At 64.3% G+C, this 461,373-nt stretch carries 383 protein-coding genes, 3 tRNA genes and 1 pseudogene (2 of these 387 running past the window's edge); 181 read left to right on the top strand and 206 right to left on the bottom strand.

The window, feature by feature from the left end:
* Positions 1–50, top strand: partial view of a hypothetical protein gene (locus CSQ91_RS06695; RefSeq protein WP_099387763.1) — the end only. The gene continues 409 nt to the left of window position 1, outside the view; only the last 50 of its 459 coding nucleotides appear in the window; its start codon lies beyond the left edge, outside the window; it ends in the stop codon at positions 48–50.
* 3 nt (positions 51–53) lie between these two features.
* Here CSQ91_RS06695 and CSQ91_RS06690 read toward each other — a convergent pair whose 3' ends face one another.
* Positions 54–1,109 carry an NAD(P)/FAD-dependent oxidoreductase gene (locus CSQ91_RS06690; protein ID WP_099387762.1) on the bottom strand — a complete coding sequence of 352 codons (1,056 nt, stop codon included), beginning with the start codon at positions 1,107–1,109 and terminating at the stop codon, positions 54–56.
* A gap of 17 nt (positions 1,110–1,126) precedes the next feature.
* Complete coding sequence (locus CSQ91_RS06685) at positions 1,127–1,672, bottom strand: GNAT family N-acetyltransferase (protein ID WP_099387761.1); 546 nt, start codon at positions 1,670–1,672, stop codon at positions 1,127–1,129.
* Positions 1,673–1,748: 76 nt separating this feature from the next.
* On the opposite strand from CSQ91_RS06685, the gene CSQ91_RS06680 reads away from it, so the two are divergent.
* The 7 genes from CSQ91_RS06680 to CSQ91_RS06650 all read left to right on the top strand — a co-directional run bounded on the left by CSQ91_RS06680 (position 1,749) and on the right by CSQ91_RS06650 (position 5,795).
* On the top strand, positions 1,749–2,957 hold the full coding sequence (locus CSQ91_RS06680; protein ID WP_257217241.1) for a citrate synthase: 1,209 nt from the start codon (positions 1,749–1,751) through the stop codon (positions 2,955–2,957).
* Positions 2,958–3,002: 45 nt separating this feature from the next.
* The gene (locus tag CSQ91_RS06675) at positions 3,003–3,485 is read left to right on the top strand and encodes a MarR family winged helix-turn-helix transcriptional regulator (protein WP_052140589.1); all 483 of its coding nucleotides are present in this window, start codon (positions 3,003–3,005) and stop codon (positions 3,483–3,485) included.
* Positions 3,486–3,516: 31 nt separating this feature from the next.
* Complete coding sequence (locus CSQ91_RS06670; RefSeq protein WP_034787481.1) at positions 3,517–3,969, top strand: PaaI family thioesterase; 453 nt, start codon at positions 3,517–3,519, stop codon at positions 3,967–3,969.
* Positions 3,966–4,403, top strand: a complete 438-nt coding sequence (locus CSQ91_RS06665) for a GNAT family N-acetyltransferase (RefSeq protein WP_099387760.1) — start codon at positions 3,966–3,968, stop codon at positions 4,401–4,403. Before CSQ91_RS06670 ends, CSQ91_RS06665 begins: the two co-directional genes overlap by 4 nt.
* Before the next feature lie 209 nt (positions 4,404–4,612).
* Positions 4,613–4,852, top strand: coding sequence for a hypothetical protein (locus tag CSQ91_RS06660; RefSeq protein WP_099387759.1), 240 nt, complete (start codon positions 4,613–4,615; stop codon positions 4,850–4,852).
* An 81-nt stretch (positions 4,853–4,933) separates the two neighbouring features.
* Positions 4,934–5,341 (top strand): hypothetical protein, encoded by a 408-nt coding sequence (locus CSQ91_RS06655; RefSeq protein WP_143450964.1) that lies wholly within the window; start codon positions 4,934–4,936, stop codon positions 5,339–5,341.
* 82 nt (positions 5,342–5,423) lie between these two features.
* Positions 5,424–5,795, top strand: coding sequence for a hypothetical protein (locus CSQ91_RS06650; RefSeq protein ID WP_099387757.1), 372 nt, complete (start codon positions 5,424–5,426; stop codon positions 5,793–5,795).
* A gap of 22 nt (positions 5,796–5,817) precedes the next feature.
* Here CSQ91_RS06650 and CSQ91_RS06645 read toward each other — a convergent pair whose 3' ends face one another.
* On the bottom strand, positions 5,818–6,774 hold the full coding sequence (locus CSQ91_RS06645) for a tyrosine-type recombinase/integrase (RefSeq protein WP_230521626.1): 957 nt from the start codon (positions 6,772–6,774) through the stop codon (positions 5,818–5,820).
* A gap of 284 nt (positions 6,775–7,058) precedes the next feature.
* On the opposite strand from CSQ91_RS06645, the gene CSQ91_RS06640 reads away from it, so the two are divergent.
* Positions 7,059–8,069: a DNA-binding protein gene (locus CSQ91_RS06640; RefSeq protein ID WP_257217240.1), complete on the top strand. Its 1,011-nt coding sequence runs from the start codon at positions 7,059–7,061 to the stop codon at positions 8,067–8,069.
* A 130-nt stretch (positions 8,070–8,199) separates the two neighbouring features.
* Here CSQ91_RS06640 and CSQ91_RS06635 read toward each other — a convergent pair whose 3' ends face one another.
* From CSQ91_RS06635 to CSQ91_RS06620, 4 genes are read right to left on the bottom strand one after another with little or no spacing between them, the layout of a single operon-like run.
* Positions 8,200–8,595 (bottom strand): GNAT family N-acetyltransferase, encoded by a 396-nt coding sequence (locus CSQ91_RS06635; protein ID WP_180278360.1) that lies wholly within the window; start codon positions 8,593–8,595, stop codon positions 8,200–8,202.
* A 54-nt stretch (positions 8,596–8,649) separates the two neighbouring features.
* Positions 8,650–9,201, bottom strand: a complete 552-nt coding sequence (locus tag CSQ91_RS06630) for a hypothetical protein (RefSeq protein ID WP_070279570.1) — start codon at positions 9,199–9,201, stop codon at positions 8,650–8,652.
* The gene (locus CSQ91_RS06625) at positions 9,198–9,632 is read right to left on the bottom strand and encodes a DUF1801 domain-containing protein (RefSeq protein ID WP_099388591.1); all 435 of its coding nucleotides are present in this window, start codon (positions 9,630–9,632) and stop codon (positions 9,198–9,200) included. Before CSQ91_RS06625 ends, CSQ91_RS06630 begins: the two co-directional genes overlap by 4 nt.
* 30 nt (positions 9,633–9,662) lie before the next feature.
* Complete coding sequence (locus tag CSQ91_RS06620; RefSeq protein ID WP_143450963.1) at positions 9,663–10,271, bottom strand: hypothetical protein; 609 nt, start codon at positions 10,269–10,271, stop codon at positions 9,663–9,665.
* 196 nt (positions 10,272–10,467) lie between these two features.
* Between CSQ91_RS06620 and CSQ91_RS06615 the strand changes: the two genes are divergently transcribed.
* Together CSQ91_RS06615 and CSQ91_RS06610 are read left to right on the top strand one after the other, a co-directional pair.
* Positions 10,468–11,376: a VirK/YbjX family protein gene (locus CSQ91_RS06615; protein ID WP_052140583.1), complete on the top strand. Its 909-nt coding sequence runs from the start codon at positions 10,468–10,470 to the stop codon at positions 11,374–11,376.
* A gap of 138 nt (positions 11,377–11,514) precedes the next feature.
* Positions 11,515–12,867, top strand: coding sequence for a serine hydrolase (locus CSQ91_RS06610; RefSeq protein ID WP_099387752.1), 1,353 nt, complete (start codon positions 11,515–11,517; stop codon positions 12,865–12,867).
* A gap of 3 nt (positions 12,868–12,870) precedes the next feature.
* On the opposite strand, the gene CSQ91_RS06605 is transcribed toward CSQ91_RS06610, so the two are convergent.
* From CSQ91_RS06605 to CSQ91_RS06595, 3 genes are all read right to left on the bottom strand, one after another.
* Positions 12,871–13,224: a hypothetical protein gene (locus CSQ91_RS06605; RefSeq protein WP_143450962.1), complete on the bottom strand. Its 354-nt coding sequence runs from the start codon at positions 13,222–13,224 to the stop codon at positions 12,871–12,873.
* The gene (locus CSQ91_RS06600) at positions 13,221–14,789 is read right to left on the bottom strand and encodes an EAL domain-containing protein (RefSeq protein ID WP_099387750.1); all 1,569 of its coding nucleotides are present in this window, start codon (positions 14,787–14,789) and stop codon (positions 13,221–13,223) included. Before CSQ91_RS06600 ends, CSQ91_RS06605 begins: the two co-directional genes overlap by 4 nt.
* Positions 14,790–14,880: 91 nt before the next feature.
* Complete coding sequence (locus CSQ91_RS06595; RefSeq protein WP_099387749.1) at positions 14,881–16,377, bottom strand: MFS transporter; 1,497 nt, start codon at positions 16,375–16,377, stop codon at positions 14,881–14,883.
* A gap of 63 nt (positions 16,378–16,440) precedes the next feature.
* Between CSQ91_RS06595 and CSQ91_RS06590 the strand changes: the two genes are divergently transcribed.
* Positions 16,441–17,337, top strand: a complete 897-nt coding sequence (locus tag CSQ91_RS06590; RefSeq protein ID WP_249936065.1) for a LysR family transcriptional regulator — start codon at positions 16,441–16,443, stop codon at positions 17,335–17,337.
* A 2-nt stretch (positions 17,338–17,339) separates the two neighbouring features.
* Here CSQ91_RS06590 and CSQ91_RS06585 read toward each other — a convergent pair whose 3' ends face one another.
* Positions 17,340–17,909, bottom strand: a complete 570-nt coding sequence (locus CSQ91_RS06585; protein ID WP_092604883.1) for an XRE family transcriptional regulator — start codon at positions 17,907–17,909, stop codon at positions 17,340–17,342.
* A gap of 103 nt (positions 17,910–18,012) precedes the next feature.
* Between CSQ91_RS06585 and CSQ91_RS06580 the strand changes: the two genes are divergently transcribed.
* On the top strand, positions 18,013–18,543 hold the full coding sequence (locus CSQ91_RS06580; protein WP_099387748.1) for a GNAT family N-acetyltransferase: 531 nt from the start codon (positions 18,013–18,015) through the stop codon (positions 18,541–18,543).
* 13 nt (positions 18,544–18,556) lie between these two features.
* Here CSQ91_RS06580 and CSQ91_RS06575 read toward each other — a convergent pair whose 3' ends face one another.
* The 3 genes from CSQ91_RS06575 to CSQ91_RS06565 form a co-directional block, all read right to left on the bottom strand.
* Positions 18,557–19,741, bottom strand: coding sequence for a low temperature requirement protein A (locus CSQ91_RS06575; RefSeq protein ID WP_370385423.1), 1,185 nt, complete (start codon positions 19,739–19,741; stop codon positions 18,557–18,559).
* A 55-nt stretch (positions 19,742–19,796) separates the two neighbouring features.
* Positions 19,797–20,747 carry a 2-hydroxyacid dehydrogenase gene (locus CSQ91_RS06570; protein WP_099387747.1) on the bottom strand — a complete coding sequence of 317 codons (951 nt, stop codon included), beginning with the start codon at positions 20,745–20,747 and terminating at the stop codon, positions 19,797–19,799.
* 112 nt (positions 20,748–20,859) lie between these two features.
* Positions 20,860–21,537 carry a hypothetical protein gene (locus CSQ91_RS06565; protein ID WP_143450961.1) on the bottom strand — a complete coding sequence of 226 codons (678 nt, stop codon included), beginning with the start codon at positions 21,535–21,537 and terminating at the stop codon, positions 20,860–20,862.
* A 233-nt stretch (positions 21,538–21,770) separates the two neighbouring features.
* Here CSQ91_RS06565 and CSQ91_RS06560 point away from each other — a divergent pair, with 233 nt between their 5' ends.
* From CSQ91_RS06560 to CSQ91_RS06520, 9 genes are all read left to right on the top strand, one after another.
* Positions 21,771–23,978 (top strand): TonB-dependent receptor, encoded by a 2,208-nt coding sequence (locus CSQ91_RS06560; RefSeq protein WP_099387745.1) that lies wholly within the window; start codon positions 21,771–21,773, stop codon positions 23,976–23,978.
* A gap of 98 nt (positions 23,979–24,076) precedes the next feature.
* Positions 24,077–24,952, top strand: a complete 876-nt coding sequence (locus CSQ91_RS06555; RefSeq protein ID WP_099387744.1) for a hypothetical protein — start codon at positions 24,077–24,079, stop codon at positions 24,950–24,952.
* Between the two features lie 67 nt (positions 24,953–25,019).
* Complete coding sequence (locus tag CSQ91_RS06550; RefSeq protein ID WP_143450960.1) at positions 25,020–26,177, top strand: sensor histidine kinase; 1,158 nt, start codon at positions 25,020–25,022, stop codon at positions 26,175–26,177.
* Between the two features lie 128 nt (positions 26,178–26,305).
* The gene (locus CSQ91_RS06545; protein WP_052140579.1) at positions 26,306–27,760 is read left to right on the top strand and encodes a circularly permuted type 2 ATP-grasp protein; all 1,455 of its coding nucleotides are present in this window, start codon (positions 26,306–26,308) and stop codon (positions 27,758–27,760) included.
* The gene (locus tag CSQ91_RS06540; protein ID WP_034787425.1) at positions 27,754–28,698 is read left to right on the top strand and encodes an alpha-E domain-containing protein; all 945 of its coding nucleotides are present in this window, start codon (positions 27,754–27,756) and stop codon (positions 28,696–28,698) included. The genes CSQ91_RS06545 and CSQ91_RS06540 overlap by 7 nt, the downstream gene beginning before the upstream one ends.
* Positions 28,698–29,507, top strand: coding sequence for a transglutaminase family protein (locus tag CSQ91_RS06535; protein ID WP_099387742.1), 810 nt, complete (start codon positions 28,698–28,700; stop codon positions 29,505–29,507). The genes CSQ91_RS06540 and CSQ91_RS06535 overlap by 1 nt, the downstream gene beginning before the upstream one ends.
* 90 nt (positions 29,508–29,597) lie before the next feature.
* Positions 29,598–30,476 (top strand): peptidase, encoded by an 879-nt coding sequence (locus tag CSQ91_RS06530; RefSeq protein ID WP_034787421.1) that lies wholly within the window; start codon positions 29,598–29,600, stop codon positions 30,474–30,476.
* Between the two features lie 108 nt (positions 30,477–30,584).
* Positions 30,585–31,925 carry an alpha/beta hydrolase gene (locus CSQ91_RS06525; RefSeq protein WP_099387741.1) on the top strand — a complete coding sequence of 447 codons (1,341 nt, stop codon included), beginning with the start codon at positions 30,585–30,587 and terminating at the stop codon, positions 31,923–31,925.
* 102 nt (positions 31,926–32,027) lie between these two features.
* Positions 32,028–32,453, top strand: a complete 426-nt coding sequence (locus tag CSQ91_RS06520) for a Fur family transcriptional regulator (RefSeq protein ID WP_034787417.1) — start codon at positions 32,028–32,030, stop codon at positions 32,451–32,453.
* A gap of 12 nt (positions 32,454–32,465) precedes the next feature.
* Here the strand turns inward: CSQ91_RS06520 and CSQ91_RS06515 are convergent, their stop codons facing one another.
* Genes CSQ91_RS06515 through zigA form a run of 4 tightly spaced genes read right to left on the bottom strand, consistent with a single transcriptional unit; the run spans position 32,466 to position 36,088 of the window.
* Positions 32,466–32,984: a GNAT family N-acetyltransferase gene (locus tag CSQ91_RS06515; RefSeq protein WP_092604874.1), complete on the bottom strand. Its 519-nt coding sequence runs from the start codon at positions 32,982–32,984 to the stop codon at positions 32,466–32,468.
* Between the two features lie 44 nt (positions 32,985–33,028).
* Entirely contained in the window at positions 33,029–33,817 is a 789-nt protein-coding gene (locus CSQ91_RS06510; protein ID WP_099387740.1) for a HoxN/HupN/NixA family nickel/cobalt transporter, read from the bottom strand.
* Positions 33,814–34,842, bottom strand: a complete 1,029-nt coding sequence (locus CSQ91_RS06505; RefSeq protein ID WP_099387739.1) for a CobW family GTP-binding protein — start codon at positions 34,840–34,842, stop codon at positions 33,814–33,816. Before CSQ91_RS06505 ends, CSQ91_RS06510 begins: the two co-directional genes overlap by 4 nt.
* A gap of 19 nt (positions 34,843–34,861) precedes the next feature.
* Positions 34,862–36,088 carry a zinc metallochaperone GTPase ZigA gene (gene zigA / locus CSQ91_RS06500; protein ID WP_099387738.1) on the bottom strand — a complete coding sequence of 409 codons (1,227 nt, stop codon included), beginning with the start codon at positions 36,086–36,088 and terminating at the stop codon, positions 34,862–34,864.
* 140 nt (positions 36,089–36,228) lie between these two features.
* On the opposite strand from zigA, the gene CSQ91_RS06495 reads away from it, so the two are divergent.
* The 7 genes from CSQ91_RS06495 (at position 36,229) to CSQ91_RS06465 (ending at position 43,673) form a co-directional block, all read left to right on the top strand.
* On the top strand, positions 36,229–36,885 hold the full coding sequence (locus CSQ91_RS06495; RefSeq protein ID WP_099387737.1) for an ABC transporter ATP-binding protein: 657 nt from the start codon (positions 36,229–36,231) through the stop codon (positions 36,883–36,885).
* Positions 36,882–38,078: an FtsX-like permease family protein gene (locus CSQ91_RS06490; protein ID WP_099387736.1), complete on the top strand. Its 1,197-nt coding sequence runs from the start codon at positions 36,882–36,884 to the stop codon at positions 38,076–38,078. Before CSQ91_RS06495 ends, CSQ91_RS06490 begins: the two co-directional genes overlap by 4 nt.
* A gap of 11 nt (positions 38,079–38,089) precedes the next feature.
* Positions 38,090–38,557, top strand: coding sequence for a DUF3299 domain-containing protein (locus CSQ91_RS06485; RefSeq protein WP_099387735.1), 468 nt, complete (start codon positions 38,090–38,092; stop codon positions 38,555–38,557).
* The gene (locus CSQ91_RS06480; RefSeq protein WP_099387734.1) at positions 38,554–39,009 is read left to right on the top strand and encodes a TlpA family protein disulfide reductase; all 456 of its coding nucleotides are present in this window, start codon (positions 38,554–38,556) and stop codon (positions 39,007–39,009) included. The genes CSQ91_RS06485 and CSQ91_RS06480 overlap by 4 nt, the downstream gene beginning before the upstream one ends.
* 83 nt (positions 39,010–39,092) lie before the next feature.
* Entirely contained in the window at positions 39,093–41,189 is a 2,097-nt protein-coding gene (locus CSQ91_RS06475; protein WP_099387733.1) for a bifunctional 2',3'-cyclic-nucleotide 2'-phosphodiesterase/3'-nucleotidase, read from the top strand.
* Between the two features lie 56 nt (positions 41,190–41,245).
* Positions 41,246–41,938 (top strand): tetratricopeptide repeat protein, encoded by a 693-nt coding sequence (locus CSQ91_RS06470; RefSeq protein WP_083299635.1) that lies wholly within the window; start codon positions 41,246–41,248, stop codon positions 41,936–41,938.
* A 298-nt stretch (positions 41,939–42,236) separates the two neighbouring features.
* Complete coding sequence (locus tag CSQ91_RS06465) at positions 42,237–43,673, top strand: catalase (RefSeq protein ID WP_092604865.1); 1,437 nt, start codon at positions 42,237–42,239, stop codon at positions 43,671–43,673.
* An 89-nt stretch (positions 43,674–43,762) separates the two neighbouring features.
* Here the strand turns inward: CSQ91_RS06465 and CSQ91_RS06460 are convergent, their stop codons facing one another.
* On the bottom strand, positions 43,763–44,110 hold the full coding sequence (locus CSQ91_RS06460; RefSeq protein ID WP_099387732.1) for a hypothetical protein: 348 nt from the start codon (positions 44,108–44,110) through the stop codon (positions 43,763–43,765).
* Between the two features lie 170 nt (positions 44,111–44,280).
* Complete coding sequence (locus CSQ91_RS06455; protein WP_257217239.1) at positions 44,281–45,462, bottom strand: S1 family peptidase; 1,182 nt, start codon at positions 45,460–45,462, stop codon at positions 44,281–44,283.
* A gap of 256 nt (positions 45,463–45,718) precedes the next feature.
* On the opposite strand from CSQ91_RS06455, the gene CSQ91_RS06450 reads away from it, so the two are divergent.
* The 3 genes from CSQ91_RS06450 to CSQ91_RS06440 are packed head-to-tail and all read left to right on the top strand — an operon-like array spanning position 45,719 to position 50,495.
* Complete coding sequence (locus tag CSQ91_RS06450) at positions 45,719–47,683, top strand: serine protein kinase (RefSeq protein WP_099387730.1); 1,965 nt, start codon at positions 45,719–45,721, stop codon at positions 47,681–47,683.
* A 2-nt stretch (positions 47,684–47,685) separates the two neighbouring features.
* The gene (locus tag CSQ91_RS06445; protein ID WP_099387729.1) at positions 47,686–48,972 is read left to right on the top strand and encodes a DUF444 family protein; all 1,287 of its coding nucleotides are present in this window, start codon (positions 47,686–47,688) and stop codon (positions 48,970–48,972) included.
* Positions 48,969–50,495: a SpoVR family protein gene (locus tag CSQ91_RS06440; protein WP_099387728.1), complete on the top strand. Its 1,527-nt coding sequence runs from the start codon at positions 48,969–48,971 to the stop codon at positions 50,493–50,495. The genes CSQ91_RS06445 and CSQ91_RS06440 overlap by 4 nt, the downstream gene beginning before the upstream one ends.
* 150 nt (positions 50,496–50,645) lie before the next feature.
* On the opposite strand, the gene CSQ91_RS06435 is transcribed toward CSQ91_RS06440, so the two are convergent.
* Positions 50,646–51,902: an SDR family oxidoreductase gene (locus CSQ91_RS06435; protein ID WP_099388590.1), complete on the bottom strand. Its 1,257-nt coding sequence runs from the start codon at positions 51,900–51,902 to the stop codon at positions 50,646–50,648.
* Positions 51,902–53,218, bottom strand: a complete 1,317-nt coding sequence (locus CSQ91_RS06430) for a nucleotide sugar dehydrogenase (protein ID WP_099387727.1) — start codon at positions 53,216–53,218, stop codon at positions 51,902–51,904. Before CSQ91_RS06430 ends, CSQ91_RS06435 begins: the two co-directional genes overlap by 1 nt.
* A gap of 219 nt (positions 53,219–53,437) precedes the next feature.
* Between CSQ91_RS06430 and prsT the strand changes: the two genes are divergently transcribed.
* From prsT to CSQ91_RS06415, 3 genes are read left to right on the top strand one after another with little or no spacing between them, the layout of a single operon-like run.
* A complete protein-coding gene (gene prsT / locus CSQ91_RS06425) occupies positions 53,438–56,221 on the top strand; it encodes an XrtA/PEP-CTERM system TPR-repeat protein PrsT (protein ID WP_099387726.1) in 2,784 nt (927 codons plus the stop codon).
* Positions 56,222–56,224: 3 nt separating this feature from the next.
* Positions 56,225–58,705, top strand: coding sequence for a hypothetical protein (locus CSQ91_RS06420; protein ID WP_099387725.1), 2,481 nt, complete (start codon positions 56,225–56,227; stop codon positions 58,703–58,705).
* Entirely contained in the window at positions 58,702–59,466 is a 765-nt protein-coding gene (locus CSQ91_RS06415) for a S1 family peptidase (protein WP_092604857.1), read from the top strand. The genes CSQ91_RS06420 and CSQ91_RS06415 overlap by 4 nt, the downstream gene beginning before the upstream one ends.
* 4 nt (positions 59,467–59,470) lie before the next feature.
* Here the strand turns inward: CSQ91_RS06415 and CSQ91_RS06410 are convergent, their stop codons facing one another.
* Together CSQ91_RS06410 and CSQ91_RS06405 are read right to left on the bottom strand one after the other, a co-directional pair.
* Positions 59,471–60,217 carry an N-acyl amino acid synthase FeeM domain-containing protein gene (locus tag CSQ91_RS06410; protein WP_070254398.1) on the bottom strand — a complete coding sequence of 249 codons (747 nt, stop codon included), beginning with the start codon at positions 60,215–60,217 and terminating at the stop codon, positions 59,471–59,473.
* 200 nt (positions 60,218–60,417) lie between these two features.
* A complete protein-coding gene (locus CSQ91_RS06405) occupies positions 60,418–61,041 on the bottom strand; it encodes an XrtA/PEP-CTERM system exopolysaccharide export protein (protein WP_070254397.1) in 624 nt (207 codons plus the stop codon).
* A gap of 255 nt (positions 61,042–61,296) precedes the next feature.
* Here CSQ91_RS06405 and CSQ91_RS06400 point away from each other — a divergent pair, with 255 nt between their 5' ends.
* The 14 genes from CSQ91_RS06400 (at position 61,297) to CSQ91_RS06335 (ending at position 79,462) form a co-directional block, all read left to right on the top strand.
* Positions 61,297–62,826, top strand: a complete 1,530-nt coding sequence (locus tag CSQ91_RS06400) for an XrtA system polysaccharide chain length determinant (protein ID WP_099387724.1) — start codon at positions 61,297–61,299, stop codon at positions 62,824–62,826.
* Positions 62,827–62,842: 16 nt separating this feature from the next.
* A complete protein-coding gene (locus tag CSQ91_RS06395; protein WP_099387723.1) occupies positions 62,843–63,685 on the top strand; it encodes an XrtA-associated tyrosine autokinase in 843 nt (280 codons plus the stop codon).
* Positions 63,669–65,207, top strand: coding sequence for a TIGR03016 family PEP-CTERM system-associated outer membrane protein (locus CSQ91_RS06390; protein WP_099387722.1), 1,539 nt, complete (start codon positions 63,669–63,671; stop codon positions 65,205–65,207). The genes CSQ91_RS06395 and CSQ91_RS06390 overlap by 17 nt, the downstream gene beginning before the upstream one ends.
* A gap of 12 nt (positions 65,208–65,219) precedes the next feature.
* Positions 65,220–66,380, top strand: a complete 1,161-nt coding sequence (wecB, locus tag CSQ91_RS06385) for a non-hydrolyzing UDP-N-acetylglucosamine 2-epimerase (RefSeq protein WP_099387721.1) — start codon at positions 65,220–65,222, stop codon at positions 66,378–66,380.
* Entirely contained in the window at positions 66,377–67,234 is an 858-nt protein-coding gene (locus CSQ91_RS06380) for an XrtA system polysaccharide deacetylase (RefSeq protein ID WP_099387720.1), read from the top strand. Before wecB ends, CSQ91_RS06380 begins: the two co-directional genes overlap by 4 nt.
* Positions 67,234–68,325, top strand: coding sequence for a FemAB family XrtA/PEP-CTERM system-associated protein (locus tag CSQ91_RS06375; protein ID WP_099388589.1), 1,092 nt, complete (start codon positions 67,234–67,236; stop codon positions 68,323–68,325). The genes CSQ91_RS06380 and CSQ91_RS06375 overlap by 1 nt, the downstream gene beginning before the upstream one ends.
* 15 nt (positions 68,326–68,340) lie before the next feature.
* Positions 68,341–69,636, top strand: coding sequence for a TIGR03087 family PEP-CTERM/XrtA system glycosyltransferase (locus tag CSQ91_RS06370; RefSeq protein WP_257217237.1), 1,296 nt, complete (start codon positions 68,341–68,343; stop codon positions 69,634–69,636).
* Positions 69,633–71,207, top strand: coding sequence for an exosortase A (gene xrtA / locus CSQ91_RS06365; RefSeq protein ID WP_099387719.1), 1,575 nt, complete (start codon positions 69,633–69,635; stop codon positions 71,205–71,207). Before CSQ91_RS06370 ends, xrtA begins: the two co-directional genes overlap by 4 nt.
* Positions 71,197–72,399: a TIGR03088 family PEP-CTERM/XrtA system glycosyltransferase gene (locus tag CSQ91_RS06360; protein WP_099387718.1), complete on the top strand. Its 1,203-nt coding sequence runs from the start codon at positions 71,197–71,199 to the stop codon at positions 72,397–72,399. Before xrtA ends, CSQ91_RS06360 begins: the two co-directional genes overlap by 11 nt.
* Before the next feature lie 10 nt (positions 72,400–72,409).
* Positions 72,410–74,371: an XrtA/PEP-CTERM system amidotransferase gene (locus CSQ91_RS06355; RefSeq protein ID WP_257217235.1), complete on the top strand. Its 1,962-nt coding sequence runs from the start codon at positions 72,410–72,412 to the stop codon at positions 74,369–74,371.
* Between the two features lie 3 nt (positions 74,372–74,374).
* Positions 74,375–75,613: a TIGR04063 family PEP-CTERM/XrtA system glycosyltransferase gene (locus CSQ91_RS06350; protein WP_099387717.1), complete on the top strand. Its 1,239-nt coding sequence runs from the start codon at positions 74,375–74,377 to the stop codon at positions 75,611–75,613.
* Positions 75,610–78,045, top strand: coding sequence for a glycosyltransferase (locus tag CSQ91_RS06345; RefSeq protein WP_099387716.1), 2,436 nt, complete (start codon positions 75,610–75,612; stop codon positions 78,043–78,045). Before CSQ91_RS06350 ends, CSQ91_RS06345 begins: the two co-directional genes overlap by 4 nt.
* An 84-nt stretch (positions 78,046–78,129) precedes the next feature.
* Positions 78,130–78,846 carry a hypothetical protein gene (locus CSQ91_RS06340; RefSeq protein ID WP_099387715.1) on the top strand — a complete coding sequence of 239 codons (717 nt, stop codon included), beginning with the start codon at positions 78,130–78,132 and terminating at the stop codon, positions 78,844–78,846.
* 1 nt (position 78,847) lies between these two features.
* A complete protein-coding gene (locus CSQ91_RS06335; protein WP_099387714.1) occupies positions 78,848–79,462 on the top strand; it encodes an RES family NAD+ phosphorylase in 615 nt (204 codons plus the stop codon).
* A 150-nt stretch (positions 79,463–79,612) separates the two neighbouring features.
* On the opposite strand, the gene CSQ91_RS06330 is transcribed toward CSQ91_RS06335, so the two are convergent.
* The 4 genes from CSQ91_RS06330 to CSQ91_RS06320 all read right to left on the bottom strand — a co-directional run bounded on the left by CSQ91_RS06330 (position 79,613) and on the right by CSQ91_RS06320 (position 81,181).
* Positions 79,613–79,897 carry a hypothetical protein gene (locus CSQ91_RS06330; RefSeq protein ID WP_099387713.1) on the bottom strand — a complete coding sequence of 95 codons (285 nt, stop codon included), beginning with the start codon at positions 79,895–79,897 and terminating at the stop codon, positions 79,613–79,615.
* Between the two features lie 45 nt (positions 79,898–79,942).
* Entirely contained in the window at positions 79,943–80,353 is a 411-nt protein-coding gene (locus tag CSQ91_RS28540; protein WP_143450959.1) for a hypothetical protein, read from the bottom strand.
* 130 nt (positions 80,354–80,483) lie between these two features.
* Positions 80,484–80,951 carry a MepB family protein gene (locus CSQ91_RS06325; RefSeq protein WP_099387712.1) on the bottom strand — a complete coding sequence of 156 codons (468 nt, stop codon included), beginning with the start codon at positions 80,949–80,951 and terminating at the stop codon, positions 80,484–80,486.
* Positions 80,948–81,181, bottom strand: coding sequence for a hypothetical protein (locus CSQ91_RS06320; RefSeq protein ID WP_099388588.1), 234 nt, complete (start codon positions 81,179–81,181; stop codon positions 80,948–80,950). Before CSQ91_RS06320 ends, CSQ91_RS06325 begins: the two co-directional genes overlap by 4 nt.
* A gap of 97 nt (positions 81,182–81,278) precedes the next feature.
* Between CSQ91_RS06320 and CSQ91_RS06315 the strand changes: the two genes are divergently transcribed.
* Positions 81,279–81,641 (top strand): TfoX/Sxy family protein, encoded by a 363-nt coding sequence (locus CSQ91_RS06315; RefSeq protein WP_099387711.1) that lies wholly within the window; start codon positions 81,279–81,281, stop codon positions 81,639–81,641.
* Here CSQ91_RS06315 and CSQ91_RS06310 read toward each other — a convergent pair.
* The 7 genes from CSQ91_RS06310 to CSQ91_RS06280 form a co-directional block, all read right to left on the bottom strand.
* Positions 81,630–82,634 (bottom strand): 2-hydroxyacid dehydrogenase, encoded by a 1,005-nt coding sequence (locus tag CSQ91_RS06310; protein WP_092604841.1) that lies wholly within the window; start codon positions 82,632–82,634, stop codon positions 81,630–81,632. The genes CSQ91_RS06315 and CSQ91_RS06310 overlap by 12 nt on opposite strands.
* A gap of 94 nt (positions 82,635–82,728) precedes the next feature.
* On the bottom strand, positions 82,729–83,922 hold the full coding sequence (locus tag CSQ91_RS06305) for a hypothetical protein (RefSeq protein ID WP_099388587.1): 1,194 nt from the start codon (positions 83,920–83,922) through the stop codon (positions 82,729–82,731).
* A 115-nt stretch (positions 83,923–84,037) separates the two neighbouring features.
* Positions 84,038–85,228, bottom strand: a complete 1,191-nt coding sequence (locus CSQ91_RS06300; protein ID WP_099387710.1) for a hypothetical protein — start codon at positions 85,226–85,228, stop codon at positions 84,038–84,040.
* 2 nt (positions 85,229–85,230) lie between these two features.
* On the bottom strand, positions 85,231–86,796 hold the full coding sequence (locus CSQ91_RS06295) for an MBOAT family O-acyltransferase (RefSeq protein WP_099387709.1): 1,566 nt from the start codon (positions 86,794–86,796) through the stop codon (positions 85,231–85,233).
* Entirely contained in the window at positions 86,786–87,859 is a 1,074-nt protein-coding gene (locus CSQ91_RS06290) for a glycosyltransferase family 4 protein (protein WP_249153742.1), read from the bottom strand. Before CSQ91_RS06290 ends, CSQ91_RS06295 begins: the two co-directional genes overlap by 11 nt.
* Positions 87,860–87,861: 2 nt before the next feature.
* The gene (locus CSQ91_RS06285; RefSeq protein WP_099387707.1) at positions 87,862–89,334 is read right to left on the bottom strand and encodes a lipopolysaccharide biosynthesis protein; all 1,473 of its coding nucleotides are present in this window, start codon (positions 89,332–89,334) and stop codon (positions 87,862–87,864) included.
* A 15-nt stretch (positions 89,335–89,349) separates the two neighbouring features.
* Positions 89,350–91,434, bottom strand: coding sequence for a glycosyltransferase (locus CSQ91_RS06280; RefSeq protein ID WP_257217234.1), 2,085 nt, complete (start codon positions 91,432–91,434; stop codon positions 89,350–89,352).
* Positions 91,435–91,586: 152 nt separating this feature from the next.
* Here CSQ91_RS06280 and CSQ91_RS06275 point away from each other — a divergent pair, with 152 nt between their 5' ends.
* Both CSQ91_RS06275 and CSQ91_RS06270 read left to right on the top strand, forming a co-directional pair.
* Complete coding sequence (locus CSQ91_RS06275; RefSeq protein ID WP_099387705.1) at positions 91,587–92,873, top strand: putative O-glycosylation ligase, exosortase A system-associated; 1,287 nt, start codon at positions 91,587–91,589, stop codon at positions 92,871–92,873.
* Positions 92,870–93,805 (top strand): polysaccharide deacetylase family protein, encoded by a 936-nt coding sequence (locus CSQ91_RS06270; RefSeq protein WP_099387704.1) that lies wholly within the window; start codon positions 92,870–92,872, stop codon positions 93,803–93,805. The genes CSQ91_RS06275 and CSQ91_RS06270 overlap by 4 nt, the downstream gene beginning before the upstream one ends.
* Here the strand turns inward: CSQ91_RS06270 and CSQ91_RS06265 are convergent.
* From CSQ91_RS06265 to CSQ91_RS06255, 3 genes are read right to left on the bottom strand one after another with little or no spacing between them, the layout of a single operon-like run.
* Positions 93,714–95,660 (bottom strand): asparagine synthetase B family protein, encoded by a 1,947-nt coding sequence (locus tag CSQ91_RS06265; RefSeq protein ID WP_099387703.1) that lies wholly within the window; start codon positions 95,658–95,660, stop codon positions 93,714–93,716. The genes CSQ91_RS06270 and CSQ91_RS06265 overlap by 92 nt on opposite strands.
* On the bottom strand, positions 95,657–96,913 hold the full coding sequence (locus CSQ91_RS06260) for a pyridoxal-dependent decarboxylase, exosortase A system-associated (RefSeq protein WP_099387702.1): 1,257 nt from the start codon (positions 96,911–96,913) through the stop codon (positions 95,657–95,659). The genes CSQ91_RS06265 and CSQ91_RS06260 overlap by 4 nt, the downstream gene beginning before the upstream one ends.
* Positions 96,910–98,520: an acyl-CoA ligase (AMP-forming), exosortase A system-associated gene (locus CSQ91_RS06255; protein ID WP_099388586.1), complete on the bottom strand. Its 1,611-nt coding sequence runs from the start codon at positions 98,518–98,520 to the stop codon at positions 96,910–96,912. The genes CSQ91_RS06260 and CSQ91_RS06255 overlap by 4 nt, the downstream gene beginning before the upstream one ends.
* Before the next feature lie 210 nt (positions 98,521–98,730).
* Here CSQ91_RS06255 and CSQ91_RS06250 point away from each other — a divergent pair, with 210 nt between their 5' ends.
* From CSQ91_RS06250 to CSQ91_RS06225, 6 genes are read left to right on the top strand one after another with little or no spacing between them, the layout of a single operon-like run.
* Positions 98,731–99,486: a hypothetical protein gene (locus tag CSQ91_RS06250; RefSeq protein WP_099387701.1), complete on the top strand. Its 756-nt coding sequence runs from the start codon at positions 98,731–98,733 to the stop codon at positions 99,484–99,486.
* Positions 99,465–99,710 carry an acyl carrier protein gene (locus CSQ91_RS06245; protein ID WP_099387700.1) on the top strand — a complete coding sequence of 82 codons (246 nt, stop codon included), beginning with the start codon at positions 99,465–99,467 and terminating at the stop codon, positions 99,708–99,710. The genes CSQ91_RS06250 and CSQ91_RS06245 overlap by 22 nt, the downstream gene beginning before the upstream one ends.
* Positions 99,707–100,567 (top strand): hydrolase 2, exosortase A system-associated, encoded by an 861-nt coding sequence (locus CSQ91_RS06240; protein ID WP_099387699.1) that lies wholly within the window; start codon positions 99,707–99,709, stop codon positions 100,565–100,567. The genes CSQ91_RS06245 and CSQ91_RS06240 overlap by 4 nt, the downstream gene beginning before the upstream one ends.
* Positions 100,564–101,451, top strand: coding sequence for a hydrolase 1, exosortase A system-associated (locus tag CSQ91_RS06235; RefSeq protein ID WP_099387698.1), 888 nt, complete (start codon positions 100,564–100,566; stop codon positions 101,449–101,451). The genes CSQ91_RS06240 and CSQ91_RS06235 overlap by 4 nt, the downstream gene beginning before the upstream one ends.
* A gap of 53 nt (positions 101,452–101,504) precedes the next feature.
* A complete protein-coding gene (locus CSQ91_RS06230) occupies positions 101,505–102,749 on the top strand; it encodes a glycosyltransferase (RefSeq protein WP_099387697.1) in 1,245 nt (414 codons plus the stop codon).
* Positions 102,746–103,435, top strand: a complete 690-nt coding sequence (locus tag CSQ91_RS06225) for an ABC transporter permease (protein ID WP_180278359.1) — start codon at positions 102,746–102,748, stop codon at positions 103,433–103,435. Before CSQ91_RS06230 ends, CSQ91_RS06225 begins: the two co-directional genes overlap by 4 nt.
* Here CSQ91_RS06225 and CSQ91_RS06220 read toward each other — a convergent pair.
* The 8 genes from CSQ91_RS06220 to CSQ91_RS06180 all read right to left on the bottom strand — a co-directional run bounded on the left by CSQ91_RS06220 (position 103,422) and on the right by CSQ91_RS06180 (position 114,560).
* Positions 103,422–104,159 carry a hypothetical protein gene (locus CSQ91_RS06220; RefSeq protein ID WP_099387696.1) on the bottom strand — a complete coding sequence of 246 codons (738 nt, stop codon included), beginning with the start codon at positions 104,157–104,159 and terminating at the stop codon, positions 103,422–103,424. The genes CSQ91_RS06225 and CSQ91_RS06220 overlap by 14 nt on opposite strands.
* A gap of 16 nt (positions 104,160–104,175) precedes the next feature.
* Positions 104,176–104,613: a DUF6678 family protein gene (locus CSQ91_RS06215; protein WP_099387695.1), complete on the bottom strand. Its 438-nt coding sequence runs from the start codon at positions 104,611–104,613 to the stop codon at positions 104,176–104,178.
* Positions 104,613–105,842: a formate-dependent phosphoribosylglycinamide formyltransferase gene (gene purT / locus CSQ91_RS06210; protein WP_071653317.1), complete on the bottom strand. Its 1,230-nt coding sequence runs from the start codon at positions 105,840–105,842 to the stop codon at positions 104,613–104,615. Before purT ends, CSQ91_RS06215 begins: the two co-directional genes overlap by 1 nt.
* A gap of 112 nt (positions 105,843–105,954) precedes the next feature.
* Positions 105,955–106,452, bottom strand: a complete 498-nt coding sequence (locus CSQ91_RS06205) for a VOC family protein (RefSeq protein WP_099387694.1) — start codon at positions 106,450–106,452, stop codon at positions 105,955–105,957.
* A gap of 63 nt (positions 106,453–106,515) precedes the next feature.
* A complete protein-coding gene (locus CSQ91_RS28535; protein WP_180278358.1) occupies positions 106,516–107,943 on the bottom strand; it encodes a TolC family protein in 1,428 nt (475 codons plus the stop codon).
* On the bottom strand, positions 107,933–109,276 hold the full coding sequence (locus tag CSQ91_RS06190) for an HlyD family type I secretion periplasmic adaptor subunit (RefSeq protein ID WP_099387693.1): 1,344 nt from the start codon (positions 109,274–109,276) through the stop codon (positions 107,933–107,935). The genes CSQ91_RS28535 and CSQ91_RS06190 overlap by 11 nt, the downstream gene beginning before the upstream one ends.
* Positions 109,273–111,444 carry a type I secretion system permease/ATPase gene (locus CSQ91_RS06185; RefSeq protein WP_099387692.1) on the bottom strand — a complete coding sequence of 724 codons (2,172 nt, stop codon included), beginning with the start codon at positions 111,442–111,444 and terminating at the stop codon, positions 109,273–109,275. The genes CSQ91_RS06190 and CSQ91_RS06185 overlap by 4 nt, the downstream gene beginning before the upstream one ends.
* Before the next feature lie 98 nt (positions 111,445–111,542).
* On the bottom strand, positions 111,543–114,560 hold the full coding sequence (locus tag CSQ91_RS06180) for a calcium-binding protein (protein ID WP_099387691.1): 3,018 nt from the start codon (positions 114,558–114,560) through the stop codon (positions 111,543–111,545).
* Positions 114,561–114,933: 373 nt separating this feature from the next.
* On the opposite strand from CSQ91_RS06180, the gene CSQ91_RS06175 reads away from it, so the two are divergent.
* On the top strand, positions 114,934–116,076 hold the full coding sequence (locus tag CSQ91_RS06175; protein ID WP_218963716.1) for a serine hydrolase domain-containing protein: 1,143 nt from the start codon (positions 114,934–114,936) through the stop codon (positions 116,074–116,076).
* Positions 116,077–116,121: 45 nt separating this feature from the next.
* Here CSQ91_RS06175 and CSQ91_RS06170 read toward each other — a convergent pair whose 3' ends face one another.
* Positions 116,122–116,766 carry a DUF6000 family protein gene (locus tag CSQ91_RS06170; protein ID WP_099387689.1) on the bottom strand — a complete coding sequence of 215 codons (645 nt, stop codon included), beginning with the start codon at positions 116,764–116,766 and terminating at the stop codon, positions 116,122–116,124.
* Positions 116,763–117,656: a LysR family transcriptional regulator gene (locus tag CSQ91_RS06165; protein WP_099387688.1), complete on the bottom strand. Its 894-nt coding sequence runs from the start codon at positions 117,654–117,656 to the stop codon at positions 116,763–116,765. The genes CSQ91_RS06170 and CSQ91_RS06165 overlap by 4 nt, the downstream gene beginning before the upstream one ends.
* Before the next feature lie 109 nt (positions 117,657–117,765).
* On the opposite strand from CSQ91_RS06165, the gene CSQ91_RS06160 reads away from it, so the two are divergent.
* Positions 117,766–119,265 carry an MFS transporter gene (locus tag CSQ91_RS06160; RefSeq protein WP_099387687.1) on the top strand — a complete coding sequence of 500 codons (1,500 nt, stop codon included), beginning with the start codon at positions 117,766–117,768 and terminating at the stop codon, positions 119,263–119,265.
* Between the two features lie 100 nt (positions 119,266–119,365).
* Here the strand turns inward: CSQ91_RS06160 and CSQ91_RS06155 are convergent, their stop codons facing one another.
* From CSQ91_RS06155 to CSQ91_RS06145, 3 genes are all read right to left on the bottom strand, one after another.
* Positions 119,366–119,902 (bottom strand): CPBP family intramembrane metalloprotease, encoded by a 537-nt coding sequence (locus CSQ91_RS06155; protein WP_034787364.1) that lies wholly within the window; start codon positions 119,900–119,902, stop codon positions 119,366–119,368.
* A gap of 87 nt (positions 119,903–119,989) precedes the next feature.
* Complete coding sequence (locus CSQ91_RS06150) at positions 119,990–121,570, bottom strand: methyl-accepting chemotaxis protein (protein ID WP_099387686.1); 1,581 nt, start codon at positions 121,568–121,570, stop codon at positions 119,990–119,992.
* A gap of 268 nt (positions 121,571–121,838) precedes the next feature.
* Positions 121,839–122,273 (bottom strand): hotdog fold thioesterase, encoded by a 435-nt coding sequence (locus tag CSQ91_RS06145; protein WP_099387685.1) that lies wholly within the window; start codon positions 122,271–122,273, stop codon positions 121,839–121,841.
* A 143-nt stretch (positions 122,274–122,416) separates the two neighbouring features.
* Between CSQ91_RS06145 and lpxO the strand changes: the two genes are divergently transcribed.
* From lpxO to fdx, 6 genes are all read left to right on the top strand, one after another.
* Complete coding sequence (gene lpxO, locus CSQ91_RS06140) at positions 122,417–123,316, top strand: lipid A hydroxylase LpxO (protein ID WP_034787360.1); 900 nt, start codon at positions 122,417–122,419, stop codon at positions 123,314–123,316.
* 166 nt (positions 123,317–123,482) lie between these two features.
* On the top strand, positions 123,483–123,902 hold the full coding sequence (locus CSQ91_RS06135; protein ID WP_218963715.1) for a MarR family winged helix-turn-helix transcriptional regulator: 420 nt from the start codon (positions 123,483–123,485) through the stop codon (positions 123,900–123,902).
* Between the two features lie 186 nt (positions 123,903–124,088).
* On the top strand, positions 124,089–126,419 hold the full coding sequence (locus CSQ91_RS06130; RefSeq protein ID WP_257217324.1) for a glucose/quinate/shikimate family membrane-bound PQQ-dependent dehydrogenase: 2,331 nt from the start codon (positions 124,089–124,091) through the stop codon (positions 126,417–126,419).
* 137 nt (positions 126,420–126,556) lie between these two features.
* Positions 126,557–126,970, top strand: a complete 414-nt coding sequence (locus CSQ91_RS06125) for a DUF6331 family protein (RefSeq protein ID WP_099387684.1) — start codon at positions 126,557–126,559, stop codon at positions 126,968–126,970.
* 43 nt (positions 126,971–127,013) lie between these two features.
* Positions 127,014–127,646 carry a carbonic anhydrase gene (locus CSQ91_RS06120; protein ID WP_034787358.1) on the top strand — a complete coding sequence of 211 codons (633 nt, stop codon included), beginning with the start codon at positions 127,014–127,016 and terminating at the stop codon, positions 127,644–127,646.
* Between the two features lie 100 nt (positions 127,647–127,746).
* Positions 127,747–128,079: an ISC system 2Fe-2S type ferredoxin gene (gene fdx / locus CSQ91_RS06115; RefSeq protein WP_034787357.1), complete on the top strand. Its 333-nt coding sequence runs from the start codon at positions 127,747–127,749 to the stop codon at positions 128,077–128,079.
* 33 nt (positions 128,080–128,112) lie between these two features.
* Here fdx and CSQ91_RS06110 read toward each other — a convergent pair whose 3' ends face one another.
* Entirely contained in the window at positions 128,113–130,161 is a 2,049-nt protein-coding gene (locus CSQ91_RS06110; RefSeq protein ID WP_099387683.1) for a M13 family metallopeptidase, read from the bottom strand.
* 242 nt (positions 130,162–130,403) lie between these two features.
* On the opposite strand from CSQ91_RS06110, the gene CSQ91_RS06105 reads away from it, so the two are divergent.
* A complete protein-coding gene (locus tag CSQ91_RS06105; RefSeq protein ID WP_034787355.1) occupies positions 130,404–130,640 on the top strand; it encodes a DUF7661 family protein in 237 nt (78 codons plus the stop codon).
* Position 130,641: 1 nt separating this feature from the next.
* Here the strand turns inward: CSQ91_RS06105 and CSQ91_RS06100 are convergent, their stop codons facing one another.
* The 6 genes from CSQ91_RS06100 to CSQ91_RS06075 form a co-directional block, all read right to left on the bottom strand.
* Entirely contained in the window at positions 130,642–131,211 is a 570-nt protein-coding gene (locus tag CSQ91_RS06100; RefSeq protein WP_034787354.1) for a DUF1439 domain-containing protein, read from the bottom strand.
* 207 nt (positions 131,212–131,418) lie between these two features.
* Positions 131,419–132,366: a hypothetical protein gene (locus tag CSQ91_RS06095; RefSeq protein WP_099387682.1), complete on the bottom strand. Its 948-nt coding sequence runs from the start codon at positions 132,364–132,366 to the stop codon at positions 131,419–131,421.
* 36 nt (positions 132,367–132,402) lie between these two features.
* Positions 132,403–132,846 carry a hemerythrin domain-containing protein gene (locus tag CSQ91_RS06090; protein WP_034787351.1) on the bottom strand — a complete coding sequence of 148 codons (444 nt, stop codon included), beginning with the start codon at positions 132,844–132,846 and terminating at the stop codon, positions 132,403–132,405.
* Positions 132,847–132,950: 104 nt separating this feature from the next.
* Positions 132,951–134,306 (bottom strand): PEP-CTERM-box response regulator transcription factor, encoded by a 1,356-nt coding sequence (gene prsR / locus CSQ91_RS06085; RefSeq protein WP_070279524.1) that lies wholly within the window; start codon positions 134,304–134,306, stop codon positions 132,951–132,953.
* Positions 134,307–134,323: 17 nt separating this feature from the next.
* Positions 134,324–136,375 (bottom strand): XrtA/PEP-CTERM system histidine kinase PrsK, encoded by a 2,052-nt coding sequence (gene prsK / locus CSQ91_RS06080; RefSeq protein ID WP_099387681.1) that lies wholly within the window; start codon positions 136,373–136,375, stop codon positions 134,324–134,326.
* Complete coding sequence (locus CSQ91_RS06075; RefSeq protein WP_099387680.1) at positions 136,372–137,760, bottom strand: TIGR03013 family XrtA/PEP-CTERM system glycosyltransferase; 1,389 nt, start codon at positions 137,758–137,760, stop codon at positions 136,372–136,374. The genes prsK and CSQ91_RS06075 overlap by 4 nt, the downstream gene beginning before the upstream one ends.
* Positions 137,761–137,964: 204 nt before the next feature.
* Between CSQ91_RS06075 and nadB the strand changes: the two genes are divergently transcribed.
* The 5 genes from nadB to CSQ91_RS06050 all read left to right on the top strand — a co-directional run bounded on the left by nadB (position 137,965) and on the right by CSQ91_RS06050 (position 142,553).
* Complete coding sequence (nadB, locus tag CSQ91_RS06070) at positions 137,965–139,578, top strand: L-aspartate oxidase (RefSeq protein WP_034787348.1); 1,614 nt, start codon at positions 137,965–137,967, stop codon at positions 139,576–139,578.
* 30 nt (positions 139,579–139,608) lie between these two features.
* On the top strand, positions 139,609–140,163 hold the full coding sequence (locus tag CSQ91_RS06065) for a hypothetical protein (protein WP_099387679.1): 555 nt from the start codon (positions 139,609–139,611) through the stop codon (positions 140,161–140,163).
* Between the two features lie 599 nt (positions 140,164–140,762).
* Positions 140,763–141,218: a hypothetical protein gene (locus CSQ91_RS06060; RefSeq protein ID WP_099387678.1), complete on the top strand. Its 456-nt coding sequence runs from the start codon at positions 140,763–140,765 to the stop codon at positions 141,216–141,218.
* Between the two features lie 187 nt (positions 141,219–141,405).
* A complete protein-coding gene (locus tag CSQ91_RS06055; protein ID WP_099387677.1) occupies positions 141,406–141,903 on the top strand; it encodes an SF0329 family protein in 498 nt (165 codons plus the stop codon).
* A 191-nt stretch (positions 141,904–142,094) separates the two neighbouring features.
* Positions 142,095–142,553 (top strand): GNAT family N-acetyltransferase, encoded by a 459-nt coding sequence (locus tag CSQ91_RS06050; RefSeq protein ID WP_099387676.1) that lies wholly within the window; start codon positions 142,095–142,097, stop codon positions 142,551–142,553.
* 113 nt (positions 142,554–142,666) lie between these two features.
* Here CSQ91_RS06050 and CSQ91_RS06045 read toward each other — a convergent pair whose 3' ends face one another.
* The 5 genes from CSQ91_RS06045 to CSQ91_RS06025 are packed head-to-tail and all read right to left on the bottom strand — an operon-like array spanning position 142,667 to position 149,170.
* Positions 142,667–144,028 (bottom strand): toxin-antitoxin system YwqK family antitoxin, encoded by a 1,362-nt coding sequence (locus tag CSQ91_RS06045; protein WP_099387675.1) that lies wholly within the window; start codon positions 144,026–144,028, stop codon positions 142,667–142,669.
* Complete coding sequence (locus CSQ91_RS06040; RefSeq protein WP_099387674.1) at positions 144,013–145,359, bottom strand: toxin-antitoxin system YwqK family antitoxin; 1,347 nt, start codon at positions 145,357–145,359, stop codon at positions 144,013–144,015. The genes CSQ91_RS06045 and CSQ91_RS06040 overlap by 16 nt, the downstream gene beginning before the upstream one ends.
* A gap of 9 nt (positions 145,360–145,368) precedes the next feature.
* The gene (locus CSQ91_RS06035; RefSeq protein WP_099387673.1) at positions 145,369–147,717 is read right to left on the bottom strand and encodes a hypothetical protein; all 2,349 of its coding nucleotides are present in this window, start codon (positions 147,715–147,717) and stop codon (positions 145,369–145,371) included.
* Positions 147,714–148,472, bottom strand: coding sequence for a PP2C family serine/threonine-protein phosphatase (locus tag CSQ91_RS06030; RefSeq protein WP_099387672.1), 759 nt, complete (start codon positions 148,470–148,472; stop codon positions 147,714–147,716). Before CSQ91_RS06030 ends, CSQ91_RS06035 begins: the two co-directional genes overlap by 4 nt.
* A gap of 14 nt (positions 148,473–148,486) precedes the next feature.
* Positions 148,487–149,170: a vWA domain-containing protein gene (locus CSQ91_RS06025; protein WP_034787343.1), complete on the bottom strand. Its 684-nt coding sequence runs from the start codon at positions 149,168–149,170 to the stop codon at positions 148,487–148,489.
* A gap of 281 nt (positions 149,171–149,451) precedes the next feature.
* On the opposite strand from CSQ91_RS06025, the gene CSQ91_RS06020 reads away from it, so the two are divergent.
* From CSQ91_RS06020 to CSQ91_RS05995, 6 genes are all read left to right on the top strand, one after another.
* Positions 149,452–149,922: an RDD family protein gene (locus tag CSQ91_RS06020; RefSeq protein ID WP_099387671.1), complete on the top strand. Its 471-nt coding sequence runs from the start codon at positions 149,452–149,454 to the stop codon at positions 149,920–149,922.
* 9 nt (positions 149,923–149,931) lie between these two features.
* Positions 149,932–150,396, top strand: coding sequence for a hypothetical protein (locus CSQ91_RS06015; protein ID WP_099387670.1), 465 nt, complete (start codon positions 149,932–149,934; stop codon positions 150,394–150,396).
* Positions 150,397–150,592: 196 nt separating this feature from the next.
* Positions 150,593–151,318, top strand: coding sequence for a helix-turn-helix transcriptional regulator (locus CSQ91_RS06010; RefSeq protein ID WP_099387669.1), 726 nt, complete (start codon positions 150,593–150,595; stop codon positions 151,316–151,318).
* Positions 151,319–151,504: 186 nt separating this feature from the next.
* Complete coding sequence (locus CSQ91_RS06005; RefSeq protein WP_143450957.1) at positions 151,505–151,954, top strand: hypothetical protein; 450 nt, start codon at positions 151,505–151,507, stop codon at positions 151,952–151,954.
* A 33-nt stretch (positions 151,955–151,987) separates the two neighbouring features.
* Complete coding sequence (locus CSQ91_RS06000; protein ID WP_034787338.1) at positions 151,988–152,380, top strand: hypothetical protein; 393 nt, start codon at positions 151,988–151,990, stop codon at positions 152,378–152,380.
* 63 nt (positions 152,381–152,443) lie between these two features.
* Positions 152,444–152,971 (top strand): hypothetical protein, encoded by a 528-nt coding sequence (locus CSQ91_RS05995; RefSeq protein ID WP_099387667.1) that lies wholly within the window; start codon positions 152,444–152,446, stop codon positions 152,969–152,971.
* Positions 152,972–152,996: 25 nt separating this feature from the next.
* Here CSQ91_RS05995 and CSQ91_RS05990 read toward each other — a convergent pair whose 3' ends face one another.
* Complete coding sequence (locus CSQ91_RS05990) at positions 152,997–153,452, bottom strand: tellurite resistance TerB family protein (RefSeq protein WP_070259789.1); 456 nt, start codon at positions 153,450–153,452, stop codon at positions 152,997–152,999.
* Positions 153,453–153,815: 363 nt separating this feature from the next.
* Here CSQ91_RS05990 and CSQ91_RS05985 point away from each other — a divergent pair, with 363 nt between their 5' ends.
* Both CSQ91_RS05985 and CSQ91_RS05980 read left to right on the top strand, forming a co-directional pair.
* Complete coding sequence (locus tag CSQ91_RS05985) at positions 153,816–154,622, top strand: lipid II flippase Amj family protein (RefSeq protein ID WP_099387666.1); 807 nt, start codon at positions 153,816–153,818, stop codon at positions 154,620–154,622.
* A gap of 56 nt (positions 154,623–154,678) precedes the next feature.
* A complete protein-coding gene (locus tag CSQ91_RS05980) occupies positions 154,679–156,565 on the top strand; it encodes a deoxycytidylate deaminase (RefSeq protein ID WP_099387665.1) in 1,887 nt (628 codons plus the stop codon).
* 148 nt (positions 156,566–156,713) lie between these two features.
* On the opposite strand, the gene purL is transcribed toward CSQ91_RS05980, so the two are convergent.
* A complete protein-coding gene (gene purL / locus CSQ91_RS05975; RefSeq protein ID WP_099387664.1) occupies positions 156,714–160,751 on the bottom strand; it encodes a phosphoribosylformylglycinamidine synthase in 4,038 nt (1,345 codons plus the stop codon).
* A gap of 193 nt (positions 160,752–160,944) precedes the next feature.
* Complete coding sequence (locus CSQ91_RS05970; RefSeq protein WP_180278357.1) at positions 160,945–162,009, bottom strand: GGDEF domain-containing protein; 1,065 nt, start codon at positions 162,007–162,009, stop codon at positions 160,945–160,947.
* A 350-nt stretch (positions 162,010–162,359) separates the two neighbouring features.
* On the opposite strand from CSQ91_RS05970, the gene CSQ91_RS05965 reads away from it, so the two are divergent.
* Together CSQ91_RS05965 and CSQ91_RS05960 are read left to right on the top strand one after the other, a co-directional pair.
* Positions 162,360–163,985, top strand: coding sequence for a tetratricopeptide repeat-containing response regulator (locus CSQ91_RS05965; protein WP_070259783.1), 1,626 nt, complete (start codon positions 162,360–162,362; stop codon positions 163,983–163,985).
* A gap of 144 nt (positions 163,986–164,129) precedes the next feature.
* Complete coding sequence (locus CSQ91_RS05960) at positions 164,130–164,579, top strand: VOC family protein (protein WP_099387662.1); 450 nt, start codon at positions 164,130–164,132, stop codon at positions 164,577–164,579.
* Positions 164,580–164,625: 46 nt separating this feature from the next.
* Here CSQ91_RS05960 and CSQ91_RS05955 read toward each other — a convergent pair whose 3' ends face one another.
* From CSQ91_RS05955 to CSQ91_RS05935, 4 genes are all read right to left on the bottom strand, one after another.
* Positions 164,626–164,871 (bottom strand): hypothetical protein, encoded by a 246-nt coding sequence (locus CSQ91_RS05955; protein ID WP_034787325.1) that lies wholly within the window; start codon positions 164,869–164,871, stop codon positions 164,626–164,628.
* A 370-nt stretch (positions 164,872–165,241) separates the two neighbouring features.
* The gene (locus CSQ91_RS05945; RefSeq protein ID WP_080753695.1) at positions 165,242–165,883 is read right to left on the bottom strand and encodes a TetR/AcrR family transcriptional regulator; all 642 of its coding nucleotides are present in this window, start codon (positions 165,881–165,883) and stop codon (positions 165,242–165,244) included.
* Between the two features lie 11 nt (positions 165,884–165,894).
* Complete coding sequence (locus CSQ91_RS05940) at positions 165,895–168,321, bottom strand: membrane-bound PQQ-dependent dehydrogenase, glucose/quinate/shikimate family (RefSeq protein WP_099387661.1); 2,427 nt, start codon at positions 168,319–168,321, stop codon at positions 165,895–165,897.
* Between the two features lie 319 nt (positions 168,322–168,640).
* The gene (locus CSQ91_RS05935; RefSeq protein WP_034787320.1) at positions 168,641–169,687 is read right to left on the bottom strand and encodes an NAD(P)-dependent alcohol dehydrogenase; all 1,047 of its coding nucleotides are present in this window, start codon (positions 169,685–169,687) and stop codon (positions 168,641–168,643) included.
* A gap of 180 nt (positions 169,688–169,867) precedes the next feature.
* Here CSQ91_RS05935 and CSQ91_RS05930 point away from each other — a divergent pair, with 180 nt between their 5' ends.
* On the top strand, positions 169,868–170,824 hold the full coding sequence (locus CSQ91_RS05930) for an AraC family transcriptional regulator (protein WP_139178923.1): 957 nt from the start codon (positions 169,868–169,870) through the stop codon (positions 170,822–170,824).
* On the opposite strand, the gene CSQ91_RS05925 is transcribed toward CSQ91_RS05930, so the two are convergent.
* Positions 170,806–174,378 carry a hydantoinase B/oxoprolinase family protein gene (locus tag CSQ91_RS05925; RefSeq protein ID WP_099387660.1) on the bottom strand — a complete coding sequence of 1,191 codons (3,573 nt, stop codon included), beginning with the start codon at positions 174,376–174,378 and terminating at the stop codon, positions 170,806–170,808. The two genes, CSQ91_RS05930 and CSQ91_RS05925, sit on opposite strands and share 19 nt — an antisense overlap.
* Before the next feature lie 132 nt (positions 174,379–174,510).
* Between CSQ91_RS05925 and CSQ91_RS05920 the strand changes: the two genes are divergently transcribed.
* Positions 174,511–176,055 (top strand): NAD(P)H-hydrate dehydratase, encoded by a 1,545-nt coding sequence (locus tag CSQ91_RS05920; RefSeq protein WP_099387659.1) that lies wholly within the window; start codon positions 174,511–174,513, stop codon positions 176,053–176,055.
* A 118-nt stretch (positions 176,056–176,173) separates the two neighbouring features.
* Here the strand turns inward: CSQ91_RS05920 and CSQ91_RS05915 are convergent, their stop codons facing one another.
* Positions 176,174–176,926, bottom strand: coding sequence for an ABC transporter ATP-binding protein (locus CSQ91_RS05915; protein WP_052140565.1), 753 nt, complete (start codon positions 176,924–176,926; stop codon positions 176,174–176,176).
* Here CSQ91_RS05915 and CSQ91_RS05910 point away from each other — a divergent pair.
* Positions 176,925–177,614: an arylesterase gene (locus tag CSQ91_RS05910; protein WP_099387658.1), complete on the top strand. Its 690-nt coding sequence runs from the start codon at positions 176,925–176,927 to the stop codon at positions 177,612–177,614. The genes CSQ91_RS05915 and CSQ91_RS05910 overlap by 2 nt on opposite strands.
* 69 nt (positions 177,615–177,683) lie before the next feature.
* Here CSQ91_RS05910 and CSQ91_RS05905 read toward each other — a convergent pair whose 3' ends face one another.
* From CSQ91_RS05905 to CSQ91_RS05855, 11 genes are all read right to left on the bottom strand, one after another.
* On the bottom strand, positions 177,684–179,609 hold the full coding sequence (locus CSQ91_RS05905) for a SurA N-terminal domain-containing protein (protein WP_180278356.1): 1,926 nt from the start codon (positions 179,607–179,609) through the stop codon (positions 177,684–177,686).
* Between the two features lie 411 nt (positions 179,610–180,020).
* Positions 180,021–180,097 (bottom strand) — tRNA-Asp (locus tag CSQ91_RS05900).
* Positions 180,098–180,114: 17 nt separating this feature from the next.
* Positions 180,115–180,191: transfer RNA gene (locus CSQ91_RS05895), tRNA-Asp, on the bottom strand.
* A 125-nt stretch (positions 180,192–180,316) separates the two neighbouring features.
* Entirely contained in the window at positions 180,317–180,589 is a 273-nt protein-coding gene (locus CSQ91_RS05890; protein WP_010398442.1) for an HU family DNA-binding protein, read from the bottom strand.
* A 204-nt stretch (positions 180,590–180,793) separates the two neighbouring features.
* A complete protein-coding gene (gene lon / locus CSQ91_RS05885; RefSeq protein ID WP_034787304.1) occupies positions 180,794–183,205 on the bottom strand; it encodes an endopeptidase La in 2,412 nt (803 codons plus the stop codon).
* Between the two features lie 276 nt (positions 183,206–183,481).
* Positions 183,482–184,750, bottom strand: a complete 1,269-nt coding sequence (gene clpX, locus CSQ91_RS05880) for an ATP-dependent Clp protease ATP-binding subunit ClpX (RefSeq protein WP_034787303.1) — start codon at positions 184,748–184,750, stop codon at positions 183,482–183,484.
* 200 nt (positions 184,751–184,950) lie between these two features.
* Positions 184,951–185,568 (bottom strand): ATP-dependent Clp endopeptidase proteolytic subunit ClpP, encoded by a 618-nt coding sequence (clpP, locus tag CSQ91_RS05875; RefSeq protein WP_369811567.1) that lies wholly within the window; start codon positions 185,566–185,568, stop codon positions 184,951–184,953.
* Positions 185,569–185,775: 207 nt separating this feature from the next.
* Complete coding sequence (gene tig, locus CSQ91_RS05870; RefSeq protein ID WP_070256539.1) at positions 185,776–187,116, bottom strand: trigger factor; 1,341 nt, start codon at positions 187,114–187,116, stop codon at positions 185,776–185,778.
* Between the two features lie 726 nt (positions 187,117–187,842).
* Positions 187,843–187,925, bottom strand: a tRNA-Leu gene (locus CSQ91_RS05865).
* Positions 187,926–188,099: 174 nt separating this feature from the next.
* Positions 188,100–191,198, bottom strand: a complete 3,099-nt coding sequence (locus CSQ91_RS05860) for an efflux RND transporter permease subunit (protein WP_099387656.1) — start codon at positions 191,196–191,198, stop codon at positions 188,100–188,102.
* On the bottom strand, positions 191,195–192,358 hold the full coding sequence (locus CSQ91_RS05855; RefSeq protein ID WP_099387655.1) for an efflux RND transporter periplasmic adaptor subunit: 1,164 nt from the start codon (positions 192,356–192,358) through the stop codon (positions 191,195–191,197). The genes CSQ91_RS05860 and CSQ91_RS05855 overlap by 4 nt, the downstream gene beginning before the upstream one ends.
* Before the next feature lie 288 nt (positions 192,359–192,646).
* On the opposite strand from CSQ91_RS05855, the gene hpnC reads away from it, so the two are divergent.
* The 6 genes from hpnC (at position 192,647) to CSQ91_RS05825 (ending at position 197,697) form a co-directional block, all read left to right on the top strand.
* A complete protein-coding gene (gene hpnC, locus CSQ91_RS05850) occupies positions 192,647–193,528 on the top strand; it encodes a squalene synthase HpnC (protein ID WP_034787618.1) in 882 nt (293 codons plus the stop codon).
* A 46-nt stretch (positions 193,529–193,574) separates the two neighbouring features.
* On the top strand, positions 193,575–194,408 hold the full coding sequence (hpnD, locus tag CSQ91_RS05845) for a presqualene diphosphate synthase HpnD (RefSeq protein ID WP_058050483.1): 834 nt from the start codon (positions 193,575–193,577) through the stop codon (positions 194,406–194,408).
* A complete protein-coding gene (gene hpnE, locus CSQ91_RS05840; protein ID WP_099387654.1) occupies positions 194,401–195,777 on the top strand; it encodes a hydroxysqualene dehydroxylase HpnE in 1,377 nt (458 codons plus the stop codon). Before hpnD ends, hpnE begins: the two co-directional genes overlap by 8 nt.
* 130 nt (positions 195,778–195,907) lie before the next feature.
* Positions 195,908–196,063: a hypothetical protein gene (locus tag CSQ91_RS28865; RefSeq protein WP_180278355.1), complete on the top strand. Its 156-nt coding sequence runs from the start codon at positions 195,908–195,910 to the stop codon at positions 196,061–196,063.
* A gap of 19 nt (positions 196,064–196,082) precedes the next feature.
* A complete protein-coding gene (locus tag CSQ91_RS05830; protein ID WP_257217233.1) occupies positions 196,083–196,880 on the top strand; it encodes a DUF1700 domain-containing protein in 798 nt (265 codons plus the stop codon).
* A gap of 10 nt (positions 196,881–196,890) precedes the next feature.
* Complete coding sequence (locus CSQ91_RS05825; RefSeq protein ID WP_034787287.1) at positions 196,891–197,697, top strand: head GIN domain-containing protein; 807 nt, start codon at positions 196,891–196,893, stop codon at positions 197,695–197,697.
* Here CSQ91_RS05825 and CSQ91_RS05820 read toward each other — a convergent pair.
* Positions 197,684–198,934, bottom strand: a complete 1,251-nt coding sequence (locus CSQ91_RS05820) for a TIGR03862 family flavoprotein (protein ID WP_099387652.1) — start codon at positions 198,932–198,934, stop codon at positions 197,684–197,686. The two genes, CSQ91_RS05825 and CSQ91_RS05820, sit on opposite strands and share 14 nt — an antisense overlap.
* Before the next feature lie 155 nt (positions 198,935–199,089).
* Between CSQ91_RS05820 and CSQ91_RS05815 the strand changes: the two genes are divergently transcribed.
* Positions 199,090–199,323, top strand: a complete 234-nt coding sequence (locus tag CSQ91_RS05815; RefSeq protein WP_099387651.1) for a hypothetical protein — start codon at positions 199,090–199,092, stop codon at positions 199,321–199,323.
* A 46-nt stretch (positions 199,324–199,369) separates the two neighbouring features.
* On the opposite strand, the gene moaD is transcribed toward CSQ91_RS05815, so the two are convergent.
* From moaD to thrC, 3 genes are read right to left on the bottom strand one after another with little or no spacing between them, the layout of a single operon-like run.
* The gene (gene moaD, locus CSQ91_RS05810) at positions 199,370–199,636 is read right to left on the bottom strand and encodes a molybdopterin converting factor subunit 1 (RefSeq protein ID WP_092604782.1); all 267 of its coding nucleotides are present in this window, start codon (positions 199,634–199,636) and stop codon (positions 199,370–199,372) included.
* 10 nt (positions 199,637–199,646) lie between these two features.
* Positions 199,647–200,873, bottom strand: coding sequence for a molybdopterin molybdotransferase MoeA (locus tag CSQ91_RS05805; protein WP_099388582.1), 1,227 nt, complete (start codon positions 200,871–200,873; stop codon positions 199,647–199,649).
* A 14-nt stretch (positions 200,874–200,887) separates the two neighbouring features.
* The gene (thrC, locus tag CSQ91_RS05800) at positions 200,888–202,384 is read right to left on the bottom strand and encodes a threonine synthase (protein WP_099387650.1); all 1,497 of its coding nucleotides are present in this window, start codon (positions 202,382–202,384) and stop codon (positions 200,888–200,890) included.
* Between the two features lie 269 nt (positions 202,385–202,653).
* Here thrC and CSQ91_RS05795 point away from each other — a divergent pair, with 269 nt between their 5' ends.
* Complete coding sequence (locus tag CSQ91_RS05795; protein WP_070256164.1) at positions 202,654–203,394, top strand: AAA family ATPase; 741 nt, start codon at positions 202,654–202,656, stop codon at positions 203,392–203,394.
* Positions 203,395–203,520: 126 nt separating this feature from the next.
* On the opposite strand, the gene CSQ91_RS05790 is transcribed toward CSQ91_RS05795, so the two are convergent.
* The 3 genes from CSQ91_RS05790 to kbl are packed head-to-tail and all read right to left on the bottom strand — an operon-like array spanning position 203,521 to position 207,177.
* Positions 203,521–204,921, bottom strand: coding sequence for an L-serine ammonia-lyase (locus CSQ91_RS05790; protein WP_070256166.1), 1,401 nt, complete (start codon positions 204,919–204,921; stop codon positions 203,521–203,523).
* 46 nt (positions 204,922–204,967) lie between these two features.
* Positions 204,968–205,933 (bottom strand): NAD-dependent epimerase/dehydratase family protein, encoded by a 966-nt coding sequence (locus tag CSQ91_RS05785; RefSeq protein ID WP_034781432.1) that lies wholly within the window; start codon positions 205,931–205,933, stop codon positions 204,968–204,970.
* Positions 205,934–205,953: 20 nt separating this feature from the next.
* The gene (gene kbl / locus CSQ91_RS05780; protein ID WP_034781436.1) at positions 205,954–207,177 is read right to left on the bottom strand and encodes a glycine C-acetyltransferase; all 1,224 of its coding nucleotides are present in this window, start codon (positions 207,175–207,177) and stop codon (positions 205,954–205,956) included.
* A 221-nt stretch (positions 207,178–207,398) separates the two neighbouring features.
* Here kbl and CSQ91_RS05775 point away from each other — a divergent pair, with 221 nt between their 5' ends.
* From CSQ91_RS05775 to CSQ91_RS05750, 6 genes are all read left to right on the top strand, one after another.
* Complete coding sequence (locus CSQ91_RS05775; protein WP_034781438.1) at positions 207,399–207,974, top strand: helix-turn-helix domain-containing protein; 576 nt, start codon at positions 207,399–207,401, stop codon at positions 207,972–207,974.
* A gap of 91 nt (positions 207,975–208,065) precedes the next feature.
* On the top strand, positions 208,066–208,992 hold the full coding sequence (locus CSQ91_RS05770; protein ID WP_034781439.1) for an STM4015 family protein: 927 nt from the start codon (positions 208,066–208,068) through the stop codon (positions 208,990–208,992).
* A 12-nt stretch (positions 208,993–209,004) separates the two neighbouring features.
* Complete coding sequence (locus CSQ91_RS05765; protein ID WP_180278354.1) at positions 209,005–210,075, top strand: STM4014 family protein; 1,071 nt, start codon at positions 209,005–209,007, stop codon at positions 210,073–210,075.
* Complete coding sequence (locus CSQ91_RS05760) at positions 210,068–210,922, top strand: STM4013/SEN3800 family hydrolase (protein ID WP_099387648.1); 855 nt, start codon at positions 210,068–210,070, stop codon at positions 210,920–210,922. Before CSQ91_RS05765 ends, CSQ91_RS05760 begins: the two co-directional genes overlap by 8 nt.
* Positions 210,919–212,298: an STM4012 family radical SAM protein gene (locus CSQ91_RS05755; protein WP_218963714.1), complete on the top strand. Its 1,380-nt coding sequence runs from the start codon at positions 210,919–210,921 to the stop codon at positions 212,296–212,298. Before CSQ91_RS05760 ends, CSQ91_RS05755 begins: the two co-directional genes overlap by 4 nt.
* Positions 212,292–213,179 (top strand): STM4011 family radical SAM protein, encoded by an 888-nt coding sequence (locus CSQ91_RS05750; protein WP_099387647.1) that lies wholly within the window; start codon positions 212,292–212,294, stop codon positions 213,177–213,179. Before CSQ91_RS05755 ends, CSQ91_RS05750 begins: the two co-directional genes overlap by 7 nt.
* Before the next feature lie 88 nt (positions 213,180–213,267).
* Here the strand turns inward: CSQ91_RS05750 and CSQ91_RS05745 are convergent, their stop codons facing one another.
* Positions 213,268–215,463 (bottom strand): prolyl oligopeptidase family serine peptidase, encoded by a 2,196-nt coding sequence (locus CSQ91_RS05745; protein WP_099387646.1) that lies wholly within the window; start codon positions 215,461–215,463, stop codon positions 213,268–213,270.
* A gap of 407 nt (positions 215,464–215,870) precedes the next feature.
* Here CSQ91_RS05745 and CSQ91_RS05740 point away from each other — a divergent pair, with 407 nt between their 5' ends.
* Positions 215,871–217,658, top strand: coding sequence for a GGDEF domain-containing protein (locus CSQ91_RS05740; protein WP_099388580.1), 1,788 nt, complete (start codon positions 215,871–215,873; stop codon positions 217,656–217,658).
* A gap of 45 nt (positions 217,659–217,703) precedes the next feature.
* Here CSQ91_RS05740 and CSQ91_RS05735 read toward each other — a convergent pair whose 3' ends face one another.
* The 5 genes from CSQ91_RS05735 to CSQ91_RS05715 form a co-directional block, all read right to left on the bottom strand.
* Positions 217,704–218,147: a DUF6386 family protein gene (locus CSQ91_RS05735; RefSeq protein ID WP_099387645.1), complete on the bottom strand. Its 444-nt coding sequence runs from the start codon at positions 218,145–218,147 to the stop codon at positions 217,704–217,706.
* Positions 218,144–218,620 (bottom strand): DUF4262 domain-containing protein, encoded by a 477-nt coding sequence (locus tag CSQ91_RS05730; RefSeq protein WP_034781444.1) that lies wholly within the window; start codon positions 218,618–218,620, stop codon positions 218,144–218,146. Before CSQ91_RS05730 ends, CSQ91_RS05735 begins: the two co-directional genes overlap by 4 nt.
* A gap of 101 nt (positions 218,621–218,721) precedes the next feature.
* Positions 218,722–220,110: a tetratricopeptide repeat protein gene (locus CSQ91_RS05725; protein ID WP_070279859.1), complete on the bottom strand. Its 1,389-nt coding sequence runs from the start codon at positions 220,108–220,110 to the stop codon at positions 218,722–218,724.
* A 175-nt stretch (positions 220,111–220,285) separates the two neighbouring features.
* Complete coding sequence (locus tag CSQ91_RS05720) at positions 220,286–220,915, bottom strand: 3'-5' exonuclease (RefSeq protein WP_170846245.1); 630 nt, start codon at positions 220,913–220,915, stop codon at positions 220,286–220,288.
* Between the two features lie 119 nt (positions 220,916–221,034).
* Positions 221,035–222,285, bottom strand: coding sequence for an Hsp70 family protein (locus CSQ91_RS05715; RefSeq protein WP_034781446.1), 1,251 nt, complete (start codon positions 222,283–222,285; stop codon positions 221,035–221,037).
* A 177-nt stretch (positions 222,286–222,462) separates the two neighbouring features.
* On the opposite strand from CSQ91_RS05715, the gene CSQ91_RS05705 reads away from it, so the two are divergent.
* Both CSQ91_RS05705 and CSQ91_RS05700 read left to right on the top strand, forming a co-directional pair.
* Positions 222,463–224,562 carry an Ig-like domain-containing protein gene (locus CSQ91_RS05705; protein WP_180278353.1) on the top strand — a complete coding sequence of 700 codons (2,100 nt, stop codon included), beginning with the start codon at positions 222,463–222,465 and terminating at the stop codon, positions 224,560–224,562.
* A gap of 253 nt (positions 224,563–224,815) precedes the next feature.
* Positions 224,816–225,841, top strand: a complete 1,026-nt coding sequence (locus CSQ91_RS05700) for a LacI family DNA-binding transcriptional regulator (protein ID WP_244517331.1) — start codon at positions 224,816–224,818, stop codon at positions 225,839–225,841.
* Positions 225,842–225,893: 52 nt separating this feature from the next.
* Here CSQ91_RS05700 and CSQ91_RS05695 read toward each other — a convergent pair whose 3' ends face one another.
* Positions 225,894–226,313 (bottom strand): YidB family protein, encoded by a 420-nt coding sequence (locus CSQ91_RS05695; RefSeq protein WP_034751100.1) that lies wholly within the window; start codon positions 226,311–226,313, stop codon positions 225,894–225,896.
* A gap of 259 nt (positions 226,314–226,572) precedes the next feature.
* Between CSQ91_RS05695 and CSQ91_RS05690 the strand changes: the two genes are divergently transcribed.
* From CSQ91_RS05690 to CSQ91_RS05680, 3 genes are all read left to right on the top strand, one after another.
* Positions 226,573–226,785: a hypothetical protein gene (locus CSQ91_RS05690; protein WP_034751103.1), complete on the top strand. Its 213-nt coding sequence runs from the start codon at positions 226,573–226,575 to the stop codon at positions 226,783–226,785.
* Between the two features lie 109 nt (positions 226,786–226,894).
* Positions 226,895–227,623 carry a hypothetical protein gene (locus tag CSQ91_RS05685; protein ID WP_099387643.1) on the top strand — a complete coding sequence of 243 codons (729 nt, stop codon included), beginning with the start codon at positions 226,895–226,897 and terminating at the stop codon, positions 227,621–227,623.
* A gap of 73 nt (positions 227,624–227,696) precedes the next feature.
* The gene (locus CSQ91_RS05680; RefSeq protein ID WP_034781452.1) at positions 227,697–228,170 is read left to right on the top strand and encodes a DUF6328 family protein; all 474 of its coding nucleotides are present in this window, start codon (positions 227,697–227,699) and stop codon (positions 228,168–228,170) included.
* A 120-nt stretch (positions 228,171–228,290) separates the two neighbouring features.
* On the opposite strand, the gene CSQ91_RS05675 is transcribed toward CSQ91_RS05680, so the two are convergent.
* Positions 228,291–229,193: a LysR family transcriptional regulator gene (locus CSQ91_RS05675; RefSeq protein ID WP_099387642.1), complete on the bottom strand. Its 903-nt coding sequence runs from the start codon at positions 229,191–229,193 to the stop codon at positions 228,291–228,293.
* A 102-nt stretch (positions 229,194–229,295) separates the two neighbouring features.
* Between CSQ91_RS05675 and CSQ91_RS05670 the strand changes: the two genes are divergently transcribed.
* The 3 genes from CSQ91_RS05670 (at position 229,296) to CSQ91_RS05660 (ending at position 232,260) form a co-directional block, all read left to right on the top strand.
* Positions 229,296–230,312 carry an aldo/keto reductase gene (locus CSQ91_RS05670; protein ID WP_180278352.1) on the top strand — a complete coding sequence of 339 codons (1,017 nt, stop codon included), beginning with the start codon at positions 229,296–229,298 and terminating at the stop codon, positions 230,310–230,312.
* A gap of 19 nt (positions 230,313–230,331) precedes the next feature.
* Positions 230,332–230,748, top strand: a complete 417-nt coding sequence (locus CSQ91_RS05665; RefSeq protein WP_099387641.1) for an SRPBCC family protein — start codon at positions 230,332–230,334, stop codon at positions 230,746–230,748.
* Positions 230,749–231,042: 294 nt separating this feature from the next.
* On the top strand, positions 231,043–232,260 hold the full coding sequence (locus tag CSQ91_RS05660) for an MFS transporter (RefSeq protein ID WP_083299622.1): 1,218 nt from the start codon (positions 231,043–231,045) through the stop codon (positions 232,258–232,260).
* A gap of 48 nt (positions 232,261–232,308) precedes the next feature.
* Here the strand turns inward: CSQ91_RS05660 and CSQ91_RS05655 are convergent, their stop codons facing one another.
* The 6 genes from CSQ91_RS05655 to CSQ91_RS05630 all read right to left on the bottom strand — a co-directional run bounded on the left by CSQ91_RS05655 (position 232,309) and on the right by CSQ91_RS05630 (position 237,228).
* Complete coding sequence (locus CSQ91_RS05655; RefSeq protein WP_180278351.1) at positions 232,309–233,007, bottom strand: aspartate/glutamate racemase family protein; 699 nt, start codon at positions 233,005–233,007, stop codon at positions 232,309–232,311.
* A 67-nt stretch (positions 233,008–233,074) separates the two neighbouring features.
* Complete coding sequence (locus CSQ91_RS05650) at positions 233,075–233,479, bottom strand: hypothetical protein (RefSeq protein WP_099387639.1); 405 nt, start codon at positions 233,477–233,479, stop codon at positions 233,075–233,077.
* A gap of 20 nt (positions 233,480–233,499) precedes the next feature.
* Complete coding sequence (locus tag CSQ91_RS05645; protein WP_099387638.1) at positions 233,500–234,021, bottom strand: hypothetical protein; 522 nt, start codon at positions 234,019–234,021, stop codon at positions 233,500–233,502.
* Positions 234,022–234,328: 307 nt separating this feature from the next.
* Positions 234,329–234,745, bottom strand: a complete 417-nt coding sequence (locus CSQ91_RS05640; RefSeq protein ID WP_099387637.1) for a hypothetical protein — start codon at positions 234,743–234,745, stop codon at positions 234,329–234,331.
* Positions 234,746–234,850: 105 nt separating this feature from the next.
* A complete protein-coding gene (locus CSQ91_RS05635) occupies positions 234,851–236,386 on the bottom strand; it encodes a hybrid sensor histidine kinase/response regulator (protein ID WP_099388578.1) in 1,536 nt (511 codons plus the stop codon).
* An 11-nt stretch (positions 236,387–236,397) separates the two neighbouring features.
* Complete coding sequence (locus tag CSQ91_RS05630; RefSeq protein ID WP_099387636.1) at positions 236,398–237,228, bottom strand: alpha/beta fold hydrolase; 831 nt, start codon at positions 237,226–237,228, stop codon at positions 236,398–236,400.
* Positions 237,229–237,466: 238 nt separating this feature from the next.
* Here CSQ91_RS05630 and CSQ91_RS05625 point away from each other — a divergent pair, with 238 nt between their 5' ends.
* A complete protein-coding gene (locus tag CSQ91_RS05625) occupies positions 237,467–238,726 on the top strand; it encodes a PepSY-associated TM helix domain-containing protein (RefSeq protein ID WP_070279854.1) in 1,260 nt (419 codons plus the stop codon).
* 322 nt (positions 238,727–239,048) lie between these two features.
* Positions 239,049–241,352 (top strand): TonB-dependent receptor, encoded by a 2,304-nt coding sequence (locus CSQ91_RS05620; RefSeq protein WP_257217231.1) that lies wholly within the window; start codon positions 239,049–239,051, stop codon positions 241,350–241,352.
* Here CSQ91_RS05620 and mdcH read toward each other — a convergent pair.
* From mdcH to mdcA, 9 genes are read right to left on the bottom strand one after another with little or no spacing between them, the layout of a single operon-like run.
* A complete protein-coding gene (mdcH, locus tag CSQ91_RS05615) occupies positions 241,349–242,287 on the bottom strand; it encodes a malonate decarboxylase subunit epsilon (RefSeq protein ID WP_099388577.1) in 939 nt (312 codons plus the stop codon). The genes CSQ91_RS05620 and mdcH overlap by 4 nt on opposite strands.
* Complete coding sequence (locus CSQ91_RS05610) at positions 242,284–242,904, bottom strand: malonate decarboxylase holo-ACP synthase (protein ID WP_099387634.1); 621 nt, start codon at positions 242,902–242,904, stop codon at positions 242,284–242,286. Before CSQ91_RS05610 ends, mdcH begins: the two co-directional genes overlap by 4 nt.
* Positions 242,901–243,665: a malonate transporter subunit MadM gene (gene madM, locus CSQ91_RS05605; protein WP_034781494.1), complete on the bottom strand. Its 765-nt coding sequence runs from the start codon at positions 243,663–243,665 to the stop codon at positions 242,901–242,903. The genes CSQ91_RS05610 and madM overlap by 4 nt, the downstream gene beginning before the upstream one ends.
* The gene (gene madL, locus CSQ91_RS05600) at positions 243,658–244,086 is read right to left on the bottom strand and encodes a malonate transporter subunit MadL (protein ID WP_099387633.1); all 429 of its coding nucleotides are present in this window, start codon (positions 244,084–244,086) and stop codon (positions 243,658–243,660) included. The genes madM and madL overlap by 8 nt, the downstream gene beginning before the upstream one ends.
* A gap of 54 nt (positions 244,087–244,140) precedes the next feature.
* Positions 244,141–244,953, bottom strand: a complete 813-nt coding sequence (mdcE, locus tag CSQ91_RS05595) for a biotin-independent malonate decarboxylase subunit gamma (RefSeq protein ID WP_099387632.1) — start codon at positions 244,951–244,953, stop codon at positions 244,141–244,143.
* On the bottom strand, positions 244,950–245,804 hold the full coding sequence (locus CSQ91_RS05590) for a biotin-independent malonate decarboxylase subunit beta (RefSeq protein WP_099387631.1): 855 nt from the start codon (positions 245,802–245,804) through the stop codon (positions 244,950–244,952). The genes mdcE and CSQ91_RS05590 overlap by 4 nt, the downstream gene beginning before the upstream one ends.
* The gene (locus tag CSQ91_RS05585) at positions 245,801–246,109 is read right to left on the bottom strand and encodes a malonate decarboxylase subunit delta (protein ID WP_099387630.1); all 309 of its coding nucleotides are present in this window, start codon (positions 246,107–246,109) and stop codon (positions 245,801–245,803) included. The genes CSQ91_RS05590 and CSQ91_RS05585 overlap by 4 nt, the downstream gene beginning before the upstream one ends.
* Positions 246,096–246,986 (bottom strand): triphosphoribosyl-dephospho-CoA synthase, encoded by an 891-nt coding sequence (locus CSQ91_RS05580; protein ID WP_180278350.1) that lies wholly within the window; start codon positions 246,984–246,986, stop codon positions 246,096–246,098. Before CSQ91_RS05580 ends, CSQ91_RS05585 begins: the two co-directional genes overlap by 14 nt.
* Complete coding sequence (mdcA, locus tag CSQ91_RS05575; RefSeq protein WP_099387628.1) at positions 246,986–248,659, bottom strand: malonate decarboxylase subunit alpha; 1,674 nt, start codon at positions 248,657–248,659, stop codon at positions 246,986–246,988. The genes CSQ91_RS05580 and mdcA overlap by 1 nt, the downstream gene beginning before the upstream one ends.
* A gap of 119 nt (positions 248,660–248,778) precedes the next feature.
* On the opposite strand from mdcA, the gene CSQ91_RS05570 reads away from it, so the two are divergent.
* Complete coding sequence (locus tag CSQ91_RS05570) at positions 248,779–249,699, top strand: LysR family transcriptional regulator (protein WP_099387627.1); 921 nt, start codon at positions 248,779–248,781, stop codon at positions 249,697–249,699.
* Positions 249,700–249,771: 72 nt separating this feature from the next.
* Here the strand turns inward: CSQ91_RS05570 and CSQ91_RS05565 are convergent, their stop codons facing one another.
* From CSQ91_RS05565 to CSQ91_RS05555, 3 genes are read right to left on the bottom strand one after another with little or no spacing between them, the layout of a single operon-like run.
* On the bottom strand, positions 249,772–251,601 hold the full coding sequence (locus CSQ91_RS05565) for a glycoside hydrolase family 15 protein (protein WP_099387626.1): 1,830 nt from the start codon (positions 251,599–251,601) through the stop codon (positions 249,772–249,774).
* Between the two features lie 3 nt (positions 251,602–251,604).
* Positions 251,605–252,366, bottom strand: coding sequence for a trehalose-phosphatase (gene otsB / locus CSQ91_RS05560; protein ID WP_099387625.1), 762 nt, complete (start codon positions 252,364–252,366; stop codon positions 251,605–251,607).
* On the bottom strand, positions 252,366–254,633 hold the full coding sequence (locus tag CSQ91_RS05555) for an alpha,alpha-trehalose-phosphate synthase (UDP-forming) (protein WP_099387624.1): 2,268 nt from the start codon (positions 254,631–254,633) through the stop codon (positions 252,366–252,368). The genes otsB and CSQ91_RS05555 overlap by 1 nt, the downstream gene beginning before the upstream one ends.
* A 261-nt stretch (positions 254,634–254,894) precedes the next feature.
* Here CSQ91_RS05555 and CSQ91_RS05550 point away from each other — a divergent pair, with 261 nt between their 5' ends.
* The 4 genes from CSQ91_RS05550 to CSQ91_RS28860 all read left to right on the top strand — a co-directional run bounded on the left by CSQ91_RS05550 (position 254,895) and on the right by CSQ91_RS28860 (position 258,904).
* A complete protein-coding gene (locus CSQ91_RS05550) occupies positions 254,895–256,010 on the top strand; it encodes a mechanosensitive ion channel family protein (RefSeq protein WP_070256285.1) in 1,116 nt (371 codons plus the stop codon).
* A 49-nt stretch (positions 256,011–256,059) separates the two neighbouring features.
* Positions 256,060–257,355, top strand: a complete 1,296-nt coding sequence (locus CSQ91_RS05545; protein WP_099387623.1) for a cation:proton antiporter — start codon at positions 256,060–256,062, stop codon at positions 257,353–257,355.
* Between the two features lie 105 nt (positions 257,356–257,460).
* On the top strand, positions 257,461–258,642 hold the full coding sequence (locus CSQ91_RS05540; RefSeq protein ID WP_099387622.1) for a serine hydrolase domain-containing protein: 1,182 nt from the start codon (positions 257,461–257,463) through the stop codon (positions 258,640–258,642).
* A gap of 91 nt (positions 258,643–258,733) precedes the next feature.
* Entirely contained in the window at positions 258,734–258,904 is a 171-nt protein-coding gene (locus CSQ91_RS28860; protein WP_180276945.1) for a hypothetical protein, read from the top strand.
* Here CSQ91_RS28860 and CSQ91_RS05535 read toward each other — a convergent pair.
* Positions 258,901–259,284 (bottom strand): YkvA family protein, encoded by a 384-nt coding sequence (locus CSQ91_RS05535; protein ID WP_052140069.1) that lies wholly within the window; start codon positions 259,282–259,284, stop codon positions 258,901–258,903. The genes CSQ91_RS28860 and CSQ91_RS05535 overlap by 4 nt on opposite strands.
* A 92-nt stretch (positions 259,285–259,376) precedes the next feature.
* On the opposite strand from CSQ91_RS05535, the gene CSQ91_RS05530 reads away from it, so the two are divergent.
* Positions 259,377–260,480, top strand: a complete 1,104-nt coding sequence (locus tag CSQ91_RS05530) for a DNA topoisomerase IB (protein ID WP_099387621.1) — start codon at positions 259,377–259,379, stop codon at positions 260,478–260,480.
* Here the strand turns inward: CSQ91_RS05530 and CSQ91_RS05525 are convergent.
* Positions 260,434–260,664 carry a hypothetical protein gene (locus CSQ91_RS05525; RefSeq protein WP_143450955.1) on the bottom strand — a complete coding sequence of 77 codons (231 nt, stop codon included), beginning with the start codon at positions 260,662–260,664 and terminating at the stop codon, positions 260,434–260,436. The genes CSQ91_RS05530 and CSQ91_RS05525 overlap by 47 nt on opposite strands.
* 264 nt (positions 260,665–260,928) lie before the next feature.
* Here CSQ91_RS05525 and CSQ91_RS05520 point away from each other — a divergent pair, with 264 nt between their 5' ends.
* Positions 260,929–264,303, top strand: coding sequence for a hypothetical protein (locus tag CSQ91_RS05520; protein WP_099387619.1), 3,375 nt, complete (start codon positions 260,929–260,931; stop codon positions 264,301–264,303).
* A gap of 19 nt (positions 264,304–264,322) precedes the next feature.
* On the opposite strand, the gene CSQ91_RS05515 is transcribed toward CSQ91_RS05520, so the two are convergent.
* Genes CSQ91_RS05515 through CSQ91_RS05505 form a run of 3 tightly spaced genes read right to left on the bottom strand, consistent with a single transcriptional unit; the run spans position 264,323 to position 267,409 of the window.
* Positions 264,323–265,135 carry a ferritin-like domain-containing protein gene (locus CSQ91_RS05515; protein ID WP_099387618.1) on the bottom strand — a complete coding sequence of 271 codons (813 nt, stop codon included), beginning with the start codon at positions 265,133–265,135 and terminating at the stop codon, positions 264,323–264,325.
* A gap of 43 nt (positions 265,136–265,178) precedes the next feature.
* Positions 265,179–266,090, bottom strand: coding sequence for a DNA-binding transcriptional regulator DsdC (gene dsdC, locus CSQ91_RS05510; protein WP_099387617.1), 912 nt, complete (start codon positions 266,088–266,090; stop codon positions 265,179–265,181).
* On the bottom strand, positions 266,090–267,409 hold the full coding sequence (locus tag CSQ91_RS05505; protein ID WP_099387616.1) for a D-serine ammonia-lyase: 1,320 nt from the start codon (positions 267,407–267,409) through the stop codon (positions 266,090–266,092). The genes dsdC and CSQ91_RS05505 overlap by 1 nt, the downstream gene beginning before the upstream one ends.
* 393 nt (positions 267,410–267,802) lie before the next feature.
* On the opposite strand from CSQ91_RS05505, the gene CSQ91_RS28525 reads away from it, so the two are divergent.
* The gene (locus CSQ91_RS28525) at positions 267,803–268,762 is read left to right on the top strand and encodes a hypothetical protein (RefSeq protein ID WP_143450954.1); all 960 of its coding nucleotides are present in this window, start codon (positions 267,803–267,805) and stop codon (positions 268,760–268,762) included.
* Between the two features lie 238 nt (positions 268,763–269,000).
* Here the strand turns inward: CSQ91_RS28525 and CSQ91_RS05500 are convergent, their stop codons facing one another.
* From CSQ91_RS05500 to CSQ91_RS05490, 3 genes are all read right to left on the bottom strand, one after another.
* Positions 269,001–271,085 (bottom strand): TonB-dependent receptor, encoded by a 2,085-nt coding sequence (locus tag CSQ91_RS05500; protein WP_099387615.1) that lies wholly within the window; start codon positions 271,083–271,085, stop codon positions 269,001–269,003.
* Between the two features lie 89 nt (positions 271,086–271,174).
* The gene (locus CSQ91_RS05495; RefSeq protein WP_099387614.1) at positions 271,175–271,570 is read right to left on the bottom strand and encodes a DUF2946 domain-containing protein; all 396 of its coding nucleotides are present in this window, start codon (positions 271,568–271,570) and stop codon (positions 271,175–271,177) included.
* A 55-nt stretch (positions 271,571–271,625) separates the two neighbouring features.
* A complete protein-coding gene (locus CSQ91_RS05490) occupies positions 271,626–273,770 on the bottom strand; it encodes a TonB-dependent siderophore receptor (protein WP_099387613.1) in 2,145 nt (714 codons plus the stop codon).
* A gap of 247 nt (positions 273,771–274,017) precedes the next feature.
* Here CSQ91_RS05490 and CSQ91_RS05485 point away from each other — a divergent pair, with 247 nt between their 5' ends.
* Positions 274,018–277,494 (top strand): DUF748 domain-containing protein, encoded by a 3,477-nt coding sequence (locus CSQ91_RS05485; RefSeq protein ID WP_257217230.1) that lies wholly within the window; start codon positions 274,018–274,020, stop codon positions 277,492–277,494.
* 65 nt (positions 277,495–277,559) lie between these two features.
* Here CSQ91_RS05485 and CSQ91_RS05480 read toward each other — a convergent pair whose 3' ends face one another.
* Both CSQ91_RS05480 and CSQ91_RS05475 read right to left on the bottom strand, forming a co-directional pair.
* Positions 277,560–278,138: a hypothetical protein gene (locus CSQ91_RS05480; protein ID WP_143450953.1), complete on the bottom strand. Its 579-nt coding sequence runs from the start codon at positions 278,136–278,138 to the stop codon at positions 277,560–277,562.
* A 168-nt stretch (positions 278,139–278,306) separates the two neighbouring features.
* A complete protein-coding gene (locus tag CSQ91_RS05475; protein WP_306508489.1) occupies positions 278,307–280,730 on the bottom strand; it encodes a membrane-bound PQQ-dependent dehydrogenase, glucose/quinate/shikimate family in 2,424 nt (807 codons plus the stop codon).
* Positions 280,731–281,082: 352 nt separating this feature from the next.
* Between CSQ91_RS05475 and CSQ91_RS05470 the strand changes: the two genes are divergently transcribed.
* From CSQ91_RS05470 to CSQ91_RS29125, 6 genes are all read left to right on the top strand, one after another.
* Positions 281,083–281,727, top strand: coding sequence for a hypothetical protein (locus CSQ91_RS05470; protein WP_099387610.1), 645 nt, complete (start codon positions 281,083–281,085; stop codon positions 281,725–281,727).
* A gap of 128 nt (positions 281,728–281,855) precedes the next feature.
* Positions 281,856–282,482, top strand: coding sequence for a response regulator (locus tag CSQ91_RS05465; protein ID WP_070279451.1), 627 nt, complete (start codon positions 281,856–281,858; stop codon positions 282,480–282,482).
* 35 nt (positions 282,483–282,517) lie between these two features.
* A complete protein-coding gene (locus CSQ91_RS05460; RefSeq protein ID WP_052140072.1) occupies positions 282,518–282,880 on the top strand; it encodes an Hpt domain-containing protein in 363 nt (120 codons plus the stop codon).
* Positions 282,877–284,376 (top strand): response regulator, encoded by a 1,500-nt coding sequence (locus tag CSQ91_RS05455; protein ID WP_099387609.1) that lies wholly within the window; start codon positions 282,877–282,879, stop codon positions 284,374–284,376. Before CSQ91_RS05460 ends, CSQ91_RS05455 begins: the two co-directional genes overlap by 4 nt.
* A gap of 97 nt (positions 284,377–284,473) precedes the next feature.
* Complete coding sequence (locus CSQ91_RS05450; RefSeq protein WP_099387608.1) at positions 284,474–287,899, top strand: response regulator; 3,426 nt, start codon at positions 284,474–284,476, stop codon at positions 287,897–287,899.
* A 59-nt stretch (positions 287,900–287,958) separates the two neighbouring features.
* Positions 287,959–288,084 carry a hypothetical protein gene (locus tag CSQ91_RS29125; RefSeq protein WP_257217229.1) on the top strand — a complete coding sequence of 42 codons (126 nt, stop codon included), beginning with the start codon at positions 287,959–287,961 and terminating at the stop codon, positions 288,082–288,084.
* Between the two features lie 7 nt (positions 288,085–288,091).
* Here the strand turns inward: CSQ91_RS29125 and CSQ91_RS05445 are convergent, their stop codons facing one another.
* The 9 genes from CSQ91_RS05445 to CSQ91_RS05405 form a co-directional block, all read right to left on the bottom strand.
* Positions 288,092–289,303, bottom strand: coding sequence for an NnrS family protein (locus CSQ91_RS05445; RefSeq protein WP_099387607.1), 1,212 nt, complete (start codon positions 289,301–289,303; stop codon positions 288,092–288,094).
* Positions 289,304–289,436: 133 nt separating this feature from the next.
* The gene (locus tag CSQ91_RS05440; protein WP_034781594.1) at positions 289,437–290,099 is read right to left on the bottom strand and encodes a response regulator; all 663 of its coding nucleotides are present in this window, start codon (positions 290,097–290,099) and stop codon (positions 289,437–289,439) included.
* Between the two features lie 23 nt (positions 290,100–290,122).
* Positions 290,123–292,009 (bottom strand): type IV pili methyl-accepting chemotaxis transducer N-terminal domain-containing protein, encoded by a 1,887-nt coding sequence (locus CSQ91_RS05435; protein WP_306508486.1) that lies wholly within the window; start codon positions 292,007–292,009, stop codon positions 290,123–290,125.
* A gap of 44 nt (positions 292,010–292,053) precedes the next feature.
* Positions 292,054–293,040: a GTP 3',8-cyclase MoaA gene (moaA, locus tag CSQ91_RS05430; protein WP_099387605.1), complete on the bottom strand. Its 987-nt coding sequence runs from the start codon at positions 293,038–293,040 to the stop codon at positions 292,054–292,056.
* Positions 293,041–293,142: 102 nt separating this feature from the next.
* Positions 293,143–293,889, bottom strand: a complete 747-nt coding sequence (locus CSQ91_RS05425; RefSeq protein ID WP_034781603.1) for a peptidylprolyl isomerase — start codon at positions 293,887–293,889, stop codon at positions 293,143–293,145.
* Positions 293,890–293,904: 15 nt separating this feature from the next.
* A complete protein-coding gene (narI, locus tag CSQ91_RS05420; protein WP_070256335.1) occupies positions 293,905–294,591 on the bottom strand; it encodes a respiratory nitrate reductase subunit gamma in 687 nt (228 codons plus the stop codon).
* 27 nt (positions 294,592–294,618) lie between these two features.
* A complete protein-coding gene (gene narJ, locus CSQ91_RS05415) occupies positions 294,619–295,275 on the bottom strand; it encodes a nitrate reductase molybdenum cofactor assembly chaperone (RefSeq protein ID WP_231958226.1) in 657 nt (218 codons plus the stop codon).
* Positions 295,276–295,284: 9 nt separating this feature from the next.
* Positions 295,285–296,835 (bottom strand): nitrate reductase subunit beta, encoded by a 1,551-nt coding sequence (narH, locus tag CSQ91_RS05410; RefSeq protein WP_070256337.1) that lies wholly within the window; start codon positions 296,833–296,835, stop codon positions 295,285–295,287.
* Position 296,836: 1 nt separating this feature from the next.
* Complete coding sequence (locus CSQ91_RS05405) at positions 296,837–300,535, bottom strand: nitrate reductase subunit alpha (RefSeq protein ID WP_070256339.1); 3,699 nt, start codon at positions 300,533–300,535, stop codon at positions 296,837–296,839.
* A gap of 245 nt (positions 300,536–300,780) precedes the next feature.
* On the opposite strand from CSQ91_RS05405, the gene CSQ91_RS05400 reads away from it, so the two are divergent.
* A complete protein-coding gene (locus tag CSQ91_RS05400) occupies positions 300,781–301,152 on the top strand; it encodes a hypothetical protein (protein WP_034781616.1) in 372 nt (123 codons plus the stop codon).
* On the opposite strand, the gene CSQ91_RS05395 is transcribed toward CSQ91_RS05400, so the two are convergent.
* The 3 genes from CSQ91_RS05395 to CSQ91_RS05385 all read right to left on the bottom strand — a co-directional run bounded on the left by CSQ91_RS05395 (position 301,138) and on the right by CSQ91_RS05385 (position 304,523).
* Positions 301,138–301,833: a carbonic anhydrase gene (locus tag CSQ91_RS05395; protein WP_034781617.1), complete on the bottom strand. Its 696-nt coding sequence runs from the start codon at positions 301,831–301,833 to the stop codon at positions 301,138–301,140. The two genes, CSQ91_RS05400 and CSQ91_RS05395, sit on opposite strands and share 15 nt — an antisense overlap.
* A 63-nt stretch (positions 301,834–301,896) precedes the next feature.
* Positions 301,897–303,282, bottom strand: a complete 1,386-nt coding sequence (locus CSQ91_RS05390) for a NarK family nitrate/nitrite MFS transporter (RefSeq protein WP_034781619.1) — start codon at positions 303,280–303,282, stop codon at positions 301,897–301,899.
* A complete protein-coding gene (locus CSQ91_RS05385) occupies positions 303,279–304,523 on the bottom strand; it encodes an MFS transporter (RefSeq protein ID WP_070279442.1) in 1,245 nt (414 codons plus the stop codon). Before CSQ91_RS05385 ends, CSQ91_RS05390 begins: the two co-directional genes overlap by 4 nt.
* Positions 304,524–304,806: 283 nt before the next feature.
* On the opposite strand from CSQ91_RS05385, the gene CSQ91_RS05380 reads away from it, so the two are divergent.
* Positions 304,807–305,253 (top strand): GNAT family N-acetyltransferase, encoded by a 447-nt coding sequence (locus CSQ91_RS05380; RefSeq protein ID WP_099387604.1) that lies wholly within the window; start codon positions 304,807–304,809, stop codon positions 305,251–305,253.
* A 90-nt stretch (positions 305,254–305,343) separates the two neighbouring features.
* Entirely contained in the window at positions 305,344–305,721 is a 378-nt protein-coding gene (locus tag CSQ91_RS05375) for a SirB2 family protein (protein ID WP_099387603.1), read from the top strand.
* A 4-nt stretch (positions 305,722–305,725) separates the two neighbouring features.
* On the opposite strand, the gene CSQ91_RS05370 is transcribed toward CSQ91_RS05375, so the two are convergent.
* From CSQ91_RS05370 to CSQ91_RS05360, 3 genes are all read right to left on the bottom strand, one after another.
* Entirely contained in the window at positions 305,726–308,188 is a 2,463-nt protein-coding gene (locus CSQ91_RS05370; protein ID WP_099387602.1) for a TonB-dependent siderophore receptor, read from the bottom strand.
* A gap of 85 nt (positions 308,189–308,273) precedes the next feature.
* On the bottom strand, positions 308,274–309,248 hold the full coding sequence (locus tag CSQ91_RS05365; RefSeq protein WP_099387601.1) for a FecR domain-containing protein: 975 nt from the start codon (positions 309,246–309,248) through the stop codon (positions 308,274–308,276).
* Positions 309,248–309,760, bottom strand: coding sequence for a sigma-70 family RNA polymerase sigma factor (locus tag CSQ91_RS05360; protein ID WP_099387600.1), 513 nt, complete (start codon positions 309,758–309,760; stop codon positions 309,248–309,250). The genes CSQ91_RS05365 and CSQ91_RS05360 overlap by 1 nt, the downstream gene beginning before the upstream one ends.
* Positions 309,761–309,910: 150 nt before the next feature.
* Between CSQ91_RS05360 and CSQ91_RS05355 the strand changes: the two genes are divergently transcribed.
* The gene (locus CSQ91_RS05355; protein WP_099387599.1) at positions 309,911–310,423 is read left to right on the top strand and encodes a hypothetical protein; all 513 of its coding nucleotides are present in this window, start codon (positions 309,911–309,913) and stop codon (positions 310,421–310,423) included.
* Between the two features lie 10 nt (positions 310,424–310,433).
* On the opposite strand, the gene CSQ91_RS05350 is transcribed toward CSQ91_RS05355, so the two are convergent.
* The 5 genes from CSQ91_RS05350 to CSQ91_RS05330 form a co-directional block, all read right to left on the bottom strand.
* Positions 310,434–311,750 (bottom strand): DUF3472 domain-containing protein, encoded by a 1,317-nt coding sequence (locus CSQ91_RS05350; protein ID WP_257217228.1) that lies wholly within the window; start codon positions 311,748–311,750, stop codon positions 310,434–310,436.
* A 128-nt stretch (positions 311,751–311,878) separates the two neighbouring features.
* Positions 311,879–313,270 carry a Gfo/Idh/MocA family protein gene (locus CSQ91_RS05345; RefSeq protein WP_205412530.1) on the bottom strand — a complete coding sequence of 464 codons (1,392 nt, stop codon included), beginning with the start codon at positions 313,268–313,270 and terminating at the stop codon, positions 311,879–311,881.
* A gap of 66 nt (positions 313,271–313,336) precedes the next feature.
* Complete coding sequence (locus CSQ91_RS05340) at positions 313,337–316,378, bottom strand: TonB-dependent receptor (RefSeq protein WP_099387597.1); 3,042 nt, start codon at positions 316,376–316,378, stop codon at positions 313,337–313,339.
* A 502-nt stretch (positions 316,379–316,880) separates the two neighbouring features.
* Entirely contained in the window at positions 316,881–319,841 is a 2,961-nt protein-coding gene (locus tag CSQ91_RS05335; protein ID WP_099387596.1) for a TonB-dependent receptor plug domain-containing protein, read from the bottom strand.
* A 98-nt stretch (positions 319,842–319,939) separates the two neighbouring features.
* Positions 319,940–323,290 carry a TIM-barrel domain-containing protein gene (locus CSQ91_RS05330; RefSeq protein WP_257217227.1) on the bottom strand — a complete coding sequence of 1,117 codons (3,351 nt, stop codon included), beginning with the start codon at positions 323,288–323,290 and terminating at the stop codon, positions 319,940–319,942.
* Positions 323,291–323,635: 345 nt separating this feature from the next.
* On the opposite strand from CSQ91_RS05330, the gene CSQ91_RS05325 reads away from it, so the two are divergent.
* From CSQ91_RS05325 to CSQ91_RS05290, 8 genes are all read left to right on the top strand, one after another.
* A complete protein-coding gene (locus CSQ91_RS05325; RefSeq protein WP_099387595.1) occupies positions 323,636–324,772 on the top strand; it encodes an SIS domain-containing protein in 1,137 nt (378 codons plus the stop codon).
* A complete protein-coding gene (locus tag CSQ91_RS05320) occupies positions 324,759–325,712 on the top strand; it encodes an ROK family protein (RefSeq protein WP_034781636.1) in 954 nt (317 codons plus the stop codon). Before CSQ91_RS05325 ends, CSQ91_RS05320 begins: the two co-directional genes overlap by 14 nt.
* Positions 325,712–327,055, top strand: coding sequence for a D-tagatose-bisphosphate aldolase, class II, non-catalytic subunit (locus CSQ91_RS05315; protein ID WP_218963737.1), 1,344 nt, complete (start codon positions 325,712–325,714; stop codon positions 327,053–327,055). Before CSQ91_RS05320 ends, CSQ91_RS05315 begins: the two co-directional genes overlap by 1 nt.
* 36 nt (positions 327,056–327,091) lie before the next feature.
* A complete protein-coding gene (locus CSQ91_RS05310; RefSeq protein WP_034781637.1) occupies positions 327,092–327,859 on the top strand; it encodes a DeoR family transcriptional regulator in 768 nt (255 codons plus the stop codon).
* 3 nt (positions 327,860–327,862) lie between these two features.
* Positions 327,863–328,957, top strand: a complete 1,095-nt coding sequence (locus tag CSQ91_RS05305) for an N-acetylglucosamine-6-phosphate deacetylase (protein ID WP_099387594.1) — start codon at positions 327,863–327,865, stop codon at positions 328,955–328,957.
* A gap of 53 nt (positions 328,958–329,010) precedes the next feature.
* Positions 329,011–330,798, top strand: coding sequence for an MFS transporter (locus tag CSQ91_RS05300; RefSeq protein ID WP_099387593.1), 1,788 nt, complete (start codon positions 329,011–329,013; stop codon positions 330,796–330,798).
* A 210-nt stretch (positions 330,799–331,008) separates the two neighbouring features.
* Positions 331,009–332,406: an amino acid permease gene (locus tag CSQ91_RS05295; RefSeq protein ID WP_070279429.1), complete on the top strand. Its 1,398-nt coding sequence runs from the start codon at positions 331,009–331,011 to the stop codon at positions 332,404–332,406.
* A 59-nt stretch (positions 332,407–332,465) separates the two neighbouring features.
* The gene (locus CSQ91_RS05290; RefSeq protein ID WP_099387592.1) at positions 332,466–333,752 is read left to right on the top strand and encodes a DUF445 domain-containing protein; all 1,287 of its coding nucleotides are present in this window, start codon (positions 332,466–332,468) and stop codon (positions 333,750–333,752) included.
* 5 nt (positions 333,753–333,757) lie between these two features.
* Here the strand turns inward: CSQ91_RS05290 and CSQ91_RS05285 are convergent, their stop codons facing one another.
* From CSQ91_RS05285 to CSQ91_RS05275, 3 genes are read right to left on the bottom strand one after another with little or no spacing between them, the layout of a single operon-like run.
* Positions 333,758–334,783 (bottom strand): LLM class oxidoreductase, encoded by a 1,026-nt coding sequence (locus CSQ91_RS05285; RefSeq protein WP_099387591.1) that lies wholly within the window; start codon positions 334,781–334,783, stop codon positions 333,758–333,760.
* An 18-nt stretch (positions 334,784–334,801) separates the two neighbouring features.
* A complete protein-coding gene (locus CSQ91_RS05280; RefSeq protein WP_099387590.1) occupies positions 334,802–335,425 on the bottom strand; it encodes a glutathione S-transferase family protein in 624 nt (207 codons plus the stop codon).
* Positions 335,422–336,825: an MFS transporter gene (locus CSQ91_RS05275; RefSeq protein WP_099387589.1), complete on the bottom strand. Its 1,404-nt coding sequence runs from the start codon at positions 336,823–336,825 to the stop codon at positions 335,422–335,424. The genes CSQ91_RS05280 and CSQ91_RS05275 overlap by 4 nt, the downstream gene beginning before the upstream one ends.
* A gap of 123 nt (positions 336,826–336,948) precedes the next feature.
* Between CSQ91_RS05275 and gcvA the strand changes: the two genes are divergently transcribed.
* Positions 336,949–337,851, top strand: coding sequence for a transcriptional regulator GcvA (gene gcvA, locus CSQ91_RS05270; protein WP_099387588.1), 903 nt, complete (start codon positions 336,949–336,951; stop codon positions 337,849–337,851).
* On the opposite strand, the gene CSQ91_RS05265 is transcribed toward gcvA, so the two are convergent.
* Positions 337,848–338,087 (bottom strand): hypothetical protein, encoded by a 240-nt coding sequence (locus CSQ91_RS05265; protein WP_143450952.1) that lies wholly within the window; start codon positions 338,085–338,087, stop codon positions 337,848–337,850. The genes gcvA and CSQ91_RS05265 overlap by 4 nt on opposite strands.
* Before the next feature lie 384 nt (positions 338,088–338,471).
* Here CSQ91_RS05265 and CSQ91_RS05260 point away from each other — a divergent pair, with 384 nt between their 5' ends.
* The 7 genes from CSQ91_RS05260 (at position 338,472) to CSQ91_RS05230 (ending at position 347,417) form a co-directional block, all read left to right on the top strand.
* Entirely contained in the window at positions 338,472–340,277 is a 1,806-nt protein-coding gene (locus CSQ91_RS05260) for a PHA/PHB synthase family protein (protein WP_099387586.1), read from the top strand.
* Positions 340,278–340,301: 24 nt separating this feature from the next.
* Positions 340,302–341,147 carry a universal stress protein gene (locus CSQ91_RS05255; protein WP_099387585.1) on the top strand — a complete coding sequence of 282 codons (846 nt, stop codon included), beginning with the start codon at positions 340,302–340,304 and terminating at the stop codon, positions 341,145–341,147.
* 101 nt (positions 341,148–341,248) lie between these two features.
* The gene (locus CSQ91_RS05250) at positions 341,249–342,310 is read left to right on the top strand and encodes an alpha/beta hydrolase (protein WP_099387584.1); all 1,062 of its coding nucleotides are present in this window, start codon (positions 341,249–341,251) and stop codon (positions 342,308–342,310) included.
* Positions 342,311–342,437: 127 nt separating this feature from the next.
* Entirely contained in the window at positions 342,438–342,947 is a 510-nt protein-coding gene (locus CSQ91_RS05245) for a sigma-70 family RNA polymerase sigma factor (RefSeq protein ID WP_099387583.1), read from the top strand.
* On the top strand, positions 342,923–343,936 hold the full coding sequence (locus CSQ91_RS05240; protein ID WP_257217226.1) for a FecR domain-containing protein: 1,014 nt from the start codon (positions 342,923–342,925) through the stop codon (positions 343,934–343,936). Before CSQ91_RS05245 ends, CSQ91_RS05240 begins: the two co-directional genes overlap by 25 nt.
* Positions 343,937–344,017: 81 nt before the next feature.
* A complete protein-coding gene (locus tag CSQ91_RS05235; protein ID WP_099387581.1) occupies positions 344,018–346,591 on the top strand; it encodes a TonB-dependent siderophore receptor in 2,574 nt (857 codons plus the stop codon).
* Between the two features lie 127 nt (positions 346,592–346,718).
* Positions 346,719–347,417, top strand: a complete 699-nt coding sequence (locus CSQ91_RS05230; protein ID WP_099387580.1) for an alpha/beta hydrolase — start codon at positions 346,719–346,721, stop codon at positions 347,415–347,417.
* Positions 347,418–347,426: 9 nt separating this feature from the next.
* On the opposite strand, the gene CSQ91_RS05225 is transcribed toward CSQ91_RS05230, so the two are convergent.
* Positions 347,427–348,413 (bottom strand): magnesium and cobalt transport protein CorA, encoded by a 987-nt coding sequence (locus CSQ91_RS05225; RefSeq protein ID WP_099387579.1) that lies wholly within the window; start codon positions 348,411–348,413, stop codon positions 347,427–347,429.
* Positions 348,414–348,601: 188 nt separating this feature from the next.
* Here CSQ91_RS05225 and CSQ91_RS05220 point away from each other — a divergent pair, with 188 nt between their 5' ends.
* The 3 genes from CSQ91_RS05220 (at position 348,602) to CSQ91_RS05210 (ending at position 352,567) form a co-directional block, all read left to right on the top strand.
* The gene (locus CSQ91_RS05220; protein WP_099388573.1) at positions 348,602–349,114 is read left to right on the top strand and encodes a sigma-70 family RNA polymerase sigma factor; all 513 of its coding nucleotides are present in this window, start codon (positions 348,602–348,604) and stop codon (positions 349,112–349,114) included.
* 1 nt (position 349,115) lies between these two features.
* On the top strand, positions 349,116–350,084 hold the full coding sequence (locus CSQ91_RS05215; protein ID WP_099387578.1) for a FecR domain-containing protein: 969 nt from the start codon (positions 349,116–349,118) through the stop codon (positions 350,082–350,084).
* A 62-nt stretch (positions 350,085–350,146) separates the two neighbouring features.
* Complete coding sequence (locus tag CSQ91_RS05210) at positions 350,147–352,567, top strand: TonB-dependent siderophore receptor (protein WP_257217225.1); 2,421 nt, start codon at positions 350,147–350,149, stop codon at positions 352,565–352,567.
* Between the two features lie 48 nt (positions 352,568–352,615).
* On the opposite strand, the gene CSQ91_RS05205 is transcribed toward CSQ91_RS05210, so the two are convergent.
* The 12 genes from CSQ91_RS05205 to CSQ91_RS05150 form a co-directional block, all read right to left on the bottom strand.
* Positions 352,616–354,991, bottom strand: coding sequence for a TonB-dependent siderophore receptor (locus tag CSQ91_RS05205; RefSeq protein WP_099387576.1), 2,376 nt, complete (start codon positions 354,989–354,991; stop codon positions 352,616–352,618).
* A gap of 95 nt (positions 354,992–355,086) precedes the next feature.
* Complete coding sequence (locus CSQ91_RS05200; RefSeq protein WP_099387575.1) at positions 355,087–356,064, bottom strand: DUF4880 domain-containing protein; 978 nt, start codon at positions 356,062–356,064, stop codon at positions 355,087–355,089.
* A complete protein-coding gene (locus CSQ91_RS05195) occupies positions 356,061–356,579 on the bottom strand; it encodes a sigma-70 family RNA polymerase sigma factor (RefSeq protein ID WP_052140645.1) in 519 nt (172 codons plus the stop codon). Before CSQ91_RS05195 ends, CSQ91_RS05200 begins: the two co-directional genes overlap by 4 nt.
* A 108-nt stretch (positions 356,580–356,687) precedes the next feature.
* Positions 356,688–357,407, bottom strand: a complete 720-nt coding sequence (locus CSQ91_RS05190) for an SIMPL domain-containing protein (protein ID WP_099387574.1) — start codon at positions 357,405–357,407, stop codon at positions 356,688–356,690.
* Between the two features lie 74 nt (positions 357,408–357,481).
* Positions 357,482–359,689, bottom strand: a complete 2,208-nt coding sequence (gene paoC / locus CSQ91_RS05185; RefSeq protein ID WP_099387573.1) for an aldehyde oxidoreductase molybdenum-binding subunit PaoC — start codon at positions 359,687–359,689, stop codon at positions 357,482–357,484.
* Between the two features lie 4 nt (positions 359,690–359,693).
* Positions 359,694–360,653, bottom strand: a complete 960-nt coding sequence (locus CSQ91_RS05180) for an FAD binding domain-containing protein (protein ID WP_099387572.1) — start codon at positions 360,651–360,653, stop codon at positions 359,694–359,696.
* Entirely contained in the window at positions 360,650–361,309 is a 660-nt protein-coding gene (gene paoA, locus CSQ91_RS05175; protein WP_099387571.1) for an aldehyde dehydrogenase iron-sulfur subunit PaoA, read from the bottom strand. Before paoA ends, CSQ91_RS05180 begins: the two co-directional genes overlap by 4 nt.
* Before the next feature lie 119 nt (positions 361,310–361,428).
* Positions 361,429–362,145, bottom strand: coding sequence for an RNA polymerase sigma factor (locus CSQ91_RS05170; protein ID WP_099387570.1), 717 nt, complete (start codon positions 362,143–362,145; stop codon positions 361,429–361,431).
* The gene (locus CSQ91_RS05165) at positions 362,142–374,765 is read right to left on the bottom strand and encodes a filamentous haemagglutinin family protein (protein ID WP_099387569.1); all 12,624 of its coding nucleotides are present in this window, start codon (positions 374,763–374,765) and stop codon (positions 362,142–362,144) included. Before CSQ91_RS05165 ends, CSQ91_RS05170 begins: the two co-directional genes overlap by 4 nt.
* 153 nt (positions 374,766–374,918) lie before the next feature.
* Complete coding sequence (locus CSQ91_RS05160; RefSeq protein ID WP_099387568.1) at positions 374,919–375,893, bottom strand: FecR family protein; 975 nt, start codon at positions 375,891–375,893, stop codon at positions 374,919–374,921.
* An 8-nt stretch (positions 375,894–375,901) separates the two neighbouring features.
* Positions 375,902–376,477 (bottom strand): RNA polymerase sigma factor, encoded by a 576-nt coding sequence (locus tag CSQ91_RS05155; protein ID WP_099387567.1) that lies wholly within the window; start codon positions 376,475–376,477, stop codon positions 375,902–375,904.
* Positions 376,474–377,214, bottom strand: coding sequence for a hypothetical protein (locus CSQ91_RS05150; protein WP_143450951.1), 741 nt, complete (start codon positions 377,212–377,214; stop codon positions 376,474–376,476). The genes CSQ91_RS05155 and CSQ91_RS05150 overlap by 4 nt, the downstream gene beginning before the upstream one ends.
* Positions 377,215–377,423: 209 nt before the next feature.
* On the opposite strand from CSQ91_RS05150, the gene CSQ91_RS05145 reads away from it, so the two are divergent.
* Genes CSQ91_RS05145 through CSQ91_RS05135 form a run of 3 tightly spaced genes read left to right on the top strand, consistent with a single transcriptional unit; the run spans position 377,424 to position 380,268 of the window.
* Positions 377,424–378,440 carry a M14 family zinc carboxypeptidase gene (locus CSQ91_RS05145; protein ID WP_099387565.1) on the top strand — a complete coding sequence of 339 codons (1,017 nt, stop codon included), beginning with the start codon at positions 377,424–377,426 and terminating at the stop codon, positions 378,438–378,440.
* Positions 378,437–379,243 (top strand): alpha/beta fold hydrolase, encoded by an 807-nt coding sequence (locus CSQ91_RS05140; protein WP_099387564.1) that lies wholly within the window; start codon positions 378,437–378,439, stop codon positions 379,241–379,243. The genes CSQ91_RS05145 and CSQ91_RS05140 overlap by 4 nt, the downstream gene beginning before the upstream one ends.
* Positions 379,234–380,268: a serine hydrolase domain-containing protein gene (locus tag CSQ91_RS05135; RefSeq protein ID WP_099387563.1), complete on the top strand. Its 1,035-nt coding sequence runs from the start codon at positions 379,234–379,236 to the stop codon at positions 380,266–380,268. Before CSQ91_RS05140 ends, CSQ91_RS05135 begins: the two co-directional genes overlap by 10 nt.
* A 3-nt stretch (positions 380,269–380,271) precedes the next feature.
* Here the strand turns inward: CSQ91_RS05135 and CSQ91_RS05130 are convergent, their stop codons facing one another.
* Complete coding sequence (locus CSQ91_RS05130; RefSeq protein ID WP_099387562.1) at positions 380,272–381,411, bottom strand: YbfB/YjiJ family MFS transporter; 1,140 nt, start codon at positions 381,409–381,411, stop codon at positions 380,272–380,274.
* Positions 381,408–382,283: a LysR substrate-binding domain-containing protein gene (locus tag CSQ91_RS05125; RefSeq protein WP_099387561.1), complete on the bottom strand. Its 876-nt coding sequence runs from the start codon at positions 382,281–382,283 to the stop codon at positions 381,408–381,410. The genes CSQ91_RS05130 and CSQ91_RS05125 overlap by 4 nt, the downstream gene beginning before the upstream one ends.
* Before the next feature lie 97 nt (positions 382,284–382,380).
* Between CSQ91_RS05125 and CSQ91_RS05120 the strand changes: the two genes are divergently transcribed.
* Positions 382,381–383,442 carry an NAD(P)H-dependent flavin oxidoreductase gene (locus tag CSQ91_RS05120; protein WP_099387560.1) on the top strand — a complete coding sequence of 354 codons (1,062 nt, stop codon included), beginning with the start codon at positions 382,381–382,383 and terminating at the stop codon, positions 383,440–383,442.
* Positions 383,443–383,464: 22 nt separating this feature from the next.
* On the opposite strand, the gene CSQ91_RS05115 is transcribed toward CSQ91_RS05120, so the two are convergent.
* On the bottom strand, positions 383,465–384,553 hold the full coding sequence (locus CSQ91_RS05115; RefSeq protein ID WP_099387559.1) for an agmatine deiminase family protein: 1,089 nt from the start codon (positions 384,551–384,553) through the stop codon (positions 383,465–383,467).
* Positions 384,554–384,564: 11 nt separating this feature from the next.
* Positions 384,565–385,731, bottom strand: coding sequence for an agmatine deiminase family protein (locus tag CSQ91_RS05110; protein WP_180278348.1), 1,167 nt, complete (start codon positions 385,729–385,731; stop codon positions 384,565–384,567).
* A 104-nt stretch (positions 385,732–385,835) separates the two neighbouring features.
* Between CSQ91_RS05110 and CSQ91_RS05105 the strand changes: the two genes are divergently transcribed.
* Positions 385,836–386,732, top strand: coding sequence for a LysR family transcriptional regulator (locus CSQ91_RS05105; protein WP_099387557.1), 897 nt, complete (start codon positions 385,836–385,838; stop codon positions 386,730–386,732).
* Here CSQ91_RS05105 and CSQ91_RS05100 read toward each other — a convergent pair whose 3' ends face one another.
* The 6 genes from CSQ91_RS05100 to CSQ91_RS05085 form a co-directional block, all read right to left on the bottom strand.
* Entirely contained in the window at positions 386,733–387,284 is a 552-nt protein-coding gene (locus CSQ91_RS05100; RefSeq protein WP_099388572.1) for a phospholipase D family nuclease, read from the bottom strand.
* A gap of 133 nt (positions 387,285–387,417) precedes the next feature.
* Positions 387,418–387,717 (bottom strand): hypothetical protein, encoded by a 300-nt coding sequence (locus tag CSQ91_RS28520; protein WP_143450950.1) that lies wholly within the window; start codon positions 387,715–387,717, stop codon positions 387,418–387,420.
* Between the two features lie 92 nt (positions 387,718–387,809).
* Complete coding sequence (locus tag CSQ91_RS28515) at positions 387,810–388,106, bottom strand: hypothetical protein (RefSeq protein WP_143450949.1); 297 nt, start codon at positions 388,104–388,106, stop codon at positions 387,810–387,812.
* Between the two features lie 46 nt (positions 388,107–388,152).
* Entirely contained in the window at positions 388,153–389,139 is a 987-nt protein-coding gene (locus CSQ91_RS05095) for a hypothetical protein (protein WP_099387556.1), read from the bottom strand.
* 84 nt (positions 389,140–389,223) lie between these two features.
* A complete protein-coding gene (locus CSQ91_RS05090; RefSeq protein ID WP_099387555.1) occupies positions 389,224–390,021 on the bottom strand; it encodes a TOTE conflict system archaeo-eukaryotic primase domain-containing protein in 798 nt (265 codons plus the stop codon).
* A gap of 72 nt (positions 390,022–390,093) precedes the next feature.
* Positions 390,094–391,608 carry an MFS transporter gene (locus CSQ91_RS05085; RefSeq protein ID WP_180278347.1) on the bottom strand — a complete coding sequence of 505 codons (1,515 nt, stop codon included), beginning with the start codon at positions 391,606–391,608 and terminating at the stop codon, positions 390,094–390,096.
* 142 nt (positions 391,609–391,750) lie between these two features.
* Here CSQ91_RS05085 and CSQ91_RS05080 point away from each other — a divergent pair, with 142 nt between their 5' ends.
* Entirely contained in the window at positions 391,751–392,611 is an 861-nt protein-coding gene (locus tag CSQ91_RS05080) for a LysR substrate-binding domain-containing protein (RefSeq protein WP_099388570.1), read from the top strand.
* A 93-nt stretch (positions 392,612–392,704) separates the two neighbouring features.
* On the top strand, positions 392,705–393,424 hold the full coding sequence (locus CSQ91_RS05075; RefSeq protein WP_099387554.1) for an SDR family oxidoreductase: 720 nt from the start codon (positions 392,705–392,707) through the stop codon (positions 393,422–393,424).
* Here the strand turns inward: CSQ91_RS05075 and CSQ91_RS05070 are convergent.
* The gene (locus CSQ91_RS05070) at positions 393,376–394,803 is read right to left on the bottom strand and encodes an MFS transporter (RefSeq protein ID WP_099387553.1); all 1,428 of its coding nucleotides are present in this window, start codon (positions 394,801–394,803) and stop codon (positions 393,376–393,378) included. The two genes, CSQ91_RS05075 and CSQ91_RS05070, sit on opposite strands and share 49 nt — an antisense overlap.
* 93 nt (positions 394,804–394,896) lie before the next feature.
* On the opposite strand from CSQ91_RS05070, the gene CSQ91_RS05065 reads away from it, so the two are divergent.
* Entirely contained in the window at positions 394,897–395,793 is an 897-nt protein-coding gene (locus CSQ91_RS05065; protein ID WP_099387552.1) for a LysR family transcriptional regulator, read from the top strand.
* Between the two features lie 108 nt (positions 395,794–395,901).
* Complete coding sequence (gene gstA / locus CSQ91_RS05060) at positions 395,902–396,501, top strand: glutathione transferase GstA (protein WP_070279394.1); 600 nt, start codon at positions 395,902–395,904, stop codon at positions 396,499–396,501.
* 11 nt (positions 396,502–396,512) lie between these two features.
* Here the strand turns inward: gstA and panB are convergent, their stop codons facing one another.
* Genes panB through CSQ91_RS05045 form a run of 3 tightly spaced genes read right to left on the bottom strand, consistent with a single transcriptional unit; the run spans position 396,513 to position 398,790 of the window.
* On the bottom strand, positions 396,513–397,340 hold the full coding sequence (gene panB / locus CSQ91_RS05055) for a 3-methyl-2-oxobutanoate hydroxymethyltransferase (RefSeq protein WP_099387551.1): 828 nt from the start codon (positions 397,338–397,340) through the stop codon (positions 396,513–396,515).
* 19 nt (positions 397,341–397,359) lie between these two features.
* A complete protein-coding gene (locus CSQ91_RS05050; RefSeq protein ID WP_034788167.1) occupies positions 397,360–397,806 on the bottom strand; it encodes a PaaI family thioesterase in 447 nt (148 codons plus the stop codon).
* A 36-nt stretch (positions 397,807–397,842) separates the two neighbouring features.
* Positions 397,843–398,790: a DMT family transporter gene (locus CSQ91_RS05045; RefSeq protein WP_034788164.1), complete on the bottom strand. Its 948-nt coding sequence runs from the start codon at positions 398,788–398,790 to the stop codon at positions 397,843–397,845.
* Between the two features lie 109 nt (positions 398,791–398,899).
* Between CSQ91_RS05045 and CSQ91_RS05040 the strand changes: the two genes are divergently transcribed.
* Both CSQ91_RS05040 and CSQ91_RS05035 read left to right on the top strand, forming a co-directional pair.
* On the top strand, positions 398,900–399,685 hold the full coding sequence (locus CSQ91_RS05040; RefSeq protein ID WP_099387550.1) for an AraC family transcriptional regulator: 786 nt from the start codon (positions 398,900–398,902) through the stop codon (positions 399,683–399,685).
* 75 nt (positions 399,686–399,760) lie between these two features.
* A complete protein-coding gene (locus CSQ91_RS05035; protein WP_099387549.1) occupies positions 399,761–400,867 on the top strand; it encodes an acyl-CoA dehydrogenase in 1,107 nt (368 codons plus the stop codon).
* A gap of 53 nt (positions 400,868–400,920) precedes the next feature.
* On the opposite strand, the gene CSQ91_RS05030 is transcribed toward CSQ91_RS05035, so the two are convergent.
* Positions 400,921–401,946, bottom strand: coding sequence for a hypothetical protein (locus CSQ91_RS05030; RefSeq protein ID WP_143450948.1), 1,026 nt, complete (start codon positions 401,944–401,946; stop codon positions 400,921–400,923).
* Positions 401,947–402,216: 270 nt separating this feature from the next.
* Here CSQ91_RS05030 and CSQ91_RS05025 point away from each other — a divergent pair, with 270 nt between their 5' ends.
* Complete coding sequence (locus tag CSQ91_RS05025; protein ID WP_070279388.1) at positions 402,217–402,486, top strand: hypothetical protein; 270 nt, start codon at positions 402,217–402,219, stop codon at positions 402,484–402,486.
* Positions 402,487–402,528: 42 nt separating this feature from the next.
* On the opposite strand, the gene CSQ91_RS05020 is transcribed toward CSQ91_RS05025, so the two are convergent.
* The gene (locus CSQ91_RS05020) at positions 402,529–403,020 is read right to left on the bottom strand and encodes a (R)-mandelonitrile lyase (RefSeq protein ID WP_099387547.1); all 492 of its coding nucleotides are present in this window, start codon (positions 403,018–403,020) and stop codon (positions 402,529–402,531) included.
* Between the two features lie 268 nt (positions 403,021–403,288).
* On the opposite strand from CSQ91_RS05020, the gene CSQ91_RS05015 reads away from it, so the two are divergent.
* The 3 genes from CSQ91_RS05015 to CSQ91_RS05005 all read left to right on the top strand — a co-directional run bounded on the left by CSQ91_RS05015 (position 403,289) and on the right by CSQ91_RS05005 (position 405,578).
* Positions 403,289–404,122 carry an HDOD domain-containing protein gene (locus tag CSQ91_RS05015; RefSeq protein ID WP_257217224.1) on the top strand — a complete coding sequence of 278 codons (834 nt, stop codon included), beginning with the start codon at positions 403,289–403,291 and terminating at the stop codon, positions 404,120–404,122.
* 95 nt (positions 404,123–404,217) lie between these two features.
* On the top strand, positions 404,218–404,649 hold the full coding sequence (locus CSQ91_RS05010; protein ID WP_034788152.1) for a hypothetical protein: 432 nt from the start codon (positions 404,218–404,220) through the stop codon (positions 404,647–404,649).
* A 56-nt stretch (positions 404,650–404,705) separates the two neighbouring features.
* Positions 404,706–405,578 (top strand): DUF2145 domain-containing protein, encoded by an 873-nt coding sequence (locus CSQ91_RS05005; protein WP_099387546.1) that lies wholly within the window; start codon positions 404,706–404,708, stop codon positions 405,576–405,578.
* 14 nt (positions 405,579–405,592) lie between these two features.
* Here CSQ91_RS05005 and CSQ91_RS05000 read toward each other — a convergent pair whose 3' ends face one another.
* The 9 genes from CSQ91_RS05000 to CSQ91_RS04960 form a co-directional block, all read right to left on the bottom strand.
* Positions 405,593–406,891 (bottom strand): glycosyltransferase, encoded by a 1,299-nt coding sequence (locus CSQ91_RS05000; RefSeq protein WP_180278346.1) that lies wholly within the window; start codon positions 406,889–406,891, stop codon positions 405,593–405,595.
* Complete coding sequence (locus CSQ91_RS04995) at positions 406,875–407,462, bottom strand: flavin reductase family protein (protein ID WP_099387544.1); 588 nt, start codon at positions 407,460–407,462, stop codon at positions 406,875–406,877. Before CSQ91_RS04995 ends, CSQ91_RS05000 begins: the two co-directional genes overlap by 17 nt.
* A complete protein-coding gene (locus CSQ91_RS04990; RefSeq protein ID WP_099387543.1) occupies positions 407,449–407,934 on the bottom strand; it encodes a GNAT family N-acetyltransferase in 486 nt (161 codons plus the stop codon). Before CSQ91_RS04990 ends, CSQ91_RS04995 begins: the two co-directional genes overlap by 14 nt.
* 46 nt (positions 407,935–407,980) lie before the next feature.
* The gene (locus tag CSQ91_RS04985; RefSeq protein WP_099387542.1) at positions 407,981–408,610 is read right to left on the bottom strand and encodes an NAD-dependent dehydratase; all 630 of its coding nucleotides are present in this window, start codon (positions 408,608–408,610) and stop codon (positions 407,981–407,983) included.
* A gap of 58 nt (positions 408,611–408,668) precedes the next feature.
* On the bottom strand, positions 408,669–409,052 hold the full coding sequence (locus CSQ91_RS04980; RefSeq protein WP_099387541.1) for a nuclear transport factor 2 family protein: 384 nt from the start codon (positions 409,050–409,052) through the stop codon (positions 408,669–408,671).
* A gap of 29 nt (positions 409,053–409,081) precedes the next feature.
* Entirely contained in the window at positions 409,082–410,182 is a 1,101-nt protein-coding gene (locus CSQ91_RS04975) for an alkene reductase (RefSeq protein ID WP_099387540.1), read from the bottom strand.
* A 74-nt stretch (positions 410,183–410,256) separates the two neighbouring features.
* On the bottom strand, positions 410,257–410,844 hold the full coding sequence (locus CSQ91_RS04970; RefSeq protein WP_218963713.1) for a TetR/AcrR family transcriptional regulator: 588 nt from the start codon (positions 410,842–410,844) through the stop codon (positions 410,257–410,259).
* Between the two features lie 59 nt (positions 410,845–410,903).
* A complete protein-coding gene (locus CSQ91_RS04965; RefSeq protein ID WP_099387539.1) occupies positions 410,904–412,184 on the bottom strand; it encodes an arsenic transporter in 1,281 nt (426 codons plus the stop codon).
* 118 nt (positions 412,185–412,302) lie between these two features.
* Entirely contained in the window at positions 412,303–413,949 is a 1,647-nt protein-coding gene (locus CSQ91_RS04960) for a DUF4394 domain-containing protein (protein WP_099387538.1), read from the bottom strand.
* Between the two features lie 194 nt (positions 413,950–414,143).
* On the opposite strand from CSQ91_RS04960, the gene CSQ91_RS04955 reads away from it, so the two are divergent.
* The 3 genes from CSQ91_RS04955 to CSQ91_RS04945 are packed head-to-tail and all read left to right on the top strand — an operon-like array spanning position 414,144 to position 415,584.
* On the top strand, positions 414,144–414,416 hold the full coding sequence (locus tag CSQ91_RS04955) for a DUF6150 family protein (RefSeq protein ID WP_099388567.1): 273 nt from the start codon (positions 414,144–414,146) through the stop codon (positions 414,414–414,416).
* 42 nt (positions 414,417–414,458) lie between these two features.
* Positions 414,459–415,028 (top strand): Hcp family type VI secretion system effector, encoded by a 570-nt coding sequence (locus CSQ91_RS04950; RefSeq protein WP_099387537.1) that lies wholly within the window; start codon positions 414,459–414,461, stop codon positions 415,026–415,028.
* Positions 415,029–415,044: 16 nt separating this feature from the next.
* Entirely contained in the window at positions 415,045–415,584 is a 540-nt protein-coding gene (locus CSQ91_RS04945) for a contractile injection system tape measure protein (RefSeq protein ID WP_099387536.1), read from the top strand.
* Positions 415,585–415,628: 44 nt separating this feature from the next.
* On the opposite strand, the gene CSQ91_RS04940 is transcribed toward CSQ91_RS04945, so the two are convergent.
* Genes CSQ91_RS04940 through CSQ91_RS04930 form a run of 3 tightly spaced genes read right to left on the bottom strand, consistent with a single transcriptional unit; the run spans position 415,629 to position 421,350 of the window.
* On the bottom strand, positions 415,629–417,014 hold the full coding sequence (locus CSQ91_RS04940; protein ID WP_099387535.1) for an efflux transporter outer membrane subunit: 1,386 nt from the start codon (positions 417,012–417,014) through the stop codon (positions 415,629–415,631).
* Complete coding sequence (locus CSQ91_RS04935; protein ID WP_099387534.1) at positions 417,014–420,160, bottom strand: efflux RND transporter permease subunit; 3,147 nt, start codon at positions 420,158–420,160, stop codon at positions 417,014–417,016. The genes CSQ91_RS04940 and CSQ91_RS04935 overlap by 1 nt, the downstream gene beginning before the upstream one ends.
* 26 nt (positions 420,161–420,186) lie before the next feature.
* A complete protein-coding gene (locus CSQ91_RS04930; protein WP_099387533.1) occupies positions 420,187–421,350 on the bottom strand; it encodes an efflux RND transporter periplasmic adaptor subunit in 1,164 nt (387 codons plus the stop codon).
* 133 nt (positions 421,351–421,483) lie between these two features.
* On the opposite strand from CSQ91_RS04930, the gene CSQ91_RS04925 reads away from it, so the two are divergent.
* Both CSQ91_RS04925 and CSQ91_RS04920 read left to right on the top strand, forming a co-directional pair.
* Complete coding sequence (locus tag CSQ91_RS04925; protein ID WP_099387532.1) at positions 421,484–422,233, top strand: response regulator; 750 nt, start codon at positions 421,484–421,486, stop codon at positions 422,231–422,233.
* Positions 422,233–423,318: an ATP-binding protein gene (locus CSQ91_RS04920; protein WP_092613455.1), complete on the top strand. Its 1,086-nt coding sequence runs from the start codon at positions 422,233–422,235 to the stop codon at positions 423,316–423,318. Before CSQ91_RS04925 ends, CSQ91_RS04920 begins: the two co-directional genes overlap by 1 nt.
* Here the strand turns inward: CSQ91_RS04920 and CSQ91_RS04915 are convergent, their stop codons facing one another.
* The gene (locus CSQ91_RS04915; protein ID WP_099387531.1) at positions 423,319–424,206 is read right to left on the bottom strand and encodes a LysR family transcriptional regulator; all 888 of its coding nucleotides are present in this window, start codon (positions 424,204–424,206) and stop codon (positions 423,319–423,321) included.
* Positions 424,207–424,309: 103 nt separating this feature from the next.
* Between CSQ91_RS04915 and CSQ91_RS04910 the strand changes: the two genes are divergently transcribed.
* Positions 424,310–425,308, top strand: coding sequence for an aldo/keto reductase (locus tag CSQ91_RS04910; RefSeq protein WP_099387530.1), 999 nt, complete (start codon positions 424,310–424,312; stop codon positions 425,306–425,308).
* Between the two features lie 107 nt (positions 425,309–425,415).
* Positions 425,416–426,054 (top strand): NAD(P)H-dependent oxidoreductase, encoded by a 639-nt coding sequence (locus CSQ91_RS04905; RefSeq protein WP_034788098.1) that lies wholly within the window; start codon positions 425,416–425,418, stop codon positions 426,052–426,054.
* A gap of 61 nt (positions 426,055–426,115) precedes the next feature.
* Here the strand turns inward: CSQ91_RS04905 and CSQ91_RS04900 are convergent, their stop codons facing one another.
* Together CSQ91_RS04900 and CSQ91_RS28855 are read right to left on the bottom strand one after the other, a co-directional pair.
* Entirely contained in the window at positions 426,116–427,426 is a 1,311-nt protein-coding gene (locus tag CSQ91_RS04900; RefSeq protein WP_099387529.1) for an ATP-binding protein, read from the bottom strand.
* The gene (locus CSQ91_RS28855; protein ID WP_034788094.1) at positions 427,420–428,085 is read right to left on the bottom strand and encodes a response regulator transcription factor; all 666 of its coding nucleotides are present in this window, start codon (positions 428,083–428,085) and stop codon (positions 427,420–427,422) included. The genes CSQ91_RS04900 and CSQ91_RS28855 overlap by 7 nt, the downstream gene beginning before the upstream one ends.
* A gap of 485 nt (positions 428,086–428,570) precedes the next feature.
* Between CSQ91_RS28855 and CSQ91_RS04885 the strand changes: the two genes are divergently transcribed.
* Together CSQ91_RS04885 and CSQ91_RS04880 are read left to right on the top strand one after the other, a co-directional pair.
* Entirely contained in the window at positions 428,571–430,436 is a 1,866-nt protein-coding gene (locus tag CSQ91_RS04885) for a LodA/GoxA family CTQ-dependent oxidase (RefSeq protein ID WP_143450946.1), read from the top strand.
* Positions 430,433–431,536, top strand: coding sequence for a tryptophan 7-halogenase (locus CSQ91_RS04880; protein WP_099387526.1), 1,104 nt, complete (start codon positions 430,433–430,435; stop codon positions 431,534–431,536). Before CSQ91_RS04885 ends, CSQ91_RS04880 begins: the two co-directional genes overlap by 4 nt.
* A 38-nt stretch (positions 431,537–431,574) precedes the next feature.
* Here the strand turns inward: CSQ91_RS04880 and CSQ91_RS04875 are convergent, their stop codons facing one another.
* Positions 431,575–432,156, bottom strand: coding sequence for a TetR/AcrR family transcriptional regulator (locus CSQ91_RS04875; protein ID WP_257217222.1), 582 nt, complete (start codon positions 432,154–432,156; stop codon positions 431,575–431,577).
* Positions 432,157–432,245: 89 nt separating this feature from the next.
* Here CSQ91_RS04875 and CSQ91_RS04870 point away from each other — a divergent pair, with 89 nt between their 5' ends.
* A complete protein-coding gene (locus tag CSQ91_RS04870) occupies positions 432,246–433,094 on the top strand; it encodes a siderophore-interacting protein (protein ID WP_099387525.1) in 849 nt (282 codons plus the stop codon).
* Between the two features lie 22 nt (positions 433,095–433,116).
* Here the strand turns inward: CSQ91_RS04870 and CSQ91_RS04865 are convergent, their stop codons facing one another.
* Together CSQ91_RS04865 and CSQ91_RS04860 are read right to left on the bottom strand one after the other, a co-directional pair.
* On the bottom strand, positions 433,117–433,746 hold the full coding sequence (locus CSQ91_RS04865) for a hypothetical protein (RefSeq protein ID WP_099387524.1): 630 nt from the start codon (positions 433,744–433,746) through the stop codon (positions 433,117–433,119).
* 137 nt (positions 433,747–433,883) lie between these two features.
* A pseudogene (locus CSQ91_RS04860) lies at positions 433,884–434,129 on the bottom strand (GNA1162 family protein); the annotation flags it as partial.
* A 216-nt stretch (positions 434,130–434,345) separates the two neighbouring features.
* Here CSQ91_RS04860 and CSQ91_RS04855 point away from each other — a divergent pair.
* Entirely contained in the window at positions 434,346–435,545 is a 1,200-nt protein-coding gene (locus tag CSQ91_RS04855) for a YbfB/YjiJ family MFS transporter (RefSeq protein ID WP_099387523.1), read from the top strand.
* A 39-nt stretch (positions 435,546–435,584) separates the two neighbouring features.
* Entirely contained in the window at positions 435,585–436,118 is a 534-nt protein-coding gene (locus tag CSQ91_RS04850) for an ankyrin repeat domain-containing protein (RefSeq protein WP_099387522.1), read from the top strand.
* Between the two features lie 193 nt (positions 436,119–436,311).
* Here CSQ91_RS04850 and CSQ91_RS04845 read toward each other — a convergent pair whose 3' ends face one another.
* From CSQ91_RS04845 to CSQ91_RS04805, 9 genes are all read right to left on the bottom strand, one after another.
* Positions 436,312–437,007: a putative type VI secretion system effector gene (locus CSQ91_RS04845; RefSeq protein WP_099387521.1), complete on the bottom strand. Its 696-nt coding sequence runs from the start codon at positions 437,005–437,007 to the stop codon at positions 436,312–436,314.
* A 113-nt stretch (positions 437,008–437,120) separates the two neighbouring features.
* Positions 437,121–437,915, bottom strand: coding sequence for a hypothetical protein (locus tag CSQ91_RS04840; RefSeq protein WP_099387520.1), 795 nt, complete (start codon positions 437,913–437,915; stop codon positions 437,121–437,123).
* Between the two features lie 14 nt (positions 437,916–437,929).
* On the bottom strand, positions 437,930–440,833 hold the full coding sequence (locus CSQ91_RS04835) for a T6SS effector BTH_I2691 family protein (RefSeq protein ID WP_099387519.1): 2,904 nt from the start codon (positions 440,831–440,833) through the stop codon (positions 437,930–437,932).
* Positions 440,834–440,878: 45 nt separating this feature from the next.
* Positions 440,879–441,814: a DUF4123 domain-containing protein gene (locus CSQ91_RS04830; RefSeq protein WP_180278345.1), complete on the bottom strand. Its 936-nt coding sequence runs from the start codon at positions 441,812–441,814 to the stop codon at positions 440,879–440,881.
* Positions 441,801–444,608 carry a type VI secretion system Vgr family protein gene (locus tag CSQ91_RS04825; protein ID WP_257217221.1) on the bottom strand — a complete coding sequence of 936 codons (2,808 nt, stop codon included), beginning with the start codon at positions 444,606–444,608 and terminating at the stop codon, positions 441,801–441,803. Before CSQ91_RS04825 ends, CSQ91_RS04830 begins: the two co-directional genes overlap by 14 nt.
* Positions 444,609–444,729: 121 nt before the next feature.
* Complete coding sequence (locus tag CSQ91_RS04820; protein WP_143450945.1) at positions 444,730–446,085, bottom strand: T6SS immunity protein Tli4 family protein; 1,356 nt, start codon at positions 446,083–446,085, stop codon at positions 444,730–444,732.
* Positions 446,086–446,113: 28 nt separating this feature from the next.
* Complete coding sequence (locus tag CSQ91_RS04815; RefSeq protein WP_180278344.1) at positions 446,114–449,170, bottom strand: phospholipase; 3,057 nt, start codon at positions 449,168–449,170, stop codon at positions 446,114–446,116.
* A gap of 54 nt (positions 449,171–449,224) precedes the next feature.
* Positions 449,225–452,533, bottom strand: coding sequence for a type VI secretion system Vgr family protein (locus CSQ91_RS04810; protein WP_099387514.1), 3,309 nt, complete (start codon positions 452,531–452,533; stop codon positions 449,225–449,227).
* Positions 452,530–453,300: a hypothetical protein gene (locus tag CSQ91_RS04805; RefSeq protein WP_143450944.1), complete on the bottom strand. Its 771-nt coding sequence runs from the start codon at positions 453,298–453,300 to the stop codon at positions 452,530–452,532. The genes CSQ91_RS04810 and CSQ91_RS04805 overlap by 4 nt, the downstream gene beginning before the upstream one ends.
* Positions 453,301–453,517: 217 nt before the next feature.
* Here CSQ91_RS04805 and CSQ91_RS04800 point away from each other — a divergent pair, with 217 nt between their 5' ends.
* The 6 genes in view from CSQ91_RS04800 to CSQ91_RS04775 are tightly spaced (at most 46 nt apart) and all read left to right on the top strand, a layout consistent with a single transcriptional unit that may run on beyond the window.
* Entirely contained in the window at positions 453,518–454,360 is an 843-nt protein-coding gene (locus CSQ91_RS04800) for a M15 family metallopeptidase (RefSeq protein WP_257217220.1), read from the top strand.
* 18 nt (positions 454,361–454,378) lie between these two features.
* Positions 454,379–454,648: a PAAR domain-containing protein gene (locus CSQ91_RS04795; RefSeq protein ID WP_034788054.1), complete on the top strand. Its 270-nt coding sequence runs from the start codon at positions 454,379–454,381 to the stop codon at positions 454,646–454,648.
* Positions 454,649–454,679: 31 nt separating this feature from the next.
* A complete protein-coding gene (locus CSQ91_RS04790; RefSeq protein WP_099387512.1) occupies positions 454,680–456,128 on the top strand; it encodes a hypothetical protein in 1,449 nt (482 codons plus the stop codon).
* Between the two features lie 46 nt (positions 456,129–456,174).
* Complete coding sequence (tssM, locus tag CSQ91_RS04785; protein ID WP_099388564.1) at positions 456,175–460,080, top strand: type VI secretion system membrane subunit TssM; 3,906 nt, start codon at positions 456,175–456,177, stop codon at positions 460,078–460,080.
* Positions 460,077–461,057, top strand: coding sequence for a type VI secretion system-associated protein TagF (gene tagF, locus CSQ91_RS04780; protein ID WP_070256530.1), 981 nt, complete (start codon positions 460,077–460,079; stop codon positions 461,055–461,057). Before tssM ends, tagF begins: the two co-directional genes overlap by 4 nt.
* 2 nt (positions 461,058–461,059) lie before the next feature.
* A protein-coding gene (locus CSQ91_RS04775; RefSeq protein ID WP_070256532.1) for an OmpA family protein crosses the window boundary here: on the top strand, positions 461,060–461,373 show its 5' portion. It continues 481 nt past the right edge of the window; 314 of the gene's 795 nt are visible here — the first part of the coding sequence; it begins with the start codon at positions 461,060–461,062; its stop codon lies off the right edge, out of view.

The following is a 461,373-nucleotide window of genomic DNA, read 5'->3' as shown; positions in this document are numbered from 1 at the left end:
AGGAGCAAGCACCGTTCATCCTGCCCGTGTTTGTGGCGCCGGTGCCTTAGGAATCAGCACGCCAGAAAGCGCGCGGGCCGGCAAGCTTCCAGGGCCGGCGCGGGCTGGCCAGTGACGATTTCCCCGCTGGCAAGCTGGCCCACGATGGCCGCCAGCACCACGCCAGGATGCATGGCGCATACGTATGCTCCTTCCACCTGCGACAGGCAACCGATGATGGGCACGCCATCGACGGGCATGGGGCGCAGGCCGACAGCGGCAAATTCCGGCGCAACGGCCTCGGCACCGTCCAGTTCATTGCGGATCGCACTGGCCGTGCGCTGCACCATGGCGGCGGGCTGGTTTTCCGGCGCCTCGTCCACATAGTCTTCCGCCGCCAGCATGGTGCCATCCTCGGCTTGCCGCACTTCCATTGCATGGCTGGAGATGATGCCGCGCACGAGGCCGGGCGGCGCCGTGTAGCGCAGGAAGATGGCGGGCGAGGCATGGATGGGCAGGCTGGCACCCAGTTTCTGCGCCAGCACAGCGGTACCCGTGCCTGCCGCCAATACGATCACATCCGCATCGATGACGCCCGTGGCCGTTTCCACGCCTGTCACCTTCGCGTCCCGGACCACAAAGCCCAGCACGGGCGTGTGCGTGCGCACGGTCGCACCCTGCGCCTGGGCCGCTGCCAGCAACGCATGCGTGGTGGCAACGGCATCGAGGGCGCCCTGCTCCGGCTCGTGAACGGCCTGTTCCGGCGGCTGCCTGAGATGTGGCTCAAGCTGGGTGATGCGCGCGCGATCTGCCAACATGGATTCGGGCGACACGCGCCCATCCTGCGTGCCATACGACAAGGCGCCATGCCAGCGCACCGTCAAGCCTGCCACCTGCGTTTCCAGCTGGCGCCAGGCGGCGATGGCGCCACCGCGCAGGGCCGCGATGGGGTCCGGTCCGGCGCAGGAGGTGTTAATCCAGGCAAACGACGTGCCCGTCACGCCGGAAGCGATGCCGCCCGCCTCGACCACGGTGACGTTTGCCCCCTTGCTGGCCAGGTGATACGCGAGCGAGGCGCCGACGATGCCGGCGCCGATGACGACGATGCGTTTTGGGGTTTTGTGATTCATGTTTGGTAACTTTGGTTTTATGGCAGGACAGAGTCTACCCCAGCCGCCTGCAAATCCAGTGCATAGGCATGGCCATCGACAACGTTGCCTTCCACGATGGCAATATCGGGCACGGCCATTCCCTGCACGAAACCGCAGCGTTCCAGCACGCGGATCGATGCCGCATTGCCGTCGATGGCATAGGCGCACAGGCTGGCCAGCCTCCATTCGTCTTGCGCCAGGGCGATCAGGTGGTTCAGCGCGGCCGTGGCCAGGCCCTTGCCCGCTTGCTGCTGCCCGATGCGGTAGCCGACTTCGGCCACGCCTTGCTGCAGGTCAATGTCCTTGAGGTTGGCGCGGCCGATCAATTGCCCCTGCTCGCCGACGATGACGCACGGGTGCATGCGGCCCTGTGCGTGCTCATCCAGGAATTGCGCGACGTGGGCATGGATGCCGTCAACGCTGTAAAAAGCGTCCGGGCGCCGGTCGATATGGCGCTCGAACCAGGCCCGGTTGGCTTGCTCGAATGCCAGTAACGGGGCGGCGTCGTCCGGACGCAGGGTGCGTATGGTAAATGTGCTCATGGATACTCCGGGAAAGGCATGAGTCTAGTGACGCGCCACCCGGGCCGTCAATCTTGATTCCATCAATCAATATAAAGTGACAAACGCTACAATGGCCGCCATGAACAACGATCTGTCCGCTCTTGACGCGGCGCGCCTGCTGGGCGTCAGCCTGCCTACCCTGTATTCCTATGTGAGCCGGGGCTTGCTCGCTTCCGTCAGCAATGGAACGTCGCGCCGCAAGCGCTATCCGCAGGAAGACGTGCTGCGCCTCGCGGCGCGCAAGAATGACGCCAAGCGCGGCGGCCAGACGGCCGTGGCTGCCATGCACTGGGGCTTGCCCGTGCTGGAGACGCGGATTTCCCACATCCTCGATGGCCGATTGCTGTACCGGGGCTGCGATGCGACAGCGCTGGCCCGGCACGCGACCCTGGAAGCGGCCGCAGGGCTGCTGTGGGACGATGGCGCAAGCGATTATTTCCGGCAAGACTCGCCTGCCCTGCCGCAAGGGTTGGCCAGCGGGCAAGATGCCACGCCGCTGGCGCGCGCCATGCTTGCCATGGCCATGCTGGGGGCCAAGCCCGCCCCAGCGGCCATGTTGCAATATGGCCCCGAACTGATGCGCATCCTGGCCGCCGCCCTGCTGCAGACGGCGCCGTCCGCCTTGCCGCTGCACCATCAGTTGGCCAATGCGTGGAACGCCGACGCGGAGCAGGCTGAATTGCTGCGCGCCGCGCTCGTGCTGCTGGCCGACCATGAATTGAATGCGTCGACCTTTGCCGTGCGCTGCGTCGCTTCGACGGGCGCCAGCCTGCCGGCCGCGCTGGGGGCCGGATTGGCGGCCTTGTCCGGTGACAAGCACGGCGGTGGCAGTGCGGCCGCCAGGCGCATGTTGACGCAGGCGCTTGGCGCGCCAGATGCCAGGGATGCCAGGGCCGCCATCGGCAAATACTACGCGGCCATCGCGCCGGAATTCGCCGGCTTCGGCCACCCGCTGTATCCGCATGGCGATCCGCGCGCCGCGTATCTGCTGGAGCGCTTGTCGGCGCTGTCGCACGCGCATCCGCAACTGCGCGCCATCCTGGCCGTGTGCGTCACGGCAGGCGAGCTGCTCGATACCAGGCCGAACGCCGACCTGGCGCTGGCCGCGATGGAGCTGGCGTTCGGCTGGCCAGAAGGCGCGGGCATGAGCGTGTTTGCACTGGCCCGTTCGGCCGGCTGGATCGCGCATGCCGCTGAGCAAGCCGCCAGCGCGGCCCTGATACGGCCGCGAGCCCGCTACATCGGACGCTACCAGCGCGACTGACAATACCTGCTTGATTTATTACGCATACGTAGTAGTATACTCCGCATGCGTACCAATACTGACCTCCCCGATACAACCGCCGCCTGCCCGCTGGGCGAGCGTTCGCCGCGCCTGTTCAATCTGCTTAACCTGGCGCGCCAGAACCTGTTCCGCTCGGCCGATGCCGTCTTCAGCAGCGAACTGGGATTTTCCGGCACGCAAGTCGTCGCCTTGTTTGCCCTGAAGGGCGAGGAAGGCTGCCAGTTGAAGGATCTGGGGCGCGCGCTGCAACTGAAAAACTCGGCCGTCACGGGCCTGGTGGCGCGCATGGAAGAAAACGGCCTGATCGTGCGCGGCCAGTCGGCGCTCGACGCGCGCGCCGGCACCCTCCACATGTCGCCCAGGGGCGGCGAGGTGCTGGCCGCCGCCCTACCCCTGCTCGACAGCCTGAATGAACAACTGAAACAAGGTTTCAGCGAAGAAGAACTGGCCGTCGTGGCCCGCTTCCTGCTGCACGCCTCGCGCCTGCGTTTTGCGCAGGACGTCTGACCCATCCCACATCACCACCACAGGAGTTACCATGCACCCCAACGACATGACCGGCTTGCAACTGATGCAAGCTTTCGCGCAAGGCCTGTTCCCCCGGCCCGGCATTTCCAAGACCATGCCCATGGATGCGCAGACGGTCGAGCATGGCCGTGTCATCTTCACGGCGACGGCAAATGAAACGCACACCAATCCCATGGGCGGCGTGCACGGCGGTTTTGCCGCTACCGTGCTCGACACGGTCACGGGTTGCGCCACGCACACGGTCTTGCCGGCCGGTGAAAGCTACGGCACGACGGACCTGAACATCAAGATGTGCCGCCCCCTGCCCTTCAACGTGACGGTCTACGCTGAAGGCAAGGTCATCAATGCGGGACGCAACCTGGTCATTTCCGAGGGCACGATCCGCGACGAAGCCGGTAAAGTGTACGCGCACGCGACAGCCACCTGCATGATCATCCGCCCCCGGGAACAAGCGGCCGCATGATACGGCCCGGCAGCATCGCGGAAGCCTGGCACGTGCTGCAGGCGATACCCGAATTCGACCAGCGGCGCAGTCTGGCGCAGTTGCAGGAGCGGCTGCCCGCCAGTGCGCTGGTGCTCATCGCGGAAGCGGACGGCCAGCCCGTCGGCTGCAAGCTGGGATATGCCGCCGAGGATGGCTCCTTGTATAGCTGGCTCGGCGGCGTGCTGCCCGCGCACCGCAAAACGGGACTGGCGCAGCGGCTGCTGGAAGCCCAGGAAGCCTGGGCCAACGCACACGGCTTTGCGGCCGTCACGGTGAAATCGATGAACCGCTATCCCGCCATGCTGCGCGTGCTGATCCGCAATGGATACCAGATACGGTTGGTGGAGCACTTTGGCGATCCTACAAGGGAGCGCATTCATTTCATCAAGCTGCTGTCCAGGAACGCCTCGTAAAACCACTTTCCCGTTTTTTGCTTTTCAAAAAATCAACAATGCCATACATGGCAAACATATTCGGAGAGACTGACGAACTGCGTTGAAATTCTGTCCTGAAGACTTAGGCTGAGTTCGGCCAAAAGCAGAAAAAACAAGGCATATGCGTCACCCACCAACAGCGGCACTCGGCCATTTACAGACGAAGATAAAGCGCGAATCTACATCATATGAACGAGCATACAAATTCTGAAGTTCACATAACACTTACTGCTGATGAGGCCCTTGTTTTATTTGATTTTTTGAGGCGCTACTCTGATTCAGGCCAATTGGACATAATAGACCAAGCAGAACAAAGGGCGCTCTGGAATTTGTGCTGCATTTTTGAGAAGAAATCTGTAGCTCCATTTAATATGGAATATGGTCAAGCGCTGTCAAAAGCTCGGGCGCAATTGCGTGACGAGGAATAATTTCGGATGGTCGCCACCGACCGCAACCGACCTGAAGCGGCCCCGATGTGGGCATCGAGCAATCACTGAAACTGAATGCAAATGTTGAATAAGAAACTTTTTGATGCTATCGCATCTGCGGTGGACTTGGATGACCCTGCAGAGCAATTTTTAGCTCAGCAATTCATGATTGAGGCGATAGAACGCGTGACTTCACAATTGCCTGAGGTTGCCAAGTCAGCCGCAGCTGTGGCGACTCGATTCATCACCGGCGCGGCGACGGCTGAGGAAGTCATTGCTGAGCGAGTGCGCCTCTGGCGAGCAATTGAAGGGCGCGATCAATCGGAGGAGCCAGACGTTTTGAAAATAAGAACTGCCATCTGCGTGTTGCATCCTATGGATATGGGCGTTTCTGCCGAAACATTGGAGTACTTTTTTGTGTTTTGGCAGCAAGGAGGCTTGGCGCAGGCTGAGCTTAATGCCGCTGTTCAAAACAAGTATGGCATTTGAGGCGGCTTCAGCCGGCCAGGAGCGGATGTCCGAACCTGACGTGGCAAGAGGTCATGCATTTTAAATTTACACCAGAGGTTGCATGCGCCATTTTCAAAGTGGAAGCTATTTTACGGCTTGTCTGAACATTCGACCAACGCTGTCATTCGAAGCAACTGTTGTCGTTCTGGCCCAGGCACTTGGCATCAGATTCTCGCCTGACCAGGAAGGGAAATACGAGGAATACCCGGCGTATCGCGCCTTCGCGCTTGGACTGGAAATCGCGCTATTGGCGCCTCCGCCGCTGGATTTAGACACGCGGGAGATACGCGACAACTGTTTTCAGCTAATTATCGATACCTGCGCGGACGTATCCGACGGCGGTGCGGACGTTGATCTGAGCGCTCTCATTGCGGCGCAATTAAGCTCCGCTACCGAGTTGGAAATGGAGCGTAGCGAAGTAGCATCTACGTAATACCGGAGGTTGCAAGGCGCCCTCAGCCCGCCGGCTTCCTCTTCGCCTTCAACAAACTCCCCGCCGCATTTTCCTCGAAGCGGCCCGCCTCTTCTATATAGCCATGCACGGTGCCGTCGTGGCGCCAGCCGCCCTGGCGCTTGATGGCCTGGAAATCGGCGCCGGCCCGGTGCGCGCTGGTGGCCATGCCGCGGCGCAGGCTGTGGCTGGACAATTCCGGCACGTAATCGAGCGCCGCCAGCCTGGCGCAGCCTTCGAGTATCGTGTTGATGCTGCTCGCGTGCAGCGCCTTCACGCTCACATGACCCCACTGATTCACGGTGCGCAATAGCGGCCCCGTGCGGATGTGCGCCGCGGCCAGCCAGGCGCGCAAGGCCGTGGCCGGACAACAGACGCCGTCGCCGAACGGGATCGCCTTGACGATGCCCTCGCCCAGCTGGTCCGTTTTCGAGCGTGGCAGGGTGATCACCATGCCCTGCGGCTCCCAGCTCACGTCTTCCACAGTCAATCCCACCAGTTCGCTGCGGCGAAAACCGCCAAAAAATCCCAGTTGCAGCAAGGCGCTGTCGCGCAAGGCCTTGACGCTGCCCAGCGCGGCCAGCCTGGCGACGATCAGCTCCAGGTCTTCCAGCGGCAGGGCCTTGGCCTTCTTCTTCGGCTTGCCGTGCAGGCGGGCGATGCCGGCCAGGGTCTTGCGCACGGTGGGCGTGGACGCAGGGTCGGCAAAGCCCTGGTACACATGCCATTGCGACAGGGCTGTCAGGCGCAGGGCCAGGGTGCGCGCGTTCAGGCTGTCCGCATATGCCAACAGATAGCGGATGACGGTGGACTCGTCGGCGGGCAACGCCCCGCCCCAGGCCTGGAAGTGGCGGATGGCGGAACGGTAGGTGCGGCGCGTGTTGTCGGACGTGGCGGCGGCAAGAAACGCCTGGTGACGCGCGGCCAGCTCGGCATCGATCAGGGCGCCGTGTAACGGCACAGGAGCCAAGGCGGCGCTTTTGGGCGCGGAGACACGGCGTTTGGAAAGGGGCAAATCGGGCATGGAGTCGCTGAAATCGGGCTGGTGTACTGGGAAATACGCAGAATACCATGCAAACCACCCCCATAACCCGCGATAAGCAATCTTATCGAGACTTATATTTTACAAAAATCATGAAAATTTATATCGTAACATTATCCAATATTACGTATCATGTAATACGTTACTAAATTTCGCTCATAGGTGGTTTTATGGCCCGTACCGGCATTCTGTACTCTGATGTTATGAAAGCAGCCCAAATCGTCGCGGCCGATGGGCGCAATCCCACGGTCGACAGCGTGCGCGAAGCGCTGGGCAGCACGGGCAGCAAGAGCACCATCGCTCCCCTGTTGAAGCGCTGGAAGGAAGAGTTCCAGGGCGCGGGCGCCGTGAAAACGGAGGCAGGCTTGCCGGCCGAGCTGATGGAGGCGATGCGCGGCGTCTATGAGAAGCAGCAGCGCGACGTGGCGCAGCAGCTGGAAACGGGCATGCAGCAGAACCGCGCGGAACTCGACGCGGCTTTGGCGCAACTGAAGAAGACGGAAAACGAACGCTTGAAACTGACGGAGGCGCGCGCCGCCCTCACCCAGGAATTGCGCGCCACCCAGCATGCGCTGGCGCAATTGAAGGAAGAGCACCATTTCCGCGCCGTCACCCTGGCTACCTTGCACAGCGATAACGCAGGCTTGACGCAACGGCTGGCCGACCGGGGCGAGGAAATCGCGGCCCTGAACCGCCAGTTGGCGCAGGTGCGCTCGCAGTTCGACCATTACCAGGAAGCGGCCGCCGCGCAACGCAGCGAGGAACGGGCGCAGGCGCAGCAACAAATCAGCCGGCTGGAACAGGACAACGCGCAGCTGCAGCAGCGTTTGCAGGGACAGCAAGCGACCTTGGTGCAACAGGACATGCGCCTGGCGCAGTTGCAGGCGGAACACGCGCGCCTTGCTGACGACGCGGCGGCAGACCGCGAAGCACTAGCCACCGTACGCCCCGAGCGCGACCAGTTCGAATTTCAGTATCTGCAGGCGGCCGCGTCGGCCGATGCCCTGCTTGCCAAGCTCGATACGGCCCTGCTGGCGCTGAACGACGCCAAGGTGGCGCTGGCCGCGCAAGACCGGCAGCTCGACATGCTGGCGGAAAATGGGCAAGCATCGCAGCAGAAAATGGAAGCATTGGCGCAGGAGAGAGATGGTTTGCTGCGCGACAATGCCGGCATGGCGGCAAGGCTGGCCCTGCTTATGGATAGCAAAGCGTGATGTTTGAGCCCGTCCAATAGCCTGGGCTCTAAATGATGGCACCAGGACGGGCATCGCCAGCTTTCAAGGCCTGCCACATTATTTCGCCTATCCCATGACGGCGGACGGCGACGAGTATGCGCAGCATGCCTCACTGCCGGTAGCGCACCCGTATCCACGCGCCGATGGCGTCCACGCCGCTGTCTTCCGCATCTTCGACCCAGCCCGCGCGCGCATAAAAGCGCCGCGCGCCCGTATTGGCCAGCTGCGTCTTCAGGCTCAGACGGGGACCGAAGCGCGCCACGACGGCCGCCAGCAGTTGTGCGCCGATGCCCATGCCGCTGTGCGCCGGGTGCACGTACAGGTGGTGCAGGAAGTAATCGGGGGCGTCGCCCGTGTACACGGCGGCAAAACCGGTGACGATGCCGCCGCATTCAGCAACGAGGAGCTCTTCGCCCTGCGTTGCCGTCGTGAAAGTGGCGCTGCCGGCGACAGGGCCGAAGGCGTCGTGCCCGGCCAGGGCCAGGATGGCGGTGCAGGACTGCATGTCCGTGCTGGCGTAGGGGCGAATCAGGCACATGGCTGGCGTACTATCCATTCCTTACAGGCGGCGGTTCAGCACGCTGTCGATATCGTGGGTTTTCAGCTCGACCTGGACCACGCCGTCTTGCAGCCAATAAGCGTCGCCTCCCCGTCGCAGCGCATCCATATCGAGCGTGCCCAAGGCCGGTGGGATGGCGCCGGCAAGCAAAGCCGCCACCTCGTCCCATGCCGCATACGACAGTTTCAGATACCAGCCGTCGTCGTGGGCAAAGGCGAGAAAGCGGCTGCGCAAGGCTGGCAGCGGCGCGAGCGCGCCACGGTGGTCCAGCATCGCGGCCACGCCTGTATCCGGGGAAGCGGGCGGCATGCCCTGCCAATCGGCCCAGGCATGGCTGCCGCAGGCAGAGATATCTTCCTGCACCAGGGCTGGCAATTGCTGCCGCGCCAAGGTCTGGTAGCTGGCAGGTTTCCTGGCCGTCCCGGCGCTGCCCTTGCGCAGCACGATGCCGCCAGCCTTGCCGAGGGCAGGAATAAAATCCTTGAATTCGATGCCGGAAGCGACCAACATGCGCTCGGCCGGATCGTGCCAGATATACAGATAATGTCTCAAGTAGAATTCCGTTTTGGTTTCGGCGCCGTATTCAGCGCCACGGCGGCGCGTATCAGCGCCTTGAATGCCGCGGTATCGAGGTGGGCGCCTTCGTGCAGGTCGATGGCCCGGCGCGTGTTGCCGTCCAGGCTGGCATTGAACAGGCCGGCCGGGTCGGGCAAGACGGCGCCCTTGGCGAAGGTGAGTTTCACGGCCAATTTATAGGTTTCGCCCGTGCAAATCATGCCCGCATGCGACCAGACGGGCACGCCGCGCCATTTGATTTCCTCGACCACTTCAGGATCCGCCTGGCGTATCAGCGCGCGCACGCTGGCGAGGGTTTTGCCGCGCCAGTCCGCCAGCGAGGCGATTTTCGCATCGATCTGGCTGGCGGCCGATGCGGTGTTGGTCGCCTCTTCATGGGGCGGCGTGCCCGGTTCTGCTTTTTTCATGGCTGGCATCTCCTTCAATGCGCACACGCCTTACTGCGCAGGGCTGGCCATGCAGGCGACCAGCGTAGCGATGAACTGGTCGCGCAAGGCCTGGTACTGCGCATCCGTCGCGAATTCCCGCTTGTCTGCCGGCTGATTGAGCAGATAGGCGGTAGCGACCGTCCCACTGGCGTCATGCAGCAGCGTGTACAGACTGATCACGCCGGACGATTGCGTGATATTCGGGTTATTCAATCCTAGCACTTCCACGCCCTGGCGCGTGTCCGTTTCCAGCGGCACCAGCTGTGGCGGCTTGCTAGTGGCTGACATGTGCTGCATTTGCGCCACGATGGTGTCGCGGTCGGCGGCAAACCTGCCTTCGGCGCTGCGTTCGATCTTCAGATTCACGAACGGCAAGCTGCTCTTGTGGAACAACATCAGCCGGTAGCCATCGGCCACCGAGACCTGGCCCTCTCCCGTTGCCAGCTTGACGCTGCGCGTCGTCACGTGCGCGGGCAAGCGGTCCTGCTGCCTGAACTGGAATTGGCTGCGGTTGATGCATTGCGCCAGGGGCCCCAGGGGATCGGCCGTGCGGTCTTGCGCCTGGGCGCCCAGTGCGGCGGCCAGCATGGGAATGGCAAGCAATTGGCGGTGATTCATGGGCGCCTCAGTGATTAATCAGGCAAGCAGAATAAAGCCCGTGTCGCCGGCGGGCAATGATTTAGTTGTCATCCTCTAAATGTTGGCCACGGGTGGGCCGGCATCAGGTTTCTTAATATGAAATTCACCTGGCCCACGTAGCATTCAGATTGGCAAGGCTCTCATTGTGCAGCGCCTGCCATTTTCCGGCTGAACCATGAATGACATCGCTTTACCCCTGCGCCACGGCGCCGCCCTGCCACACCCTGCCAGCGGACACCGCCTGAAAGCGGCGCTGGGCGCCCTCTTCTTTCCCCGCCAGCGCACGCGCTGGCAAGCCTTCCTGGGCAGCATGCCCGGCTTGAGTTCCCTGGCGCAATTGCATCCTTGTTTGCGCTTCAAGATTTACCGCCCGTACGCATCGCGCCAGCTCGGTTGCACGGATCGCCTGGCCTTGCTGGAAGGGCATTACCGCTTCCTGTGGCAAGCGGGCGCCCGCGCGCTGGTCGAGCGGGCCGCGCGCCAGCCCGTCGTGCTGGCCGCGTTCGAAGGCAAGGATGCGGCGCTGTACCGCCTGCAGCTGACGGCCATCCACGACAGCTACCGCGAAGGCGAACTGTGCCTTCGCCTGACGCGCGATGGCCAACCCTTCTACCTGGCCAGCTTTTTGTTCGTGCCACGCGCCGATGGCGTGTCCTTGCAGCTGGGCGCGCTGCAAGGCTTGCGCTCGGAAGCGGGCAAGCTGGCCGTCAAGGAGGCCACGCGGGCGCTGCACGGTTGCCGCCCGAAAAACCTGATGGTGACGGCCTTGCGCGATTTCGGCGATTTTTTTGCCTGCAATAACGTGTTTTTGATCAGCAATGACAACCGCATCGCCCTGAATGCCCGGCGCCGGCGCCATATCGCCGCCGACTACGACTTGGCATGGCAGGAATTGCACGCCTTGCGCATGCGCGACGGCAATTATCACCTGCCCTGCGCTCCCTATCGGGTGCCGGACCTGGCCGACGTGCCGTCGAAGAAACGGGCCGACGCGCGCCGGCGCGGCGAATTACTGCAAAGCATGGCCAGCGGCATGCGCGCGCAGCTGGCCTGCCTGCTGGAAGCGCCGCTGGCTGAACATTGAGCAAGCGCAAGCCTTGCCATACCGACAGCCATAAAACTCAGGCAGCCTTCATGTTGGGGCCGTATCCTTCAGCAGGCATGCCAGAGACCTTATCCAGGCACCGGCGTGCATTCGATCCACTCTGGACAAGGTTTCCCCATGACACCCACTTTCGCCCTTCTTCCCCTTTGCCTCGCCAGCAGCGCCGCACTTGCCGCCCCTGCCCTGGACAACGCCGTGCGCCAGCGCGCGGAAGAGCTGACGCGCACGGGCATGCACGCCAGCATCGTCATTGCCGTGATCGACGGCAAGGACAGCGCCGTCTACGGCTTTGGCAGCATTCATGCCGGCAAGAGCGCCAAGCCGGGCGCCGATACCGTCTACCAGATCGGTTCCATTACCAAGACCATGACGAGCTTGCTGCTGGCCGATGCCGTCGTCGAAGGCAAGGTGAAACTCGACGAGCCGGTGGCGGCATTATTGCCGGGCTATACCGTGCCTGCCTTCGACGGCAAGACGATCAGCCTGCTCGACCTGGCCACGCATTATTCCTCGCTGCCGCGCCTGCCCGACAACTTCGTGCCGAAGGACCCGGCCAATCCGTATGCCGATTACACGGCAGAAAAACAGCGGCAGTTTCTTGCCGCCTACCACCTGCCCCACGCGCCGGGCACGGCATTTGACTATTCGAACATCGGCTATGCCGTGCTGGGCACGGCCCTGGCCGCACAGGCCGGCACCAGCTATGAAGCCCTGCTGCACTCGCGCATCGCCGTGCCGCTGGGCATGCGTTCCACCACGAACACGCCTTCGGCCGGCATGCTGGCGCGCCTGGCGCCCGGCCACCTGCTGTCGGGCGAGCTTACGCCCGCCTGGGATTTGAATGTGGTGGCGCCGGCCGGCGGCGTGTATTCGAGCGCGCGCGACATGGTCGCCTACCTGCAAGCGTACATGCACAGGCCGCTGCGCCCGTATGTGCTGGCGATCAAGCCGCAGCTGCCGCTGGCGCCCGATAGCGATACGAAAATCGGCCTGGCCTGGCTGCTGGAGCAGCAACAGGACCATGCATACGCCTGGCACAGCGGCCAGACGGGCGGCTACGCCAGCTACGCGGCGTTTACGACGGACGGCAAGCGGGGCGTGGTGGTGCTGACGAACACGGCGCGCGACGTCGATGCGCTGGGCTTGTCCGCCCTGCTGCCCGGCACGCCCCTGCCGCCGCTGAAAAAGCCGCAAGCCGCCATCGAAGTGCCGCGCGCCGCGCTGGCCGAGTATGTGGGCGAGTATCCGCTGGACAAGAAATTCACGTTGACGGTGACCTTGGGCAAGCATGGCTTGGAAGCGGCCGGCACGGGCGTCGGTTCCGCTCCCTTGTTTGCCAGCGCGAAAGACCAATTTTTCTTCCGCGCCATCGACGCGGACCTGGCATTTACCCGTGATGCCGCGGGCAAGATCGCCAGCGCCGTCCTCAAGCAAGGCGGACAGGACGTCGTCTTGCCGCGCAAACCGTAAAACTCAGGCTGCCGGGTCTTGCATGAATTGCTCGACCCGGGCGACAAACGCCGCCTTGCTGCGCGTGCGAAACTCGCCGAGGAAGGCGTCGCTGCCCTGGACGATCTTGCCGTGCCGGTCGTATTCCACCTTGCCCATCTCCAGCACGAATTCGCCTTGCGGATCGTCCTCAGGTTCAAAATGCGAATTGAAGCAGTAACCCGTGTCGCGGCAGCTGCCCCACAGCAGCAGCGCGCTGCTGAACCACTGCATGGTCTCCGGACCCGGGGCCAATTCGAACAGGGTGTTGACGGTGATGTGCCAGCCGCCCGGTACGCGCAGCGGCTGCAATGGGTAGGGAAAACGTGGCTGCTTCATGTGGAAGATGGCGCGCGGCGCGCCCCGTAGAAGGCGAGGAATTCGGCGGCCGGCAGCGCTTTCGCAAACAGCCAGCCCTGGCCGAATTCGACTTTGCGTTCCAGCAGATAATCGGCTTGCTGCTGCGTTTCGATGCCTTCGGCCACGATCAGCATGTTCAAGGTGCGGGCCATGTCGATGATGTGCGGCGTGACGCTGCTGGTGGCCGCATCCGTGCCGATGGTGTCGACAAACGATTTGTCGATTTTCAAGGCATCGAGCGGCAGGTTTTGCAGGCTCGACAGGCTGGAATAGCCGGTGCCGAAGTCGTCGATGGCCACGGCATGGCCGCGGGCTCTGGCCTTTTCGATGGTGGCGCGGGCCGCTTCCACGTTGATGAAACCCCGCTCCGTCGCTTCCAGCCAGATCTGCTGCGCCTCGATGCCGCTACCGTCCAGCGCGCGTTCCAGCACGTCGAGCACCCGGCCCGTTTCGATATCGCTGGCGCACAGGTTGATGGCGATGTGCAGTTCGCGGTCGGCCAGCAGCGCGGCGCGCATGTCGGCGATGACGCAATCGATGACCTGGTCCGTGATGGGCAGAATCAGCTCGCCTTCCTCGGCCACGGGAATGAACAGGTCGGGCCGTATCATGCTGCCGTCGGGACGGCGCCAGCGTATCAGCGCCTCGGCGCCCACGCACACGCCCGTATCGAGCGCGATGATGGGTTGATAATGGACAAAGAATTCGCGCCGGTCGATGGCGATGCGCAATTCTCCCATCAGCGACAGGCGGCGTCGCGACAGCCACACGACGATGCCGACGATGAAGGCGGCCATCAGCAGGCCCAGCGGCAAGAGCAGCAGCTGTTCGCGCCGCAGCCTGTCGTTCAGCTTGCTACGTGGCTCGATCATGACGGCCGTCAAGCCATCGCGGTACAGCATCGCATGGATGCTGTCATCCGGAGTGGCGCCGTCCGCCGCCGGCAGGCCGGCAAGCAAGGCTTGCACCTGCGCTGGGTCCGGATGGTGCAAGGTGTCGAGCACGCCTTCCTTGCCGATGGCCACGGCTATCTGGATGTCGCTGTCGACAATGACGTCGGAAAAGCGCACGGGATCGATCAGCACTTTATAGGCGCGGTAAGTCAGTCCCACCATGCGCTTGCCGCCGCTGACGACGGGGCGCAGGTTGAAATCGATGCCCATGCCATTGTCCAGCGTGAAGTCGGCGGGCGTGATGGCGATGCGCTCTTCCTCGAGTCCGGTCGAGGTGCACTTGAGCAAGCCGTTTTCCACATAGCCGATATCGTCGATGCTGCGCGTGGTGATGGTGATGCGGCGCAATTGCTGGATATGGGCTTCCGAACACGGCGCCAGGTCCAGCGCATCGGCGCTGCGCAGGGCCATGCTGGCCGAGGCGATCGACCGGTGGGCGCGTTCGAGCGCGTAGCCGGCCAGCAGGCGCAGGCGTTCCTGCTCGCCCTGCTCGGCGCGCACGGACGACAGATAGAAGGCCAGGCTCAGGGGCGCGGCCACGCCGATGACTGCGACCAGCACGCTCGTGACGATAATGCGTTTTCTGCGCATGCAATTCCCGCGGTAGTTATATGATTGCCATGTATTGCTCGATGGCATCATATTACAAGCAGAGGCCGTGTACCTGAATATTGCTGAACAGTTACAATTTTTCCAGCGGCCGCGCCAGCACGAACACCAGCGCCGCCACCGTGGCCGCCAGTCCGCCAGCCAGGTACAGCACGCTGGCAAAGCCATCGATGAAGGCGTGCCGCGCCGCTTCCTGCGCCACGGCCTGCATGGCGGGCGGCAGCTGGCCGAAGGCCTCGGCCGCATTGCCGGCGACGATGCGGCCGATCATCTCGGGCGACGCCTTCAGGCCGTGCAGCCACGCCAGCTTCTCGAACGAGGTGGCCGTGCGCATGGCCAGCACGGCGCCCAGCGCGCCCACGGCCAGCACGATGCCGACAAAGCGCGTGGTGGTGCTGATGCCGGAGCCCATGCCCGTGCGCTCGCGCGGGATGCAGGCCAGGATGGCCTTTTGTGTCGTGCCATTGAGCAATCCCGCCCCCGCGCCCGTGACAATCATGCCAGCCGCCACCCAGCCATACTGCAGGCTGGCGGCGGCAAAGGCTGTGGCCACGTTGCCGACAGCGACGATCAGCAAGCCCGTCACCAGAATGCCGCGGTCGTCCAGATGGCGCATGGCGCGTGGCGCCAGCCGCGACAGCACCACCATGGCGACGGCAAACGGCAGCATGGCGCAGCCGGCCAGCACGGCGGAAAAACCGAAGGCGTTCTGCAGATACAGGGGTAAAAAGGTCATCATCACCTGCGCGGCGATGGCATAGCCAAACATGCCCAGCACGGCGCCGACGAACACGCGGCGGCCAAACAGGGATAAATCGACCATCGGGGCACGCTGGCGCCGCTCCACCAGCACGAACACGGCCAGCAGCGCCGCACCCGCGACAAAGCGCAGCACGGTGGCGCGGCTGGACCAGCCCGCCACGCTGGCGTCGATCAGGCCCCAGATGATGCAGAACAGGCCGGCGGAGAATAATGCCGCGCCGAGCGGGTCGAAGCTGGCGTTGGACGCGTCCTTCGATTCCTCCACATGGCGCTGCACCAGCCACATCAGGATGGCGACGACGGGCAGGTTCAGGTAGAAAATCCAGCGCCAGTTGATGGCGCTCGTGATCAGACCGCCCAAGAGGGGCGCCACCGTCATGGCCACGCCCATGGCCGCGCCCCACACGGACCAGGCGCGCGCCCTCTCCTTTTCCGCATGAAAGGTGTGGCCGATGACGGCCAGCGCGGAGGTCAGCAGCAGCGCGGCACCGAGGCCCTTGACGGCGCGCGCCACGTTGAGCACGAACGGCGTCCACGCCAGGCCGCACAGCAGGGACGCCAGCGCGAACACGGCCAGACCGAACAGCATCACCCTGCGCCGTCCCAGGCGGTCGGCGATACTGCCGGCGGGCAACAGGAACGAGGCGAACGCCAGCATGTAGGCGCTGACTACCCATTCCACGTCGACGAAGCTGGCGTTCAGCGAGCGGGCGATCGAGGGCAAGGAGACGGCCACGACGTTGGTGTCGAGCATGATCAGGGCGCACACGCCCGAGCACGTATATAAGGTCCAGTTGGTATTCTTCATGCCTCGATTGTAAGCAGGCTTGTATTATTTCCTGTTATAAGATGATCGCCTTATAATTCACTGATGGTGAATACAGACAAAGACATGGAATTGCGGCATTTCCGCTGCGTGCTGGCCGTGGCGCACAGCCTGCACTTCGCGCGGGCCGCCGCGGAACTGGGCATTTCGCCGCCCGCGCTGACCAAGCAGGTGCAGGAAACGGAACAGCTGCTGGGCACGCGTTTATTCCAGCGCAGCAAGCGCGCCGTGGCCCTGACGGCCGCCGGGGAATTGTTCGTCATCGAGGCTGCGCGCGCGCTGGCACAGCTGGCGCAGGCGCAGGAAGTGGCGCGGCGCGCGGGACGGGGCGAACTGGGACGCCTGGAAATCGGCTATGTCGCATCAGCAGCTTACTCAGGCGTGCTGCAAGACCAGTTTGCCCGCTTTCGCGCCAGCCACCCCGGCATCCACATCGGTGCGCGCGAATACGCGATGGATACCCTACCCGGCCTGCTGGACCAGGGCCGCGTCGACCTGGCCTTCGTGCGCCCGCCCCTGCGCTTGCCGGACGGACTGGACAGCGTGGTCTTGCTGCGCGACCGCTTCGTGCTGGCCGTGCAGGCCGACAGCCCATTGGCCCTGTTGGATGTGGCGGTGCCGGCCGCGCTGGCGCAGCAAGCATTCATCGTGCCGGAACAGGAATTGGGAACCTTGGAAGCGAGCCGGCGCGGCGGTTTTGCGGCGCAGGTGGTATCGCGCCCCGGCAGCCTGGTGGCCGTGCTGACGGAAGTGTCGCTGGGCGTGGGTTGCGCCATCGTGCCCCATTCGGTGATGGCCAGCGTGCAATTGCCCGGCGTGGTGTTCCGCGAACTGGCAGGGCCGCAGATCAGCTCGGAAATCGCCGTGGCCTTCCGCCGCCACGAACAGGCGCCCGCCGCGCGCGCCTTCATTGCCCAGCTGCGCGCCGCGGCGCTGGCTTGACTTCAGCCATTCTTCAATACGGCCACGGCGTAGGTGCAGGCGGTGGCCGTTTCATTGCTGAACACGCAGTCGGCCGGCGGCCCCAGTTCCAGGCAATCGCCCTCGTCCAGCACGTGGCGGGTCTCCCCTTCAAGGAAGACGAGGCTGCCGCTGAGCGACCATATGAGTTGCCGCCGCGCCACATAGGCGGCGGCCGGCATGGCCACCACGGCGCCCGGCGGCAAGCTAATGTGCACGAGGTCGAGCGGCATGTCGGACGCGGGCGACACGTGCCGCCGCACATAGCCGCTCTGCGGGTCGATCCACACGGGTTGTTCAGCCTTGCGCAGCAAGCGCCCCGCACGCATCTCGGCGCGGGCGATCAGTTCGGACATGCTCAGCTCGAAGGCGCCCGACAGGCGCGCCAGCAAGGTGGCCGTGGGGCTGCAGTCGCCCCGCTCCACCTTGTGCACCATCGCGCGCGATACGCCCGAGCGGGCCGCCAGTTCCGTCAGCGACCAGCCCAGGTTTTCCCGCTCGAGGCGCACCCTGGCGCCGATGCGCTGGTTCAATTCGTCTGGTTTAGTGGACATATATTGGATTTCATTCCGGCTTTCATTCGGATTTTATTGGACAAGGCGTGAGAGGCAATCTATGATTTGTCCATTATAGTGGACGACTAGGAAGGAGAGCAACATGCAGGTACGCGATGCCCATGCGGGCGACATCGAGGCCATCACGGCCATCTACAACGATGCCGTCAGCCATACCCTGGCCATCTGGAATGAACGGACGGTCGATGCGGCCAACCGCGCCGCCTGGCTGGCCGACCGCCAGCGGGCCGGCTATCCCGTGCTGGTCGCCATCGATGCGGAAGGAAATGTCGCTGGCTACGCCGCGTTTGGCGACTGGCGCCCGTTCGAGGGTTTTCGCCATACGGTCGAGCATTCCGTGTATGTGCGCGCCGATCGCCGCGGCGCCGGTGTCGGCAAGGCCTTGATGGTGGAATTGATCGCGCGGGCGCGCGGCTTGGGCAAGCACGTGATGGTGGCGGGTATCGAAGCGGGCAATGCCGGCTCGATCGCCCTGCACAAGCAGCTGGGCTTCGAGGAAGTGGGCTTGATGCGCCAGGTGGGCACCAAGTTCGGCGCCTGGCTGGACCTGGCATTCCTGCAACTGCAGCTCGATGCGCGCAGCGATCCGGACGACATCACGCCGCCCGGCTGAGGGAAAACCGACGTCAGGGATCGATATCCGGTGGCGGACGGCGCAGCGCCATATGTTCCCACACGGCCACCAATACCAGCACGCAGCTGGTGATGCAGGCCAGGGTCAGGGGCGCATACAGCCGTCCATACGCCATCGGGATCAGCGCCAGGATGATCAGGATGCCCAGCAGATGCGACAGCGGCGGCGCGGCGCGCTCGCTGCTGACCCATTTGAACAGCGCATTGCCCAGCAAATACAGGATCGGGCCGCCCAGCAAGGCGCTGATGCCGGCGAAGCTCGCCTCGTCCGGATGCACGAGGGCCAGCTCATCGGCCACGGCGGAAACGATCACGCCGCCCACGATCAGCACGTGGATATACGTGTAAGCCTTGCGGGCGATGCGGCCCGGGTCTTTCGAGTGGGCGATGCGGTGGTGACCCGCCTCGGCGCCCGTGTCGAAGTAGATCCACCACATGGCGATGCTGCCGACCAGGGCCGACAGGAAGCCCAGCCAGTTGCTGGCCGTCCATTCCAGGCCGGCGAAGGTGGCACCCGTCACCAGCAGCGATTCACCGAGGGCGATGATGACGAACAGGCCGCAGCGTTCGGCCATGTGGCCGCCATCGACATCCCAGTCGGCCGTCGTCGAGCGGCCCAGGCCCGGCAGGCCGAACTGCATCCAGGGACCGGCCAGGTCGATCGCCAGTGCCAGCACCCACCAGAAGATGCGCTGCTCGGGCGACGCGACGCCGCCGGCGATCCAGAAGATACCGGACAACACGGCCCACAGGGCGATGCGCTGGAAATTGCGGCGGCGCGACAGCGCTTCATGGCGCACGGCCCACCAGGCGAACAGGGGACGCCCCACCTGCATGGCGACGTAGGCGCCCGCGAACGCCAGACCCCGCGTGCCGAACGCCTCGGGGATCGAAGCGGACATGATCAGGCCGCCCAGCATCAGCGCAAACAGGCTGATGCGCACGGGAATGCGCTCGGGGTCGAGCCAGTTGGTGATCCACGACGTGAAAATCCACACCCACCAGACGGCCATCAGCAGCAGCCCCGTCTGCAGCCAGCCCATGGCGCTCAGGTGCGCCAGCAAGCCGTGCGACAGTTGCGTCACGGCAAACACGAACACGAGATCGAAGAACAGCTCGATCATGCCCACCTTGCCGCTGTCCTGCCCGCCGCGCGTGCGCAACAGCGATTTTGTCAATTCCATAGCTACTCTTTCATTCATGCTTGATTAAAACGGTTCATCCCGGGCGTTATCATTTTACTGGCGTCAATAGCGGCAAACCGGCAAAGTGCGCGGCCAGGTTATCGACCACCAGTTGCCCCATCGCATGGCGCGTTTCCACGGTCAAGCTGCCCACGTGCGGCGTCAGCACCACGTTCGGCAAGGCGCGCAAGGCGGCAGGCACCCTCGGCTCGTCGGCAAACACGTCGAGGCCGGCCGCGCCCAGGTGGCCATCCTGCAAGGCAGCGATCAGGGCTTCTTCATCGATGAGGGCGCCACGGGCGATATTGATCAGGGTGCCTTGCGGTCCCAGCGCGTCGAGCACGGTGCGGTCGATGATCTTGCGCGTGGCCGGGGTGCCCGGCGCGCAGACGATCAGGTAATCGCTTTCCTGCGCCAGGGCCAGCAGGGATTCGGCGCGCGGCACGCTGGTGCCGGCAATGGCGCGCGGCTGGAAGTAGCGCACGTGGATACCGAAGGCGGCCAGGCGCAGCGCGATGGCCTGGCCGATCTGGCCGAAACCGAAGATGCCGGCCGTCTTGCCGCGCAGGCTGGACGCGGGGGCGATGGCTTCGCGGCGTTCCCAGCCGCCATCGCGCACGAATCGGTCGAGCGCCACGATATGCCGCGCGCTGGCCAGCAGCAAGGCCAGCGCCACGTCGGCCACGTCATCGGTCAGCACGTTCGGCGTGGTGGTGACGGCGATGCCGCGCTCGCGCGCCAGGTCCAGCGCCACGCCATCGAGTCCGACGCCATTGACGGCGACGATTTCCAGCGTTGGTAACAGGGCCATGTCGGTGGCGTTCAAGCCCAGCGCGCCCGTCGTGACAACGGCGCGGATGGACGGCGCCCGTTCGGCCAGCCAGGCGTGGCGTTCCTGCGCCGGCACTTGCCAGGCGTGATGGCAGGTATATTGCTGTTCCAGCTGCGCGTTGACGGCAGCCGACGGGCTGGGAGCGAGGATGAGGAGTTCGGGGAGCATGGGCGTCCTGGGTCGTGTCACATGAATTGCAGACGCAACTTAGCATATTTGACGCCCTACCGGGGATGACTGCCCCGCAATCGCCGTGATAACCCTGTGCCGAATGCGGTCTTTAGCCCGGGCAAGGCACGCGTTTCACCTTGCCGCCCGTCCTGGCCGGGTCGGCGCCAGAGCCGGGATTCTCGGCCATGCCAAAGCACGTGGCACCGCCGGCACTGACGACGCGCGTGGCGGGCCGGCCATCGGCCGTGAGGAATTCCTCCACGCGGATGACGGGGCCGCCGCGCCAGGCGGAGGCAACCAGTTTCTGGAAAGTGCTTTCGCTCTTCAGGCCGGCAGAGGCCAGCCATGGCTGGTCTTGCTTGAGCTCGCTACGCAAGGCCTTGTCGGCGGCGCCGGCGGCCAGCCGCGCGCGCGTGCGCAAGTCAGCCGTCGAGGGGGCCGTGGCCGGCACGGCGGGAAGCTCTTCGGCCGGTACGGTGATGGCTTCCACTATCACGGGAGATGGTTCGAGGATGGCGGATGGCGCGGCGGGCGGCGCCGTTACCCGCGCGCGCGGCACAGGCATGGGCAAAGGCAAGGCCATCGGTGGCGCCTGCGGCGTGGGCCGGGGCGGCAGCAAGGTCATGAAAGCCACTTCCGTGTATTGCTTGAGTTGCCGCGGCGGCAGGAGCAGAAAATACAGGCCCAGCACGTGCATGGCCAGGATCAGCGCGACGGCAGCGCCTTTCAGGCTCAAGCCCTCCCGCATGCGCATGGAAGCGGACTGTAGATGGTGTTGCAATGGCATGCGGTTTCCTGTGGGCGCCGGGCGCGATGCCCCATTCTAGCGAAACTTGGATTTGCGCATTAATAAATCCACAAGGTATCGCCTGGCGCGCCTTTTTCCGCCAGATCCCAGTGCCTTCGCATGCTGGCTGTTGTATAAATGGCGACTTTTTTATCACTTTCTCACACTTTTCCACGCAGCGCGCCACGCTGGAATATAATGATAATCATTCTCATTAATATCCAAACAACACCATGCGCACCTTCCACCTCGTCCCTACCCCGTTCGCCCTGGCCGCTTTCCTGCTGGCCAGCGCCGCCGCCCAAGCCCAAACCGCTCCCGCCATGACGGCCGGCGACGCGCAAAGCATGCCGACGGTGGTGGTCAATGCGTCCGCCGATGCGTCGGCGGAAGGCTTGTCGAAGGCGTATGCGGGCGGCCAGGTGGCGCGCGGCGGGCGCATGGGCATTCTTGGTGCCGTGGACATGATGGATTCGCCATTCGGCGGCACCAGTTACACGCAGCAATTCATTGCCGACCAACAAGCGCGCAGCGTGGGCGATCTGCTGCAGAGCGATCCGGCCGTGCGCATGTCGCGCGGCTATGGCAATTTCCAGGAAGTGTATGTGATCCGCGGCTTCGCCCTCGATTCGGACGATGTGGCGTATAACGGCCTGTACGGCGTGCTGCCCCGTCAATATGTGTCGCCGGAACTGCTCGAGCGCGTGGAAGTGTTCCGGGGCGCCAGCGCCTTCCTGAACGGCGCGGCGCCTGGCGGCAGCGGCATCGGCGGCGCCATCAACCTGATGCCCAAGCGCGCCGGAAACACGCCGCTGACGGAATTGACGGTGGGCGTGGAATCGGGTGGCCACGCCTATGCGGCCATCGACGTGGCGCGCCGCTTTGGCGCGAATCAGGAATTCGGCGTGCGCGTCAACGCCGCCAAGCGCCAGGGCGAGACCAGCATCAAGCGCGAAGACCACGACGTGGGCATGTTCTCGCTGGGCCTCGATTATCGCGGTCGCGGCTATCGCCTGTCGGCCGATGCCGGTTACCAGAATTTCAACCTGACATCGCCGCGCCCGTCCGTCGCCATTGGCAGCGTGGCCGTGCTGCCATCCGCACCCGATGCCTCGAAGAACTTTGCCCAGCCATGGAGCTATTCAAAGGAACACGATGTGTTCGGCACGGCGCGCGCCGAAGTGGACCTGGCCAAGGATGTCGTGGCCTGGGCCGCATTTGGCTCCCGTTCGACCAGGGAAGCCAACAGCCTGGCCGAGCCGTCGTTGACCTCGATCAATGGCGACGCCACGGTGTCGCGCTTCGACAATGCCCGCAAGCAGGAAATCCGCACGGGCGAACTGGGCATTCGCGGCAAGCTCGTTACGGGCGCCGTCAAGCACACCCTGGTGGCCAGCTGGTCCGGGCACTGGAATGAAGCGAAGAACGCCTATGCGATCGGCGACAAGTTTGCCACCAACATTTACGCGCCAATCAGCGTGACCCCGCCGCCAACGCCCTACACGGGCGGCATCATGAGCGACCCGCGCATCACCCAGAAAACCATCCTCAACAGCTATGCCCTGGCCGACACCATGGCCTTCCTGGACGACAAGCTGCTGCTGACCGTGGGCTTGCGCCGCCAGCAGATCAAGGATGCCGGCTACGACTACAACACCTCGGTGCTGCAAGGCAAGGCCTATGACGAGAGCGCCACGACGCCCGTGGCTGGCATCGTCTTCAAGGCGAACCAGAACGTGTCGCTGTACGCCAACTACATCGAAGCACTGGTCAAGGGCCCAGCGGCCACGGGAACGTACGTGGAAAACGGCCAGCAGCTCAACGTCGACAACATGGGCGACGTGTTTGCGCCGTACAAATCGAAGCAAAAGGAAATCGGCGTCAAGTATGACGGCGGCAAGCTGGGCATGAGCGCCGCCCTGTTCACGACAAGCAAGCCTTTGCTGGCCGTGGTCGGCAAGCGGGCCGAACTTGATGGCGAGCAGCGCAACCGTGGCCTGGAACTGTCGATTTTCGGCACGCCGATGCAAGGCGTGCGCCTGCTGGGCGGCTTGACCTGGCTCGATGCAAAGCTCAGCAATACCGATGTGGCCGCGAATAATGGCAAGAAACCCATCGGCGCACCGGAAACGCAGATGAGCGTGGGCGGCGAATGGGACGTGCCGGGCGCGCCAGGCCTGACCCTGAACGCCCGCACCATCTACACCTCGACGCAGTATGCGGACCAGGCCAACACCAAGCAACTGCCATCGTGGACCCGCCTCGACATCGGCGCGCGCTACCTGACGCAAGTGGCGGGCCGTGACGTGACCTTGCGCGCCCGCGTGGACAACGTGACGGACCGCAATTACTGGTCCTCGGCTGTGTCGTCCTTCAACATCGGCTCGCTGGTCCTGGCCGCGCCGCGCACCGTGGTCGTATCGGCCAGCGTGGCATTTTAAAGGCCGCGCCCCTGTCCTACTTCGAAAAGCTGCCCTCGGGCAGCTTTTTTTCCGCGTGCGCGCCTGTGCCGCAAGCCGCGCTTCGGCGACAATGCCGCATGAAACGATTCCCTGCCCTGCTGCTCCTGCTCTGCCTATCCCTGCCTGCCGCGGCCCAAAAGCAAGCCGCCTGCCCGTACGCCGCCTGGAAAAGCGGCTTCAAGGGCGATGCGCTGGCGCAAGCCACGTGTTTGCTGCGCCCCGTCAAACTGTATGCGCGCCTGGGCGAGAGTGCGCCGCTGCCGGACTTCCTTGCCGCCCGCATCGGCCAGCGCACGGGCATCGCTCCGGCCCGCTTGCGCGCCTGGCTGGCGGAACAAGGCATCGCCGAGGCGGGCGTGGGCGGCGCCGTCGACGCGCCCCTGTCGCGCGCCGTGGGCCGGCTGGCCGCGCCCATGGCCCGCTATTTCGTCATCCACGACACCAGCTACCCGAATTTCCTGCTTGACGCCATTCCCGGCCACATCAACGATGCCAGCTGGGACTTCAACGACTTCAGCTTGCGCAATCCGGCGCTGGGCGGCGGTCCGAAAGGCCATGTCTACGTGAACCGCCTGGGCGGCTCCTTGCAGGTGCGCGACTTTGGCACGGCCAGCTACGCCAGCAAGCTGGAAAAGGACAAGCCGTCGCTGGCGGGCCTGTTCCTGCACGTGGAACTGGTGCAGCCGCGCAACTCCGTGCCCGGCGGCGGCAAGGGCAACGATGGCCTGGCGCCCGATCCCGGCTTTACGCCTGCGCAATACGAGCGGCTTGCCCTGCTGTATATCGCCGCCAGCGTGCGCAGGGGCACATGGCTGATCCCCGCCTTCCATGCCGTCATCGATACAGGGTTTGCGAATGGTCATGATGATCCACAGAACTTTTCGCTGGCCGAATGGTCTGCCTCGCTTTCCCGCCTCGATGCGGCCCTGCGGCAGGCCGATACTGGACAATAAGGCGTTTCCCCGGCGGCTGAATTGGCGCATACTATCGCAAGCATAGTCATTGCAGTCAGGAGTCCAGGTGAGTATTGCCACGGATCATCACGCGGGTCGCCAGGCCAGCGCACGCCAGCCATTGCAGCGCGCGCAGCGCATCTTTGCCATGCGCGACGCCGTCCTCAGCGCCTGGGAACAGCGCGTGCGCGCCAAGGTGCGCGGCGCCGACCAGTTGCTCACGCCCATACTCATCAATACCTTGCCCGCCTTTTTCGACAACCTGGCCGAAGCCCTCACCCCGGGCCACCCGCGCGAAAACGCCGCCAGCAACAGCAACGTGCCCGCCGTGCATGGCAATGAACGGGCGCGCATGACCAATTACGGCCCGGAGCAGGTGATCCAGGAATACCAGATCTTCCGCGACTGCTTCGCCGCCACCGCGCATGAGTCCGGCATCACCCTGCGCAGCAAGGATTGGCAGGTGATCAATGTGTCGATCGACTCGGGCATCCGCGAATCGATACGCGAATTTACCAGCATGCATGAAGGCTTCCGGCGCCGTATCGCGGCCGGCCTGTCGCACGACATGCGCAATCCCCTGGCCGTGATCAGCACCAGCGCCCAGCTGCTGCTCAGGCCAGCCGACCCGGAACGGGTGACATTGCTGGCGCACAAGATTGTCGAGCACAGCAAGCGGCTCGACAGCATGATCGAGGAATTGCTCGATGGCCTCAGCTACCACCAGGGCCAGCAGTTGCCACTGGTGCTGAGCCAGTTCGACGTGCTGCCGCTGGTGCACGCCGTGGCCAGCCAGGTCAACTTGCAGCGACCGGGCAAATGCCAGGTCAGCGGGCAATCCGTCATCGGCTGGTGGTGCGAGAACTCGCTGCGGCGCGCGCTGGAAAACCTGCTCGGCAATGCGCTCAAGTATGGCGACGACGCGCCCATCAGCGTGCACGTGGAAGCGGTCCACGAACGCCTGATCGTCACCGTCCACAATAGCGGGCGGCCCATCGCGCCGGAACAGGCCGAACGCATCTTTGACTACCTGCGCCGCGAAAACGACAGCCCCGCGCCAGGATGGGGTATCGGCCTGCCCTTCGTGCAGAGCGTCGCGGAAAGCCACGGCGGCAGCATCGCCGTCGACAGCGCGGCCGAGACAGGCACCAGTTTCATCTTCGACGTGCCCGTCGATTGCCGCCCCTTTGTCCAACCCGCCGACGTCCCCAAGAGTGACGCCTAGCGCACCGAATTGGTGCAAACAATGGCGCGACGCCACAAAAGTGGTCATATTTACACCTGTTCACGCCCGCCTTGTTGGCACGCTTCCTGCTGAGCTATGCATAGACACGGCTCAAGGGAAATCACAACATGGCAAATTTTTTCAATGAAATGACTGCAAATGAAGTGGGGACGGACAGCAAGGTACGTGAACACTATCGTGAATTCAGCAACTGGCTGGAGCAGCAATCCCCCGAGACCATCGCCCGCAAGCGGGCCGAAGCCGACCTGACGTTCCGCCGGGTCGGCATCACGTTCGCCGTGTATGGCGACGATGCCGGCACGGAACGCCTGATTCCGTTCGACACCATCCCGCGCATCATCCCCGCCACGGAATGGGCGCAGATGCAGACGGGCCTGGTACAGCGCGTGCAAGCCTTGAACATGTTTATCCATGATATTTATCATGAGCAAAACATCATCAAGGCGGGCATCATTCCCGCCGAGCAAATCTACAAGAATGCCCAGTACCGCCCGGAAATGCAGGGTATTTCCGTCGCCTCCGACATTTACGCCCACATCGCCGGCGTCGACATCGTGCGCGCCGGCCAGGGCGAATTCTATGTGCTGGAAGACAATCTGCGGGTGCCGTCCGGCGTGTCCTACATGCTGGAAGACCGCAAGATGATGATGCGCTTGTTCCCGGAACTGTTCGCCCGCAACCGCATCGCCCCCGTCGACCATTACCCGGACATGCTGCTCGACAACCTGCGCTCCGTCGCGCCGATGGGCGTCGATGACCCGACGGTCGTCGTCATGACGCCCGGCATGTACAACTCCGCCTACTTCGAGCACGCGTTTTTGGCCCAGCAGATGGGCGTGGAACTGGTCGAAGGCAAGGATCTGTTTGTCAACGACAACTCGGTGTACATGCGCACCACGCGCGGGCCCAAGCGCGTCGACGTGATCTACCGCCGGGTGGACGACGATTTCCTCGATCCGCTGGCCTTCCGCTCGGACTCGTCGCTGGGCGTGCCGGGCCTGCTGTCCGTCTACCGCGCCGGGCGGGTAACGCTGGCGAACGCCATCGGCACGGGCGTTGCCGACGACAAGTCGATCTACCCGTTCGTACCCGACATGATCAAGTTTTATCTGTCGCAGGAGCCGATCCTCAACAACGTGCCGACGTATCAGTGCCGCAAGAGCGCCGATTTGTCGTACGTGCTGGCGAACCTGGCGAAACTCGTCGTCAAGGAAGTGCATGGCGCGGGCGGCTACGGCATGCTGGTGGGGCCAGCGTCCAGCCTGGCGCAGATCGAGGATTTCCGCCAGCGCCTGCTGGCCAATCCGGGCGGCTACATCGCCCAGCCCACGCTCGCCCTGTCCGCCTGCCCCACGTATGTCGAGGCCGGTATTGCGCCGCGCCACATCGATTTGCGCCCGTTCGTGCTGTCCGGCAAGACGATTTCCATGGTGCCCGGCGGCCTGACCCGCGTGGCGCTGGGCGAAGGCTCGCTGGTGGTCAACTCCTCGCAAGGGGGCGGCACCAAGGATACCTGGGTATTGGAACCAACATCCGTGTTTGCAGGAGAAAAAGCATGCTGAGCCGCACCGCCGATCATTTGTTCTGGATGGCCCGCTACACGGAGCGGGCGGAAAACACGGCGCGCATGCTCGACGTCAACATGCAAACATCGATGCTGCCCCAATCCGAGCAGGATGCGGAACAGGGCTGGCGCGCCACCTTGGGTATTTCCGAGCTGCAAAGCGCGTACGACCACAAATATGGCCGCTTCCACACGCGCGACGTGCTCGACTTCATGGTGCGCGATCCGAACAACCCCTCGTCCATCCTCGCCTGCCTGACGGGCGCGCGCGAAAACGCCCGCGCCGTGCGGGGCACGCTGACGACGGAAGTGTGGGAAATCCAGAACGCCACCTGGCTCGACATGCAGAAGCGCCTGAAAAGCAATCTGCTGGAAACGGACCCCAGCCAGTTCTTCGAATGGGTCAAATACCGCTCGCACCTGTCGCGCGGCGTGACCCTGGGCACCATGCTCAAGGACGAAGCCATCCATTTCATCCGCCTGGGCACTTTCCTCGAGCGGGCCGACAACACGGCGCGCATCCTCGACGTGAAGTTCCACGGCGCGCGCGACACGTCGAAGGACATCACGCAGCGCGATTTTTACTACTGGGCGGCCCTGCTGCGCTCCGTGTCCGGCTTTGAAATCTACCGCAAGGTGTACCGCGACGTCATCACCCCGGCGCGGGTGGCGGAATTGCTGATGCTGCGCGGCGACATGCCCAGGTCGCTTTTGGCCTGCATGGATGACGTGGTGGAAAACCTCAAGCATATCCGCAACGATGTGTCCGCCGATACGGAGCGTTTCGCTGGCAAACTGCACGCGGAGCTGAAATTCGGCCATATCGACGACATCATGAAGGCGGGCTTGCACCATACATTGACGGAATTTCTGGAAAACATCTATGACCTGGGCAACCGGGTCAGCCGCGATTTCCTCGTTCCCTTGGCGGCCTGATGCAGCTCACCATCCGCCACGAAACCCATTACGCCTACAGTGCGCCGCTGGCCTACACCATCCAGCAGCTGCACCTGACGCCGCGTATCGAGCCGCAGCAGCGGGCCCTGTCCTGGCAAATCACGACGCCGGGCCAGTGCCACGCCTACACGGATGCCTACGGCAATCTGTCGCACATGCTGACGATCAACGGCAGCCATCACTCCCTGAGCCTGGTGGCGCATGGCGTGGTGGAAACCATCTACCCGCACAAGGGACGGCTGAACCTGGTCGATACCTTGTCGCCGCTGCTGTTTACCATGCCGACACCGCTGACGCAGGCCAATCCCGCCATCCTCGAGCTGAGCGCCGCCAGCCTGCCGGACCGGCGCGTGACGGCGGTCACGGGCCACTTGCTGCGCCTGGCCGAGCACATCGTCGGCAAGGTGGCCTATGAAAGCGGCGCCACCATGGTCACCACCACGGCCGGCGACGCGCTGGCGCTGGGACGCGGCGTGTGCCAGGACCACGCCCATCTGTTCCTCGCCTGCTGCCACGCCTGGGGTATCCCGGCCCGCTATGTATCCGGCTATATCGATCCGGGCACGACGGGCCACGCGGCCAGCCATGCCTGGGTCGACGCCTGGACGGAAGACACGGATTTCGCGGGCTGGGTCAGCATCGATGTCACGCATGCGCGCCTGATGACAGATGCGTATTGCCGCCTGGCCATCGGACGCGACTACGATTCGGCGGCCCCCGTGCGCGGCGTGCGCCAGGGTGGCGGCACAGAAACATTACGGGTCGATGTGCAGATCGTGCCTGTGTAAACGGCAGGAATGAGGCTGGCCGGGCCTTGCAAGCTGGTTGCCAGGCCCGGCTGGTGTAGAATGCTACCCCTTTTGACTTGATTTACGACGATGACTTATTGCATAGGCATGCGCCTGAACGAAGGCCTGGTCTTCCTGTCCGACTCCCGCACCAACGCCGGCGTGGACCAGGTGGGCACCTTCCGCAAGATGAGCGTGTTCGAAAACCCGGGCGACCGCATGCTGGTCCTGATGACGGCCGGCAACCTGTCGATCTCGCAGGCGATCCGCCAGATCGTTTCCGAACACGTCGATGCGGACGGACGCAGCATCTGGAACGTGGCCAGCATGTACGATGCGGCGCGCATCGTGGGCGAAGCCGTGCGCACCGTGCACCTGCGCGAAGCGAAGGCCCTGGCCGACTGCGGCATCGATTTCAATGTCAGCATCATTTTAGGCGGCCAGATCGGCGCCGAGCGCTGCCGGCTGTTCCAGGTGTATTCGGCCGGCAATTTCATCGAATCGCACGATGAAAACACGTATTTCCAGATCGGCGAAGCGAAATACGGCAAGCCCATCATCGATCGGGTCATCAACCCGTTCACGCGCCTGGACGAGGCGGCCAAGTGCGCCCTCATTTCCATGGATTCGACCTTGCGCTCGAACATTTCCGTCGGCTTGCCCCTTGATCTGCTCGTCTACGAGACGGGCAGCCTGGCCGTCACGCGCTTTGTCACCATCGATGAAAAGAACCAGTATTTCCGCATGATCCGCGACACCTGGGGCGAGCAATTGAAACATGTGTTCGAAGGCATCGTCGACCCAGTGTGGAATGCGGCGCCGGAGACCACCACGAATGTGCTGTCGTCCACCAACATGCACAGCAAGCCAGTGCGCGTGGCCATCCCCGAACACGTGAGCCGCGGCGGCCTGACGGTAGCGCCCCTGCAGTCGCTGGCGCAGCAGTTTAGCGACGACAAGCAGCATTGACCGTAGCCGCGCCCGCTGCATGGGGCGCTGGACAAATCGCTTTTCGCGTGCTTTTATGGCAATATGGATTGACATTCGATCCAGATTGACCTGAAAGGCAGGTGGCGCATGGACTTGATCACTTCCGCTGTCGTGGCAGCCATCGGGCATGGCGCGCCCGGCCACGCTCCCGAAGCCATCGCCAGCCACTATGCGCGGCTCAAGCAGGCCATCGCCAAGTTCGACAGCGCCGCCGCCATCCTCGCCGCCATCGCCGCGCTGGAAGCCGACCCTGCCGATACCCGGCTGCAACTGGCCCTGTCGGCCGCCCTGTCCAGCGCGAAAGTGCCCGATGACATGGAAACCCTGTTTGCCGCGCAAGGCTTGCTCGACTCTCTGCAGCGGCCCTTCCCTCAGGTTCCCGACGTGGAAGCAGTGCCCGACCCGGCCGATAAAACCGCCGTCATCTCGAATTATGCGGTGCTAAAGGTGTATTTCGCCACGGACCGCCAGCGCGACGTGGGCAAGCCGCCGGCCCAGCGCTTCAGCGGCGAACGCAACATCATGGGCGGCAATGGCCCGCTCAGCTATGGCAGCTGCGACATCAGCATCCCCCGCGACCATCGCATGGGCCAGCTGGAATCGCCGTCGCTGTGGCGCCTGGAGTTTCGCGACGACCCGGCCAAGCACGTGGTGCTGCTGTCGGCCGAGGTGCAAGACCGCGACAACTTCTTTGCCGCCTTGAAGACCCAGATCCGCGCCTCGGCCGGCAAGAGCGCCTTTATCTTCGTGCATGGCTATAACGTGAGTTTCGAGGATGCGGCGCGGCGCACGGGACAGATGGCCTACGACCTGGGCTTTGACGGCGCGCCCGTGTTCTACAGCTGGCCGTCGCGCGGCGAGGTGGCCGGCTACACCATCGATGAAAACAATATCGAGTGGAGCACGCCTCACCTCACCAGCTTCCTGGCCGACTTTCTCGCCAGCACGGAGGCGGCGCAAGTGTATTTGGTCGGACACAGCATGGGCAGCCGCGGCCTGGCGCGCGCCGTGGCCGACTTGCTGGCCGCGCAGCCGCAGCTGGCGCAAAAGATTACGGAAATCATCTTGTCCGCGCCCGATATCGACGCCGCCATCTTCAAGCACGATATCGCGCCGAAACTGGCCGCCGCGCGCAACCCCGTCACCTTGTATGCCTCGTCGCAAGACCTGGCCCTGGCCGCTTCGAAAGCCGTGCACGGCTACCGGCGGGCGGGCGACAGCGGCGCCGGCATGCTGATCGTGGCGGGCGTGGAAACCATCGATGCCAGCGGGGTCGACACGAGCTTCATGAAACACGCGTATTTCGCGGAAAAGCGCTCCGCCCTGTCCGACATGTTCTATCTGATACGCAACCATGCGCGCGCCGACCAGCGCTTTCTCGACCCCGTCGATACGGTGGCCGGCCGCTATTGGACGTTCAAACCATGACGCCGTTCCATCCAGTGCGGCACGCATGCTAAGATACGGCCCAGAGGGTGGCAAAGGCACGGCGATGACGCCGCCAGCCGATCCCCCGCAAGCAGGCCTATCATGTTGACATCATCTTCTACACCGCAAGCCGAATCGCTGATCCGCAACACCAACGCCCGCGTCACCAAGACGCGCGTGAAGGTGCTCGACTTTTTAATGGCGCAAAGCCGTTCGCTGACCCACCACGAAATCCAGCAGGCGCTGTCGCAGGACAGCGATATCGATTCCGTCACCCTGTACCGGGTACTGGAATGGCTGACGGAAAATGAACTGGTGCACCGCATCGCCGGTGCCGACCAGGTGTGGCGCTTCAGCGCGGGCGCAGGCCACCAGGCGCACGAGCACGCGCACTTCCAGTGCACCAAATGCGCGAACGTCACCTGCTTCAATGAAGTCAAGCTGCCCCCGCCCGTGCTGTTGCCAGAAGGTTTCAGCGGCGGCGAAGTCGATTACCTGATCAAGGGGCTGTGCCCGCGCTGCAAGTAAGCGGCAGCAGTATTACCTGATCAATAAAGCCAGGTGATGCTCGTCGTAAAACAAGTCGCCCACGCGCATCGAGCGCGGTTCCGTGCCATACGCGATAAATCCCAGCGATTCATACAGGCGCAAGGCGGCATTGTTTTCCGCATTCACGCTCAAGTGCACTTGCATGACGGCAGGATCCGTCTCGGCCTGCTCGATGCAGGCGTTCACGAGACGCCGCGCCACGCCCTTGCCCCGCTGCGCCACATCGACGAACACGCCCCATAGCAAGGCCTTGTGCGACAGTTGCCGCATGGATTCGCGCCGCAAGCCGGCAAAGCCGACCAGGCGTTCGCCATCGAAGGCGCCAAACGCCCGGTGCAGCGGGCCGCCGGCGATGCGCTGCACATGTTCTTCAGGCGTGCGCGCCAGCTCATCCTCGCGCGACGAGGAAAACGAGCTGGGCGAATCGAGAATGGCGCGCAGGCGCAGCGCGCAAAAGGCGGCGGTGTCGGCCGGCGTCAGCAGGCGAATGACGATTTCAGGTGCGGGCATGGTGGAATCCGGCAGTTTTTTTCCATTATACCCACGCCCCCGCCTCAGGCACGCACGCGGCGCAAACCCAGCAAGGTCCAGCCATACAAGGCCGCCATCAGCAGCACCATGGCCGCGCCGAGGGCCGCCGTCCAGCTTTCCGGCAGCGACCAGGCGGAATCGAGCTTGCCGGCAACCATGTAGGCGGCCATGGCCACGCAGATGGCGACGATGGGCCAGCCCAGGCGGCGCCGGAAGGCGCGCACGAGGTCAATCTGGCCGGTGCGCATGACTTTTGCCGTGACCCAGCCATCGAAGGTATCCGTCACGCCCATGCCCACGGCAAACACCAGGCCGGTCAGCAAGGCTGGCTGCATGCCGCCCAGCGCGACGGCCGCATAGCCCCAGGCGGCGGCCTGCAGGGCCGTGTCGAAGACCAGCGCGAACAGCATGCCGACGAGGATGGCGGCGAGCGGCCCGGATGCGCTCCGCAGCCAGCGTGGCAGCAGCCGCCCGCGCACCTCGGCCAGTTGCGCGCCGGCCAGCAAGCTGCGCGCATTCATGCCGGCGATGAGCAGCAGCAAGGCGATGGGCAGCCATTCCAGCCAGCCAAACACGGTTGGCGATGGCGTGAACTGCGCCGAGGCCAGGGCGGCCACGGCCACGATGGCCAGCACGGTGACGCCATGCCCCAGCGCAAACAGCGCGCCCATCCACGGCGCCCAGCGCGGCGATGCGGCCTGGCTGCGCAGGGTCAGGCCATCGACGGCGGCCAGGTGGTCCGGTTCCAGTCCATGCCGCATGCCGAGCAGAAAGATCAGCGCCAGGGCGGGCAAGCCCGCTTCCACGCTCATGCCGCCTCCCCGGCCATCACCTCGGCCATCATGCTCGCTGGGCTGGGGGCGCCGGCCACGCAACGGTCCAGGCCCCGCGTCAGCATATCCCGCGGCAAGTCGCGGCCGATAAAAATCATCTTGCTGGCGCGCGTCTCGCCGTCGCGCCACGGCGCGCCCAGTTCCGAGCCCATCAGCATGTGCACGCCCTGGAATACGGCACGGCATGGCAGATCGGCAACATACAAAATGCCCTTGTAGCGCATCAGCTGGGTGCCGAACAGCTGCACCACGGCATCGAGAAAATTTTCCACCTGCAGCAGATCCAGGGGCTGGGACTGATGGTAGACGAACGATTGCACGCCGTCGCCATGGCGGTGCCCCAATTCTCCCAAGAAATCCGGCTCCAGCTCGACGATGGCGTTCAAATTGAAACCGCGGATGTTCAGGATGTCGCGCAGGGGCACATTGCCAAAGCGCACTTTCTGTATGCTGGCGCGGCCATTGATGGCGATCAGCCGTTGCCGCAGCGCGGCCAGCTCGTCCTTGCTGACCAGGTCCGTCTTCGACAGCAGGATGCGGTCGGCAAAGCCCACCTGCTCCTGCGCTTCCTTGTGCGCCGTCAATTGCTGCTGCGCGTGGCGCGCGTCGACCACCGTCAATATGGCGTCGAGCATGTAGAATTCGCTGACGGACGGCTCCGCAAAGAAGGTTTGCGCCACGGGGCCGGGCGCGGCCAGGCCCGTCGTTTCGATGATCACGTGGTCGAAGGCGATGGTGCCCGATGCGCGCCTGGCGTGCAATTCCCCCAGAATGCGGATCAGGTCGCCGCGCACGCTGCAGCAGATGCAGCCATTGTTCACTTCCACGATCTGCTCGTCGCTGTCCTGCACCAGCAAGCCATGGTCGATGCTTTCGGCGGCGAATTCGTTTTCAATCACGGCGATGCGCACGCCGTGATCGCCCTGCAATATGCGTTTGAGCAAGGTGGTTTTCCCGCTGCCGAGAAAACCCGTGATGATGGTAACGGGGATCAGTTCTGTCATATTGCTTTCCTATCGATGGTTAATCTTCGAGTTCTTCCATGCGCTGCCATTGGGGAAACGGGTCGGGCAGCTTGCGCCAGGCGGCCATGCCCTGGCGCGTTTCCGTATAGTTGAGTTGACATTTCTTTAAGTCCGCCTCAATGGCGGCCTGGTCCATGTCCTGGCCGATGAAGACCAGCTCCTGATAGCGGTCGCCGTACGTTTCACTCCAGCCCGCTTTGACTTCCGCCAGCGAGGCCGCATCCGTCGGCCAGCGCTCCTTCGGCACGGAGGCCCACCACAGGCCCACGGGTTCGATATTCATCAGCTTGCCCGCGCCGGACAGGCTGGCCACCCATTCGGGACGGCTGGCCAGCCAGAAATAACCCTTGCTGCGCACCACGCCCTTGATCGGCTGGGCAATGTAGTCATGCAGGCGCTGCGCGTGGAACGGCTCCTTCGCCCGGTAGACGAAGCTGCTGATGCCATACGTTTCCGTCTCCGGCGTGTGGCTGCCGGCCAATTCCCGGGCCCAGCCCGGCATGCTGGCCGCCTGCTCCAGGTCGAACAAGTTCGTGCCCAAGATGGCGTCCAGCGGCACGATGGACTGGTTGGTTTCGATGATGCGCGCGCCGGGATTCAGGGCTTTTAAGATGGCCAGCACGCGCAGGCGTTCGGCCGCATCGACCATGTCGACCTTGTTGAGGACGATGACATTGGCAAATTCGATCTGTTCCGTCAGCAAGTTGGCCAGCTGGCGGTCATCGCCCTCGCCCGCGATCTCGCCGCGCTGCTCCAGGCTGTCTTCGCTATGGAAATCCGCCAGCAGGTTGGCGCAGTCCACGACGGTGACCATGCAGTCGATGCGCGCCACGTCGTTCAGGCTGTCGCCGTGCTCATCCTCGAAGTCGAAGGTGGCGGCCACGGGCATCGGCTCGCCCACGCCCGTCGATTCAATCAACAGATAGTCGAAGCGGTCTTCCGCGGCCAGGCGCCGCACTTCCAGCAACAGATCGTCGCGCAGGGTGCAGCAGATGCAGCCGTTGGACATTTCCACGAGTTTTTCTTCCGTGCGCGACAGGGCTGCGCCAGCCGCTGCGGCACTGTCTTTTACCAGCGAGGCGTCGATATTGACTTCGCTCATGTCGTTGACGATGACGGCCACGCGCTTGCCTTCGCGGTTGCGCAGTATGTGGTTAAGCAAGGTGGTCTTGCCGGCGCCGAGAAAGCCGGACAGGACGGTGACGGGGAGTTTGCGTTGGGTCATGGGTATCTTTCGGATGGGGCGATCAGGTTGGCAATCAAGGAGGCTGCATTTCAAATGCAAGTCTATTGCGTTTGAATTATAATGCAGCTCAGTTGCATTTGTGCAGCAATCTTTGCCAGCTAGCCACCCGAAAGAATTCCATGCTCCACCTCGCCTCCCTGACCTATGGCTATGATCCAGCATGCCCCGTGCTCGATATCGCCGCCTTTCACTTGCCCGCCGGGCGCCACGCGCTGCTGCTGGGGCCGTCCGGCTCCGGCAAATCCACCTTGCTGCATTTGCTGGCCGGCATCCTGGCGCCGCAGGCGGGTCGCCTCGACGTGGCGGGAACGTCCCTGCCCGGCCTGACGCCACGCCAGCGCGACAGCTGGCGCGGCCGCGCCATCGGCTTGCTGCCCCAGCAACTGGCGCTGGTGCCCAGTTTGAACGTGCTCGACAATGTCTTGCTGCCTGCCTACGCCAGCGGCCAGCGGCCCGATCCGGCCCGCGCGGCCAGCTTGCTGGGCCAGCTGGGCCTGGCCAACAAGCTCGATGCCTACCCGCATGCCCTGAGCGGCGGCGAACGGCAACGGGCCGCCATCGCGCGCGCCGTCGTCATGCGCCCGCAACTGATCCTGGCCGACGAGCCGACGGATAACCTCGACGACGCCGCCTGCGCCGCCGTCGTCACCTTGATGGCTTGCCAGGCCGCGCAAGTTGGCGCCTCGCTGGTGATTGCCAGCCACGACGCCAGGGTGCTGGCCGCCCTGCCCGATGCTCTCGTGCTGCGCTTGCCCCGTGCCAGGGGTGCGGCATGAACGCGGCCACCCTGGCCTGGCGCGCCCTGCGCCACAAGCCGCTGGCGTCCAGCCTGAACCTGCTGCTGGTCGCCATCGGCATCGCCATGATGACGTTCATACTCGGCGTATCGAGCCAGCTGGAAGAGCACGCCGAACGCGATGCGCAAGGCATCGACCTGGTGGTGGGCGCGAAAGGCTCGCCCTTGCAGCTGATCCTGTCGTCCGTGTATCACGCCGATATTCCGACCGGTAACATTCCCGACAGCGCGCTGGCGGCGCTGGCAGCGCAGCCGCTGGTGAAATCCGCGATTCCGCTCGCGCTGGGAGACAACTTCCACGGTTTCCGCATCGTCGGCAGCACGACGGCGCTGCTGGACCACTATGGCGCGCACCTGGCGCAAGGAAAACTGTTTACGCAAGCCATGCAAGCCGTGTTCGGCGCCAGGGCGGCGCGCGACACGGGCGCCACCCTCGGCGCCAGATTTGCCGGCTCGCACGGACTGGCGGCGGGCGGCGAAGTACACGAACACGCGCCGTACACGGTGACGGGCATCCTGGCGCCCACGGGCACGGTACTGGACCGGCTGATCCTCACGCCCGTCGCTTCCGTATGGCAAGTGCATGAAACGGACCCCGATGAGCAGCCAGCCGTGCCAGCCGCCGCGCCCGAGCGCGAACTGACTGCCGTGCTGGTGCAATACGCATCTCCCCTGGCCGCGATCAGCCTGCCCCGCTGGGTGAACAGTCAGGCCCGCCTGCAGGCGGCGCAGCCCGCTTTCGAGGCGGCACGGCTGTTCAACCTGCTGGGCGTGGGCATCGATGTGCTGCGGGCGATTGCCGCCGGCGTACTGCTAGTGGCGGCCCTGTCGCTGTTCGTGGCGCTGTACGGCGCGCTGGAAGAGCGCAAGACCGACCTGGCCATCCTGCGCACCCTGGGCGCCTCGCCCGCCAAACTGCTGCGCTTGCTGCTGGCGCAGGGCTTGCTGCTGTCATTGTCGGGCGCGGCGCTGGGCTGGCTGCTGGGCCATGCGGCCGTCGGCTTGCTGGGCTGGCTGGCATCGATGCAGGACCTGAACCTGCAAGCCTGGCGCATTGTCCCCGGCGAAGCGTGGCTGCCCGTCATCGCCATGGCCGTGGGCTTGCTGGCCGCCGCCATTCCCGCCGCGCGCGCCTACCGCACCGATATCGCCGCCACCCTGGCGCGTCCCTGAAAGGAAAGAACATGCTGAAAATCATGCTATTGGCTGCTGGACTGCTGCTGGCCGGCAGCGCCGCAGCGGCCCCCGCCGACGAACCGCCGTCGTTCTTCGCTCCCTTGACGGACTTGCCCGGCGTCGTCTCGTGGAAACTGCTGGGCCAGGCCACCACGGTGAAGGCGAAAAAGGGCCGCATGGTGCCAAAATACACGCCGGAAATCAGCGCGCTCGACAATACCGACGTGAAAGTGCAAGGTTTCATGATGCCGCTGGAACCTGGCCAGAAGCAGAAACACTTCCTGCTGACCGTCACCTCGGCCAGCTGTCCCTTTTGCCTGCCGGCCGGTCCGGAAGGCGTGGTGGAAATCAAGAGCCGGACACCCGTGAAATTCAGCTATGCGCCCTTCATCGTGCAAGGCAAGCTGAAGGTACTGGCCAGCGACCCCATGGGCCTGTATTACCGCATGACGGATGCCTCCGTGGTGTCGCAATGACACGCTGGCCGGCGTTATTGCTTTTGCTGGCCGGCCATGCGGCTGCCGCACCGCTGTCCTTCGACCTGCCCCGCCTCGATGCGGATGGCAGCATACGCCTGGGCCAGTTCCCAGGCCAGCCTGTGGTGCTGAACTTCTGGGCCAGCAGCTGCCTGCCTTGCATCCAGGAGTTGCCGATATTCAATGCCCACGCCGCCGGCCAGTCGACACTCCCCGTCATCGGCATCGCCATCGACACGCGGGCGGCCGCGCAAGCGTTCCTGCGCAGCCACCCGGCCAGCTATCCCCAGGCCCTGGCAGCGCCCGCCTTGCTGCCCGCCTTTGGCAATCAAATCAAGGGCTTGCCGTACACAGTGATTGTAAATTCTGAACATCGGATCTGCATCCGGCGCCTGGGACCGGTCGATGCTGCCTGGCTGGCCACGGCCGCGACCGCCTGCGCGCACCCCTGAATCCATGCGCCTTGCACGGCTGTCATCGCCGCGTCATATGGCGGCGTTACAGTCGCGTCCTTTGAATCTCTCCGAGGGCGGTAATGAAAACAAATTGTGTCATGCTGGCGGCGCTGGCAAGCGTGGGTCTCGTTGCTTGCAACGGCAATTCGAATACGGCGCCGGCCATTCCCGAAGGCACGACGGTCACCGTGGCATTGCTGGAAACCACCGATATCCACTCGAACGTCCTCAGCTATAACTACTATGCGCTGGCCGAAGACACGAGCCTGGGCCTGGAGCGCACGTCGACCCTGATCCAGGCGGCGCGCGCGGAAAATCCGAACAACGTCTTGCTCGACGATGGCGACGTCATCCAGGGCACCTTGCTGGCCGACCTGCAAGCCGTGGCGGCGCCCGTGCCCTGCTCCGGCACGCTGGCCGTGCACAAGGCCATGAACGCGCTGAAATATGATGCGGGCGGCATGGGCAACCATGAATTCAACTATGGCTTGCCCTACCTGAGCCAGATCACCAACACGGATTTCGGCATTCCCGGTGTGGCCAAGCCGACGGGAACGTGCGGCGCGCCAGCCTTCCCTTCCGTGCTGAGCAATGTCGTCGGCGTGTCCAGCGGCAAACCCATCTTCCAGCCCTACACCCTGCTGCCCCGCGATTTCGCCGCCACGGCGCCCGATGGCAGCAAGCTGACGGTAAAAATCAATGTGGGCGTGCTGAGCTTTGTGCCGCCGCAAATCCTCGAATGGGATCAAAAAGTACTCGCTGGCAAAGTCAGCGTGACGGGCGTGCAGGAAGCGGCGAAACAATACGTGCCGGAATTGCGCAACAAGGGCGCCGACCTCGTCGTGGCCCTGTCGCATGGCGGCCTGGACACGAGCGCCTACAGTCCGAAGATGGAAAACGGCAGCTATCACTTGACCAGCACGGGCATCGACGCGCTGATGATCGGCCACTCGCACTTGATCTTCCCGAAAGGCAAGGAAGAAGGCGCGGCCGCGCTGGACGCCTCGTTTACCGCCTTCCCCGCCAGCGCGAAGATCGACGCCGTCAACGGCTTTGTGAACGGCGTGCCCACCGTCATGGCGCAAAGCTGGGGCCGGCGCTTGGGCATCATCAAGCTGACGATGGCTTATCAGGGCGGTAAATGGGTGGTGCAGCCGGCCAAGACGACGGTGGAATCGCGCGGCTTCAAGTACACCGATGGCAAGACCCTCGTAAAAGCCGACCCGGCCATCGCACCGCTGGTGGCCACCGAGCACGCAGCCACCATCGCCTACGCCAAGCAGCCGCTGGGCATCAGCACGGATTTCGAGATGTCCGCCTATTTTGCGCTGGTGGGCGACGTGAGCGCCATCCAGCTGGTGAACCAGGCGCAGCTCGACTACGTGAAGAACTTCATTGCCACCAGCACGGATGCGACCTTGTCCAGCTACAAGAACATCCCCGTCATTTCCTGCAGCGCGCCATTCAAGGCGGGCCGCAACGGGCCGTCGGACTTCACGGACGTGGCCGCTGGCGCTTCCCCGGCCGCGCCGGTCGGCTTGCAAGTGCGCAATCCGGGCGACCTGTATTTATATAGCAATAACAACCTGCAAGCCGTGAAGATCAAGGGCGCGGACTTGAAGGCGTGGCTGGAAACGTCGGCCAAACAATTCAACCAGATCGATCCGGCCAGCAGCGCCGAGCAAGACCTGGTGCCGTCGTACGGCACGATCTATAACTATGACGTGTTCTACGCGGAAAACAATGCGCTGACGTACCAGATCGACGTGACGAAAAAGCCGGGCAGCCGCATCGTCAACCTCACGTACAAGGGTGCGGCGGTGGCCGATGGCGATGACTTCATCGTCGCCACCAACGACTACCGCGCCGGTGGCGGCGGCGCCGTGCCTGGCATCGATGGCAGCAAGACCATCATCAAGTCGCCCGATGCGAACCAGGCCGTGGTCAGCAACTACCTGGCGTCGCTCAGCACCAAGGGCGGCAAGGTCACGCTGGCGGCCAATGGCAGCGCGCGCAGCTGGAGCTTCGTCAAGACGGCCACGGCCGGTCCCGTGATCCTGCGCTCGGCGCCGGGCCATCTGGCGCTGGCGCAAGGCAGCGGCATCAGCAACGTGGCGGCCGAAGGCGGCCTCGACGCCAGCGGCTTTGCCAAGTACCGCATCGACCTGAGCAAATAAGGTCCATGGGCCGGAACTGCGGCAGTTCCGGCCTGTTTTGATGAAAGGTAATCCCAATGAAACACGCACTTTCCCTCCCCGCCGTCGTGCTGGCTGCAGCCCTGGCCGCCTGCCAGGCGTCGCCACCGCCCACGGCGGCGGAAATCGAAGCCGTCGCCATGCATGCGCGCCAGGCGGGCGACCACCAGGCCGAGCGCAAGGTCCGCAGCTGGGCCGGCAAGGACATGCCCGTCGCCGAGCGCGAACTGGCGCTGATTTACCAGCCCCGTGCCGAACGCCGCGCCGAAGCCCTGGCCTTGTTCGAACAGGCGGCCCGCGCCGGCGACACGGAAGCGGCCTTCGAACTGGGCCAGATGCTGCGCGCGGCCACGCCGGCCCAAGCCTGGCTGTGGTACCGGCAAGCGGCGCAGCAAGGCCATGCGAAGGCGGCATTGATGCTGGGCTTGCTGGCGGCGAATGGCGAAGGCGTGCCGAAAGATCAAGGTGAAGCGGCGCGCTGGCTGGACAAGTCCAGCGAACTGGGCAATCCACACGCCATGTTCCTGCTGTACAACGCCTACCGCGAAGGCCGCGGCGTGCCGCGCGACCTGGCGAAAGGCCGCGAATTGCTGGAGGAAGCGGCCCACCATGAATACCCGCCCGCCATCCAGGAACTGGCCATGACGGTGCAGGCGGACGACGCCCTGCGCGCCGGCCACCTGATGAAGGAAGCGACGGAGCACCGGCATAACAATTGGAACCGTTTTTAAAAAACCGGGTTTTAAAATCTGGACAAAAGGCCAGTGGCGCGAGCTAGGCCGGCCTTTATATACTTGTAACTTGCAAGCGTGCGGGAGCGGCAGCCATTCAGCGCTTATGATACAAGGATGCCGCCTGTGCTTGCATGGGCGGCGTGGCAAGCCGTCTCGCACAAAAAGGTTTACACTGAAATTGCATTTTAGAAATTTTACTCTGGACCAGCCCCGGTGAGTGTTCATTCAACCCAGCCAGTGTTTGAGTAGCGCCGGTGCGTCCATTGCTCTGCCTAGCCATGAAAGAAAGAGTCCAATGAAAAAGCTGACCACCGCCTTTGGCGCGCCTGTAGTCGACAACCAGAACATCCAGACGGCGGGCCCACGCGGCCCCGCCCTGCTGCAAGATGTGTGGTTCCTGGAAAAGCTGGCCCACTTCGACCGCGAAGTCATTCCCGAGCGCCGCATGCATGCCAAGGGTTCCGGCGCGCACGGCACGTTTACCGTCACGCACGATATCACGCGCTACACGCGCGCGAAAATCTTTGGCGAAGTGGGCAAGAAAACGCCGATGTTCGCGCGCTTTTCCACGGTAGCCGGCGAACGGGGCGCGGCGGACGCGGAACGCGATATCCGCGGCTTCGCCCTGAAGTTCTACACGGAAGAAGGCAACTGGGACCTGGTCGGCAACAATACACCCGTGTTTTTCATGCGCGACCCATTGAAATTTCCCGATTTGAATCACGCCATCAAGCGCGACCCGCGCACGGGCTTGCGCAGCGCCAACAGCAACTGGGACTTCTGGACCTCGCTGCCCGAAGCCCTGCACCAGGTCACGGTGGTGATGAGCGACCGTGGCTTGCCGCGCAGCTTCCGCCACATGCACGGCTTCGGCAGCCATACCTTCAGCTTCCTGAATGCGCAAAACGAGCGTTTCTGGGTCAAGTTCACCTTTAAAACCCAGCAAGGGATTCAAAACCTGACGGATGCCGAAGCAGAGGAACTGGTGGGCAAGGACCGCGAAAGCTCGCACCGCGACCTGTACGAGAGCATCGAAAACAAGGATTTCCCCCGCTGGACCCTGTATGTGCAGATCATGCCGGAAAAAGAGGCAGGCACCTATCACCTCAACCCGTTTGACCTGTCGAAAGTATGGCCGCACGGCGACTATCCGCTGATCGAAGTGGGCGTGCTGGAACTGAACCGCAATGCGGACAATCACTTTGCCGAAGTGGAACAAGCCGCCTTCAACCCGGCCAACGTGGTGCCAGGCATCAGCTTTTCGCCGGACAAGATGCTGCAAGGCCGGCTGTTTTCGTATGGCGACGCGCAGCGCTACCGCCTCGGCGTAAACCACAGCCATATCCCTGTCAACGCGCCGAAATGCCCGTTCCACAGCTATCACCGCGACGGCCAGATGCGGGTCGACGGCAACCAGGGCGGAACCTTGGGCTATGAACCGAACAGCGAGCAGGAATGGGCCGAGCAGCCCGATTTCCGCGAACCGCCGCTGAGCATCGAAGGCGCGGCCGACCACTGGAACCACCGTGTCGACGAGGATTACTATTCGCAGCCGCGTGCCCTGTTCCGCCTGATGACGCCGGCACAGCAGCAAGCCTTGTTCGACAACACGGCGCGCGCCATCTCGGGCGCTTCGGAACAAGTCAAGCAACGCCACATCGGCAACTGCACCCTGTGCGACCCTGCCTATGGCGCGGGCGTGGCTGAAGCGATCGGCCGCCTGAGCAAATAAGGCGGGCGGATAAGCGAAGCCGAAGGCCTGGCAACAGGTCTTCCTGCGGCTATGCGCAGCCCGGCGGCCTAGCCGTCGGGCTCGCCTACCTACCAGCGTTGGATATCGATCTGGCCCGTGATGCTCGTCTCCACCGGATAGCCCTCGACCTGCAACGGTACGCGCCGCTTGACGGACGAGTCGCGCAAATATACGACGAGCGCTTCCTTGCCCACGGCCGTCTGCCCCAGGCTGACGCCTTCCACGCCATCGATCGCCATCAGCGCCCGCTCGTTGCGCCGCTTTGCCGCTTCCAGGCGGCCCGGGGGCGCGGCAGGGGCGTAGTATCCCTGGCCCGCGCCGCCCATTCCCTGTCCAGAGGCATCATCCGGCAAATACGGCATGGCGGCGTCCTCGAAGACGGCATGGGGCGATTGTGCGAATTTACTGTTTGACATAACAGACCCTCCTGATGCATTCCATGATACACCCGGCCATCCGGCGTTGCAGCACGCTTCGCCGGCCAGTACCATGCGTGGCTGCTGCCCTTGACAAATATCATCATCGTGCAAAAGACAGCGTTATGCAAGGCGGCGCAACGCCGCCGCGCCATGCCCTTGCAGCGTGCTCAGGTGTATAAATTGATGTCGAGCGCCACCACCACCCGCCGCATCTGGTTGGCAAACGTGATATTGCCGCCACCGGCAAACAGCAGGCCGACGGGATTGCGCTGCTGGTTCCACGTCCAGATGGACGAGCCGGAATCGCCGCCCGCGCTGAATGCGCCGCTGACGCCCGTGATGGCGATCTGGTCCTGGAACAGGGCGATCCTGCCGCCGCCGTAATTGACGTTGATGGTAGCGCCCAGGCCCGTGATGCGGCCCTGCGTCAGCTGTGTCGTGCGACCGGACTTGCCAACCATCATGCCCAGCGCGGGCGCCACCAGCGCATTGCTGATGCGGAAATACGCCGGCACGCCGCCGCTCAGGTAGACCAGTTCGGGTCGCACGCGGTCTGGCCAGGCCCAGCCGGTGGCGCAATCGACGAAGTTGACGCCGCCGCTGAAATTGATGGGCACGAAGCGCTCGAGCACGGCCACCTGGTCTTGCGGGCAGCGGCCGCCATCGATGGGGCCCGGCTGCACGATGCAGTCGTTGAACACGCCGCCATTGGAATTGGCCAGCACGTGATTATTGCTAAGAATCATCAAACGACTGTTGCGCGGCGCGCTGCGCCCCACGGCCAGGCAGCCGATGGTGCCGGCCGTGATGCGGAAATGCCCGACCGACACGCCGCCCGGCGCAGGGCGCAAACGGAAGCGGTGCGGTTGCGCATCGATCACGCCCGTGACGACGATGTTGACGGGCACCCTGTCGCTGGACACGGCGCGCACGCCCATGGCCCCAACGATGGCGGCCTTGGCGCGGTCGACGGAAGTGGGTTCGGCCACGTACAGGGTCAGGGCCGGCAAGCCCGGTTCGCCGGACGAACTGTCGCTGGCGCCCTCGCCCAGGCCGATGGACACGCCCTGGATATTGCCGCCGTCGCTGAAGGCGTCGGCCGCACGCACGCCGCCCGCCTGGGAAATGCTTTGGCGCATGCCGTCTTCGATGCTGCGCTTGATTTCCAGCAATTCCATGCTGACGCCGCTCAAGGCGTCGGGCACGTCCGAGACGGACGCGCTCTCGATCGTATTATCGTCTTCGCCAGGGGCGGAAAATTGGCCGACGGCCTCTTCATCGTCCGCGCTTTGTCCCCTGCCGCTGCCGCCAGGCGGGGCACTGAAACCATTCTCGTTGCCTATCATCATGTTCTCCTCGTGGGTCGCCGCAAACCATCAGTCTGGACGGACCGCGCCGGCCGGTATTGATCTGGATTGAACTGCGCTGGCGCATGGCGGCCCTGCCCCAACGGGGGCAGCGAGGATAAAAATAGTTCCCTCGTCAAGGTTGAGCGAGATCAGGCGTGCGGCCAGAGGTGGCGCCGTATACTTGGCTGACAGGCTGGAACCGGGCCTGCTCCACGGCAGCAACGGTATGGATGGGGAAACAATGACGAGCCCTGGTATGACACGCCACGACGACGCGCCTGCGGGCGAGCAAGCAGGCCAGCATGCGGGTTTTGTGCACGGCATGGCGGCCTGGGCGGCAAAGCACCGCATCCGCCCATGGGGCGGCAGTTTTGCCGATTTCATCGAGCAGATCCTGCCCGGTCGCGCGGCCCTGCTGACGCGCAGCGCGCACCAGTACCTGTGGGACATGATGCGCTGGAACGGCCAGACCGATGACAACGGGCGCTTCCGCTGCCGCCTGTTCGACGACGAGCTGTTCGGCATCGACGAGGCGATCGACCGGGTTGCCGCCTATTTCAAGGCAGCCGCTGCCGGTTCCGAGGTGGGGCGGCGCATGTTGCTGTTGCTGGGCCCGCCGTCGGGCGGCAAGTCGACCATGGTGATCCTGCTCAAGCGGGGCCTGGAAGAATACAGCCACAGCAGCGAAGGCGCGCTGTACGGCATCGCCGGCTGTCCCGTGCACGAATCGCCGCTGCATCTGGTGCCGCACAGCATGCGCGCCGACTTTCGCGCCAGCTATGATGCCGAGCTGCAGGGCGAACTGTGCCCCCATTGCCGCGCCCGCCTGGAAGAACAGTACGCAGGCGATTTCCTGCGTATGCCCGTCGAGCGCATCCACCTGTCCGAGGCGGGCCGCTGCGGCATCGGCACGTATGCGCCGCACGATCCCACCACGGCCGACCTGGCCGACCTGGTCGGTTCCGTCGACCTGTCGAAAGTGGCGCAGTACGGCGACGAAGGCGATCCGCGCGCCTGGTCGTGGTCCGGCGCGGTATACGCGGCCAGCCGCGGCATGCTGGAAATGATCGAGATCCTCAAGGTCAAGCGGGAATTCCTCTATTTACTATTGACCCTGACGCAGGAAAAGAATGTCAAGGTGTCGCGCTTTCCCCTGATCTATCTGGACGAAACCATCCTCGCGCACACGAATCTGGCCGAATTTCGCAAATTCCTGCAAGAAAGCGAAAACGAGGCGCTGCTCGACCGCATGGTCATCGTGCAAGTGCCGTACACGCTCAATTACCGCGAGGAAGCACGCATCTACCGCAAGTTGATCCTGGCGGCCGCGCCCGCCTTCCGCGACGTACACCTCGATCCGCACGTGCTGCATGCGGCGGCCGTGTTTGCCATCCTCAGCCGTCTGCCCGAAGGCGAGGACAAGGAGGCCGAGCTGGTCAAGAAACTGCGCATCTACGCCGATGAAGACGTGGACGACTTGCAGCCGGCCGACATCCGCCGCATGCGCGAGCGCGACAAGGCGCCCGACGAGGGCCTGTCGGGCGTGTCGCCCCGTTTCGTCATCAATGCCCTGTCGCACGCCATCATTTCCGCCCAGCGCAACAGCCTGTCCACCATGGACGTGCTGCTGGCCCTGAAGGACGGCATTGAAAACGATGCGCGCATCGAACCACGGCGCAAGCGCAAGTGGGTCGATTACCTGGTGCTCACGCGCAAGGATTTCTATAACCGCTGGGTCAAGGCTGACGTGCACAAGGCCCTGTTCGTGTCGTTCGAGCAAGAAGCGCAAGACTTGCTGAACAAATATCTCGATGAAGTCGAAGCCATGCTCGACAACCGCCAGATCCGCGATCCCATCACCAGCGAAGAGCGCCGTCCCGACGAACGGTTCCTGCGCGCCGTGGAAGAAAAAATCCACATCAGCGACTCGGGCAAGCAATCTTTCCGACAAGAAGTGGTCCGCAAGGCCATGAGCGCCTTCAAGCGGGGCGAGCCATTTGGCCTGGGCAGCCATGCGCAACTGCACGACGCCATCCAGCAATACCTGTTCGAGCAGCGGCGCGACGTGCTGCGTCTGGTCGGCTCGGCCAAGCGCCCCGATGACGACGTGCGGTCCAGGATTTCGGCCGTCGAGCAGCGCCTGGTCGACGAATACGGCTATGACGCCCATAGCGCGCGCGAAGCGCTCAACTACGTAACCACCTTGCTGGCGCAGGAATAGCCATGTCCGCCACGACCTCGCCAGGCAACGGCAATCAGCATGGCCCTCCGGCACGGGATGGCCGCGCAGGCTCGCCAGCCACGGCAAGCAAGGTGCATTCCGCCGGCGCGACAGCGCCAACGGGCCCCGCGCCTGCCCTGGCCCAGCCGTGGTACGGGCTGTTCTCGCGCGGCGCGCGCGACTGGCTGCGCCACAACCAGAAAGTGCGCGACGCCGTGCAGGCGCACTTGCCCGAGCTGATCGCCACGCCTGACCTGATCGGCGGGCCGCAGCAACGCACGGTGCAAGTGCCCATGCGCCTGCTTGAACATGCGCATTTCCGCCTGGCGCCCGCGCGCAGCAGCGTGGGCGCGGGCCAGGGTGGCGGCCAGCCCGGCGATCTCCTGCGCGCGGCCCGCCCCGCCGCCACGGGTGGGGCGGGAACGCAAGGCGAAGGCGGCGATGGCGAGGGCGCGGTGCGCCTGCTGCTCGAGTTTCCCATCGACGATATTCTCGACTGGCTGTGGGACGCCTTCGAGCTGCCGCATCTGAAGCCGCGCCACCTGGGCGCCATCGACGAAGTCCGGCTCGTGCGTAGCGGCCTGGATCGTCATGGCGCCCGTTCGCGCCTGGACCGGCGGCGCACCGTCAAGGAAGCCATCAAGCGGCGCGCCTTGCAAACGCAGCCCGTGCCCTTCACCAATGACGACTTGCGCTACCGCCAGGTGCTGCCACAGCCCCGCCCCAGCGCGAATGCCGTCGTGTTTTTCGTGCTGGACGTATCGGCCAGCATGGCGCAGGCCGAGCGCAAGCTGGCCAAATCCTTCTTTTTCTTTGCCTTGCAGGGCTTGCGCCGCAGATATGTGCGCGTGGAAACACGCTTTATCGCCCATACGACGCGGGCGTGGGAGTTTTCCGAAGCCGAGTTCTTCCAGGTCAACGGCATGGGCGGCACCATGGCTTCCACCGCCTTTCGCCTGAGCCGGGAGCTGCTGCAGGAACACTACGCGCCGGGACGCTACAACGCCTATCTGTTCTATGCTTCCGATGGCGAGAATTTCAGCGAAGACCGGGGAGCGACCAGCCTGGTCCTGGGCGAACTGGGCACCTTGCTCAACTATATGGGCTATGTGGAAACCGTGCCTGGCGTGCCGCGCAGCCTGGAAACGGAAATGCACAGCCTGTGCGCCGAGCAGGAACGGCGCGGCTTGCCCTTGCACAGCAGCATCCTCAGCAAAAATGACGATATCTGGGCGGCCATCCGCACCTTTTTCCAGCACGAGGCGGCAGAAACGGAGGAACCGCCATGACCCGGACTGACGCTCAGCGCCACGACGACACGGCCAATACGGCAGACATAGCCAGCCTGGACGGCTACGCGACGCGCATTGAGGCGCTGGCGCGGGAACTGGGGCTGGCATTTGCACCCGTCGAGTTCGAGCTGGTGCCGGACAGCTTCATGGCCGAGATCGCCATCTATGGCTTGCCCGTGCGCATGCGCCACTGGTCGTTCGGCGTGCGCTACATCCACCAGCTCGTGCATCAAAAGATGGGTAACTCGCATATGTTCGAAGTCATGTTCCCCGGCGACCCTTGCCATGCCTACATGGCCGAACACAATTCCGTGGCGGAAAACACCCTTGTCACAGCGCATGTGCTGGGCCACGCCGACTTTGCCAGCCGCAATGCCCTGTTCCTGCGTTTCGGCGCCATGGCGGGCCAGCATATCCTGGAACAAAGCGCGGCACGGGCACAGCGTCTCGAAATGGCGCTGCAACGCCACGGGCAGGAACAGGTGGAAGCCGTGCTCGACGCGGCACTGGCGCTGGAACAGCATGTGGACATCCACGCCGAGCTGCACCGCCCGCCCTATGCGGCATCCGGGCCAGCCTGCTTGGCGGGTACGCGCGACAGGACCAGCGACGACGCTCCTTTTGCACGGCGCTACCGGCGCCTGCCCGGCGAAGCGGTCGCGCGGGCGGCGCACGAGGCGGCACGGGCACGCGTGACGCAGCGCCCGCTCCTGCCGCCGCAGCACGAATACGATTTATTATGGTTCATCGCGCAATATGCGCCGGAGCTGGCCGACTGGGAGCGCGACATTTTCCTGGCCGTGCGCGAAGAGTCGTTTTACTTCTATCCCGTGTACGCCTGCCAGATCATGAACGAAGGCTGGGCCTCGTACTGGCATGCGCGGCTGCTGCGCGAAGCCGACTTCCTGCCGCCGGCCTTGTATCTGTCCGCCATCAAGTCGCATTCGGACGTGGTGCGCCCTTACGCGGGCGAGCACCAGCAGGCGCTGGCCGTCAATCCCTATCACCTGGGCTTTTGCATGTGGGAACACATCATCGAGCGCGAAGGATTGGCGCGGGCGCGCCAGATTTGCCGCGACGACGATGACTGCAGTTTCATACGCAACTATCTAGACGGCGAACTGGCTGACCGCCTGGGCCTGTTCGTGCATGAAAGCCGCCGCGATGGCGAAACGCGCCTGGCCAGCCGCGACTTGCGGGCCATCCGCGAAGCCATCCTGGCGCCCAAATACAACTATGGCGCGCCCTGCATCGCCGTGACCCTGCTCAATGACGACGGCAGCCTGGTGCTGCGCCACGATCACCAGCGCGACGGGCGCGGCCTGGACCTGGAGCGGGCGGAACAGGTGCTGACCTACATCGCCCGCGTCTGGCGCCGCCCCGTCACCCTGCATACGGCCGATTTCCGCGGCACGCCCCGGGTTCTGCGCAGCAAGACCGACGGCGTACCGGAGCCGCCCGAACCGGCAGCGTCATCAACAACGTCAACAACGCCGACAGCGCCGCCCGTGCAACGCTAGACGACAGGAGGCCGGGTGGATATCAAGCATATGTTTCGGGCATATATATGTATATATATATATATATATATATGTATCGGGCATGTGTATCAGACGCGTGGATCCGACCAGGATCGGACACCGGCTACGGAAGTCAGCTGCGCGCCCACCTCAGGTGCGGCCAGCCTGCGCCACATACCAGGCGATGGTATGCCGCAAGCCTTGCGCCAGGTTGTGCGTGGGTACATAGCCGAGCAAACGGGCCGCCTTGGCGATGTCCGCCTGCGAATGGCGCACGTCGCCGGCGCGAAACTCGCCGTACCGCGGCGCCTGCTGCACGTGCTGCGGGCAGACGGCCAGCAGCATCTGCTGCATGGTGGCGTGCAGCTGCGTCAGGCTGGTGCGGGCGTTGACGGCCACGTTGTAGACCTGGTTCACGGCCGTCGGGTCGGTGCCGGTGGCGGCGAGGATATTGGCTTGCACGGCATTGTGCACGAAGCAGAAGTCGCGGCTGGTGGCGCCGTCGCCATGGATGTGCACGGCCTGGTTGTCCAGCATGGCGGCGATCCAGCGGGGAATGACGGCCGCGTAGGCACCCAGCGGATCCTGGCGCGGACCGAAGACATTGAAATAGCGCAGTCCCACCGTCTGCATGGCGTAGCAGCGCGCATACACTTGCGCATACAGTTCGTTGACATATTTACTCAAGGCATATGGCGACAGGGGCGCGCCGATGTGCTGTTCCACTTTCGGCAAGGCCGGATGGTCGCCATACGTGGCGCTGGAAGCCGCGTACACGAAGCGCCGCACGCCCGCGTCGCGGGCGGCGGCCAGCATGTTCAGGAAGCCGCTGACATTGACGGCGTGGCATAGCAGCGGGTCTTCCAGCGAACGCGAAACGGAACCGAGCGCCGCCTGGTGCAGCACATAGTCGACGGTGACGCCGACGCTGGCGACGGCGGCGACGGGTCCGTCCGGACCGGCACGGCCGCATCCGGCCAAGCTGCCGCTGGGGCCGCTGCCACCATCGGCAGCGCTTGTCTCACCATCGGCTTCACTGCCGCCGAGGCCGATGCCTGCGGCTTGCGGCGGCACAGCACACGCGCGCGCGCACGCCTGCGGGTCGCGGATATCGCCTTCGATGAAGGTGAAACGCCGCCACGCCTGTTCGCCCACGCTGGCGCGCACCAGTTCCAGGTTGTGCCGGTGGCCTGTCATGAAATTGTCGAGCCCGCGCACTTCCTGGCCCAGGTGCAGCAAGGTTTCCAGCAGGTGCGAACCGATGAAGCCGGCCACGCCCGTCACCAGCCAGCGGCGCGGTGCGCTGGACAGCCGCGCGCAGGCTTGCGCGTAGGCGCCGGCAGCCGGGCTGCCAGCAGTGGCGCCTTGCGCTGTGTTTGCAGCCCGGTCGAAGGCATCGGCCGCCATCACAGCCGCCATACGTGCAGGCCGCCATCCTCGAGCGGACGGGGGTCGAAATGCGATTTGATATCGATGAAGCAGCCGTTTTCCTGCACCTTGGCCTGGAAGTCGGCCAGCGGGCGGGCCAGCAGGGCCTGGTGCGAAACGGCGCTGATGATGGCCTCGGCCCGCGGCAGCTGCTCCCAGCTTTCCAGCGATAGACCGTATTCTTCCAGCGCTTCGCGGCCATCGGCGACGGGATCGTGCACATGCACCTGCACGCCGTACGATTGCAGTTCGTGGATCATGTCGACCACTTTCGAGTTGCGCAGGTCCGGGCAATTTTCCTTGAAGGTCAGGCCCAGCACGTTCACATGCGAGCCCTTCAATTTGAAGCCGGCGCGCACCATTTCCTTGATGGTTTTTTCCGCCACGAACTTGGCCATGCCATCGTTGATGCGGCGCCCGGCCAGGATCACGTGCGGGTGGTAGCCGAGCATTTCCGCCTTGTGCGTCAAATAGTATGGGTCGACGCCGATGCAGTGGCCGCCCACCAGTCCGGGCCGGAACGGCAGAAAATTCCATTTCGTGCCCGCCGCCTGCAGCACTTCCAGGGTATCGATGCCGATGCGGTCGAAGATGATGGCCAGCTCGTTCATCAGCGCGATATTCAGGTCGCGCTGCGTGTTTTCGATCACCTTGGCCGCCTCGGCCACGCGAATGCTCGAGGCCCGGTGCACGCCGGCCTCGACCACGCCTTCGTACAGGGTGGCCACCTTGTCCAGGGTGGCCGCATCGTCGCCCGAGACCACCTTGCGGATGCTGTGCAGCGTATGGTCCCTGTCGCCCGGGTTGATGCGCTCCGGTGAAAAGCCCACATGAAAGTCTTCTTTCCAGCGCAGGCCCGAATGCTGCTCGAGGATCGGGATGCAGATTTCCTCGGTGGCGCCCGGATACACGGTGGATTCGTAGATGACGATGGCGCCGCGCCGCATGTGGCGGCCGACGGCCGCGCTGGCGCCGGCCAGGGCCGAGAAATCGGGATTGTGCGCGCTGTCGACGGGCGTGGGCACGGCCACGACGATGAAATCGGCCAGTTGCAGCTCGGCCGGATCGCAGCCTACGCTCAGCCATTGCGCGGCCAGCAACTGTTCATGGCTGACTTCGCCCGTCGGGTCGATGTGGCGCTGGTAGCTTTCCACCTTGCGGACCGACAAGTCAAAGCCGATCGTGCGCTGGCGCATGCCAAACGCCACGGCCAGTTGCAGGCCCACATAACCGAGCCCCACCACCGCCACCACGCCTGTCCCGCTCTCCACCTTGCTATCCACATTGCTGTCCATATGCCTGTGCTCCGAATGGTTGCGGCCTGAGCATCGCCGTCCGGGAAATTCTACGGTTGCCGGTCCGGCCATTCTTGAGCGGGAACAAGAAACACGGGCCGGCGGCCAGCAGGCGCGCCGACAATCGGCGGCTTGTTGAGCGCAATCAAGGAGACCGGCGGCCATCTTTTTAAGCTAGGCCATGCCGATTCCTCATGCACGCCGTTACCGGAGACTTCCATGGCCCGTTCCCTGCCCCGCCCTTTCCCTGGCCTGCCTGCCGCCGCGCTGTGCTGCACCCTGCTGCTGCCCCTGCTGACGGCGTGCCACGGCACGCAGAGCAGCGAGACCCTGATGGCCGACGCGCAGCAGTACCGCCAGAAAGGCGAAGCACGGGCCGCCATCATCCAGTTGAAGAACCTGCTGCAGAAGGAACCGGACAATGCGGCCGCGCGCTTGCTGCTGGGCAGCATCTATATCGACACGGGAGAAGCGCTGTCGGCCGAGAAAGAATTGCGCAAGGCAAAGTCGCTGGGCCTGGCGTCGCAGCAAGTGATGCCATTGCTGGGCAAGGCTTGGCTGATGCTGGGCCAGTTCGACAAGGTGCTGGCCGAGATCGCCGACGATGCAGCGCAACCCGCCAGCGTGCTGGCCCTGCGCGGCGATGCCTTGCTGGCCCTGGGCCGCCGGGATGAGGCGCGCGCCCTGTACTCGCGCCTGCTCGAAGCCCATCCCGACCACGTCGAGGCCTTGCTGGGCCTGGCACGCCTGGCGGCGCTGGACCAGCAAGTGCCGGCGGCCGAGCTGCTGCTGGCGCAAGCCTTGAAAAGCGCGCCCGCCAACCTGGACGCCTTGCGCCTGCAGGGCGATTTGCTGCGCCTGCAAGGCAAGAACGGCGCGGCGCGGCTCGCCTACATGCGGATACTCAAGATCAAACCGGACAATACCCAGGCGCATATCGACCTGGCCAACCTCGACATCGTGGAAAAGCACTACCTGGAAGCGGCGGCCCAGCTGGCCACGGCGCGCAAGACGGCGCCCAACAGCCTGGGCTTGCTGCAGACGCAGGCGCTGCTCGACTTCCGCCAGGGCAAGAACAAGGCGGCCTTGCAAGCCTTGCAACTGGTGCTCAAGGCGGCGCCCGATCACATGCCGTCCATCCTGCTGGCCGGCGCCGTGCAACTGGCGCTCGGCTCGCCGCCCCAGGCGGAAACCTACCTGCGGCGCTTCCTGGCCGTGTACCCCAGGCATCTGTATGCCGTCAAGATGATGACCTCGATTGAGTTGATGCGCGGCAAGACCGATGCGGCCATCGGCTTGCTGCAACCGATGCTGGCCGCCTTCCCCGACGACGTGGAATTGCTGTCGCTGGCCGGCGAAGCCCACTTGCGCGCGCGCCAGTACGACAAGGCAACGGCGTATTTCGAACAGGCCAGCACCCTGGCGCCGGACACGGCCAGGCTGCACGCGGCGCTGGGTATCAGCCGCCTGGGCATGGGCGAGAACAGCCGCGCCATCAATGAACTGGAACGCGCCAGCATGCTCGACAAGAGCACGCCGCAAGCGGGCACCATGCTGGTGATGACCTTGCTGCGCAACAAGCAGAACGACAAGGCCCTGGCCAGCGTCAAGATGATGGAGCAACAGCAGAAAGGCACGAATCCCTTGCTGCTGAACCTGAAAGGCGGTGTCTACCTGGCCTTGCGCGACTTGCCCGCCGCGCGCGCCAGTTTCGAGCAAGCCCTGGGCATGGATCCCGTGTATTTACCTGCCTTGAACAACCTGGCACAGATCGACCTGGCCGAGAAAAAACCGGAGCAGGCGAAACAGCGCTTCGAGCGGGCGCTGGCGAAGGCGCCGAAAAATGCCGACCTGTGCGCGGCGCTGGCCAAGCTGGCCGCATCGGAGGGCAAGACGGACGAGGCGCGGCGCTGGCTCGAACGGGCCCACCGCGACAATCCCGACGCCGTCGCGCCGGCTCTGCTGCTGAGTAACTTTTACCTGAAGACGGGTGCGCCCGACAAGGCGCTGGAACTGGCGCGCACCCTGCAGACGGGCCATCCGGGCGACGCCGATGCGCTGGCCCTGCGCGCCCAAGTCGAGTACAGCGCCGGCCAGGCGCCGGCCGCACTCGACAGCTACAGCAAGCTGGCCAGCCTGCAAACCACCTCCGCGCCCTTGCAGATGCGTATCGCCAGCCTGCACCTGGCGCTGGGCGACCATCATCATGCGCTGCAAGCCGTCAAGCGGGCGCAGGCGCTTGACCCGGCCTTGCTGGAAGCGCGCGTGGTGGAAGTGGCCATGCTGCTGAACCTGAACCGCCAGCGCGAGGCGCTGGCCGTGGCGCGCCAAGTACAGGAACAGCAGCCGAAGCTGGCGGCCGGCTACAAGCTCGAAGGCGACGTGCTGATGGAGCAAAAGCTGCCGCAGCAAGCCGTCAAGCTGTACCAGCACGCCTTCGGCATCAGCCCCATCGGCCCCTTGCAGGTGCAGCTGTACCGCGCCTTGCAGGCGTCGGGACAGGACCGCGAAGCCGAGACGCGCATGGCCGCCTGGCTGAAAGCCCATCCGGAAGACTTGCCGACACGCACCTATCTGGCGGGTACCCGGCTGGCAGCGAAGCAATACCGCGCCGCCATCGAGCACTTCCAGTATGTCGTTGCCAAGGACACGGGCAACGTGGTGGCGCTGAACGACCTGGCCTGGGCATATCAGCAGGAAAAAGATCCGCGCGCGCAAGCCACGGCCGAGCAGGCACTCAAGCTGGCGCCCGACAATCCCGCCGTGCTCGACACCCTGGGCTGGATCGTGCTGGAGCAAGGCGACGTCAAGCGCGCCACGGCCCTGCTGCGCAAGGCGGCGGGCCTCGCGCCGAAGTCGCCCGAAGTGCAGTATCACCTGGGCGCGGCCCTGGCGAAATCGGGCGACAAGGGCGGTGCGCGCAAGCAACTGGAACAACTGCTGGCCGCCAACAAGGACTTTCCGCAGCGGGCCGCAGCGCAAGCCTTGCTGACCCAGCTTTAGGCCATGGCTGTGCACGCGGCCATGCCCGGTGTGGCGGCGCGGCCGCTGGCCTTGCTGGCGGGCACGGCCTGCGTGCTGGCCTTGCGCCATTATCCGCTGGGCCACGGCTGGCCCGGGCTGCTGTTTGCCGCCCTGCTGCCCGCATATTTCCTGCTGCTGTGCTGGCGCCCCGCCTGCTGGCTGTTTTGCGTGCCCGCCCTGCTGCCCGTGCTGGACCTGGCGCCGTGGACGGGCTGGTTCTTCCTCGAAGAAATCGACGTGCTGCTGTTGCTGACGGTAGCTTGCGGCTATTGGCGTCTGGGCAGGCCGGCCCGGGGCGCAGCGGCGCGCCTCTCGCCGGCCGCCCGTGCCTGTCTGCTGCTGTGCAGCCTGGCCTGGCTGGCGGCGCTGCTGCGCGGCGTCCTGCCGCTGCCGCAGCTCGAACTGAATGCCTGGGATAACTACCTGAGTCCCTATAACAGCTTGCGGCTCGGTAAAGCCTGGGCCTGGAGCATGCTGCTGCTGCCGATGCTGCTGCGCGACGCGAACCCTCCCGCCTTGCGCCGCTATGCGCTGCCGGGCATGCTGGCCGGGCTGGCCATGGTGTCCCTGTTCGCGCTATGGGAACGGGCCGTGTTTCCCGGCCTGCTGAACCTGTCCAGCGATTACCGCATCACGGCGCCGTTTTCCGCCATGCACACGGGCGGCGCGGCGCTGGACGGCTACCTGGCCCTGAGCTTGCCGTTTGCCGCACTGTGGCTGGCGCGCGCCCGCAGCCGCTGGCAGGCGGCGCTGGCCATGCTGCTGCTGGCCCTGGCCCTGCACGCGGCCTGCACCACCTTTTCACGGGGCCTGTACGCGGCCCTGGCAGCGGCCATGCTGCTGGCATTCTGGCAAGTTCTGCGGACGGCGCCCGGCGCGGCGCGGCCACCGCAAGGCCAGCGGCCCGTGCGCCAACTCTTGCTGAAGCTGCTGCTGGCCGGCCTGGGCACCGTCCTGCTCGCATACATGTTCAGCCTGGCCGGCTACCGGGGATTGCTCGCCGCCGCCGTTCTGCTTGCTGCCAGCTTCGTGCTGGCGGCGCGGCCCTTGCCGTGGCGCCTGGCGCCGGCCAGCCTGCTGTGCGCACTGTGCCTGCAGGGCTTGCTGGCCGCCTGGTGGCCGGAGCCGGCCAGCCAGCAAACGGCCGGCTGGCTGAAAGGCCCGTATTTCCTGTTCCTGCTGGCCGCCGCGCTGCTGGCGGGCGCGTTGTGGCCCAGTGGCGCTGGGGGAAAAGGGCCAGCCAGGCTGGGCCTGGCGATGGTGGCATGGACCATGCTGGCATGCAATCTCGCCTGGATAGGCTGGCACTGGGCCGGTGCTTCCGCCCTGGCGCCGGCCGGCCTGATGGTGCTGCTGGCCATGCTGATGCTGTGCAACGGACGCTTGCGCCCACCGCTGTGGCGGCTGGACCGGGCCAGCCTGAGCATCGCGGGCGCGGCCGGCATCCTGCTGCTGCTGGCGATACCCGTCTCGGCCAGCTATTACGCCACCGAACGTTTCGCCACCACCGCCTTCGACATGCAAGGCCGCTTGCGCCATTGGCGGCAAGTGCTGGCCATGCAGCCGTCCGCTTGGGACGACCGCCTGTTCGGCATGGGCATGGGCAGCTTTCCCGCCACCTATTACTGGCACAATCCCCAGCGTGAGGTGCCGGCCAGCATCGCCTATGCGGAAGATGGCGGAAGCGAGGAAAACCCGGGTAACCGCTATGTGCGCCTGGCCAGTCCCGGCTACAGCGCCGGCTATGGCGAACTGCTGCGCCTGCTGCAACGCCTGCACGTGCAGCCGGCCACGCGCTACACCCTGGCGCTCGATGCACGCCGGAGCGGGCCCATGCCCGTGCTGCTGGTGCGCCTGTGCCAGCGGCAATTGCTGTATGCGCAAGGCTGCGTGCATGTCCCGCTGCGCCTGCGCGCGCCGCCGGCCAGCACGTCGGCCGACACGTGGCAGCACTACGAGGTGCCGTTCGACAGCGCCTGGCTGGGCGGGGGCGCCTGGCTGCTGCGCCCGCCCGTGCAACTGGAACTGGCGGCCAGCGGCACGGCCACCTCGTCCGTGATCGAAGTCGACAATCTGAGCTTGCGCGCGCCCGGCGGCGAGGAATTGATCGCCAATGGGCGCTTTACACAGGCCAACAATTACTGGTTTTTCAGCAGCGACCACCATCACTTGCCGTGGCACATCAAGAGCATGGCGCTGCATGTGCTGGTGGAAACGGGCTGGTGCGGCGCCCTGTCCATGCTGGTCCTGCTGGCCGTGGCCGGCCTGCGCCTGCTGCGCCAGGCCGCGCAGCGCGATTCCTGCGCGCTGGCGTGCGCTGCCGCCCTGCTGGGTTTTCTCGTCGTCGGCCTGTTCGACAGCCTGCTCGACGTGCCGCGCATCGCCCTGCTGTGCTATCTGATGCTGCTGTGCGCGCTGCTGCAGCCCCCGCCACCTCCGACCGTTGAAAGCGCGCCGCCATGAAATTTCTGTCTTCCGTCCTATTGTTTTGCCTGGCCCTGGCCAGCGTGCCGTGCCGCGCCGAGGCGGCACTGGCGCAAACCATCGCGCGCGTGAAACCGTCCATCGTTGGCGTGGGCAGCCTGCAAAAGACGCGCACGCCGCCCATGAATTTCATCGGCACGGGTTTCGTGACGGGCGACGGCTTGAGCGTGCTCACTTGCGCCCATGTGATCCAGAAACTGCTTGACGCCAATCCGAACGAAATCATCGGCATACTCACGGGCCAGGGCGAGGTGGCGCAATTTCGTCCCGCCAAGGTCCAGGCGCTGGACACGGAACACGACCTGGCCTTGCTGCGCCTGGCGGGCGCGCCCCTGCCCGCCCTTGCGCTGGGCGACGCGGCCACGGTGCGCGAAGGCCAGGCCATGGCGTTTACGGGATTTCCGCTAGGCACCTTGCTCGGTTTGCACCACGTGACGCACCGCGCCACCGTGTCATCGCTGACGCCGGTGGTCATGCCCAGCGAAAACGCGCAGCGCCTCGACGTGCGGCGCCTGGCGCAACTGCAAAAGGCGCCGTACACCGTGTTCCAGCTGGACGCGACGGCGTATCCGGGCAGCAGCGGCAGCCCCCTGTTCGATCCCGAGACCGGTCTCGTCTACGGCATCGTCAACATGGTGTACGTCAAGGGCCTCAAAGAGGCCGCCATCAGCGCGCCCAGCGGCATCACATACGCGATTCCGGGCAGCTACATGCAGGCGATCTTGCTGAAAAACAAATGAGGTATCAGTTGCGCCCCTGCCTCAGCCGGTCCGTGATGCCAGGCTCATCCCATGTCGGAAAAAAAAAGGGGTAAAACGACCGTTCACCCCCATGCTGTTCCATCAGGCCACCGTATTTGCGGATCTGGGCCCCCATGTAATCGAGGTCCAGCCGTAGCAGCACGGCCGGCGCCCCCACGCGCGTGCACTCGCGCTCGCCGCCGAAGTCCTTGAAACCCAGCATGCGCTTGTAAAACACCACGTGGCGCGGGTTGACTTCGATCACATAATCCGTAAAACCGTGAATATTGTGGGCATAGATATAAGAAATATGAATCAGCGCCGCAAACACGCGCTTGCTCACGCCCTTGTCTATGGCCAGGCGTGATGGTTCGCACAGGCGCCGCCCCTCTTCGCGCAGCACGTCGAGCTTGTCGCGGAAGTTTTCATCGGCGGGCAGGCCTGTCTCGTCATTGTCGAGGCACAGGGTCATGGTGCCGACGGTGCTGCCGGCCGTTTCTGCAAACAGCGTGATTTTATTCAGGGCATGCGCGATGCCGGGATCGACGGCATAGCCGCGCCAGCCGTACATCTTGCGGATCAGCAAACTGGCCGCCTCGCGCCGGCCGCGCGAATTGGCCATGCGGATATGAAAGCGCTGCAGGTCGAGCTCATGCTCCATGGCAGGGTCGATCTGCCCCTCGCCCACCACCAGGTCACTGAAGGTGCCTGGCGTGTCGAAGGAAATAATGGGTTCATCTTCAAAGCTCATCTTGTCCTCACGTTCATCGGCCGCCGTCGAGACGGACTGAAGCCAATGCCTTGTGACAAGATAAAAACTGGAGAAGTTCCCACATCCAGCTAAAAAAACAGAAGAAATATGCTATTCAATAGCAAAATTGCATGCTGAAATTTGCCCGCAAGTACAAAATGACAAACAAAAATGCTGTTTTGATATTGTCGAGCTTGCTATTAAAAGAAGCTTTCCGGTATCAGCAGCACGTCGCCCGGCCGCATCATGACGTTGGCGGAAATATCGCCTTCTTTCAATAGATCATCGAGGCGCACGCGCAACTGCTGCTGGTTGCCTTCGCGCATGCGGATGATGCTGGCCTTGTTGCCGGCAGCAAAATCGGTAATGCCGCCCACGGCGATGAGCACGTCCATCAGCGACATGCCCAGCCGGTATGGCAGCGCCTGCGGCTTGGCCGCCTCGCCGATGACGCGGATCTGCTCGCCATACGGGCCCGAAAAATTGGTGACGATGACCGTCACCACGGGCTGCTGGATGAACTTGCTCAACGCTTGCTCGATGTCGCGCGCCAGCTGGGTCGAGGTCTTGCCGCTGGCAGGCAAATCCTCGACCAGCGGCGTGGTGATCTTACCGTCCGGCCGCACGGCCACCGTCAGCGACACTTCCGGGTTGCGCCAGACGATGATGTTGACGGAGTCGCCCGGTCCGATCAGGTAATCGTGCATGGGCGCGCTGTCGTCGGCCGGTGCCAGCGGATGGCGCGTGCGGCAGGCACCGAGCAGGCTGGCAGCGCCCGCCAGAACCAGCGTGTTGCAGACAAATGCACGGCGAAACGGATTCATGCGGAGCCTCTTCGAGTCGATGGCGCATCCATGGCCGGCCCCGCAGAACCAGCCTGGGCCGCGAACTTCCTATGATTATTAAAACTTGGCAAGAGAACCTTGAGGCGTATCAAGAAGCAATCATCTTGGGAAATCTTGCCTCACAGCCGCCCTATACTTTGCTTACCCAACAGGCAAGCATTTCTTGCAAGATGCCGTCGTTGTCCGCGCCGCCACCCCATCTACCGTGCAGCACCGTCACCTGAAGGAAGCGACATGGAAGAATTGATACAGCAACTGCTTTCCAGCCTGAAAGGTATCTGGAAATACCGCTGGCATGCGGTGCTGGTGGCGTGGCTGGTGGCCATCGCCGGCTTCATCAGGGTGATCACCCTGCCCGACGACTTCCAGACGTCAGCGCGCGTGTTTGTCGATACGCAAACCATCCTCAAACCGCTGATGGCCGGCATGACCAGCGTGCCGAACACGGAACAGCAGGTGGCCATCATGAGCCGCACCCTGCTCAGCCGGCCGAACGTGGAGCGCGTCATGCGCATGGTCGACCTCGACCTGGACTCGAAGACCGTGCGCGAGCACGAGGCCCAGCTCGACGACTTGATGAGCCGCATCAAGATCACCGGCACCAACGCCTATGACATCTACACCATCAGCTACAGCGGGCGCGACCCCAAGCTGGTGCGCGACGTGGTGCAAAGCCTGCTCACCATCTTTGTCGAAGGCAGTTTCCAGGGAAAAAAAGGCGATTCGCAGAAGGCGGTGCAATTCATCGACGAGCAGATCAAGAATTACGAGGACAAGCTGAGCGCGGCGGAAAACCTGGTGAAGGAATTCAAGATCCGCAACAACCTGCTACTGCCGCGCCAGGGCATCGACTATGGCAGCCAGCTGCTGATGTCATCCGATAGCCTGAACAATGCCAAGCTGGAACTGGTCGAGGCGGAACAATCGCGCAAGGCCATCCAGAGCCAGATCGAGGGCGACGAGCCCGTGCTCGACCTGGAGCCGAACGCTTCGGCCATCACGAATCCCGAACTCGACGAACGCATCGCGTCGATCAACAAAAACCTCGACAGCTTGCGCATGCAATTTACGGAATTGCATCCCGACATCATCGCCTCGAAGCGCCTGGTGGCCCAGCTGGAAGAACGCAAGATCGAGGAAAGCAAGCTGAAATCGGCGGCCGGCGACCCGGGCAAGAACTACAGCCCCATGCTGCAGCAGCTGAAGGTGGCGCTGACGGACGCGGATGCCAAGGTGGCCGCCATCAAGGCCCGCGTGCAGGAATACAGCGCGCGCAACGAGCGCTTGCTGGCGCAGAGCAATGCCGTGCCCGAAGTGGAGTCGCAGCTGGCGCAGCTCAACCGCGATTACATCATCAACAAGGAAAACTATGAAAAGCTGATCGGCCGGCGCGAAGCGGCCAAGCTGTCGGGCGAACTCAGTTCCACCACCGAGATGATGGCCTTCAAGATCATCGACCCGCCCACGGTCCAATATGCGCCCGTCGGCCCGAACCGTCCGCTGCTGTTCAGCGCGGCGCTGGGCGCGGCCCTGGTGGCCGGCGTCGCCACAGCCCTCCTGATCAGCCAGGTGCGCCCTACCTTCCTCAGTCCCGCCGAACTGCGCGATGCCACGGGCTTGAACGTGCTGGGCACGGTATCGATGAACTGGACGGCGCTGCAGCAGGTGCGCCGCCGCCGCGCCCGCTATGGCTTTGGCGCCTGCCTGGGCAGCCTGTTCGTGCTGTACGGCGGGGTCATGACGGCCGCGCTGCTGAAATTCTAGATCCAGGGGAGCGACAATGACCAGCAAGGACAGCGGCAAGCAGGAACCCACGATCCTGGGCGTGGCCGAGGCCGGCGTGCCGTATGCTGCGGACGGTGCGCAGGGTGCGGAGGGCGCGGACGCGGCCCGGTCGCCCCAGTACCGGCCCCTGAACCTGGCCCGGCTGGCCGAGCAAGGCATGCTCACGCACGATGGCGGGCGCAGCTCGGTGGCCGAGGATTTCCGCATCATCAAGCGCCCGCTGCTGCGCCAGGCGCGCGCCAGCGGCGCCGAGGCCATCCGCCACGGCAACCTGATCGTCGTCACCAGCGCCATGCCGGGCGAAGGCAAGACGTATTGCGCCATCAACCTGGCCATGAGCATCGCCATGGAAATGGATATCACGGTACTGCTGGTCGATGCCGACGTGGCGCGCCCGTCCGTGCTGAAAGTGCTGGGTCTGCCACCGGAACCGGGGCTGATGGACGTGCTGCTCGACCCGCAGCTGGCCATGGCCGACGTGATCCTGAAAACCAACGTTGCCAACCTGAGCATCCTGCCCGCCGGGCGCAGCAACAAGCACGCGACGGAATTGCTGGCCAGCCGCGCCATGAGCCGGTTGCTGGCCGAGATCGCCAGCCGCTATGCCGACCGCATCGTCGTCTTCGACTCGCCGCCCCTGCTGATCACCAGCGAGGCGCACGCGCTGGTGGGGCAGATGGGACAAGTGGTGATGGTGGTCGAGGCGGAAACGACGACCCAGCACGCCGTCAAGGAAGCGCTGCGCCAGATCGAGTCGTGCGAACACATTCATTTGATCTACAACAAGACCAAATCGTTCCCCGGCAACGACTACTACGGCTATGGCCATTACGATTAGCCGCGGGGTTTCGCTACCGCCACCGCTGCTGCTGCCCTTGCTATCCCTGCTGCTGCCCCTGCCGGCCGGCGCCGTCGACTGGCTGGTGAAACCGTCGCTACGCCTGCGCGAAAGCTATACGGACAACGCCTTGCGCGCCCCGCCCGGCCAGGCGCAATCGGACTTCATCACGGAAATCGCACCCGCCATCGCCCTTATCGGCACGGGTCCCCGCCTGCGCGTGCACCTCGATTACAGCTGGCACAAATACCTGTCCGGACAACGTGCCGATACGGACAACCACGAACTGGCCGCCTCGGCGGACGCCGAGCTGGTCAAGGACTGGTTCTTCATTGATGCGAACGCCAGCGTCAGCCGGCGCAACATCTCGCCGTTCGGCCCGCAATTGATAGCCGACCTGCCCGGCACGGACAATGCCAGCACCGTGCGCACCACCGGCATCAGCCCCTACCTGCGCCACCGTTTCCGCGGCCTGGTAACGGCCGAGCTGCGCTACACGCGCAACACGGTCGACAGTGGCGGCGCACTGCTGTCCGTGCACAGCGATGAAATGGAGTTACTGCTCAGCGGCGAGCCGCGCGCCAGCGGCTGGACCTGGAACGCCAGCCACGACGTGCGCCGCACGCAGGACAGCAAGCTGGCCCCCGTGCGCATGCAGCGCAGCAGCGTGGGCCTGCGCTATCCGTTCAGCAGCAAATGGGCGGCCACGGCCAGCGGCGGCATGGAAAAGGAAGGTTATCTGTCAAATACCGGCAAGGCGCCGGCAGGCCGCTTCTGGTCGCTGGGCGGCGTGTGGACGCCGTCGCCGCGCACCAGCGTGGCCTTCAGCACGGGCAAGCGCTTCTTTGGCCACACCTACAGCCTGGACGCCACTTTCCTGCAGCGCCATACCAACTGGCAACTCAATTACAGCGAAAACATCACCACCATGCCCACGCAATTTTCGCGCCTGGGCGACCGCGACGCAGGCCGGCTGCTCGATCAATTGTGGCGCGGCATCTTTCCCAACGCGCGCGACCGGCGCCTGCGCATCGATGCCTTCCTGCGCTACGCCAACAGCCTGGGGCCGGAACGGGGCGCCATCAATTACTTCAGCCACCGCTATTTCCTGCAAAAACAGCTGAAGCTGACGATGGCGCGCGCCACGGCGAAAAGCACGGTGATCGCTGGCGTCACGGCCGTCGACCGCACGGCGCAAACGGCCAGCGGCATCGACAGCGGCTTGCTGCCCGGCGTGGAGTTCGGCAGCGAAGACCGCACGCGCCAGATCGGCGGCAACGTGGGCTGGAGCTGGCAGGCCAGCTCGCGCACCAGCGTGACTGTCAATGCCGGCTACGCCAGCGTGCGCTCGCTGAGCGTGCCCCGGCGCGACAACAACATCACCCTGACGGCCGGCTACACGCGCATCCTGCAGCCGGACATGACGGCCAGCATCGACGTGCGGCACACGCGGCACGCCAGCCACCACGGCGGCGACTACCGCGAAAACGGCGTCAGCGCCACGCTCACCATGCATTTCTAAGGAGGCCGCAGCATGTCCGACCCCTCTCTTGTGTCCGCCGCGCCGGCGCACCTGCTGTGCGTGGTGGCCGCGCGCCCCAACCTGATGAAGATGGCGCCCATCCTGGCGGCCCTGGCCCGCCAGGCGCCCGCCGTGCGCGTGACCTTGCTGCATACGGGCCAGCACTACGACACGGCCATGAATGGGCAGCTGTTTATCGACTTGGACCTGCGTCCGCCCGACATCAGCCTCGACGTCGGCTCCGGCAACCACGCGCAGCAGACGGCCGAGATCATGCGCCGCTTCGATGCCGTGCTCGATGCGCAGCCGTCGCTGGCGCCCGATGCCGTGCTGGTGGTGGGCGACGTCAATTCCACCCTGGCGTGCGCGCTGGTGGCGGCCAAGCGCGGCACGCCCGTGATCCATGTCGAGGCGGGCCTGCGCAGCGGCGACCGGCGCATGCCCGAGGAAATCAACCGCGTACTGACGGACCAGTTGTCAAGCCTGCTGCTGACCAGCGAGGAAGGCGCGCGCGCCAACCTGTTGCGCGAAGGCATCGCTCCCGAACGCATCCATTTTGCGGGCAACGTCATGATCGACAGCCTGCGGCAACAATTGCCGCGCGCGGTCAAGCCCGCCACCACCCTGCGCGCCCACGGCCACGCCTGCCCGCCCGCGTATGGACTGCTGACACTGCACCGGCCGTCGAACGTGGATGAGCCGCGGCAACTGGAAGCGTTGCTGCAGGCGCTGGGGCAACTGTCAACCCGGCTGCCGCTGCTGTTCCCCATCCACCCGCGCACCCTGGCCGGCTTGCGCCTGGCGGGCCTGGAGCCACTGCTGGCGCGGTATGCCATCATCTGCCTGCCGCCGCTGGGCTACCTGGAAATGCTGGGCCTGATGCAGGAGGCGCGCCTGGTGCTGACGGATTCGGGCGGCATTCAGGAAGAAAGCACGGCCCTGGGCGTGCCCTGCCTGACCCTGCGCGCCAATACGGAGCGGCCCGTCACCGTCAGCGCTGGCACGAATACCCTGGCAGGCACGCAGCCGGCCGCCATCCTGGCGCTGGCGCGCAGCATCCTGGACACGGGCGGCAAGCGCGGCCGCATTCCGCCTCTGTGGGATGGCCACGCGGCCGAGCGCATCGCCGCCGTCATCGCGCCCTGGCTGGCGGCGCGCCGGGGCACGTCATGACGCCGCCTTCAGCTGTGATATTGCGCAACGCGCTGACCATCGATGTGGAAGACTATTTCCAGGTATCCGCCTTTGCGCCGCACATCGCGCGCGCCGACTGGCCCCACATGGAATGCCGGGTCGAGGCGAATATCGAGCGCATCCTGCTGCTGCTGGACGCGCGGCGCATCCACGCCACCTTTTTTACCCTGGGCTGGATCGCCGAGCGCTATCCGGCCATGCTGCGCCGCGTGGCCGCCGCCGGACACGAAGTGGCCAGCCACGGCTATGCGCACCTGCGCGCCTGCGACCAGTCGGTCGCGCAGTTTGCCGAGGATGTGCGCCACAGCAAGACTATCCTGGAGCAATTGACAGGGCTGGCAGTGCTTGGCTACCGGGCGCCCAGCTTTTCCATCGGCGCGGCCAACCTGTGGGCCTTCGACGTGCTGCAGGCAGCGGGCTACCGCTACAGTTCCAGCATCTACCCGATCCGCCACGACCATTACGGCATGCCCGATGCTCCCCGCTTCGCCTGGCGCCCGCGCGGGCCGCACGGCATGCTGGAACTGCCCGTCAGCACCGTGCGCCTGCGCGGGCGCAACCTGCCGGCCGGCGGCGGCGGCTACTTTCGATTGATGCCGTATGCACTGTCGCGCTGGCTTTTGCGACGCATCAATTCGCGCGACGGGCAAGCTGGCATATTCTATTTTCATCCTTGGGAACTCGATCCCGGCCAGCCGCGCCCGACGGGCCTGAGTGCCAGGACGCGCTTTCGCCACTACCTGAACTTGGGGCGCATGGAAGCGCGGCTGGAACGCCTGACGCGCGATTTCGCCTGGGACCGCATGGACCGTATTTTTCTGGAAAGCACATGATGCACGAGGCCAGCCTTGCCCCCGACCCGGTACAGTCCAGCACCGCCATCGCCGTGCGCTCCCTACAGGGGCACGAACATGGGCGCTGGGATGCCTTTGTCGACACGTGCCCGGAAGCGACCTTCTTTCACCGCGCCGGCTGGCAAACCATCATGCAGCAAGGTTTTAACCACGACAGCTATTTTTTGTACGCGGAACAGGATGGGCGCATCGCCGCCGTGCTGCCGCTGGCCCATCTGCGCAGCCGGTTGTTCGGCTCCTCGCTCGTCTCGCTGCCGTTTTGCGTGTACGGCGGCATCGCCGGCGGCAGCGCGGCCGTGCGCCGGGCCCTCGACAGCGCCGCGCAGGCGCTGGCCCGGCGCCTCGGCGTGGGGCAACTGGAATACCGCTGGCGCGAAGTGGAGCAACACGCGTCGGAAAATGCGGACTCTTCCTGGCTGCAGAAACCCCTGTACGCGACCTTCCGCCGCCCCCTGCATGCCGACGCCGAACAGAACCTGCTGGCCATTCCCCGCAAGCAGCGCGCCGTCGTGCGCAAGGCCATGATGGGCGGGCTGCACAGCGCCATCGACTATGACCTCAACCATTTCTACCCGGTCTACGCGGCCAGCGTGCACCGGCTGGGCACGCCCGTCTTCGCGCGCCGCCATTTTGCCCTGCTGCGCACGGTGTTTGGCAGCGATTGCGAGGTCCTCACCGTGTACCACGGCCAGCAGGCGCAAGCCAGCGTGCTGCTGTTCTATTTCCGCGATGAAGTGTTGCCCTATTATGGCGGCGGCAGCGTGCTGGCGCGCAGCACGGGCGCCAACGACTTCATGTACTGGGAGGCGATGCGCCGCGCCAGCGCGCGCGGCTACCGCCTGTTCGACTTCGGCCGCAGCAAGCTGGGCACCGGAGCATACGATTTCAAGAAGAACTGGGGTTTTACGCCGCAGCCGCTGCCGTATGCCTACAAGCTCGTGCGCGCGAAGTCCTTGCCGGACGTCAATCCCCTGAATCCGAAATACGCGCTGTTCATCCGCGCCTGGCGCCGCCTGCCGCTACCGCTGGCCAACCTGCTGGGGCCGCACATCGTGCGGCAACTGGGCTAAGCGACGGGACCCGCCATGCGTGAACTCTTATTCCTCGCCCACCGCCTGCCGTATCCGCCCAACAAGGGCGACAAGATACGTTCGTGGCACATGCTGCAATACCTGAGCCGGCATTTTCGCGTGCACCTGGGCTGCTTCATCGACGATGAAGACGACTGGCAGCATGCGAAAACCGTGGCCGCCCTGTGCGCGAGCACGCGCTTCATCGCCTTACGGCGCGGCACGGCCCGCTGGCGCGCCATGCAGGCGCTGCTGTCGCGCCAGGCCATGAGCGTGCAGTACTACCGCGATGCGCGCCTGCTGCAATGGGTCGATGGCTTGCTGTCGGACGGCAAGGTGCGCCACGCGCTGGCCTTTTCCGGGCCCATGGCGCAATACATCGACGGCAGCGCGGGCCGCGCCCTGCACCGCGTGATCGATTTCGTCGATGTCGATTCCGACAAATGGCGCCAGTACGGCGACAGCAAGCCCTGGCCCATGTCGCAGCTGTACCGGCGCGAAGCGCATCTGCTGCTGCAGTACGAGCGCCATATCGCCCAGCAATTCACGGCCGCCAGCTTCGTCTCGGCGGCCGAAGCGGCCCTGTTCCGCCAGTGCGCACCGATGGCGCGGCGCAAGACTGGATACGTCAATAACGGTGTCGACACGGGGTATTTCACGCCCATGCCGGCCCAGCCCGGCGTGTATCCACCGGGGGTGCAGGCGCTGGTGTTTACGGGCGCCATGGATTACTGGCCGAACATCGACGCCGTGCAATGGTTCGTGCGCCACGTCTGGCCCGCCCTGCGGCGCCAGTTCCCCCAGTTGCAGTTCTATATCGTCGGCAGCGCGCCCGTGCCCGCCGTGACGGCGCTGGCAAAGGTAGCTGGCGTGGTGGTGACGGGCAAGGTGCCCGACATCCGGCCCTACCTGGCCGGCGCAGCCTTGGCCGTGGCCCCCCTGCGCATTGCCCGCGGCGTGCAAAACAAGGTACTGGAAGCGATGGCGATGGGCAAGATCGTGCTGGCCACGCCGCAGGCGCTCGAAGGCATCGCCGCCCAGCCGGGCCTGGAACTGCTGCTGGCGCGCGACGATGCCGAATTCATCCACCATGCCGCGCGCGTGCTGCGCCATGCCCAGGATGGCGCAGCCGAAGGCAGCGGCGCGGCCATCGGCGCGGCGGCGCGCCAGCTGGTGCTACAGGATTACGACTGGGAACGCAACCTGCGCGGCCTGGGCGCCATGCTGGGTGTATCGGCCGAGGCCGGTACGGATACGCCTGCCAGCGGCGCCGCCGCGCCTTTGCTGCCCGTGCGGGAGCCATCCACATGAGTCTGCAACTCGACCAGCTGGCCCGCTTGCCGGATGCGGCCGTCTGGCCGCACGGCCAGGACCGGCAGCAAGCGTTGATGCTCCTGCTGCTGGCCCTGGCCGCCGTCGTGCTGCTGTACCACGCCACCTTCTGGTCGATGGTGGAACTGTGGTCCCGCTCGCAAACCTTCGCGCACGGCTTCCTGATCGTGCCCATCAGCTGCTGGCTGGCCTGGCGCCAGCGCGCCCGCCTGGCCGCGCTGGCGCCCCAGCCGTCGCGGCAGGGCTTGCTGCTGCTGGGCGCGCTGGGCCTGGCCTGGCTGCTGGCCGACGCCGCCAACGTGCCCGTGGTGGAACAGTATGCGGCCACCGCCATGCTGCCCGCCTGCGTGCTGGCCATCCTCGGCTGGCCGGCCGTGCGCCTGCTGGCGTTTCCACTCGCGTATCTGTTCCTCGCAGTGCCGTTTGGCGAAGTTTTCCTCGATCCCCTGATCGACTTCACGGCCGCCTTTACCGTCACCGCGCTGCAATGGACGGGCGTGCCCGTGTTTCGCGATGGCAGCAGTTTTTCATTGCCCACAGGGAACTGGTCAGTGGTGGAAGCGTGCAGCGGCTTGCGCTACCTGATCGCCGCGCTGGCCCTGGGCGCCCTGTTCGCGCATGTCAACTTCCGCAGCACGCGGCGGCGCCTGGCCGTCATGGCCGCCGCGCTGCTCGTGCCCATCCTCGCCAATGGCGTGCGCGCCTACCTGATCGTGATGCTGGGCCACCTGAGCAACATGCGCCTGGCCGTGGGCGTCGACCACCTGATCTATGGCTGGCTGTTCTTCGGCCTGGTGGCGTTGCTGCTGTTCTGGCTGGCCGCGGGCTGGCGCGAATTGCCGCTGGCGCGCGCCGTGCCGCCAGCCCGTCCCGGCGCCAACATCGCTGCGGCCAGCCCGCGCGCCGCCGTGCGCGCCAGCATCGCCTGCCTGCTGCTGGCGGCGCTGTGGCCGGCATTGGCGCTGGCCAGCCACCGCGACGACAATGCCAGGCTGCCCGCCATCGTGCTGGCCTTGCCCGATCCGCCCGCATGGCGCCGCCTGCACGCTGCGGCAGCGCCGTGGCAGGCGCCATATGCGGGCGCGCCCGCGCTGTTTGCCGCCACGTATGCGCGCCAGGACGGCGACGGCGCGCCCGTGGGGCTGCAATTGCACTGGTATGCGCGCCAGGCGCGCGATGCCGAACTGCTGACGCATCAATCCTCGCCATACGGCGCGCGCTGGACGCCATTGGCGCAGCGCGTGCAGCACGTCAACCTGGCCAGCGGTTCCATGGGCGTGCGCGAAAGCGTGCTGGCCCACGGCGGCGAGCGCCTGCTTGTGTGGCGCGTGTACCGCCAGGGCGGCATGATGACGGCCAGGCCCGTGCTGGTAAAACTGCTGCTGGCGCAAGCCAAGCTGCTGGGCAGGCGCCAGGATGGCGCCGACATCATCGTCTTTGCCGTCTACGACGAGCTGGCGCCGCCACCGCGCGCGCACCTGCAAGCCTTCCTGCGGGCAGCCTTGCCCGTCATCGAACAACGCTTGCAGGAGTTGCCGCATGGCCCTTGACCTCGTTAGCGGCGGCACGCAGGCGGCCAGCGCCGCCCCCCTGATCGTGCACGTGATCCACCAGCTCGACGTGGGCGGGCTGGAAAACGGCCTCGTCAACCTGATCAACCATTTACCGCCGGAACGCTACCGGCACGCCATCGTCTGCATGAAAAATGCCACCGCGTTTCGCCAGCGCCTGACCACCCCCGGGGTCGATGTCATCAGCCTCGACAAGCGCGAAGGCAAGGACTGGCGCCATTACCTGCACCTGTACCGCGTGCTGAAACAGCTGCGCCCGGCACTCGTGCACACGCGCAACCTGGGCTGCCTCGAAGCGCAATTGCTGGCCTGCCTGGCCGGCGTGCGCCTGCGCGTGCATGGCGAGCACGGGCGCGACATGAGCGACTTGCACGGCACCCGCCGCAAATACCGGCTGCTGCGCAAATGCATGCTGCCGCTGGTGCAGCACTTCATCGCCGTCAGCGCCGACCTGGGGCAATGGCTGGTCGATGCCATCGGCGCGGCGCCCGCGCAGGTGTCGCACATCGGCAATGGCGTCGACAGCGTGCAATTCCATCCGCGCCTGGGCCCGCCGGCCGCCGTGGGCCCGCCCGGCTTCCTGTGCAATGGCGCCTTCGTCATCGGCAGCGTGGGCCGCATGGCGGCCGTCAAGGATCACGCCTCGCTGGTGCACGCCTTCATGCTGTTGCTGGCGCAGCCGGGCGCCCGCGCGCGCCTGCGCCTGATCATCGTCGGCGACGGACCGTGCCGCCAGGCTTGCCTGGATCTGCTGCGGCAGGCCGGCGTGGCCCATCTTGCCTGGCTGCCCGGCGCGCGCGACGACGTGGCGCAGCTGCTGCGCGCCATGGACCTGTTCGTGCTGCCATCTCTGGCCGAAGGCAGCTCGAACACCATCCTCGAAGCGATGGCGACGGGGCTGCCCATCGTCGCCACGCAAGTGGGCGGCAATGCGGAACTGGTGCAGTCGGGCTGGAGCGGCACTCTGGTGCCGCCCGGGTCGCCCGAGATGCTGGCCGACGCCATGCTCGACTATTACAGCATGCCCGAACTGGGCCCGCGCCACGGCGCGCGCGGGCGGCGCCAGGTGCTGGCCGAGCACAGCCTGCCCGCCATGGCCTGCGCCTACCTGGCCGTGTACGACCGCCTGACGGGCGCGCGCCAGCCCTCCCCCCTGTCCACCATTCCCTGAAAGGCCTCCCATGTGCGGCATCAGCGGCATCTTTGATTTGCAGGGCCAGCGCGACATCGACGTGCTGCTGCTGGCGCGCATGAACCACAGCCTGCGCCACCGCGGGCCGGACGAAGGCGGATTGCACCGCGAACCGGGACTGGGCCTGGCGCACCGCCGGCTGTCCGTGATCGACCTGGCCAGCGGCCAGCAGCCGCTGTTCAACGCCGACCGCAGCATCGCCATCGTCTTCAATGGCGAAATCTATAACTATCGCAGCCTGATGGCGGAACTGCGCCAGTTCGGCCATCCCTTCCGCACCAGCAGCGACACGGAAGTCATCGTCCACGCCTGGGAGCAATGGGGCGAGCAATGCGTGCAGCGCCTGCGCGGCATGTTCGCCTTCGCCCTGTGGGACCGCCGCCGCCACCTGCTGTTCCTGGCGCGCGACCGCCTAGGCGTCAAACCCCTGTATTACGGCGAGGCGCAGGACGGCACCCTGCTGTTCGGCTCCGAACTGAAAGCCCTGCTCGCGCATCCGGCCATGCCGCGCGCGCTCGACCCGCTGGCCGTGGAAGAGTATTTCGCCTACGGCTACGTGCCCGAACCGCGCAGCATCTTCCGGCACGCGCGCAAGCTGCCGCCCGGGCATACGCTGTCGATTCGCGCCGGCCAGCCGCTGCCCGCGCCGCAATCGTACTGGGACATCCCGTTCACGCCGAATCCGCCCGCCAGCGAGGCGCAGGCGGCCGACGAATTGCTGGCGCGCCTGCGCGAAGCCGTGCGCATCCGCATGGTGGCCGAAGTACCGCTGGGGGCCTTCCTGTCCGGCGGCGTCGATTCGAGCGCCGTCGTGGCGCTGATGGCCGGGGCCAGCGCCACGCCAGTCAACACCTGTTCCATCTCGTTCGGCGACCCGGCGTACAACGAAGCGCGCTACGCCGACCTGGTGGCGCGCCGCTACGCCACGGCGCACCACGCGCGCCAGGTCGAACAGGACGACTTCGAGCTGATCGACCTGCTGGCCAATTTGTACGACGAACCGTTCGCCGACAGTTCCGCCATGCCCACCTACCGCGTCTGCCAGCTGGCGCGCCAGCGGGTCACGGTGGCCCTGTCGGGCGATGGCGGCGATGAAAGCCTGGCCGGCTACCGCCGCTACCGCCTGCACACGCGCGAGGAAAAAGTGCGCAAGGCGATGGACCCGCTGCTGCCGGCCGGCTTGCGCCAGTCGCTGTTCGGCACCCTCGGGCGGTGGTACCCGAAGGCCGACTGGGCGCCCCGCTTCCTGCGCGCCAAGACCACCTTCGAAGGCCTGGCGCGCGACACGACGGACGCGTATTTTCACGGCGTCAGCCTGCTGGGCGACGCCATGCGCGCGCGCCTGTTCAGCCCCGAGCTGCGGCGCAGCCTGCACGGCTACCGCGCCGTGGAAGTGCTGCGCCGCCACGCGCTGGCCAGTCCCGCGCAGGATCCGCTGTCGCAGGTGCAATACCTGGACTTGAAAACCTACCTGCCCGGCGACATCCTGACGAAAGTCGACCGGGCCAGCATGGCGCATGCGCTGGAAGTGCGCTCGCCGCTGCTCGACCATGAACTGGTGGCGTGGATGTCCGGCCTGCCGCCGCAGTTCAAGCTGCGGCGCGGTGTAGGCAAGTACCTGCTGAAAAAAGCCCTGCGCCCGCTGCTGCCCGACAGCCTGCTGTACCGCCAGAAGATGGGCTTTTCCGTGCCGCTGGCCGACTGGCTGCGCGGCCCGCTGCGCCAGCGCCTGCACCAACGGCTGCTCGGTCCCACCCTGGCGCAATGCGGCCTGTTCGACATGGACTACGTGCGCCTGCTGCTGGAACAGCACGCGAGCGGACGGCGCGACTACAGCGCGCCCCTGTGGGCGCTGCTGATGTTCGAAGCGTTCCTGCGCCAGGTTGCAACGGGGTCAGACCCAACGGATCTGACCCCAGCCGTCCCTGTAGCCGCCGCCGTCCCAGGTTAATCCATGCGCATCCTGCACATCCTCGACCACTCGCTGCCCCTGCACAGCGGCTACACCTTCCGCACGCTGGCCATCCTGCGGCAGCAGCGCGCGCTGGGCTGGCACACCATGCAGCTCACCAGTGCCAAGCAGGGACCGTCCGATGGCGCGCAGCAGCTGGTCGACGGCTGGCATTTCTACCGCACGGCGCCCGATGCGCGCTGGTGGGCGCGCCTGCCCGTGCTGCGGCAAGCGGCTGTCATCATCGGCCTGGCCGTACGCCTGCGCCGGCTGGCGCAGCGGATCAAGCCCGACATCCTGCATGCGCATTCGCCGGCCCTGAACGCCATCGCGGCCCTCAACGCGGGCCGCGCGCTGGGCATCCCCGTCGTGTATGAAGTGCGCGCTTTCTGGGAAGACGCGGCAGCCGACCATGGCAGCAGCCGGCCCGGCGGCCTGCGCTACCGGCTCACGCGCGCGCTGGAAACCTACGCGCTGCGCCGCGCCGATGCCGTCACCACCATCTGCGACGGCTTGCGGCGCGAGCTGTGCGCGCGCGGCGTGCCCGCGCATAAAATCACCGTGATTCCGAACGCCGTCGATGCGGGCGCCTTCAGCGTCACGGCATCCGGCGACCTGTGGCTGGCGCATAAACTGGGCCTGCATGGCCATCTGGTTCTCGGCTTCATCGGCTCGTTCTATGCCTACGAAGGACTTGCCCTGCTGCTGCGCGCCATGCCGCGCCTGCTGGCGGCGCAGCCGGCATTGCGGCTGCTGCTGGCCGGCGGCGGGCCGCAGGAAGCGGCGCTGCAGGCGCTGGCGGCGCAACTGGGCATAGCCCACGCGGTGGTCTTCGCGGGCAGAGTACCGCATGCGCAGGTGGCCGCCTATTATCAGCTGGTCGACATCTGCGTGTATCCGCGCCTGCCCATGCGCCTGACGGAGCTGGTGACGCCCTTGAAACCGCTCGAAGCGATGGCCCAGGGCCGCCTGGTGGTGGCGTCCGACGTGGGCGGCCACCGCGAACTGGTCGAGCATGGCAAGACGGGCATGCTGTTTCGCGCCGGCGACGCCGAGGCGCTGGCGCAAGCCATACTGGCTTTGCTGCTGGCGCCCGCCAGCTGGCCCGCGCTGCGGCGACAGGCGCGCGCCTTCGTCGAGACGGAGCGCAGCTGGGGCGCCAGCGTGGGCCGCTATGCGCCCGTGTATGCGCGCGTGGCGGCGGCCCGCATGGCGGTGAATGCGGCCGGAGTCATGCCATGATCTTCACGGGCCTGCGCATCGCGCTGGTCGGTCCGCTGCCGCCGCCGGCCGGCGGCATGGCGAATCAGACGGCGCAACTGGCGCGCAAGCTGCGCGACGATGGCGCGCAAGTGCAGCTGCTGGCTGTCAACGGCCCCGCGCTGCCGCCCTGGCTGGCGCGCATCCGCTACCTGCGCGCGGCGCTGCGCCTGCCCCTGCTGCTGTGGCGCCTGTGGCGCACGGCCAATACGGTCGACCTGTTCCACATCATGGCCAATTCCGGCTGGTCCTGGCACCTGCAGGCAGCGCCCGCGCTGTGGATCGCCAGCCTGAAAGGCAAGCCTGCCCTGCTCAATTACCGGGGCGGCGAAGCGGCCGCCTTTTTCGCCCGCTCGCCGCGCCTGGTGGCGTTCAGCCTGCGCCGCGCCAGCGCCATCGTCGTGCCCTCGGCCTACCTGGCCGGCATCTTCGAGCAATATGGCCATACGGCCCACATCGTACCGAACGTGGTGGACTTGCAGCGCTTTGCGCCAGCTGCGCCACGTGCGCCGTCCGGGGACGGCCCGTCCATCCTCGTGGCGCGGCACCTGGAAAACCTGTACGACAACGCCAGCGCCGTGCGCGCCTTCGCCATCGTGCGCGAGGCTTTTCCCGCGGCGCGCCTGGTATTGGCCGGCGGCGGGCCGCAGCGCGCGGCGCTGGCGCGTCTGGCCAGCTCCCTTGGCGTGAAGGATGCCGTGCGCTTTGCCGGCCACGTCGACAATGCCGCCATGCCCGCGCTGTACCAGGCAAGCGACATCGTCCTCAATCCCAGCCTGGCCGACAACATGCCCAATTCCGTGCTCGAAGCGCTGGCCTGCGGCGTGCCCGTCGTCAGCACCAATGTGGGCGGCATCCCCGCCCTGCTGCAGGATGGCGTGACAGCGTTGCTGGTGCCGCCCGGCGAGGCGCCCGCCATGGCGCAGGCCATCCTGGCGCTGCTGCGCGACCCGCCGCGCGCGCGGCGGCAAGTGCAGGCGGGCCTGGCGCACGCCGCCACCTTCGGCTGGCCCGGCATCGCGCCCAAGCTAGCCGCGCACTACCGCCGCATCCGCGCCGCCCCGCGCCCCGGCGCCTACACGCGCTGCGTCGCCCGCTGGCTATTTCCCCTGCATGAATGGTGCAAGGGCCACCACAGCGCGCGCCTGCTGCGCCGGCTGGAACGCTCGCAATGGTGGAGCGCGCAGCAGCTGGAAGCGTGGCAGCTGGCGCGCCTGCGCGCGCTGCTGCGCCACGCGGCCGATCACGTGCCGCATTACCGCGCCCTGTTCGCCCGCAGCGGTTTCGATCCCGGCCAGGTCAGGCAACTGAGCGACCTGTCTCGCCTGCCGCTGCTGCGCAAGGGCGATATCGCCGCCGCGCGCGACAGTTTCAAGTCGGCCCGCGCCGTGGGCTTGCGGCCGTTCGCCACGGGCGGATCCAGCGGCGAGCCGCTGCAGTTTTTCCTGGGACGGCGCAGGGTCAGCCACGACATCGCCGCCAAGTGGCGCGCCACGCGCTGGTGGGGCGTCGACATCGGCGACCGCGAAGCCGTGTTGTGGGGTTCGCCCATCGAGCTGCATGCGCAAGACCGCGTGCGCCGCCTGCGCGACGCGCTGCTGCGCACCACCCTGCTGCCCGCGTTTGCCATGTCGCCGGCGCGCCTCGATGGCTATGTCAGGCAGTTGCGCCGCTGGCGTCCGCGCATGCTGTTCGGCTATCCGTCGGCCCTGTGCCGCATCGCCAGCCACGCCAGCGCGCGCGACCTGCCGCTCGACGGCCTGGGCGTGAAAGTGGCGTTCGTCACGGCCGAACGCCTGTACGACGAGCAGCGCGCGCAGATCGCCGCCGCCTTCGCCTGCCCCGTGGCCAACGGCTACGGCGGGCGCGACGCGGGCTTCATCGCCCACGAATGCCCGGACGGCGGCATGCACATCACGGCCGAAGACATCATCGTGGAAATCCTTGATGGCCACGGCCAGCCGCTGCCGCCAGGGGCCACGGGCCAGATCGTCGTCACCCACCTGGCCACGCAGGATTACCCCTTCATCCGCTACGCCACGGGCGACGTGGGCGCGCTGGGTACCGAACCGTGCGCCTGCGGCCGCGGCCTGCCCCTGCTGCAGAGAATCGAAGGCCGCAGCACGGATTTCCTCACGGCGGCCGATGGCACCGTCATGCATGGCCTGGCCCTCGTCTACATCGTGCGCGAACTGCCGCAAGTGCGCAGCTTCAAGATTATCCAGGAAAGCCTGCTGCGCACGCGCGTGCTGCTGGTCTGCCTGCCGCGCCTGGACGACGCCACCCGCGCCGCCATCGTCACCGGCTTCCAGGCCAGGCTGGGCGCGCAAGTGGACATCGCCATCGAGGAAGTCGACGAGATCGCGGCGGAGGCGTCTGGGAAGTACCGCTATGTGGTGAGCGAGGTGGCTTGACGCCGATACGCCATGACAGATAGTTGTTTTGGTTGTCGATATCAAATTTTGGAGTAGAATTTGGTATCGTAACTGGAGGGTGTCATGGCAAAGTTGGAAGCGCCAAAGCTGGCGAAGGCGAAGAGTACGCATCGAATGGCGGTATCTGACGCGAGCAAGGTCCTGGGTGATTCGATCAAGAAAATCAGGGCGAAAGGTATTGACCTTGGCGAGGGCTACTTCCTGGTCAAGATACGGCGCACCAAACGGTCAGCCCAGCCTGCGCGTGGTGCAGATATGGCATTTGTACCGCAACAGCTGCCGGGCGTGCCTGCCGTGTCCCATGCAGATCTCCAGGAACTGATCCAACGATACCAGCGCCCGCATGCAATACAAGCTCAAGCTGGCGCAAGTACGGTGCCGCCAGCGAACCAGGCATTCCTTGATCAGTTTTCCCACCAGGAACTGGAAAGGTATGCGCGCCTTGAAAAGAAAGGTGAACTGATCGACTCCCGGACACTGGCCGGGCAGATGGGCGTGACACGGCAGGCGATCAGCAAGGCGGTGACGGAGCAGCGGATGTTTTCTCTCGATAGCGTCGCAGGCAAGAAACTTTACCCTGCCTTCTACGCCGATCCTGCGCTGAACCGCCGGCAGCTCGGCAAAGTCAGCAAGGAATTGGGACATTTGGCCGGTTCCAGCAAGTGGCAATTCTTCACCCATCCGCGCATGTCGCTCAATGGCAACAGTCCGATCAATGCCTTACGGAAAGGAAGATACGCGGACGTCGTCGCCGCAGCGATAGCGTTCCGAGAGGCATGATATGGCGGCGACCAGGCTGAAGCCGCCTCCAACAGTGCTGGCAACGAGCGCCACACTTCCCGTTGTCGGACTGCCAGTGCCCTGCCTGTACCGCATCTCGGGTCATGCGACTGGCGAACCCTATTTCGGTTGCAGCGGAGGAAATCGCTTTGATGCGCCAGGTTGCAAGACAGGCAATCCGGAGTACGGCACTTGCTATCTGGGGCTGAGCTTTGAAGTCGCGCTGGCTGAGTCCCTGTTGCACGATGCCGTACCTGTGAAGGGCGCATTTCCTATCGCAAAATCCGAGATTGACCGCCGATGGGTACATCAATTCAGTGGCGATTTGAGATTGTTTGACCTGACGGGCCATTTGCTTAAGCAAATGGGAGGACATGCGGGATTGACAGGCACATCAAGTTATATCCAGCCTCAGCAGTGGGCGCTGGCCGTGTATCGCAATCCGCTCCGGGTCGATGGTTTCCTGTATATGTCGCGTCATCTTACGAATGAAAAAGCCGTCGTGATATTCGATCGCGCCAAGCCCCATCTCACCGCTGCGGGCGAACCTGTCCAGCTGATCGCAGCACCGAAAATGCCGGATGCCATGCGCCTATTCAATATCACTCCTGCGTGATATGGCCAACGGTCAGAAAAAAACAAAAGCCCTACCTGCTGTCGAAAGTTGTGTTCGCTGCGTTGGCGATCCATTTATTTGCAGAAGCAGACGTGAAATTAGAAATATGATTGCGTCCTGTTGGATGGAGAGCCCATCCCTGATGCAGGCTCAGGCTTGCGAAGCCTTCTGATTTTCTACACGCTTTAGTCCTATCGATAACCCTACGCATCCACTACCAACGGCAAGCAAGAAGTAAGAGTCGACATCTGATATGCTGGCACTTTCCGCCTCATCAAGTAAGCCATCCCCGAGCCTTTTCCACACCTCCGACTTTTCTAGCGTAGTAATGGTATCAAGCATGCCGATGACTCTGTTTAATATCTCTGGCGTGGTTCTTGGCATAAGAATTAACACGACATCAATCAACTTCTTCAGTTTCGTTACATTCCCCATAACCTCTCCGTTCTTTTAGATTCTGGATGGGAGTACATCGCACACTCAGTTTGCCGTACAAACACCCATTGCTTGTGTCTCGCCTGACATATTTGTGAGATTAAATGAAACAAGAAACATTTCATGCTTAGTCATTAATTGTTTTATTTTTTTAGTACAAACTTTGGACTGCCAAATCTCAGTGCGTCCCAGATTTTCCAGGAACTTTACCCTGTCGACATCGGCGCCAGGCTCCGACATGAATTCGGCAGCATCTGTCGAAAATTTCAGCACATAGGACAGCCTGGGCTTTTCTAAAGTCTGTACCAATGAGACATAGCTCATTTTTGCCTCGAACGAAGCAACAACGTCGTTTCCGTAAGTATTCAACTCCTCTGCAATTTTTCCAGGATCTGGAGAACAACCAATTAACGATAGCAAAGAAAAGAAAGCCCAGTATATTTTTAATTTATTCATATTGCATTTTTCAGAAAAGAGATTTTCCCCAGCACATATTGATCCCTCATGCTGCCGTTCACGCTAAGTATATAACTGTGACGAGGGTGCGTATATACCAAGACCCAACCAGCTAATATTCACGCCAAGTTCAGCTTTGCAACAGGCAAGCAATCCCGGGCAGCTCATCTTGATCCACAAACCATTCCCCCTGCCAGCGCTGCGTGCGCTGTGCCTGGATGGATTCCGGCACACACCACGGCGGATACACGCGCAGCGCGCGCTTGCCGCCCTGGGCGGCGCGCGACATCACGCCGCGCTCGATCAGCACGCTGCGCGGGAAAATGAAAAAGCCGTGCCGCGCGCCATCGTCGTCGGCCACGGCGATGATGACGACATCGACGGGATCGGCTTCGTCCAGGGGGGCGATGTCGGCGTCGGGATGGGGGCGCTTCCAGACGGTGACGAACTGGCCGATTTTCGTCGGCGTGGTTTTCGCCGCGCGCAAGACCAGGCGCTTGCCGTGCAGGTCGGCGCGGCAGGCGCCGTATTCCGCGCTTTCCGCTTCCGGCACGGGGGCTTGCGGCAAGCCCAGGAAAGCCCAGGGACTGGCCTTCATTGCGCGCTGAACTCGGCTGCGGCCTTGGCCGCCCACAGCGCTTCGGCGTGGCTGGCGAACGGGCTGTCGTAGCCGTCGACCTTGCCATCCTCGTCGACAAAGTACAGCCACCAGCCGTCGGCCTGCTGGCGGATGGCCGTGTGGCCCGGTGCGCAATGGGTTTCGATGGCGTCGCCTGCGGCCAGGGTGGTAATGCTGATGCCGCGGTGAATAATATGCTCGGGTGTCATGGAAAATAGGTCATGCGAAAAAATCAATGGCCATAGTGTAGCCGCGCCGGCGAATCCTTGCCAGTGCGCTACACTGTTCTTTCACACGGAGGACGACATGGCATCACAGCAAGGCACGGTGGATTTTTTGCTCGACCAGATGGCGGGCGCGGGCAGCCTCAGCGCAAAAAAAATGTTTGGCGAATACGGCCTGTATTGCGACGGCAAGATGTTCGCCATCGTCGCCGACGACCAGCTCTTCATCAAGCCGACGGATGCGGGACGCGCCTGGATCAGCGTACAAGGCACGCTGCAGGAAGCGCCGCCTTATCCGCAAGCCAAGCCGTATTTCCTCATCGATGGCGGGCTATGGGATGAGCGCGACTGGCTGAGCCAGCTGGCGCGGCGCACGGCCGATGCCTTGCCACTGCCGAAACCCAAGCCGCCGCCCAAGCCTAAAAAGCAGGTGTCAGCTGGCTAGTACGCTGTTCTCGCAAGCCTTGCCCTGGCGGAAGCACGCCAGGTTGTGATACGTGATGGCGGCGATCTCGCGCAGCGCTTCGATGGTGAAGAAACCCTGGTGGCCCGTCACCAGCACGTTCGGGAACGTCATCAAGCGCTGGAAGATGTCGTCGTCGATGATGTCGGACGAGCGGTCCTGGAAGAACAGATTGCTTTCCTGCTCGTACACGTCGATGGCCAGGGAACCCAGCTGGCGCGATTTGAGCGCCTCGATGACGGCGCCCGTGTCGATCAGGCCGCCGCGCGAGGTATTCACCAGCATGGCGCCCTTCTTCATCAGCGGCAAGGTTGCTTCGCTGATCATGTGGCGCGTACTGTCCATCAAGGGGCAATGCAGCGAGACGATGTCGGATTCGGCCAGCAGTTGCGGCAATTCCACCATCGTGCCCAGCTGCGCAAACGCAGGCGCCGGATACGGGTCATGGCCCAGCACCGTGCAACCGAACCCTTTGAAGATGCGCGCCGTCGCCAGGCCGATCTTGCCCGTGCCGACGATGCCGACCGTTTTACCGTGCAGTGTCGCGCCCAGCAAGCCGTCCAGCGAGAAATTGCCTTCGCGCACGCGGGCGTAGGCGCGGTGCGTGTGGCGGTTCAGGGTTTGCACGAGGGCCAGCGTGTATTCGGCCACGGCTTCCGGCGAATACGCGGGTACGCGGGCAACGAACAAGCCCAGGCGCCTGGCCGCTTCGAGGTCGAGGTTGTTGTAGCCGGCGCAGCGCAGCAGGATGGCGCGCACGCCGTAGCGTTGCAGCGATTCCAGCACGGGCGCGTCGAGCACGTCGTTGACGAAGACGCACACGGCGTCGGCGCCTTGCGCCAGGACCACGGTTTCCTGGCTCAGCAAGGCACTGTGGTAGACCAGTTCGATGCCGGCAGCGTCGGGCTGGGACGGCAAGGCTTCATCGAAGAAACGGCGGTCGTAGGGCTGGCTGGCAAAGAAGGCGATTTTCATGGGGAGTCCTGGAACTTGCTGGATGGCAAAACATCATCATAGCGCATGCGCCCTGCCCCACGCTGTACGCCTGGCACCTGGCGCCCGCCGCAGGCTATTTGGGTTCGCGCGGCAAGGTCAGCACATGGCGCAGGTAGGCCGTTTCCTTGGCGTGCTGCGCGTGGTAGCGCTCGCGCGCGGCACGCGTGGCCGCCTGGTGGGCCACGATGCCGGTTTCCGTCAACTCCGCGCCGAAGTCCGCCGGCGGCTGCAGCGGGCCGCCAAACAGGCGCGCCAGGATGAAGCGGCCCACATTCTCGCGATAGTGCGATGCTTCCCAGTAATAGCGCATCTCGCGCGCGCCCGTCACTTGCGGGATCGGTTCGCTGGTGATGCTGTTGAAACCGGAAAAATCAACCAGGCGCACGTCGCAGCCCAGGCGCCGGTGGCGTCCGGCCATTTGCGCCAGGTCGCGCTGCCATGTTTCCATGGCGTCCCACTTGCCGCGCCAGTACAGGGCGTCCAGCGTGAGCGCGTGCGTGGGATTGATGTACAGGCGCAAGCGCGTGCCGCCACGGCACAGTTTCCCCACGCTCGTATCGAAGGCATGCAGGGCCGGTTCGGTCGGCCCCAGGCCGTCGCCGAATTCCTGCAGGCGCGGCGTGAAGGCGCGCGCCGTACCGACCCAGCCATGGTTGCGGGCGGTGATGCAGGACTGATCGCGCTGGCCATGCAGGGCCAGGCTGGAGAGGCAGGCGCCGTCATAGCTGCCGCTGAGGATGCGCCAGGTGTCGCGCGTCATGTCCACTGTCAGGCCGCGCTTGATGTTGAGCAAGGCGCGCCGCGCGAAAAAGGCGGGGCCGCCGTCCGTCAAGCCCGGCTCCACGCCGGCCGAGCCCAGCTCCAGCGAAAACGAAGGAGCGTCGATGCCCCACACGAGAGTGTCGACATGGCTGACCCTGGCCGCGTGTTCGGCCAGGCGGATGGCGTCGCCGATCGAGGCGCCCGAGACGGCGCTGTTGAAGACGCTCTTGCCATCGAACAAAGTACGCATACTGCTGGCGGGCAAGCCCATTTCCGTACGCGAATTGCCGATATACACGACGGCGGGCCGGTAGCGCGCCACAGCATACGTCTTGCCCCACACTGCGAGCTTTTCATACGTGGGACGCAGGCGCTGCACCAGGGGGCTGTCCCACTGGTGCAGCAGATACGGGTCCACGCGGTAATTGACGGCGGAAACGAGTGCCAGCGCGGCCAGGGCGCAGGCAAAGAAGATGGCGAGGTAGCGGCGGGCGGCGGTATCCATGATCAGCACCGGAAATAGGGAAACTCGGCGACCCGCCGCATGCGGCAGCTGCCGGCGATGAACAGGGACAGGAACGGGAACGGGAACGAATGAAACGGCATGACTCCTCCTTGCTTCAACGCCGGATCAGCGGCCCGTCCAGCACCCGCTGCGTATAGGCCGCCTCGCGCGCATGTTCCACGCGATAGCGGTCGCGCGCCGCGCGCGCGGCCGCATGGTGGGCGTCGACGTTGGCCTGCGTCAGCTCCACGCCGAAGTCGGCCGGCGGCGGCGTGTCGCCGCCAAACAGGCGGGCCAGGATCAAGCGGCCCACATTGTCCCGGTAGTGCGACACTTCCCAGTAATAATGCATGTCGGGCTTGCCGCTGACGAGCGGGGTCGCTTCCGTCGTGATGCTGTTAAAGCCGGAAAAATCATACAGGCGCACGTCGCAGCCCTGCTGGCGGTGGCGCCCGGCGAGCTGCACCAGTCCCCGCTGCCAGGCCTGCATGGCATCCCACTTGCCGCGCCAGTGCAGCGCATACAAGGTCAGCGCGTGCGTGGGGTTGATATACAGGCGCAGGCGCAGGCCACTGCGGCACAGCTTGCCGATGCTGGCGTCCAGCGCCAGTGTCGATGGCGGCGTCGGCCCCAGTCCATCGCCGAACTCCTGCAGGCGCACGGGAATGGCGTCCTTCGTGCCGAGCCAGTGCCGCATGCCCTTGCGGGTGCACGTCTCGTCGCGCTGTCCATACAAAGCCAGGTTGGAGCGGCAGACATCGCCGGCCTTGCCGGTGAGGATGCGCACGCTGTCCTCCGTCATGTCCAGGGTCAGGCCGCGCTTCAGGTTGACCAGGGCGCGCCGGGCGAAAAAGCCATGCTCGGCGCCCGTCAGGCTGTCTTCCACCCGCGCCGCCCCCATGTCTAGGGAAAAAGTGGGCGCGTCGATGCCCCACACCATGGTCTCGACGCGGCTGACCCTGGCCGCATGCTCGGCCAGGCGGATGGCGTCGCCGATCGAGGCGCCCGACACGGCGCTGTTGAAGACGCTCTTGCCGCCAAACAAGGCGCGCACGCCCGTCGGCAAGCCCAGTTCCGTGCGCGAATTGCCGATGTAGATGATGGCCGGCCGGTAGCGCGCCACGGCATAGGTCTTGGCCCAGGCGCCGAGCTTTTCATTCAACTGGCGCGGACGCTGCAGCAAGGGACTGTCCCACTGGTGCAGCAGGTAGGGGTCGACCTGGTAGTTCAGGAGCGAGACGGAACCGAGCACCAGGCAGATGCAGGCGAGAAAGCCGGTCAGGTAGCGGCGGGCGGCGGTATCCATGGTCAGAACTGGAAGTAGAGAAATTCGGTGACCCGGTTCATGCCGAAGATGCAGGCGACGAACAGCGCGGCCAAACCTACGCTCCAGCGGCGCGTGGGCCGCCAGCTGAAGGCCCAGCGTCCTGCCGGTTGAAAGATTCTTTCAATGGCGGGCTCGTAAAGAAAGAATATTTCCTGCGTATTCGGCGCCTTGAAAGCCAGCAGCATGGCGCCCAGCAGCACGGGCAAGCCGGGGCCGGCCAGTTCGATCCAGCGGATGCCGTCAAAGGCCGGATGCAGCCCCCATTGCGCCAGGCTGGCCGCGTGGCCGGCCAGGCCGCGCGGCAGGCTCACGCCATTGCTTCCCACCAGCGCGCCCGTGATGTCCCAGGCCGTGGCCACGTCGGGCGCGCGGAAGAAAATCCAGGCCAGCATGACGGCAAAAAAGGTCAGCAAGGTGGACCACCAAGCGGGCAACCAGCGCGCCCGGAGCGAACCGAACGCGCGCTGCCACGCCTGCTGCAGCACCAGGTACAGGCCGTGCAAGCCGCCCCAGATGACGAAGGTCCAGCCGGCGCCATGCCACAGGCCGCCCAGCAGCATGGTCAGCATCAGGTTGCGGTAGCGCATGGCTTCGCCGCGCCGGCTGCCGCCCAGGGGAATATACAGATAGTCGCGCAGGAAACGCGACAAGGTCATGTGCCAGCGGCGCCAGAAGTCCGCGATATTGGCCGCCTTGTACGGCGAATTGAAGTTCAGCGGCAATTTCACGCCGAACAGGCGCGACAGGCCGATGGCCATGTCCGAATAGCCGGAAAAGTCGAAATACAGCTGGAAGGTATAGGCCAGCACGCCGATCCACGCTTCGATCAGGGTCGGTTCGGCGCCGGCCGCGAACACGGGCATGGCCAGCGGCGACAGGTTGTCGGCGATCAGCACCTTTTTTGCCAGGCCTATCGTAAAGATCGACAGGCCGATGGCGAAATTGGCGGCGCGCGGATGGGCGTTGGCCGGATCGGCGAACTGCGGCATCATGTCGCGGTGGTGCAGCACGGGGCCGGCGATCAGGTGCGGGAAATAGCTGACGAACAGCACATAGTGGATAAAGCGGTATTCGCGCACCTCGCCCCGATAGCAATCGACGAGGAAGGCGATCTGCGTAAAGGTAAAGAAAGAGATGCCGATCGGCAGGATGATATCGAGGCCGGACAAAGGCAGGCTTGCAGCGCCAGCACCGGCGACAATGGCATTCACGCTGTCGATGAAGAAATTCGCATATTTGTAGTAGGCGAGCAACCCCAGGTTTAGCGCCAGCGCGGCGACCAGCACGCGCTTGCGGGCCGCGCCCGCGCTGGCGCCGATCAGGCGGCCGGCGCCGTAATTGACGCAGATCGAGGCCAGCAGCAGCGGCAGGTAGCGCACGTCCCACCAGGCATAGAAGAACAGCGAGGCGAGCGCCAGCCAAATTGCGGGCGCCAGGCGGCGCCAGCTGGCGGATGCAGCGGCGGTGGCCAAGCGGTCCAGCAAAAAATAGCCGGCCAGCACGATGGGCAGATATGCGAACAGGAAAGCGAAGGAATTAAACAGCATGCTGCCTCCTGGCCGGCAAGGACTGCGCCTGGTAGTAACACTCGGCAATCTGCGCCGCCACCCGTTCCCACGTAAAACGTTCCACCAGGGCTTGCACGCGGGCGCGCTCGGGCGGCAGCGCCAGCAATGCGAGGATGGCCTGGCGCTGCGCGGCGCCATCGTCCCAGGCCACCTTGCGCAGCGCGAAGACGGAATCGGGCAAGTCCAGCGCGCTTTGCGCCGTCATGACGACAGGCGTGCCGGCCGCCAGCGCTTCAAGCACGCTCAAGGGAAACACTTCGCCCTGGCTGGGCAAGGCCGCCACGGACGCCGCATGGTAGGCGCTGGCCAGCAGCGGGTCGGCGTGGTCGAGCGCGCCCAACCAGCTGACGTGAGGCAAGTCCAGCAGCAGTTGCAGATACGCCTGCTGTTCGCGCGGCGCGGCGCCGATCAGCACCAGGGGCAAGCCGGCGCCCGCCAGCGCCTGGGCCAGTCCCAGCTGGTTTTTATACGGTGAAATGCTGCCCACCATCAGCACGAACGGTCCGGCGATGCCCGTTTCGCGCAGGAACAGATCGCCATTGGCCGTGAAGAAATGCGGGTTGATCCCATTCGGCAAGACGCGGACGGCGTCGGGCGGCATGCCGAAACCTTGCACCATGGCGTCGCGTTCGGCCTCGCCCAGGGCGATCACCACGTCGGCCAGCTGCAAGGCGCGCCGCGTCTGCGCATAGCTCGTCTGCACCATCCACTCCGTCAGGCGTCCCGCCAGCCGGTCGGCCAGCCGCGCGCGCCAGGCGCTGGCCCGGCCCCAGCTCGGCGACAGCAGCGGCGACAGCACCACCGGTACGCCTTGCTCGCTGGCCATTTCCATGATGCGGTAAGTGCCATTGCTCGCCGAGAACACGTGCAGCACGTCGAAATCGGCCAGCCGTTCATGGTTGGCGTCCACCAGTTGCACTTCCAGGGGCCGCGCCGGCAGCTGGGGCAGCCGGTTCAGCGCGGCAATGGTTTCGCGTACCTGGATCTGCAAGCCGCCGTCGCGCTGGAACAGCATCGGGTAGGACAAGATACCGACACGCATGGTCATCCTTTCGTGCATTTGACTGCCAGCCAACGGCCAGCCAGCTTGCGTTGCAATAACAGAAACTCGCCAGCGAGCTCATGCTTCAACAGGAACAGGCCGGCCAGCCAGCACAGCAAGGTGGCCAGCGCCGTGCCCGTCAGCGCCAGCAGCGCCGGGGTCTCCACAGGCAGCCACAGCAGCGAAGCGATGGGCGCGACGGCGCTGACGCCGCAGAGCAGCAGGCTCTTGCGCAATGCCCGGGCCAGGATGCGCCAGTCCAGCGCGCTCAAGCGCCGCAGGCAGCCATAGTTCAGCCAGCTGCGCAGCACGTTGCTGAGCACCACGGTCCAAGCCACCACCACCAGGCCGAACGGCGCCGCCGCCAGCAGCAGCGCCACTTTGATAACGCCCGCGCAGGCATCGAGCCGCACCTGCGCATGCAGCTGGCCCGTCGCCACGAACAGGTAGCGGGCCATGCTGAACATGCTATACACGGCCGAGGACAGGCACATGATGCGGATCAAGGGCACACAGGCCAGCCATTGCGAACCGTACAACACCTTGACCAGCGGCAAAGCCATACAGGCGAGGAAGAGAAAAAACGGCCAGGCCAGCGCCGTCATGTAGCTGATCGTGCGCAGATACACGAGTTCCGCCCCGCCCTGTCCCCCTTCCCCGCGCGCGCGGGCCGCGAACAGGGGAAACACCACGGGCGAAATCGCGCTGGTGATGGCCTGGTTGAAGATATTGAGCACGCTTTGCGCCTTGCCGAACTGGGCCAGGCTTTCAATGCCGATCAGCTTGCCGATGATGAGGTCCGGCGCCGCCACGCCCGCCTCGTCGACGAGGCCGCCCCCCGTCGCATACGCGCCAAAGCGGGCGATATCGCCCATGCCGCGCCGTCCCGGCAGCCACGGCAGCTCTGCGGGCCGCACCAGCAGGCTCACCAGCAGCGAAGCGCAGGAGCCGGCCAGCGCGGCCCACACCATGCTCATGTAACTGTGGCCATGCAGCGCCAGCAGCACGGCCACCAGCAGGTTGACGACGCTATTGGCCGCGTTGATGGCGTAGATGGCGCGAAAGCGCAGTTGCCGGCGCAATATAGGCAAGGTCAAGGCGCTGAACGGTATCAGGAGGAAATTGATCGCCAGCAGGCGCAGCACGAGGGTCAGCCGGGGTTCGCCGTAGAAATGCGCGAGCGGCGCGCTGGCCAGCAGCACCAGGCCCGCCAGCAGCCAGGCGACGAGCAGGCTGGTGGCCAGCGCGGCCCGCAATTTCACCGTGCCGAGCTGCTTTTCCTGGATCAGGTATTGCCCCACGCCAAAATCACGCACCACTTGCGCCAAGGCCACCAGCACGGCGCCCAGCGAATACACGCCCACTTCGGCCGGCGTAAGCAGGCGCGACAGCACCATGGTGGCGATGATGCCCAGCAGCAGCACCGTGTATTTTTCGGCGAACGAGAAAAAGAACGAATGGCGGGTGGCGCTCATGCGGGCCGCCCGCGCCTACACCAGACCCGCATAGAACTGGCGCAGCTGGCGTTCCAGGCGCGGCATCGAGTAGCGCTGCACGGTCTCCTCGCGGGCCAGCCGTCCCATGCGGGCGCGCCGGGGCGCATCGAGCAACAGCGTTGCTACGGCCGCGCAGGCGGCGTGCTCGTCGTCCAGCGGCAGCAGCAGTCCGCCTGCGCTGTCGTGCAGGATGTCGTGCGTTCCCGGCACGTCCGTGCCCACGGCCGGCACGCCGCAGGCCATGGCTTCGATGGTGGCGATGCCGAAACCCTCATTTTTACTCAGCAGCACATGCAAGTCGAAGGCCGGCATCAGCAGTTCGACGCGCTGCTGGAAGCCGGCAAACACGACTCTTTTCTGCACTCCCGATTGCTGCGCCTGCAGCCGCAGCATGGCGTCCAGCGGCCCCGTGCCCACGAGCACTAAATATAAGTTGGGAAACTGCGCGACCAGGCGGGCAAACATAGCCAGCAGCGCTTGCGGGCGTTTCTGTGCGGAAAGCCGCGCCACGCACCCGAGCACGAGCGCGTCCGGCGGCAGCCCCAGCTGCTTGCGCGCCAGCATCCGGCGTTCGGGCGAAACAACAAAAGTGTCCGTATCGACGCCGTTGGGAATCACGGCCAGCCGCGTCTGCGGCGCCAGCATGTCGCGGTACAGGTCGAGGAAATGCCGCATGGCCGACGGCGACACGGCATACACGCCCTTGACGCTGCGGAACGCTTCCTGCAGCCGGGGCCGCTGCCAGTCGCTGAAGGCTTCCAGCGGAAACGCATTGTGCACGCTGATCACGGCCGGCAAGCGGCATTGCCGGGCCAGCCACAGGATGGAAGCGCCATAGCTGGTCCAGCAAAACGCCACGTGGACGAGATCGGGCCGCAGCCGCCGCAGCCGCCACGCACCCGTGACCCTGGCGCGCAGCCAATTCCAGCGCCGCCAGGCCCAGTGTTCGAGAAACAAGGGCGGCTCATACACTTGCACCTGCAGATGCTGCGCGCGCAAGCCGTGCGCCCAGGCAGTAAAACCGGGAAAGCGCCGCAGGGCCAGCACGCTGTCATAGCCATTCGCGCCCAGTATGCTCGCCTCTTGCGCCATGCGCAGCTCCATGCCGCCCAGCTCGCCCGAATAACTGCTGATGACGATGCGCGGCAGGCGCTTGCGCCGTCCGCGCCACGCTTCATGAAAAAAGCCCCGCAGCCAGGCCCGTTCCCACTGGCGCAGGAACAGCTCGGCATGGTCGCGCCGCAGCCAGGCCCGCACGGCGCCGAGGGAATCGCGCACATATCTGCCCAGCATCCAGCGCGGCACGCCCAGCAGCTCCACGCTGGGTGCGAGTGTCGCCAGCCGGCATTGACCCCGGCCAAACAGCATGGCGCGGCGCAGTATCCAGGCGCGCTGCACTTGCGTGGTGCGGATGATGTGCGCCACCCTCGCCTGTGGACAGAACCAGGATGGGTTGCCAGCCGCATGCATCTCCAGGTTGAGCCGGGTTTCACTGCCCATGGCGTAATTGGCGCCCTGCGGGCCGATGCTTTCGTCATAGCGGGCGCCCGCCTCGAAGATGCGGCGGCGTATCGCCATGTTGGCGCCCCACACCAGGCCCGGATACACGGGCGCGTCGCGCAGGTCGGGGCTGGTAATGCCCCACGTCAAGCCGACAGGGGTCAGGCGCAGCAGCCAGTCCTCCGGCTGTTCCCGCCAGGCGGGCACGATGGCGCCGCCGAACAGGGCGTAGCCGGGGTGATCTCGCGCGCTGTCCTGCAGGCGGCACAGCCAGTCGGATGCGGGCATGGCGTCATCGTCGCCAAAGACGAACAGCTCGCCGCCGTCGCCGCCCAGGCGCAAGGCATATTCGACGGCCCCGTTCAGGGCCGGACTGCGTCCCCGCCGCGCCACGTAGACATAGCTCAAGGGCAAGTGACCGCGGAAGGCGGCGATCACCCGGGCCGTGGCGTCAGTGCTGCCATTGTCGGCGATGACCAGGCGCCAGCCGCCCACGGGCGCGCGCAGTCCCATGTAGGCGCGCAATACCTGGGGCAAGGTGCCGGCGCCATTATAGGTCGCCATGAGAACGGTCAACAAGGACATGCCTCCTTGGTCTTACCATGACAAAACTGATTGGCAGTTTCAACAACGCCGAACGGTATTGATCCAGTGTACTGAGCCTGCCCGCCAGCCCGTTGACAGGCATCAAGACCTTGCCAACCCGGGCAACACCAGGAGCGTCCCCCTTCATGCGCGACATACTGATTACCGTCATCATCCTGGGTTCGCTGCCCTTCATCCTGAAGGCGCCGGCCATCGGCGGCCTGATGTGGGTCTGGGTCAGCGTCATGAACCCGCACACGCAGGGCTGGGGTTTCGCCACCCACATGCCGTTCGCCTTCATCATCGCCATCGCCACCCTGGTCAGCCTCGTGATGACGCGCGAGCCGAAAAACCTGCCCCTGACGCCCGTCAGCGTGCTGCTGCTGCTGTTCGTCGCGTGGATGAACCTGACGGCGCCGTTCGCCCTGCTGCCCGAGTCGTCGTGGGTGCAGTGGAACAAGGTCATGAAGATCATGCTGATGAGCTTTGTGGTGATGATGGTGATACGCACGCGGCAGGACATCGTGCGCCTGGTCTGGGTGCTGGTGGTTTCGATCGGCTACTACGGCGTGAAAGGCGGCATCTTCACCATCCGCAGCGGCGGCACGGAGCGGGTCTGGGGACCGGAAGAAACATTTATTGGCGATAACAATGCGCTGGCCCTGGCCCTGATCATCACCATCCCCCTCATGTATTATCTGCAGCAAAACACGGACAAGCGCTGGCATCGCCACGGCCTGTCGGCGGCCATGCTGCTGTCCGCGCTGTCCGCGCTGGGCTCGTATTCGCGCGGCGCGCTGCTGGCCATCGCCGCCATGGGCCTGTTCATGTGGCTGAAAAGCGAGCGCAAGATGGTGCTGGGCGCGCTGCTCGGCACGGTCACGCCGCTGTTGCTGGCCTTCATGCCCGAGCGCTGGGCCGAACGCATGGACACCATCAACACGTATCAGGACGATGTGTCCGCCATGGGCCGCCTGAATGCCTGGCGCATGGCCTGGAACCTGGCGCGCGACCGTTTTCTCGGCGGCGGCTTCGACGTCTCCGACGCCGCCATCTTTGCCCGCTATGCGCCCATTCCCACGGATGTGCATGCGGCGCACAGCATCTATTTCCAGGCGCTGGGCGAACACGGCTTCGTCGGCCTCTTCATCTACCTGGCGCTGGGCATCGCCACTTGGCGCACGGCGACCGCCATCATCCGCCGCACGCGGGGCAAGCCGGAATTGCGCTGGGCGCACGGCCTGGCCACCATGAGCCAGGCCAGCCTGATCGGCTTTGCCGTGGGGGGCGCCTTCCTCAGCCTGCTGTACTTCGACATGCCGTATTACCTGATGGCCGCCCTGATCGCCACGCGCATCATCGTCGAACAGCAGGCGCCGGCCCTTGCATCCCGCCCGGCCAAGGCCCAGGCAACGGTGGCGGAGCAGCCATGACGGCGACGCTGTCCATCCTGATCTACCACCGCGTGCTGGCGCGGCCCGATCCGCTGTTTCCCGGCGAAGTGGATGCGGCCCTGTTCCAGCGCCAGCTGGGCCTGTTGCAACGTTTCTATACGCCGCTGCCGCTCAGCGATGCCGTGCGGCGCTTGCAGGATGGCAGCCTGCCGCCGCGCGCCGCCTGCATCACCTTCGACGATGGCTATGCGGACAATGCGCAAGTGGCCCTGCCGTTGCTGCAGCGCCATGGCTTGCACGCCACATTCTTTATCGCCACGGGCTACCTGGATGGCGGACAGATGTGGAACGATACGGTGGTCGAGGCCGTGCGCCACGCGCCAGGCCCCGTGCTGGACTTGCGCGTACACGGCCTGGGAACGTTCCCCGTCGCCAGCCTGGCACAGCGGCAGGCGGCCATCGCCACCTTGCTGGGCCAGCTCAAATACCAGCCATTTGCCCGGCGCCAGCAGCTGGCCATGCAGATCCGCCGCCAGGCGGGCGCCACGGCAGGCCCGGCGGCGATGCTGAGCACGGCGCAGCTGCGCCAGCTGCATGCGGCCGGCATGGAACTTGGCGCGCACACGGCCAGCCATCCGATCCTGTCCACCTTGGCGGAGCGGGCGGCGCAGCGCGACATCGCCCATGGCAAGCAGCAGCTGGAAGCGCTGATCCAGGCGCCCGTCTCCCTGTTTGCCTATCCGAATGGCAAGGCCGGACGCGACTACGGCGCGCCGCACGTGGCCATGGTCAAAGACCTCGGTTTCAAGGCGGCTGTCGCCACGGACTGGGGCGTGGCGCGCCCTGGCGCGGGACTCGACCTGCTGCAGTTGCCCCGCTTTACGCCGTGGGATCGAGGACGCCTGGCGTTTCTGTGGCGCATGCGGCAAAACCGCCGGCAAGCGCACCCAGCGCGCCCGGATGCTGGCTGAGCCACTGTTCCAGCATCAGCAGCAGCCACACCATGGTGCCGTGATAGGCAGGGTGTTCCGCCAGCAGGCGCCCTTGCAGATCGTCGATGAAGGCGGGCCGCACGATGCCGCGCCCGCGCAGCTGGGTCAGATTGTCGAAGGCAAACTCGCGCAGCGGCACGTGGCTGTGCAGCCACTGGCCGAAAGGCAAGCCGAAGCCGTGCTTTTTCTTGCGCACGATGGCCGGCGGCAGGATTTCCGCCAGCGCCCGCTTGAAGAAAGGCCGCAGGCGCATGCCGTCGAGCTTGTCCTGCGGCGCCAGGCGTGCAGCGAACGCCACCATCGCATCGTGCAGGAAGGGAAACGCCGCTTCCACACCGGCCAGTTCGCACGCCTTGCGCACCTTGAACAGGTCGTTGTCGGCCAGGGTAAACCGCATGTCCAGCGCCAGCAACTCATTGATCTGGCTCAATCCCTGGCCCTGGCGTTCCCAATACGCACCATTCACGCAGCCAGGCGCCATGCCCGGGTCGATGGTATCGATAAAACCCGCTTCCAGCACCGTGCGGTGGCCATGGCGCAGCAGCAGGTTGTAGCTGTCGAGGCGGGCCGGCAGCGGCAGGCTCGCCTGCTCGATGTAGCGGCGCGCCTTGTCGCCCAGCCGCCACGGTTTGCCCGCGCGCTCGCGGAACAGCAGCGGCTCGATGATGGCCTGGCGCAACATGACGGGCAAGCGCTCGTACTGCGACAGCAATGCCTGGTGCGCATAGCGCTCATTGCCGCCAAACAATTCATCGCCGCCGTCGCCGCCCAGCAGGCGCGTCACGCCATCCTCGCGCGCCATCTGCGCGCAATAGTAGGCGGGAATGGCCGAGGCATTGCCGAAAGGCTGGTCGAAAATGGCCGCCATGGCGGGAATCGCGGCCAGCACGTCGTTTGGCGTCACATAGCGTTCGTGGTGGATGCTGCCCGCATGGCTGGCGGCCAGGCGCGCATACGCCATTTCATCATAGCCGGGCGCGTCAAAACCGATGGAATACGTGCGCGCGGGCCGGCCCGTCACCTGGCCCATGATGGTGGCCAGGGTGGAACTGTCCGTGCCGCCGCTGAGAAACGCGCCCGTGTCCGCCCCATCCGCACCCAGGCCGCTTTCCACGGCCTGGCGCAGCAGGCGCAGGAATTCCTGCTTGTTGCTGGCAAAGCTGGCCCGCGTGCGCGTGCGCGCAGCCGGCTCCTGGAAGGCCAGTTGCCAGTAGCTGCCCTTGCATTGCTTGCCACCCCGCACATGCAGGTATTCACCGGGCAACAAGCGCTGCTGGCCAAGATAGGCCGTGGCCGGGCCGGGCACCATGTGGAAGAACAAATAGTGATACAGGGCTTGCGGATCGAGCGCCCCCCGCACGGACGGATGAGCCAGCAAGGCGTCATGCGAGGAAGCAAAGAACAAGCCTTGCGCATTGTTCGCGTAGCTGAGCGGATGCATGCCGGCACGGTCCACGGCCAGCAGGGCCGAGCCGGAAAAGGCGTCGAGAATGGCCAGCGCAAATGGCCCCGACAGGCTGGCGCAAGCCGCCACGCCCCGGCTCAGCCACAGGGAAGCGAGGCGGCATGCCACATCGTCCGCCGAGCCGTCGAGTTCGGGCCGGCCCCAGATGGCCACCTGCAAGCCATCTTGCTGGTACACATGGCGGCTGCCGTCGATGGCGGCCACGGCCACCCCGCCCACTTCGCTCAAGCTGGCGGCCAAGGGCGCGCTATCGAAGCGCGACAAGGGCGCCGCCATGCTTGCCAAGGCGGCCTGGGCTGCGCCATCGGCTGCGCTGCCGCCGGCATGCCCCCCGCCCGCCATCGCCAACCAACCGCACAGGCCGCTCATACGAGTACCTCGGCCGGCAGCGGATGGCCGAGAAAGGCCGTCGGACTGGCCGTCAAGCCATACGCGCCCGACTGGAACACCACCGCCAGGTCGCCCTCTTCGGCCCGCGCCATCTCCATCTGGTCGGCCAGCAAGTCCAGCGGCGTGCACAACGGTCCCACGACGGAAGCCACTTCGCGCGCCCCGCCCTGCAGCCGGTTGCCGATGGCGACCGGGTAATTCTTGCGGATCAGCTGGCCAAAGTTGCCGGACGCGGCCAAATGATGGTGCAAGCCGCCATCCGTCACCAGAAACACTTGTCCATGCGACACCTTGCGTTCGAGCACCTTGCACACGTACACGCCCGCCTCGGCCACCAGATAGCGGCCCAGTTCCAGGTTCAGGCGCGCGCCCGGTGCCGCCTGGGCCAGGATGGCGAGCTGCCGCTGCAAGCCTGCGGCGACGGGCGCCAGGTCGAGCGCCTGGTCGCCGGGAAAATACGGCACGCCAAAGCCGCCGCCGATATTCAGGGTGCGCAAGGGCGATGGCGCGCTGTCGGCCAGTTGCAGAGCCAGCTGCACGCTCAGGGCCTGTGCTTCGGCCAGGGCCGTCGCCGACAGGCTTTGCGAACCTGCATACAGGTGAAAGCCGTGAAAATCCAGCCCCAGCTGGCCGATGCGGCCCAGCAATGCCGGCACGAGGGCCGCATCGACGCCAAACGGCTGCGCGCCGCCGCCCATGCGCATGCCCGTGCGGCGCAAGGCAAAATCGGGATTCACGCGCACGGCCACCCTGGCCATCACGCCCAGCCGTTCACTGGCCAGCGCCACCCTTTCCAGCTGGGTGCCAGACTCCACGTTGATCAACACGCCAGCCGCCACGGCCCGCGCCAGTTCGCCATCGCTCTTGCCCGGTCCCGCAAAACTGATGCGCTCGGCCGGCATGGGCGTATCGAGCGCCGTGGCCAGTTCCCCGCCCGAGGCCACATCGATGCCATCGACCAAGCCCGCCAGCCACTGCACCACGGCAGGCATGGGGTTGGCCTTCATGGCGTAATGCACGTGCACGCCAGCGGGCAAGGCGGCGCGCAGTTCCGTCACGCGGCGCGTGATGTGCGCCCGGTCATAGGCATAGAACGGCGTGCTGCCTACCCTCTGGGCCAGCCGGCGCAGGGGCAAGCCGCCGACCAGCAGCATGTCGTTTTCCACCGCAAACTGGCGCAGCGGTGGGTGCGGTGGCAATTCCGTATTGTTCGAGTGGATCAAGTCCTTCATGCGGCATCTCCTGTTTGGACCGCATACGCGCGTGCCAGTTCCCTGGCCAGCAAGGGACGGTCGATCTTGCCGTTCGGATTGCGCGGCAGCACGCCGTTGCGGATTTCCACCCACAGCGGCACCATATAGCTGGGCAAGCGGGCGCGGCAGGCGGCCAGCACGCTGTCGCGCAGCAATTCCACACCGGGCGCGGGCGTGACGAGCAAGGCGATGGCCTGGCCCAGCACGGCGTGGGGCAAGCCCAGCGCGGCCGCTTCGCCCACCAGCCCGCTTGCATACGCCACTTCCTCGATCTCGGCCGGGCTGACCCGGTAGCCGGACGTCTTGATCATGTCGTCGCTGCGGCCCACGAAATACAGATAGCCATCGGCATCGCGGCGCACCGTGTCGCCCGACCAGACAGCCAGTTCCGGCAGCACCAGGCCGCTGGCCTGCGGCGGCAGCGGCTTGAAGCGTTCGGCCGTGCGCGCCGCATCGTTCCAGTAGCCGAGCGCCACCAGCGCGCCGCGGTGCACGAGCTCGCCCGGCTCGTCCGCGTCGCACACGCTGCCATCCGGACGCAGCACCAGCACTTCCGCGTTGGGAATCGCTTGCCCGATGGAATCGGGACGCCGCTCCAGCTGTTCCGGCGCCAGGTAGGTGGAGCGGAACGCTTCCGTCAAGCCATACATCAGGTAGACCTGGGTGCGCGGCAACGACTGGCGCAGCTTGTCGAGCGTGGAGCGTTGCATCACGCCGCCCGAATTGGTGATGTAGCGCAAGGGCGTGGACAATGGCCAGCTCAGCTGCGACAGCTGCACCCACAGGGGCGGCACGGCGGCCAGGCCCGTGATGGCTTCCTGCTCCACGGCTTCGACGATGTCGCGCAGCAGCAGATAATTCATCAGCACGGCGCAGGCGCCGCTGGCAAACGCCGTCGTCAGCTGGCTCAAGCCATAGTCAAAACTGAGCGGCAGGACGCATAAAATGCGGTCCTCCGGCGTGTTGCGCAGGTAGCCCGACACGCTGAGCGCGCCCGCCAGCATGTTGCGGTGCGACAGCACCACGCCTTTCGGCCGCCCCGTGCTGCCGGAGGTATATAAAATGGCAGCCATATCGATGTCGATCGCCGCATGCGGCTTGGGTACGGGCGCACCAAAGGCGGGCACATTGGCGGGCACCGCAGTCCACGGCAGCACGCGGACCTTGTCCAGGCGAGACTCCGCATGCCCTTCGCCCGTCAGCAGCACCGTCCGCAAGTCCGGACAGGCGGCCAGCGCCGGGCCCAGCTGCGCCAGGCGTTCGCGCGACGTGACGAGGATGGTCACATTGCAATCGGCCAGGATGTAAGCCACCTGGTCCGGCTTGAGCAGCGGATTGACGGGCACGAACACGCCGCCGGCGGCCGCCGTACCGAACACGGCGCTAACGTTTTCCGGGCGTTTTTCCAGGTACACGGCCACGCGCGCGCCACGCTGCAAGCCCAGGGTCAGCAGGGTGCCGGCCGCCTCGCGCACGGACTGCGCCAGCGCGGCATAGCCTATTTCCTCGCCCTGCCACGACAGGGCCGGCGCGTGGGGGGCGCGCTGCGCCGTTTCGAAGATCAGATCGTGTATCAGTGTCGCCATCGTTTCGCCCCTCTGCTCGGCATGCCAGGTCATGCATCCCCTATGATTGGGACAAACGGGCGCGGCAGTGTTGATTTTTATCAAGTAAGCGCCTCTCGCGGCGGGCGGCCGCCGATCCGGCGCAATGCTTGAGGCCGCGCAACATCGGCCCCGGGCCGCTGCGCTCTAATGGACAGCGTTGGCTGCATAGCCGCCCCCTCCTCGACCGCCATGGCCCTGTCCCCGGAATTTCCCTTGCTGCAACGGCTAGCCGACAGCCTTCGCCAGCTGGGCTGGCGCGACAGCGCCTGGCTGGCCGTGGCACGGCTTCTGGCCCGCATGCCGGGCGGGCGCTGCGCGCTATATCGTTATCAATTCGTCGCGCAAGCCGTGGCGCCCGGCTCGCTGTGCCGTGGGCGCGGCCAGTCGATCACGGTGACGCCCTGCCTGGCGGAAGCGGACTTGCCCCCCGGTCCCGAGCGCCGGCCCGGCGCGCTGGGCGAACGCTATCGCCAGGGTGCGCAATGCCTGGTGGCGCGGAACAAGACCGGCATGGCCGGCTGGATCTGGCTGCTGCGCCACGGCTGCCAGGAAGACGAGGTGCGCGCCCGCTATGCGCTGGCGTCGCAGCAGTCGTCCTGGGACCTGGACGTGTGGGTGCATCCGGAACAACGGGGCGGCCTGGTCTTCGCGCGCCTGTGGGAAGAAGCCAACGCCGTGCTGTACGCGCAGGGCGTGCGCTGGTCGTGCAGCCGCATTTCGCGCTTCAACCGCGCCTCGCTGGGCGCCCATGCGCGCCTGGGCACGCACGCGCTGGGCACGGCCACGTTTATCCGCTGCGGCCGCTGGCAAGCCATGGCCGCCAGCCTGCCGCCGTACCTGCACCTGTCGCGCCGCCCCGGCGATATCCCCTGCCTGGCCTTCGATACGTCGTCCCTGCCGCACTACCCTTCCCTGGAGCTGACATGCCGCATCTTGAAGCAGTAAAGCACATCCTCGACACCACCCTGGGCTTGAACGGGCGCGTGCTGGAGGCCCACACGCCGCTCCTGGGCAGCGTGCCGGAACTCGACTCGATGGCCGTGATCGGCGTGATCGCCGCGCTGGAAGACCATTTCGGCATCAGCGTCGACGACGACGACATCCACGCGCGCCACTTCGCCACCGTGGGTACCCTGCACGATTTCGTGTTTGCAAAGCTGCGACCATGAACCGCGCCGCCCTCGACGCGCTGCCGCTGCTGCCCTTCTTCCTGCCCGCCAGCGGCGGCCAGCGCTACTGCCTGCTGCACCTGCCGCCGCCGGGCCAGGCCGCGCGCGGCGGCATCCTCTACGTCCATCCATTCGCCGAAGAGCTCAATAAAAGCCGCCACGTGGCCGCCGCGCAGGCGCGCGCCTTTGCCGCCGCCGGCTACAGCGTGCTGCAGATCGACCTGTTTGGCTGCGGCGACAGCAGCGGCGACTTTGGCGAAGCGCGCTGGGACATCTGGCACAACGACCTGCACCTGGCTTGCGCGTGGATGGCGCAGCGGGTCGACGGCCCCTTGACCGTGTGGGGCTTGCGCCTGGGCGCCCTGCTGGCCCTCGATTTCGCCCGCCGCCCGCCGCTGCCCCTGGCGCGCCTGCTGCTGTGGCAACCGGAACTCGACGGGCGGCGCAGCATCGACCGCTTCCTGCGCCTGCGCCTGGCGACCCGCATGCTGACCGGGACTACACAGGAAGCGCCCGGCCAGGCGCGCGCCGCGCTGGCGAACGGTGAAGCTGTGGAAGTGGCCGGCTACCTGCTGGCGCCAGAACTGGCGCAGGCCATCGATGACGTCAGCGTAGCCGCGCTGCTGCCCGCCATGCCTGTCTACTGGCTCGATTACCACGCGGGGGACCAAACGGGCCCGTGGTCGCCGCCGCTGTTGGCCCGGCAATGGCGCGAACGCGGCGCCGCCGTGCATGTGGCCAGCTTCGATGACGGCCCGTTCTGGCACAGCGGTGAACTGCTGGCGTGTCCGCAACTGCTGTACGCCACGCGGAAACTGTGCCGCGACTGGCTCGACGAGGAAAGGCCCCCGCCATGAAGCGCGACGACGGCCTGCAGCGCCCCGCGGCGCACGCTGTGCGCGAGCTGGCCCTGCGCTTTCGCAGCACAGCGGAAGACAGCGAGGCGCAGGCACGCCTGGCCGGCATCCTCAGCCTGCCCGGCGTGCCGGGCCAGCGCGGCGTATTGATCGTCACGGGCGGGCCGCAGTACCGCGCCGGCAGCCACCGCCAGTTCGTCTTGCTGGCCCGCGCCCTGGCTGCGCAAGGCTGGCCCGTGCTGCGTTTCGACTTGCGCGGCATGGGCGACAGCGAGGGCAGCGCGCGCGATTACCGCGCCGCCGGTCCCGACATCGCCGGCGCGCTGGCGCAATTCTTCGACGCCGTGCCGGCCTTGCGCGAAGTGGCGCTGTGGGGCTTGTGCGATGGCGCCACGGCGGCCGCCTGCCATGCGCCGCATGACGCGCGCGTCAAAGCGCTGGTCATGCTCAACCCGTGGGTGCGCAGCAGCGCCGGCCTGGCACGCGCCACCCTGCGCCACTATTATTTGCCACGCCTGCTGCAAGGCGGTTTCTGGCGCAAGCTGGCCAGCGGCGGATTGCGACTGGGCGCCAGCCTGGCCTCGCTGCGGCAGGTGGCGGCCGCCACGCAAGAACCGGCAACGCCGGAAGACGACGCGCCCGCGCCAGCCCTGCTGCGGGCGCTGGCGCAATTCCAGGGCAAGGTACTGCTGATCCTCAGCGGCGACGACCTTGGCGCGCGCGAGTGGCAAGCCCTGCTCGATGGCGATCCTGCCTGGCGCGCCGTGACCGCCCGCCTGCAATGGACGCAGGCGCAGGTCGATGGCGCCAACCATACGTTCGCCAGCGCCGCCTGGCGCGGCGAAGTGGAGCAGCTGTGCGCGCGGTGGCTGCAGTCATGGTAAGGACCTCGCCGAACGCGGTCCGACCGAACGCGGCCCGACCAAAACGGGTGCTGATGATCGCCTACCATTTTCCGCCGCTGGCCGGCGGCAGCGGCATCCTGCGCACCCTGGGCTTTGCCCGTCATTTGCCCGACTGCGGCTGGCAGCCGCTGGTGCTCAGTCCCGCGCCGTTCGCGTATGCGCAGCGGGGCGATACGCAGCTGGCGCAGATCGGCGCGCAAGCGACCGTGCGGCGCACCCTGGCGCTGGACGCGGCGCGCCACTTGGCCATCGGCGGGCGCTACCCGCGCTGCCTGGCGCTGCCCGACCGCTGGAGTTCCTGGTGGCTGAGCGCCGTGCCGGCCGGCCTGCGCATGATCCGGCAATACCGGCCCGACGCCATCTGGTCGACGTATCCGATAGCCACCGCGCACCTGATCGCGCTGACCCTGCAAAAACTCAGCGGCCTGCCATGGGTCGCCGACCAGCGCGACCCCATGCTCGATGACAGCGACCCGCTGGCGCCGTATCCGCCCGAGCCGCGCCTGCACCGCATGCATGCGTGGATCGAACAGCGCATCGCGGCGCGCAGCGCGGCCATCGTCTGCACCACGCCGGGCGCCATCGCGGCGCACCAGCGGCGCCTGGCGCAGGTGGGGCGCGAACGCTTCCGCCTGATCGAAAATGGCCACGACGATGACGAGGGCGCCGCGCCGCAGGACGGGCCGCGCGGCCAGCGCAGCCGCTTCCTGCTGCTGCACAGCGGAGTGATCTACCCGTCCGAGCGCGATCCGCAAGCGCTGTTCGAAGCCCTGGCGCGGCTGCGGCACGACGGCGTGCTGCATGCCCGCAATTTCCAGCTGGTGCTGCGCGCCACGGGCCACGATGCGTGGTTGGCCAGCCTGCTGGCGAAATACGGCATCCAGGACCTGGTGCGCCTGGAACCCCTGCAGCCGCACGGCGCGGCGCTGCAGGAAATGCTGGCCGCCGACGGCTTGCTGCTGCTGCAGGCGGCCAATTGCAACGGACAGATTCCCGCCAAGCTGTACGAATACCTGCGCTGCCGCCGGCCCATCCTGGCACTGACCGACCTGGCGGGCGACAGCGCGGCCAAGCTGCGCCACTGCGGCATCGACACCATCGGCCAGCTGGCGTCGGGCAGCGACTGCGCGCGAGCGCTGCTGCGCTTCCTGGAACTGGCGCGCCAGGGACGCGCGCCGCTGGCCAGCCCCGCCGCCATCGCCCTGCAATCGCGGCAAGCCCGCAGCAACGCCCTGGCCGATTTGCTGGACCAGGTCAGTCACAGGAGCCCGACATGAAGCATCCCTTGTTAGCCTGCGCCCTCGCCGCCTGTTGCGCCGGCGCCGGCGCCGCCGATTGCCCGCCCTACGTCAAGCACACGCCGGGCGGTGACTATACGAGCGCGCAAGACCGCGAGGGCCTGTCCGTGGTCGAAAAGTTCCATTTTTCACGGGCAGTGGAAACGCTCGCGCAGGGCCTGACGGGCAGCCTGGGCGCCGACATCAGCTACACATTGGAGCACTTCCCGAATCACCACCGGGCGCTGGCCTCGATGGCCAAGCTGGGCTTGCGCCTGAAAAGCGCGCAGCCGCCCGGCGCCCGCTACACGGTCAGCTGCTATTTTGAGCGGGCGATCGCCTTCGCGCCGCACGACGTGACGGCGCGCATGGTGTATGGCAGCTATTTGCTGTCCACGGGCCAGGACGCGACGGCGCTGGAACAGCTGGACGCGGCCAGCCGCCTGGCGCCCGAGCAGGCCACCATCCAGTACAACCTGGGCCTGATGTATGTGAAGAAGAAGGAATACGAGAAGGCCAGCGTGCACGCGCAAAAAGCCTATGCCCTGGGTTTTCCCCTGCCGGGGCTGAAGAACAAGCTGAAGGCGGTGGGCAAGTGGAGCGAGCCGCCGCCGGCCATCATGGAAGCGAAGGAAACACCGCAAGAACCGGCCGTGCCGCCCGTCGAGCAGCCTAGCGGGGAATGACGGCCGGCCGCCTGGCCACGCTCAGATGGCCCGTCGGCGAAGCGGCCAGCGCGGCGGCCAGGTCGCGCCGCGATTGGGCCTTGTCTTCGGCCTCGCTGATGTACGCCAGTTCGGCCGGCTGCAGCACGGTAAGCGTCAGCAGCAGCACTTCGCCATACGGCGTGTCGAAGGATGGGGGAATGCTGCTTGCGCCCTGGGCCAGCAGCACACCCACCTGTTCGTTTTCGTCTTCCAGTCCCTCCGGTGCCTGCTGCAAGTCCAGCGCCATCGACACGCTGCCATGGCGCTGCACCAGCAAATCGATGGAGCCATGGTCGGCCACGTTCTGGCTGACCTGGTAAATGACGTCGAAGAGCCAGGAATGCGCCACTTCCTTGCCGTCGAAGGCGGACAGCGGCGCCTCGATGCACACTTCCAGCAGATGGCCGCGCGGGACGAACACGTCGTCGTCATCCTCGAACGGATCGCTCAAGCCATCGCTGGCGATGAGGATGGAATCACTCCGTCGGATCACCCTCCAGGCCTGGCGCAACGATGGCCAGCGCGGGCCGCCCATGAAGGCCGGGTTGACCAGTGGCGCCAGCACGTCGGCGTCCATGGCGCCCAGGGTGGCATAGAAGGCGTCGCGCGCGGCGCAGGCCGTAGCCAGCATCTGCGCGCCCGCTTCCTTGCCGACGACGGCGTCGTCAGGTTGCGGTACTTGGGGGATAGCGTTTTCAGGCATGAGAATACTCTTTGAATTAGTCGGCGGGAGGAAAGTCGTCGTAGGAACGGGGCAAATAGCCCCAGATGCGCGCCACCCGGTCGCGCACTTCGAAATCGAAGCCGATGCGTTCCAGTTCCGGCACGATCCACACGCCGTGGTCAATGATCTTCCTGGGCAGCAGCATGGCCACGTGTTCTTCCGAATACAAGCTGATGTCCAGCCACTCCACGCCCATGAACGGGAACGGCGGGTGGTAATCCCATTCAGTATCCCAGCGCGACACATAGCCGGTGACGGAGCCGTAACGGTACGACGGCGCCCAGTCGGTGCGCCCGCGCATGAAGGCCAGCAGTTCGTTCCACTTGCAGTCGTTGGCGGCGCCGGCCAGGTTGCGCCGCGCGATGTGGCCGCGCAGCTTGCGCTTGACGTCGTCGCCGCCGGCGTCGGCCTGCGGCAGGCTGGCCTCTGCCATCAGCGGGCGACCGGTTTCACTTTGGATGCGGCCAGCACGGCGCGCGCGCGGGCCGTATCGATATCGTCGGCCGTGGCCAGCGCCACGCCCATGCGGCGGCGGGCGAACGATTCCGGCTTGCCGAACAGGCGCAAGTCCGCACCCGGCACGCTCAAGGCATCGGCCACGCCTTCGAAGGCGATGCCTTTCGCTTCCAGCTGGCCATAGATGACGGCCGAGGCGCCGGGCGAGCGCAGCGCCACGTTGACGGGCAAGCCGAGGATGGCTTTCGCGTGCAGCTCGAATTCGCTCTGCACCTGGCTGGCCATGGTAACCATGCCCGTGTCGTGCGGACGGGGGCTCACTTCCGAGAACCACACCATGTCGTCCTTGACGAACAGCTCCACGCCGAACAGGCCCAGGCCGCCCAGGTTGTCCGTCACCTTGCGGGCGATGTCGCGCGAACGCTCGAGGGCCAGCGGCGCCATGCGCGCCGGCTGCCACGATTCCACGTAGTCGCCATGCACCTGCAAGTGGCCGATCGGCTCGCAGAACTGCGTCTCGACCTGTCCCGAAGCGCCGACGGCGCGCACCGTCAGCAGGGTGATCTCGTAATCGAAGTCGATGAAACCCTCGACGATGACCCGGCCCGTATCGACACGGCTGCCGCTGGCCGCATACGCCCATGCCGTTTCCACGTCTTGCGCGCTATCGAGCTTGGACTGGCCCTTGCCCGACGAGGACATCACGGGTTTCACGACGCACGGGAAGCCGATTTCCTGGCAAGCGGCCTGCAACTCCTGCAGGCTGCTGGCGAAGCGGTACGGCGACGTCGCCACGCCCAGGGTTTCCGCCGCCAGGGTGCGGATGCCTTCGCGGTTCATCGTCAGCACGGCCGCCCGGGCGTTCGGGATGCACGTGATTTGCCCCGCTGCTTCCAGCGCCGCCAGGGTGTCGGTGGCGATGGCTTCGATTTCCGGCACGATCAAGTCCGGCTTTTCCAGGGCTATCAGGGCTGCCAGCGCCACGCCGTCGCTCATGTCGATCACGTGCGAGCGGTGCGCCACCGGATGGCCCGGCGCGTTCGGATAGCGGTCGACGGCGATCACTTCCACGCCCAGTCGCTGCAGTGAAATGATCACTTCCTTGCCCAGTTCGCCGGAACCCAGCAGCATGACCTTGATGGCGGTGGAAGACAGGGGCGTGCCGAAGGTGCGGGGCGCGATGGTGCTGCTGGTGCTTGTGGTCATGGCAGGGTCTGTAGGCGGATGGAAAGATGGCTGGGACTATAGCAAATGCCGGCCATCTTGGACAGGGCGCGCCGCTGGCGTGCGCCCCGCTCCACCCGCCCGATCGGCCAGACTAGCCCGCGTAGGCCCGCTTGATCTCGTCAATGTTGATCTTTTTCATGCCCATCATGGCTTTCATCACGCGCTGGGCCTTGACGGGATCGGGGTCCGTCAACAGCTTGACCATGATGGTGGGCACGATTTGCCAGGACACGCCGAACTGGTCCTTGAGCCAGCTGCACTGCTGGGCTTCCGGCGGCCCGCCTTCGGACAGCTGGTTCCAGTAGTGGTCGACCTCGTCCTGGGTCTCGCAATTGACCTGGAACGAGATCGCTTCGGAAAACTGGAACAGGGGGCCGCCGTTCAGGCCCGTGAACGTCTGGCCGTCGAGTTCGAACGCTACCGTCAAGACGCTGCCAGGCTCCTGGCGGTGGATTTCCCTGCCCTCCTCGCCATAGCGCAGGATCTGGCCGATCTTCGAATTGGGGAAAATCCCCGTATAAAACAGGGCCGCCGCCTCGGCGTGGCCGTTGAACCATAAACACGGGGTAATCTTTTGTACGCTGTGCATGATGTCTCCCTTGGTCGATCGCAACACCTCCCCGCGCGGGAAGGCCAGCCTCCAATATAGTCATTATTGCGCCGTCGAGGCGCGCTGTTTGCCGCCGCTTTTAACGCCACCGTCCGGGATATCGTCCCGCCCCAGCACGCCGGCGCTGGCCAGCAGCCGCAGCCGGGCAGAACGCCATTCCGCCTGGCAACGGATGCGCTCCTGCTGCGCCTCGAGCAGCGCCGACTGGGTGTTCAGCATTTCCAGGATATCCGCCGCCCCCAGGCCGAACTTGCGCTGCACGCTGGCCAGGGCATCGCGCGCCGCGTCCAGCCACACCTGCGAGGCGGCCAGGTTGGACAGCGCCGTGCTGGCCTCCGCATGCGTTTTCACGAGTGCCATCAGGGTCTGCTGCCGCACTTCCTCGGCCTCGGCCTCCCTTTGCCCGGCCTGCGCCAATGCGCCGCGCACCTTGTATTGGCGCGCAAAACCGTCGAACAGGGGGATGTTCAATGAGATGCCCACCAGGGTTTCGCGCGTGGAAGCGGCGGACAAGCCCTGGTTGGGCCGGCCGTTCTGGTAGAGATTGGCCGTCAGGTCGATGCTGGGACGGCCCTCCGACCGGGTCACGTCCACCCTTTCGCGCGCTGCCGCCAGCTGCGCCTGCGCGGCCAGGATGGCCGGATGTTGCGCCTGGGCCAGCGCCAGCCAGGCTTGCAACTCATCTTGCATACCCTCGCGCAAGCCCGCCGCCGCGCCATCCGCATCGTCGTCCAGGATCACGCCCGCATCGGCCGGCAAGCCCAGGGTATATACCAGCACGGCGCGGGCCTTCTGGAACTCGCCATCGGCGCGGCTGGCGCCCAGGGACGCCTTGGCCAGGGCGCTCGTCGCCTGCAGGGTGTCGCTGTGAGAGCCGAGTCCCCGCTGCGCGCGGCGCTGCGTGGCCAGCACCGTTTCATGGGCCAGCGCCTGGTATTCCTGCCGCATGCGCACGCTGGCACGCGCCGTCTGCGCCTCGAAATACGCGCTGACGGTGGCCGCCAGGGTCTTTTGCAGCACGGCGTCACGGTTCGCCAGGGCGGCGTCAAGCAAGGCCTGTGCCGAACGCTGGCCCGCCGCGCGCCCGCCAAAGTCGAACAGGCGCCAGGACAGATTCAGCGAGGCCGTATTGCTGTTCAAGCTGCCGGAAGCAGTGCTGGAGCCCGGATAGGCCGTGCGGTCGTGCACCCGGCTCGCGCCCGCATTCAGGGTCGGCAGATAGGCGGCCCTGGCCTCGCCCAGCCCGGCCGCCTGCAGCCGGATGCCGGCCCAGGCGCCATGCACTTGCGCGTTATGGCACAGGGCCAGGTCGACGGCCGCCGGCAGGGTCAAAGGCACGGTCAGCAGCACACCAGCATCATGCGTGGATGGGCATGGCGCGGCGTCCAGTGGCTGGGCCCCGACTGGCGCGGCGGCCATGCACAGGCACAGGCCAGCGGCGAGCAAGGCGGCGCGGCATCTAGCGTTCATGCAGCGCCTCCTTCTGGTGCTGCACCAGCGGCGAGAGCACATATTCGATCACCCTTCTCGTCCCCGTGCGGATTTCCGCGCGCACCGCCATGCCGGCCGACAGCGGCACCAATCTGCCGTCGATGACCATGGCCGGCTGCTGCAGCGTGATTTTCACGGCATACACGAGACCCTTCTTCTCGTCTTCGATGGCGTCGCGCGAGACGCTGCGGACGACGGCGGGCACGGTGCCATACTTTGTGTAGTCGAAGGCGTCGACCTTGACGGCCACCACCTGCCCTTCCTGGACGAAGCCGACGTCGCGGTTTTCCAGCACGGCGTCGATTTCCAGCCTGCCCTGGCGCGGCACGATCTGCATCAGCGCCTGCGCGGCCGGCACCACGCCCCCCACCGTATGCAGCTTCAGCTGCTGCACCGTGCCGTCGACGGGCGCCGTCAGGCGCAGCAGGCTGCCGCGGGCGCCGGCGCGGCGCGCATCCTGGCCGCTGGCCGCCGCCACTCTGGCCCCTTCCGTCAGCGCGTCGTAGGCGTCCTTGCGCGTCTGCGCCACCAGGGCCGCGCGCTCGCTGCGGGCCGACGCCAGCTGGCCGGCCAGGTCGATGCGCGCCTGCTCCTTTTCCAGCCACGCGTGTTCGGCCACGTCGCGCGTGGCAAGCAGGGCCCGGTAATCGCCGGCGCGCCGCGCCGCCAGCGGCAGCGCCTGGGCATAGCGGGCGATTTCCCCGTCGAGATGCGCCAGCCTGGCGCGGAAACTCGCGTACTGGCCATCGAGGTGGCCCTGCGCTTCCTCGCGCTGGGCGGCGGAAACGCCATCGGGCGCCGCCAGCTTCGGCGTATTCAAGGTGTCGATGGCGGCGATCAGCGCGCGCGAACGGGCCATCTGCAGCGCGGCCGCCACCGCGTCGCCGGCGGCCTTGTCGCGCTCGGCGTCCGGACCGCGGCTGTCGAGCTCCACCAGCAGCTGGCCCGCCTGCACGGCTTGCCCCTCGCGCACATGCAGGGCGCGCACGGCCGCCACGTCGACGGAGGCGATGGTCTTGGTGTTGCCGGACGGAATGATCTTGCCGGCCGCATTGACGATGATGTCGACCTGGCCAAAGACAGACCACAGCACCACGCAGCCGACCAGCAGCATCAGCACCCTGGCCGTCAGGCGCAACGATGGCGACACGGGCCGCTCCTGCAGCGCCAGCGCGGCCGGCAGGAAGGCCGCCTCGTCTTCGCTCAGCACGGGACCGCGCAATGCGGCGCGGTCGCGCCAGCTATGCCGCAGCACCTGGCCATAGCGTTTGAACAGCTCGCCATACGCGGCCAGACGGTGGCCGGCGCTCATGCGGCGCTCCCGCTCGTGCCCTGCTGCAGGCTGTACAGATGGGCGTAGATGCCGCCCGGATTCGCCAGCAGCGCCGCATGCGTGCCCAGTTCGGCCACTTGCCCCCGCTCCATGACCACGATGCGGTTCGCTTCGCGCACGGCCGACAGGCGGTGGGCGATGATCAGCACGGTGCGACCCGCGCAAATGCCGCGCATATTGTCCTGGATGATTTTTTCCGATTCATAGTCGAGCGCGCTTGTCGCTTCATCGAAAATCAGGATGCGCGGATTGCCGATGAGGGCGCGGGCGATGGCGATGCGCTGGCGCTGGCCACCCGACAAGCCCGTGCCATGCTCGCCTACCATGGTGTCGTAGCCTTCTGGCAACTCGCAAATGAAATCATGGGCACCGGCCAGTTTCGCCACGGCAATGACGGCGTCGATGGGCAGCGCCGGGTCGCTCAGCGCGATGTTGTCGCGCACGGAGCGGTTGAAGAGGATGTTTTCCTGCAGCACCACACCGATCTGGCGCCGCAGCGAGGCCGTGTCGATGACGGCGATATCCTGCCCGTCGATCAGCACCTTGCCCCGCTCGGGAATATACAGGCGCTGCGCCAGCCGCGTCAGGGTGCTCTTGCCGGAACCGGAACGCCCGACGATGCCGATCACTTCGCCAGGCGCAATGGCAATCGACACATTGCGCAGCACCTCGGCCGCATCGGGCCGGTAGCGGAAGCCCACTTGCTGGAAATCGATGGCGCCGGCGATGCGCGGCAGGCGCGCCTTCTGGCTGCCTGCTTCCGTGCGGGCGTTGAGGATATCGCCCAGCCGGCTCATGGAAATGCCCACTTGCTGGAAATCGTTCCACAGCTGCGCCAGGCGCAGGATGGGCGAGGCCACCTGCCCTGCCAGCATGTTGAAGGCGACCAGTTCGCCCACCGTCATCTTGCCGTCGATGACGAGCGTGGCGCCCCACCACATGATGGCCGCCGTCACCAGCTTGCTGACCAGGGTGACGCCGCCGCTGGCCAGCATGCCGATATTGTTCGCCGACAAGCCCGCCGAGACATAGCCGGCCAGCTGCTTTTCCCACTGCTGCTGCCAGCGCGGTTCCACGGCCATGGCCTTGAGCGTGTCGACGCCGCTGATGGTTTCAACCAGGAAGGACTGGTTTTCCGCACTGCGGTTGAATTTCTCGTTCAGGCGGCCCCGCAGCACGGGCGTGAGCAGCATCGACAGGGCCGCGTAGACGGGAATGGAAACGAGTACGACCACGCTCAGCGCGGCGCTGTACCACAGCATGGCGGCGATGAAGATGAAGGAAAACAGCAAGTCCAGCACCAGGGTCATCGCGTTGCCAGTAAGAAAAGAACGGATGTTTTCCAGTTCATGGATGCGTGCCACGGAATCGCCCACGCGGCGCGCCTGGAAGTAGGCGATCGGCAAGGCCAGCAAGTGGCGGAACAGGCGCGCGCCCAGCTCCACGTCGATCTTGCTGCTGGTGCGCGCGAATACATAGGTACGGATGAGACTGAGCACGGCCTCGAAGACGATGGCGCAGACCAGGCCGATGGCGACCACGTGCAGGGTTTTCATGGCGTGGTTGACCAGCACCTTGTCCATCACCACCTGGAAAAACAGGGGCGTGGCCAGGCCGATCAGTTGCAGCACGAAGGAAATCAGCAGCACTTCGCCCAGCAACCTGCGGTATTTGACGATGGCGGGGATGAACCAGCTGAAGTCGAAGCGGGCCGTTTCGCCGGCAAAGCTGGCCTTGCTGGTGAAAAAGATCAGTTCGCCCGTCCAGGCGTCAAGGAACGCTTCGCGGCCAAGGATTTGCGGCGGCTGGCCCGGATGCTGGATCAGCACCTTGCTCACGCCGTCGTCGCCCGTGTCGACCTTGCCGAGAATAAAGAAACGGCCTGCGCTATCGATGGCGATGGCCGGCAGCGGCGATTGCGCCAGCCGTGCCGGCGCCTGGCGCACCAGCTTGGCCGTCAAGCCCAGCTGTTTCGCGGCCAGCAGGACGGTTTGCCGCGTGAACACCGCCTGGCCAAACGCATGTTTGAGCTGGGCGCCGTCGGCGGCGATGCCGTGCAGGCTGGCCATCAGCAGCAGCGACAGCAAGCCCGTGTCGGGCGCAGGTTCTATGGGTGGCGGATCGTTGCGGTAGGAGAGGACTGTCATCGGGCAATATCAGAGATTCAATGGCGCAGCCGGGCCGTGGCGGGTCACCCCGGCCCGGCTGCGTGATGGTGAGGCTAACTAGCTAACAACGCGGGCGGTCAATGCGCTGCCGCCAGCTGGATCTGCGCCGACGCAGCGCCTTGCGCCGACCAGGGCGCCGATGCGGCCGCCGGCACGGCAAAGCCGGCCATGGCTTGCACCAGCTGCGCCGGATCCGCTTGCCAACCGCCGAAGCCGCCCTGGCTGGCGCCAGCCGCTGATGGCGCGGCGCGCCAGTTCTGCGCCAGCACCGGCGCCAGGGTGGCGGCCGTACCGGCCGGCAAGGTCAGCTGGCCCGCTGGTGGCGGCGTCAAGCCCGCCATCGCCTGCACGAGATTTTGCACATCGCTGCCCAGCAAGACTTTGCCATCGGCCATGCGGAATTCCTCGATGCGCGCGGGCGTGTCCGCGTACCAGTTATTGACGGTAATCTTGTCCGTGGTACCGATGGTGCTCACTTCCAGGTGCGCACCCGCCTGGCGGAACCACAGCTGCTCGGCGCTGACGCCGGCCAGGAAGGAAACGACATCGTGGCTGCCCGCTTCCACGCCCTCGGCGATGATGTCGGCGCCGTCGCCGCGGGCGAAGAGATAGGTATCGTTGCCCTGCGCGCCAGCCAGGGTATCGTCGCCCTTGCCGCCATGGAAGGTGTCGTTGCCGAGGCCACCGAAGAGGATATTCTTGACCTCATTGCCGGTCAGCACGTCATCGAACTTGCTGCCGATGACAATGTTGAAATTGGCCAGCACGTCGGCGCCCGGACGCCCAATCATGGGGCCGCCGACCGGTGCGAAGGTGGCCGTCACGCCTGCCGTGGCGCTGGCGTAGTTGAGCGTGTTGCCGGTCCCGCCGCCGTCGAGCACGTTGCCGCCAGGCGTATCGACATAAAAGACATTGTTGTTGTAGGCGCTGCCCGTTACCGTCAGGCCCGAGCCGATGAGGCGCACATTCTCGACGTTGTCGGCCACCTTGTAGTCGACGCTGGTGTACACCGTATCGCTGCCGCCGTTGCCCCGCTCGACGATGAAATCGCCCCCGTGGTTGACGTAATAGGTGTCGTCGCCGCCCAGGCCTTCCAGCAGGTCGGCGCCGGCACTGCCGTTGATGACATCGGCGCCCGCCGTGCCGACAAAGTGCTGCCCCGTGGGCTGCGTGGGACCGTTGAAATGCCAGGCCTGGGCCAGTACGGGCGCCAGGGCGGCGGCCGTGCCGGCCGGCAGGGTCAGCTGGCCCAGCGGCGGCGGCGTCAATCCCGCCATTGCCTGCACCAGCAGCTGCACGTCGGCACCGCGCATGACGTGGCCGGCGGCCGTGCGGAATTCCTCGATGTTCGGCTTGGCAATGCTCCAGCCGCGGATGGTGATCTTGTCCGTGGTGCCGATGGTGCTCACTTCCAGGTCCGCGCCCACCTGGCGGAACCACAGCTGGTCGATATTGACGCCGGCCAGGAAGGCGATGCTGTCGTATTTCGCATCGGCGGAGGGCTCGCCGATGATGTCCGCGCCGTCGCCACGCGCAAAGACATAGGTATCGTCACCCAGCCCGCCGACGAGGAAGTCGTCGCCCTTGCCGCCTTGCAAGGTATCGTTGCCGAGACCGCCGGACAGGGTGTTGGCCAGTTCGTTACCCGTCAACACGTCGTCATAGGCGCTGCCAGTCACGCTGGAAATATTGACCAGCACATCGCTGCCCGGGCGCGCCACGGGGGTGCCGCTGATGGAGGCGATGGCCGCCTTGGCGCCCGCCCTGGAACCCGCATAGGTGGCTGAATTATTGCTGCCGATGCCTTGCACCAGGTGACCGCCGGCCACATCGATGTGGAAGACATTGCCGCTGCCGTTGCCTCTGACGCCCAGGCCGGCCGCGCTCAGATGCAGCTCTTCGACGTTGGCGCCCATGGTGTAACTGACCGTCGTGTAGACGGTGTCGCGGCCGCCGCCAGGCTGTTCAATCACCACGTCGTTGCCATGGTTGACGTAATAAATGTCGTCGCCGGCCCCGCCGACCATCACGTCGGCACCCGCCGTGCCCTTGATGATGTCAGGGTTCACCGTGCCTGCTCCCTCGGTGCGCCAGTTCTGCGCCAGTGCCGGGGCCAGGATGCCGGCGATGTTCGGCGGCAGGGTCAGCTGGCCGGCCGGCGGCGGCACCAGGCCCGCCATCGCCTGCACAAGGTTTTGCACGTCGCTGCCCAGCAGCACGCGGCCGTCGGCCGTGCGGAATTCCTGGATGCGGGGCACGATGCCCGCGCTGAACCAGCCATTGATGGTGATCTTGTCGGTCGTGCCGATGGTGCTCACTTCCAGGTTCACGCCCACCTGGCGGAACCACAGCTGGTCGGCGCTGACGCCGGCCAGGAAGGAAACGACATTGTGGCCGCCGCCCTCGACCACCTCGACGATGATATCGGCGCCGTCACCGCGGGCAAAAATATAAGTGTCGTCGCCCACCGCGCCGAGCAGCGTATCGTCGCCCTTGCCACCCCGCAAGGTGTCGTTGCCGATGCCGCCAACCAGGAGGTTCTTGAGTTCATTGCCGGTCAGGACGTCGTCGAACTTGCTGCCCACGATGCTGGCGAAATTGACCAGCACATCGCTGCCCGGCGCTGCCGCCACCGGACCACTCGCCCCGGACAGGGTGGCCGTCACGCCCGCGCTGGAGCCAAGGTAATTGACCGAGTTGCCCGTGCCGCCACCGTCGAGCACATTGCCGCCGGCCACGCTGACATGAAAGATATTGTTGGTGTTGGCGCTCCCCCTCACCGTCAGGCCGCTGGCGGCGAGGCGCACGTTCTCGACGTTGTCGGCCACCGTGTAGTTGACGCTGGTATACACGGTATCGGTGCCGCCATTGGCCAGCTCGACGATCACGTCTCCGCTGTCGTTGACGTAATACGTATCGTCGCCGGCCAGGCCTTCGAGCACGTCGGCGCCCGTGGTGCCGTTGAGCACATCGGCATCCGGCGTGCCGGTGAAGCGCTGCAGCGCCACGGCGGCGGCACTGTTCAGGTATGCCTCGATGGCGGAAATGCCATCGTCAGCGGAGGTGGAAGTTTGCGATGCAAATTTTTCAGTCATGTTGCAGTTTCCTGTCGTTAAACGTCAAAACCAAGATTGAATATGTCGGCGCAAGCTGACATGCAAGGCAAAAGTCCCGGCCGCATCCACTTGCAGTTCAGCATGCACCTTCAACGGTCCGGCACTTTCGGTGCATGGACGGCGCGCGGTTGGTGGTCGCCACGCATGCACCCCCTACTGACGTTCAAGGGGGCGGAGCACTGTTGTTTGTCATGCAAATGTCACACTGCATGGAGGAAAGAAAAGGAAAAGCGGAATGGCGGAGTGGCGGAAAGGAGGAAAAAAGCGCGCGGCTGGCGCAGGGCAGCACAATTTCTTTCACTGCTGCACCCATTGTGCGAGAATGCCCCTCCCCCTTGGATGGATGGTGCGCATGATAAGCAAACTCGCCGCAAGCATCACTGTAATGACACTCGTGCTGGCAGCTTGCAAGCCTGCGGCCACGGCACCCGCGCATGACATTCCTGCGGCCATGCGCCAGACCGCGACCACCCTGCTGCAGTCAAAATTCCTGCACGCGACCTCGATTGCCGTCGTTTATCGGGGCAAGGAATTCATGCTGCATCAAGGCGAGCTGGAGACCGGCAAAGGCAATCCGCCGAACGATGCAACGCTGTATGAAATCGGCTCAATCAGCAAGACTTTTGCTGGCCTGCTGCTGGCGAACGCTGTGCTGGATGGGAAGGCGGCGCTCGACGATCCCATACAAAAGTACCTGCCGGCCGCCTATCCGAACCTGCAGTCGCAGGGACAGCCAGTTCGCTTGCGACATTTGATCACGCACACCAGCACCATGCCGGGCATGCTGCCATTGCAGGTGAACACCATATTGAAGGATTTCACCGCACACGCCACGCCGGCAAAGCTCAATGCAGCCTACGCCAGCTACGGCCAGCAGCAATTCTGGCAGGACTTGCACACGGTCAGCATCCAGGGTCCGCTTGGCAAGGACTACGCCTATTCAAGCGCCGGTACCGAACTCATTGCGCACACGCTTGAAACAATCTACGGACTGCCCTACGAAGTCCTGCTCACGCAATTCGTCGCGCGCGCAGCCGGCATGCACGATACCAGGCTGAGACTCACAGCCACGGATGCCGGCCGGCTGGCGCCCGGCTACCACAGCGACAATCCCGTCATGACGACACCGATGCCGCAACTGCCTTGGGGCGCAGCCGGCAACCTGAAGTCGAGCATGCCGGATATGACGAAATACCTGCGCCTGCAATTGGGTGCCGATCCCGCGGTCGTCGAATCGCACAAGCCGCTGGTACGCTTTCAGGACGACTTCAGCATTGGCTATTTCTGGAATATCGGCAGCAATCGCCAGTTGGGCACGCATTATGTACACCATGGCGGCGTGCCGCGTGCGCAAAGCTACGCCTACGTCATTCCAAAATACCAGCTCGGGGTCTTCATCATCACCAACCAGAGCGGCGACGCAACGGCCGGCGCCATGGAAGGTGCGCTGGCGCATCTTTTCGACACCGTCGAATCCATGGAAAGTGCGCGGTAGGCCGCCAACAATACCAACGGCGCCGAAGTTTGAGGGGGATCGCGCCTATTTTCCTGGCGCCGCGGCCTGCAAGGCGCGCAAGGTGGCCATGCGGCCAGTCCATGCTGCGAGCACTGCGTCCAGCGCCTGGCCCGGCCGGCTGGCGGTAAAATCGGCCCAGGCTGGCGCATGGCGCGCCGCCTCATCCCGGCCCTGCTGGCCATCCAGGTAGGCAATGGCCGCCATGGCTTGCTCCTGATCAAAGTGCAGCTGCGGCTGGCGCAAATAATGTTCAAGATAGCGGTGCAGATAATCGCGGCTGCCGGGCGTGTCGAAGGCGGCCAGCGCCAGACAATACGCGCTGCCCGCGTAGCAGACTTCACTGGCCAGCAGCAGGCCGCCCAGCTGGTCCGTGAAGCCGGGACGATGCATCAATGCGGCCAGATAGGCGCCCGCCGTGCGGCTGCGCCAGTCGAATTGCCCCAGCAGGCGGGCGATGACGGTATCGTCGGCCTGCGCCAGCCGGGCCAGGCACGCCTGCGCCTGGGGCTGGTGCAAGCCCATATACAATGGCCGTACCCAGCCGTCGCGCAGGGCCGCCGTCAGCGGTTCCTGCGGGAGCAGCTGCGGCATGGGAAACGGATGCGCGTGGCGCACGGTGGCGCCAGCCACATGCAACTGCAAGGGCGTCAGGGAAACATCCTGCGTCATGGCAAAGCTCCAAAAGTTTGATCCTGTAACTGCTCCACCAGGAAATCGATGAAGACGCGCAAGCGCGGCGGCAGGTGGCGGCTGGCCGGCCACAGCAGCCAGAATGCCGTGCGCGCCTGCGTATGCTCGTCCAGCAGCGAGACCAGTTGCCCCGCCGCCAGTTCGCGCTGCACGGCAAATGCGGGCAGGTAGGCGATGCCCTGCCCCTGCACGGCCAGGAAGACGCGCATTTCCAGGCTGTTGCAGACCATGCCGGGCGCCGGCTGGCTTGCCTCGTCCATCAGTGGCCACTGTTCCAGGCGGCCCGTGGCGGGAAAGCGGTAGTCCAGGCGCGCGTGCCGCAGCAGCCCGGCGCCATCGGCGGGCCGGCCATGGCGCGCCAGGTAGGCGGGCGACGCCACCAGCAGGCGGCGGAATGTACATAGTTTGCGCCGCATCAAGCTTGAATCGGCCAGCTCGCCCGTGCGCACGGCCGCGTCAAAACCGTCGCTGACGATGTTGACCATGGCGTCGGAAAAATCGAGGTCGAGGTCGATGGCCGGGTAGGCTTGCATGAAGGCGCCGATGGCCGGCTCGAACAGGCCGCTGTAGCGTGGCAGGCTGATGCGCAGGCGGCCGCTCGGCGCGCCGCCCGATTCGCCCAGCTCACGCTCGGCAGCTTCCACCTCGGCCAGGATGCGCTTGCAGCGCTGCAGGAATTTCTCCCCTTCCGCCGTCAATGCCAGGTGCCGCGTGCTGCGCTGGAACAGGCGCGCACCCAGCCGCGCCTCCATGCGCGCCACGCTCTTGCCGACGGCCGACGAAGATAGCCCCAGCAGCCGGCCCGTGGCCGAAAAACTGCCGCTGTCGGCCACCTGCACGAACATGGCGATGCCGCCCAAGCTCTCCATTCATCCCCCATTCAAGACATTTTTGTCCGATATGTTGATCAGTTTAGCCCATTTTTCTTTAATGATGGGCGCGCCATACTCGCCCCTCCTTCTTTCCTATCCGACGCCCATGCCCCATTCCTCACGTCTTTCACTCCCCCTGCAAGTGCTGGCCGCTTGCCTGACGGGCTTGCTGATTCCCCTGTGCTTCACGGGTCCGGCAGTGGCCCTGCCCGCCCTCGGCGCCGAATTGCACGGCAGCGCCGCCGCCCTGAACTGGGTCATCAATGCGTATATCCTCAGCTATGGCAGCGCCATGATGGTGGCCGGCAGCCTGACGGACGTGCTGGGACGGCGCCGCGTCTGGCTGGCGGGGCTGGCGCTGTTTTGCGTGGCGACCCTGTCCATTGCCCACGCGCCATCGGTGGCATGGATCGCCGCGCTGCGCTTCGTGCAAGGCCTCGGCGGCGCGGCCGCATTCGCCGCCGCCATGTCGTCGCTGGCGCCATTGTTCCACGGCGTGGCGCGCAGCCGCGTGATGAGCGTGCTGGGCACGACATTCGGCCTGGGCCTGGCCTTCGGTCCGCTGGCGGCCGGCGCCATGCTGTCACTGGCCCGCTGGCCCGCCATCTTTTACGCCACGGCCGCGCTGGGCGCCATCGGCATGCTGCTGGTATGGAGCAGCGTGCCGGCCGATCCGGCGCGCGGCAAGGGCCGGCTGGACTGGCCCGGCGCCCTCAGCTTCACCGCCGCGCTGGGCCTGTTGACCCTGGGCATGCTGCTGGCGCCCGAACACGGCTGGCGCAACGGCGCCGTGCTGCTGTCCGTCGCCTCGTCCATGCTGCTGTTTCTCGCCTTTGGCGCGATCGAGCGCAGGACGGCGCGGCCCATGCTGGATTTGTCGCTGTTTCGCCAGCGCCGCTTTGTCGCCGTGCAAGTACTGGCCGCTTCGCCCGCCTTCCTGTTCATCGTGCTGATCGTCATGCTGCCGGGGCGCTTCATCGGCATCGACAACATGTCCGCGCTGGCCGCAGGCCGTTTGATGATCGCCCTGGCCGCGCCATTGCTGCTCGTGCCCATGCTGGCCGCGCTGCTGTCGCGCTGGGTGGGGAGCGGCGCCCTGTGCGCGGCGGGATTGCTGCTGGCCGCGGCGGGCCTGGCCTGGCTGGCGCAGGTGCTGGGCGGCGGTGACGCTGGCACCTTGGCCGGCCCCCTGCTGCTGATCGGCGTGGGCATCGGCTTGCCGTGGGGCTTGATGGATGGCATGGCCCTGAGCGTGGTGGAAACAGAGCGGGCCGGCATGGCGACGGGTATCTTCAATACCGTGCGCGTCAGCGCCGATGGCGTGGCGCTGGCCCTGGCGGGCGCCGTGCTGGCCGGCCTGATCGGTGCAGCGCTGGCGCGGCAACTGCCGGCAGGCCTGCCCGTGCTGGCCGCGGCCAGCCGCGCCGCGCTCGGCGATCTCCAACAGGCGACACAGCTGCTGGGCGGCCAGGAAACGCTGCTGCGCGCCAGCTATGACGCCGCCTTCCGTCAGTTGCTGAACGGCCTGGCGGCGCTGGCCGTGGCGCTGGCGGCGCTGGTGCCGTATTTGCTCAGGAAGGAAGAAAAGCGCCTAACAAAACCGTAGCGAGCGGAAGGTAGAGGTGGTCGAGAAGCGTAACCGTACTTGAGTACGGTGAGCATCGCAGGCCGCCTATACCGACGCGCAGTAGGTTTTGGAAGGTGCTTTAGGCGTCGAGGCCGTAAAACACGGCCACCAGAATGGCGATATTGTTGCAGGCGCGTGCAAACGTCGTTGTCGCGTAGGCAACGGCGACACTGGGGCCGCGGTAGCGCAGGTAGACAAAACTGAACATGGCGCCCGACCCCAGCGCGACGATGGCATGCAGCAAGCCGCCGCTGATGAAATGCACGATGGCCCACAGGATGGTGCCGATAAAAATACTCAGCTGGCGGCTGGCGCCCAGGCGCCGGAGGATTTCCAGCGGCAGCAGCTGGCCAAGGAAGGTTTCCAGGATGGGTGAATAGATGACGACCCAGAACACCAGCAGGGGCAGCGACATTTCGCGCTTGAACTTGGACAGCCCCGTGTGTGCGCCCCAGTATTCGGGCGGCAACAGCCATTTGGTCACAAACAGGATGGCAAAGCACAGCATGCAGGTGAGCAAACCCCAGCCGAGGCCGGCAAGGGCCAGCTGCAGCACGGGCGGCGCCGGTTTGTCGTCGTCCGGGCTGGATAGATCATGGCTGCGGCGCACTTGCATGAGAAGTCCTGGCGTTGATCCAGCTCTCATTGTAGCGCGGAATACGACTATTGGCGCATGGCGCGCCGTGCTGCCGCGCTCTCGGCATCAAGCTGCCAGGCGCAGCGGTCCGTTGGCCGGCTTGGCCAGTTTGAAGATGCCCACTTCCTGTTCCAGCTGCGCCGCCTGCTGCTGCAATTCCTGCGCGGCGGCCGCGGCCTGCTCGACCAGGGCCGCGTTTTGCTGGGTCACGCGGTCCATGTCGACGATGGCGCGGTTGACTTGCTCGATGCCGGCGCCCTGCTCCTGCGTGGCGTGGCTGATCTCGGCCATGATGCCCGTCACCCTGCCGATGCCGGCCACCACGTCGTGCATGGTGACCCCGGCCTGCTCGACGAGCAAGGTTCCAGTACCCACCTTGCTGACGGAATCGTCGATCAGGGCCTTGATTTCGCGCGCGGCGGCGCTAGAGCGTTGCGCCAGGCTGCGCACTTCCGTGGCGACGACGGCAAAACCGCGTCCCTGCTCGCCGGCGCGCGCCGCTTCCACTGCCGCGTTCAAGGCCAGGATATTCGTCTGGAAGGCGATGCTGTCGATCACGCCGATGATGTCGACTATCTTGTTCGACGAGGCATTGATCAGGCCCATCGTATGCACCACTTCGGCCACCGCCTTGCCGCCCTGCTCCGACACCTTCGACGCTTCGCGCGCCAGGCGGTTCGCCTGCTGGGCGTTGTCCGCATTCTGGCGCACGGTGGAAATCAGTTCTTCCATCGATGACGCCACCTCTTCCAGCGAGCCGGCCTGCTGCTCCGTGCGCTCCGACAGATCGCGGTTGCCCGTAGCGATCTCGGTCGAGGCCATGGCGATGCTTTCCGTGCCGTGGCGCACCTTGCCGACGATGGCGGCCAGGTTGTCGCGCATGGTCTTGATGGCAAACAGCAGGCTGCTGTCGTCGCCGTGGCGCGTGTGTACGTCGATGGCCAGTTCACCGAGCGCGATGCGCCCGGCAATCGAGGCCGCATACGCCGGTTCGCCGCCCAGCTGGCGCAGCAGGCCGCGCGTGATGACGGTGGCGACCGCAATGCAAATGAGCACGCTGAGCGCGGCCAGCACGCCGATCCAGCGCAGCGACTGGCCGTAGATGGCGCGCGCGGCCACGCTGGCCTGCTCCGATTCGCGCTGCACGTTTTTCAGCACCGTATCGATATCGGCGACGATCTGGCGCCGCAAAGGGCTGCACTCCTCGACGAGGAAGGTGCCGTACTGCTCCATCTGTCCCGTGGCGCGGAACTGGCGCGGACGCTGCAATTCCCGCGCCATGGTTTTCAATCCCGTGCTGACCTTCTCGAATTGCGCATCGCCGGCGAACTGCGGCGCCAGGCGGGCCAGCGCTTCCAGGTACAGCGCCTTCTGGCTGTCGAGGATGGCCAGCTCTTTTTCGGCGGCCGCCTGGTCATGGAAGATATACGCGTTGCGGGCAGCCAGGCCCGTCTGGTCGAGCGCTTCGCGCGCCACGTACAGGGGTTCGAGTTTTTCCAGTTGTACTTTTTCTTGCGCGTCCATGGCGCCGGAGATGGCGCCGATGCGCAGCAGTGCGAAGGCAGCCAGCACCAGCATGAGCAGCACCAGCAGCCCGAAGCCTGCGCTCAGGCGCGCGCCTATCGTCAAACGATTGAATGACATCATTGTTGTTATTGCCCTGTAATAAAGTTGATTGTTGCTGGTTATCTGAAAACCAGCGATCTGCTCGCCGTCGTGTTGCCGTTCCTGCATGGCACAGGATGGGTCTCTAACTGGCGTTTTTTGGGCAGTCAGCTTCTAATTTCGGGCAATGCAGGCGCGCGGGGCATACCCCCACGCCATACAACAGCACACTGAATTATAAGCGAACAGCGTTATTTATGATTTCACGTGGCCGCTTTTAATGCCTTGATGCAAGCCAAGATGGGACGTATCAGCCCGCGCCCGGGGCGTCGATGACAGCCATGGTGATGCGCGAAATGCAGCACAGTTTGCCGTCATCATCGGTGATGCGGATTTCCCAGACCTGGCTGGTGCGGCCCCGGTGGACCGGCGTGGCGCGCCCCGTAACATGGCCGCCGCGCACGCCGCGCACGTGGTTGGCATTGATTTCCTGGCCCACGCTCACCTGCCGGCTGGAATCGAGGCAGGCATTCGCGGCCATGCTGCCCAGGGTTTCGGCCAGCAGCACGGAAGCGCCGCCATGCAGCAGCTTGAACGGCTGCATGGTGCGGTGGTCGACGGGCATGCTCGCTTCGATCCAGTCGGGGCCGAAGGCCGTGAATGCGATGCCCAGATGGCGCATGGCCGTGCCCTCGCTGGCGGCGTTGAGGGTGGCCAGGTCGAGCGGTGCGTGCCAGATTTCCATTGTTACCTCGTGTCAGTGTGGAGAACAGCCATTGTAGGACAGAGCTCTCCCATGCGCCGCTTCATCTTTCCTTCACCGTGGCCCGGGGTGACGATGGCATTAACTGGTTATAATTGCCCCATTCTTAAAAAACGAGGTTGTGTATGAAGTGGGCCTTGCTGGGCATTTTTGTGTTTTCCGTTTTACATATTCATTTTCGTGGCAAGGTGCGCCTGCCGTTTCGCCGCCAGATCTTCGATCATTCCTCGTTCATGGCGCCGCTGAACCTGTTCATGCACACCTTTTCCAAGGTGCCGGCCACGCCATACCTTTCCGTCGATCAATTCCCGGAACTGGCGCCGCTGCAGCAGAACTGGCAAATCATCCGCGATGAAGCGCTGCGCATGCAGGAAATGAAAAAGATCAAGGCCGCGGAAAAGAACAATGACGTGGGTTTCAATTCCTTCTTCAAGTATGGCTGGAAGCGTTTCTACCTGAAATGGTATGACGCGAACCACCCGTCGGCGCAACAGATGTGCCCGCAAACCTATGCGCTGCTGCAATCGATTCCCTCGATCAAGGCGGCCATGTTCGCGGAACTGCCGCAAGGCGGCAAGCTCAACCCGCACCGCGACCCGTTCGCCGGCTCCCTGCGCTACCACCTGGGCTTGCAGACGCCAAACGACGACCGCTGCTTCATCGACGTCGATGGCGAACGCCACAGCTGGCGCGACGGCCAGGCCGTGATGTTCGATGAAACGTATATCCACTGGGCCCGCAACGACGCCGACAGCGACCGTATCATCCTGTTCTGCGACATCGAGCGTCCGATGCGCTACCGCTGGGCGCAAGGCTTGAACCGCTGGCTGGGCCGCACCCTGATGACGGCCGCCGCCTCGCCGAACGAACTGGGCGACCAGGTAGGCGGCGTGAGCAAGCTGTTCCAGATTTCCTGGACCATGGGCCAGTACCGCCGCCGCTTCAAGGCGTGGAACAAGACGGCCTACCAGGTCACCCGCGTGGCGCTGGTCGTCGGCATCATCGCGCTGATCTATTTCATTTAAGCACTGGCTTCACCCAAAAAAAACCGCCTTCGGGCGGTTTTTGCATTTCCGGCCGCCTGGAAAAATGCATAGCCTGCTATCCTCATCGAAATTATGATAGCATGCTATATTCTTTTCACCGGGGATGTTCGTGATCGACTTCCAGAAAGAGCAGTCCGCAGGCCACATGACGAGCCGGGCTGCACGCCTGTTTGCCAGGGTCATCGAGCGCAAGCTCAAGCTGATCGGCATGGCGCCGGGCCAGTTGCCCGTATTTTACGAACTGGCAAATGGCGCGCAGCTGACGCAGAAAGCGCTGACCGTGGCCGCTGCCGTCGAGCAGCCGACCATGGCGGCCACGCTGGCGCGCATGGAACGTGACGGCCTGGTCAGCCGCCAACCCGATCCCAGCGATGGACGCAGCAGCCTGTTCGGCCTTACCCCGGCCGCATTACAGCAGTCGCCCCTGATCAAGGAAGCGATTCATGTCAGCAACCGCGAAGCCCTCGCCGGTTTCAGCGCCGAGGAAGAACACGCCTTGCTGGACATGCTCAGCCGCATCATCGCCAATCTCGACAGCAAATCCACCACGCCAAACCCGGTCTGAGCATCCCGCCAGCGGGCGGACGCCCACCCCTCGGCCAACGGGGGAACCGAGTCTTGGTTATTCAGCATCACCTGGCGGCGCCTGGCCGCCCGGTCAACAATAAAAGGAATCATCGTGAACCCTTCCAGTTCATCCACACCCGCAACGCGGGGTCAAGCAGCGTCGCCGCTGCGCTATCTGCCAGCCGTGCTGCTCATCTTGTCCGGCCTCTTCCTCGCTATCGGCGGAGCCTACCTCGCGTACCTGGGCGGCAGCTGGTTTTACCTGCCGATGGGCATTGCCACGTTCGCCTCTGGCGTACTCGTCTGGCGGAGCAAGCCGGCCGGCGCCCTGCTGTTCGGTGCCGCCTTTATCGTTGCCCTGATCTGGGCCCCCATCGACGCGGGCTGGAACTTCTGGCCCCTGGTATCGCGCCTGTTCGTCTTCGGCGTGCTGGCATGCCTGGTAGCCCTCGCCTATCCCGGCTTGCGCCGCGCCGCCGGCGTGCCGGTTGGCAAAGGCGCTTTCGCGCTGGCGGGCCTGATCGCCTTCTGCCTGGCCATCACAGGCGTCAATTTCTTCCTGCCCAAGTCAGTCATCGAAGCCGATGTCGTGGCGGGCGTGACGCCGGTCGCTCCCGGCGCACAGCAGAAAAACTGGCTGCACTGGGGTAACACCACGGCCGGCAACCGCTTCGCCGCCCTGGACCAGATCAACAAGGGCAACGTCGGCCAGCTGAAACTGGCTTGGACGGCGCACACGGGCGACATCCCGCAAAGCAATGGTTCCGGCGCGGAAGACCAGAACACGCCGCTGCAAGTGGGTGATACCCTGTACGTCTGCACGGCATACGGCAAGGTCGTGGCGCTGGACGCCGATACGGGCGCCGAGCGCTGGAAATACGACCCGCAAGGTTCCGCGCCAAACTGGCAGCGCTGCCGCGGCCTGGGCTACCATGAAGCGCCCGCCGCGCAGCCGCTGCCGGCCAGCGCCTCCAGCGACGCCGCCCCGGCCGCCTGCCGCAAGCGCATCTTGCTGCCGACCATCGATGCGCGCCTGATCGCGCTCGACGCGGCCACGGGTGAGCCTTGCGCCGATTTTGGCGAGCACGGCACCGTCGACTTGAAGGTGGGCATGGGCGAAGTCAAGCCCGGCTACTACCAGCAAACATCGACGCCGCTGATTGCGGGCGACCTGGTCGTCGTCGGCGGCCGCGTGGCCGACAATTTCTCCACCGGCGAACCGCCCGGCGTGGTGCGCGCGTTTGACGTGCGCAGCGGCGAACTGGTGTGGGCCTGGGATCCGGGCAACCCTGCCATCACGAAACTGCCGCCGCAAGGCCAGACCTACACGCGCGGCACGCCGAACGTCTGGTCAGCCATGTCGTACGACGCCCAGCTGGACACCATCTACCTGCCGACCGGCAATGCCACACCCGACTTCTTCGGCGGCACGCGCACGGCGCTGGACGACAAGTACAGCTCGTCCATCGTTGCCGTCAACGCGAAAACGGGCAAGGTGCGCTGGACCTTCCAGACCACCCACCACGACCTGTGGGACTTCGACTTGCCGGCCCAGCCGCTGCTGTACGACATTCCCGACGGCAAAGGCGGCACCCTGCCCGCGCTGGCGCAAGTGACGAAACAAGGCGAAATCTTCCTCCTCAACCGCGTGACGGGCGAGCCCATCGCGGCCGTGGAAGAGCGTCCCGTACCGCAAGGCAAGGTGCCTGGCGAGCGCTATTCGCCCACGCAGCCTTTTTCCGTCGGCATGCCCTCGATCGGCAACGCCACCTTGCACGAGTCCGACATGTGGGGCGGCACCGTGTTTGACCAGTTGCTGTGCCGCATAGAATTCAAGGGCATGCGCCACGAAGGCGTCTACACGCCGCCAGGCCTCGACCGTTCGCTGCAGTTCCCAGGCTCGCTGGGCGGCATGAACTGGGGCAGCGTCTCCGTCGACCCGACCACCAACTACATGTTTGTCAACGACATGCGTTTGGGCCTGGCCAACTACATGATCCCGCGCGCCGCCATTCCGAAGGGTGCCAGCGGCATCGAGATGGGCGTCGTGCCGCAGGAAGGCACGCCGTTCGGCGCCATGCGCGAACGTTTCCTGTCGAAAGCGGGCATTCCCTGCCAGAAGCCGCCGTTCGGCACCATGTCGGCCATCGACCTGAAAACCCGCAAGCTCGTGTGGCAGGTACCGGTCGGCACGGTGCAGGATACGGGGCCGATGGGCATCCGCATGAAAATGCCGATTCCGATCGGCATGCCGACCCTGGGCGCGTCGATGTCGACGCAGTCCGGCTTGCTGTTCTTTGCCGGCACGCAAGATTTCTACCTGCGCGCCTTTGACAGCGCCACCGGCAAGGAAATCTGGAAACAGCGCCTGCCCGTGGGCAGCCAGTCCGGCCCGATGACGTATGTCTCGCCGAAAACGGGCAAGCAATACATCGTCGTCAGCGCCGGCGGTGCGCGCCAGTCGCCGGACCGTGGCGACTACGTGCTGGCATACGCCTTGCCTGACAAGAAGTAAGCGGCAATACAGTGCACACACAAAACCGCCTTCGGGCGGTTTTTTCATGCCTTGCTGCATGGTGTGCCAACTGCCGCCGCGCTTGCGGTACGATGGCGCCTCTATCAGACAGTCACCGCGCATGCGGGAAAGCAAACATGACGGAACGCGACCATCAATACGATATCCAGATTGCCGAAGACGCATGGATCGAGCACATCGACCTCGGGGAGCGCTATGCGCAAGCCGTCGGCATCGACGAGCACCTGGAGGGGCTGTGGCCGCTGATCTGCCGCCTGGAAACCTATTGCGCCGCCGGCTGTTGCGGCATCGATGCCTTCGATTTCACGCGTGCAGGCATCGCCGCGGCGCTGCTTGAGCTTGATCCCGCGCAACTGCATGCCGCCTGCGCACAAGCCCGCGGTGCCGTGGCAGCGGCCGCCAGCGACGTCTTCATGAGCAACACGATGAATCACATTGGCGATAAACGCGTGTTCCTGCAATTGATCGAGCATCTCGATCGCTGCATTACGGGGCCCCAAACCGGCCAGCCGGCAAGCCAGCCGCGCTGACATCGGCGATAATACGGGCTCACACCACTCTCTTCTTTTATTTATGCGCGACATCATTGCCGGATTTCTACGTTTCCAGAAGGAAGTCTTTCCTGAACGCCGAGAGTTGTTCAAGACACTGGCCACGGGACAGACGCCCAAGGCCTTGTTCATTTCCTGTTCCGACAGCCGCATGGTGCCGGAACTGGTGACGCAGCGCGAACCTGGCGAACTGTTTGTGATTCGCAACGCGGGCAACATCGTGCCCTCGTTTGGCCCGGAACCGGGCGGCGTGAGCGCGTCCGTCGAATTTGCCGTTGCGGCCCTGAATGTGACGGACATCGTCATTTGCGGCCATTCCGATTGCGGCGCGATGAAGGCCATCGCCACCTGCACCTGTCTCGATCACATGCCGGCAGTCAAGAACTGGCTGCGGCACGCGGATGCGGCGCGCATGATCAATGAATCGATCGAGCATGCCACGGAACAGGACCGCATCGACGGCATGGTACGGGCCAATGTCGTGGCGCAACTCAACAACATCCGCACGCACCCCTCGGTAGCGCTGGGCATCACGCAAAAGCGCCTGACCCTGCATGGCTGGGTGTATGACATCGAAAATGGCTCACTGGACGCGCTCGACGAGGCTACCGGCCAATTTGTCCCGCTGGCGGAACATCCGGCATCGAAGATGTAAGCGCGGAAAGCCCCAGTTCAGGCGCAACATTGCGCTTGACCTTATCAAGGCGGGAAGGTTCAAGGTAGCGGTATTCAAGCGACATCAAGGAGAATCCCGCATGCCAAAAATTACCGTCCTGCCCCATCCCGAGCTGGCCCCCGACGGCGCCGTGTTTGACGCGCCGCAGAACATGAGCATTTGCGACGCATTGCTGCTCAACAAGATCGACATGGAACACGCCTGCGGCCAGGTCGGCGCCTGTTCCACCTGCCACGTGGTCGTGGTGCAGGGTTTCGATACGCTCAACGAACTGGGCGACAATGAGGAAGACATGCTCGACCAGGCCTGGGGTTTGCAGCCCCATTCGCGCCTGTCCTGCCAGGCCCGCCTCGCCCAGGAAGACCTGACGGTGGAGCTGCCCAGGTACACGCTCAACCACGCCAAGGAATAGTCCGCGGCGCGGTTGCCCAACTGCCCTACCTGCTTACCACATGATCACGCGCTGCTCGGGCGGCAGATACATCGGGTCGCCTGGCTTGATGCCGAACGCTTCATAGAAACCGGGCTGGTTCTTGACCGTGCCCTTGGCGCGGAATTCGCCCGGCGAATGGGGGTCGCTCTTGATCTGCGCGATGGCCGCTTCGGGACGCAATTTCGCGCGCCATTTCTGCGCAAAGCCGATGTACAGGCGCTGTTCGCCCGTCAAGCCATCGATGACTGGCGAAGGCTTGCCGTTCAAGGAACGCTGGTACGCCTTGTAGGTGATCGACAGGCCGGAATTGTCGCCGATGTTTTCGCCCAGGGTCAGTTCGCCATTGATGTGGTAGCCCGGCACGGGGCTGTAGGCGCCGTACTGCTTGACGAGGCCGGCGGCCAGGGCCTTGAACGCCGTGCGGTCCTCTGCCGTCCACCAGTTGCGCAGACGGCCCTTGGCGTCATACTGGCTGCCGGAGTCGTCGAAGGCATGGCTGATTTCATGGCCGAAGGTGATGCCCAGCAAGCCGTAATTGACGGCATCTTCCGCTTTCACGTTGAAGAATGGCGGCTGCAAAATGGCGGCCGGAATCGTGATGGCGTTGAGCGACGGGCTGTAGCTGGCGTTCACGGTTTGCGGCGTCATCGACCATTCGTCGCGGTCGACCGGCTTGCCCAGCTTGGCCAGGTTTTGCTGGCGGCTCCACGCGCGCGCGGCGCGCACGTTGGCGATCAGGTCGTTTGGCTGCGTCTGCATGCTGCTGTAGTCGCGCCAGGTATCGGGATACGCGATCTTCGGCTTCAAGGCTGCCAGCTTGAGCTGGGCTTCCTTCTTGGTTTCCGGGCCCATCCAGTCGAGCTGCTCGATGCCATCCTTGAACGAGGCGACGAAATTGTCGAACATGGCCATCACGCGGGGCCGGGTTTCCGGCGGCAGATACATTTCCACGTAACGCTTGCCGACGGCGTCGCTGATGGCGCCATCCGTGAAGCGCAGCGCCAATTGCCACTGCGGTTCGCTTTGCGGCACGCCGCGCAGCACCGTGCCGTCGAAGGCGAAACGCTCCTTGACCGTAGCGCTGTCCAGGAAGGAGGCATAGCTTTCGATGATGCGCCAGTTCAGATAGCTCTTCCAGGATTCCAGCGGCACGGCGGCCACGGTCTCGGAAAAGCCGGTCATGAAGCTGGGCTGGCGCACCACGGCCGACGAGGCTTTCGGCGCCAGGCCGGCGGCCGTAAAGTAGGCGTTCCAGCCGAAGGCCGGCGCCAGTGCCGCGAATTTGTCGAAATCGACGCGGTTGTACGATTTGACGGGATCGCGCATCTGCACGCGTGTCCACTGCACGGCCGCCAGGCGCGTTTCGAGGTCGAGGATTTGCGCCGCATGTGCGGCAGCGGCCTTGTCGCCGCTCATGGCCAGCATGGTTTCGATATGCTTGAGGTATTTGGCGCGCACGGCTTGCAGCTTGGCGTCGTCCTCCTTCAGGTAGTAATCGCGGTCAGGCAAGCCCAGGCCGGACTGGCTGATGTTGACCGTGTAGCGCTCGGGATCTTGCGCATCGGGTGCCACATAGGCGGAAAACGGCGTGGCAACGCCATTGCCTTGCAGGTAGGCCAGCAGCGCCGGCAAGTCTTTCTTGTCCTTGACGGCGGCGACGCGGGCCAGTTCGGCGCGCAGGGGCTTGAAACCGGCCGCATTGCGCGCCTTGTCGTTCATGAAGCTCGTGTACAGGTCGGCGATCTTGTGCGCTTCGCTGCCGGGCTTGCCGGGGTTCTTGACGGTGGCATCGATCAGGCCGCGCAACTGGCCCTGGGCGATTTCGCGCAATTCGATATACGTGCCCCAGACGGATTTGTCGGCCGGGATTTCCGTATTGCGCGTCCAGACGCCGTTGACGTAGCCGTAGAAATCATCCCTGGGGCTGACCGCAGGGTCCAGGGATTTCAGGTCGATGCCGGAGACGGGCGCGGCGGCGGTAGCGCCCTGCTGGGCGTACAGCGCAGGCGAGGAGAAGGCGAACAAGGCGCAGCAGGCGGCGCTGATGAGTGAGCGTTTCACGAAGATTCCTTTAATTGTTTTAACTTCATGTTGGGGAACATGCTGTGTCCAGGCATGAGAGGCAGGATTATAGTCGGCCTGCTTGTGGGGCAACAATGGCGGTTGAACAACTCCTGTGATCCGATGTTCGCTGAAGCACGCCTCAAGCCCGCGCCGATGATCAGCAAATGTTACCATCTAGCAATAGCCATACCTGTCGCTCGCCACATCTTTTTGCCTGGCTCTTTCACTGGAGAAGTTTGATGCAGGAATTCAGATTCAATATTTTCGGCACGCTGATTGGCGTCCGGGAGAGTCAGGGCGCCTGGCGCGCCTTCTATCTCGGTGCGGAAGGCAAGCGCAGGCCCGCCGATTTCATTATTCCGGACGATATTCAAGCCGATGCGCTGTGCGAGTACCTGGCTGACCTGTTTCACGAAGAGGCGACGCCGCGCAATAACACGGCCACGCAAATCGGCGCGCCCGCGTTCGAGGCCTAGCCTACTTCACCGGCTCGAACGTCACGGTCAACCCATTGCCCGTGGTCCTGATCTGCGTGGGCACGAATTGCACGCCCGCATAGCGCAATTCGTCGGGTTTGAACGTATAGATCGGCGTTTCGTGCATGAGCTGGTCGGCCACCAGGCTGGCCACCTTGGCGAACTGGCGCTGCTGCGACTCGTCCATGCCATCGATGGCGACCTTGTCCACGCTCGCTTCGCTCAGGTAGACGGCGTTGCGCTGCGCGTCGAGCACGAGGCGGCCCGACATGGCCAGGCTGCCGCGCCAGCTCTGGCGGATAAAGGGCGGCAAGACGCTGGCGTCCACGCTCAGGGCAACCCGTTCGCGCTCGGGCTGCAGCGACAGTTGCGGGTGGGTCAGTTTGACATCCAGCACGGACAGCACGCGCTTGTCGATGGGAAAGCGGCGCTCCAGGCCTTGCTGCATCTTGCTCAGCGACACATTCACGTCGCGCGGGCCGATCAGGGTGGAACACGAGGCCAGCACGCTGCAGGCAAAGGCAGCGATGGCGGCGGTTTTCAGCAAGGGACGCAGGGCGGTCAAGGTCATGGATAGTCTCGGTGGAAAGATCGCGCCATCTTACACATGGACCCGCTTCAACACAAACGGCGCCCGGCTTGCGGCGGGCGCCGTTTTTTTTACGTCAACGTCTTATTAATGCACGAACAGGGCGATCAGTATGACGATGGGCAATGGAATGCCCAGCAGCAGCAAGAGGATGGAACGCATGGCAGTCTCCTAGATTAGATCGGTGAATTAAATGGTCACATGGCGCAGCACGCGCTCATGGTCGCGCTGGCGGCCGCCGAACGTTGCCGCCAGGCTGGCCACGAAAGCGCCCAGCAACAAGGAGACGAACATCCACAGCGCCGTGTGGGCACCGGCCTTGCGGGCCGTTTCAGCCGCTTGCTGGGCGGCAGCCTTGGCATCGGCGGCAGCCTTGGCGGCGCGGGCGTAGACGGCGTCGACGCGCGCTTCCGCTTCCGCCTGCGTCAAGCCCGTGCGGCTGGCCACGACCTGGCCCAGGTAGGCGCGGTCATCTGCGGCCAGGCTGCCCGTGGACAGGCCGGTGGCGAAGATCTTGCCGATTTCGACGCGCTGCTCGGCGGTGCTGGCATTGGCCGCAGGCGCCGCCAGGGTGCCGGTGGCAGTGGTAGCCGGTGCGGCAGGCGCGGCGCGCAGCAGCATGTCCGAGAAATAGTCGAGCGGATTGGCGCCGCTGCCCTCGCCTTGCTTGGCGCTTGCAGCGCCAGCAGCACCTGCGCCCGCTGCCGCTGCGGGGGCAATGGCAGCGGCTACGCCGCTGCCCGCGTCGATGGCGCCGCTCAGTACGGCACGCGTGCCGCCGGCCAGCACGGCCACTGTGATCAGGGTGGCCACGGCCCAGGCCAGCAAGCCGTGCGCCGTATCGCGGAAATGCACCTCATCCGTGTGGATGGAACTCCATTTCACGCGCAGCCGGCCCGCCAGGTAGCCGCCGATGCCGGACGCGGCCAGTTGCATGAAGGCCAGCCAGGCGATGGTCGACACGCCGATGGCCGTAGCGTTGAACGACCACGGCGACACGGACGACAGGCCCAGGCCCACGCCGAGGATCAGCAAAATGAAGGACAAGGCGGCCGCGGCGGCTGCACCCGCCAGCACGGCACCCCAGGATACGCCCGGATTGTTCAGGTCCGACACGGACAATTGTGTAGCTTGCATGGAATACTCCCTTGGTTGTTGATTTTTTTAAGCCGCTCAGGCGGCGACGCCCGTCAGCTGTTCCTTGCGCGCGGCCATTTCCTTGCCCAGCGCGTCGAGGTCGACGGCCGTATGGCGCACTTTGGGAAACATGTCGCCCTCTTCTTCCTTGACGTGGTGCTCGATCTGCTCCGACAGCACCTTGACCTTGGCGTCGTACAGGTCATCGGCGGGGTCCATCGCGGTAATCTGCGCGATGAGCTCCTTGGCGCTCGCATGCTCGACGACGGCTTCATCCATCAGGTCGCCGTCATGGATCGGGCGGCGCACGGCCGGGTAGAAGATTTCTTCTTCCAGCTGCGTGTGCACGGTCAATTCCTGGCAGATCTGGTCGGCCAGTTTTTTCTTGGTGGCAAAGGAGCGGTCGCTCAGGTTCTCATACTGCGCAAACAGGGCCTTGACGGCCTTGTGGTCCTTCATCAATAAATTGATCGCGTTCATAACCCCTCCTTGTTGTTGATGAGGCTAGGATGCGCCGTGACGGCGCCAGCGTATGTGCGACGCCATACACAATCTTGATATTTAATCCATATCAGTAAGAAGGCTTACTTGATGCCGTGGTGCCCCATCAAGTCATACAGGGTGGGCCGGCTCACGCCCAGCAGTTCGGCCGCCTTGGCGATATTGCCGTCGGCGCGGGCCAGCGCGCGCACCATGACCTTGTACTCGGCCGCTTCGCGGGCCTGACGCAGATTGATGGATTCATCGGCGGGGAGGGCCTGGGCGCTGGCGGGCAAGCCCAGGTCATCGGCCGCGATCTGCGGCCCGTCGCTCATGATGACGGCCCGCTTGATGCAGTTTTCCACTTCGCGCACATTGCCGGGCCAGCCATAGCTTTCGATCAGCTGCAGCGCGCCGGCGCTGAAATGCAGGTTGCTGCGGCCTTCGCTGGCGCAGAACTTGTGCTTGAAATGCTGCGCCAGCAAGGTGCAATCGCCGGCCCGCTCGCGCAGCGGCGGGATGCGCAAGACAATTTCGCTGAGCCGGTAAAACAGGTCTTCGCGGAAACGCCCCTGTTCCGCCAGCACTTTCAGATCCTGGTGCGTGGCACAGACGATGCGCACGTCGATGGCGATCTCGGCACGGCCGCCCACCCTTTCGATGACTCTTTCCTGCAGGAAGCGCAGCAATTTCGCCTGCAGCGCCATCGGCATGTCGCCGATTTCGTCGAGAAAGAAGGTGCCGCCATGGGCCAGTTCGATCTTGCCCAGGGTTTGCCGGGCCGCGCCCGTAAACGCCCCCCGCTCATAACCGAACAGCTCGCTTTCCAGCAAGTTCTCCGGGATGGCCGCGCAATTGATGGCCACGAAACGTTGCGCATGGCGGCTCGACAGCGCATGCAAGCCCCGCGCAACCAGTTCCTTGCCGCTGCCCGAGTCGCCCAGCAGCATCACGCTGGCCGACGAGGGCGCCACTTTTTCCACGCTGCGGCACAGTTTCAGCATGCCCGGGTCGCGGCTGACGATGCCGGCCAGCGGAGAATCCGCCTGCGTCTGCAGCATGCGGCGGTTTTCCTGCTGCATCGCGTGCAGATAAAACGCGCGGGCAATGACCAGGCCCAGCATGTCGGCCTCGAACGGTTTCTGGTGGAAATCGTAGGCTCCCAGCGCGATGGCTTTCAAGGCATGCGCGCGCTCCTGGTTGCCCGACAGGATGATGACTTTCGTGTCCGGCGCCAGCGCAAGGATTTGCCGCAAGGTGGCGAGGCCTTCCGTGGCACCGTCCGGATCGGGCGGCAAGCCCAGGTCCATCGTCACCACGGCCGGCTGGTGGCGCCGCACCAGCGCCAGCGCCGCCTCGCGCTCGCCCGCCAGCAAGACCTCGTAGCCGTCAAAGCTCCAGTGCAGCTGCTTTTGCAGGCCGGGATCGTCTTCGATGACCAGCAGTTTTTGCTTGCCCATGGCACCCCACTCCTTTGCTATGCCGCATGCAGCGGCAGGATCACGCGAAACGTCGTGCCCACCTGCGGCGCGCTGCGCACTTCCAGGCTGCCGCCCACTTCGCGCAGGTATTCGCGGCTTTCGAACACGCCGATGCCCATGCCCGCCGTCTTGGTCGTGTCGAACGGTTTGAACAGGCGCTCGCGGATGAATTGCTCGCTCATGCCCTGCCCCGTATCGTCGAGCTCGACAACGGCCGTGTGCTGTACGCGCCGCAGCCGCACGGCCACCTTGCCATCGCTGGCCGTGGCCTCGATGGCGTTCTGGATCAAGTGGCCCAGCACCCGTTCCAGCCGCGCGCGGTTGGCCAGGACCGTCAGCTCGCCATCGACGATTTCCAGCCGGGGCGCCGGCGCCAGGCTGGCCTTGGCCGCCACGGCCTGGCGCAGCAAGCCGTCGAGCTGCAGCGGCGCCGGTGCTTCCGGCGCCTCGCCGCGCGCCAGTTTTTGCAGCAAGGTCTTCATTTTCTGCACGGAATGGTCGAGAGTGCCCAGCATGTCTTCCTGGAAGGCGGGATTGGTGCGGTGCTTTTCCGCATTGCTCAGTAGCAGCGACAACTGGAACACCAAATTCTTGAGATCGTGCACGATGAAAGTGGACATGCGGTTGAACGAGTCGAACTGGCGCGCCACCGTCAGGGTATCGAGCGATTCGCGGTGCGCCAGGTAGCTGGCGGCCTGGCTGCCGGCAATTTTCAGCACGTCGCGGATTTCCCAGTTCAAGGCTATGCGCGTGCGGGGCCGCGCCAGTGCGACAAAGGCGAACAGCTGGCCATGCAGCATCAGGGGCACCAGCAGCCACACGTCGGGCAGCGCCAGCAGCGCTGGCGGCAAGCGCAAGCCGCCGTACTGGCGCGGATTTTGCTGGCAATCGGGCACGTCGATCACCCAGAGTCTTGCCTCCAGAAACTGGCACAGGGGACCGGACGCCGGCTCGCTCCACGTGCCTGGCGGCCAGTTCCAGCTGGCGGCCGGGGCAAATTGCCCTTGCTCGCGCAAGATCCACAGTGCGCCGGCGCGGCTTTCCACCAGCTGCGCCATGGCCTGTATCGTGCGTTCGCCCAGCGCCGGGCCATCTTCGGACAGCGCGCGCGTAAATCGCAGCCATTCCTCACGGTAATCGAAGATGGCATTGTAAAAATGTTTATTGATCGTCACCTTGAGCTTGGCGCGCAGGCTGCCGGAAAACAGCACGCCCGCCAGCAGCAGGGCCGCGCCGCCCAGGTAAGCCATCTGCATCAGGGAACCCCAGGTGCCGCCGAAATAGCGCAAGTAATAGGCGCTGGCCGCCATGGCCAGCAGGTAGATGGCCGAGCCCAGCAAGGCAGCCGAGCGGTACAGCATCTGGCGCGAGACGGACAGGCCCAGTGCCCAGCCCGGATTGCGCGCGGCAGAGACGGCCAGCAACGGCGCGCACAGGGCGTCGACGATGCCGCGCGCCGCCCAGATGTCATCGTTGACCGTGCGAAACAGCAAGGCGTCGCTGTACAGATAGAAATCGTAGGCGAACAGCCCGCCCACGCCCAGGCAGGCAAACTTGATGCCCCAGCGTTTCAACGGTGGCGTGTTGCGGTACCACTGTTCCACCAGCAACATGCCCAGCACGGCCAGCAGCAAACGGCAGACACTGGCAATGATGCGAGCAGGCAATGGCAATGCCAGCCAGGATGAAGCCAGGGAGAACAGCCAGGGCGCCAGCGCCGTGAGGGCGATGCCGGCCAGCACGAGGCGCAGGCGGGGCCGCGACGGTTCGGTCAGCAGCAGCAAAAACACCAGCCAGGCCAGGGTGCGCAGCAGTTCCAGCGCGTCGCCGGCCAAGGCGGTGCGCTGGCCCAGCAGCACCAGCACCACCGCGCCCGTGGCCCAGCCGCCCGTCGCCAGGCAAGCGACCAGCAAGGCGCGCACGTTTTGGCGCGCGCGCCAGTTGCTGATGAGCAGCAGCGCCAGCACGAAGAAAGCCAGCGACGCCAGGCCATGGCTGAGGGCCGCCGCGTCGGCCGCCGCCAGCCAGTCCGACTGCGCCCGTATCATCGGCTGCCCTTGCCAAACAGCACTACCTGCACCGTGTCGAGCAGGATCAGCAAGTCGAGGAACAGGCTATTGTTCTTCACATAATACAAATCGTATTGCAGTTTGTTCACCGCATCGTCGACGGAAGCGCCATATTGATAGCGCACCTGCGCCAGGCCCGTGATGCCTGGCTTGATGCTGTGACGAATGTTGTAGTACGGCACCTGCTCCTTCAGTTGCTCGACAAAGTAGGCGCGCTCTGGGCGCGGTCCCACGAAACTCATCTCGCCGCGAAACACATTGAGCATTTGCGGCAGCTCGTCGATCCGCAGCTTGCGGATCAGCTTGCCCACGCGCGTGATGCGCGCATCGTTGTCCAGTGCCCAGATGGGCTTGCCATCGCGCTCCGCGTCGCAGCGCATGCTGCGAAATTTCAGCACATTGAAGGGCAAGCCGTCGCGCCCTACCCGCTCTTGCTGGTAAAACACGGGGCCGCCATCTTCCAGGCGGATGCACAGGGCCGTCACTAGCATCACGGGCAGCGCCGTCAGGCAGATGACCCCGCTGGCAGCCAGGTCGAACAGGCGCTTCGAGGCGGCGCGGAAAAAGCTCTGGTCGAAGCCGCCGCCATAGATCAGATAGCTCGGTTGCAAGGAATCGATGCGGATCTGGCACGCTTCGCGCTCGAAAAACGTGGCCGCGTCGATCACCTTGACGCCGCCCAGCGCGCATTCCAGCAGTTGCTTGGCAGGAAACGCGCCATTGCGCCGGTCGCTGACGGACACGACGATCTCATGCGCGGCATGGCGCTGGGCCATGGCCAGCAGCGACGGTTCGGCCGGCAGCAAGGCCGAGGCCGGCACGCAGCAGCGCTCGCCCGCCACATCGATGCAGCCGACCACCGTAAACTGGTGGAAACCGATCTTGCTCGCCGCCAGTTCCATGCATTCGCGCGCCAGCGCCCCGCCGCCCACCAGGATCAGCCGGCCTTCCATCAGCGCCGATTGCGAGGATTTGAACACCACCAGGCGCGCCAGCAGCACGCCGATGGCGCCCAGGCCGAAGATCAGCACGCTGCCGCGTCCGAAATGCAAGGAAGGAATAAAACGGATCAGCACGCTCAGCACGGCAAAACCCAAGGCGAACGACGGCAGGATGCGCAATAAGGTGTTGCGGATATCTTCGCGCGAGCGGTGCTGGTACATGCCCAGCGCGCTCATGCTGAAAACGATGACCAGGGCAAAGATCGAGGAAGACAGGTAAACCTCGCTCACCCGCAGCACGCGGCTGCCATCCGCCAGCCACAGCAGCGACGTCAGGGTGGCCGACAGCAGCAGGATCATGATTTCCAGCAACAGCAAGATAAACGCTGTTTTCGAGACGTAATGGCTGAAGATGCGGATCATGGGGCCTCCTGCGGCAAAAGCGGCACGCCGCGCACAGGGCGGCTTGCCACCGGTCTTGCCATCATGGCGAACTGTTCCACGAAGACATTGATACGCCACAAGCTACGGCCCCAGCTATCTTTCACTGGCAGAATTTATCTCAACACATTACCGATTGATGTGAAATGGACTATAGTATGCTTCCCCTGAAAAAAGATAAATGTCATGAAATTTGATGTAGCGATTGTCGGCAGTGGCCTGGCGGGTTTATCGGTTGCACTGCATTTAGCTGAGACGCGCACCGTCGCGATCATTTCCAAACGCGCGCTGCTCGATGGCGCCAGCAACTGGGCGCAAGGCGGGATCGCGGCCGTGCTGGACTCGGGCGACAGCCACCAGCAGCACATCGAAGACACCCTGATCGCCGGCGGCGGCCTGTGCGACGAGAGCGCCACGCGCTACATCGTCGAGCACGGCCGTGAAGCCATCGAATGGCTGATCGAGCAAGGCGTGCCGTTTACGCGCGATGCCACGGCCGAGCTGGGCTTCCACCTGACCCGCGAAGGCGGACACAGCCAGCGCCGCATCATCCACGCGGCCGACGCCACCGGGCATGCCGTGCAAGTAACGCTGGAAGAAAAGGTGCGCGCCCACCCGAACATCAGCCTGTTCGAACACCATTGCGCGATCGACCTGATCACCTCCGACAAGCTGGGCATGAAGCCCACCCAGCGCAATGCCCAGCCCCATTGCCATGGCCTGTACGTGCAGGATGAGCAAACGGGTAAAGTGCTGACGTTTGCCGCCGAGCACACCGTGCTGGCCACGGGCGGCGCCGGCAAGGTGTATTTATATACAACGAATCCCGACACGGCCAGCGGCGACGGCATCGCCATGGCCTGGCGCGCCGGCTGCCGCGTGTCAAACATGGAATTCATCCAGTTCCACCCCACGTGCTTGTACCACCCGTATGCGAAATCGTTTTTGATCACCGAAGCCATCCGTGGCGAAGGCGGCTTGCTGAAACTGCCGCCCGAAGCGGGCGCGGCAGCCGGCCAGCGCTTCATGCTGGCCCACGACGAACGGGCCGAACTGGCACCGCGCGACGTGGTGGCGCGCGCCATCGACTTCGAGATCAAGAAACGGGGCCTTGATTACGTGCACCTGGACATCAGCCACAAGCCGGCCGAATTCCTCATCGAACACTTCCCCACTATCTACGCGCGCTGCCTGGAACTGGGCATCGATATCACCAAGCAGCCTATCCCCATCGTGCCCGCCGCACACTATACGTGCGGCGGCGTCGTGACGGATCTGGCGGGCCGGGCCGACTTGCCGGGACTGTATGCGGTCGGCGAGACAGCCTGCACGGGCTTGCATGGGGCGAACCGCCTGGCCTCGAATTCCTTGCTGGAATGCATCGTCATCGGCCGCGCCTGCGCGCAGGATATCGAAAGCAAGGAAAAGCTGGGCACGCCATACCTGCCCGACTGGGATGAAAGCCGGGTCACGGACGCGGATGAGGAAGTGGTGATTTCCCACAACTGGGACGAGCTGCGCCGCTTCATGTGGAATTACGTGGGCATCGTGCGCACAACCAAACGCCTGGAACGGGCCCAGCACCGCATCGCGCTCTTGAAGGAAGAGATCGACGAGTACTACCGCAACTTCCGCATCACGCACGACTTACTGGAACTGCGCAACCTCGTCGACGTGGCCTCGATGATCGTCAACAGCGCCCTGTCCCGCCGCGAAAGCCGCGGCCTGCACTTCAGCCGCGATTATCCGGAAACCTTGCCGAAAGCGATCGCCAGCGTGCTGACGCCGCCGCACCGGTAGACGACAAACCAACCGCCTTCTCATTCCAGCATGACGATTTCCGAATTCCTCACCGCCGTTCGCACGCCATACATCGACACCCTCTCACGGGTTGCCACGCAGCACCTATCGCATGTGGAGCCGGCATTCAGGCAAAGCGATGGATCGTTGGCCGTCGAAGGCGCACTCGGCCTTCCTTGCAGAGCCGACGTCATGCCAATGGAAGGAAGCACTGCGGGCCAAGCGATTCAAGTCGACTCCGAGACCCGGTTGGAGTTTGAGGTGGTCACTTTTGCGTCGGGTGCAGGTGAAGTGGTTCTTTCACCGTTCGTTTGGGACTGGGCGCCACTCGAAGTGCTTGGTCTGAGCCAAGAGGCCGTTTCAAACGTCTGTCAGGCGTGGTTCCTGAAGTGGTTCGACGCCGACGACGAAAATGTCGCTACCGAGGAAGGCCTGTTCGGCGTCGTACACTTCATGTCCGAGCTGGAACCGACACAGGAGGGGTGGAAAGTGACGGTTGATCTTGGCTCGTCACCGGTGAGCGCAGTTGAAGATTTCTTGTTCCGCATATTGGATGCCGGTGCACCTCAAGTTCGTATCGGCTGACCCCGCCGTCTATCGAACGTCCTGGCGAATCGCAAGCCCGTCCCTTTTGTCGAGTGTTTTTCCCGTAATTGTCGGCAATAGGGGAAAACGCATCGAACAGCGAATACCCGCTTTGCGACTAAAGAGCTGATTAACTGTTCGTCGTATGTTGGACGGAACCTGCCGATGACGGCACCGGCCAACAGCAGACATTGAAAACGTTAACGTTTTGTGCGGTTCAATGCACCTAGAGGAAAATCATGGCAGGAAAATTTTTGAGCCGAGGCGCACTAGTCCACCTTATCAAGAGTCAGGAACGAACTAACGCTATTCAGAAGCGCAATGGATTAGCCCAGCACCCGGTGCGAACAACGGTGTGTGGTTGTCCTGACCGTGATTGCGGTGGCTGGCATACCACTGACTGCGAAAAACGTGCCAACCGCAGACGAGTACAGGTCGATTTTGCGACACGAAAGGTTCAAAAGAAAAGGCTAGTTGCGTATGGCCGAATCCGGCCATTTCCAGACGGTCGCTTCTTCCCCATAATTGATATTGTTCTGTCTGAAATTTTTTCATAGCAGCACGCGCTGATTCTGAACTCTACTTGATTGGCATCTTTCATGGATATCCAAACACTCCTGCCGCTCCTCGTTCCGAAAGCAATCGCCTGGGCGCAGGAGCAGTCTCATCTGATACTTCGAAGTGGCGTTTCTTTGAATGAGAAGGGAACTGCGCTTGCGACGCACGTGGGCGTTGCGAAGCCTGGATTAGTCCGGATCCAGTACGTCTCGGAGCTGCCGATGCCGGAAGACCCGTTGTTGCGTGAAGTCGCCGATGCTACCGGCCTGATTGGTCCGAACATGGCGGGAATGACCCTTGGCTATGGTATTTTTATCGTACAGAGACATGCTGATGTACGACTCATTTCCCATGAGCTGCGCCACGTACAACAGTACGAGAGCTTCGGAAGTATCGAAGCGTTCATGCCTGTGTACTTGGCCCAGATTGCTTCCGTAGGCTATTACGATGCACCGCTTGAACAGGACGCGCGCGCCTATGAAGTCGATGCGATCTAATTTGGCAATCGACGAGCACGTCGTGTCGATTGACGGTCGCCCGCCTAATGTCCATCGGTCATCACTACTGCTTTGCGACTTCTTGAGAAGCAGCTTCGGGGCTGAACCTGCCAATGACTGCAATCGGCCAGGAGCGGACCTTCGTGGTACGTGAATCACGGTGTAATAATGAAAGAATCGAGACAGCATGAGATGGTCGCAACTTAAGAAGCAGCTACACGATCGCATCGCGAAGAGCGTTGTGGCGAGTATTGATCTCAACCAGACACGATATCGCCATTCTCATGACGAAGAAGGAGAGTTCTGGATAAGTTTTCGCGGTAGCCGAATCTTTAGCACTGGGTCGCTAAGCTATTTGTCATCGCTTGCAGCCTTGACTGCGAAGAATCGCGCCGATGGGTCAACGCCCGCACAGGCATACGAGCTGGCTTGGCCTGTCATGGACGCTAGCGGGCTGTTTCTTCTGGAGCAGATGAACAAGGATTTGTTCTGCAGTCTTAGCTTGACGGTTGAGGAAATGTTGGATCACAACAATCCAGTCGTTCGGGGTTTAGCGATCATCGACGCTCGTTACGGCAAGCGTCGGCTAGCCATGTTGAACCCAATTACCGAACATCCTCTTGTTCAGAGACTACATAATCTGCGATGCGAAGCAGAAGGTGTAGAAGCTCATACCTTATCGTAACTCCTGGCTACAGCAGGTGCCGATGCAGGGGTATTTGCGAACGCGTGGAGGTCCGCTTTGGGGCGTAACCTGCCAACGACGGCAACCAGCCAATACCAGACGGTCCGTGATGGATGGGAAGAATGGGTCTCACTCGACTGACGCAAAGCATTCGCATAAAATCATTGCTATAAATCACTCAAGAAGTAGCAATGTCAATCCGTAAAGCTCTTCCCATCGATAATTCCGGTGCCAGGGCTGTAGTACAGAAATCATTAGCTTCTTTCGGTTTAATCGCGGATTTTGACACCTTAGATGCTGCCATTGGTGCGCTTGGCCAAGCCGACACCCCTAACGAAATCGAATTAGTGGCAGAGGTAGATGGCAAACTGGTCGGCTGCCTTGCCATTCAGCGTATGGAGGGGGCTGTCGCCAAGCTGTTCGGCTTCCACGTCAATGCGAGCATGCAAGGACAGGGCATTGGCCGAATGCTGCTGAGCGAGGCAATTGCACAGGCCGCTATCCATAACTTCACTCAACTGGAACTCGAGACTTGGGGCGACATGGAGGCTGCGGTTCACCTGTATGAGTCTTTGGGATGGGTTCGTGGCCCGGACCCACTACCAGAAAGTGGAGCGGACCGCTTTTACTGCTTGGCACTAGTCAGGTAAAGCCCGATTTAATGAGCGCCTCCCGCAGCAGTCGACTACTCGCAAACTGAGTATCTACGCGAAATGACGCCATGGGCACGCTGCTGCGACCGGACGGCAACGACTTCCCCGGCTCAAGGCCCCGGCATCAGCGGCTCAATCCCATCCTCCGTGTACGACATCTTGGCGGATGCGCCAGTGCACTCCCCCTGCGGTTCGTCCGCCACATAGCGGCACTCACTCTCCAGCCCGCCATCTTCCCGCCAGTGCCGCGTCCAGCCCTGGCGTTCGCCATCGACGTACTCGATCAGCTGCCTGGGCTTGCCATCGGCATACCAGGAACGCAATGCGCCCTCCTCGCGCCCGCCCGCGTTCCACAGTTTGTGCACGAGCAATACGCCGGCCCGGCTGAAACGCTGCTCGCTGCGCAGGACATAGTGGCCGCTGTGTGTGCGCTTGCTGGCGACTTGTCCGTCAGGGTAATATTCGACGCTTTCGCCGACAGGCTTGCCGTCAACGTAAGTAGTTGTACGCTGCACCTTCCCATCCGGGAAGTAGCCGGTGCTCGGTCCTGACTGGATGCCGTTCTCGTACCGGCTGCGGCTTTCCACGCTGCCGTCCGGATAGAACAGCAGCAGTTCGCCCTCCGTCTGGCCCTTGACCTGGGTCATGCGCGTGCGCAGCTTTTCATCCTGGTCGAACGTTTCGACCACACCATCGGCGCGTGCGCCCTTGCGGTCGGTGCGCGACTCGATCAGCTTGCCACTTGGGTGATAGGACTGTTCCTCCCCCTCCTGCACTCCATTGCGCCAGGTGGCGCGCATGGCCAGCTCGCCATCCGGGCGATACCGCGTCTGCACGCCTTCCTGCAGGCCGCGCCCATCCTGCTCCACCTGCATTTCCAGCTGTCCATGCGGGTAATACATGCTGTAGTTGCCCACCAGCTTGCCGCGCAGGTAATCTGGATCCTTGACCAGACCCGTCAGACGCTTCGGCTCGCCTTCGCGCACATGATAAACCTCGACTTGCCAGGTGCCTGGCGTCTTGCCTGGCGGCAGCGGCAGGAGCAGCGCATAGCGCGCATGTTCCTTGACTTCGCCGCGCGACAGATTGTGATTCAGGTACAAACGCGGCTTGCCGTCGGCACAGGCCTGCGGCTCGCAGCGGCCCAGCTTGCCAACTTCGGGCATGACGAGCGCTCCAGCACCGTCTGGCGCGGGACAGGATTTGATACGCATCAGCAAGGGCGTCTTGTCGCGGATCAAGGGAGCCAATTGCTGCTTCATGGCGACATACTGATCCTTATCCAGCCGCACGGAAACAGCATTCATCAGCACCTGCCTGCCGCCGCAGCCGCTGTCGCTGGCGAGGGTCAGCACATCGCCGTCGGGTGTCGCCTTGATCGCGGTGACTACTTGCCGCTGCTCAATCTCGGCATGGGCCAGCGCCGGCAACAGCAGCATGGCGCTAAAAAAATGCTTCACAGTGCGCGCCATGCCTGCTCCTTGCGCTGCAATTCCGGCGCTGGTGGCGCGTCACCGCATGTGCCCTGGGCCTTGCCGGCCACATACCGGCATTCGCTCTTCAAGCTGCCATCCTCGTGCCAGCTGCGGCTCCAGCCGTCGCGACGGTCGTTCACGTACTCGATGGCTTGCTCGGGCTTGCCGTTCTCGTACCACGAGCGCGATGTGCCTTGCTCGCGCAACTTCGCATCCCAACGTCTTTCCAGTACCAGCACGCCTTGAGGGCTGTAGCGCTGGATGCTCAGCAATCCACCGTCATCGCCATACTGCTGGCGGGTTTGCACCTTGCCATCCGGATAAAACTCCAGCGCTTCCCCGACCGGTAGATCGTTGCGCTGCGTCATGCTGCTGTGTATGCTGCCATCGGGATAGTAATCCGTGGTGCTGCCATTGAACTTGCCCTTGCTCACTTGCGTGCGGTTCGACACTTTTCCATCCGGGAAATACGCGAGCAATTCGCCTTCCATGCGGCCATCGCGCAGCACATAACTGGTGCTCAGCTTGCCATTTTCGTCAAACGTCTGCACGGGACCGTCAACGCGCTTGCCCTCGCGGTACACGCTGGCCTCGCGCAGCTGGCCCGTGGCGTGATATTGCTGGTGCGTGCCTTCCGGCAAGCCATGCCGCCAGCTGCCACGCGATTCCAGGCTGCCATCCGCACGATACAGGCTGGTAACGCCATCCTGCCGGCCCTGCCCATCCTGCGCCACCTGTTTCTCGATCTTGCCGTCGGGGTAATACGTGACATAGCCGCCCACCAACTCGCCCTGCGCATAGTCGGCGCGGTTGACCTGGCCCGACAGGCGCAGCTTGTGCCCCGCCACGCTGACAATCTCCACCTTCCACGTGCCCGGCAGCTTGCCTTTCGGCAAGGACAACAGCAGCACGTTGGGCGCGTTTTCCTGCTCGATGGGGTAGAAACGTTCGTGCAAGTACAGCCGCGCCCGGCCATCGGCACAGGCGGCTGGCGTGCAGGCGGCGATCTGGCGCACGATGGGCACGCTCGCATCCTCCGGGCATTTTTTCAGGGTGACGAGCATGGGCGTCCTGGCGCGCATGCGTTCAGCAAGCTGGACTTTCAACGCCTCGTACGGCGCCTCGTCCAGGTTCACCGAGCGGGCATCCATGCGTATCTGCTTGCCGCCGCAGGCCGTCGTGCCGGCGATCGTGAACACATCGCCGCCTTCGCTGTCCTGCTCGGCGGCGATGGCTGTCAGCACCAGGCGCTGCACGATTTCCGCCTGCGACAGCGCGGGCCACAGCAAGGAAGCGCCAAGCAGCGCGCAGAGGGTCTTGATTTTCATGTCATTCCTTTAATCGTCCGGCGAGACACGCGGCTCGGCCGGCACAAAGCTGACCCGGCCATTGCGGTAGCGCACCAGCACTTCCGCCTTGGCATCCCGCAACTGGCCATGCTTGACGGCCGGCAAATAGGTCCAGCGCTTCACGCTGTCCTGCATGACCTTGTTCAACTGGGGTTCCATCGGCATTTCCGCCACCGCATGCGTCAGGGTGCCATCGGCGGCAATCGACAGGGTCAAGCGGTTTTCGCCCGTCGCATTCTGCTTGTCGAGCACGCCGTAATCAACCGTCGTCATCGTCTCGCGCAGCACGCCCGCAGGCTGGTCCGGCAAGGGCGGCAAGGCCTTGAGTTTTGCTGCCAGCAGCGCGCCATCAGCCAGCGCCTTGTCCCAGCGCTTCTGGTAGCCCCCTCCCTGAGCCAGGCGCAGCACCTTGGCGGCCCGGTCCATGCGTTTTTCCGTGGCGGCGACACCATTGTCGGACGGCTCGCCCGGTTCCGTCGGCATGGCGTTTTCTACCGCGTAACGGTAAGACGTCAGCTGCGCCAGCGCCACCAGGTTGACGGCATCCTGCTCATCGCCGCCACGCAGCAGGGCCGTGGCCGCGATGCCGAGCCAGGCCACGCCATCGGTGGGACGGCCCCACACGGCTTGTTCGAAGTACTGGCGCGCCGCCTGCGGTTCGTTCAGGCTCAGGTGCATGCGGCCCATGGCCGCCGCCGCCAGGTGGTCGCGCGGGTCGGCTTGCAACTGGTCAAGATAGGTCTTCGCCAATTCGGGGGCGTAGCCAGGCATCGCGCCCAGGCCTTCCATCAAGGTGGTACGCAGGCGCGCGCGCACCTTGTCACCCTCGTAGCGCGACGACTTGTCCTCGCCGGCCCGGTACAGCAGCTGCAAGCCGCGCGTGACGGCGTCATCGTCGCCCTTGGTCATCGCTTGCGACAGGCTGTACACGGCCTTGCGCGCATCGGACTGCTGGAAGCCGGCCGCCTTGCGCTGGCGCCAGCTGAATACTTCCAGGCCAGCCGCCTGGTCCGCTTGCGCCTGCAGGCTGGCCTTGTCCTTGACTTCGTCTGGCGACGAGGTCCAGGCCGTAAAGCCGATCAGGAACAGCACGATCAGCAGCACCACCACGGCCCAGCCCTTGCCGGAAATGCCGCCCGCATTGGCCTGCGCGGCACCCGCTGGCAGCCGCACGGGCGCCTGCCCCGGCGCCGTATGGTGCGCGCCGCGCGTGCTGCGCTGCTGCGGCGGCTGTTGCACCTGCATCTGCTGCGCCTGCACCGAAGCTTGCGCGGCCGCGACGATGACCTTGTCGCGCGCGCAGGCAGCGCAACCCTGGCCCGCAAAATGCTGGTGTTCGGGATTCGCGGCACACACGACGAGCTTGCCTCCGCTGCGCTGCGCATAGCCGCGCAGCAACTGCGCCCAATCGGCCGCCGATGGCCGCTGCGGTTTGGGGGATGGGGAAAACGCGCGGTCGAACATGGCGCGCAATTCGGGCGGCATCAGCGCGTGGCCGCTGGTGGCGTTCGGCGCCAGTTGCTTGTGGCGTTTTATTCCGTACGCGTAGCAGCCGTCGCGAATGCGCCCGGGAATGTCGGTCGCCACTTGCGCATTGCCGGGCCGCCCGCTGTACGGGTGGATGCCAAAGTTGAGCAACTGGAAGATGACGACGGCCAGCGCGAAACGGTCTTGCGCCATTTCCGTTCCCGCCGGCATGCCCTTGCGCTGGAATTCCGGCGCCAGGTAGTCGGCCGTGAATTGTTCGGCAGGAAAACGCTCCGCATGGCCCTGGATGCTGAAGCCATCGCAGTCAAGCATGGCGATGTACAGCGAATCGCGGTAAAAGCGCAGGTTCACGGGTTTCAGATCGACCACGTAATGCTGCTGCTGGTGCAGCGCATCGATGACGGCGGCCAGGTTGGCGGCCAGGGTCAGCTTGGGACCGAGTCCCGTGGGCAATCCTGCCGCGCGCGCCTGACGCTCCTGCATGATCTGTTCCAGCTCCGCCGTCTGCGCCATGTCCAGCAAAGGCATGACGAAACCGGCGAAGCCGCCCTGGCCGTCGAACACGGCCGCCTGCGGCCAGGCGATCTGCACGTAGCGCTTGCCGTTTTCCAGTTGATCGGGCAGCTCGGGCGACAGTTCCAGCATCGCTTCGAGCTTGCGCCGGTTGGCGGCCCGGTCCAGGTGCGGATGGTATAGCTTGGCGACCTGCGCGGGTGCGCCCGGCAACAGATACACGCTGCCCGCGCCGCCGCTCTTGACTAGTTTGCCCAAGACCAGGCTGCGGACTTTATCCAGCCAAATTTTTCCACCCGGGCTCAGGCCCGGTGTCACACCTTGTTTCTTGCTCATGCGCGCAAGGCCAGCAGCAAGGTCTTGTCGTCGCCCGTGATCTGGTGCGTGCGCGGGTCGGCCAGGGTGGACGCCAGCGCCGCATTGCCCAGCTCCACGCTGTCGACCGTGCGCAGATAAGCTTGCACGGCATCCATGAATGGCGCGTACAGGGCCCCATTATTCTTGCTCATGGCAAAGGGCATGCAGCCGTCGGACATCAGCACGATGCCGCGCACGGACTGGGGAATCGGCAGCAGGCGCAGCTGTTCGCGCCAGCGCTCGCCGCTGATGAAATAGGTTTCGTTGGCGTATTCGCCGTTGGCGGGCAGCGAGATCAGTTCGCCGCCATCGTTCTGCTGCGCCACGCCCAGGCCGTCGCCCAGGTGGAAAAAGAAACCGTTGTCGCTGCCCATCACCACGCCCACCACGGTGGAAGCGTAGTCGTCGAGGGTGGCATTGGCGGCGCGGGCGATGTCGTCCAGCGCGGCGCGGATCTGCGCCAGGGTGCCGGCCAGCGCGCCGTCCGCCAAATCCTGCACGGTGGCGCCCTGCTCCAGCCGCCCGGCCAGCGCCTGCACGGTGTGCGCGGCAACAAACTGCGCGCCCTGCTCGCTGAGGCGGGCCGATCCGGCGCCATCGCAGACGATGGCGACCAAAACATCGTCCACGACGGCATGTGCGTGCGCATCCTGGCAAGGAATATCTTTATCCAGGTGCGCCTTGCCCGTGACGGAGGCGCCGAACACGCGCCAATGCTTGTTTACTATCGTCATGGATCAGCGGGCTTTCACGTACTCACGACGGACCAGCCGTCCGTCGAGGCCAGTTGCGCCTGCGCGCCGGGACGCGATTGCGACACCACCTGCATGCTGGCGCTCAGCCACAGGAACAGTTCGCGGAACTGCAAGCCTTTCAACTGCTTCACGCCCCGCTCGCCGCGGCTGGAGAATTCGCCCAGGGTATCGATGTTTGCGTGGTCGCCCACGGCGATGGGGAAGATCGCCACTTTATTGGCCTGCTCGGCCGCGCGCGCCTGTTCGGCGCCGTGCTGCCAGCGGTCCGTCGGCTCGCCATCGGACATCAAAAACAGCCACGGCCGCGTATACGCCACGCCTGCCGCGCGGAAACGCTGCTTTTCCTGCTCGATCTCGGCCAGGGCCAGTTCGACGGCCGCGCCGGTCGGCGTAGTGCCGTTCGCTTCCAGACGCGGCGCCGTGAAATCCATGGCATCACACCAGTTGCTGGCGACGACCGCTTCATCGTGGGCGCCATATTGAATCACGAGGATGCGCACGCGCTTGGCGGCGATCACGTCGGACTTGAGTTCCTGTTCCAGCAAGGCCAGGCCTTCGTTCAGCAGCGAGACGGGCTCGCCGTCCATGCTGCCGGAGCAGTCCAGCACGAGCACCAGCGGCGTGCGTTGTTCGGTATTGTCGACCAGGGCGACGTCGGGGATCATTATGGAGGTCATGTGTTTTTGATAGAGTTGCGAAATAGCTTAGCCCCGAAGCTTACCCTATGGATATGTTTTCCATGCGTCCGATTGCTTCGAATTTCGCCATGCGGTATCAAAGCGACCATTTTCAGGGGCTTTTCGTCCCTGCCTCTCACGCCTCGTGCAATTTTCCTTGCCCTCGCCAATAGAACAGCTGACAAAACCTCTAACTTGCAATGGAAGCAACAAGCTCGTACACTGCGCCATTCTGACCCGCCACCAGCGGCCACTCATTGACTGACGTTTTGGAAAAAATAATGCAACAGAATTCTGAAATGGACTATGTAGGCTTCTGGCCACGCGTTGGCGCGACGTTGATCGACACCATACTCATGCTGATTATCATAGTACCGATGTTGATGGCCATATATGGCCAAAGCTACTTTTTGACCGACTCCTTTTTCCGTGGGCCGGCCCACTTCATGATTTCATGTGTACTGCCGCCACTGATTCAATTGGCGCTGTGGATCACCCTGTCTACAACGCCTGGCAAGATGGCCATCGGCGCGATCATTGTCGATGCGCGGACGGGCAACAAACCTACTGTCGGCCAGTGTATCAAACGCTGTCTCAGTGCTTACCTGTCAGCGCTACCGCTTTACCTGGGATTCTTTTGGATAGCTATTGACCCGCGCAAGCAGGGATGGCATGACAAGATCGCTGGTACGGTTGTGATACGACGCAAGGCCACGGCAGTGCCGGCGGCCCTTGACCTGCCGTTGCAATGAGCAAACTTGATGATGATACCTGTCGCAAACCTGGAAAAACTTGAAGAATTCCTTGGAGAAAAACTGGACCAGTTCGTATCTGGGCCGCCAATCGCGCACCCGGGGCTGCGTCTGTCGCAGGTGTGCAAACAGGTGGCGCTGGCAATCCGTAACGGTAACACTACCGCCGTGCGCATCGCCTTCCTGATACTGACAAAAGACCCTGGCATGCCCTTCGGGAAGATCATCAAGAGTAATTTCGCCAGAGCATTAAAGCAAGGTGTCAACCTCCTGTCCGCGATGCAACAACGTGGCTTGATCGCGAAAACCTGCGAGTTGCTGGAACTCGAATTCTGTCCGCGAGAAACGGAAGATTATTGCAGGCTGATTAAAAAATTTGGACAATCCGAGCTGCTCACGCGGCTGCATGAGGTTCGCGCCACGGATGCAAAATCCCGCATGCTGCTGGAACGCCTGATTGCCGAAAGTGCGTAACGCACATCCGCAATCCGCTGCAGCACCGCATTGCAGCGGTGCCATATTTATACTATCTTGAAAGATGCCCAGGCCAGATGGCAGCGTCCAGCCCTTCCTTACAAAGGTGGGGCCAATCGCTGTACCACACTGCCCTTACCCAGTTCCGCACCTGCACGCCCGCGGCACACTGATGTAATCAGGATTGGGGGCAAGCATGAGCACGGCAATGAATGTGGGCAAACTGATCGGCGCCATGTACGACTCGGCCTGCGGCGCCGGAGACTGGCCGCAGCTCGACAGCGCTGGCTTGAGCGGCCAGCAATGGCAGGAACTCTTGCCGCATCTGCAGCGCGCCCTGTGCCTGCAGCAGCGCTTGCGCGAAGCGCAACTGGCCAGCCACTGTGCGCTGGCAGCGCTCGACGCGATGGGCGCCGTCGTGCTGGTGCTCGACGCCAACCTCGGATTGCGTTTCGCCACTCCCGCCGGCCACGCCCTGCATGCGGGGCAGCTGGAACACGCTGCCCCGCCCGCTCTGATGCGCGCCGTGCGCCTGGTGATCGCCAGCGCCGGCGGCGCGGCGCAATGCCAGTCGCTGCGCCTGACGCGCAAGCAGCAAGCCCCCCTGGCCCTGACCGTCACCCCGCTTGCCGATTGCCAGCCCCCATGCGCGCTGCTGATCGCGCGCGATCCCACCAAAGCAAGCACATCCGTTCCTGCCTTGCGCCAGCTGTTTGACTTGACGCAAGCCGAGGCGCAAGTGGGCAAGGCGCTGGCGCAAGGGGCCACCATCGAGGAAATCGCCGCGCAGGGCGGCATCAGCGTCAACACCGTCAAGACGCATCTGCACCACACCTATTTAAAGACGGATACGCGGCGCCAGGGCGAACTGATCGCCCTGATCCACGGCGCCACGGCGCACCTGGCCGTACTCGATGCATGAGGCCGTGTCATCCGATCGGATGATGCGCGGTGCATCTTGCCTGTCTACACTGGCAACACCGGCAGTCCGCGCCTTGCCAGTGTGACAGCAGCACTTGCGGACCAGCCGGTTCGGTTTCCCTGTCACCCGCATCAACATCGCCGCGCCGGCAGCGGACGGCACCACAGTTCAAGGATGGGTAAAAAAATGAAAACATGGATCTTGGCCGGCACCCTGGGCGTCTGCGCCCTGCTGGCAAATGCGCAAACGCTGCCCGACAGCCAGACCGTCGTCGTTCCCGGCGGACGCCTGCACACGATCGAATTGCCGGCACACAAACATTTCATGAGTGCGGAAAGGTTTGCCCCGTTCCGCGGCGGCTATGAGCTGTCGAACGGACAAGTGCTCTACCTGCGCAACGCGGGCAGCATCGGCGCCATGATGTATGCGCGCATCGATGACCAGGAAGAACACCGCATCATCGCCACCGGCAGCGACAGCTTCGTGGCGCTCGACCAGCAACTGGCCATGCGCATCGACTTGCGCGACGACGGCAGCGTGGGCGGCGAAGTGCTGATGCGGGTACCGGCCGAAAAACTGGCCAGCGGCGAAATCGTGCCAGCCCATGTAAAAAGCATGAGCCTGGCATCGCGTTAGGGCGGCAAGCCGCGTGCCGCATGGGTAGCAGCCATGAGCAAACAGTATTCTGTCCAGCAGCAAAACGCGCTGACCCAGGCCGCCATCAAGCAGACGGCGGCCTGGTGGCGCGCGCGTCCCCTGCCCGACGCCTTGCGCCAGTGCGCGGCCAGCCATGGCGTGGCGCTGGGCACGGCCCTCATGCTGGACCTGCAACTGGCTTGCCCAGGCATGCCCGCCGTGTACGGCAAGCTGCTGAGCGCCGATGGCCACTTCATTCATTTCGAGATGGACCTCGACGACGACTTGCGCCCCCTGCCCGGCAGCGTGGCATGGGATGACATCAGCGCCGGCTACGACCTGGCAGCACACAAACGGGGCACGGGCGTGGGCTATGGGGTGTTATGCAAGAAAGTGTTGCAGGAATTGAATCGCGGCGCGTGCTAGCGGAACCGCTGCCTTCGCATGCTATCATCGGCGCCCCGTTCATGAGACAAATGGCAACGCTACATGCAGCATCCATCCGGCAACAACCCGATCCCGAAGCTGCTGCGCGGCGGCCTGCGCCTGCTGGCCTGGCCCCTGCTGGCCCTGATCAGCGCCGCCTGCACCAGCACCACGCGCCATCCGGCCAGCGAGCCCACGCAAGTCGTCCTGCGCTTTACCTTTGACGACGGCAAGCCGATGCGGCATGAAGATCACATGGTCACGGCGCGCCAGCAAACGTATATCAAGTACTGCAGCAAGATAGGCAGCACCACTGTGTGCGATGTCGGCATAGACATACTGTATGCAAGCGCCGACGCGCCGCTCGATGCAACTGGCGAAGTGCGCGTCACCCTGCGTTCGACCGGCCCCATCGGCGACCTGCCGACCGAACGCTGCATCAATGGCAAGTCCTACCTCTTTCATTCCGGCGACTGGATACGCGGTCCGTTTCACCATGGGCAGGTGATCGAGATCCGCTACAAGATAAGTGCATTGAAGACGGCATGCTCGAGGTCGGAGGACGCGCCGCCGTGGTGGGACAAGGATTAAGCTAGCCAGCCGGCTGGCCTGGCGGTTACTGCAGCTCGAACTCCGCAGGAGTCAGCCCCAGCTCGCGCGCGATCTTGCTGGCCACGCGCTGCTCGTTGGCGTCAAAATTGCCATCCGACGAAGCGACGGCGATAATCATGCGCACCAGAAGGCGCGACGCTTCCACATTCGACTTCATCTTGCCCAGCGCCTGATACGCCTTGGCTTCGCCGATATCCTTGTCGAACTCCAGCTGCCCGACATACTCCTGGAAAGCCTTGATCACGTCCGTGGTGGTAAACACGGATAGCGCATCATTGCTTTCAATAAACTTCACCATCTTCTGCTTCTCTTCCGCACTGACACTGCCGTCGGCCATGGCGATCAGGGCGGATCCCGCCATGGCGGCGTTCAGGAAATCCTTGTTCTTGAACTTCAGTGCTTCGGTCTTCAGTTCGCTGGCTTTAGTCTTCAGTTTGGACAGAAAGGAATCGAAACTCATGGCGGTTCTCCTGGTTGGTTCGGATGAGGCAGCACTACAGGCCACCACTGTCACCTAGCTGGGGGCGCGGGAGTGGAATGCAAGCGCTGGAAACATGCCTTGCCTCCGCTGACCGCATGGTCCAACCCGCAGGAAAAGAGCCGGGGTCAGTCACTTCGTGATCGAAATGTCCCCCATTAGGGGACATTTCCCCTGCAGGGTCTGACCCCAGTTTCTGCCTTGGGGTGAAATTCAGCCAACGCCACACTAACGCACATAAAACACCACAAAAGCTAGATCACGTGATAATTATCTTATTTGCAGTTGAAAAATAAGTAACTTCATGGCAGCATGGAATAACATTTTCCATATTGCAAGGTTGTGATGGACAAGCAATTGCTGTTGATTTGCGCACTGACGTTCATCATCCACATCATCGGCACCCTCGCCTATTCCATGCGCATCGCCGGCATCCGCACGCGGCGCATCGCCGTCTCGCTGGCCCTGTTCAGCATCCTGATGCTGCTGTCGCGCACCTCGAACTCTTTCTTGGGACCATTCCTCGCCAAGCGCGTGGAAACGGGAATCGACCAGCACGTCGCCGCCAGCACGCTGTTGGGCGACTTCCGCTGGCTGCTGTTCTCTGCCAGCCTGGCGACGATACTCGGCGCGATCCTGATCCCCACCTTCCAGCGCGCCTTCTGCCGCGCCGTCGAGCACTTCCAGGTACACAGGTCCGTCCCCAAACTGCTGCTGCACGCCGTCTTCAAGGGCGGCCTGTCCTACCTCAAGACTTCCGCCAGCCTGCCCAAGCCCGCCAACGTCACGGGCCTGCGCGAAAAATCCGGCGTCTCCATCCCCATGACAGCCATGAACGTCATCGCCACGGCCCTGTGGACGGTAGGCGTCTTCGCGGCCCTGTACGCGGGCGTGCTGGACCCGAGCGTGCGCGTCACCTCCAGCACCCTGTCCTCCATCATCAACGGCGGCGCCACCATCATGATGGCCGTCTTCATCGACCCGCACATGTCGGGCATGACGGATGACGTCATCGAGGGCAAGATCGAAGAATCGCAATTCCGGCGCGCGGTGGTGTGGCTGGTGGGGAGCCGGTTGGCGGGGACGCTGATTGCACAGTTTTTGCTGGTGCCGTCGGCGTTGGTGATTACCGAAGTATCAAGAAATATTTAAAATCTTCATACCAATATAATTTCAAACCTTATCAACAATAAATATATCATATAAAAATGAACAACTATTTAAAGTCTGCAATATCAATTATTTATGGAGACAATGATGACTTTATACTCCTAGGACTTACTGGAAGAACGGGTAGCGGCTGTTCAACAGTGGCGGAGATATTGCAATCAGATAGAAATAAAATAAATCACTCCCTTATAAAAGATGAGAATCCAATTTCCAATGAAGATCGAAAATCAAAAATAATTTTTAGCAATTTCGAATCAACATGGCGCCCATTTCATCTTATCCAAGCCAGCGCAGTACTGACGCTTCTTTTTGCCGAAAAAGAAAGCTCAGAAATTCGAGAATACATTACAAACCTAAAAATACTTGAAGAAAATGAAATTATAAAATTGATTGACATCTTAAATTCCATACACGAAAAAGAAAAAAATGCAAACGAATCGAAGGAAGGTGCCTCCGAATTTTACACCAAGGATTTACCAAAAATTTGCAAAGAAATAAAAAAAGAAATTGGAGATAATGCTTTTGTTAAAATATATCAATCCATCGGAACGAATGTCCGGATGTCTGGAGATCCCACAATATCTAAACTAATTGATGGAAAGTTCTTCACTTTAGCAAAAAAAATAAATGAAATAATTAAGAAAATACGGGTTGAAAACAAAGAAAAAAAAGAAACTCAGATTGTAATTGATGCCATAAGAAGTCCGTTAGAGGCAATATTTTTTCAGGAGCGTTACGCTGCATTTTTTTTAGTAGCGGTATCCTGCTCCGATAGTGATAGAAAAGGAAGGTTACGAAAATTAAAATATTCTGAAATTGACATAAAAATCATTGACGAGCAAGAATATAAAAGTAGAGACATTAATGAACATAGTGCTTTTTCAGTACAAGATATACAAGCCTGCCTTCAAAGAGCAGATATATATGTAAGCAATCCAAATGAAGTTAATAAGGTATCTGAATTTAAATTGCTCTCAAATCAGCTAATAAGATTTATTACCTTAATGAAACGTCCTGGCTGCATTACTCCAACTGCATTAGAACGAGGGATGCAAGTCGCCTACACTGCCAAGTTACATTCTGGATGTATATCAAGACAGGTAGGCGCAGTAATAACAGACAGCAATTTTTCCATTCAAGCTGTCGGCTGGAATGACACTCCTTACGGTCAAGTGCCTTGCATCCTTAGAAATCGCTTCGACATGATAAATGGACGCGATCAAAAAGCATACAGCGAATATGAAAAAACAAATATAGCATATATTTCACATTTTAAAAAAAATAGTGAAAAGTATATAGAAATCAAGTCTGGAAGAAATATATCATTTTGCTTTAAATCAGAATACAATTCCTTTAAAGGAAAGGATAATCAAGTTCATACTCGAGCTCTTCACGCCGAAGAAAATGCCTTTATGCAAATATCAAAATATGGAGGCAGAGGAATAAAAGATGGTTTTCTTTTTACCACAGCGAGCCCCTGTGAACTTTGCGCCAAGAAGGCATATCAATTAGGCATAAAGAATATATATTATATTGACCCTTACCCTGGAATTGCAACTGAGCATGTGATTGAAAGTGGTTCCAACAAGCCGAATTTGGTTCTATTTTCAGGAGCAATTGGTATCGCTTTTCATCGCCTCTATACACCAATGGTCGCATACAAGGACGAACTAAACTCATTAAAACTATTAGCTGACTCAAATCCAATTTCAAATGCAGCTTTTAAAAATATGCATGCTGCCATAGCAGAAATTCAAGATTCCGATGAACTAGAGAAAATTAAATTTTCGTTAGTTTACATGGAGGAAAATTACGGCACCAAAAAATTTATTGATGGCTATGTGAAATTTATGGAGCTAACAAAAAATCATCTCCCCATCATAAAGGATGCACTTCCAAAAATAACCGAACTTTTGCTATCATAGAAATAATTTTAAATAAAATACATTCTTAATTAATTATTTATTTAAGCCATTACTTAAAATAAAAAAGCCGCTGTCTCCCGACAGCGGCTTTTTCATTCCTACTCGGCGCAGCGCCCTAAACCAATACGCCGCGCCGCAAACAGCCTAATTACCCCACAAACTTCCGCGCATTCCTGAACATGCGCATCCAAGGCGAATCTTCACCCCATGCTTCAGGGTGGTAGGACTGCTGCACGCTGCGGAACACGCGCTCCGCGTGCGGCATCAGCACGGTGAAGCGGCCGTCTGGCGTGGTGACGGAGGTGATGCCTTCCGGCGAGCCGTTCGGGTTGTACGGATACGCTTCGGTGGCGGCGCCCTTGTTGTCCACAAAGCGCATGGCTTTGGTGACCTGGGTGATGTCGCCTGTTTGCGAGAAGTCGGCGTAGCCTTCGCCGTGGGCGATGGCGATGCCGGCTTGGGTGCCGGCCATGCCGTTGAAGAAGATCGATGGGGAATCCATCACTTCGACCATGGCAAAGCGGCCTTCGAATTTCTCCGACTTGTTGCGCGTGAATTTAGGCCAGGCGTGGGCGCCGGGGATGATGGATTTCAGGTTGCTCATCATCTGGCAGCCGTTGCAGATACCCAAACCAAAACTGTCCGTGCGGTTGAAGAAGCGCGCGAACTGTTCCGCCAGGCTGGCGTTGAACAGGATGGTTTTCGCCCAGCCTTCGCCCGCGCCCAGCACGTCGCCGTACGAGAAGCCGCCCACGGCGATGACGCCCTGGAAGTCGTCCAGCTTGACGCGGCCCGCGATCAGGTCGCTCATGTGCACGTCGACCGCCGTGAAGCCTGCCTGATGCATCACGTAGGCCGTCTCGATGTGCGAGTTGACGCCCTGCTCGCGCAGGATGGCAACACGCGGACGCACGCCCGTGGCGATGAATGGCGCGGCGATGTTGTCGTTCTGGTCGAAGGTGACGATAGGCGACATGCCCGGATCTTGGACATCCAGCAGGCGGTCGTATTCGGCGTCCGCGCAGGCCGGATTGTCGCGCAGGCGGGCGATGCGCCAGCTCGTTTCGCTCCACAGGCGGTGCAGTTCGGCGCGCGGCTGGGTGTAGATCAGCTTGGCGTCGCGCGTGAATTCGATGACGTCGCGGTCGTTTAATTTGCCGATGATATGGCTGCAGGCGCCCAGGTTGAAGGTGCGCAGCACGTCCATGACGAGCGACTTTTCTTCCGCGCGCACCTGGATCACGGCACCCAGCTCTTCGCTGAACAGGGCGCGCAGGGTCAGTTCGTTGCGGCGTTCCGCCACCTGGCCGGTCCAGTTCTTGGCGTCGCCCCAGTCGCTCGAGTGCTCGCCTTCCATGGTCAGCATGTCCAGGTTGACGGACATGCCCGTGTGGCCGGCGAAGGCCATTTCCGTCAGGGTGGCGTACAGGCCGCCGTCCGAACGGTCATGGTAGGCCAGCAGCTTGTCGTCGCTGTTGAGCTTTTGAATGGCCGCGAAGAAGCCTTTCAAGTCTTCCGCGCTGTCCACGTCCGGCGTTTCATTGCCCAGCTGGCCCATGACTTGCGCCAGCGCCGAGGCGCCCAGGCGGTTCTTGCCGCGGCCCAGGTCGATCAGGATCAGGGACGTGTCGCCCTTGTCCGTTTTCAGCTGCGGCGTGAGCGACTTGCGCACGTCCGTCACTGGTGCAAACGAGGAGACGATCAGCGACACCGGCGACGTGACGGATTTCGCCGCGCCCGTGCTCTCGTCTTTCCAGGTGGTGCGCATCGACAGCGAATCCTTGCCGACGGGGATGCTGATGCCCAGCGCCGGGCACAGGTCCATGCCGACAGCCTTGACCGTGTCGTACAGGGCCGCGTCCTGGCCAGGCTGGCCGCAGGCGGCCATCCAGTTGGCGGACAATTTGATGTCGGAGATGTCGCCAATGGCTGCGGCGGCGATGTTGGTGACGGCTTCGCCCACGGCCATGCGGCCGGAAGCGGCTGCGTCGATGACGGCCAGCGGCGTGCGTTCACCCATGGCCATCGCTTCGCCCAGGTAGCCTTCAAAGCTCATGGTGGTGACGGCGCAATCGGCCACCGGCACTTGCCATGGTCCCACCATCTGGTCGCGCACGGTCATGCCGCCCACGCTGCGGTCGCCGATGGTGATCAGGAAGGATTTGTCGGCCACGGTCGGCAGCAGCAGCACTTTTTGCGCTACATCAACCAGGTCCATGCCGGTGAGATCAATCGCCGGGAAATCGTTGGCCACGTGCACCACGTCGCGCTGCATCTTCGGCGGCTTGCCCAGCAAGACATCCATCGGCATGTCGACCGGCTCGTTGCCCAGTTCCGGGTCGATCAGCTTCAATTGACGCTCTTCGGTGGCCACGCCCACGGCGGCGAACAGGCAGCGTTCGCGTTCGCACATGGCCTTGAACAGCGGCAGGCTTTCCGGCGCGATGGCCAGGACGTAGCGTTCCTGCGATTCATTGCTCCAGATTTCCTTCGGCGCCATGCCCGATTCTTCCAGCGGCACCTTGCGCAGGTCGAAAATCGCGCCGCGCTTGGCATCGTTGGTGATTTCCGGGAACGCGTTCGACAAGCCGCCCGCACCCACGTCGTGGATGGAGATGATCGGATTGTCCGCGCCCATTTGCCAGCAGGCGTTGATGACTTCCTGGGCCCGACGTTCCATTTCCGGATTGCCGCGCTGAACGGAATCGAAGTCCAGGTCGGCCGTGTTGCTGCCAGTGGTCATCGACGAAGCGGCGCTGCCGCCCATGCCGATGCGCATGCCAGGGCCACCCAGCTGCACCAGCAGGCTGCCGACGGGGATGTCGTTCTTGTGCGTGTGCTGCGCCGAGATATTGCCGATGCCGCCAGCGATCATGATCGGCTTGTGGTAGCCGAAGACGGCGTCTTTGTCCGTGCCGACGTTCTGTTCATACGTGCGGAAGTAGCCGCCCAGGACCGGACGGCCGAATTCGTTCGAGAATGCGGCGCCGCCCAATGGGCCTTCGATCATGATCTGCAGCGGCGACGCGATGCGCTCCGGTTTGCCGTATTGGTCCGCATCCGTGCGCGAGGCCAATGGCGCCGTCACGGAAGCGGCCGTTTCCCAGCTGCGCACGGCGTCCGGCAACGACAGATTCGATACGGTGAAACCCGTCAAACCGGCCTTCGGCTTGGCGCCGCGGCCCGTCGCGCCTTCGTCGCGGATCTCGCCGCCCGCGCCCGTGGAAGCGCCCGGGAAGGGAGAGATGGCCGTCGGGTGGTTATGCGTTTCCACCTTCATCAGGGTGTGCGTGAGTTCCGTGGATGCCGCATATTCGTGGCTGGCGCCGCGCGGGTAGAAGCGCGACACGGTCGCGCCTTCCATGATGGACGAGTTGTCGCTGTAGGCGACGACGGTGCCCTTCGGCTGCAGTTCATGCGTGTTCTTGATCATGCCGAACAGGGATTTCGGCTGCGCCACGCCGTCGATGGTCCAGTCGGCGTTGAAGATCTTGTGGCGGCAATGCTCGCTGTTCGCCTGCGCGAACATCATCAGTTCCACGTCCGTCGGGTTGCGGCCGGCCTTGGTGAAGGCGGCGTCCAGGTAGTCGATTTCGTCTTCCGACATCGCCAGGCCCAGTTCCGTGTTCGCCGTTTCCAGTGCGCGCTTGCCCTGCCCCAGCAAGTCGATCGATTCCAGTGGACGCGCTTCCAGGGTGCGGAACAGGTCCTTGGCGTCGTCCGCGCTGCGCAGCACGGATTCCGTCATGCGGTCATGCAGCAGGTCGGCCACGGCTTGCACTTGCTCGTCCGTCAATTTGCCGGCGCCAATGGCGCTGCCCAGGATGCCCGATTTCAGGTTGATGCGGAAAGCGATGCCGCGTTCGACGCGTTTGATGTGCGCCATGCCGCAGTTGTGCGCGATGTCGGTGGCCTTCGAAGCCCAAGGCGAAATCGTACCGAAACGGGGGATGACGAAGAATTCTTCGGCAGCGCCTTCCGTATTGTCAGCGTGGGCCGGCTCGCCGTACGTCAGCAAGGCGCCAAGGCGCGTGCTGTCGTCATTGGTGAGAGGCGCGCTGGCATCGATGAAATGGACATAGCGTGCTTGTACGGCAACAATCGCAGGCGAGACGGCTTGCAGTTGGCTTAACAGACGGTGGCTACGGAAATGGGACAGGGCATTGGAACCCGGCAGTATCAACATGATTGGAAGGTGGTTGATGCAGCGTGGCTGCGGGTTAAAGGTAGGTATGACAATATCTTTCGTACGGCAAATTTCCTTTGCGCGCATTATACCCGTTTTACCCCTGCCTTATGACCGGAACTTGGGCCTTTGCCACCCTTTTGCCCTGCACAGCGGCCATTTTTGACATGGCAACAACACCCTCGGCCTGACATCAGGCGATCACATAGCGGTTCTTGCCTTGCCGCTTGGCCAGGTACAGCGCCTCGTCGGCCAGCCGGTAGCTGTGGCCCAGGTCCTTGCCCCGGTCCAGTTCGGCCACGCCCACGCTGATCGACACGAACTGTGCGGCATGAAACGCCTGGCTGACGGCAGCGACCAGGGCGCCGGCAAAGGCGCGCACGGCGTCGCGGTCGCCCGCGTAGACGACGCCGAATTCCTCGCCACCCAGGCGCCCGCACAGATGGCCCTGCGCCTTGTCGGCGATGATGGCGGCCGTGCGCACGAGCACCTCGTCACCTGCATCGTGGCCCTGCTGGTCGTTGATGATCTTGAAATCGTCGATATCGATCATCAGGAAATGCAGCATGCCGCCTTGCGGCGCGCCATGCATCTGCTGGGCCCGCTGCGTGAACATGCGGCGGTTGTTCAGGCCTGTCAGGCTGTCCTGGAAGGCCAGCCGCGTCAATTCCAGCTTGGAGTGGTAGTTACGCAAGCGCAACAAGCTGAAACTGACATTCAGCGCCAGCCCGAACAGGATGCTGACGGCGATCATCAACGGCGCCCAGGACTGGTCGGGCAAGCCAGCGTTGACGGGATACAGGCCGTGGCCCACGTTCCACCACACGCCGGCCACCACGGCCAGGTAGCTGAGGCCGCCATTGAAGATGGAGGCGATGGCCAGGGTCATGAAGACGCCCACGGGCAAGACCCAGAAGCTGGCGTGATGGACGGCGTCGGCCATGGTGCGCAAACCAAAAGTCAGGGTCAGCACGGCGCAGGCGCCCGTAATCGTCAGCACGGGCAAGGTGGTGCAGCGGTAGCGCACGATCAGGCTCGTCAACATGCCCAGCAGCGCCAGCACGGCGTGCGAGAAGTTCGGATGATAAGGCTCCGGCATCATCAGCCAGGTCAGGCTATAGGCAATGATACCCAGCAGCTGCGTGACCATGCCGACCCGGTGCAGCTCCGCAAAATAGGTGTGCTGCTGTTCGCTGTTGCCGCCAAATGCGAGGGGAACAGCAATGCGCCGCAGGGAAGATAAGTCAGGAACACGCATACGGGTATCGACACCAGAAAGAAGAAAAGCGCCCGGTACAGCCTTGCGCATGCCTGGCCGCAAGATTGCGCGGCATTCAACACTAGTTGTAATTAGGATACTATCATGCTAGTCAACTATTTGCTCGGATATGCGTCGCCCGCACCCGTGCGCAGGGCCGCCGCGCCATGAAATACAACGCCGCGCGCCACCGGACGCGCCCTGCGCCCTGCCCCGCGCCCGATTGCATGCATTTTGCTGGCAGTGTCGCCCGGCTTTGCAGTATGCTGATAAAAAGTAATACTGCCAGACAGATACATATATAAGAAGAGTTCCCGCAAATGACCGAACAGATGAACGAGAGCTGAACCATGCCAGAAACTAGCGACTTATCTGTCCTGATCGTCGACCCGAACCCCAGCATGCGGGGCAATCTGCACAATATGCTGAACCAGGCGGCCATCACCAAGGTGGAATATGCCGTCAATTCCGGCACGGCCATCCGCTTGCTGACGAAGAAACCGTTCGACATCATCCTGTGCGAATACGATCTTGGTAGCGGCACGGACGGCCAGGATGGCCAGCAATTGCTGGAAGACTTGCGCCACCACAAGCTGATCGGGCTGTGGACGATCTTCATCATGCTGACCTCGGAAGCCATCCACAGCAAGGTGATCAGCGCGGCCGAGCTGACACCGTCCGACTACATCTTGAAACCGTTCACCGTCGACGTGCTGAGCGGGCGCATCGCGCGCGCCATCGAGCGGCGCGCCATGTTCCTGCCCACGTATCAGCTGATCGACAAGGGCGACCTGCGCGAAGCCGTGAAAAGCTGCCGCGCGGCCGAGCTGCAGCACCCGCGCCTGGCAGCCGATTTCGCCCGCCTGCGCGCCGAACTGCACATCGCGCTCGATGAATGGAAGGAAGCGGAACAGCTGTACGGCGACATGCTGGCCACGCGGCCCATGGCCTGGGCCCACCTGGGACTGGCGCGCACCCTGTTCGAGCAGCAGCGCCACGAGGAGGCGCAGGATGCGCTGCTGGAACTGGTGGAAGTCTATCCCCGCTTCATGGCCGCCTACGACTTGCTGGCGCAAAACCATGAAGCCATGGGCCAGCAGCTGCAGGCGAAGAAAATCCTCGAGGACGCGGTGGCCATTTCGCCGCACATGGTGCGTCGCTTGCGCCACCTGGGCGGCATCGCCTATGACACGGGAGACATCGGCGCGGCCGAACGGGCATATAAACAGGTGGTGACGAAAGCGAAGTACTCCGAATTCCGCGACCCGGAAGACCATGTCAACCTGGTCAAGACGCTGGTCAAGAAAGGTGATGCGCCGCAGGCGAGCGGCGTGCTGCGCGATATGGAACGCTCGCTGCGTGGCGGCGCCAACGTGGAAGCGTGCCGCGCCATCTCGGCGGCCATGCTGCATGAATTGTCGGGCAACGACATCGCCGCCGCCAGCGAACTGCAGCTGGCCGCCGCCGCCCTGGACACGGCGCGGGGCCTGTCGACACAGCTGAAGGTGGGCCTCGTGCAAAGCTGCCTGAAAAACAATCTGGAACAGGCGGCGTCCGACGTCATGATGAAACTCGTCAACGAAGCCGACAGCGACGTGACGATGGAAGCGGCCGTCGATGTCTTTGAAAAGGCGGGCCGCCACGACCTGGCGCAAGGCATGGGCCAGCAGATCAGCAACCAGGTGCAGGAATTGATGCAGGATGCGGCCAGCAAATCGGAAAGCGGAGAGCTCAAGGGCGCCGTCTTCGTGCTGCGCCAGGCCCTGCGCAAGACGCCGGGCAACTTGCCAGTGCTGTTCGCTTCCGTGGACGCCATCCTGCGCCAGCTCAACATGCTGGGCTGGGAAGCCCCGCTGGCCGAACAGGCGCAGCACCAGATGCAGGTGATCAGCAAGATCGATCCCAAGCATCCGAAACTGGAGTCGCTGAAGCAGCAGTATGCAGCGACCCAGCATAAGTACGGTATTGCCACCTGATGCTGTCGCAACCCTGTGACTGCCGCGGTCGGATCCTGTGGCGAGGGCCAGGGGCCGACGATTTCTCCAGGCGACGGGAATCCATGCTGCATGCGTAAGGCGTTAATCTGACGTCCAGTTGACGTTAGGCACCCAGGAGGCAACATGACAGTCAAGCGTATGGACAATGTCGGCATCGTGGTAGAAGACATCGATGCCGCCATCGAGTTCTTCACCGAACTGGGACTCGTTCTCGAAGGGCGCGCCCCCGTTGAAGGAGACTGGGCGGATGGCGTCACCGGACTGCACGGCATGCGCGTCGAGATTGCCATGATGCGTACGCCGGACGGCCACAGCCGTCTCGAGTTATCGCGCTTCCTCGCGCCGCCCTTGGCCGCCGATCACCGCAACGCCCCAGTGAACGCTCTCGGTTACCTGCGTGTCATGTTTACCGTCGAGGATATCGACGATACGCTCGTCCGGCTCGTCAAACGCGGCGCGAAGCTGGCCGGCGAAGTCGTCCAGTACGAAAACATGTATCGGCTCTGCTACATCCGTGGCCCTGAAGGCATCCTCATCGGGCTTGCCGAACAGCTCCCGCAGAAGACGTCCTGAGGAATGGCTGCCGCATCACTGGATATCGGCCGATTATTCTTTGCCATCATGGGAGGGTCATGTCCAAACCGACCATCCGCACAATGACGAAGGTGACAAGTCCCAGACCCATGAGCAACAGCACGAAGCCTGCGACCACCTTGCCGCTCGCGCGCAGCACCGCGCGATTCTGCTTCGCCTTATCCTTATCCTTCTTCCCTTGATCGTAATGCCACTTGATGGCGAAGAACATGCCCGTGCCGAGCACGAGAGCCTTGAACGTAACGAAGACTATAGGGGTCCAATCCATCATTTTGCGTATTTCCAGTCTATTACTTGACACTATCTATCGTGAGGAGCGCTACCTCAAAACACTGCTTCAGCAGCGTCTGCTCAAGGTTGGTGTTGCTGCACGCTTTGATGCATACTACTTTAAAACAATTTCCATACATTGAGACAAAATGTCCCAGTTGCAAACAATGCAAGATGAAAACCGGATGGCTCGGGATAGTCTGGCGGAACGGTACAGCGGCGCGGCGGACGGCCTGCATGTCTGGCGCGGGTTGCCGGCATATTGGAACTCCTCGCGGCTTGCGCGCGCCGGCGAAGTCCATCGCAACCGGCAGCGTATCCGTGCATGCGATTCGCGAGATCACGCCAGCCGGATTGCAACCCTTCCGGGCCTAATCCGGGCTACGCTCCACCCGCGCCACCACCAGCTCGATCAGCTCCGCGATCAAGGGCCGGAACGTGGCCGCATCGCCGCCCTGCCCCAGCATGACGGTACGCGTGGTGAGGTGCGAGAAGACGGCATCGAACAGGATTTGCGGCAAATTGGAAAACGAGGTGTCGGGCGCGATGCGGCCCCGGGTGCGCTGTTGTTCCAGCAGGCGCAGGATCAGCGCGTGCCACACTTGCGGGCCGTGTTCGTACCAGGTGAGGCCCACGGCCGGCACGGCGGCCGCGCCCGTGACGACGAGACGGTAGAAATCCACGTGGCGGGGACTGGTGACGACGGCCACCAGTTCATCGAGGATCAGCTGCAAGCCCTGTTCCAGGCCCGCTTGCGAGGTATCGAGACGGCGCAAGTCGATGATGAAATCGGCGCACAGGTATTCCACCACCGCCACCAGCAGCTCCTGCTTGCTGCCGAAGTAGCGGTAGGCGGTGGCCTTCGAGCCGCCCGCCTCGGCCACGATGGCGTCCATGCTGACGCCGTCATAGCCTGAGGCGAGGAAGAGGTGCGCTGCCGCCACCAGCAGCTTGCGCCGCCGCTCCTCGCTTCGGGTAGTCGGGGAAGCTGGAACGGTGCGCAACTGGGGCATGAAGCAAACTCTTACTGTGTCTTGGGAAGCGCGTATGCTATCACGTAATCCCCCCGGTCCGGGCTCTGGCGGGCGCCGCCCGCGACCACCACGACATACTGGCGGCCCGACCTGGGCGACACATACGTCATCGGCGTGCCTTGCGAGCCGACGGGCATGCGCGCCTTCCACACTTCGCGGCCGGTGGCGATATCCATGGCGCGCAAATAATAATCCTGCGTACCCGCATAAAACACCAGGCCGGACGCCGTGCTCATGCCGCCGCCCAGGGTCGGCATGCCCAGCGGGACAGGCAACCGGGCGCGCACGCCGTTGATGACGGCATCCTGCACCGTGCCGGCCGGACGCTCCCATACCTTCGTGCGGGTCTTGAGGTCGATGGCGGCAAACACGCCCCACGGCGGACTTTGGCAGGGAATGCCCAGCGGAGAGTTAAACGCCTTGTGGTCGATGACGAACGGCGTGCCATCCATCGGATAGGTGCTGCCCACGCCGTGGCCCGAGGTCAGCTTGGCCACATCCACCGTTTCGCGCGGCACCAGCTTGACCACTTGCGGCATGCGGATATCGTTGACGAACATATAGCCATTGCTTTCATCAACGGCCGCGCCACCCCAGTTGAAGCCGCCGTAGTAGCCCGGGTAGATCAGGGTTTCTTTCGTGCTTGGCGCCGTGAACTCACCCTGGTAATTAAGCTTGCGGAAGCTGATGCGGCACGCCAGCTGGTCGAAGAAGGTGGCGCCCCACATGTCGCGCTCCGTCAGCGTTTCCGCACCCAGGGCCGGCATGCCGGTGGAGTATGGCTGCGTTCTGGATACCCAGTCGCCGGCCGCGTGCTCCTGCGGCACGGCTTTTTCGATGACTTCGGCGATCGGTTTGCCCGTGCGGCGGTCCAGCATGAATATCTGGCCGCGCTTGGTCAGCTGCACCAGCGCCGGGATCTTGCCGCCCTTGCCGTCCGGGACGTCGTACAGGGCCGGCTGCGCGGCCACGTCGTAGTCCCAGATATCGTGGTGGACGGTTTGATACGTCCAGCGCTCGCGGCCCGTGGCCATGTCGAGGGCGACGATGGCCGACGCGTATTTTTCCGTCAGCGGCGGGCGCTTGCCGCCCCAGAAGTCGGGCTGCTCGTTCCCCGTCGGCAGATAGACCAGGCCCAGCGCATCGTCGAACGCGGGCGTGGACCACATGTTTGGTGTGCTGCGGGTGTAGGTCTGCCCTTCCGGCGGCAGTTTGGTGATGGCCGGATTGCCCAGGTCCCAGGCCCACACCAGTTCCCCCGTGTCGGCGCTGTAGGCGCGCACGACGCCCGACGGTTCATCCGTGGAACGGCCATCGAAGACCCAGCCGCCAAGGATGATCAGGTTGCGCGCCACAGTGGGCGCGGACGTGTAGGCGTAGTACGGCACGTTCATCTTGACCTTGCCCAGGCCGACGGTAAGATCGACGGAGCCCTTGTCGCCGAAGCCCTCGCACTGCTTGCCCGTCTGCGCGTCGATCTCGATCAGGCGCGCATCCATGGTCACTTGCACGATGCGCCTGGCGCACGCGCCCGCCACCGGCGCGCTGGCCGCCTGCATGCCGTCAAAACGGAACGGTTTTGTCACTGTGGCCGGCTCGTAGTAGCCGACGCCGCGGCAGCGGTTCCACGTCTTCGTGTTGACTGGCTTCGGATCGAAGGTCCAGCGTTCCTTGCCCGTGTCCGCGTCCAGCGCGATGACCTTGCTGGTCGGCGTGCACGTATAGATGGTGTCGCCGATCTGCAGCGGCGTATTCTGCGATTCGGACGCGCCTTCGGCCAGTTCGCCCGAGCGGTAGGTCCACGCCACCTGCAACTGATCGACGTTAGCCTTGTCGATCTGCGTGTACGGCGCGAAGCGCGTGCCCTGCGGTCCATAGCCATAATGCGCCCAGTTGGCGCTGCCGTCATTGATGGCCTTCACGGCATCCTGCTGCGGCTGCGCGGTGGCTTCCAGCACGCCGTGCGGCTTGAACATGGCAGCGAAACCGGCCACCAGCACGACGGCAAACAGGGCCGCGAAGCCGCGCGACTGCCCATTGTGCTTGCGGCCCGCCAGCCACGGATGCAGCAAGGCGGCCACCAGGCCGATGACGAGGAACGGCGCCAGGCGCGGCACCATGGGCCAGAAGGCGAAGCCGATTTCCCATACGGCCCAGACCAGGGTGGCGACGACCAGCACGGCGACGATGCTGCTGGCCAGCGGCTTGCGGCGCAAATACAGTACGCCGGCGAGGAGCAGGCCCAGACCGGCCGGCAGGTAATACCAGGAACCGCCGAGGGTAATCAATTCGATGCCACCGGCCGCCAGGGCCAGGCCGGAAAACCCGAGAAAAATACCAAAAACCGTCAGGGCAAGCCGCTTGCCCCTGAAGACCACCGGGATCGCCGGCGCTCCCTTATTTGCTGAAGTGTCCATTTTTTATCCATGACGCCTCCCCCGCCCAGGCCAACGCGCCGGGGATGGCTGATTTTTTAAATCTACGTAGTGAAACTGTACTGTACGGTTTCATTTTATGCCGATTTTTGACGCAAGGAAAGAAAAATTGACAGGGGAGCTTGATTTTTGGCGGGAATGGGATGGTGGAGATGGCGATGCGACGCCGGCATACCGGTTTTGACTTTCAAGCAAACGCCGTTGGAACGCTCGAAAAATGCCTAGGGCTAGGCGCCGCGTCGAAGACAGTACGAATGTACGGCGAGACGCGGCAACAACGCCCTGGGCTTTTTCTCGAGCGTTACAGAGATGCCATGTCGATCACGAAGCGATACCGTACATCGCTTTTGACGACGCGCTCGAACGCCTCATTGATATCCTGGATGCGGATAATCTCGATGTCCGACACAATATTGTGCTTGCCGCAGAAATCCAGCATTTCCTGGGTTTCCTTGATCGAGCCGATCATGGAACCGGACAGGCTGCGGCGCGCGCCCACCAGGCCGAAGGCGCTGATCGGCGGCACGGCGCCGTCCGGGATGCCGACGATGACCATGCTGCCATCGACCTTCAGCAGGTTGATGTACTGGTTCCAGTCGATGGACGCGCCCACCGTGCAGATGATGAGGTCGAAGGTGCCGGCCAGTTTGCTGAACGTTTCCGCATCGTTGGTGGCGTAGTAATGATTGGCGCCCAGGCGCAGGCCGTCTTCGCGCTTCGACAGGGTCTGGCTCAGCACCGTCACTTCGGCACCCATGGCGTGGGCGATCTTGACGCCCATGTGGCCCAGACCACCCATGCCGAGGATGGCGACCTGCTTTCCAGGGCCGGCCTTCCAGTGGTTCAGCGGCGAATACAGGGTGATGCCGGCGCACAGCAGCGGTGCGGCCGCGTCCAGCGGCAGGTTGTCGGGAATCGACAGCACATAGCCTTCCTTGACGACGATGCTGTCCGAGTAGCCGCCCTGCGTGGCCGTCTTGCCGTCCGCTTCCAGGCCGTTGTAGGTCTGGATGAGGCCGGGCATATACTGCTCCAGGTCCACGTTGCGCGTCTTGCAAGTGGTGCAGGAATCGACGAAGCAGCCCACGCCCACATGGTCGCCCACCTTGAACTTGCTGACGTTGGCGCCAACGGCCGTGACGACGCCGGCGATTTCATGGCCGGGCACCATCGGGAAGGCGGCGCCGCCCCATTCGTCGCGCGCCTGGTGGATGTCGGAATGGCACACGCCACAATATTTGATCGAGATGGCCACGTCGTCTTCGCGCGGGGCGCGGCGCTCGAACGTGAACGGTTGCAGTGCGGAAGTCGGGCCCAGTGCGGCGTAGCCTTTGGCGATGGTGGTCATGAAAACTCCAGTATCTATATGTGTGTGACGAGGGGGTGACGCGTGCCGTGCATGCGATTGCACAAGTGTGCCCGAGATGCCCGGCCGCCGTTATCGCGATCCTGCAAGACCTTTGCACGATCCTCCAAATCTGCGTAAGATCAGCCCCTGCCCTTACCTACCTGACGCATACTGGCCCACATGTCCACCCTGTCCACACCACTCCCGCCGCAAGATGAAATCGCCGCCCTGATCAGCCGCCACGCGCCGCGCACGGGCGACTACACGACGGCCATCGGCAACCTCACCTTCCACCGCCAGTCGTCCGTCACGGAATCGCTGTTCCATGCGGCGCGCCCCAGCGTGGCCATCATCGCGCAAGGGGCGAAGGACGTCACCCTGGGCAGCGAAACCTTCCACTACAGCCGCATGCAGTATCTGCTGACCTCCGTCGACCTGCCGGTGCAGGTGCGCGTGGTGGAGGCGAGCGTCGACAAGCCGCATCTGTGCGTGGTGCTGGGGATCGACATCGCCGACGTGGCCGCGCTGCTCGACAGCGAAAGCAGCAGCGAAAACGCGGCGCAGCAAAAAATCCTGCCCGCCACGCGCGGCATTTCCGTCAGCGACGTGTCGGCTGAACTGCTCGACGCCATGCTGCGCCTCGTGCGCCTGCTCGACAAGCCGGGAGAAATCGCCACGCTGGCGCCCTTGATCCGCCGCGAGCTGACCTACCGCCTGCTCAATGGTCCAGTCGGCGCGCGCCTGCGCCACATGGCGCTGGCCAGCAGCCAGTCGCACCAGGTGGGGCAAGCCATCGACTGGATCAAGCACAATTATTGCGAACCGCTGCGCATCGAGCACCTGGCCGGCATGGCGAACATGAGCATGTCGTCGCTGCACCACCACTTCAAGGCGATCACGGCCATGACGCCGATGCAGTACCAGAAGCTGCTGCGCCTGCAGGAAGCGAGGCGCTTGATGCTGGTCGAGCAGATCGACGCGGGCACGGCCGGCTACCGCGTCGGCTACGCCAGCGAATCGCAGTTCAGCCGCGAATACAGCCGCCAGTTCGGCCGCGCGCCCATGCGCGACGTGGGCCAGGTGCGCGCGCAGCTCAGCGGTGCCAGTGCTGACATGGCCTATTCCGTCTTGCCGTAACCGCCGCCGCCCGGCGTCTCGATGACGAACACGTCGCCCGCCAGCATGCCGGTCTTGCCGATATGCGCCAGGTGCTCCACCGTGCCGTCCGCCCGCTCCACGTAATTGCGTCCCAGCGCGCCCGCCTCGCCGCCGTCCATGCCGAACGGCGGAATAATCCGGTTGTTCGACAGGATCGCCGCCGTCATCGGCTCCAGGAAGCGCACCCGGCGCACGCCTCCATTGCCGCCGTGCCAGCGCCCCGCCCCGCCCGACCTAGCGCGGATGCTGTAGCTGTCCAGGCGCACGGGGAAGCGCCACTCGAGGATTTCCGGGTCCGTCAGGCGCGAATTGGTCATGTTCGTCTGCACCACGTCCGTGCCGTCAAAACCGGGGCCGGCGCCCGAGCCGCCCGATATCGTCTCGTAATACTGGTATTTGGCGCTGCCGAACGTGAAATTGTTCATCGTCCCCTGCGAGGCCGCCATCGCCCCCAGCGCGCCATACAGGGCGTTCGTGATGCAGGTCGAGGTTTCCACGTTGCCCGAGACGACGGAGGCCGGATACTGCGGGTTGAGCATGGAGCCGGGCGGGATGATCACGGTCAAAGGTTTCAGGCAGCCCGCGTTCAAGGGAATCTCGTCGTCGACCAGGGTACGGAACACGTACAGCACGGCCGCCATGCAGACGGCGGACGGCGCATTGAAATTGTTCGGCAGCTGGCTTGAGGTCCCCGTAAAGTCGATGACGGCGCTGCGCCGCGCTGCGTCGACCTTGATCGCCACCTGGATGCGCGCGCCGTTATCGAGGTCCAGCGCGTAGCTGCCATCCTTCAGGGTCGTGATGACCCTGCGCACGGCTTCCTCGGCATTGTCCTGCACGTGGCCCATGTAGGCTTGCACGACGGCGTGGCCGAAATGCGCGACCATCTTGTGCAGTTCCTCGGCCCCCTTCTGATTGGCCGCCACCTGGGCGCGCAGGTCGGCCAGGTTTTGCCGGGGATTGCGGGCCGGCCAGCTGGCGCCCGCCAGCAGGGTCAGTGTTTCCGCCTCGCGCAACAAACCCGTGGCGCCGTCGACCAGCTTGAAATTGTCGATCAACACGCCCTCTTCCTCGATGCGCGTGGAGTCGGGCGGCATCGAACCGGGCGTGGTGCCGCCGATATCGGCATGGTGGCCGCGCGAGCCCACGTAGAACAGGATGGATTCTCCCTTTTCATCGAAGACGGGCGAAATCACCGTCACGTCGGGCAGATGCGTGCCGCCGTGGTACGGGTCGTTCAGCATGAAGACGTCGCCCGGCCGCATGGTTCCCGCATTGCGCGTCATGACGGTGCGGATGCTCTCGCCCATGGACCCCAGATGCACGGGCATGTGCGGCGCATTGGCAATCAAGTGGCCTTGCGCGTCGAAGATGGCGCAGCTGAAATCGAGCCGCTCCTTGATGTTGACGGAATGGGCCGTATTCTGCAGGCGCAGGCCCATCTGCTCGGCAATCGACATGAACAGGTTGTTGAAGATTTCCAGCATCACGGGGTCCGCATTGGTCCCGATGGCGCGCCGCTCCGGCAAGGCCACCACCCTGCGCAAAATCAAATGGCCATGCGCCGTGACGTCCGCGCGCCAGCCCGGTTCGATGACGGTGGTGGCATTGGCGTCGCTGACGATGGCCGGGCCATCGATGGCATCGCCGGGACGCAGGCTGTCCGCCGCATACAGGCCGCTGTCGCGCCACGCTCCGGCGCAGTACATGTCCACCGTCTGCGCGGGCGCCAGCGCGCCCGCGCGCGCCGCATGGACCGGCGCGGCCGGCTGCGGCGCATCGGATGCACCGATGGCTTCCACGGAGATCGCCTCGACGATCAGCGCGCGCGCCGGCATCAGAAAGGAAAAGCGTTTTTTGTAGGCCGCTTCGAACTGCGCCTGCATGCCGGCGGCCGTATCGAACAGCACGGCGAGGGCCGAATCCGTGCCTTCATAGCGCAGGTGCACGCGCCGCACCAGCGCGATGCGCTCGCCTGCCACGCCCTGGCGCAGCAAGTCGCCCCGCGCCAGTTCGCCCAGTTGCGCGAAAGCGCCAGCGAGATCCACGCCCAATACCGCCTCGATGGCCTGTTCGCGCATGGCGCTCTGGTCGGCCAGGCCCATGCCGTAGGCCGACATCACGCCCGCCAGGCTGTGTATGAACACCGTGCGCATGCCCAGCGCGTCGGCCACCAGGCAGGCGTGCTGGCCGCCCGCGCCGCCAAAGCTGGTCAAGGTGTACTCGGTGACGTCGTGGCCGCGCTGCACGGAAATCTGCTTGATGGCGTTGGCCATGTTCCCGACTGCGATGGCGATATAGCCTTCGGCCACCTGCTCCGGGGTAGAGCTCACCGTGCGCGCCAGCGCCTCGAACTGGGCCCGCACGGTAGCCACGTCCAGCGCTTCGTTCGCGTCGGGGCCGAAAACGCGGGGGAAGAACGCGGGCTGCAGCTTGCCCAGCATGACGTTGCAGTCGGTGACGGCCAGCGGGCCGCCGCGCCGGTAGCTGGCGGGCCCCGGGTTGGCACCCGCACTGTCCGGCCCCACCTTGTAGCGGGCGCCGTCGAAATGCAGGATGGAGCCGCCGCCCGCGGCCACCGTATGGATGCTCATCATGGGCGCGCGCATGCGCACGCCGGCGATCTGCGTCTCGAACACGCGTTCGAACTCGCCCGCGTAATGCGACACGTCGGTGGACGTGCCGCCCATGTCGAAGCCGATGACTCTATCGAAACCGGCCAGCGCGCTGGCGCGCACCATGCCGACGATGCCGCCCGCGGGACCGGACAGAATGCTGTCCTTGCCCTGGAAGGCGCGCGCATCCGTCAAGCCGCCGTTCGACTGCATGAATTGCAGGTGCACGCCGGGCAGCTCCATCGCCAGTTGGTCGACGTAGCGGCGCAGGATGGGCGACAGATAGGCATCGACCACCGTGGTGTCGCCGCGCGCCACCAGTTTCATCATGGGGCTGACCTCGTGCGACACGGACACCTGCGTAAAACCGGCCTCGCGCGCCAGCTGCGCCACCCGCGCCTCGTGCGCGTGATAGCGGTAGCCGTGCATCAGCACGATCGCAATGGCGCGCACGCCGCGCGCATAGGCCTGGTCCAGCGCGGCCTGCGCGGCCGCCTCGTCGAGCGGCGTCACGACGTCGCCATGGGCGCCCATCCTTTCATCGATCTCGATCACGTCGCCGTACAGCAGTTCGGGCAGGATGATCTGGCGGGCGAACAGCTGCGGGCGGTTCTGGTAGGCGATGCGCAGGGCGTCGCGAAAACCGCGCGTGATGGCCAGCACGGTGGGCTCGCCCTTGCGTTCGAGCAGCGCATTGGTGGCGACCGTCGTGCCCATCTTGATGGCGCCCACCTGTTCCACGGGCAGCGGCGCGCCAGGCGCAAGGCCCATCAGCTGGCGTATGCCGGCCAGCGCCGCGTCGCGGTACTGGCCCGGGTTTTCCGACAGCAGCTTGAAGGTGGCCAGGCTGCCGTCAGGACGGCGCGCCACGATGTCCGTAAAGGTGCCGCCCCGGTCGATCCAGAATTGCCAGTCCATCGCCTTGCCCCCGTGCTTATGTGAGATGGCTATTGTAGCCGCCAAACAGGGACGCGATTCAGGCGTGCGCGCCTTGCCTTTCGACCGCTTCGGCCTTATGTTGAAGGCATGCTGACTAACGGAACACGCTCCATGCCCCTGATCGACTCTGCAACACCGCTGTACTCCATCGCCGAACTGCGCGCCATCGAACAAGCGGCCATGCAAGACCTGCCGCAAGGGCTGCTGATGCAGCGCGCGGGCCAGGCTGCCGCCAGTACCGCCCTGAAGCTGCTGCACGCCCGGGAAGATGGCGACGGCGCGGGCCACCGGCGCGTACTGGTGCTGGCCGGCCCCGGCGACAACGGCGGCGACGCGCTGGAAGCGGCCGCGCACCTGGCCGGCAGCGGCACCGAGGTGCTCGTCTGGCTGGCGCCCGAGGCACAAGCCACGTCGCCCGAGCGCGAACAGGCGCTGAGCCGCGCGCGCAACAGCGCCGCCCGCTTCATGGAAGCGGCAACTTCGATGGCGTCTTCGGCAGTGGGCGCGGCGCCCTGGCACCTCGTCATCGATGGCCTGTTCGGCATCGGCGCGTCGCGTCCCCTTGACGGCGAATGCCGCGACATGGCGCAGCTGGTCAACAATCTCGATTGCCCCGTGCTGGCGCTCGACGTGCCCAGCGGCCTGCATGCGGACACGGGCGCCATCGACGGCGTCGCCATCCGCGCGACGCAGACGCTCACCTTCATTGGCGACAAGCCGGGCCTGCACACGGCGAATGGCCGCGACCATGCGGGGGAAGTGGAAGTGGCGGCCCTGGCCATAGCCCCTGCCCTGCTGCCCGCGGCGAAGGCGCAGCTGGGCGGCCTGCACCTGTTCGCCCGCCAGCTGCAGCCACGGCGCCAGAATACGCACAAGGGCAGCTACGGCAGCGTGGCCGTCATCGGCGGCGCGCAAGGCATGGCCGGCGCGCCCATCCTGGCCGCCCGCACGGCCCTGCATGCGGGCGCGGGACGCGTATATATCGCGTTTCCCGACGCACCGCCCGCCTTCGACAGCGGCCAGCCGGAGCTGATGTGCCGGCATGCCAGGGACGTGGATTTCTCGGGCCTGCACTTCGCGGCCCTGGTGGCCGGCCCCGGCCTTGGCGACAAGGCCGATACGGTAGAACTGCTGCAGCGCGCCATTGACAGCGACAGCCCCCTGCTGCTGGACGCGGACGCGCTGAACCTGATGGCGGCCGAACCGGAGCTGCAATCGGCGCTGGCCGTGCGCACGGGCGCGGGTGCGACGATATTGACGCCGCATCCGCTGGAAGCGGCACGCCTGCTCGACATGACGGTGGCCGAAGTGCAGGCCGACCGCCTGGGCGCGGCGCGCCAGCTGGCCACGCAGCTGGGCGCGATCGTGGTATTAAAAGGTTCGGGCACGGTGATCGCCGCGCCCGACGGCCAGGTCGTCGTCAACAACACGGGCGGCCCCGCGCTGGCGACGGCCGGCACGGGCGACGTGTTGTCCGGCCTGTGCGGCAGCCTGCTGGCGCAAGGCTGGCCGGAATGGGAGGCGGCGCTTGGCGCCGTCTGGCTGCATGGCGCGGCGGCCGATGCGCTGGTGGCGGCAGGCAGCGGCCCCATCGGGCTGACGGCGGGGGAACTGATCCCGGCGATACGCAAGTTGATCAATGCCTTGTCGGCATAAGCGTATGGCGTGGGAGTGTTGGATTACGCTGCGCTAATCCAAGCTACGGCTGCGATGATGGCAAGCAAGTAGGTCGGATTAGCGCGCCAGCGCGTAATCCGACAATCACCGGCACCAATCACACCAGCCGGCCCGCCGAGATGGTAATGGTGCGCCCGCAGCGGGCCGCAATCGAGCTGTCATGCGTGACGAGCACCAGGGTCGAGCCGCGTTCGCGGTTCAGTTCGAACATCAGCTGGATCACGGCCTCGCCGGTGGCCGCATCGAGGCTGCCCGTCGGTTCGTCGGCGAACAGCAGCGGCGGTTCCGTCACGAACGCCCGGGCCAGGGCCACGCGCTGCTGCTCCCCGCCGGACAGGTATTTCGGATAGTGCTTCAGGCGGCTGCCCAGGTTGACTCTGCCCAGCATGGCTTGCGCCTTTTCCTTCGCGTCCGGGTCGCCGCGCAATTCCAGCGGCAGCATGACGTTTTCCAGCGCCGTCAGGTGGGCCAGCAGCTGGAAGGACTGGAACACGAAACCGAGCTTTTCCTTGCGAAAACCGGCGCGGCCGTCTTCGTCGAGGGCGAAGATATCCGTGCCATCGAGGATGACCTTGCCCTCGCTCGGCGTGTCCAGACCCGCCAGCAAGCCCAGCAAAGTCGACTTGCCGGAACCGGAGGCGCCGACGATGGCCAGCGTCTCCGCCGTTTGCACGGTAAAATCGACTTGATGCAGGATGGTCAGCTCACCATCGGCATCGGGTACGCGCTTGGCCAGCTGGACCACTTCGATGGCCGGCTGGGCATTTTGGCTGTGGGGTGCGGCGGGCCGCTGGGCCGCTGCTTCTGACGGGAGAAAACTGGTGGAAGTCGCTTTAGGGAATTCGGGCATGCTGATCTATCTTAAAAAATTTCGTGAACAAACAAGTGTCAAGGGCAGCAGCCGCATGCGGCGGCGCACGCTGTCCCTGCTTCCTGCGGCAGCCCTGCTGCTGGTATCGAGCATGACGAACGCCTATTCTGCACCAAAAACGCTGCTGGTGCTCGGCGACAGCCTCTCGGCCGAGTATGGGCTGGCACGGGGCACGGGCTGGGTGGCGCTGCTGGAACAGCGGCTGCAGGCGCAAAAGAACGATACGCGCATCGTCAATGCCAGCATCAGCGGCGAGACCACCAGCGGCGGCCGCGCGCGCCTGCCCGCCCTGCTGTCCAAGCACCAGCCCGATGTCGTGCTGATCGAACTGGGCGCCAACGACGGCTTGCGCGGCTTGCCCGTGGCGGCGGCCGAAGCGAATCTGCGCGCCATGGGTGAGGCGGCCAAGAAATCGGGCGCGCAGGTGGTGCTGGTGGGCATGCGCATGCCGCCCAACTATGGCCGCGCCTACGGCGAACAGTTTTACGGCGTGTACGGCAAGCTGGCCAGGGAATGGAAGGCGCCGCTGGTGCCCTTCATGTTCGAAGGCATCGCCGACCAGCCGCAGCTGTTCCAGGCCGACCGCATGCACCCGAATGCGCTAGCCCATCCAACCATCCTGAAAAACATCTGGCCACAGCTGGCGCCGTTGCTGAAAGCCAAGTAAGTCCGTCGATTCCGCAGACAAAAAAATAGCCGCTCGAAAGCGGCTATTTTTATGCGTGGAAACTAAATCTTACGGTGCTTCCGGCGCTGGGGTGGCTGGGGCGGTGACCGGCTTGACGATCTTCACCTTGGCCTTGGCTTTCAGGTATTCGACATAATCGAACATTTCCTGTTGCGCCAGGATGCCGCTGATCTGGTCCTTCTCTTGCTGGCGGCGCGCCGCGTCCACTTGCTCCGGCTGCTGCACCTTGGCAATGCGGTAGATGCCGTAGCCCAGGGCTGGCAGGTCCACGCCCACATAGGCTGGCAGCTTGCTCGTGTCCGCTTTCATGACTTGCGCGATGGCGGCGCGGTTGATGCCGTCCAGCTTGCTACGCGATACCCATTGCGCCGCGCCGAAACCCGTCGCATCGCCGGAAGCCTTCAAGGCGGCCAGCTTGGTCTCGCCCGCTTTCTTGGCCAGCTTTTCCGCTTCTTCCAGGGTCACGCGCTGACGGATCATCGCTTCGACTTCGGCCAGCGGACGCTTGGTTGCCGGCTTGAATTCCACCACGCGGCCGGCGATCAGCACGTTCGGCGCAACGGTCACGGCTTCCGTGTTGCGCTTGTCTTTCAGCGAATCGTTCGAGAAGATGGCCGACAGGAACTTGGCATTGTTGAACGGCGCCTTGCCCAGTGCTGGCGACGGCGTGCGCGACAGGTTGGCGACGGTTTCCACTTTCAGTTTCAGCTTGTCGGCCACCGGCTTCAGGCTGTCCGATTGCTCGTAGACTGTGTTGGTGAACGTTTCCGCCATTTCCGAGTATTTCTTGGCGGCAAATTGCTTGCGCAGGTCCGCCGTGATTTCGCCGCGCACTTCATCCAGCGCACGCACGTGCTGTGGCTTGAGCGAGGTGACGGTCAGGATGTGGAAGCCGAAATCGGAAGCGACGACGTCGCTGATCTCGCCTTGCTTGAGTTTCGCGACAGCGCTCAGCAGCGGTGCCGGCAAGCCATCCTTGCCAATCACGCCCAGGTCGCCGCCCTGCTCTGCGGACGCCGGATCTTCCGACTTGGCTTTCGCCACGGCGGCAAAGCTGGCAGGCGTCTTGCGCACGTCGGCCAGGATAGCTTCGGCCTTGGCCTTGGCGGCTGCCTTGTCGGCGGCCGAGGCGTCTTTCTTGACGGCTACGAGGATGTGGCTGGCCTGGCGCGCTTCTTCCGTCGTGTAGGCTTTCTGGTTCTTCGCGTAGTAGCCGGTCACGTCGGCGTCGCTGACGTCGACTTGCTCGCCTGCAGCGCTGTCGTCCAGCACGACGTATTCGACCTTGGCTTGTTCCGGGATTTCGAAGAACTTGCTGTTCTTGTCATAGAAAGCCTTGATCATGGCGTCCGTCACTTTGACTTCCGGCACGTACTGGGCGATCGGCAGCAGCAGTTCCTGCACTTCGCGCTCTTCCGAAGTGATGTCGGACAAACGCTTGGAGACGGTGCTCGGCGCGAAGGCGGTGCCTTGCACGGCGCCGGCCAGTTGCTGCAGGGCCAGGTCGCTGCGGCGGCGCGCATCGTACATCTGCGGCGTCATGCCTTGGGCTGCCAGCATGGCCTTGTAGCGTTCCAGGTCGAATTTACCGTCCGGCAAGGTCAAGCCCGGGATTTCCAGCACTTCCTTTTGCAGCACGGCATCGCTGATGACCAGGTGGCTACGGCCCACTTCGGCGGCCACGGCGCGCTCGGCGATCAGGTTGTCGAGGATGCTCTGGCGTGCTTCCGGCGTGTCAAACATTTTCTGGTCGAACTGCTCGCCCATCATCTGGCGGTAGCGGTCGATCTGCTGGCGTTGCGCTTCTTCATATTGCTGCTGCGTAACGACCTGGTCGCCGACCTTGGCGATGGTGTTCGCGCCATCGCCGAAGCTTTGGTAGCCGCTGATACCGACCAGTGCAAAAGACGGGACGATGACCAGCATCAAGAGAAACTGCATCAAGCGTCGATGGGTACGAATAAATTCAAACATGGTCAGCCAATTCGGGATGAGTGGATCACTATAAAAAAAGGCGAACATGCGTTCGCCTTGATTTCTTCGGCGGAATGGACGGGACAGATGTCCACTTCCCCTTTAGATTCAACAACTTGGCGCTGGAACTAAAGCAGGATTCTGACGCCCAAGCCATTATCTCCTGATTCTACAATGCCCATAGCGCTATAGCAAGAGTAAATCAGGGCGCGCGCCCTGCCCTGGCGGCGCATGGCCGGCCAGGCGGCAGCCTGGACATTAAACCTGGCAAAGCTTAAAGCGGATTTAAATGCGCGCGCGGGCCATTCGGAAAAAGCATGGCGGCAGAATTAAAACGAGGGAGGCAAAGATAATCGGGCGCATAAAAGAAAAACCCGCGCTACTTATTCAGCAGCGCGGGCTTCTATATTCTGGCGGAGCGGACGGGACTCGAACCCGCGACCCCCGACGTGACAGGCCGGTATTCTAACCAACTGAACTACCACTCCTTAAGAGCGTATTTTTTTGGCGGAGCGGACGGGACTCGAACCCGCGACCTCCGACGTGACAGGCCGGCATTCTAACCAACTGAACTACCACTCCGAAAAATACACAGTACTACTTGCATTTGTATCCAGGGTTGCGATTCAAAGAACTTCAACCCTGAAATCGCGGCACCCGAAGGCGCCGCCAAATGTTTCCGGTGATTGTCACCTCACCGAAGTCCGTTAGTTTACCGCATCCTTCAAAGCTTTACCAGCTTTAAATTTTGGAACTTTTGCAGCTTCGATCGTGATCGCTTCTTTGGTACGCGGATTGCGGCCGGTACGCTCAGCGCGTTCGCTGACCGAGAAAGTGCCAAAACCAACCAGCGTCACGCTGTCGTTGTTTTTCAAAGTTTCCGTCACGCCGCCGATAACAGCGTCGAGTGCGCGCGCAGCGGCGGCTTTGGAAATGTCAGCTTTTTCAGCAATGTGGTCGATCAATTCAGTCTTGTTCACTAGCATCCCCAATTACAAAGGTATAAAACGTTTACCGTATCGTTGCGGCACTTTTGGCACCACAGCTGTCCGGCGAAAAAAATGTGCAGGCGTATTAAACAAGCCACACTGTATATGTGTCAAGCGCTTTGGGGGCGCAATTCACGTTTCAATATAAAACAAGCGCTCTAAAAGCGCTTGTTTGGGGAAAACAGGGGTAAAACGTTAGTGTTTTACTACCTCGCCGGCCGCGTCAGGCTTGGCCGCGGCAGCCGTGACAGCCTCCACCGCAGCGACGTCCGCCAACGCTTCAGGCATGCGTTCGAGGGCGATTTCCAGCACTTTGTCGATCCAGCGCACGGGAACGATCTCCAGTTTGTTCTTGACGTTGTCCGGAATATCGGCCAGGTCTTTCACATTCTGCTCTGGAATCAGGACCGTCTTGATGCCGCCGCGATGCGCTGCCAGCAGCTTTTCCTTCAGGCCACCGATCGGCAATACTTCGCCGCGCAAGGTGATCTCGCCCGTCATCGCCACGTCGGCGCGCACGGGGATGCCCGTGAAGACCGACACCATCGCCACCGTCATGGCCGCGCCAGCCGAAGGACCGTCCTTCGGTGTCGCGCCTTCCGGCACGTGGATGTGGATGTCGCTCTTCTCGAACACGTCCGCCTTGATGCCCAGGCGCTGTGCCCGGCTGCGCACCACCGTGCGGGCTGCCTCGATCGACTCTTTCATGACGTCGCCCAGGGTACCCGTGCGGATGATGCCGCCCTTGCCCGGCATCGACACGGCTTCGATGGTCAGCAGATCGCCGCCCACTTCCGTCCATGCCAGACCAACCACCTGGCCTACCTGGTTTTCTTTCTCTGCGACACCGAAATCATAACGGCGCACGCCAAGGAATTTATCCAGGTTCTTCGAGTTGACGATGACTTTCTTGTCGGATTTCTTCAGCAGCAGCATCTTGACCACCTTGCGGCAGATCTTCGACACTTCACGCTCGAGCGAACGCACACCGGCTTCCCGCGTGTAGTAGCGGATGATGTCGCGCAAGGCCGACTCGGCCACCGAGATTTCCTCTTCCTTCAAGCCATTGTTCTTGATCTGCTTCGGCAGCAGATAACGCTGCGCGATGCTGGTCTTTTCGTCTTCCGTGTAACCGGACAGACGGATCACTTCCATACGGTCGAGCAAGGCAGGCGGAATGTTGTACGAATTCGACGTGGCCACGAACATCACGTCGGACAAGTCGAAATCGACTTCGATGTAATGGTCGGAGAACGTGTGGTTCTGTTCCGGATCGAGCACTTCCAGCAGGGCCGACGATGGATCGCCACGGAAATCGGCGCCCATCTTGTCGACTTCATCGAGCAGGAACAAAGGATTGCGCACGCCGACTTTCGACAGCGATTGCAATATCTTGCCCGGCATCGAGCCGATGTAGGTGCGGCGGTGGCCGCGGATCTCGGCTTCGTCGCGCACGCCGCCCAGGGCCATGCGCACGAACTTGCGGTTCGTCGCGCGGGCGATGGACTGGCCCAGCGAAGTCTTGCCGACGCCCGGAGGACCGACGAAGCACAGGATAGGCGCTTTCAGCTTGTCGACGCGCTGTTGCACCGCGAGGTATTCCAGGATGCGTTCCTTGACCTTGTCGAGGCCGTAGTGGTCGCCCTCGAGCACTTTTTCCGCATTCGCCAGGTCGTTATTGACCTTGGATTTCTTTTTCCAAGGCAAATTGACCAGGGTGTCGATGTAGTTGCGCACGACGGTGGCTTCAGCCGACATCGGCGACATCAGCTTGAGTTTTTTCAGCTCGTTGGTGGCCTTGTCGAGCGCTTCCTTCGGCATCTTTGCCGAAGCGACTTTTTTCTCCAGCTCGTCGAGGTCGGCACCATCTTCGCCCTCGCCCAGCTCCTTCTGGATCGCCTTGACTTGCTCGTTCAGGTAGTACTCGCGCTGCGACTTTTCCATCTGGCGCTTGACGCGGCCGCGGATGCGCTTTTCCACCTGCAGGATGTCGAGCTCGCCTTCGAGCTGGCCCAGCAGGTGCTCGAGGCGCTTGGCCACGCTGAAAATTTCCAGGATGACTTGTTTTTGCTCAAGCTTCAGCGGCAGATGCGCGGCCACCGTGTCGGCCAGGCGGCCGGCATCGTCGATGCCCGACAGCGAAGCGAGGATTTCCGGTGGAATCTTTTTGTTCAGTTTGACGTACTGGTCGAACTGCTGCACGATCGCGCGGCGCATGGCTTCGACTTCCGACTCGTCGCCCGGCTCGGACTCGAGCGGCGTCAGGTCGGCGATGAAGTGCGTCGGCGCATCGCTGATGTGGTTGATGCGGGCACGCTGCGCGCCTTCGACCAGCACCTTGACGGTGCCATCGGGCAGCTTCAGCATTTGCAGAATATTGGCGACGCAGCCAATTTCATAGATATCCGAAGGAGACGGCTCGTCCTTCGCGGCTGCTTTTTGAGCGGCAAGCATGATGCTCTTACCCTGCTCCATCGCAGCTTCCAGCGCCTTGATCGACTTTGGACGGCCAACGAACAGCGGTATCACCATATGCGGGAAAACGACGACATCCCGCAACGGCAATAACGGCAGTTGAGTTTGCTCAGTTAATTTGGAAGTTGTCATGGCGTACCTTATAGAAAGCGTGTTTACGATGTTGGCGCTCGCTGCCAAAACACAAGACCGGCGAGAATAAATAATTCTGTGAAACAAACATTTTTCTGTCTATTTCGCAAAACACACCCGCATGACGGTAATAAATGCAGTTTTCACAGTAAAAAAGCCACGCGCAGCTAAGCGCCGCGAGTGGCTTTCCGATTGAAGCCTGCACTCATTGATTTAAATTGTACTGCCATGCATTAAGGAATCAAAACCCTTTTTATGCATTTGTCTCGGCAGTAATCAATTTTCTCCGGAGGCCTTGGCAGTCTCTTGATAAATCAACAAAGGTTTGGCGCCGCTGGTGATGGTATTTTCGTCGATGACGACTTTCACCACATTTTGTTCGCTCGGCAGTTCGTACATGACGTCCAGCAAAGCATGTTCCAGGATGGAACGCAGGCCACGGGCACCGGTCTTGCGCGCCAGCGCCTTCTTGGCGATCGCATGCAGGGCGGCCGGACGAATCTCCAGTTCCGCGCCTTCCATCTCGAGCAGCTTCGAATACTGCTTGATCAGCGCATTCTTCGGCTCGACCAGGATCTGGATCAGCGCTTCTTCCGTCAATTCAGCCAGGGTGGCGATAACGGGCAGACGGCCCACCAGTTCCGGGATCAGGCCGAACTTGACCAGATCTTCCGGTTCCGCTTGCAACATCAGTTCGCTGGCCGTGCTTTGCGACTTGCTGCGCACCGTGGCCGAGAAACCGATACCGCTCTTTTCGGAACGGTTGGCGATCACTTTCGACAGGCCGTCAAAGGCGCCGCCGCAAATGAACATGATGTTGGTCGTGTCGATCTGCACGAAATCCTGGTTCGGGTGCTTGCGGCCGCCTTGTGGCGGCACGGAAGCCATCGTGCCTTCGATGAGTTTGAGCAAGGCTTGCTGCACGCCCTCGCCCGACACGTCGCGCGTGATGGACGGATTGTCGGACTTGCGCGAAATCTTGTCGATCTCATCGATGTAGACGATGCCGCGCTGGGCTTTCTCGACGTCATAGTTGCAGCTTTGCAGCAGCTTCTGGATGATGTTTTCCACGTCTTCACCCACGTAACCGGCTTCGGTCAGGGTGGTGGCGTCGGCGATCACGAACGGCACGTTGAGCATGCGCGCCAGGGTCTGTGCCAGCAGGGTCTTGCCCGAACCGGTAGGACCGACCAGCAAGATGTTGCTCTTGGCCAGTTCGATGTCGTCTTTCTTGCCCAGGTGCTTGAGGCGCTTGTAATGGTTGTACACCGCCACCGACAGGATGCGCTTGGCAGTCTGCTGGCCGATCACGTACTGATCGAGCAAGGCGGCAATTTCTTGCGGCGTCGGCAGGTCGGATTTGGTACCGGTCACCGTCTCGATGCTCGACGTTTCATCACGGATGATGTCGTTGCACAAGTCGATGCACTCGTCGCAAATGAATACGGACGGGCCGGCGATGAGTTTCTTCACCTCGTGCTGGCTTTTGCCGCAGAACGAGCAATACAGTAATTTTTCGCCGCTAGAGGATTTTTTGTCTGACATAAGGCATTTTGGTTGGAACTGCATTAACAATATTGCAAAATCGCAAGCCGGATGTTGGTTGCCGCCCGTAAAGGCCGCTAGCCATGGCGCAAGTCAACAACGCGCACAAGCTCCATGCTACCCGAAATAAAAGCGAAACGCCCGAACGTTTGAGCGCCCGGGCGTTAACTTACGTACTTAGCAATACCGGTAGGGGCTCATCAAGCGCGGCTGGTCAACACTTTGTCGATCAAACCATACTCAACGGCCTCGTCGGCGGACATGAAACGGTCGCGGTCGGTGTCCTTGGCGATCTGTTCGATCGTCTGGCCCGTGCGCTCGGCCATGATGCCGTTCAAGCGGGTGCGCAGGTAAAGGATTTCCTTCGCCTGGATCTCGATATCGGACGCCATGCCTTGCGAACCACCGGACGGCTGGTGAATCATGATGCGCGAGTTCGGCAGCGAGAAACGCTTGCCCTTGGCGCCAGCGGCCAGCAGGAAAGCGCCCATCGAAGCAGCCATGCCCGTGCACAGGGTCGAGACGTCCGGCTTGATGAACTGCATGGTGTCGTAGATGGCCATGCCGGCCGAGACCGAACCACCTGGCGAGTTGATGTAGAGCGAGATTTCCTTTTCCGGATTTTCGCTTTCCAGGAACAGCAGCTGGGCGACAACCAGGTTGGCCATCTGGTCATTGACCGGGCCGACCATGAAAATCAAGCGTTCTTTCAGCAGGCGCGAGTAAATATCATACGAGCGCTCGCCGCGACCGCTTTGTTCCACCACCATCGGCACCAGGCCGAGCATCTCTGTGTCCAGCGCCGGATTACGGTTCATACCTGTCATTTCATTTCCTTGTGAAGCAGTTAGGGGATACTACCACCACCTTGAGACACCTGACAAAACCTACTGCGCGTCGCGATTTGCGGCCTCCGATGCTCACTGTGCATTCGCACAGCTCCGCTTCTCAGCCACAACTTCCATCCGCTCGCTACGGTTTTATCAGGTGTTAAAAGCTATCATGGCATCCCAATACCAACTGGTTTACGCTTGTGCGTTGCTTCCCATCAGTTCGTCGAAAGCAACTGCTTTCGTCGTGACTTTCGACAGGCCCAACACGTAGGTGACGACGTTTTCTTCCAATACAAGGGCTTCGATCTCACCCAGACGACGACGGTCGCTGTAGTAGTACTTCAGCACTTCGCGTGGATCTTCGTAGCTTTGGGCGAAATCTTCGATTTGCGCCTTGACTTGCTCAGGAGTAGCCTGCAGCTTGTTGTCGCCAACCAGTTGCGACAGGATCAGGCCCAGGCGTACGCGACGCTCGGCTTTTTCTGCGAACAGTTCTGCTGGGAAAGGCACGTCCTTGACGTTCATGCCGCGCTGCGCCATGTCCTGGCGGGTCATTTCGGCCAGGCGCTCGGAATCCTGAGCGATCAGCGTTTTTGGCACTTCCAGCTCAGCAACTTTGATCAGCGCGTCCATGACGGCTTCCTTGTTGCGTGCTTTTACGCGGCCAGCGACTTCACGTTGCAGGTTGACTTTGATGTCTTCGCGCATTTTGGCCAGGTCGCCATCGGCAACGCCCAGCGACTTTGCGAATTCAGCATCGACTTCCGGCAGGTGCGCCCATTCCAGTTTTTGCAGGGTGATGGTGAACGAAGCGGTTTTGCCGGCAACGTCTTTACCGTGGTAGTCCTCTGGGAACGACAGCGGGAAAGTCTTCGACTCGCCTACTTTCAGGCCCAGGGTCGCTGCTTCGAATTCTGGCAGCATGCGGCCTTCGCCCAGCACGAAAGCGTAGCCTTCAGCTTTGCCGCCTGGGAATTCAACACCGTCGATCGAGCCGACGAAGTCGACGGTCACGCGGTCGCCGTTGGCAGCGATCGGCTCACCGCCGTCGCCGTGTTCGCCAGCTTCGCCCTTGGTGTGGAAGTGCACGCGCTGCTTGCGCAGGATGTCGATGGTCTTGTCGATTTCGGCTTCCGACACGTCGGCTTGCACGGTTTCGATTTCAACGGCCGTCAGGTCGCCGATGGCGACTTCCGGATACACTTCGAACGTTGCGTCGAAAGCCAGCTGGCCTTCGGCTGCTTCTTCTTTCGGCACGATGTTCGGGAAACCCGCCACGCGCAGATTGTTTTCGTTGGCGGCGTCGTTGAACGCGCGGCCGACTTTGTCGTTCAGCACTTCGGATTCAATTTGGTAGCCGTATTGTGCTGCGACCATTTTCAACGGCACTTTGCCCGGACGGAAGCCCGGTGCCTTAGCCGTACGGGCTTGCACTTTCAGGCGCTTCTCAACTTCCGTGCGGACGTCCGTCAGCGGGAAGGAGATCGTGATACGACGTTCGAGTTTGCCCAAGGTTTCGACTGCAGTTGCCATGTAAAAAATCGTCCAAAAAATAAACACTGTTGGTGCGAGAAAAGAAGACCCGACCCCTTGCACCATCACTGGCAACAAGACATGGGCCCAGCTTCACTCGCTCGCATATTCATCTGTAAAAGTACTGCAAGCAGGACAATGGACCTGGTCTACCCGGCTGAGGGAAAAACCCGCACCAGGCACCAAACAATCCGCCGCTTCCAGTACTGCGACAGGGCTCCGAGCGTCCAGCCTTGCTTCTAAGTAAATGCAGGGCCGGCCATCATTCGGTAAAGCGTGGCATTATAACAAAGGACTTCGGGAAAGTGGCTGGCTTTGCAGCCCGGCCACAGAGGATACCAGCGGCGGCGAATGAATCGCCACAGCCTGGGGGTGCCCTGTCTTTACTCTTGCCCCGGCATTCTTTATTTCGCCAGAGACAGGCTTTCCAGCCTGCTTCGTTCATTAGTATATGCGAACTGGCGCCCCGTCCGAAACAAAGAAATGCGCCCAGAGCGAAGATTTCGGGCAAAAAACCTTTGATTTACCTCAATTTGGCCATTTTTCAGGCAAATCTCCGCCCGGGCCCTTCCCTGCCGTCCGATCTCTGGCGAAAAATGGCGCAAGCAAAGGCAGCCCGGATGACGGAAATACAGGAAAGGCGACAGGAAAAACAGGAAAGACGCCTGCAACGAGGCTGAAGAACAACTTGATGGTGCTGCACGTCCGGGCTGGAACAACCCGGATTGGTGCGGATGGGGAGACTCGAACTCCCAAGCCGAAGCACTGGCTTCTAAGACCAGCGTGTCTACCAATTCCACCACATCCGCATTTTGTACTACTTTGCACTGCTTGCCACAGGCGACTCCCTGATTTTAACAACTCGGGAGCGATCTGGCTACCGTGGACTCAACGAGCAAGCCCTCGGTAAAGCAAAGGCGGCATTCTACTGGATTTCCCAGAGGAATGCCGCCTTTTTTATGCCCGCGCCCTGGCGCTGGCTGCTAGCCCTCTTTTGCGGTCGCCGGCTCCGGCTTCCTGACCCGGAACCAGGCCGCATACAGGGCCGGCAAGAACAGCAAGGTCAAGGCCGTCGCCAGGATCAGGCCACCCATGATGGCGACTGCCATCGGCCCCCAGAACACCGAGCGCGACAACGGGATCATGGCCAGCGCCGCGGCGGCGGCCGTCAGCACGATGGGACGGCAGCGGCGCACGGCCGAGTCGATGATGGCGTCCCATGGGGCCGAACCATCGCGGATGTCTTGCTCGATCTGGTCGACAAGGATCACCGAGTTGCGGATGATCATGCCAAACAGCGCGATGACACCCAGGTTGGCCACGAAACCCAGCGGGCGGTGCAGCAGCAGCAAGGCAAAGGCGGCGCCCGCCACGCCCAGCGGCCCCGTCAGGAACACCAGCAGGGAACGCGAAAAACTGTGCAGCTGCAGCATCAGCAAGGTGAAGATGATAAAGATAGCCAGCGGCAAGTTCGCCGAGATCGACGCTTCCGCCTCGCCGCTGTCGGCCGCCACGCCTTTCACATTGATGCGGTAGCCGGCCGGCAACTTGGCCCGCAAGGCGTCCAGCTGCGGTGCCAGCTGCGTCGACACCGTCGCGCCCTGGATGCCATCGATCACGTCCGATTGCACGGTAATGGCCCATTCACGCTTGTCGCGCCAGACGACACCCGGCTCCCACACGAAATGCGCGCGGGCCAGCTGCGAGATGGGCACGGACTTGCCCGTCGCCGTCGGGATATTCGTGTCGTTCAGCACGGAAATCGTCGCCCGCTCTTCCAGCGGCTGGCGCACCTGGATGTCGATCAGCTTATTGTCTTCACGGAATTGGCCGATGACGGTGCCCGACAGAATCGTATTGGCCGCCTGCATCACCGTTTTCGAGGTGACGCCCAGCGCGCGCATCTTGTCCTGGTCCAGGTCCAGGCGCAGCACTTTCACCGATTCATTCCAGTTGTCGTTCACGCCCAGGGTGTTCGGATTGGCGCGCATGATGTCCTTGACCTGGTCGGCGATGGCGCGCACACCGGCCACTTCCGGTCCCGTGACGCGAAACTGCACGGGATACGGCACCGGCGGTCCGTTCGGCAACAGTTTTACGCGGCCCCGCACTTCCGGGAAATCTTTCTTGAAGACATCGACGATTTGCCGGCGCAAGCGTTCGCGGTCGGCCAGGCTCTTCGGCAAGACCACCACTTGCGATACGTTGGTCTGCGGGAAAATCTGGTCCAGCGGCAGGTAGAAACGGGGGCTACCCGTGCCGACATAGCTGGTCACGCTTTCCACGCCGTCGAGCTTGCCGACGAACGCTTCGAATTTCTTGACCTGCTTTTCATTCGCCGCAAAGGTCGTGCCTTCAGGCGACCACAGTTCCACCATCAGCTCAGGACGACTGGAATCGGGGAAGAATTGCTTTTCGATAAAGTTAAAGCCATAGATGCCCAGCGCAAAGATGGCCAGGGTGGCGGCGATCGTCGTCTTGCGCCATTCCACGCACCAGGTGACGGCGCGGCGGAAGCGGCGGAAGTTCGGCGTATCGAACAATTCATGGTCGTTGTGCGCGTGCGGCTTGACCTTCAGCAAGACGTAGCCGATGTAGGGCGTGAAGACGACGGCCACCACCCACGAGATAATCAAGGCCAACGCATTGACGGAGAACAAGGAGAACGTGTATTCGCCGGCGGCCGACTTGGCCAGGCCGATGGGCAAGAAGCCCGCCACCGTGATCAGGGTGCCCGTCAGCATGGGCATGGCCGTCGATGTGTAGGCGAAGGTGGCCGCGTCGAAACGCGACATGCCCTCTTCCATCTTGCGCACCATCATCTCGACGGCAATGATGGCGTCATCGACCAGCAAGCCCAGCGCGATGATCAGGGCGCCCAGGGAAATCTTGTGCAAGTCGATGTCGAGCAGGCGCATGAACAGGAAGGTGACGGCCAGCACCAGCGGGATGGTCAGCGCCACCACCAGGCCGGGCCGCACGTCGATGCGCAGCGGCTTGGTGTGCAAGCCCAGCGCGACAAAGCTGACGGCCAGCACGATCAGGATGGCTTCGATCAGGGTATGCACGAATTCACCCACGGAGGCGGACACGGCTTCCGGCTGGTTCGACACGCGCTGCAACTCTATGCCGACCGGCAATTCGCTCTTCATGCGCGTCACCGTCGCCTGCAAGGCCTTGCCCATGTCGATGATATTGCCGCCCTTTTCCATCGACACGCCCAGGCCGATCACTTCCTTGCCATTGAAACGCATCTTGTCCTTGGGAGGATCGACGAGTTCACGTTTTACTGTGGCAAAATCACCAAGGCGGAAAGTCGTGCCGTTGGCGCGCAGTTCCAGGTTTTCCAGGTCCTTGACGGTCACCATGGCGCCCGTCACGCGCACTTGCAGATTGTCCGTCGGCGTCACCAGCACGCCGGTGGCGTTGATGCTGTTTTGCGCGGACAGTTGCTGCACGATGGCGTCGAACGGAATGCCCAGCTGGGCAAATTTCTTGTGCGAAAAGATGATATTGATCTTTTCATCCTGCACGCCGAACAGCTCCACCTTCGATACCTGCCCCACGGCCAGCAGTTCCTGGCGCACCTTGTCCGCGTAATCCTTCATTTCCGCGTACGTAAAACCATCGCCGGACAGGGCGAAGATGGAGCCGTACGTGTCGCCGAACTCGTCATTGAAGAACGGGCCCACGACGCCGGCCGGCAAGGTACCCTGGATGTCGCCGATCTTCTTGCGCACCTGGTACCAGGCGGCCGCCGTTTCCTTGGGCGGCGCCGATTCGCGCAACTCCAGCAGGATCAAGGTTTCGCCCGGCTTCGAATAGCTGGTGATCTCGTCGATGTACGGCGTTTCCTGCAGTTTCTTTTCCAGCTTGTCCGTCACCTGCTCGGCCATCTGCAAGGCCGTGGCGCCGGGCCAGTAGGCTTGCAAGACCATGGCGCGGAAGGTGAACGGGGGATCTTCATCCTGGCCCAGGCTGGCGTAGCTGAGCATGCCGCCGATCAGCAGCACGGCCATCAGGTAGCGCGTCAGCGGGATGTGTTCGAGCGCCCAGCGCGACAGATTGAAGCCGCCCTTCATTTGGCCGCACCCACGCTGACGGGGGCGGCGGCCACTTCAGGCTTGCTGGCCAGTTCGGCGCCGAGAATGGTCACTTTCTGGCCCGGCTTGAGCAGGTTGACGCCGGCCGTGACGACCGTCTGGCCTTCCTTCACGCCCGAGGTCAGCAGCAACTCATTGCCCGCCACGCCGCCCACCGTCACCGGCACGAGCTTCACGGCGCCGTTTTCCACCACCCACACGGAACTTTGCGATTTCTCATTGAACAGGGCCGTCAACGGCACCTTGATCTGCGGCGTAGTCGTTTGCGAGGCGAACTGCACCACGGCCGTCATGCCCAGGCGTGCCTGCGGCGCGTCCGGGATGCTGACTTTCGCCAGGTAGGTGCGCGTGGCGGCATCGGCCACGGGCGATACTTCGCGTATCTTGCCCGGCAACGCCTGCTTCGGGTCGGCCCACAGGCGCACCACCACATCCTTGACGCCGCGCAAGGTTTCAACCTTATCTTCAGGAATGCCGATCATGACTTCCTTCTCGCCGCTCCTGGCCACTTGCACCACGGGCGCGCCGGGTGCCACCACCTGCCCCACTTCAGCCTCGATGCGCGTGACGACGCCATCGACGTCAGCCAGCAAGCTGGCATAGCCGGACTGGTTCGCCTGGCCCCGGTACAGGGCCTGGGCCGCTTCCACGTTTGCCTGCGCCGCCTTGTAGGTGGCATCCTTGCCGTCGAGCACGGCCTGGCTGACGAAGTTCTTCTCGCGCAAATCCTGGTAGCGCTTCAATTCCGCGCGCGCCAGGTCGCGGCTCGTCTCCGCGCTGACCAGCGAGGCCTTGGCCTGCGCCTGCGACAGCTGCAAGTCGACAGGATCGAGCTGCATCAGGACTTGCCCCTTCTTCACGCTGGCGCCCACGTCGACCTTGCGCGCCACGATCTTGCCGCCCACGCGGAAGCCCAGCTGCGATACGACACGGGGCACGACCTCGCCCGACAGCTCGGCACTCACGTCAACATTACTGCTAGACAACACAATCGCGCGCACGGGGCGCACGTCTTCCACTTTGACGGCAGGCTTGGAACAGGCCGCCAGGGTCATCGCCAGGGCGGCGGCGGCGATCAGCCGCAGGGCAGGAAGTGCGGAAGCGCCGGTCTCGCGGCGCAGGGTTTTCAGGGCAAACAAGGTATTTTCCTTTACTATGCGGGCTGTAATATTTTTATGCGGAGAAACTTTTTGCCTGTCCTTTGGGCCAGGCCAAACTTTTTCGCACGCGATATCCTTAAATTTGTGACAATATCAGTTTGGTCATGGCGGAAGTACTCTTCGCCTAATGACTTTCTGGTTATTAATTATAATCGTGCGTAAAAGTTTTTAGTGACTTATGCGTCATTAATCTTGAGACGTACAACGCCCGGCCACATTCCAGCGTTTGAGGGTGCCGGACAAACGCAAGACTAGAGAAGTGTGTTCATGCCTGTAGACCATTACGAAAATTTTCCTGTTGCATCATTTTTACTGCCGCGCCGCCTGGTGCCCGCCGTCGAAGCCATCTATGCCTTCGCCCGCAGCGCCGACGACCTGGCCGACGAAGGCGACGCCACGCCGGCCGAGCGCCTGGCGGCCCTGCACGCCTACGAAGAGGCGCTGGGCCGCATCGCCCGCCACGAAGGCCATGGGGGCGAGAACGCCGCCATGTTCGAACGCTTGGCCGCCGTCATTGCCAAACACCAGTTGCCGCTGAAGCCATTCCACGATCTGTTGTCCGCCTTCAAGCAGGATGTGGAAACGACGCGCTACGCCAGCTATGACGACGTGCTCGATTACTGCGCCCGTTCCGCCAACCCCGTGGGGCTGCTGATGCTGCACCTGTATGGCGCGGCCGATGAACAGAATGTACGCGATTCCGATGCCATATGTTCAGCTTTGCAACTAATTAATTTCTTGCAAGACGTCGCCATCGACCAGCAAAAAGAGCGCATCTACCTGCCGATGGAAGACCTGACCCGCTTTGCCGTCTCCGCCGCCGCCTTCGAGCGGCCCGAGGCGCACGGCAAGTGGAGCGCCCTGATGCGCTTTGAAGTGGCCCGCACGCGCGCCCTGATGCTGTCCGGCGCACCGCTGGCCCTGCGTTTGCGCGGGCGCATCGGCTGGGAGTTGCGCCTGGTGGTGCAAGGGGGATTGCGCATACTCGAGTGCATCGAAGCCGTCAATTACGACGTGTTCCGGCGCCGCCCCAAGCTGGAGAAACGCGACTGGCTGATCATTTTCTGGCGCGCCCTGCGCATGTCGCGCAAAAGCTTGCATCAAGAGACACAAGTAAAAACGGCTTTTCCCCCGTCGCCCACTCTGTAAGACGATAGAATAGCGGCTTCGATCTGCAACCCTTGCTCTTTTGACTATGTCTCCCGACGAATACTGCCAACAAAAGGCCGCCCAGAGCGGCTCCAGCTTCTACTACAGCTTCCTGTTCCTGCCCGCCGAGCGCCGCAAGGCCATCACGGCCCTGTACGCCTTCTGCCGCGAAGTCGATGACACGGTCGACGAATGCACGGACGAAGCCGTGGCACGCACCAAGCTGGTCTGGTGGCGCAAGGAAGTCAAGGCCATGTACGAGGGCAATCCCACGCATCCCGTGATGCGCGCGCTGCAGCCGCACCTGGACGTATATAAACTGGAAGAAAAGCATTTGCAGGCCATCATCGACGGCATGGAAATGGACTTGAACCAGACCCGCTACCTCGACTACCAGGCCATGAGCCGCTATTGCTGGCACGTGGCCAGCGTGGTGGGAATCTTGTCGGCCAGCATCTTCGGCGCGACCCGCCCGGAAACCCTGCTGTATGCGGAAAAGCTGGGCCATGCCTTCCAGCTCACCAATATCATCCGCGACGTGGGCGAAGACGCGCGCAAGGGGCGCATCTACCTGCCGATCAGCGAACTGCAGCAATTCAATGTGACGGCGGCCGACTTGCTGAACGCGCGCCACAGCGAAAACTTTGAAAACCTCATGCGTTTCCAAGTGGCGCGCGCGCAAAAGGCGTATGACGAAGCCTTCGCGCTCTTGCCGGCAGAAGACCGCCGCGCCCAGCGCCCGGGCCTGATCATGGCCGCCATCTATCGCACCCTGCTCAATGAAGTCGAACGCGACGGCTACCACGTGCTGAAACAGCGCATCTCGCTCACGCCGATCCGTAAACTGTGGCTGGCCTGGAAGACCTGGGTTCGTGGCTGACAAGGCCGTGAAGCAGCGCTACGCCGTCATCGGCGCCGGCTGGGCTGGCTGCGCGGCGGCCATGGAACTGGCGCGCGCCGGTCACGCGGTGAGTGTATTCGAGGCGGCGCGCACCCTGGGCGGACGCGCGCGCCGGGTCGAACGCGAAAGCACTGTGCTCGACAACGGCCAGCACATCTTGCTGGGCGCTTACACGGAAACCTTGCGCCTCATCAAGCTGGCGGGGCAAGACCCTGCCAAGCTGATCCTCACCCTGCCCCTGCAGATGCGCTATCCGGCCGGCTCGGGCGGCATGGATTTCATCGCGCCGCGCCTGCCCGCGCCACTGCACCTGGCATGGGCCCTGCTGCGCGCCCAGGGATTATTGCGCGCCGACAAGCTGGCCCTGATGCGCTTTTCCACGGCCATGCGGACGATGGGCTGGCAGCTGTATAACGATTGCTCGGTCAGCGAATTGCTGCAGCGCTTCGACCAGACGGACCGTCTGAACCGGCTGATGTGGCACCCGCTGTGCCTGGCCGCATTGAATACCCCGCCCGAGCGCGCCTCGGCCCGCGTCTTCCTCAACGTGCTGCGCGACAGCCTGGGCGCGAGCCGCCGCGCCTCCGACATGCTGATCCCGAAGGCGAACCTGAGTGCCCTGTTACCCGACGCGGCAAGCCGCTACGTGGTGCAGCATGGCGGTGCAGTCCGCACGGGCGCTAAGGTGACCGCTTTGCAGGCGCTGCCCGATGGCCGCTGGGGGCTTGATGACGGCGTCGATGACGGCGAGCACTATGATGGCGTGATCGTGGCCACCTCGTCCGTGCAGGCGGCCAGCCTGCTGCAAGGCTTGCAGGATGCCCGCCTTGCCGATGCAATTGAGCGCATGCAAGCGTTCACGCCGGAAGCCATCAGCACCTGTTACCTGCAGTACGATGCCTCGGTGCGCCTGGACTTGCCGTTCTACGCCCTCGTCGATGCGCCGGAGCAACAGCACTGGGGCCAGTTCGTCTTCGACCGGGGCCAGCTCGACAGCAACCAGGCGGGCTTGCTGGCCGTCGTCATCAGCGCCTCCGGCTATGCCGCCGAGCAAGGCCATGGACCGCTGGCGCAAGCGATCGCGGCGCAGCTGGCCCAGGTGTTGCAGCGCCCTGCCCTGGCGCAGCCCCTGTGGACCCAGCTGATCACGGAAAAGCGCGCCACCTTTGCCTGCACGCCCGACCTGGCTCGCCCCGGCAACGCCAGCGGCGTGCCTGGCTTGCTGCTGGCAGGCGACTACACGGCCAATGATGACCGGACGCAAGACTATCCGGCCACCATCGAGGCTGCCGTGCGCAGCGGCGTGGCGGCGGCAAAAGCCATTACCACGGGCAAGGTGGCAAAGTAGACTTGACGGTGCATCCTCCCCTGGTGTCGCTCGCCCCCGCGAAATTGCATTCTGTCGCACCGCGCTGGTGCGCTCGCGTGCGCTTGGGTACAGTCTGATCATCGACAACGGCCATGCCACGGGGAATACCATGCACACCACCTTGCACTTGAAAAACAACTTGAAAGCCCTGGCGCTGCTGGCTGGTGTGGTGCTGGCCACATTCATCGTCATTCACGTACAGCAGGCGCCACAGGCACCATTGCTGCTGAGCCAGGCAAGCATGCTGCTGCCGGCCATGGGCTGAAGCGGCGGACAGGAAGAATATGATGAACAAACAAGATTATCTCGACGCACTGCGGCGCGCGCTGGCAGGCTTGCCACCGGACCTGGTCGCCAAGACGCTCGACTATTACGAACAGACCTTCATCGAAGGCGCTGCGGCCGGCCGCAGCGAACACGAGATCGCAGACGACCTGGGCGACCCGAAAAAAATCGCCCTTACCTTGCGCAACAGCACGCACCGCCAGGCTTTCGAGCAAAAGAAAACCCCCGTCAACCTGCTGCGCCTGCTCGTCTCGCTGGTGGGCCTGGCCATCTTCAACCTGTTCATGGTCGTGCCTGCCGCCGTGTATGCAGCCCTGCTGGCCACCCTGTACGCCGTCGGCCTGAGCTTTTACCTGGCCGGCATCGCCATCACGGCCAGCGGTTTGTCCGGCGCCAACGAACTGGTGCTCGACGGTCCCCTGCGCCACGTCTTCATCCACGACGATGACGGCGTTGAAAACGGCGAACGGCGCGAAACGCGCATCACCATCGGCGACACGGGCATCGAAGTCGATCACCTGCCCGGCCGCTTGCAGCATGACCCGGCCGAGTCCGAGCCCGGGGCGCCCGGCGCTTCCTCGCGCATGATGGAGCGGGCCGAAGCGCTGGCCGGCGGGGGCATCCGCATCTCCACCGACATGGACCGCGATGCGCGCACCACGCAAACCGTCTTTGGCGTGGGTATGCTGCTCGGCGGCATCGCCATCTTCCTGCTCAGTCTGGTCGTAACGCGCTATACCTTGATCGGCATCAAGCGCTACGTTGCCATGAATGTTTCCCTGCTCAAAGGTCACTAGAAAGGCTGCCATGAAACGCTTGCTCAAAGTTGGCCTGTCCATGCTCTTGCTGGCACTGGTCCTGATCGCCATGTCATATGCGGCGCTGCGCGCCAAGGGAATCAGCAATCCCAGCAGCGCCGCCGGCCGTGCCGTGCGCAGCGAAACGCGCCCGGTTTCCCCCAATATCAACAGCATCGACCTGGCCGGCCCCATCGACCTGGTGCTGCGCCGTGGCGCCACGCCCTCGCTGAAGGTCAGCGGCGAACAGCGTCTGCTGTCCAACGTCGACACCACGCAGGATGGCACGACCCTGCATATCGGCCCGAAAGGCATGCTGTTCCACCACCGCCAGCCCCTGCAGGTGGAACTGGTGCTGCCCGCCCTCGTCCGCGTCGAAGTACACGGCAATGGCGACAGCAAGATCACGGGATTTTCCGGAGACAGTTTCATCCTGGAATTGACGGGTTCGGGCGATGTCAGTTTCACGGGACGCTACAAGCAGGTGCAAGCCACGGTCAACGGTAGCGGCGACCTCGACATCAATGGCGGCAACAGCGACAGCGTGGTGCTGGAAATGGTGGGGTCCGGGCGCATCGCCGCCAGCGGCAATACCAAGTTCCTGCGTGCCGATCTGAGCGGTTCAGGCGATATCGATGCCGAGCACCTGGCCGCCGACAAGGCCAGCGTCAGCCTGCAAGGCTCCGGCACGAGCACCGTCTTCGTGCGCGACGCCAGCAACCTGACCCTGCGCGGCAGCGGCGACATCCACGTCCACGGCAACCCGCGCCAGCGCGAGACGCAGAAAAGCGGCTCGGGCGAAATTACCTGGCACTAACGTTCTCTTCCAGCCAACTGACCGCCTGCTCGCCGGCCGCCTTGCCTTGCGCCAGGCAGGCCGTCAGCAGGTAACCGCCCGTCGGCGCTTCCCAGTCCAGCATTTCCCCCGCCAGGAACACCCCCGGCATGGCGCGCAGCATGCTGCCTTTGACACCGTCGAATTCCACGCCGCCGGCGCTGCTGATGGCTTCATCGATGGGGCGCGGACGCACAAGTCGGACGGGCAGCAGCTTGATGGCGTCCGCCAGCCTGGCTTCATCGGCGAAGTCGGCCGCGCTCAGGCATTCGCGCAGCAAGCCCGATTTCACGCCCTTGATGCCCAGACGGCTATTCAGGTGGCTGGACATGGAGCGGGAACCGCGCGGGCGCGTCACTTCCTCGAACACGCGTGCATGCGTGTAGTCGGGCGCCAGGTCTAGCCAGATGGTGGTGCTGCCCTCGGCGGTGATCTGCTCGCGCAGCGCGGCCGACAGCGCGTAGATCAGGCTGCCCTCGACGCCGCCCGCCGTGATGACGAACTGGCCCTGGCGCTTGATCGTCAAGCCATCGATATCGCGCGCCGTGATGGCCACGGTGGCCAGCGGTTCGCCGGCATGGCGGCTGCTGAAATGCCCGCTCCAGTCAACGTCGAAGCCGCAATTGGCCGGCGCCAGGGGGGCCACGGCCACGCCCTGCTCTCGCAGCAGCGGCACCCAGGCGCCGTCCGATCCCAGCCGCGCCCAGCTGCCGCCACCGAGCGCCAGGATCACGGCGTCGAAAGCGAATAACCGCTCGCCGTCCGGCGTGGCAAAGGCCAGCTGGCCGTCGCGCCAGCCCGTCCAGCGGTGGCGCATGTGAAATTGCACGCCCGCTTCGCGCAGGCGGTGCAGCCAGGCGCGCAGCAAGGGCGCCGCCTTCATGTCCGTCGGGAAGACACGGTTCGAGGAGCCGACGAAAGTATCCACGCCCAGGCCGTGCACCCAGTCGCGCACCTTTTGCGGGCCGAACTGGTCCAGCGCCGGCTTGAGCCAGCGGGCCGGCCTGCCGTAACGCGAGACGAAGGACTGGTAGTCTTCCGCATGCGTGATATTCATGCCGCCGCGTCCCGCCAGCAGGAATTTGCGGCCGACGGACGGCATGGCATCGAACAGCTCCACCCTGGCTCCCTGGTCGGTGGCAGCCTGGGCGGCCATCAGGCCGGCAGGGCCGCCGCCGATGACGGCGATGTGAAAGGGAGGAAGGCTGGAATGGGTCATGGCAAGCTGGAAAGACGGTGAAAACCCCGGCATTTTAGTCGAGATAAGGCGCGGGGATGGCAAGAATGCCGAAAAATGATGCATACTGCGCCAACATGCTGCAGCGATCGGCACTTTGACTTCACGAGACAACGAGACGACAAGAGGAGAAACACATGGGTGCAGGATTCTGGATTTCCCGTTATTTGCTGGCCAGTTCGATCTTATTCATCATCCTGACGGTGGTCGAGTACAGCAAGGGCACCACCAGCCAGGCCGACATCCTCAGCGCGCTGGCCTGGTCGCTGGTGGCGTCGGCCATCTTCATCGGTTCGAAATACTGGCGCTACAAGAAAGCCATCGCCTGCGCCACGTGCAGCGGGGACAAACCGAAAAGCAAGTCTTCATGAAAAAACGGCCACTTCGATGAAGTGGCCGTCTCATTTGGAAGCGGGATCAGCCGCCCGTCACGGGTGGAAAGAATGCCACCTCGTCGCCGTCGCCTACCACGGTAGCGGCATCGCACATCACCTGATTATGCGCCATGCGCAGCGCGCGGCCCTGCGCCAGCGCGTATTCCCAGTTGCCGCCGCGGGCGATCAGGAGATTGCGCACCTCGCCCACCGTCAGCCGTGACGCGGCCTCCGCGCTCACTTCCAGCACTTCATGGCCGGTTCCCACCAGCTCGCGCACGCTGGCAAAAAATCGCAGATTGATCTTCATCGCTACTTCCTTAGTACAGCAATTCGTTAAACGGGATAAACCGCAGCATGTCGCCGCGCGCAATCGACAGCCCCGGCGGGCAATCGATCAAGCCGTCGCCCCACACGGTGGACGTCAGCACGCCCGAACTCTGGTTGGCGAACAGTTCCAGCTCGCCCTCCTCATTGACCTTGGCGCGCAAGAATTCATTGCGCTTGTCCGCCTTCAGGCGCTCGAACGCGGCCGGCAGCTTGTAGCTGCGCGGCGCCAGGTTCCCCGCCACGCCTTGCAGGCGCAGGATGAAGGGGCGCACGAACAGCAGGAACGTGACGAAGCTGGAGACGGGATTGCCAGGCAAGCCGATAAAGAAGGCATCCTGCACTTCGCCAAACGCCAGCGGCTTGCCCGGCTTGACGGCGATCTGCCACATGTTCAGCCGCCCTTCCGCTTCCACGGCCGGCTTGATATGGTCTTCCTCGCCCACGGACACGCCGCCCGAGGTGATGATCAGATCATTGCCCTGGGCCGCCTGGCGCAGCACGGCCTTTGTCGCTTCCAGGCTGTCGGGCACGATACCCAGGTCCGTGATCTCGCAGCCCAGATTCTCCAGCAGGCCGCGCAAGGTAAAACGGTTCGAATTGTAGACGGCGCCCGGCGCCAGGGGCTCACCGGGCATGGCCAGCTCGTCGCCCGTAAAGAAGACGGCAACGCGCAGCTTGCGCAGCACCGGCAGCTGCGCCAGGCCCACCGAGGCGGCCAGGCCCATTTCCTGGCTGCGCAGGCGGCGACCGGCACCGAGGATCTCGCCGCCTGCGCGGATATCCTCGCCCTGGCGGCGCACCCATTCACCCGCCTGCGGCACGTGATTGACCGTCACTACGCCGTCAAGCAAGGTGCACTGCTCCTGCATCACGACGCAATCGGCGCCGTCCGGGATCAGGGCGCCCGTGAAGATGCGCGCCGCCGTCCCCGGCTGCAGGGGCTGGCCCACGTGGCCGGCCGCGATGCGCTGCGACACGGGCAAGCTGGCCGCGCCGCTGGCGCAATCCTGCGCGCGCACGGCATAGCCATCCATCTGCGTGTTGTCGCGCTCGGGCACGTTCAGGGTCGACGTTTGCGCGGCCGCCAGCACGCGGCCGTTGGCGCGCATGGTGTCGACCAGCTCCACCTCGGCCACCGGGCGCGCCGCGCCCAGCATGAAGGCTTGCGCCTCGGCCACCGACAGCATCGGCTTGCGTTGTGCGGTCGGATCATTCATCACAGGCCCGCTCATCACAAGCCCGTGTTGGCGGCGATATACGCCTTCATCTTTTCCACGTCCGCATCCATCACGACGAACTTTTGCGGCAAGTCTTCGATGTTCTCGAAGCCCTTTGGCCGTTCCGCGTCCACGCCCAGCGCTTCGAGGATGGTCTCGTTGAACTTGGCCGCCAGCGCCGTTTCCAGCACGATCATCGGCACGTTGGGCTCCAGGTGCTCGCGCGCCACCTTGATGCCGTCGGCAGTGTGCGTGTCGATAGTGATGCCGTAGTCGTCGGCCACGTCGCGGATGGTATCGAGGCGGTCCTGGTGCGTGGACTTGCCCGACTTGAAGCCGTACTTGGCCACCAGCTTGAATTCGTCGCCGTCGCTGCCAGGCTTGCCGGACAAGTCGAAGCCGCCATGCGTTTCCACTTTCGTGAACAGGGCGCGCACTCGGTCGCTGTCGCGGCCCACCAGGTCATAGACGAAGCGCTCGAAATTCGACGCTTTCGAGATATCCATCGACGGGCTGCTCGTATGGTAGGTCTCGGCGGACTTGCGCACGCGGTAGACGCCCGTGCGGAAAAATTCGTCAAGCACGTCGTTTTCATTCGTCGCGGCCACCAGTTTCGAGATGGGCAGCCCCATCATGCGGGCGATATGGCCGGCGCAGATATTGCCGAAGTTGCCCGACGGCACCGTGAACGACACTTTTTGCTCGTTGCTGGTGGTGGCCGCCAGATAGCCGCGGAAGTAGTACACGACCTGCGCCACGACGCGCGCCCAGTTGATGGAGTTGACGGTGCCGATCTTCTGTTTCGCCTTGAACGGCAGGTCGTTCGACACGGCTTTCACCATGTCCTGGCAATCGTCGAACACGCCTTCGACGGCGATGTTGTAGATATTCGGGTCTTGCAGGCTGAACATCTGCGCCGTCTGGAAGGCGCTCATTTTCTTGTGCGGCGACAGCATGAAGACGCGGATGCCCTTCTTGCCGCGCATCGCGTATTCGGCCGCGCTGCCCGTGTCGCCCGAGGTGGCGCCGAAGATATTGAGTTCGGCATCGTGCTTGGCCAGAGTGTATTCGAACAGGTTGCCCAGCAGCTGCATGGCCATGTCCTTGAAGGCCAGGGTCGGGCCGTTCGACAGCGCCTGCAGGATCAGGGTGGTCGATCCGCCCTTGACGACGTTTTCTTCGAGCACGCGCAGCGGCGTGATGTCGGCCGCGTTTTCGCCGGCGCGGGCGTTCTTGTAGACTGCCTTGGTATAGGTTTTCGCCGTCAGTGCCTTCAGGTCCGCGGCCGGGATATCGGTGGCGAACTTCTTCAGGATTTCGTAGGCCAGGTCGGCATACGACAATGTGCGCCAGGCGTTCAGCTCGGCACCAGTGACTTGCGGGTAGTGTTCAGGGAGATACAATCCGCCATCGGGGGCGAGGCCGCCCAGGAGGATGTCGGAAAATTGCTGCAAAGATGACTGTTGCGACTGCAATGGCGCTTTATCAGCGCGGGTAGACACGTAATGCATAGATTTGAAGAGTCCAGTTGAGCTGAGAGCGGTTAATCATGAATGGCAGCGGATATTATAGTGCCAGCCGCCGTCCAAGGCGAATCGCGTGGCGCCAGCCAGGTCAGGATGTGACAATTGGAGAGCCTGGATATTGTCAATGCAGCCATAATGGCATGAGATCAAGCCAGGCAAACATGGCCGGCGTGCGTACTGGCGTGCGCCGCCGATTTGCGCCACACTGTGCTTTCTGCCCTGTAAAGTGCCAATCATGGAGTCGAAAACCGGCCATGCCGATCAGTAAAAAACCGTATTTGCAAAGCGCCGCGCTGCGCCCCGACGCTGTCGTCGACATGGACCACTATCCGTTCACCATCCCCGCCATCCGCGACTTCGTGCACATGGACTTCCACCGCGACGTGACGTTTTTCGTGGGAGAGAATGGCAGCGGCAAGTCGACCATGCTCGAGGCGCTGGCCGTGGCGCTGGGCTTCGGCAAGGATGGCGGCACGCGCAACGTGCGCATCGCCCTGCCGTCGGACGAGGAATCGGGCTTGCACGCGCACTTGCGCCTGAGCAAGAGCTACAAGAAGCCCGAGGACAGCTATTTCCTGCGCGCCGAAAGCTTTTTCAACGTCGCCACCTACATGGACGACATGCCCGAATACCTGGCCAGCTACGGCGGCAAGTCGCTGCACGCGCAATCGCACGGCGAAGCATTCATGGCCACCCTGATCAACAAGCTGCGGGGCAAGGGCTTGTATCTGCTGGACGAGCCCGAGGCGGCCCTGTCGCCGAGCCGCCAGATGGCGGCGCTATCGGTGATCCACCAGCTGGTGCAGGACGACTCGCAGCTGATCATCGCCACCCATTCGCCGATCCTGCTGGCCTACCCGAACGCGAAAATCCTGATGTTTACGGGGGGCGGCATCCACGAAGTGGCATATGAAGACACCGAGCACTTCGCCGTGACGCGCGATTTTTTGAATAACTACCCGAGGAGGCTGGAGCAGTTGTTCGAGGAGGAGTGAGGGTGATGGCTTGCTGCCGTGGTGATGTCGGCTTACGCGCTTTGCGCTAAGCCGACCTACGCCGACCGTGGCGCATCGTAGGTCGGATTAGCGCTCCGCGCGTAATCCGACACTACCAGCAACACATCAGCAAGCGGCGTGGTTGACGGTGATTACATGCACGGCCAGGCCGCCCAGCGACGTTTCCTTGTACTTGTCCTGCATGTCCGCGCCCGTCTGGCGCATGGTTTCGATGACTTCGTCGAGGCTGACGAAATGGGTGCCATCGCCCTTCAGCGCCAGCGAGGCGGCCGTGATGGCTTTCACGGCGCCCATGCCATTGCGCTCGATGCAGGGGATCTGCACCAGGCCGCCGATGGGGTCGCACGTCATGCCCAGGTGGTGTTCGATGCCGATTTCGGCCGCGTTTTCGATCTGCTCGTTCGTGCCGCCCAATGCCGCCACCAGGCCGGCGGCGGCCATGGCGCACGCCACGCCCACTTCGCCCTGGCAGCCCACTTCGGCGCCCGAGATCGAGGCATTGCGCTTGCACAGCATGCCGATGGCCGCGGCCGTCAGCATGAAGCGGCGCACGCCGCCGACCGGATCGCTGGGGCGGCAATCCTGCGCGTAGTAGCGCAGCACGGCCGGGATGATACCGGCGGCGCCGTTGGTCGGGGCCGTGACCACGCGCCCGCCGGCCGCGTTTTCCTCGTTGACGGCCATCGCGTACAGGCTGACCAGGTGCACGGCATCGTGCGGCAAGTCGTTGGCGCGGTTGTCGGATGCCTTCGCTTCCTGCGCCAGGCGCCACAATTTCGCGGCGCGGCGCTTCACGTTCAAGCCGCCCGGCAGGTTGCCCGTCGTTTCCAGGCCGTGCGCGATGCAGTCGCGCATGACGTGCCAGATGCGGTCCAGTCCCTCATTGAGTTCCGCGTCGCTGCGCTTGACGCATTCGTTCGCGCGCAGCATTTCAGGGATCGACAGGCCGCTTTCCACGCCGTGCGCCAGCAACTGCTCCATGGTATCGAAAGGGAAGACGACCCGCGCGCTGGCGGCCGACTCCACTGCCGCTTCGGCTTGCGCCTCGCCCGCTTCGCGGATAAAACCGCCGCCGATCGAGTAATACACCTTGTCGACCCGGCTGCCGTCCGCCAGTTTCAGGGTAAAACGCATGCCGTTCGGATGTTCAGGCAGGGATTCGCTCTTGTGCCAGATCAAGCCCGTGGCGGCCGTGAACGGCACCACGTGTGTACCCAGCAAGGCGATCTCGCCGGCCGCCTCGATGGCGGCCAGCTTGGTATCGACGGCATCGGGCGCCACGTCCTGCGGCGTTTCACCCATCAGGCCAAGAATGACGGCCTTGTCCGTGGCATGGCCCACGCCCGTCAGCGCCAGCGAGCCATACAGGGCCGCCTCGACGCCCACCACCTGGTCCAGCGGACCGTATTCGACCAGGAACCGCCGCGCCGCCACCATCGGCCCCACCGTGTGGGAACTCGACGGCCCGATGCCGATCTTGAACAGGTCAAATACGCTCATATCCATGTAGTGTCTCTTTATATTAGTATGTTTTTAAATGCGCGGGCGTGCTTCAGGCAGCCTTGGCGGCGTGACCCACGTCGACATTGGCCAGCATGTCCGTGACCATCTGCTCGACGCCGATCTGCGCCTTCCAGCCCCAGTCCGCGCTGGCCTTGCTGTCGTCCAGGCTTTGCGGCCAGCTGTCGGCGATGGCCTGGCGGCTGTCCGGCTTGTAGCTGATCTTGAAGTCCGGCACCATGCGCACGATGGCCTTGGCCAGCTGCTCGGGGTTGAACGACACGCCGGCCACATTGTAGGACGAACGGATCTTGATCTGCGACACAGGAGCGTCCATCAGTTCGATGGTGGCGCGGATGGCGTCGGGCATGTAAATCATCGGCAAGGTGGTGTTCGCATCGAGGAAGCAGTCATAGCGCTCGCCGCGCAAGGCCGCATGGAAGATGGCGATGGCGTAATCGGTGGTGCCGCCGCCCGGAGGCGATTTGTAGCTGATGATGCCAGGATAGCGGATGCTGCGCACGTCCACGCCGTACTTGTTGAAGTAGTACTCGCACAGGCGCTCGCCGGCCAGCTTGCTGATGCCGTACATCGAGGTCGGATCCATCACCGTCATTTGCGGCGTATTGACTTGCGGCGTGTTCGGGCCGAAGGCGGCAATCGACGATGGCCAGAAGATGCGCAGCGGCTTGCCTGCCTCGCCGCGCTCGCGCGCCAGTTCCAGGATATTCAGCAAGCCATCCATGTTCAGGCTCCACGCCTTCAGCGGCGCCGCTTCCCCCGTGGCCGACAGCATGGCCGCCAGCTGGTACACCTGGGTGATGCCTTCATCGGCGATGATCTTCGCCAGGCCGTCCTTGTCCAGCACATTCAACTGCGCATAACGCTTGGCCTGGTACAGGTTGTTCGTGCCGATGTCGCTGGCGATGACATTGTCCGCGCCGTGCTGCTGCGCCAGCGCGCCCACCAGCTCACTACCGATTTGGCCGTTTGCGCCAATGACTAAAATACGTTCCATCTTCTTATCCTGATTTCTTGTTAATTGGTAGTGGTAGTGGTCAGCAGACCGAGTTCCTTGCCAGCCTGCTCGAAGGCAGCCAGCACTTGCACCAGCTGTTCGCGGGTGTGGGCAGCCGACAGCTGCACGCGCACGCGGGCCTGGCCCATCGGCACGACCGGGTAGAAGAAGCCCGTCACCAGCACGCCCAGTTCATACAGGCGGGCGGCGAACTTCTGCGCCACGGGAGCGTCGAACAGCATCACGGGAACGACGGGATGGGTGCCCGGCTTGATGGTGAAGCCGATGCGCTCGATCTCGCTGCGGAAGAAAGCCGTGTTGTCATGCAGGCGGTCGCGCAGTTCCGTCGACTTGGCCAGGCGCTCCAGTACCGACAGCGAAGCGCCGGCGATCGATGGCGCCAGCGTGTTCGAGAACAGGTAGGGACGCGATTTCTGGCGCAGGGTGTCGATGACTTCCTTGCGCGCCGACGTGAAGCCGCCCATGGCGCCGCCCAGGGCCTTGCCCAGGGTGCCCGTGATGATGTCGATGCGGCCCATCACATTGTGGTGCTCGTGCGTGCCGCGGCCCGTCGCGCCCATGAAGCCGGAAGCGTGGCATTCGTCGATCATCACCAGCGCGCCGTACTGGTCGGCCAGGTCGCAGATCTTGTCGAGTTGCGCAATCGTGCCGTCCATCGAGAACACGCCGTCCGTGACGATGACTTTATGGCGCTTGCCGGCTGCAATCGCCGCTTTCAGCTGCACTTCCAGGTCGGCCATGTCGTTATGCAGGTAGCGGTAGCGGCCAGCCTTGCACAGGCGGATGCCGTCGATGATGGACGCGTGGTTCAGCGCATCCGAGATGATGGCGTCGTTTTCATCAAACAGTGGCTCGAACACGCCGCCGTTGGCGTCAAAAGCCGCCGCGTACAAAATCGTGTCTTCGGTCCCCAGGAACGCGGAAATCGCCTGTTCCAGTTCCTTGTGCACGGTTTGCGTGCCGCAGATGAAGCGCACGGACGACAGGCCGTAGCCGTACTTTTGCGTGGCGGCAATAGACGCTTCCTGCGTCTGCAGGTCGCCGGACAGGCCCAGGTAGTTATTCGCACACATATTGATCAGGGTACGGCCATCGTCGCACACCACTTCGGCGCCCTGGCGCGAGGCGATCACGCGCTCGGGCTTGTACAAGCCCTGCTGGCGCAGTTGATCGAGATTCTGTTGCAGACCGCTGAAAAAGGTGTTCTTCGCTTGCTCGCTCATGATGATCCTTGTGTGTCCCTGTTGTATATGTGGTATCCGGGTGACCTCAGCCGCCATAGGGAAAAGCGGCCGCTTGACCGGTGCGCGCACAATGCTGTACCGTGAAGCGCTGTTTGAAGTCTACACGTTTCCGTGTTTTTCCTCAAAATCCACTATTTCGAACTGAAATTCAATATAGTGGATATTACCCAAGCCTTTTGAACTTTGCAAGCCACCTGCCGATGAAAACCAGCGTTTCGACCAATTCTCCCCCTGAAGTAGGTGCCACCCTGCAACGGCTGCGCCTGGCGCGCGGCCTGACACTGGAGGATTTGTCGCGCATCGCGGGCGTCTCGAAGTCCATGCTGTCGCAGATCGAGCGCGAAAAAGCCAATCCCACCATCGCCATCACGTGGCGCCTGGCCAACGCCCTGGGCGTGCAGATCGGCGAATTGCTGTCCAGCGCGGAAAAAACCGTGGAAACCATCCGCATCACGGACGCCCACGAAACCCCCACCCTGCCCGGCGACCACGCGGGCTACGTGCTGCGCATCCTCGGGCCGATGGAACTGGCCGGCAAATACGAATGGTATGAAGTGACGCTGGCGCCGGGCGGCGAACTGGCGTCGCAACCGCACGATCCGGGCACCACCGAGCATTTGACGGTGATCCACGGCAACCTGGAGCTGGAAGTGGGCGCGGCGAAGAAAAAGGTCAAGAATGGCGGCACGGCACGCTATCCGGCGGACCAGCCGCATACCATCCGCAACCTGGGCAAGACGGAAGGCAAGGCATTATTGGTGGTAATCCATAGATAGTTGCTTTTCAGCGGTGTGCAATAAGCTCTTTCGCCCATGCTAAGATTTTGGATTAGACAAGATTTTCACTGTCTTTCATGGAGCCTTAGCAATGACGATTTCCGAAAGCACCACCCTCTTCCACCAAAAAAAGGTCGTCCAGTACGATCCTGATATTGCGCTGCAATCCGGGCAGGATATCGTCTACCGCCTCTCGCTCGAGTATGACGACAAGCGCAAGATGCCGGACCTGATCGCCGGCTTCCTGGAAAAAACCGACAAGCATGCGCTTGAAGCGCTGATCATCGGCATGTGGGGCGACCCGTACGAGGCAGGCGCCGACGAGGTGATCGCCGCGCTGGCCAGCCACGCGCCGCAGTTGCCGAACTTGCGCGCCCTGTTCATCGGCGACATGACGTACGAGGAATGCGAAATCTCGTGGATCGTGCAAGGCAGCTACAAGCCGCTGCTGGACGCTTTCCCGCAGCTGGAAGAACTGCGCATCCGTGGCGGCAATGAATTGATCATCGAACCGTTCGCGCACCAGAACCTGCGCAAGTTCACCATCGAGTCCGGCGGCCTCGATCAGAAGATCGCGCAGGCGCTGGCCCAGTCGAGCATGCCCAAGCTGGAATACCTGGAACTGTGGCTGGGCACGGAGGACTACGGCTTCTCGGGCGACGTGGCGCTGTATCAGCAGGTACTGGCGCAACTGGCCACGCCAACCCTGCGTTACCTGGGCTTGCGCGATGCGCAGATCGCCGACGAGCTGGCCGTCTGGCTGGCCAACGAGCCGCTGCTGGCCACGGTCGAGACCCTGGATCTGTCGCTGGGCACCCTGGGCGACGTCGGCGCCGAAGCACTGCTGCACGGCACGCAATTGGGCAATCTGAAGCGCATGGACCTGTCGCATCACTATATCTCGGAAGCGAACCAGGAAAAACTCAAGGCCCTGCCCTTCCCGGTCAGGCTCGATGATCCGCAGGAAGACGACGAGGACGACGACGAAGTCTATCGCTACGTCGCCGTCGGCGAATAAATAGGGATGCTTTTGCTGGCCACCAGCGGCAGCAAGCGCGTGCGCCTGATGCAGGCGGCGCGCGCGCAACTGCGCCTGCCGCCCGCGCAAGTGCTGGAATGGCGCGACTGGCTGGCGCGGCCGGCGCTGCTGGAGGAAGCCCTGCGCCAGCCCTGCCTGTTCAAGATCGAGCCGCCCGGCGACGATCCGGCTGCCCACCTGCGGCTGCTGCATGACGGTTGCCAGCGGCTGGGCCGGCCGCCGGTCGAGGCGCCCGCGCATGGCGAGCTGCTGGCGATGGATGCCTGGTTTGCGGGCTTTGCCTCTGCCATGGCCTCGCTGGCGGCGCAACTGGCCGAGCTGCCGCATGCGCGCGTCTTCAATGCGCCGGCCGATATCACCCTCATGACAGACAAGCTGGCTTGCCAGCGCCATCTGGCCGCGCACGGCATCGCCATTCCCGCCCTGCTCGGCCCCGTGCACGGCTATGACCATCTCCAGTCGCTGCTGCACGAACACCAGCTTGACCGCGTGTACCTGAAACCGCGCTACGGTTCGTCCGCGTCCGGCGTCGTTGCCTACCGCAGGAACAGAGCTGGCCGCCAGCAAGCCACCACCTCTGCAACCTTATCGCGGGCGGACGGCCAGATACGCTTGTTCAACGTCAAGCGCATGGCCCGTTACGAGACGCAGCACGACATCGCCGCCCTCGTCGACGCGCTGGCAGCGCAACAGCTGTATGCGGAGGCATGGCTGAACAAACCGCGCTGCGGCGACAGCCACTACGACTTGCGCGTCGTGACCCTGGCCGGCCAGCCCGCGCACCGGGTGGCGCGCATCGGCGACCGGATGATGACGAATCTGCACCTCGACAACCGGCGCGGCGATGCGGCAGGCCTCTTGAACGCGGCCGACCTGGCGGCGCTGGAAGCGGCCAGCGCCCTGGCCGCGCGCGCCTTCCCCAAGAGCCACGTGACGGGCTACGACCTCGTGGTGCGCCAGGGCCAGGCCCATGTGCTCGAAGCGAATGCCTTCGGCGACCTGCTGCCAGGCCTGCTGTGGCAAGGCGCGGACACCTATATAGCGCAACTGACACATGTTTAAAGACACACCAGCCATCCCCGACATGCGCGCCGTCGTGGGCAGCCACGACATCGTCTTCATCACGCTCGACACCCTGCGCTTTGACGTGGCGCAAGCGCTGCATGAAGCGGGCGAACTGCCGGTGCTGGGACGTTTTTTACCACCTGGCGGCTGGGAACGGCGCCACTCGCCCGCCACGTTCACGTATGCGGCGCACCAGGCCTTTTTTGCCGGCTTTTTGCCCACGCCTGCGGCACCGGGCCGCCATCCGCGCCTGTTCGCCAGCGCTTTTGCCGGCAGCGAAACCACCTCGCCGCACACGTTTGCGTTCGAGGAAGCGGACCTTCCCGCCGCCCTGGCCGCGCGCGGCTACCGCACCATCTGCATCGGCGGCGTGGGCTTTTTCAATAAACAGACGGCGCTGGGCACGGTGCTGCCGTCGCTGTTCCAGGAAAGCCACTGGAGCGCCGGCATGGGCGTGGCCAGCCGCCATTCGACGCAAAAGCAGGTGGCGCTGGCCATAGCCCGCCTGGCCGCCAGCGACGAGCGCACTTTTTTGTTCATCAATGTGGCCGCCCTGCACACGCCGAACCGCGCCTACCTGCCCGGCTGCCGTGACGACTGCCTGGAAAGCCATGCGGCGGCCCTGCGCTATGTGGATGGCGCGCTGGCGCCCCTGTTTACCGCGTGCGCCGCGCGCGCGCCCACGTTTGCCATCGTCTGTTCGGACCATGGCAGCGCGTATGGCGAAGACGGCTACCGGGGCCACAGGGTCGCCCACGACAGCGTGTGGCAGGTACCGTACGCGCACTTTTTTATCGTCCCCGAGACCGATACCGATACACCTCCCAAGGAATCCCCACCGTGAACCCAGCCGAACAACCTGGCACCCTGGCGCAGCGCATGCGCCACACGCCCTATCAGGCATATTCATATTCGTATCCGCACAAGGCAGCCTATCGCGCCTTGCCACAGGCGGCGCCGCTTGCACCCCTGTGGGCGCGGCAAGACCGCTCCGCCCTCTTCGCCTACATCCACATCCCGTTTTGCGAGATGCGCTGCGGCTTTTGCAACCTGTTCGCCATGGCGCGCCCGAGCGCCGACATGGTCGAGCGCTACGTGCGGCAAGTGCTGGTGCAGATGCGCGCCCTGGCCGGCGCGCTGGGCGAACGGCGCTTTGCCCGCTTCGCGCTGGGCGGCGGGACCCCCACCTATCTGTCGCCGGCGCAGCTGGACACCTTGCTGTGCGGCGCGCGCGACATCCTCGGCATCGACCTGCAAGCCACGCCGGCCGGCATCGAAGCGTCGCCCGAAACCATCACGTCCGAGCGCCTGGCCGTGTGCCGCGCGCACGGCATCGACCGGGTCAGCCTGGGCATCCAGAGCTTTGCCGCCGGCGAGATGCGCGCGCTGGCACGCCCCCAGCAAAACGCCATCGTGCACCACGCCATCGGCCTGATACGCGCGGCCGGCTTTCCCACCCTGAACCTGGATCTGATCTACGGCATCGCCGGGCAAACCGTGGCCAGCCTGCTCGCGTCCATCGACAGCGCGCTGGCCTTCCAGCCGGAAGAAATCTACCTGTATCCGCTGTACGTGCGCGAACAGACGGGCCTCGGCAAGATCGCGCGGCGCAAAGGCGCCGACACGCTGAACCCCATCATGCTGGCATGCGACGGCGACAGCCGCCTGGCCCTGTACGCGGCCGCGCGCGACCATTTGCGCGCCCAGGGCTATGAGCAGGTATCGATGCGCATGTTCCGCGCCCCGCATGCACCGGAACAGAACGGCCCCTCGTACTGCTGCCAGAACGATGGCATGGTGGGACTGGGCGCGGGCGCCCGCTCCTACACGGCCAGCCTCCATTATTCGAGCGAATACGCGGTGGCGCGCACGCAGACCATCGGCATCATCGAACAATACCTGGCGCTGGACGAGGCGCGCTTCGCGCAGGCCGAACACGGTTACCAGCTCGATGGCGAAGAACAGCGCCGCCGCTACGTGATCCAGTCGCTGCTGACGGAACCAGGCCTGGACCGCGACGCCTACACGGCGCGCTTCGGCAGCCGCTGCGAAGCAGACTTGCCGCAGCTGGCCGAACTGCACGCACTGGAACTGGTGGAAGAAAGCGGCCCCCTGCTGCGCCTGAACGACCGGGGCTACAGCTACGCCGACACCATCGGCCCGTGGCTGGCATCCGACACGGTGCGCGCGCTGATGGCGCAAGAGGGCCAGGCGTGCTGACAACGCCGCCGGGCACGTTGTCCCTGCTGTACCGGGGTACTCTGGCGAGCTGCAACTACGCCTGCGGCTACTGCCCGTTTGCCAAGAAGCGCGACAGCCGCGCCACCTTGGCACGCGATGCGCGCGAAGTGGCGCGTTTTACCAGCTGGGTGGCGGCACAAAAGCGGGACATCGGCATCCTGTTTACGCCGTGGGGCGAAGCGCTGGTGCGGCGACATTACCGCGCGGCCATGCAGACGCTGGCCAGCCTGCCGAACGTGCGCCAGGTGGCGCTGCAGACGAATCTGTCCGGCCCCCTGAACTGGCTGCAAGGGATGGACGGGCTGGAAAAAATCGGCCTGTGGTGCACCTACCACCCGGACCAGACGACACTGGCCCGTTTTCTCGAACGCTGCGCGCGCCTGGACGCCATGGGCGTGCGCTATTCCGTCGGCGTCGTGGCGATGAACGAGCACCTGGACGCCATCCGCGCCCTGCGCGCGGCCCTGCCCAAGCACGTCTACCTGTGGCTGAACGCCTATGACCGGCGTGGTCCCCACTACTACAGCGGGGAAGACCTGGCCTGGTTTGATGCCGTCGACCCGTGGTTCGCGCACAACCGCCGCCCCTCTTCCTCGCGCGGCAAACCGTGCCTGGCGGGCGAAACGTCGCTATCCGTCGATGGCGACGGCGAACTGGCGCGCTGCCACTTCGTGCCGGAGCGGCTGGGGAATTTATATGAGGATGACCTGGCTGACATGCTGCAAGAAAAATCCTGCCCGCGCTTCAAGTGCGATTGCTATATCGGCTATGCGCAGCGCAAGGATTTGCCGTTCCAGGCCGTGTTTGGGGAGGGGGTACTGGCGAGGATTACGGAGGCAGGTCGGAGTAGGTCGGATTAGCGGCGGCAGGCCGCGTAATCCGACACATTGTTGGCGCTGGTGGTGTCGGATTACGCCCTGCGGGCTAATCCGACCTACCGCTACCGGCTTACTGCGCCGCCACCTTGGCCGGCTCCGCCACCACTGGCGTCATCTTCAGCGAACGGCTGAGGAAGCCCCAGCGATCCGCCACTTCTTCGATCTGCTTGGTCGTCGGCTTGCCGGCGCCATGGCCCGCCTTGCTGTCGATGCGGATCAGCACGGGCGCCGCGCCGCCTTGCGCCGCCTGGGCGGCGGCGGCGAACTTGAAGCTGTGGGCAGGCACGACGCGGTCGTCATGGTCCGCCGTCGTGATCATGGTGGCCGGATAGCAGCCGCCCGCCTTCAGGTTGTGCAGCGGCGAGTATTTCACCAGCGCCTTGAACTGCTCGGCATCGTCCGACGAACCGTAGTCAGGCACCCAGCCCCAGCCCACGGTGAACTTGTGGAAGCGCAGCATGTCGAGCACGCCCACTTGCGGAATCGCCGCGGCGAACAGGTCCGGACGCTGCGTCATGGCTGCGCCCACCAGCAGGCCGCCATTGCTGCCGCCGCCGATCGCCAGCTTGGATGGCGAGGTGACCTTGTTGTCCACCAGCCATTGCGCCGCGCCGATAAAGTCGTCGAACACGTTTTGCTTGTTCAGCTTGGTGCCAGCCTGGTGCCAGGCTTCGCCGTATTCGCCGCCGCCGCGCAGGTTGGCCATCACGTAGACGCCGCCCATTTCCACCCAGGCAAGATTCGCCACGGAGAAGCTCGGTGTCAGCGAAATATTGAAGCCGCCATAGCCGTACAGATAGGTCGGGTTCGTGCCGTCCAGCTTCATGCCTTTTTTCGAGACGATGAACATCGGCACCTTGGTGCCGTCGCGGCTGGTGAAGAATTGCTGGCGCGTTTCAAAGGCGTTCGGGTCGAAATCGACCTTCGGCTGGCGGTACACGCTGCTCTTGCCCGATTTCATGTCGTAGCGGTAGATGGTCGCTGGCGTCGTGAAGCTGGTAAACGAGTAGAACGTTTCCGTATCGCCACGCTTGCCCGCAAAACCGCCCGCCGAACCGATGCCCGGCAAGGCCACTTCGCGCACCAGCTTGCCATTCAGGTCGACGATCTTGATCTGCGTTTGCGCATCTTTCAAGTAATCGAGCACCAGCTGGTTGTTGATCAGGTTGACGGCCACGAGGGTTTCCGCGCTTTGCGGCACGATTTCCTTCCAGTCGGAGGGCAGCGGTTTACGCGTATCGATGGCGATCACGCGCGATTTTGGCGCCTTGTTGTCCGTCTTGAAGAAGAATACGGGGCCGTCATTGTCGATGAAGGAGTAGGAAGCGTCGAACGCTTCCAGCAAGCCGACGACCTTGGCGTTCTTTTGGCGCAAGTCCTTGTAGAACACGCGGTTCTTGCGTTCCGTGCCTTGCGTGGCCGTGATGATCAGGTAATTGCCGTCGTCGCTGACGGTGCTGCCGCCAAACGCCCATTCCTTCTGGTCGGGACGGTCGAAGACCAGCACGTCGTCGCTTTGCGGCGTGCCGATCTTGTGGAAATACAATTTCTGGAAGTAATTGATATCGGCCAGCTTGGTGGCTTCGTTCGGCGCGTCATAGCGGCTGTAGAAGAAACCGGTGTTGTCCTTGGTCCACGAAGCGCCGGAGAACTTGGCCCACTTGATGTGGTCCGTCAAATCCTTGCCTGATTCAATGTCGCGCACTTTCCACTCGTTCCAGTCGGAACCGGAAGCGGACGTGGCATACGCCAAATACTTGCCGTTCGGGCTGATCGAGGTGCCGGCCAGCGCCACCGTGCCATCCGTGGACAGGGTGTTCGGATCGAGCAGCAGACGGGGTTCGTCCGTCAGTTTTTTCACCGTGTACAGCACGGCCTGGTTCTGCAAGCCGTCATTGCGGCTGTAGAAGTAACGGCCACCCTGCTTCGTTGGCGTAGAGAAACGCTCATAGTTCCACAGCTTGGTCAGGCGCTGCTTGATCGCGGCGCGCTCCGGGATGGTGCCCAGGTACGACTGCGTCAGCTTGTTTTGCGCCGTCACCCACTCGCCCGTTTCCGCGCTGTTGGCGTCTTCCAGCCAGCGGTACGGATCGGCGATGGTGGTGCCGAAATAGCTGTCTTGCTGGTCGACTTTTTTGCTGACAGGATACGTCACGGCAGCGCCGTCGCCGGCCGGGCACGATGGCATCGCGGCGCTTTGCGCCAGGGCGTTACCACCGAAGGCGGCCATCAAGCTGAATATGAGGGTTGCACTACGTAATTGCATGGGTTGTCGTCTCATTGTTGGATGTCGGGGAAAGCATACCGCTCAAGCACGGCTGCCTATGTTGACTTTCGCCAAGAGAAATCATAGCGCGGATTGCCACTTTTAAAGCACAGTAATCGGATGGATTTGCCGTCTTTTGTTTGGGTAAATTACATGGATGACCATGATAAATCTCGCTTTCGCCGGAATCGGCAAACTGACGTTCATGCAAGAAACATTATCAAAAACAAAGTCGTTTCATCAAGTTGTCATAAATCTTCTTTACTATCGGCAACATGTTCATGGCCCGTCCAGAGGCCGTGCCGCCACATCCGCCTATGCACACTCTCGCCCTCCCTGCCGCCACCGCCGCGCCGCCCGGCCCGACGCCATCGAATGTGGCTTACCTGAAGCCGCCATCGGCCACCATGAGCATCGAAGGGACGGATGCCTTGCACGAGATCCTCGCGGGCCGCAAGCTCAATGCGCTGTTCCAGCCCATCATCCACATGCACAGCGGCGACATCATCGGCTACGAAGGCTTGATACGGGGACCATCCGACAGCCCCCTGCACGCGCCGATGAATCTGTTCAAGGCGGCGCGCGCGCATGACCTGACCCTCGAAGTGGAGCACCTGTGCCGGCAAGTGGTGCTCGAGCGCTTTGCCGAACTGCAGCTGCCGGGCAAGCTGTTTCTCAATGTCAGCCCCGAATGCCTGCTGCTGCGCAATGCCCGCCATGGCGAAACCCTGGAATACATCGAGCACATCGGCATCAATCCGGACCGCGTCATCATCGAGCTGACGGAAAACCAGCCGACCTACGATTACGAACTGATGCGCGAAGCGGTACTACATTACCGCAACATGGGTTTCCAGATCGCCATCGACGACCTGGGCGAAGGCTTTTCCAGCCTGCGCCTGTGGTCCGAACTGCGCCCGGAATACGTGAAAATCGACATGCATTTCATCCAGGGCATCAATAATGACCCCGTGAAACTGCAATTCGTGCGCTCGATCCAGGAAATCGCGGAGAAATCGGGCACGCTGGTGATCGCCGAAGGCATCGAGGCGCAGACGGAATTGCTGGTCTTGCGCGACCTGGGCGTGGCGTTCGGACAAGGCTATCACCTGGGCCGGCCCAATGCCGTGCCGGCACGGGCCCTGCCGGCGGAAGTGGTGCAGGCGCTGGGGCGCAATGGCGTGGCCGTGTATCCGCAGCGCAGCAGCCTGGAAAAGAATGGCGCCAGCATCCGCAAGCTGCTGCACCGGGTGATCGCCGTTTCGCCTGAGAAAAACAATAACGAGGTGTACGACATCTTCCTGAAAGACCCGAAGCTGATGATCATCCCCGTCGTCGACGACGGCGTGCCGCTGGGCTTGATCAGCCGCTTCGAAATGATCGACCACTTCGCCCGCCCCTACCAGCGTGAACTGTATGGCAAGAAATCATGCAGCCTGTTCATGGATGCCACTCCCCTGATCGCCGACCACGAGACGAGCTTGCAGGAACTCAGCTACACCATGGTGCAGTCGGATGCCCACCACCTGTTCAACGGCTTCATCATTACCGAACACGGCCGCTACCTGGGCATGGGCACGGGACACGACCTGATGCGCGAAATCACGCAGATGCAGATCAACGCGGCCCGCTATGCCAACCCGCTGACGCAACTGCCCGGCAACGTGCCCATCAACGAGCATATCGACCGCTTATTGCACAGCGGCAGCCGCTTCTGGGTCTGCTATTGCGACCTCGACCACTTCAAACCCTTCAACGATGTGTACGGCTACCGCAAGGGCGACGACGTGATCCAGCTGACGGGAGAAATCCTCAGCAGCCATTGCGACCCGAACCGCGACTTCATCGGCCACATCGGCGGCGACGATTTCATGATTTTGTTCCAGAGCGAAGACTGGGAAGCGCGCTGCCAGGCCATGCTGGACGACTTCGCGGCCGCCATCCTCGCCTACTACAGCACCAGCGACTGCGAACGGGGCGGCTATATCAGCGAAGACCGGCAAGGCAAGAAAGTGTTTTACTCATTGATCAGCCTATCGCTGGGCGTCATCAAGGTGGAGGCGCACCAGTACTACACGCACCATCAGATCGCCACGCAAGCGGCCGAAGCAAAGAAGCAGGCAAAGAAAATCCACGGCAACAGCCTGTTCCTGGACCGGCGGCAAGGTGGGGGCGTGGCGCGCATGGATGCGTAGCCAGGGCCAAGAATCAGAAGCTGAACGGGAATCGGAGACGCACGATCAAATACGCACGAGGTCGCCAAACGCATTGCTGCCGCGGGCATCGGGCACGAATGCCAGGCTGATGTGCGCGCCATCGCGGCGCGCCTGCACGCGGTAGCTGCCCACGGGCACGTCCACGAAGAGGCCGCCGTATGCCGTGTCCGGTTCAAGGCCGCCACCCGTGACATCCTCCCCGGCACCGATGAAGACGCGGCCCGAGACGACAGCCAGATGCACTTCCACATGCGGTTCGGCAAGTTCGGCGTGCAAGGCAAGTTCATACGCGCCGTCGCCGCCCACGTTAAAAAACGCCACCTGCCCCGCATTCACGGCCGCCAGTTCCGCACTGGGAAGGCTCCACCAGTCGCAGTCCTCTTCCAGCTTGTGGCGCAAGAGCGCCGGGTCGAACACGCACACGGTCGCCGTGCCGGTCACAATGCTGACGGAGGGGCCTGCCGTCATGCGGCCAGCGGCGCCGGCCCCAGCAAGGGCTGGCTCTCCACATACTGCGCACTGGCTTGCGCCTGCCACGGAAAATGGCCATCGCGCGACGGCCAGACGATCTGGTACAGCGTAAAATCATCGCCCTGGTAATACCAGCGCGCATAGCCGACATAGTTGCGGTATTGCTCGACGGGCACGCGCACGAAGGCGCACTGATGGCCTTCCAGCAAGACATCCGTGGTGGCCGTGAAATCCGTGATGGCGCCGCTGCGCGCGGCGTCCAGCGCCACATCGAGTATCTGGTGGGCCATGGCGCGCGGCAAGCCCATGATGAGGAACTCAGGCTGGCCGAAACTGTGGCAAGCACCTATCGTGAACGCATAGCCGGGACCTTCTTCATCCGCACCGATATGCACGCCATGCCAGCCGTGGGTGGCGATGTCGTCGATGACTTTTTGCTCGGATGCATCCTCGCCTGCCTGCCTTACCATGGTTCACCTTTCACTGTGCCAAAAACCTTGCCGCCTTCGCGACATGCTTACCGGCAATTATCGCATGCAGCACGCGTCCGCGCGCGCACGGTGCCAGTGCTTCAGTCGCGCGGAGGCCGCGCAGGGAAGCGCACCTGGTGCCATTGCCGCATGCGCTGCTGCGCCTCTTGCAGTTGGGCCGGCTCCAGCCTGGCGCCAGCCGCTTCCCTGGCCCTGGCAGCCCCGCTGTCGCCGCCCTCGGCCGCCAGTGCCAGCCACATGTAGCCACAGACGGGATCCTTCTCCACGCCCCGCCCGCTGTTATACATGCCGCCCAGGTTGTATTGCGCCAGAGCATGGCCCTGGCCGGCCGCGCGCGCATACCATTGCACGGCCAGACCGTCGTCTTGCGGCACGCCATGGCCGTTCGCATACATGACGCCCAGGTTGTTCTGCGCGCTGGCATCGCCCTGCTCGGCGGCCGTGCGATACCAGCGCACGGCGCACGCCTCGTCGCGCTCCACACCCTGGCCATTGGCATACATCACGCCCAGGTTGAACTGCGCATTCGACGCGCCCTGGTCCGCCGCCCTGGCGTACCAGTCCAGTGCCTGGCGCAAGTCGCGGCCCACGCCGCGTCCGCCCGCAAACATGCCGCCCAGATTGTATTGCGCCATGCAATGGCCTTGCATGGCGGCACGCCGGTACCAGACGACGGCACGCGCCTCGTCCTTGTCCACGCCCTGGCCGCGCGCCAGCATCAGGCCCAGGTTGAACTGGGCGTCGGCGTCGTCCTGCTCGGCCGCCCGCTGCAGCCAGGCATACGCGCGCAGCTGGTCGGGCGCCACGCCCAGGCCTTCCGCATAGGCCACGCCGAGTTGCCGCTGCGCCACGGCCAGGCCTTGGGCAGCGGCCTGGCGGAACCAGGCCAGCGCCTGCGCATCGCTCTGCACCACGCCCTGGCCCCGCTTGTAGACGAGCCCCAGGTTCAGCTGCGCCTGCGCATCGCCCTGCAAGGCTGCCTTGCGGAACCAGGCCAGGGCCAGCGCATCGTTCTTTTTCGCCCCCAGCCCTTGCGCATAGGCTTCGCCCAGCAGCGATTGCGCGCTGGCCACGCCCTGTTCGGAGGCGCGGTAAAACCACGCCAGGGCCAGCTCGTCGCTCTGCAGTACGCCCCGTCCCTTGCGGTACATCTGCCCCAGGTTTTGCTGGGCCGAAGCATCGCCCTGGGCGGCCGCGCGGCGAAACCACAGCACGGCGTCCTCGTCGCTCTGCGCCACGCCGCGGCCGTGGTAATACAGGGCGCCCAGGTGGTTCTGCGCGAAGGCCAGCCCTTGCAACGCGGCCAGGCGTAGCCAGACAAAGGCGCGCGCATCGTCCTGCGCCACGCCTTCGCCCTTCTTGTACATCAATCCCAGGTTGAACTGGGCGTAGGCATTGCCCTGCTCGGCCGCCGTGCGGAACCAGATATACGCCTGATGGCTATCTCTGGCAGTATGGTGCTTGTCCATGTGCGCCCCCATCCACATTGCGCTTGCCGGCAGCACGCGCAAAACGGCGGCCCAGGGCGGCGAAATCGTGTGTTGCTTAAATTTTAAATTCGATGCGGGGGAAGGACTTGAGCAGGCTCAAACGAAATAACAAAATTATATCGTTTTGATGAGCCTGCTTAGAGGAGAATGGCGCTCAGCGGCGTGACGGGTGCTTTTGCAGGAATTGCGGTACTTTCGCGGCGGCCAGCTTGTTCAGCGACACGAGCAAATCCGCGTCGACATCGGCGATGCCATAGCTGCTGCGCAAATGGCGGCCGATATGGATCAGCACTTGCGCCGCCACTTCCGCATCGGACTCGGCCCTGTGGGCGGCGCTCTTGAAGGCGATTCCCAGCTGGCTGGACAACAAACCCAGCTTGTAGCTGGCCATGCCGGGAAACACGCGGCGCGACAGTTTCAAGGAACACACGAGCGACTGGTGCGCCGGTGTCAGGTTCAGCCTGGCGCTTTCCGCGCGCAGGAATTTCTCATCGAAGCTGGCATTGTGCGCCGACAAGGCATCGCTGCCAATAAAATCCAGCAGCTGCGGCACCACCTCGGCCACGGGCGGCGCCTTGTCCACCATCGCCTGCGTGATGCCCGTCAAGCCCGTGATGAACGAGGGGATGCGCGCATTGCAGTTGATCAGGGTCACATAGCGGTCCGTGATCCGCCCGCCCTCGATGCGCAGCGCCGCCACTTCCGTGATGCGGTCGCCCATGTCGGGAGATAAACCGGTCGTCTCGAAGTCGATCATGACGATCGGTTTGTCAAACACATTCATAGGGCGTTCTTTCGTGGGTGCAACAGTGGGGGTATCGATAAAATGCGCAGGGCAAGGCGCCGCGTCGCAGACAGTACACCAGTACGGCAAGACGCGGCAACGCCGCCATGCACATTTTATCAACCAAATTTACGCACGGCGTCCAGCGCGAGTCCCGCCCCAATACTGCCGAACAGATCACCCTCGACCTTGCGCGCAGCCGGCACCAGGGCGGCGATCTTTTCGCGCAGCAAGCGCACGCCGCTCGAACCGCCCGTGAAGAACACGGTATCGACGGCTTCCGGCGCCACGCCCGCGTCACGCAGCAGGCGCAGTACGGTTTCTTCCACGGAACCACACAGGTGGCCGATGGCTTCGTCGAATTGCGTACGCTTGAGCAACAGGCTTTGCGCGGGCGACAGACGATCCAGTTCCAGCTGCACTTCGGCTGCGTCGGACAGGGCAATCTTGCCCTCTTCGACTTTCATGGCCAGCCAGTGGCCGGCGCGCTCGTCGATCAGCTTTTGCAGACGCCCCATCTTGTCTTGCTCGCGCGCATCGCGGCACACGTCGGCCAGCTGCACCCAGATCTTCTTGGTGTAGGCCAGGTTGATCGTGTGCCAGGTCGCCAGGTTGAAATAATAGCTGGATGGCACTTCGCTATTGTTATGCAGGCGGCTGCCATAACCGAGCAAGGGCATGACGGATGACAGGCTCAGGTATTTATCGAAATCCGTGCCGCCGATGTGCACGCCACCGGTGGCGAGGATGTCGTCGCGCCGCTCGGTCTTTTTCGCCCGTTCCGGCGACAGCCGCACCAGCGAAAAGTCGGACGTGCCGCCGCCGATGTCGGCGATCAGCACCAGTTCTTCCTTGTCGATTTGCGACTCGTAGTCGAACGCGGCGGCAATCGGCTCGAACTGGAAGGCGACGTCCTTGAAACCGACGGAGCGGGCCACTTCGGCAAGCGTGTCTTGCGCCAGCTGGTCGGCTTGTGCATTGTCGTCGATAAAGAAGACGGGACGGCCGAACACAGCGGACGAGAATTCGCGGCCGGCGGACTGCTCGGCGCGGCGTTTCACTTCGCCAATGAATTGCGCCAGTAACATGCGAAATGGCAAGGCGCGGCCACCCACTTCCGTCTGGCCATCGATGAGGCTCGTGCCCAGCAAGCTTTTCAGCGAGCGCATCAAGCGCCCCTCGTAACCGGCCAGATAGCCGGCCAGCGCCGCGCGGCCAAAACTGACTTCCTCGTCTTCCGCATTGAAGAAGACGACGGACGGTAAGGTCGTCTTGCCATCTTCCAGGCCGAGCATGGTGCTCTGCCCGGGACGTGCCCAGCCTACCGTGGAATTTGACGTGCCGAAATCGACGCCGCAAGCATTGGCCATGTCGACCCTTCCCTGAATAAAGGGGCGTTATGTTATCAGAAGGCAGGCCATTGCACCAGCAAAACCCGTTCGACGGGGTCAACAGCATAAACTTGCTTTGCATCAAGTAGCGGCCGCGCGCAAAAGCTACTCTTGGAAGTGATGCCGAGCAACTCGGCCAGCTCCCGGAGACCCATCGTGCCCCTCACCCGCCTGCGCCACCCGCGCCACCTGCCCGCTGTTTTGCTGCCTGCTACCTTGCTGGCGGCCTTCCTCGTTTCCCTGGCCGGCTGCGGCGGCGGTTCGGCCGATACCCAGGCCGGCGCCGGCTGCTCGCTGCACAGCACGGCAGGCTGCGGCGGCAGCCCGCCGCCCACCGTGCCGCCCGTGAAGCCGCCAGCCACCCCGCCCGTGACGCCACCCGTGATTCCGCCGGTCACGCCGCCCGAGCCGGCCAGCCTGGCCAACGCCGTCAACCTGGTCTTTTCCAACACGGAACTGGCTTCGGCGGGACTGGCAGGCAGTGAAGTGAGCGTCACGGCCCTCGTCAAGGATGGCGCCAACCTCGCCTTGCCAAACGCAAAAATTTCTTTTGCCGCCGATTCCGGCATCCTCGGCAGCGTCGACGCCGTAACGGACAAGAACGGCCAGGCGCGCGCTTTGCTGGGGACCGGCGGCGCCAACAGCAACCGCAGCATCACCGTGACGGCGCAAGTCGGCACGCGCAGCGGCAAGGGCACGGTGGCCGTCACGGGCAGCAGCGTGGAAGTGCTGGGGCCGGCCGCCTTGCTGCTGGGCCAGGGCGCCGACCTCACCGTCACCGTGCGCGACTCGGCGCGCAAGCCCGTGGCCGGCGCCGCCATCGCCTACAGCACGGGTGGCGGCAACGGCGTGCGCGTCAAGGATGGGAGCGCGGCGCTCAGCAATGCGCAAGGCCAGCTGGTGCTGCGCCTGACGGCGGGCAGCCTGGGCAAGGATGCCGTGTCCGTCAGCGCACTGGGCGCCGCCGCCACGCAGGCATATGCCGTGGCCGGCAGCGACCTGCGCCTGAGCCCGGCCGTGGGCCAGGACGCCAGCGGCGCGGACGTGCTGCCCGAGATCGCCACCCTGGCGTGCCAGCCCATCGACACGCGCTATGACAAGGCTGGCGTGGCGCAAACGGGCAGCGCCAGCCTGTCGACCTCGCGCGGCAGCCTGTTTGCGGACAGCGCCTGCAGCCAGGCCTTGCCTGCCAGCTTGATTTTCAGCAATGGCAACTTGCCGCGCAGCTATATCCAGTCGGCCAACGCGGGCGTGGCGACCGTCACGGCCGCCGTGGCGGGCGGACCCACGGCGCAGACGCGGCTGGAATTCATCGCGCCATTGAGTCCTGCCAGCAAGCTGGCCGTGCAAGCGGACCCGGCAGTGCTGCGGGCCAATCCCGGCAATGGCTTGCCCGCCGACAACGTCAGCACAAGTATCAGCACAATCAGCGCCGTCGTGCGCGATGGCGCCGTCAACAACCTGGTCAAGAACGCGCCTGTGCTGTTCAGTATCTTGAGCGACCCCAGCGGCGGCTATCTGCGGCAGGCGGGCCGGGTGCTGACGGGCAGCGACGGCCTGGCGCGCGCCGTGTATGTGGCGGGGCCGGCCGACAGCGGCCGCGACGGCGTGCTGATCCAGGCCCGCATCGAAGGCGCGCCGCAAGCGGCGGCCACGGCCCTCGTGCGCCTGACGGTGGCGCGGCAAGCGCTGTCGATCAAGCTGGGCACGGGCAGCCTGCTGCGCGAGCATTCGGCCAGCGTGCTGCAGAAGGACTTTGCCGTATTCGTGTCCGACAGCGCCGGCAATGCCGTGCCCGGCGTTGCCATCACGGCCGCCGCCTGGCCCAGCCGCTACGCCAAGGGATATTATGTATGGCAAGCGGACAAGCCCGAATTCCCCGACACGGGCGTCTGGCGCCTGGCCCTGCCCCACTACAGCTGCGCCAACGAGGACGTCTTGCGCAACGGCATTTTTGACGCCGCCTACGACCGCAACGGCAATGGCGTACTCGACCCGGGCATCCCCCTGACCGTCAGCGCCAGCGGCCTGAGCGACGCGCTGGGCATGGCCACCGTCACCGTCAGCTATCCGCGCAACTACGGTTCCTGGGTGGACGTGGTGCTGACTGTGCGCGGCAGCGTCAGCGGCACGGAGGCGAGCGCCACGGCGGAATGGCCATTGCCTACCTTGGCCAGCGATTTCAGCGCCCGCCGCGTGGACCCGCCGGGACGCCTCAGCCCCTATGGCAGCGGGCCGTGCGACAGCAGCGATTGAGAGGCTGCCAGAGCACTTGCCATTCAGTCATATTTTTTTGCAACATGAACAATAAGCGTGAATAAGCATGCAGTCTTGCCATATGGCAATCTTTTGCGCTATGCTCATTCTGCCCGCCCAGGCCGTCACAAGCGGCCGGGCCTGCAGGAATACTTTGAGACAGGTTGCTTGCCAGACCAATATGCGAAAAAAGAATACTGTAGCCCGGACACCCATCACCACCACCCGCGCCATACCCGGCGCCGGACGGCGCGTGACCTCGTATGACGTGGCCCTGCTGGCCGGCGTGTCGCAATCGGCCGTGTCACGCTGCTTCAAGCCGGGCGCCAGCATCTCGCCCGCCACCCATGCCAAGGTCATGCAGGCGGCCATCACCCTCGACTACATCCCGAACGCGGCCGCGCGCAGCCTGATCACGCGCCGCTCGAACCTGGTCGCCGTCATCATTTCCAACCTGGCCAATCTGTACTATCCGCAAGTATTGTCCGACCTGAGCCAGCAAATCGCCCGCCTGGGCAAGCGTCTCTTATTGTTTACCCTGGAGCGCGAAGCGGACATTGGCAAGGTCTTGTGCGATGTGTGGCAATACCAGGTCGACGGCGCGGTCGTGGCCGCCTGCCTGTCGGACGAGCAGATGGCTGAGTTCGGCCGGCGCGACGTGCCGCTGGTGCTGTTCAACCGCAGCCCGCGCGAACATGCCGTGCACGCCGTACTGTGCGACCAGGCCGAAGCGGCGCGCCTGCTCGTCTCGCGCCTGGCCGAAGCGGGCCACCGCCAGTTTGCCATCATCGACGGCCCCGGCGACTCGGCCGTCGCGCAGGAACGCAAGGCTGGCATGCTGGACCGGCTGCTGACCCTGGGCTTGCCCGCGCCCATCGTCGTCAGCGGCAACTACGACTATGCCAGCGGCGGACGCGGCTTGCGCAAGGTCATCGACCGCCTGGGCCGCGTGCCGGATGCCGTCATTTGCGGCAACGACATCATGGCCATCGGCTGCCTGGACACGGCGCGCCACCAGATGGGTATCCAGGTGCCGCTGCAGATGTCGGTGGCCGGTTTCGACGCGCTGGAAGCGTCCGGCTGGCTAAGCTACGACATCACCACCCTGCGCCAGCCCGTGCAAAAGATGGCCGCCGATGCCGTCGCCATGCTGGGTGAACTGATGGAGCGGCGCGGCGGCATCGCCGAGCGGAGACGGTATTGCTCGTATCTGGTCGAGGGGAGTACGGCGCGGCTGACTGCTGAGCAGCCCCACTTCGGCATGATGGCCGCCGCCTGAAAACAAAAAACCTCGCATCGCTGCGAGGTTTTTCACTTGCAAGACCAGTAAATCAACCGAAGATCTTGCCCTTGAGCATATTCAAGCCTTGGCTGACGAGGTCATTGCCTTCCGGTACCTGACCATCCGGGGTCAGCTTGTCGATCAGCTGGGGCAGCAAGGCTGCCAGGCCGCCCGAGGCCGCATCCGGTGCGACTCCCGCTTTTTCAGCGATCTGGGTGATCGTGTCGCTGCCCAGCGCATCCTTGATCTGTTCGCCGGAGACTGGCGCATTGGCGCCGGTGCCGATCCAGCTGGCCACCTGGTCGCCCAGGCCGCTTTCCTGGAACTTCTGCAGCAGGCCGGGCAAGCCGCCATGCTGGTTGACCAGGTCCATCACGCTGGCCATCAATCCCGATGGGGCTTCCCCGTCAGCACTTTTATTGCCCAAAGCGCTCATCGCCTGTCCTGCAAGTTGGTCTAGCAAACTCATCGTATTCTCCTGAACGCTATCGATTAGTGCCGCGTGACTGCGGCGTCGGTATGGCGCAGACCATTCTCCGCCACGGAAATCATTATACTATGAATAATAACAGTGACATAATTACAATCCCAAGGCGAACGCACAGACGGCCTCACTGTCGAGGCGCCCACCTCCATCATATTTAGTTCGGCACAACTTGCAAGCGTAAATTGATCGTGCGCAAAAACGTGTAGAATTAATTTTCCTACTTACTGAGGAGTATCAACATATGAACATCAATAAAGCGGTAGACAAGGCTTACGAAAAAAAGACGTTCAAGGAAATCGCTGATGCCCCCGTCGACGCGCTGCAAGGCGTGAGCGAGAAGGATGCGGAGCTGCTCAAGCAGGCATTCAATATCAAGACCGTGCGCGATCTGGCGAACCTGAAATACTCGAAATGGGCGCGCGCCATCGTCACCCTGGCCGATACGGAAGAATAGACCGGGCCATGCTTTTGGCATCCCCGTCAGCACAGCCCGCCCGAATCGGCGGGCTTTTTCATGCCAGACAGCCAGCGGCTGGCAAGGCGATAGCCGCCGGGAGGCGCCATTGGCCACGCCGCTGACCCTGCCCGGCATCTGCTGGCCCCTGCAAGCGAGCACAGGCCATCTTGCCGTCACCACATCCCACATCACGGGCCACTTTCGCGCCGGTGCGGGGCTGGACGCCATCGTCCTGTGCGATCTGCTGCCCGCTGGAAAATTTCGCAACGGCGCGGCGCGCCACTGGTGCCGCACGCACCAGTGCTACTGGGGCACGCAAGCCGATCTGGCCGGCTGGCAAGCAACAGAGCCCATGCGTTGCCGCCAGCACGCCAGCCCCATGGGCTATGTGCTGTATCCGGAATTGTTCGACCCCACGCAATTCCACGCCAGCACCTTGCGCCTGGGCACGGATGGCCTGCTGCAACTGCGCGCCCGGGCCAATGACGGCGGCGCCCTGCTTGCGCGCGACGCGGCCGCGCTGGCCATCGACTGCCGCGCCCTGCCCGGCCTGTTTCCTCCCGACATAGTGCAACTGAATATCACGCCGCCCGCCGCGCAAGCGTTCGCCGCCGCGCTGCAGGCTGGCGCACCGCTGGGCTGCAGCGACTGCGCCCGCTGCAGCCACCCGCACCTGGACCTGGGCGACTTCGCGCTGGTGCCGCACCGTCGCCACAGTTGCGGCCATTGTGGCCACGACGCCTCGCACAGCGCCACGGCCATCGTCTCGACGCCGCTGTGGCGGCTGCGCGAATACGCCGCCCGCCTGCCTGGACGCGGCATGCAATACTTCTGAAGGTGCGCCCGCCCACAGTCAGGCAAGGCACTGCCGGGTAGACTGGCTCCATTACCATCACGAGGACGGTCCCATGCCACCAGCGCAACACCAGGATGAAAATGACCAGCCAGGCGACGCAGGCGACTTGTCCGACCTGCTCAGCGAATTGCGCATCCTCTTGCCGGGCGCGCAGATGCTGACGGCCTTCCTCATCATCCTGCCCTTCAACGGCGGCTTCGCGAAGATCGTGCAGGCGGAAAAAATCGTCTTCCTGCTGACGTTTTTCCTGTCCATGACCAGCCTGGTGCTGCTCAGCGCGCCAGCCATCCAGCACCGCGTGATGCGCCCCCTGCAAGACCGCGAACGCTTCAAGCGCGTGGCCGACCGCATCATGATGTGCGGCGCCTTTTCCCTGGCGCTGGCGTTTATCTTAGGCACCAACCTGGTGATGTCGGAAGTGTTCGGCCACGTCGCTGGCATCATCGCCTGCGTGCTGATGGGCGCGCTCATCATTTGCATGTGGTGGTGGCTGCCCTTGCACCTGAAGCACGCCAGGAAAATCTAGAACACCTAACCAAACCTACTGCGCGTCGCGATTTGCGGTCTCCGATGCTCACTGTGCTCAAGCACAGCTCCGCTTCTCAGCCACAACTCATCCCGCTCGCTACGGTTTTGTTAGGTGTTGCTAAGCGGCTGCGCCCGCCTGCTGCAGCAAGGTTTCCCGGAAGATACCCACCAGCGGACGCAAATTGACCTTGTGCCAGGCCAGCCACAGGGGCGTGCGGTAGCTAAACCACGGCAATTCCCTTACGACGACGCCGGCCGGCGCGTGCTGACGCAGGCTGTGCTGGATCATGGCCATGCCCAGCCCGGCCGCCACCAGGCCCAGCGCCGTCAGCGGCTCTGTTGCTTCCATGCGGATATCGGGCGTAAAACCGGCGCGCGCGCAGGCGGCGATAAAGTTATCGTGTTTCAGCACGCTTTCCTTGTGCAGCACGGCAATCCACTCCTGGCCTGCCAGATCGTCCGGGGTCAGCTCCGCCTTGGCCGCCAGCGGGTGCGTTTCCGGCAAGGCCAGCAGCATGGGATCGCTCAGCACTTGCGCGCAATCGAGGTCCGGGTCGTTCGGCAGCGGCGGCTCGCACAGCAGCGCGATATCGAGGCTGCGCTGGCGCAAGCCTTCGATCTGCTCGGCCGAATGCAGGTTGTACAGGGCGATGTGCACTTGCGGCCGCGTGGCCCGCAAGGCGCGCAAGCCGTCCGGCAACACGCCCGCATGCATGGCGTTTTCGATGTAGCCTATGCACAGGCCACCCTCGTCGCCGCGCCCCAGCCGTTTCGCCAGCGCTTCCAGGCGGTTCCCGTGGGTGATAAACGCGCGCGCTTCGGCCAGGAAGGTATGGCCATCGCGCGTCAGGCGGATGCGCTGGGCGCTACGCTCGAACAGGGTCAGGCCCAGCCTGTCTTCGAGCTGGGCGATTTGCCGGCTCAGCGGCGACTGGGAAATATGCAGGCGTTCTGCGGCCCGTCCCACGTGTTCTTCCTCGGCGACGGCGATGAAGTATTGCAATTGGCGTATGTCCAGCATGTCAGACCTTTCAGGACTCAAGTTGCGCCAATTATGTCTTGGACAAGCTTAACTTGTCCAACTATTCTGTCTTCACTGATCCACACATTGAAGGAAAACATCATGACAATCAAACACTTACTGACAGGCAAACTGGGTTTCGGCACGGCGCCGCTGGGCAATATGTTCCGCAACATTCCGGAACAGGAAGCGCTGGCGACCGTCGACGCGGCGTGGGAATCGGGCATCCGCTACTTCGACACGGCCCCGTTCTACGGCGCTGGCCTGGCCGAGCTGCGCCTGGGTGCCGCCCTGAAGCAGCGCCGCCGCGACGATTACGTGCTCAGCACCAAGGTCGGCCGCCTGATCCTCGATGAACTGGAAGACCCCACTGCCCGCGAACTGGGCGAAAAAGGCGGCTTGTTCGAATTTGGCCGCAAGAACAAGATCGTCGATGACTACTCGGCCGACGCCACCCTGCGTTCGATCGAAGACAGTTTGAAACGCCTGGATACGGACCACCTCGATATCGTCTGGGTCCACGACATCGCCCAGGATTTTCATGGCGACAACTGGCTGGCGCAATTCGAGATTGCCCGCACGGGCGCCTTCCGCGTGCTGACCCGCTTGCGCGAAGAAGGCGTCATCAAGGCCTGGGGTGTGGGCGTGAACAAGGTGGAACCGCTGGAACTGACCCTGGACCTGGCCGAAGCCCAGCCGGACGCCTTCCTGCTGGCCGGCCGCTACACCCTGCTCGACCATGAACGGGCGCTGCAGCGCCTGATGCCGGCCGCGGCAAAACAGAACGTCGACATCGTCGTGGGCGGCCCCTACAGTTCAGGCATCCTGGCTGGTGGCGCGCACTTCGAATACCAGAAAGCTTCGCCCGAAATCATCGCCAAGGTCGAACGCATCAAGGCGATTGCCGCGCGCCATGGCGTCAGCGTCAAGGCTGCCGCCCTGCAATTTTCCCTGGCCAATCCTGCCGTGGCTGCCGTGATCCCCGGCGCCAGCCGTCCGGAACGCCTGGCCGAAGACCTGGCAGCCTTGAACAGCGTCATCCCCGCCGCATTCTGGCAAGACATGCGCGCCGAGCAACTGGTATCGGCCTTCGCCCCCCTGCCCGGCGACACTCTCTGATATAGACAAGGAATTCATCATGGCACATACCACTACTTCGATCGACATCGCCGCCACGCCGGCACAAGTGTGGCAACTGATCGGGGGCTTCAATTCGCTGCCCGACTGGCTGCCCTATATTCCCGGCAGCACGTTAAGCGCAGGGGGCCGCATCCGCCACCTGGCCAACCCGGCCGGCGACATCATCGTCGAGCAGCTGGAAGCGTACGACAATGCAGCGCGCAGCTACAGCTATTCCATTTTGCAGGCGCCGTTTCCCGCCACCGATTACCTGTCGACCCTGCAAGTGAGCGCGATTGCCGGCAGCGACGGCGCGCGGGTCACCTGGTCGGGCCGCTTCACGCCCGTGGGCGTGAGCGAGCAGGAAGTGACGGACCTGTTCCACGGCATTTATGTGGCGGGACTGGAAGCGCTGCAGCAATCGTTAGCGAAGTAATACGCAAGGAAGACCATTTCCGCCACAGCCAGGCTTTCTTCGCTCTCCCTGTGGCGGAATCGCGCAGATTCCGTGTTATCGTTAACAACAAGAGCAAACGCTGTTGTGTGCAGTGCAGCAGATTTTAGCCGGCGCCCTGCAGAGCTTGCCCGAATCTTTTACAATGTTGTCTTTGGGCAGCTCTTCTAGCCCGAAAATACCGGCCATCCGTCGATTCTGGTGGCGCATTGCCACCTCCGGCTGGGCCACTGCGCGCCCCTCCGCCCTGTCATTCTTTACCCAACTAACAAGAACATGCACGCCTCCGTAGATCCCCTGATTCCGCGCGTCACCGCGCCTTTTGGCGCTGGCTATGCCGACCTGGCCCTGGCCATCGGCGGCCTCGCCATCGGCACGGGCGAATTCGCCTCCATGAGCATCCTGCCCGTGGTGGCCGACGACCTGGGCACGACCTTGCCGCAGATGAGCCACATGATCAGCGCCTACGCGCTGGGCGTGGTCATCGGCGCGCCCCTGATCACGATCTTCCTGGCGCGCATGCCGCGCCGTTTGATGCTGATCTGTCTGATGCTGATGTTCGCTGGCGGCAACTTGCTCAGCGCTATCGCCCCTAACTATGGCTTGCTGGTCGTCGCCCGCTTCGTGGCCGGCATCCCGCACGGCGCCTACTTTGGCGTGGCGGCGTTGGTGGCGGCCGCGCTGGCCGAACCGGACCGGCGTGGCCAGGCCGTGGCCCGCGTCCTGATGGGCCTGACCGTGGCGAATATCTTTGGCGTGCCGCTGGCCACGTATATCGGCCAGACCCTGGGCTGGCGCTCGGCCTTTTTGCTGGTCGCCGCGCTGGGCTTGCTGACCATGCTGATGGTGCGCATCTTCGTGCCCATGGTCGCTGCCGGCGATTCGAGCCCGCGCCGCGAACTGGGCGTCTTCCGCCGCCTGCAAGTTTGGCTGACCCTGCTGATGGTGGCGATCGGCTTCGGCGGCATGTTCGCCGTCTACACGTTTATTACGCCAACCCTGCTGGAAGTGACAAAAGTGTCGCCCCTGGTCATTTCCATCTTGCTGGCCATTATCGGTATCGGCATGACCGTGGGTAATCTGATCGGCGGCTGGCTGGCCGACCGCTCGCGCCTGTGGACCATCTTCGGCGTGCTGCTGTGGAACGTGGCCGCCCTGGCCGCCTTTACCTATACCAGCAGCAATGTCTGGCTGACGGCGATCAACCTGTTCGCCATCGGCGCCGGCATCGCCGTCGCTCCGGCCGTGCAGACGCGCTTGATGGACGTGGCCGGCGACGCGCAAACCGTGGCCGCCGCCCTCAACCACTCCGCCTTCAACATCGCCAACGCGCTGGGCGCGTGGGCCGGCGGCATCGCGATCGCCATGGGCATGGGCTTGCGCTCGACGGGCTGGGTGGGCGCCATGCTGGCCTGCGGCGGCATCGTCGTGCTCGGCATCTCCGTGCTGGTGGAAAACCGCAGCCGCAATGTGAGCGGCGCGCAGCCGGCTTGATGGTGAATGAGCGGCCCCCCCTTGCGGGCGCCGCTCATATGCGAGCATCTAGTCTTCGGTGGCAAACACCACTGCCGCCTCGCAATGAATCGCCGTGGTATTAAATAGCGGCAAATCGACATCGCCGGGCTTGACCAGCAATGGAATCTCCGTACAGCCCAGAATCACGCCCTGCACGCCTTGCAGCCGCAGTTTCTCGATGATCTCCAGGAAAATGTTCCGGCTGGCGTCGGTAACAATATTCTGCACCAGTTGCGTGTAGATAATGTCGTGCAAGATTTCCTGGTCGGCCTCATCGGGCGTCACGGTCGTGATGCCCAACTTCTCCAGCGCATCGTGATAAAAGCGGCCCGTCATGGTCTGTTTAACGCCCAGCAAGCCGACCTTGCGCACACCCGACTGCTGCACGCGCTTCGCAGTTTCCCCTACGATGCTGATAAAAGGCAAGCCGATCCGCGGCACGACGGCCGGCGCGAAGCGGTGCGCACCGTTCGCGCACAGCAGGAAGAAATCCGCGCCCATGCCTTGCAGGCGCAGCCCTTCGCCGATCAGAAATTGCTCGATGGCATGCGAATCGGGCTGCGCCGCGTGAGCGACGAAATCGGCCTGGTCCATGCTGACCAGCATGATGCGCGCGCTGTGCGCGGGTCCGATGCGCGCCACCAGCATTTCATTGATGAGCCGATAGTATTCCAGGGTCGAGGCCCAGCCGATGCCGCCAAGTAAACCGATAGTCTTGTTTTGCACATTATTCCCAGCGAAAAGAATTGCGCAAATTATACGATAGCGGCCGCCCGCCACGCGCATGCCAACCTTAGGCGTCGATCCACGCAAACAGCGCCTTGTCCGGCGTGGCGGATTGATGCCAGATCGATTGCAACGCCATCAAAAATCCGGCCAGATCGAAGGGATTGACCTCCTGCCCGCCCCATGGCGCCGTCTGCGCCCATGCCACCGCGATATCGGCCAAGTCGTCGGCCGCCAGCCGCTCGAGAGCCTGTCCCATGGCCTGCGCAAACACGTAAAGCTCACGCCCCGGGATAGACACGGGCCTGATGACAGGCGCTGCCGAGTGGGTCAGCAATTGCCCCAGCGACGCAAAATCCAGTTCGCCGGGCAAGGCAATGCCCGTAACGGGAAAGGAGTCAAAGGCATCTTGCCAGCTGGCACATTCGCGCATCTCGGCATCGGAACAGACAAAAATATCAACTTTTTTCATAGGACAGTCAGATGGTCCCCTCAAGCGCCGGTCGCATCATGCCGATTGGACGTCTCGCGGCTGTATTCGCGCTCCAATGCAGCCAGGCTCTCCGCTTGCGACCACAGGCTGGCGATATAGTGAAATTCTTCCTCGAACGGCAGCTCGAAATCGGCCACGTCCGTCGCGTATTCGCAATTGCGGCTCAGCATGACCAGCCAGTCCGGGTAGTCAAGCGCCGGATACAGGCGGGTAAAGATCGCATCGAGCGACGACACGCTTTCCCGGCCCGCCAGGTAGGCGGCGCGCAGTTCGACGATATATTTACCGGCCAGGAATTGTTCACTGAGCCGCTGCGTTCCCCGGTAGCGCTCGATGATGGCCTCGGCCAGTGGCAGCACCTCGTCAATGCCCCGGGCGCTGGCCAGCAGCACGACTTCCAGGTCGTCGCCCTCCTCGTCCCGGCGCAGGCGTTCCACGGCCCAGTCCACGCAGCAGTCGGCATGGCCGAATCCCATGCGCAGCTGGAAAACGGCGATTTCAAGTGCTGCCAGTTGTTTCATTAATACTTTTCCGCTCGAGATGTTTTCTCCAATTACGACATATGTAACATCTTTCACAAAACAACATCAAGCTCATAAAAAGCTATGGGCTTTTCATAGATACAAAACGAAAACCAGATCAAATGCCTTCTTGTGACCCTTTGCTGTGAATCAACGCACGACAGCCGCGAGGATAGCATTTTAAATACATTCAACCAATCAATATGAAATATTTTAAAACATATCAATCATTGAAAATTTACAACCAATATTTCTAAATTACAATCGCTCACAGAAAAATATATCAATATCACGAAACCGAAAAAGATCAATCCTTAGATTGCCCGACAATTTTCATGAGACCGGCCAGTGATTCCACTTTCTTCATGCCACCATCTGTATCATTAAAAAGTGATTGCATAAATTGCATACCCATCTGCTCCCCCATATCCACCTTCTTAGGGATCAATGTTTCGTTAACTAGGTTTGTGATAGTAGTAAGAAGGTGATCCTGTGAAAGCCTTACAGACTGTTCTGTCGTAGCGCTTCGCGTTTCGATGGCAGCAAGAACTTCTTTTAACTTCTCATAATGCTCTCGTATCCGGTCTTCTGACCGTTGAAAACTTTCTCTCGTCTCTCTTTCAGTCTGCCGGGCAAGCCAAATTGTATAAAAAGACATTACCAACGCAGCGACACCAACAAAAAGTGATAGCCACGACAATATTTGATTCAATGTTTCCTGCATTTCATCCCCAATACTCAATAATAATCACTCATTATAATTCAAACATTGCGGATATAAACACTAGTAAACCATGCATAGGTATCGTCGGCCAAGCCGAGCCCGACCTTAAGCCATGTTCAGCATCTTCTGCAGCACCGCATCGAGCTCATAAAAATCCACGGGCTTGGTCAGGTGCAAATCAAAGCCCGCATCGGACGCCATCTGGCGGTCCTTGTCCTGGCCCCAGCCCGTGACGGCCACGAGGATGGCATCCTTGCCGCAGGGTTCACTGCGCAGCAGCCGCGCCACGTCGTAGCCATTCATGTGCGGCAAGCCGATGTCGAGCAATATCACTTGCGGCATGAAGCTGTGCGCCGCCGCCATGCCGGCCGTGCCGTCGTAGGCCGTGCGCACGTCATAGCCGAGGATGTCGAGCGCCAGCGCCAGGCTTTCGGCCGCGTCGGCGCTGTCGTCGATCACCAGCACCTTGCCTTCGCGCGTGCCGGCCAGCAAGCGGCGGTTGGGCTCGGGCGGCGCCCGCAAAGGCACGGCCGGCAGCGGCAGGCGCAATGCAAAGGTGCTGCCCTGCCCCACGCCATCGCTGTGCGCGCTGATGCTGCCACCATGCAATTCGGCCAGGCCCCGCACGAGAGACAGGCCGATGCCCAGGCCGCCCTGGGCCCGCGACAGGGCCGGCTCCAGCTGCGAAAACAGCTCGAACACCTTGTCCAGGTGCCCGGGCGCGATGCCGATGCCCGAATCGCGCACGGTAATGTGTACTTCGTTTGCCGTGCAGGCCACCTCCAGCCCGATGACGCCATTGGCGGGCGTGTACTTGACGGCATTGGTCAGCAGGTTGGCGATCATCTGCCCCAGGCGCGTGGCATCGGCGTCGAGCCAGATGGGCTGCGGCCATTGCTCCACGAGCACTTTGTGGCCGGATTGCGCGGCCAGCTCCGCCACGCTGTGCAGGGCCGCTTCGACCACGGGCGCCAGTTCCACGCTGGCGCGGCGCAGTTCCAGACGGCCCTGCGTGATGCGCGACACTTCCATCAAATCGTCGACCAGGTGCGTCATGTGCCCCACTTGCCGGCCCAGCACGTCCCGCGCCCAGCACAGTTGCGGGTCGTCCAGCTGCGCCAGGCGCAGCACTTCCAGCACATTGCGCATGGGCGCCAGCGGGTTCCGCAGCTCGTGCGCCAGGGTGGCCAGGAACTCGTCCTTGCGCCGGTCGGCGGCCGCCAGCTGCTCGTTGAGCTCGCCGGCCTCCTTGCGCGCCAGCTGCAGCTGCTGTTCATATTTGCGCCGGTCGCTGGCGACAAAGACGGCGATCTCGTCATAACGCACGCCTTCATGCACGCGGCGCACGGCGTTGAACAGCATGGGGATGGATTGCCCCTGGCGCTGGCGCATGTCGAGCAAGATTTCCGACACGCTGCCCTGCACCTGCATCAGGGGCAGCCAGTGCGTCTGGTGGAATACGCGCCCGCCAATGGTCAGCAAATCCTGTAATTTCTTTTTCCCGAGCAATTCCCCGGCGCCATAGCCGAGCCAGCCACAGAAGGTGGCGTTCGCCTGTACGATGGTGCCGTCGGCCGTGCACAGCAGCAAGCCGCAGGCCGCGTGCTGGAACAGGGTACCGGTATCAGGCAGGGAAGGCATCGTGTCGCGCATTACAGGTGCAGGCCATCGAGAAAATGACGGATGGTGCGGTAGCTGGCGTCGGGCACGCTCATGTGCGGGCAATGGCCGACATTCTCGATCACCTGCAGGCTGCTGTACGGCAGCATCTGGCGCAGGTACTCGCCCACAAACGGCGGTGCGATGAAGTCGTCGCTGCATTGCACGATCAGGGCCGGCGTGCTGTTGTGCGGCAAGACGGCGCGGTGGTCGGATAAAAAAGTGGTTTGCGCGAAATGCCGGGCGATGGCGGGATCCGTGCGGCAAAAACTGTTCACCAGGTCTTGCCCCAGCGCCGGCTGGCCGGGCGCGCCCATGATGGCGGGCGCCATGCCGGCGGACCAGCCCAGGTAATTGCTCTCCATGGCATCGAGCAAGTCATCGATATCGACACGGCTGAAGCCGCCCCGGTAGCCGGCCGCCGCATCGTCGACATAGCACGGCGACGGCGCCAGCATGACTTGCGCGGCGAACAGATCCGGCTCGGCGATCGTCGCCAGCAAGGCGCTCATGGCGCTGACGGAATGGCCGATGCAAATGACGGGGCCGCCGCCGACCGCATGGATAACCTGGCGCAAATCGGCTCCATGCGCGTCGAGCCGCGCATAGGTATCGAAATCATAGGCGGCCAGGTCCGAAGCGCCGCTGCCGACCAGGTCGAACAGCACGGTGCGGTAGCGCGCACGAAACAACGGCTCCAGGTAGCGCCACATGGTTTGATCACAGCCAAAGCCGTGCATGAACACCATGGTGGCTGCCGCGCCCGCCTGCGGTGCACCGCTGCGTTCGCTAATGCGGACATTGTTCCTATCTTCTATGCGCATGCCGCTTCAGCCTTGAATATTTCCACATGGAATGTAAATTAACTTCTTGCTAGCATCTTAGCATGCGCTATTTAACATTGGGCAACACCATTGGCGCTGGACAAACGCTGCGCCACGGCGGATAATGAGAACGATTCCCATTATCAAAATACCAGGCCCGTGCCTGGCTTTTCCCTGTGCGCCCCGGTGGCGCCCGCTGGCGGCAACAAGCCGGTTTTATGTTGAAGGTTTGTACCGCATGCGCGCTTTCTGGACTGTCATACACCGCTGGGCCGGTCTTACCATCGCCCTCTTCCTCATCGTTGCCGGCCTCACGGGCGCCGTCACGTCATGGGACCATGAACTGGATGAATGGCTCAACGCCGACATCATGGACACGCCGGGCCGCGGCCCCCTTCAGCAACCATTTGCGCTGGCGCAAAAAGTCGCTGCCGCCGACCCGCGCGTGGAAGTCAATTACATGACCCTGGGCCTGGAAGAAGGCCATGCGGCCGCCTTCATGGTGCGCCCGCTAACCGACCCGGCCACGAACAAACCGTTCGTGCTCGACTACAACACCGTCTACATCGACCCCGTCACGGCGCAGATCACGGGCACGCGCGATTCGACGGCCATTTCCCTGTCGCGCCGCAGCCTGATGCCGTTCTTGCGCCATCTGCACTACAGCCTGCACGTCCCCGCCTTCTGGGGCACGGACCGCTGGGGCTACTGGCTGATGGGGAGCGTCGCCCTGATCTGGCTGCTCGACAGCATGGTGGCGTTCTACCTGACCACGCCGCGCCGCTTGCGCCCGCGCGCGCAAGACGAAACTCCGCGCCACCGCGATGCCGCCAGCTGGTGGCAACGGTGGAAACCGTCGTGGGTGCTGCGCTGGGCGGCTGGCGGCTACAAGCTCAATTTCGATCTGCACCGCGCGGGCGGCCTGTGGGTGTGGATAATCATTATTGTCGTCGCGTTTACGTCGTTCTCGCTGAACCTGTACCGCGAAGTGTTTTATCCCGTCATGTCGCTGGTCTCCACCACCACGCCGGGGCCGTACGAAACCCAGACGCCGGCGCCCTACGGCACGTATATCACGCCCGTGATCGGTTTCGAGCAGGCGGTGGAGATCGCTAAAAAGCAGGCCGTGCAGCGCGGCATCACCTCGCCCATCGGCGGCATTTATTATGGCGGCAACTATTCGTTCTACAACGTCTCCTTCTTCGACCCCGCCGACGAATTCGGCGCGGCCGGCATGGGCCTGTCGAACCTGTACGTCGACGGCATGGATGGCAGCATCATCGGCCAGCACAAGCCGTGGGAAGGCACGGCCGCCGACGTCTTCGTGCAACTGCAGTTCCCCCTGCATTCGGGCCGAATCCTCGGCTTGCCCGGGCGCATCATGATGTCCTTCATGGGCGTGATGGTGGCCATGCTTTCCGTGACGGGCATCGTCATCTGGGAGCGCAAACGGCGCGCGCGCCGGCTGCAGGCGAAAAAGCCAGCAAACTTCACCTGAGGCAGCGACTCCATCACGGCGCAGGCGGACCAATGCAGTCTGCGCCGCACACCTTGCCAGCGGCCTGATCACGCGCAACGCGCAAGGCCAGCACACCTCCCCACTTTACAACCCAGTAGCCGGCACATGCCGGCTGTCTGCGCTGCGCAGCTTCCGTGCGCCAGTCCGCCAATGCCATTAAATGCAGTTTACTTGCAATAGCATCAGGCGCAAGCTATTATTGCAACTCAATTGCATTTACGCCTTCACGCCGGGCCTGCGCCCAGCACTACCTTCCGCCTTTTTAGAAAGTCCTATGCGCCATCACGTATTCGCAGCTGCCATGCTGTCCACTGCCCCGCTCGCTTACGCGGCGGACGACGTCACCCTGCAAACCATCAAGGTCCGCGCTGACCGGCCTTCCACCATCGACAGCGTCGTCCTCGTCGAGAATACGCAAGCCCAGAACCGGACCCTGGGCGGCATGCTCGAACATGTCTCGGGCGTGCAAAACAGCGCCTTCGGGCCGAATGCGGGCGCGCCGGTGATACGCAGCCTGAGCGGCAGCCGCGTGCAGATCCTCGAGGATGGCCAGTCCATCCTCGGCATGAATGCGCTCAGCGGCGACATCAACATCCCGTTCGATCCGCTGTTTGCGCGTAGCGCGACCGTCAACAAATCGTCGGACGCCGTGCGTTTCGGCGGCAATGCGATTGGCGGCAGCGTCGACGTGGATTCCGGCCTCATTTCCAGGAAGATGGAAAGCAAGGAGAAGGACGTGGAACTGGTCCTGCGCAAGGGTTTCAACGATGCCAATGCCCAGGGCTTGCGCATGAACTTCAACGATGGCAAGCACTTCTCGACGAATCTGCAACTGTCCTTCCAGAAGATCGGGCATTACGATATTCCCGGCAACAGCAAGGCCGGCGTGTGCAACAGCCAGCTGTTTCCCTTGAAGGGCGGCGTGAATACCTTCCTGGCCGACAGTTGCCAGAAGGAAGCGAGGATCCAGCAAGTCTACAACAAGGCTTCGCAACCGTTTATCGACCAGTTCATGACGGAAAATCCGGACTGGGCGGATGGAGACTTTTCCTTCTATACCAATCAGCCGACCTCCGTCTGGCAGCGCAAGACCTACGTCAATCCGGCCAACCCCGCTTACGTGCCCGGTACGCCGTCGACGACCCAGAACAAGATCAACAAGGACGTGACCCCGGACTACCACGGCACCCTGGGCAACAGCTATGCCAGCAATTCCCACTTTGCCGTCGGCAGCACCTACTTTTTCAACCGTGGCTACGTGGCCGTCAGCATCGATATCAAGAATAGCGAGTATGGCGTGCCGGGTTTTTCCATGGAAAACAAGTCTTTCGGCGCGAACTATGACGAAGGACTGCCCGTCGGCGTGGTGATACAGCAAGATAAATATGCGCTGGAAGCCAATCTGCTCGACCCCGTCGCGTACATTGAAAGCGCGCAACTACGCGTGTCCCACCTGAGCAATGCCTCGGGAGAACGCCTCGGTGCGGCCAAGGCGAATGACTACCAGTTCGACACCAATCAGGCCGAGCTCCTGCTGGCGCACCGGCGCGCAGGCCCCTTGAGCGGCTTGCTTGGCCTCAGCCATAAAGCCAGGGATATCGCCGGCAGCGGCCCGCAGCTTTACCTGCCCGATGCAAGCACGGCCAGCCGCGCGCTGTTCGTCAAGGAAAGCATCGATGTCGACTGGGCCACCTTCGACGCGGGCTTGCGCCATGAAAAAGTGGACCACGAGCTCCGCAAGAGCGGATTCAAGACATCGAGGAATGCAAAAAATGCCAAACTCGAGGACAGGTCGTTCAGCCTGAACAGCTATAGCCTGGGGGCCTCGGCCAAGCTTGGCCAGCTGTTCGGCGCGAAGCTGCGCTATGCCTCTTCGGAAAGAGCACCCGACGTCAATGAGTTGTATGCGAGCAACCGCCACTATTCGATCATGACCCAGGAAGAAGGCAACCAGGACTTGAAGGCGGAGCGCGCTCGAAGTACCGAACTCACCGCCCTGTTCGGCAATCGCGGCTTTGCCATGTCGGCAACGGGCTATGTCATGAAGTACGAGAACTATCTCTACCTTGGCCACTCGGGCGCCCAGATGGCCAATCGCCTGCCCTTGAAATATTGGAAGCAGACCGATACGACGGTCAAGGGATTCGAGATCGACGCCTCCCAGGTCATACAGCTTGGCAGCTACGGAAAACTGAACCTGTCCGCATTTGCCGACCTGGTCAAGAACAAGGCGGACAACCCCGACAAGCTGCGCGCGCACAACGATGGCGCGTATCTGCCCAATATGCCCACCAACCGCTATGGCGCGAATCTGCTGTGGGAAAACATGGGGTGGAAGGCCAGGCTGTCCGGCACCCGCTACGACAAGCAAAAGTACCTGGGCAAGAGCGTCAGCGAGGAAGTGCCGCTCGACGGCTACACCATGGTGAACTTCCAGGTGAGCCGCGCGCTGCAGGTGCCGAACTCGCCGTTTGCAGGCATCGACGTGTTCATCAGCGGCACCAATCTGCTCGATGACGATGCCCGGCCGCACAATTCTCCACTGAAATACATCGCACCCTTGCCGGGCCGTGGATTCCAGATTGGCTTGAGCGCCAGGCTTTAAGGCAGGGCGCCGTTGCGCTCCCGCTGTACCAGCGCCAGCAGGCTGTCGCCCCGGTTGCCGTCGCAGCAGATGGCCACGCCGTCCGTGAAGTCGGGCGCCGTCAGCCGCGTCAGGACGCTGCCGGGCGGCATTTCCAGCGCCAGGCGGGCGCCCCGCTCCCATGCCAGGCGCACGGTACTGCTCCACTGTACGCGCTGGGCCATGTTGGCTGCCAGGCTGTCGCGGATGCGGGTCGGGTCGAACAGCGCGCGCGCCGCGCTGCTGCTCAGATAGACGAGCGATGGCCGGCGCAGGGCCACGCCCTCGAAGGCGGCGGCCATGTCGCCCGCGGCGGCCTCCATCAACGGGCAATGCGACGGTACGCTGACGGCCAGGCGCTTGGCCTTGCTGGCGCCGTGCGCCAGGGCCAGCGCCATCACGGCTTGCAAGGCGGCTTCGCTGCCGGCAATGGCGATCTGGCGCGGCGCATTCAGGTTGGCGACATACACGGGCGTAGCTGCGCCGTGCACCTCGGCCAGCACGGGTTCGAGTTGCGCCAGATCAAGCCCGATGATGGCCGCCATGCCGTAGCCGTTGGGATATGCCTGCTCCATCAGCTCTCCGCGCCGCGCCACCAGGCGCAAGGCATCCGCATAATCGAGCGCACCGGCGACGACGGCCGCCGCATACTCGCCGATGGAAAAACCGGCCACCATGTCGGGCAGCGCGCCGCGCGCCGCCAGGGAACGCGCCATGGCCACGCCTGCAATCAGCAAGCACAGTTGCACGGCCCGCGTCGACGCCAGCGCGACAGCCGTATCCAGCGCCAAAGGATCGTGGCCCAGCACGCCCGCCGCTTCGGCCAAAGCCCCCGCCACGGCCAAGTCGTCGGGCAGCGCATGCAGCATGCCGGGATACTGGGCGCCCTGGCCGGGAAAGGTAAACAACACGCTCATGCCATCTCCCATGGCGTGGCCGTCAGCACGGGACCGTGATCCGTTTTCAGCAAGATCTTGCCCCGGCCCGCCGCCCACTCGGCATACGCAAAGCCGCCACTGCCCGTGTCGATCTGCAGATCCAGCCGGCACGCCGTGACAGTCGCCGCGATGGTACGCAGGGCGCCGGCCTGCGCGGCGTCCGGCGGCGCGGCGATGCGCAGCACGAGATCGAGGTCGCTGTCGGCGCGCAGCACAGGCAAGCCACTGGCCAGGGCGAAGCCCACGCCGCCCGTTGGCCCCCAGGCCCAGCCCGTGGCGTCGAGCAGCGGCGCCACCTGCCGCAGCGCACCGAGCGCAGTACAGTCAAAACCGGACGACGGGGTATGCGCCAGCCGCGCCAGCATTTCCGGCGTGACGCTACGCACGACGGCGGCCGCGTCCACTTCGCACGCATGCCGCTCGCTGCGCAGCATACCGCGCATGCCCACGGGAATGCGCCCGGGCACCGTGCTGGCGCGCCGCACCACCAGCGGCGCCGCCCGCAGCCAGGCCGCGTCCAGCCAGGCGGGCAAGGATGCGCCGTCCGGCAGGCCGGATACCCATAGCAAGTCATGCGCGCGCCAGGCTTCCATCATGCTACAACCGCCTTGACGGCAAAGAACAGCAAGGACGGTCCCAGCAAGCAGCCCAGGCCTGTATGAAACGTGGCCACCAGCGCGCCATACGGCACCAGCTTGCGGTCGGTGGCGGCCAGGCCGGCCGACACGCCGCTGACGGTGCCGGCCAGGCCGCCGAACACCATCGCAGAACGGGGCGTTTTCAGACGCAGGAAGCGCGCCGCGGCGGGCGTGCCCACCATCACCAGGATGGCCTTGATCAAGCCTGCCGCAATGCTCAATGCCATGACGTCCGAACTGGCGCCGATGGCCGCGCCCGTGACGGGGCCGACGATGTACGTGACGGCGCCGGCGCCGATGGTGGTCATGCTGACGGCGTCCGAATAGCCAAACGCATAGGCGACACCGGCGCCAACGAGGAAGGGCAGCACCACGCCCAGCACCAGCGCCACCAAGCCGATCAGGCCAGCCTTGCGCGCTTCCGTCGCCTGCACTTCGAAGGCCGTGGCGACGATGGCAAAATCGCGCAGCATGGCGCCGCCCATCAGGCCGATGCCGCCGAACAGCGACAAATCGGCCAGTCCCTTGTGGCCGCCGCTATGCACGCCGCCCCAGTAAGCGAGGCCCAGGCCGATCACGATGGCGATGGCCGAGCCGTGCACGCGGCCGAAAGTCAGGTACTTCGACAGGGCGATCGACAGCAGCATGATCAGGCCGACAAAGGCGAAGGCCGTCACCAGGCCATTGTGGATGGCGGCTTTCTCAAAGATTTCAAGCATGACGGTGCTCCTTCATCAACATGGAGTCGGCTTGCACGCGGTCAGCTTCAGCGGCAGCGATGGCAGCAGGGCTTTCCGAACGGTTAATCATAGAAATCACGGCACCGCAAACGAGCACGGAACCGATGGCGGCCAGCACGGCCACCGGGCCGCCGCGCAGGGCCGCCACCACATCCTGCTGCGCCGCCATCGCCACCACCACGGGAATATACATGGCGCCCCAGTATTCGACGCCCCGTTCCGTCATCTGCGGCAGCCAGGATCGGCGCTGCATGTACAGGCGGGCGCAGATCAGCAGCAGCATGGCGATGCCCACGCCGCCCACGTTGGTCTTGACGCCCATCAGCTGCCCGAGCAGGTCGCCCAGGAAGATGCCGAGCAAATGACACAGGGCCAGCAATGCGGTTCCGTAAATGATCATGATTGTCTCCGTTATAGGAATAGGAATGACTTGGTGTCTTCTCTGTTGTTTCACTTACCACTGCTGCTGCAATACCTCCCTGACTCTTGCCGATGCCTGGCGGTGCGGCGCGCCCAGGCGGCTGGAAAGATCCCGCTGCGGGTCGGCGCGGATATCGCCGAGAGCCGCCTGCAGGCAGGCGTCGACGGCGGCCGTATCCTGCGCCGACGGATCATCGGGCTGCGCTACCTGCAAGGTTTGCCACAGCAGTCCCAGGCTGGCGTAGTTCCTGACGTCGTAGGCCATCGGCGCGATGGTCGCGGCCAGTGCTTCGAGCGCTGCCACGGTGCGCAGGGTGATGCGCGCCGCCGACGCCTTGCCCATCGCGTGCACCATCACTTGCGGATCGTCGAGCGCGATCAGGCGGTTGGCCTGGTAGCCGTGGGCGAGGAAGGCGCCCGACATGGCCTTGCCGACGATCAGCCCGATCACGGGATGGCCGGCCAGGCGCGCCTCGGCGTAAGCCCCCGCCGCGCCGGCCAGCGCCTGGTGGATGCCGTACGCTTCCTCGCGCCTGCCATAGGCCTGGCTGGCCACGTCGATGACGGCGACGATGGGCCGTTTCACGGCCAGCGCGCGGTCCTCGGCAACCACCTGCTGCACCGCGCGCGCCAGCTGCCACGCCTCGGCCAGGCCGATTTCTCCCGTGCGGGCACGCGCAAAACGGTTGTCCGGGTCGGGCAGCACGGCGAGGTAGCGCGCCGGCTCCCCCGCCAGCGGCGCGTCGACCACGCGCACGGAAGGCGGATAGCCGTCCAGCGGCGCAGCGTTGTTCGTGAGTGCCGCCAGCCAGACGGCGCCGCGGCTCGTGTCGGTGATGGCGTTCATGCTGCTGCTCCTTTGCTGTAGATGCTGCGCACGGCTTCCGGCGTGGCTTGCGGGCCCGCATCCACTTGCGCCAGGCGGGCCAGGAAGACGTCGGCCTGGTCGCTGCGGTGCTGCGCCGGCACGCCGCGTGCGAACAATGCGGCCACGGTGGCGCGCATCTGCGCCGTGTCGTCTTCCACATAGGCGTCGGCCAGGCCGCTGTGGAAGCGCTGCTCGCCGCCCGTCAGGCTCCAGATAAAGGGCTTGTTGCGCGAGTCGAATTCGCCCACGCCCGCTTCCTGCTCGATCACGGCCGGGCCGTTGAGACCCAGGCGCGCCTCGCGCGTGACGACCAGATAGCTGCACAGGCCCGCCGCGATCGACATGCCGCCGTAGCAGCCCACCGTGCCGGCGGTAATCCCAATGACCGGCTGGTAGCGGCGCAGGTCGACGATGGCGGCATGGATGTCGGCAATCGCCGCCAAGCCCAGGTTCGCTTCCTGCAGGCGCACGCCGCCCGTCTCGAACAGGATCACGGCGCGTGTCGGCACGCCATTGCGGTTGTCGTGCGCCGCCAGTTCCAGCGCGCCGGCGATTTTCGCGCCGCCCACTTCGCCCATGCTGCCGCCCTGGTAGGCGCCCTCGATGGCCAGCACCACGGCGGGCTGGCCGTCGAACAGACCCTTGGCCACCACCACGCCGTCATCCGCCTGCGCCGTCACGCCTTGTTTCGGCAGCCAGGGCGAAGCGATGCCGCAGAACGGGTCGAGCAGTTCGCGCATGCTGCCAGCGTCCAGCAAGGCCCTGGCCCGGCTGCGCGCGCCCCGTTCGATGAAGCTGTCGCGCTCCAGCAATTCCTTCAAGGTACTCATGCCGCCCTCCCCGCTTGCAATTCTTCGTAGGCTTGCTCGATGCGCATGCGCACCACGCCCGGCGTGGCGCCGCAATCGTTGATGACGATGCTCGCCGCCGGCAGCGGCTCGCCGCCGAAGACGCGCAGCAACAGCGCATCCCACACGGCACCCTTGCCGTCGACGGAGGTGTTCACGACGATGCGGGTCACGCCATCGTCGCCAGCCTGCAGCAGCACTTCCAGGTCGCCCGAACCGACGACGCCGGCCAGGGCGCGCCCCGATGCCGGCTGCCCGGCCGGGAATGTATACTCACGCGTTTCCATGCGCTTCTCCTTCTGTCAATCGGTCGAGGAACAGGGTGGCCGCCAGCAAATCCGCCGCGCCGCCCGGCGACACGCCGCGCGCCAGCGCCACCGCTTCCAGCGCCAGCAGCGCCTCGGCGCCGGCGGCAGTGGCCGCGCCGCCGGCGGCCAGTACCCGCGCCGCCCCCGTTTGCAACGCCAGCAAGGCCGGCTCGCCGCCGCGCGACAGCACGCACGTGTCGTCCAGCTGGCTGAGAATGGCCAGCAAGGCGTTCAGGCGTGCCGTCGTCTCGCTGTCGCCGCGTGCCCGCGAGGCGTGCAACGCGGGTAGTCCCGCACCCGTCACCAGTGGGAAACCGGCGCGGGCCTGGCCCCGAGCGCCATAGACCCGATACTGGCGGCACGCCAGCTCGCCCTTGTTGCCGGTAACGCCGGGCGCGCCGCGGTCATGCAAGCGGGCCAGCGCGCCGGCCCGCGCCGCCACGACGTGCGGCGCCAGCGACGCGCCCCGAGCCCCCTGCTGCGCCGCCGCCGTCGCCAGCAGGCCCAGAGCCCAGATGGCGCCCCGGTGCGTGTTCACGCCGCCCGTGGCTGCCAGCATCAGCGCCTCGCCATCGCGGCCGATGGCGCCGATGCGCTGGCGCAGGCCGTCGTCATCGCCGCTTTCCCAGCCCGCTTGCGCCATGGCGGCAAACATGGGCTCCAGCACGCAGGCCGACTGGCACATCAGGGCCCAGTTCAAGTCCGCATGGGCGCCACGGCTGCGCAAATCAACGAGGCCCGGTTTCGGCGTCAGGGTCACTTCATCGAGCAGCGCCTGCAGCACTTGCCGACCCAGCGCGGCGGCGCGTTCCCGCACCGGCACTGTCATCATCATTGTCGTCATCATTGTGCTCATTACCAGCTCCTGAATTTGGCGGGCGGTTGATACAGGCCGTCGGACCATTCGACCAGGTCGGCGATGCTTTTCGCGGCCAGCAGCGAGCGGTTCGCCGCGCCGCGCTGCACGCCGATATCCTCGGGCAGCGCGATCAGGCCATCGGCGCGCAGTTTGGCCGTCGTCTTCGGGTCGTGGCGCAGGCCGATGGGCGTCACGCCGGCCACGGCCGCCAGCATGGCCTTGCGCTCGTCCAGCGAACGGGCCTTGTACAGGTAGGCGATGCCCTCTTCCGTCAGCACGTGGGTGACGTCGTCGCCATAGATCATGACGGGCGCCAGCGGCATGCCGCTGGCCTGGCCCACGGCCACGGCGTCGAGCGATTCGACGATGGTCGGCTGGCCGCCGTCCTGAAACGTTTCGATCATCTGCACCACCAGCTTCTTGCCGCGCGCGAGCGGGTCGTCCGTCTCGATCAGGTCCAGCCAGGCGGGCGTCGGGTGGCGCCGGCCATGCGGATCGTGGCCCATATTGGGCGCGCCGCCGAAACCGGCCAGGCGGCCGTTGGTGACGGTGGACGAATTGCCCAGGCCATCCATCTGCAGGGTGGCGCCGATGAACAGGTCGACCGCGTACTGGCCCGCCAGCTGGCACAGGGCCCGGTTCGAACGCATGGAACCGTCGCGGCCCGTAAAGAACACGTCTGGCCGCGCGGCCGCATAGCCTTCCATGCCCAGCTCCGCGCCGAAACAGTGCACGCTCTCGACCCAGCCCGTCTCGATGGCGGGAATCAGGGTGGGATGGGGGTTGAGCACCCAGTTGCGGCAAATCTTGCCCTTCAAGTCCAGCTGCTCGCCATACGTGGGCAAGATCAGTTCGATGGCGGCCGTATTGAAGCCGATGCCGTGATTGAGCGACTGCACCTGGTGTTTTTCATACACGCCGCGGATCGCCATCATGGCCATCAGCACGTGCACGGGCTTGATCACGCGCGGGTCGCGGGTAAACAAGGGTTCGATGAAGAACGGCTTGTCGGACTGCACGACGAAATCGATCCACGAGCCGGGCACGTCGACCCGCGGCAAGTCGCTGACATCGTCGACGATCTGGTTCACCTGGGCGATGACGATGCCGTCGCGGAAGGCGGCCGATTCCACCAGGGTGGGCGTGTCTTCCGTGCTGGGTCCCGTGTACAGATTGCCCTGGCGGTCGGCCATGTAGCCGGCCACCATGACGACGTTGGGCGTGAGGTCAACGAACAGGCGCGCATACAGCTCGATATACGTGTGGATGGCGCCCACTTCCAGCAAGCCATCCTGCAGGAACTGGGCGATGCGCAGGCTTTGCGTGCCGGCAAACGAAAAATCGAGCTTGCGGGCGATGCCCCGCTCGAACAGGTCGAGGTGCTCGGGCAGGCTGACGCTGGGCATGATCAGGTGCAGATGGTGGATCTTGTCGGGGTTGACCTGGGTCAGCATGCGGGCGAGGAAATCGGCCTGCTTCTGGTTATTGCCTTCGAGGACGACGCGGTCGCCCGGCGCAAGCAGCGCTTCGAGCACGGCGACCATGTCGCCCTGTTGCAGCACGGGGCCGCTCGCGTACTGGCGCACGGCTTCCAGGCGGCGGCGCTTCTCGGTGCGCCGCGTGTCCCACTGTTTTTGCCGCTGCCCTGGCGCTGCTGTGGCGGTTGACATCATGCCTCCGGAATGAGCTATCGAACCCCGACGATAGAGCGAAAACGGAACCGCGACAATCAACCTGCTACCATGTTCATTACCCTGAAGTTAATGAACTCACGATAATCACGGTGATCATGGCCATCAACGAAGAAATTACGCTGAAAAAGCTGGAAGTGTTTCTCAGCTTTATGGAATTGAACAACCTGGCGCGGGTGGCCGATGCGCTGGGCCAGAGCACCGTCAGCGTGCATCGCGCCCTGCATTCGCTGGAAGACGGCTTGCGCTGTCCCCTGTTCAAGCGCGAGGGCCGCAGCCTGATCCCCCTGCATGCGGCCTACACCTTTGCCGAATCGGCGCGGCGCGCGCTGGCCGAGTGCGAGGAAGGCGTGCGCAAGGTGCGCGAAATGTCGGGCATCAATCCCGTGCGCCTGAAGATCGGCTCGCTGTATTCATTGACCCTGCACTGCATCCCGCAACTGGTGATCGCCCTGAAGCTGCGCCGGCCCGGTCTCGACATCGACCTGACCCTGGGGTCGAACCGCGAACTGCTGCAAAGCCTGGCCGACGGCAGGCTGGACGCCATCATCGTCGGCGTGCAGGAAGACGAACAGCATGCCGGGCTGGTGGCCGTGCCCCTGTTCCAGGACGACATCTTCCTGGCCGCGCCGCTGGCCTCGCCCTATGCGGGCGCCGCTTCCGTGGACTTGCAGGCGCTGCGCGACGACAAATTCGTCACGCTCAACGAGGGTTTCGTCACCTCGCAAAGCTTCAACCACGCATTCGAACTGGCCGGCTTCGTGCCCGACACGGCCATGCGCGTGGGCGACATCTTCTCGCTGATCAACCTGGTCAGCGGCGGCATCGGCTACAGCCTCCTGCCGGGCCGCGTGCGCGCCTTCAGCTCCCGCATCGAACTGCTGCCCCTGGACGCCCGCTACGGCTCGCACCAGCAGATCACCCTGCTGATGCTGAGCAGCCGCGAGCGCGACCCGAACTTGCTGGCGCTGGCGGCGGAGTGCAGGTTGTATGGGCGACGCGAGCCTGCTGGCGCGTGATTACCCCGAGCAGTGAAAAAGCTGGGGTCGGACCCTGAGGGTCCGACCCCGGAACTTGCCTTGGGGGTGAACTTAAATAGCACTATCCCAAGGCGCCGACAACCTCACCGCGCAGTTAATCAACCCCACCATCGAATACGTCTGCGGGAAGTTGCCCCACATCTCCCCCGTCACCGGATGCGTATCTTCCGACAGCAAGCCCAGGTGGTTGCGCGCCATTAACATTGTTTCGAATATCTGGCGTGCCTCATCCTTCCTGCCGATGCGGGCCAGGGCGTCGATGCGCCAGAAGGTGCAGATGTTGAAAGCCGTTTCCGGTTTGCCGAAGTCGTCGGGCGCTTCGTAGCGGCGCATGTAGGGGCCGTCGCACAGCGATGCTTCGAGGGCGTCGACGGTGGCGATGAAACGGGGATCCATGGGGTCGATGAAGTTGACTTCCGCCATCAGCAGGACGGAGGCGTCCAGGTCGCGTCCGCCCAGGCTTTCCGCGAAGGCCTGGCGCTCCTCGCTCCACGCTTCGCGCAGCAACCTTTCGCGGATCAGCACGGCACGGCTGTTCCAGTGGTCCGCGCGGTCGTCCAGCCCCAGCTTGTGCGCGACCTTGGCCAGGCGGTCGCAGGCCGCCCAGCTCATCAGCATGGACGAGGTGTGGACCCTCGCCCGCGTGCGCAGCTCCCACATGCCCGCGTCCGGCTCCGCATGCAATTTGAATGCCTGATCGCCCACGGCTTCCAGCGCGGCAAACTCGGCCTTGCCGGCCCGGTGGAACAGGCGGTGGTCGAGGAAGGCTTGCGCGGCGCCCAGCACGATGTTGCCGTAGACATCGTGCTGGAAGTGTTCCTGCGCCTGGTTGCCGACGCGCACGGGGCCGTTGCCGCGGTAGCCGGGCAAGTGGTCGAGCATGGATTCGGGCAGTTGCTCTTCCAGGCCGATGCCGTACAGGGGCTGGATGTGGCCGCCCTTCGAGCGGGCGACGATATTCGTCAGCCAGCGCAAATACTCTTCCATCGTACCCACTTCCGACAGGCTGTTCAACGCGCGCACGACGAAGAAGGCGTCGCGCAGCCAGCAATAGCGGTAATCCCAGTTGCGGCTGCTGCCGGGCGCTTCCGGGATGCTGGTGGTCATGGCGGCGATGATGGCGCCCGTGTCTTCATATAAAGACAGTTTTAATGTGATGGCCGCGCGGATGACCACGTCCTGCCATTCCAGCGGCACGGCCAGGCGGCGGGTGTAGGTGCGCCAGTAGTTGATGGTTTCCTTCTCGAAGATGCGCGCCGTCTCGTCGATGCCGCCGGCCAAGGTTTCATCCGGGCCCAGCAGGAAGTTGGCCGTGCCGCCCAGCACGAAATACGTTTCGCTCAGCACATAGTTGAGCGACACATCGGTGTTCAAGCGCAAGGTCTGTTCCGGCCCCACGTAGCGGATGTGGTGGCTGCCCTGCGTGATCTGCGGCGCCAGCTTGCCCCAGTCATAGCGGGGACGCAGGCGCACGCGGATGCGCACGGCGTGGTCGAGCGGGCGCACGCGGCGGATCAGCATCAGCGGGCGGAACATGCGGTCGCGGCTGAGGAATCGGGGCGCGAAATCCGTGATTTCCACGCCCCGTCCGTCCGTGTCGTACAGCCGCGTGCGCAGCACGGCCGTGTTCGGCTCATAAAACTGTTCGCTGCGGGCAAAGTTTTCAATGTCGATGGCCCACACGCTGCCGTTTTCCGTGGCGTCCAGCAAGCCGTTGAAGACGGGATCACCGTCGAAACGGGGCAGGCAGGACCAGACGACCTGCCCCGCCTGGTCGATCAGGGCGCTGAAGGCGCAATTGCCCACCACGCCGCAGTTGAGGGATGCTTGCGCGGACGCGCCGCCGGGGGTGTCATCAGCTTGTTCAATGGATATGGTCATCGGCTACTCCTTGAAAGGCGATACGGACGCGGCCAGCAGCGCGGCGCGCAATGCGCCCGGGCTGGCCAGGCGCAGGGTGGCGGCGCTGGGGCCCTTGCCCACTTTCACGCCCTGCCCGCCTGCTAGTTGAACATAGGCAAAGCCTGCCTCGTCGGTGGTGTCGTCGCCCGCGAACACGGGCCGGCGGCCGGCGAACGGGGTTTCCTGCATGAAGGCGGCGATCGCGCCGCCCTTGTCGGTGGCGGCCGGCTTGGCTTCCAGGACCATTTTGCCATGCAATAGCAATACCCCGGGGCACGCTTGCACGGCTGCGGTCATTTCCTGCAGGCATAACTGCTCGAGATCTGGCGCCAGCCGGTAATGCAGGGCCACGGCACCGCGCTTCTGCTCCACCAGCAAACCGGGGTACCTCGCCGCCAACGCCTGCGCACGCGCCAGCACGGGCGAGACATCGGGCGTGGCCGCCACATGCAGCACGCCATCGGCGCCGCGCCGCTCCACGCCATGCACGCCGGCAACCGGCAGGGTCAAGGGAGCCAGCATGGCATCGAGCTGGACTATGGGACGCCCGGAAATGAGGGCCAGCGCGCCGCCGTGGCGCTCGGCCAGCAGCGCCAGCGCTTCAACCACGCCCGCTTCCAGGCGCACGCCATCGGGCGTGGACGCCAGGTCGACCAGGGTGCCGTCGAAGTCGAGGAAGACGGCTGTGCCAGGTGTACCCAGCAGTTGCAGCAAGGCCGCGCTATCGTCAGGGGTATCGTCCATCAGATCCCCTTGCGTCGCTTGATGCGGCTGTGGGCGTCGATCTTGGTCATGACCTTGTCGCGCTGGCGCAAGCGGGCCGCGTCCAGCAGCATGCGCCCGGCCCAGCGGTAGACATTGAAATGTTTCACACGGGCCCGCATGCTCTTCATCCGCTCGCGCTGCTCCACGGGCGGCATCACGAGGGCGCGGTACAGGGCGTCGGCACCCTGCTCGATGTGATACGGGTTGATGATCAGCGCTTCATGCAGCTCGCGCGCGGCGCCCGTAAATTGCGACAGCACCAGCACGCCCAGCTCGTCGTCGCGCGCGGCGATGAATTCCTTGGCCACCAGATTCATGCCGTCATGCAAGCTCGTCACCATGCACACTTCCGAGGCGCGGAAATAGCGCTGCAAATCATCCTGACCATGGTGCTCGGCTTTCAGTAGGATGGGCACATAATCTCCGCTGCCGAAGCGGCGGTTGATGCGCTCGACCATCTTGCGCACGCGCGCGTCGAAGCTTTGATATTCATCGAGCGAAGCGCGGCTGGGGGCGGCGATTTGCACGAAGGTAAAATTGCCCACCATGCCAGGCTGCTGTTCCAGCATGCGCTCGACGGCCTGGAAGCGCTCGACGATGCCTTTCGTGTAATCGAGGCGGTCCACGCCGATGCCCAGCAAGTGGTCTTGGGCCACGCCCAGCTCGCTGCGGATTTGCGCGCGGCAGGTGGCTACGTCCGGCTGCGCCGGATTGTCTTCCGGCCAGGCGATGGAAATCGGGTAATCCTCGACTTGCGTCATTTCGCCGCCATAGGAAATCGTCGACGCTTCCGGTTCGATGCGCGTTTCCAGGTAGCGGTCCACCGTTTCCAGGAAATTCTTGCGGTGGAATGGCGTATGGAAACCGAGGATGGTGCTGCCCAGCAAACCGTCGAGGATTTCTTCGCGCCATGGGCAAATGCCGAACGATTCCGAGTTTGGCCAGGGGATATGCCAGAAGGTGATGATCGTCGCCTTCGGCAAGGCTTCGCGCACCATGCGCGGCAGCAAGGCAAAGTGGTAATCCTGCACCAGCACGACGGGATTGTCCGTCTTCGCCTCGGCGATCACGGCGTCGGCGAAGCGGCGGTTGACCTTCACATACTGTTCCCAGTCGGTCGAGCGGAACACGGGACGCACGTGGGCGATATGGCACAGCGGCCACATGCCTTCATTGGCGAAACCATAATAGTAGCCCTGCTCTTCCTCGTCCGTCAGCCACACGCGGCGCAAGGTATAGCTGGGATTGTCGGGCGGCACGGGCACATGGTCGAGCTTATCGACCGTCTCGCGGTCGGCGGAACCGGCGCCATGCGCGATCCACGTGCCGGAACAGGCCCGCATCACGGCTTCCACGGCCGTCACCAGGCCGCTGGCGGGACGCTGCACGGTGACGCCGGCATCTGTTTTCGTGTGGATATACGGTTCGCGGTTCGAGACCACCAGCACCTGGTCGCCCTGCAAGTCCGCTTCCAGCAAGGCGCGCAGCTTGTCCGGCGTCCAGTCGGACGACCAGCCGTTGTCGCCCTGGCGTTCCAGGTGGTATTCCTGCAGCAATTCGCGCAAGTCGCCGATCAGCGGCTGCATTTCCGGCGGCGGCGCGGGCGCGGCGGCGGGCGCCGTGGCGGCGGCCACTGCGCCATTACTTTTCGGCAGCAATTCGCCCCGTAAAATATCCTTCACGGCCGACAGCCAGCCGCGCCAGCTCAAATGGGCCACGAACACGGTCATCAGGGAAATCAATACGGCCAGCACGGCCAGGAAGGCAAAGATGAAGCGCTTGGTATCCGTATTGCGGCGCTCGACAAAGCTCATGTCCTGCACCAGCACCAAACGGCCCAGCTGGGATGCATCCTGCATGACGGGCGTTTCGCTGATGTGGACTTGCCCTTGCGGCAATTGCGCCAGGGATTTGTACAGGCCGCCCGTGGAAGGCGTGCTCCAGCAGCCGATGGAAGCGGGATATTGCGCGGACTGGTAAACCAGGTGGCCTGCATTGTCGCAAAAGCCGATGGCGATCAGGCGTTCGTCGCGCGTGGCGCCCTGGAACAGTTCGCCGATGCGGGCGGCATCTTGCGCGGGCAGGTATTCGGTGAGCGAGGGCCGGAGGGTTCCGGCGAGCAATTCTGCCCGGCTGTCGAGGTCGCGCACATACCAGCGCAGGGTGATATTGTCGAGCAGGGGTACCACAATATAAGCAAACAATCCCAGCACCAGAGCCAGTGGCAGGATGAAGCGCAAGGACATTCGGAGTGATCGTACTATCATCGTTTTCCTTTGCAAAAACAAAAAGCATGGCAAGTATGACTATGTTTCCACTGCGGCGACGCCCGTTTGCTTTCCGTATTGAAACGTCAACATGGCATGGCGCAGCGCAGCAATTTCTTCCAGTATCCACGTTGATGCAGGTCTTATCCGTACGGCAACGCACGCCCCCGTTACGCCATCTGCCCGTAAAATACCCGCTTCCGACATCCCCCCCCCACCAATTTCAAGGAGTTTTCGCCTATGGATCTCAGCACGTTCCACTCGCTGATGGGAGGCCCGCTGCGCTCGGCACTGACCGTGTTCGTTTCCGCCCTGCTCGTCACCGTGGTCGCCATCGGCGTGCACCGGGCCGGCATCAGCCTGCTGAAAAGACTGGCCAATGGCCGCCCATTCACCACCAATGCCACGCGCGTGGCCTTCCGCGCCAGCCAGCTGTGCGTGATCGTCTTCGGCCTGCGCATGGTGCTGGCCGGCGCGCCCGACGACACGCCGGGGCTGGTCGCCATGTCGCATATCACCAGCGTGGCGCTGATCATCGCGCTGACCTGGCTGGCCATGCAGTGCATCCAGGCGCTTTCCATCACGATTTCCGAAGTCAATCCCGTCGACGTGGCTGACAACCTGCGCGCGCGCCGCCTGATCACCCAGGCCCGCGTGCTCACGCGCAGCGCGCACGCCATCGTCGTGATCCTGGGCCTGGCCTTCGTGCTGCTGACATTGCCCGGCGCGCGGCAGATCGGCGCCAGCCTGCTGGCCTCGGCCGGCGTGGCGGGCCTGGTGGCCGGTATCGCGGCACGCCCCGTGCTCGGCAATTTCATTGCTGGGTTGCAAATTGCGTTTTCGCAACCGATTCGCATCGATGACGTGCTGATCGTCAACGGCGAATGGGGCAAGGTCGAGGAAATCAAGGGTACGTATGTCGTCGTGCGCGTGTGGGACGAGCGCCGCCTGATCGTGCCGCTGCAGTGGTTCATTGAAAACCCGTTCGAGAACTGGACGCACAGCTCGTCCACCCTGCTGGGCACGGTGTTCCTGTGGCTCGATTTCAGCATCCCGCTCGAACCGCTGCGCGCGGAACTGACGCGCATCTGCGCATCCGCCACGCAATGGGATGGCCGGGTCTGCACCGTGCAGGCGACGGATTCGAACGAGCGGGCCGTGCGCGTGCGCTTTCTGATCAGCGCGGCGGATTCAGGCCTGGCCTTCGAGCTGCGCTGCATCGTGCGCGAGCAGATGCTGGCATTTATTACGGCCCACTACCCGCACGGCCTGCCCCGTTTGCGCTCCACGCACGACCCCATCGAGCTGCACGCCATGCAGGCGCAGAACGACAGCGTGTCACTGCACAAAGCCTGAAAAACCTGCGGCGCGCTGCCCTTGCCCGCGCGCCGCTACAATGGTTCGCATGAGCACCACCGCCTGGTTCATCCTGATCGGCTGCCTGATGCTGGCGCGTGGCCTGGGCGCCGACGGCATCGCGCGCCTGCCCTTGACCTCGGCCATGGCTTACCTGGGCGTGGGCCTGCTGCTGGGCCCCATGTTCCTCGGCCTGTTTGCGTTCGACCTGGTGCAGCAGGCGCCCCTGCTGGAAACCCTGACGGAAATCGCCGTCCTCATCTCCCTGTTTTCCGCCGGCGTCAAGATGCCCGTGCCATTCAGCCTGGCGCGCTGGCTGCCGTCGCTGCGCCTGGCGTGGCTGTCGATGGCTATTTCCGTGGCCCTGGTGGCCGCGTTCGCCTACTGGGTGCTGGGCCTGCCATGGGGCGCGGGCGTGCTGCTGGGCGCCATCCTCGCGCCCACCGACCCCGTGCTGGCCACCGACGTGCAGCTGCGCCATGCGGGCGACAGCGAGCAATTGCGCTTCATCCTGACCAGCGAGGCGGGCATGAACGATGGCAGCGGCTTTCCTTTCGTCATGCTGGGCCTGGGCTTGCTGGGCCTGCATGAACTGGGGCCGCACGGCGCCACCTGGCTGTGGCGCGATTTGGTCTGGGCCAGCGCGGGCGCCATGGCCCTGGGCGCGGCCGGCGGCGCGCTGCTGGCCTGGCTGGGCTGGCAGGTGCGCGCCAAGGAACCGAAACACGCGATGCTGGACGATCTGGCGGCCCTGGGCTTGATCGCCCTCGTCTACGGCCTGACTACCTGGCTGCACGCGTGGGGCTTCCTGGCCGTCTTCTTTGCCGGCGTGGCCTTGCGCCAGACGGAACTGCGGCTGGCCGGCGCGCCGAAAGACCGGCAAGGCTTGCTGCAGGCGGAAGAAACCCATGCCGTGTCCGCCACCAAGCCGCACGGCAGCGACGTGCCGCTGACCGTCAGCGGCGAATCGCTCGTCTTCAAGGAACACCTGGAACGCCTGTCCGAACTGACCCTGGTGCTGTTGCTGGGCGGCGCCGTCACGGCCGCCGCCTGGAACTGGCAAGCGTGGAGCGTAGCGCTGTTCCTGCTGCTGGTGGCGCGCCCGGCCAGCGTGATGCTTGGCTTGCTGGCGTCGGGCACCGGCATGCGCCTGCGCGGGCTGGCCGCGTGGTTCGGCGTGCGCGGCATCGGTTCGCTGTACTACCTCAGCTATGCCATCGCGCATGGCTTGCCGCGCGGCCTGGCGCGCGAACTGGCCGACATCACCCTGGTCGTCGTCATCCTGTCCATCGTCGCGCACGGCCTGACGGTCAAACCCCTGCTGGAACGCTACTGGCGCAAATAGGCGCCAGCCCCCATTACCATTGCTGTGTAGCAATGTTTTGTCAATTGCCCCTATGGCTGGCAGAAATATTGTTAAGATCATTAAAAATGGCAAAAGAGAGAAGCAATGAAACGAAGAAGCGTGCTGGGACTGGGCGTCTCACTGGCCCTGCTGCAAACGGGCTGCGCCACCGATCCGGCCAGGCTGGCGTGGGAAACTGCATTTGACGGCTTCATGCGCGATGGCCTGGCCCGCACGGAAACGCCGGGCATGAGCGTGGCCGTGGTGCGCGGCGAGCGCACCATATTCGCGCGCGGCTATGGCTGGGCCGACATCCAGGCCGGCAAGAAAGCCGATGCCAACACGGTGTTCCATGTCGCCTCCGTCAGCAAGCTCGTCACGGCCACAGCCATCATGATGCTGCTGGAACAAGGCGCCTTCCAGCTGGACGACAAGGTGGCGGCCCACCTGGACTTCCCGCTCATGCATCCGAAGTTTCCCGATGTGCCCATCACCTTCCGGCATTTGCTCAGCCACACCTCAGGCATTTCCGATGCCGTGTACGAAAAGACGACAGCGTTTGCCGTGCAGGGCGACCCGCGACTGCCCCTGCGCGACTTCGTCAAGGGCTATCTGTCGCGCGGCGGCGCCTGGTATGACGCGGATGTGTCGTTTGCCGCCCGGCCCGGCACGGAATGGCGCTACAGCAATGTCGGCATCGCCCTGCTCGGCTATCTGGTGGGCCGCTTGAATCCCGATGGCCTGGACGCCTTTGCGCACGAGCACCTGTTCGAACCGCTGGGCATGGACAGCACGGCCTGGAACCTGGCCGGCTTGCCGCGGCGCGCCGTCGTCGCCCAGCCATATGCGCACAAGGAGCCGGGCCTGCAAGTGTTGCCGCCCGTCGGCTATCCGGACTGGCCGGCCGGCTTGCTGCGCAGCTCCGCGCATGACTTTGCCCGTTTCCTGGCCATCTTCAGCAATGGCGGCCGGGTCGATGGCCACCGTTACCTGCAAGATTCCACTCTACAATTGTTTTTCGCCCCGCAAGCGGCCCCCGTCGTGCCTGCCGATGCGTCCGTGCGCCAGGCTTTGGTGTGGCTGCTGCGCGACGTCGACGGCAAGCCGCTGGCCACGCACAGCGGCGGCGACCCGGGCGCCGCGTCCGTCGTCTGCGTCGACCGGGCCAGCAAGACTGCCGTGCTGGCCTTCGCCAACGTCAGCGCCGACAAGGAGTTTCGCTCATTCCAGAAAGAAGTCGTGCTGCGCCTGCTGGCGCATGGCGGCAGCGGCGCGCCAGCGAGGTAGGCATGCCGCTTGTGTGAGCGGACGCACGGTGGCGCGCGGGCAAGAAAGTATGCTGTGCTGGTCAGACTTGACACTCAACGAGGAGACCAGCATGACTAACCGTATCGGCAACAAGGACGTGGCGCAGCAGCGCAGCAAGAGTGAAAAAGCCCGCATCAAGGCGCAGAACATCGCCAGCGAAGCGGTCAAGAGGGCCGAGGCCAGGGCCCGCTACCGCAATGCCGTCAAGGGCCAACCGGGCCAGCCCGCTCCCGGCGGTTAGACGCCGAACCAGCCGCGCAGTTTCTCGGCAGCCCGTTCCTTGACCTCGGCCGTGATGTAGGTGGCGACCGTGGCGACAGCCGCCGCCAGCACGGCCAGGTCATCCGCATAGCCAACCACGGGCGTGATGTCGGGAATCGCATCGATCGGGGAAATGAAATAGCCGAGCGCGCCATAGATCGCCGTCTTGGCCCACAGCGGGGTATTCGGCTGCTGTGCCGCGTAGTACAGCCACAGGGCTTTCTCGATGACTTCGCGTCCCGCCGTCTTGGCGAACTTGACGACCTTGTCCCAGAAGCTGTCATCCGTGTATTTCTTTTCATACTGTTTGTCGGCCTGGGGGGCGTGGTCTTCTTCCAGATTCTTTTTTCTGCCAAACATCTGCTGCTCCTGTCTGCCGCGCACGGCGTTACGAATGCGCACCTTAGCATAACGGCGCGGCGGGTGCGCGGCCTGCAAGGTAAGCTATCGCCATGGAAATATCTGCCACCACCACGGCCCGCGCCGCCGGCCTGCGCTACACGGGCGACCACCAGGGCGGCATCGCCCGCCTGGGCAAGCCCGGCAAGTTCCGCTACCGCGACGCGGACGGGTCGATCCTGCGCGATGCCGCCATCTTGACGCGCATCAAGGCACTGGCCATTCCACCGGCCTGGACGGGCGTGTGGATCTGCCCGCACGCCAACGGCCACCTGCAGGCGACGGGACGCGACGCGCGCGGACGAAAACAGTACCGCTACCATGTGCGCTGGCGCCAGGTGCGCGACGAAGTAAAATATGAGCGCATGCTCAGCTTTGGCCGCGCCCTGCCCGCCATCCGCGCCGCCGTCGCGCGCGGCATGCAGTTGCCGGGCTTACCCCGTGAAAAAGTGCTGGCCACCATCGTGTATCTGCTGGAATTGACGATGATGCGCATCGGCAACGAAGAATATGCGCGCACAAACAAATCGTTCGGCCTGACCACGCTGCGCACGCGCCACGTGCAGGTCGACGGCAGCGCCGTGGCCTTCCATTTCAAGGGCAAGAGCGGCGTGCGCCACGATATCCGCCTGAGCGACCGGCGCCTGGCCAGGGTGCTGCAGCGCATGCGCGAACTGCCGGGGCAGGAACTGTTTCAATATGTGGATGCGGAGGGCGAGCGCCACGGCATCGGCTCGGGCGACGTCAACGATTACCTGCGCGAGGTGACGGGCGAAGATTACACCGCCAAGGATTTCCGCACCTGGTCCGGCACCTTGCTGGCCGCGCTGGCCCTGCAAGCGTTCGAACAGGTCGACTCCGATGCGCAAGCCAAGAAAAACATCGTGCAGGCGATCGAATCCGTGGCTAAAAAGCTGGGCAACACGCCGACGATCTGCCGCAAGTGCTATGTGCATCCGGCCGTGCTGGAATCGTATCTGGATGGCAGCTTATTGGAAGGCATGCGCGCGCGGGCGCGGCAGCAAATGCAGGAGGATTTGCCGGCGCTGGCACCGGAGGAAGCAGCCGTGCTGGCCTTGCTGCAGCAGCGGCTGCAGGGGTCCGTTCCCGTCAAGCCTGGCGCCCGGGCTGGGGCTGGCAATGGGCCGACAGCTTGAGGGCATCCGTGCTGCAGACGGGCAAGGAGCCATGGCCAGCCTCGCGCGCCACGGGTGCCGGTGCGGCATCACTGGCCGGCGCCTCGCCCGGATTGATGAAAGTGGCCGCCAGGGTCGAAAAAGTAAACAGGCAGATCAGCAAGAACGGCTTGTTCACGTGAATGGACTGGTCTGGCTTTTGCATCGCATACTCCGTCGGAATGGTTGGCTGTTGCAGCATGAACACGATCATCGCGTGTTTCCGTAAGGCATACAATCAGACAGTTTCGACAAGACGGGTAGGACAGCGCTGACAGGCTCAGCCATAACGTCCCGTGTCGGCAGATTTGACACCTGCTCCGGCCCGCCTCGACCAAGCCCTTGTTTTTACAGAAAAAATTGTTCGGGAATGCTTCCTGCTTGACCTCTTGCCTGGGCACGCTTGGCGCCAGTCAACGGGGGAACGATCATGAGCTTTATCAAACAGGCGCTGCTGGCGCTGCTGCTATGCGCAATGTCTGCCGCGCACGCCACCAGCATCGGCTACACGGCGACTTCGCTGGGCGGCACGCAGTGGCGCTACGACTATACGGTCAGCAATACCACGCTGTCCGTGCCCATCGAGGAATTCACCTTGTTCTTCAGCGTGGGCCAGTATGCCAACCTGCACGGCGTCTCCACTGCACCCGGCTGGGACGTGCTGCTGGTGCAGCCCGATCCCGCCATCCCCGCCAGCGGCTACCTCGACGCGCTGGCGCTGGCGGGCGGCATCACTCCCGGCGCGGCGGCCACGGGCTTTTCCGTCACCTTCGACTACCTGGGCGCGGGCAGCCCCGGCGCCCAGCCGTTTTCCATCCTCGACCCCGTCTCCTTCATCGATCTCGACTCCGGCAGCACACAGCCGGCCGCCATCGCCCTGCCCTCTACATATTGGCTGCTGCTGGCCGGCGTGCTGGCCATGGCCGGCCTGCGGCGCCGGCAACTGGCCGCCGCCGTGCTGGCTCCCTTGCTGGCCCTGAGCCTGTGCGCCTGCGGCGGTTCGAACGATCCCACGCAGCCGCCCGCGCCGAAGGTCATGCTGGCCGGCACCGCAACCGCCGTCCAGGCCGCCGGGGACTTCGAAGTGACACAGCTGGAAAAGGTGGCCGAACAGCGCGTCAGCCGCACGGCCTGGGACTATACCTACCGCGTGCATATCCGCAACAACAGCGGCGAGGCGGCCAGCAATGTGCAAGCCGTGCTGGCCAGCGTGCCCGAAGGCAGCACCATCATCGATGGCGACGTGCTGGCCGGCAGCATCGATGCGGGCGCCACCGTCACGCCCGACGACACCATCATCGTGCGCATCGAGCGCAACATCGCCTTCCAGAGCAGCGGCCTGGCGTGGACTTTCAGCGCCAACGCCGGCATCGCACTCGATCCCGTGCGGCCCGCGCAGGTGGTCGTGCTGTCGCTGGCCGAGCTGGGTTTTACGGACGGCGCCGACAGCGTCAAGGCCAGCGGCGACGTCACGGACGTGCTGCTGCAGGACGGCAGCCTGCGCTTTTCCACGCCTGGTGACACGGGCGTGGACCAGCACGCGCAGTTTTTCCTCAGCAAGGGCAACAGCGTCACCACCCTCGACCTGCTGATCCAGACGGAATTGCCCACGGCCGTGGAAACCTATGTGGAGCCGGACGACGACGGCAACGTGCCCGCCACGGCGCCCGTGCTGGCCATCACCGGACTGGGGCCGAACAACCGGCTGCAGGCGACCGCGCTGGAATTTCGCCTGATGGGCGCCGCCCCCACGAGCCTGCAGGAGGACAGCGATGGCCTGCTGTCGACGCCGGGCGGCGCTTCCGTCAGCCTCAAGCAGTATTGGGTCTTCGATGCGGCCAGCAACAGTTTCCGCATCAGCGCCGCGGCCATGCAGCAGATGCTGATACTCCTGCCCAACGGCACCTACGAGATAAACCTCAATTTCGTCTCGCAGGACGGTGAATTCACGGCCAGCTATGCCCTGATCGCCATCAAGTCCGGTACCGTGCTGCAAGGCCAGCTGCGCACTCCCGCGGGCGGCAATGCCACGGGGCTGGCCGGCAAGAAGATGTTATTGGCCGGCTACAACAGCCACCAGCGCCAGGTGGCCGTGGTCGACGCCACGGGCGCCTTCCATTTTGACGGCGTGCTGCCCGATACCTACCAGCTGACCTTGAACGATCTCGTCCACCCGGGCGTGGTCAGCGTCAGCACCGCCGTCTTCGACAACAGCACCACCATCAACGTGGACATCGTCTATCCGTACGGCCCCGGCCTGGCCCAGCGCGCCGCGCCGCAAAGCTACGCGGCCGCCACTGTCACGCAGGATGGCGCCGGTCCGCCCGCGCGCGCCGAGACAGCCGCGCCCCGCGCCGTGCCGGACGTGACGCCGCAGGATGACGAGGGCAGCAAAACGTTCACGGCCACGGCCGCCGCGCAAAACCAGACCATCAGCGTGCCCGTCAGCTACACGGTGCCCAAAGGCACGAAAAACGTGGGCGTGAAAATCACCGTCAGCACGGCCGAGTACCCCGTCTATACGACGGCGCAAAGCCAGTACAACGATACCTGGTCGTACGCCGTGACGGGACTGCCCGGCGTCAACCTGGCCGCCACGGGTGCCGTCAACCAGACGCATTACACGCAGGGCAGCATCGTCAGGACGGAATGCGTCGATGTCACCAAGCAAACCCAGGCCGGAGCGTTGAGCCTGGGCGGCAATGTCAGTGCCACGAATATCGGCGACAGCTCCCTGGCCACCGTGACGACGGTGGAACTGAGCCTCGTGTGCAAGGGTTTGAAGGTGACGCAGGCGAAATTCAGCTCGCCCAACAAGGCCGCCCACCCCGTGCTGCAGCCGATCAAGCTGACGGGCAATCTGCCGGGACCGTATGTATCCGTCTCGCAAGGAGCGACGACGGCCACCCACACCTTGCCGCTGGAACTGCACTACACGCCGGCGGCGGCGACGATTACGGAGGTCAATATCGGCATTTCGGCCGGTGGCGGCAATCCCGCCTTCAGCACGGTGAATTTATTGTCTCAGGTCAATACCAAGAGCGCCGGCAAGGTGAAATTTCCCAGCCTGGTGCTGCCCGTCTTTGCCGGCGCCAAGCTCGACAAGAAAGCCGTCGTCACGGTGCGCCTGAAGGGCCGCATCGACAATACCGACGCCAGCTCCGACCCGGCCGAAGGGGGGCAAGTGCAATTCAAGGGCGACACGGCCTACATTCCCCTGTATCTGGCCAATAATGAAGCGGCGCTGGCGGCGCGCCGCTATGGCGCGCGCGATGCGGGCGGCGACTCGTGGGCCACGCGCCTGGCCATCGCCTGGCTGGCGGGCAATGCCTACCGCTTCGACGACATCAGCGGCCAGCACGTGACGCAGACGGCCACGGGCCGTTCCATCCTCGGCCACAGCGGCCACAGCGACGGCCAGCAGATCGACTTGCGCTACGCCGACGGCGCGGGCGGCTACACGGATACACTGGGCGGCCAGAACAATGGCGCCGACATCGAGAAACTGATCATCGCGGCAAAGGCGGAAGTGGTCACCAACCCGGCGCAAAAGCCGAAGCTGGCGGCCTTGCTGGCCTGGATCGCGGCCAACCGCGCCATGCTGGCCCAGGAGGCGTTACCGGCCAGGACGCGCGTCGTCTACATCGGCCCCAGCTTCGTCAAGCTGGCGCTCGTCAACGGGCGCTTTTCCGCCGATCCGGCCGACAAGATCCCCGGCGCGGGCGCGTGGCTCAAGCCGATGAAAGTCCATATCGAAAAGGGACACCTGAGCCACTGGCACATCAGCCTGACGGCCCACCCGTGACCGCCACGCCGCGATGGCCTCAGGCTGGCAAGTCGGACAGTTCCAGCTCGGAAAACCCGGCCCGGCGCCGCGCTTCCAGGTTGAACGGGCCGCGCAGGGTCGGGGCTTCGTAGCGCAGCGCCAGCTCGGCATACGTGGCGCGCAGTTCCAGGCCCCGCTGCTGGCACAGGTAGCCATACCAGCGGTTGCCGATTTCCACGTGACCCACCTCATCGCGCAGGATGATGTCGAGGATGGCGGCGGCGGCCATGTCTCCCGCCTGCGCCAGCTTGGCGCGCAGCGGCGGAATCGCATCCAGCCCCCGCGCTTCCAGGGTGCGCGGCACCAGCGCCATGCGCGCCAGCACGTCGCCGCGCGTCTTGTCGACCATTTCCCACAGGCTGTCATGGCCGGGAAAATCGCCATACGTGTGGCCCAGCACCTGCAGGTGCGCCTGCAGCATGGCAAAGTGCGTGGCTTCCTCTTTCGCCACGCGCAGCCAGTCCGTGTAGTACTCGGCCGGCAAGTCCGGGAAGCGCCACAGGGCGTCGAGCGCCAGGTTCATGGCATTGAATTCGATATGCGCGAGCGCGTGCACGAGCATGGCGCGCCCTTCCGGCGTGATCATCGAACGCCGCCCCACCAGGCGCGGCGGCACCAGTTCCGGACGCACGGGGCGGCCCGGAACGGGGCCGGTCGGCGCCAGCGGCGCCTGCGCATCGAGCGCCAACTGCGCTTCGGCCATGGCCGCCACCATCGCCACCTTGGTCGCCGGGTCCGGTTCGAGCAGGCAGGCCAGCGCAGATGCGCGCAATTCCGCTGGCGCGGTGGAGGTCAAGGGAGATGGTTGCATGGGGCTGCTTTCTGGCGCGTTACTTGGTAAGGCGCGCAGTGTATCAAATTGCCTGCCCCAGCAGCCAGTCGAGCAAGGCCTGCACCCGTGCCGGCAGCGCGGCGCGCCCGCTGTGCACGAGGTAATACGCCTGCGGGCTGGCCAAGGCAAACCCGCCAAACGGCAAGACCAGCTGGCCGCTGGCCAGCCACGGCTGCACCAGCTGGCGCCGGCCCATGGCCACGCCCGCGTGGTGGATGGCCGCCTGCGCGCACAGGTCGGCGCGGTCGAAGCGCAGGCTGCGCGCGGGCAGACTCACGTCTGGCGCCTGCCTGTCCAGCCACAGGCGCCACTCCGCATCGGGCGCGCAGGCGGGCCAGGCCAGGGTGTCGTGCAGCACCGTCGCGCTGGACAAGTGATGTGGCGTCTCCAGCAGGCCGTGTTCGCGCGCATAAGCGGGACTGCAGACGGGCGCCAGCCATTCATCCATCAGCTTGCGCGAGGCCAGGCCGGGAAAGCTGCCGTCGCCATAATGCAAGGCCAGGTCGACCTGGCCGGCGCGAAAGTCCACGCTATCATTACCCACGCGCAAATCAATCGACACGTCCGGATACTGCGCAGCGAACCCTGCCAGGCGCGGCACCAGCCAGCATTGCGCCACCGAGGGGCGCGCATGCACGGTGACGCCGCCCGCCAGCGTGTCGCCGCCGGCAATGGCCACCTGCAGGCCGTCCCAGCCCGCCTGCAGGGCGGCAAAGATGCGTTCGCCGTCCTGCGTCAGCTTGACTTGCCGCGTCAGGCGTTCGAACAAGCGCAGACCCAGGCCCGCCTCCAGCCGGGCGATGCGGTGGCTGACGGCGCTGGGCGTGAGCGCCAGTTCCTGCGCCGCCAGCGCGAAGCTGGCATGGCGCGCCGCCACGAGAAAGGTGTGCAGGTTGGCGAACTGGCTGGCCGTGAGCGCCGCGCCGGCCGGCATCAAGCGGCTCCGGCCGCCAGCAGCGCGCGGCCCCGCGCCACGTAGGCGGCCATTTCCGCCTCGGGAACCATGCTGCCGCCCGTGCCCCACACCAGATGCGTGGCCTGCGCCAGGTTCTGCTGATATTGCGGCGCGGCCAGCACGAAAGGAATACCCGCGAAACCGGCCACGGCCGACGGTTCCAGGCGCAGCTGCTCCGTCTGCTCCAGCGTCGCCAGCAAGCGGTACAGTTCTTCATCCGTGACGGTGGCGTAACCGTCGATCAGCCGCTGCATGGCCCGTCCGACGAAGCCGGACGGGCGTCCCACGGCCAGGCCATCGGCGGCCGTGACATTGTCGATGCCGATTTCCTGCACGCTGATCCGATCGTGCAAGCCCGTGTGCACGCCCAGCAGCATGCACGGCGAATGGGTCGGCTCGACAAACACGCAGTGGACATGGTCGCCAAAGGCCAGCTTCAAGCCGAATGCCACGCCGCCGGGGCCGCCGCCCACGCCGCACGGCAAATACACGAACAGCGGGTGCGCGGCATCGACCGTGACGCCGCTTGCGGCGAACTGGTCTTTCAGGCGCTGGCCCGCCACCGCGTAGCCGAGAAACAGATCGTGCGAGTTTTCATCGTCGACAAAGTGGCAAGCCGGATCATTCTCAGCCTGCCTGCGGCCCGCTTCCACGGCCACGCTGTAGTCAGTCGCGTACTCGACGACGGTGACGCCGTGGCTGCGCAATTTGTCCTTCTTCCACTGGCGCGCATCGGCCGACATGTGCACAGTGGCGCGAAAGCCCAGGCGCGCGCTCATGATGCCAATCGACAAGCCCAGATTGCCCGTGGAACCGACGGCGATCGCATACTGGCCAAAGAAAGCCCGCACGGCGTCGCTGGCCAGCAAGCTGTAATCATCGCCCTCCTTCAGCAAGCCGGCGTCCAGCGCCAGCATTTCCGCATGTTTCAGCACTTCATAGATACCGCCACGGGCCTTGATGGAGCCGGAAATGGGCAAATGGCTATCCTGCTTGAGCCACAGCCGACCGCCAGGCATGCCAAGCGCCGCCTGCATGGCCGGCAGCGGCACGACGGGCGACTCGATGATGCCGCCGCTGGCCTGCGTTTCCGGGAAAGCCTTGGCCAGATAGGGCGCAAAACGGGCCAGGCGCGCGCTGGCGGCCGCCACATCGTCCGCCGTCAAGCCCACGTCGTTCAAGGCCTCGGCCGCCGGCGCGATGGCGGGATTAAACCAGCTCAAGGGCTGCAAGGCCATCAGTTCTGTAATCAGGGGAAATTTTTCGCGCAGCGCGGCGATGGCGGAAGTGGGCAGCATGGCAACCTCGTGAAGGAACAAGCCCTGATTAGACCGCATCCGGGCGCCGCTGGCAAAGGATGGTTGATCAGGCAATGGGTGACGGGGCATCATGTGTCCGCACATTCATGCAGCAGATCCCAGACACAGTAGCGGATCGATGGCGCTATTCAGCGGCAACAGGCACAGAGATCGCCATTTTTTTGCAAAGTGACAATTCGAGAGTTTTTTTACCGTCCGGGTCAACTATCTTTGTAAGACCAGTCTTACAAAGATTTGATCGTCATATCTGTAGCGCCACCGCCACGCCTGGAAATCGGTTCTCCAGGCAGAGCGTGCGGCCAGCTTTCGCCTGACTCCGGTATTTGTCCACGCAATCACTCTTTTATAGTTTTCACACCCAGAGGTGAACACATGAAGACCCTGTCGTTTTGCGTTGCAACTCTCTTTATCAGCATCAGCACCTGCCCCGTCGTGGCGCAGGAGCTTGAATCCTGCGGAGACATACTCAGATATGCGTCGAGGGATGTCAGACACGATGTCTCATTTTCGGACCAAAGAAAATACTACTATAAGAATGTTTGTACCTCATCGAATACCGGCTTGGGCATTGACTATAAGGATGCGACGTCTGCACTCGGACTTTCCTACACGTCAAAGGATGCCTATTGTAAAGGTGAACAGTCATTCGATACCAATACAAGCTATAGCCAGGCTGATTCAAGCCTAGTTGTGCGCAACTCGCTGGATGCATACGTTGCATGCCGAGCACTCAGTACCAAAGGTGTGGCCACTTCAGTGTCCATGCCTACAAATGATTCGCCTACCGTCTTTTCGATAAGCGTGCAGCGAAAAAGCGCAGCGCCCCAATCAGTTGAATCGCTCGCGATTGATCCAGCTGCCGTCTCCTGCAATGCTCAGACCAATGGGGAGATACAGACGCTGAATAAGGAATTTAATGTGATTGGATTTCAACTCCCGCAAAGTGAGGCACAGTGGTCTCTCATCTGCTCGAGAAAGCCATTCATTGATCCCGCCACTGCTAATCGGACCTATGCTCCCGTGCAGCTTATCCTGACCACTTCCTCCGGGGCCCTGCCAATTTCCTTGCCACAAATTGGATACGCCGCAGGTGCATGGGCATCCGAATTACGAAGCGATGCAATGAACCTGTCAAAGAAAGTCACTTTGGTGGAAGCCACGCTAGCCGGTCAAAAGATCATCGCTCAATGCAGTGGGGACGGATGGCTTCCTGTGGCTGCCGCACCGGTTTGCCCGGCTGGCTTCAAGGACAGCGGCCAATTCAGTCACTCGGCGCCTGGAGGCAAACACGGATTTGGAGGAAACTGCCGCATTTGCCTAGGAAGTCAGTAAAGCGTCCAGCAATGGACTTTGGCAAATCTGCACGTAAGCTGACCACAGATACCGCTGATCTTTCCTCCATTTAAACTGGCGGTGTTTTGCTCTGATCTAATCATTCCCGATGCCCGCATGCGCAGCCAGCCATGATCTGACGGAATGCCGCAGGTTTCAGGGTTTCGCAAGCAACTGGGCGGCAGGCGCCCTATTCCTCCCTATGGGGGAAGTCGAAAACGCCTGCGGATTGCCAGCCTTAGAACTTCAGCTGCAGCCCCAGATCAATCGACCTGCCCTCTGCAGGCAAGGCTTGCAGCGCCCCGCCGTTCGTTTTCAATCCCGACAGGTACACGCCGCCCAGCGGGTCCGCGTAGGCGCGGTTGAACAGGTTGCTCACGCCCGCGCTCAGGCTGGCCATCTTGCCCAGCGCCACGCTGCTGCGCAGGTTGACGAGCGCATAACCGCCCGTCTCGGGTTCGAAGCGGCGCGCGTCGACCTTCTCCTTGCGCGCCACGATCTTGGTCTCGATGCGGTTGCTCCAGGCGCCCAGCTTGTGCTCGACGGCCAGCAAGGCGTTGAACGGCATCATGCGGTACAAGTCGCCGCCATCGCTGCGCTTGCCCCGCGTGTATGCGGCGTTGCCGCTGGCCATGAAACTGCCCCAGCGCGTGCTGCTGGCCAGGGGCAGCTGCCATGCCACATTGGCGCCGTACAGTTTGGCGTCGTGGTTGGCAAAGCGCAGCAAATTACCGTTCGCGCCCATTTTCATATACGGGTGGAAAGATGCCAGCACGTCGACGTCGATGTAATTGTCGACCTTGCTGTAGTACGGGTTGACGCGCACGAACCAGCCCTCCTCGCCGCCGCCATGCCAGTCGGCCGTGAACGCCGCCGTGTAAGCCGTCTCGGGCTTGAGGTCGATACTGCCCACATAGCCATTGCCATCGCCAAACCAGTTGGTCATGGTCATCGCCATCGAGCCGCGGCCCCACGAGTAGCGCTCGTACAGGTTGGGTGAGCGCACCTTGCGCGCCAGTGCGAATTCATAGCTGCTGGCCGCATCGGGCGTGAAGGTGGCCTGGGCGGAGGCATCGATATTCGTGTCGCGCTGGCTGCGGCTGCGCGCATTGAACGCCCTGGCTGCCATCACGTCCGGCATGTTCATCATGTTGGTGCCGTACGATTGCACGTCGCCCGTGTCCATGCGCACGGATTCGCCGCGCAAGCCCAGCACGCTCGTCCAGCGCGCATCCTGGCCATGGCGCGTCTCCAGCTCGCCAAACAGCACGGTGCGGTCGCGCTTGCCGTCGTTGATGTTCAGATAGGTGCGCGGCCCCATCATCATGGAACCGGGCACGGCTGGCCAATAGTCGTCGAGGCGAAAACCGTGCCACTCCTGGCCCAGGCGCAACTCGCCCGCAGCGGTCGGCAAGCGGGCCATCAGCGCATAGCCCGTGTTGCGTCCATGCGTAATCATCGGCATCGTGCCCGTGCGCTCCGGCGTGAAAAAGCCCATTTCGTGGTCCGTCTGCTGCCAGTAGGCACGCGCGTCCAGCACGCCCCAGGCAAATGTGCCCTGGTAAGCCAGGTTGGCGAACTGGCCATGGTTATCCGTCATGTCCATGTACTGGTTGGGAAAACCCTGGTACGGGATGTGCTGCACGCCGGCGCGCAGGGTCAGTTGCTGGCCATCGCGTTTCGCCGCCAGCACGATGGACTGGTTGATGCTTTCAACCATGCTGGCCAGCACGGTGTTGCCATGCCCATCTTCATAGCTGTGGCCGCGCGTGTAGGCGCCGCTGTAGCCGATGCTGAGCATATCATTGGCTGCCGAGGCGTTCACGCTGGTCGCCACGCTGTTGTTGACGCTGCGGCCGGACACGGCAAAGCTGCCTTGCGTGAGCAGCCCTGCGCCGGGCTGGGCGAACACGGGGGCGTTTGACTGCACCTCGATGGTGCCGCCGATGCTGTCGCCGCCCGCGCTGACGGGCGTCACGCCGGCAATCAGCTTGATGCGCTGCACCTGCTGCGGGTCGATATAGGACAGCGGCGCATTCATGTGGTTGGCGCAGGCCGACGTCAGTTCCATGCCGTCGATGCGAATCTTGATGCGATCATCGGCGAAACCATTGACGACTGGCAAGCCGGACACGCCGCCGCCGGCCGCCACGCTGTAACCGGGTGTGCTGCTGAGCATCAGCGCCGTGTCGGCCGCGGGACGGTAGCCTTCCTTGACGCCCGCGACGATGACTTTCATCTCGGGCAAGACCTCTTCAGTGCGGGTTTGCGCCACGGCGGGCATGGCGATGGCGAGGGAAATCAATAACGGTAAATGTTTCATGGTGCTGCTTTCAGATTCTGTATAGGTAAAACGAACAGACGCAAGCGCACGACACGCGCGGCGCAAGGCAGTTCAGGGAAAGGGACAGATCAGAAAGCGGCAGGCGGCCCGCGGGGCTGGACGGGTGTCCAGGCGAACAGGGGTGTGGCGGATTGGTAGAACAGCAGGGGCAGCAAGCCCGTGAGGATTTCTCCGGAGGCGAGCACCAGGGTCGTGGGGGGAATATCGAGGGTGGCCGCATGCATGCTGCAGCACGGGCAGTCGCCCATGCGCATGCCGCCCTTGGAGGTATCGGGCGCGTCCGTGGAGAATGCCGCGGGCAGCATGTTCATGCCGCCCGCCACCGAGCAGATTTCCAGGCTGGGCACGGCCAGGCCGCTGGCGACCGTCAGCGCGCGCGACACCGTAGGGGCGAGCGTGGCCAGGAAGATGGCGATACACGCGATCCACAGGACGATGCTTGCCTTGCCTTTGCTGATGAACATGGCAACATTGTATCAGGGCAAGCACCCTGCGCACAGGGTCCAGGTCAAGCCTTCCCTACCAATCCACTTTCATCGACAGCTTGATGGCGCGCGGCGCGCCGGACGCCAGGCGCGTGCCGGCACCGGCCCAGTAGCGCTTGTCGGCCGCATTTTCCACGTTGAGCTGCCACACGACGGCCTTGTCCATCACGCGGCTCGCATAGCGGGCGCCCGCGCTGAACAGGCTCACGCCGCCGAGGAAAGCCTGGTTCAGGTCGTTGACGGGACGGGCGCTGTAGTAATACGCGCCGCCGTTGACGGATAAGCCCAGCACGGCGTCAAACGCGTAAGCCAAAAAGGCGCTGGCCGTGCGTTTCGATGCGTTTTCCGGCGCCTTGCCGTTGTAGTCGGCGTTGATGTGCGCAAAGCTTGGGTCGAGGAACTGGGCTGACGTCTGCCACGACAGCTGGCGCGTCAGCTTGCCCTGGGTCGACAGCTCCAGGCCACGGTAGCGCTGTTCGCCATCGGACGTGAACACATTGCTGGCGTTGGTGTAGTAGCCGGGGCGCGTGATGTCGAACAACGCGGCGGAGAGCAAGGTGCCGCTTGGGGTCATCCAGCGCGCGCCCAGCTCTTTCTGTTTGCTGACTCCGGGCGCCATCTTGACGCCCTGGTTGGCGGCGCCCGTCGGCCCCGTCTCCCCCTCCTCCAGCCCGCGCGCCGTGGACACGTAAAATGACAGCTCTGGCGTGGCCTTGTAGATCACTGACGCCATCGGCGTCGTCTTGCTGACGTCGTAGTGGCTGGCGCCCTGGTCGCTTTGATAACTGCTGCGGCGCACGCCGATGACGCTTTGCCATTGCGGGCTGAAGACCATGCGGTCAAGCGCGTACAAGCCCGTGTCGCGCGTGTCGAGCGCGGCCGTCGTGGGCGCCGTCGGCTTGGGGCCGAACACGACATTCGTCACGGGCACGGGGTTGTACAGATTTTGCGAGGCAATCGTGTAATTGCTCTGGTAAATCGGATCTTGCGACTTGTCCGTGCGCGAGGCGCCCAGGGTCAGTTCATGGGCGATAAAACCCGTATTGAAATTGCCAGCCAGTTCCGCGCGCAGCAGGTCCGACGCCGTCACGCTGTGCTGGATATTGCCCGTGATGCGGCCCGCACCCGTGGCCAGCGCGGCCGCGTTGTTCAGGCGGAAGATGGCCAGGCGGCGGTCGCGCGCCGTTTCCGAGTGGCCCGCTTCCACCGTCAAGGCCCAGCCATCCGCGATGGCGTAATCGGCGCGCAATTGCGCGTTTTTCGTCTGCGCCTCGAAATGTGACCAGTCGGGGCCGATCAGCTTGCGCGGATCGACGGCACGGGGCAAGCTGATCACGCCTTTCACGGCCGTGGGCAAGGCCACGCCCGCCTGCTCCGTCACCCTGCGGCGCTCGTATTCCAGGTCCGCCTTCAGCAGCAATTTGTTCGTTACTCTCCAGTCGAGCGCCGTGGAAAGGAAACGGCGGTTGCCGTTGCCGACATGGTCCAGCCAGGAACCCAGGGTGCCGCCGGCCGCGTTGATGCGCACACCGATCTCCTGCTGCGCGCCGAAGCGGCGGCCCACGTCGACATGCGCCACGGCACTGCCGCGGTCGTCGAGGCTCAGGCCCATGCTCGTGACGGGCTGGCTGCCGGCCCGCTTGGTGACGAAGTTGACGACGCCAGCCGGCGAGGTAAACCCGTAATACAGGGCCGAGGCGCCCTTCAGCACTTCCACCCGCTCCTTGTTCTCCATGGGCACTTGCGAAAAGTTCATGATGGGCATGGAACCGTTCAGGCGGTAATTCGTGCGGTTTTCCACGGCGATGCCGCGTATCACCAATTGATCCCAGGTCTCGCCGCCATTTTGCTGGCGCGTCACCCCCGCCGTATTGCGCACGGCGTCGTACAGGCCGGACACGGCTTGCTGCTCCAGCAACTCGCGCGTGATCACGTTGACGGTCGATGGCACGTCCATGATGCTGGCGCCACGAAAGCTGCCCGCCTCCGTGGTGAGCGGCACCAGGCCCTGCGCGCGGGCGCCCGTCACCTGCACCGCTTGCATGACTTTCTCATCGCCAGCCGTCAGGTCGTCCTGGCCGCTGGCCCCATTGGCCGCCAACGCGGCATGGGAAGCGAAGGCCAGCGACAGGGCTGCGGCGACTGGAAGTAAACGGGTGCGTGGAAAAGCGACAGGCATGACATCGGGCTTTCAATGAGAAAATATGTACAAATGGAAACTTACGGTTAGTGCTCATGATACCGGTAATAGGAATCATTATCAATAAAAGGTGAGTTTGTGTGAGTTTTACAGAAGAAACAAGATCACTGGAGCACCTGTTATCACTTGAACACGTTTGGATTTTGCAGACGAGGCCGCAAAGAGGCATACTGACAGTCACGGCGCGCAGATTGCGCCGCCTAACAAGAATATTAAAGGTAAGTTCGTGAACACAATCGACAACAAAAGCGTGCAGACGAAAACATTTCGCTGGAAACGCTGGCAGCGCTGGGCCGTCGGCACAGGCTGCGCCCTGGCCGCCTACAGCGCGGCCGGCTTCTGGCTGGTGCCCTACGTCATCAAAAACCAGTTACCCAAATTTGCCGAGAAAGAACTCGCGCGCCAGGCCAGCATCGCTGACGTGCGCTTCAACCCGTTTACCTTGCGACTGGAAGCGGACCAGATCGCTTTCAAGGAAGCGCCCGGCGCGGATGGCAAGAGCGGCGCGCCGCTGCTGTCCATCGGCGCCCTGGCCGTGCAGCTGGAATGGAAATCCATCGTGCGCCGCGCCTGGAGCCTGGCGGAAATCCGCATCACGGCGCCGCAAGCGCAGCTGACGATCACGCCGGACGGCAAGTTCAACCTGGCCGAAGTGCTGGCCACCTGGCAACGCAACCATCCGGAAAAGAGCGACGGCGGCATGCCGCGCCTCGTCATCGCCCACTTTGCCCTGGAACAAGGCAAAGTAGACTGGCAAGACCAGAAGGCGGGGTATGCGGACAACTTTACGCCGATCAACTTTACACTCGATAATATCTCGACCCTGCCCGACGCCAACGGCAGCTACAGCCTCAGCGCCGATGCGGCGCGCGGCGGCAAGCTGCACTGGCGCGGCACGGCCTCGCTGAGCCCCATCCGTGGCGAAGGCGAGCTGATACTGAACGACGCTTCCCTGCCCGGCCTGGCCGCGTATTTGAAAGCCTATACGCGCGCCACAGTCACGAGCGGCCAATTGTCGGCGCGCCTGCCCTACGCTTTTTCCTATGCGGACGGCAAGCTGGAAGCGACCGTCAAAGGCGCGGGCCTGGCCTTGCGCGACCTGGCGCTGGTGCAAGATGGCAAGGGCGCGCCATTCACATCGCTGGATACCCTGGGCATCGCCGGCGTGAACGTGGACCTGGCGCGCCAGAACGTCACGGTGGATAAAATCAATCTGTACGGCGGCAAGGTGGCCGTGCGGCGCGACAGCAAGGGCGAGATCGACGTGGCGAACCTGATGCTGCCGGGCAATCCCGCGCCCGCCGCCACCGCGCCAGCCGCACCAGCCAAGCCTGGCAAATGGAAGGTGGATTTAAAACAGCTGGCGCTGGCCAATGTGGACGTGTCCGCCATCGATGAAACCGTCTCGCCAGCCTTGCAGCTGAGCGCCAGGCAGCTGCAGCTGAACTTGCAGCTGGCCTTGCAACAAGGTCCAGCGGGCATGGCCACCGTGATCGACGGCGCGAGCTTCAGCCTGGCGGACCTCGCCATGCAGCGGGGCGCGCAAACACCGTTCAAGCTGGCCCAATTGGGCTTTACAGAGGGCAAGATCGACCTGGCGGCACATACCGTGCACTTGGGCGCCGTGACGGCCAGCGGCGCGCAGATCGACCTGGCGCGCAACCGCCAGGGCGAATTTGCGATTGCGCAAAAGCTGCCCGTGTTTGCCTCCGGCAAAGCCGACGCAGACAAGGAAACCCCGTCCGCGCCCTGGTCCACCAAGGTGGACAAGGTGGAACTGAGCAAGTTCGGCGCCCGTTTCGACGATGCGGGCACTGGCATCAAGGGCAACCTGCAGGATGCCAGATTGTCCCTGCACAACGTCAGCAACGACATGCAGCAGGCGCTGCCTTTCGAGCTGGGCGTGGGCCTGCGCGAAGGCGGCGTGCTCACGGCCAATGGCAAGTTCGTGCCGGGCACTGGCGCCGTCGATGCGCAATTGAATTTGAAACAGCTGACCCTGGCACCTGTGCAACCGTTGCTGGCGCAGCATGTGAAACTGAAGCTGGCGGGCGGATCGCTCTCCGGCAGCGGCCGCCTGACGACGGGCGGCGGCGTGCCGAAAGCGCCGAAAGTACGCTATGTGGGCGGCGTGGATATCGCAGGCCTGGTGCTCAATGAAACGGATGGCAAGCGCTTTGCCTCGTGGAAGAGCGTGCGCGCCGACAAGCTGACGGCCAGCGTGGGGCCCGATTTTGTCGACATCCCCGAACTGCGCGTGGTGGAACCGAACGCCCAGCTGATCATCGAAAACGACCGCAGCCTGAACGCGCAGCGCCTGCTGGTCAAGGCGCCGGAACCAGCCACTGCACCCGCCCCGGCTCCTGCCACCGCCACGCCGGCAGCGGACGCCGCCTTCCCCGTGCGCGTGCGCCGCGTGCGCCTGCAAAACGCCAAGCTGGACTTTGCCGACCTCAGCTTGCGGCCCCAGTTCGCCGCGAAGATATATGAATTGAATGGCGTCGTCACGGGCCTGTCGACGAAACGCGATGCGCGCAGCCAGATCGAACTTGACGGCCGCATCGACGAATTCGGCCTGGCCCGCGTGCGTGGCCAACTCAATCCGTTTGCGCCCACCGACAATACGGACTTGAACGTGGTCTTCAAGAATGTCGATATGGTGTCCGCCTCGCCGTACACGATGAAGTTTGCCGGCTACAAGGTGGCTGAAGGCAAGATTTCGCTGGACTTGCAATACAAGGTGCGCAACCGCCAGCTCGACGGCACCAACCAGATCGTGCTCGACAAGCTGACCCTGGGCGAGCGCATCGACAGTCCGGACGCATTGAAACTGCCTTTGGAACTGGCGCTGGCCATCCTCAAGGATTCGGACGGACGCATCGACCTGGGTTTGCCCGTGTCGGGCGACATGAACGACCCGCAATTCAGCTATGGCGCCCTGATCTGGAAAGCCGTGGGCAATGTGCTGACGAAAATCGTCACGGCGCCGTTCCGCGCGCTGGGCAATTTGCTGGGCATCAGTGCCGACAAGCTCGAAGCCATCGACTTCGATGCGGGCAGCGCCGTGCTGCTGCCGCCGGAACGGGAAAAACTCAAGCAGGTGGCGCAGATCCTGGCCAAGCGCGAACAGCTGAAGCTGGCCGTACCCGGTCAGTACAGCGACACGGACGCGGCCGCCCTGCGCGCCCAGGCCGTGCGCCGCGCCGTCGCCGCCAAGGCCGGCATCAAGCTGGAAGCGGGCGAGGAACCGGGACCGCTGAACCTGGGCGAGCGCAAGATACGGGGCGCCCTGCGCGACCTGTACGCGGAACGCTTCGGCAAGGCTGAGCTGGACAAGCAGAAAAAGGCGGCGGAATCGGCCGTACCAGCCACAGCGGCCGCAGCGGCGGCATCCGCCAGCGCCTCCGCCCCGGCGGCGGCCAAGATCCCCGTCTTCCAACGCCTGGGCAAACTGATCGAAGGAGAGCCGCAAGTGGCCGATACGAGCGCCTTCTACAACGGCTTGCGCGAGCAGCTGGAAGCCAAGCAGCCCCTGCCTGCCGACGCCTTGAGCAAGCTGGGCACCCAGCGCAGCGCGGCCATCCTGGCAGCCCTGCAGCAGGACGGCACGCCGGCGGCCAGGGTCAGCGCGGGCGCACCGGAAAAAACGGAGGCCGCGCCGGGCAAGCTGGTGGGCTTGAAGCTGGGATTGGCGGCGCAATAAAAGAGGCGTTGTCCGCAACAAGCTTGCGGACAACGCCTTTCACCAGAAAACAACTTTATTTGAATTTATTTCTTGGGCAAGAATTTTTGCAGATCGAATGTGCCTACATCAAATTCAAATACAGGCGATCCTTCCTGATACATTTCCGCTGCAATGCGCAGTCTTTTTGCTTTTTGCAATTCCTTGAAAAATTTATCTCCATCGCGAAAATGGATCGTTGTCGTGCTTTGATCAGATGAGCCAACGGCCTTGTAATAACCCGGCGGACTGTCGTCGAATCTCACCTGTACCAGGCAATCCTGATAGGATTGGCACAATATCTGGCCCTTCTTGATCGAGAACATTACACTCTTCTTCGGCCGACTATCACTCATCAGCATCAGACTGGCGGTCTGCACACCGTTATACGGAAAAGCAAAATCGACAGTATTACTACTATGCACATTGGCAAAGTAGACCATATCGCCGCTCATTTTATCTTCGTTGGTGAAGTAATACCATGGACTTTCCGGCTTGACTTCCGCAACAGCGGCAACAGGGCTGCTATTTGCCGCAGCCTGCGTATTGGCATCAGGTGCTTTGGGAGAACAGGCGATCAAGGAAAGGAGAATTGCTGTTATTGCGGAAAGTCGTATCTTTGTCATTGAAATGATTCACACATTATTTGAAGTGAAATACCGAGTTGCAGTCTAACAAATGGCATTCCCACAAGCAACATGCAAATATAAAAACCGGCAGCGTCAATTAATCCCGGAACCGCTCGTCAATACAATGTGCGGCACCGTCAATTGACAGTGCCGCACCGGACTTGCTTACTTCCCTTTCCCGCCCTCCTTCACCACCTCGTCCGGCAAGGCAAACGCCACCAGGCTATCGCCCATCTTCGTGCCGAGCGAACCGTGGCCGCCGGCCATGACGACGACATATTGCTTGCCCGTCTTGTCGGAGACATAGCTCATCGGCGTGGCCTGGCCACCGGCCGGCAGGCGGGCTTTCCACACGGTCTTGCCGTTGCGCATGTCGTAGCCGCGGATGTAGTAGTCGAGCGTGCTGCTGAGGAAAGCCACGCCGCCGCCCGTGGTGCTGATGCCGCCCAGGCTGGGCACGCCCAGCGGCAAGGCGATGGGGACTGGGGCGCTGTCGCGCGTGGTGCCGTTCTTGTGCATCCACACTTTTTTCATGGTGCGCAAGTCAACGGCGGCGATATAGCCCCACGGCGGCGCCTGGCACGGGAAGCCCAGCGGCGACAGGAAGGGCTTGATTTCCACGGCGAATGGCACGCCCGTCTGCGGCTGCAAGCCCATTTCCGACCCCGTGCCGCCCTTCGCATTGGCTTGCGCGCGCGGCACCAGGCGTTCCAGGAAGCCCATGTAGTCGGGATTCACCAGCAGCAATTGACGCACGGGATCGACAGCCGCCCCACCCCACTCGAAGATGCCGAGCGGGCCCGGCGAGATGATGGCGCCCTTGATCTTGCCTTCGGCCACCGTCTGCGGCGTGAACGGGCCTTCGTAGCGGTGCTGGCGGAAGATGATGCGGCACGCCAGCTGGTCGAATGGCGTCGTGCCCCACATATCCGTTTCGCTGATGTTTTTCTCGGGCAAGAAAGTGAGGGCCGAGAATGGCTGCGTGGGCGACAGGGTGTCGCCGGCAGCTGGATTGCTCGTCGGCACGGGTTTTTCCGGCGCCGGCACGACCAGGCTGCCGTCGCGGCGGTCGATCACATAGATGTCGCCCCGTTTTGTCGTGGCCACCACGGACGGTACTTTCCCTTTCGGCGTGTCGATATCGACCAGGGTGGGCTGGCCGCCGATGTCCATGTCCCAGATATCGTGGTGCACGGTCTGGTAGACCCAGCGTACCTTGCCCGTCGCCAGATCCAGCGCGACGATGGCGCTATTGTATTTCTCGCCATGGGGATTGCGGTTGCCGCCCCAGGTATCGGGCGTTTCATTGCCCATCGGAATATAGACCATGCCCAGCTTTTCATCGACGCTGGACACGCCCCAGGAATTGGGCGAGTTGTTCGTGTAGGTCTTGCCATCGGCAATCGGCGCCGTGTCGTCCGGGTTCGAGGCATCCCAGTTCCACATCAGCTTGCCGGTGACGGGATCGTAGCCACGGATCACGCCCGACGGCTCTTCCGTGGAAAAGTTGTCGGTGACGCTGGCGGCCATCACCACCACGTTCTGCGCCACGGCCGGCGGCGACGTCGGCATCAAAAAGCCCCGCTTCTTCATGCCCATGCCATGGTACAGGCCGATCACGCCGTTTTCGCCAAAGCTCTTGCACGCTTCGCCCGTATCGGCATTCACGGCGATCAGGGTCGCATCCATGGTGGGCGCCAGGATGCGGCGCGGGCATTCCATGGTGGCAGCTTCGGGTGCCGGGTCGCCCTTGGCGCGGCCCGCGTTGACGTCCCAATAGGCCACGCCACGGCAGATCATGTGCTGGTAGCTGGACGCGTCGCGGTTGATCTTCGGATCGTGGCGCCAGATCTCCTTGCCCGTGTCCGGGTCCAGCGCGATGACGATGTTGTGCGGCGTGCACAGGTACAGCATGCCGTTCACTTTCAGGGGCGTGACTTCGTTGGCGATCTCGCCCGGATCGTTCGGTCCCTTGAAGTCGCCCGTGTTGTACACCCACGCCTGTTTCAGCTGCGCCGCGTTGGCCGGCGTGATCTGCGCGGCCGGCGCATAGCGGTCGCCATAGCCTGAGCGGCCATATGCGGCCCAGTCGTTGGGCGCCACGCCGGGCGCGAAATCGCCTTGCGGCGTGGCGGCCATGTTCTCGGCCGGCACTTCGCCGTGCAGGGTGTAGTAATCCTGGAACAGCGAGAACACGCCTACGGCAGCCGTCAGCACCACGGCGGCGGCCAGCGCGCTCTTGCCCGCGTCGCGCGGTTTCGCCCCGGCCGTCAAGGGCGGATCGAGGCGGCGGTCGATGAACGGCAGCAGCAGCCAGACGGCGGCAGCGAACCAGATATCGAGGCGCGGCAGCAATTGCCACCAATCGAACTTCACTTCGATCACGGACCAGATCAGGGTGGCGAACAGCAGCAGCGCGAGAAACAGCTGGGCGCTGCGCCGTCCCTTCCACACGAGCGCACCCGCGATGAGCATGCCAATACCGGCCACGACGTAATACCAGGAACCACCGAGGCTGACGAGCCAGGCGCCGCCGCCGGCAAGCGCCAGGCCCAGCACGATGAAGATGACTGCGGTGATGATAAGCAAGGGTCCAGGCCGGGCAGAGGCAGTCATGATGCTCCTTTACAAGAGTCAGTCGGCGGCACGCGCCTGCGCACCGTATTTGATGGCGATCAAGGAAATTGCATTTTTTCATTAATTGGCAAAGCGTGCCACACGCCACAGCGTCCGATGCATGCCGTGTGGCTTTTTATACACGAGCTGAGCATCCAGCCCGCCACAACCATATGATTTTTGATGAAAAAAATGAATAAACTAAATAAACAACAAATTTCTCGAATAAAACGATTTTTTATCGTAAAATGAAAACATCCAAGCCAAGCATTTCAGGTCAGTCATCACGCAGGATCACTTGCATAGACCGCACTGGAGCACTGCCATGAACGCATTCCTTGCCATTCACCCCTTCCTTCGCTGCGAAGACCTGTCGCTGATGCGTCCGGCGCTGGCGCTGGCAGGCCTGCTGTTGCTGCTGGCCGCCCTGCTCTGGCGCCGCACCCGCTGGCACCAGGCTGGCCGCGCGCCGGGCGCTGGCGGCACGCCGGCCGATCTGCATGCGCTGCTGCAAACGCGCAAGGCGGCGGCGCCGGCCAAAGTGGGTGACAGCGCACCGCCGCCGCAAGCACCCAAGGCGCCGGATACGCCGCCATTCGAGGCAGCCCGCCTGGACGCCATGTTCGGCCACGACCGGCGCCTGCAGGGCGAGATTCTGGCACTGTTCGTGGCCGAGTCGCGCGACCGTCTGGCCGGCATCGCCCATGCACTGCGCTGCGAGCGGACGGCCCCGGCAAGAGTGCTGGCGCAGGAAATTCTCGACGGCAGCCACGCCATGGGCTTGCTGCCCTTGCAGGCGCTGGCGCGCCAGGCCGTGCATGCGGGTTTTTCCAACGATATCGGCGCGCTGCGCCGCCTGCACGCGGAACTGCTGGTGGCGCTCGATGCGCTGTCGCAAGCCGTCACGGCCCTGCAAACGGCGGACGTGGCGCGGGCCGATGACTGCAGCGGCATAGCAAGCCGGCCATGAGCGTGCGTCAGGAGCCGGTGCGCGACATGCAAGGTTTTTAGTGAATTCATCTAATTCGTTAAAATTGATTTCTTCAGCGCGATTGCGTATCATTCCCTTTAACTTCATCCGCGACCATAGAACCCATCATGCACACTGCAGACGTTTGCACTACCCAAAAGGCCGCCGAAATCCTCGGCATCTCGGTCACATCGGTGCAGCAACTGGTCGAGGCCGGCGTTATCGAAGCCTGGAAGACCAAGGGCGGCCACCGGCGCATTCCCCTCGCGGCTGTCGAGGCTTACAAGGGCAATCCCGGCCAGCCGGGCCAGGACCAGCGCGCGGCGCGGGCCAGCCGCCCCGTCCCATCGGGCCGCCCGCCCTCGATTTTGGTGATCGAAGACAATCCCATCGAACGCGCGCTGTATGAAAAGCAGATCGGCGCATGGGGCTTGCAGGCAAGCTTGCGCTTTTGCGAGAACGGCTACCAGGCGCTGATGGAAATTGCCCGCGACCAGCCCGATATCCTGCTGGCCGACATCATCATGGAAGGCATCGACGGCTACGAGGTGATCCGCACCATCCTGGCCGACCCGCTGCTGGCGGACATGCACATCGCCATGCTGTCGAGCCTGACGCCGGAGGAACTGGAAGAACGGGGCGGCGTACCACCCGGCGTGGTGTTCTTTGCCAAGCCCGTCAATTACGACGAACTGCGCGGCTATCTGCGCGCCTGCTGCGCCGGCCATGCGCGGCGCAATAGCCTGGCCGCCTAGCCCGCCACCGCCTCCCCTCTCGTCCCGGAGCCGCCATGCCAGCCTATCGCCACATCGATCCTGCCGTGCTGTTCCAGGCCACCGGCCGCGACCTGGAGATGTTCCGCGCCCTGTCGCAGACCTACCTCGATACGTCGCCAGCCATGTTTGCGCGCGTGGAGCAGGCCGTGCGCGGCGGCGCGGCGCAAGCCATCGTGCATAGCTGCCATACCTTGCGCGGCACCGTGGTCCTGCTGGGCGCCAGTACCCTGGTGGCGCGGCTCGCGGAACTGGAGCACCTGGTGCGCCACCGGGGCGTGGCGGCGCCGGGCTGGCTCGCTGAAACGGCAGCGCTGGTCGGCGCAGTGGAGCAGGAGGTACGCCGCAGCATGCTTGAATACACGGGCGCGCAGGCATGAACGCGCGCCAGGCCCTCCTGCGTCTGGCGCACCGCTACCGGCCACGCACCACGGCGGCCGTCGCGGGCCTGGTGCTGGTGGGCCTGCTGGCGCTGAGCATCGTCGTCTCCGGCGTGCTGCTGCACCACGAAGCCGTCGATGACTGGAAACAGGACCTGTCCAAGCTGTCGCTGCTGCTGGCGGAAAACACGGCGCAGAGCATGACGGCGGCCAGCCTGGTGCTCGACAGCGTCAGCAACGAAATCGAAGCCGCCGCCCCCGTGGATGCGCAAGCGCTGGCCGCGGCCGCCGGCACGCCGGCCATGCACCAGATGCTGTTGCACAAGATCGGCGGCGTGCCGCAAGTGGATGTGGTGTCCATCGTCGGCAGCGATGCCAGCGTGCTGGCCTTCAGCCGCGCCTTTCCCGCGCCTCCCATCCGCCTCGACGAGCGCGACTACTTCGAGTATCACCGGCGCCATCCGGACGGCGGCATGCATGTCAGCGCGCCCGTGCAAAACAAGGGCAATGGCGCCTGGACCTTCTATATCAGCCGGCGCATCAGCGGGCCGGACGGCCGCTTCCTGGGCGTGGTGCTGGTCGGCCTGTCGTGCGACTTCTTCAGCAAATTCTTCCACAGCACCAGCATCGGCGAACACACGGCCTTTTCCCTATACCGCAGCGACTACACGCTGCTGGCCCGCTGGCCGGCCGTGCCCGCCATGATGGGCAAGCGCAACCTGACGGGCAGCACCTATCGCCTGCTAGAACAGGGCAAGACCGATGGCGTGCTGCAAGTGGACTCGCCGCGCGTGGCCGACCAGGGACGCGCGGTCAACCGCCTGGCCGGCATACGGCTGGTACGCGACTATCCGCTGGCCATCAACGTGACGGTGACGGACGAGGTCTACCTAGCGGGCTGGCGGCGCATGCTGCGCACCATGGGCGGCGCGGCCGTGGTCAGCCTGCTCGTGCTGGCCGCGGCCATCGCCCTGATCATGTCCCTGCTGCGACGCCAGGAGCGCGACGCGGCCATGGCGCCGGCGCTGCAAACGGGCGCGGAAGCGGCGAATGCCGCCAAGCCGCCGGCGCCCGAGACAGCGCCGCCATCCGCATCCGAATCTGCGCCGGCGCCGGCACCGGGCGCGCGCATCCTGCTGGTCGAGGATACGGCGCTGAACCGCCAGCTGGTATGCCTGCAGCTGGGCACCTGCGGCTACGCCATCGACACGGCGGAGAACGGCGCGCTGGGCCTGCAGGCGCTGGCCGAACAGCAGTACGACCTGGTCCTGATGGATGGCATGATGCCCGTCATGGACGGCTACCAGGCGTGCCAGGCCCTGCGCGCCCGCGAAGCGGCCAGCGGCGCGCCACGCCTGCCCGTCATCGCCCTCACGGCCGGCGTCACCGGAGACGACCGGCAGCGCTGCGTGGCGGCCGGCATGGACGATTATCTGGCCAAGCCCTTCACGGCCGCCCAGCTGCGCGCAATGGTCGAGCGCTGGCTGGCGCGCTAGCCGGCGGCTGCCGCCTGGCGGCAAATTGGCCACACTATCACCTGCGTAGTCATGCGTAAAAGTTGTTCTCCGTGCATATCAGGTATAGCATCGCCACATGAGCTATCACACAGATGCGGCGGCGTTGTGCAGGCGACTGATCGAATGGCTGTTCTTGCTCCTCGGGCTGCTGATCGTCGCTGCCGCCCTCGCCTACGCGCACCTGGCCGAGGCGGCGCGGCACGATGCGGCCGAGCGTGAACGGCTGAGCGTGCTGACAGCGCTGCTGGCAAAAAATATCGAAGTCGACCTGGCGGCGACGAATCAGGTGCTCGACGGCGTGATCCGTGATTATCTTGCCGCCGGCGCCGCACCCGACGCCGGGCAAGCCCTGCCACGGCGCCTGGCCGCGCTGGTCGACGCCATGCCGGGCGTGCGCACCATGCTGGTCATCGATGCCAGCGGCAAGCCGGTCGCCACCAACATCCCGGAGCTGGCCGGCCAGGATTTTTCGCGCCGCGGCTACTTCCAGACGGCGCGCGACGCGCCCGATGCGCGCATGCTGTACATCTCGGCCCCTTTCCTGTCCTTCAGGCGGGACCTGGTCATCACGGCGTCGCGCATGGTGCAGGACCGGCAAGGCCGCTTTGCCGGCGTCGTGGTGGCCACCTTCGACCGCGAATACTTCACGGCCAAGTTCCGCACCGCCATGTATGCGGCCGATGTCTGGGCCGTGGTGGTGCATGGCGACGGCCGGCAATTCCTGAACTATCCGGCCAAAAGCGCCAATGGCGGCAATGTGGACCTGCCCGGCAGCTTCCTGCGGCGCTTCCGCGACAGCGGCTACCAGGCGGGCGTGCTGAGCGGCGTCGAGATTGCCGGGACCGGTGCCTCCGCCGCCCCCCGCGTCATGGCCATGGCGACCATCGCCCCGCCTGAGCTGCACATGGACCGCGCCCTGATCATCGGCCTGAGCCGCGAAGAAGCGGCCATCGCCGCCCCGCTGCGGCGGCAGGCGCTGGGCTACACCCTCTGCTTTGCCATGCTGGCCCTGGCCGCGGCCAGCCTGCTGTTCTGGAGCCAGCGGCGGCGGCGGCAGCAAGCCGCCTGGCAGGTGGAGCAGGAAAGGGAACGCCAGGCCATGCAAGCCGTGTCCGACAGCGAAACGCGCTTTCGCACCTTGATCGAAGATGCGCCCGTGGCGATCGCCATCCTGCGCCATGGGCGCTTCGTGTATTCCAATCCCCGCTACCGCCACCTGCACGGCTACGCGCTCGAGGATGACCTGAGCGGCCTGCCCTGGCGCGCCATGCTCACGCCCGCCTCGCAAGTGGCGCTGGCAAGCAACGAGGCGCTGATCGAGGCCGATTCGGCCAGCGAACAGATGTTTGAAGCCGTCGGCGTGGACAAGCAGGGCCGGCCCGTGCCCATCCTCAAGACCAGCACGCGCGTGATGCTCAAGGATGGGCCGGCCACGTTGATCTTTGCCCAGGATATTTCCGCGCAAAAGCAGGCCGAGGCGGCCATGCTGCTGGCGCGCGATGGCGCCGAGGCGGCCAACCGCAGCAAGGCGGAATTCCTCGCCAACATGAGCCATGAAATCCGCTCGCCGCTCAACGCCATCCTCGGCATGGCCTGGCTGCTGGAAAGGGGCAGCCAGGATGAAGAAGGGCTGCTGATGACGCGCAAGATCCGCGCCGCCGGCCAGTCGCTGCTGGGCATCATCAACGACGTGCTGGACGTCTCGAAAATCGAGGCGGGCCACATGACCATCGAGCAGGCGCCGTTCCGCCTGGCCGAAGTGATCGAGAAGATTGCCGCCAGCATGGGCGTGGCCGCGCATGACAAGCCGGTTGAGGTGCGGATCGGGCCGCTGCCCGATGGCATCGACCACGTGCTGGGCGACGCGCTGCGGCTGGAACAGGTGCTGGTCAACCTGACCAGCAATGCCATCAAGTTCACCGCGCAAGGCACGGTCGAGCTGACGAGTGCGCTGGAGAGCCGGGACGGCGACGCCGCCGTGCTGCTCTTTTGCGTGCGCGACACGGGCATCGGCATCGCCCCCGAAGTGCAGGAAGCGATCTTTTCCGCCTTCGCCCAGGCCGACACGTCCACCACGCGCCGCTTCGGCGGCACGGGCCTGGGCCTGACCATCTGCCGCCAGCTGGTGCGCCTGATGGGCGGCGCCCTGCACCTGAAAAGCGCATTGGGCCAGGGCAGCGCATTCAGTTTCACGGTGCCGCTGCAACTGCTGCCCGCCGGCGCCCTGTCCTCGCCCGACATGCAGGGCATGCAGGACCTGCGCGTCTTGCTGGCCGATGGCAACGCCGGCACGCGCGAAGCGGTGGGCGCCGTGGCGCGCGGCCTGGGCTGGCACGTGCATGCCGTGTCCGGCGGCCAGGCGGCACTCGATTATGCGCTGGCCTGCGCCGGGGATGCGCGGCCCGGCGTGGTGCTGCTGGCCGCGCGCATGCAGGGGCTCGATGGCGAAGCCACGGCGCGCGCGCTGCGCGAATACTTGCCGCCGCAGGACTGCCCCGTCGTCATCCTGGCAGCCAGCGGCGCGCCGGCGACAGCGCCCGCGCGACGGTGCACCGACCCGGCCAATGCCGCCGATGCCATCCTCAACGAACCGGTGACCGCTTCCAGCCTGTACAACGCGACGGTGGAAGCGCGCCAGCAGCGCGCCAGGGCCGCCGGCCTGGACGCCAGCCTTGCTCCGCTGGAAGAGCGCCAGCTGGCCGGCGTGCGCGTGCTGGTGGTCGACGACAGCGAGATCAACCGCGACGTGGTCAAGCATATCCTGTGCGACCAGGGGGCCGCGCCCTCATTCGCCTGCGATGGCCGGCAGGCGCTGGACTGGCTGCTGGCGCACCCCGCCGACGTCGACATCGTGCTGATGGATGTGCAGATGCCCGTCATGGATGGCTTGCAGGCGACGCGCGCGCTGCGCCAGCTGCCGCAATTCCAGGACCTGCCCATAGTCGCACTGACGGCTGGGGCGTTCCAGACACAGCGCGCGGCGGCGCTGGAAGCGGGCGTGAACCATTTCATCAGCAAACCGTTCGACGTGCCGCAGACCATAGACCTGATCGCGCGCGCGCACCGGCGCCATGCGCAAGGGCTGCCGTCCCTGCCGCCGTCCATGGCCGAAATGGCGATGCCCGTGCCGCCAAACGGCGCGGCGCCCGCGATCGACCTGGCGCAGGGGATGGCGCAGTGGCCCGATGCAGCGCCCTACCGCCAGCACCTGTCGCGCTTTGGCAGCACTTATCGCAACACGGTGGACGCCATGCGCGCCCTGCTGGCGGCCAATGCCCGCAGCGACGCCGCCGCGCTGGCGCACAAGCTGGCGGGCGTGGCCGGCAGCCTGGCCCTGCCTGCCACCCTGCATGCGGCCCAGCATGCGGAACAGCTGCTGCACGCCGGCGACGATGCCGCCGCCGCCCTCGATGCACTGGAACAGGCGCTGGCGCAGGCCATCGAGGCCGCCGCCGCCTTCACGGCACAGACGCCGCCGCCCGAGCAAGTGGCCATACCATAAACGCAATTTGGCGGGGCATGCAGTGACAAAATTGGCAATATAAAAGTGAGGGAGACGACATGATCTGGTGCAGGGATTTGCTGCTGAGAACCTTGATGCTGGGCCTGCTGCTATTCGTCGTGGGCGAATCGCTGTCCTACTGGACGCCGGAAATCAGGAAACTGCTGGTCTGGCGCCCTTCCTGATACCAGCCTAGCCTTCGCGGCCATCCACCCTGGCGCGCCACAGGTACGGCGCATACACGCACGCATACAGGCCAAAGGCCAGCGACCAGCAAGCGCCGGCCGCCAGCAGCAGCGGCATGGAGAGCGAAACGGGACCGACGGCGGCCAGCAGGCGCGCCAGCGCGCCCAGCTGGATCAGCCAGTACATCGCCGCTTCCGCCCTGCCGCCTTTCAACGGGCGGCCCGTGTGGCCTAGGGTGGTGCGCGTCATCATGCCGATGATCAGGCCCGCCATCGACCCCACCGTCAGCGCGTGAAACGCGGCGCTGGCCGGCAGCAGGTGCAGGCTGGCCAGCGCCAGCAGCGCGAAGCCGATGCCTATCCACGCATACGACAGGTGCAGGATCCACAGCAGCGGCACGCGCAAGGTGCGCTGTGGCTGCCATGCCAGCAGGTTGGCCAGCGACACGCCGGCGGCACAGAGGGCCAGCAGCGCCGTCAGCCAGGACGGCGCACCAGCCAGCCACGCGATCGCAGCCGCCGCCATGCAGGCCACGGCGATCAAGGCCCGCTGCGGGCTGGCCACGGGCGTACTGCCTGGCGCCCCATTGCGGGTGAACATGGGAATGACGCGCGCGCCGATCACCGATTCGATCAGCACGATGATGAAGATGGCCGCCTGCACGGGCACAAACAGCGACAGCGGCAGCCAGCCCAGCACGGACGCGTGGAACAGGCCATTGGCCAGCGCCAGCAAGGCCAGCAAGCCGACGAGGAACAGGTTGCGCGTATTGCCCGAGCGGCGCAGCACCCGATACAGGGGCCATGCGGCCAGCGGCAGGAACAGCCAGTCGACCAGCGCTGGCAGCAGGCCGGGGCCGCACAGCATGGCCACGCGCCCCGCCAGCCACAACGCCGCCAGCGCCATCAGCTGGGCGCCGTGCGGCGTGGGCAAGCCCGTCCAGTTGCGCCCCGCCGTGTAGAGGAAACCAACGACGACGGCCAGCGCGAAGCCGAACACCATTTCATGCATATGCCAGCCCAGCCCCACGTGCAGGCCGCCCGCAAGCACGCCGAAATAGCTGGCCAGCCACAGGGGAATGCTGATGGCCGCAAACACGGCCGCCAGCAGGTAGAACGGGCGGAAACCCAGTTGCCAGACGGCGTGGCCGGCATGCCAGGGCGCCGCGCCAGGGGCGGCGGCAGAAGGAGAAGGTTCGCTGATCGGGGTGATGGCCATGATGGGCTCGCTTTTAAAGATATATTCAATATACTACTTTAAAAGCACAAGGACGGCTATCGGCAAAAAGAACTAGCGAAATAGATGGCAGTGGGCCTGGGTCCGACCCGGCGGGCCAGACCCTTCTACCGGGCTACTTGCCCTGGCGGTGTTCGACCGCATACACGGCCGCCTGCACGCGGCTGGTGAGGTTGAGTTTTTTCAGCACGTTCTGCACGTGGATCTTGACCGTGCTTTCGGCCAGGTCGAGGGTGCGGGCGATGCCCTTGTTGCTCTCGCCGCGCGACAGGCAGTCGATGATTTCCTTTTCGCGCGGCGTGAGCTTGTCGAGTTCCGACACGGGTTCCTCGCGCCGCGTGCCCGCCTGCAGCTGCGCCACCAGCTTGCCCGTCATGGCTTCGGCGATGACGACTTCGCCGGCGGCCGCGCGGCGGATGGCACGCACCAGGTAGTCGGCGTCGATATTCTTGATCAGATAACCGCAGGCGCCCGCGCGCAGGGCCGTCGCCAGGTCTTCCGCGTCTTCCGACACGGTCAGCATGACGATGGCCGTGTCGGGACAGTCGTGCTGCATCAGTTGCAGCGCTTCGACGCCGGACATGCCGGCCATGTTCAGGTCCAGCAGCACCACGTCGGGCTGCAGCTGGATGGCGCGCTTGATGCCTTCCACGCCATCGGCCGCCTCGCCCACGACGGAAAAATCCGTATGCCGCTGCAGCAGCGAGCGTATGCCGCTGCGGAACAGCGCGTGGTCGTCCACCAGCATGACGGTGATCGGTTTATCGGGAGTCTCCATTTTTTGTACTTTCAGGTAGTTACTTAGGCGGCGCGGCGCTGTTCGCGCGACAGGTGCAGTTCGACGGTCGTGCCGCCGCCGGGACAGGCATGCACGTCGAACGTGGCGTCGATGCGCTGTGCGCGCTCGCGCATGATATGGATGCCGACATGGCTGTCGCCCTTTTCCAGCACGGCGGCGGCATCGAAGCCGACGCCATTATCGCTGATCGTCAAGGTAAAGTCCTGGTGATCGGCGAGGCGCACCTCGACGTGGCTGGCCTGGGCGTGCTTGCGGATGTTCGACAGCGCTTCCTGCACGATGAATAATAACTGCAATTGCTGCTCGCGGGGGAATGGCGCGCCGTCGACGTCGGCCAGCAGATCGGCCTCGATGCCCGTCTGGCGGCGGAATTTGTCCACCGCCGCGCGCAGGGAGCCGATCAGGTCATCCTCCATCAGGCGGCTGCGGAAGTTCGCCAGCAGCTCGCGCACGTCCTCGTAGCTTTCCTTCACGCCCGCATGCAGGGCCGGCACGATGCCCGCCACCTCGTCGAAACGGGCGTTGCGCACGGAGTCGTCGAGCATCTGCACTTGCAGGTTGAGGAAATTGAGGCTTTGCGCGATGCTGTCGTGCAGGCCTTGCGCCACCAGGTTGCGCTCTTCGGAAATGGCCATTTCGCGCTCGCGCGCGGCCAGGCGCAGGTTTTCCAGCGCGATGCCCAGCAGCTGGCCCAGGGTTTCCAGCAAGGCCAGCTCGCGCGCGGAAAACACGCGCGCATGGCGGAAATGCAGGTTGAAAAAGCCCAGGTGCTGTTCGTGCGCGTGGATATGGAAGACGGAGACGGTGGCAAAGCCTTCGCGGTGGCAGCGCAGCTCGTGCGCCTTGTCGATGCGGCGCATGTCGTGCACCTTCGCCACCTTCATCTCGACGGCCGTGCCGCACAGGCAGTCGCCCACCTTCAGGCAATGCTCGGACGCCACCAGCTCCTCGGACAGGCCCGTGTGCACCACCATGTGCAGGTTGCCCCGCTCGGCGTCGAGCACGCGCACGGTGGAGCCGTCGGCTTCGAAATAGTCGACGATGCGCTGCATGAAGCCGCCGCAAATGTCTTCCAGGGGCTGCGGGCGCTGCAAAAAGGCGGCGCTTTCGTACAGCAGCGCCAGTTCGCGGTTGCGGTATTCGAGGGTGGCCGTCTTGCTGCGCACGCCCTCTTCCAGGTTGCCGTACAGCGCCTGCAGGCGGTCGGCCATCTGGTTGAAGCCACTGGCCAGCTGGCCGAATTCGTCATTGCTTTCCACTGCCAGGCGCACGCTGAAATCGCGCTCCTTCATGCGCTGCATGCCAAGGCGCAGCCGCGTCACCGGTTCGATGATCAGCATGAACATCAGGTAGATCATGCTGACCGTGCCGATGACGGCCATGCCGACGAGGATCAGCTGCGAGGCGCGCAGCCAGAAGGTGCGCTGTTCGCTATCGTGTTCGATCAGGCGCACCAATTGGTCGACCTGCCCCACGAAGGTATCGGCGTCATGCTCGAACTGGCGCGCGCGCGCGACGGAATCGGCGGCCAGCGCGGCCGGACGCAAGGCGCCGCGCCAGGCAACGCCGATGCGCTCGAATTCCGACTTGATGGCCGTGCTGGGCGGCAGGAACAAGGGGCGCTGCGGGTCGCCGTGGCCGATCTTGGCCAGGGTCTCGTCGATCAGCATCGCTTGCTGGCGCGCCTGTTCGCGGGCATCGCTGGCAAGCAGCAGGGTCAGGCGGTAGGTCTGCATGCGCAGCCGGCCCGTCTCGTTGATGGCGGCCGAACTGCCTTCCAGCTGCCACGACAGGAACAGGGTGCAACCGATGGCGCTCAGGGCCAGCACCAGCATGAGCAGCAGCGCGCCGACGATCTTGGTCGACAGCTTCTGCCAGGAGGAAAACATCGCCTTGAATTTCATACCGCCCTTGAATGTAAATGCAAACTGCCTCAGCCGCCCGTCTGTGCCATGAACCGGATGATTTTATCGGGCTGCGTATTGAAATCATGCTGCTGCGGCTTGAGTTCGATGGCGGCGCGGATCGCCGCTTCGATCTCCGCATCCGTGGCCCCGCCGCGCAGCATGGGGCCGAAGGCGAATTTCTCTTCCTGGCCCAGGCACAGGTACAGGGTACCATCGACGGACAGGCGCACGCGGTTGCAGGTGGCGCAAAAATGCTGCGACATGGGCGTGATGAAGCCGATGCTCGAGCGCCCGTCGGCTGTCGCCATGTAGCGCGCCGGCCCGCCACCGAGCTCCATCGCCTGCGGCACCAGGCCAAAGCGGGCCGCCAGGCGCTCGCGCACGGGGCCAAGGGGCATGTAGCAGGCATTGCGGCCCGTGCTGCCCATGGGCATGGCTTCGATCAGGCGCAGGATGAACTGCTGCTCGATGCAGAACGCCGCCATGGCCTCGATCTGGCCGTCATTGACGCCGCGCATGGCCACCATATTGATCTTGATCGGGTCGAAACCGGCCGCCTTGCCCGCCATCAGGCCATCCAGAATCGGTTGCAGGCTGTCGCGTCCCGTGATCTGCTGCATGCAGGCGCGGTCCAGCGAATCCAGGCTGACGTTGATGCGGTCCACGCCCGCCGCGCGCAAGGCCACGGCGTGCTTGCCCAGTTGGGTGGCATTCGTCGACAGCGACAGGTCCTGCAGGCCAGGCAGCGCCGTCAGCCGCTGCGCCAGTTCGGGCAGGTTGCGCCGCAACAGGGGCTCGCCGCCCGTCAGGCGCACGCGGCGCGTGCCGAGGCGAACGAAGATGCCCAGCAGGCGCTCGATCTCGTCGAATGTCAGCCAGTCCTTCGGTTCCTCGAAGCCGCGAAAGCCCTTGGGCATGCAGTAACTGCAGCGCAAATCGCAACGGTCGGTAACGGACAGCCGCACATAATCGATCGAACGGCCAAAACGGTCCTGCAACTTGACGCTACCCATGACGCTACTCCTGTTTCTTTCTTGATTGTAAAGGCTGGGGCACGATCTGGCTGTGCCCCAGAAGGCCTAGCGGCCTACGCCTTTCGGACTACGCCTTTCAGCCTACTGAACCAGCGGACTGGCTGTGCCTTCCAGCTCGACGCCGGCGATCTCTGCGCGGCCCACCAGCAAGTGCAGGTACTGGTGCACGGCGCGCTGCCACGCGGCGCGCGACAGGCGGTCGGCGATCTGCGCCTGCACCGCCTCATAGGCGATGGCCTGGCCTTCGACCCGGCGCAGCACTTGCACGATGTGGTAGCCGAAGCGCGTTTCCAGCAAATGGCCGGCCAGCGCGCCCTCTTCCAGGCGGAACAGCAGCGCGTCGAATTCCGGCACGCTCTGGCCCGGCGACAGCTGGCCCAGGTTGCCCCCCAGGGCGCCGGACGGGCAGTTCGAATACTGCGCCGCCAGTTCGCCGAAGCGCTCGGGCGCCAGTTTCAAGGCATCGAGCACGGCTTGCGCCGTCGTGCGCAGCAGCTCCAGCGGCGCCTCGGGCGTCACCTGGAACAGGATGTGGCGCGCCTCGACCAGCGCCCCGCTGCTGAACAGCTGCGGGCGCTGCGCATAAAAGGTGCGGCAAGCCGCATCGTCGGCGGGCGGCACGCGCACTTCCTGCGCAAACAACGCTTCGATGCGGTCGTCAGTACTGCCACCCTGCACGCCGAGGCGTTCGGCTTCGTCGAGCAGGAGCCGGCGCAGCACCAGTTCATGCACGGCCTGTTTCAGCGGATTGCCGGCGCCGTCGTGATGCGGCAGCTCCTGCGCGATGTCGGCATCGTCGATATCGATGCCATTGACGGAGATTCCCATGATGTAGCTCCTTTCTTAGCGGCGGCGCACCAGTTGATAGGCGCGGCCCAGATATCCAATGGCGCCAAAGCCGCTCCACACGTGCACCAGGCGGGTGAACGGGAAGATGACGAACAGCGACATGCCCATGAACAGGTGCAGCTTGAACACCAGCGGCGCATCGACGATGAAGCTGGCCGCGTCGCCGCGGAAGGTCACGATGTGCTGCGCCCAGTTCATCAGCAAGACCATCATGTGGCCATCCATGTGCGAAGCCGAGACGAAGATCGACGACAGGCCCAGCAGCAAGGTCAGCAAGATCCACACCATCACCAGCTTGTCGCCAGCCGTGGTGACGGCGCGCAGCCGTTCATTGCCGAAGCGGCGCGCCAGCAGGATCAGGATGCCGACCAGGCACAGGCCGCCCATCACGCCGCCGGCCGCCATGGCCACGCCCTGCTTCAGGCTATGCGACACGCCCAGGGTATCCCATACCCAGACGGGGGTCAGCAAGCCGGCCGCATGGCCGAACAGCAGGCCGATGATGCCGATGTGGAACAGGATATTGCCGAGGCGCAGGCTGCCGCGGTGCAGCAGCTGGCTGGAATCGGACTTCCACGTATATTGCTCGCGGTCGAAACGGATCAGGCTACCCAGGAAAAAGATGGCCAGCGCGATGTATGGATAAATGCCATACACAAATTGATGCAAGTAATTACTCATGATGTACTCTCCTCATGCGGACGCGATTCAAGCGGCGCGCCGCGGCTGCGGGTGAAAATGCACGGGATGGACGCCGCCCGGCGCTTGGCGCAGCAACGGCTCGACGCCGTCCGCACCGGGACCGAAGGTTTCCAGCGCTTCGTCCATGTCGCGCACCGGCGGTTCGGCCAGCATTTCTGCCGCCACGGGGCTCAGGCGTTCGAGCAGCGTGAAGACGGGCGCGTACGGGCTGCCGTTGGCCGTCAGCTTGCGGCCGATGTGCGCCAGCACGTGGACGGCGTCGCCCAGCAGCGGTGCCGAGACTTCCTCGTCGAGCTGCGCCAGAAACTCCAGGAACAGGGGCACGAAGTCGGGCAAGTCGTCGCCCACCATTTGCAGGCCGTGGCGCTTGTATTCCTCCATCAGGTCGACCATGGCCTGGCCCCGGTCGCGCGATTCGCCGTGGATATGCTCGAACAGGTGCAGCGAGTGCGACGGATTGCGGTCGAAGGTGGCCACGTACTGCTGCTGCAGGTCGATCAGGCTGCTGCTTTCCAGATGCGCCAGCAAGGGCCGCAGCAGCGCGTGCTGCTCCGGCACGGCCGCCAGCGCGGCGCCGAGCTGCGGCAGGTGCGCGATCAGCTCTGGCTCGGGATACAGCAGCAGGCGAGAAAGGACTTGGTAGTGATGCATAGCGTGTTCCATATGAGCTCCTTAAGCGCCTGGCGCCGTTTTGCGCGACTTCGGCATCTGCATGAAGATGGCCGAACCGTGCTTTTTCTTGCCGAACAAGGTCGGCTCGCTGGTGCCGTCCGAGCAGCCATTGCCGAAGCTGAAGCCGCACGAACCCTTCTCGTTGAAACTGTCCTCGGCCATTTCCTTGTGGCTGCTGGGGATGACGAAGCGGTCTTCGTAATTGGCGATGGCCATGATGTGGTACATGTCCTCCACCTGCGCCTTGGTCAAGCCCACCTGTTTCAGAACCGTGAGGTTCTCCACCTTCTCGACGGTCTTGCTGCGCATGTAGGCACGCATGGCCAGCATGCGGTCCAGTGCCGTGACGATGGGCGGCTGGTCGCCGGCCGTCAGCAGATTGGCCAGGTACTGCACGGGAATGCGCAGGCTCTGCGTGTCCGGCAGCATGCCGTTCACGCCCAGCTTGCCCGATTCGGCGGCCGCCTGGATCGGCGACAGGGGCGGCACATACCACACCATCGGCAAGGTGCGGTACTCGGGATGCAGCGGGAACGCCACTTTCCACTCGACGGCCATCTTGTAGACGGGCGACTTGACGGCCGCTTCCAGCCAAAGGTCCGGGATGCCCTGGCGGCGCGCCTCGGCGATGATGGCCGGGTCGTGCGGGTCGAGGAACAGGTCGAGCTGCGCCTGGTACAGGTCCTGCTCCTGCGGCACGGAGGCGGCAGCTTCGATCCTGTCGGCGTCGTACAGCAGCACGCCCAGGTAGCGGATGCGGCCCACGCACGTTTCCGAGCACACGGTAGGCTGGCCCGCTTCGATGCGCGGGAAGCAGAAGGTGCACTTCTCCGCCTTGCCGGACGACCAATTGTAGTAAATCTTCTTGTACGGGCAACCGGAGATGCACATGCGCCAGCCGCGGCACTTGTCCTGGTCGATCAGCACGATGCCGTCGTCTTCGCGCTTGTACACGGAGCCGGACGGGCAAGACGCCACGCACGTCGGGTTGAGGCAATGCTCGCACAGGCGCGGCAAGTACATCATGAAGGTGTTTTCGAACGTGCCGTACATCTCCTTCTGCATGTTGTCGAACAGTTTATCTTTGCTGCGCTGGGCGAATTCGCCGCCCAGGTCATCTTCCCAATTCGGACCCCACTCGATTTTTTCCATCTTTTTTCCCGTCAGCACGGAGATCGGACGGGCCGTCGGCGGCGTCTGCGACAGCGGCGCGCTTTGCAGGTGCTCGTAGTCGTAGGTGAACGGCTCGTAATACTCGTCGATGGCCGGCAGGTTCGGGTTGGCGAAGATGTTGGCCAGGATTTTCAGACGGCTGCCCTGGCGCGGCTCGATCTTGCCCGCGTCCGTGCGGCGCCAGCCGCCATTCCACTTGTCCTGGTTTTCCCACTGCTTCGGATAGCCGATGCCCGGTTTCGTCTCGACGTTGTTGAACCATGCGTACTCGACGCCGTCGCGGCTGGTCCATACGTTCTTGCAGGTGACGGAACAGGTGTGGCAGCCGATGCACTTGTCCAGGTTCAGCACCATGCCGATTTGCGCTCTGATTTTCATACTATGCTCCTTCTTCCTGCAACGGGCCTTCGAGCCAGTCGACCTTGTTCATCTTGCGCACCAATACGAATTCATCGCGGTTGGAGCCCACCGTGCCGTAGTAATTGAAGCCGTACGCCAGCTGGGCGTAGCCGCCGATCATGTGCGTCGGCTTGGGCACGGCCCGCGTCACCGAGTTATGGATGCCGCCCCGCTTGCCCGTCATCTCCGCGCCAGGCACGTTGATGATCTTTTCCTGGGCGTGATACATCATCGTCATGCCGGCCGGGATGCGCTGGCTGACGATGGCGCGCGCCGTCAGGCTGCCGTTCACGTTGAATACTTCGATCCAGTCGTTGTCGACGATGCCGGCCGTCTTCGCGTCGGTCTCCGACAGCCACACGTGCGGTCCGCCGCGCGACAGGGTCAGCATGCGCAGGTTGTCCGAATACGTGGAGTGGATGCCCCACTTCTGGTGCGGCGTCAAAAAGTTCAGCGCCAGTTCCTTGTTGCCGTTCGGCTTGGTGCCCAGCAGCGCTTCCGTCGTCTTCGTGTTGATGGCCGGCTTGTACACGCACAGTCCCTCGCCGAAATCGCGCATCCACAGGTGATCCTGGTAGAACTGCTGGCGGCCCGTCAGGGTGCGCCAAGGGATCAGTTCATGCACGTTGGTATAGCCGGCCGTGTAGCTGACTTCCTCGCTTTCCAGGCCCGACCAGGTGGGCGAGGAAATGATCTTGCGCGGCTGCGCCTGCACGTCGCGGAAGCGGATGCTGTCATGCTCGCGCGGCAACGCCAGGTGCGTATGCTCGCGTCCCGTGATGGCGGACAGCGCGGCCCAGGCCTTGACGGCCACATGGCCATTCGTTTCCGGCGCCAGCGACAAAATCATCTCGGCCGCGTCGATGGCCGTATCGAGGCGCGGCTGGCCCTTGGAGACGCCTTCTTCGAGCACCGTGCGGTTGACGCCGCGTAGTACCTCGACTTCATGCCCCGTTTTCCAGGAAATGCCCTTGCCGCCGTTGCCGATGGTTTCCAGCAGCGGGCCGATCGAGGTGAACTTCTTGTACACGTCGCGGTAATTGCGCTCGACCACCGTCATGTTCGGCATGGTCTTGCCGGGAATGGCGTCGCATTCGCCGGCGCGCCAATCCTTGGGATCGAAAGGCTGGCCCAGTTCGCCCGGGGTGTCGTGCATCAGCGGCGTGAGGATGATGTCTTGCTGGGTGCCCAGGAGCTCGCCGCCGATTTCCGAGAATTTCTCGGCGATGCCCTTGTAGATTTCCCAGTCCGACTTCGATTGCCACAAGGGCTGCACGGCTTCCGACAGCGGGTGGATGAACGGATGCATGTCCGACGTATTCAGATCATCCTTTTCGTACCAGGTGGCCGTCGGCAGCACCACGTCGCCATACAGGCAAGTGGTCGACATGCGGAAGTCCAGCACCACCAGCAGATCGAGCTTGCCTTCGGCGGCCGGGCGCACTTTCACCTGCTTCGGCGTGATGCAGTCGTCTTCGTCGCTGAGCAAGCCGTTCTGCGTGCCGAGCAGGTATTTCAGGAAGTACTCGTGGCCCTTGCCGGAGCTGCCCAGGATATTCGAACGCCAGACAAACATATTGCGCGGGAAGTTGGCCGGGTTGTCCGGGTCGTCGCACGAGAACTGCAGCTGGCCCGCCTTGATCTGGTCGAGCGCATATGCGGCCGGCGCCTGCCCTGCCGCCTTGGCGGCCTTGGCCACTTCCAGCGGATTGGTCTGCAGCTGCGGCGCCGATGGCAGCCAGCCCATGCGTTCCGCCTTGGCGTTGTAGTCGAGCAGGGTCAGGTCGCCCGTGCCGCCGGCCGCCGATGGCGAGGCGATGTCGCCCGTTTCCAGCTTTTCATGGCGCCACTGGCTCGTGTGAGCATAGAAGAACGAGGTGCCGTTCATCTGGCGCATCGGACGCACCCAGTCCTGGGCAAAGGCCAACGGCGTCCAGCCCGTTTGCGGACGCAGTTTTTCCTGGCCCACGTAATGGGCCCAGCCGCCGCCCGACTGGCCGATACAGCCGCACATCATCAGCATGTTGATGATGCCGCGGTACGTCATGTCCATGTGGTACCAGTGATTCAGGCCGGCGCCCACGATGACCATGCTCTTGCCGCGCGTCTGGTCCGCGTTTTCCGCGAACTGGCGCGCCACGGTGATGACGTCGGCGCGTTTCACGCCCGTGTGCTTCTCCTGCCATGCGGGGGTGTACGGCACGTCGTCGTCATAGCTTTCCGCCACGTTTTCGCCGCCCAGGCCACGGTCGATGCCGTAGTTGGCCAGCGTCAGGTCGAACACGGTGGTGACCAGGCCCGTCGTGCCGTCGGCCAGGCGGATGGTTTTCACAGGTACCTTGCGCAGCAACATGTCCGACGCATCCTTGCCGCCGAAGTAGGCGAAACCCACTTCCGTGACGGCGTCGCTGTCGTTGATCATGGAGAGCATCGGCACGATAGGCTCGCCGCTGCCGCCCGCTTTTTGCTCCAGGTTCCACTTGCCCGATTCGCCCCAGCGGAAGCCGATGGAGCCTGCCGGCGCCGTGATGGCGCCCGTGGTTTCATCGATGACGAGGGTTTTCCATTCCGGATTGTTGGTTTCGTCGAGGTTGTTGTCCAGGTGCGAAGCGCGCAGGAAGTAGTCGGGCACCAGGGTGCCGTTATGCTCCTTGAGCAGCACCAGCATGGGGAAGTCCGTGTACTGGCGCGCATAGTCGCGGAAGTAGGCGCTCTGCCCTTCCGAATGGAATTCCTTGAGAATGACGTGGCCCATGGCCAGCGCCAGCGCGGCATCCGTGCCCTGCTTCGGCGCCAGCCAGATGTCGCCGAATTTCACCATTTCGCCGTAGTCGGGCGAGATGGCCACGGTTTTCGTGCCCTTGTAGCGCACTTCCGTGTAGAAGTGGGCATCGGGCGTGCGCGTCATCGGCACGTTCGAGCCCCACACCATCAGATAGGTCGAGTTGTACCAGTCGGCCGATTCCGGCACGTCCGTCTGTTCACCCCACACTTGCGGGCTGGCCGGCGGCAAGTCGCAGTACCAGTCATAGAAGCTCAGGGCCACGCCGCCGATCAGCGACAGGTAGCGCGTGCCGGAGGCATAGCTGACCATGGACATGGCGGGAATCGGCGAAAAGCCGACAACGCGGTCCGGGCCGTATTTCTTGATCGTCAGCGCATTCGCGGCGGCGATGATTTCATTCGATTCGTCCCAGGTGGCGCGCACGAAGCCGCCCAGGCCGCGGATGGACTTGTACTGCTGCGAGCGCACGGGGTCCTGGCTGATCCAGTCCCAGGCCGTGACGGGGTCCATGGTCTTGCGCGCTTCGCGCCACATTTCCATCAGACGGCCGCGCACCATCGGGTATTTCACGCGCTGCGCCGAATACACGTACCAGGAATAGCTGGCGCCGCGCGGGCAGCCGCGCGGTTCGTGGTTGGGCAGGTCGGGCCGCGTGCGCGGATAATCGGTTTGCTGGGTTTCCCAGGTGATCAGGCCATTCTTGACGTATACCTTCCAGCTGCATGAGCCGGTGCAGTTCACGCCATGCGTGGAGCGCACGATCTTGTCGTGCTGCCAGCGCTGGCGGTAGGCGTTTTCCCAGGTACGGTCTTCATCGACCACGGTGCCATGGCCGTTTGAAAACGGCTCGGCGGGCTTGCTAAAAAATTTCAGGCGGTCCAGAAAGTGACTCATGCTACCTCCACATTGCGCCGCGGACAGCGGCGCCAGGTCTTAAAAAACGCTGCAAGCAGGATGGCTCAAGCGTCGATACAAACAGTCTATCGATGTGCCGTGCCCGGCGGTATTGGCAAGAAGTCGGTTTCCGGCACCAGGAATGCATAGGCGCGTAGTCACCCGGATAGTCACTATTGCCTATGGGCGGCAAGGCGGCGCTGCGGTATACCTGTCGTCATCGTTCAACACAGAGAAAGAGCACCATGCCGATTACCGATTACGCCAGCCTGCTGCGCAGCGCCCGCAACCAGGAGCAGCCGCAACGCCTGCTGTTCACCTTTACCCAGGCGCAGGCCCAGCCTGGCGGCCAGGGCAAGTCCCTCACGCCAGTGATGTGCGCCGACAAGCTGCCCGAGGAACTGGACAGCTTCGAGACATTGAAAGAGGAGTCGAAACAGATGCAGACGCACTGGGACGTGGTCTTCGTGGCGGGACTGGCGGGCCAGGACGGCCAGCCGCCCGCGGCGCAGGAATGCGAGGCGCCCCTGCGCGCCATGGTGACGGCCATCGAGCAAGGCCGCATCGACAGCCTGCTGGCGTTTGACCGCAGCGGGGATCTGTTACGTTTTAGCTGAATCCGGCCAAGGGCGCTCGTGCAGATGACGCGCCCGTTCGATCGGGCAGACCAGGGGCAGGAACTGCTGCTGGCGCGCCGAATATGCCATCAGGGCCCCGCTGTCGATGTCGAAATACCATCCATGCAGTTTCAACACCCCCTGCTCTACCCGCCGCTTCAGCCACGGGTAGGTGAGCAGGTTGTCCAGCGACTGCAGGATGCTGGCCAGCTCGCACGCGTGGTGCTGTTCCGCCGACGAGCGGTGCGCCAGCTCGCGCCGCACCCTTTGCGCCACCGGTTCGGCGATGCGCATCCACTGTCCCACAAAGTCCGTTTCCTGGCCTTCCGCGCGCGGCTGCGGTTCCAGCAGCGCGCGGATGCCGCCGCAGCGCGCATGTCCGAGCACGATGACCCTGGCCACTTCCAGCTTGCAGACGGCGAACTCGATGGCCGAGCTGACGCCGGGCGGCGCGTCCGGGGTACACGGTGGCACCAGGTTGGCGATATTGCGCACGACGAACATGTCGCCCGGGTCGCTGCCCGTCAGCAGCATGGGATCGACGCGCGAATCGCAGCAGCCGATCAGCAAGGTCGAAGGCCGCTGCCCGTCGCGCAGGCTGTCGTACAAGGTTTGCGGCTCGCTGAAATACTGCTGCTGAAACAGGCTGAAGCCGTTGACAAATTTTTCCAGTTCTTCCATGACTACCTCGAATACTTTATACAGCGCCCGGCAAGCAGGACTTGCCAGGCGTTCTGACGCCAACTAGCAAGGCATCGGCGCATTCTTGCGCGCATAGCACCACCAGGTGATCGCGATGCAGCTCACATAAAAGCCGATGAAGCACCACAAGGCCGCGTCGGGGCTGCCCGTCAGCGCAATCGAGGTGCCATAGCTTTTCGGGATGAAGAAGGCGCCATATGCAGCCACGGCCGACGTAAAGCCCAGGACGGCCGCGCCTTCCTTGTTGGCGTCGACGATGGCTTGCTCCTGCTCCGCCTTGCCCTTGCCGGCGGCCGCGCGCTGGTGCTCCGTCAAAAAGATCACGGGGATCATGCGGAAGGTCGACGCATTGCCGACGCCCGTGCCGGCGAACAGCAGCATGAACATCCAGAAGAAACCATTGAAGCTGCCACCCACGCCCGCTTGCGGCATGAAGTACAGCACGCCCAGCACGGCGCCGATCATCAGCAGGAACGACCACAGGGTGACGCGGGCGCCGCCCAATTTATCGGAAATCACGCCGCCGGCCACGCGCGCCAGCGCACCGACCAGGGGGCCGAGGAAGGCATAATCGAGCGGATTCACGTCGGGGAACTGGATCTTGATCAGCAGCGGAAACGCGGCCGAATAACCGATGAAGGAGCCGAAGGTGCCCGTGTACAGCCAGCACATGAGCCAGTTGTGCTTGCGCTTGAAGATCACGGCCTGCTCGGAAAACGAAGCCTTCGCCGACGCCAGGTCATTCATGCCGAACCAGGCCAGCAAGGTGCTCAAGGCGATGAACGGCACCCAGATGAAGCCCGCGTTTTGCAGCCACATGTCCTTGCTCACGCCATTTTTCACCCAGGTGAGCGAATCGCCGCCCCAGGCGCCGAAGACGGCGAACGTGATCACCAGCGGCACGACGAACTGCACCACCGACACGCCCAGGTTGCCCAGGCCCGCATTCATGCCCAGCGCGAAGCCCTTGCTCGCCTTCGGGTAGAAAAAGCTGATATTGGCCATCGACGAAGCGAAATTGCCGCCGCCGAAGCCGCACAGCAGGGCCAGGATCAGCATGGTCGGATAGCCCGTGTTCACATCCTGCACGGCCAGGCCGATACCGATGGCGGGAATCAGGAGCGAGCCCGTGGAAATGGCCGTCCAGCGGCGGCCGCCGAAGATCGGCACCATGAACGAATAAAAGATGCGCAAGGTGGCGCCGGACAGGCCCGGCAAGGCCGTCAGCCAGAACAGCTGGTTGTTACTGTAGGTGAAGCCGATGTTGGGCAGGTTGACCACCACCACGCTCCACACCATCCACACGGCGAATGCCAGCAGCAGCGCGGGAATCGATATCCACAGATTGCGCGCGGCCGTGGCCTTGCCCGTGTTTTGCCAGAAGCTCGGGGTTTCCGGCTCCCACGTATTGATCATGTAGCGGCTCATGCTTTAGCTCCTGCAGGTTGATTGATAGTGGCCGCGCGCAGCGGCTTGAACGAGAAATGCATCCAGATGAGGGAAACGCAGACGGTGCCGTACAGGAGCATGAAGGAGCTCGAACGCACGCCGGTGAAGTCCACCAGGGCGCCGAACATCACGGGCAGGATGAAGCCACCGAGGCCGCCGGCCAGGCCGACCACGCCCGAGACGGCGCCGATGTTATCGGAAAAATCATCGCCGATGAACTTGAAGACGGACGCCTTGCCCACGGCCATGGCGATGCCGACGATGAACAGCAGCACGGTGAACCACAGCGGCGACAGGCCGATATGGAAAGCCAGCGGACCCGTGACGGTTTCCACCACCATCTGCGTTTGCGGATACGACAGCAGGAAGAAGCACACCCAGCACACCCACATCACGGCCCAGGTGACTTTCGCCGCACCGTATTTGTCGGAGATCCAGCCGCCCACGGCGCGCAGCACGCCGCCCGGCAGCGAGAAGCACGCGGCCAGCAGCGCCGCGTGTTTCAGGTCGAAGCCGTATTCGGCCACGTAGTACTTCGTCATCCACAGGGCCAGCGCCACGTAGCCGCCAAACACCACCGAGTAGTACTGGCAGTAGCGCCACACGCGGGGGTCCTTCAGCACCTTCATCTGCGCCGAAAAGCTCTCGCCCGATGGCGCCAGATGTGATTTGTCCGTGTACGAAAACAGCCAAAAGATGATGGCCGTGGCCAGCATGGCCACCGCATACACCTTGGGCAGCATTTGCCAGCCGAAAGCGGCGACGATGCCGGGCGCGACGAACTTGGTCAGCGCGGAACCGGAGTTGCCGGCGCCGAAGATGCCCATCGCCAGGCCGCGGCGCTCCTTTTCATACCAGCGCGCCACGTACGGCGTGCCGACGGAAAACGAACCGCCCGCCAGGCCGACGAACATGCCCAGCACGAGGAAATGCCAGTAGGCGGTGGCGTAGGAAATCAGGTAGATCGGCACCACGCTGGCCAGCATCAGCCAGAAGAAGACGCGGCGTCCGCCGTATTTGTCCGTCCAGATGCCCAGCGGCACGCGCACGAGGGAGCCCGTCAGCACGGGCATGGCGGCCAGCAGGCCGAATTGTGTTTCAGTCAAGCCCAGGCTGGTCTTGATGGGGATGCCCAGTACGGCAAACATCATCCAGACTGCAAAGCAGATGGTAAACGCGAAGGTGCTGCTGATCAGCACGGACGCCTGCTTGCGCCGCATGCCGGGTTCGACTGCCTTGTTACTACTGTTGTTCTTAGTGCCATCTAGGGTAGCCACGATGTTTCTCCATGAATGCACTGGCCGTCTGGCCAGCCGTCCCGACCAGCTTACGTGGCAGAGGGGAAAGGCACTATCGGCCACAGGGTGATTCTGGAAAGGCAATCTGGATAGCCGTATCGGCAAAAGTGACTAGATGGCGGAGGATGGACCTAGCCTGGATGGCGGGTGTTTTACAAACGCAGCTATTTTTGGCACACTCGGCGCCTGGAGAAAAAGGAGCGGCATGCAGAACAGGCACGAAACAGACCCCATCATCACCCGCCTGGCCCAGGCTGGCGATGTGGCAGCCATGCTGGCCTGCGATGCATATGCGCAGGCGCACGCCAGCCGGGGCGATGCCGTGCGCGCCGCCGTCGGCAAGGGGCACTGCCAGGTGGCCATGCGCGCGGGCCAGGTCGCCGGCTATATCCTCACGCACGACGACTTCTTCGGCTACGGCTTCGTCTCGCTGGTGGTGGTCGCTCCCGGGCAGCAGCGGCGCGGCGTGGGCTTGCGCCTGCTGGCCGCCGCCGAAGACGCATGCCAGAAAGGCAAGCTGTTCACCTCGACGAACCAGTCCAACCTGGCCGCGCAACGGCTGTTCGCCAGCGCGGGCTTCGTGCGCAGCGGCCAGATCGACCATCTCGACGAGGGAGACCCGGAGCTGGTGTACGTGAAATGGTGCCGCTGATTACGCGTCCTCCCGACGGCGTATGGCGTGGCGCGCCAAAGGCGGCTATGCTGGCGCCACCATCAATCAACGCCCACCACCACATCACGCATGGATTATCTGAGCCTCAAGCATTTCCACATGGGTTGCGCCGCCGCCAGCGGCTTTCTTTTCCTCTTGCGCGGCATCTGGATGCTGCGCGCCTCGCCCGCCTTGCAGCAACGCTGGGTAAAAATCCTGCCGCACCTGGTCGACACGGCCTTGCTGGCCAGCGCCATCACGCTGGCCGTGTGGAGCGGCCAGTCGCCGGGCAGCAACCCCTGGCTGGCTGCCAAGCTGTGCGCGCTGGTGGCTTACATCGTGCTGGGCACCATCGCGCTGAAACGCGGCAAGACGCCTGCCGCGCGCGGCGCCGCCTTCGCGCTCGCCGTGCTGGTATTCGCCTACATCGTCGCCGTGGCCGTCACCAAGCAGGCCTGGCCGCTCTGATGCATCAGAAGATGTAGCGCAGGGTGACGCTGGCGTTGCGCGGGGCGCCCCAGTAAGCCTGGTTATACATGCCAAGCTGGCTGTAGTAATGCTTGTCGAACAGGTTGTTGATGTTCGCCTGCAGCGACAGCTGGCGCGACAGCGCGTATTTCGCCATCAGGCTGGCCACGGCATAGCCGCCCTGCTCCACGCGCTGCGTGCCCTTCGGCCCGGTGGCGTCGCGGTAGGCGCCGCTCTGCCAGTTCACGCCGCCACCCACCGACAAGGCGCGCCAGTCGCCGGGCATCTGCCAAGTGGAAAACACGCGCGCCAGCGTCTGCGGCACATAGCTGTTCAGGCGCGCGCCGGTATTGTCTTTGGCCGCCGCGTGCGACACGCTGGCCGACACGTTCCAGCCCTTTGCCAGTTCACCCGACAGATCGAGCTCCACGCCCTTGCTGGTGGTGCCCGATGCCGCGTAATACGCCTGCGTCAGCGAATTGCCGACAAAATGGCCCGTATCTTCCTGCGCCAGGCCATCTTGCGCGATGCGGAACACGGCCAGCGCCGCGTTCAATCGGCCGCCGAAATACTCGCCCTTCACGCCCGCTTCCAGATTCTTTCCCTGTACGGGATCGAGGTAGCGGCCAAACCGGTCCTGGTAGCCATGCGGCTTGAAGATCTTGCTGTAGCTGGTGTACAGCGCATGCTGCGCGTCGATATCCCACACCAGGCCCGCATACGGCGTGACGGCATGCTTGGCATAGGCGTAGCTGCCGCCCCAGTCATCGACGTGGTCCGCCTTGTAGCGGCTGTAGCGCGCACCGACGATCAGTTTCAAGGGATCGGCCAGCGAAAAGCGCGCCGTGCCGTAGATGCCGCGCTGCTGCACCGTGTCGAGCAGCTGCCAGCGCGAGAAATTCGGGTCATTCCAGTCCGGCTCCGGCGTCACGCCTTGCCATTGATGGAAATTGCCGTAATCGACGCTGCCACCCGAGATGCCCGGGTTGCTGGAAAACTGGTTGCTGCCCGAGACGCCGAACGCCAGGTCGTGCGTGCGCCCCAGCAGCTGCAGCGGCCCCTGCACATAGGCGTCGACGCTGTCCTGGCGCCGCGTGCCCGAGTAAAACCCGGTGTAGCCCGTCACGCCCTGGCCCGTGGCCTTGTCCGGCCAGGTATTGGCGAAAAGCTCGGCCGCCGAATAATTGCCCCAGCCATGATTCAGCATGGCCGTCAGGTTCCAGCCCTTGCCCAAGTCCTGCTCCAGGCGCAAGAACGCCGTCTGGCTGGTGCTGAACCAGCGGCTCCAGGTGGTCGCCGTGGTGGTGGAACGGGGCAAGGTGGCCCGTTCGCCATCCGCATACCACAGCGGCAAGCCGCCATACATGCCGCCGCGCGGGCGGTTGTCCTGGTATTCATAGCCGGCAATCAGCACGCTGCCGGGCGCCAGGTCCGCTTCCACGGTGGCATAGGCCATGGCTTTCTTGCCGTGATATAGGTTCACATACGATTCGCTGTCCTGATAGCTGGCCACGACGCGCCCACGCACCTTGCCATCGCTGCTCAAGGGCGTGGAGAGGTCCGCGCTGGCGCGCGCATTGTGCCAGGAACCGAGGCTCAGGGCGGCATTCCCGGCCATCTGCTTCGATGACGCGCGCTTGCGCACCAGGTTGATGGTGGCCGACGGTTCGCCCGCGCCAGTGAGCAAGCCCGTGGCGCCGCGCACGATTTCGACCCGGTCATAGGCCGTCATGTCCAGGGTGCTGTCGCCCACGCTGAACGCATTGTCGACCGTGGTGGGAATGCCGTCGTACTGGTAGCTGGCGATGGAAAAGCCACGCGCGAAAAACGAGGTACGGTCGCTGTCGTAGCGGTTGATGGCCACGCCGGCCGCGTTTTGCAGCACCTCTTCCACCGTTTGCAGGTTCTGGTCATCCATCTGCTGGCGCGTGACCACGCTGACGGCTTGCGGCGTCTCGCGCACAGACAGGCCGAGGCGCGTGGCCGAGCGCATGGTCGGCGTCGTATACGAGCCGCTGCCTTCCGTCGCGCCGTTCGCATCAAAGCTGGCGCTGACCTTCATCTCCGGCATGGTCTGGCCGCCCTCGGCCGCTGCCACGTCGAGCACATAGCCGCCATTCGCCTGCGGCACGGCGCGCAAGCCCGAGCCGGCGACGATGGCGCCCAGCGCCGCAGGTATGCTGTAGCTGCCCGTCAGTCCGGCGCTGCGCTTGCCGGCCACGGTGGCGGCCTGGTAAGAGATCATGGTGCCCGTCTGCTGACCGAAGCGCACCAGCACCTGTTCCAGGGTGCCGCCGGGTATCGCCAGTTCGATGCGCGCCCCATTGGCTGCCTGGGCAATAGGTGCGGCGGCCAATGCGCCGCCGGCGGCGAGCAGCCACAGGGCGTGGCTGACGGCCAGCGCCGCCACGCTGCGGCGGCATGTGCGGGAAGCGGAAGATGGGTAAGTAGGTGTTGTGCTGGGCATGCGGACTGTTTTCCTGAAAGTGAATGAGGGGTTCACTCGCTATGCCACGCGAAAATCGAAAAACCCTCACATTTTCAGAAAATAATCATGGATGCTTCCGATGCGGCACCACGCTCACCCAGAAGCGCGTGCTCTGGCGCACGTCGACGGGCAAGGTACGCGTCAGCATGTCCAGCACTTGCGTCGTGTCGGCCAGCGGATAGATGCCCGACACGCGCAGGTGGGCGACGGCCGGATCGCAGGCCAGGCGCCCATGCCGGTAGCGCGCCAGCTCGCCGACAAAATCGGCCAGCGGCATGTCGTGCGCCACCAGCATGCCGGCCATCCACGCATCGGCGCCGGCAGGCAGAAGCTCGATGGAGCCAACGCTGCCCGCCGTGAAAGTCGCTTGTTCACCCGCCTGCAGCCTGCGCGCCGCATCGGGCGCTTGTTCCGGCAGCATGTCGACGGCGCCCGCAAATACGCCCAGGCGCGTACGCTCCCCTTCCACGCGCACGGCAAAGCGCGTGCCCACGGGTTGCAAGCGGCCCTGGCCCGTGCGCACGAAAAAGGGCCGGCCAGCCGCATCGTGCGCGGTCGTGACCATGATCTCGCCTTTGAGTACCGTCACCAGGCGCTGGCCCGCATCGAAACGCACGTCGATGGAGGTGGCCGTGTTGAGGGCGATGCGCGTGCCGTCTGCCAGCACGATGTGGCGCAATTCGCCCGTACCCGTGCGGTAATCGGCCAGCCAGTATCGCGCCTGCTCATCGCCACCAGCCAGCCAGGCGCCGCCACCCACGGCCAGCAGCGCCAGGAGTTTCAAAGACTGGCGCCGCGCCGCATTCGCTTGCGCGTGCCGCGGCTTGCGGGCCAGCGTGCCGTGCGCCAGCGGCGCGGGCAAGGCGCGCATGCGCGCCATGCAGCCTTCCACATGCTGCCAGGCTTGCTCGTTTTCCGGGTCGCTGCCGCGCCAGGCGCGCCATGCCTGCTCCACTTCCGGCGTGGCGTCACCGGCCTGCAGGCGCACCAGCCATTCGACAGCCTGCAAGCTGGCCGCTTCCGGCGTGAGGGCGCCCATCACGGCGCCAGCGGGGAAAAGAAGCACTGGTGCATGGCTTTGACCAGGTAGCGCTGCACGGTGGCCAGCGAGACATTCAGCTCCAGCGCGATGGCCGCCTGCGGCATGCCATCGAGCTGCGAAAGCAGAAAGGCGCGGCGCACGGCAGGCGCCAGGCCATCGAGGCGGCGGTCGATATCGAACAGGGCTTCGAGCAGGATCGCCTGCGCCTCCGGGTCGGGCGCGCATTGCGCCGGCAGGCTGGCCAGGGTTTCCAGGTAGGCCGCCTCCAGGTCGCGCCGGCGGTACAGATTACCCAGCACGCCCTTGGCCACCGTCGTCAAAAAGGCACGCGGCTCGCGCGCGGCGATGGTCTCGTCGCGATTGAGCAGGCGCATGAAGGTATCGTGCGCCACGTCGGCCGCGTCAAACGCATTGCCCAGTTTGTGCCTGAGCCAGCCTTGCAGCCAGCGGTGATGTTCGTGATACAGGCTGCCCACCTCCTGGTGGACGCCGGATTGGGCAGGCGGCACGGAAAATCCTCACACGCAAACAATAATGATTCGCATTCTAACTGGCATGACACGGCTGGCGCAACCGCCGCGTGGCACGTAGAAATGATAGTATTTGCAACATCTTGCACATGCCTCTCCCCTGGCCGTGCCCTACCCTGAAAGCCAAACATGCTCTTGTCTGAACTGCTGACCAAACTGACCTGCGGTGACCTGGAAGGAGAGGAACTCGACGCGGCCGTCGCCGCCATCACCGATGCGCCCTCCGCGCCACGCGACGAGTGGATCGACAGCGATGCGCAGGCCTACGCGGTGGCGATCCTCTCGCACCTGGGCGGCTATATGGCGTCGAGCGACAAGCTCGACGAACTGCACGAACAGATACAGGACATGTTCGACGCATTCCCCGACTTCCCGTACGAGCTGCTCAAGGACAGCGACGGTAGCGCGCTGCCCTATTTCGAGTGGCTGGACAAGGAACTGGCACAGCGCGCCGTGGACGAAGGCGGCTATGACCTGATCCAGATCGACGGCATCGGCAGCGACGAAATGGATGCGCTGGTCGTGTACCGGCGCGATACAAACGACATCATCCAGGCGGCCGCATTGATGGGAGTGACGATAGGCCGGCCGCTCACCTACTATCGCGGCATCGAAGCGATGGTGGGCAAGCGACCGGGCTGAAAACCAGCGCTTATTGCATCGGCAAGGCGCTCACATCGACAGCCGGTGCCTGGCCCGTGGCCGGACGCGTGAAGTTCTGGCTGGTTTGCACGTAATCGGCAAAGAAGCCGCCGTTATGCAGGTAGAACTTGCCGTTTTCCAGCCCGCCCGCGTAATCCATGCGCTGCGCATTCGTGGCCGTGGCGTCGCCGGTGAACCTCCCGGCCGTCACTTCCGACCAGGTGCCCGATGCATTCCTTGCCCACTGGTTGCCGAACTGGACGCGGCGTTCCGTGTAGCCCAGAGTATCGATGAAGTTCTCGAGGAAGGAATGCACGCCCGTCAGATACGTACTGATGGCCGGCCGCTTCCAGGTGGCGATGTAGCGCCATTTGCCCGTCTCGGGCGCGAAGAACCAGGCCGAGTAATCGCTGCCGCCATTACCGTCGGGCCGCGCGCGCGTGATGAAGCGGTACGTCGTGCCGGCTGCCCAGTTATACGACAGATAGGTCTGGCCTCCCGTGCCCTCGCCGCCAAAGGCGTTATCGACCACGCCGGCGCCCTTGCTGACCAGGGTGGTCTTGGCGCCATTGTCGGCGTCCCACACGGAAAACAGTATCCAGCGCTCGCTCGGTGATTTCACCTGGATGCCCATGTAGCCCTGGCCAAAGCCGTTGGCCATGAAATAGGAGCCGATGGCGTCCTGCCCCTTGGGTATCGTCATCTCGTTATAAAAATACTCGGTATTGGCCGGCACCGTGTAGCCCATGTGCACGGACGGGCCGCGCCGCGACCAGTAGTAATTGGCGGGGTCATTGGCGTACGTGAGCGCGGCGTTCGACGTCACCTTCAGCGCGGTGACGTCGCCGAACGTGGCCTTCACGCGCGACAGCCCCTGCAAGTCCACCTTCACATAGCCGGCCGCCGCCACGTTCACCGTGCCCACGGCATAGGTCTTGCGCGCCTTGCCGGCCAGCTTCACGTCGAAGGGCTTGCCGTTGATCTTCACGCGGATGTTGCTGTTGCCGCCATCGGCCAGACTGGCGTCAAGCGCCACCTGGACCGGGCCCGCACCGGAGACGCGGAAATACGTGCTGGCGACGGCAGCCGGATTGCTCCAGCCTGCCAGGCCATGTTCCCCGATGACGGCGCCCTCGTTCCCGCCCGTGATGAAGGCGTTGCCGGCCAGTTCCACGGTGGCGGTGGTGGCCGGCGCGGCCACGCTGGCGGCCAGCAAGGCGGTGCCGCCCATGTCGGGGGTAGCGGTGGCAGTGGCGCCGCCGCATGCGGCCAGCAGCAATGGCATGGCGGGAAGGACTGCGTAGAGTAATGAACTTCTGTGTTTCATCAACGTCTCCTGGTGGTACGGCGTGCAACAGGCGCAAGAAGTCCTGCGGCGTGCGCCGCGGTTTGAAAAGCTGGGATGGCTGGAAAAAACCCGCTACGGCGGCAGGCGCGGTAGCGGGTCGTGAAGGCTTAGTACTTGCCGTCGAGAGCGAAGATAGGCTTGCGCGCTTTCCACTGGCCGCCCGTGAAGTCCGGGAAGTCCAGGGTCTGGAAGTTGGCGGCGATCGACTGCTCGGACAGCGGCGTGATGGCGCTCCACGTCACGGCATCGTAGATATCGATCGGCATCGGCGCGTTGGCCTTCAGCGCTTCGACAAAGGCGTGGATGACGAAGAAGTCCATGCCGCCATGGCCCGCACCTTCCGCTTGCGCCGCATATTTGCGCCAGACCGGGTGCTCATACTTGTCCTGGTAGGTCTTGAAATCATCCCACTGGTGCGGCTTGCTGACGCCCTCGATATGGATGGAATTGTTCAGGTCCATCCACAGGCCGTCCGTGCCTTGCACGCGGAAGCCCAGCGAGTACGGGCGCGGCAGGCTCGTATCGTGCTGCAGGATGATGGTTTCGCCGTTCTCGCACGCCAGGGTGGTGGTGACCACGTCGCCCAGCTTGAACTTGACCTTGGCGTTCGCATGCTGTGCGCCGCCCGGCTGCTTGACGATGTAGTCGTGCAAGCCGCGCGCCTTGGTGGCGAAGGCGTTGATGCGCGTAAAACGGTTGCCGCGGTTGATGTTGGTGTACATGGCGCATGGGCCGATGCCGTGGCTCGGATACAGTTCGCCATTACGTTCGACCGAGTGCTGCGTGCGCCAATGGGCTTCCGACCAGCCCTTTTCGCCGAATTCCACGCCGCCGCCATACGGCTTGGCAGGATTGCCGCTGTTGAATTTCACGGCGCGCAGATCGTGCTGGTAGCCGCCCTGCAGGTGCAGCAGTTCGCCGAACAGGCCCGCGCGCACCATCTGCAGCGCAGCCATCACGTCGCGGCGGTAGCATACGTTTTCCAGCAACATGTACGGCGTGCCCGTTTTCAACTGGGTGTTCAGGACGTCCCAGTGGTCTTGCAGGGTGATGCCAGCCACCACTTCGCAGCCGACGGGTATCTTCGCCTGCATGGCGGCGATCGCCATCGGCGCGTGGAATTCCCACGGCGTGGCGATGATCACGCCATCGAGGCCGCCCGCGTCCAGCATGCGCTTGTAGGCTTTCTGGTCGCGGTCTTCGCCATACGTGCGGGGACGGGGCTTGCCGGCTTTGGCCACCTGGCCCAGCGCGTGTTTCAGCATGATCGGCTCGATATCGCACAGCGCAACCACTTCCACGTCATCGCGGCGCACCAGTTCAGCCAGCAGCACCTGGCCGCGCATGCCCGTGCCGATCAGGCCCAGGCGGACCTTGTCGCGGCCGGCCGCAGGGGCGGCGCTGGCGTCGCCAGGCAGCAAGGCGCTGCCGGCCATGGCGCCACCGGCCAGCGCGGCGCTGGCGGACAGGAAATTGCGTCGATTGATTTGTGTTGTCATTGGTCTCTTCTCGCTTCCATTGGTAATGTTCGTCACCGGCCCGCCTTGCAGCGGGCCGGCTGCAGTTTAATAGGTGTATTCCGCCGTGAAGCGCACGGAACGCGGCGCCGTGCGGCCAGCCACCTGCAGGTAGTTGCGGGCGATGGCGCCATGGTCTTCGCGCGTTTCGTTATAGCGGGTCACGGTCTGGCTGTTGAACACATTGAAGACGTCCACTTTCAGGCTCAGGCCCTTGACGGCGCTGGGAGTATAGGCCAGATTCATGTCCAGCTGGGCTTGCCAAGGCAGGCGACCCTGGCTGCCGCGCGGCGCCGGCTTGCCATTGCAATAGAAGTAGGAATCGCCGTAATCGTTCTCGAACCGCAGGTTATCGGGCAGCGCGCCGATGCAGTTGCGCGGCGCGCCGGAGGTCAGCGACAGGTTGGCGCCGACCATCACGTCCGGGATGACCTGCATGAAACCGTAGGCCTTGAACGCGTGGCGATGGTCGCCTGGCAGGTAGCCATAGGCGTTGTACATCAGTTCCTTGTGGTCGTCGCTGACGGTCAGACCCACGTCACCGCCGCCGATGCTGTCCGTCTGGCCTTCCATATTGCCCTTCAGCGCAGACAGGGTGTAGGTCAGCTTGCCGTACCAGCCGTTCGTGTACGGGTGCTCGACGAACAGGTTCAAGGCGCGGTAGGTGCGCGATGGCAGCGGATTGCCCCACTCCGCCGCCGAAATATCCACGCGGCGCAAGCCTTTGCCATCGTCAAAGTCCACCATCAGGCTGTTGTCGCGGCCAGGGTTGATGATGGCGCATTGGAAGCCGCCCCAGTTGCTCGTGTCGACGCTGTTGCGCGTGGCCCAGGCTTGCAGCGGACGCGCATCGCAGACGTCGTCGTTGGTGTCGTTCAGCTTGCGGTACAGGACGCTGGCGCCCACTACCAGTTTCTTGCTCAGGGCGCGTTCGAAACCGAGCGAGAATTCATCCTGCGACAGCGGTTTCAAGCCAACGGCCGTCACTTCGCGCGCATCGCGGCTCTGGCCGTACGCGTTGTTGGCCGAATACGGCTTGCTGATCGCGTGCAGGCCCGTCGGCGCGCCCGTGACGGGATCGACGCCCGTGTAGGTGTACATCTCGCTGGTGGCCAGGAAGGGGCTGGCCATGTTGCTCGACAAATTCGACGGCACCGGCAAGTGGTAACGGCCGCCGTTGGCGAAGAATTTCAGGGTGCCGTCACCCAGGTAATCCCAGGTGGCGCCCACGCGCGGGGCGATCATGTTGCGCTGCGAAATGAAGGCCACGCCATCGGTGCTGTAGTTGGTGAACTGCTCGCGGCGCAGGCCCAGGTCCAGCAGCACCCGTTCCGTGACCTGGTAGTGATCCTGGATGTATTGCGCCGACTGCACGCTGGTCGGACGCGCCAGGTTGGCATTCAAGTCCTTGCTGACGTAATAGCCCTGCGCGCCGTAGCCGCCACCCTGTGCCGGCGTCTCGAACGCGCCGTTGATGGCCCGGTTCGGATCGTCCGCTTTCAGATAGCTCCAGCGGTAGCCGCCCGCCAGGCTCAGGCCCACCTTCGATTCCACGTCGATGCGGTCGATGCCGCCACGCAGCGAGTGCTTGCCCAGCTTGTATTCGAGGTCCAGACGCTTGGCCTTCTGGCGGTCTTCCGACGATGGGTCGACCAGAGTGCCCGTCACCGTTTGCGGATTGGCGTACGTCAGGCCAGGCACCTGGGTCGAGGTATTCGACGACGTTTGCGCCAGCAGCGGATTGTAGCCATTCGGCGTGCGGGTGTGCGACGTGCGCGATTCGCCCATCATGGCCGTCACGGTCAGGTTGTCCGTCAGGTAGCCCGTGTACTTGAAGATGTCGATGTTGGCGCCCGGCGCGGCCGATGATCCGCAGCAGTTGACCGTCGTCTCGCCCTTGCCCGCCTGTACGCCATTGCTAGCATGCGTGGCGTAGCTGTAGCCATACGCCTGGCTATCCGTTTTCGTGCGGTCATACAGCTTGGTGTATTCGAAGTGATGGTCGTCCGTCAGGTTGTAATCCAGCTTGGCCATCATGCGGTTCACCTTGCTCTGGCTGGTGCTCCAGCCGCGCGCCAGGGCCGTGCCCGAGTCGGCGGTGGCGGCAACGGCCTGGCTGTCCGTGCGCGTCTGTTCCAGCGCCACGAAGGCGAACAGTTTGTTCTTGATCAGTGGGCCGCTGCCATACAGGCCCACCACCTTGCTGGTGCTGCCATTGTCGCGGTTCCAGTACAGCAGATTGCCATCCGTCTTCGGATTGGCGCCCGTGTTCGGGTAATAGGTGTTTTCCGGCTCGCCTTTCAGCGAACGGGGGATGATGGACACCTTGCCGCCGAATTCGACCTTGTTGCCGCCACTCTTGGTGGTGATGTTGATCACCCCGCCCGTGGAGCGGCCAAACTCCGAGCCATAGCCGCCCGACAGCACCTGCAGGTTCGAGATCGCGCCGAACGGCAGCTCCGATGCGCCCACCTGGGTCAGGATATTCGTGATCGGGAAGCCGTTGACGTAAAAGGCGTTTTCGGACTGGCCCGAGCCGCCGATCGATGGCGCATTGCCATACACGCTGTTGGTGCCGCGCGACACGCCCGGCGTCAGCTGCACGATGGAGGCGACGTCGTTCCCGACCGGCAGCGCTTTCAATTCCTTGGCCGTGAAGATCACGCCATTGTTGGTGTTCGACACGTCGATCGGATTGCGCGACGCCTTCACCACGACGGTCTGCTCCTGGCCCACCGTGCCGGCGGCGCTGGCCGGGCCGAAGTTCGCTTCCGCGCCCGCGCCGATCAGGGCTTCGACTTCCTGCGACGCTTCCACCGAGCCGGCGCGCAGCACGCGCACCGCATAGCGGCCTGGCGGCATGGAGTTGGCCACGTAGCGGCCCGACGTATCGGGCGTCAGGCTGCGCTGCACGCCCGTCGCCAGGTTTTCCAGCACCACGGTGGCGCCGGCCGGCGCGCTCACTTCACCGAAAATGGTGCTGGTGGCGTTCGACTGTGCCCAGGCCTGGCCTGGCACGCCGGCCGCCAGTGCGATCACGATCGCTGCGGCGCGGCTGATGTCGCGCAATTTGAGTCGGGTGGTATGCATGCTGTCTCTCCGTCTATATCGAGGGTTATGCGCGCCCTCCCCGCTCCAGGGCGAAGTCGGGGGGATGCAATTTTTATGGTGGTCGTCGGCCGGTGCAGCCAGGCAGTTGCACCTTCCGGGAAATCAGTCCGCATCGGCTGATTTTCTTTTCTTGGGATTACTTTAAAAAGAAAAATAAGTATCGTCAACAAAAAGAAAGTTATAACGTAAATTTATCGCTAAGTTGAGCAAATAAAGAGTATTTATCTTTCGATTGAATGAGACTCGCGGCAGATAACTTTCGTTATCGTGGTATGGCAGATACACGCGCAGGCAAGGAGTCGTCCGGCAGCGGATAATCCGCGTGGCAATCCGGGAAGAGCAACGCGAAAGAAGACATGCCTATCCTCTTTCACTTACGTTTATCTTTCGTATTGTGCATATTGGAGTATTGTATTTTCTTTTTCATGGCAATACCCCGGCCCGCACCATGCCGGCTGCCGGACCGGGGCATCGTCACGCTTTAAAAGAACTTGTAGCTGGCCGACAGGGCGAACTGGCGGCCGAACAGGTCCTGGCTATGGTTGTAGCCTTCCCAGCCGTTCGGGTCGTAGTACGGCTGCTTGTTGAACGCGTTCTTCACGTTCAGGCCCACGTCCAGGTTCTTCAGCGGCTTCCAGCTGAAGGCCAGGTTCACCGTGGTGTATGACGGCGCGCCCTTGCACTGGCCGGCCGGCAAGGCCACCGAGGCGGCAGTGCAGTTTTCCGGCGTGTTGTCCTTGTCCCAGGGACCATACGCCCAGCGCGTCTTGCCCGAATAGTTGATAAAGACGCTGCTGACGAAGTTGCGGTAGCTCCAGTCGGCGTTGACGGTAGCGCGGTAGCGCGGCGAATCGTAGTAGCCGACGGTGTTGCCCTTGATGTCGCTGCCGTCTTCGCTGTCATGGGTGTCGCGCTTGCGGATGGTGGCCGCGATGCCAGTGCTCAGCTTGCCCCAGTCGCCGAGCGCAAAGCGCGTGCGCGCATCGATGTCCACGCCATCCATCAGGGTGCGGCCACGGTTCGAATACGAGTTGATCAAGCCGCCCAGGTTGCCCACCGAGTAGCCGGGCACGCCGCCCGCGCACACGCCCGCATTGGCGGGATTGGCGCACATGGCCGCCACGGCCGCGACGTTGCCCCGGTCCGTATCCGTCAGGTCGTTGCGGATGGCGCTGGGCGTGCCGGCCAGGGTCGGGCCGTACTTGGCCACCAGTTCCGTAAACAGCTCGTTGAAGTCCTGGCGCACGATTTCGTCGCGGCGGTTGATGAACCAGTAATCGATGGAGATGCTCACGTCCTTGGCCGGCTGCAGCACCAGGCCCACGGTCGATATCTTCGCCTTTTCCGGACGCAGATTCTGGTTCGGCGGCGTCAGGCCACCCACCGTCGTGGAGCAGTTCGAATTGAGCAAACTCTTGCCCAGGTCCGCATCCGTCGCGACCGCGGACTTCATCAGGGCGCGCGCCATGGCATTCGTTTCGTCGCAGCGCACGGTGTCGCGGATGCCGCCCACCTGCGCAAAGACGCCACCCGTGCCCGATTCGGCCAGGTTGGGTGCGCGGAAGCCTTCCGAATACGTCCCGCGCAGCATCAGGTCGGGCCGCGCGCGCCAGATCACGCCCAGCTTGGGCGCCAGGTTGGCGGCGAAGTGCGGGTATTTGTCCAGGCGCGCGGCCGCGTTGACTTCCAGGGTGTCGCTGAGCGGCACCACCACTTCGCCAAACACGGCGGCGATGGTGCGCCGGCCATCGAACCAGGAACCGCCCTGCTGCGTAATCAAGCCATTCGCCGCATCCGCGTTGCCGGGCGTGAGGAAGCTCTCGCGCATGATGTTGGTGCCCACGGCGGCGCGCACTTCGCGCTCGCCCAGCTTGAACAGGGTGCCTTCCAGCTTCGCATCCCACGTCATCAGCTTGGTCCACGATTCGATGGCGAAGGTCGGGTAGGCCGCGCGCACCAGCGCCGCATTGGCCTCGCTGATTTCGCCGAACTTGTAGGCGGGATTGTCGGAGATATAGGTGCGGCCGCTGACGGGATCTTTCGTGAACGGGCCGAACGCCTGTTCAAATCCCTTGATGTTGATGTTCGCCGTCTGGAACAGGGTCGAATGGCTGCCTGCCACGCTGAGCGCCGTTTCAAAATCCCAGCCGCCGCCGATGCTGCCGCGCAGGCCGACGAGCGCGCGGTAGTTTTCATCGACATTCTTCTGCCCGAAGTGGCCCGTCGCATCCTGCAGCAGGTAATTCAAGCCGGCCGCGCCGCCCATCTTCGCCACCATATCGGCATCGAGCTTGCCTTTCAGGTAGACGTTGTTCGGGCTCAGGAAAGGCGTGGCGAAGGTATTCAGGGTATTGCCCGTATTGCGCGCGAACCAGTTATTCGTGCTGCCGCTATTGAAGCTGGACGGACCATTCTCGCCGCGCATCTTGATGTGGGTGAAGGCGCCTTCCGCGAACGCTTCCATGTCGCCGCCGAGTTTCAGCCGGCCGCTCAGGTAAGCCGTGGCGCGCTCCGAGGTAGGCCCCGTATCAAGCTGGTTGGGCAGCGCATTCCACACGCAGCGCGTGCCCGACGCTTCGGTGATGCTGTTGTTGCAGCCATTGACGGCGCGCTGGGTGCGCGCATTGTTCTTCGCCTTGTCGAAGACAAAAAAGGTCCCGGGATTCATCGTGCCCGGTTCGCTGCCCACGCCCACGCGCATGTTCGGGATGAAATTGGGATTGTTCGCATAAAAATACGCGGGACGCTTGCGCCAGGTATCGGCCAGCGCGATGCGGTCGCGCTGGTAGACGTTCACGGAACCGTAGACGTTGTAGCCGTCGCTGGCCAGGTCACCCAGGCCATACAGCACGCTGGCCTGGCGCTCGCCATAGGCTTTCACGCTGGGCGAAAATTCGCCATTGGCGCGCGCTTCCAGGCCTTGATACGACTTCTTGGTGATCACGTTGATGACGCCGGCCACGGCATCGGAGCCATATACGGCCGATGCACCGTCCGTCAAAATCTCCATGCGCTCGATGGCGGCGGCGGGAATGGCGTCGATATTGACGAACATGGTCTGGAAACCGGCCGGCGCGCCATAGAACGACAGGCGGCGGCCATTCAGCAGCACCAGGGTGCCCTGCGCACCCAGGCCGCGCAAGTTCGCTTGCGAGCCGCCATCGGAACCCGTGAACATCGAGCGGAAGTCCTGCTGCGCCGGACGGGCCGCGGGCAGGTTGTCCAGCACTTGCAGCAAGGTGAGCGCGCCCATGTTTTCGATCTGCTTGGCGTTGATCACCTGTACCGGCGACGCCGTTTCCGCGTTGATGCGCTTCAGGCTGGAACCCGTCACTTCGACGCGCGCCAGTTTCTCCTCCTCCGCTGCCAGCGCCGTTGATGCCAGCGCAGTTGAGCCCAATCCTACCGCCGCCATGGCGGCCATCAGTTTTTTCAAGTGCATTCCCATCTCCCTTTTTATAAGTGATTTGTTTTCGTCAGGCTGCAAGAGCCCCTCCCCGGTCCGAAGAGGGGCTCGTTTTTAGTGAAATGATTGAGTGCCTAGCGCGGCTTGACCGTCGCGCCCTCCGTGCCGGTCAGCACGGCATTGGCCCAGTTGCCGCAGATCTGGGCCGCTCGGGCGCCGCGCGCGCCCAGGGTGCGCAAACTGAGCTGGCTCAGGCCGCGCACGTCGATTTCGGGTTTGACCACCCCGGGAGCCGTGACCAGGCCGCTGTCGTACAGCAGCCGCTCGCCGCTCCAGACCTGGAATTGCAAGCCGCCCGCGCTGCGGCAGCTATCGTCCACGCCCAGGTCGGCGCGCAGCAGATTCCAGTTGCCCGCCAGCTGCAAGTCGATGCGGCTGGCAGGTCCCACGCCGAGGCCCTTGCGGAACCACAGCCCGTTCATGCGCATCTCGGCCGCCTTGCCGGCTGGCCGGTCTCTCGCGATATTCTTCGGCAGCGCCAGGTCCGACAGATAGCGCTGCGCCTCCGCGCCTTCGGCCACGCGGTGTTCGAGCACGCGGAATTCGGACAAGGTGACGGGCGCCACGTCGGTCGCCAGCGCCGCATCGAACGCGCGCGCCACCGGCGCGCCTTGCGCCGCCGTCACCATCGGGTCCAGGGACGCCGCGCCATCGCCTTCCGGATTTTGCGTGCTCATCACGCGGAAGCGCAGCAAGCGCCCGGCCGTGGCGGGGAAGCTGATGGTCTGCGTCCCCTCTTGCAGTTTCAGTGTGCCGCGTGCCAGCGGAGCGCCCCACTCGCCGTTGTTGTCGCCGATGTAGATTTCATAGTCACGCACCTGGCCATGCTTCCAGTGCTGGTCGTTGCGCGGCGCCAGTTCGATGCCGTCCACCAGGCGCCGTTCCGTAAAGCCGACCACCCATTCGTGCGGCCCGCTTTTCACGGACGGGCTGCGCACGGTGCGGAACCACGTCTCCGGCTTGCCATCGAAGGCGTTTTCCAGCGGGTAGCCGCTTTCTTCCGCAGGACGCGCCACCACCTGCATGGCGTCGGCCGGCAAGGCGCGGCCCGGCACGGGGGCGGCCGGGAAATCGGCGTCGGCTCGCGCCACGGCCAGCGCGCCGGCGACTTGCAGCATCAAAGGCTGGCGGATGTCCTGCGCCGCCACTTTCACGTGCAGGGTACCTTTTCTATCGGCCGCATCGAAGAACCAGCCGTCTGCCGCCTTGTCGTAGGCGGCACGGTCGACGAATGCCGCGATCAGCCGTTCGCCGGCGCGCACGGCGGCCGGGGCCTGGCCGGCCAGCATGCGCAGCGCATAGCCACGGCGCCCTTCCTGGCCCTGATACTTGCCATCGACGGCGCCGATGTCGACCTGCACGTCGGCGCTCGTCTGGCGCATGCGGATGACTTGCTGGCTGAAGGCGCCGCCCTGGTACTGGCGCGTGTTGCCGTCGTCTTCATACAGGGTGTAGTCGGAATCGCCTTGCGGATACACGTCGAGCGTGAGCTGGTCCTTCGGCTTCTGGCCGTCGTACAGCATTTCCGGATACATGGGCAGGATGGCGCCGGCGCGCACGAACACGGGCAGCTTGTCCAGCGTGACCTGCATGTCCAGGTCGCGCCCTTGCGCGTCCGCCGTGGCCTGGCGGCCATCCCAGTAGTCGTACCACGTACCCTGCGGCAGGTGGATGCCCTTGCGCCAGCCGCCGCTGACGGCCTGGCTGCGGTAGACAGGCGCCACCAGCACGTCGCGGCCCAGCAGGAATTGATATTTATACGCTTCCGTGTAGGCGGCCGGGTCTTGCGGATAATCCCACATCAGGCCGCGCACCAGCGGCGCGCCCGATTGTTCGGCTTCGCGCACGAGGGTATACATATACGGCGTCAAACGCATCTTGAGCTTCAGATAGCGGCGGTTGATGTCGCGGTACGGCTGCTCGAACCACCACGGATGCTTGCGCTCGGCCGCGGCCCAGCCGGACATGCCCATCAGGACGGGCGTAAAACTTTTCCACTGCAAGTCGCGCAGATAGGTTTCCGGGCTGCCGCCAAAGATGGCGTCCACGTCGCCGGACGCATACGCCTGGCCGGACAGGCCCGAACCGATCAGGGTCGGGATGTGCCAGCGGATGTAATCCCAGCTGGCGCTCTGGTCGCCCGTCCATGCCACGGCGTAGCGCTGGATGCCGGCCCAGCCCATCACCGTCCACAGGAAGGGGCGGCTGTCGGAGTTGTTCAGGATGCCGTCATACGCCGACTTGTTCGCATCCATGGCGAACTGGTAGCCCTTGCCCGTCCACGCCACGTCGAGCTTTTGCACGCGGCTGCCCGCCTGGCCCACCTCCCAGGCGATCTTGTCGACGCCGTTTTCCGTCCACAGGCCCGTGCGGAAGCCATAGCCTGCCAGGCCCTTCACCGTTTCCGGCAAGTTCGTGTAGCCGCAGCCATAACCGTCGTTGGGCAGGATCCAGCCGCCCGGCATGTCGTGTTCGCGGTACTGGCGCGCCACGCTTTCCACCACGTCCGGCGTCTTGCCCGTGGGGCCGTCCGTCCAGCCCTTCGGCACGGAGCCGGGCTTTTTCACGTTGTCGCCATCGTTGTAGCAATCGGCGTCGCCGTATTCCAGCGCCCAGCGGGGCAGCATGCGCGCGCGGCCCGTCAAGTCCGTGTAGCGGGCGACGACGTCGCGCAGATCCTTGCCGACAAAGAAATACGCATCGAAGCGGCCTTCCGCGTGCTGCAGCGAGATCTGTTCCTGGTCGCGCAAGTCGTAATTGCCGTCGGCCCAGGTATTGCGCAGCATGCCCCAGCCCCGTGAACTCATCAAGAATGGCGCGGGATTCGGCCGGTCGCCCTCTTCCCAGCCGCCCGAATATGACACGGGCACCTGCTTGCCCTTGAATTCGAAGCGGCCATTCTGCTGGCCGCCGCCAAAGTACCGCTCGCCCGGCAGGCTCGATAACACTTGCACGCCCTGTTTGTCGTCGAGCGACAGCGGCTGCACCTCGCGCCACAGGGGCACCGCGTCGCCCTTGCGCAACAGGGTAAAGCGCAACGGTTTGCGGTCGATGCGCAGGCTCAAAGCATCAGTGCTGATCAGGATATGGTCGGGCTGTTCATTGATCTGGTACGCCACCTGCGCGGCAGGCTGGCCCACGACGATGGGCGCGGCCTTGTCGCCCGGCCCCGTCAAGCCGCCCTTGCCGCCCGCCTGGATGCGCAGCACGTCCGCCTGCGGCAAGCTGATACGCAGCTGCATGCCCGTATCGCTGCGCACATCCCAGCCCACTGCCTCGCCCTTGGCCACGTCGGCCGCGCGCACGGCGGAGAGCGACTGCAGATTGCCGATGGTCGCGGCATGCAGGCCGGGGGCAGCCAGGGTGGCAAGGGCCGCGAGGACACAGGCGGCAAGGACGCGGCGGGGAAGCGGGAGAGGGTTCATCTGCTGGCTTTCAGAAGTGATTCAATGAAATTACTTTAAGAAGAAAAATAAATATCGTCAACCAAAAGAAAGTTATGGCGCCAATTTATTAATAAAATGCCTAAAATAAGCCAATTTATCTTACGTTTAACTCAAATTCCACAGCGCAATCTTTCGTTATCGTCGCATTTCAGCGACAGGCCGCGCCGCCACACGCTTTTACGCTGCACCGCAGCATGTTTCACGGCCTTTAAAACGACATTATTTCGCAAGGCATACAACTATTTACTTTCGTTTTACTTTCGTATTTGACTTTTCGAAATTTAGTATTTATGCTTTCTCCAACAAACACTTTACTGACACTCCATGACTACCCTTCTTCAGCGTGACATTCAAACCTGGCGCGACATCGGCGGCCTGCACACGGCCGAGGAAATCGCGCACCAGCCAGCCATCTGGCGCGCGCTGGCCAGCATTTTGCGCAACGAACAAGCGGCCCTGGCCGCCTTCCTCGGCGACGCGCTGTCCAATCCGCAGCAACGCGTCATCCTGACGGGCGCCGGCAGCTCGGCCTATGTGGGCGAAATCGTCGTCGACACCCTGAATGCGGCATGGCCTGCGCAGATCCGCGCCATCGCCACCACGACTTTGCTGACGCACCATGAGCTGTATCTGGAAGCGCACGCCCCCACCCTGCTCGTCTCGTTTGCCCGCAGCGGCGACAGCCCGGAAAGCCTGGCTGCCGTGGAACTGCTGCGCCAGGTCGTGCCCGGCGCGCGCTTCCTGAACATCACCTGCAACGCGGACGGCAAGCTGGCGCGCCAGGGCGCGAACGACAGCAATACGTATAACCTGCTGATGCCGGAAGGCAGCTGCGATCGCGGCTTCGCCATGACCAGCAGCTTTAGCAGCATGCTGCTGGCAGCCCTGTCGGTACTGGGCAAGGACACGGATCTGAACCGCCTGGAGACCCTGGCGCAGCTGGGCGAGCAAGCCTTGCGCGACTGGTCGGCCCCCGTGGCGGACCTGGGATCAACATCCGTGCAGCGCGTGGTCTACCTGGGCAGCGGCCCGCTGGAAGCGCTGGCCAAGGAAGCGGCATTGAAGATACTGGAATTGACGGGTGGCCGCGTGATGGCGATGGCGAATACGCCGCTCGGTTTCCGCCACGGCCCGAAATCGGCCGTCACCACGGAGTCGCTGGTGATCCTGCTGCGCAGCAGCAAGCCGCTGGCGCGCCAGTACGAAGACGATCTATGGAAAGAACTGCAGCGCGACAGCGTGGCGCAGACGTGCCTGACGGTGGGCATCGGCGGCGACCTGTCAACCGATGCGCCGGCCTGGCCCGACGCCTGGCTGGCTCCGCTGTGGCTGCTGATGGCGCAGCAATATGCGCTGCACCAGTCCGCGCTGCTGCAACTGCGCCCCGACAATCCATTCGCCGGCGGCATCGTCAACCGTGTCGTGCAGGGCGTCACCATCTATGGCCATGACCAATTCTAATCACACAGCCGGCTATCACGGCATCGACATCGGCGGTAGCAAGATGGAGCTGGTCGCCTTTGCCGACCGCGACGGCGCGCTGACGGAAGTGTTCCGCGAACGGGTGGCCACGCCGGGCGACGATTTTGCCGCCTTCGTGCAAGCCATCGTCGACCTGGTGGCGCGCGGCGACGCGGCCCTGGGCACGACGGCGCCTGTCGGCATCGGCCTGCCCGGCGTGATCGACAGCGCCAGCGGCCGGCAACTGAGCTCCAACGTGCCGGCCCTGAACGGCCGCCTGGTGGCGCAAACCCTGCAGCAGGCCTTGAAACGTCCTGTCGCCATCGGCAATGATTGCCAGTGCTTCGCCCTGTCGGAAGCGCAAGGCGGCGCGGCCGACAATGCCGCCAGCATGTTCGGCGCCATCCTCGGCACGGGTGCAGGCGGCGGCTATTGCGTGGGCGGCCAGCTGCTGCGTGGCTTTAACGGCGTGGCCGGCGAATGGGGCCACTGGAGCCTGCCAGCCACCCTGCTGGCGCAGCATGGTTTGGCCGATTACCCCTGCCCGTGCGGCAAGGCGGGCTGCCTGGAACGCTATGTCTCCGGCCCCGCCATGCGCAAAATCCACGCGCACTTTGGCGGCGACGGCGCGGAGCCTTTGGCCATCGTGGCGCGCGCCAACATGGGCGATGCCGTGGCCCAGCGCACGGTGGCCGTGCACCTCGATGTGCTGGGCCACGCGCTGGCCGGCCTGGTGCTGGCCTATGACCCGCACGTCATCGTGCTCGGCGGCGGCCTGTCCAAGCTGCCGCACCTGTACGACAAGCTGCCGGCAGCGGTGAAACGCCACCTGTTCCCCGGCGTGCACGTGCCGCCTATCCTGCCGCCCCGCTTTGGCGATGCCGGCGGCGCGCGCGGCGCGGCCCTTTTGATACGACAACATACAAAGGCGTCAACATGATGAATCAAGCGGAAAACCCGACTTTTACCCTGTCCCCGATCCAGCAAGTGATCAAGGCGCACCGCCGCGGCGAGCGCGTGGGACTGTACGCCGTCTGCTGCAGCCACCCGAGCGTGCTGCGCGCCGCCATGCGCGTGGCCAGCGAATACGACACCGTGCTGCTGGTCGAGGCAACGTCGAACCAGGTCGACCAGTTCGGCGGCTACACGGGCATGACGCCGGCCGTTTTCCGCGACACCATGCTGGCACTGGCCCGCGAACAGGGTTTTCCCGCCAGCCGCCTCGTGCTGGGCGGCGACCATCTGGGTCCGAACGCCTGGCAGCACCTCGATGCGGCCACCGCGATGAATCACGCCGAAACCCTGATCGCCGCGTATGCGTCGGCCGGTTTCCACAAGATCCACCTCGATTGCAGCATGCGCTGCATTGATGACCCCTTGCAGCTCGACGATGAAACCGTGGCCGCCCGTTCGGCGCGCCTGTGCATCGTCGCCGAGGAAGCGGCAGCCGCCGCCGGCTTCGCGCCACCCGTCTACGTGATCGGCACGGAAGTGCCGATTCCCGGCGGCGAAGCGTCGCTGGCGCAGGCCGGAGCCGTTACCAGCCCGCAAGCGGCGCGCCGCACCCTCGACGTGCACCGCCGCGCGTTTCTCGAGAACGACCTGCATGGCGCCTGGCGCCGGGTCATCGCCATGGTGGTGCAGCCGGGCGTCGATTTCGACCAGAGCAGCATCCAGCATTACGACGCGGACGCCGCCACCGAGCTGTCGGCCTTTGTCGCCGAGCAGCCTGGGCTCGTGTTCGAAGCCCATTCCACCGACTATCAGCGCGAGTCCGCCCTGCATGCCATGGTGCGCGACCACTTCGCCATACTGAAAGTGGGGCCTGCCGCCACCTTCGCCCTGCGCGAGGCGCTGTTCGCCCTGTGCCAGATCGAGGAAGAACTGCTGCCGGCGCACGCCACCTCGCAGCTGATGCAGGTGCTCGACGACGTGATGGTGGCCAAGCCGAAGAACTGGATCAAGCATTACCTGGGCACGCCGGAAGAACAGCGATTGATGCGCCGCTACGGCTTGAGCGACCGTTGCCGCTACTACTGGGGCGAGCCGGAAGTGGCGGCCGCCGCCGGCAAGCTGCTGGCCAATCTGGACACCGTGGCCATTCCGCTGCCGCTGCTGAGCCAGCATTTGCCGGAACAGTACCTGGCCGTGGTGCAGGGCAGCTTGCCAGCGCAGGCGCCAGCCTTGATCGAGCACAAGATCGGCAGCTTGCTGGCGCAATATGCGCGCGCCTGCAACCGCAATGCGGCAGTGGCCGTCATTGCCGAAGCGGCAATCTGTTAAGCTCGGTATTTTTCATTTTTTACTGAGCCCGCCACCATGCGAAATACCAGCCAACGCCGTGAATCCATCCTCCAAATGCTTGCCCAGCAGGGCTCGGTGCAGGTGACCGATCTGGTGGAAAAGCTCGGCGTGTCCGCGGTCACCATCCGCAGCGACTTGAATGCGCTGGAAGCGCAAGGCATGGCAACGCGCAGCCACGGCGGCGCGACCCTGACGCGCACGCCGCCGCCCGAGCACACGATACGCCAGAAGGATGCCATCAACCACGAGCAGAAAGAGCGCATCGGCGCCTATGCGGCGCGGCTGGTGGAACCGGGCGACAACATCATCATCGACTCGGGCACCACCACCATTTCGCTGGCGCGCCATCTGCGCGATGCGACGGGCGTGACGGTGGCCACGAATGGCCTGAACATCGCGTGGGAACTGGCCGACGCGCCGGGCGTGGACCTGATCCTGACGGGCGGCCTGCTGCGCAAGCAGTCGCTGTCGATCCAGGGCAGCCAGGCGGAAACCTGCCTGCAGGCGTACAGCTTCGACAAGCTGTTCCTGGGCGTGGACGGCTTCGACCTGCAATTTGGCGTGACCACCCACCACGAAGCGGAAGCAAGCCTGAACCACAAGATGGTGGAACGGGCCAAGAAAATCATCGTCCTCACGGACGCCTCCAAGTTCGGCCGCGTCAGCCTGCACCGCATCGTGCAGCTGGACCGGGTCGATACCGTCATCACCGATGCCAGCATCAGCCAGGAGTACCGCGAAGGGCTGCAAAAGCTGGGCATCGAACTTTTTATAGCGGAATAACACATGCTGAGCGGCAGAATCCTTACCCCATCTGGCTGGATCACGGGCACCATCACTTTTGACCAGCGCATCGTCCAGATACAGGAAGACCCTGCCGCCGACAGCGCGCTGACCATCCTGCCCGGCTTTATCGACCTGCACGTGCATGGCGCGGCCGGCGTCGACATCATGGAGGGCGGCGACGCCGGCGCCACCGTGGCGCAGGTGCATGCGCGCCACGGCACCACGGCCCTGCTGGGCACCACCCTGACAGCCAAGGAGCCGTCGATCCTGCGCGCCCTGCAAGGCCTGGCCGGCGTCATCGCCGAGCGCCCCGCCAACGGCGCGCGCATGCTGGGCGTGCACCTGGAGGGCCCGTTCCTGAACCTGCACCGCCTGGGCGCGCAGCCGCCCGACGTGGTGCAGGCCAGCCTGGCGCTGGTGCAGCGCTTTCACGCCATCGCCCCCATCAAGGTCTTGACCATGGCGCCGGAAATCCCCGGCCACCTGGAACTGATCCCGCAACTGGCGGCGATGGGCATCCGCGTGCAGATCGGCCACAGCGCCGGCACGTATGACGAAGGCGTCGCGGCGCTCAATGCCGGCGTCTCCGGTTTTACGCACCTGTACAACGGCATGACGGGCATGACGCATTACGACCCCGGCATGGTGGGCGCGGCGCTGGCGCATGCGGAATACGCGGAAATCATCCCCGACCTGCAGCACGTGGCCAAGGGCGCCCTGCGCGCGGCCCTGCGCGCCATCCCGCGCCTGTACGGCGTGACGGACGCCACCTCGGCCACCGGCATGCCCGATGGCGAATACGGCCTGGGCACGCAGCGCGTCTACAAATGCCTGGGCTGCGTGCGCCTGGCAACGGGCTCGCTGGCCGGCAGCGTGCTGACCATGGACCAGGCGCTGCGCAATTTCGTCGACCTGGGCCTGGACCTGGCCGACGCCTCGAACCGCCTGTCGCTGTACCCGGCCGATTACCTGGGCGAATCCGAACGGGGCCGCCTGGCGCCCGGCGCCTGGGCCGATATCGTCGTCCTCGATGCCAACTTGCAGCCAGTGTCCGTCTTCGTCGAAGGCTCGGCCATCGATCTTTCCACCCGCTAGATTCAGTCTCTAGACCCAGCCCCCCCCAACCTCAACCCCGTCCCGGAGTTTTCATGCACGACACGTCACACAAGGCCCCCGTGTGGGCCATGCGCTACCTGCTATTTATTGCCGGCATGGGGGGATTGCTGTACGGCATAGACATCGGCATCATCGCCGGTGCCCTGCCCTACCTGGAATCGACGGCCTCCGTGGCCTGGAACCTGACGGCTCAGCAGCTGAGCTTTATCGTCGCCGCCGTGCTGCTGGGCTCCGTCCTGTCATCGCTGTTCGCCGGCGCCCTGGCCGACCTGCTCGGCCGGCGCTGGGTGATGTTCCTGGCCGGCGCCCTGTTCAGCGCCAGCATCCCGCTGATCGCCCTGGCCGACGGCTACACGCCGCTGTTGCTGGGCCGCCTGCTGCAAGGCATCAGCGGCGGCTTGATCGGCGTCGTCGTGCCCCTGTACCTGGCAGAATGCCTGCCCGCGCAACAGCGCGGGCGCGGTGCCGCCCTGTTCCAGCTGCTGCTGACCATCGGCCTGGTGGCCGCCGCCCTGATCGGCCTGCTGCAAGCGCAGACGGTGGAAACGGCCACGCAGGCGGCGCAAGCCTTGCCGGAAGCGGGCCGCATCGCCGCCATCTTCGCGGCCAAGGACCATGCCTGGCGCAGCATCTTCTGGGTCTGCTTGACGCCGGGCCTCGTATTTACCATCGGCGCCCTGCTGCTGGCCGAATCGCCGCGCTGGCTGGCGCAACGGGGCCGCATCGAGCAGGCGCGCCAGTCGCTGCTGCGCACGCGATTGCCAGCCGCCGCTGACATCGAACTGCGCGAGATGCAGGACACGCCGGAGAATACGGCCAAGGCAAGCGGCAAGGCCAGGGATCCGCTGCTGAGCCGCCGCTACGTGCTGCCCTTCCTGCTGGCCTGCCTGATCCTCGCCTGCACGCAGGCGACGGGCATCAATTCCATCCTCGCCTATGTCGTCAATATCCTCAACCAGGCGGGCCTGTCGGGCGCCTCGGCCAATATGGCGGACGTGTTATTGAAAGTACTGAACGCCGTGATGACGGTGGTGGCCGTGCTGCTGGTGGACCGCAAGGGCCGCAAATTCCTGCTGATGCTGGGCACGGGCGGCATCGTCGTCTCGCTGCTGGCGGCCGGCCTGCTGTTCCGCGGCGCCGAAGCGCACCTGGCCGACGTGCGCCCCGCCATCGCGGCGCAAGTGCAAGCGGACAGCCTGTCCTTGCACCTCGATGCAGCCACCTTGACAGCCCTGGGCGCGGCGGCCGACGGCACGCCGCAACAGCTGACCATCGCCTACGCCTACGGCCCGTTCACGAATGTGAAAAGCCTGCGCAGCGACGATCCCGTGCTGCGCCAGGTGTCCATCGCCCGGGAAGACGCCGTGCAGGCCGACAGCGTGATCGGCGTGTTCTTCCGCAAGCTGCACCTGAACCCCTTCGCCGACCCGGCCGCCGGACGCGACGCGCCGCTGCGCATCGAGAAGGCCAGCCTGGGCCCCGTGCCTTCGTCCACGCACGGCTGGCTGGTGGCGATCGCCATCTGCGTGTTCGTTTCCAGCTTTGCAGTCGGTCCTGGCGTATGCGTATGGCTGGCCCTGTCCGAGCTGATGCCGACCCGCATCCGCTCGAACGGCATGAGCATCGCCCTGCTCGTCAACCAGTTCGTCTCGACGGTGATCGCCGCCATCTTCCTGCCGACCGTGGGCTTGCATGGTTACTCGACGCTGTTCTTCTTTGGCGCCGGCTGCACCGTGCTGTACTTCCTGGCGGCCGCGTTTTTGCTCCCTGAAACGAAGGGCAAGACCCTGGAAGAGATCGAGGCGCATTTTTCAAGGTAAACCCACGTAACCATTTGTAGCAGTCTCCTTTCCAGCCCCGGCCCATATCCGGGGCTGTTTTTTTGCCTGCCAGGCAAGTTTACGGGGCTGGCGCGCACGGCACCGTACGGTTTTCCTTCAGGAATCACGGGCGCGTGGGCTAGAATCTGGCTGCGTCGTGCTACTCACGAGGCGGCAATGGCGCCATGACAAAAACCACCAGGAGACACAGTGAGCTTATTTAGAACCAAGAATTTGGATGACATGATTGCCCACAGCAAGAAGCCAGGAGGATTGGCCAAGGTGCTGGGGCCCTTCGACCTTGTCCTCATGGGCATTGGCGCCATCGTCGGCACGGGCATTTTCGTACTCACCGGCACGGGCGCGCTGACGGCCGGCCCCGCCCTGTCGCTATCGTTCGTCGTGGCGGCCGTCGCCTGCTGTTTCGCCGCCCTGTGCTACGCGGAATTCGCCTCCACGGTGCCCGTGGCCGGCTCCATCTACACCTACAGCTATGCCACCCTGGGCGAACTGGCCGCCTGGATGATAGGCTGGGACTTGCTGCTCGAGTACGGCCTGGCCGCTGCCGCCGTCTCCGTCGGCTGGTCCGGCTACTTCCAGTCGCTGCTGTCGGGCTTTGGCATCGCCCTGCCCGTCGCACTCACCGCCGCACCGGGCGCGCTGCCCGGCGTGACGACCTTCATCAACCTGCCGGCCCTCGTCATCATGCTGCTGCTGACGGCCATGCTGGGCTGGGGCGTGCGCGAATCGGCGCGCCTGAACAACATCATGGTGGCCATCAAGGTGGGCGTGGTGCTGCTGTTTATTATCTTCGGCGCGCGCCACGTGCAGCCGGCCAACTGGCAGCCCTACATGCCGTTCGGCTACCACGGCATGCTGAGCGCCGCCGCCCTCGTCTTCTTTGCCTTCATCGGCTTTGACGCCGTCACCTCGGCCGCCGAGGAAGTCAAGAAGCCGTCGCGCGACCTGCCTATCGGGATCATCGGTTCGCTGGCCGTGTGCGCCGTGCTGTACGTGGTGGTGTCGGCCATCATGACGGGTATCGTGCCATACCAGAAATTCCTCGGCGTCGACCATCCCGTCTCGCTGGCCCTGCAATACGCGGGCGAAAACTGGATCGCCGGCTTCGTCGACCTGGGCGCCATCCTCGGCATGACCACCGTGATCCTCGTGATGGCCTTCGGCCAGACGCGCATCATCTTCGCCATGTCGCGCGACGGCCTGCTGCCAAAGCGCCTGTCGACCGTGCACCCGCGCTTCCACACGCCGTTCTTCGCCACCTGGCTCGTCGGCATCGTCTTCGGCCTGATCGCCGCCGTGATCCCGCTCAACATCCTCGCCGAGCTGATCAACATCGGCACGCTGGCCGCCTTCACCATGGTGTCGATAGCTGTCGTGGTGCTGCGCAAGAAGCGCCCCGACCTGCCGCGCGCCTTCCGCTGCCCCGGCGTGCCGTATGTGCCGGCGCTGGCCGTGATCCTGTGCGTGGGCCTGATGAGCTTCCTCAGCTGGGTCACCTGGGTGGCCTTTTCCATCTGGCTGGTGATCGGCCTGGTGATCTACTTCGGCTACGCGCGCCGCCGTTCGCTGCTGCATCCGCAACAGTAATCCCGTCACTGCGCCATCGCAGTAAGATGGCGGTCTCGCAACCCTGCAGGCCGCCATCCATGCAACCTTCCCCCGACCTCATCGCACAGCTGGACCAGAGCACGGACCAGCTCAAGCGCGCGCGCCTGCGCAACATGCAGTGGCTGGCCGTTGGCTTGCTGCTGCTGGCCGCGCTGGTCTTCGCCGTGGCCCGTTCGCAGCGGGGCGGCCACCCCGCCTGGGGCTATGTGGAAGCGTTCGCCGAAGCGGCCATGGTGGGGGCGATTGCCGACTGGTTCGCCGTCGTGGCCCTGTTCCGCCACCCGCTGGGCATCCCCCTGTGGCATACGGCCATCATCCCGAACAGCAAGGCGGACATCGGCCGCAGCCTGGGCGCCTTCGTGGAAAACCATTTCATTACCGAACAAGGCATCGCCGAGCGCATCGTGCAGGCCGACCCCGCCGCGCGGCTGGGCACCTGGCTCGGTGACGAGGTCCACGCGCAGCGGCTGGGCATGGCCAGCGCCAGTGTCGCCAGGCAGCTGCTGGCGATGGCCGATCACGAGAAACTGGGGCGTCTGCTGCGTGTACAGGCCAGCAGCTATCTTGGGCAATTGAATCTGTCGGACGTGGCGGCCGACTGCATCGATGCGCTGATCGCCGACGGCAAGCCGCAGGAACTGCTGGACTTCATGCTCGACCGCAGCGCAGCCTACCTGGACGACGAAGGTCACCACGCCGCCATCGGCGACTTCGTGCTGGGCGCTTTCCAGATCGAGAACGCGCTGGTGAAAAAAGCCGTGAAAGCGTACGAGCCGCGCATGATCGCCTCGCTGCAGAAATTCGCCCTCGCCGTGCGCGTCGACCCGCAGCACCCGCTGCGCCAGCGCATCGCCGGCTGGATCGCCGACAGCGCCTTGCACCTGAAGGCCGACCCGCAGTGGCAGGCAACGGTGCGCCGCTACCAGTTGCAGCTGGTCGCCAGCGACACGGTGCAAGCCATGCTGGGCGACGTCTGGAAGCACATCAGCACGCGCCTGCTGGCCGACCTGCACGCCGACCAGCCCGTGCTGGCACAAGCCATCGCCGGCCTGGCACGCAACACGGGCAAGGTGCTGGAGACGGACAAAGCTGCGCGGGCATGGCTGAACGACGCCATCGTCGCCGGCAGCGGCTCGCTGGTGCGCCGCTACCGGGGCGAAGTGGGCGCCTTCATCGCCGCCCGCCTGGACCTGTGGAGCAAGGATGAAATGAGCGAGCGCATCGAACTGGCCATCGGGCGCGACCTGCAATTCATCCGCATCAACGGCACCATCGTGGGCGGTCTGGCCGGCTTGCTGATTTATTCAGTCAGCCAGGCGTTTTAGCGCCACTACCAGCGAAGAATATCCCCGCACGGCGCCGCATGCGACGGAAAGTGCGGCAGCACCTCCTCGGCCAGTTCCTGCAGCACCTCCGCAGCCGGGCGCTGGCCATGCTGGATGCCCAGCGCCGCGTGGTTGACGCCCGCTTCGCGCCATTCCCCCAGCAAGTCGATCAAGCCCTTGCGCCCCGTGCGCAGCACATAGCCGCTGCGCACGGGTGTGCGCGGATAATCGGGGTCGTCCACCAGGTCCAGCCACTCGTTGCACATGTGCGGACGAAAGCCGCCATCGGGGATGCACTGGCGCCAGGCGCTGATCTTGTCCGCCAGCCGGCGCGGCCCGTCCGGCGTGTCCGTCGCTTCCGGATACGTCAGCCAGCCGTCGGCATGACGCCCGATCCACTCCAGCGGCTGGCCCGAGGAACTGGTGACGACCAGGGGAATGACGCCCGCCACGGGCTTGGGCAGCAGTTCGAGGCCAGCCAGGCTGCCCAGCGGGCCGTCGATATGCGCGGAGCCCGGCTGCAGCAACTGGCGGAACATGTGCACGGCCTGCGCATAGCGCGCGCCGCGCGTGGCATGCGGCACGCCATACGCGGGAAATTCGCTGGCGCGGTCGCCCGACGCCGTACCCAGCACCAGGCGCCCGCCCGACAGCTGGTCGATGCTGGCGGCCGCCTTGGCCAGGTCGATGGGATGGCGCAGGGTAAAGATGGCGCTGCCCGTGGCCAGGGCCAGCGACTCCGTGCGCGCCGCCAGATACGCCAGATAGGTCCATGGATCGAACAGCTGGCCCGCATCGCCGAAGCGCGGGTCGAACAGGGGAATGTCGCGCACCCAGGCGGCGGCAAAGCCTTGCCGGTCCATGGCGGCGACCAGGTCGGCCTGGCCGGCCAGCGCCCGCATGTCGCCCTGGTAAAAACGCAGCGGCAGATAAATGCCGAGGGTGAGCGCGCCGGGCGCGAACATGCGGCGGTAGCCGCGGTGCTGCGTGAAAGCCTGCGACGAAGCGCCTTCTATGATGTCAATGCTCATGTTGTTCCTTGATCAAAATCAGGCGCCCGTGGCGGGCGCGGGAATGGAGATGCCCAGCTGCACGGCCGGACGGGCAGCCACGCGGGCGTACCAGGCGGCCACGTGCGGCCAGTCATCGAGTTCGAAGCCGACGATGCGGGCGATATGCAGCCAGCCGAAGCTGGCGATGTCGGCGATGGAATAGCCGTCGCCGGCCAGGTAGGCGTTGTCCGCCAGGCGGCCATCCATGGTGGCCAGCGCGGCGTCGCACAGCTGGCGAAAGTGCGCCGTGGCGGCCGCATTCGCGCCTCCGCCTGCGATCTCGAAATGCACGCGCTGGCCCAGCATCGGCCCCATGCTGGCCGCGTGGAATTGCAGCCAGGTGATGGCGGCCCAGCGCTGCGCGGGAGCCTTCGGCAGCAGCCGCCCCGTTTTCTCGGCCAGGTACAGCAATATGGCGGCCGACTCGAACACGGTGATGCCCGTCTCGTGGTCGACCAGCACGGGGATGCGCCCGTGCGGATTGAGGGCCAGGAAAGCGGACAGCCGGTGTTCGCCCTGCTCGATGCGCACGTGGCGCAGCCGGTATGGCAAGCCCAGTTCGGCCAGCGCAATCGTGGCTTTGAAACCGTTCGGCGAGCTGTCGGTATAGAGCTCCATCATGGCGCCGCCTCCTGGCGCGCGGCCTTGCCGGGGAGGATGGCGACGGCGCACGCCAGGCCCGCCACGACCAGGCAGGCGGAAACGAGGATGGCGCTGCTGTAGCCTTGCGCGGCCGTGCCGCCGCCGGCCAGCACGGCGATGCTGACAGCCACGCCCACGGCCAGGCCCACGGCGGACCCGACCTCCTGCGTGGTGGTCAGCATGCCGCCCGCCAGGCCATGGTCCGCTTCCGGCACGCCATCGATGCCGGCCACCGTCCAGGCGGGAAACGCCAGGCCATAGCCGATGCCGGCCAGTACGGTACCGGGCAGGATGGAGGCGTTCCAGGCCGACAGCGTGGCCAGCGAAGTGCCCAGCATGGCCAGCCCGCCGATAAACAGCAGCATGCCGCCGACGATGACGGGCTTGGTGCCGCAGCGGGCGATCAATGCCGGGCCGGCCCAGGCGCTGGCCACGGTAAAGGCGACGGCCATCGGCAACAGTCCCAGCCCCGTGCGCGTGGCACTGAAGCCCAGCACTTCCTGCATGGCCAGCGCCACCACGACAAAGGTGGGACCGAGGGCCGTATTGGCCAGCAGGGAGACGATATTCGCGCCGCCCGTGGAGCGGCGCCGGAAGACGGCCAGCGGCATCAGCGGCGCGGCCACGCGTCCCTCCACCCAGACGAACAGCGCCAGCAGGGCCAGCGCCAGCGCGACCAGGGCAAACGTGAGCGGATGCGCCAGTCCCACATGCTCGCTATTGGCAAAGGCAAACACCAGCGTCGCCGCGCCCGACGCCACCAGCAGCGCACCCCACACATCGAGCGCGCCGCCAGCCGCAGCGCTATCCACATCGGGCCGGCCCAGGGGCAAGGCCGGCGACAGGGCCAGCACCAGCAAGCCGACGGGCACGTTAATCCACAGCACCCAGCGCCAGCCCAGCATATCCGTGATGAAGCCGCCCAGGATCAGTCCCGCGACAAAGCCGCTGGCCGCCACCGCCGTCCAGGCACCCAACGCCCGGTTGCGCTGCGCCGGCTCGGGAAACACGGCCAGCAGCAGGGAGAACGCGGCCGGCGAAAACATGGCGGCGCCGAAGCCCTGCAGCGCGCGCGTGGCTACCAGCATGGCCGGGCTGTGCGAAAAACCACCGAGCAGCGAGGCGGCAGTGAACAGCAGCAGCCCCGTGATGAAGACGCGGCGGCGGCCAAACATGTCGGCCGCGCGCCCGCCCAGCAGCAGGAAGCCGGCGATGGCCACGCCATACGCATTGATCACCCATTGCAGCCCGCCGGGCGTAAAGCCCAGACTCTGCTGGATTTGCGGCAAGGGAATCATGGTGATGGAAAAGTCGAGCAAGGCAACGAATTGCGTGGTGCACAGCAACACCAGGCAAAGTTGCCGATGTGAAAGTAACATGGAGATCCTATCGATATAGTTTTACTCGACGTCAAAAGAACGCCGCATGCCCCTATAATGCGTTTTTCCAGAGCGAAACTGAAACGATGATTTTTCGCGGATAACTATAGAAAAACTATATCGATGAAGCATCCTTTACCGCTCCAGGCACTGCGCGCCTTTGTCGAAGTGGGCCAGCGCGGCAGCATCAAGGCAGCCGCCGAGGCGCTGCACGTGACGTCCGGCGCCGTCAGCCAGCAGATCCGCCTGCTGGAAGAGCGGGTCGGCATGCCCCTGTTTACGCGCGAACGCCAGGGCTTGCGCCTGACCGAGGCGGGCGCCATGGTCCACCCCGCCCTGCTGGGCGCCTTTGCGCAGATCGCCGGCGCCAGCCAGGCGCTGGAAGACATGGGCGCGCGCCAGACGCTGACCGTCAGCACGGTCGCCACCTTTGCCGCCGCGTGGCTGGTGCCGCGCCTGGGCCGCTTCAACCAGCACCATCCCCATATCGAAGTGCGCGTGGAAGCGACATCCGCGCTGGTCGACCTGCGCCGCGACCGGGTCGACGTGGCCTTGCGCCACGGCCTGGGCGACTATCCGGGCTTGCAGGTGACGCGATTGATGGCGCCCGTGCTGGTGCCCGTCGCCAGTCCATCCCTGATGGCGGGCCAGCCGCCCATCGCCACGCCGGCCGATTGCCTGCGCTACCCGCTGCTGCACGATACGGACCGCGCCGACTGGCCATTGTGGCTGGCCGCGCATGGCGCCCCGGACGACAGCACGGATGCGGCGCGGGCGCGGCGCGGCTCGGCCTTCGAAGATGACTTTCTATTGATACGCGCAGCCGAGGCGGGCCAGGGCTTGGCCCTGGTGCCGCAGCTGTACGCGCAGGAGGAAATCGCCGCCGGGCGCCTGGTGCAAGTGCTGGATTTGCCCTGGCCCGCGCGCTTTGCCTACTACCTGGTGGCGCGGCCCGACGCGGCCACGCGCCCCGCCGTGCAGGCATTCATGGCATGGATCTGCGAGGAAGCGCAGGCAGTGCGCTAGAGCGCATGGCCTGCGGCCACGCACGACACCACGCCGCAGGCGGTGCTGAACGGCGCCGGTACGCCGGCGCGCCCCATGGCGATGCACGTTGCGGCCGGCAGTATGGCCAGCAACAGGGCCAGATAGCCGATCGCCTTCAGGCGCCGCACGGACGCATTGCCGGCAACCGCGCCTGCCCCGCGTGGGTAGCCCTTGCCCGCCTCTTCGCTGCCGCTTGCCGACATTTTCGTATGCATGTCCATCTCCTCTATCCACCGTGAGCGGTCTTGCTTCACTTCTTGCTTAACTACATCTTGCTACATAAATTTATCAAATACAACAAATAAATTCACGAAAAAATCGTTTTTCTTATTCATCGACCGGTGGAACGATGGAGGAAATATGTCCTGTCATAGTGAAAAATGGTTCACAGCAAGCTTTTCACGCCATCCAGGCCCGAACCTGCGTGGATTAAAATTCAATATAATCATTTTAATCCCAATATTCGTTTAAATGACTTTTATTCGAACTTCCATCCAGGTGGCAAGCCGCCTGCCGCACGCATCCGGCCAAACTTGATGTAGATCATAATTTTTTGAACAAGCTCTTGCTACCCTGTAAAAAAATGACAGGAGCCCTGGATGAGCAAGACGCAGCCGAGCGACGCGGAACACAACATTGAACATGAGCGCCTGGGCAGCGCCTGGCAAGGCGTGCCAGTGCCCGACTATCCGGAAAGTGCGCCGGAAGGCGCCACCCTGGACCTGCTGCTGAGCGCCTGGCTGGGCAAGTTCACGGGCGGCATTTCGCCTGCCGCGCTGGGCAACGCCTACGCCGACTGGCTCAGCCACCTGGCGCTGGCGCCATCGAAGCAGCAAACCCTGCTGCAGGAAGCGTGGAAGAAGATCGGCCGCTGGCAGCAGTACGCGCTGCAATCGGCGCTGGCCGGCAGCGCCACTGAGCCGCCGTGCATCGCACCGCTGCCGCAGGACCGGCGCTTCGACGACCCTGCCTGGCGGCGCTGGCCCTACAACCTCGTCTATCAGGGCTTCTTGCTGCAGCAGCAATGGTGGCACCGCGCCACCACGGGCGTGCGCGGCGTCTCGCCGCACCACGAAGATGTCGTCACATTCACCGTGCGCCAGTGGCTCGACATGCTGGCACCGTCGAACTTCCTGCTGACCAATCCCGTGGTGCAGCAAGCAGCCCTCGACAGCGGCGGCGCCAGCCTGGCGCGCGGCATGGCCCACGCGGCCGGCGACTGGCAGCGCGCCGCCATGGGAGCGCATGCACCCGATGCGCACCGCTACAAGGTGGGCCAGAACCTGGCCGTCACGCCGGGCAAGGTGGTCTACCGCAATGACTTAATCGAATTGATCCAGTACGCTCCCACCACCGCCAAGGTGCATGCGACGCCGCTGCTGTTCGTGCCCGCCTGGATCATGAAGTTCTATATTCTCGACCTGTCGCCGCACAATTCGCTGGTGCGCTACCTGGTGGGCCAGGGCCACACGGTATTCATGATTTCCTGGAAAAATCCGCTGGAAGAAGACCGCGAGTTGTCGCTGGAAGACTACCGGCAACTGGGCGTGATGGATGCGCTCGACGCCGTTGCCCGCATCACGGGCGCGCCGCAGGTGCATGCGGCCGGCTACTGCCTGGGCGGCACCCTGCTGGCGATCGCCGCCGCGACGATGGCGCGCGACGGCGATGCGCGCCTGGCCAGCCTCACCATGCTGGCCTCGCAGGTCGACTTCAAGGAGCCGGGCGAACTGTCGCTGTTCATCGACGATAGCCAGGTCAGCTTCCTGGAAGCGGCCATGTGGAAGCAGGGTTACCTCGATACCAAGCAGATGGCGGGCGCCTTCCAACTGCTGCGCTCGAACGACCTGGTCTGGTCGCGCCAGCTGCGCCATTACTTGATGGGACAAGACGAGCAGGACAGCGACCTGATGGCCTGGAACGGGGACGCCACGCGCATGCCCTGCCGCATGCATGCGGAATACCTGCGCCGCCTGTTCCTGCACAACGACCTGGCCGAAGGCCGCTACCGCACGGCGGGCCGCCACATCGCCCTGCGCGACATCGACGCGCCCATCTTTGCCGTCGGCACCCTGACGGACCACGTGGCGCCGTGGCGCTCCGTGTACAAGCTGCAGCTGCTGACCGACACGGACGTCACCTTTTTGCTCACTTCGGGCGGCCACAATGCGGGCGTCGTCTCGCCGCCGGGCCAGCCGCGCCGCAGCTACCAGCTGGCCACGCACCGCCACGATGCGCCCTATGTCGACGCGGACAGCTGGCAGCGCGACGTGCCGCACCATGACGGTTCGTGGTGGCCCGCCTGGCAAGCGTGGCTGGAAGAACGCGCGGGCGCGCAAGTGGCGCCACCGGCCATGGGGCTTGCCCTGGGCGACGCGCCGGGCAGCTACGTGCTGCAGACCTGACAACCGACAACCGAGGAAAACGCCATGCCCTATACCACCCTGCTGGTCCACGTCGACAATTCCCGCCACTGCGCCCAGCGCATCCGCCTGGCCGTGCGCCTGGCCGTCGCCGAAGGGGCCCACCTGATCGGTTCGGCCATGAGCGGCATCTCGCGCTACGCGTATGGCGGCGGCGTCAACGCGCTGCAGTTTGCGCCGGCGCAGATGCAGGCGCTGCGCAACCAGGCCAGCGAGGCGCTGCACGACTTCGAGCGCATCGCCCGCGAGGAAGGACTGGGCAGCTACGAAACGCGCTTCGTCGACGACGATGCGCAAGGCGCGCTGCTGCTGCAGGCGCGCTATTGCGACTTGCTGATCTTGGGCCAGACGGATGCGCAGGATACGCCGTCGCGCGTCATCGCCGGCACGGCCGAATACCTGATGCTGCATTGCGGCCGGCCCGTGCTGATGGTGCCGCACGCGCCTTGCGCCGCGCCAGCGGGCATCGCGCAGCATCCGCTGCTGGCCTGGAACGGCAGCGCCGAAGCGCTGCGCGCCATCACCGATGCGCTGCCGCTGCTGCAAGGGGCGCGGCAAGTCACCCTGGCCGTCGTCAATTCGCACGCCCAGGCGGCCGCGCACGGCGAGCAGCCGGGCGCCGACCTGGCCCTGTACCTGGCGCGCCACGGCGTCAACGTCGAGGTGCTGCAGCACGACACGCCGCCGGGCCAGGACGTGGGCGCGGCCCTGCTGGCCATGGCCGCGCAGCGGCGCTGCGACCTGGTCGTGATGGGCTGCTACGGCCACATGCGCCTGCGCGAAGCGCTGCTGGGCGGCGTCACCCGCACCGTGCTGCAGGAGGCGACGTTGCCGGTGCTGGTGTCGCACTAGCGCGGCCGGCGGGTACTTCAGCCTTCCTTCACCCGCCCCTCAGCTGTACTTCATGCGCGGCGCCGATACTGGCCATGTCCCCGTCCAGCAAGGAGTACCGCATGACCAGACCCACCGATGCCATCCCCCATTTCCACGCCCGCAGGCGCCTGCTGTTCGGCATGGGCGCGCTGGCGGGCCTGGCCGCCTGCGGCGGCGGCAGCGGGCCGCATGCCGCGGCGGTGATCGACCGGCAGATCGGCGTCGCCCCCGGCGTCAGCCTGTACGTGCGCGACTGGCGCAGCGCGACCGACAGCGAGGCCGATGTCATCGTCCTGCTGGCAGGTCTGGGCGCCAATGCGCACGCCTTCGACAGCCTGGCCCCCGCGCTGGCGCGCCGCCACCGCGTGCTGGCCGTCACGCGGCGCGGCTATGGCGCTTCCAGCAAGCCGCTGCCCGTCAACGACGCCAACGATATGACGTATGCCCCCGCCACCCTGGTGGCCGACCTGCTGGCCGTGCTGGACGCACTGAAGGTTCAACGCATCATCCTGGCCGGCCACTCCATCGCCGGCAACGAGCTGACCCTGTTCGCCGGCAGGCACCCGCAGCGCGTGCGGGGACTCGTGTATCTGGACACGACCTTCGATTACCTGGCCAGCGGCGGCTATGAGGAACCCCAGCCCACGCCCTTCGACGAACCGCCGCCTGGCCCGGCCGACATGGCATCGCTGGACGCCTCGATCGCCTATGCCAGGCGGATCAACAAGCAATGGTGGCCGGCGCTGGAAGCGAACTGGCGCGACGCCCTGGAAGTGCTGCCCGGCGGCGCCGTGCAAGCGAATACCCCGCCCGCCGTCGCCAGGGCCATGGACATGGCCGCGCACAATTTTTCGCCCGACTACCGCCGCGTGCGCGCGCCGGCGCTCGTCGTCACCGTCGATCCCGGCACCTTGCGCAACCTGTTTCCATGGCTGCTGCAAGCCGATCCCGCCAGCCAGGCCGAAGCGCAAGCGCTGCTGGACTTTATCCGCCCGCTGCGCCTGGCCGACGGCGACCGCCTGGCCGCCGCCCTGCCCGGCAGCAGCCATCTGGTGATACGCAACGGCTTCCATAGCGACTTCTTCATCGAATACGAGAGCACGGTGGTCGGCGCCATCGAGGCCATGCGCTGGGACAAGTAAGTACCCGGCCATCGCATATTGCGTAAATGACAGCGCGGCGCTACAATTGAGAATGATTACCATCCTCATTTAATGCAAAGTGTAACAGCCGACCGTTCACAGCTCTGCATACCGCTCACTGAACGCCATGCCCATCGCCAAACACCCGCTGCACCAGGAAATCAGCACCTTGTACCTCGACCACCACGGCTGGCTGCAAGGCTGGCTGCGGCGGCGCCTGGGCGACACCGGCAAGGCGGCCGACCTGGCGCACGACACCTTCGTGCGCCTGCTGGACCGCCAGGAACCGATCGCCGCGCGCGAACCGCGCGCCTTCCTGACCACCATCGCGCGCCGCGTGCTGTGCAACTATACGGAGCGCCAACAGCTGGAACGGGCCTATCTGGACGCGCTGGGCCAGCTGCCTGCGGCCAGCGCACCCTCGCCCGAAGAGCGGGCGCTGCTGCTGGAAAGCCTGCTGGAAATCGACCGCCTGCTGTCCGGCCTGCCCAGCGTCGTCAGGCGCGCTTTTTTGTATGCGCAGCTCGATGGCATGAGCCAGGCTGAAATCGGGGCCGAACTGCGCATTTCCCTGAGCACCGTCAAGCGCCACCTGGCGCGCGCCTATGCGCAGTGCTATTTCGCCATGGCCAGCTGATGCAGGGCGCGCACGATGCCGCCCCCATCTCTGCCGCGGTGGCGCGTGCCGCCGTCGCCTGGCTGGTGGAATTGCAAACGGAAGACACCAGCGCTCAGGCCCAGGCGCGCCAGGGCTTGCAGGCATGGCTGGCGCAGCACCCCGAGCACCGGCGCGCCTGGCAGCGCATCGAGGCCGTAAACGGACGCTTGCGCGACATCGCCTCGCCCGTCGGCGCGGCCCTCGCACATGCCATACTGGCCCCGCCTCGTTCGCCAGGACGCCGCCACGCCCTGAAAATCCTGACCCTCGCCCTTTTCACCGGCAGCAGCGCCTGGCTGGCGCAGGAACAGCTGCCCTGGCAGCACTGGCGCGCCGACCTGCGCACGGCCGTGGGCGAACGTGGCGACCACACGCTGGCCGATGGCACGCGCCTGCAGCTCAATACGGATACGGCCGTCAAGCTGGCCTACGCGCCCGGCGAACGGCGCATCGTGCTGCTGGCGGGCGAATTGCTGGCGACCACGGGCCATGCGGACGAGCGCCCCTTCGTGCTGGCAACGCAGCACGGCACGCTGCGCCCCCTGGGCACGCGTTTCAGCGTGCGCCGCATGGAGCATCTCACCCGGCTGGACGTATTCGAAGGCGCCGTCGAGATCCGTACCAGCGCCGGCAGCGAGACGCGCACCGTCCGCGCCGGCCAGCGCGCCAGCTTCGGCGCGCACGCCATCGGCCCCGCGCAGGTAGCCAGCGACAGCGACGCGGCCTGGACGGATGGCATGCTGGTGGCCAATGGCATGCGCCTTGCGGACTTCCTGGCCGAACTGGCACGCCACCGGCGCGGCCACCTGGGTTGCGATGCGGCCGTCGCCAGCCTGCGCGTCTCGGGCACCTACCAGCTGGCTGCGCCGGAAGCCGTGATCACGGCCCTGCTGGCCAGCTTGCCCATCCAGGCGCGCTACCTGACACGCTACTGGCTGACCATCGAAGCGCTACAGCGGGACGGCTGACCATTTTCAAAAAAAGTGAGCTGTTCTGGATTTTCACCGGACATACAGGAGAACACCTCTTTTACTTCCGATGGAATACTCATGCAATCACACGCAACACCTGCTGCTTCCCGCCTGCGCCGCAGCCGCATTTCCCTTGCCATCGGCCAGCTATTCCTCGCTGGCGGCTTCGCCCTGCTGGCCGGCCAACCAGCGGCCGCATGGGCCGCCGACACGGCGACGAGCGCGCCCGCGCCCGCGCCCGGCATGCACAGCATCCACGATATTCCCGCCGGCCCGCTCGACACGGCGTTGACGCGCTTTGGCCGCACGGCCGGCATCCTGCTGTCGTTTCCCACGGCACTGACGGATGGATTGCAGACACAAGGCTTGCGCGGCAGCTACACGGTGCAGGAAGCCCTGCCGCTGCTGTTGCACGGCACGGGTCTGGAAGGCGTGCGCGAAGGCGGCGTGGTCACCATCCGCAAGCCGGCCATCAAGGCGGCCGAGGATACCGACTACAGCATGCGCGAAATTCGCGTCACGGGGCGGCGCGACGGTGAAACGGAAGGCAGCCATTCCTACGCCACGCCCGTCACCACCATCGGCAAGACGGCGCAATCGCTGCGCGAACTGCCGCAATCGGTCTCCGTCATCACGCGCCAGCGCCTGGACGACCAGAAGCTGACGGACCTGGGCGCGGCAGCCGAGCAAGCCGCCGGCATCACGGTGCAGGATAACGGCTTTCGCCTGACCGATATCTATTCGCGCGGTTTTGCCATCAACAGCTTCCAGCTCGATGGCGGCGCGCCCTTGGACAAGGGCTTTGTCGCCAATGTCAGCTTTGACATGGCGCAATACGACCGCGTGGAAATCCTGCGCGGTCCGGCCGGCTTGTTGAACGGCACGGGCAACCCGGGCGGCGCCGTCAACCTGGTGCGCAAGATGCCCACGGCCACGCCGCAATACAGCGTCAGCGCCTCGGCCGGCAGCTGGGACGACTACCGCGCCCAGATCGATGCGTCCGGTCCGCTGGCCTTCGACGGCAAGCTGCGCGGCCGCGTCGTGCTGGCGTATGAAAACCGCAAGTATTTCATTGACAACCGCGCCAGCGAACGGCCGCTCGTGTACGGCGTGCTGGAAGCCGATATCGCGCCGGGCGCCGTGCTGGCATTGGGCGCGCGCGAACAGCGGCTGAACGAACAGGGCAACCAGACCTCCGTACCCCGCTACAGCAATGGCGCCGACCTGGGCTTGCCGCGCCACACGGGCTTGAGCGCGCCATGGGCGTATATGGATGCCGCCTCGAAAGAAGTGTTCGCCAAGCTGACCTGGCGCCTGGCGCAGCGCTGGACCCTGCGCGCCAATGCGGCACAGACGCGCCAGAGCGGTACGGGCGAGCTGGGCCCCGTGGGTGGCGGCGTCGATCCGCTGACGTTGATGGGCCCGCTGGCGACTGCCGCCTACAATATCTACAGCAACGAGCAAAAGCTGCTGGACGTGAGCCTGAGCGGCGCGTTCGACTTGCTGGGCCGCACGCACGAAGTGCTGCTGGGCGCTGACATGCAGAATATCCAGAGCCGCTGGCGCGGCGCGTATCCCGTCAGCGGCAACAACGTTCCCGTCAACGTGTTCAAGCCGGCAGACACCGTCTTTCCCCGCCCGGTGTTCGGCGACATCCAGCGCGACTACCAGCCATGGGACCAGAAGCAATATGGCCTGTACGGCACCCTGCGCCTGGACGTGGCGCCCGCCACCAAACTGATCGTGGGCGCGCGCGCCAACAAATACCGCTACGACCAGGTATACTGGGAAAAGTACGACCTGGACGGCAACCCGACCGAAACCTTGCAACTGGCCGACGCCACGCGCTACACGGAGCCGACCAAGGTCACGCCATTCACCGGCGTGGTCTACGATATCGATGCGCAATGGACAGCCTATGCCAGCTATGCGCAGATTTTCAATCCGCAATACGGTTCCAAGGCCGGCCCCGCACCGGGCAAGGGTTTGCCGCCCGTGCGCGGCAGCAATATCGAAGCGGGAGTCAAGGGCGAATTGTTCGACGGCAAGGTCAATACGGCCGTGGCCCTGTACCGCACGGTGCAGGACAAACTGGCCATCAGCGATCCGCGCTACCCGTTTTCCAGCGAACTGTATGCAGGCAGCTGCTGCTATACGGCCAGCGGCAAGGTCATCAGCGAAGGCGTCGACGCGGAGCTGAGCGGCGAAGTCGTGCCGGGTCTCAACCTGTCTGGCGGCTATACCTACAACCACAACCGCAATGAAACGGACGGCGCCGCCTTCAGCAGCATCACGCCCCGCCATTTGCTCAAATTGTGGGGTACCTGGCGCTTGCCGGGCGCGGGCGACGCCTGGACGGTAGGCGGCGGCACCACCATCCAGAGCACGCAATACGTGAGCGGACAGGCCGCCACGTTCAACCCGGCCACGCAGCAATTCAACGGGCCGTCCCTGCCATTTCGCTACACGCAGGCCGGCTACGCCGTGTGGAACGCCATGACCAGCTATCGCATCGACCGCCACTGGAGCGTGGCCCTGAATGTCAACAACGTCTTCGACAAGACGTACTACCGCACGGTGGGATCTTCCTACGGCGGCAATTACTACGGCACGCCGCGCAATGCCTCGGTGACGTTGCGCGGCCAGTTCTAGGCGGCAGGCACGCTGCAGGCGGGGCGCACCCGCAAGGTCTACAATGGATGTGCACCTGCCCGCCGCGCGCTTGCCTTGAGGCACGCGCGCGGCCTACGCTGTTTTCCTACACCACAAGGAGTTCCGCATGAGCCAGCAAGCCACCATCGTCCTCGTCCACGGTTTCTGGGGCGGCGCCGCCCACTGGAGCCGCGTCATCCTCGAATTGCGGCGCCGGGGCCACACGGCCATCCGCGCCGTCGAACTGCCCCTGACGTCGCTGGCCGACGACGCCGAGCGCACGCGCAAGATGGTGGCGCAGGCCGATGGCCCGGTATTACTGGTAGGACACTCCTACGGCGGCGCCGTCATCAGCGTGGCCGGCAATGCGCCGAATGTGGTCGGCCTCGTGTACATCGCCGCCTTCGCGCCTGACGCGGGCGAAAGCCCGGGCAGCATCACGCAGGAACACCCGCCCATCGGCGCGGCCAATCTGGAAGGCGACAGCGACGGCTATCTGTGGGTCAAGCCCGGGCAATACCATGACAGCTTTTGCCAAGACCTTGACGCGGAAGAAGGCGCCGTGCTGGGCGTGGTGCAGAAAGCGCCGCTGGCCAGCACCTTCGGCGACACCGTCAGCGACCCGGCCTGGAAGCATAAACCCAGCTGGTACCAGATTTCCACTGCCGACCGCATGATTGCCCCCGTCAACCAGGAGCGCATGGCCGCGCGTCTGCAAGCGCGCAAAGTCATCACGCTCAACGCCAGCCACGCCTCGCTGGCCTCGCGTCCCGTGGAAGTGGCGGCGCTGATACTGGAGGCGGCAAGCGCGCTGGCCGCAGCGTAAGCCTGCCGGCTACAGCCAGCCTTCGCGCTTCAGGCGCCGGTGCAGCCACCAGCAGCCGGCGATGATGACGACGATCACGGCCGGATAGCTGCCGCGCCACTTCAGTTCCGGCATGAATTCGAAGTTCATGCCGTACAGGCTGAAGACCATGGTGGGCACGGCCAGGATGGCGGCCCAGGCGGCCAGGCGCTTGACGACCTCGTTCTGGCGGATGGAAATCTGCCCCAGCGCCACCTGCATGGCCGAATTGACCAGTTCGCGCATCTGCCCCGCCGTGTGCGTGACCCGTTTGACGTGGTCGAGAATGTCGCGGTAATAGATGCGGTTTTCCTTGGGCACGATATCGCCATGGAAACGGATCAGCTGGGTGCAGATGTCATGCAGGGGATTGACGGCCGCGTCGAGCTTCAGCAGTTCCGTCTTGAGCTGGTAGAAATCCTGCAGCTTGTCTTCGCTCAAGCTGGGCTTGAACAGCTGCAGCTCATGGTGCTGGAAGCGGGCCTGCAAATGGTCGATGCAGGGCTGGTACTGGTCGACGATGAAATCGATGATGGAATACAGCACGTAGCCAGGGCCGCTGGCCAGCTTCTCGGGCACGCTTTCCTTGCGCTCACGCAACTTCGCATAGCCGGCAGAGGCGCCATGCCGCACCGTGATGATGAAGCGGGGGCCGAGAAAGACGTGGGTTTCGCCGTAGACGATGGCCTCGCCGTCCAGGGTGGCCGTGTGCATCACCATGAACAGGGTGTCGCCGTATTCCTCCAGCTTGGGCCGCTCGTGCGCGCCCTGCGCATCCTCGACGGCCAGTTCGTGCAAGCCGAAAGCCGTTTGCAGCGCCTGCATGGCCGTGACGTCGGGGCTGGCCAGGCCGATCCACACAAAACAATCGGGATCGCCGAGGAAGTCGCCCACCTTATCAATATCGAAATGGGCGATCTTCCTGCCATCGCGATAGGCTTCGCCATTGACGACGGCGGCGTGGGTACTCAAGTCCATGGTGATTTTCAAAGAATGGCGGCAGTGCCGGGGGGCCAGTATAGCGGAAAGAGCATGATTGCCATGCCAATCCGGCTGCCGCATTGACATTCAGGCACGCCAATGTAAAATGAGAACCATTCGCATTCAAGAAGAACCTGCACTTGCCGGCGGCCTGGGGGAACTTCAGCGCCAACCTGGAGTGTATCGTGACGTCTGCCGTATCCCCCGCCGCCGATCCTGTCGCACTGCTGTATGGCGAGCACCATCCCTGGCTGCTGCGCTGGCTGCGCGGCAAATTGTCCTGTACGGATCACGCGGCCGACCTGGCGCAGGATACCTTCGTCAAGCTGCTGGCCACGCCCGGCGAGCGCGCCGTCACCCTGCGCGAGCCGCGCGCCTACCTGACCACCGTGGCGCGCCGCCTGCTGATCGACCATTACCGCCGCCAGTCGCTGGAGCAGGCATGGCTGGCCACCCTGGCGCAGCTGCCCGCTCCTGTCACGCCGTCGGCGGAAGACCGAATGCTGATCCTGGAAACCCTGCACCGGATCGACGCCATGCTCGACGGCCTGGGTACGAAAGTGCGCACGGCCTTCCTGCTGTCGCAGCTGGAAGGCATGGCGTATGCGGACATCGCCGCGCGCCTGAAGGTCAGCGAGCGCACCGTCAAGCGCTACATGGTGCAAGCGTTCGAACGATGCATCCTGCTGCTGGCCTGACATGAGCGCGGCCCTCGATGCGCGCGCCGCGCGCGAAGCGGCGCACTGGATGATGCGCCTGCAAGGCGGCGAACTCGACGCTGCCGCGCAACAGGGGCTGGCCCGCTGGCGCGCCGCCCACCCCGACCATGAAACGGCGTGGCAGCGGGCCGAGCAAGTGTGCCGCACCTTTGGCATGCTGCCTCCGCCGCTGGCCATGCCCTTGTCCAGGCAAGTGCTGGACCGCCCTGCCCGCGCGCAGCGCCGCGCCATCCTGAAGACCTTGGCCGTGCTGATCGTCGCCGGCCCAGCCGGCTGGGCCATGCTGCGCGTGGCGCCATGGCAAGCCTGGACGGCCGACCTGCACACGGCGACAGGCGAAATCCGCCACCTCACCCTGGCCGATGGCAGCGAACTCAGCCTGAATACGGCCAGCGCCGCCGACATCGTTTTCAACGACGCGCTGCGCCTGGTGCACCTGCGCGGCGGAGAGATACACGTAGCGACCAGCCCCGATCCCCTCGGGCGTCCCTTCATCGTGCGCACCGGCAACGGCAGCATCCGCGCCCTCGGCACGCGCTTCACGGTGCGCCAGGAGGACCGTCTGCTGGGCGCGCGTACCCACGTGGCCGTCTCGCAGGGCGCCGTGGAAGTGCGGCCCGCCGAAGGCTGGCCCGTCATCGTGCAGGCGGGCTGGCAAGCCAGTTTCGATGAAACGGCCGCCGGCGCGCCGCAGCCGCTGGCGCCGCATGCGTCCGCCTGGCTCAAGGGCTTGCTGTACGCGGACGACACGCCGCTGGACCAGGTGCTGGCGCAGCTGGCCCGCTACCGCCACGGCGTGGTGCGCTGCGATCCGGCCGTGGCGCGGCTGAGGGTGTCGGGCGTGTACCAGCTGCGCGACACGGACGCCCTGCTGGCCCTGCTGCAAGCGTCGCTGCCCATCCGCGTGCGGCGCCACAGCCGTTGGTGGATTTCTGTCGAGCCCGCATAAAAATTTTTGAGAACAATGTCCCTTTCTGTCATGTGCCCCGTCAATCCACACAGGACCAACACATGAACGAAGGGAAACAAGCAATGAAGCATTACCGCCACACCAGCATTACCCTGGCCCTGCTAGGCAGCCTGGCCTTGAGCGCGCCCGCATCCGCCCAGCAGCACCCGCAGCAGGCGCCCGCGCGCCACTATCAGGTGGCCGCCGGCCCCCTCGGTGCTGTCCTGTCCGCGTTTTCGGCCGACGCCGGAGTCAGCATTTCCGGCGCCGCCAGCCTGTATGCGGGCTTGAACAGCCGCGGCTTGAACGGCAACTACCAGGTGGCCGACGGTTTCGCCCGCCTGCTGGACGGCAGCGGCTTATACGCTGTCGACCAGGGCGGCGGCCACTACGCCGTGCGCAGGCTGCCATCGGCGGCCGACGCGGCCACCCTGCCCGGCATCGCCGTGCGCGCCACGGCCGAGCGCAGCACGAGCACGGAAGGCACGGGCTCGTACACGACGCCAGCCACGGCCAGCGCCACGGGCCTGGTGCTGTCGCTGCGCGAGACGCCGCAATCGGTCAGCGTCATCACGCGCCAGCGCATGGACGACCAGGACTTGCTGACGGTGCGCGACGTGCTGCGCAATACGCCCGGCATCGCCGTCAACCAGTTCGACACGGAGCGCAGCACGTTTTCCGCGCGCGGCTTCGACGTCGACAACTTCCAGTACGACGGCGTGCCCACCACCTATAAGGTGCAGTATTCAGGCGGCGAATCGGAAATGGATTCGCTGATCTACGACCGCGTGGAGGTGACGCGCGGCGCCACGGGCTTGCTGACGGGCGCCGGCTACCCGTCCGCCTCGATCAACCTGGTGCGCAAGCGGGCCAGCGCCAGGCAATTCGAAGGGCAATGGTCGCTGGCGGCCGGCTCGTGGAGCGATTACCGGGGCACGCTCGACCTGGCCACGCCGCTGAACGGGGACGGTTCCGTGCGCGGCCGGGTGGCGGGCGCCTGGCAAGACCGCAAGTCGTTTACCAGTGGTTATTCGAACCAGCGCCAGCTCGTCTACGCCACCGTCGAGGCGGACCTGGCGCCCGGTACCGTGGCCATGGTGGGCGCCAGCTACCAGAAGAACGATCCGAAAGGCAGCAACTGGGGCGGCTTCCCCCTGTGGTACAGCGACGGCTCGCGCACCGATTTCGACCGTTCCGTCACGACGGCGCCCCGCTGGGCCGCCTGGGCCACGCAACAGACGAATGTGCACGCCACGCTGGAACACGCGCTGGGCCAGGGCTGGAAGGCGCAGGCGCAAGCCATGTACAGCAAGCATACGGAAGACACGCCGCTGGTGTTCCTGGCGGAACGGCCCGATAGAATCACCGGCCTGGGCATGCTCGGCTATCCGAACCGCTACATCGGCGCGCGCGACCAGAGCAGCGCCGACGTGAAGCTGTCCGGCCCATTTACCCTGGGCGGACGCCAGCATGAAGTCATCGTGGGCGCCAACTACACGCTGCAGCACGCCGAGTTCAGCGTCAAGGAAGCGCTCGACCCTGAACCGATCGGCAATTTCCTCGCCTGGGATGGCAGCTACCCGCAGCCGGCCTGGGGCGAACTCGTGCTGTCGGAAAAATACACGACCAAGCAATATGGCGCCTACGGCGCGGCGCGGCTGAACCTTGCCGACCACACCAAGTTGATACTCGGCGGGCGCTTGAGCCGCTGGGACAAGGTCCGCATCGGCTTTGACGGCAGCGCCCGCTTTGCCTTCGCCAAGAGCAAGTTCGTGCCCTACGCGGGCGTGGTGATCGATCTCAATGAAACGTATTCGGCCTATGCCAGCTATACGGACATCTTCCGCCCGCAGGAAAACCAGGACCGCGCGGGCGCCTGGCTGGACCCGCTGACGGGGCAAAGCATGGAAGTGGGCTTGAAGGGCGAACTGGCCGAGGGCCGGGCCAACGGTTCCATCGGCATCTTTGAAATCAAGCAGGACAAGCTGGCCCAGCCGGACGGCGCACACAGGATTCCCGGCACCACCACGCAAGCGTATTATGCGGCGCGCGGCGCCACCAGCCGCGGCATCGAAGGGGAATTGTCGGGCCGTTTGGCGCCGGGCTGGAACGTGACTGCCAGCGCCAGCCACTTCCGCGCCAGGGACCGCGAGCAGCAGGATATCAACACCCTGTCTCCGCGCTCGACGGCGCGATTGTTTACCACGTGGAAAGTACGCCCCGACCTCACCGTGGGCGGCGGCGTCAACTGGCAAAGCAAGTTCTACTTTGACGACGAGGGGCCGGACGGCAAGGAAAGAGTGACGCAGGAAGCCTACAGCACGGTGAGCCTGATGGCCACGTACCAGCTGTCGCGCCAGCTGACAGCCCAGCTGAACGTGGAAAACGCGCTGGACAAGAAATACATCAACATCAATACCTATGCGCAAGGCACGTATGGCGTGCCGCGCAGTGTCAGGGGGACGTTGACCTACCGCTTCTGATGCGCATGCAGGCCGGGCGGCATGCGCCCGGTCTGCGCTGACTACGCATCAATAGCGGTAACTCAAGCTCAGCATCGCATTGCGCGGATCGCCATAGCTGACCCGGCGGCCCGTGCTGATGCCGTAGTAAGTGCGGTCGCCCAGGTTATTGAGGTTGAGCGACACGGCCAGGCGGTCGGAGATCTGGTAGCGCGCCATGGCGTCGAAGACGGCATACGAGCCCTGGTGCACGGTGGTGGTGCCGCCGCGTACGGCCCGGGTTTTCTGCCAGGTGTGCGATTGCCAGCGGGCGCCGCCGCCCACCGTCAGGCGCGGCATCGGCTGCCAGGTGCTGTACAGGCTGAGCTGGTCTTCCGGCGCCAGCGTGTTGACCTTGCCGCTGGCGTCGCGCGCGATCTTGTGCGTGTAGCCGGCCTGCAACTGCCAGCCCGGCATGAGCTGGCCCGACACTTCCAGTTCCACGCCGCGCGAACGCACGCCGTCGATGGCGCGGTAGGCATCCATGCCCGTCACCTTGTTGACCTCGTCAACGTATTCCGCGTAGTTATCCTGGCGCACCTCGAAGGCGGCCGCGCTGGCGTTCAGGCGGCCATTCAGGAACACGCCCTTCACGCCCGCCTCGATATTCTTGCCCAGCACCGGGTCCAGGGTCCTGTTGTCGACGTCGCGGCTGTTTTGCGGACTGAAGATATCGCTGTAGCTGGCAAACGCAGTCAGATCCGGCGCAAAGTCCCAGGTCAGGCCCGCATACGGCGTGAAGATCGACGACTCGTCGATGTCGGCCGTGGGATTGACGTAGGACGACAGGCGCCCGCCCACGATCACGTGCACGCCCTGCGGCAGCGAAAAGCGGCCCGTCGCATACACGGCCTTCTGACGGATGACTTCGCGGGCCGTGTCCAGCTCCCATTTTGGCTCAGCCACGATGCCCCGGTAGGTATAAATATTGTCGACCTTGATGAAGGAATACGGGCTGAAGACGTCGTCCGACTGCTTGCGGTAGGCGTTCGCGCCCACCACCAGCTCATGCGTGCGGCCCAGCAAGGTGAACGGGCCCTTGGCGTACATGTCCAGGCCATTGCTGGTGGCGTCGCTGTTGTACTGGCGCGCCGTGACGGACGTGCCGCTGCCGTCCGCCTTCGGGAAGCCGTCAAGGTAGGCGACGGGCGCATACAGCGCATTGGCCTGGTGGATCAGGCGCAAATTGGCCAGCCAGCCATTGTCAAACGTGTGTTCGAGCGAAGCGAAGACGGATTTGGCTTCCGTCTGCTGCGTGCTCCAGGTGGGCGCGCCGTTGAACGAACGTGGCATGGTGAAGCGCTTGCCGTCCGCGTCGAACAGGGGCGCGCCACCCCAGTCGCTATTGCGCGGCACCGTGTGCTGGTAGTCGGCGCCCACGGTCAGCAAAGTGCGCGGCGACAGATCCGCTTCCAGCGTGCCATACGCCAGTTCGGAGCGGCGCTGGTAGCGGTCGACAAAGGAATGCTTGTCCTGGTACGAGGCCACGGCGCGCGCACGCACGCTGCCGCTGCCGTTCAGGGGGCCGCCCACATCGACCATGCCGCGGTAATTGCTCCACGATCCGGCCGACAGGTCGGCCAGCGCGCGCAGTTCGCGCGTGGGCTTCTTGCGGATCAGGTTGACGGTGGCGCCCGGCGTGCCGGCACCGCTCATCAGCGCATTCGCGCCTTTCAGCACCTCGACCCGGTCGTACAGGTCCATGTTGGCCAGGGATTCGCCCAGGTTCAGCGAGGCGTCGCGCGTCCACGGCAAGCCGTCGTAGCTGAAATTGTCGAGCGAAAAACCGCGCGCATAATAGATCGTGCGCTCGCTGTCGATGTGCTGCACGTACACGCCGGGCGTGTGGCTGAGCACTTCACTCAGCTGCACCAGGCCGAAATCGTCCATCTGCTGGCGCGTGACGACGCTGACCGCGTGCGGCGTCTCGCGCGGCGACAGCACCAGGCGGTTCGCCGTGCTGACGGCGCCCGTCGTGTACGAGCCCGTGTCTTCCGTCACCTGGCCCAGGTAATTGGTGGTGATGATTACTTCCGGCATGGTCGCTTCCGGCTGGGCGGCGGAAGCTTGTGGTGCGGCTGCTTGTACCGTATAGACGCCGCTACCGGTCTTGAGCAAGGCCAGCTGCGTGCCCTGCAAGGCGCGGCGCAAGGCTTGCTCTGCCGTGAAATCGCCCTGCACGGCCGCCCCGCTGACGCCGCGCGCCAGGTCCGCATCGATGGAGATGCGCACGCCGCCACGGCTGGCAATGGCGATCAGGCTGGCGTTCAGGGGCTGGGCCGGCACGTCATAGCGCACGGTGGCTGGCGCGATCTGGACCGATGGCGTCTGCGCCAGGACGGCAGGCACGGCGCAGGAAAGTAACATTACAGCCAGGGGAATCTGGCGCATCAACAATGGTGGCATGCTGGGACTCTATCTTGGTGGTGAAGGAAAAGTGGGGCTACACCAGGTATGAGCCGCGACGCGCCAAAAGTGACAGTGCTGACACAAAAAATATTTCAGCTTGCCTTCAGATCCAGGCCCGTCCACCAGCCACCGGGGCCCTGGCGCAGGGTCACGGGCAGGGTTTCGGCCAGCGCCAGCAAAGTGGCACCGCTGTCGTCGAGCGAGTAATTGCCCGACACGCGCAGCGCCGCGGCGGCCGGCGTGATGTCGATATAGCCGTGGCGGTACGGACGCAAGGCGGCCACCACTTCGCCCAGCGGCTGGTCGATGGCCAGCAGCATGCCCTGCTCCCACGCCGTCGCCTGCCCTGCCGCCATGCCGGGCAACATGGTCAGGCGGTCCTCGTCAAACCGCGCCGCCTGGCCCTGGCGCAGCACGCGCGCCAGGCCTTTGCCGGCCGGGCGCACTTCGAGGTCGCCCTGCACGGCCAGCGCGACGGTGCCCAGCGCTTCGCGCCGCAACATCAGTTCGCTGCCCAGCGCCGTCACCGTGCCGTGCGTGCTGCGCAGCAGGAAGGGATGGGCGCTTGCCGGCTGTGCAACGCGGGCCAGCAGCTGTCCCTGGCGCAAGGTGACTTGCCGGTGTTCATGGGTAACGTCCGTGTCGGCAGAGGAACGGGCATCCAAGGTCAGCATGCTGCCGTCGGCCAGCGCAAAGCGGCCCCGCCTGGCCGTGGCCGTGTGCAGGTCCGCGCTCCAGTCCGGCAAAAACGGGCTGCCGCGCAGCAGCCAGGCGCCGCCGAATGCCGCGCCGGCCAGACACAGGGCGCCCTGCAGCAGCTGGCGCCGCTTGTTGTCGTGTTGCGCGGCGCGCGCCAGGGTTTGCCCGACGGTCCCCGCCCCGCCCGCCGCCTGCAGCGGGCCGACGCTATGCTCGACGGCGCGTCCCAGGGTATGCCACGCAGCCGCATGGCGCGCATCGGCGGCCAGCCAGCGCTCGAAGGCCTGATGCTGGCCCTCGTCCGCCTCGCCCGAGCTGAGCTCGACCAGCCAGCCGATGGCCGCATCCTGTACCGCAGGGGACATGCTCATGCCGCATCCGCCGCGGCCAGGCAGCAGCGCAAGCCTTGCGCCATATACTGGCGCACCATGCTGGCCGACACGCCGAGTTCAACAGCGATCTGCGCATACGTGAGGCCATCGAGCTGGCTCATCAGGAAAGCACTGCGCGCCTTGCTGGACAAGGTATCGAGGGCGCGCGACAGACGCTCCAGCGCTTCGAGCAGCACGGCGCGCTCTTCCGGCGACGGCTGCACCGCGTCCGGCAGCTGCGCCAGGGTGTCGATGTACGCCTGCTCGATATCGCGCCGCCGCCATTGCTGCAGCAAGATGCTTTTCGCCACCGTCGTCAGGTAGGCGCGCGGCTCGCGGATAGCGGCCAGGCGCCCCGCATGCAGTACGCGCAGGAACGTTTCAGAAGTGACATCTTCCGCCTCGGCCCGGTTACGCAGGCGCAACAGCAAGCGCTGCAGCAGCCAGCCCTGGTGGCCCGTGAACAGGCTGGCGGCCAGGGTCGTGTCATTCGAGGGGAAAGGCAAGGCAGACAAGAGCGGATCCGGCGACTTTAATGATAATGATTCTCATTATATTGCAGAGACCGGAAGATGTCGCGCAATTTTGCTATGCTTATTGACATGCCGCGCCGCCAGCTGCGCCTATTCCAGCTTGAACAGGACATTCACGCTTTTCTCCAATGCGATGCTGCCCGGCGCGCGGACGGCCGACGAAGGCTCCGTGGGAGGAATAAAGGGCGGCGGCACGAAACCCTCATTGCCGGAACGCATCAGCGCGCGCTCGATCGATTGAAACGACACTTCCGATATGGCCATGACGGACGCGATCTTCCGGTTGAACGATTTGGCAATGCGCGCCGCCTTCGTCTCCGCATCCCTGGCAGCCTTCAGGTCCAGTTCGGCGACCAGCGCGTCGTGCGCGCTGGTCTTGAATTCCGTGTCCATCCGGGTGATATTCTTCATGGCGGCCAGCTCCGACACCAGTGGCGTCCATGCCGCCAAGTCCCGGACCCAGACGCGCAGGTTGCGGTTGATGACGTACATGGGCGGCGAATCGCGTTTTTCCCTGCCTGAATAATCGAGCGTGCGCATGATTTCGGAGGCCTGGATATCCGCTTGCGCAATTTTCACCTTGCCCAGCAACTGGAAGACCTCCGCGGCACCAGCATTGACCACGCCCAGCGTCTTTGCCGCATCGGCGCCCCGGCTGGCAACGGTGATCTCCATGACGGCCATGTCCGGCGGCACTTCCACCTGCGCCGTCCCTGTCTGGAAAATGAAGGGATAATCGGGCAAGGACGAGGCCTGGGCGGCCATATTCAAGTTAAACAGACCCACCACCAGCAACAGCGTGCGCTTCATGCCTCTCCCATACGATCGAATAATATTTCGACAATATAGCAGTGCAGATACAAAAAACCAATAGCCCACCCCGTTCAGGCAATACGGGCCGATTCCGGCAACTTCGCCAGCAGCTTGTCCAGGGTCACCGGATAGTCGCGCACGCGCACGCCGGTGGCGTTGTAGACGGCATTGGCGATGGCCGCCGCCACGCCGCAGATGCCCAGCTCGCCCACGCCCTTGGCTTTCATGGGCGAGGACATGGGGTCGGTTTCATCGAGGAAAATGACGTCCTGGTGCGGGATGTCGGCGTGCACGGGCACTTCGTAGCCGGCCAGGTCGTGGTTGACGAAGAAGCCGCGGCGCTGGTCGACCACCAGTTCCTCCATCAGGGCCGCGCCCACGCCCATGCTCATGGCGCCGATCACCTGGCTGCGGGCCGCTTTCGGGTTCAGGATGCGGCCGGCCGCGCACACGGCCAGCATGCGGCGCACGCGCACTTCGCCCGTGTCGCTGTCCACGCCCACTTCGACGAAATGGGCGCCGAACGTCGATTGCTGGAATTTTTTATCGAGGTCGCCGTATTCCATATGGTCTTCCGCGACGACATCGCCATGGTAGGCGGCGGCAGCGAGCGGTACGCTGCGCTCGCCCTGGCTCACCTGCCCATCGGAAAAGCGCGCTTCTTTTTCATCGAAGCCCAGCTTGCCGGCGATGGCCTGGCGCAGGCGCACGCAGGCCGCGTAGACGCCAGCCGTGGAACTGTTGCCGCCCCATTGCCCGCCTGAACCGGCCGAGACGGGAAAATCCGAATCGCCCAGGCGCACGACCACCTTGTTCAACGTCACGCCCAGCATTTCCGCCGCCGTCTGCGCGATGATGGTATAGCTGCCCGTGCCGATGTCCGTCATGTCCGTTTCCACCGTGATCACGCCATTGCCATCGAGGCGCACGCGGGCGGCGGACTTCATGACGAGGTTGTTGCGGAAGGCGGCCGCCACGCCCATGCCGACGAGCCAGCGGCCGTCGCGCCGCGCACCCGGCTGCGTTGATCGCTCCTTCCAGCCGAATTCCACGGCGCCCGTGCGCAGGCAGTCGATCAGGCGGCGCTGGGAAAACGGCCTGCTCGGCTTTTCCGGGTCCACTTTCGTGTCGTTCAGGATGCGGAAAACGATGGGATCCATTTTCAGCTTGTCGGCCATCTCGTCCATGGCAATTTCCAGCGCCATCAGCCCCGGCGCCTCGCCCGGCGCACGCATGGCATTGCCTTCCGGCAAGTCAAGTACGGCCAGGCGCATGGCCGTCATGCGGTTCGGCCCCGCATATAGCAGCCGCGTCTGCATCACGGCCGTTTCCGGCTGGCCACCTTTCAAGTCGCCGGACCACGATTCATGGCCAATGGCCGTGATCTTGCCGTCGCGCGTGGCGCCGATGCGCAGGCGCTGGATGGTGGCGGGCCGGTGCGTCGTATTGTTGAACATCAAAGGTCGCGTCAGGGCCACCTTGACGGGACGCTGCGCCGCGCGCGCGCCCAAGGCCGCCAGCAAGGCTTCCGCGCGCACGAACAGCTTGCCGCCGAAACCACCGCCGATGTAGGGCGAGACTATGCGCACCTTGTCTTTCGGTATGCCCAAGGTACGGGCCAGGTCGCCGCGGCCCCAGTCCACCATCTGGTTCGCCGTCCACAGCGTCACCTTGTCGCCTTCCCAGGCGGCAATCGAGGCGTGCGGCTCCATCATGGCGTGCGACTGATCAGGCGTCGTATAAGTAGCGTCCAGGCGCACTGGCGCATTGGCAAAGGCGCCGGCGAAGTTGCCCGTCTTGCTGTCGGGCTTGCCGTCCTTCGGCTTGGCCGCCGTGCCCTTTGCTTTCGCCAAATCGAAGGCGCCCTTCTGCTCGACATATTTAACGTCGAGCAACTGCGCAGCCGAGCGGGCCTGTTCGAAGGTTTCCGCCACCACCAGCGCGATGGCCTGGTGGTAATGTTCAATCTCCGGACCACCGAGCAGCTTCGCCGTGTTCATCTTGCCTTTGCCTAATTTTCCCGCCGATTCCGCCGTCACCACGGCCAGCACGCCTGGCGCGCGCCGCGCCGCGCTGGTGTCGATGGAGGCGATGCTGCCCCTGGCTATCGCCGCGCCGACGACATGGCCATAGGCCGCATGCGGCGCGGCCTTGTTCTGTTCATACGCGTACGGCGCCGTGCCCGTGGTTTTCAGGGGGCCGTCGATGCGGTCCGTGGGACGGCCCACGACTTTCAGCTGGTCGATGGGATTGGTGGTCGCAGGTATCGTGAATTTCATGGCCCTAGCCTTTCTTCGCTTGCGCTTCAGCCAGCACCGCGGCAATCGTGCGCTGCGCCAGGGTCACCTTGAAGGCGTTGTCGTCAGTCGGTTTGGCGCCGGCTAGCAACTGCCGGGCCACGGCGGCGGCGCCATTCGGTATGGCCTGCTCGGCGCCAGAAATTCTCCACGGCTGCGGCGCGACGCCGCCCAGGGCCAGCCTGCCCGTACCATTGGGCAAGATGATGGCCGCCACGGACACCAGCGCGAACGCGTACGAGGCGCGGTCGCGCACCTTGCGGTAGACATGCGTGCCGCCGGCGGGCCGGGGCAAGGTCACGCTGGTGATCAGCTCGCCCGGCTGCAGTACTGTTTCCAGCTGTGGCGTGTTGCCCGGCAAGCGGTAAAAGTCGGCGATGGGGATGGTGCGCACGGCGCCGTCGGCCCGCACCGTGTCGATGGAAGCGTCAAGCACGCGCATGGCCACGGCCATGTCGCTGGGATGCGTGGCGATGCAAGCCTCGCTGCCGCCCAGAATCGCCAGCGGCCGGCTGAAGCCGGCGATGGCCGAGCAGCCGCTGCCCGGCAGGCGCTTGTTGCAAGCCTGGTTCGTATCATAAAAGTAAGGGCAGCGCGTGCGCTGCAGCAGGTTGCCGGCCGTCGTCGCCTTGTTGCGCAATTGCGCCGAGGCGCCGGCCAGCAAAGCGCGCGACAAGACGCCGTAATCGCGGCGCACGGTGGCGTGGGCTGCCAGGGCCGTATTGCGCACGAGGGCGCCGATGCGCAAGCCGCCGTCCCTTGTTGCTTCCACTTTATCCAGCGCGAGGCCATTGACGTCGATCAAATGCGTGGGCGTTTCGATCTCCAGTTTCATCAGATCGAGCAGATTCGTGCCGCCCGCGATGAAGCGGGCGCCCGGCGTGTGCAAGGCGGCGGCCGCCGCTTCGGCCGGCGTGGCGGCCTTCTGGTAGCTGAACACTCTCATGCCGGCCTCCCCGCCACCTCGGTGATGGCCTCGATGATGTTGGAGTAGGCGCCGCAGCGGCAGATATTGCCGCTCATACGCTCGCGCAATTCTTCCGGCGTCGCCTGCGGGGCCGCATTCAAGTCGGTGCTGACGTGGCTGGGGATGCCCTGGCGGATCTCTGACAGCGCGGCAACGGCCGAACAGATCTGCCCGGGAGTGCAATAGCCGCATTGATAACCGTCATGCGCGACGAAGGCGGCCTGCATCGGGTGCAGCTTGTCGGGCGTGCCCAGTCCCTCGATGGTGGTGACCTTGGCCCCGTCATGCATCACAGCAAGAGTCAAGCAGGCATTGATGCGCTGGCCATCGAGCATGACGGTGCAGGCGCCGCACTGGCCGTGGTCGCAACCCTTCTTGGTGCCCGTCAGGTGCAGCTGTTCGCGCAAGGCGTCGAGCAGGCTGGTGCGCGTGTCGAGTTCCAGGCTGTGGCGCTGGCCATTGACGTCCAGGCTGACTTGCATCAGGACGGGTGGCGGAGAAATACCGGCCTGGGTGGCCGTATTCACCGCTTCCGCCGCTCCCGCCACGCCGGGCACGGCCGCTGCCGTGGCAGACAGCGCGCCGGCGATCAGCAAACCGCGCCTGCCGGCATTGATGTGATTACACTCTGTCATCTCGCGCTTCCTCCTGGCTGTGGACTGGCTGGGTGGGCGCATGCAGGCCCGAAGTACCAGTCTGACGGCAGGATTCCTACGCGTCTGTACGCGAACGAACGTAAAACATCGGTGAGCGCCTATCCCTGGCGCAGGCGCAGGCTGCGCCGGGTCGTGCCGACGCCCCCCTGCGCCGCATAACCCGTGTGGCGGGCGCAATGGTCAAGCGCCTGGCGCAGGGCCGTATCGACATTGCGCAAGGACATGTCGTGCCGCTCGGCCACTTCCTGGCGGGTCAGCTCATCCACGCGCAACGCTTCGAGCACTTGCCGGTGGCGCCGCGGCAGCGAGTCGATGGCCTGCGCCAGCCGCCGCACGTCCGCCTGCAGCTCGGCCAGGCGTTCCGGCCCGGCCGCCGTATCGGCGAGGAAATCGACGAGGCCGGCGGCGCCATCGTCACCGCCCTCGTCCGCATACAGCCAGGCGCGGTTGCGGCGCAGGCTGTCCATGGCCGCATTGCACGCCACGCGGAACACATAGGCGACGGGGCTGTGTGCCAGCGCGGCGCCGTCCCCTGCCGCCAAGCTGCCCAGGCGCAGCCAGGCGTCGTGCAGGCTGTCGCTGGCCAGCTCGGCGCAGCCCAGGTGGCGCGCCAGGCGCCGGTGCAGTCCCGCGTAATTGCTTTCCAGCACAGCCTGCAGGCGGGCGCCCTGCCCTGGCGGCAGAACTGGCAGGGGCGCCACGTCGTTGGCCGCCTGCAAACGGGGCCGGATGGCAGGCCGGCACCAGGCCATGCCGGTATGCCCCACCGCGCGCAAGGGCAAGGCAGCAGCCGCATTCGCCACGCCGACCATCATGGCGACAACCTGCTGCGCTCTTGCGCCGTCAGCTGGCGCGTGGCCGATTCCGGCAACGTCCCCAGGCCCAGCACGCGCACGGCGCTGCGCGGGTTGTAATCGGCCGCCTCGCTGCGCGCGCCATCCTGCGGCGTGGCTTGCGCGCTGTCGGGCGGCGCTTCGCTGCCAAAGCCCAGCACGCGCACCGTGAACACGGAGGGCTGCGCGGAACGGGTGGCGGCGCGCTCGCGCTGCACCACCTCCTGCGCCGCCGCCGTGGCCTGGGAAGCGGCCGCGCTGGCGTTTGTCATGGCCGCCACGTTGACGGACGCCACCGTCGGCATGCCCTTCGCTTCGCCCTTGACCTGGATGTTGGCCGCATTCATCACCTTCAGCGCGGCCAGGTTGACGTTGCCCGAGACGCGGATGCCCGCCTCGCCCGCATCGATGGTGCCCAGCGGGGCCAGCAAGTCCACGTCGCCGGCCGGTACTTCCGCGATCGGCGCCAGGGTGGCGATGCCGGCGCCCGTGCTCGGCACGTCGGACGACAGGGTCACGTTGCCCCAGTTGTCATACACGCGCTTGGGCGGCGTGTAGACGATGGTCGACTTCGAACCGCGCCCCGCGTTGATGTCGCCCTGCGACGACCAGCCGAGGATATCGCCGCCAAACGTCGTCATGATGCGGCTCTGCCCCAGCAGGATGCTGCCGTGCGAAAACAGGTCGATATTGCCGCCGCCCTTGGTGATGACGCCCGAGGTGGCCGGCGGCGCCTCGCCTTCGATGCCCAGCACCTGCTTGCCGCCCGGCGTCAGCAGCTCGATATCGCCGCCGAAATTCGTGTGCACGTAGCCGCTGCGGGGAACGATGCGGTCGAAGTTCAGCGAAAGCGGATTGTAGGCGGCATACGTGCCGCGGTACATGACGATATCGCCCGCATACGACATCGCCTTGCCGCTGGCGTCCGTGGCCGGCGCCAGGGCCGCGATGGCGTTGCGGCTGCGCAGGAAGCTGCCATAGCGCGAGCTGTCCGCATCGTTGTACTCGCGCCCGCCCGCCTTCAGTTCCGCGAAATACACGGTGCGGGCGAACACGCGCTGCTGCGGCTCGGGCAAGGCGAGATAAAAGACCAGCGCCTCGGCCGCCGTGCCCTTGAAGGCATAGCGCTCACCGAGCCAGGTTGCCAGTTCGCTGTCGTACGATTTCACCACCTTGCCCGCCTGGTCCGCCAGCGGCACGCCCTTCTGCGCCACGTTCGCCGGGTCCAGATACGGCTTGACGAAGCGCAGGTAATCGAGGCCGGCCGCGCCCACGCCCGCCTGCATGGCGATGCCGGCGCCCGGGCGCTTGTCGCCCGCCACGACGGGACCGAGGCTGACGACGCTGCCCTTGTCCTGCATCAATATGTTGCGCCCGGCGCTGATGTCCAGCGTGCCGGGACCGGCCACGTTGAAGGAACTGCCCAGGATGTCGCGCCCGGCCGAGACCAGCGATACGTCATATGTATTGTTGTGCACGAAAAGGTTGCTGAGAATCCTGAAGCGCCTTTCCCCGGTGGCGGTGCCATCCTGGGCTTCCAGCTGCGCCGTGCCGCTGCTGACGATATCGCGTCCCGCCTTCATCCACACGGCTTGCCCCCCCTCGTACCAGGTGATGCCCGCATGCGCGGCATCGGTGAACTCGATGATGCGGCCGCTGTTCACGCCCACCAGGTCGCCCGTGGCGGCATAGATGCGGGCGGCCTGCGTACCGCTGTTCGCAGGGCCGGCCGAGGAATTCGGTCCGAAGGCAAACAGCGGGAAGTTCCATCTCGTTGCTGGCGCCCCCGTGCTTGAGACATTGGCAGCCAGGGGATCGGTCACGTAAGTCCTGATATCCCAGCCCGTAAAGCCAGGCTTGAACGGCGTGACGATGCTGTCGGCGGCGGCACCGGACTGGCTGACGGCATAGCCGCCCGCATAGATGGAATTGCCGGCGAGCCACTGCAGCTGCGCATTGGGCGATGGCGCCAGCACCAGCGGATCAGCATAACTGGTGGCGCCATTCGAGTCGACAACTGCTTTGCCGTAATACAAGCTGCCATGCGGCGCCGCGGCCCGCACGATGGACGGGTAGACGATGGCCAGGTCGGTGGCCGTGCCAAGCGCCCCGCTCAGGGGAGTCATATTGCCGCCGGCAGAGAACAGGTCGAGCGCCGTGCGCGGCGTCCACAGGCTGAACCAGCTGTAGCCATAGCCCTGCTCTCCGGACGGGCCGGTGAATGGCGTGGCATTGGGCAGGGTCACGCGGCCGGGGTCGGCCACATCCTGCAGCGCCTGGTCGCCCAGGGTCGCCACGCTGAAGGTGGCGTCGCCGGGTACCAGGATCATGCCGCCGCGCGGCGTGGCGCGCGTGGCCGTGAAGGCATCATAGGCCCGCGTTTCCAGCGGTACGTGCTGGGTAGGCTGCGAACCGTACTCCAGCGCCAGGCTGCCCAGCTGTGCGGCCGACGTTTCCGCGTGGCCCCGCAAGTCGACCAGCGCGCCATTCAGATAGCCGCCACCGGGCGTGCTGGCGGGATTGAGCGCACCGCCCACGCGCAGGTCGAGGTCGCCGCCGCCCGTCAGCAGCAGGCTGCCGTCGGCCTGCACGCGACCCGTGCTGCCCACGGCCAGCAGCAAGCCCTGCGAACGGGGATTGATGCTGGCGTTGTAAGAACTGCCTGTCAGCAGGGTCTGCACGCCCGCATCCCCCGCCACCTCGGCGCGCACATTGCCGCCGCCCAGGGTACCGAAGCCCGTAAAGCCCAGCACGGTGTCGGCCAGGGTATCGCGGCGCATATAGCTGCCGAAGTTGATCCACCACGCCGTCGGCTGGGCCGGGCCGCCCGTGGCCACGCCGCCGCTGCCCTGGCGCCACAGCCAGTTGCCCACCGGCACCGAATCGGCCAGGCCATCCTTGCTGACGGGACGTTCGTTGCTGGCGCTCGCCGCGTTGATCAACGAACCGCTCAAGTTACCCGCCACCTTCAGCAGCAGATTGCCGCCCTGGTCCGGATACCATGCCCGGTAGATGCTGTCGGCGCCGCCATCGACCAGGCGTTCATGCGCGCCGTCGGGGTTGCCCAGCACCGTACCGTTCGCATTGCGCGAGCGCGGCAGGTTGTACGGATCGCCGGCCGCCGTCGGCGAAGACGACATGCCCGCCGTGTACACGCCATACAGGCTGTCCATGCGCAGGTCGCCGCCGCTGACGAGGTCCAGGTCGCCCGTGCCCGTGCGCAGCACGCTGTGGCGCAGGCTGCTCGCCTTGTAGTCGAACGTGGGGTTCGGCGTGCCGCACCAGGTGGGATTTTCCTCGCAAATGGTGGGCCAGCCCAGCGCCACCGGATCGAGCAGGTCGCCCTCCTTGGTTCTGGGGTCGGCAAACTCTTCCGCGCCTTCTTTGGTCCACACGTAGGACACCCTCAGATCGCACCAGCTGGCGGTTTCGGCGCAGAACTTCGCAATCGTGGTGCCGTTCTGATTCAGAAATTCCTCGGAGATCGGTTCGCCCGCCACGATGCCTTCGATGCCCTGCTCTCCCGCTTCCTTGCTCCAGTACTGCACGCCCTTCGGCGGCACCAGCACGCCATACATGCCGTAGTGGCTGTCGGCCAGGCGCAGGGTGCCGTGCGCGGGATGCGCCTGCACGCTGCGCGTGTCGGCCCCGTCCAGGTCGGCGCCCGCCACCAGGCGCATGCCCCACGCTTGCGAACCTTCGGCCAGCATGGGCGCGACGGCCCACAGCTTGCCCTGGCTGCCCGCCACTTCCGGACGCAGCTCGATTGCCGCCACATTGGGCAACAGCTTGACGTCGGTGCCGGACGGGATCAGGGAGCCCACGGCCAGCGCCAGGTTGCCATCGAGTACAAAGACCGAGCGTTCACCGGCCACGCCAGGCAGCGGCACGCCCTTGGGCCAGGTCATGGCGCTCACTTTCACCGCTTGCTTGAGCACGCTGCCGGCGTCCAGACGCATGCCGGCCGTAAAGGTCTGCTCCGTGGCCAGCAAGGTGCCGGCCGCGTGGACGATATTGCCGGCGCTGTCGCGCACGGCGGCCGCCAGCACCGTGCCGGCCGGCACGATCATGGCCTGGTCCAGGGTCACGGCCACGGGCAGGCGCGTATTGGCCATCACATTGAAACCCTTGATGGGCAAGTCATAATTGAGCGCGATTCCGCCCGGGAACAGCGTGCCATCGGCCACGGTCACGCCCTTGCCCGGCACGATGACGTCGCTGCCATTGATGTCGCGCCCCGGCAGCAGGCGCCAGCCGTTTTCGTCCTTGGTGGCGGGCGGCGGCGCGAAGCCGTCGTTGATGCTGCCGTAGATGCTCAGGTCGCCGCCGGCGCGCAGCAGCAGGCTGCCCACCTCGCCCGAACCGCGCACGCTCGTCCGCTGGAAGCGGGGGTTCAGGCTGGCATAGCGCATGCCCGACAAATCCAGGTCGCCCTGCACCACCAGGTCGCCGTCCGCCGTCTTGCTGACGATATCGACGCCGGGACGCAAGTGCAGCGCATCGGCATACGCGGCCGTGGCCAGGCCAGCCAGCTTGCCGTTGCGCAAGGCCGTATTCGCCAGCGCCGCATCGATGAAGGCTGCGCTGTCCCCGTGCTTGCTGTCGAGATACGCCTGGTTGATCACCTGGTAGGGGCGGCCGCCGACCGACAGGTCGGGCACCGGCACGCCATTGGCGTCGGGCGCCATGGCGTAGGCCGCGTCGTCATAGCGCTGCATGGCATTGACGGCGATGGATTTCGCGCCGCGGATGGTCAAGCCGCCGCCGGCGGCGATGGCGATGTCGCCAAAGGTGGCAGCGTCAATATCCGTGCGCGCGCCGCCGCTGCCCAGGCGCGGCGCGCTCAGTTCCACCGTGCCGCGCGCGGCGCCGTCGTGTTCGCCCTTGCCCTTGCCGGCCACGGCGGCCGTGCCGTGGCGCACGTCGATCTGCGCGCCGCCGGCCAGGTTCAATGCGCCCTCGCCCGAGTTCAATTCCACCATGGCCCGGTTCGGGCTGTCGATGATCTTGCCATAGCTGTCGACGCGCAAGACCGTGCCATGCGCGTCGAGCACGGCGTTGCCGGCCAACGTCAATCCATGCTTGCCGGCCAGGCGGATGCTGCCCACGCGCTCGCCGCTGGCATCGATCACGCCGGCGACGGCCAGGCGGCCGTTGTCGACGGACACCTGCACTTCGCCCGCCTTCAGCTCGTTGCCGATGGTCAAGTCGCCCTGTTTCAGCTGGAAGCTGCGCCCGCCCGTCACCGCGCCTTCATTCAGGCGCTGGTTGAGCGAGGCGAACTGGCTGTCCAGGGTGCCGCCCGCGCCCAGGGTGTGCGCGCGCACGTCCACGCTACCCTTCTTGTACGGCACCATGGTGCCGCCCGCGTCGTAGCTGCCGCTGGCGCCGCCCAGGATCTTGCCCTGCAAATCGACCATGCCGGCCGCGCCATCGAGGGCCACGGCCTTCAGGCTGCCGGCGCGGTTGTTCTCGGCCGACAGGTCGATCACGGCGCCCGCAGCCTGGCGGATATCGCCGGCGCGGCTGTCCAGGGTCACGTCGCCGCCCCAGCTGTATTTATCCACGTCGAAGAAGGTGCTCTTGCGGCCCGCCATGTCGATGCGTGCCCCGTCGGCTACGCTGATGTCGTGCCGGGCGCTGACCGTGAGCTTGCCGCTCGGCAGCACTACGGCCGTCGCCACGCTCACGCTGTCGCCGTTCAAGCTCAGCTGGGCGCCCAGCGCGTCATTGTTCTTGACGGGCGCGGCGGGAGCCACGCCGGCCGGCGCCGCCACCTTCAGCGCGCCGCCCGCCGTATAGCTGTGCGCGGAACCGGCGTCCCCCGTCAGCAGCGGCGTGCCGATGTTCAGATTGCCGCCGCTGTACTGGAAACCCTTGCCCGTCTCATATGCGCCCTGCGCCTGGTAGACGGACAGGCTGCCCTTGTGGTTGGCCGTGACTTGCCCGCTGGCCTTCAGGTTGACATTGGCAAAGCCCAGCGCCAGGCGGTCGAACGAGGCGACGCCGGCCGGCTGCGTGAACGGGCCGAAACCGAAATCGATGCGCTCCGCTTCCAGGTTCAGGGTGCCGCTGCCCGTGCCGGCGCCATGCGTGATCACATTGCCGGCCGGCGACAGGGCGCCGCCCCAGATCAGGTTGGCCGTGCGGATGGTGGCCACCGCGCCGTCGCCGCCCTGGCCGTACATGGCCGGCGTGGTCAGCACCAGGCGCTCCAGGGTGGACTTGCCCGTCGTCTTGTCGTAGGTATCGAGCACCACGTCGCCATAGAAATTGACGCTGTCGGCCGCGCTCAGCATCAGTGCCTGCAGGGCCGGCGCGCCCGTGCTGGTGTCGCCGCGCAGCAGGCGGTCCAGCACGCCCTGGTTCATGGCCAGGCCGCTGGAACGCGTGCCGCTGGCCTGGGCCGCCGCCAGCGCCTCGCTGCTGCCCATGTTGATGGCGCCCACCGCCAGGCTCAGGTTGCGCGTGCCGTAACGGGCCGAGTTGTCCAGCTCGAAACTGCCATTCGTCGACATGAGCAAGGTGCCTTCCGAGTACAGGCTGGCCGTGCCGGCGCAGGCGTCGCCGCACACGCCGATGCTGATGCCGCCGCGCGCCGAACCGCCGACCGGAGCCACATTCATCAAGCCGTTCGAGGCGGCCAGCATGTGGATGCCCTCGTTGCTCTGATAGATAAAACCGTCGCTGGAGTCATAGGCGGCCTTGCCGCGTCCCAACGTGTTGATGCCCGCGCCGGGTGCAACATCGATCAGGCCGGCGCTCCATTCCGTATTCCAGGGATCGCGCGCCAGCAGCATCACTTCCGGCGCCGCCAGGATGGCGCCGCGACGCAGGTAGATATTGTGTGCCTGCTCCGTGCCAAAACTGATGTAGTTGCCGCCCTGTCCGTAATTGATGATGGGCGTGGAACCGATGACGATGCGCGCCGCGCCGATCGCGTTCAGGCTGCCGGCATGCAGCGTGACGCCGCCAAAACCCGGCGTGGCGGACGCGCCGTCGGCGATGATTTCAATATCCTCGGGGCCGCCCGCGATCACCGACACGGTGCCGCCGAAGCCGCCCGTGGCCGCGCCGAACTTGCCCGTGCCCTCGAACTGGAAGGAGTCGGTGCCGGCGCCGGGCGCCAGTTGCAGCTTGAACGTCTTCGCATCGGCCGGCAGCAGCGGGCGGGGAATGCCCCGCGTTTGCGCGTCGGCCAGGGCAAACGCCGTATAGCCCATTTCGTTGTACTGCGAATACGTGCGCAAGACCTTGGCCGGCGTGAGTATCAGCTGGCTGGCCAGCGGCGCGCGGATATCCGTGCCCGCGATCGACAGTGTGCCGGGCGCGGCCCAGGAACCGTTGCGCAGCGGCTGCGCCAGGGCGCCGCCACTCGCCTGCCCCGCCAGGCCGTTCAGTTCCACGCGGAAGGCGCCCGGCAGCAAGGCGTAGGTCGATGGCATCAACGTATAGGTGCCGGCGGGCAAGCCCGGCACGCCGCTGCCTAGCGTCACCTGCCGGCCCACGGCCGGGTCGGAAGCGCCCTGGTCGCCGCCCACGGGCGCCTGCGGCGCTTGCACGCCCGGCACGATGGCGTACACGGGATTCGTCGCCAGGCCCGGCAGGACAAAGCCGCCGTTCGCCCCCACCTGCAGCAGCGGATGGTAGCGCGCATCGGTGGAGCCGCCGCGGCCCGCGACGAAACCGGCGCCCGTCAGTTCGCCGCCGCCCGACAAGTCCAGCAGCGCGCCCGGCTTGACGGCCACGGCCACGCTGGCGATATCGACGCCGATGCGCATGGTGCCGTTGGCGCTGCTGCCGCCGACGCCGAGAAACTCCGTCTTCTTGCCGTCGACGTTCCAGTTCTGGCCATCGGCCGTGCCGCCATACGGCATGGCCATGCCGGCGCCGCTGACGGAAGTGATACTGCCAGGCAAGAAATTGATGCTCAGGCTATTCTCGTCCGCGCGCAGGCTGAGGCCCAGGTTAAGCAGGCCCAGCGGCGCGCGCACGATGCCGCCCTGCTCGATGTGGGCGGCGCCCAGCTGCAGCATGCCAAAGGCCGAGTACGGCACGGCGGGAATGCTGTCCGTGCTGCGCGCGATGGTCAGGCTGCGCTCGGGGTCGTAGACGATATTGCCGTCTTTTATGCCCATGCCCACGCGCACGGCGGCGCCGGCGCCCGTGGCCGGATACAGCTGGGCCGCAGTGAGGGTCATGTCGCCAGGCGAAGACAGCACCGTCGACGGCTGGTTGCCATCCCAGCCCAGCGGCGACAGCAGAAAGCGCAGGTCGCCGCGGCTGGTGAGGCGCACGTCGTTGGCCACGACGCCGACCATGCCGCGCACGTCGATCAGGTCGCCCGCTATGCTGATCTGCCGGGCGACCGGCGACTCCCCTGCGCTGCCGGGCGTCGTATAGAAATCGCGGCCGGCCGGCTTGATGCTGGCCAGGCGCACATACGGCGCCGCGATGCTGACCTTCGCGCCGGGCTCACTGCCGGGCGACAGCAGCGGCGCACCGTACAGCTGGAAGCTTTGCCGCATCGTCAGCGACACGTCGCCATCGAAGCTGGCGGCGCCCAGCAGGGCCAGGTTGCCGAAACCGCCCGCCTCCACCTGCTCCACGGAAAAACGGCCATGACCGTACTGCAGCGTCTGCGCCCCGTCCCGGGCCGTCACATTGTCAGCCAGGTCGCTGGCCGCCTGGCGCTGCGTCAGCCGCAGCTGGCGGCCCTGCAGCACCTCGGGCGTGGCCAGCACTTTCAGGTATTCGGGCGTGCCCGTGGCCACGGACAGGGTGCCGCCCGCCGCGCCCGCGCCGCCCGCCCTGGCCCGCAGCTGGCCATCGAGGTACAAGCCATTGTTCGACGCCAGCGCGATGCTGCCGCCCGCGCTGGCCACGTCGATGGCGTCGCCATTGACGTCGAGCACGGCGTGCGCGCCGGACGCATCGAGCACGGCACCGTCGCGCACGACGACGAACAGGCTGGCCGCCGAAGTGCTGCCCTGTGCATGGTCGATCTCGCCGCCGACGACGATGCTGCCGCCATCGAGCACCTTGCCGTAGCGCCGGCCCTGCGCGTCCGTGGCGCTGACGGCGCGCGCGGCCACGTCCAGCACGGCGTTGTCGCCGATCCAGATGGAGCGGCCATGGCCGGCCGCTTCCACCGCCTCGGACACGGGCTTGTCGACGCCCACGCCGCCGAGGCTGATCTTGCCGCCCCAGGCGTTCAGCCGGCCTTCCACCGTCAGTTGGCCCACGCTGGACAGCTTGATGGACTGGCCCGCATCGACGCTCACCACAGCATTCTTGCCCACCAGCAGCTCGGCGGTGGCCATGTCGGCCGCGCCGGACTGCATGTCGCCCACCTGCAGTGCCAGGCTGGCGCCCTTGCGCTGCGTCAAGGTGCCCTTGAGCGGGTTTTCCATGACCTGTTCCGGCATCCACAGGGCCAGTTTTTCATTCTCCACCACGCGCAGCACGGGCATGCGTACGTCCACCTGCGCGCCGTCCGCCACCGTCACGCCCTGCTTGCCGACCAGGCTGTAGCTGGAAAAACCCTTGTCGAAGAAGCCGCCATCCAGCTGCACGGTGCCTGCCTCGGGTTTTTCAATGTGGCCGATCATGATCTTGTTGGTCTGCAATTCCAGCTTGCCGCCACCCTGCACACCATGGCCGCGCACTTGCGCGCCTTCGCCCAGCGCCAGGTCGGCCTTGGCGCCATAGCTGGCCAGGGTGACGTTGCCGCCCTTGCCGCCCTGCTGTTTCGCCTGCGCCAGGATGGCCGCGCCCGAGCTCACGTCGATCAGGCTGCCATTGCCGATGCGCACGTCGCCATACGCGCGCAGGGACACGCTGCCGCCGTTCAGGTATGGCAGGCCGGCGGCGGCCAGCGGATCGCGCAGCACGTTGCTGAACAAGCCGCTGGCATCGAGCGTGACGCCGTCGGCCAGCACCAGTTTGCCCGGGGGCGCACCCGGATTGACGTAGGTATCGAGCATGCCCAGCGCACCGATCTGGTTCAGCACGTTGCCGGCCGCGATGCTGCCGCCATGGCTGCGCAAGCTGGCATTGATGGTCACGTCCTTGCCGAACAGGGTGATATTGCCGCCATCGGCCACCTGCAGCGCGCTGTCGACGGTGATCGCGCCTTTCGCGGCGATGCGGACGGCGCCCAGTTGCTGGCTGTTGAGCAAGTTGGTGTCGAGCAGCAGCTTGCCCTGACGCTCTGCAGCCAGCACGTCGGCCACGTCGAGGCCGGCGGCGATGCCGTCCTGCACACGCGTCAGGCGCACCTCGTCCATGACGGCCGATAACGCATGCTGCAGCACGCCCGTGCGCTTGTCGAACATCGGCTGATACTGGCCGACGATCAATTGCCCCCGCTGCGCGGCCGCAAGCTGCGACTGCTGGTAGCCGTCGAGCAGCGCCTGCGGCGCCTGTGCCTGGCGCTCGCCCTGGAAGACGTCGCCCGCGATGCCCCCTTCCAGCACGGCCGACCCCGTCGCCACCACCAGCTTGCCTGCGTCGCGGCCCACCGTATAGCCGTTTTCCAGGCGTTTTTGCGCGGCGATCAATGGATTGGCGTAGAAGGCGCTGGCATCCTTGCCCCAGCGCGCATGCTCTTCCTCGTAACCCTTGTACACGCCCGCATACGCCAGGTCGGCGGGCGCGCTGCCCGCTTCATACAGCTTGCCGTCCGCGCCTTTCAGCCAGGTCTGGCGCAGCGCGCCCGTCTGCACGTCCAGGGTACCGCCCGACAGGTTGATGCTGGAGCCAAGCTGCGTGACGACATCCTTGCCGCCGAAGCTGACCGTGCCGCCCTGCGCCATCCATTCGCTGACGGAGTGGCCCTGCGTGCCCAGGTAGCCGGCCACTTCCAGCAAGCCGCCGGCCGTGTACCAGCGGTCGCTGTCGTAGCCGTTCGTGCCCTTCGGTACGAACACCAGCTTGCGGCGGTCGACCCAGATATTGTTATTGATCAAGGCCTTGCCGTCGCGGTTGACGGGCGCGTCGCGCTGTTCGTTGCCCTGCACGTTGATCTCGACATTGTTCGCCTCCATCGCCACCTTCACGCCGACGGCGCCGGAAACGTCGAGCTGCGCCCCGTCGCGCAGCAGGCTGCGGCTGGCCGCGTTGACGGCGATCTGGCCGCCCGTGGCCAGGGTCAGCGAGTCGCCCATGAATTCCACCGTGCCGGCGCTGCCGATTTCGATGCGCGACTGGTCGCGGCGGTCGTTCACGGCGAGGATGTTTTCCGTGGACGTCATGGCGGGGCCGCGCATGGCGTCGCGCTGGCTGTCGAGCGCCGTCGTCTTGCCGTCGTCTTCGACCAGGATGGCCGTGGTGGCGCCGCGTCCCAGCGTCACTGCCGCGTCGCTGCCCAGGGCGTTCAGGTGGATGGTGCCGCGCGTGGCCGTGGTGGTGGTGGCGAGCAGCACGCCGTCCTGCTGCACCGTGTGCCCGGCCAGGGTGATGTCGCCTTCGCGCGCCTGGATCAGGCCCGTGTTGACGACCTTGCCCGCCGTGCTGCCGGCCGCGAACTGCGGCACGACTTCGCTGCCGCGCGTGGTCGACAGCGGGTTGCCATCCGTGCCCACGCCTTTTTTAATGGTAAAGCTGTCGCCGGCGGCCAGCAGGGCCTGGCCCTTGGGCGTGCCGATCTCGCCCGCATTGTGCACTTCTTTACCCAGCAGCATGACGTAACCGCCGCCTTCCGTGCTGCCCTTCGGGGCATTGCTGGCGATGCGCGCACCGGCCTGCACCTGCACCTTGCCGGCCGCATCGGTGAACGTCGTGGCGCCGGCCGTGCCGGGACTGTAGATGCCGTTTTTCTGGAATTGCGTATCGCTGATGCGCGCCGCGGCCGCCACCAGGCTGCGCGTGTCGACCTGACTCGTGCCTGTAAACACGATGCCGTTACGGTTGACGAGCAGCACCGTGCCATCGGCCTTGATCTGGCCCTGGATCTGGCTGGGTCGCGCTTGCGGATCGTTGACCCGGTTCAATACGGCCCAGTCCTTCTGCTGCTGGAAGGTCAGGGTCGTGTCCTTGCCGACGTTAAACGTTTCCCAGTTCAGGATGGCCTTGTCCGCCGTCTGCTGCACCACCACGGCCGTCTTGCCGTTCGCGACTGTCTGCACGGGGCCCTGGGCATTGAGCCAGCCGGCCGTCAGGCTGTTGGTGTCGACCTGCAAGCCGCCTTTCACGAGACCATCGGGTGCGCCGGGCACGCCGCTCGCCGCCTGGCGCGCCTGCGCCTGGGCCGCTTGCTGCGCGGCGATAGCGCGCGCAGCCAGGTTCAGATTGTTGAGCGAGCGCTGTAACGGTTCATTCGCCCGCTGGCCCTCGGGCCGGCTGCCCAGCGGCAGCGGCTGGCCATTCGGCAGGCGGCCAGCCGTGGCCGCCGTATTTTGCGCCGCGCCCTTGGCCGCGAACCAGCCGCCGCTGAATGCCTGCTGCGCGCGCGCCGGCGTGGTAAAGGCGCCCGCCATCAGCATGGTGGTCAGTGCATAAGCGAGCGGCGTGAGCCGCAAGCGGCTGCCCAGCGTGGAGGTACGCTGCGCGCCCGTGTCAACGGTGGGGACTGGGCGCTGGGCAGTGTGAAGCTTGGTCATGGCAATGGTTTCCTGGCTAGAGAGAAGGGAACGGAGCCTGGCGGTAGCGCAAGCGTCCATGCCTCCATGACGTAGCTGGGCGGCGGAAGGGATAATGTTTTTTGAAAAATATTTTCAATCCCCTGCCGCTGGGAAAACCGGGATCAGCTGAAATCAGCTGAGCAGCACGATGCCGCCTGGCAGACTGGTCATTTGAGCGCCGTACAGGTCGCGTATCATCGCCAGCGCGCCATCGGTTTGCCCGATGGAAAAACGCATGCGCACGAGGCGGCGGCCCAGTTCGGCATTACGCAGCACGACACGGCCCGGACGGTAGCGGTTGATTTCATCGACGACATCGGCCAGCGGCTTGCCGACAAACGACAGCGCGCCCGTGCGCCACGCGTTCGCTTCGCCCTTTGGTGCGGCCGTGGCCGCATGCACGCCCCGGTCGTCATACACCAGTTGCTGCCCCGCATCGAGGGTCTGGCGGCGCTGTTGCCAGACGACGTCCACGGCGCCCGCCAGGCAGGTGACGCAAACGGCATCGTCCGTGTGGCGCACGTTGAAGCGGGCCGACTGCGCCAGCAAGCGCCCCGCGCCCGCCACCACCGTCACGGGCTGGCGCGCGCCGCTGGCAAGGATTTCCGCCTCGCCGCCCAGCAACTCGATCGCTTCCGGCGCCCGCACATTGATGCGCGTCTGCGTATTCATCTGCACCGTCATCTGCTGCGACAGGGCCACTTGCCGCTGCTCGCCCGTGCCCGTGCGGTAGTCGGCGCTCAATTCCTGCAGCGAAGGCCAGGCGCCCAGCGGCGGGCGCAAGGCCAGCACGGCCACGCCGGCCGCCAGCGCGCCGCCCAGAAAAGCCCGCCGCCCGGGGCGCGCCGGGAACGCCAGCACGTTCTCCCGCTGTGGCGCGGCGGCGGCGCGGGTCAGGGCGGGATCGAGCGCCTGCCACAGCTGTTGCAGTTCGCGCCAGGCGCGCGCATGCGCAGGGCTGCGCGCGCACCAGGCGCGCAAGGCGTCGGCGTCGGCCTGCGTAAAATCGTCGGCACGCAGCCGCGCCCACCAGGCAGCGGCTTGCTGGCCGATGGCCGTGTCGGCAGGTTCAAAAACGTCGCGTGGATCGCGGTCAGGAGCAGTCATGGGATTCATCAATATTTACGGCGGCCCGACACATCGCTGCGCTGGGCGGCATCGGCATCGGCCATGCACGTTTTACAGTGTTGCATGGCGGCCTGCAATTCTTTCTTCACCATCGCCACGGAAATGCCGAAGCGCTCGGCGATTTCCGCGTTGAGCATGCCGTCGATGCGCGCTGCCGTCAGGATGGCGCGGCGGCGCGGCGACAGGCCTGCCAGGGCCAAGTCGAGCGCCTGCACGTCGAGCCGCGCCGAGACGATGCGTGCCGGGTCGCTGATGTCGTCGCCGGCCTCGTCGGCCATGTGCATCAGCTCTTCGCGTTCGCGCTCGGTGACGATGATGCGGTCGCGGCGATACGCGTCGGTGGCGATATTGGCCGCCATGCGCAGCAGATAGGCGTCGGGATTGTGGACGGGCGCGGCGGCGGGGCCAGGCGCCACCATCGCTTCGAGGCGCAGCCAGGTTTCCTGCAGCGCATCGGCCGCATGATGCTTGCAGCCGACCACCCGTTCGAGGCGCCAGCGCAGCACGGCATAGCGCGAACTGAGATGGCGTTTCAGCCTGGTGCGCAGGTCCGGCATGCTCATGGCGCGTTGCTACCCGGCATGCTGGAGGCGCAATCGACTTCGCTGCCCGGCCCTTGCGGCAGCAGCAGGATGGAAACGGGCTGCGGCATCGACGGCAGCGGCGCCACGCCCACGCGCATGCCCAGCACCACGCGCGCGATCGCCGTGTCGCGCGCGCGCAAGCCGGTGCTGTCGAGCAGGTGCACGCGGTCCACCACGCCGGCACGGTTCAGATACAGCTGCAGCGCCAGGCGGTAGCCGCCGGGACGCGTCTGCGCCGCGCGGCACAGCAGCCCCAGCAGTACGTGCTGCAGGCGGCTCACATAGACAGCATGGTCGCCACCGCCCTGCGTGGCACCCGGTATGTCGGCGGCGGCCACGACGGCGGCCTGCGGCAAGTCCGCTGCCGCACCGGCCGTCCCCGCCGGGGCATACACGATGACGGCTTGCGCATCGGACAGGCGCGATTGCAGCCCAGTACCCTCCAGCAAGGATTGCAGGGCCGCGCCGGCCGCATGGGCGCCGCGCACGGCGGCTGACTGGCGCCGCGCGTAGCGCTGGTCCATCAGCACGGCGATGCCCGTGCGGCGGCTGTACAGATCCAGCGCGTCGCCGAGGTTTTGCGCGGCGATATCGAACTGCAGCACGGGGCCATCGGCCGGCTGCGCCCGTACGGGCCCCACCGTGGCCAGGAAACCCAGCAGTACCAGGTATCCGGCCAGCGCTAGCACATGAACGGATGCCGGGCTGCCTGTCATATCGCTATCGTGTCGCTATCGTGTGAGGGTGAAAATATGCGGAAACGAGGTATTGCCAAGTGATAATTCTTGTATCAACTGCAATAGCCTACACACAAAAAATGACGGCTTCGTGACATGGCCAGCGTGCGCACATTTCGCCATGCGGGACGTCTGGCGCGGCAGTGATTTCGGCTACACTGGCTGTCACTTTCCCTTTCAGACGCCTGATGATCGAAAAGAATCTGCCCGAGCTGGTCATGCTGAAGCGCCTCATCGACGAGGGCGGCAGCCACCTGGAAGTGGCCGCGCCCTGCAGCATCGCCATGGATGGGCGCGAGTTTCCCGTGTACTCGATCGCCATGGGCAATCCCAGCCCCGACGTGCCCGTGCTGGGCTTTTTCGGCGGCATCCATGGCCTGGAACGCATCGGCACGCAAGTCATCCTGTCTTTTCTGGAAAGCCTGGTCGCGCGCCTGCGCTGGGATGCCACCCTGCACCAGCAGCTGGAAAGCATGCGCCTCGTGTTCATGCCGCTGGTTAATCCGGGCGGCATGTGGCAAGCCACGCGCTGCAATCCGCAGGGCGTGGACCTGATGCGCAATGCGCCGCTGAGTGCGCGCGAAAAAGTGCCGTTCATGCTCGGCGGACAGCGCTACAGTGCCCGCCTGCCCTGGTACCGGGGCGCGGCGCACGGCCCCATGGAGCCGGAAAGCCAGGCCGTGTGCGACCTGGTCGAGCGCGAACTGCTGTCGCGCCAGTTCAGCATCGCCCTCGATTGCCATTCCGGTTTCGGCTTGCGCGACCGCATCTGGTTTCCCCATGCGCATACCAAGGTGCCGATAGCCCACCTGGCCGAGATCGGCGCGCTGGAAGAGCTGTTCAGCCAGAGCTATCCGAACCACAACTATGTGTTCGAGCCGCAAAGCCGGCAATACCGCACGCATGGCGACCTGTGGGACTATCTGTACCTGAACGGCACCAGCTACAGCGGGCGCGTGTTCCTGCCGCTGACCCTGGAAATGGGTTCGTGGCTGTGGGTCAAGAAAAACCCGCGCCAGCTGTTCAACCGGGTCAGCATCTTCAACCCCACGGCCGCGCACCGCTTGCAGCGCGTGCTGCGGCGGCACCTGGTGTGGTTCGATTTCCTCATGCGCGCCGCCAGCAGCCACGGCCGCTGGATGCCGGAAGGCTTGCTGCGCAAGGCGCAGCGCCGGCGCGCGCTGGCGCAATGGTATGAATCATGAGCGGATCGTCCACCTGGGTCCTGCTGCGCGGCCTGATGCGCGAACAGCGCCACTGGGGAAGCTTTCCCGCCACCCTCGCGCGCACCCTGCCCGGCGCCAGCATCGTCACGCCCGACTTGCCCGGCAATGGCACGCGCCACGGGGAGGACAGCGCCACCCGCGTGGCCGCCATGGTGGAAGACTGCCGCCGGGAGTTGCTGGCGCGGGGCATCCCTGCGCCGTACCACTTGCTGGCCCTGTCGCTGGGCGGCATGGTGGCCGTGGAATGGGCTCACCGCTACCCGCAGGAAATCGCTCGCTGCGTGCTCATCAACACCAGCATGCGGCCATACAGCCCGTTTTACCGGCGCCTGCGCTGGCAAAACTACGGCGCCCTGCTGCGCCAGCTGCTGCTGGGCGACCAAAGTAGCCAGGAAGCGCTGATATTGCGCCTGACCAGCCGTCGGCATGGGCAAGGCAACCCTGCGCTGCTGGCCGACTGGCTCCGCTTCCAGCAGGAATACCCCGTCAGCCGCCGCAACGCCTTGCGCCAACTGCTGTCGGCCGCCCGCTACCGCGCGCCCCTCATCCACCCGCCCATGCCCGTGCTGGTGATGGCCGGCGCGCAAGACCTATTGGTCGACCACCGCTGTTCGCAGCGCCTGGCGCGCGCCTGGCAAGCCGATTGCCTGATCCACCGCGACGCCGGCCACGACCTGCCGCTCGACGAGGGCGAATGGCTGGCGCAGTCGGTGGCGCGCTGGCTGGGGGTGGAAGCGACAAGCCATGACAGCACACACACAGCGCAATCATCATGCAGATAACGGAACAGCTGGCAGAACTGGTGCAAGCTGGCGTGCACGAACAGATTTTTCCAGGTGCGGCCTGGGCCACGGGCACCGTCCACCACGGCGAGGCGGGCGCGGCCGGGCGGCTCACGCCCGAGCCCGCCAGCGCCGCGATGCAGGTCGGCACCCTGTTCGACATCGCTTCGCTGACCAAGATCATCAGCGTCTGGTCGCTGATCGGCAGGCTGATTGGCCAGAAACGCCTGCGCCTGGACAACCGGCTGGCCGACGTGCTGCCCGGCACGCAGGGGCATGCACTGGCGCCCATCACGATTTTCCAGCTGCTGACCCATACGGCCGGCTTGCCGCTGCGCGCCCGCCTGCGCGCCAGCTATGGCGAGGTGTACGACGATATCGTGCGCGGCGTGCTGCGCGAACCGCTGGAAGGCACGCCGGGCCAGGCTGTCGAATACACGGACCGCGCGGCCCTGATCCTCGGCTTTGTCATCGAGCGGCTGGTGGGCATGCCCCTGGACCAGGCCCTGGCCGAGCATGTGCTGCGGCCGCTGGGCATGGCCGCCACGGGCTTCGGCCCTGTGACGCCACGGCACGACCAACTGGTCGCGCCCACCGAGTATTGCGAGCAGGCGGGCGCCCACCTTTGCGGCGTAGTGCATGATTTTTCGGCCCGTCTGCTGGGCGGCGTATGCGGCATCTCCGGGCTGTTTTCCAATGTGCCCGACCTGCAACGCTTCCTGCGGGCCATGCTGGCGCCGGGCCTGCATGGCGCTGTACTCGATGCCGGCTGGGTACGCGCCTCGCTGACGCTGCAGACGGGCGCGCTGCAGCCGTCACGCGGCCTGTTCTGGCACCCTGCGGCAGGCAGCGGGCCGCAAGACGACGTCTGGTGTCACCAGGGTTTCACCGGCACGGCCATGTGGCTCAGCCCCCGGCGCGGCCGCTATGCCGTGCTGCTGACAAACAAGCTGTACTACACGCGCGATTCCGCCCAGGTCAACGAACTGCGGCGCGACTTCATGCGTTGCGCATTCGGCCTCTGAGGTTTACAGGCGCAAGCTCACCACGATGGCCAGCAGCAGCGCGCCGGCCGCCGCCAATAATGCGCTGTTGAAACTGTACGACTGGGCATACAGGCTGCCGGCCAGCACGGGACCGATGATCTGTCCGATGCCATACACCACCGTCATGATGGCCATCATGTTCGAGCCAAACTTGCCCGCCTTGACTGCCGCCCGCTGCGCGGCCGGCATGGCGATGGTGACCGTGCCGACAAACGTACCGCCGACGAGTATGGCGCTGAGCAAGTAGCCGGCGGCCGATGGCGCCAGCACGGGCAAGGCCACGCCCAGCGCCTGCAGCAGCAAGTTCAGCCGCAGCGCCTGGCGCGTTCCCAGACGCTCATGCAGCCGGTACCACAGGAAACACGAGGGCGCCGCGCCCAGGCCGAACACGGCCCACACGTGGGCGGAATTCAGCCCGGGCAAGGCCGTCTTGACCAGCACGGGCAGATACGTGGCCGTGACGATGTAGCCGAGGCCCGCCAGTCCGTAGATCAGCACCAGCGGCCAGGGCGCCACGGGCGCCAAGACCGATGCGGCAGGTTGCGCCGGCGCATCCGGCGTTGCATCGCCGCTGGCGGTAATGGCGGGCGCGGCCGCCAGCCCCGCCAGCACGGTGACGCCGGCCAGCAGCAGCCACATGCCGGCGCTGTGCCAGCCCAGCTGCGATGCCAGCACCAGCAACTCGGCCGAGACGGCGATGCCGGCGCCCACGCCCGCGTACAACAGCGGCGCGCCGCGCGCATGCCGTCGCTGTTCCAGCAGCCACAGCGAAGCGGCCACCATGGCCAGGGCGCTGAACACGCCCGCCACGCCGCGCACCGTCACGAAGAGCCAGACGGGCATAGTCAAGGCCAGCACGCCCAGGCACAATGCCGTGCCGGCCACCGACCATAGGCTCAGCCTGTGTGCGCTGTGGGCACGCGCGCGCATGGCCAGGATGGCGCCCAGCAAGTAACCGGCATAATTGGCCGAGGCGGCCAGGCTGCCGTCGCGCAAGCTCAAGACGCCTTCCTTGAGCATATGCGGGTAGATGGCCGTGAAGGCAAAGCGGCCAAAGCCCATGCCGATGGCGAGGATGACGGCCGCGGCGAGGGCCGCGCGCAGCCTGGCGGGTGCACTCATGGCGCCGCCTTGGCGACTTGCGCAAGCAAATGCTGAAAGGCGGGCAGGTCGAATCCCGCGCGCCACACCAGCACAGTGTCAATTTGCCCTGCGGGCAGCGTTGTCAAGGTGGCAGGCGCGTCGGACAGCGCCAGCACGCTGGCCGGCAGCAAGGTCACGCAGGCGCCGGCCGCCACGCAGGCGATCATGATGTGATACGAACTCAGCTCCTGCACCCGCCACTGCGTGCTGCCGGCCACGCCCAGCAGCTCTTCCGCGATGCCGCGGTAGGTGCAGCCCTGCGGGAAGGCCGCCAGCGAGCGGGTGCGCACGTCCGCAGCGCCGCGTACGGGTCCTTCGCTGGCCGGCAGCAGCAGGCACAGCTCCTCGCGCCACATGGCCTTCGATGCAAGGCCCAGCTCCGCCAGCGCGGCGGCGCCGCCGAACGACGGCGGCAAGGCCACGAAGGCGCAGTCGAGCAAGCCCGTGCGCACCTGCTCGATCAGGGGGCGCGACGGCCCCGTGCTCAACTCCAGGCGCGTCCCCGGATAGCCGGCGTGATACGCGGCCAGCAGCGCAGGCAAGCGGCTGGCCGCCGTGCTTTCCATGCTGCCGACGCGCAAGGTGCCGCCCTCGCGCCCGCCCGTGACGACATGCCGGGCTTCTTCCTCCAGCGCCAGCAAACGCTGCGCATACTCAAGAAAGCGCTCGCCCGCCGCAGTCAGGGCCATGCGTTTATTTGTGCGCACGAACAGTTCGGCGCCGATGTCGGCTTCCAGCTGCTGGATGCGCGTGGTGACGCTGGACGGCGCGCGGCCCAGTCGGGCGGCGGCCTGGGTGACGCTCAGTTCACTGGCGACCGAGCAAAAAATCCGCAATGATTCCGACTCCATCGTATTCTCTTTTTAAAAATGATTATGCTATTATATTCTTCAAATACGAATAATGCACAGCATCCTCCAGCATTTTCAACTCCGTGAAGGAAACATCATGACCTCGTCCCAGCCCTTCCTCGACCGCCTCGGCCTGCAATGCCCCATCATCCAGGCGCCGATGGCGGGCGTCTCCACGCCTCGCATGGCCGCCGCCGTCTCGAACGCGGGCGGCCTGGGATCCCTGGCCATCGGCGCCGGCACGGTGGCGCAGGCGCGCCAGATGATCGTGGACACGCGCGCGCTGACGAATGGCCCCTTCAATATCAATGTGTTCTGCCATGCGCCAGCCGTCAGGGATGCGCGGCGCGAAGCGGCCTGGCTGGTCCACCTGGCGCCCCTGTTTGCGGAGCTGGGCGCGGCCGTGCCAGTGCAACTCGACGAGATATATCAAACGTTTATCGGCAATGAGGCGGCGTTTGCCCTGTTGCTGGAACTGCGTCCCGCCGTCGCCAGCTTCCACTTCGGCTTGCCGACGCAGCAGCAGATTGCCGCCCTGCGCCAGGCCGGCATCTACACGCTGGCCACGGCCACCAATCTGCGCGAGGCGGCCCTGATCGAACAGGCGGGCGTCGACGCCATCGTGGCGCAAGGCATGGAAGCGGGCGGGCATCGCGGCGTCTTCGACCCGCAGGCGCCGGACGAGCGCCACAGCACCACCGTGCTGCTGCGCCTGCTGGCGGGCCGCACCGCCCTGCCCCTGATCGCCGCCGGCGGCATCATGGATGGACAAGGCATCCGTGCCGCGCTGGACCTGGGCGCGGCTGCCGCCCAGCTGGGCACGGCGTTCGTGCTGTGCCCGGAATCCTCGGCCAACGCCAGCTACCGCGCCAACCTGAAAAGCGAACGGGCGGCGGCCACGCGTTTGACGGCGGCCCTTTCGGGACGCTTGGCGCGCGGCATGGTGAACCGCCTGATCGAACATGGCGAAGCGCCGGGCAGCCCGCCGCCGGCCGACTATCCCGTCGCCTACGATGCCGCCAAGCAATTGAACGCGGCAGCCAGCCAGCACGGCAACAGCGAATTCGCCGCGCAATGGGCCGGCCAGGGCGCGCCGCTGGCGCGGGAAATGGGGGCGGCGCAGCTGGTGGCCGCGCTGATGCGGGAAATGGCGGCTTGAGTCGTCCGCCGGACAGGCAAGCCTACGCCGGCTGCTGCTGCGTGGTGCAGTGGATGCCGCCGCCACCGGCCGCGATGGCGTCGATATTCAGCTGCACGATGTCGCGCCCAGGGAAGTGTTCGCGCAGGATGGCTTTCGTGTTGCGGTCGGCTGCCGCGTCGCCGAATTCCGGACACAGCACGGCACCGTTGCAGACATAGAAATTGATGTAGCCGGCGGCGAAATCCTTGTTTTCATAGCGCGGGCGTACCTGGCCCGGCCCCGGCAGCACCACCACCTGGAGCGGACGGCCACGCGCATCCGTGGCCTTGCGCAGGATGTCGAGGTGGCGCCGGGTAACGGCGTGCTCGGGCGAGGATGGGTCGCTGTCGAAGCCGGCCGCGACGACGCCGGGAGCGCAGAAGCGGGCATAGAAATCCGTGTGGCCATCGGTGATGTCCTGGCCGGCGATGCCGGGCAGCCAGATGACCTTGTCGATGCCCAGCAGCCGGCGCAGTTCCTGCTCGCACTGTGCCTTGCCGACGCCGGGGTTGCGGTTGGCGTTCAGCACGCAGCTTTCCGTGATGATGGCCGTGCCCTGGCCATCGACTTCGATGCCGCCCCCTTCCAGCACCAGGCTGCTCTCCAGCACGGCCACGCCGGCGCGTCCGGCCACGAAAGGGGCCACCAGCGCATCGTCGTCGTAGTCCTGTTTTTCGCCCCAGCCATTGAAATTGAAATTCACGCCGGCCAGCGCCCCGCCCGCCTTTTTCACGAAGACGGGCCCCGTGTCGCGCATCCACAGGTCGTCGATGGGCTGCACCAGCAGCTTGACCTTGTTGCCGCACAGGCGAGCCGCCACATCGTAGTCTTCCTCGTTGACCAGCATGTGCACGGGCTCGACGCTGGCAATCGCTCGCGCGATGCGCGCCAGGTCCGCCTGCGCACCCGCCTTCAGGCGCTTGCCCCATACCTCGTCATTCGCGCCGAAGGCCATCCAGGTGGCGGCGTGGCGCTCGCCTTCGTCGGGCATGCGCCAGCCCGCGCCCGCCGCCAGGGCGGGCAAGGCCGGCAAGCCCACGGCGGCCGCCGCCAGGCCCATGGTGCCAGTGAGGAAAAGTCGTCGTTGCATGCTGATCTCCTTTATGCAATTTCCTGTTGCGTGGTGCAATGGATGCCGCCGCCACCGGCCGCGATGGGGTCGATATTGATCTGGATCACGGCGCGGCCCGGATACAGCTGCGCGTACTGCGCCCTGGCGCTGGCGTCCGCCTGCGCATCGCCGAATTCCGGCAGGAAAATGGCGTTCCTGGTGGCATAATAATTGATGTAGCCGGCGGCGAAGGTATTCGGGTTGTTTCCTGGCCGAATTTTCTCGGGGCCGTCGATGACGACGATCTGCAGCGGCTGGCCATCCGCATCGGTGGCGCCGCGCAAGATCTCCAGGTGGCGCCGGGTCAGCGCGTAATCGTACGATTCCGGGTCCATCTCGCGGTGCGCCGCCACCACGCCGGGGCGCACGAAACGGGCGTAAAAGTCCGTGTGGGCATCCGTGATGTCCTTGTTCTTGATGCCTGGCAGCCAAATCACCTTGCGGATGCCCAGCAGGCGCAGCAGTTCCGCTTCGCAGTCGGCCTTGCTCCAGCCCGGGTTGCGGTTATTGTTCAGCACGCAGCTTTCCGTGATGATGGCCGTGCCCTTGCCATCGACTTCCAGCGCGCCCCCTTCCAGCACCAGGCGCGTGGCCAGCAGCGGCACCCGGGCCTGGGCGGCGACCACGTCGGCCACCTGCCCATCCTTGCCGGACTGCTGCTTGTTGCCCCATCCATTGAAGTTGAACTTCACGCCGGCCCGCTCGCCGTTCGGCTTGCGCACGAAGACGGGCCCCGTGTCGCGCATCCACAAATCATCCATCTCGGCGGGAATCAGGTTCACGCGGGCGTCGAGCAATTGCCGCGCGCTGGCCAGTTCCGCCGGGCGCACCAGCATGTTGACGGGTTCATGCGCGGCGATGGCATTGGCGATGCGCACCAGCGCCAGTTGCACCTGCGGCACTTGCGCGCGGGTCCACACGGCGCTGGATGCGCCATACGCCATCCACGTCGCCTTGTGGGCTTCGGCCTCGTCGGGCATGCGCCAGCCATCAGCCTGCTGGGCGCCAGCGCCACTATTCATCGGTAGCGGTGGCGCAACGGGGCCGGTTTCCAGCCCGCCATCGGCGCCACCGCCGCAGCCGGCCAGCAAGCCGCCCAGGGCCAGCGCGCTGCCACCAGTCATGCAATGGCGCAAGAAATAACGACGTGTGTTCATGATTCATCCTTATAAATAAGCCACTTGGCATGCACGGCATTGTGGCGGGATCAAGACATGAAAACAAATGATATGATTTGCCTTAATTCATTAGGTTTTCTCATATGTCAGAACATCGCATTCCTTCGCTGAAGTTGTTGATGGGTTTCGAGGCGGCGGCCCGCCACGGCAATTTCTCGCGCGCGGCCGACGAGCTGCACGTGACGCAGTCGGCCATCAGCCACCAGGTGCAGCTGCTGGAAGAACAGGTCAAGCAGCCGCTGTTCCGCCGCGCGGGACGGGGCGTGGAACTGACGGTGGCGGGCGAAGTGCTGCTGCGCAGCGTGCAGCGCTCGATGACCGTGCTGCGCAGCGGCCTGGGGCGCATCGCCACCTATCTCGATCCCGGTCTCGTGGTGCTGGTGTGCCCGGCGCCCGTGCTGCACGGCTGGCTGCAGCCCCGGCTGCGGGCGCTGGAAGCGCAGCTGCCCGAATTGTGTCTACTGCTGTCGGTGGATGAAAGCGCCCGTTTCGTCGATGAGATCGACGTCGATATCGCCATCAGCGACCGCCCCCTCCTGCAAGCGGACTTGCAGGAAATCCCCTTGCTGCACGACGAATGGCTACTGGCGGCCAACAGCGAGCTGGCGGCGCGGCTGGCCGGCGTGCCGCAGGATGCGCATCACCTGCACGCGGATCTGGTGTGCCTGGAAGAAAGCCTGACGGGCGACGCCACGGCGCCCCTGTTCCTGGGGCCGCTGGCGCGCTTTCGCAAGCGGGCCATCTATGACGATGCGCGCCTGCTGCTCGACGCCACCCTGGACGGGCGCGGCATCGCCTGCCTGCCCCGCTTGCTGGCCGATGCCAGCCTGGCGCGCGGCCTGCTGCACATCCTGCCCGATTATCCGCGCGTGCCCGGCGCCACGTGGTGGCTGTCGGGCGTGGCGGAACACCCGCGTTCGCCCATCGTCGGGCAAGTATTCGACTGGCTGCGCGCGCAAGGCGCGGCGCAGGGGCAATGATCAGGGCCGCGGCACGCGCGCATAGTCGATGCCGCTGGCCCAGCGGTTTTCCCAGTGCGCCAGATACGACTGCGCCAGGCGCTCACTGTGCCACACGACGAGCACATTTTCGCTGTTGGCGGTGGCCGCATCGGCCGTGTAATTGAAGCTGCCATTCTGCACGGTCACCCCATCGGCCACGATGTACTTGTCGTGATGCAAGGCATAGCGGGAAATCAGGCGCGTGGGAATGCCCGCGCCGACGAGCCGGTCCAGCGCAGCGCGGCTGTTCTTGCGCGCGTTGCGCCGCGTATCGGCCAGCACCCTGACATCCACGCCCCGCTTCCGCGCCCGCAGCAAAGCCTCGACCACATGGGGCGAGCTGAACGAATAGGCGGCCAGCCGTATGCTCGACGCCGCGCTATCGATGACCTTGAGCACCAGCGCCTCCGCCCCGCCATCGGGAGAAAACGCGTTCTCGATGGTGACTGTGGACGCGGCGTCGGCGGCAAGCGCCGCTGGCGGAACGCCGTTAGCCAGGCACAGCGCAACGGCAAGTACAAGATTTTTCATCGCAGGCATTTCCCTGTTTCAATAATCGAGTGTGGACGAACAAAAAATGTGGACACAGCCTGCAGGCAGACTCGTCACCTGGGCGACTGTCCGCTGTCGTCTGCGGATTCAATCGGTGGTCGCAACACTCTAACTAAACGCCTCGCTTTCCGTAGTTGATGGCTTCAAAATCAAACGATTCAATGCGTCCGAAGATTCTTTGCATACCCCATGCTGGCTTTACCCACTCATCGCGGGAGTAGACCGATTTGAGTTTAGGCGACATAGATGCGTAAACGCCATCGAGTTCATTTTGCGCGAGCTGTTTTGCAGTCTGATCAGCGAGAGCACGGATTGCGACATCCGCAACTTTGCCCGAGGACTCAAACGCAAATGTCGGCTGTACTGTTAGCAACGGCGTTACGACAAGCAGTATTGCTTTTAAAAAATACATCGTGTCTCTAAAATATAAAACATTATTTTCTTGTGCGATTCTTTAAACTGTAATGCTGTGGCATTAGTTGCCATAGAGTATATGATTAAAAATCAATCCATAAAAACAAGAGAGGCCACTATAACAATCGCAATGCCAAAAACAAAAACATAATGAATAATTTTCTCGCTTCTTGGTGCCTCAGAAAGACGCTGAGCATTGGTTTTCATCAAGACATCTTTGAGTGTAAATCTGCTGTTTTTCTTATGGTCCACGGCTTTTCTCCTTGGAATTTTTTTCATTCCTAAACTAAAAGGTAAAATTCCACGGTGGGTGCATGTTTTCTTATTTAAATAATTGCCAACGAAAAGTCCGCTTCTGGCTGCTGTCGTTGGCAGCTTCCGCCCCATTGCTGCTGCTTGAAGTCACATTGAACGTCAAAGTAATCGCTGCGCCTCAGTCCGTCAAATGCACCATGGTGTGATCCATTTGCTTCAACTTTGCTTCGATCTGATTCAACGCATCCAGCTTTTCTTCGCGATGAGACCAGTCCCCGGCGGCCAGCGCCTGGGCTCTTTGCTGCCCGATAGCGTCCAATGCCAGTTGTCGCGCCTGTTGGTTGCATGCCGCTCTTAACTTTATATCCGCAAATGCGAGAGCAATCGACGCTTCGCAGCGCACATCATCGTCCATGGCGCGTATGTCGGCGTATCCCCACTGCTTTGCCAGTTTCTCGAGGAATCGAATTGGCGTGACATCCTTGTGCGTCTTGTGCCACTCGCGATAGCTCTCGAGAAGATCGGCTCCAGTATCATTGCCGTTCGGCGAGAAATCATCCGCGCAGTTCCAAAAAAATGGATCATCCAACATCTCGCGTGCCTTGGGATGAAAGTCTTCCCAGTCGATTCCCAACTGCTCCCAGGCTGACATTCCATCGCGCCTGGCTTGTGCCGCTGCCTTCAGCCCGGATGCCAGGAGTTGAAGGGCTTCCTCGGAATCCGGGACGCGTTTCCTCGCAGCTTCACAGTGGTCCAGAAATTTCTCCAAGCTAAAATCATCAGTGCGCTTCAATCGTTTGCTCAATAGCCCTAATGCATGGATGACTTCATCCACACCTGCTTTAAAAAGTGGCAAAGATAATGTTGAAGAATGCGTCCAGTCCCGGCCTTCCATCAATTCGCTGGCGATGGCGATCTCGACCTTGCCCTTTGCTCTTCGATAAGTGACCTTGGGCAGCGTAGAGCGGAAATTGTTGTGCCTCTCCAACAGAGATTCCAGCGTCTTCTTTGCCGGACCAGAGTCCCTGAAGTGAAGCGTGACTGCAATTTCCTGAATCGCGCCGCCAAAATTGCCGCCTCCCACCAAAAGAAAATCCCCAATCGGAGACAACGTTGTGTGACCGCCGTAGCAATTATAGGAATTTGCGACTACATGGAAATCCATTGAATGCTGCCTTTCATGCGAAATTTCAATTGTTCTGAATGTCGATATATATTGCTTGTTCACCTCAAGCCAGCCATGCCGTGGCTACGGCAACCGGTGCCGGAACGTCGGCTCAATGTTGCGCGCATGCAGCCAGCGCACGATGTCTTCCAGGGTGGCGTCCTGCAACAGCAAGCCTGGCGCGGTGGAGGAAGATGCAACAGGCGATGCGGCCACGGGAACAGGCGCTGGCGAAGACTCCGAAAGGCCCGCATGTCCCTGCAGCTTCGCCAGCGCCTGCGCGAATTGTCCCGGGTTGATGCTGCGCAAGCCTTCCAGGAAACCCAGCTGGGCCGCTGGCGGCGGTGCCATGTCCAGGCCCGGTTCGTCGACGAAGGCGGCACCCATGCTGGGGTGGATGAAGGCGGCCCACTTGCCGGACGGCTGCAACGCGGGCGGCAGCGCCACCTGCTCCACGTAAGCGGGCGGCGCGACGGCGAGAATGTCGGTCGAGGCAGGCAAAAAAGTGGAACGCAGCAGCTGCACGAACTGGCGCGCCTGGGCGGCGGGCACGGGCGTGGCCAGTGACAGCCATAACTGGAACGCCGTGCCCGAGATGCTGACGGCGGGCGCCGGCAAGTCCAGCTCGTGCTGCACGGCATTGGCGATCGTGCACAGCGCGCTCCAGTGCGCCTCACCGCCGCCCTTGCCGCCAAACTCCAGCACCAGCGCGCGCGCCAGGCCACTCCCGGTCACGAGTTGCACCGCTACCGTCTGCTCGCCCGACAGATGGCGCGCGAGCACGGCCGGCGTCAGCGGCTGCGCGCCGCCGTCCGCATCGACGTATTGCTGCTGTTCATCGAACAGATACAGGCGGGTGAGTTCAGAAATCAGTTTATGCATGGGCGGCCTCATAATGACGTTGAGCAACACTTGTCAACGTGCCCAGATTATAGTCTCCCCTGCCCCTGTATCTCAGCTCGCCGGCATGCCGGCAGCCTGCCGCGACCGTCCGGCGCCAAACACCAGCCAGCTGGCCACGGCGAGCAGGCAGGCAGCCACGCCTCCGTACAGCATCACGGCGCCAAAGCCTTGTGCCAGCGCAAGCTTCGCCACGCCATCCGGCAGCGCGGCGGCGCCCTTGCCTGCCGACAAATTCTCCGCCATGGCGCGCAAGGTGGCCGCGTCCAGTCCCCCGGGCAACTGCTGCCGCAAGGCGGACTGGATGGCTTCGACGAGGATAAAGCCCATCAGCGCGATATTGATGGACAGGCTGACCATGCGCGCGCTGATGTCGATGCTGGAAGCCATGCCGGCCCGTTCGCCGGGCACGGCGCCCGTCGTCGTGTTGGTGACGGGCGTATTGGTCAATCCCAGGCCCGTGCCCGCCAGCAGGCAGCCGGGCAGGATCGTCAGCCAGCTGGCGGCGTCCGCATGGCTGCCCCAGCACATCAGCAGCAAGCCCGTGCCGATGGCCAGCAAGCCGGCGGGGATCACCGTATCGGCCCGGTAGCGCAGCGCCAGCCGCTCGGCCAGCGGCGGCACGAGCAAGGTGGGCAAGGTGTAGGCCAGCAAGGTCAGGCCCGTGCCCAGGCTGCTATAGCCGAGACCGTGCTGCACGTACAGGGGCAGATAAATCATGAGCGGCCAAAAACTGCAGTTCATGCCCGCCGAACCGAGCAGCGCACCCGAGAAGCGGCGGATGCGGAACACGGAAAAGTCGATCATCGGTTCGCCCTGGCGCCGTTCGATGACGGCAAACGCGGCAAAACCGGCCAGCGCCACGGCCAGGCTGGCCAGCGTACGGGGATCGCTGAAACCCAGCGCCGGCCCCTGCGTGATGCACCACGCCAGACTGAACACGGCCAGCGACAGGGTGGCGATGCCGGCCACGTCCAGCTTGCGCCGCTGCGGGTCGCGCGACTCGCTCACGCCCAGGCCCGCCAGCAGCAGCGCAACGACGGCCAGCGGGCCGTGCACGAGAAATACCCACTGCCAGTTTGACAGCGCGACGATGGCCGCGCCGATGATGGGGCCGAAGCCCAGGCCCAGGCCAAACACGATGCCCCAGGTGCCAAACGCCCTGCCCCGCGCCGCGCCGGCCGGGAACTGCTGTGACAGCACGGCCACCTGGCAAATCAGCATGGCGCCGCCGGCCATACCCTGCAGCGCACGCGCGGCGATCAGCACGCCCGTGCTGCCGGACCAGCCGCATGCGAGGGAGCTGACGCCGAACAGGGCCAGGCTGGCGAGCAGCAATCGCTTGCGGCCATAGCGGTCGGCCAGGGTACCTGTTGCCATCAGCACGGTGGTGCAGGCCAGGGTGTAGGCGTTCATAATCCACTGCAAGTCCTTGAAGTCGCCATGCAGCACGGTTTCCAGCGTGGGCAGGATGACGGGCACGCTGGAAATTTCCAGGCCGAACATGAGAGAGGCCAGGCAGACGGCGGCCAGGGTCAGTGCATTTTGTTGCGAATGAGTCAGTAACATCGAAACCTTGTTATCGGTAGTCATGGAGGTGCGCGTGGAGAAGGCGCACTGCGAGCCGCCATTCTAGAAAGCCAGGACTCATGAGGGAAATGATAAAATTTTGTACAATTCATTCATTTTCATCATGAATCACGGGAACCCCATGGACTTCGACACCGCCCTGCTGCGCGCCTTTGTGGCCGTCCAGGAAACGGGCGGCTTTACGCGTGCCGCCGAACGGCTGCACCTGAGCCAGTCCGCCATCAGCCACCAGATCCGCCGCCTGGAAGAGCAAGCGGGCACGGCGCTGCTGGTGCGCACGACGCGCAGCCTGCGCCTGACGGAGGATGGCGAAGATTTCCTGCGCCACGCGCGGCAGATCCTGGCAGCCCAGGATGCGCTGTCGCGGCGCTTCCAGCGCTCCTCGATTGCGGGCGCCGTGCGCTTTGGCGTGCCGGAAAATTTCATGGGCGCGCGCCTGCCGGCCCTGCTGGCGCAGTTCGCGCACCTGTTTCCCGCCGTGCGCCTGGATGTCACGGTGGGCACCTATCTTGACTTGCAAAAACTGGTCGCCGCCGATGCGCTGGACCTGGCCGTCGTCATGGCCCTGGCAAGCGAGCCAGATGAGGCGGCCGTGCTGCGCCGCACGCGCTTCGTCTGGGCCGCGGCGCATGACTTCCGGCATGACGGCGCGCTGCCCCTGCCGCTGGCGTTTTCACCGGCGCCCTGCATGCACCGGCAAGTGGGCGTCGACGCCCTCGATGGCGCCGGACTCGACTGGCGCGTGGCGTTCACCTCGCCCAGCCAGCAGGGCTTGCGCGCCGCCGTGCTGGCCGGGCTAGCCATCACGGCCTTGCCACAGGGCGACCTGGAGCCGGGTATGGTGGTCATCGATGGCCAGCATGGCTTGCCCGCCCTGCCCGCCGCCCAGTTCCAGCTGCTGTGGCGCGCCGCCGGCAGCACGGCGGCGGCCGATGCTTTCGGACAATTGCTGCGCGAGTGGTCAGGCGCTGCGGCGACATGACAGCGCAGACAACAAGCCCGGCAGCGAAGCATGCAATGGCAAAAAAGTGTACCCTTTCAAGCTGCATTTTCTGGCCTAAGGAAATCCTCCCCCATGCAAGCTCGTACTTTTCTCGTCACTGGCGCGACCCGCGGCATCGGTTATGCCATCAGCACCTTGCTGCATCAGCAAGGCCATCGGGTCGTCGGCATCGCGCGGCACATCGAAGACATGGACTTTCCAGGCACGCTGGTGGCCTGCGATCTTGCCGACCTGGCGCAGACGGAGGCAGTGCTCAAGACGCTTGAACAACAGTTTGATATCGATGGCATCGTGAACAATGCAGGCATTGCCTCGCCCCAGCCGCTGGGCCAAATCGACTTTGCCACGTTGCAGAACGTCTTCGATCTGAACGTGCGCGCCGCCATCCAGGTGACGCAGCAATTCGTGGAGGCGATGAAGCAGCGCCGGTATGGCCGGATAGTCAATATCTGCAGCCGTGCCATCCACGGCAGCGTGAACCGCACGGCCTATTCCGCCGCCAAAAGCGCCCTGGTCGGCTGCACGAGAACCTGGGCCCTGGAATTGGCCGAACACGGCGTGACGGTCAATGCGGTCGCGCCAGGCCCCGTGGAAACGGAACTGTTCCGCAAGACCCGTCCCGTCGGCAGCGAAATGGAACGCCAGATTCTTGGAACAATCCCGATGCGGCGGCTGGGACAGCCCCATGAAATTGCCGCCGCCGTCGGCTTCCTGCTATCGGAACAAGCCAGTTACGTGACAGGTCAGGTGCTGGCGGTGGATGGGGGCGGCAGCTTGGGTGGCCGGGCCTGACAAGTCAGCACCAGCAGCAAGGCCAGCGCCAGCATGGCGGCCGCGCTGCCCAGGGCCAGCGTCACGCGGTGCGCCAGCAGGGGCACGCCTGCCAGCTGGCCCGCGCCCAGGCCGGCCACGGCCACCAATGCCGCCAGCCCCAGCGAACTGCCCAGCTGGTGCGCCACGTTGACGACGCCCGAGGCGGCGCCCGCATCCCGCGCCGGCACGCCGGCCACGCCGGCCGCCGTCAGCGGGCTCAAGGCCATGCCCTGCCCCGCGCCGATCAGCACCATGGGCAAGGCCACCCCCAGCCAGTAAGCCGTGCCCGCATCGACGCGGCTCAGCCAGGCCATGCCCAGCAGGGTCAATCCCAGTCCCATGGCCAGCAGGCGCGCATTGCCCAGGCGACGCGTCAAACGCGGCACGCACAGGGCGACGCCGAAGTTGACCAGGGTCATGGGCAGGAAAGCCAGGCCAGTCAATGATGGCGGATAGCCGAGCACCACTTGTAGGAATTGCGTGGTGAAAAAGAAAAACCCGATCATGGCGCCCAGGAACAGCACCCTGGCTCCGTACGCCGCATTGCGCTGCGCATCGGCAAACAGGCGCAGCGGCAGGATCGGTTGCGCGGCGCGCCGTTCGATCAGGATGAAAGCGGCCAGCAGCAGTACACCCGCCGCCAGCGCAGCTTGCGTCAAGGCATCGCCCCAGCCGGCACCGGCCGAGCGGATCAAGCCGTACACGAGGGCCAACATGGCGAGGGTGGAGCTGGCCGCGCCGGCCACGTCAAAGCGGCCCCGGGTGGTTTCACTTTCGGCGATATAGCGGCGCGCGGCCACCAGCATGGCGGCGCCAATCGGCAGATTGATGAAGAAACCGACCCGCCACGACAGCCATTCGGCCAGCACGCCGCCCAGCACCAGCCCCACGCTGGCGGCGATCCCCGCCACGGCGCTGTACAGGGCGATGGCCCGCGTGCGTTCGCGTCCCTCCGCAAACGTGGTTTGCAGCAAGGCCAGGGTCGACGGCGCCAGGATGGCCGCGCCCACGCCCTGGATGGCGCGCGCGGCAATCATCATGGCCGGCGACTGCGCCAGACCGATGGCCAGCGACGCCAGCGTGAACAGCGCCAGGCCCAGCTGCAACAGGCGGCGCCGGCCATACGCATCGCCAGCGCGCGCGGCCAGCAGCAGCAAGCCGCCAAACGTCAGGGTGTAGGCGCTTTGCACCCAGGCCAGGCCCGTATCCGTAAAGCCCAGTTCCTGGTGGATTTTCGGCAAGCCCGTCAGCACGATGGACGTGTCGAGCACGATCATCACATAGCTGACGAGGATGATGGCAAGGATGGCCGCCTTGTGCGGCGCGGCGGGGCTAGCGGAATCGGGAGCAGTTTTCATGCCTACACTGTAAGGCTGGCGCATTACCATGAATAGATGCTAAAGTCCGCATGAACTTATTAGCGCAACTAATGAATTGGAAAGACATCCGCCATGGCACAAACCAACTTCAACGACATCCTCGCCTTCGTGGCCGTGGCCCGCGAAGGCAGTTTCACCCGGGCGGCGGCCAAGCTGGGCGTGTCGCAGTCGGCCTTGAGCCAGACCGTGCGCGCGCTGGAAGAACGGCTCGACTTGCGCCTGCTGGTGCGCACCACGCGCAGCGTCTCGCCCACGGAAGCGGGCGAACAGCTGCTGCGCACGGTGGCGCCCCGCTTCGACGAGATCGAGGCGGAACTGGCACTGCTCAGCGAGCGGCGCGACAAGCCGGCCGGCAACATCCGCATCAGCGCGGGAGAACACTCGGCGCTGACGGTGCTGCAGCCGGCCATCGCCCGTTTGCTGCCGGACTATCCCGACATCAACATCGAAGTCGTCGTCGACAACGGCATGACCGACATCGTGGCCGCGCGCTGCGACGCGGGCGTGCGCCTGGGCGAGCAAGTGGCCAAGGACATGATCGCCATGCCCATCGGTCCCGATTTCCGCATGGCCATCGTCGCTTCGCCCACGTATTTCAGCCGCCATGCGCCGCCCGCCACGCCGCAGGACTTGATGGCGCACAACTGCATCAACATGCGCCTGCCCACCCTCGGCGGCCTGTTTGCCTGGGAGTTTGCCAAGCATGGGCAGGAACTGAAAGTACGGGTGGAAGGACAGATGATCTACAACAACATGGCCATGCGATTGCATTCGGCGCTCGATGGACTGGGCGTGGCTTGCATGGCTGAAGATGTCGTCCTGCCCTATGTGGCCGATGGCCGCCTGGTCCGCGTGCTGGACGACTGGTGCCCCACGTACGCGGGCTACAAGCTGTATTACCCGAGCCGGCGCCACCCTTCCCCCGCGTTTACCTTGCTGCTCGACACCTTGCGCTATCCCCGGGTTTGAGCCAGCGCAATCCCGCACCGGGCATGCGCAGTCACCAAACGAACACGCGTTTACCGTGCGGCTGCGCAGGACTATAGTGGTTGCTTTCCCACCTGTTCAAGGATCGCCATGAAACTCTTCTACTCGCCGGGCGCCTGCTCGCAGGCACCGCACATCATCCTGCGCGAAACGGGCACGCCGTTCACCTTGGTCAAGGTCGACCTGGGCCAGCACAAGACGCAGGAAGGCGGCAATTACTACGAACTCAACCCGAAAGGCCAGGTGCCGCTGCTGGCGCTCGATGATGGCACGACCTTGAGCGAAGGCCCCGTCATCGCCCAGTACGTCGCCGAACAGGCCGGCAGACAGGACCTGTTGCCGCCCGTGGGCAGTTTTGCCCGCTACAAGGTGCTGGAATGGCAGAACTACATCACGTCCGAGCTGCACAAATCGTTCAGCCCCCTGTTCGATCCCCGCATCGACGCCGCCACCAAGGCACTGTTCATCAAGCAACTGGGCAAGAAATACAAGTGGGTGGACAGCCGCCTGGAAGGCCAGGCTTACCTGACCGGCGACACGTTCACGGTCGCCGACGCCTACCTGTTCGTCATCACGGGCTGGGCGCCAGGCGTGGGCGTGGATTTGTCCGCGCTGGCGCAGGTGCAAGCTTTCCTGGCGAGAGTGGGCCAGCGCGACAGCGTCAAGGCGGCGCAGGCAGCGGAAGCATAGACCCGGGCGTCTTAAAAGCAGTGTTGCGGGGCGGGGAAAGACCGCTCCTTGACGGCGCCGACATAGGCCGTGAAGGCGTCGCCGATGCTGGCCTGCCCCGTCATGAAGTCGCGCACGAAGCGCGCCTTCTTGCCGGGAAACACGTTGAGCATATCGTGCATGACGAGGATCTGGCCCGAGCAATCGGGCCCGGCGCCGATGCCGATAGTGGGAATGGCCAGCAGTGCCGACACTTCCCGGCCCAGCGTGGCAGGGATGGCTTCGAGCAGCAATAGCGCAGCGCCAGCCGCCTGCAGGGCCAGTGCGTCGGCTTTCAACGCCGCCGCGCCTTCCGCCGTCTTGCCCTGCACCTTGAAGCCACCGAGCTGATGCACGGATTGCGGCGTCAAGCCCAGGTGGGCGAACACGGGTATGCCCCGCTCGGTCAGGAAACGCACCGTGCCGCACAGCCAGCTGCCGCCCTCCAGCTTGACCATATGTGCGCCCGCCTGTATCAACTGGACGGCGTTGGCATACGCCGCTTGCGGCGTGGCATAGCTGCCGAACGGCATGTCGGCCGCCAGCACGGCCGTACGGTTGCCGCGCGCCACGCTTGCCGTATGGTAAGCAATGTCGGCCACGCTGACAGGCAAGGTCGTGCCCTGCCCCTGCACCACATTCCCCAGCGAATCGCCGACCAGCAGCAGCTCCACGCCACAAGCGTTCATCAGGGTGGCGAAACTGGCGTCATAACAAGTCAGTGCGGCAATCTTTTGCCCCGCATCGCGCATCGCCAGCAAGGCTGGCGCCGTCAACGGCTTACTGTGCAGCAAGTGTGCATTGTGGTCTGGCGCGGGCATGCTTTCTCATTTCATTAAGTTAAGTTTTTTCGGACTTGCCGTGCATCACCATGATGGTTTGCTGCATCAGCGCGCACAAGGTTTCCTTGCCATCGCGCACGGCGTACACTTCGGCTTGCGTGACGATCAGGGTGCGCCCAGGGCGCACCACCTTGCCGCGCGCGATCAGTTTCTCGCCGTCGGCGGGCGCCAGCAGGTTCATCTTGTATTCCACCGTCAGCACGGATGCGCCATCGGCCACCATGGTCATGGCCGCGTAGCCGGCGGCCGAGTCCGCGATCATGCCCACCACGCCGCCATGCACGAAGCCATGCTGCTGTTCGATGCCGCTCCAATGCGGCACATGGATTTCCGTGCTGCCATGCGCCACCACGGGCAGGCTGGCCTGGATCAAGGTCATGGCGTTCTGCAAATCAAAACTGGCGCGAACTTTGTCGGCGAATTGCGGATCGGGAAGTCGGGTCATGGTGGACTGCTTTCTCAAGTGAACAGGGAAAAATGACTACGGCTCCACTCTACCCTGCTTCTGACGCGCTGCGAACAACAGCGTCAGCGGACCGCTTGCACTGACCAGCACGATGCCAGCCAGCACCAGCGCCGCGCCAAGGAGAAAAGCCATCGACACATGCTCGTCCAGCAACATGGCGCCCAGCAGCACGCCGAACAGCGGCGTCAGGAAGGAAAAAATGCCCAGGCGCGATGCCAGGTAGCGGCGCAGCAAATGAAACCACGCCAGCAGGCTGGCAAACGAGACGATCACGGACTGGAACACCAGGTTGCCGATCACCAAGGGCGTGGCCGCGAAGTCCAGCTGGCCGAGCAACGCTGCCGCGCCCAGCAACAGCACGCAGCCCGCCGTCAACTGGTACAGCACCACCTGCGTGGCAGGCACGTGCGCCAGGCGTGAACAGCGCACCACCAGGGTCGTCGCGCCCCAGGCCGCGCCAGCGGCCAGGCACAGCAGGTCGCCCAGCAAGCCGCGCGGATTGACCGGCGCGCCCGCTGGCACGGTGCCGGGCAAAAACGCGACGACGATTCCGGCAAACGCCAGCGCTACGCCAGCCCATTGCAGCGGGGTAAGGCGCTCCGACGCCAGCCTGAAATGCAGGCCCAGCGCCACAAACAGCGGACCCGTGTAGAGAAACACCACGGCATGCGCGGCGCTCGTATATTGCAATCCAGCTCCCAGCAGCACGTATTCGAGCGCGAACAGGCTGCCGGCCAGCAAGCCCGGGCGCCAGGCGGCGCGCGCTTGCGCCAGGTTTTCGCGGCGCGCCAGCATCAGCAGGCCCACCAGCATGGCCGCCAGGCCCGAACGCAGCGCGATCTGCAGTACGGGCGCCATGTCATGCGCGACCGCCTTGATACCCACCTGCTGCAAACTCCATACGAGGCACAGCAGGGTCATGACGACCACTGCCTGCCCATCCATTGCCTTGCGCGTTTCCACAGTATTCCTTCAGATAGTCGGCAGCAGGTAGTATGGCGGGTGCAGCTTTTCTTGATATAGTGAGAAACCGACAGCACCTCGCGCAATACAGCCACCCGCAAATATTTTCATGTCCGCTACCAAACACTTGCTGACCGCGCCCTACAGTGGCGCCCTGCCCGCTCCTATCTGCTTTCGCAGCGCAGCCATGCCCGCTGCGGCCATGTATCCCAGCCACAGCCATTCCTGGGGCGAATTCGTCTATGCGCTTGGTGGCGTGGTGGAGGTGCTGGTGGCAGGGAAACACTATTTGGTGCCGCCCCAGTACGGCATCTGGCTGCCGCCGCGCGTGGCGCATACGGGACAAAACCGCCATCCCGCCTTCCACAGTTCGCTGTATGTAAGCGAAGAACTGTGCCAGGCGCTACCTCCCGCGCCCTGCGCGCTGGCCGTCACGCCCTTCGTGCGCGCCATGCACGAGCACTTGCGCGCCCACCCGCCCGGCTTGCCGCAGACTATCCATGAAGAGCGCCTCTTGCAGGTCTTGCTGGACCAGCTGGCGCGCGCCACGCCCGTGGGCAGTTACTTGCCCAGCTCGGATGACCCCATGCTGGGCAAGGTACTGGCCATGCTCGACAGCAACCCCGGCGACCACCGCCCGCTGGCCGCTCTGGCACAGGCTGTCAACACCACCGAGCGCACCCTGATGCGCCGCTGCCAGCGCGACCTGGGCATGAGCTTTGCCCAATGGCGCGCGCGGCTGCGCGTCATCAAGGCCATGGCCATGCTGGAAGCGGGCCAGACAGTCGAAAGCATCGCGTTCGACCTGGCGTATGCCAGCTCCTCGGCCTTCATCACCATGTTCCGCAAGGTGACGGGAGAGACGCCGGACGAGTACCGGCGGTGCAGCACCTAGCCGAACTCGTCCTTCCCCCCGCAAGCGTGCCCGCTGTGCGAAAATGCCCGCCTCTGCCATTGCCGGATTCCGCCCATGCCGCACGCTGTCCTCGCTACCCTTGCCACCCTTTCCGGGCGCGACGCGCGCCGCATCGCGCGCCATGCGCCGGCGGCCGACGCCGCCCGCTTCCTGCATCCGGCCCAGCAAGCCTTGCTGCACCGGCGCGGCTGGCTGACGATGCTGGCGCCGCGCAGCGCGGGCGGCGCCGAGCTGCCCTTGCCGCAAGTGGTGCGTCTGGAAGAAGCCGTGGCGGCCGTCGATGGCAGCATGGGCTGGGTGCTGACCCTGTGCGCGGGCGCCGGCTGGTTCGCCGGCTTTCTGGCGCCCGACATGGCGCGCGCAATCATCGGCACGCCCCGGGTCTGCATGGGCGGCAGCGGCGCGGCCACCGGTGATGCGGAAGAAGAAGGCGACGGCTACCGCATCTCGGGCAGCTGGGACTACGCCAGCGGCGCGCCGATGGCCACCCACTTCACCCTGAACGCCCGGCTGCAGCGCGATGGCCAGCCCCTGCTCGATGCGGATGGCAAGCCGCGCATCCGCGCCTTCCTCGTGCCCGCCGCGCTGGTGCAACTGGTGCCCTCGTGGAACAGCATCGGCATGCGCGCCAGCGCCTCGCACAGCTACCGCATCGACGGCCAGTGGCTCAGCAAGGAACATGGCTTTACGATCAGTCCCGACACCGCGACGGCCGACGGCCCCCTGTACCGCTACCCGTTTTACTCGCTGGCCTACGTGACCCTGGCCGCCAACGTGGCCGGCATGGCCGCGCATTTCATGCAGCTGGCAGAGGAATGCATGCGCCACCGCCGCCATGCGCGCGCCGGCTTGCCGCTGCTGGACGTGCCGGAAGTAGCCGCATTCCTGCAAGGCAAGCAAGACGCCTGCGCTGCCGCCCGTGCCCGCTTTTATGCCGTGCTGGATGAGAGCTGGGCAACGGTTGCCGCCGGCGCGGCCCTCGACGCGGACGGCATGCAGGCCGTGCAGGCCGGTTCGATGGACCTGGTGGCCGCGTGCCGCGCCGCCGTCGATGGTCTGTACCCCTATTGCGGCCTGTACGCGGCCCGCGAAGACAGTACCATCAACCGCGTCTGGCGCGATTTCCATACGGCCAGCCAGCATGCGCTGCTGCTGCCCTAGTTTGTTGCCACGCGCACCATCGAGCCGGCTGTCGGCCTTTGCTTTTCCCGGGTCTAGAAAGCGGGGCCATCCGTAACGCCCGCGAGAAAGACATCAAGGCGTCCGGCTTTTTTTGCCAGCGGCGCCTTGATCGCAGCCGCGATGTGTTGATAATGTTTTTTGACGGTATCAACCTCATACACCGTGCCCTGCAGTTTATTGTCGAGACGATACCCCTCGGCATCTGCAACAACCTTGAAGCAGACCTTATCCACTGTGGCGCCCGACTCTTTTTCATCCCAGCATGCAAGACCCATCAATGGCGCCAGATAGCTGCCCCGCTTGACATCAAAGAATAGCGGATGGCGCAGTCCGTTCACGAAATTGGACTCGTCGAAACGGCGCCTTGCATAATTCGCTCTGGCAAACCCCTTGTCGCGCGCCTTACCCAATAACGCTTCCCTTAAATAGATAAGGGCCGCGTCAATCTGATGCGGAGCCTCGTCGCCAATTTTTATGCGCAAATAGATGCCATCATTCTGTTTTGTATTATTAAGCACCACGTCATTGGCGTCATCATCAAAAATATCGATGCCAGCACCGCGGAAATAAGGCGTGATGACGCCTGTGCCCAGCAGCAGCGCCAGGTCGTCAGTGGCCTCGTCCGTCTCCAGCATGAATGCCCAGCGGGTGTCCGCCTCCGCCACATCAGAATAATTTTCGATGCGGGAACAGTTCCTTGCCCGGTGGTATGTATGATAGTAACGCTTGACGAGCTCCAGGGCATCCACCCGCACACTCACGGCAAGCACACTATAAATCTCGAAGATGCGACACGTCTCAACCAGACCGTCGATGAAATCCAGATTCGCCAGCAATAAGTCCAATACTTCTCTCGCTGATTCCTCATGCAGCGCCGTGAAGGCCGCCAGCTGCGGCATCTGCATTGCATCCTCAAATGGCATCAACGCCCCTTCCCGCAAGGCCGCTCGTCCATTCCTCGTATTCAGCACGTGCATGATATCGAGCAAGGCAAAGTGCCTGTCACGTTGGTTTGACAATAGGCGCCACATACTTGGTCGCACGTCGATCGCCGCCATGACGCTGTTCCGCAAGTTCCTCAGCTCCTGGAATTGCTGCCCGTGCCGCGACTGAAAGCGGCGTATCGCGCACTGATGCACAAGAATTTGATCCGCCTGTATGCGCCCTGGAAATAATTCTTTTTTTGCAATCATATTTACTATCAGTCTTTGCTCGCCATGTCAAGGTACGTAATTCTAGCATTATGCGGGTCCAGTTTCCGATGCCAGGGCCGCTACACTTTGCTCGGTAGTCCACCGTCTCAACGCCAACGCCATAAGGAGGCAAATATGTTAGATACACTGATCGATTCACTGCGCAGTCCCCTGGGAACGGCACGCTTGCTCGAAGGCTTCAGCACGCTCAACCGGGCAGATAAAGCCGGCGTCTCTCCGCAGCAGATGCGCGCTGTCTTTTCCGACCTGAAAGGCCATTCGGATGAGCAGATCCGCGGCTTCGTCGGCATAGGCCAAAAGCTGGTCTCCGGCGAGGCGCGCTTCGCCGGCACGGCGCTCACCCCAAGCAGTGACACGGCCGAGCCCGCGCCAAAGCCGCGCTAGCAGCTTCGCCATCGTGCACTGCTGCCCGGCGGGCAGCCCTGACTATCTGGGGTAGCTGTCATCCGCCACCTGCTCCAGCCACGTCACCGCCGTGCCATCTTGCGCCTCCGCAATCGCAACATGCTGCATGGCGGACGTGGCCGTGGCGCCATGCCAGTGCTTGACGCCGGGCGGTATCCACGCCACGTCGCCGACCGCCAGCGCCTGCAGCGGGCCCTGCCAGTGCTGTACCCAGCCACTGCCTTGCGTGACGATCAGGGTCTGGCCTAGCGGATGCGTATGCCAGGCCGTGCGGGCGCCGGGCGCAAAGGTGACGATGCCGCCGCCCACGCGGGCCGGAGACGGCCGCTGGAACATGGCGTCGACTGCGACCTTCCCCGTGAAATAGGCGGGGTCGCCCGTGATGGTGGGCATGGCGGCGGCGCGCGTGACGGTGACGGCGGCGTGCGTGGCAGCGGCCTCGGCAGACGCAGAGGCAGAAACGGCCCCGGCGGGCAGGCAAAGCGGCAAGAGTGCCGCGGCGTATCGATGCATGGGTGTTTTCCTTTCTTGCCGGTAAGATCGGCTCCCAGAATGGGCGTGCCGCCGGGCAGCCGGCTACACCTGTCCTGGCAATCCAAGCTTAACAGCGCTGGCCCGCGCTGATTAGCGGCACAAAGCCACTAGGACCTATAAGCTGGGCTGATGAATGGACCGATGCGGGGCCGATGCGCAACTTGTTTCGCAGGAAAGGCAGGCGGACGCCATGCAGGCCGCATTGCCTGATAATATGCAGACATTGCTACTTCTCGCTCCCCTATCCATGCACGTCAACACGCTCAGCAGCCTGGCGCAACTTTTGGCCAGCGCCGAAACGGAAACCCTGGCCTTTCCCACCAGCATCAATACGGCACTGCTCCTGCAAAAGGAACTGGCCAACCCGGATTGCCACTCGGCCGACATCAGCCGGCTGCTGCTGTGCGAACCGACCTTGTCGGCGCGCGCCGTGGCGCTGGCCAATTCGGCCCTGTTCTCGCCCGGCCATACGCCCGCCATCACCAGCGTGCGCGCCGCCGTCGAGCGGCTGGGACACCGCAACCTGTACTCGCTGGCGACGGCGGCCGTCATCCGCCAGCTGAACGCGGGCATCCGCGACGAAGCCTTGCGCGCCCGCGCCACCCAGTTGTGGGCGCACACCGTGCACGTGGCGGCGCTGGCGCATGGACTGGCCAGCGCCGTCACGCATACGGATGCCGATACGGCGCTGTTTGCCGGCATCGTGCATGAAGTAGCCGGCTTTTATCTGCTGGCCCAGGCCGACAAGACCCCGGGCCTGTACGCCCACCTGGAAACGCAGATGGCGTCCGCCCTGGAAGTGATAGGCCGCGCGCTGATGCGTCAGCTGGGCGTGCCGCAGCCGGTGGCCGATGCCGTCAATGCCTTGCCCGGCTCGACCATCATGCTGCCGCCCGAGGGCTTGCGCGACACCCTGCTGCTGGCCAAGGCGCTGGCACCCGTCCCTTCGCCGCTGCCGCAGGCCAGCATCACCGTCAGCGCGCAGCTGCAAGCCTACCTGGAACACGATCCCGTGCTGCAGGCGCTGCGCACGCAGCCGTCGGCCGAAGCAAAGGGCCTGATCGAGGTACTGCTCAGCTGATGGCCGATCTGCTATGATGGCGCGGGCCGGGATGGACCCGGTCCGCTTTCATTGATGTCCACTGGAAAACTGCCTTGACTACCTCCACCTTACGCATGCTCGGCCTGGCCGCAGCTCTGACCATGGCGTGCAACGCCAACGCCGACAGCTTCGTTTCCTCGGCCTCCAGCGCCGGCTCCCAGTCGAGCGGCAGCATTTCCGACTCGCTCAACGGTTCGAGCAACAGCTCCTCGCGCGACAACAAGGTGGCCAATGGCCCCTACCGCATCATCGACGTGGCCGCCGTGCCGGGCCGCGACGGCATGACGCGCCTGACCATGCAGGCCGACGCCACGGCCACGCCGCTGGTGCTGGACTTGCCGCAAGCGGCGCTCGACAAGCAGCAGCTGGCGCAGGGCGACGTGGTGCATGCGCAAAACCGCGCCTACGGCATCGAATTCTCGCGCAACGACACGCGCGCCGCCTTCTTCCTCGTGCTGGCCGATGACTGGTACGGCGAAATGGCCACGCGTCCCGTCAGCCTTTGATTCGTTTTCTCCCGCGCCGCCCGGCACTGCTGCTGGGCGTTTGCGCTATCTTCAGCATGGGCGCCGCCCAGGCGGGCACCTCGCTCGCCTCCTCGCGTTTTTGCGACCGCGCACAGGAGCTCACGGCCACGGAACAGGATCGCCTGTTGCGCTTTGCCGCCGTCGTGCGCGAGGAACTGGCCGCCAGCGAAGGCAGCGTGGCCCTGATCAGCCGCTCCGGCCTGGACCTGGCCCGCTTCGGCATCCGCTATTCGCATGCGGCACTGGCCTGGCGCCACGACAACGACAGCGGCTGGTCCGCGCGCCAGCTGTACTACGCCTGCGACGAGGGCCGCCCGCGCATCTTCGACCAGGGCACGGCCGGTTTCGCCATGGGCACGGAAAACCCGGCGCTGGGCTACATCTCGCTCGTGAAACTGCCGGCCGAAACCGTGCCGCCCCTGCGCCGCGCCCTGCTCGATCCCGTGCGCGTGCAGCAGTTGCTGGCAGGCCGCTACAGCGCCAACGCGTATGCCTTCAGCCTGAAATACCAGAATTGCAATCAGTGGGTGGTGGAATTGCTGGCCTCGGCCTGGGGTGAGCTGGCCGCCGGCAGCGACTTGCGCGCCCGCGCCCAGGACTGGCTGCGCGCCGCGCCCTATGCGCCCGCCCCCGTCGACGTGGGTGCGCGCTGGCTGATGCTCGGTTCGATCTTCGTGCCGCTCGTGCACATGGATGACCACCCGCCGGAAGCCATCGGCACGATGCAGCTGGAAACGAGCCTGCCGGCCAGCCTGGAAGCGTTCGCACGCCAGCGCCTGCCCGCCAGCGAACGCGTGGAAATCTGCCACGATGGCAAGCAGGTGGTGGTGCATCGGGGCTGGGAACCGATCGCCGACGGCTGCGTGCCCGGCGCAAACGACCGGGTCATCGCCCTCGACGATACCTAGCACCCCTGGGCAGACTAAGCTGCCAGGGCCGCTTCGACGTGATCCAGCAGGCGCGCTGATTCAAGCCCCTGCCCCATCTGGCGGGCCACCTCGCCGCACGCCAGCTTGACCTCGGGCGCGGCGAGCAGGCGCGCCAGCTGCCGCTGCATGCGCCCCGCCGACAGGCGCCTGGCCAGCAAGACATCCCCCACACCGAGCCGTTTGGCGCGCCAGCCATTGTCGAACTGGTCGTACGCGAACGGCACGATCAGTTGCGGGATACCCGCGCGGAAGGCGTCCGCGCTGGTGCCGATGCCGCCATGGTGTACCACGGCCGCCACGCGCGGCAATAGCGCCGCAAACGGTGCGTGCGCCTGCCACATGACGCTGGCCGGCATGTGCTGCGGCAGTTGCGCCGCATGGGGCGTGAGGAACAGGCCGCGCCGTCCCAGCCGCCGCAAGACTGCGAGGGCGATGCTGAAATAGCGCTGCGCGTGCTGGTGCCCGGTACCGGGCGTAAACACGATGGGCGGCTCGCCCTCGTCCAGAAAACGTTCCAGCTCCGGCGGCAGCGCCGCAGCGCCATGCATGGCGGCGCCGGTGAAATCGGCTTGCGCGAAATGCGGCGGCCAGTCCGCCTGCGGGGCGGCGAACCACGCGGGAAACAGCCCCAGCGAAGCGTCCGGCGCGGCCAGCATGTGTGCAAAAAAATGCGCTTCCGGCGGCAGGCCGTGCTGCGCGCGCGCGCCATTCAGGCCAGGCAGCATGACCGGATCGATCATGCCGCGGTGGATCATGCGCCACAGGGCCTGGCGCCAGGCCAGCGGCACCCAGGCGGGAATGCGCAAGGAGCCGGCCGCCAGGAAATCATGGCTGCTGCACAGGTTCGATGGCGCCAGATACGCCGCGACGATGCGCAGGTCCGGCCGCGCGGAGCGCGCCAGGGCCGCCATCGGCACGAGGATGGGATGGCACAGCACCACGCAAGCCTCATCGGCCGGCAAGCCTTGCACGACGTCGCGCACGGCGCCCAGGTGCGGCACGAGGCCATTCCACACCACGCCCCAGCCCTTGCGCTCATCCCACAGGCCGGGGTCGTCCAGCATGGCCTGCCCCTCTTCCGCGCTGCCGAAGGTGTGATATGGCAGCCGCGAGGCTTGCGCGGCCGCTTCCTGCCAGCCCGGCACCAGCAGCAGCACGCGCCGGCCCCGTTGCTGCAAGCCCTGCGCCAGCGCGATAAACGGCTGCATGTCGCCGCCAGTGCCGCTGCTGGCGACGATGACGAGCGGCGTCGTGGCGGCCTGGCCCGCCAGCGGGTCAGCGCGGGGCAGCATCGAGCGCCTCGCCGATCGCATAGAAGCGCCCGCCGGCGATGTAGTGCAGGCTGCGCCAGGATGGATCGGCCTGTTCGAAATGCCAGTGCCCGTCGCGGAACACGCGCGTGTCGGCCCAGGCGCCCACCACTTCGCCGATGAACAGGTCGTACGCCGTCTGGTTGTGCGCTTCGGGGATCAAACGGCAGGCCAGCCAGGCGGAGCAGCCGGCCACGAACGGCACATCAACGCCGTCCATGTGAAACAGCTGCACGCCAGCGCGCGCCAGTTTATCGGGCTGCGCATCGAGGCTGTGCGTGCCGACGGCGTGGGTCAGTTGCAACTGCGCCGCCGTCGGCACCTGGATGACAAACGTGCCGCTGCCTTCGACCAGCGCGCGCGTGCGCGTTGCCTTGTCCAGCACCACGGTCAGTTTCGGCGGCGCGAAATCGAGGGCGCAGGCCCAGGCGGCGGCCATTACGTTATCGATGCCGGCGTGGCGGGCCGAAACGAGGATGGACGGACCGTGATTGAGCAGGCGGTAGGCTTTTTCCAGCGGCACCGGGGCGATATGGTGGTCAGCGGCTTCCATCAACGCCCCCGGCGCGCGGCAGCGGCAAAACCATATCCCACTGGTCGAGGCCGGGTCCGATGCCATCCGGCGTCACCTTCACGGCCACGAAGCCGAAGCGCGCATAAAAGCCCTGCGTGTGCTGGCTGGTATTCATGGTCACACTGGTCAGCTGCGGCATGGCGCTGATCGCATCAAGGCGCGCCTGCGTCAGTGCCTGGCCCAGCCCCTGGCCGTGCAGATCCTGCGCCACCATGCCCCAGGACAGGCTGGCGGTCATGCCGTCCGCCTCGATGGCGTGGCCGCCGCAGGCGACGATGCGCGCATCACCATCGATGACGCGCTCGATGACAAAATAGGGCTGCGCCGCTGCATCGATCCAGGCGGCAAAGCGGACGCGCTCCGAAGGGTCGAAAAAGCGCGGGGTATTGCCGTCGAAGAGGGCCAGGCAGGCATCGCGGTCGCTGGCCTGGTAAACACGTACTGTCTGCATTGTCTGTACTCGCAAGTAGATGAACGAGAATTATACGGGGGCGCGTTCACAAAAGGTGCTCGGACGTCACCATGTGCACGCCCGGCGCGGCGGCAATCGCCGCTTCCAGCAAGGCGCTGGCGATGCGCGGCGCGGGATTGATGCGCCAGCGGCGCGGCAGCACGGGAGCCAGCACGCGCAGGATGCGCAAGGCGGCGCCCTCGCCCGCCCGCGCCTCATCGCGTTCGCCGCCGATCAGGCCCGGCCGCACGTGCGTGAGCGATCTGAAACCCAGCGCTTCCAGGTCGCGTTCCAGCTCGCCCTTGACGCGGTTATAGAAGAAACGCGAGGCCGCGTCGGCGCCCGCGGCGGAATTGAGCGCATACGTGGGCGTGCCAGCCGCCAGCGCCAGCCGCGCCGCGGCCAGCGGATAGCCATGGTCGACCCGCCGGAAGGCCTGCCGCGTGCCCGCCACCTTCATGGTCGTGCCCAGGGTGCAGATGACGGCATCGGCCTGCCACCAGGGCGCATCCGCCGGCAAGCGGTCGAAATCGACAAGGGGCGCGTCCAGCTTGGGATGCGCCGGCAAGGCTTTGCGCACGGGCGCGACGATGTTCGTGACGCGCGCGTCACTCAGCGCCAGGCGCAGCACTTCGCGGCCCACCAGGCCCGTGGCGCCTATCAGTATCAGTTTCATTGCTTCTCCCCGCATGCTGGACGCCACACGATACAGCATCGGGCGCCCAGCCAGTGCATCAGGCGCCCGCGTGCGTGTGATAAATCTTGCTGACTATGGTCCACTCGCCCTGCACCTTGAGCAAATTGAAAAAGTCGGTAAAGCGGAAACCCGAGATATCGTCCGTATCGACGCGCGCGCTGGCCGCCGCGCCCACGATGTCGACGCGCACGATGGCCGCCTTCGCCTGCGGCGATGGCCGGAAGGCGCTGTCGATGATCTCGAACAGGCCTTCGATGGGCCCGCCCGTCAGTTTATCGCCGCCATCGACGCCGAAAATGGTGGCCTGGCTGCTGAAAGCCGGGCGCATGATGCTGCTGTCGGCCTGCGCGCCGCCCGCATTGTATTGATTCAGCACGGCGACAATCGCCTGGTAATCCTGCACATACGTAGGGTTATTCATGTTGCGCTCCTTGGGTGGGTGAAGAGAAATCAGAACTGGCTGGCGGGCCAGTCGGTGTAGCCGTTGGCGCCACCGCCGTAATACGCCTCGCGCGGCGCCACGGCCAGCGCCACGCCATGGCGCAGTCGCGCCACCAGATCCGGGTTGGCGATGAAGGGACGGCCAAACGCCACCGCATCGACCTTGCCTTGCGCGCGGCGCGCCTGCGCCAGCGGCAAGTCATAGTGGTTGTTGCCGATGTAGGGGCCGTTGAACAGCGCCCGCAGCGCATCGAGGTCGACGCCATCGGGCACATCGCGCGAGGTGGCCGTGGCGCCCTCGACGAAGTGCAGGTACGCCAGTCCATGCCGGTTCAACCGTTCGATCAGGTAGCCATAGGTGGCCATCACGTCGCTGTCGATCGGCGTGTTGCCCGCGTCGGGCGTGACGGGAGACAGGCGGATGCCGACCCGCGCCGCGCCCCACACGTTCACTACGGCGTGCGTTACCTCCAAGGTCAGCCGCGCGCGGTTTTCGATGCTGCCGCCATAAGCGTCCGTGCGCCGGTTGGTCGAGTCCCGCAAGAACTGGTCGAGCAGGTAGCTGTTGGCCGAATGCACTTCGACGCCATCGAAACCGGCGCGCAGCGCGCATGCGGCCGCATGCGCATACTGCGCGACGACGCCGGCGATTTCCCCCGTTGCCAGCGCGCGCGGCATGGACACGGGCTGCATGCCGCTGGCGGTGTAGGTGCTGCCCTCGGCCCGGATGGCGGATGGCGCGACGGGCGCGGCGCCATCGGGCTGCAGGCTGGCATGCGAAAACCGCCCCACATGCCACAGCTGGCAAACGATCTTGCCGCCGGCCGCATGCACGGCATCGGTGACCAGCTTCCAGCCGGCCACCTGCCCGTCCGTCCATATCCCCGGGGTCAGGGCATAGCCGCGGCCCTGGGCCGAAATATTCGTCGCTTCGCTGATGATCAGGCCGGCGCTGGCGCGCTGGGCGTAATACTCGGCGTGCAAGGCGTTCGGCACGCCATCGTCGCCCATGCGGCTGCGCGTGAGCGGCGCCATGACGATGCGGTTGGCCAATGCCAGCGCGCCCAGATCGACCGGGGAAAATAAATCGCTTTCATGCTGTTCGGTCATCGTATTGCTTTCATGTTAAGTCAGAAAAACCGGAAATAACTGACCGGTCGTCTAGTTAATGGTCAAAAAAACGGCTACGACAGCAGCCGTTGCGTGGTCGCCATGGCAGCGTCGAACGGTCCGCCGCTCCTGGCCACCTTGACCATCAGGGACGCGCCCAGCCACAACTGGTAAAGGGATTCGGCCAGCACGCGCGCCGGCGTCGTCGCCGCCGCCACGGAACCGTCGAGATGGCCCGCTTCCACGCACTGCGTCAGGCGGTCCAGGATGGCGCCCGTGCCCTGCTGCAGCACGGCGCCCATGTCCACGGACAAGTCGCACACTTCAGCGCCCAGCTTGACCACCAGGCACTTGCCTTCCGGCGCGCTGCTGGCCTGCGTCGCGCGCCAGTAGTCAAAATAGGCCAGCAAACGCTCGCGGGCATTGCCAGGCCCCGCCAGCAAGGCGTCGACCGTCTGTAAATAGGTGGTGAAATAGTCATCGAGCAAGGCTTGGCCAAACTCTTCCTTCGACTTGAAGTAATAGTAGAAGGAACCCTTCGGCACGCCGGCCGCCGCCACCAGTTCGGCCAGACCGACGGCCGTATAGCCCTTCTCGGCCATCAAAGCCTTGGCGATGTCGATCAGGTGCTGGCGCATGTCGGCGGAAGATTTTTTGCTCATGCAGCCAGTATAGCAAAAAATCTGACCGGTCGTCTAGTTAACTATCTTCCCCTCTGACATCACCCCAGGCGCAACGCCAGCGCGGCCAGGGTCACCAGCAGCACGGGCACGGTCAGCACGATGCCGACGCGGAAATAGTATCCCCAGGAAATGTGGATGTTCTTGCTGTCGAGCACATGCAACCACAGCAAGGTAGCTAGGCTGCCGATCGGCGTGATCTTCGGGCCCAGGTCGCTGCCGATGACGTTCGCGTAGATCATCGCCTCGCGCACGGCCCCCTGCGCCGTCGTCGGGTCGATGGCCAGCGCGCCGACGAGCACCGTCGGCAGATTGTTCATCACGGACGACAGCAAGGCCGTCAGTATGCCCGTGCCCATGGCCGCGCCCCACACGCCGTACTGCGCAAAGTGGTTCAGCATGTCCGTCAGGTAAGCCGTCAAACCCGCATTGCGCAAGCCGTACACGACCAGGTACATGCCCAGCGAAAAGACGACGATGTGCCACGGCGCATGGCGCAGCACGTGGCGCGTGGAAATCACGTGGCCCTTGCCGGCCACGCCCAGCAACAGCGCGGCGCCCACGGCGGCGATCAGGCTGATGGGCACGCCCAAGGCTTCTTGCGAGAAGAATCCCACCAGCAGCAGCGCCAGCACCAGCCAGCCGGCGCGAAAGGTGCCCAGGTCGCGGATGGCGGCGTCCGGGCGCTTCAGCTGCGCCACTGCATAGTCGCGGGGAATATCCCGGTGAAAAAAGAGCAGCAAGGCCCCCAGGGTGGCGGCCACGGCGACGACGTTGACGGGCACCATCACGGACGCATATTCGGCAAAGCCGATCTTGAAGAAATCGGCCGAGACGATGTTCACCAGGTTCGACACCACCAGCGGCAGGCTGGCCGTGTCGGCGATGAAGCCGGCCGCCATCACGTAGGCCAGCGTGGCCTTGGCGGAAAACTTCAGCGCCCGCAGCATGGCGATAACGATGGGCGTCAGGATCAGCGCGGCGCCGTCATTGGCGAACACAGCGGAAACGAGCGCGCCCAGCAAGACCAGCAGCACGAACAGTTTTCGTCCGCTGCCGCCGCCCCAGCGCGCCACGTGCAGCGCGGCCCATTCGAAGAAGCCGGCCGCGTCCAGCAGCAGGCTGATGATGATCACGGCGATGAAGGTGCCGGTGGCGTTCCACACGATATGCCAGACGACGGGGATGTCGCCCCAGTGGATCACGCCGGCCAGCAAGGCGACACAGGCGCCGATGACGGCGCTCCAGCCGATGCCCAGGCCGCGCGGCTGCCAGATGACGAGGATTAAGGTGGCGAAAAAGATCAGGAAAGCGGTCAGCATGCGGTGAGGTTCCGTTCGATGCGGCGTCGCGGGCACCATGCGCCGCAGCCTGCGTATATCAACAATATTTCCATAATACTGGAATTATTGAATCAAGGCAAAGCTGCGGCGCATTTTCTTACTTGAGCGCGATAGCGATATCCACCAGTCCCACCGTGCCATTGCCGATGGCCGACGCCGCCGGCGTGGCCGCGCCGCCGCTCAACACCGCCGCGCCTGTCGCCAGGTCGATGCGGTACAGGGAACTGGGGCCCGTGGCGGCAGTGCGCAGAGCCGCTAGCGCCAAGCCGTTGGCGCCGCCCGCGATATCGAAGCCCACGTCGCCCGCCGCCGCCACGCCCAGCAGCCCCACATTGACGAGGGTACCGTCATTTGGCGGATTTTGCAGGGCGAGGCTGGCGCTGGCTGTGTCGATATCGAACAGCATGGTTGCCGTCGTGCCGGCAAAGCTGTTGCTGTAGGCCGCCGCCGTCACGGCCGGCGTCGCCCCTGCCCGGTTGATGGCGCCATCGGTGGTGGTGGCGCCCGTATCGACATTGATGCGCAAGCTTTGCCCCGTGTTACCGATCACGCGCAGGCGGTCGGCGACGGGATTGAAGTCCACGCCAAAGGCCGTGCCGGCGATGGCCGTGTAGGGCGCGCTGGCGTCCGCCGCATCGGCGGCCAGCGTCGCCTTGACCGTGGCCGCGCCAGTGGCCGGATCGATGGTGACGATGCGCCCCGCCGAGGAGATGCCGTACAGCAGGCCATCCTTGGGACGGATGTCAAAACCCAGCAGGCGTTCGCCCGCCGCCAGGCCCGTGACGGCCACATTGGCATCCAGCGTGTTCGGCGTGGCCGTCTTGAAGGTGACGATGCGGGCGTCGTCCGTCAAGCCATAGGCGATGGGCGCGGCCGGCGCTTTCAAGGCGATGCCGCGCAATTCTTCCGTCACGCCGATGGTCGCCACCAGGGTCGCCGGCGCGGTGGCCGCCGCCAGGTTCAGGGTGTACAGATTGCGCACGCCGGCCACCGTCATGACGGCGTAGCCCGTATTCGTGCGTGCATCGATGTCGAAACCGGCCACGCCGGTGGCCGCCACGCCCAGCGGCACGGCACTGGCCAGGGTGCCGTTGTTGGGCGGATTTTGCGTGTACAGGGTGGCGTTGGCAGCGTCGATGACAAATAAAGTGGTGCTGGCCGTGCCGGCGAAGCTGTTGGTATAGGCGGCGGCCGTGATGGCGGTGCTGGCCACGCCGCCGTTGATGTTGCCATCCGTCGTCGTCGCGCCCGTATCGACATTGATGCGCAGGCTTTGCCCCGTGTTGCTGACGATGCGCAGGCGGTCGGCCACCGGGTTGAAATCGACGCCGAATTCCGTGCCGGCCAGTGCCGTATAGGGGGCCGTCGCGTCGCCCGCATCGGCCGCCAGGGTGGCTTTCACGGTGGCGGCGCCCGTCACGCCATTCAGGGTATAGATGCGCCCCGTGCTGCCGACGCCATACAGCTGGCCATCGGCGGGACGGACATCGATGCCCAGCAGGTTTTCGCCGGCCTGCAAGCCCGTCACGGTGGCCGTGGTGCGGATGGTGGCTGGCGTGGCGCGGTCGAACGACAGCAGCTTGTTGCTGGCGGTGAGCACGAAGACATCGCCGGCCACCACCACGGGCGGCGGTGGCGTGACGACGACATCATCATGGTCATCGCCGCCGCAAGCGGCGAGCGACATGGCGACGGCGGAAACAAGCAGCAGCTTGGCAAATGGCAAGGTCGGTAATATCGGCATGATCGTGGCCCCTGAAAGAGTGGAAGTGCCGCTCGTGCCGCCGTTGCGGTGAGCGCACCCCTGTACTACGCGCCGTGCCCGCGTTTGGATGCAGTGGCACAAAAAAAGTTATTTCGGCTCGATTTTTGGTTGTGTTTAGGCAACTTTTTCGGTGTATAGTCTTGGGCAGGAAAATCAACAACATGGAGCGGACCGTGGCAATCGTGTATCAGACAACAAAGTTGGAGGAAGCGCAGCTGAGCGTGGCACTGGTGGAACGCAGCCAGGCTGACCTGCTGGTGCGCCGCGTGGACAGCATCGGCCAGGCGCAAGGCGACGCCCTGTGGTACATCACCCATGACCGCCAGAGCGCCACCGTCATCGTGCGCTTCACGTCACCGAATACGGCGCAGGTAAAAGTCTGCCTTGTTGACGGCGACGGCGAGGAGGGTTGGCAAGGGCGACGCCCGCGCAATATCCACCTGTAGCGCATGAAGGCCCGTGTACACTGACTTGAAGGAAGCATCGCCATGGATTTGATCTTGCTGGAACCCGGCAACCCGGAACTCGTGTTCGGCAAGACGCCGGATGGTGGCAGCGCCGGCATCGACGCCATCTGGCGCGATGCCGGCGCCCTGCAGGACCTGGGCCCGTGCATCGAGCTGGTCTCGCTGCACCAGGGCATGAAACAGCAGGTGACGACGGACGTCAGCAATTCGGCGCGCACGTCCGGGCGGCCCGTGATCACGGAATTTACCTGCGGCAAATATGTCGACCAGACGTCCATCAAGCTGTATGAACTGTGCCTGCGCGCCGAGCCACTGGGCAGAGGTGCGGCCCAGCCGACCAGGCTGTACATCGCCCGTTATTCGAGCGGCAAGACGGCCAACATCATCACCATTGCCCTGCGCGACGCCCTGATCAGCGAAATCCAGCTGCAAACCCATCCCGACGACATGCCCACCGAGCAGTTCAAGCTGAGCTTTACGGAAATACTCTGGAGCCACAGCGTGCAACAAGCAGATGGCCAGCCCGGCACCCAGTACACGACAGGCTGGAGCCTGGCGCGCAACCGCCCGATCGGGGCGTTTACAGCGTAACAGACGGGATAAACGCATGAACGACGCTGCAAATTCGCCTGACATCGCCGGCATCAGGAACGCCGGCCTGGTGCTACTCCACCCGTTCCTGCCGGCAATGTTCCAGCGGCTGGACTTGCTCGCCACTGGCGGCGATGGCAGGCCGCAGCTGCGCGGCGAACACGGCGCGCACGCCGTTCACTTGCTGCAATACCTGGTCGATGGCAGGAGCGATGCACCGGAGCAGCAATTGCTGCTGAACAAGCTGCTGTGCGGCCTGGAACCGGACTTCCCTGCTCCACCCGTCGCCCTCGGCGAAGAAGAACGGGCCCTGTGCGAACAAGTGCTGGCCGCCGTGATGCGCCATTGGCCAGCGGTGGGACAAACCTCGCCCGAGGGATTGCGCCAGGTCTTTCTGCAACGCGAAGGCCGACTGCAAAAAGGCGACGGGAAATGCACGCTGGCTGTCGCGCGCAATCCCTTCGATGTACTGCTGAGCCGCTTGCCGTGGAACCTGGCTGCCATCCGGCACCCGTGGATGCCGCAACCGCTGTTGATCGACTGGCCCGGCGCGTAGCCTGGCAAGCCCACGCCCGGCTGGCCGCCCCCCCGCAAGGCGGGCTACTCCGCCAGCCCGCCCCCCAACGCCTTGTACAGGGCCACGGACGATTTGAACTGGTCGCGCCGCACGTCGAGCAGGGTTTGCTGGGCAGCATACGACTGGCGCTGCGCGTCGAGCAATTCCAGGCGGCTGTCCTGGCCCGCGTCGTAGCGCAGCTGCGACAGCCGCTGGCGCTGCTGCGCCGCGACCACCACACGCTGCTGCGCATCGATCTGCTGCGCATACGTGGCGCTGCCGGCCAGCCCGTCGCGCACGTCGCGGAAGGCCGCCTGGATGGCCTGCTCGTATTGCAGCACGGCCACGTCCTTGCGCAGGCGCGACAGTTGCAATTCCGCGCGCAACTGGCCGCCCTGGAACAGCGGCTGCGTCACTTGCGGCGCGAACGACCAGCTGCGTGCGCTGCCACGGAACAGGTCGCCGAGTTCAGGGCTGGCAAAGCCCAGCGACGCCGTCAGCGACAGACGGGGGAAGAAGGCGGCGCGGGCGGCGCCGATTTCCGCATTCGCCGCCACCAGCGCGTATTCCGCCTGCAGGATGTCGGGACGGCGCGCCAGCAAGTCCGACGGCAGGCCGGGCGGCAGCTGCGTCAGCACGGGCTGGCCATCGAGCGGCCGGCCCGCCGGCAAGTCCGTTGGCAGCGGCGCGCCCAGCAGCAGTTCCAGGCTGTTGCGGGCCAAGGCGCTGGCCCGCTCCCGGGCCTGCACGTCCGCTTCCGCCGTGGCCGCCTGTCCTTCCGCTTGCGCCACGTCTAGGCCGCTGCCCTGCTGCGCGCCGTGCAGGCGCTGCGTCAGGCTCAAAGCCTGGCGCCAGTCAAGCAGGGTTTGCCGCGCCAGCGCCAGCTGCTCCTCGGCCAGGCGCTGTTCCAGGTACGCGTCGGCGACGGCGCCGATCAGGGCCATGTGCGCGGCGCGCTGGCCTTGCTGCGTGGCCAGGTAGCGCGCAAACGCAGCGTCCGACAAGGACCGCAGGCGGCCGAACAGGTCGATCTCGAACGCGCTCATGGCGATGCCGGCAGAAAATTGGCTTTGTACTGCGTGGTTCTGTGTCACCGCGTCGGCGCCGCGCTGGCGCACGCCGCCGACATTCGCGCCGATGGCCGGATAGCGGCCCGCATCCTGGATCTGGTACTGGGCCCGCACGGCTTCCACGTTAAGGGACGCCACGCGCAAGTCGCGGTTGTTTTCCAGTGCGATGTCGACCAGGCGCTGCAGGCGCGCATCGAGCAGCATCTGGCGCCAGCCCAGGTCGGCCGCAGTGTCGACCATGCCTGGCGCGGCGACCTCGCCATAGCTGGCCGGTATCGGCGCCGCCGGCTTGACCAGCGGCGGCGTCAATGAACACGCCGACAACAGCCCGGCGATCGGTAACAGATGAAACCAACGCATTACAACTCCCCTTCCACCGCCTTGACGGCGATGCGATTACTGCGTTTGTTGAAATAGCTGCCCATCTTGTCGACGGCGCCCAGCACCACGACAAAGAACACGGGCACGAAAAACACGGCCAGCACGGTGGCGGTAATCATGCCGCCGAACACGCCCGTGCCGATCGCATGCTGCGTTTCGGCGCTGGCGCCCGTGGCCAGCATCAGCGGCACGACGCCCAGCGCGAAGGCCAAGGACGTCATCAAGATCGGACGCAAACGCAAGCGGGCCGCTTCCACCGTCGCCTCGACCAGTCCCTTGCCCTGCGCCTGCAGCTGGCGCGCATATTCGACGATCAGGATCGCATTCTTCGCCGACAGGCCGATGATCGTGATCATGCCCACCTTGAAGAACACATCGTTCGGCATGCCGCGCAACATCACGGCCAGCACGGCGCCCAGCAAGCCCAAAGGCACGACCAGCATCACGGACACGGGAATGCTCCAGCTTTCATACAGGGCCGCCAGCACGAGGAAGACCACCAGCATCGACAGCGCCATCAGCATGGGCGCTTGCGACGCCGATTCCTTCTCTTGCAGCGACTGCCCCGTCCACGCCAGCGCGAAGCCGGGCGGCAGCTGTTTCACCAGGCGCTCCATTTCCAGCATGGCGTCGCCGCTCGATACGCCCGGCGCCGCGCTGCCCGAAATGCGCGCCGCAGGATAACCCTGGTAGCGCACCAGTTGCAGGGGCGACTCGCTCCACACGGGGCGCACCAGCTCGCCCAAGGCCACCATACCGCCCGCGTTATTGCGAATGCGCAAGGCCAGCACGTCGTTCAGCTGCATGCGCGACGGCGCATCGGCCTGGATGATCACTTGCTGCATGCGGCCCGCATTCGGAAAATCGTTAACATAGGTCGAACCCATGGCCGCCGTCAGCATGTCGGCAATCGCCGTAAACGGCACGCCCAGCGCCTCGGCCTTGGTGCGGTCGATGTCGAGGCGCACGCTGGCGCCGGGCGGCAAGCCGTCCGGATACACGCCCGCCACCTTGCCGCTTTGCGCGGCCAGGCCCAGCAGCTGGTTCTGCGCCGCCTGCAGGGCCGCGATGCCCTGGCTGGCGCGGTCTTGCAGGCGCAGGGAAAAGCCGGACGAATTGCCCAGTTCATCGATGGCGGGCGGCATCAGGCTCATGATCACGCCCTCCTTCGCCTGCGCCATGGCCGCCTGCGCCAGCGCCACCTCTTCCTGCGCCGTGGCGCCGTTACGTTCTTTCCAGTCCTTCAGCATGGTGAACGCCAGGCCCGCATTCGGTCCCGCGCCGGAAAAGCTGAAGCCGAGGATCGATTGATTTACCTCAATGCCGGGCCGCGTGGCCACGTGCTGCTCGTACAACTTGACGACATCGAGCGTGCGCTCCATGGTGGCGTCGGACGGCAGCTGGATCGAGGTAATAAAATATCCCTGGTCTTCTTCCGGCAAAAAGGCCGACGGCAGCTGCATGAAGGCCACGCCCAGCGCCGCGACGATGGCGCCGTACAGCACCATCGAACGGCCCGCGCGTTTGAGCATCGCCACCACGCCCTTTTCATAGCGGGCCGTCATGCGCTCGAACTGGCGGTCAAACCACAGGAAGAAGCCCTTCTTGTCATGGTCGTGCGGACCGATCGGTTTCAACATGGTGGCGCACAGGGCCGGCGTCAGGGTCAGCGCCAAAAAGGCCGAAAACAGGATCGACACGGCCATGGCCAGGGTGAACTGGCGGTAGATGGCGCCCACGGAACCGCTGGCCAGCGCCATCGGGATGAACACGGCCGTCAGCACCAGGGTGATGCCGACGACGGCACCGGTGATTTCGCGCATGGCCTTCGACGTCGCTTCCTTCGGCGACAAGCCTTCGGTCGCCATCAGGCGCTCGACGGCTTCCACCACGACGATGGCATCGTCGACGATGATGCCGATCGCCAGCACCATGCCGAACATGGTCAGCACGTTGACGGAATAGCCGGCCAGCAGCATCACCGTGAAGGTGCCCATCAGGGCAATCGGCGCGACAATGGCGGGAATCAGGGTGTAGCGTATCTTTTGCAGGAACAGATACATCACGAGGAACACCAGCACCATCGCCTCCAGCAAGGTGACGATGACCTTCTCGATCGAGATCTTCACGAACGGCGCCGTATCGAACGGCACCGAATACTTGATCCCGGCCGGCATGGTGTGCGCCAGTTCGGCCATGCGCGCGCGCACGGCGGCCGCCGTCTGCACGGCATTGGCGCCCGGCGACAGCATGATGGCGGCGCCCGACGCGGCCTGGCCGTTTTCGCGGATGCTGAAATTGAAGCTTTGCGCGCCCAGCGACACTTTCGCCACGTCGCCGATGGTCACTTTCGAGCCATCCGCGTTCGCGCGCAGCACGATGGCCGCAAATTCGGCCGGCGTTTGCAGCTGGCCCTGCACCGTCAGCGGAATCGTGACGCGCTGGCCGTGCACGGCGGGCGAATCGCCCAGGCGGCCCGGGGCGATCTGCGCATTTTGCTGCGCGATGGCGGCCGTCAGCTCGCCCATGGCGATGTTGTACGACACCAGCTTGGCCGGATCGACCCAGATGCGCATGGCCCGCTCGGAGCCGAACAGCTGCACCTTGCCCACGCCGGGAATGCGGCGCAGTTCTTCCGTCACGTTGCGCGCCAGATAGTCGCCCAGCGCCACTTCGTCATGCTGGCCATTCTCGGAAATCAGGCTGACGATCATCAGGAAGCCGGACGATGCCGACTCCACCGTCAAGCCATTTTGCCGCACGGCTTGCGGCAGGCGCGGTTCGATGGCTTTCAGGCGGTTTTGCACGTCCACCTGCGCCATTTCCGGGTTCGTTCCCGGCTGGAAGGTGACGGTGATCGAGGCCGAACCCGAGGTATCGGTGGACGACTCGAAATACAGCAGGTGCTTGACGCCCGACAGTTCGCGTTCGATCAGACCCACCACGGAATCGTTCATGGTTTGCGGCGTGGCGCCAGGATAGTTGGCGCTGATGCTGACGCTGGGCGGCGCCACCGAAGGGAAGCGCGCAATCGGCAATTGCGGTATGGCGATCAGTCCGAACAGGACGATGAAGACCGCCACCACCCACGCAAAGACGGGGCGGTTGATGAAAAATTGAGGCATGTCGTTACACTTTCAATATGTACGGGTCAGCGCACGGCGCTGACGGCAGGTGCGGCGGCAACGGCTGCGGCGCGCTTCCATGGCTGCGGTGCGGCGGTGGCGCCCGGCTGCAAGCGTTCCTGGCCTTCGATGACGACGGTTTCGCCAGCCTTCAAGCCGCCGTTGACCACGTACTGGTGGTCGATCACGTCGCCCACGCTGATGGGTTTAAGGCTTGCTTTGTTCGTGCCATCGAGCACCCAGGCCTGCGCCTGGCCGCCGCTGCTGTGCAAGACGGCTTGCTGCGGCAGCAGCACGCCATTTGCCTGCACGGCGCGGGCGATTCGGGCGCGCACGAACATGCCCGGCAGCAGCTGGCGCTGCGGATTGTCGACCAGCACGCGGATGACGGCGTCGCCCGTGCCCGCATCGACGCTGATGCCGGAGAACAGGATGCGGCCCGTGACGGGATGCGGCTGGCCATCGGCGCCTAAAATGGTCACGGGCAGCTTGTCGGCACCGCCGGTGCCCGAGGCTTGCAGCGCGGCCAGCGCGGCGGCCGGCTGGCGCACGTCGACATACACCTTGTCGATCTGCTGGATGCGCGCCATCGGCGTGGCATCGGCCAGGCCCACGAGCGCGCCTTCCGTCACCAGTTCGGAGCCGATGCGCCCGGCAATGGGCGCCTCGATGCTGGCAAAGGCCAGGTCCAGGCGGCGGCGCGCCAGGGCCGCGCGCGCCTGGGCCACGGTGGCCACGGCTTGCTCGCGCTGGGCCACGGCATCGTCATACGCCTGGCGGCTGATGGCGTCCGCTTCCACCAGCGGCTTCAACCTGTCGGCCTGGCTGCTGGCGCGGTTCGCCGTGGCCACCGCATGCTGCAGGGCGGCGGCGGCCGAATCGACGTCCGCCTGGAATGGCGCCGGGTTCAGCTGAAACAGTTTCTGCCCCGCTTTCACTTCGGCGCCCTGCTCGAACTGGCGGCGCAGCACGATGCCGCCCACTTGCGGGCGGATGTCGGCCGTGCGGAAAGCGGCCACCCTGCCCGGCAATTCATCGCTGAGCACAACAGGCGCCGCTTGCAGCTTGAGCACAGTAACGGCGGCGGGCGGCGCGGCGCCTTCTTCCGGCACGGGTTTGGAACAGGCGGCAAGGCTGAGCAGTGCCGCGGCGATCAACATGTTTTTCTTGGTGAGGTGGCTCGGATGCATGGTCTTTCTCTATGGCAGATCCCAACCGGCGGTCCGGTCGACAGATAACAAGAGCATAGAAGGCCAAGATGGATGTTCCGTCAAAGAAATGTGGAGATTCGATGGAGACGGCGAAGAATGCTAGACTATTTATATGAACTATCATCACAGCGCCAGCCAGCCCTCCTTCCTTGCCACCACGCCGCCTTCCGCCCTCGTCCTGATCGCCGAAGATGAACCGCAAATCGCCCGCATCCTCGCCGGCTACCTGGAGCGCGACGGCTACCGCACGGCCTTCGCGCACGATGGCCAGGAAGCGCTGCAGCAGCACCTGGCACTGGCGCCGGACCTGCTGCTGCTCGACGTGCAAATGCCCAGAGTCGATGGCTGGGGCGTGCTGACGGAAGTGCGGCGGCGCGGCGAGACGCCCGTCATCATGCTGACGGCGCGCGACCAGGATGCCGATAAACTGGCCGCACTGCGCGTGGGCGCCGACGACTACATCATCAAGCCCTTCAATCCGGCCGAAGTGGTGGCCCGCGTGGCGGCCGTGCTGCGCCGCTCGCGCGTGCGCCACCATCCCGTCGGCGGCCAGCGCCTGCGCTGCGGCCCCATCGAGATCGACCAGGAAACCTATGTGGCCAGCGTGCTGCGCGAAGGCGCGCCCGTGCCTTTGAGCCTGACCTTGACGGAGTTCCGCCTGCTGGCCCACCTGGCGCGCACGCCGCGCCGCGTCTGCAGCCGCCTGGAATTGCTGGAGTCGTGCATGCCCGAGAGTAATTCGATGGAACGCACGGTGGACAGCCACGTCAGCAAGCTGCGCAAGAAGCTGGAAGAAGCGGGCGTGATGAACATGCCGGCCAGCCTGCGCGGCGTGGGCTACCGCCTGGAAAGCGACCTCTGATGCGCTTCACAGGCCTGAACCGGCAGATCGTGCTGTCGATGTCCGTGCTGATGGTCATCAGCATCCTCGTCATCTGGATTTTTTCGTGGACGTTTTTCGCCGTCGTCTTCAAGATCGACCCCAACATGCTGTCCGAGCCGGACGACTGGTCGCCGACGACGGTGGAATGGCTATGGATACTGTCGATTACCATCTTTGGCTTGCTGCTGGCCGCGTTCTTCGCCATCAAGCTCGCGTCGCGCATTCTAAAACCGATCAATTCCGTGATGGACAGCGTGCGCCGCGTGGCGCATGGCGACCTGTCCGCGCGCGCCTTCGCCGGCGACCGCACCCTGGGTGAAACGGCCATGCTGGTCGACGATTTCAACAGCATGGCCGAGCGCCTGCAGCGGGCGGCCAAGGAAAGCGAGACGTGGAATGCGGCCATCGCGCACGAGCTGCGCACGCCCGTGACCATCCTGCGCGGCACCCTGCAAGGCGTCGTCGATGGCGTCTTCAAGCCGGAGGAAGTGCCGTTTTCCAGCCTGCTGTCGCAAGTGGAAGACCTGGGCCGCCTGATCGAGGACTTGCGCACCCTGAGCCTGGCCGACAGCGGCCACATGCAGCTGCGCATGGCATGGACGGACCTGACACTGGAAATCGAGGAAGTGCGCCGCCTGCTGGCGCCGGACATGGAAGCGGCCGGCTTTGCCCTGCAACTGCACCTGTCCGACCATCCCGTCTGCTGCGACGCGGCACGCATCCGGCAAATCGTGCTGGCCCTGCTCGACAACGCGCGCCGCTATGCGCATCCGGGCCTGCTGCGCGTGCGCACCCGCGTGCAGGCCGGCCAGTACTACCTGAGCGTCGAAGATGCAGGCCCCGGCATTGCCGAGGAACTGGCGCCGCACGTGTTCGAAGCATTCCGCCGCGGCGACAGCGACAGGGTCGACCTGAACGCGGGCAGCGGCCTGGGCCTGGCCGTGGTCGAAGCCATTGCGCGCGCGCATGGCGGCAGCGCCGTCTGCACGCGTGGCAAGGCGGGCGGCAGCCTGTTCACCATCAAGTGGCCGGTCGAGCACGCCGCGCCGCCGCACACCGGCTGACTATATCGCCGGCGCGCGCAGCATGTCGACAAAGGCGCGCAGCACGGGCGGCATCTGGCGCCGGCTCGGGTAGTACAGGAAGTAACGGGGCGGCGGCGGCAGGCAACGTTCCAGCACGCACGCCAGGCGGCCCGCCGCGATATCGGCGCGCGCATCGGCTTCGTATACATACGCCAGTCCCGCGCCATCGCGGGCCGCGCGCAGCATCAGTTCATCGTCGTCGAACACCAGCGGCCCGCCGACGGCGATGCTGACGCCCTCGCCTGCCTGCTCGAACTCCCACGCATACTGGCGCCCGCTGGGAAAACGCCGGCCGATGCAGGCATGCTCGAGCAGCGCGCGCGGCGTGCTTGGCGCCCCATGCGCCGCCAGATAGGCGGGCGACGCCACCACCACAAACGGTTGCGGCGCGCCCACGGGCACGGCGATCATGTCGGCCGCCACCTGCTCGCCAAAGCGGATGCCCGCGTCAAAACCGTCGCGCACGATATCGATCATGCCGTCATCGGTCACCACTTCCACCTGCACGCGCGGATAGCGGGCGATGAAGCTGGCCAGCATGGGCGCCAGCAGCAGCCGGGCGGCCGGACGGGGCACGTTCAGGCGCAGTTTGCCTGCGGGTACATCCTGCAAGGCGCTCAAGTCCAGCAAGGCATCATCGATTTCGCGCATGGCCGGCGCCAGCCGCGCCAGCAACTGCTGCCCCGCCTCGGTCGGCGTGACGCTGCGCGTGGTGCGGTTCAGCAGGCGCACGCCCAGGCGCTCTTCCAGCGCCCGCAGCGCATGGCTGAGGGCGGAAGCGGACACGCCCCGTTCAAGGGCCGCCTTGCGAAAGCTGCGCAGGCGGGCGACGGCGGCAAAGGCGGTCAATTCATTGAGGTCAGTCATTATTCATGAACAAAATTCAGTAATGCATGCAGGATAAGCTATCTTATCGCATGCTGTTGCTTCATCCATACTCCTTGCATCTTTTTTTGAAGAGGAGTGAAAAATGGAACACAGAACACTGGGCAACTCCGGCTTGCGCGTCGCCCCCATCGGCCTGGGCTGCATGGGCATGAGCTTTGCCTACGGCGGCGCGGACGAGGCCACCTCGCTGCGCGTGCTGCACCGCGCCGTGGAACTGGGCGTGACCCTGATCGATACGGCGGAAGTCTACGGCCCCTACGCCAACGAGGAACTGGTGGGCCGCGCCTTGAAGCAACTGCGCGGCAAGGTCAGCATCTCCACCAAGTTCGGCTTCAGAATCTTGCCCCACGGCCAGGGCGTGGAACGCATGGCGGGCGTCGACAGCCACCCCGAACACATCGTCCGGGCCGTGGAAGCGTCGCTGTCCCGGCTGGGCATCGATTGCATCGACTTGCTGTACCAGCACCGCGTGGACCCCGCCGTGCCCATCGAAGACGTCGTCGGCGCCATGGCGGATCTGGTGCGGGCCGGCAAGGTGCGCCACCTGGGGCTGTCGGAAGTGTCGGCCGCCACCCTGCGCCGCGCCCACGCCGTGCATCCGATTGCGGCCGTCCAGTCCGAGTATTCGCTGTGGAGCCGCGATGTGGAGGCCGAGGTGCTGCCCGCTTGCCGCGCGCTCGGTATCGGCTTCGTGCCCTACAGCCCGCTGGGCCGGGGCTTCCTGACGGGCCGGCTCGCATCCAGCACCGCGCTGGCGCCAGACGACTACCGCCACAGCCTGCCCCGTTTCCAGCCGCAGGCGATGGAAGCCAACGCGAAGCTGGTGGCTGAACTGCAGCGCCTGGCGGCGGCGCGCGGCGCCACGGCAGCCCAGCTGGCCCTGGCCTGGCTGCTGGCCCAAGGCAGCGATATCGTGCCGATACCGGGCGCCCGCAGCCTGGCGCACCTGGAAGAGAATATGGCCGCCGCGCGTATCACCCTGAACAAAGCCGAGCTGGGCGCCATCGGCGCCGCCATCGCGCCCGCCGCCGTGCAGGGCGCGCGCTACCCGCAGCATGAGCTTGCCATGCTTGGCCTGTAGACAACCGTGCCTGGCTCGGCTATACAAGTTCTTTTGTCCGCCGCACTTGAAATGCCTGAATCCGCTATCATTTCCAATCTGAACTATTCATTATGAAAGGGATTTATATGTCCGCACTGCTCGAAACACTGCAATGGCGCTACGCCACCAAGAAAATGGACCCGACAAAAACGGTGCCGCAAGACAAGGTCGAGCGCATCCTGGAAGCCGTGCGCCTGACGGCCAGCTCCAGCGGACTGCATCCTTACGAAGTCTTCGTCGTAACGAATCCGGCCCTGCGCGAACAGATCAAGCCGCATGCATGGAACCAGTCGCAAGTGACGGACGCCTCGCACCTGCTGGTGTTCGCCGCCTGGGACAATTACACGGCAGAACGCATCAACGCGCGCTTTGACCTGGTCAACACCGTGCGCGGCTTCAAGAATGAAGGCTGGGAAGCCTACCGCCAGCAAATCCTGGCCACGTATCCGCAGCGCGATGCGGAAACCAACTACCAGCACGCGGCGCGCCAGGCCTACATCGGCGTCGGCACGGCCCTGATCGCCGCGGCCCAGGAAAAGGTCGATTCGACGCCGATGGAAGGGTTTGATCCAGCCAAGGTCGATGAAATCCTGAACCTGCGTGAAAAAGGCCTGCGTTCCGTCGTCATGCTGCCGCTCGGCTACCGCGCCGACGCAGGCGACTGGCTGGTGGACTTGAAAAAAGTGCGCCCTGCGCGCGAGCAATTCATCACCGAGCTGGCGTAAGCGCCTCGCCAGTGACTGAAAAGCGGATGCCCTGACCGGCATCCGCTTTTTTTTTGTCTGTTCAGGCCGCTTGCGGAAAACGCACCGTCACCTGCAGGCCCCGTCCCTCGCCCCCCTCGGCCAGCGCGATATCGGCCTGGTGGTGCTCGGCGATGTGGCGCACGATGGACAGGCCCAGGCCGCAGCCCCAGGCGTCGTTGCCGTCGGGGCGGAAGAAGCGGTCGAACAGGCGCGCGTGGTGCTGTTGCGGCACGCCGGGGCCGTTGTCGGACACGCGCAGCAGGGGCCGGCCCTCTTCCACGGCCGCCTGCAAGTCGACCCTGCCGCCCTGCTGCGTGTAGCGCAAGGCGTTGTCAATCAGGTTATTCAGCAACACTTGCAAGCCATCGGGATCGGCCTGTACCAGCACCCTGGCCGGCAACATTTCCACCACGCCCAGGTCGATCTCCCGGCTGTCGGCCAGCGCGCTGTGGTCGGCCACGGCAGCTTCCAGCAATTGTCCCAGGTCCACCGTGTGCAGCTGGCTGGCCGCCAGCGCCGTTTCGTGGCGCGCCAGGCTGAGCAGCTGACGCACGAGGTGCGTGCTGCGATCCAGCCGCTCATGCAGCCGCGCCAGCGCCACGCGGCGTTCTTCCTCGCTGGCGGCCCGCTCGGCTACCTGCAGTTGCAGTTTCAGCGCCGTCAGCGGCGAGCGCAATTCATGCGCCGCATCGGCAACAAAGGTGCGCTGCGCCGTCAGCGCCGCTTCGAATTGCCCCATCAGGCTATTCAACGCCAGCGCCACGGGCCGCAGTTCGGGCGGCATGTCGTCGGCCGCCAGCGGCGTGAGCGCGTCCGGCGAACGGCCCGCCACGGATTCGGCCAGCCGGTGCAGCGGCGCCAGCGCCCGCCCCACGACGGCGACGATCAGCAGCGCCAGGATCAGCGCGAACACCAGCAGGGGCGCGCCGGCCCGCATGGTCATCTGCCAGGCCAGCTGGTCGCGCACGGCCTGCGCCTGCGCCACCTGCACGTAGCGGCCGCGCCGCGTTTCGCCGTACAGGCGCCAGTCCTCGCCGTGCAGCACGACATCGGCAAAACCGGCCAGCGCATAGCGCGGCAGTGCCGGCTGGCCCTGCAGGACGGGCAATGGCTGGCCATCCTCGTCCCATGCCTGCAGCACGAACGCTTCTTCCGGGTCTTGCGCGGCGGCCAGGCCCGTCTGCGTCTCGAATTCGTCGGGCAAGGCCACGGCCAGCTGGCGCAGCTGCAGATCGGCCAGTTCATTGGTTTCTTCCAGCAGCGAACGGAACAGCGAAATGCCGGCGCCGAGCACGCACAGCAAGGTGGCGGCCAGCAAACCGAGCAGCAATTGGCGGCGGATGGTCAGCAAGATGCTACCCGCATCTTGTAGCCCACGCCGCGCACGGTCTGGATGCAGTCGGCACCGAGCTTCTTGCGCAGCTGGTACACGTACACATCGACGGTATTGCTTTCCACTTCGCAATCCCAGCCATACAGCTTTTCGCTCAGCTGGCGCTTCGACACCACCTTGCCCGGATGGTCGAGCAAGGCGCGCAGCACGGAAAACTCGCGCGGCGGCAGCTTGATCAATTCGCCCTCGAACGTGACCTCGTGGCTGGCCAGGTCGAGGATCAGCGCGCCGTGCTCGATGACGGAGCGCGAACGGCTGACCCGGCGGCGCAGCAGCGCGCGGATGCGCGCCAGCAGCTCGTCGAGGTCGAACGGCTTGACAAGGTAATCGTCGGCGCCGCTGTCGAGCCCGTCGACGCGGGCCGGCGTACCGTCGCGCGCCGTGATGATCAGCACGGGCAACTCGGCGCCCCGCGCACGCATGGTGCGCAGCACGTCCATGCCCTCCTTGCCGGGCAAGCCCAGGTCCAGCAGCATCAAATCGTAGGCGAAGCCGGCCAGCGCCAGCTCCGCATCGTGGCCATCGCGCACCCAGTCCACGGCATAGCACTCGCCGCGCAAGCCTTCGACCAGGCTCTCCCCGATCATCGGATCGTCTTCCACCAGCAACACGCGCACCCGGGCCCCTCAATGTCTTGAAATAGCCGCCATCTTACCTTGACTGGCGCCGCGCCGCATAAGCTGCCGCGTTGGCCTTACCTGGACCCGGACCCGCGGAACGGCGGGATATTGCCTTCTTGCGGAAACAGGGCCACGCCGTTCGCAAGCGGTACCGCCGCAGCGAGCGCCTCGCCTGGCTGGGCCGCTTGCGATACCGGCAGAAAAGCTAGCAGGGATAGCGCGCCAACACAGAAAATAGCCTTGATTTTCATATCATCCCTCAAAAGTTGCATAGAAAATATCGGATCAATACATTATTTTATGTATTGATAAACAGGCAATGCCAGTCCAAGATAGCTACATGCTGGCAACAAGTCAATCTCCGCAGTAACTGAATTGCCCGGCCTGGCGCCCGATTTCACGCCAGCGTGACTATGTGCGCATTTGGCGCATTTTTTATGCGGTATATTTTCCTTCCCTCCACGCATCTGGAAAGGCCCGCCATGTCCACCCCCACTTTGGATACCGTCATCGTCAAGGCGGCGATTTATCCGCCCATCGGCATTGCCCGCGTGGGCAACAGCCCCAGCGAGTACTTTCTGGGACCGGAGGTGCCGGAACCGGCGGCGCGGCCGGCCGGTTATTACCGCGATGCGTCCGGAGCCATCAAGCGCCAGGCGGCCAGCTTTCGCATCTACGGCCTGAACGCGGCCGGCGTGGCGGTGGCCGAATTGAACGCCGGCAATGCCGACATCGAATGGTCCGTCACCCTGGCCAACACGAAGGCGGCGTGGTACCAGTTCCAGATCGCGCTCGATATTCCCGAGGCGAATGTCACCCAGCCCTCGTTCCTGCGCAACATGGCCGTCACCGACCGCGCGCAACTGTCCATCACGCCGGGCGAGCGCAAGATCAGCGGCAGCGACAGCCAAGGCGTGGCCTTCGACAGCGGCCGCTTCATGGGCACGCCCGTGTACCTGGGCGAATTGCGCACGGATGCCATGGGACGGCTGATCGTGCTGGGCGGCCATGGCAAGTCGGCCTCGTGGAATGGCGCGCGCGCCATCACCTTTGCCAACAACGAAGGCTGGCATGACGACACGGCCGACGGCCCCGTCTGCGCCAAGGTGCACTACCAGGGCCATGCCTTGCCCGTCGACATGGCCTGGGTGGTCGTCGCGCCGCCCGACTATGCGCCGCAGCAAAAGTCGGTGCGCACCATGTGGGACTTGATGCGCGACTTGTTTGTTTCCGAAGGCAAAATTGCCGCGCCTGCCGTTCCCTCGTTCCAGGACGATATCCGCCCCATTTTCGAGCGCCTGTCCAATCTGCAATGGGTGAATGCCGGCTTTGCGGCCGCCTTTGGCTGGGACGGCAGCACGCCGTTCAGCCGCGACGAATGGATGGCGCGCCTGGCCAGCCCGTCCGACAACCGCAAGGAGTGGCGCAACGTCATCTATAACCAGTTCCGCCAGTTCGAGCGCGACGCCTGGGCGCCATCGCCGTGGCCGTGGCTGTATGGCGATGCGATGGCCATCCCGCCGGCAGACACGCCGCGCCAGAACTGCGCGCTGAGCAATCTGCAATTGCGCTTCCTCAAGCAATGGGCCGACGGCAAGTTCACGGACGACTACGCGCCCGGCAAGACACCGCCGCAAAGCCTGGCCGACGTGGAACTGGCGCAGCAACCGGACACCCTGCTGCGCGCGGCCATGGAATTCTGCCTGGCCGACGCCTTCCACCCCGGCTGCGAAATGACCTGGCCCATGCGCCAGGCCAGCATGTACAGCGCGCCGTTCCGCCTGGCGCACCGGCCGCCCGGCTGGGTGGAGCCCGACTACGGCGCCGTCTTGACACCGGACAATATCAGCAGCCCCTGCTCGGCGCAGATCGCCGGCGGCGTGACGCGCTGGATGGCCGTGCCATGGCAGACGGACACGGCCAGTTGCCGCTCCGGCTACCAGTCCGACTACGATCCCTACGTACCCACGTTCTGGCCCGCGCGCGTGCCCAACCAGGTGATGAGCAAGCTCGCCTACGACACGGTGATGAACCGCGAAGTTCCCGTCGACGACCGCCTGGCGGCCTTCGCCCGGCGCGCCGCGTGGATACGGCCGCTGGGCAACATCAGCTATGAAGAGCAGATCAACAACATGATCGCCGACCTGGCGCAAGTGGGCGTGGTGGAAGTACGCCCCGGGCCCACGGACGTGACGGGCTTCCCTGCCTTCCTGCAGGTGGAAAACCTGCCGCAGCCGGTAGCCGGCAAGCACCAGTTGCGCGCGGCGGCGGGCATACCGGACGAGTTCGTCGACGTCGACCTGGAAGGCACGGAAAAAGCGCGCCATCTGCAGCGACACCGCTTGTGACCCTGCTGCAGGCCGACGTGCTCATCGTCGGCGCCGGTCCGGCCGGCGCCACGGCCGCGCTGAACCTGGCGGGGCGGCACCGGGTCTTGCTGGTCGACCGGCTGGCCGGCCCGCTGGCGCGCATCGGCGAATCGCTGCCGCCGGCCGCCGCGCGCCTGTTGCAGGACATGGGCTTGCTTGACGCCTTCCTGCGCCAGGGCCATGCGCCCTACCACGGCAACCGCGCCTGGTGGAACGGCGCCTGGACGGAACACCACTTCCTCAGCGATCCCGACGGGCACGGCTGGCACCTGGCGCGCGGCACCTTCGACCTGTGGCTGCGCGACGAGGCGCGCCGGCGCGGCGCCGCCCTGCTGGCCTCGGCCAAGGTCACGGACATCGTACCGGATGACGGCAGCTGGAGAGTGCGGCTGGAAACACGGCACGGCCCCTGCGACGCGGCGGCGCGCATCATCATCGACGCCACGGGACGCAACGCCCGGCTGGCCCGCAGAATCGGGGCGCGGCGCCAGCGCAGCGACCGGCTGGTATCGGTATGGCAATACGGGCAGGATCGCACGCCCTCCGCGCGGGGCTTTGCCCACATCGAGGCGTGCGAAGACGGCTGGTGGTACAGCGCGCCCCTGCCCGGCCAGCGCCGCGTGCTGGCCCTGCATACGGATGCGGACTTGCTCGACACCAACATCTTGCGCGATGCCGGCTGGCTGGAAGCGGCGGCGCGGCGCCTGCCCGCCACGCGGGAATTGCTGGAGCAGCAAGGCTATGCGGCCGATACGCCCGCCATGGCCACGCCCGCGCATACGGCGACGCTGGACGCCGGCGCCGGCCCAGGCTGGTTCGCCGTCGGCGACGCCGCGCTGAGCTTCGATCCGCTGTCCTCGCAAGGCATCTTCAACGCCCTGTACACGGGCCTGGCCGCGGCCGAGGCCGCCGACCGCACGCTGCACGGCGACGTGAATGCCTATCATAAATACAATAGGGAACTGACAGCCATCGGCGCGGCGTACGAACGCCACCTGGCGTACTGCTACGGCCAGGAAACGCGCTGGCCGTCAGCGCCGTTCTGGCGCCGGCGCAGGCCGGCCATACAGGCAAGCTGAGCCTGCCGAAGTTGTAGTTCGAGCAAGATTGCGCGCCATTACGGCCGCATCGCCAGCACCCCGATGACCAGCGCGCGCATGCCCAGGTCAAACTCGGCCTCGATGAGCGCATCGTCCTCTGCTTCCCAGGCGTCGCCGGCCGGCGCATACACGGTGTCGGCCAGGGCCACGCAGTGAAACGCCACGGTCGACAGCAGCCAGCGGGCGCGCTCCAGCGGCAGCTGGTAGCCGTGCGCCACCTGCGCCTGGTGGGCCTCGATGCGCGCCAGCATGGTAGGCGGCGTCGCTTTCCGGCGCAGCAGATAGGGCGCCAGGCCGGGATGCAATTTGACCAGCTGGCGCAGCGAAGCGCTGAAACGCAGCAGGTAGTGCTCCAGGTCATCCTCTCCGGGCGCCGGCAATTGCCAGCGCGCAAAAATCTCCGCAGCCACCAGCAGCTTGAGCTCGGCCAGGTGTGCCACGTGCTTGTACAGCGCCACGTGGCTGACGCCCAGCAAGGCGGCCACGCCCGTAAAGGTCATGGCGGGCAAGCCCATGGCGATGCCGGCGTCGGCAATGCGCGCGCGCGTGATGCTGGGGGGACGCCCGGGGCGCGGTGTATCGGTGGCGATAGTCATCATTATTTTCCGTGGCGGCAGCTGCGTTGTCGTTTTTCCGCAATTAGTTTAGCATGATGAAACTAATTACCCAAGACACAGGAGTACTTACCATGGCAACACCCCCAGAACCGCAATCGGGCGGCCCCTTGCGCAACGCCGAACATGACCGCAGCCTGCATGCAGTCACGGCCACCGTCGCCGCCATCGCGCGCCCTGTCCCCAGCGTGCTGCGCGTCACGGCCAGCCTGGCCCACTCGGGCGACGATCCGCACTGGGCGCTGCCCAACGTGGCCTTCCGCATCCATCTCGACGGCGCCATCGATGGCGGCGCCTCGCGCATCTACACCGTGCGCAGCTATGACGCGGCGGCGGCGGCGTTTACCTTCGATATCGTGCTGCATGAACATGCCAGCCCCATGATGCGCTGGGGCGACAACCTGCGCGTGGGCGACGCATTCCGACTGACGGGGCCGCGCCCGCAATTCACCGTGCCAGGGGGCGGCGAACGCAAGCTCGCCCTCTTCCTCGACGAGACGGGCATACCCGCCCTGTATGCCATGTTAAAACAATGGCCAGCCAACACGGCCGGCATCGGCTGGGTGGTGACCGATGATGAAGCGGCGTTCCAGGAATTGCCCCAGGTGCCGGGCCTGGCACTGCAGCGCCTCGGCACGGCCCACGTGGCGCCGGACGGGCCGCTGGCGGAGGAGGCAAAAAAGCTCGCCGAACCGCACGAGTATGTCATCTGGGGCGCGGGCGAACGCGATGAAATGCGCGCCATCCGCCAGCACTTCCGCATCGATGCAGGCCTGAACAAGGAACAGGTGCTGGTGGCCGGCTACTGGAAGCGCGGCGTCAGCAATACGCACATCGACGCGCGCCGCAAGCACAGCTTCGAGCAGCTGATCGCCAATGGCGGCACCCTGGCCGACTTCGACGACCTGGCCGTCGAAGTGTGAGCCGTGCCGGCCGCGGCGCGCGCTAGCGGGCGGCGAAGTCGAAGCGCCACGCGTCCTGGCTGCGGTGCAAGGTCACGTCCACTTCGGTAGCCGAGACCGGCATCGCATACTGCGTCATGTCCTGGAAGCTCTCCAGGCTGTAGGTCTGGCCCGCTGCCGGCCGCATGGCGACCACAAAATAAAGGCTGGGCAGGTATTCGAAACCGACCGTCATGTTGGCGTCGACATCGGGCATGGTCGCGACCGGCCGGTCGTTCACGTACCAGTTGCAGCTGAATGGGATGAATGGGCTGGTCTCGTTCATGACGCCGCATTGTGCCGGCGTCAGCTTCGATTGCGCCAGCGAGGCGGCGGCCGGCTGCAGCAGCGGCGACAAGCCATGCGGGCTGACGGCCGACAGCAGCTGGCCCGGCGCGATGACCTGGCGGCCCGAGACGATAGTGTTCCCGGTAATGCCGAAACTGTTCACGTCGGTCGAGATCCTGTCCTCGTAGTGGAACGATTCGGTGGCGCCGGCCGACCCCGTTAACACTTGCCAGGCATGGCTGTGGTAATGGCCCTGCGGGTTTTGCAGCTTCAGGAAAACCAGCACGGAGTTGCCTTGCAAATCGTCTGTTTCCACGTTGTAGCGGACGTTGAATTGAATGCCCATCGCTTGCTCCCTGCCTGGAATCTGCACGAACTCAGGAAAGACAGCGCCGGAGGACGAGTCCGCGATTTCCTCCGGCGCCGGTTGTCACTGCTCATGCCCTGGCCGATGCAGGGCGTGAGCACGCTACTCGCGAACGATTACTGCGCCAGGTAGCGTTCCGAACGGGGACCGTACAGCAAGCCATTCGGCACGCCGGCCGACAGCATGCGCGCATTCGCCGTGCCAGCCAACGGATGGCTGGCATCGGTGCTGGTTGATGATCTGCTTGACAGCCGCCGTCACCAGCGCGCCGATCAGGCCGCCGCCACCGCTGTTATTGCCTTCGTTGCTCGATGCGCTGGCGCGCCCTGCCACAGCAAGGCGCCCGTCTTCAGGTCGACCAGCACAATTCTATCCGAAAGCAATAATAACAAGATTGCATTATTGCCAGTGCTGTTCAGGCGGCGCCTGCTTGACTTATCAGGGTCGATTCATTAACTTGGCAGTAAAAAACAGTCAGCGGTGAGCGCCGTATGCCACTGCCACCGACAGACCTTGCCCGCCGGCCTGCCCTACCCGGCGCCAACTCCACGCTTTTCATCTAGACGGGTCATCCGGCCATGCCGACACACGATCATTCCCCGGCCCATCCGCTGGCGACGGCGCTGGCGCTTTCGCTGGGTGCTGCCGTCGCCCTGGGCCTGTCGCGCTTTTCCTATGGCTTGCTGCTGCCGCCCATGCGTGCCGACCTGGGCTGGTCCTACCTGCTGGCCGGGGCCATGAACACCTTCAATGCGCTCGGCTATTTTCTCGGCGCACTGGCCACGCCGGCCCTGATGCGCCGCCTGGGCGTGTGGCGCTTGCTGATCATCGGTTCCGTGCTGGCCAGCATCTTCATGCTGATGTCGGGCCTCGTCAGCGACACCACCACCCTGTTCCTGCAGCGCGTGTGCGCGGGCGTGGCCAGCGCCTTCATGTTCATCGCCGGCGGCGTGCTGGCGGCGCGGCTCGGTTCCATGCACAGCCAGCGCGCCGGCTTTTACATCGGCCTGTACTATGGCGGCACGGGCTTTGGCATTGCCTTGTCTGCCCTGCTGGTGCCGGCCGCGCTGGCGTCCGCCCAGGAACACGGCGCCGCGCATGCCTGGCAATGGCCCTGGTTGGCACTGGGCATCGCCTGCCTGCTGGCCACCGCCATCATGGCCTTGCCGGCCAAGGCGATCGGCGAAGCGCCGCGCACCGTCGACACGCCGCGGCGCTTCGCCTGGCGCGACTTTACCCCCAGCCTGGCTGGCTACTTCATGTTCGGCGTCGGCTACATCGGCTACATGACCTTTGTCATCGCGCTGCTCAAGCAGCAAGGCATGCCGCCCACCCTGGTCACCGTGTTCTACACTTTATTGGGCCTGGCGGTGGTGGCGTCGTCGCGCATCTGGGCGCGCATGCTGGACCGCTACAGGGGCGGCGAATCGCTGGCGATATTGAATGGCGTGCTGGGCGTGGTGACCATCCTGCCCGCGCTGACGAGCTTCATACCCGTCGTGTTCCTCTCCGGCCTGGTCTTCGGCGCCGTGTTCCTGTCAGTGGTAGCGTCGACCACGGCCCTGGTGCGGCATAACCTGCCGCAGCAATCCTGGACGGCCGGCATCAGCGCCTACACGACGGTCTTTGCGCTGGGGCAGATCGTCGGCCCCATCGTCGTCGGCTGGATCGCCGACGGCCCGGCCGGACTGGAACGGGGCTTGATCGCCTCGGCCATCGCCCTCTTCATCGGCGCGGCGCTGGCCTCGCGGCAAAAGGCGCTGGCGCCGGCCGCATAGTAGACTACAGGCATAGCCCACCCTCGAGAAAAAAACACGATGAACACCGATGCACGAAAAATCCCCGCAACGATGGATGCCGAAACGCTGGCATTCATCCAGGGCCTGTTTGCCCTGGTACGCGAAGGCGATACACAGCAACTGGGCGCCATGGTGGTCCAAGGCGTGCCAGTCAACTTTCGCAACGAAAAAGGCGACAGCCTGATCATGCTGGCCAGCTACCATGGCCACCTGGAAACATCGCGCCTGCTGCTTGAAGCGGGCGCCGACGCCAACGCCCCCAACGACCAGGGCCAGACGCCGCTGGCCGGCGTGGCCTATAAAGGCTACCTGGACATCGCCGCGCTGCTGCTACAGCACGACGCCAGGGTGGACGGCGCCAGCCCGGACGGCAAGACCCCGTTGATGATGGCAGCCATGTTCAACCGCCTGGCCATCCTCGACCTGCTGCTGCAGCACGGCGCCCGCATCGATGCCGTGGACAGCCGCGGCATGACTGCCGTCTCGCTGGCCAAGAACATGAACGCGCAAGAGACCCTGGCACGGCTGGTCAGCCTGGGTCAAGCGGAATAAAACAGGGGCACTGCCTGCCAGTAGTCGCGCGACAGCATCGCAGGGGATGGCGCGCGATTTCGACCGCCAGAGCATCGAGCTCTAAGTACCTGCCGCCATCCTTGTCTAGAAAAATGAAGATGCTTCATTTCTACTCCAGAGAGGAGCAGCTCATCAGGAACATCAATGGGATCATACATTTTACTTATCTAATTTAAAGATAGTACACGCCCATCGGCAAAGCGGGCTTTCCTGATTTTCTGGATTTTCTCGTACTTTTAAAAAGATCAATTTTTTCCGGCTCAGCGATCCCAAGTGCCTTCCCCACTCTATTCATCTCCTTTGAAAAATCCATAAAGTCCTTCCAACTCAAGCCAACAGTTACAAACAAAATAATTGGATTAATGAAAGCAGAGCAAATCAAAACAAACCACATTGGAAAACCGGAAAAAAATCCCAATAAAATTTCAAAAATACATAATCCAATAAAGGAATATCCACAGCATTTTAAAAGATGATATTTTTTTGCGAGTGTTCCACGTTCAGAATGTGGCTGCATCCATATCTTGTTTTCCTTTACATCAATGACTGCGACAGCGATGAAGTCATTGCCTTTTTGATAACCGACAAGCTGAACCTCGTCCCCGGCTCGAAAACCAACTTCCCAAAAACTCCCGCTAACCCACTTGCCGCCCACGCTCATGCCGAAGCCTGTGACAGGATCTCCGTCACTTGTGGCCGCCTGCGCACTGTGAACAGCGCCTGATTCGCCCGTGGCAGCCTGCACGATCGAGGTCAAACCGGACATTTTCTTGAATGATTCAGCACTCTTCAAATAATTCACATGCATGTCGGAAGTTCTTAACTCCTCAACAACACCGCTGACCAACTTATAGGAGAATTCATGCATATGATTTTCTCGATCGCTGAACTGGCAATATCTTTACAGCAATGCCATCAATTTCGGGGAGGAAGCGACTCAGATCCAACTTGAAAAGTAACGGAAATGTATCGAGGAAATTATCAAGCAGATTGAATTTTGTATTTCGACCTGTGTTTTTTCAAGGCCAATTCACAACTATATCCAATAAAACCATAGCTATGATCCTTGAATAAAGTAGCGCCAGCACGCATATCAAAGTCACTTGGCCTTGGAAAGCCATGGGCAGTGAAAATCTCCGTCGCATAGATCGAATAATCACGCATAGTTCTGAAGCTCCAATACTCGAAAGGAAAACAAAAAATCAACGGCATCAGGAATATTATGCTGAACATCGTAATTAAATTCTCATTTTTCTCCAACGATACATCGACAGATAAAAAAAACATAAGAGAAAGAATTATCCAAACAGCCAAGGTCATGTTCCTTGCAAATTTCATGCAACTCCAGAAAAAAGCACGTTCTCCGCAATAAGCATTCAATGGCATCATAAAAAAGCTATCATCAATGCGGATCAAACTGTGCACATAAAGCACGTCCTTTCTCTGTGTTACCACCAATTTTACGACATCGCCATCCTTGATTTTATCGGCATCTCTAAAAACACCACATACTACTTTCCCGTTGACCAGTCCGGCAAAATTGTACATATCTTCACCATCGTAAAAACTCAGCATGGCTGCGTTTGCCAATGCCCCTGGCATGCCATTGATGACGGCGGCAACGCCGCCAGCCAGATTTTTTTCCGCAAGGCTGCTTTCGATTTTACTAAGTAAATTCACATTTGTTGCAGCCATATGAAATTCTGTGAGTTTTCCTTCCACAGTAAAAAAAACCTCTTCGGAAGAAGCATTTTCAGCACCCTCTTTTTTCATCATGTGCTTCCTAAAAATTATGATTGAACCGTTTTGAATGCCTTCTGCAATTCCATTAATTCTTTCTCAACAGAATCAAACGGCTTTTCACTGAATAATCCTCTTCTCTTTCTGAAACTGCATGCTTGAAACCAATTTTCCAGATCATCGTCCATGATCCATACCCGATATCCTACTTCGATAACAGTTACTCCTACACCAATAAGATTGAACCGAGCCAGCCTTATTAATAAAAGAGTTCTTCCATCTGCCACTTTTTTTGCAACTGCAGCAGTTCCAACAAAAAATTTTGCCATACTTAATGAAAAACTCGAATTTCTCGCCAGTAGCGAGCCCGCCAATCGAGTCATTAAAGGAGCAGAATAAGAAAAGGCAGCGACCAAACCCGCAATCGCATTATATACACCGAGACCAGCCCGACCAGCATAGATCCCCACCAGCATTCTATTGGTTCTTTCTTTCTTAATTTCCTCATAAGCCGAAAGAATATCTAACCAAACTATAATTGCACCAGAAAGAGCCCCAAGAAACCCGGCAGCCATTTTAAAACCACCGCGAATAATATCTGCACCTTTATTTATTCCCGAAATCTTGTTGTAAGGAGAAATTTCCCTGATAGATTTTGTCACAGAATAAACCAGATCAAAAGACATACTACTCAATGACAATATTGAAGCTGCCACCTCAGCTTTCAGCCTGGGAGAATCGAAGAAATGAGGCAATTTGGTTGCCAGGGAAAGGCTTTCAATTGACATTAAAAGAACACCAATGCGGGCATGGCGAAAATTATTGGTCTCGGGCCTTTTCCCGACATCCAATTCGTCCAATGAAATTTTCACCTTGTTTTTTACCTTTATCTGCTCATCCTCTATCAATTTTCCTATGCTCCCTTCCACTTTTGCAGCATCTGCCTGAGCAATTTTTGTGGCCTCTGCTCGCGCAATACGCTCAGCTTTATTTTCTATGCTTTGCTCTAATTTGTTTTTTTTATTTTCCGTCTTCAGCGTATCAGCGTATTTCTTTGATTTTTCTCTTAATTCATCAATATTTTTTTGTTTCAGAGGAAGCATCAATTCTTCGAAAGTTATTTTTTCAGTAAGGTCTGCCAATTTTGAGTACAGCAATACACCGACGACGCCGGAGATGGCCTTGTCCAGCTTCCCGCTTTTGGTGGACAGCGCTTGAGTCCACTCGGAAATTTTTGCAAATGCCATTCCCTCCACAGTTCGATGGTATTTTGATAAATTTACTATCGCCTTTTCCGTGCCGGCCTTTGGATCCTTGTTGTGAATTTTAAGGACTCCACCATCGCGCAACCATTCATCCCATGCGGAATCAATTTTTTTAAAGGAATCAATCAGGCCTTTGCAGGCCTTTAACCACGGTGCAGCCTGTACTTTTGAAATGTCTCCTGCAGCCTCGACCTGGTCTTTAGCGTCCTTGAAAGCTTTTTCCGCAGCATCGTATAAAGATTTGTGATTGTAAAAATTTGAACGCATGTACAAATTTTTTCTTTCAATGGAGTTGACATCCATCCAATTTTTAAGAACATGTTCATTTTCCTTACCCGAGAACATGCCAAACACGCACCGGGAGTATTCAAAATTAAAGCAAAACCCGCTGCTGATATTTTCTTCGTCATAACTATCAAATGCCTCAACCAGTTCCGTGGACATCACCCACTTGACGTGATCGGCAGTTCTCTTCCTCGATGTTGCCTCCGCTTCTTTCGACAGTTTATCCAGCGTTTTCCGAAGCAAATCAATTTCAGAAACAGAGATGAGCGACTCATATTTCTTTTCAAATTTATCGCGCGCATCCTGCTCACTGCCCGCAAGAAGCTGCTCGCGCCGTCTCTCGCGCGCTTCAGAAGTTTTCCTTATTCTCTCTTCAATTATTTCAGCTTCTTTTACACGATTTAATTTCCTGAGCATTTCGGCGTTATTTTTATTAATATCCGGAAGCGCCCTCGAATCCATGTCATCGAGATTTTTCTTTCTGATTTCCACGCCGTATTTGATGACACAGTCCTTGACATCATCAATGCCAACCATGACGTCCATCTTCCGCCGATTGCTGACTTTTTCCTTGTCCACCTGCTCAAGAAAATTCTCAAGCGGTTGCAGGGCGGCATTACGAAAATCGTTTAACTCCTGCGTGATGCCGATTGGGTCAAACAGAGCAAACGCTGCCGCCTTGGTCGCCACCATTTTCTCTTCCAGCTTTCCGATCCGGCCGCCCGGTGTCGCCAGTGGAAGGTTGGCTATGCCTTCATAAGCATCGCAACTTGCCATGTAGAGCTGCTGCATGAGAATTTTTCCCAAAGGGCTCTTGCAGGCATTTTGATACTGCCGGGCGAGCACGGCCTCGGGGACGTATTTGCCAAGCTCTTCAGGCTTCAGGCTGTGCGGCTGTTCGGTACTGCCCGCCGCCCATTCCTTTGGCAGAAAAACCTGCATTTGTCCTTTTTTGACGCTGGCCTCGGCATTGGCCGCATACGCGTCCAGCCGCTCTCTCGTCATGGCAGTCGGCGTGAACAACAGATAAATTTTTTCGACAAACTCGATCTTGTCGATCGCGATCAGGCTGGCGTTGATGCCGCAGGTGGTGCGGTCGCAAGAAAAATTCACGGCCGCCGATGGCGGCGAATCGACGGGAAATTTGGACAGGAAGGCGTCGTCGTCGGCAAAATAGCCTTCCCAATACAGCAATCCCGACCGCTTGATCAGCACGTACAGGAAACCGGCGCGCAGCAGGCGCGGCGCATAGCTGGCGTTTTCCAGCGTGATGTGCTTGACCTTGTCGCCCAGCTTGCCGGGCAGCGCGGGCACGCTACCGGCCGCACCCTCGCCCACCACTGCCGCATAACGCAAGGGCAAAATGAACAAGCCGTTTTTATCGCAAAATTTACAGTCTTTCATCGCTATTCCTGTTGAGTGGGCGGCACGCGGTCATCCTGCTGGGCATCAAGCCAGGGAATGAAGACGGGCGTTTAATACTATGTCCAGCGGCAAGCCTTGCGTGGCTGCCATCCGCATCAGTTCACCGAGGGCGGGATGCAAGGTGAATGCCTGGCCGTGTGCGACGGCGCGCCAGGCATAGGCGATCTGGTCATCAGGCTGGTCCAGGCCCGCACTTGCGCTGTAGACAAGATGGTGGTCGATTTGCGCATCGATGCCTGGCCCGATTGCCGTTTGCCTGGCGCTCAGGATGCGCACCACCAGATTGATCTGCTCGATGCGCTCCATCGCCTGCCTGGTTGGCTCATCGATGCGCAGGGGAATGTCTTGCACTGCCGACACCGGTTGCGCATTGCCATGTTGGATCAGCTGCCCATCGCGGTCGAGCTGGCACCATCTCTCGACAGGGCCGAGCAGAACGTCAAAACTGCTGCGCCCCAGCACGCCTGCAGTAGATGGCGGAAACAGTCTCGCCAGATGCGGCATGACGCGAGGGTCAAAATAGCGCAGGTAAACGGCATCGCCGGACGCATAGCGCACATTCAGGCGCGCCAGCATGGCGCTGCGCAGACGTTCCAGCGTCGCGTGACTAAATAGCCAGGCACAGATCCGGGGCACTGCGCCCGGTTCGGCATGCTGCTCTTGCGCCAGCTTCAAACTATATTCAACCAGCGCATAGTGCTCGGGCCGCTTGTTTGACAACGCGAGCAGCATCGGTGCGCGCTGCAAGTCATCCTGGAAGATCGGGTCATCGAGCAGCACGCTGGCCGCGGGCAGCGACAGAGCCTCGATCGCCTCGCGCAAAGGATTGTCGATGAACTGGTCGATCAGGACGACGGTCCTGTCATAGCCGCGGGCCACGTTGTAGAGCACTTCATCGGCGCGCGCCGCCGATCCCCCCTCCGAAGACAGGGCAGGCGATGACACTTTATCGTTTGACACTGGCCGCTCCCGCCTGCGTGGCATCGAGCAGTTTCAGTGCACAGCCTTTCAATTGTCCTGCCGGCAAGGCCAAAGGGGCAGGACTGGCGCTGGCCGGCCCCGTGAGCTCCTTCATGCCGGCCTTGAATTCCATCTTGCCGGGTCCATGAATCTCGATATTGCCGCCTTCGAGCTTGATATAGGCGCCCTGCACCGTCATCAGCACATGCTGCTTGCCGTTGATGTTGACGCTTTTGCTGACGCTGGCCACGGTCACGGCCTTGTCTGCGGTTAATTTTGTTTCATCGGACTGGCTCTGGCTGCTGACCTTGCCGCTGGCCGCGTGCAGGCGGATGCCGGTTTCCTGGTTGGGTTTGTCGGGCTTGCTGGCCTTGCCATAAGTAAACAGGCTGATGCCGGAACTGATCGCATGAAAATGGTTGCCTTGCGCGCCGAAATTGATATCCTGCCCTGCCGCGATGCTGCTGGTATTGCCGGCGGCGAAAAGGGCGTTGAGCGGCGTGGTCGCGGCGATGCCGGCCGGACTGGACAATTGCAGCTGCGGCGCGCCATAGGCCGTCACCTGGCCGTCGCCCGTGCCCGTCGTGCCCTTGAGCATTTCGATGCTGTTCGCCAATTGCTTCAGCGCCGGCAGCGTATCGGGCGACGCTTCGGCCTGGCCTTGCCCACCGCCTAACACAGCCTTGTGCTTTTGCGCCGTCTCGGCAAGCGAAGTCAGCAGGGCCAGGCTTTGTTCGATCTGGGCCGTGGCTTCCTTGGTATCCATCTGCGTGCCGCTGGCATTGGTGCGCCCATCGGTCGACAGCAGCAGCCCCTGCCCCGCACGCAGCGCGGCGCTGTGCTCGGTTTTCAGTTCCGCGCCAAAGCCGGCGGCGGCCAGCCGCTGGTTGTCCGTCTGATGGCGCAAGTGTCCCAGGTTCAGCTCGGCAGTGCCCTGGTGTGCGCCGGCATGGCGCTGCAGGGCCACGCGCGGCTGGCCCGGGCTGTCGTCGAATACCAGCTGGCTGTACGCCGCGCCGCCCTGCTGGCTGGCCTGCATGGCCTGGCTCTTGATGCCGGACAGTGCGGCCGGGTGGGCATGCGCGCCCGCTTCCCCCGGAAACCAGGCCGGCGCATTGCCGGTGGCCGGCCCGGCGCCATGGGCCACGCGGTTATTCTGGGCGTCGGCCGTGCCTTGGCCGTTGTAAACGGTACCGATCACGAGCGGCCGGTCGATATTGCCTTCCAGGAAATCGATCAATACTTCCTGGCCGATGCGCGGCAAGGCATGTCCACCCCAGTTGGCGCCCGCCACCGGCGCCATCGTGGAGGCGACGCGCACCCAGGTGCCGGCACTGTCGTCGCCAGGGGCGCCAGTATGCTTGCCGCCTTGCGGATGGTCGAGGCGGCTGTGGCTCATGACGCCGCGCTGCCAGTGAAATTGCACCTTGATGCGGTGGTCGCGGTCGGTGTGAATCACGGCGCCGGCCGGCCCCACCACGACGGCCGTCTGCTGGCCATGCACGGTCGGGCGCGGATGCAGCAGCTGGCCATGCTGGTCCTTGCCGCTGGCGCGATAAGGAATATTGTTGCGGATGGCATCGATGCGGTTGCGGTACAGGGGCCGCTCGGCAATGGCGCCCAGCAGCGCGGGCATGCGGTGCAGGCTGCCGGCTTGCTCCTTGCGGATGGCCGCATCGAGCAAGCCCGTCTTGAGCGTTTGCACAATGGACGACTGCAGATCCGCGCTCAGGTTGTTGTGCATCAGGTGGACCGTGCGCACGATCAGGAAGCTGCGCTCGTCGTCGCTGCCCGCCTGGTCGAACACCGGCTGCCCCTGCAAGCTAAACGTGGTGCCCGGCGACAAGGTACGCACGGTACCGGCCGCCACATGGACTTCCTTGCCCGCTTCCAGCGCCTGCAACTGGTTGCGCGCGATGCGCTGGCCCTGCTCGCGCGAGGCATAGGCATAGGCCCCGGGCGCGTCGCGGCTGAGCAGCTCCACGCCCTGCGCCTGGCCCGCCGCGCTGGCGACGCGCTGGTCGAGCGAGCGGTAATCCCAGCTGCCCAGTTCGATGGCATTGGTCTGCTGGCGCAATTCGGTGCGCCAGCGGTCGATGCTGTCAACCTTCATGACGGCGCCCGGCTGCGTGAAATTGATGCTGCTCTGGGCATTCGGCTTGAACACGCCGTTATGGTCCGCGATCACCAGGCAGTGGCTGCCCAGGCTGGGGCTGCCGGGATCGCCGCTGTGTTCGTAGTAATAAAACAGCCCTTCCTCGTGCATCAGGCGCTGCGCGTAGGCCCAGTCGCTTTCCTGGTACTGGGTGCTCAGGCTGCGCTTCGGGTATGCCGCGCGGTCGAGGATATCGAAACGCCAGGCCGGCGCCAGCTTGCCCTGCGCCTGGTAAGCGGCAAACAGCGCATCAAGGATGTCGAATACCGTCATGTCCTGGAACACGCGGCTGTCGCGGCCGTGGGCAAGAAACGCGCTCCAGGGTTCCAGGGTCAGGTGATAGCGCGCCATGCCGCCGTTCGCGCCAACCAGCTCGACGGCGGTGATATGGCCGTGGAACGGGCGCAGCGCGTCGGCGCTGGTAGCGGTCAGCAATTGCAGCAGGGCCGGCTGGCCAATCAGAGTACGCAAGGAAATGGCGGCGTCCGTCGAGAGGGCCGCGATCTGGAACACGAAGCCCGTGCTCAAGCCTTCCTCGCCGCGCACGCATTCCGCCAGCAGGCGGTCAGCGCCGAGGGGCGTGGTCAGCTGTAGCAATCTGCTGGCTTGCGTGAAACTGGCGGGCAAGGACATGGACATCCGGAACTCCATCACGCGGCTTCCCGCACAAAATTAGTAAATAAGCATTTTTATCGAAGCCATTACACCCTAGAAATTTTTTTATAGCAAGAGTGTTTCGATTGAAATCTCGGCTCAGCAATCATTGCGTGCCGCTCAGACCGCGCAACTCCGGCATGGCCGGTTCGGTGGGCCGCAAATGCGTACTCTTCAACAAGGTTTCCAGGCGCGCGTAGCTGGACTTGAACGGCGGCGGATTCTGCTTCAGTTCCGGTGCCTGCTCCATGCTGCGGCTGCCAAGTTCGATCAGGATGTAGGGCAGCACCGCCGTGCCCAGCCATCCCGCATAACCGGTGAATACCGCATAGGTTTCAAACGGCGCGCTGCCTGGCCGCTCCACTTTCAGCGCCACGCCGCCCTGCTGCGCCGTCAGCGCGCCGATGCGGACGCTACGGGGCGCGATGCGTTCGACAATGAAAGGCTTGGCTTCCTGCTCGCCGCGGCTGCCGAACTGGCCGATGCCGCCGGTGGCGGCAGCCTGGACCAGCGGTACCTTCAAGGCGCGCGGATCGACGTTGCCGGTGCTGATCGTATACAACACGCCGGGCGCGTCGGGCCAGCGCAAGGACTGCTGGATAGCGCTGACCGTCTTGCCATCGTCAGCGATAAAGCCATGCGGAATGCACAGGCCCAGCTCTTTCGGCACTTCATTGGCGGCGCGCGGGCGGAAGCTTTTCAGGAAGCGGATGAACTGCTGGCCATGCGCCGCCTCGCTATTGTTGTCGCGTATTTCTTGCATGGATTCAAACACATACACATACTCGCCGCGCTTCAGGTGGCTGCGATAGATGGAATAGCGGGTGGGGTTGGCCGTTCCCGAACCTTCGCTGCTGCGGTAACCGTCACTGTCGGGCAGGCCGGAATCAAATGTCTGGTAGTTGCTTTGCAGTTCCTTGATCTGCGCCTGCCTGCCGGTGAGCGACTTCTGCGCCAGATAGCTCGCCTGGCGGGTCTTCGCGTTGGCGGGCTGGCCTTTCAATGCGGCCAGTTCCGCCTCATCGTCCTTGAGCAGCGCCTGCAGGCGGTCGATCCTGGGTTGCGGCATGGCTTCCCGCAAGGCGGCCATATCTTCCTTGCCTAGCGGCCCCAGCACACCGATGCGGACATTTCCAACCTGTATCTCATCACCCTGGTGAAATACGTCTTCGCTGAAAGACCGGTAAAAGATGCCCGTGTCGGACGCGTCCTTGTAGCGGGTCGGCCACTGTACCGGTGCATGCACGTCGAACACCAGCCGCCCCAGGCACTCGCGCGCCATGCCGGCCGGCGTCGCGTACCCGGGCGCGGTCGCTTGCATCAGTTCCTGCGCCGTGGGCTTGCGCGATGGCGCCGCCGGATCGGCCTGGTTGGCGGCCATGCCCTCGCCATACGCGCCGGCAAACAGCAGGAGAGTGGCGAGATGGCGTGCGGCAAAACGCGGAAGACAAACTATCATCATGGCTACCAATCAAAAAAAGCACTATTCTTCAGGCCGAGCTTTCGCCCTGCCCGGCTGGCGGGCGCTTGCCTGATTCAACCTGGGCGTAGGTCTCTTGCGGCAATGGATGGTCTGCATCGCGCGGCGGTTTCTTCTCCTGGTGGGCCAGCAGGGTCAGATTCATGCCTGAAATATTGTTTTCGCCTGCCGTCCAGGTGACTGGCAAGGCCACGATAAAACCCTGCACGCCCACCGGCGCCGATTCGGGCGCGCGCGTTTGCGCCTCCCAGGAGTGCGATTTGTCGCGCAAGATATCGGCATCGCGCCAGAAGCGCTCGTGGAACGGCATATGGTGTTCCAGGCTGCGCGTCCTGGCATTCCAGGTGGGCCAGATCGAACTGGGCTTGCCGCTTGGACGGGCCAGAAAAGCGAAGGCCTTGGCATACGCTTCCGCATTGACCAGCGCCAATTTTTGAATCGCCTCCCAGGTGTCCGGAGCCGCCGGACGCAACAGGTGCTTGATCAAGCCCTTGGCCGGGGTGGCGCCATCGGTCAGGCCGAACAGTTTTTTCCACAGGCGCACCCGCAAGTCATGCACGTTGACGCTGACCTTGTCGCTATCGACACCATCGAGCTCGACATCGGTCTGATTGTCATCCCTGACGACGACCGCCAGTTCCGAATCGCGCCCGCCCAGCTGGCTGCGGTCGTTGATATTGGCGCTGCCCAGGATCGCCACCCTGTCGTCGGCGATCAGCAGCTTGGAGTGCACATAAATCTGCTCCGTCACGTGACGCGTGCCCAGGGTTTCCCAGGAACGCAAGTTGAGCAAGGTCAGGTAGCTGGTCCACTTGTCGCCGGCCAGTTCGGCCAGCCGGTCCGGCGCGTAGCCGGCAACGGTTTTCCTGGCCTCTTCCGCCCCCAGTTTTTTGCTCTTGCGCAGATCCCGCACCAGGATGGCGCGCCGGATCCGGTTGACCAGGCTATCCTTGCCGAACACCAGCGACTGCATCGTCAAATGCAACTGCGTCATGATATTGAGGGTGTCGAGCGTGCCTTCCGGATGCACCGGCAGCACCATGTAGACATGGAAGGGCAAGCCATCGTTGATGGCCCGCTCGATGCGCTGCGACAATGCCAGGCCGATCGGATTGAGGATGCCTGGCTCTTCCTTGCCCATCATGCGGGTCGAGGTGATATCGGCGTAGTTGCTCATCACATTGAACAGATCGGCCATGAAATCGCTGCCGCCACCGGTAATGTCGGCCTTGACATCGTCGATCTGCGACCAGATCAGCTTGTCGATCATGTCTGCCGGCGGCACGCCATACACGCCGAGCTGCCGCGCATACTTTTCATAGGCCGGCGACTTGCTGATGTCGAGCAGCGCCGCCATCGGACCGGACAGCGGCCTGGTCTTGCTCGCATCGCTACCATATTCCGACTGGAAAAACTGGCCTTCGATGTAGATGAACTTCTGCGCTCCATTAATTGCCGTCAGCATCGCCTTCAGACAGTTGTTCTGCGGCCATTCCGGCCTGGCCGCGGGTTTGCTGCCGCGCGCATGTGCGGCCAGCTCGTCATTGAGCAACCTCATCGGCGCGCTGCGCAACACTTGCACCCAAGCATCTCCCGGCGGCTTCGCAGGCGTTTTGGGCGGCGGCGCGGCGGCGATGCGCTGCAAGACCAGCCTGGGCGTGCCGGACATGCCCAGCGCCTGAAACATCTTGATCAGCGAAGGCGGCATGCTGGCCTGATACGATTTTTCATATCGCTGGGCAATGCCGTTCCAGCGCTCGATGAAATTGCGGCTCAAGTCGCTGACCGACGGCCCGACGATGGCCGCATGCACATCGTGCCATGGCATGCGCGGCTGCGTGGCGGCGAAGGTCTTGGCCCCGGTCGGCATGATCTTGCGCAGTTTTTTCAGGTTTTCATAGCGCGTGGGACGCGCGTCGGCCAAGGTCGACAGATAAGTGAGGACGCCGATCACGAAGGTCTCGATCAGCTTGACCGTGCCGCTGCGCAATTCGGGCGGCAGCTTGTTCAGCGAGCCGGCGTTCAGCCACGACATCAGCGCCGTGCCGCCGTCGATCACATGCGCGCTGCCCGTGGTGCGCACGGCATCGACCTTGTCGCGCAAGCCTTTGTCGAGCTGGCCGTAAGCCCAGCGCGATATATCCTGCGCGACATCGATCGGTATGTCCTGCAGCTTGCCGATAAAGTCGGGCATCAGGTCGATCGCATCCCATTTGGCGGAAATATTCCTCGATATCCGCGCGATGCCGTCCTTGGCGTCCTGCACCACGTCGAGCGCGACGGCGATCGGCCTGATCGTGGCCGAGGTGGCAAACGTGGCCGCGCCACCGACTTTTCCGCCGATGCAACCGGCCAGCAGTTCGGCGCGCGTCAGGTAGGCCGTTTGCGCTTCATGGTTCATCGGCTCGATGGCCGGGATGCAGGTGTTGTACACCTCGTTGCCCTTGCGCGTGCCGTGGCTGAGGGCGAACTTGCCGTTGTCGCGGCGGCCATAGGCAAGGTCGATGCCGCCGACAAACGCGCGCTCATTGTCGATCACCACGAGTTTCTGGTGATGGGAAAAGCCGATGCCCAGCATGCCTTCCATGTCGCTCTGGGCGATCGCCGGCAAGGCGAACGCCTTGGCGGGGCCGCCGACGCCTGCATTGAGCTGGAAGATCGCCAGCACGGTTTCGAAGTCGCCCGTATCGACCCCAACCTTGGGCGAAAGCCACGGCATCACATACACTTTCGGATGGTGGGGATTGCTTATCGCCGTTTCCAGGCATTCGAACAAGGTCTTGCCCGCCGTCAGTTCGACATCGAAATTGACTTGCCAACCCGTGATGAAAATCGATTTCTTGGCGCCTTCGATGGCTTTCGCCACTGCCGTGAAATACTCTTCGCCGGTGACATAGAATTCGACCTGGTTGCCCTTTTGCTGTTCCGAAAAGATGCTGCCCCACTTTTGCTCGGGGAAATTCGGCAATTCTTCGCCGTCGTGCACGAAACAGCCAGGCGCCGACGTGGCCGGCGCGCTCGGCGTACCGTCCTTGCCCGTCAGCTGGGAGATATTTTTATTTGTCATGACGCATGTCGCAGTGTGTCGCCGGTTGGCTTGCATGGAAGGAAAACGTCAGCATCAGACTTTCACCTTCGGCAGGATGTTTTTCAGGGTAAGCGAGGCCAGCGCTTCTTTCGCATAGCGCGCCTGCGGTGCGGCGGCCGCCTCGAAGATGGTGGCATAGCGCCCGGCGCTGAAATCCGCCGCCTGCATCGCATGGAACAGCTTTTCCTTGTCAGTCCAGTCGGGCGATTCGGTTTCCACATTCAGCCGCACGCTGTGGCCCGGATACACGATCCATGTATGGTCCGGATTGCTCGCATAGACGGCGGCAAGCTTTTCTTCCTCCGCATCGCTGAGCTTGATATTCCCCGATGCATCGGTCTTGCCCTGCGCCACCAGCTTGTCGTCGTCGATGAAATCCATGCCGTCGGGCTGCGCGCCATGGGTGATCTTCCACGGCGTGTGCGCCAGCGCATGGCCTTTCAGCCCCGGCGTGTCGGCCAGGCGCAGCAAGAATTTCAAGGGCCGCAACGCCAGTTCGGAACGCGGCAGACGGGGCAATGGATAACCGAGTCCTGTCGGCCCCAGAAAACTTTTCTTGCCTGCAAACACTGTGATCTTCCCGGGGCACTGGATCGTGATATTGCCGCCCTCGATGGTGATGTTGGCGCCGCCCGCCGTGGACAGGCGGATGCTTTTTGCCGCCGCCCAGTCGATATGCGCGTTGGCGCTGACGACATTGACCTCTTCGCGCGCCTGCACCTTGATCTCGTCGGACTGGGCTTGCACCTCGATGGGCTGGCTGGCCGCCACCAGCTGCATGCCCAGCTCGCCCTCGCCCGGCTTGACCACACCGCCCAGCAGACCGATCGCCTGGCCCGTGTGCAATCGCCACTTGCCGCCGCCGGCGAACTGCGTATCGAGCCCGCTCATCAGTGTTACCGTTTCGCCATTCGACAATTGCATATCCTGGCCAGCCACCACGCCCAGCCCCCCCTTGGCCGCCACCGCGATGATGGCGTCGCTGCTGTGCGGCAGCTTGTCGTCGGCCGGCGCGACGGGCTTGCCGGCCGCATCGCTCCTGGCGGCCGCCACGCTGTCGCGGCTCAGCATGCCCGAGGCACTGGTCAGGAAGGCCGGCAACGGCGCGGCCTTCACATCGAGCGTACTGCTGCCGAGCGCCGTCGCCCCCAGATGCGCCGCATAGGCCACGCCCTGGTGCGTGACGGCCGCCGCGCTGAAGGTCTCGCCCAGCTTGGCGGCCTGCTTGAGCAGCGCCATGCCGGGCGCATTGTCGCCGGCCGGGTCGCGCGCGCCGGCGCCATGGTTGAGTACATAACTGGATACCAGCAGGCCTGCGCCCGCCCGCACCGCGCCATACGCATCCGTGCGCAGCTCGGCGCCGGCGCCGCGCAGGCTGCCGCGGTAATTGTCGGCCGCGTGGATCAGATGGCCCAGGCTCAGCTCGCTGGCCGCATGGCTGCTTTTCAGCTGCACCCGGCCCTGGCTGTCGGTGTCGTCGAACAGCAGCTGGTTGTAGCCAGCCATGCTGCCCGCCTTGCCGAACTCCTTGCTGCGGATGCCCCATTGCGCTGCTCCATTGCGGTGCGCCGCGCTGGCCCCGGCGGCGCCATGCCACAGCGGGCTATTGCCGCCCGCCAAGTTGCCCTGGGCCGTGACGCCATGGTCGTGGGCTGGCGCGAACAGTTTGTCTGTGTCGGCCTGGGCAGCGGCGGCGCCGCCCGGCGTGGGCGCACCGCCACCCTCGCCCTGGCCGTTGTACAGCGCGCCGACGATGATGGGCCGGTCGATATCGTTTTCCAGGAACTGCACCAGCACTTCCTGGCCGATGCGCGGCAGGAACTGGCTGCCCATGCCGCCGCCGGCCGCGCGCTGCGCGACCCGCACCCAGCAAGTTGCGCCAGTCTCCTGCTGCCAGTGAAAGCGGATGCGCACCCGGCCCAGGCTGTCGCAATATATTTCATCGGCGCCGCTGGCCGCGTCATTGCCATCGGCTCCCACGACGATGGCGCTCTGGCTGCCGAAGGCGGTCGGTTTCGGATGCTGGCGCAATCCGTTCTCACCCAGCACCGGGCGCCACGGCGTAGCGGCGGGAATCGCTTCCAGATGATTGGCGTAGCCGCTGGCCACCGCCTGGGCGATCACCTGCTCGAAATGTTCGATGTGGCGCGGGCCCAGGTTCAGCGTGCCCAGGCTTTCCTGCAGCAGTTCCGGGATCGGGCCGAACAGTTCGGCCAGACCTTGCCTGGCCGGCGCCGGCAGGTTGTTGACGCCCACGCTGCAAACGCGCAGCACCGTATAAGCGGGGGCCGGCGCGTCGCCGCCCGCCGCCTGCAGCGGTCCCTGCGTCAGGCTGAAGCGCGTACCGGCGCGCAAGGTGCGCACCGTCGAACGGGCAACGCAGCGTTCGCTGCGCGCTTCGATCGATTGCATCCGCAACAGCGCGTAGCGGCTGGCCTGGGCCGAGTCGGCATAGTAATACTGGCCCGGCGTATCGTAGCTTTCCAGCAGCGGCGCATGCTGGCCGCCCACCGCCGTCCGGGTCGGCACGCTGGCCGCGACCGCCTGCTTGGCCTTGTAGTCATAACTGAGCACGGTCGCCAGCGCCGTGTTCAGCGAACGCGCCGTGCTGAACGCCTGCAGCGTGTCGCCCTGCTCGCCGACGCGTGCGCCATGAAAACGGATACCGCCGCCAGCCGCGCTGGAAGTATCTTCCGGCACCGCGCTGTCGCTGCTGCTGTCGGCAAACAGCACCAGGCAATGGCCGCCTTCCTGTTCCTCGAAGCGCCACGCCAGCCCTTCTTCGGTCAGCAGGCGGCTGACGAAATCGAGGTCCGACTCGCGGTACTGGCAGCAATAGCTGCGCGCCGCGGCGCCATCCATGAACGGACGCGTGTCATCGCTCCAGCGCCACCGCGCCGCCGGCGCGTAGGACTGGAACACGGACTCGACGATCTCGATCACGCTCTTGTCTTGCCAGACTCTGCTGTTACGCACCTGGCCCAGCCGCCACAACCAGGGCGTCAGGCGCAGCCGGTAGCGCGCCAGGCCGCCCATGCTGCCCAGCATGGCCGCCTCGCTGACATGACCGCTGAAGCTGGCGCGGCTACCATCAAACAAGCTCACTTGCAGCGTGGCCAGCTTGCCCAGCATGGGTGCCAGCGCCAGCTGCGCGCTGGTCGACAGCACGATGACATCGCGCGCGCCGGGCGTCTGCAATTGCTCGTCGCAGGCGAACGCTTCCACCAGAAGCAGGTCCGCGTCCTGCGCGCTGTCGCCTTCAAGCTTGATTTCGTACAAGCGCGTGATGCTGGAGAACGCTCCCAGCGCGGCGCCCACCTGGTCCAGCTGCGCTGCGCTCATTGCGCGCCTTTCGACGCAGCCCTGGCGGCCTTGCATAGCGGCTTGCCGGTACGGCCGGCGCAAGTTCTCTGCCGGCAGCTATCGGCGGCGGCCGGTTTCAACTTGCTGCATTGCTGTAACTGGGCTTGCAGGCTGGACGGCGCTTTTTTGGGCGGCGTGCCAGCCTGGGCATGCGACACCAGCGCGGCCAGGAGGGCCACGTCGCTTTCCTGTTCCGGCGTGGCGGCGGGCTTGGCCTTATCAGCGGGATTGAGCGGTTTGGCTGGCGGTTTTTTCTGCGGCGCGCGCGCCGGCTTGGGCGCGCTCTTCTGCGGACTTTCCAGCGCCTTGCTCAGTACATCCCTGGGACCGGGCACCGGCGCCGGGACGGGAGCTGGCAGGTCGGCGCCCAGCATTTCGCTCAAGCTCTGCCGCGGCGGCGCCGGCTGTTCCTCTTCGCGTATGCTGGCCGCGGCGGTGACGGGAGCGGTGGCCGCGGCCGGTGTTTCCGCTGCTGGCGCCGTGCTACGCAACACCGGGTCCTCCACCGCCGCCGTCTCGCGTTGCCCCAGCCAGGCGCCGGTGGCCAGCAACAGCAAGGCGCCGGCCAGCATGCCACCCCAGACCGGCCACCGGCTGGCGCGCCTGCCGCCAAGCGGCACGGGCGCAGGCCGCTTGCCGCCTTCGAGATGGTTGAGGATACGGCTACGGTCCGCCTCGGCCTGTTGTGCGGGCGTCAATAAGCTGGGCCGTGTCGATGGCCGCGGGCTGTCGTCATTGCTTGGCAAAATCTTAACTCCTGTCAATATTTGCAATACCTTACGACAATAAAAAAAAGCGTGACGCATGTTAGGAAATCAACAGTGTGCACCCGGCGCACAATTGAAACTAAGCCCCCGTAATTAGCAAGTTAGTAAGATATACTCAGCGGCAATATTAGCGCAAACGCTGGCACAGCGGCATTCAACTGCCCATGCCTGGCGCCTTTTTTGGAACGGGGTGGGCGTGTTTCTACTGGCGGTGGCACTCTATTTTTTACTCGCATGCCTGATCAGCTGGCTCGTGCTGTTTCCATCCGGCCGCGAACTGGTGATGCGGGCGCTGGCGACGGCCGAACAGGGCATCGGGGCGCGGCTCGAGCGGCTGGCCCGGGGCAGGAACGCCGGACTGGACACGCTGCGCCGTGGCGGCGCCAGCACCTTGCTCGGCAGTGCGGCGTTCGTGCGCCGCCATTACCTGCTGTTTCTGGGCGGTGCGGCAGTGATGTGCCTGCCACCGGCGATCGCCTTGCTGGCAGGCAGCAAGAACGTGTTGGGCGGCTACGAGGTGTCGACGCGCGAAATGAATACGCAAGTGTCGGCCCTGCTGCAAGGGGAACAGCTGGTGCCGCCGGTGGATCTGCCGCCGCTGGTGTTTGCCACCGAGGAAGTGCAGCAAGTGCGGCCGATGCTGGTATCGGCCAGCCGCAACTGGACGCTGCTCAATGCCGAATACGCGCAAAGGCTGCTGCTGGTGTTCAAGATCATGAAGGAAAAACATGGCTACGACATGGCCATCCTGGAAGGTTACCGCAGTCCGGAACGGCAAAACATGCTGGCCGGCATGGGCAGCAATGTCACCAATGCGGCCGCGTTCCAGAGCTGGCATCAGTATGGCCTGGCCGCCGATTGCGCCTTTTTGCGCGACGGCAAGCTGGTGATATCAGAGAAAGATCCGTGGGCCATGCGCGGCTATCAGCTGTATGGCGAAGTGGCCGAATCGGTCGGCATGACGTGGGGCGGCCGCTGGAAAATGATGGACTTCGGCCACACCGAACTGCGCGTGCCTGGTGTAATGAAAAAACAATGATGACTGGAAGGAGCACATATGGCTGGTCCCGTAATCAGATTGGGCGACAAGACATCGCATGGCGGCAGCGTGCTGGAGGCCTCGGCGGTGACGGACAGCGGCGGCATCGGCATTGCGCGCGTAGGCGACAAGGTGTCGTGCCCGCGGCCAGGCCATGGCATCTGTCCCATCGTCAGCGGCGACGCCAGCTGGATCGTCGATGGCAAGCCGGTGGCCCGCCAGGGCGACAAGACCAGTTGTGGCGCGGTGCTGATCGCCAGCCAGCAAGCCACCACGGATCAGCTATGACCTCCGGTCGCCACTGCAAGGGAGCGCACTGATGCGCCCGTGGCTGCGGCGCAGCCTGCTGATACTGGCCGTGTTCGCCTTATGCTGGGGCGGCGCGATCTGGTACTGGCGCACCAGCACGCGCATGCCATCGACGGGCGACCTGGCCGGCAGCATGCTGGCATTGCCGCTGGCGCTCCTCATAAGCTGGTGGCTGGGCAAGAAACTGGTAACGAGGCTGGCCGCGCCGGCTGCGGTGCCGGCGCTGGTTGACGCCGCCGACGGCGACGCCGGGGCGCCCGGCAATGACCCTGCGCCGCGCGCGCCGCTGCACCTGGCCGCCGCCGCACTGCGCATGCCGGGTGGCGCCTCGGCGCCGGAACTGGCGGCCGCGCTGCTGGACAAGCAGCAGCGTCCCGAGCTCGATCCGGAACTGACCGACGCGCAAGGCTACCCGGTGATGAGCGCCCGCGTGGCGGACCTCGATGAACATGGCCAGAAAGCCCTGCTGGACGACTGGCTGCAGACCCGTCCGGCCGATACGGCGCCGGGCGCAGCACCGCATTTCGATGCCGAACACCTGCGCGCACTGGCGCTGGGCGCCGAGGTATTGACCGAACTGATGCAGGAAGCGGCGATGCACGCGCAGCTCGACGACTACCAGGCGGCACAACCGGGATCGCGCGCCGCGCTGCCGTTGCCGACCCTGCAACTGCATCTGCTGTTGCCGCCCGATTGGAACAAGCCGCAGTGCGACACGGGCGCCGCCTGGCTGCATGGGCAGGCGCAACAGCAGGGCTGGCCGCCCGACAAGCTCAGCGTGCACCTGGCCGGCGACAGCGGGCCGCTGGCGCTGATCGAACAGCTGGCCGCGCAGGCGGCCTTGCAGGAGCTGCCGTGCCTGGCCATCGTGCTGGCCTGCGGTTCGCATATCGGCGAGCTGACCGTGCATGACTGGACCTCGCGCGGCCTGCTGTTCAATACCGGCCAGCCGGGCGGGCAGATTCCCGGCGAAGGCGCGGCCGGCCTGCTGCTGGCCGATGCGGCCCAGGCGGCGGCGCTGCAGGCGGACACGCCGGTACTGCTGCACCATGCCAGCATGGCCGTGCGCGGCCAGTCGGCGGATGGCCGCGGCCATGGCGATGCCACCTTGCTGGCCGAGCTGGGCGGCAAGGCAATGTCGGCGGCGTCTGTCGCCCCGGACGCGATCACGCGGCTATACGCCGATGCCGACCAGCGCTCCAGCCGCATGATCGAACTGATGAACAATGCCGGCACGCTGCTGCCCGATATCGATCTCAGCAACGACGTACTCAGTGTGGCGGCGGCCTGCGGCCAGAGTGGCCATGTAGCCACCCTGGCGGCGCTGGTGCTGGCGCGGCACGAGGCGGCCGAGAATGCCAGCCAGGTGCTATGCCTGAGCAACCTCGACGCCTTCCAACGGGCCGCCGTGGTGGTGGGCCCGAAAGCCCTTGCCCCTGAATCCCTCGCCGCGACATGACCCCTCCCTCCACCATGCCTATCAACCTCTCGCCCCTCATACTATGATGCAACGATTCTGGCATTCCATTACTACCCGTTTCAGCCTGTTCGCCATCGGCTTCGTGGCGCTGGCCGCGCTGCTGGTCAGTTGCGCCGTCATCTTTGAATGGCCGCTGGTATGGATCGTGCCGCCGCTGGCGCTGGTCCTGCTGGTCGCCAGCGCGGTATGGTGGCTGCAGCGCAGGCGCCGCCAGCGCGACGCCGCCAGCTTCGGCGGCATGCTGGAACAGCAGACGGCCGGCGCGGTACCCAAGGCGGGGCCCACGCAGCGCGAGGAAACCGAAGCCATCCGCAAACGCATGCTCGAAGCGATCGGCACCATCAAGACGTCCAAACTGGGCCAGCTGTCGGGCGACGCCGCCCTGTACGAGTTGCCCTGGTATATGGTCATCGGCAATCCGGCAGCCGGCAAGAGCACGGCGATCGCCAATTCCGGCCTGCAGTTTCCTTTTGCCGACAGCAAGATCGTGCAAGGCATCGGCGGCACCCGCAATTGCGACTGGTTCTTCACCACCGACGGCATCCTGCTCGACACGGCTGGCCGTTATTCCGTCAACGACGAAGACCGTGCCGAATGGTTCGGCTTCCTGGCGCTGCTGAAAAAACACCGCAAGCGCGCGCCGATCAACGGCATCATCATCGCCGTCAGCATTGCCGAACTGACCGGCAGCCGGCCCGAATTCGCCATCAACCTGGCCAAGAACCTGCGCCAGCGGGTGCAGGAGCTGACGGAAAAACTGGAAGTGCACGCGCCCGTCTACGTGGTGTTCACCAAGGCCGACCTGATTACCGGTTTTAACGAATTTTTCCAGGACACGGAACGGGGCGAACGCGACCGGGTATGGGGCGCCACCCTGCCCTACAGCCAGACCAGTTCCAGGCAGGACGTGCTGGAGCAGTTCGACCAGCGTTTCGACGAACTGTATGACGGCTTGAAAGAGCTGAGCCTGGCCAGCATGTCGCTGCAGCAGCAGGAACGCATGCCGCCGGGTGTGTTTACCTTCCCGCTCGAGTTCAGTGCGATCAAGGGGTCGCTGCGCGCCTTCATCGCCACCCTGTTCGAGGAAAACCCGTTCCAGTTCAAGCCCGTCATGCGCGGCTTCTATTTCACCAGCGCGCTGCAGGAAGGCATGTCGGTATCGGCCTCGTCGGAACGGGTGGCGCAGCGCTTCGATTTGAAATTGCAGCCGCAGCAGCAGAAAGCGGTACAGGACCAGCACGGCTATTTCCTGCTCAATCTGTTCCGCAAGGTGATCTTCGCCGACAAGGAGCTGGTCGCCCAGTACGCCAGTCCGGCCAAGACCCGCGTGCGCTACGCCACTTTCTTTGCCGCCACCGCGCTGGTGGGCCTGGCGCTGGCCGGCTGGAGCTGGTCTTACATGGCCAACCGCCAGCTCGTGGCCAACGTGCAGGCCGACCTGGACCAGGCGATCAAGGTGCAGGACAAGCGGCTCGACCTGCAATCGCGTTTCGAAGCGCTGGAAATCATGCAGGACCGGATCGAGCAGCTCGATTCCTACCGCAACAGCCGGCCTGTCTCGCTGGGCCTGGGCCTGTACCAGGGGGACTTGCTGGAACGCAAACTACGCGAAGAGTATTTTTCGGGCGTGCGTGAAGTGATGCTGGCCCCGGTGTCGCAATCGCTGGAAGCCTTCCTGGCCGAGGTCAATGCCGGCGCCAGCCGCTTGCAGCCGATGGCCAGCACGCCGCAGTCGGGCGCGGTGTCGGCCAGCGCGGCCGCCACCCTGCCCGCGCCGGCCGGCACCCTGGCGGCACCGGTAGCCGCCACGCCGACGGCGGCCCTGGCCAGCGCCCCGGCCGCCGCGCCGCCAGCCACGGCCGCCGCCGTCAACCTCGGCGCGCAGCAGTTCAAGGATGCCTCGCCGGCCAATGTGGAAGACGCCTATAACGCCCTGAAAACCTATCTGATGCTGAGCGACAAGTCGCGCGCCGAAGCGAGCCACTTGAATGACCAGCTGACCCGCTTCTGGAGAGTCTGGCTCGACAGCAACCGCGGCAGCATGCCGCGCGAACAGATGATACGCAGCGCCGAACGCATGATTTCGTTTTACCTCACCCAGATCAACGACCCGTCCTGGCCGCAGATCGACAGCAAGCTGGCGCTGGTCGACCAGTCGCGCGACAGCCTGCGCCGCGTGGTGCGGGGCATGCCGGCGCGCGAACGCGTGTACGCCGACGTCAAGGCACGCGCCGCCACGCGCTTCGCCTCGATGACGGTGGCGCGCATCGTCGGCGAGCAGGACAAGGAGCTGGTGCTGGGCAGCTACGCCATTCCCGGCACCTTCACGCGCGACGCATGGGAACAATTCATCCAGCAAGCGTTCCAGGAGGCGGCCAACCGCGAACTGCAAAGCGCCGACTGGGTGCTGAAAACGGCGTCGAAGGATGACCTGACGCTGGAAGGCAGCCCGGAGCAGATCCAGAAAGCGCTGGTCGAACTGTACAAGACGGACTACGCCAAGGAATGGCAGAAATTCATCCAGGGCGTCAGCATCCGCGAGTTGAACGGCTTCGACAATGCGGCGGCGGCCATGAACCGGCTCGGCGATCCGCAAACCTCGCCGATCAACAAGCTGATCGAAACTGTGTACAAGGAAACCTCGTGGGACAACCCGTCACTGCTGGGCCAGGGCTTGCAGCGCGCCCAGCGCGGCGTGATGGGCTGGTTCAAGGAAACCATCCTGCGCCAGAAACCCTCCGGCATCAACGTCAACATCGGCAGCGGCGCGCCCGCCGCCGGCGCCTTGCCGATGGGACCGGTGGGCCGCGAATTCTCCGGCGTCGCCCGCCTGGTGGTTACCAAGGACAAGGATGCATCGCTGATGCGCGGCTACATGGAAGCGCTATCGAAGCTGCGCGCCCGCTTCAACCAGATCAAGAACCAGGGCGATACGGGTCCCGGCGCCAAGCAGTTCATGCAGCAGACACTGGACGGCACCGGTTCGGAACTGGCCGATGCGCTCAAATACGTGGATGAACAGATGCTGACCGGCATGACCGATGCGCAAAAGCAGGCGATCCGGCCGCTGCTGGTGCGTCCGCTGATGCAGACGTTCGCCGTCATCATCAAGCCGACCGAAACGGAAATCAACAAGGTCTGGCTGGCGCAGGTGCTCGAACCGTTCCAGAAAACCCTGGCGCCCAAGTATCCGTTCGCGCCCTCCTCGGGTAGCGAGGCCAGCAATGCCGACATCGGCCAGGTATTCGGACCGGAAGGCAGCATCGCCAAGTTCTTCAATACCACCATCGGCCCGCTGGTGGTGCGCCGCGGCGATTCACTCAGCGCCAAGACCTGGGCCAACATGGGCATCGGCCTGGCGCCGTCGGTGGTGGCCAGCTTCCCCGGCTGGATCGCTCCGCTCAGCGCCAACGGCGTGGCCACGGCGGCCGGCGCCGGTGAAGCGCAAACCCGTTTCGACCTGCAGGCGCTGGCCGCCACCGGCGCCACCGAGTACACGATCGAGATCGATGGCCAGGCGCTGCGCTGGCGCGGCCAGCCGCAGCCGTGGATCCATATGGTCTGGCCGAATCCGCAAGGCACGCCAGGCGCGCGCATCAGCGCCATCACGCCGGAGGGCCGCACGGTCGTGTTGCTCAGCGAACCCGGCCATTTCGGCCTGAAGAAAATGATCGATTCGGCCAAGCGCAAGCGCAAGGATGGCGGCGTATTCGAATTGAGCTGGGAAAACAGCGGCGTGAGCGTGGCCGCCAACCTGAAGATCGTCGCCACGCCGGCGCCGCCCGCGGCACCGGCCACCGCCTCGGGCGCCGCGGGCTTCCGCGGCCTGAAGCTGCCGGAAGTCGTGGCCCAGAGCGTACCGGCCGTGAATGCGCCTGGCGCCGCCCCCACCGCCACCGGCAATGCGGCCAGCGCCGCCGTCGCGCCATGAGCCGCACCACCGCCACCCCGATCGGCTATTTCGGCAAGCTGCCCAGCCGCGGCGACTTCGTCAAGGCCAGCGACAACCCGGCCCTGCTGAAGATCCTCGACGACTGGCTGGCGCAGGCGATGGACCTGCTCAGCGCCGACGCGCGCTGGAAGCTGACCTACGATGCGTTGCCGCCCATGCATTTCGCCTTCATCGGCCCGCGCCGGGGACGCGCCATCGCCGGCCATATCGCCGCCAGCAGCGATGCGTCGTCGCGCCGTTTTCCCTTCCTGATGATGAGCACCATGGAAGTGGACCAGCCGGCCGCGTTTGTCGCCAACAGTCCGCTGGTGCTGTCGCGCCTGTGGAACCGCTGCGAAGCGCTCAGCAACGACATGCGCGGCCCCGATGCGGGCAACGCGCTGCACGCGGCCAGCCATGCCAGCATCGACCTCGACCTGCGTGCCGCCGCCTATGAAGCCACCTTCAACGATTTCCTCGACATGCAGACCGTGGGCGAACTCGACGCGCTGCTGGCGCCCACCGGGTTCACGGGCACGGTGCGGCAGGTGCTGCTGGCACTGGGCCTGCTGCTGCAGCCGGTGATGGCCAGCAGTTCCAGCCGGCTGGAGAAAAGTCTCGAATTGCCGCTGCCGGCCGACCCGCTGTACCGCAACATGGTGGCGGCTTTCTGGATGCACCTGATCACGCCGTTCCTGGCGCGTGCCGACTTCGAGTTGGCGCTGTTCATCACGCGGCTGCGCGGCCGGCAGACGCTGGTGCTGGGATTTTCCGGCGCGTCGGCGCAGACCCTGCATGTACTGATGAACCCGCAGGCGGCACTGGAACACCATATCGCGTTCGACGACCTGGACTGGGTCGAGGAACACGTCGGCAACGACTACGCGATCAAGAAAGTGTCGACCTATCTGGCGCAAGCCAACCTCTCGCTCAAATCGGCGCACGATTCCCTGCGCGCCGCCTTTATCGGAACCTGACCATGCGCGTATCCCGGATCGTTCTCTTCCTCGGCATGGCGCTGGCCGCCATGTCCGCTTCAGCGCAAGCGCCCATCTCGGTACCCACGGCCGCCACGCCACAGCCAGGCCAGGTGCTGGCCGCTGGCACCGTGCCTGACGAAGCGAGCAAGGCCGCCGTGCTGGCGCGCCTGCGCGAACTGTACGGCGCCGACAAGGTGGTCGACCAGATCGCCGTCGGCCAGGTGGTGCTGCCTGCCAACTGGAACGCCTATGTACAAAAGCTGCTGTCCCCCAACCTCAAGCAGATCAGCCGCGGCCAGCTGAAAATCGACGG

The organism is Janthinobacterium sp. BJB301, from assembly GCF_002735685.1.
GTDB lineage: Bacteria > Pseudomonadota > Gammaproteobacteria > Burkholderiales > Burkholderiaceae_D > Janthinobacterium > Janthinobacterium lividum.
Note: the sequence above shows the minus strand (reverse complement) of the source record. Positions and strands in the feature narration are given on the sequence as shown.

What these genes read in the sequence shown, in the direction of transcription:
- CSQ91_RS06690 (WP_099387762.1), bottom strand. Translation starts at nt 1,109, where the DNA reads ATGAATCACAAAACCCCAAAACGCATCGTCGTCATCGGCGCCGGCATC.
- CSQ91_RS06685 (WP_099387761.1), bottom strand. Translation starts at nt 1,672, where the DNA reads ATGAGCACATTTACCATACGCACCCTGCGTCCGGACGACGCCGCCCCG.
- CSQ91_RS06675 (WP_052140589.1), top strand. Translation starts at nt 3,003, where the DNA reads ATGCGTACCAATACTGACCTCCCCGATACAACCGCCGCCTGCCCGCTG.
- CSQ91_RS06670 (WP_034787481.1), top strand. Translation starts at nt 3,517, where the DNA reads ATGCACCCCAACGACATGACCGGCTTGCAACTGATGCAAGCTTTCGCG.
- CSQ91_RS06665 (WP_099387760.1), top strand. Translation starts at nt 3,966, where the DNA reads ATGATACGGCCCGGCAGCATCGCGGAAGCCTGGCACGTGCTGCAGGCG.
- CSQ91_RS06660 (WP_099387759.1), top strand. Translation starts at nt 4,613, where the DNA reads ATGAACGAGCATACAAATTCTGAAGTTCACATAACACTTACTGCTGAT.
- CSQ91_RS06655 (WP_143450964.1), top strand. Translation starts at nt 4,934, where the DNA reads ATGTTGAATAAGAAACTTTTTGATGCTATCGCATCTGCGGTGGACTTG.
- CSQ91_RS06650 (WP_099387757.1), top strand. Translation starts at nt 5,424, where the DNA reads ATGCGCCATTTTCAAAGTGGAAGCTATTTTACGGCTTGTCTGAACATT.
- CSQ91_RS06640 (WP_257217240.1), top strand. Translation starts at nt 7,059, where the DNA reads ATGAAAGCAGCCCAAATCGTCGCGGCCGATGGGCGCAATCCCACGGTC.
- CSQ91_RS06635 (WP_180278360.1), bottom strand. Translation starts at nt 8,595, where the DNA reads ATGCAGTCCTGCACCGCCATCCTGGCCCTGGCCGGGCACGACGCCTTC.
- CSQ91_RS06625 (WP_099388591.1), bottom strand. Translation starts at nt 9,632, where the DNA reads ATGAAAAAAGCAGAACCGGGCACGCCGCCCCATGAAGAGGCGACCAAC.
- CSQ91_RS06620 (WP_143450963.1), bottom strand. Translation starts at nt 10,271, where the DNA reads ATGAATCACCGCCAATTGCTTGCCATTCCCATGCTGGCCGCCGCACTG.
- CSQ91_RS06615 (WP_052140583.1), top strand. Translation starts at nt 10,468, where the DNA reads ATGAATGACATCGCTTTACCCCTGCGCCACGGCGCCGCCCTGCCACAC.
- CSQ91_RS06610 (WP_099387752.1), top strand. Translation starts at nt 11,515, where the DNA reads ATGACACCCACTTTCGCCCTTCTTCCCCTTTGCCTCGCCAGCAGCGCC.
- CSQ91_RS06605 (WP_143450962.1), bottom strand. Translation starts at nt 13,224, where the DNA reads ATGAAGCAGCCACGTTTTCCCTACCCATTGCAGCCGCTGCGCGTACCG.
- CSQ91_RS06600 (WP_099387750.1), bottom strand. Translation starts at nt 14,789, where the DNA reads ATGCGCAGAAAACGCATTATCGTCACGAGCGTGCTGGTCGCAGTCATC.
- CSQ91_RS06595 (WP_099387749.1), bottom strand. Translation starts at nt 16,377, where the DNA reads ATGAAGAATACCAACTGGACCTTATATACGTGCTCGGGCGTGTGCGCC.
- CSQ91_RS06590 (WP_249936065.1), top strand. Translation starts at nt 16,441, where the DNA reads ATGGTGAATACAGACAAAGACATGGAATTGCGGCATTTCCGCTGCGTG.
- CSQ91_RS06585 (WP_092604883.1), bottom strand. Translation starts at nt 17,909, where the DNA reads ATGTCCACTAAACCAGACGAATTGAACCAGCGCATCGGCGCCAGGGTG.
- CSQ91_RS06580 (WP_099387748.1), top strand. Translation starts at nt 18,013, where the DNA reads ATGCAGGTACGCGATGCCCATGCGGGCGACATCGAGGCCATCACGGCC.
- CSQ91_RS06570 (WP_099387747.1), bottom strand. Translation starts at nt 20,747, where the DNA reads ATGCTCCCCGAACTCCTCATCCTCGCTCCCAGCCCGTCGGCTGCCGTC.
- CSQ91_RS06565 (WP_143450961.1), bottom strand. Translation starts at nt 21,537, where the DNA reads ATGCCATTGCAACACCATCTACAGTCCGCTTCCATGCGCATGCGGGAG.
- CSQ91_RS06560 (WP_099387745.1), top strand. Translation starts at nt 21,771, where the DNA reads ATGCGCACCTTCCACCTCGTCCCTACCCCGTTCGCCCTGGCCGCTTTC.
- CSQ91_RS06555 (WP_099387744.1), top strand. Translation starts at nt 24,077, where the DNA reads ATGAAACGATTCCCTGCCCTGCTGCTCCTGCTCTGCCTATCCCTGCCT.
- CSQ91_RS06545 (WP_052140579.1), top strand. Translation starts at nt 26,306, where the DNA reads ATGGCAAATTTTTTCAATGAAATGACTGCAAATGAAGTGGGGACGGAC.
- CSQ91_RS06540 (WP_034787425.1), top strand. Translation starts at nt 27,754, where the DNA reads ATGCTGAGCCGCACCGCCGATCATTTGTTCTGGATGGCCCGCTACACG.
- CSQ91_RS06535 (WP_099387742.1), top strand. Translation starts at nt 28,698, where the DNA reads ATGCAGCTCACCATCCGCCACGAAACCCATTACGCCTACAGTGCGCCG.
- CSQ91_RS06530 (WP_034787421.1), top strand. Translation starts at nt 29,598, where the DNA reads ATGACTTATTGCATAGGCATGCGCCTGAACGAAGGCCTGGTCTTCCTG.
- CSQ91_RS06525 (WP_099387741.1), top strand. Translation starts at nt 30,585, where the DNA reads ATGGACTTGATCACTTCCGCTGTCGTGGCAGCCATCGGGCATGGCGCG.
- CSQ91_RS06520 (WP_034787417.1), top strand. Translation starts at nt 32,028, where the DNA reads ATGTTGACATCATCTTCTACACCGCAAGCCGAATCGCTGATCCGCAAC.
- CSQ91_RS06515 (WP_092604874.1), bottom strand. Translation starts at nt 32,984, where the DNA reads ATGCCCGCACCTGAAATCGTCATTCGCCTGCTGACGCCGGCCGACACC.
- CSQ91_RS06510 (WP_099387740.1), bottom strand. Translation starts at nt 33,817, where the DNA reads ATGAGCGTGGAAGCGGGCTTGCCCGCCCTGGCGCTGATCTTTCTGCTC.
- CSQ91_RS06505 (WP_099387739.1), bottom strand. Translation starts at nt 34,842, where the DNA reads ATGACAGAACTGATCCCCGTTACCATCATCACGGGTTTTCTCGGCAGC.
- zigA (WP_099387738.1), bottom strand. Translation starts at nt 36,088, where the DNA reads ATGACCCAACGCAAACTCCCCGTCACCGTCCTGTCCGGCTTTCTCGGC.
- CSQ91_RS06495 (WP_099387737.1), top strand. Translation starts at nt 36,229, where the DNA reads ATGCTCCACCTCGCCTCCCTGACCTATGGCTATGATCCAGCATGCCCC.
- CSQ91_RS06490 (WP_099387736.1), top strand. Translation starts at nt 36,882, where the DNA reads ATGAACGCGGCCACCCTGGCCTGGCGCGCCCTGCGCCACAAGCCGCTG.
- CSQ91_RS06485 (WP_099387735.1), top strand. Translation starts at nt 38,090, where the DNA reads ATGCTGAAAATCATGCTATTGGCTGCTGGACTGCTGCTGGCCGGCAGC.
- CSQ91_RS06480 (WP_099387734.1), top strand. Translation starts at nt 38,554, where the DNA reads ATGACACGCTGGCCGGCGTTATTGCTTTTGCTGGCCGGCCATGCGGCT.
- CSQ91_RS06475 (WP_099387733.1), top strand. Translation starts at nt 39,093, where the DNA reads ATGAAAACAAATTGTGTCATGCTGGCGGCGCTGGCAAGCGTGGGTCTC.
- CSQ91_RS06470 (WP_083299635.1), top strand. Translation starts at nt 41,246, where the DNA reads ATGAAACACGCACTTTCCCTCCCCGCCGTCGTGCTGGCTGCAGCCCTG.
- CSQ91_RS06465 (WP_092604865.1), top strand. Translation starts at nt 42,237, where the DNA reads ATGAAAAAGCTGACCACCGCCTTTGGCGCGCCTGTAGTCGACAACCAG.
- CSQ91_RS06460 (WP_099387732.1), bottom strand. Translation starts at nt 44,110, where the DNA reads ATGTCAAACAGTAAATTCGCACAATCGCCCCATGCCGTCTTCGAGGAC.
- CSQ91_RS06455 (WP_257217239.1), bottom strand. Translation starts at nt 45,462, where the DNA reads ATGATGATAGGCAACGAGAATGGTTTCAGTGCCCCGCCTGGCGGCAGC.
- CSQ91_RS06450 (WP_099387730.1), top strand. Translation starts at nt 45,719, where the DNA reads ATGACACGCCACGACGACGCGCCTGCGGGCGAGCAAGCAGGCCAGCAT.
- CSQ91_RS06445 (WP_099387729.1), top strand. Translation starts at nt 47,686, where the DNA reads ATGTCCGCCACGACCTCGCCAGGCAACGGCAATCAGCATGGCCCTCCG.
- CSQ91_RS06440 (WP_099387728.1), top strand. Translation starts at nt 48,969, where the DNA reads ATGACCCGGACTGACGCTCAGCGCCACGACGACACGGCCAATACGGCA.
- CSQ91_RS06435 (WP_099388590.1), bottom strand. Translation starts at nt 51,902, where the DNA reads ATGGCGGCCGATGCCTTCGACCGGGCTGCAAACACAGCGCAAGGCGCC.
- CSQ91_RS06430 (WP_099387727.1), bottom strand. Translation starts at nt 53,218, where the DNA reads ATGGACAGCAATGTGGATAGCAAGGTGGAGAGCGGGACAGGCGTGGTG.
- prsT (WP_099387726.1), top strand. Translation starts at nt 53,438, where the DNA reads ATGGCCCGTTCCCTGCCCCGCCCTTTCCCTGGCCTGCCTGCCGCCGCG.
- CSQ91_RS06420 (WP_099387725.1), top strand. Translation starts at nt 56,225, where the DNA reads ATGGCTGTGCACGCGGCCATGCCCGGTGTGGCGGCGCGGCCGCTGGCC.
- CSQ91_RS06415 (WP_092604857.1), top strand. Translation starts at nt 58,702, where the DNA reads ATGAAATTTCTGTCTTCCGTCCTATTGTTTTGCCTGGCCCTGGCCAGC.
- CSQ91_RS06410 (WP_070254398.1), bottom strand. Translation starts at nt 60,217, where the DNA reads ATGAGCTTTGAAGATGAACCCATTATTTCCTTCGACACGCCAGGCACC.
- CSQ91_RS06405 (WP_070254397.1), bottom strand. Translation starts at nt 61,041, where the DNA reads ATGAATCCGTTTCGCCGTGCATTTGTCTGCAACACGCTGGTTCTGGCG.
- CSQ91_RS06400 (WP_099387724.1), top strand. Translation starts at nt 61,297, where the DNA reads ATGGAAGAATTGATACAGCAACTGCTTTCCAGCCTGAAAGGTATCTGG.
- CSQ91_RS06395 (WP_099387723.1), top strand. Translation starts at nt 62,843, where the DNA reads ATGACCAGCAAGGACAGCGGCAAGCAGGAACCCACGATCCTGGGCGTG.
- CSQ91_RS06390 (WP_099387722.1), top strand. Translation starts at nt 63,669, where the DNA reads ATGGCCATTACGATTAGCCGCGGGGTTTCGCTACCGCCACCGCTGCTG.
- wecB (WP_099387721.1), top strand. Translation starts at nt 65,220, where the DNA reads ATGTCCGACCCCTCTCTTGTGTCCGCCGCGCCGGCGCACCTGCTGTGC.
- CSQ91_RS06380 (WP_099387720.1), top strand. Translation starts at nt 66,377, where the DNA reads ATGACGCCGCCTTCAGCTGTGATATTGCGCAACGCGCTGACCATCGAT.
- CSQ91_RS06375 (WP_099388589.1), top strand. Translation starts at nt 67,234, where the DNA reads ATGCACGAGGCCAGCCTTGCCCCCGACCCGGTACAGTCCAGCACCGCC.
- CSQ91_RS06370 (WP_257217237.1), top strand. Translation starts at nt 68,341, where the DNA reads ATGCGTGAACTCTTATTCCTCGCCCACCGCCTGCCGTATCCGCCCAAC.
- xrtA (WP_099387719.1), top strand. Translation starts at nt 69,633, where the DNA reads ATGAGTCTGCAACTCGACCAGCTGGCCCGCTTGCCGGATGCGGCCGTC.
- CSQ91_RS06360 (WP_099387718.1), top strand. Translation starts at nt 71,197, where the DNA reads ATGGCCCTTGACCTCGTTAGCGGCGGCACGCAGGCGGCCAGCGCCGCC.
- CSQ91_RS06355 (WP_257217235.1), top strand. Translation starts at nt 72,410, where the DNA reads ATGTGCGGCATCAGCGGCATCTTTGATTTGCAGGGCCAGCGCGACATC.
- CSQ91_RS06350 (WP_099387717.1), top strand. Translation starts at nt 74,375, where the DNA reads ATGCGCATCCTGCACATCCTCGACCACTCGCTGCCCCTGCACAGCGGC.
- CSQ91_RS06345 (WP_099387716.1), top strand. Translation starts at nt 75,610, where the DNA reads ATGATCTTCACGGGCCTGCGCATCGCGCTGGTCGGTCCGCTGCCGCCG.
- CSQ91_RS06340 (WP_099387715.1), top strand. Translation starts at nt 78,130, where the DNA reads ATGGCAAAGTTGGAAGCGCCAAAGCTGGCGAAGGCGAAGAGTACGCAT.
- CSQ91_RS06335 (WP_099387714.1), top strand. Translation starts at nt 78,848, where the DNA reads ATGGCGGCGACCAGGCTGAAGCCGCCTCCAACAGTGCTGGCAACGAGC.
- CSQ91_RS06330 (WP_099387713.1), bottom strand. Translation starts at nt 79,897, where the DNA reads ATGGGGAATGTAACGAAACTGAAGAAGTTGATTGATGTCGTGTTAATT.
- CSQ91_RS28540 (WP_143450959.1), bottom strand. Translation starts at nt 80,353, where the DNA reads ATGAATAAATTAAAAATATACTGGGCTTTCTTTTCTTTGCTATCGTTA.
- CSQ91_RS06325 (WP_099387712.1), bottom strand. Translation starts at nt 80,951, where the DNA reads ATGAAGGCCAGTCCCTGGGCTTTCCTGGGCTTGCCGCAAGCCCCCGTG.
- CSQ91_RS06320 (WP_099388588.1), bottom strand. Translation starts at nt 81,181, where the DNA reads ATGACACCCGAGCATATTATTCACCGCGGCATCAGCATTACCACCCTG.
- CSQ91_RS06315 (WP_099387711.1), top strand. Translation starts at nt 81,279, where the DNA reads ATGGCATCACAGCAAGGCACGGTGGATTTTTTGCTCGACCAGATGGCG.
- CSQ91_RS06310 (WP_092604841.1), bottom strand. Translation starts at nt 82,634, where the DNA reads ATGAAAATCGCCTTCTTTGCCAGCCAGCCCTACGACCGCCGTTTCTTC.
- CSQ91_RS06305 (WP_099388587.1), bottom strand. Translation starts at nt 83,922, where the DNA reads ATGGATACCGCCGCCCGCCGCTACCTCGCCATCTTCTTTGCCTGCGCC.
- CSQ91_RS06300 (WP_099387710.1), bottom strand. Translation starts at nt 85,228, where the DNA reads ATGGATACCGCCGCCCGCCGCTACCTGACCGGCTTTCTCGCCTGCATC.
- CSQ91_RS06295 (WP_099387709.1), bottom strand. Translation starts at nt 86,796, where the DNA reads ATGCTGTTTAATTCCTTCGCTTTCCTGTTCGCATATCTGCCCATCGTG.
- CSQ91_RS06290 (WP_249153742.1), bottom strand. Translation starts at nt 87,859, where the DNA reads ATGCGTGTCGGTATCTTGTCCTACCCGATGCTGTTCCAGCGCGACGGC.
- CSQ91_RS06285 (WP_099387707.1), bottom strand. Translation starts at nt 89,334, where the DNA reads ATGAGCGCCACCCGCCATTCGTTCTTTTTCTCGTTCGCCGAAAAATAC.
- CSQ91_RS06275 (WP_099387705.1), top strand. Translation starts at nt 91,587, where the DNA reads ATGCGCGACATACTGATTACCGTCATCATCCTGGGTTCGCTGCCCTTC.
- CSQ91_RS06270 (WP_099387704.1), top strand. Translation starts at nt 92,870, where the DNA reads ATGACGGCGACGCTGTCCATCCTGATCTACCACCGCGTGCTGGCGCGG.
- CSQ91_RS06265 (WP_099387703.1), bottom strand. Translation starts at nt 95,660, where the DNA reads ATGAGCGGCCTGTGCGGTTGGTTGGCGATGGCGGGCGGGGGGCATGCC.
- CSQ91_RS06260 (WP_099387702.1), bottom strand. Translation starts at nt 96,913, where the DNA reads ATGAAGGACTTGATCCACTCGAACAATACGGAATTGCCACCGCACCCA.
- CSQ91_RS06255 (WP_099388586.1), bottom strand. Translation starts at nt 98,520, where the DNA reads ATGGCGACACTGATACACGATCTGATCTTCGAAACGGCGCAGCGCGCC.
- CSQ91_RS06250 (WP_099387701.1), top strand. Translation starts at nt 98,731, where the DNA reads ATGGCCCTGTCCCCGGAATTTCCCTTGCTGCAACGGCTAGCCGACAGC.
- CSQ91_RS06245 (WP_099387700.1), top strand. Translation starts at nt 99,465, where the DNA reads ATGCCGCATCTTGAAGCAGTAAAGCACATCCTCGACACCACCCTGGGC.
- CSQ91_RS06240 (WP_099387699.1), top strand. Translation starts at nt 99,707, where the DNA reads ATGAACCGCGCCGCCCTCGACGCGCTGCCGCTGCTGCCCTTCTTCCTG.
- CSQ91_RS06235 (WP_099387698.1), top strand. Translation starts at nt 100,564, where the DNA reads ATGAAGCGCGACGACGGCCTGCAGCGCCCCGCGGCGCACGCTGTGCGC.
- CSQ91_RS06230 (WP_099387697.1), top strand. Translation starts at nt 101,505, where the DNA reads ATGATCGCCTACCATTTTCCGCCGCTGGCCGGCGGCAGCGGCATCCTG.
- CSQ91_RS06225 (WP_180278359.1), top strand. Translation starts at nt 102,746, where the DNA reads ATGAAGCATCCCTTGTTAGCCTGCGCCCTCGCCGCCTGTTGCGCCGGC.
- CSQ91_RS06220 (WP_099387696.1), bottom strand. Translation starts at nt 104,159, where the DNA reads ATGCCTGAAAACGCTATCCCCCAAGTACCGCAACCTGACGACGCCGTC.
- CSQ91_RS06215 (WP_099387695.1), bottom strand. Translation starts at nt 104,613, where the DNA reads ATGGCAGAGGCCAGCCTGCCGCAGGCCGACGCCGGCGGCGACGACGTC.
- purT (WP_071653317.1), bottom strand. Translation starts at nt 105,842, where the DNA reads ATGACCACAAGCACCAGCAGCACCATCGCGCCCCGCACCTTCGGCACG.
- CSQ91_RS06205 (WP_099387694.1), bottom strand. Translation starts at nt 106,452, where the DNA reads ATGCACAGCGTACAAAAGATTACCCCGTGTTTATGGTTCAACGGCCAC.
- CSQ91_RS28535 (WP_180278358.1), bottom strand. Translation starts at nt 107,943, where the DNA reads ATGAACGCTAGATGCCGCGCCGCCTTGCTCGCCGCTGGCCTGTGCCTG.
- CSQ91_RS06190 (WP_099387693.1), bottom strand. Translation starts at nt 109,276, where the DNA reads ATGAGCGCCGGCCACCGTCTGGCCGCGTATGGCGAGCTGTTCAAACGC.
- CSQ91_RS06185 (WP_099387692.1), bottom strand. Translation starts at nt 111,444, where the DNA reads ATGACAGTCCTCTCCTACCGCAACGATCCGCCACCCATAGAACCTGCG.
- CSQ91_RS06180 (WP_099387691.1), bottom strand. Translation starts at nt 114,560, where the DNA reads ATGACTGAAAAATTTGCATCGCAAACTTCCACCTCCGCTGACGATGGC.
- CSQ91_RS06175 (WP_218963716.1), top strand. Translation starts at nt 114,934, where the DNA reads ATGATAAGCAAACTCGCCGCAAGCATCACTGTAATGACACTCGTGCTG.
- CSQ91_RS06170 (WP_099387689.1), bottom strand. Translation starts at nt 116,766, where the DNA reads ATGACGCAGGATGTTTCCCTGACGCCCTTGCAGTTGCATGTGGCTGGC.
- CSQ91_RS06165 (WP_099387688.1), bottom strand. Translation starts at nt 117,656, where the DNA reads ATGGAGAGCTTGGGCGGCATCGCCATGTTCGTGCAGGTGGCCGACAGC.
- CSQ91_RS06160 (WP_099387687.1), top strand. Translation starts at nt 117,766, where the DNA reads ATGCCCCATTCCTCACGTCTTTCACTCCCCCTGCAAGTGCTGGCCGCT.
- CSQ91_RS06155 (WP_034787364.1), bottom strand. Translation starts at nt 119,902, where the DNA reads ATGCAAGTGCGCCGCAGCCATGATCTATCCAGCCCGGACGACGACAAA.
- CSQ91_RS06150 (WP_099387686.1), bottom strand. Translation starts at nt 121,570, where the DNA reads ATGATGTCATTCAATCGTTTGACGATAGGCGCGCGCCTGAGCGCAGGC.
- CSQ91_RS06145 (WP_099387685.1), bottom strand. Translation starts at nt 122,273, where the DNA reads ATGGAAATCTGGCACGCACCGCTCGACCTGGCCACCCTCAACGCCGCC.
- lpxO (WP_034787360.1), top strand. Translation starts at nt 122,417, where the DNA reads ATGAAGTGGGCCTTGCTGGGCATTTTTGTGTTTTCCGTTTTACATATT.
- CSQ91_RS06135 (WP_218963715.1), top strand. Translation starts at nt 123,483, where the DNA reads ATGACGAGCCGGGCTGCACGCCTGTTTGCCAGGGTCATCGAGCGCAAG.
- CSQ91_RS06125 (WP_099387684.1), top strand. Translation starts at nt 126,557, where the DNA reads ATGACGGAACGCGACCATCAATACGATATCCAGATTGCCGAAGACGCA.
- CSQ91_RS06120 (WP_034787358.1), top strand. Translation starts at nt 127,014, where the DNA reads ATGCGCGACATCATTGCCGGATTTCTACGTTTCCAGAAGGAAGTCTTT.
- fdx (WP_034787357.1), top strand. Translation starts at nt 127,747, where the DNA reads ATGCCAAAAATTACCGTCCTGCCCCATCCCGAGCTGGCCCCCGACGGC.
- CSQ91_RS06105 (WP_034787355.1), top strand. Translation starts at nt 130,404, where the DNA reads ATGCAGGAATTCAGATTCAATATTTTCGGCACGCTGATTGGCGTCCGG.
- CSQ91_RS06100 (WP_034787354.1), bottom strand. Translation starts at nt 131,211, where the DNA reads ATGACCTTGACCGCCCTGCGTCCCTTGCTGAAAACCGCCGCCATCGCT.
- CSQ91_RS06095 (WP_099387682.1), bottom strand. Translation starts at nt 132,366, where the DNA reads ATGCAAGCTACACAATTGTCCGTGTCGGACCTGAACAATCCGGGCGTA.
- CSQ91_RS06090 (WP_034787351.1), bottom strand. Translation starts at nt 132,846, where the DNA reads ATGAACGCGATCAATTTATTGATGAAGGACCACAAGGCCGTCAAGGCC.
- prsR (WP_070279524.1), bottom strand. Translation starts at nt 134,306, where the DNA reads ATGGGCAAGCAAAAACTGCTGGTCATCGAAGACGATCCCGGCCTGCAA.
- prsK (WP_099387681.1), bottom strand. Translation starts at nt 136,375, where the DNA reads ATGATACGGGCGCAGTCGGACTGGCTGGCGGCGGCCGACGCGGCGGCC.
- CSQ91_RS06075 (WP_099387680.1), bottom strand. Translation starts at nt 137,760, where the DNA reads ATGATCCGCATCTTCAGCCATTACGTCTCGAAAACAGCGTTTATCTTG.
- nadB (WP_034787348.1), top strand. Translation starts at nt 137,965, where the DNA reads ATGAAATTTGATGTAGCGATTGTCGGCAGTGGCCTGGCGGGTTTATCG.
- CSQ91_RS06065 (WP_099387679.1), top strand. Translation starts at nt 139,609, where the DNA reads ATGACGATTTCCGAATTCCTCACCGCCGTTCGCACGCCATACATCGAC.
- CSQ91_RS06060 (WP_099387678.1), top strand. Translation starts at nt 140,763, where the DNA reads ATGGATATCCAAACACTCCTGCCGCTCCTCGTTCCGAAAGCAATCGCC.
- CSQ91_RS06055 (WP_099387677.1), top strand. Translation starts at nt 141,406, where the DNA reads ATGAGATGGTCGCAACTTAAGAAGCAGCTACACGATCGCATCGCGAAG.
- CSQ91_RS06050 (WP_099387676.1), top strand. Translation starts at nt 142,095, where the DNA reads ATGTCAATCCGTAAAGCTCTTCCCATCGATAATTCCGGTGCCAGGGCT.
- CSQ91_RS06045 (WP_099387675.1), bottom strand. Translation starts at nt 144,028, where the DNA reads ATGGCGCGCACTGTGAAGCATTTTTTTAGCGCCATGCTGCTGTTGCCG.
- CSQ91_RS06040 (WP_099387674.1), bottom strand. Translation starts at nt 145,359, where the DNA reads ATGAAAATCAAGACCCTCTGCGCGCTGCTTGGCGCTTCCTTGCTGTGG.
- CSQ91_RS06035 (WP_099387673.1), bottom strand. Translation starts at nt 147,717, where the DNA reads ATGAGCAAGAAACAAGGTGTGACACCGGGCCTGAGCCCGGGTGGAAAA.
- CSQ91_RS06030 (WP_099387672.1), bottom strand. Translation starts at nt 148,472, where the DNA reads ATGACGATAGTAAACAAGCATTGGCGCGTGTTCGGCGCCTCCGTCACG.
- CSQ91_RS06025 (WP_034787343.1), bottom strand. Translation starts at nt 149,170, where the DNA reads ATGACCTCCATAATGATCCCCGACGTCGCCCTGGTCGACAATACCGAA.
- CSQ91_RS06020 (WP_099387671.1), top strand. Translation starts at nt 149,452, where the DNA reads ATGCAACAGAATTCTGAAATGGACTATGTAGGCTTCTGGCCACGCGTT.
- CSQ91_RS06015 (WP_099387670.1), top strand. Translation starts at nt 149,932, where the DNA reads ATGATGATACCTGTCGCAAACCTGGAAAAACTTGAAGAATTCCTTGGA.
- CSQ91_RS06010 (WP_099387669.1), top strand. Translation starts at nt 150,593, where the DNA reads ATGAGCACGGCAATGAATGTGGGCAAACTGATCGGCGCCATGTACGAC.
- CSQ91_RS06005 (WP_143450957.1), top strand. Translation starts at nt 151,505, where the DNA reads ATGAAAACATGGATCTTGGCCGGCACCCTGGGCGTCTGCGCCCTGCTG.
- CSQ91_RS06000 (WP_034787338.1), top strand. Translation starts at nt 151,988, where the DNA reads ATGAGCAAACAGTATTCTGTCCAGCAGCAAAACGCGCTGACCCAGGCC.
- CSQ91_RS05995 (WP_099387667.1), top strand. Translation starts at nt 152,444, where the DNA reads ATGCAGCATCCATCCGGCAACAACCCGATCCCGAAGCTGCTGCGCGGC.
- CSQ91_RS05990 (WP_070259789.1), bottom strand. Translation starts at nt 153,452, where the DNA reads ATGAGTTTCGATTCCTTTCTGTCCAAACTGAAGACTAAAGCCAGCGAA.
- CSQ91_RS05985 (WP_099387666.1), top strand. Translation starts at nt 153,816, where the DNA reads ATGGACAAGCAATTGCTGTTGATTTGCGCACTGACGTTCATCATCCAC.
- CSQ91_RS05980 (WP_099387665.1), top strand. Translation starts at nt 154,679, where the DNA reads ATGAACAACTATTTAAAGTCTGCAATATCAATTATTTATGGAGACAAT.
- purL (WP_099387664.1), bottom strand. Translation starts at nt 160,751, where the DNA reads ATGTTGATACTGCCGGGTTCCAATGCCCTGTCCCATTTCCGTAGCCAC.
- CSQ91_RS05970 (WP_180278357.1), bottom strand. Translation starts at nt 162,009, where the DNA reads ATGCGTGTTCCTGACTTATCTTCCCTGCGGCGCATTGCTGTTCCCCTC.
- CSQ91_RS05965 (WP_070259783.1), top strand. Translation starts at nt 162,360, where the DNA reads ATGCCAGAAACTAGCGACTTATCTGTCCTGATCGTCGACCCGAACCCC.
- CSQ91_RS05960 (WP_099387662.1), top strand. Translation starts at nt 164,130, where the DNA reads ATGACAGTCAAGCGTATGGACAATGTCGGCATCGTGGTAGAAGACATC.
- CSQ91_RS05955 (WP_034787325.1), bottom strand. Translation starts at nt 164,871, where the DNA reads ATGATGGATTGGACCCCTATAGTCTTCGTTACGTTCAAGGCTCTCGTG.
- CSQ91_RS05945 (WP_080753695.1), bottom strand. Translation starts at nt 165,883, where the DNA reads ATGCCCCAGTTGCGCACCGTTCCAGCTTCCCCGACTACCCGAAGCGAG.
- CSQ91_RS05940 (WP_099387661.1), bottom strand. Translation starts at nt 168,321, where the DNA reads ATGGACACTTCAGCAAATAAGGGAGCGCCGGCGATCCCGGTGGTCTTC.
- CSQ91_RS05935 (WP_034787320.1), bottom strand. Translation starts at nt 169,687, where the DNA reads ATGACCACCATCGCCAAAGGCTACGCCGCACTGGGCCCGACTTCCGCA.
- CSQ91_RS05930 (WP_139178923.1), top strand. Translation starts at nt 169,868, where the DNA reads ATGTCCACCCTGTCCACACCACTCCCGCCGCAAGATGAAATCGCCGCC.
- CSQ91_RS05925 (WP_099387660.1), bottom strand. Translation starts at nt 174,378, where the DNA reads ATGGACTGGCAATTCTGGATCGACCGGGGCGGCACCTTTACGGACATC.
- CSQ91_RS05920 (WP_099387659.1), top strand. Translation starts at nt 174,511, where the DNA reads ATGCCCCTGATCGACTCTGCAACACCGCTGTACTCCATCGCCGAACTG.
- CSQ91_RS05910 (WP_099387658.1), top strand. Translation starts at nt 176,925, where the DNA reads ATGCTGATCTATCTTAAAAAATTTCGTGAACAAACAAGTGTCAAGGGC.
- CSQ91_RS05915 (WP_052140565.1), bottom strand. Translation starts at nt 176,926, where the DNA reads ATGCCCGAATTCCCTAAAGCGACTTCCACCAGTTTTCTCCCGTCAGAA.
- CSQ91_RS05905 (WP_180278356.1), bottom strand. Translation starts at nt 179,609, where the DNA reads ATGTTTGAATTTATTCGTACCCATCGACGCTTGATGCAGTTTCTCTTG.
- lon (WP_034787304.1), bottom strand. Translation starts at nt 183,205, where the DNA reads ATGACAACTTCCAAATTAACTGAGCAAACTCAACTGCCGTTATTGCCG.
- clpX (WP_034787303.1), bottom strand. Translation starts at nt 184,750, where the DNA reads ATGTCAGACAAAAAATCCTCTAGCGGCGAAAAATTACTGTATTGCTCG.
- clpP (WP_369811567.1), bottom strand. Translation starts at nt 185,568, where the DNA reads ATGAACCGTAATCCGGCGCTGGACACAGAGATGCTCGGCCTGGTGCCG.
- tig (WP_070256539.1), bottom strand. Translation starts at nt 187,116, where the DNA reads ATGGCAACTGCAGTCGAAACCTTGGGCAAACTCGAACGTCGTATCACG.
- CSQ91_RS05860 (WP_099387656.1), bottom strand. Translation starts at nt 191,198, where the DNA reads ATGAAGGGCGGCTTCAATCTGTCGCGCTGGGCGCTCGAACACATCCCG.
- hpnC (WP_034787618.1), top strand. Translation starts at nt 192,647, where the DNA reads ATGCCTGTAGACCATTACGAAAATTTTCCTGTTGCATCATTTTTACTG.
- hpnD (WP_058050483.1), top strand. Translation starts at nt 193,575, where the DNA reads ATGTCTCCCGACGAATACTGCCAACAAAAGGCCGCCCAGAGCGGCTCC.
- CSQ91_RS28865 (WP_180278355.1), top strand. Translation starts at nt 195,908, where the DNA reads ATGCACACCACCTTGCACTTGAAAAACAACTTGAAAGCCCTGGCGCTG.
- CSQ91_RS05830 (WP_257217233.1), top strand. Translation starts at nt 196,083, where the DNA reads ATGATGAACAAACAAGATTATCTCGACGCACTGCGGCGCGCGCTGGCA.
- CSQ91_RS05825 (WP_034787287.1), top strand. Translation starts at nt 196,891, where the DNA reads ATGAAACGCTTGCTCAAAGTTGGCCTGTCCATGCTCTTGCTGGCACTG.
- CSQ91_RS05820 (WP_099387652.1), bottom strand. Translation starts at nt 198,934, where the DNA reads ATGACCCATTCCAGCCTTCCTCCCTTTCACATCGCCGTCATCGGCGGC.
- CSQ91_RS05815 (WP_099387651.1), top strand. Translation starts at nt 199,090, where the DNA reads ATGGGTGCAGGATTCTGGATTTCCCGTTATTTGCTGGCCAGTTCGATC.
- moaD (WP_092604782.1), bottom strand. Translation starts at nt 199,636, where the DNA reads ATGAAGATCAATCTGCGATTTTTTGCCAGCGTGCGCGAGCTGGTGGGA.
- CSQ91_RS05805 (WP_099388582.1), bottom strand. Translation starts at nt 200,873, where the DNA reads ATGAATGATCCGACCGCACAACGCAAGCCGATGCTGTCGGTGGCCGAG.
- thrC (WP_099387650.1), bottom strand. Translation starts at nt 202,384, where the DNA reads ATGCATTACGTGTCTACCCGCGCTGATAAAGCGCCATTGCAGTCGCAA.
- CSQ91_RS05795 (WP_070256164.1), top strand. Translation starts at nt 202,654, where the DNA reads ATGCCGATCAGTAAAAAACCGTATTTGCAAAGCGCCGCGCTGCGCCCC.
- CSQ91_RS05790 (WP_070256166.1), bottom strand. Translation starts at nt 204,921, where the DNA reads ATGGATATGAGCGTATTTGACCTGTTCAAGATCGGCATCGGGCCGTCG.
- CSQ91_RS05785 (WP_034781432.1), bottom strand. Translation starts at nt 205,933, where the DNA reads ATGGAACGTATTTTAGTCATTGGCGCAAACGGCCAAATCGGTAGTGAG.
- kbl (WP_034781436.1), bottom strand. Translation starts at nt 207,177, where the DNA reads ATGAGCGAGCAAGCGAAGAACACCTTTTTCAGCGGTCTGCAACAGAAT.
- CSQ91_RS05775 (WP_034781438.1), top strand. Translation starts at nt 207,399, where the DNA reads ATGAAAACCAGCGTTTCGACCAATTCTCCCCCTGAAGTAGGTGCCACC.
- CSQ91_RS05770 (WP_034781439.1), top strand. Translation starts at nt 208,066, where the DNA reads ATGACGATTTCCGAAAGCACCACCCTCTTCCACCAAAAAAAGGTCGTC.
- CSQ91_RS05760 (WP_099387648.1), top strand. Translation starts at nt 210,068, where the DNA reads ATGTTTAAAGACACACCAGCCATCCCCGACATGCGCGCCGTCGTGGGC.
- CSQ91_RS05745 (WP_099387646.1), bottom strand. Translation starts at nt 215,463, where the DNA reads ATGCAATTACGTAGTGCAACCCTCATATTCAGCTTGATGGCCGCCTTC.
- CSQ91_RS05740 (WP_099388580.1), top strand. Translation starts at nt 215,871, where the DNA reads ATGAGCATCGAAGGGACGGATGCCTTGCACGAGATCCTCGCGGGCCGC.
- CSQ91_RS05735 (WP_099387645.1), bottom strand. Translation starts at nt 218,147, where the DNA reads ATGACGGCAGGCCCCTCCGTCAGCATTGTGACCGGCACGGCGACCGTG.
- CSQ91_RS05730 (WP_034781444.1), bottom strand. Translation starts at nt 218,620, where the DNA reads ATGGTAAGGCAGGCAGGCGAGGATGCATCCGAGCAAAAAGTCATCGAC.
- CSQ91_RS05725 (WP_070279859.1), bottom strand. Translation starts at nt 220,110, where the DNA reads ATGGACAAGCACCATACTGCCAGAGATAGCCATCAGGCGTATATCTGG.
- CSQ91_RS05720 (WP_170846245.1), bottom strand. Translation starts at nt 220,915, where the DNA reads ATGAATGTGTTTGACAAACCGATCGTCATGATCGACTTCGAGACGACC.
- CSQ91_RS05715 (WP_034781446.1), bottom strand. Translation starts at nt 222,285, where the DNA reads ATGGCCAATGCTTGCGGCGTCGATTTCGGCACGTCAAATTCCACGGTA.
- CSQ91_RS05695 (WP_034751100.1), bottom strand. Translation starts at nt 226,313, where the DNA reads ATGAGTTTGCTAGACCAACTTGCAGGACAGGCGATGAGCGCTTTGGGC.
- CSQ91_RS05690 (WP_034751103.1), top strand. Translation starts at nt 226,573, where the DNA reads ATGAACATCAATAAAGCGGTAGACAAGGCTTACGAAAAAAAGACGTTC.
- CSQ91_RS05680 (WP_034781452.1), top strand. Translation starts at nt 227,697, where the DNA reads ATGCCACCAGCGCAACACCAGGATGAAAATGACCAGCCAGGCGACGCA.
- CSQ91_RS05675 (WP_099387642.1), bottom strand. Translation starts at nt 229,193, where the DNA reads ATGCTGGACATACGCCAATTGCAATACTTCATCGCCGTCGCCGAGGAA.
- CSQ91_RS05670 (WP_180278352.1), top strand. Translation starts at nt 229,296, where the DNA reads ATGACAATCAAACACTTACTGACAGGCAAACTGGGTTTCGGCACGGCG.
- CSQ91_RS05665 (WP_099387641.1), top strand. Translation starts at nt 230,332, where the DNA reads ATGGCACATACCACTACTTCGATCGACATCGCCGCCACGCCGGCACAA.
- CSQ91_RS05660 (WP_083299622.1), top strand. Translation starts at nt 231,043, where the DNA reads ATGCACGCCTCCGTAGATCCCCTGATTCCGCGCGTCACCGCGCCTTTT.
- CSQ91_RS05650 (WP_099387639.1), bottom strand. Translation starts at nt 233,479, where the DNA reads ATGAAAAAAGTTGATATTTTTGTCTGTTCCGATGCCGAGATGCGCGAA.
- CSQ91_RS05645 (WP_099387638.1), bottom strand. Translation starts at nt 234,021, where the DNA reads ATGAAACAACTGGCAGCACTTGAAATCGCCGTTTTCCAGCTGCGCATG.
- CSQ91_RS05640 (WP_099387637.1), bottom strand. Translation starts at nt 234,745, where the DNA reads ATGCAGGAAACATTGAATCAAATATTGTCGTGGCTATCACTTTTTGTT.
- CSQ91_RS05635 (WP_099388578.1), bottom strand. Translation starts at nt 236,386, where the DNA reads ATGCCTTCCCTGCCTGATACCGGTACCCTGTTCCAGCACGCGGCCTGC.
- CSQ91_RS05630 (WP_099387636.1), bottom strand. Translation starts at nt 237,228, where the DNA reads ATGCGCATAGAAGATAGGAACAATGTCCGCATTAGCGAACGCAGCGGT.
- CSQ91_RS05625 (WP_070279854.1), top strand. Translation starts at nt 237,467, where the DNA reads ATGCGCGCTTTCTGGACTGTCATACACCGCTGGGCCGGTCTTACCATC.
- CSQ91_RS05620 (WP_257217231.1), top strand. Translation starts at nt 239,049, where the DNA reads ATGCTGTCCACTGCCCCGCTCGCTTACGCGGCGGACGACGTCACCCTG.
- mdcH (WP_099388577.1), bottom strand. Translation starts at nt 242,287, where the DNA reads ATGAGCGTGTTGTTTACCTTTCCCGGCCAGGGCGCCCAGTATCCCGGC.
- CSQ91_RS05610 (WP_099387634.1), bottom strand. Translation starts at nt 242,904, where the DNA reads ATGATGGAAGCCTGGCGCGCGCATGACTTGCTATGGGTATCCGGCCTG.
- madM (WP_034781494.1), bottom strand. Translation starts at nt 243,665, where the DNA reads ATGCTTGAAATCTTTGAGAAAGCCGCCATCCACAATGGCCTGGTGACG.
- madL (WP_099387633.1), bottom strand. Translation starts at nt 244,086, where the DNA reads ATGATCATTTACGGAACCGCATTGCTGGCCCTGTGTCATTTGCTCGGC.
- mdcE (WP_099387632.1), bottom strand. Translation starts at nt 244,953, where the DNA reads ATGAACGCCATCACCGACACGAGCCGCGGCGCCGTCTGGCTGGCGGCA.
- CSQ91_RS05590 (WP_099387631.1), bottom strand. Translation starts at nt 245,804, where the DNA reads ATGAGTACCTTGAAGGAATTGCTGGAGCGCGACAGCTTCATCGAACGG.
- CSQ91_RS05585 (WP_099387630.1), bottom strand. Translation starts at nt 246,109, where the DNA reads ATGGAAACGCGTGAGTATACATTCCCGGCCGGGCAGCCGGCATCGGGG.
- CSQ91_RS05580 (WP_180278350.1), bottom strand. Translation starts at nt 246,986, where the DNA reads ATGAGCACAATGATGACGACAATGATGATGACAGTGCCGGTGCGGGAA.
- mdcA (WP_099387628.1), bottom strand. Translation starts at nt 248,659, where the DNA reads ATGTCAACCGCCACAGCAGCGCCAGGGCAGCGGCAAAAACAGTGGGAC.
- CSQ91_RS05570 (WP_099387627.1), top strand. Translation starts at nt 248,779, where the DNA reads ATGGCCATCAACGAAGAAATTACGCTGAAAAAGCTGGAAGTGTTTCTC.
- CSQ91_RS05565 (WP_099387626.1), bottom strand. Translation starts at nt 251,601, where the DNA reads ATGACCATATCCATTGAACAAGCTGATGACACCCCCGGCGGCGCGTCC.
- otsB (WP_099387625.1), bottom strand. Translation starts at nt 252,366, where the DNA reads ATGGACGATACCCCTGACGATAGCGCGGCCTTGCTGCAACTGCTGGGT.
- CSQ91_RS05555 (WP_099387624.1), bottom strand. Translation starts at nt 254,633, where the DNA reads ATGTCCTTGCGCTTCATCCTGCCACTGGCTCTGGTGCTGGGATTGTTT.
- CSQ91_RS05550 (WP_070256285.1), top strand. Translation starts at nt 254,895, where the DNA reads ATGGATCTCAGCACGTTCCACTCGCTGATGGGAGGCCCGCTGCGCTCG.
- CSQ91_RS05545 (WP_099387623.1), top strand. Translation starts at nt 256,060, where the DNA reads ATGAGCACCACCGCCTGGTTCATCCTGATCGGCTGCCTGATGCTGGCG.
- CSQ91_RS05540 (WP_099387622.1), top strand. Translation starts at nt 257,461, where the DNA reads ATGAAACGAAGAAGCGTGCTGGGACTGGGCGTCTCACTGGCCCTGCTG.
- CSQ91_RS28860 (WP_180276945.1), top strand. Translation starts at nt 258,734, where the DNA reads ATGACTAACCGTATCGGCAACAAGGACGTGGCGCAGCAGCGCAGCAAG.
- CSQ91_RS05535 (WP_052140069.1), bottom strand. Translation starts at nt 259,284, where the DNA reads ATGTTTGGCAGAAAAAAGAATCTGGAAGAAGACCACGCCCCCCAGGCC.
- CSQ91_RS05530 (WP_099387621.1), top strand. Translation starts at nt 259,377, where the DNA reads ATGGAAATATCTGCCACCACCACGGCCCGCGCCGCCGGCCTGCGCTAC.
- CSQ91_RS05525 (WP_143450955.1), bottom strand. Translation starts at nt 260,664, where the DNA reads ATGCAAAAGCCAGACCAGTCCATTCACGTGAACAAGCCGTTCTTGCTG.
- CSQ91_RS05520 (WP_099387619.1), top strand. Translation starts at nt 260,929, where the DNA reads ATGAGCTTTATCAAACAGGCGCTGCTGGCGCTGCTGCTATGCGCAATG.
- CSQ91_RS05515 (WP_099387618.1), bottom strand. Translation starts at nt 265,135, where the DNA reads ATGCAACCATCTCCCTTGACCTCCACCGCGCCAGCGGAATTGCGCGCA.
- dsdC (WP_099387617.1), bottom strand. Translation starts at nt 266,090, where the DNA reads ATGCCGGCCGGCGCGGCGCTCACGGCCAGCCAGTTCGCCAACCTGCAC.
- CSQ91_RS05505 (WP_099387616.1), bottom strand. Translation starts at nt 267,409, where the DNA reads ATGCTGCCCACTTCCGCCATCGCCGCGCTGCGCGAAAAATTTCCCCTG.
- CSQ91_RS28525 (WP_143450954.1), top strand. Translation starts at nt 267,803, where the DNA reads ATGAAGACCCTGTCGTTTTGCGTTGCAACTCTCTTTATCAGCATCAGC.
- CSQ91_RS05500 (WP_099387615.1), bottom strand. Translation starts at nt 271,085, where the DNA reads ATGAAACATTTACCGTTATTGATTTCCCTCGCCATCGCCATGCCCGCC.
- CSQ91_RS05495 (WP_099387614.1), bottom strand. Translation starts at nt 271,570, where the DNA reads ATGTTCATCAGCAAAGGCAAGGCAAGCATCGTCCTGTGGATCGCGTGT.
- CSQ91_RS05490 (WP_099387613.1), bottom strand. Translation starts at nt 273,770, where the DNA reads ATGCCTGTCGCTTTTCCACGCACCCGTTTACTTCCAGTCGCCGCAGCC.
- CSQ91_RS05480 (WP_143450953.1), bottom strand. Translation starts at nt 278,138, where the DNA reads ATGACAAAGATACGACTTTCCGCAATAACAGCAATTCTCCTTTCCTTG.
- CSQ91_RS05470 (WP_099387610.1), top strand. Translation starts at nt 281,083, where the DNA reads ATGAACGCATTCCTTGCCATTCACCCCTTCCTTCGCTGCGAAGACCTG.
- CSQ91_RS05465 (WP_070279451.1), top strand. Translation starts at nt 281,856, where the DNA reads ATGCACACTGCAGACGTTTGCACTACCCAAAAGGCCGCCGAAATCCTC.
- CSQ91_RS05460 (WP_052140072.1), top strand. Translation starts at nt 282,518, where the DNA reads ATGCCAGCCTATCGCCACATCGATCCTGCCGTGCTGTTCCAGGCCACC.
- CSQ91_RS05455 (WP_099387609.1), top strand. Translation starts at nt 282,877, where the DNA reads ATGAACGCGCGCCAGGCCCTCCTGCGTCTGGCGCACCGCTACCGGCCA.
- CSQ91_RS05450 (WP_099387608.1), top strand. Translation starts at nt 284,474, where the DNA reads ATGAGCTATCACACAGATGCGGCGGCGTTGTGCAGGCGACTGATCGAA.
- CSQ91_RS29125 (WP_257217229.1), top strand. Translation starts at nt 287,959, where the DNA reads ATGATCTGGTGCAGGGATTTGCTGCTGAGAACCTTGATGCTGGGCCTG.
- CSQ91_RS05445 (WP_099387607.1), bottom strand. Translation starts at nt 289,303, where the DNA reads ATGGCCATCACCCCGATCAGCGAACCTTCTCCTTCTGCCGCCGCCCCT.
- CSQ91_RS05440 (WP_034781594.1), bottom strand. Translation starts at nt 290,099, where the DNA reads ATGGAGACTCCCGATAAACCGATCACCGTCATGCTGGTGGACGACCAC.
- CSQ91_RS05435 (WP_306508486.1), bottom strand. Translation starts at nt 292,009, where the DNA reads ATGTTTTCCTCCTGGCAGAAGCTGTCGACCAAGATCGTCGGCGCGCTG.
- moaA (WP_099387605.1), bottom strand. Translation starts at nt 293,040, where the DNA reads ATGGGTAGCGTCAAGTTGCAGGACCGTTTTGGCCGTTCGATCGATTAT.
- CSQ91_RS05425 (WP_034781603.1), bottom strand. Translation starts at nt 293,889, where the DNA reads ATGGGAATCTCCGTCAATGGCATCGATATCGACGATGCCGACATCGCG.
- narI (WP_070256335.1), bottom strand. Translation starts at nt 294,591, where the DNA reads ATGAGTAATTACTTGCATCAATTTGTGTATGGCATTTATCCATACATC.
- narJ (WP_231958226.1), bottom strand. Translation starts at nt 295,275, where the DNA reads ATGGAACACGCTATGCATCACTACCAAGTCCTTTCTCGCCTGCTGCTG.
- narH (WP_070256337.1), bottom strand. Translation starts at nt 296,835, where the DNA reads ATGAAAATCAGAGCGCAAATCGGCATGGTGCTGAACCTGGACAAGTGC.
- CSQ91_RS05405 (WP_070256339.1), bottom strand. Translation starts at nt 300,535, where the DNA reads ATGAGTCACTTTCTGGACCGCCTGAAATTTTTTAGCAAGCCCGCCGAG.
- CSQ91_RS05400 (WP_034781616.1), top strand. Translation starts at nt 300,781, where the DNA reads ATGCCGATTACCGATTACGCCAGCCTGCTGCGCAGCGCCCGCAACCAG.
- CSQ91_RS05395 (WP_034781617.1), bottom strand. Translation starts at nt 301,833, where the DNA reads ATGGAAGAACTGGAAAAATTTGTCAACGGCTTCAGCCTGTTTCAGCAG.
- CSQ91_RS05390 (WP_034781619.1), bottom strand. Translation starts at nt 303,282, where the DNA reads ATGAGCCGCTACATGATCAATACGTGGGAGCCGGAAACCCCGAGCTTC.
- CSQ91_RS05385 (WP_070279442.1), bottom strand. Translation starts at nt 304,523, where the DNA reads ATGCGGCGCAAGCAGGCGTCCGTGCTGATCAGCAGCACCTTCGCGTTT.
- CSQ91_RS05380 (WP_099387604.1), top strand. Translation starts at nt 304,807, where the DNA reads ATGCAGAACAGGCACGAAACAGACCCCATCATCACCCGCCTGGCCCAG.
- CSQ91_RS05375 (WP_099387603.1), top strand. Translation starts at nt 305,344, where the DNA reads ATGGATTATCTGAGCCTCAAGCATTTCCACATGGGTTGCGCCGCCGCC.
- CSQ91_RS05370 (WP_099387602.1), bottom strand. Translation starts at nt 308,188, where the DNA reads ATGCCCAGCACAACACCTACTTACCCATCTTCCGCTTCCCGCACATGC.
- CSQ91_RS05365 (WP_099387601.1), bottom strand. Translation starts at nt 309,248, where the DNA reads ATGGGCGCCCTCACGCCGGAAGCGGCCAGCTTGCAGGCTGTCGAATGG.
- CSQ91_RS05355 (WP_099387599.1), top strand. Translation starts at nt 309,911, where the DNA reads ATGCTCTTGTCTGAACTGCTGACCAAACTGACCTGCGGTGACCTGGAA.
- CSQ91_RS05350 (WP_257217228.1), bottom strand. Translation starts at nt 311,750, where the DNA reads ATGAAACACAGAAGTTCATTACTCTACGCAGTCCTTCCCGCCATGCCA.
- CSQ91_RS05345 (WP_205412530.1), bottom strand. Translation starts at nt 313,270, where the DNA reads ATGACAACACAAATCAATCGACGCAATTTCCTGTCCGCCAGCGCCGCG.
- CSQ91_RS05340 (WP_099387597.1), bottom strand. Translation starts at nt 316,378, where the DNA reads ATGCATACCACCCGACTCAAATTGCGCGACATCAGCCGCGCCGCAGCG.
- CSQ91_RS05335 (WP_099387596.1), bottom strand. Translation starts at nt 319,841, where the DNA reads ATGCACTTGAAAAAACTGATGGCCGCCATGGCGGCGGTAGGATTGGGC.
- CSQ91_RS05330 (WP_257217227.1), bottom strand. Translation starts at nt 323,290, where the DNA reads ATGAACCCTCTCCCGCTTCCCCGCCGCGTCCTTGCCGCCTGTGTCCTC.
- CSQ91_RS05325 (WP_099387595.1), top strand. Translation starts at nt 323,636, where the DNA reads ATGACTACCCTTCTTCAGCGTGACATTCAAACCTGGCGCGACATCGGC.
- CSQ91_RS05320 (WP_034781636.1), top strand. Translation starts at nt 324,759, where the DNA reads ATGACCAATTCTAATCACACAGCCGGCTATCACGGCATCGACATCGGC.
- CSQ91_RS05315 (WP_218963737.1), top strand. Translation starts at nt 325,712, where the DNA reads ATGAATCAAGCGGAAAACCCGACTTTTACCCTGTCCCCGATCCAGCAA.
- CSQ91_RS05310 (WP_034781637.1), top strand. Translation starts at nt 327,092, where the DNA reads ATGCGAAATACCAGCCAACGCCGTGAATCCATCCTCCAAATGCTTGCC.
- CSQ91_RS05305 (WP_099387594.1), top strand. Translation starts at nt 327,863, where the DNA reads ATGCTGAGCGGCAGAATCCTTACCCCATCTGGCTGGATCACGGGCACC.
- CSQ91_RS05300 (WP_099387593.1), top strand. Translation starts at nt 329,011, where the DNA reads ATGCACGACACGTCACACAAGGCCCCCGTGTGGGCCATGCGCTACCTG.
- CSQ91_RS05290 (WP_099387592.1), top strand. Translation starts at nt 332,466, where the DNA reads ATGCAACCTTCCCCCGACCTCATCGCACAGCTGGACCAGAGCACGGAC.
- CSQ91_RS05285 (WP_099387591.1), bottom strand. Translation starts at nt 334,783, where the DNA reads ATGAGCATTGACATCATAGAAGGCGCTTCGTCGCAGGCTTTCACGCAG.
- CSQ91_RS05280 (WP_099387590.1), bottom strand. Translation starts at nt 335,425, where the DNA reads ATGATGGAGCTCTATACCGACAGCTCGCCGAACGGTTTCAAAGCCACG.
- CSQ91_RS05275 (WP_099387589.1), bottom strand. Translation starts at nt 336,825, where the DNA reads ATGTTACTTTCACATCGGCAACTTTGCCTGGTGTTGCTGTGCACCACG.
- gcvA (WP_099387588.1), top strand. Translation starts at nt 336,949, where the DNA reads ATGAAGCATCCTTTACCGCTCCAGGCACTGCGCGCCTTTGTCGAAGTG.
- CSQ91_RS05265 (WP_143450952.1), bottom strand. Translation starts at nt 338,087, where the DNA reads ATGCATACGAAAATGTCGGCAAGCGGCAGCGAAGAGGCGGGCAAGGGC.
- CSQ91_RS05260 (WP_099387586.1), top strand. Translation starts at nt 338,472, where the DNA reads ATGAGCAAGACGCAGCCGAGCGACGCGGAACACAACATTGAACATGAG.
- CSQ91_RS05255 (WP_099387585.1), top strand. Translation starts at nt 340,302, where the DNA reads ATGCCCTATACCACCCTGCTGGTCCACGTCGACAATTCCCGCCACTGC.
- CSQ91_RS05250 (WP_099387584.1), top strand. Translation starts at nt 341,249, where the DNA reads ATGACCAGACCCACCGATGCCATCCCCCATTTCCACGCCCGCAGGCGC.
- CSQ91_RS05245 (WP_099387583.1), top strand. Translation starts at nt 342,438, where the DNA reads ATGCCCATCGCCAAACACCCGCTGCACCAGGAAATCAGCACCTTGTAC.
- CSQ91_RS05235 (WP_099387581.1), top strand. Translation starts at nt 344,018, where the DNA reads ATGCAATCACACGCAACACCTGCTGCTTCCCGCCTGCGCCGCAGCCGC.
- CSQ91_RS05230 (WP_099387580.1), top strand. Translation starts at nt 346,719, where the DNA reads ATGAGCCAGCAAGCCACCATCGTCCTCGTCCACGGTTTCTGGGGCGGC.
- CSQ91_RS05225 (WP_099387579.1), bottom strand. Translation starts at nt 348,413, where the DNA reads ATGGACTTGAGTACCCACGCCGCCGTCGTCAATGGCGAAGCCTATCGC.
- CSQ91_RS05215 (WP_099387578.1), top strand. Translation starts at nt 349,116, where the DNA reads ATGAGCGCGGCCCTCGATGCGCGCGCCGCGCGCGAAGCGGCGCACTGG.
- CSQ91_RS05210 (WP_257217225.1), top strand. Translation starts at nt 350,147, where the DNA reads ATGAACGAAGGGAAACAAGCAATGAAGCATTACCGCCACACCAGCATT.
- CSQ91_RS05205 (WP_099387576.1), bottom strand. Translation starts at nt 354,991, where the DNA reads ATGCCACCATTGTTGATGCGCCAGATTCCCCTGGCTGTAATGTTACTT.
- CSQ91_RS05200 (WP_099387575.1), bottom strand. Translation starts at nt 356,064, where the DNA reads ATGAGCATGTCCCCTGCGGTACAGGATGCGGCCATCGGCTGGCTGGTC.
- CSQ91_RS05190 (WP_099387574.1), bottom strand. Translation starts at nt 357,407, where the DNA reads ATGAAGCGCACGCTGTTGCTGGTGGTGGGTCTGTTTAACTTGAATATG.
- paoC (WP_099387573.1), bottom strand. Translation starts at nt 359,689, where the DNA reads ATGAAATTCACGATACCTGCGACCACCAATCCCATCGACCAGCTGAAA.
- CSQ91_RS05180 (WP_099387572.1), bottom strand. Translation starts at nt 360,653, where the DNA reads ATGAGAGTGTTCAGCTACCAGAAGGCCGCCACGCCGGCCGAAGCGGCG.
- paoA (WP_099387571.1), bottom strand. Translation starts at nt 361,309, where the DNA reads ATGACAGAGTGTAATCACATCAATGCCGGCAGGCGCGGTTTGCTGATC.
- CSQ91_RS05170 (WP_099387570.1), bottom strand. Translation starts at nt 362,145, where the DNA reads ATGATGGTCGGCGTGGCGAATGCGGCTGCTGCCTTGCCCTTGCGCGCG.
- CSQ91_RS05165 (WP_099387569.1), bottom strand. Translation starts at nt 374,765, where the DNA reads ATGACCAAGCTTCACACTGCCCAGCGCCCAGTCCCCACCGTTGACACG.
- CSQ91_RS05160 (WP_099387568.1), bottom strand. Translation starts at nt 375,893, where the DNA reads ATGACTGCTCCTGACCGCGATCCACGCGACGTTTTTGAACCTGCCGAC.
- CSQ91_RS05155 (WP_099387567.1), bottom strand. Translation starts at nt 376,477, where the DNA reads ATGAGCATGCCGGACCTGCGCACCAGGCTGAAACGCCATCTCAGTTCG.
- CSQ91_RS05150 (WP_143450951.1), bottom strand. Translation starts at nt 377,214, where the DNA reads ATGACAGGCAGCCCGGCATCCGTTCATGTGCTAGCGCTGGCCGGATAC.
- CSQ91_RS05145 (WP_099387565.1), top strand. Translation starts at nt 377,424, where the DNA reads ATGATCGAAAAGAATCTGCCCGAGCTGGTCATGCTGAAGCGCCTCATC.
- CSQ91_RS05140 (WP_099387564.1), top strand. Translation starts at nt 378,437, where the DNA reads ATGAGCGGATCGTCCACCTGGGTCCTGCTGCGCGGCCTGATGCGCGAA.
- CSQ91_RS05135 (WP_099387563.1), top strand. Translation starts at nt 379,234, where the DNA reads ATGCAGATAACGGAACAGCTGGCAGAACTGGTGCAAGCTGGCGTGCAC.
- CSQ91_RS05130 (WP_099387562.1), bottom strand. Translation starts at nt 381,411, where the DNA reads ATGAGTGCACCCGCCAGGCTGCGCGCGGCCCTCGCCGCGGCCGTCATC.
- CSQ91_RS05125 (WP_099387561.1), bottom strand. Translation starts at nt 382,283, where the DNA reads ATGGAGTCGGAATCATTGCGGATTTTTTGCTCGGTCGCCAGTGAACTG.
- CSQ91_RS05120 (WP_099387560.1), top strand. Translation starts at nt 382,381, where the DNA reads ATGACCTCGTCCCAGCCCTTCCTCGACCGCCTCGGCCTGCAATGCCCC.
- CSQ91_RS05115 (WP_099387559.1), bottom strand. Translation starts at nt 384,553, where the DNA reads ATGCAACGACGACTTTTCCTCACTGGCACCATGGGCCTGGCGGCGGCC.
- CSQ91_RS05110 (WP_180278348.1), bottom strand. Translation starts at nt 385,731, where the DNA reads ATGAACACACGTCGTTATTTCTTGCGCCATTGCATGACTGGTGGCAGC.
- CSQ91_RS05105 (WP_099387557.1), top strand. Translation starts at nt 385,836, where the DNA reads ATGTCAGAACATCGCATTCCTTCGCTGAAGTTGTTGATGGGTTTCGAG.
- CSQ91_RS05100 (WP_099388572.1), bottom strand. Translation starts at nt 387,284, where the DNA reads ATGAAAAATCTTGTACTTGCCGTTGCGCTGTGCCTGGCTAACGGCGTT.
- CSQ91_RS28520 (WP_143450950.1), bottom strand. Translation starts at nt 387,717, where the DNA reads ATGTATTTTTTAAAAGCAATACTGCTTGTCGTAACGCCGTTGCTAACA.
- CSQ91_RS28515 (WP_143450949.1), bottom strand. Translation starts at nt 388,106, where the DNA reads ATGGGGCGGAAGCTGCCAACGACAGCAGCCAGAAGCGGACTTTTCGTT.
- CSQ91_RS05095 (WP_099387556.1), bottom strand. Translation starts at nt 389,139, where the DNA reads ATGGATTTCCATGTAGTCGCAAATTCCTATAATTGCTACGGCGGTCAC.
- CSQ91_RS05090 (WP_099387555.1), bottom strand. Translation starts at nt 390,021, where the DNA reads ATGCATAAACTGATTTCTGAACTCACCCGCCTGTATCTGTTCGATGAA.
- CSQ91_RS05085 (WP_180278347.1), bottom strand. Translation starts at nt 391,608, where the DNA reads ATGTTACTGACTCATTCGCAACAAAATGCACTGACCCTGGCCGCCGTC.
- CSQ91_RS05080 (WP_099388570.1), top strand. Translation starts at nt 391,751, where the DNA reads ATGGACTTCGACACCGCCCTGCTGCGCGCCTTTGTGGCCGTCCAGGAA.
- CSQ91_RS05075 (WP_099387554.1), top strand. Translation starts at nt 392,705, where the DNA reads ATGCAAGCTCGTACTTTTCTCGTCACTGGCGCGACCCGCGGCATCGGT.
- CSQ91_RS05070 (WP_099387553.1), bottom strand. Translation starts at nt 394,803, where the DNA reads ATGAAAACTGCTCCCGATTCCGCTAGCCCCGCCGCGCCGCACAAGGCG.
- CSQ91_RS05065 (WP_099387552.1), top strand. Translation starts at nt 394,897, where the DNA reads ATGGCACAAACCAACTTCAACGACATCCTCGCCTTCGTGGCCGTGGCC.
- gstA (WP_070279394.1), top strand. Translation starts at nt 395,902, where the DNA reads ATGAAACTCTTCTACTCGCCGGGCGCCTGCTCGCAGGCACCGCACATC.
- panB (WP_099387551.1), bottom strand. Translation starts at nt 397,340, where the DNA reads ATGCCCGCGCCAGACCACAATGCACACTTGCTGCACAGTAAGCCGTTG.
- CSQ91_RS05050 (WP_034788167.1), bottom strand. Translation starts at nt 397,806, where the DNA reads ATGACCCGACTTCCCGATCCGCAATTCGCCGACAAAGTTCGCGCCAGT.
- CSQ91_RS05040 (WP_099387550.1), top strand. Translation starts at nt 398,900, where the DNA reads ATGTCCGCTACCAAACACTTGCTGACCGCGCCCTACAGTGGCGCCCTG.
- CSQ91_RS05035 (WP_099387549.1), top strand. Translation starts at nt 399,761, where the DNA reads ATGCCGCACGCTGTCCTCGCTACCCTTGCCACCCTTTCCGGGCGCGAC.
- CSQ91_RS05030 (WP_143450948.1), bottom strand. Translation starts at nt 401,946, where the DNA reads ATGGCGGCGATCGACGTGCGACCAAGTATGTGGCGCCTATTGTCAAAC.
- CSQ91_RS05025 (WP_070279388.1), top strand. Translation starts at nt 402,217, where the DNA reads ATGTTAGATACACTGATCGATTCACTGCGCAGTCCCCTGGGAACGGCA.
- CSQ91_RS05020 (WP_099387547.1), bottom strand. Translation starts at nt 403,020, where the DNA reads ATGCATCGATACGCCGCGGCACTCTTGCCGCTTTGCCTGCCCGCCGGG.
- CSQ91_RS05015 (WP_257217224.1), top strand. Translation starts at nt 403,289, where the DNA reads ATGCACGTCAACACGCTCAGCAGCCTGGCGCAACTTTTGGCCAGCGCC.
- CSQ91_RS05010 (WP_034788152.1), top strand. Translation starts at nt 404,218, where the DNA reads ATGCTCGGCCTGGCCGCAGCTCTGACCATGGCGTGCAACGCCAACGCC.
- CSQ91_RS05005 (WP_099387546.1), top strand. Translation starts at nt 404,706, where the DNA reads ATGGGCGCCGCCCAGGCGGGCACCTCGCTCGCCTCCTCGCGTTTTTGC.
- CSQ91_RS05000 (WP_180278346.1), bottom strand. Translation starts at nt 406,891, where the DNA reads ATGCTGCCCCGCGCTGACCCGCTGGCGGGCCAGGCCGCCACGACGCCG.
- CSQ91_RS04995 (WP_099387544.1), bottom strand. Translation starts at nt 407,462, where the DNA reads ATGGAAGCCGCTGACCACCATATCGCCCCGGTGCCGCTGGAAAAAGCC.
- CSQ91_RS04990 (WP_099387543.1), bottom strand. Translation starts at nt 407,934, where the DNA reads ATGCAGACAGTACGTGTTTACCAGGCCAGCGACCGCGATGCCTGCCTG.
- CSQ91_RS04985 (WP_099387542.1), bottom strand. Translation starts at nt 408,610, where the DNA reads ATGAAACTGATACTGATAGGCGCCACGGGCCTGGTGGGCCGCGAAGTG.
- CSQ91_RS04980 (WP_099387541.1), bottom strand. Translation starts at nt 409,052, where the DNA reads ATGAATAACCCTACGTATGTGCAGGATTACCAGGCGATTGTCGCCGTG.
- CSQ91_RS04975 (WP_099387540.1), bottom strand. Translation starts at nt 410,182, where the DNA reads ATGACCGAACAGCATGAAAGCGATTTATTTTCCCCGGTCGATCTGGGC.
- CSQ91_RS04970 (WP_218963713.1), bottom strand. Translation starts at nt 410,844, where the DNA reads ATGAGCAAAAAATCTTCCGCCGACATGCGCCAGCACCTGATCGACATC.
- CSQ91_RS04965 (WP_099387539.1), bottom strand. Translation starts at nt 412,184, where the DNA reads ATGCTGACCGCTTTCCTGATCTTTTTCGCCACCTTAATCCTCGTCATC.
- CSQ91_RS04960 (WP_099387538.1), bottom strand. Translation starts at nt 413,949, where the DNA reads ATGCCGATATTACCGACCTTGCCATTTGCCAAGCTGCTGCTTGTTTCC.
- CSQ91_RS04950 (WP_099387537.1), top strand. Translation starts at nt 414,459, where the DNA reads ATGGATTTGATCTTGCTGGAACCCGGCAACCCGGAACTCGTGTTCGGC.
- CSQ91_RS04945 (WP_099387536.1), top strand. Translation starts at nt 415,045, where the DNA reads ATGAACGACGCTGCAAATTCGCCTGACATCGCCGGCATCAGGAACGCC.
- CSQ91_RS04940 (WP_099387535.1), bottom strand. Translation starts at nt 417,014, where the DNA reads ATGCGTTGGTTTCATCTGTTACCGATCGCCGGGCTGTTGTCGGCGTGT.
- CSQ91_RS04935 (WP_099387534.1), bottom strand. Translation starts at nt 420,160, where the DNA reads ATGCCTCAATTTTTCATCAACCGCCCCGTCTTTGCGTGGGTGGTGGCG.
- CSQ91_RS04930 (WP_099387533.1), bottom strand. Translation starts at nt 421,350, where the DNA reads ATGCATCCGAGCCACCTCACCAAGAAAAACATGTTGATCGCCGCGGCA.
- CSQ91_RS04925 (WP_099387532.1), top strand. Translation starts at nt 421,484, where the DNA reads ATGAACTATCATCACAGCGCCAGCCAGCCCTCCTTCCTTGCCACCACG.
- CSQ91_RS04920 (WP_092613455.1), top strand. Translation starts at nt 422,233, where the DNA reads ATGCGCTTCACAGGCCTGAACCGGCAGATCGTGCTGTCGATGTCCGTG.
- CSQ91_RS04915 (WP_099387531.1), bottom strand. Translation starts at nt 424,206, where the DNA reads ATGACTGACCTCAATGAATTGACCGCCTTTGCCGCCGTCGCCCGCCTG.
- CSQ91_RS04910 (WP_099387530.1), top strand. Translation starts at nt 424,310, where the DNA reads ATGGAACACAGAACACTGGGCAACTCCGGCTTGCGCGTCGCCCCCATC.
- CSQ91_RS04905 (WP_034788098.1), top strand. Translation starts at nt 425,416, where the DNA reads ATGTCCGCACTGCTCGAAACACTGCAATGGCGCTACGCCACCAAGAAA.
- CSQ91_RS04885 (WP_143450946.1), top strand. Translation starts at nt 428,571, where the DNA reads ATGTCCACCCCCACTTTGGATACCGTCATCGTCAAGGCGGCGATTTAT.
- CSQ91_RS04875 (WP_257217222.1), bottom strand. Translation starts at nt 432,156, where the DNA reads ATGATGACTATCGCCACCGATACACCGCGCCCCGGGCGTCCCCCCAGC.
- CSQ91_RS04870 (WP_099387525.1), top strand. Translation starts at nt 432,246, where the DNA reads ATGGCAACACCCCCAGAACCGCAATCGGGCGGCCCCTTGCGCAACGCC.
- CSQ91_RS04865 (WP_099387524.1), bottom strand. Translation starts at nt 433,746, where the DNA reads ATGGGCATTCAATTCAACGTCCGCTACAACGTGGAAACAGACGATTTG.
- CSQ91_RS04855 (WP_099387523.1), top strand. Translation starts at nt 434,346, where the DNA reads ATGCCGACACACGATCATTCCCCGGCCCATCCGCTGGCGACGGCGCTG.
- CSQ91_RS04850 (WP_099387522.1), top strand. Translation starts at nt 435,585, where the DNA reads ATGAACACCGATGCACGAAAAATCCCCGCAACGATGGATGCCGAAACG.
- CSQ91_RS04845 (WP_099387521.1), bottom strand. Translation starts at nt 437,007, where the DNA reads ATGCATGAATTCTCCTATAAGTTGGTCAGCGGTGTTGTTGAGGAGTTA.
- CSQ91_RS04840 (WP_099387520.1), bottom strand. Translation starts at nt 437,915, where the DNA reads ATGATGAAAAAAGAGGGTGCTGAAAATGCTTCTTCCGAAGAGGTTTTT.
- CSQ91_RS04835 (WP_099387519.1), bottom strand. Translation starts at nt 440,833, where the DNA reads ATGAAAGACTGTAAATTTTGCGATAAAAACGGCTTGTTCATTTTGCCC.
- CSQ91_RS04825 (WP_257217221.1), bottom strand. Translation starts at nt 444,608, where the DNA reads ATGTCCATGTCCTTGCCCGCCAGTTTCACGCAAGCCAGCAGATTGCTA.
- CSQ91_RS04820 (WP_143450945.1), bottom strand. Translation starts at nt 446,085, where the DNA reads ATGATGATAGTTTGTCTTCCGCGTTTTGCCGCACGCCATCTCGCCACT.
- CSQ91_RS04815 (WP_180278344.1), bottom strand. Translation starts at nt 449,170, where the DNA reads ATGACAAATAAAAATATCTCCCAGCTGACGGGCAAGGACGGTACGCCG.
- CSQ91_RS04810 (WP_099387514.1), bottom strand. Translation starts at nt 452,533, where the DNA reads ATGAGCGCAGCGCAGCTGGACCAGGTGGGCGCCGCGCTGGGAGCGTTC.
- CSQ91_RS04795 (WP_034788054.1), top strand. Translation starts at nt 454,379, where the DNA reads ATGGCTGGTCCCGTAATCAGATTGGGCGACAAGACATCGCATGGCGGC.
- CSQ91_RS04790 (WP_099387512.1), top strand. Translation starts at nt 454,680, where the DNA reads ATGCGCCCGTGGCTGCGGCGCAGCCTGCTGATACTGGCCGTGTTCGCC.
- tssM (WP_099388564.1), top strand. Translation starts at nt 456,175, where the DNA reads ATGCAACGATTCTGGCATTCCATTACTACCCGTTTCAGCCTGTTCGCC.
- tagF (WP_070256530.1), top strand. Translation starts at nt 460,077, where the DNA reads ATGAGCCGCACCACCGCCACCCCGATCGGCTATTTCGGCAAGCTGCCC.